The following is a 461373-nucleotide window of genomic DNA, read 5'->3' on the forward strand; positions in this document are numbered from 1 at the left end:
AGCTCACGAGAAACATGCCGACACCGAGCACCATGCCGAGCAGCGTTGCCACGTCCTGCAAATCCCACTTGCCGAGCCAGCCCATCACCACCGCCACGCAGTAGGTGATAAAGGCGGTGATGCGCTCCATTGTGATGTTCATAGTCAGTCCCATAGGTTCACGGTTTCACCCGTTGACGATTCCGGCAGCTCGGGAAGGTCAACCGGCCAGCCGTGCGGCAGCACCGCACCGGCGTCGGCGAGACCGGGATTAATGGCAAGCACCGATTCAGTGACCTGCTGCGTGCGGCCGTAATGGCGATAACAGATGTCATCAACGGTATCGCCCTGCAGTGCGTTAACCCGCGTCACAGCAGGCTCACGATGCAGCCGGGGCGCTCGGCGACGCGGCTGATGCAAAACCGCGCGTCGCGCCAGTATTCGTCGGCGCTGGCCTCAACAGCGCTGGCTTTGTTTGCGCCGCTGGCATCGTAGCCGCGATAACGCTCGGCAATGGTGGCGGCGGTGATCGCCTCAACGGCCGCGAGGTAGTACGTGATTTTCTCACTTACGCCGTCCAGTGATTCGGCCGGAACATCGGCAAGCGTTTTGAAGCCCGCCGCCATGCGCTCGGCGCGCCACTCGTACAGCTCGGCGTTGACTTCGGCGATTGCCGTTTTCACCGCCAGCCGCAGGCGCTGCGCGGTGACGGTTCCCTCATAGCGCAGCGATTCTCGCAGCTGCAGCAGATCGATGTCAGGCCAGAAAAAGGTGTTCTTAACCGGCGGCTCGGCAGTCTCTGCCGGTCGCTGTGCTGCTATTACCAGCGTGCTCATAGTTGGCCTCAGAATAGGTGGGCGGTGGAGGACGGCGCAGACACTGAAAGTGCATTGCCGTCCTGCCGCCCTGCGCGGGGTCGCGTCCGGTCAGCGGCTGGCCTGCGCCTGCTTTTTCATGGCAGTCGCCAGCCGCTCAATGTCTTTTTTCACGCCGCAGCCCTCGTTGAGCTGCAGCGCGCGTTTCAGGTGATGCATGGCTTCCAGAGTCCCGCCCGAATCGCGATACACATACCCGGCGATTTTGTGCAGCTTGGCGCGCACCTGATCGGGCATGTCTTCGGCGTCGGTCAGCCGGATGGTTTCAAGCAGCGGCGCAATATCGACCGCCTCTTTTGCCGTCCAGGCGCGTGTTGCGGCGCTGGCCACTTCTTCGGCCAGCAGGTACGGCAGGCTGTCTCGCTTGAAGCCGTCGGGCGGCACCAGACCGTGCTGCAACGCATAACGGGCGATTTCAAGCGCGCCGGTGACGTCGCCGGTGTCCAGCCGCCAGATCATGACGGTCATCACGATGGCATCCTGCGCGCCGCGCCCGCTGTTCATCACGCCTGCAATCCACGGCAGGTAGTCGGGCAGCAGCTGGCGCTTAAGCTCCGCCTTGCGCTCGACCGAGTGGATTTTTTTCAGGCGGCGCTTGTCCTCGTTGAGTTTCACGAGCATCTGCTCATAGCCGGTGGCGTGGCGCAGCGGATTCGCGTTCCGCTGCGTTTCGGTTTCGGCCTGGACGCGCATCCGGTGACGGCGGGCGGGACTCAGCATGCGTTACTCTCCCGCCGGTGCTTCGGCTTCTTCCGGCGGCGTGAAATCACCGAGTTCGATGTTTTCAATCACGCAACCCGCCGCGTAGTCTTCCACCACGTAGTCTTCATTAGCCGACTCGTAGTTCTCGATGCGATCGCGCTTCGGTACTTCTTCGATGTGGCGTCGCTGCGTGCCTTCCTGCCAGTAAATCGACAGGTTATCGGTGCGGGTGATCATCATGGCGTTGGCCGGGAAGTACGGCACGCGCACGGCGGGCAGGTTGCCGATGCGCTTCTGGCTGATGATGAGGTCAGCGGCCAGCTGCTCGGTATTGGCCTGGCTCTGGTTGACGATCGGGAAATACTTGTCGGCCAGCAGCTGACGACCGACGATGACGACCAGCTCGGGGTCTTCCTGATACCACGGTTCAATCAGGTTGTTAGTGGCATCCATTACCAGCGCATCAAGGTTGGCGTAGTCGCCGCCTTTACCAATGCGGATGGTCGGTGAAACCACCGCACCTTCACCGTCGGTGATTTTACTCATCACGCGGGTCGGCGCTTCGTTGCGGTACTTCTGCAGCCAGCCCACGGCCACGTCCTGCAGCATAGGATTGGCCGCACGGTTCGAGGTCTTGGCGCGGTGCGTGCCGTTGAAACCGATCATGATGCGGTCAAGCGCCTGGCGCTGAATGATGGCGTCGCGCAGACGGGTCTGAAAATCTTCGTAGCGCGCCCACAGGTCAAGCGTGTTGTAGCGGATGTGGAAATCAAAGTTCACCTGCACGCACTCATAGCCCTGGCTGTCCAGCGAAGCAAAGTCAGCGGTTTCGCGCTCATCGCCGCCAGCGGTATCGGTAGTGCTGGCAATCGAGCCGGACACGCCGACGCCGATTTTCTCGCCCTTCATTTCAGGCACAGGCACGATGTTGATGCGGGTCAGAAACGCGGACGACTCCTGCACGCGGGTCATCAGCTTCTGCGTAACGGACGGCTCGACGCTGAATTTCTTGTTCATGTCGTCAACTTCGACGCCGTTCAGCTCGGCGACGCGGGACATATAGGCATTAAATTTGAAACGGGTTTGCTTGCGCATTGGCTTTCCTGTTTATCAGTGTTCGGGTTTATCAGCAGTCGGTCATCACGCTGCTTTTGCTGTCGCCGCCGGTGGCAGACGGACGGCGGTTAAAGTTGCCGTCGGTGCGGGTGAGCGAGTCCTGCAGCGCGCTCAGCGCTTCGCGATCTTTACCGTGTTCGGTTTCCAGCGCGTCGAGGCGTTCGGAGAAGGTTTTCTTCACGTCCGCCAGCTGCTGCGCGTAGCTTTCGCCGTTGTGCTGCACCTGCTCGGCGATGACCGTGACCGCCGCGCTCACATCGTTGAAACGCTCGTCGTCGGTTTTCTCTTTGCGGGTAAACAGCTCTTTCACGCGGGACAGCAGCGACGGCGCGGCGTCGGCTTCTTCATACAGCTCAATCAGGGTTTCTTCGGCGGCGGTAAACAGGTTGTCTTTGTCCTGCTTGCGCGACGCCAGCGGATTGGCTTTTGCCGTGGCGCTGAAGCTCAGAATCTCGGTGCCGAGGCTGGCCGGGTCGTCGGTGACGGCCAGACCAACCAGATAGGCTTCACCGGTGTCGGCAAACTTGGTGTTGATTTCAACCGAGGTGTAAATCTTCTGACGCGCTCTGGTCAGGTCGATCAGATCCGGCGTCGGGTCGATATAGCCGAACAGCGCGAGCTTGCCCGCCAGTGCGCCTTCGGTGATTTCTTCCACTTCAACTTTCGTCACGTCGCCGTAGCGGCGGAACGGGCTGTCGGCGGCGTAGCCTTTGATGTGCTCCATGTTGACGCGCGCGCCGTAGACGGTCGGGTCGTAGTTCTTCGCCATCTGCGAAATCCACTCGCGGGAAATCTCGCGGCCGTCGGTGGTTGCGCCCTCAACGGCGATGCGAAAACGCTTTGCTTTGGTTGTTGCCATTAACAGGCTCCGGTCAGTGGGTTGGTTCGGTTCGGGGTCAGTTTCCCCGCCGCACCTCAATCCCTCAACGAAAGCCAGCCCGCTCACGTACCAGCAAACAGCCAGTGCAGGCGCACCATTTTTGCCACCGGTAGCCTTAGCGGCATGAACATGACACCCGGCACCATCATCAGCGATCCGCGCCGTCAGGCTGCGCTGCTTTACTGGCAGGGATATTCCGTGCGCCAGATAGCAGAAGCGATCGGACAGAAAACGCCGACCGTGCAGAGCTGGAAGCTTCGCGACGAATGGGACAGCATCGCGCCCATCAGTCGCGTGGAAGCCAGCATGGAAGCGCGGTTGATTCAGCTCATCATGAAAGAGGTTAAGGGGAACGGTGATTACAAAGAGATAGATGCGCTGGGTCGCCAGATTGAACGGCTTGCGCGGGTTGAACGCTACCGCAGCAGCGGCAACGAGGCGGATCTCAATCCAAACGTGCGCAACCGCAACAGGGGCGAGCGCCAGCCGGTGATTAAAAACGTGTTCAGCGACGAGCAGACCGACAAACTCACCGGTCTGTTTATGGATAACTGCTTTGAGTACCAGCTCGGCTGGCACAAAGCGGGGCTGGCGCACCGCATCCGCAACATCCTCAAATCGCGACAGATTGGCGCGACCTTTTATTTTGCCCGCGAGGCGTTAATCGATGCGCTCACCACCGGCCGCAACCAGATTTTCTTATCTGCCAGCAAGGCGCAGGCGCACGTCTTCAAAAACTACATTCTCGACTTTGCCCGGCAGGCCGACGTTGACCTGAAAGGCGATCCGATTGTGCTGCCCAACGGCGCACGCCTGATTTTTCTCGGTACTAACGTGCGCACGGCGCAGAGCTACACCGGCAACCTTTACCTGGATGAATATTTCTGGATTCCGAAGTTTCAGGAGCTGCGTAAGGTCGCCAGCGGCATGTCGCTGCACAAGAAGTGGCGCACGACCTACTTTTCCACGCCGTCGAGCCTGTCACATAGCGCTTATCCGTTCTGGTCGGGCGAGTTGTTCAACAAGGGCCGACGCAACCGCGATGACCGTATAGAGCTGGATCTCTCGCACTCGCATCTGGCGAAAGGCGCGCTGTGCGGTGACGGACAATGGCGGCAGATAGTCACCGTTGAGGACGCGCTAACGGGCGGCTGCAACCTGTTCGACATCGATCAGCTGCAGCTCGAATACAGCCCGGCGGAGTGCCAGAACCTGCTGATGTGTGAATTTGTCGATGATGAGGCCAGCGTGTTCCCGTTCGCCGAGCTTCAGACCTGCATGGTAGACAGCATGGAAGAGTGGGACGACTTCAACCCTTACGCGCTGCGCCCGTTCGATTATCGCCCGGTATGGATTGGTTATGACCCATCGCACACCGGCGACAGTGCCGGATGTGCGGTGATTGCGCCGCCGCTGGTTGCGGGCGGCAAGTTCCGCGTGCTGGAGCGCCACCAGTGGCGCGGCATGGATTTTGCCGCGCAAGCGCAGTCGATTAAGGAGCTGACGGAAAAATACGTCGTGGAGTACATCGGCGTGGATGCCACCGGCATCGGGCAAGGCGTGTTCCAGCTCGTGCGCCAGTTCTTCCCGGCAGCGCGTGAAATCAAATATTCGCCCGAGGTCAAAACCGCAATGGTGCTGAAAGCGAAGGACACTATCAGCAGCGGCCGCCTCGAATACGACGCCGGGCAGACCGACATCACGCAGTCATTTATGGCGATCCGCAAAACCATGACCGCCAGCGGCAACCGCTCGACTTACGAGGCCAGCCGCAGCGAGGAAGCCAGCCACGCCGACGTCGCCTGGGCAATCATGCACGCACTGCTTAACGAACCGCTTACCGCTGCCAGCGGCGGCGCTAACCCTTCATTTATGGAATTTTACTGATGAGCAAACGCAACCGCCGCAAGGCATTCACCGCATCAACTCAGCCCGCGCAGGCATCATCGCAGCCGTTCGAGGCGTTTAGCTTCGGCGAGCCGACGGCGGTTCTCGATAAGCGCGACATAATGGATTACGCCGAGTGCATCCATAACGGCCGCTGGTACGAGCCGCCGGTCAGCTTCCACGGCCTTGCCAAGAGTCTGCGCTCGGCGGTGCACCACAGTTCGCCGCTGTACGTGAAGCGAAACATTCTGGCCTCAACGTTTATCCCGCATCCGCTGCTGAGCCAGCAGGAGTTCAGCAAGTTCGCGCTCGACTATCTGGTGTTTGGCAACGCCTTCGCCGAGCTGCGCCGCAACACGCTCGGCAAACCGCTGCGTCTGGAAACGTCACCGGCCAAATATACGCGGCGCGGCGTGGAGAAAGGCACGTACTGGTTTGTGAGCGAATGGAAGGAGGCGCACCAGTTCGAGGCGGATCAGGTGTTCCACCTTATCGAGCCGGACGTAAATCAGGAGCTGTACGGCCTGCCGGAATATCTCAGCGCGCTCAACTCCGCCTGGCTGAATGAAGCCGCAACGCTGTTCCGCCGCAAGTATTATCAGAACGGCGCGCACGCCGGTTACATCCTGTATATGACCGACGCGGCGCAGAGCAGCAGCGATATTGAGCGCATGCGACAGGCAATGCGCGACACCAAAGGAATCGGGAACTTCCGCAACCTGTTTATGTACGCGCCCAACGGCAAGCCGGACGGCATCAAGATTTTGCCGCTCAGTGAAGTAGCAACGCGGGATGACTTTTTCAACATCAAGAAGGCCAGCCGTGACGACCTGCTAAGCGCACACCGCGTGCCGCCGCAGATGATGGGGATTATCCCCGACAGCGCGGGCGGGTTTGGGGACGCGGTGAAGGCGGCGCAGGTGTTTGTTAGGAATGAACTGACGCCGTTACAAGAGCGGATGAAAGAGCTGAATCATTGGCTAGGGGCAGAAGTTATATCGTTCAGCTCGTACGAGTTAACTTAGCAACACGAGAGAAATTATGCTCAAGCAACTCCGCCTTGACCAGTTTGAGGTGGGGTAGTATTTGCCGCAGCAGACATAGCAGCTTGTATCGCGGTTGCTGTAAATAGTGTTTGGGAACCGCTGCCATTGTGATCAAAGACGTGAATTTGAGTTACTCTTCCAGAAGTGACTTTATGGAAAAAATCGACAAAATACTGTGGGTCATCGCTCACTGCGGTTACGCGAACAATAAAACCTTTGATATTTTCAATAAAATAATTCGCCGATGCAGCATCTGTTGCATTCGTAAACGCATTACCTCCAACTCTAGGCCTTCTGAAAACGATATAAGCAATTTTTAATTTAAAAAAATCGGATCGGACTATAGATGTATGCTTCTTGGAGAATTGATATAGCGTAATAATTCCCTCATGAATTTTATTCCGAATTTCCAATTTTTTTACGTTCCTTGGATTACCTTCTTTAAACTCAACAAAATAAAGCACATCTTCGTGCAAAAACAATGCATCTGGTGATTTTTCATTACCATCTACATCAGCACTGTAGGCATCGGAGCAATTTCTTATATTATCAAAATTTAGAGCCAACTCTTGAGACACTATAAAATCTCTGGTTCCAGTTGAATTACGACTAATAGTTGTTAACGGTAGAACTTCGCTTGGAAAATTAGCACAAAGAGCATTATACAGAACTGCCTCATTAGATTGCTGCGGCATCTGACTCATCTAATCACTCCATGTCATCAAAATTAGATTTAGAAAAAACATCGTCTACTGATTTTTTATTCAGTTCATGCATAGGTGCTGCCAATAAGTCTATTGCGTATGAAATATTTTCTGAAATGTTCGAAAACTGAGAAAATTTCAAATCGTCTTTTTTATGAGCCAAATAAAATTGATGTTTGATTCCTTTTTGGACACTAAACTCTTTCAACGCATGTACAATATATGGGCTGTGAGTGGTAATTATCAGGTCTACACCGCAACTAACTAATGTCGTTACAATTTCGCAATAAACAACCTGCCATTTAGGATGTAAATTCACCTCTGGCTCATCTAGAAGTAACAGACTGTTTTTCTTAGTATTACCCCCCTTGATCAGTAAGTCGAGCATACCAATAGCTTTAATTCCTGAAGCAATGTTTGTTGAGGATATAGAAATTCCATCTCGATTAAATACAAAATCTTTTTTATCAAGATCGTAATCTACACTACCATCCAACAAACCATTAATTCTTTTGGAGAGAACTGCCATTTCAGAGTCATCAAGAAACATTTCGAACTCAAAAAATCCGTACATTGAGTCACTTAATTTTGAAGACAAGTCTTTTAAATGTAAGGGGACGGATAATCGATTAGATGATGTATCGTCGAAAAGAGTTTTAGATGTCCTAACCATGTTATTAAATTGGATAATAGCAGGAGAGTCTACATAGGTGGCGTCACTGAAACCTAAGTCTTCATTAGCCTGATACCGAATAGAACCATCCCTATTCAAACTGATATCAATAATATCACTTGCACCATCTTTAATGGATATGGTTGCAGCGTTTTGAACATCACCACCTTTCTGTAATATTTCGCTTTTGAACTCGGAATAGAATGCTTTCTTAATCGCGCGATTAATAGCACCTTTTTTATCTTCCGGCTCGTTCAGTACATATTCAATTTTTGTGAAATTATTCTCAACCAACGAAAAAATTTCATTGGGTATTTCAATACCTCTTGAACGTGCATTTTCAAGTACGAAGAGAGCCTCGTCCTTAGCCATTCTATATTCGAGTCGCAGTTGATTTTGCAATCTTCTTGGCTGGAAAAAATCTCTAACATCTATCTCGTGAGTAATATTTACAACACGCCTCAACGCAAAGTAAATTTCCTCCAGATAAGAAAGTATGGTGACATCTTTACTCTCTTCTAAATCTTCTCTATATCTAGCAAATGCTTTTACTAATGAAAATAAAATCTTCCCAACTGTACTTTTACCAGTATCGTTTTCACCAGTTATTACAGTCAGGCCACCTATTTCAACCTCGGCTTTTTTAATAATACCAAAGTTATCGACTGTTAATTTCATTACTTTACCTATTAAATTTATGTGTAAGCATTAAGATGCTACTTATCATCTGCTCACCACATACTATTATATCTTTGGTTTAGCCGCCATAAGACCTTGCTAACTTCAAGAAAAGGTTTAGGTTAATGCTTGATAACACTGCAGCCATCTTAATCCTATAGGCATGAAACTATTCAGCTTTCAGCAATGGTTTTCGCATGTTGCTCTTGCGATCAGTTCGATGGAGGAAATCTAGGCCACTTTTTTAGTGCAAGAGTATTCAGGCAGAATGCGCGCAATGCTATCCCCGCCACGCCTACCCGCTTTACGTGTCGGTTTTCATGCACCTGCATCACATAAGCAAAAGCCCGCCAGATATGGCAGGCTGAGAGTTTCACGATCCTTTTGGGATCATGCAAATTCATGCGCTATATGCATGCACGGCTCACACAAGCTTGAAATCGTCCACTGATTCGAGTTTGAAGGTGCGCGGGTTTTCCTGCTCATTGATGTAATCCCACCCTTGACCAATTGAAACCGGATGGGGAATTTCGAGCATGAAGACAAAATCGTAAGTTTTGCCCAACCAAAATCCACCTCCGCATTCTTTCGGTCGCTGGAAAAATACCCACCCGCCCGGCTTATATCCCGTGAGCACTTCACCACGATAAACAACCTGGAAGAGATCGGGACTTTTCATAAACTAACGCCTCGCGATGCTCGTTGTTCAACCCTGCCGACGCCAAAAGCAAGTTTTGACGCCAGCACGGTTATCAGTGTTGCCAGCTGTCGTCTTCCCAAACTTGCTGGAGAATGCTCATGACATTTTTTCTTTCTTCATCCTGACGTAAACCACTAAGCTCAACGCCAGTAGCGCCGCCTTTACGAATGCGGATAGCCGTAGAGGGATATTGAGGCAGCAAGTTTTTTAATAATTCAGCCTCAAGTGCATCAAGCGTTGTCTGGCTTATTTTCTGCTCTTTGTCGATCATGATTTCAACGCGCATGGCAGCAACCTCAAGGATTATTTTTCTAACGGTACAGCCGAAAATACGACTGAAAATTGTTTGTTCGCCATTTCGGAACTACTCGCAATCTCAGCTATAAGGCTAAGCGCAATTTCCCTATCTCTTTCTTTGCAAAGTCCCTCACTGGTAAGCCGAGCTATAAGCTCAACACGTTCAAGCATTACCCGTTCTTGTAAGTCGTTATCCACGCGCCCTCCCCATCAAAATCACTGTACATATACACAGTATCATAGCAATCAGATTAAGCGGAAGAAAAATATGTTATTTGAAACAAGTTTTTATCTGCATGATATGAAACATCTTTATTAGCATTTACCCAGTGGCTAACAACACTCTAAAATCTCTTAAATTTACCGTTCAGAACTTCCCGCTTAGTGACTTCCAGACGATTACTGTGCGTTTTTTGCTCTGACTGATTCAGCTAATCGGTTAAATCTTGCTAATGCCCCACTCTTCAAAGCCTCTGATTTTGGCCTCAATAGGTCGCCATAAGCAGAGCTGCGGACGCTTTTTCCAGTGATTTCAGTCTGTGCGCCACTAATTATGCGCACAGCTAATCCGCGGCTAATTGTCTCCCCATATAAATCCTTCACCTGGCTGATTAGGTTGTCGCACGCAGCTTCAACTTTGTCCGATCTCCTCAATTTAAGGTGCCGTTTTTTGGGTTGCTCTGACCTTATCCGAGCCAATAGTTGCCGCCGCTCTTTCGCACTCAATCGATTAAGGTCGATTTTGTTAAAACTTTCCGGTGAGTTCGAATCCTCAGATCTCAAACTTCCCGTACAGTTATTGACAGAACTCCGAGAGGACGCGGACGCGTCCAAAAATTCAAAGGCCAAATCAAGGTCAACATCCAACGCCGAAACCGGCTTAGGTGCACTTTCAAATACGGCATCAATTGAACGCTTTGGAACGATCTTCCACTGTGCCAGGCGGGTTAGAATTGGCGTATCTGCACCAACTGCGGTAGCAAAGACGCCCTTAATGCGCACGGTCTCTTCGCCATACTCATTAATGTCTTCGCTTGGTTGATACCAAATGCGCACCGCAAGATCATCTCGACGGACGAACGGCCCGCCCTGTGCATTGACGTACCCAGCCCAATCACCAGCGTCAGCAGCATCATGCGCAGCCGCAAACTCAACACTTAGACCGTGTGCCGTTTCGCTGTCAGCCATGCGGCGCAACTCGCGATATACAGTCACGGGCGCGCCACCCACGAACTGAAACTGGCGTATGTGCCAGCGAGCAGCCCACGCGGAAACCGCTGGCGCAGTATCTTTCAGCTCTTTGCCGCTTTCGTCGTCCAGCTCGCCATCGAGAGCGTAGCCGTCGATATTCTTCGAAATATATTTGGCTACGTAGCCTGTGGCGCTGCCTTTTTCTGGGTCGATAGCTTCCGCATGGAAACGTGCTTTGCGCGCTTTATCTGTTGTCAGCTCACTGCTGTCTTCCTGATATGCGTAATCGCGGATTATCTGACGCACCTGATCTACATTTTCAGGACGCATGAACATCAGCATGTGCCAGTGCGGCGTGCCGTCGTGATGTGGCTCGGCAACGCGAATACCGAAAATGCGAATCTCTTCGCGATGCAATTTGGCGCGGATTCTTTGCCAGACGTTACATAAATAGCGCTGCGTATCAGCCGGGCTTGCACCGTTCCATTTACGATTACGGTGGCCGGTCTTGATTGTTGCGTGAAAGCGGGCCGGGGCGGTCAACGTATAGAACTCACCAACAAACCCCATTTCATTGCAGATGTTTTCAAAACCACGGATGCGCGTCATTAACTCGCAGCGACGGATCGCCGGATTAGCCACACTTCCATCGTATTTGTCGATAAGGCTGATGCGGTTGCCTTCTTCATCTTCAAGCTCAAGCGATTTTAAAAATTCACGCGTGCGGCGCTTTTGCTCTCGCCATTCGGCAACAGTCATATTGCTGGCATAAGGGGTGTGATTTTTGCTGACATTCGCAAGCGCGATCTGTAAATGTTCGCGCCATGAGGCTGCGACGCGACGCAATCTACCCTTCCACCACTTTTCGGTTTGCATCCGCCTGATCTCCGGGGTGACTTCTTCCGGGTCAAACAGTCGGGATGTGACCTTCTCCCACAATGGCGGCGTTTGATTGAATTCGCGTGTGATGGTGGCAGCCGTCATATATAGACGGTGCGTGTATTTGTAATCCGATTCATCACAAACCAGAGCATGTACTTGCACTGTTTCAGCCAAGATGAAATTAGCCAGATCACCGGCCAGCAAATCAATATCGGCTCTCGCCATATTAGGCAGGCGGTTGTAACGGCGCATTAGCTCCCACAAAGTGCCGCCAGCTCTTGCCGAACCTGTGTTTTGTGGAGCGTTGTTGGTAAGCAGACTAATTGTGCCGGCACTCATTTCACCGAGGTGATATTGCGCACTTACTACTTCAACGCGTGGCAATGTGCGCTCTACGAAAGTCTTCGTAAAGTACGCATTGGCACGGGTTGTTCCCTGTGTTTTTTCAAGTTCACTAATGCGACGCTTAACGTCGAGCTGCACCAGCGTTGGCTGCTGTTCGAGTAGTTCCTGCGCACGCACTAAAGCCGCAATCATCTGACTGCGGCTGTGCATTTCCTCATAGGTGGGATATGGGCTGGCGATGGCTTCCCGTGGTGCATTCCACGGGTAAGCGTATGGTTCACTGGAGATCACGACCTGCCCCGAGCTAACAACCCAACGCTGAGCATTACATAGCCCGGAAGCCAGTCGCTTACATCAGTTATATGCGTGACGACCACATGCACTTCTGAGCCAGTGAAATTCCCGTTCTTAGGCTGATATTCTTTGAGCATTAAGGAGTCACCAACAGAATAATCACGGTCGTTTTTCCGCAGCTCTGCCCTCTTCATGCCACTGATTACATCCTGATAATGTTCAGGCCAGATTTTCAAAAAATGGAATGTGGTCACGCCGCTACCTCTTTATCTGCTGAGGCTGGCTTGCGAAAAGCAATGATTTCAGATGCACGCTTTTTCTCACTGGCTTTAACGCCAACCGAGCGAGCCACAGTGATTTTGGTAATGTCGAAAGCGCGATAAATACTGCGGGTGAAAAGCGTGTCGCTATTCGACAGAACTACCGGGTTACGCTCGGAAATGCCCAGCAGATAGCAGGCCAGCGAATGCTGGTCATCTTCATTAAAGCCGCCAGTGTGATATTCGGTGAACGTGCCGTGATATGGAGGATCGCAATAAACAACATCACCGGCCTTCACCATGCCCAGAGTTTCCTGATAGCCAGCACAAATAAACGTTGCGCGCTTTGCCTTCTCAGCAAACATTTCGATTTCATAAAGTGGGTAGTAAGGTTTTGCGTAATGTCCGAAAGGAATATTGAATTCGCCTTTGAGGTTGTAGCGGCAAACGCCACGATAGCCGTGGCGGTTTAGATACAGGAAATACGCCGCTCTCTCCAGCAGAGGCATTGATGTATTTTCATTAAATTCTTTGCGCGCACGGTAATAACTTTCTTCCGTCGTGTTTTGGCTGAATAGAGCCATAGCCACTACAATAAATGGGCGCGTATGCTCTTTAATCTGGCGGTACATATTGATGAGATCGGGATTAATATCAGCGACCAGATATTCAGGGTAATCGGTATTCATCATAACTGCGCATGAGCCTGCAAACGGCTCAACAAGGCGATTTCCAGCAGGAAGATGAGCTGACAGCTCATCCATTACACGGACTTTACTTCCCGGCCATTTCAAAATGGTATTCATAACGCAGCCCCTTTGTAATGAGCGTTTTTAAGCTCGCTGACTTCCTTACATGTCACGCAGACAGAAACGCCCGGCAGTGCACGGCGGCGGGCTTCAGGAATTTCGGCATCACATGAAAGGCAGAAAAATTCACTTGCGCCGATAGGATGCTGTTTAGCGTTTGCCAGATTGCGTGCCAATTCTTCTTCAACACGCTGTTGCACCAAATCCATTGAGTCGGCCATTAGTGAAGCTCCCGAGCTTGGTTCTCATAGCGCTCAGCCTCTCTGTCCAATAGATCGATAATTTCCGCAGCGGACATCTCCTTTTTACGGGCATGTATTGCCAGCGCGGCAATATGGATAGACACAGCTAGCGCATCATCACTTCGCTGTTCTTTTTTGGCCTTGCTAAGCATCGCGTTTAGCGCGTCAACATCAGCTTTGAAATTACGGGTCTCGGTATTTCGCATATTTAAATCTCCAGAATTTGGGTAAAAGAATGCCCGGCGGGTTTACGCCATTAATTTGTTGAGCATTATTTACTCAGGTAAAAAACAATCAGCAGGTGAAAACTGCCGGGGTAATATTCGACCCCAGCGTGCAACTTTATTCATTGCGATGATTATTAACTCGCGGCGGCGTTCATCGAAATATTCAAAAGGCTTTCCGATTTCTTCCGGTTTAAATGTCTTGGGGTTATCACGATTAGCCAGTGTCATTACGCAGAACTTAAATTCATCATTCTGACGATTGAAATAACGCAGCGCCGGATTGGCGTTGTTATCACGCATCTGACGCCATCTTTTGCGAAATTCATCAAACGTCATTGGCTGAATTTTATCAACACGCGCGCCCATCAAATGAATTTTGGAAAAACTGGCGGGTTCATGTTGCTTTGGTACTTCCCATAAAACTCGCGGCATATTAACCACCGATAAGTTTACGCATGCGGATTAAAAGGCCGCCGCGTTTTGTTGTCAGATCACGCAACAGAGATTTCTGGTCAGCGCATGGATGCCAGCGCTTGCCGTTTCCGCCCATAATCCAGCCGTTGCCATATGACATAGACGGGCTTTGGCGCTTGAGGTGGGCTGCAAATGAAATCATCGCGCGCCCCCTCAGTTCAAACCAACTGAAGCGCTTAGGCCGCTTATTGCATCAACGGTAGATGCCAAAGTGGGGTTAGAATGAATGCGGCTCTGCACTGCAATTGCGGCCAGCATCAGGCAGCGAATGCCAGTATTGGCCGCTTCGACAACACCACGGCGGCAGGTGGCTGTGATTTTCTCAGCGCTTGCCGCTTTAGCTGCCAACATGCCAACCTCGGCAGTTGCTTTCAGCACGTATGCTGAATACTTCTCGTCTGCCACTTCATTCACCGGCACACATGGAAGACATTGCAGTTGTGCTAACGCTCCATCTATCAACGTCGCGTCTTCTGTCAGATCAGTCAGCAGAAGCATTTCGGCCACAGTAAGTTGGTGCACTTGATCGGGATTCAACTTATTACGCAAAGCCTGAACTTTCATATCGGCTTGCTGAGCCAGCTCTGTCATGTTGTGCGTAAGAGCGAACTTGCGGCAGGCTTCATCAAAGTGGCTATGGGTGGAAACCTTAAAATCAAACATGATTAGTCCTTGTCTAATATCTAAGATTTATTGCGCATTGAGCGAAATATCACATTCGCTTAATGCCTGAACTGTCAAAGCTGCCATGTTGATTTCAACTAAACCTTTTTTCTGAGCGCCTTTAGGCTTAATTGGCAGCTTTCCATATGAAATCAGGTTTTCAGCAGTGCTTTTAGACATGCCAGTGCGGCGGCAATACTCATCCAATGGGATGTAGGGATCAGGAATCACGATTGTAATGTTTGGGCGCATAATGCAAACTCCATTCGTTTAGGGACACACCAATGTCCACCAATATCAGCCAATGTTCGCTTTAACCGATAACACGGAGTGACTCTAATTCGACTAAGACGAAATATCAATAAATATTTCCACTAAGACGAAAGATCAGAATCTTATGAGTAAATTCCCTTTTGAACAGATTGGGCACAGCAGCGAGGTTCTTGACCGCATTGTTGAGGCTTACGGATTCACCTCGAAGTTGCAGCTAGCCGACCACTTTCAAATGGCTGCTAGTAGCCTATCCGCTAGGTTCAAGAGGGGAATTTTCCCTGCGGATATGGTGATCAGATGTGTTGCTGAGACAGGAGCAGACCTTGAGTGGCTGTCTACAGGTAATGGAAGGAAGTTTAATGATGGGGAATTAGACGTTCTGAAGTTACCACGTTGCAAAATCGTAGACGGCCAAATGTATGAAGCTGGATTTTATCTGCTGGATAAAGCGTCATTTCTACCCGGCAAACCGATTCCTCAAGATGCAATATGTATTATTGATTCTTTCACTCAGTACATAGTTGACCGTAATTACTCAGAAATTTATGACGATGAATGGTTGGTCAAAATTGAGGGGAAAATTAGCGTTAGAACATTGACCCGAATCCCCATTAAGAAAGTCCGAGTTAGTGGCGTGGGAATGGCTTTTGATTGCTCTTTAGAAGATATAGACGTATTGGGACGCGTTGCACTTACAATAAAATAACAAGGTATATTAGAATGTTAGACTACAAAACAGCATCTAAAGAAGATTTAAAGCAGGAAATGAAAAGGCTTGCGTCTGTAGTTTCAGATGCACCTTTTGGGACAAAAAAAGAGTTCTATCACCTCCCTGAAATACTAGGAGCTAGTGAAACCCCTCTCGCGATTGCCAGTGGGATGATGGATGGCAACACCTGGTTAATTACTCTGACCAATAAACGAGTAATATTTCTGGATAAAGGGATGCTTTATGGAGTTAAACAAGTAGATATCAACTTGAATAACATCGTAAGTGTTGGTGGTAAAACCGGCTTATTGCTGGGTGAAATCATGATTTCAACTAGCGGTCAAAATTACACCATCAAAAATGTTATGAAGGGTTCAGTCATTCCGTTCACTAACTTAGTGAACGAAACTCGCAATAATCAGACCCAATCACAAAAAGCTGAGCATCAACCATCCAAAACATCAGTATCGTTTGATGAACAAATGGCGAAGATAGAACGCCTTGCCGAAATGAAAGATGATGGAATTCTTACAGATGAAGAATTCCAAGTTCAGAAACAACGCATTCTAAATGGTTAATTATGCCAGTTCGAAAGCAACCCAATGGACAGTGGATAGCTGACTTTTATACTGTCGATCGAAGCAACGGCAAAGAAGGCAGGCGCGTCCGTAAAAAGTTCGCAACTAAAGGTGAAGCGCTTGCCTTCGAAAATTATACCCTCCAAAAAATTGATGACAGCCCTTGGCTCGGTGAAACCAAGGAACGGCGCAAGTTAACTGACTTAGTACATCTTTGGTTTGAACGACATGGCATAACCCTGCGAGATGGCGAGAAACGTAAAAGCTCAATGTTATGGGCTGCAGAGTGCATGGGGCATCCGCTGGCAACTGAGTTTAACGCGCAGTTGTTTACTACTTATAGAGCTAAGAGGTTAGACGGAAAATTTGCTCGCACTAAGCGAGTCAGCCAAGTTTCACCACGAACAATGAATCTTGAGCACGCCTATTTTTTAGCGGTCTTTAATGAATTAAAACGACTCGGAGAATGGGCGGCCCCCAACCCGTTGGAGAACGTCCGCCAATTTCGCACTGATGAAAGTGAAATGGCATATTTGACTGAGGAACAAATTGACTTGCTTTTAGCTGAATGCCGAAACAGTAGCGCCAAGGATTTAGAGGTCATCGCGAAATTGTGCCTAGCTACTGGTGCGCGCTGGGGTGAAGCTGAAAGCCTGAAACGTAGCCAAGTATCAGCAGGAAAGATCACCTTTATAAAAACCAAAGGCAAACGCAACCGCAGCATTCCTATTGATTCCGAATTGACTGACGTACTACCGAAGAAAAACGGGAATTTATTTTCACCTTGCTATTATGCATTTCGCTCTGCACTTGAACGCGCTGGCATAGAGTTACCCCCTGGGCAATTAACCCATGTTTTGCGGCATACCTTTGCAAGCCATTTCATGATGAATGGTGGAAATATTTTAGTGCTGCAAAAAATCCTCGGGCACACCGACATTAAGATGACTATGAGGTATGCGCACTTTGCCCCGAATCACCTTGAAGATGCATTGCGACTGAATCCCTTAAAGTGTCGCAAAAGTGTCGCTCTAACATAAGAACATTGGAGTATATTGGTGGATATTGATTTTCTAACCCACTGATTTACATGCAAGTCATTGATTACACGTTGACTACTATGGTTCTCATAATCGCTTGGTCGCTGGTTCAAACCCAGCAGGGGCCACCAATTTAGCGAATAAATTCATATTATTAAGCCACCTATCTCAAGGTGGCTTTTTTCTTCTTCATTTAAAGTGGCGATTAAATGGCGTCACGTTTGCCAAAAGACTAATCCCGTTCCAACTCACTCACCTGCCATCTTACCGAACTGACGCCTTTCTCCAGACTAATGCGGCTCACCAGGCTTTCAAGCTGGTCGGTTAACGTCGGATTGCCAATCACCTCGGCATTTACTTCCATGCGATGCGGCGGATCCATATCTTCACTGTGCAATGATTGTAGCCGTAGGCCGCTGCCGCCGAGCGTGTGCAGCATCAGGCTGCGGACCTGAACTTCATCCTGCGCGAGGCAGATGATTTGTACTTTATAGTGTTGAATCGCTTCTGCGGCTGAGACGATGGTTTGACGGTTAATTCCCAAAGCCAATTCACGCAGCAGAATATTCGCGCACAAGATCACCATGCAGCCGATCGTCGCCTCCAACAGCAATCCCATGCTGCACAGCACGCCTATGGCGGCGGTGCACCACAAGGTGGCGGCGGTATTCAATCCGCGGATGTTTAAGCCATCACGCATGATCACGCCTCCGCCGAGGAAACCGATACCGGATACCACATAGGCTGCAACACGCGACGCATCGGTGGCGATGCCTGGCACGCTTTGTGTCATCAGAACGAAGAGACATGCGCCGGTGCTGACCAGCGCATTGGTGCGCAATCCGGTCATGCGTTGACGTAACTGGCGCTCACTGCCAATCAGTGCGCCCAAAACCAGCGCGACGGTGACGCGCAGTAAAAAGATTTTCCAATCCATGATAGACCTCACTCCGCAGCTCTTTATTTGCGGAACAACAGGTTAAAAATGGATTACAGACAGTGCGAATACCGCTGGGAATCAGCTGCATTGTGCTTATGAAAAGGGGTGATTCTGGGAGGAAATCAACCGTCTTAACGCGCAGTTAAGACAGCATAAAAGCTATCTTACCGCGAGGTCCTGTTGTAATCGTGTGGGACAAGTGTCCAATGCCGTTCTCCTCTTGGGTAAAAATTCGCCGCGATTCTAAAGTGGTTTGCGCCGCGTTGCCAACTCAAAAAGCCCGTTCGTTTACGTTGGGTTAAGGACAAGAAACCCGCCGAAGCGGGTTTATGTGCCAGTTTATCGTCCAGTTGTTAACCAACGACTCAACGTGCCCGAGTTAGCATACCCGCTGATAATGGCGGCATAGCTATCGAAACGGTTGCTGACTTCACTGACCTGGTTGTTGTACAGATCGCTTTCTGCGCTCAGTACGTCCAGCAATGAACGGCGGCCTAAGTGATACCACTGATCAAAGAAGTCCTTACGAATACGGTCGGATTCCACAATCAGGTTTTTGTAAAGCACGGCGCGTTCCGCTGTTGAGTGTGCATTCTGGCTGGCAGCGCGTACACGGTTTTCCAGATCGCGGCGCTGCTCCTGCACCTGCTGACGGCTCGCTTCGGCACGCTTAATCGCCGCAATTTCCTGTGCATTGGTTGAACCGCCGCGGAATAAGCCCCAGCTCACGTTGAGGCCGGTTTGCCATGCCTGCTGGCGCCCAAGCTGATCTTCACGGGTGTTTTTGCTCACCGTCCAGTTGAGCTTTGGCAGACCAGAAGCTTTGATCGCCTCCGCCTCTTTGAAGGCCGCTCGCTCTTCGGCGCTGGCGCGCAAGATCAGCGGATGGACATCCAGACTCGTCAGCTGGCGATTTAAATCGCCAAAGGAAAGTGCCCACTTATCACTGGCTGGTAAAGTCACGCGGCTGTTGCCCATCAGGCGATTCAGGGTGATTTCTACATCACGTGCGCGTGATTCGGCATTTTCCAGATAGCTTTGCGCTTGCAGCAAGCGCCCTTTCGCCTGCGTCAGTTCACTGCGACGTCCAGTATCTGATTGAACAATGCCGCTGAGCATTTTGGTCAGCTCTGCCATACGCCCCAGATATTGTTTGCTGATGGCAATGACGTGCTGCTGTTTATTCCACTCAATCAATGCATTACTTACCTGCATCGCCAGATCTTCACGCTGTGCCTGCACCGCCTGCAAGGCTGACTTAACGCGCTCTTCGCGGCTTTCAATAGTGCGACTGGTTTGGCCAAAGTCGATAAGGTTGGTCGCTACTGAAACACCTAATGATGGCGTATTCCCCTGGTATTCATAATTCTTCGTGCCACTGCCAAACTCTTTGGTGGCGGATGCGGCGCTGACATCAACCTGCGGCCAGCGCTGGCCTTTTGCTTCATCTACGCTGGCTTCAGCCGCATCGCCCTGAGCGATATAGGACTTCAGTGACGGACTGATACGCCAGGTAATGCGTGCAGCCGAAAGAAACTTTTGCCGAATTTCACTTTCGGCAACCGTTTCATTAGCCCCGCCCCTTAGCGTAACCGGAGAAGTCGTGACTGCAGCATCGGCTGAAGGCGTGCTTACAAAATTGATATTTGCCAGTGGGCTTTCCACTGGAGCATGAGTCGCTGTTTGCGCAGATTGTGGCTGACTCACGTTCCGCGCCGGTTGCAGCGGATTGAACGGCTGTGGCTCAGGACGACGCTGCTCCTCAGTCAGGAAACCGCCGCCCTGAATTTCAGCCGGCTGGCTCGGTTTGGCATTGATCGGTGCTGCACGTTCTATGACCTTAAACTGTTGCGGAGCTTCCGCTATCGCATGCGGTGCAATCGGCGCAACTGACGGCTGAACCGGCTGAGTAATAATAGTCGCAGGTTTCTGCCTTTCAGCGAAGAGCGGCTGCTGCGCTGGCACAGCGATCTCTGGTCGCGCAATGTTTACCGCAGGTGCCGGTACCGCTGGACGCTGGCCGCTCATCTCTGCAAACATCATTAACTCACTGGTAGAATCAGCCATTACGTTGACCGCCGGTGCCATCACCACCGCAATACAAACGGCAAGCAGAGAGAGATGACGCGCCTGTACGTAGCGCATCTTGTTATTATTTTTCATGATTATTAACGCTCGCGGAATGCTTCTTTAGCTTTCAGGACCGGCTTCAGCAGGTAATCGAGAATGGTTTTCTCACCCGTGCGCACCTCGACGGTGGCGATCATGCCGGGAATGATTGGCAGATCTTTGTTACCCGCATGCAGCGTGCTTTTGTCCGTCAGGATCAGTACGCGATAGTAGGTATCATCCGGGCGTCCACTGGCCGCTTTCTGATCGTCTTTCAGGGTATCTGGACTGATGTATTCAACGTGCCCATCAAGCCCGCCGTATATGGCAAAGTCGTAGGCCGTGATTTTCACCTTGGCCGGTAAACCAGGACGCAGGAAGGCGACATCAGACGGACGGATTTTCCCTTCCACCAGCAACTGCTCTTCCAGAGGAACGATTTCGAGGATGTGCTCACCTGGCTGAATAACCCCGCCAATCGTGTTTACCCGCACGTTTTTCACCGTACCGCGCACTGGCGCCACTATCGTGGTGCGATCAACGATATCGGCACGACCAATAAGGTTTTCGCTCACCTGGCTCAGTTCTAATTCCAGGCGTCCCAGCTCGGTGTGGGCATCAGATTGATAGCGGTTACGACGCTCAACAATTTGCGCCTGAATGTCATTGGCCTGACGCTGCATGCGCAGTAGTTCGACTTCCGACAAGAGCCCTTTGGCCGCTAACGGTTCAGCCAGATGAATCTCACGCATTGAAAGTGCGTAACTGCGTTGCAATGAGTTGATGCTGTCACTTAACGCACGTTTACGCGATTCATATGCTTTGGTTTCCTGCGCTACAACAGCCGGATCGCGCTTCACCTGCTCATCAAACGCCAGTGGCAGTGAATACGCTTCCGCACGCAGGCGCGCAATGCTGCCCTTAAGACCCACCACTTTGCTCAGGACTTCGCGATAGCTGGACTGCGCACGCGTTGGGTCAATTTTCAACAGCACATCACCGGGATCCACTACCGTACCTTCACGCACATTCATCTCTGCCAGAATGCCGCCTTCCAGGCTTTGAATGACCTGTTCACGACTGCGTGAGATGACTTTGCCATCGCCTTTGGTGATCTCTTCGACTCGTGCGTAATTGGCCCAGGTTAATCCTATGCCTAATACCGCGATGATAATCCACATCACCAGCTTGGAACCGGGCGTGGTTTGTGACAGCAGAGATGCCTGCACGTCATTCATAAATTCGGCATCAGCAGCGGACATACCTTTCTCGCTCTTACGCCATGGCATTAACTTGCTCATACTGCAGCCTCCTCTTGTGCTGCTTCTTTCGGCGCAGACACTGCCGAAGCATCGTTAGCGGGCGCTGACGCAGGTACTGCCGGTTCAGCAGCCTTACGCGGCTGTGGACGGGCTTTGTTTTTCCCTTCCAGCGCGGCAAGTACCTGATCTTTAGGACCGTCCGCGACCACTTTTCCTTCTTCCACTACGATGATGCGATCGACCAGCGCCAGAATGGATGGACGATGCGTTACCACGATCAGCGTGTGTCCTTCACTGGCACGACGTAAGTGCGTGAGGAACTGGTTTTCAGTCATGCTATCCATGGCGCTAGTTGGCTCATCCATCAGCAGCACTTTTGGACGTGTCAGCAGCGTTCTCGCCAGAGAAACCAACTGACGCTGACCACCTGACAGGCCTTCACCGCCCTCGCCGACCGTTAAATTGATCCCGCTTGGATGACGTGCGGCAACGTGATCCAGACCAGTAAGGTTCAGCACGCGCAACAGCTCATTGGCAGTGGCGTCCGGGCGCCCAATCATCACGTTTTCGCGCAGCGTGCCATAAAACAGACGCGCATCCTGCCCGACAAAACCAACGGCTTTGCGCCAGTCCGCTGGATCAATCTGGTTTACGTCCAACCCATCGGCTGAAAGCTGACCTTTAACCGGCTGGTAGAGTCGCGCCATCACACGTAATAAGGTGGATTTACCGCTACCGATGCGACCGAGAATCGCGACGCGTTCTCCGGCTTTGATGCTCAACGAGATATCTTTGAGGATCTCCGGGTTCGGCTTCATTGGCGGTGCTGGATAGGAGAAGTTGACGTTAGTCAGCGTGATCTCACCACTCAACGGTGGATCAGTGAGATAGGTTTTGCTGCTGTCACGATCGACGGGCATCTCCATCAGTTTGTTCAGCGAAGTTAACGCGGCTTTTGCCTGCTGATAACGCACTGCCAAACCAATAACCTGGCCGAGCGGGCCGGTGGCGCGGCTGGCGAGCATCACGGTGGCGATCATCGCACCCATGGTGAACGTGCCTTCGTTGATCAGATAAACACCGGCAACCACCAACATCACGGTCTGGAACTGCTGCAGGAACGTCACCACGCCGGTTGCCAGCGTCGAGTAACGTTTTGATTTCATTGAGTTAGCTGATTGCAGTGCACTGAAGTTTTCCCAGCGGCGCTGCATGTGCGCTTCACCGCCCACCGCTTTCAGCGTTTCCATGCCTTCAACCGACTCGATCAATACGCCTTGCTTGAGCGAGGCGTCACGCAAGTTCTCTTTCATGATGCGTGCCAATGGCCACTGGATCGCGGCACTGACGATGATGATCAAAGGGATCATCATGAGCGGAATGACTGCTAACGGGCCGCTGATAAAGAAGATCACGCCAACAAACATCAGAATGAAGGGCAGATCGGAAATCGCCGCCAGCGTGGCGGAAGCCACGAAGTCACGCACCGATTCGTACTCACGAATTTGGTTCGCAAAGGTTCCTGAGGAAGCCGGTTTATGCTCCATCTGGATGGAAAGCGCCTGGCGGAACAGCATACTGCCAAGCACTAAATCGGCCTTTTTACCGGCCATGTCCAGTAGATGCGCACGTACGAAACGCGTAACGGCTTCAAAAACCATCGCAATGGTGACGCCAATGGCCAATGACCACAGCGTTACGAAGGCCTGATTGGGCACCACACGGTCATAGACGTTCATGGTGAAAAAGATGCTGGAAAGACCGAGGACGTTGATCAATACCGCCGCAATTGCGGCGCTGCGGTAATAGCGGCGATAGCGCCACAGCGTGGTAAACAGCCAATGGCCTTTCACCTCTGGCAACATTTCACTGGCACGCTCATCAACCACCGCAGCAGGTTTCGCCATCACGGCGAAGCCGGCGTAGATCTCATTGAGTTCTGCCAGGCTCATCTCAACGGCTGAAGCGCTCACTTCTGGCATCACCAGTTGGAAACGCAATTCACGTTGATTCTCTTCGTTGGTGTGAATACGGCGTGACTGCACAATACAGCCGCCGCCCTCTTTGCGCAGCAGTATCATCGGCATTAACTGTTCCGGAAGATCCTGCAGACGTCGTTCGACCATACCGCCGGTAATGCCGGCATTTTCCAGCGCAGTCATGGCTTGTGATGGTGAGAGCAATGTCGCTTTTGGCAAACCCGCCACCAGCGCTTCTTCACTTTTCTCGCGTTTGTAGTGTTTGCAGATCCAAGCCACGCTTTTTAACAACGTGTCATCCACCCTGGTTTCAATACGAGCAACAGAACGCGCATCCTGCTCCACAGCATCCTGCTTCTGGTCGACCATTTCCCGACTCCTGTAAACCTGACAAAAAAACGGTGAGCACATTGCCCACCGTTGCACCTGTTTGAATTGGGAAAATTCTGACAGAAGGCAGGTTTTGAGCCGTCCAAGACTTGTCTCAAACGGTTATGAATAATTGTTTAAACTCGTGACTGAGCAGGCTGAGATAGACTGTTTTACAGTGTGTTATGCAGGAAAAAGCAGGGCTGTTGATGGCTGTCCTAGGCATGTTATCTTACTGGCTCGCTTTATCGCAATCGGACAAATAGCAATGGTAAAACAGCGTGTAGGGATCGTGTTTGGCGGCAAATCAGCCGAGCATGAAGTGTCATTACAATCAGCCAAAAACATCCTCGAAGCCATCGACAAGAGTAAGTATGACGTGGTGTTACTGGGGATCGATAAACAGGGTGAATGGCATCTCAATGATGCATCGGGATTCTTGCTCAACGCTGAGAATCCGAAGCTGATTGCCCTTAATCGTTCAGGTGAAAATATCGCGCTGGTACCAGGAAGTTCTTCCCAGCAGGTGATTACCCGTCAGCAGGCGCAGCCGCTATCACAACTGGATGTTATTTTCCCTATCGTGCACGGCACGCTGGGTGAAGATGGTTCGCTGCAGGGCTTATTGCGCATGGCGAATCTGCCGTTTGTCGGTTCTGACGTGCTCGGTTCTGCAGTCAGCATGGACAAAGATTTCACCAAGCGCCTGTTACGTGATGCTGGGCTGAGCGTCGCTCCTTGGCTGAGCGTAACGCAGGCACAGCGCGCGAATATTAACGCTGAGGCCGTGATTGCCCGCTTTGGTCTGCCGCTGTTTATCAAACCGGCTAACCAGGGATCATCCGTCGGCGTGAGCAAAGTCGACAGCGTTGAAGCGTTCGATGTCGCACTGGATCTGGCCTTTACGTTCGATCGCAAAGTGTTGATCGAGCAAGGGATCAAAGGACGCGAGATTGAGTGTGCTGTGCTCGGCAACGATACGCCAGAAGCCAGCCCATGCGGCGAAGTGGTCGTCCACGATGCCTTTTACTCCTACGACACCAAATACATCAGCGAAAGCGGCGCTCAAGTGGTGGTGCCAGCAGCGATCAGCGATGAAGCCAGCGAGGCAATACGTCAGGTGGCGATTACCGCGTTTCAGGCGCTGGAGTGTTTTGGTATGGCGCGTGTTGACGTGTTCCTGACGGAAAGCGGCGAGATCATTGTCAATGAAGTGAATACCCTGCCAGGCTTCACCAACATCAGCATGTATCCGAAGTTATGGCAGGCTGCGGGCTTAAGCTACAGCGACCTGATTTCCCGTCTGATCGAGCTGGCACAGCAGCGTCATCAACAGACCAGCCAACTGAAAAGCAGCGTGTAAAAGGCGGACGTGGCTCAGGCCACGTCATTCATCATGCTGCGCGGTTCCATCGCCGGTGAGGTTTGATTTCGTCCATTGCGTTTGGAGAGATAGAGATTCTTATCCGCCGCTGACACTAAACGATTAATTACGCCAGGCCACTCACGTTCGCTCTGCGCACTGCCGCGCGCCAGGCCTAAACTGGCGGTGACCGTTACCGTGTTGCCCTGAATCCAGAACTTCTCTTTGACCATCGCCTGGCGCACTGTTTCAGCCAGTTGATAGAGCTGGCTGTGGCTACAATCGAACACCACCACCACAAACTCTTCACCACCAAATCGACACACCATGCCACGGTTACCAACCACACGCTGAATGCGCCGCGCAATCTCCTCAAGCACGCAATCACCGGCATCGTGACCGAAGTTGTCGTTAATGGCTTTGAAATAGTCGACATCGAGCATCACTACGCCGGCTTCCCGCTGTAACGAAAAAGGTTCATTTCTAAGACTTTCATACAGACCGGAACGCGACAGCAACTGGGTGAGGAAATCAAAATTAGCGCGCAAAGCAAGGCGATGATTCAGCTGGCGGATGGCATCCATGCTCACCGCCACAAGCAATGGACTGAGCGCAACGGTAGCAACGCCAAGGCGTGCCGAAGTGAGATGGCTAATCGGCAGCAGCGCATCGTCACCCTGAATATTCATGACGCCGTGCGACACCAGCACAATCTCGGTGATACCGGTTATCAGGATCACCAAACTGGTCAACGGAATCGGCAACACGATAGCGCACCAGATCAGGGCAGGAACCGGGAATGTCAGGCTACCTGCCCCGCCAATTAATGCTCCAACGATCAGCGACAGGATGACCGCCGCCAGCGGCAGCAGTTTGCTGGGATGCAGCAAGGTGCGCGGTGAAACCGTGCGCAGCGGGCGTGCCAACATTACCGGCAGCAACATCAGCGAAGTGGAGAATTGTTCGCTAAACCAGTCGCCCCATGCCACGATAAAGCGCGCATTGAAATCGATATCCTGCGCCCATGCGCCCCAGGTTGCACACGCCGCCGCACCAAGAAAACAGGCGGGAAAAATGCGCATCGCATTGAACACCTGACTGTTAGCGGAAGGACGCTGCAGATGTTTGATCAGCATGCTGACCGCGACGAGGATAAACAGAATATTGGCAAAATTGACGGTAAACGCCGGTAGCGCCCAGCCGGAAAATACCGTGTCGTTAAAAACCATCGCACTAAAACACACCAGATAACTGGAGGTGGTGTGCAAAAACGGATTCCGCACGATCAGTCCCGCCACCAGTGCATTCACCGGCCAAAACAGAGAGAACTCTTCGGGAATGCGTAAATGGCTGCCGATAAAGCAGAAAAACAGCGTAATGAAGAACAGCGTGAGAGCATTCTTTTTAAAATTATTCTCTTCAAACAGCATAACGCGCATACGTCTGAACCCTGTAACCTGGAAAGTGCCGCCATCAGCCATAGGCATCAGCAAGCATTAAACCGGAAATAACCGTGCGATGATTCGGTAATTAAGCAAGTGTTCGTCATCCTACTCTGCGGCTGGGCGGCGCTCAACCTGCCATAAACAGCAGTGTCGGGCCAAATGGCATTGTGGAAACGCTAGAGAAAAAGGATAAAACTTGCGGAAATTATGCCTTGTAAATAAAAAAATCGGCTATCCGAGATATCCGATTTTTCATTTTAAAACCGCTATTCCAGCGCAGACTTATTGCTATTTCACCACAACAGGCCACTGACTCAGACGAATGCCACGTTCACGCGCGTTTTCACCAAAGTCTTTTAGCACCGCCTTAACGTCCGGATCCATATACTCGGCGTTATCGTTATCCACAACGACCACGCTATTTTCCGGAATTTCCGCCAGCAATCCCTGCAGTTTCGGATTGTGCATAAAGGTCAGATTTTGCTTGAGGCGTAAAACGTAGTGACCGTCATGACGCGTGAGCTGCAAGGCGTTGCGATGGCTTTTATAGATGCTGTAGAGAATTTGGGTAGCGATGCCAATTCCAATGCCGGCCAGCATGCCAAACACGATAATCCCGCCGATGGTGGCAAGGAATGGCACATATTGCTGCGGCCCCATGCGTATCTGCTCAATGAACAGGCGCGGTGTAGCCAGCTTATAACCGGTATAGAGCAGCACCGCCGCGAGGCTGGCAAGGGGAATCGCGTTGAGCAGATTACTGAACCACAGGCCGCAAATTAATAGCAGCACACCATGGATTAGAATCGACAGCTTAGTTTGCGCGCCAACGCTCACATTCACCGAGCTGCGCACGATCACCGCAGTAATCGGCATCGCGCCAAGGAAACCAGCCGTCAGGTTACCAATGCCCTGCGCAAACATCTCTTTGTTGGGTGAAGGTGCAGGATTTTGCGGACGCAGTTTCTTCAGCGCTTCCTGGCTGAGCAGCGTTTCAAGGCTCGCGACCAGCGCCAGCGTTATCGCCACCATCCACACAGCAGGGTTTTGCCACGCTTGCCAGTCTGGCGTTTCCAGCTCCGCCAACAGCGCCGACATGCTATCAAACGCAGGTAGCATGATGCGCGGTAAGCCTTCTGCCAGCGCCGGGAACAGACGATCGCCAAACACTGTGGCGGCACAGCCCACCAGCACCGCCATCAGCGGGCCGGGCATCCAGCTTAGCGCTTTAAACGATTTAATCAGCGGTGTGGTCCATAGCCAGAGAATCAATAATCCCGCGCCAGCAACCAGCATCGCACTGCTCGAAAATTGAAACTCCCCGTTAACCAACGACAGCAGCTCGACATCGCCCGCCGCGCCGAATGCGACCGGAATTTGCTGCATAATCAGCAGAATACCAATCGCCGCCAGCATGCCTTTAATCACGCTGCTCGGCACCAGCGCGATAAAGCGTCCGGCACGCAGTAAGCCAAACAGGCACTGCAACGCACCCGCCAGAATCAGCGCGGTGAGAAAGGCGGAAAAGCTTCCTAGCGTGGCGATCGATGCGACCACAATCGTCACTAAACCCGCCGCTGGACCGCTGACGGCAAAGCGCGACGGGCTGAGCGCAGTAACCAGCAAACCGCCAATCACACCGGTTAGCAGACCAGCAAAGGGTGGCAATCCACTTGCCTGCGCGATGCCAAGACAGAGCGGCAGCGCGACCAGGAACACCACTAATCCAGCCGGAATATCCTGACGAAGCGTGCTTAAATTCATGGCGTTGATTCCTCTGCAGATTGCTGAATTAACCGCGCGCGGCGCTGCATAGCCAGACTGCTATTTATCGCTAATAAGGGTTTCAGGGTCGTCACAATAATCTTCTCTCAACGTTTTGAAATATCGCTTTCAACTAAATAGCGACGTCATTAAACGCGGCTATGGAGAACAATTGAGGATGAAAGCAGAACTTCCTCACAGAAATTGTTTATAGACGCTTAAGCATAGTGTTGCATCAGGAATATTTGTGACGTCGACAAAATGCGTCTTTTTGTAAACAAAACTTCAGTAAACATATTAATTTGGTAAGTTTATGCAAGTGGGCAAACATTGAGCGAAAAAGATAAAAATGATTATTAACAGTTAAATAAGAGCATCATTAAATATAATATTCGTGATGCAATTACAAAAAAATACACGTAATAATGCTATGCCTTTCAAGTGGCGATAAGAATTAAGCCTTTTGAGCTGAGAAGATTCCTAATTGTAAAATTTATGATTAGCGTTATTCACTGCCATTTTGCCAGCAAGACAATATAATTCACTGTTCATTCTCATCAAATTAAGTAAGAGATCAGGAAAACAGTGAGGAGAATAATAGTTACGCAGGAGTGTAAATATCACTGGACCTGAAGAGGACATGAATGCGCCTGCCAACGCAGACGCTATTTCACCTGACGAATTATTTACCGTTCCACGCTTTCATACGCGCTTCACGCACCTGCAATTGCTGTTCAGGCGTCAGTTTGTTGTAGTTTTCTGCCATGCCACTTTCCCAGTCGCCATACAGCGGGTTCGGTAACACGATGAATTGGGTGCCAAAACGCTGATGGTTGAGGCTCACGAACTGCTGACGCTGCGCATTTCCCTGATGCCAGGTTGAACCGCCAAAGTCATTCAGGTTGTCGCCCACATACAGCACCACGTTGTAACCCGCGTTTTTCACCGCATCAAAGCGCTCTTGCTTGTTGGAATTGCCGGTGCTCAGGCGCACTGTTTTCTCGCTCACCCCGCTGAAGCCCAGCTTATTCAGGTTCTCCACCGTTGCGGCATAGTCTTTTTGATCACGGTTGGAGATATAGAACATAGTGCCGCCGTGGCTGTTGACGTAGTTAGCAAACTCCACTGCGCCCGGCACGGCGGTGGCCTGACGCGCCTGCGTCCACGCTGACCAGGTTTTACCGGAGAAGGGCTGGCCATTTTTTGCCTGCCACGCGCTGTAGGCGCTGTTATCGATCATGGTTTCATCCAAATCGACGATAACCGCTTTCGGTTTACCCGCCAGCGATGGCGCCTGATCAAAAGCCATGCGCGCGCTGTTAAATGCCTGCCAGCTCAATGCCTGATATTCGCCGGATTGCTGGAACCAGTTCACTGCCAGTACCGATTGCTGACCGAGCTGCTGCTGAGCCTGCTGTTTGGCAGGTTGCGCGCAACCGGTCAACGCCAACGCGATTAAGCCGGACGCCGCCAGCAAAGTGGTTTTCTTCATCATTTCATCCTTAAGTGATTAGGGTCAGTTTTTGTAAAGCTTTAAAAATGTAGCAGTTAACGTAAGCTGTGGGCAGCAGAAAGCAGCCGTTTGGTGAGAGGAGACACTTATGGCACAGCACCCGCACAGCGGTCCACGCTCGAGACTATTGGATGCGTTTTCCTGGCTGGAATACGCGTTTCAACCGGCGGGCCAGCCCGTTCCAGTCAATGCCGCTTACGGCCAACAGCGTCACAGCGCCAATGTGCTGCTGGCTAATCAAAACATCCCGCCTAAGCGTTGCGAATCAGATGGTTTGATTGGCGAAGATCATCTGCCGGTCGCGGTATATACCGCCGATTGTCTGCCGGTGTTATTTGCCGACCCGCAACAACAGCAAGTGGCGGCGGTGCACGCCGGATTAAAAGGCACACTCGGTGGCGTGTTGAACAACGCGATTGATCGTCTGCTGGAACGCGGCGCCAGCCGTGCAACGCTGTGTGTGGCCATCGGTCCGGCGATCGGGCCGTGCTGCTATGAGTTGGGTAACGATCTGGTGACACAGATACAGGATCGTGACGATCTTCCGCCGTTACCCTACTTCACTCAGCAGCCGCATAACGCACAAGCGATCCGTCCGCAGGCGCGGGCTCAGCAAGATGGAATCTGGTTTGATTTGCCTAATCTGGCGCGGCGCTTGTTGTTACAGCGGGGAATAGTGGCGGAACATATTGAGGTGCTAAACGTTTGTACTTACTGCATGGCGGAATCGGGTTCCAGCTATCGCTACAACACCCATTTTGACAGCGGCTATCAGTCACGTTTCTCGTGGATCCGCACGCGTGGTTGAGGGCTTCACATCCTTGTGAAGCCTTGTCGCTCAGTGAATTATCGCATTGAGCGCCAGTACGCCGGCTAAACCGAGAATCGAGATCAGCGTTTCCATCACCGTCCAGGTTTTCAGGGTTTCCACCACGCTCAGGTTGAAGTAGCCTTTGAACAGCCAGAAGCCGGGATCGTTAACGTGTGAAGCGATCACGCTGCCGGAACCCACCGCCAGCACCATCAAGGCCGGATCGGCGTGCGTGGCCGCGATAATCGGCGTCACAATACCGGCGGTGGTGATGGCGGCCACCGTGGCCGAACCCAGCGCCACGCGCAGCATTGCCGCCACCGTCCAGCACATCAGCAGCGGTGAAAGAGACGATCCCTTCATCATATCGGCGATATAGTTACCCACGCCGCTGTCCACCAGCACTTGTTTGAACGCACCGCCGCCTGCGATGATAAAGATGATCATGGCGATGGCGGCAATCGATTCGCCGCACATATCCATCACTTCTTCCATCTTACGGCCATTGCGCAGCCCCAACGTCAGCACGGCGATTACTACCGCGATAAACAGCGCTACCGCTGGATTGCCGATGAATTCAAAGAACTGACGCAGCGCGTTCTCTTTCGGCGTGGTCAATTCGAAGACGGCGGCAATCGCCATCAGTACCACGGGAATCACTGCGGCAAAGATACTGATACCAAAGCCCGGCATCTCCTCTTCCGTGAAGATTTTTGGGTTATACAGCCCTTCCGGCGGTGACTTCTCAAAGCTTTTGAGGAACTTCGAGAAAACCGGTCCGGCAATAATCACCGTTGGAATGGTGATGATCATACCGTAGAGCAACGTTGTACCGAGATTGGCACCAAAGATGGTGGCAATCGCCGTTGGGCCCGGATGTGGCGGCAGGAAGCAGTGCGTGACCGAGAGCGCGGCGACCATCGGCACGCCGACGTACAGCAGCGGCAGACCGGCAGCTGCCACGATAGTGAACACCAGCGGCAGCAGCAGCACGAAACCGACTTCGTAGAACATCGCCAGCCCGACAATCAATCCGGTCACCACCAGCGCCCATTGCAGCCGCTCTTTACCAAACGCGGCGATCAGCGTAGTGGCAACGCGTTGTGCGGCACCGGTATCGGAAACCAGCCGCCCCAGCATGGCACCGAAGCCGAGGATCATCGCTAATCCGCCTAACGTGGAGCCGATACCTTTCTGGATCGAGGCCATCACATTCAGCGGCGTCATGCCTTCAGCGATACCGACCACCGCCGAGACAAACACCAACGCAATGAAACCATTGACCTTAAATACAATCATCAACACCAGCAGCAGTATCACACCCAGCACAATGATGGTTATTGGCATTTTTTATTATCCTTAGGAATACAGAGGGGTGATTAAGGTTTAGGCGCGGCCCGACGATAACGCCAGCCGCGTCCAGGTATCACACGGCGACGCGCATGCCACCGTCAACGAACAGCAGATGCCCGTTAACAAAGTTCGATGCACCGGAAGCGAGGAACACCGCCGCGCCAATCAGCTCTTCCGGCTTGCCCCAGCGTGCGGCTGGCGTACGCTTGGTGAGCCAGCCGGTAAAGGCAGGATCGTCTGCCAGCGCCTGGGTCATCTCGGTAACGAAATAGCCCGGCGCAATGGCGTTGACCTGAATATTGTGACGCGCCAGCTCCACGCACATGCCGCGCGTCAGCATAGTCACCGCGCCTTTGGAGGCCGCGTAAGGCGTGATGGTGTCGCGCCCTAATTCGCTCTGCATCGAACCGATATTGATGATTTTGCCCTGCTGACGCTCAACCATTTTTTTCGCCACGGTTTGCGAAACCAGGAATACGGCGGTCTGGTTTACCGCAATGACGTCATTCCAGTCCTGCTCCGGGAATTCCAGGAAAGGTCGGCGGCGCTGAATGCCGGCATTATTTACCAGCACATCAATCGCGCCCCACTCCGCTTCAATCTCATCCACCGCCTGCTTAACCTGCGCCGATTGCGTGACATCAAACGCTTTGGCGTGCACGCGTAAGCCCAACTCACGCAGATGCGCGGCGCCCTTCTCTGCCCCTTCGAGCGTGGTGGCGTTGACAATCACTTCGGCACCGGCTTCCGCTAAGCCACGCGCCAGCAAAAACCCAATACCACGCGCCGAACCGGTCAGCAGCACACGCTTGCCTTCGAGAGAAAATAACTGGCTCATCACTGCTCCTTAAAAAGTTAACTGAACTTTAGCGGCACGGTTTTTATCGCCGGCAAACTGCAGCGCGGCATCAATATCCTGCAAGGCGAACTCACCACTGAACAGCGGCAACGGATTCACCACGCCAGTAGCTAGCCATTCGACGGCGGTGTTGAATTCATGGGTAAAGCGGAAGGAACCGACCAGATTTATCTCTTTGGCAATCAGCGCCATGATTGGGAAATTGGGGATGGTGCCGCCCATACCAACCTGCACCAGCGTGCCTTTGGCGCACACCACATCAAGGCAGCGCTGCAGCGAAGAAGGATGACCAGAGGCTTCAAACGCCACATCGAAATAGCCTTTGTCGGCGAGGTATGGCGCGAAATCGCCCTCTGCGGCATGAATCACGTCGGTTGCGCCCATTTGCTGCGCCATCTCCAGTGAACGCTCGCTGATATCGCTGCACACAATGGAGGCGGCGCCACGCGCTTTTGCCGCCGCCGCAATCAGGCAGCCAATCGGACCCACGCCCGAAATGAACACGTGCTTGCCAGTGAGATCGCCCGCCTGCTGCGTGGCGTGAATGCAAACCGCCAGCGGCTCAGCAAATACCATGACCGTTTCGTCGGCATCCTGCGGGAACGGCACACATTGCGCGCTATCGACCACTTTATATTGAGTAAAACCGCCATCAACGTGCGGCACATACATGGCGCTGCCGAAGAAACGCATGGTGGTGCACTGATTTTCCTGATCGCGCTGGCAATATTTGCAGGTGCCGCAGGGCTTTGAGGGATTTACCGCGATTTTTTGCTCGGGTTTGAGATTCGGGTCATCGCTCTCAACCACGTAGCCAATCACTTCATGGCCAAGAATCATCGGCATTTTGATCTCAAAACTGCCGACCTTACCTTCCTGATAGTAATGCAGATCGGAGCCACAAATGCCGCCACGCGTGATGCGCACCAACGTACCTTTGCCGTCCCATTTCACCTGCTGCTGTGCAACGCTGACTTGTTTTTTTCCAGTGATCATGCCGGATTGCGTTTCGATATTCATAACGTCCCCATAAGTGCTGTAGCAATGGGCGCCATCAGACCGGGTTACGCAGCTTTAAACTGTGATGAAGATCACCTAAAGACATGTTACGGAAAGGTGTTACCTGGAACGTGAAGTATGCAATGCAGAGGAGGCTACTGGCGGCCGTATGTGGCCGCCTGTGAAGAAAATTAATAGCCTGACATCAGGTCGTGGCTGTATTTGAACAGCTCAGAATCGGAGCGCAAACCGAGTTTTTTCAGCGCCGATTGTTTTTGTCCGCTCACCGTTTTACGGCTGCGCTTAAACTTCACGGCAATTTGCGACACGCTTAAACCATCGAGAAAACAACGCACCACTTCCACTTCGCGCGGGCTGAGGGTTTTCACCTTCTCATACATGTTGCCTTTGCTGCTGAAATCAAGGCTTTCATCCAGTGACTCTTCACTCATGACATAGAGATTTTCCACTTCATAGGCGACTTCTTTTGACAGGAACAAACGTCCTTGTGCCACCTGACGAATAGCGTGTGTGATCTCTTGCATGTTGTGGCTCTTACCAATGAAGCCTTTTACACCCGCGCTCAGCACCATTTTGACGATGGCAGGGCTCTCCATTGAAGAAGAGATCAGAATTTTTTGCTGCGGATAGTGATTACGCAGTTGCTTCACCAACGCCAAACCATCCAGTTCACGCTCGCCCAGCAGGAAATCCAGTACCAGCACATCAACCACGGTACTCCTTAGCTGATTAAATAATTCATTACTTGAAGCCCAGGTTCCCACCAAATGAATATCGGACTCATGTTTTAAACACAACTCGAAAACGGTACGGACCATTGGGTGATCATCAAGGACAGCCACACGCACTTGTTTATTATGTGCATATACCATTTATTTATTCCTTTATTACAGCATTAACTTTGTCCAATTCTGACCACCACAACTGCTTCAATAAATAAATGGTATCGATTACAGCAGTCGTGAAAGAGTAGTATTCACAACATCAGAATTTTAAATTGATAGAGTCACCCTAACAGCGGCCATTTTTATATGCCTCTTTAGGTTTATATTTTATCGTGATAAATTTTTACTTGCCTGCTCACGTAAAAGTGGGAAAAGTCTGACTTAACTCCTTAACAAGACCACATAAGAATTGTCTTGAAAGAAAATGAGCAATATAACTAACTGAATTTACTAATTAATTGTAGCCTTATCGTAACACCACCTTCACAGACACTCTTTCACTAAAAATCAAATATTTGAGAATGGTCGCAAAATATTCTCAGCAAAAGAATAGAGCGAGCGAAAGATAACAATATCCTTATACTCGATAGTCCTGATTGACATTAATGAATATTTTAAGAAGGCTGCGTGCTAATCAACCTTAATACCTTTCGCTTGTTAGCTGTATTTTTTTTGGCTTTATTTTCATGTTCATTAATAGCATCAGAGAAAAAACTGCAATTACTGGCGCGATATGATACTGCTCAACCTGCTTTGCAACTGGCTGAGCCTATTACTTCAGAGTTTCGTAATCACGTACTCAAAGTTGCCGTAGCTGGGAAACCACAACCGCCTTTTTTTATGGATATGGATACGCGGCGATTCGAAGGCGTAAGTGCGGATTATCTCTCTCTAATTCAAAATATGCTGGATACCACGGTAGAAATCCATTATTACGCCAGCCACAGCGCGGCCCTGGAAGCCTTAACCAGCGGAGAAATGCATCTATTAGCGATCTATGTGGATCAACCCTCACTCGCAGAGCCGCAATCATTGATCGCCAGCGAACCCTGGATGCTGGATTACGCAGCGATAGGTTTTAATCCTGAAGAGCGCAATGAACTCAATCATGATGAACCTAATCGTATGGCCTGGTCAGGTTCAGCACTGCTGCGTGCGCATTTGGAAGAGATTTATAAGAGTGATGTTTTGGTTCGCTTTCCCGGTTACTACGATGCTGTCGCGGCGACAGTTTTTGGTCAATCAGAGCGAGTTTGGGGCAGCGCCGCCACACTTATGCACCTTAATCGCTTTATGTTCGCAAATGCGCTGGAAATCACGAAAGATGATCACTCTCTCGCGATGAATGTTAGCTTTGGCATTAGTCCGCGTTATCCACAACTTGCCGATGCGATCAATCTTGCCCTAACACAAATTCCGCTCTCTATTCGAATGCAAATAGCGAAGCGCTGGCAGCTTGATACGTACCATGTGCTGCAACGTAATCCGCTAGCACTCTCGCATGAAGAGGAGAAGTGGCTACAGGAACACCCACTTATCAATACCGCACTACCGCAAACCCTCGCGCCACTCAGCAGTCGCAGCGGGGGTATGCCCTTTCGCGGCATGATCATTGACGTCTTAGATCTTATTGCCAACCTAAGTGGCATCACCTTCTATCCAGAAGTTCAGGAAGAAAGTAGCCGTAATCAAGCCGATAAGCATTCTCCACATCTGTATGCACTAGAGATGCTTACCCATGAAATTCCTCCTCAGTTGGTCACCCGATCCTGGCTAGTTTCACACTGGGTTATTATTCGCCATAAGCGCCCCCGCAATATTATGGCTCGGAATACTTTCCCGTTTGGTTCTGCTCTCATGCTCAACAACAGGCAAATGAAAGATTGGATGCTGCTGCATTATCCCCATCTGAATCTCTCCTACGTCGATGACCCTTTACAGGCCTTACGCGCTTTGCAGACGCAAGAAATTGATGCGGTAGTGCTGCCAAAAATCTTTGCGGATAACTTGCTCCACAACCATTATACAGATGACTTTATTGTCGAAACGACTTTGGGTGCCGAGCCGGCACGCTTTGTGATGCGCGTAGAGCCCGGTAATGAAATGCTGGTTAGCATCATTAATAAAGCATTAATCGCAATTCCGCCGGAAACGATGTTCAAATTACTGGCGCAGTGGCGTCAGTCAGATATGCCGTTTTTAAGTGCTTCCTGGCAGAACCACAAACAAATTATCTTGCTGATCGTATCAGTCTCAACCGGTTTGATAGCACTGATTCTGTTGTGGAACCGCCATCTGCGTAAGGTCATTCAACAGCGTATTCAGGCCGAAAACGCGCTCAAAAATCAGCTCAATTTTACCCATACGCTGTTTAATGATTCGCCCGTTGCTATGTATATTCGCGACAAACAAACCCGGCTGGTGGATTGCAACAATGCCTACCTGAATTTTATGAATTTCCGGCGCGAAGAGGTCATCGGAAAACGACTTTCGGACGTTTTGACAGGCAATAACGCCAATATTCATAGTATTGAAGATGGCTATCAGAAAACGTTACTGGATGGCGAAGCCGTCATACGCGACATCCATATGGACTTTGATCAGCTTTCATTCCAGCTTTATCACTGGACGCTGCCGTTTCGCGATCGGCACGGTGATGTCGCAGGCGTTATCGGAGGCTGGCTGGATGTCACTGAACGCAATGCGCTGTTGCAGGAGTTACAGCTCGCCAAAGATGTGGCTGATAAAGCCAACCGCTCCAAAAGTGAATTTCTTGCCAGCATGAGCCATGAGATCCGCACGCCACTACACGCTATGATTGGCTTGTTGGAATTAGAAACTCGCTTACAACCACCGGATTCGCTATCAGAGAATATCCGCGTCGCCTATAACTCAGCACGCGCACTGCTGTCATTGATTGGCGATATTCTCGATCTGTCGAAAATCGAATCCGGCCTTTATCAGCCAACATTAGAAACAATCTATCTTCCTGATGTACTTGATCAAGCAGTCACGCTTTTTCGTAATAAAGCAGAGATTAAGGGCCTTGAATTGCGGATAGAAATGGATATTGCCGCTTACTGGGTGAAAACGGACCCATTAATGCTTAATCAAATCCTTTCTAATCTAATAAGCAACGCCATTAAGTTTTCCGACAACGGCACTGTTACGGTTGTCCTCATGCAGGGCATCGCGCAAGAGGAGGAGGGTTGCGAATTCGTGATTGAAGTTAGCGATCAAGGCTGTGGCATGACGGAAGATCAACAGCACGCCATTTTCGAACCTTTTGTACAGGTCGGCGATCGCCAGCAGCAGCAGATTGGCACCGGATTAGGACTAAGCATCTGTCGTAATCTGGCACATTTACTGGATGGTGAGTTAATTGTAGAAAGTTCGCCGGGTGAGGGCGCGGTATTCTCTTTTTACTTCCGTGCCTTGCCGGGTGAACCTCAGGATCAAACACAACCTCATTTGTCGCAGCCGCTGATGTCAGACAAGCTCTCGGTGATGATCATTGACGATCACGCCCCCAATCGATTGCTGCTCGGCAAACAGCTGGAACTGGCCGGACATCAAGTCATGGTGAGTGAAAGTGCAGCTGAAGCACTGACATTATGGCAACAGGATCCGTTACGCTTCGATCTTATCATTACTGACTGCAATATGCCCGGTATGAACGGTTTTCAGTTCACTGAGGCGCTACGGCAATACGAGCAGGATCATCAATTAACACCGATTATGTTATTCGGCCTGACTGCATCGGCTGAGCAGCATATCATGCAACGCTGCTTACAGGCGGGAATGAACGATTGTCTTTTCAAGCCGCTAAATTTAGAGAGCTTACTGACGCAGGTTGCACGCTGTACCCGTCGCAGTGCCCTACAACCAGAAATGCTAGTGACGTCAATAACTCCAGAACCGAGTATTGCCTCTTACCCGCAGCTTTTCACACAATTGGCCGAACAAGACAGAGAAGGTTGCCTGGCATTACTCACCAGCATACGAAGCAGTCACGATGAATTAGTGGCATCACTTCAGCAGACGGATGATGCCAATACATTGTCGCAGCTTGGACATAAACTTAAAGGAGGAGCAGCAATACTTAATGCTACCGTTCTGGTTGAATTGGGCCGCAAGCTGGAAAAGCACCTTGAGGAAGGGCACAATTCACAATCGTTAATTCAGCAAATTATCCAAGAGATGAACCGTGTCGACGAGTCATTGGATGAATTTGAGAAACATCGCTTGAAAAATCAGCAAGATTCCTAGAATCATAATCTTATCGAGACATTTCTCGGTTCGCCCTATTATTCTGCCGGACATAATGGCCGTCAGCGTCATCATTACGGTGCCGTTAAGGGAGATATATGTTTAATGCAAAAATCCTCATCGTTGATGAGCATCGTTTGGTTGCCGCCGGCGTGCAGGCTTTATTATTAATGAACGGTTTTAATTGTGTCACTACTGCGCACACAATTAACGAAGGCATAGATGATATTATTCATCATCACATCGACATACTCATATTGGCCCCGGACTTCAAAGAGAAAAACGGTATTGCTTTTTTGCGTGATATCGTTAAATCCAAGACCTGGATGAAAGTTATCCTAATTGGCCACAGTGGGAACAACCCTGTTTCATTACAGTCACTTAGCCAGGGAGTAAACGGATTCGTATCTACATATGATCCGATTCAAACGCTAATCGCTGCTATTGGCTGTGTATCTAACAATGTAAATTATCTTCCTGGTGACATTCTGGATAAACGTCAGCGTTACGTGAACGAACAAGATATGCTTTCGCGTTTAACAGATCGTGAAAACTTGATTTTACGGCAACTTGCACAGGGAAAGTCGAATAAAACCATAGCTTGTGAATTAGGATTGAATAACAAAACCATCAGCACCTATAAAACAAAAATATTCCAAAAACTTGAGTCAAAAAACCTGGTCGATATCATCGAACTCGCACGTCGTAATGGTGCGTGCTAAAAGAAAAATCAAGACTAGTCTTGCGGATAAACAGTGTAGTGACATGGCATGATGTGCCTTGTCCTTACCCTGGACAGTTTTTAAAAAGATTGAGTTATAAAGGAATTAACAACCACAGAGCTAATTTATTAGCCCCTTCTTCATGCTATTACAGGGCGAGTAGGTTTCTTCCCGTGCCTGGCGAAAGAAGTCCGATACTTTCGTCTGCGACTTACCGCCCTGCTTTTTTTTGATGCTTCTCACAGGCTGAACGCCACACACTTCCTTCCCTGCAAATTCCCGCTAGAGTTCACTCATCCGACCACTTTCTGAGTATGTGATCATGTCTGAACATTATGCCCATCTGTTCGCCCCGCTAGATTTGGGTTTCACCCACCTTAAAAACCGTTTCCTGATGGGGTCGATGCATACCGGATTGGAAGAACATACTGAAGGTGCCGAACGTCTGGCTGCCTTCTACGCTGAGCGCGCACGCGAAGGTGTGGCGCTGATTGTCACCGGCGGTATTGCGCCCAATCCGCAAGGCGTGGTGGCACATGGCGGAGCGATCCTAAACCAGGATAGTCAGTGCAACTGGCACCGTATCATCACCGATGCGGTGCATGCAGAAGGCGGGAAAATTGCGCTGCAGATTCTGCATGCTGGCCGCTACAGCTATCAACGCGACCTGGTTGCCCCTTCGGCGTTGCAGGCGCCGATAAATCCTTTTACACCGCAGGCGCTCAGCGATGCGGATATTCATCAAACCATTCAGGACTTTGCACACTGCGCCAAACTGGCGCAGCGGGCCGGCTATGACGGCGTGGAGATTATGGGTTCGGAAGGTTATCTGATTAACCAGTTTTTGGTGGCACATACCAATCAGCGTGAGGATGACTGGGGCGGCGATGTGGCGCGACGTCAGCGCTTTGCGTTAGCTGTGACGCAAGCGGTGCGCGATGCTGTCGGCAGCGACTTCATCATCATCTTCCGCCTGTCGATGCTTGATTTGGTCAATAACGGCAGTTCGCTCGAGGAAACGCTGTCGCTGGCGCAAGCGCTGGAGCAGAACGGCGTTACGCTGTTTAATAGCGGTATTGGCTGGCATGAAGCGCGCATTCCTACCATCGCCACTTGCGTGCCGCGCGCCGGTTTTGCCTGGGTCACCCAGCATCTGCGCGAGCGCGTGTCGGTGCCGGTCATTGCCACTAACCGCATCAACCATCCCGATGTGGCTGAACAACTTCTGCGTGAAGGCATCGCCGATATGGTTTCGATGGCTCGCCCTTTCCTCGCCGATGCGGCTTTCGTTCGTAAAGCAGAAACCGGCCAGCCTGATGCCATCAATACCTGCATTGCCTGTAATCAGGCCTGCCTCGATCAAATCTTTGTCGGCAAAGTCACCTCTTGCCTGGTGAATCCACGCGCCTGCCATGAAACGCTGATGCCGGTGATCGCCACCGAACAGCCAAAGCAGTTAGCGGTGGTGGGCGCGGGACCTGCCGGCATGGCATTCGCGCTGCAGGCGGCCGAGCGCGGCCATCAGGTCACGCTGTACGAAGCCGACACACAAATTGGCGGGCAGTTTAATATCGCCCGACAGATTCCCGGCAAGGCCGAATTCAGCGAAACGCTGCGCTATTTCCGTCATCAGCTTGCTGCTGCGGGCGTGACGATTAAAACAGAACATCGCGTCACCACAGACGAACTGGAAACCGCTGACGAAGTGGTTATCGCCACCGGTATCTTGCCGCGCCAGCTGACGATTCCTGGCATCGATCATCCCAGCGTGCTGAGCTACCTCGATGTGATACGCGATAAAAAACCGGTGGGAAAACGCGTGGCGATTATCGGCGCGGGCGGCATTGGTTTTGATACCGCCGAGTTTCTGCTGCATCAAGCCAGCCATGACGATTTCTACCAAAGCTGGGGCATCGATCGCAGCCTGCAGGCGCGCGGCGGTTTGATTGCCCCACAGCCACAGCCCGCCGATCGGCAAATCTGGCTGCTGCAACGCAAATCCGGCAAGCCAGGCGCAGGCTTAGCGAAAACCACTGGCTGGATCCACCGTGCCAGCTTGCAGGCGCACGGCGTGCAGATGTGGGGCGACGTCGAGTATTTGCAAATTGATGATGCCGGATTACATCTGCGTCATCAGGGCGAAGCGATAACGCTGGCGGTGGATAACGTTGTGATTTGTGCCGGGCAGGAACCGCTGCGCCTGCTGGCGGACCAGCTCAGTGCGCGAGGTAAATCCGTACGTGTGATTGGTGGTGCAGATGTGGCGCAGGAGCTGGATGCTCGCCGCGCCATTGCTCAGGCGACTGAACTAGCGCTAAGTATCTAATTAACGCAGTTTGACCGAACGCAGCACCACGAACTTGGCGTTGGACGCCACCAGTTCGCAGTTGCCAAACAGCTTTTTCATTTTGACGTGATAGCCGAGATGGCGGTTGCCGACGATGCGCAACTCGCCGCCATACTGCAGGCAGCGTTTGGCATCACGCAGCATTTGCCACGCCAGATGATCGGTCACCGCGTGCTGCTGATGGAACGGTGGATTGCACAGCACCGCGTGCAGGCGATCGGACGGGAAGCCACTCAGCACGTTGTTAACGCGGAACTGACAGCGCTCCATATCCTGGGGACGGTTCACTTCCACGTTCAGTTTGCTTGATGCCACCGCCATGTAGGATTCGTCATAAAACAGCACGTCCGCGTTCGGGTTCTGCTCCAGCGCCAGCAAACCAATCACGCCATTACCGCAACCCAGATCGAGAATCTCACCTTCAATGTCAAAAGGCAGATGCTGCATAAAGAAGCGTGCGCCCACATCCAGCGACGCGCGGGAGAACACGTTGGCATGGTTGTGGATTTGGTATTCAGAATCATCCAGCGGCCAAACGGTGGTTGCTGGCTGATCCGCTAATTGAGGCGCGGTATAGCGGCTATAAATCAGACGCGCTTTTTTCCACGCCAGCGAGGTTTTGCTCTCGCCCAAAATGCGCTCGAACAGCTGCAACGTAGAGTTGTGAATATCTTTGGCTTTCGCCGCCGCCAGAATCAGCGTGTCTGGCGTGATCACTTCGCGCAATGCACGCAGTTGATGCTCCAGCAGCGCCAGCGCTTTGGGAATTTTGATCATCACCACCGCCGGCGCGGCGGGCAGTGGCGCCAGGCTATCGATAAAGTGCACCTGATCTTCATCCATCTCATTGAGACGCAGGTTCTGTTTTGCCGCCTGTTCGCTCAGCAGCGAATCGCTGACGTGCCACACAGGACGTGCGCCCAGCCCGCAGGTCAGCGCACCAAAACTGTCGTTGAACACCAATACCGGTCCCTCAGGCAGCGCTTGCTGCAGCAGGTATTCATCGGCGGAATCCCACGCCTGTAGCGGGCTTTCCTCACGCATTGGCGGGAAGCGGTGCAGCGTCAGCGTGCGATTGGTCAGTTCAAGTTGGCTCATGGAATCTCCGGCGTGGTACACTTTGCGCGATTTTCGCCCTAAAAAGGGGGCGCAGTATACTGTCTTTCGCCGGGAATCCCAATGTCATTAATCTATCTGCAGGGTTACCCTGAAAACATCCTCGAGCAGGTTCAGACGCTGATCGAACATGAGCGTTTAGGTTCATTTCTCCAGCAACGCTATCCCGATACGCACAATATCGTCAGCGACCGCGCGCTCTATGATTACACCCAGGCGCTGAAAAACCGCTACATGCGCAGCGCGCCGCCGGTGAGCAAAGTGATTTGGGACAATAAGATCAAAGTAATGAAGCACGCGTTGGGGTTGCACACGGCGATTTCGCGCGTGCAAGGCGGCAATCTCAAAGCCAAAGCGGAGATTCGCATCTCCACTTTCTTCCGTCTCGCACCGGAAGCGTTTTTGCGCATGATCGTGGTGCACGAACTGGCGCACCTTAAAGAGAAAGAGCACGACAAAGCGTTTTATCAACTCTGCTGCCACATGGAACCGGATTATCATCAGCTCGAGTTTGACGCCCGCTTGTGGATGACCGACCAGGCGATGCGCGGCAACGCGGCTTAAAGAAACTCCTGCGCCTTTTGAATTAAACTGGTTTTGGTCAGTGCGCCCATAAAACGGCGCTCCTGCGGGTTATTCAGCACCGGCAGGCGCTCAAGCGTGACGCGGGCAAAGGCTTCCCAGCCTTCGCGCATGCTTTGATTCTGATAAATGCAGGGAAAGTTATTGTCCATCACGCTACTAACGGGCGAATGCAGCGTGATCTCCTGCGACAATACCTTGCGTGAGATATCGTGAATCGACACCACACCGAGAAATTGCCCTTCGCTATTAATCACATACACATAACGTTCACGCTTGAGTGAGCTCACCGCCAGCGCCTGCCCTACCGACTCTTCCGGCTGAAGCGCGGCGCCGGGAATGATCAGCTGGTCGACGCGCATGTTATCGAAATCATACTTGGCTTCGGAACGACTGAAATGGCTGCTCACCACCGGATAAGTACTGGACGATTGCAGGCGATAGACCACCATCGAGGCCAGCACCGACGCGATCATGATCGGGAACAGCAGGCTGCTATTCAGCGTCATCTCTAACACCATCAGCATCGCCATTAACGGCGCCTGACTGACCGCCGCCAGCACCGCCGCCATGCCGATCGCCGCATACAGCAAGGTATTGCCAACCGGTAAATGCAGCAGCACGCCCATCTGCGCCAGCGCCACGCCAAGCAGTGCGCCGATCAATAATGAAGGGGTAAACAGCCCACCCACCGCGTTGGAGCCCACCGACAGCGTGGTCGCCAGCGTTTTTAACACCAGCAATCCCAGCAAACCCATCAGCAGATATTGGCCATCAATGATTTTGACGATCACTTCATAACCGTTACCGAGAATATCGGTGGAGATCAGCGCCAGAAAGCCCACTGCTAATCCCCCCGCGCCCAGCCGCAGCGGCAGCGAACGCACCCGGCCAAACAGCGCCTTGCTGCGCGCAATCAGTTTGATCAGCAGCCAACCGGCGATACCGGCGACAAAACCAATCAGCAACGTCATCAGCAAGCTGCTGATATCCATCTGGAACAGCGCTTCGGATAACGGATAAAGCGCGCTGCGAAAACCCAGCGACCACATGGTCATTACCGCCACCGCCGACGAAACAATCAGCGGAATCAAGCGTTGCAGCGCCGAGATGCCAAATGCGATTTCCGCCACAAATATCGCTGACGCCAGCGGAGCGTGATACACCGACGACAGCCCGGCGGCAGCGGCCATCGCCACGATATCGCTGTTGCGCAGATTGAGCGATTTGGGCAGCCAGCGCCCGATTAAACTGCCGCTCAGCGCCGATAGCTGCACCATCGGCCCCTCTTTACCAATCGACGCGCCGCTGCCGATACTGGCAATCGATGACAGCGCACGGAACAGCGAGGTTTTGGTCGGCACCGCATCAAGGCGCGCGTTGATAACTTCCAGATAATCGGTCTGTACCGTTTCCTGTTTCTCAATCGCCACCGCATAGCGCAGGAAAAAACCGGCGATAACGCCACCCGCGCCCACCAGCAGCGGCCAGAAGATCCACGGCCAGACATGCATCGCCACGGTGATTTCGTTATCGCTGTTGAACAGCAGGCGGTTAATGACATCGATCACGCCGCGAAAAGCCAGCGTCACCAGCGAGGCCACGCATCCAACGGGGATGGCGATCAGTAATGTGGTCCAGTTCAGAGCATGTTTACTTCCACTCACCCGCGCGTCCCCGCTAAGTCGGTTAAAAAGTTGTGCGGCATCATCATATTGGAATGCGGATCTCAGGATCAAATTTCGCCTGCCTGGCGCTCAGATGAACATGTTACTCTGCCGTTTTACTTTAGCAGGAGAGCAGCACGTGATTCGTTTCGCCATCGTGGGAACCAACTGGATTACCCGCCAGTTTATCGACGCCGCGCATGAAACCGGCAAGATGAAGCTGAGCGGCGTCTATTCGCGTAATCAGCAGCAGGCCGACGCTTTTGTGGTGGATTATCCCTGCAAGCTGACCTTCACCTCACTGGATGAACTTGCCGCCAGCAGTGAGATTGATGCGGTGTATATCGCCAGTCCGAATGCGCTGCACAGTGAGCAGGCGATACTGTTTATGTCGCACGGCAAGCATGTGATTTGCGAGAAGCCGATGGCGTCTAACCTGCGTGAAGCCGAGGCGATGATTGCCTGCGCACGCCAGCATCAGGTGGTGCTGTTCGAAGCCTTTAAAACCGCCAGCCTGCCGACGTTCCTGCAACTGCAAAAAACGCTGCCACAATTGGGCAAACTGCGTAAAGCCCTGATCAACTATTGCCAGTACTCCTCGCGTTATCAACGCTATCTGGATGGCGAGAACCCGAATACCTTTAATCCTCGCTGGTCGAACGGCTCCATCATGGATATCGGCTTTTACTGCCTCGCCGCCGCTGTCAACTTGTGGGGCGCGCCGCAGCAGGTCAAAGCGCAAGCTTCGCTACTGGAAAGTGGCGTTGATGCGCATGGCGTGGTGGTGCTGGACTACGGCGATTTTGATGTCACGCTGTTGCACTCAAAAGTCAGCGATTCACTGATCCCGAGTGAGATTCAGGGCGAAGCGGGATCGCTGATAATTGAAAAGATCTCCGAATGCCAGCAACTGCGCTTTATCCCGCGCGGCGGCGAGAGCCAAAACCTGACGCAGCCGCAGCACATCAACACCATGCTGTATGAAGCCGAAACCTTCGCCAAATTGGTGGAAGCCGGTGAAGTTGAGCATGCGGGCTTAGAAACCTCGCGCATTACGGCGCAACTGCTCACGGAAATTCGCCGCCAGACCGGCGTGGTATTCCCGGCAGATCAGGCTGAAGTGTAAATATTGCAAAACATTTCTGGCGCCCTCTTGAAAGCGATTATCGAACTCCGTATGTTTAGCGCTGCAAAGGGGAGTAACTTGTAAGCTGATTGATCGTCATTACGATGCGCAACGCAATATGCGAAACGCATCCGGTCGTCAGGCAACCCGGAACCTATTCTGAGTTGTAAGTGAGACCTTGCCGGAAGGCGAGGTTTGCTTGCAGCACGATCAAAGCGGCTGACGTCTTCTGACTTCAGCCGCTTTTTTTATTTCTGGAAAAGGATACGACTATGCACTCAGTTGGCACACCGTTACTTTGGGGCAGCTTCGCTGTCGTGGTGCTCATCATGCTGGCGATCGACCTGCTATTACAGGGTCGACGCGGCGCACAAACCATGTCATTCAAACAAGCAGCGGTCTGGTCGCTGATTTGGGTCTCCGTTTCACTGCTGTTCAGCGCTGCCTTCTGGTGGTATCTCGACGGCGCCGCCGGGCGCGAAGTCGCTACCGCGCAAACCCTCGCCTTCCTTACCGGCTACGTTTTAGAGAAAGCGCTGGCGGTGGATAACGTCTTTGTCTGGCTGATGCTGTTTAGCTACTTCGCCGTCCCGGCCAATCTGCAGCGCCGCGTGCTGATTTATGGCGTATTGGGCGCGATTGTGCTGCGTACCATCATGATCTTCGCTGGCAGCTATTTGGTCACCCAGTTCAGCTGGATTCTTTACGTCTTCGGCGCCTTCCTGCTGTTTACCGGCCTGAAAATGGCGCTGGCGAAAGAGGAAGATGACAGCACGGTTGGCGACAAGCCGGTGGTGCGCTGGCTGCGCAAGCATCTGCGGATGACCGATAGCCTGGACGGCGAGAAGTTCTTCACCCGTAAAAACGGCGTGCTGTTTGCTACGCCGCTGCTGCTGGTGCTGATCATGGTTGAACTGAGCGATGTGATTTTTGCCGTGGACAGCATCCCCGCCATCTTCGCGGTAACCACCGATCCGTTCATTGTGCTGACTTCAAACCTGTTCGCGATTCTCGGCCTGCGCGCCATGTACTTCCTGCTGGCTAACGTGGCGGAGCGCTTCTCGATGCTGAAATATGGCCTGGCGATTGTGCTGGTGTTTATCGGTATCAAAATGCTGATCGTCGAGTTCTATCACATTCCCGTCGGCATCTCGCTGACGGTGGTGGGCGTGATTCTCGGCGGTACGCTGCTGATTAACGCCTGGGTAAACCACAGAAACGACCAGAAGAAGATCTCACCATAATCTTCTGCAGGGGCGCTAATCGCCCCTGCTTTGTTTTGCCAGTGGCAACCTTAACCTTTTATATATCTGTCACACTTCCCATCATCAGCAGATCAAAAAACCGATCTGCCGCGCATGCACAGAATTTTCTCTTTCCTCATAAGCTCTTTTCCTTATACTCCGCCGGGCAAACCGTTGTGGGTGGTTGAACCGCGCACAATACTCATGACCGCAAATATAAAAAGACTGTGATATGCAAAACAACTTTATTGGACGTCTGGGCGCGCTGTTCGCAGGAAGCCTGGTAAAACAAATCATGATCGGCCTGGTGGCGGGCGTGGCGCTGGCGTGGTTCTCACGCGATGCCGCACTGGCCGTTGGCTTGCTGGGCGAGCTGTTCGTGCGTGCGCTGAAAGCCGTCGCGCCGCTGCTGGTTTTGGTGCTGGTGATTTCTTCGATCGCTAACCATCAGCAGGGACAGAAAACCAATATCCGCCCGATTATCATGCTGTATCTGCTCAGCACGTTCTTTGCTGCGGTTGTGGCAGTGATCTTCAGCCATCTGTTCCCTCAGACGCTGTCGATGAACGTCGGTGCCACGCAAATTACGCCGCCGTCGGGCATTGCCGAAGTGCTGCACGGTTTGCTGATGAGCATGGTGTCGAATCCGATTGAAGCGCTGATGAACGCCAACTACATCGGCATTCTGGTATGGGCGCTGGGATTGGGCCTGGCGTTTCGTCATGCCAGCCCAAGCAGCAAAGCATTTCTTAATGACGCGTCAAATGCCGCGACCTGGGTGGTGCGCTGCGTGATCCGCTGTGCGCCGCTGGGGATTTTTGGCCTTGTCGCTTCCATTCTTGCCTCAACCGGTTTTGATGCGCTGTGGGAATACGCCAATCTGCTGGCGCTGCTGCTCGGCTGCATGCTGATTATGGCGCTGGTGATCAACCCAATGCTGGTGTTCCAGAAAATTCGCCGCAACCCTTATCCGCTGGTGTTTACCTGCATGCGTGAGAGTGGCGTTACCGCATTCTTCACCCGCAGTTCCGCAGCCAATATCCCGGTGAATATGGCGCTGGCGAAGCGTCTCAATCTGGATGAAGACACTTACTCCGTGTCGATCCCGCTGGGCGCCACCATCAGCATGGCCGGTGCTTCGATCACCATCACTGTGTTGACGTTGGCTGCAGTGCATACGCTGGGTATTTCGGTGGATGTGCCAACCGCGATTCTGTTGAGTCTGGTGGCGTCGCTGTGTGCCTGTGGCGCATCCGGCGTGGCGGGCGGTTCGCTGCTGCTGATCCCGGTAGCCTGCAATATGTTTGGTATTCCGAATGATTTGGCGATGCAGGTCGTGGCGGTGGGCTTCATTATTGGCGTGCTGCAGGATTCCGCCGAGACCGCGTTGAACTCCTCGACGGATATTCTGTTTACCGCCGCCGTATGCCAGGCTGAAGCCGAGCGCGAGCCGCGTCGTACAGTTTCAGAATCTGAGTAATTGCTCCAGGTCGCCATTCATGGCGACCTGGTTCTACAACGTCACTCCGCTTTTAAAGATGGCTAACTCGCGGAAATCATTGGTTTCATTGCGCGCCGGTTGGCCATTGGCAATCGCCACAATCATATCGACGAAGTCCTCCAGCATCTCCGCCATACTCATCCCTTCAATCAAACGTCCGGCATTAAAATCGATCCAGTGCGGCTTCTTCTTGGCGAGCTGCGTATTGGTGGCGATTTTCACCGTCGGCACAAAACCGCCATACGGCGTGCCGCGTCCGGTGGTGAACAGCACCATATGACAGCCCGCACCCGCCAGCGCGCTAGTAGCGACCGCATCGTTGCCAGGCGCACTTAACAGATTGAGTCCCGGCGTATGCAAGCGCTCACCGTACTTCAGCACATCCACCACCTGGCTTTGTCCGGCCTTCTGCGTGCAGCCAAGCGACTTCTCTTCCAGCGTAGTGATGCCGCCGGCTTTGTTACCGGGTGAGGGATTCTCGTAGATCGGCTGCTGGTGATCGATAAAGTAGCGCTTGAAGTCGTTAATCATCGCCACAGTTTTTTCAAAGGTGGCTTCATCGCGGCAGCGACTCATCAGGATACGTTCTGCGCCAAACATCTCTGGCACTTCGGTCAGCACGGTGGTGCCGCCGTTGGCAATCATCTGGTCGGAGAAACAGCCCAGCATGGGATTGGCGGTGATGCCGGAAAAACCATCCGAACCGCCGCACTCCAGACCAAACTTCAGCTCGCTAAGTTTGCCCGGTTGACGCTGATCTTCGCGCATGGCGCGATAGAGTTCGTGCAGGCGTTCCAGCCCCGCTTCCACTTCATCATCCTGCTTCTGACACTCCATGAACTGCACGCGATCGCTATCGAAACCACCAAGCGTTTCACGGAACACATCGACCTGATTGTTCTCGCAGCCGAGGCCAATCACCAGCACCGCGCCGGCATTGGGATGGCGCACCATATTTTGCAGCATGGTGCGGGTGTTTTCATGATCCTGTCCAAGCTGCGAACAGCCAAACGGATGGCTGAACAGATGCACGCCATCAATGCCTTCAGCGTCATTGGTCTCTTTCATAAAGCGCGTCAGGATTTGCCGTGCGATGCCGTTAACACAGCCGACGGTGGGCAGAATCCATAACTCATTACGGATGCCCACTTCACCGCTGGTGCGGCGATAGATCTGCACGTCACGGTCGCCTGCTTGCGGCGGCAATTCGAGAAAATCGGGTTGATAGTCGTACTCATCCACGTCGCTCAAATTGGTGCGCGCATTGCTGGAGTGGATGATCTCGCCGGCCGCAATCGGCCGAGTGGCGTGCGCGATGGGCAAACCGTATTTGATCACCAGCGCGTCAGTGATTAAAGGCTGCAGCGCAAATTTATGGCCGCGCCCAACCTCCTGCTGCAAGGTGATCGTCTGTTGATTGATTTCGACCTGGGTATTGGCTGGTAAATCGCGCAACGCCACAGCAACGTTGTCGCGTGAATGTATTCTAATGGCATCTTGCATAGCGTTATCTCAGTTGTGTCAACGCCGTCCGCATCCCGTGGACGATGATGTTTTGCAGGTGCTGGCTGACCGCAGCGACTAATCCGGGCCGCTGCGTGAGATCTTCGCCCCAGTGATTGGCATCGCTGAGTACCGCGCGCACCAACTGTTCTGGAGTCTGTTGATCGTTATTTACCGCTGGCCACAGTTCAGCAAAACGCTGCAGCCAGTGTTCGTCGTCCTGCAGCGGCCAGTGACGTTCACCCTCTGCACCGCGATAAAAAGCCAGCAGTGCGGCAAAGGCGAAGGTCAGGCGCACCGGCCATTGCCCATTTTGCTGCTGCGACAACAGCAGTTGCGGCAGCAAACGGGTGCGGAATTTGGTCATGCCGTTAAGGGCAATAGAGAGCAACGCATGGCGAATAAAGGGATTGCGGAAGCGACGCTGCACCGCGTCGGCAAAGGCGTGCAGCTCATCGCGCGGCAGATCCAGCGTGGGGATCACCTCGTCGCGCAGCAGCGCGTCGACAAAACCGGCCATCTGCGCATCATCCATCGCTTCTCCCACGCTCTCCAGCCCGGCCTGAAACGCCACCGGCACCAGCGCGGTGTGTGCGCCGTTGAGGATCGCTACCTTTTGCGCTTTGTACGGCGTGATGTCGTCCACCAGCTTCACTTCTGGCGCCAGCGCGTGCAGCTGCAGCTCCTGCGCCAGTGCGTCCGGCCCCTGAATCACAAACTGGTAATAGACTTCGCCCGCCACCAGATAACGATCTTCGTAGCCCAGTGAAGCTTCGATCGCCGCGCTATCCGCCGGATAACCGGTGACAATACGATCCACCAGCGTGTTGTAGAACGCGCAGTGATCCTGTACCCAGCGGGCAAACGCCGGCGGCAGCTGCCAATGCTGGCTGTAGCGCAGCACCAGCTCACGCAGCGTGTCGCCGTTGTAATCGATCAGTTCACAGGGCACCACCAGCCAGCCTTTATCACTGGCGCCGGCAAAATAATTGAAGCGCGCCCACAGCAGCTGCGTCAGCTTGCCGGGGAAGGACGAGGCGGGCGTATCGTCCAGCCGATCCTGCTCTGCGAAGGCAATGCCCGCTTCCGTGGTATTGGAGAAGACAAAACGCATTTGTGGCGCGCGTGCCAGCGCGAGAAATTCGTCAACCTGTTGATACGGCTGGATTTCACGATTCACGCTGCGGATCAGGCGGGGTTCACTCACCTGCTCGCCCGCCGTGTTTAGCCCGCGAATCAGCGTGGTGTACAAGCCATCTTGCTGATTGAGTGTCTCTTCCACCACGCGATTGCGTGGCCGCACCACCACCACGCCCGCATCAGTGTCTTGATGCTGATTGAGCCAGTCGAGCTGCCAGTCGATGAAGGCGCGCAGGAAATTGCCTTCACCAAACTGGATAACCCGTTCGCTATAGTGCGCGCCGGGAAAGTCGTGCCGGTTGAGTCGCTGCATCATCAGGCTCCCAGCTCAATGCCGAAGTAATCGCGCGCATTGTTGAAACTGATGTTCTGTACCATCTGCCCTAACAACGCTTCGTCGGCAGGCGCTTCGCCCCGCTCAACCCAGTTGCCGATCATCTGGCACAACAGACGACGGAAATATTCGTGGCGCGTGTAGGAGAGGAAGCTGCGGCTGTCGGTCAGCATGCCGACAAAGCGGCTCAGCAGGCCGATTTGCGCCAGCTGTGTCATCTGGCGCTGCATGCCATCCAATTGATCGTTGAACCACCACGCCGAGCCAAATTGCATCTTGCCCGGTTCGCCTTCACCCTGGAAATTGCCCGCCATAGTTGCCAGCACTTCGTTATCGCGCGGGTTGAGGCAGTAAAGGATGGTTTTTGGCAGCGCGTTGTTGCGGTTCTGCGCATCCAACAGGCGCGCCAGCGGAATCGCCAGCGGCGCATCATTAATCGAATCGAAGCCAACATCCGGGCCGAGGATATCAAACTGGCGACGATTGGCGTTGCGCAGCGCACCAATGTGATATTGCTGCGCCCAGCCACGGCGCGCATATTCGCTGCCGAGCCACACCAGCACGGCGGTTTTGAATTGAGCCGTCTCTTCGGCGGAAGGCGCTGCGCCTTGCAGTCGACGCGCCAGAATGCCGTCGAGCGTGGCGTCATCCGCTTCCGCAAACAGCACCACATCCAACGCGTGATCAGAGATTTTGCAGCCATGCGCAGCGAAGTGATCGAGTTGCTGGCTTAAGGCGCGACGCAGATCGTCAAAGCGCAGCACGCTGACATCCGCCACCTGCTCTAAGCGCTGAATCCATGGCAGGAAGCTCTCCAGCTCAATGTTGAAGGCCTTGTCCGGACGCCAGCTCGGCAGCACTTTGACGTCAAAGCTGCTGTCCTGCGCCAGCTTACGGTGATGCTGCAAGTCGTCGAGCGGATCGTCGGTGGTGCCGACCATTTTCACCTTCATCTGCTGCATGATGCCGCGCGCGCTGAAGGCGTCCTGCGCCAGCAGTTCATTGCACTGCTGCCAGATACGTTCCGCGCTCTGTTCGTTCAACAGCACATCGGTAATGCCAAAAGGTCGGCGTAATTCGAGGTGCGTCCAGTGATAGAGCGGATTGCCGATGGTATGCGGCACGGTGCGCGCCCAGGCATTAAATTTCTCACGGTCGCTGGCATCGCCAGTACACAACGCTTCCGGCACGCCGTTAGCGCGCATCGCACGCCATTTGTAGTGATCGCCTTTCAGCCAGATGTCATAGAGGTTGGTGAAGCGGTAATTATCGGCAATCTGCTGCGGCGGCAAGTGACAGTGATAGTCGAAAATCGGCTGGTCTTTGGCGTAGTCATGGTACAGACGACGGGCGAACTCGGTGTCGAGTAGAAAATCCTCACTCATAAAACGCGACATACCTGCTTCCTCATTTTGTAGCCAGGTGGCTTTTAACTAAAAGTTATCATACCAATTTAGACGAACGACAAAATTGTTTGCGATCCGACTCACAATAATGACAGTTTCACTGTGGGTATATGGACGATTCTGTTGCGGATATTGCGCTAAATTGCTGTTTTAACGATCTTTCGTCCTTACACACATGAGCCGCAAGGTTTATGTGATGGCATTCAACTTTTGAAGCTGTATAACAAGTTAACCTCTCGCTCCGTTGCTAACGGGATTAATGGCACAGGCAAGGAACTGCGGGAGTGATCAGCACTGTTCACATCTTCCCGCTCCAGATAACTACAGCGGTAAAACCGCAACGACAGACTGGACGAGGTTAATAATGCGTAAGATCAAAGGGCTACGCTGGTACATGATTGGGCTGGTGACGCTGGGCACGGTGCTCGGCTACCTGACGCGCAACACCATTGCCGTTGCGGCGCCCACGCTGGAAACGCAGTTGGGTATCACCACGCAACAATATTCCTATATCGTCGCCGCCTACTCGGCGTGCTACACCATCATGCAGCCGGTGGCCGGTTATGTGCTGGACATGCTCGGCACCAAAATCGGTTATGCGGTGTTTGCCGTGCTGTGGGCGATCTTCTGTGCCGCAACCGCGATGGCGGGCAGCTGGGGCGGCTTTGCGCTGGCGCGCGGTGCGGTTGGCGCCGCCGAAGCAGCGATGATTCCGGCAGGCCTGAAAGCCAGTAGCGAATGGTTCCCCGCCAAAGAGCGTTCGGTGGCGGTGGGCTATTTCAATGTAGGATCGTCGATTGGCGCGATGCTGGCCCCGCCGCTGGTGGTGTGGGCGATCGTGGCGCACAGCTGGCAAATGGCGTTCATTATTACCGGCGTGCTGAGCATGGTGTGGGCCATCTGCTGGCTGGTGTTTTACAAACATCCCAAACAGCAAACCAAGCTGAGTGATGAGGAGCGTCACTACATCATTGCCGGCCAGGAACTGCAGCATCAAACCGGTAATAACAAGAAGATGTCGGCGCGCCAGATCCTGCGCAATCGTCAGTTCTGGGGCATTGCGCTGCCGCGTTTCCTCGCCGAACCGGCGTGGGGAACCTTCAACGCGTGGATTCCGCTGTTTATGTTCAAGGTATACGGCTTCAACCTGAAAGAGATCGCCATGTTTGCCTGGATGCCGATGCTGTTCGCCGATCTCGGCTGTATTGTCGGTGGCTACTTGCCGCCGCTGTTCCAGCGCTGGTTTGGCGTCAATCTTATCGTCTCGCGCAAACTGGTGGTCACCATGGGCGCGGTTTTGATGATTGCGCCAGGCACCATCGGTTTGTTCACCAGTCCGTATGTCGCGATTGGGCTGCTGTGCGTCGGCGGGTTTGCCCATCAGGCGCTTTCTGGCGCGCTGATCACACTCTCTTCGGATGTGTTTGGCCGTAACGAAGTGGCTACCGCCAATGGCTTAACCGGCATGGCGGCCTGGACGGCGAGCACCATGTTTGCGTTGGTGGTTGGTGCGCTGGCGGATACGCTGGGCTTCAGCCCGCTGTTCGCGGCGCTGGCGGTGTTTGATCTGTTAGGCGCGGTGGTTATCTGGACGGTCCTGAAAAACCAGCCGGTTTCTGAACTCGACGATCGGTCAGCGGTGCAGTCCGCTGCGGTACGCACCTAAGCTCATCGGGCTGGCATCGGCCAGCCCATTTCCTCTGTGCGGCTGAAGTGGTATAACAACTCAACTTTCTCCCACAGCGGACCGCGCAATGGACCTGACCGAATCACGACGCCTCTATCAACAGCTCGCCAGCGAACTCAAACGCCGCATTGAAGCCGCCGATTACCGGGTTGGCGACAAGCTGCCTGCTGAACGTCTGATTGCGGAAGAGATGCAGGTGAGCCGTACCGTGGTGCGTGAAGCGATCATCATGCTGGAAGTGGAAGGTTACGTGGAGGTGCGGAAAGGTTCCGGCATTCACGTCATCAGCAGCCAGCAGCAGAACCGCGTGGTGACGTCCAGCCAGCTGGAGTTTGCCAATTTCGGCCCCTTCGAGTTATTACAGGCGCGCCAGCTGATTGAAAGCAACGTGGCTGAATTTGCCGCCACGCAGGTAACGCGTCAGGACATCGTGGCATTAATGGCGATTCAGGAGAAAGCGCGTCAGGAAGATCATTCGCGCGATTCTGCGTGGGATATGGAATTTCACGTGCGCATCGCGCAATCAACGCAGAACAGCGCTTTAGCGGCGATTGTCGAGAAGATGTGGCTACATCGTCTGCACAATCCTTACTGGCTAAAGCTGCACGAACACATTGATGCCAAAAATATCACTAGCTGGTGTGACGATCACGACCAGATCCTCAAAGCTCTAATCCGCAAGGATCCCGCCGCCAGTAAGCTAGCAATGTGGCAACATCTGGAAAACACTAAGCAGATGCTGTTCAACGCCACCACCGACGATTTTGAGTTTAACGTCGACCGTTACATGTTTGCTGAAAATCCGGTCATCCTGCCTGAAGGTAGCGAAAATCCACGCTAATCCTGCTTATTTTTCAGCCGTTTTGTTGCCGAAAAAGTCAGTTAGTCTGCAATAGTGTCAGCTCATGTAAAGCTCCTTTGGACCACCTGCGTCTAAAGGTAAAACTCCTGTGCGGCAGGCACTTTCCCCTGTCTGGATAACGTTATTTTTGTTACAGTTATCGCCCTTTTATTACCCTTTGCGACAGGGCTTTTATAAAGTCGCTGATTTAACAATCAATTCTGGAAGGATCCGGAAACTCCTGCTCAGGCTGCTTATCTAAAATGTATAACCAACGCCAGTCTGCGCCTTAGCCCCTCACGGGCACGTTTAACAATGATGTTCAGGAATGATTGATGGATATTTTGCAAGCATTGCTGCATGCCTTATGGCAGCAGGATTACGAAATGCTCTCCGACCCGACGCTGGTTTGGGCCATTTATGGCGTGCTGTTTATGATTCTGTTTCTGGAAAATGGACTGCTGCCCGCCGCGTTTTTGCCCGGCGATAGTTTACTGATTCTGGTGGGTGTGCTGATTGCTAAAGGCACCATGGGTTTCCCGCTGACACTGCTGATTCTGACCACCGGTGCCAGCCTTGGCTGCTGGGTAAGCTACATTCAGGGTCGCTGGCTCGGTAATACGCCTACCGTGCAAAAATGGTTATCGCACCTGCCTGCACAATATCATCAACGCGCCCACCGACTGTTCCATCGCCATGGCTTGTCTGCATTGCTGGTGGGTCGCTTTATTGCCTTCGTCCGCACCTTGCTCCCGACCATCGCCGGGCTTTCTGGCCTGAGTAATGCGCGCTTTCAGTTCTTCAACTGGGTAAGTGGCTTCCTGTGGGTGCTGATCCTTACCGTGCTGGGCTTCGCGCTGGGCAAAACTCCGATTTTCCGTCGTTACGAAGATGAACTGATGTTGTGCCTGATGCTGCTGCCGCTGGTGCTGCTGGTGATTGGTCTGGTCGGTTCTTTAGTGGTGATTTGGCGCAAACGTCAGTCGACGCGTAACGGGAATTCACAGTCATGATCAAATTCCGTGGATTCCCAAGGCGTTTCCTGCCTTGGGCGCTGGGTGGCGCGTTGGCGCTGCTGGCGATCTGTTTCGTTCCGACCCTGATGCAGCATGAAACCGTGGTGCAGATTCGTGTCGCCAACAGCGGCACCAATCTGCCCGATGGTTTTTATCTCTATCAGCAACTTTCCGCGCAGGGCGTGCGTATCAAAAGTATTACGCCTTCAGGCGATGCGCTGGTGATTCATTTTGAGAATGAAGAACAGAGCCTGGCGGCGCAGAAAGTGTTGAAGCGCCTGTTGCCACAAGGCTTTGTTGTTGCCGCTGGCCCGCAGGCCTCGCAGCAATATCCTGACGCCAGTCGCCCAACTTTTAGCTAAATTTCACCGCCTGACGTCAAGTCAGGCGGTGAGCTAATCCCCCGCTATCCCCGCGTCTTCTTTGAATTTTTTCGTCTGCTGTCTATCCTTAGAGATAGCGTAAGCCTAAGACATGCTGGGAAGCCTCTCTTGTCTACTCTCAGACAGGTCATCAACAATGGAAGGTCACAACCTGATGAAACATCAATTACTGCTAGGTGCTATTCTTTTTTCACTCTCGGGTTCGCTGCTGGCGGCTGAATCGCTCTGCCAACAAAAAGAGCAGGACATTCAGCGCGAGATCGATATGGCGAAACAGCACGACAACCAGCGCCGCGTTACCGGGCTGGAGCGCGCATTGACCGAAGTCCGCGCAGGCTGCACCGATGAGAAGCTGAAATCCGCACACAGTGAACGTATCGCTGATCAGAAGCACAAAATCGCCGAACGTGAGCGTGAGCTGAAAGAAGAGCGTCAGGATGGCGACAAGGACAAAATTGAGAAGCGCGAACGTAAGCTGGAAGAGGCGCAGCACGAACTGAAAAAGCTTGAAGCTGAACCTTACTAATCGGACTTAACTAAATGCTGTAAAAGGAGATTTCCATGGCTAAAGAAACAACATCTGAACATCTGCGCGCTGAATTGAAAAATCTGGCTGATACTCTGGAAGAAGTGCTGAGCAGCTCAGCAGATAAATCCAAAGGCGAGCTGGATAAGTTGCGTCATAAAGCGCGCGGTGCTATTGAAAGCTCCCGTGAACGTCTCGGCGATTCCGGCGAACGCATTGCACAAACCACGCGTGAAGCGGCGGAAAAAGCCGACGAATACGTACGCGATAATCCGTGGCACGGCGTAGGTATTGGTGCAGCGGTAGGTATTCTCATCGGCATTTTAATTTCACGGCGTTAATGATGAGTGATAGTCAGCAAAGCCACGGCCCCGGCAAAGGGGTCTTTAACATCGGTCAACGGGTCGTTACCACGCTGGTTAGCATGGTTGAGACGCGCGTCCGACTGGCGATTGTGGAACTGGAAGAGGAAAAGGCTAACCTGATTCAGATGCTGATGATGGTGGGCCTTACCATGCTGTTTACCGCTTTCGGTCTGATGAGCCTGATGGTATTGATCATCTGGGCGGTGGATGCACAATATCGCCTAATGGCGATTGCCATTACAACAGCGGTGCTATTTGCTCTGGCGCTGATCTTTGGTTTGTGGACATTGTACAAATCGCGCCAGTCAACGTTGTTGCGCCATACGCGTAAAGAACTGGACACCGATCGCAAACTGCTGGAGGAGCATCGCTCATGAGCCGCCGCGAACGTGAAGCACGCATTCACGAATTGCTCAATCAGGTGCAGCAGCAGCGGCTTGATCTCAGCGCCGACAGCCGCGACTGGCTGATCAGCACCGCGCAATACGATCGCGGCTGGTTAACCATCATTGGCATGCGTCGTTATCTGGCGATTGGCAGCAGTGCATTGGCCATCTGGTCGATTCGCAGCCCCAATCGCCTGCTGCGCTGGGCCAAACGTGGTTTCGGCGTCTGGAGCACCTGGCGCATGATCAAATCAACCCTGAATACTCGCTAATTCCTCTCTCTAAAACCGGATCTAGTCGATTCGGTTTCGCCCTCCTCAAATTTACTGAATAACATTGACAGTTTATCTCGCTTACAACTCTTTCAACCTGCGATTATCATCTCCCTCCATCAGCCCACTGAACTGAAACAACCGGTTCAAGGGGATTCAAAACCCGCAGGCCAACAACCTGCAACAAAAACCTTGTTGGAGTAGATGATGAAAAAATTCGAAGACTCAGGCCTGCTGGTAGCACGCGTATTAATGACCATTCTGTTTATCACCGCAGGCTGGGGCAAAATCACTGGCTACGCCGGTACCGCACAATACATGCAGGCGATGGGCGTCCCAGGCTTCCTGCTGCCGCTGGTTATTCTGCTGGAGTTCGGTGGCGGCCTGGCGATTCTGTTCGGTTTCCTGACGCGCTTTACCGCCCTGTTCACCGCTGGCTTTACTCTGCTGACCGCGTTCCTGTTTCACAGCAACTTCGCGGAAGGTGTTAACCAGCTGATGTTCATGAAAAACCTCTCCATCGCCGGTGGCTTCCTGGTGTTGGGTCTGGTAGGTCCAGGCGCTTACAGCATTGATCGTCTGATTCGTCAGCGCGTTCAGCCAGCGACCGCACGCTAAGCAGCACAAGCGGTAGAGAACACATATACTGAATATCAGGGGCGGGGATTTTCCTCGCCCCTTTTTATTATGGAGGGCTTATGGGACAGCTGATTGACGGTGTCTGGCACGACACCTGGTACGATACGAAGTCAACCGGTGGCCGCTTCAAACGCACAGAAGCCGTCTGGCGCAACTGGGTTACCGCCGATGGCAGCGCCGGTCCAACCGGCAAAGCGGGCTTCGCTGCTGAGCGTGATCGCTATCATCTTTACGTCTCGCTTGCCTGCCCGTGGGCGCATCGCACGCTGTTGATGCTTAAGCTCAAGGGATTGGAAGAGATGATGTCGGTTTCGGTGGTGCATCCGCTGATGCTGGAGAACGGCTGGACCTTTGACGCCAGTTTCCCTGACGCCACCGGCGACGCGCTGTATCAAAAAGAGTTTCTTTATCAGATCTATCTGCACGCTGATGCGCACTATTCCGGCCGCGTGACCGTGCCGGTGCTGTGGGATAAAACCCAGCAAACCATCGTCAGCAATGAATCCGCCGACATCATGCGCATGCTTAACAGCGCGTTCGATGCGCAAGGTGCCCGTGCGGGTGACTATTATCCGGCGGCGCTGCGCGACAAAATTGATGAAGTGAACAGCTGGGTGTACGACACGGTCAACAATGGCGTATATAAAAGCGGTTTTGCCACTTCGCAGGCGGCGTACGATGAATCGGTAACGGCGCTGTTCCATTCGTTAGCGCGTCTCGAACAGATTCTCGGCCAACACCGTTATCTCACAGGCGACCAACTGACCGAAGCGGATTTACGCTTGTGGACCACGCTGGTGCGCTTCGATCCGGTCTACGTCACCCACTTCAAGTGCGATCGTCACCGCATCAGTGATTACCGCAATCTGAACGGCTTCCTGCGCGACATCTATCAAATGCCAGGCATCGCCGACACGGTCAATTTGCCGCACATCCGTCATCACTACTATTGCAGCCACAAAACCATCAACCCAAGCGGCGTTGTCTCGCTGGGCCCAGCCTTTGACTGGGATGAGCCACACGGCCGGGGTTGATGCTCCTACCCTCTCCCAAGTGGAGAGGGAACCTTAGGCGAACTTAATCAGCACCATACCGAGCAACAACAATCCCACGCCCAGCCAGCCAACCCGACTCAACCGCTGACCAAACAGAATCCAGCCCGCCGCCACGGTGGCAACCAATCCCAGCCCACCCCACAATGCGTAGGCTACCGTTAAATCAATGCCTTTCACCGCCTGCGCCAGCGCGCTGAAAGCTGCCAGCACCGCCACCAGCGATAACACGCCAAACAATGGGCGGCGGAAACCGTTGGAGTATTTCAGGAAGATATTGGCGACAATCTCCAGGCCAATGGCCAGCGCCAGCCACGCGATATGTAGCCAGTTAAACGTTGCCATGGCGCAGCTCCTTGCGGCTCAACGTGCCTGATTTGATCAGCACAATGCCGAGGATCAGTGTCAGCAGGCCGGCGACTTTAACGGCGGATAAGGCTTCATCGAACAACAGCACGCTAAACAGCGTAATAAACAGAATGCCAATGCCTTCCCACATGGCATACGCCACGCCAAGGGCAATCCGCTTGATGGCGAAGGATAAACAAATATAAGACAGCGCGATCATCACCAGCATAAAAATATAGCCGGCGTTGCCACCGTTTACGCTGGCCCATTTCATTGAGACGGTACCAATAATTTCCGCGGCGATCGCCAGCGCTAATAAAATCCAATACAGCATGATTTCTCTCCTGAACGAGAAATAAACGCCACACACGCGAAAATAAGCGTGTTAGCAAAGTTAAATTAAAAAGTCAGAATAGGAGAGAACGGAACTAAAGCGCGAAACGCCAGTGCTGATCGCAGATTGAGCAGTTTGATACAGAAAGGAAGGAAGAGAGTGAAGCCTTATTTGGCGCAAAAATTTTGTCCATAAAATTACAACTTATCCACGTTGTTGCTTCTCGTCAGTGTGGATTAAATTTGTCCTCAGTAGTTAAACACGCGCTTATTCTGGCATAGCGGCAATAATGTTTTCAGGGATTTTCATTTCTTTACGTGGGAGAGTTTAATTAATTATGTGCGGGTTGATGCCCTCACCCTAGCCCTCTCCCAGAGGGAGAGGGAACAGTCCGCTGCGATTTGGCGTATCGCTCGATCGGTCCCTTCTCCCGCCTGCGGGAGAAGGTTAGGATGAGGGCCAGCGCGCACCTAACCCCAGAAAACACAAAACCCGCCGAAGCGGGTTTTGTGTTTAAAAAAGTCGAAACTGACCGATAAGCCGGGTTCTGTCGTGGACAGTCATTCATCTAGGCCAGCAATCGCTCACTGGCTCAAGCAGCCTACCCGGGTTCAGTACGGGCCGTACCTTGTGAACCCCTATTTGGCCTTGCTCCGGGTGGAGTTTACCGTGCCACGAACTGTTGCCAGCCGCGCGGTGCGCTCTTACCGCACCCTTTCACCCTTACCTGATCCCATTACTGGGCCATCGGCGGTTTGCTCTCTGTTGCACTGGTCGTAGGCTTGCGCCCCCCAGGCGTTACCTGGCACCCTGCCCTATGGAGCCCGGACTTTCCTCCCCTTTGCCCGTCTCCCCCCGAAAGAGGACGACGACAAAGCGGCGACTGTCTAGTCAGCTTCGGCGCGGGATAATAGGCGATCTGGCAGCGTTTGTCACGCCTCTTGCTGCTCCAGCGCGTACTTATAAAGCGCGTTCTTCTTCACACCATGAATTTCCGCCGTCAGCGCAGCGGCTTTCTTCAATGGCAGCTCTTTTTGCAGCAATGCCAACGTACGCAGCGCCTCCGCTGGCAACGCTTCTTCATCGGCTTTATGGCCTTCAACAATCAGCACCATTTCGCCTTTGCGACGGTTTTCATCTTCCAGCACCCACGCCAGCAACTCTCCTACCGGTGCGCCCTGAATAGATTCCCACGTTTTGGTGATCTCACGCGCCAGCACCACGTAGCGCTCGGCCCCCCAAACGCTGACCATATCTTGCAGGCTATCGATCAGGCGATGAGTCGATTCATAGAAAATCAGCGTACGCGGCTCTTCACCCAGCGCACGCAGCACATCGCAACGTCCTTTGCTTTTGGCCGGTAGAAACCCTTCGTAACAGAAACGATCGGACGGTAACCCCGCCGCGCTTAATGCTGTAATCGCCGCGCAAGCGCCTGGCAACGGCACCACGCGCACGCCCGCTTCACGGCAGCGACGCACCAAATGGTAGCCCGGATCGTTGATTAACGGCGTGCCAGCATCGGAGACCAGCGCGATGCTCTGGCCCTCTTGCAGCTTGGCTAACAGCACCTCAGCTTTCTGCTGTTCGTTGTGGTCGTGAAGTGCGAAGAGTCGCGCATTGATGGCGAAATGTTGTAGCAACAGCCCGGTATGACGTGTATCTTCCGCTGCGACTAGATCGACGCTTGAGAGCACCGTCAACGCTCGTTGAGTGATATCACCCAGGTTACCGATCGGGGTAGGAACGATATAGAGCGTGCTGGCAGAAATCTCTGCCCGATCGAGTTGTTTCATTGTTTCATCCGAATTGCCGATTTAATATTGAGCATCTTGAAAAAAACATCACTGGATACAGTATGCTTCCTTCAAAAGTCGTACGTCATAAAGCAGGACGCTTAGTACCTGTTCTTCTCGCTGGGCTGATTTTAGCCGCCTGTAGTGGTCAGGGACCGCAACAAACCTCTAACGTCAATATTCAGGGTCCTGCGACTGGCCGGTCTGACTATTATCTGCAACAGGTGCAGCAAAGCAGCGATGATAGCAAGACCGACTGGCAATTACTTGCCATCCGTGCCCTGTTGAAGGAAGGAAAGTATCCGCAAGCGGCGAATCAGCTTGATCAGCTGCCGCAGCAGTTAAGCGATGTGCAACAGCAAGAACTGCTGCTGCTGCGCGCGCAGATGCAGATTGGTCAGCAGAATTACAGCGGTGCACAACAACAGCTTGGTCAGGTGAAAGTCGGTGACCTGTCGCAGGATCAGCAGGTGCGCTACTACGCGTTGCAAATCGCAGCGGCGCAGAATCGCCCTTCACTCCCACTGCTGCGTGCCTATATTGCGCAGGAGCCGCTGCTGAAAGGCGCCGATCACCAAAGCAATATCGATGCAACCTGGCAAGCGCTGACGCAGATGACGCAGGATCAGATCAACAGTCTGGTGATCAATGCTGACGAAAATACGCTGCAAGGCTGGTTGGATCTGCTGAATACCTGGCGTGCAAACAGCCAGGATCCACAAATGCTGAAAGCGGCGATTCAGGACTGGCAGACGCGCTATCCGCAGAACCCAGGCGCGAAGACGCTGCCAACGCAGCTCAGCCAGGTGCAAAACTTCACTAAAGCGTCGACCAGCACCATCGCGCTGCTGCTGCCGCTCAACGGCCAGGCGCAGGTGTTTGCTAACGCGATTCAAAAAGGTTTCAACGATGCGCGCAATGGCGTGCTCAACGCGCCGGCACCGCAAGCCGCGTCAGCGCCTGCTGCAGCCGATGCCAGCGTACAGCCGCCAGCCGACGCCAATAGCGTTGTCAGCCCCGCCGTTGCCGGTAACACACCACCGCAAACCGAGCAGCCACAGCCAGCCGCACAACCGGCCGCGGCACAGGGCAACAGCAATGCGCAGGTAAAAGTGTATGACACCAGCAGTCAGCCGATTGCGCAGGTGATGCAGCAGGCTCAGCAAGATGGCGCCACGCTGGTGGTCGGCCCGCTCCTAAAAAATGACGTTGAAACCGTCGTTAATAGCAACACTCCGCTAAACGTGCTGGCGCTGAACGAACCCGAACAGATCCAGAACCATCCGAATATTTGTTACTTTGCGCTTTCTCCTGAAGACGAAGCGCGCGATGCCGCGCACCATATCTACGAGCAAGGCAAACGTCAGCCATTGTTGCTGGTGCCGCGCAGCAGTTATGGCGACCGTATCAGCAAAGCGTTCGCGCAAGAGTGGCAAACGCTGGGTGGTTCAACCGTACTGCAGCAGCGTTTTGGCGGCGTTGGCGAACTGAAGCAAGGCATCAACAGCGGTGCCGGTATCGCGTTAAGCGGCACGCCGCTGAACGTTGAGCCTGCGCAATCGCAGAGCGTGGCGATTGCGGGCCTGACGATTCCTGCGCCGCAAACCAGCGCACCGGCACCAACGACCGATGCCAGCAGCGCTAGCGTGGATGCGGTGTATATCGTCGCCAGCCAGGATGAGCTGCAGCTGATCAAGCCGATGATTGCGATGCGTACCAGCAGCCGCAACAACACCGCGCTGTACGCCAGTTCACGCAGTGCGCAGGCGGGCGCAGGTCCGGACTTCCGTCTGGAGATGGATGGCCTGCAGTTCAGCGATATCCCGCTGTTGTCCGGTAGCAATCCGGGCCTGATGCAGCAGGCGGCGAAGTCGTTTAACAACGATTATTCGCTGGTTCGCCTCTACGCGATGGGCATTGATGCCTGGACGCTGGCGAATCACTTTAACCAGATGCGTCAGGTGCCAGGCTTTGCCATTGATGGCAACACCGGCAAGCTGAACGCCGACACGGATTGCGTGATCAACAGGAAGTTGGCATGGAACCAGTATCGTCAGGGACAGATCGTTCCGGTGCAGTAAACCGCCAGCGCATTGGCGCTGAGCAGGAACAACTGGCGCGTCGCTATCTGGAGCGCGCCGGGCTGCAGTGGTTCGCCAGCAATGTACGCTGTCGCAGCGGGGAAATTGACCTGATTATGCGCGACGCCGACTGCTGGGTATTTGTTGAAGTGCGCTATCGACGCGATGCGCGCTACGGCGGTGCCGCCGCCAGCGTAACGCGCCAGAAACAACAAAAGCTGCTGCGTGCCGCCGCACTCTGGTTGCTGGCGCGTGGCGGCAGTTTTGATACGGTGAATTGCCGTTTTGACATCATTGCCATTACCGGGCGTGAGCTGGAGTGGCTGCCCGATGCCTTTAATGCCGATGGATAGAACCAGGTGGTCTTGTGCAGGACAGAATTAAAGCGTGTTTTACCGAGAGTATTCAGACCCAAATCGCTGCTGCCGAAGCGCTGCCCGATGCGATTTCCCGCGCCGCGATGACGCTGGTGCAGTCGCTGCTGAACGGTAACAAAATCCTTAGCTGCGGTAACGGTGCGTCGTCGGCGAATGCCCAGCATTTTGCCGCCAGCATGATTAACCGTTTCGAGACGGAGCGCCCTAGCCTGCCTGCGCTGGCGCTGAGCGCAGATAATGTGATGCTGACGGCGATTGGTAACGATCGTCTGCACGATGAAATTTACGCCAAGCAGGTTCGAGCGCTTGGTCAGGCTGGTGATGTGCTGCTGGCCATTTCCACCCGTGGCAACACCCGCGATATCGTCAAAGCGGTTGAAGCTGCGGTTACCCGCGATATGACCATCGTTGCGTTAACCGGCCACGACGGCGGTGAGCTGGCGGGCCTGCTCGGTCCGCATGATGTGGAAATTCGCATTCCATCACATCGCAGTGCGCGCATTCAGGAAATGCATATGTTGACGCTGAACTGCCTGTGCGATTTGATTGATAACACTTTATTCCCACACCAGGAATGACTGAAGGAGCTCAAATGAAAGCATTGAACGCTGTCGCCATTCTCTTAACCGCCATGCTGCTGCAAGGCTGTGTTGCCGTGGTTGCCGGCGGCGCTGCCGTCGCCACCAAAACCGCCACTGACCCGCGCACCGTGGGCACGCAGGTCGATGACGGCACGCTGGAGCTGCGCGTATCGAACGCACTGGCCAAAGATGAACAAATCAAAAACCAGGCGCGCGTGGTTGTCACCGCCTATCAGGGCAAAGTGCTGCTGACCGGCCAGTCGCCAACCCCAGATCTGGCGAGCCGTGCCAAACAGATCGCCATGGGCGTTGACGGTGCCACCGAGGTGTATAACGAAATCCGTAGCGGACAGAAAGTCAGCCTTGGCACCTCGTCATCCGATACCTGGATCACCACCAAAATCCGCTCGCAGCTGCTTGGCAGCGATCAGGTGAAATCCTCGAACGTCAAAGTGACCACCGAAAACGGAGAAGTGTTCTTACTGGGTCTGGTCACGGCAGAAGAAGCGAAAGCGGCGGCCGATGTTGCCAGCCGTGTGAGCGGTGTGAAGCACGTGACAACGGCCTTCACCATTCTCAAGTAAGCGTTAACGCAACGTATCAGGGCGACTTCGGTCGCCCTTTTTTGTGGGTGAGGGTTAGGCGGGAAGGTCAATCACCAGCGCGCGCAGCGGCGTTCTGGCCTGCAGGCTAATCTGGTTCTCATCGCTGAGGAACGCGCCGTCGCCGCAGCTCAGCGGCTGCTGATTGGCACTGCTGGCCTGCACATCCAAAGAACCATGGATCGATTGCAGATAAGCGCGCGGCCCGTGCAATTTCACCGTGTACTGCTCGCCCGGCGCTAACGTCACCTGATGCACCCAAACCTGCTGGCGCAGTTGCAAGCTGCCCTGCGCGCCATCGGGCGAGGCGATCAGCACGCTGGTTTGCTGCGGCAAATCGCGCTTCTGCAACAGCGGATTTTCACGCTCCGGGCAGGCGGCCAGCCACAGCTGCATGCGGGTTAACGGGCGATCTTTGCTGATGTTGATTTCGCTATAATTCACGCCCTGACGCGCAGAGAGCAGCATCGCCTCGCCTTCGCGTGCCACCAGATGATTGCCTTCGCTGTCGCGATACTCGGCTTCACCTTGCAGCACCAGATTCAGCACATCGACCTGCGGATAGCTGCGCGGCTGGAACGCCGCGCCCGGTGCCAGAATTTCCTGGTTGAGCACGCGCAGTGACGCGTAGCCCATTAATTTTGGATCGAAATAGTGGCCAAATGAGAAGCTGTAGCGCGCCTGCAACCAACCGAAATCGGCCTGGCCACATGCGGACGCGCAGCGGGTTGTCATCATGATAATCCTCCGACGCGCTGCGGTGAGATTCGACCGCAGGCTTGATGGGATCATGGTAAAAGTCTGGACGCCGGATTGTAAGCCAGTTAATCTGCCTGGCATGTTCAAATTTACTGACAGAGAATCGGCATGGCAAAAGACCGCGCGTTAACCCTTGAAGCTTTACGTGTGATGGATGCTATTGACCGTCGTGGCAGCTTTGCCGCTGCGGCCGATGAACTGGGTCGCGTCCCTTCCGCACTGAGTTACACCATGCAGAAGCTGGAAGAGGAGCTGGATGTGGTGCTGTTTGACCGCTCCGGCCACCGCACCAAGTTCACCAACGTGGGCCGTATGCTGCTGGAGCGTGGCCGCGTGCTGCTGGAAGCCGCCGATAAACTCACCACCGATGCCGAAGCGCTGGCGCGCGGTTGGGAAACGCATCTCACCATTGTTGCCGAGGCGCTGGTTCCTACCGAGCGTTTGTTCCCGCTGGTTGAGAAGCTGTCAGAAAAAGCCAATACGCAGATTTCGCTGATCACGGAAGTGTTAGCCGGTGCCTGGGAGCGGCTGGAACAGGGTCGTGCCGATATCGTGATTGCGCCCGATATGCACTTCCGCGCCTCCACCGAAATCAACACCCGCAAGCTGTACAGCATTATGAGCGTCTATGTTGCCAGCCCGGACCATCCAATTCATCAGGAAGCTGAGCCGCTATCAGAAGTGACACGCGTGAAGTATCGCGGCATCGCGGTGGCAGATACCGCGCGCGAGCGTCCGGTGCTGACGGTGCAGTTGCTGGATAAGCAGCAGCGTCTGACGGTAAGCAGCATGGATGATAAACGCCGCGCGCTGTTGGCCGGTTTGGGTGTGGCGACCATGCCGTATCCGATGGTGGAGCAGGATATCGCTGAAGGTCGTTTACGCGTGGTGAGCGCCGAGTATACGCGCGAAGTGGATATTATTATGGCGTGGCGCCGCGACAGTATGGGCGAAGCCAAAGCCTGGTGTTTGCGTGAGATTCCGAGGTTGTTGGCGAAGCGCGGGTAGATTGTGCACACGCAGTCCCCCACCTCGGTCCTCCCCCATAAATGGGGGAGGAAGATGCTGCCACATGTCAGTGATGAAGCTGCATTTGGGAGGAAGATGCTGCCACATGCCAGTGATGAAGCGGCATGTGGCAGCATCTCCTTCCCCCGCAAGCGGGGGAAGGCCGGGATGGGGGACAGCGCGCACAAACCCTACAACCGACTCAAACAATCGATCGCCACCGCTTTAAAACTGACAAAATCCGCGCAATCGCGCAGCCGCGTCATCGCTCTTTCGCGCAGGAAGGTGACGAACAGATCGTAAATCGCCATCGCCTCTTCGTATTCACTCTTGCTGATCGCCAGCAGGAAAATCACCGACGCCGTTTCCTCGCCCCAGCTAACGCCGTGCGGCGCCAGCACCGTGTAGACCACGGTTTTCTGCGCCAGCAAGCCAAGTGAATGTGGCAGCGCGATGCCTTCGCCGAGCAGGGTGCTGACAATTGCTTCACGCTCCTCGACCGACGGATAAAAATCCGCATCGACAAAACCTTCGCTCTCCAACTGATCGCACAGCAGACGGAACAGATCCGACTGCGCCATCGGCTTATCCAGCACCATAAAGTGCTGCGCGTCGAAGTACTTCTCCAGCATGTAAGGGCGCGTGCGATCCACCAGCACCAGCTTGCCGAGCTGCTCCAGCTGGAACTCGGTTGGGAATGGCGACATCACCGCAATCGGCTTGTTCTTCTCACTCAATCGGGCGGTGGAGATGACAAAGTCTTCATCAATATGCTCGCGCAGTTCATAGTCGCGCTGCGACAGTCGCGCCGTGACCACTAGCTGCGGATATTTGCGCAGCAGCAGCGCCTCAATCATGCGCAGCGTGGAGTTGCCGCTGTCGCACACCAGCAGCACCTGCGGATGGCGTTGATAACCGACGTCATAATGCCTCTCCAGCCCGACGCCGATGTGCAGCACCAGAAAGCCGATCTCGTTCTCACTGATGGTGTAAGGCGTGTATTTACCCCAGCTGGTAACAGCCGCCAGCGTCACATCGTAGGCCATTGGATAGTGCTGCTTGATGTTGCTTAACAGCGGATTGGGGATGTGAATTTGGTAGCGCACCCGCGTGATCATGGTTTTGATATGGGTGAGCAGATCGGCGCGCAGCTGTTCGTCGTGCTGCAGCCGATAGTTGTAATGGGTGTTGATGTAGTTCAGCAGGTAATCGACCAGCGCATCGGCGTCGTCGGCGTTAATGGTGCTGGGTGCCAGCGCCTGAATCTGGCGCGCGGCGATGTTGACCCGCAGCCAGTTCTCTTCCGCCTGTGAAATCGGTTTGCCGACCAGCGGACGCATCAGGTTGATCAGGTCGTGCGCCGCCTCGCGCACTTCATCGCTGACATCTTCGGCGCCGGGATCGTTGAGCGGGAAGCCTTCGCTGATGCGTCGTACCGCCACCGCGCAGTAGATTTGCAGATAGCGATCGCCTTCATCGCTGAGGCGAATGGCGTGCTGGGCGAAGCACTGTTGCAGCAAAGGTTCGAGCTGCGCCAGAATGCCGCTGTGCAGCGCTTCTACCGTCAGCAGCGGGCTGTCCGGCGTCTCCTGATCGATCTGCCACAGCAGGTCGGTTAAGCAGGTTCGGATCGCCGCCTCGCTGCCAAACAGCTTCATGCCGTAATGCGGTTTGGTTTCGATATTAAGGTGATAGCGGCCCAACCATTCGCGCACTTCTGCCATATCGCTTTGCAGCGTGGCGCGGCTGACAAACCACTCTTCGGACAGATCTTCCAGCTTGATCGAATACGCCGCCGTCAGAAAACGCGTCAGCAGATAGCGCACGCGCTCCTGCGAGGTACGCGGCACGCGCAGCGGCGTGGCGCTCTCTTGCTGCAAGCGGCCAAAGCGCGCCGCATCGTCAATTTTGAGTTGATATCCCGCGCCGCGCGCCAGCACAAACTGTGCGCCGTACTGTTCCAGCAGCGCGTTCAGCGCGGTGATATCGGTGCGCACCGTGCGCGTTGAAACGGAAAAGCGGCGTGCCAGCTCATCCTGCGGCAGCGTTTCATTTTGCAGCGCAGCGAAGAGCTGGGTCAGACGCTGATTGGGAAATCTCACGGAGCCTCACCTGTTACTCATTTGTTACAGCAGTTTCTTGCACGTTGCCAGAAGCTGACGCACATCGTCAATGCGCGTGTCGCCGCTTACACTATCGATAATCGAACTGTAGACGTGCGGGATCACTTTGCTCACGCCTGCGTCGAGCGCAATACGTAAAATCTCTTCGAAGTTATTGAGGTCGATGCCGCCGGTGGGTTCCAGCCAGAAGTCGTGACGCGCACAGGCTTCCGCCACCGCACGATACTCATTCACCGCCTTCAGGCCGCCCATCGGGAAGTATTTCACCGAGCTGCCGCCCATGTCCTGCAACATGGCGATGGCGCTGTCGATCGGTACAATCGCGTCGGCGTTCTTTGAGCTGCGCGGTCCGGTAGAGATTTTCACCCTGCCTGGCGTGCCGGTGGGTGAAATCAAACCATTCACCACGGTTTGGTTCTGGCCGAGCAGCGCACGGCTGGTCGCCACGCCGGTGAATACCTGATTGACGTGCTGCGGTTGCAGCACCGCCGAGATCTCACTCACCATCGCTGACTGGTTCGGATCGCCCGCGCCCAACCCCACCGACAGTGCATTGTCGATCAGCGCCGCATACTCGCGCATATCGGCAATGGCGTCTTCATTGCTGGCGTAGTTTTTTGACAACACACCCACCAGCACATGGCCTTCAGCCGCCTGCCAGATCGCTTTGGCGTTCTGTTTCGAACCGGCCAGCACGTTGAGGCACAGGCGATCCTGATAGAAATTCGGGTTCAGACTCATGCGTGTTTTCCTCCGCTGATCAACGCCTGAATAGCGCTAAAGATGATGTGCAGCTGATCGGCGCTAACGCTGCGCACATCGGCTTCGATAATGCCTTCGTTGGCTTTGTAGCCACGGAAATAGATGGCGATGTCGCCGGTTTTCAGCGCCTGCACCAGTTCGCCGGTCGGCCAGCCGGTGATCGCTTCATCAAACTTGATTTCGGCACGCGCAATATCGCGTCCCGCCGCATCCCACACCACACGCGCGCTGACGCCGTCCAGCGTGTTGAGGTTATCGATGAAAGGCGTCATGTTGGCGACCATCTCAGCGCCGGTGGTTTTTGGCTGCACCAGATAGTTTTCAATCGCCTGCGTCAGGCCAAGAATGCCCTCTTTGCCGACTTTCATCGCGCGGCCAATGCCGTTGCTTTGACGTTTCACCCACTCAACGTATTGCGTGCGACCAATTACTAAACCGCTGGTCGGCCCTTCAATCGCCTTGGCACCGCTGTAAATCACCAGATCCGCGCCCATTTGGTAGTAGCACTGCAAATCCTCTTCTGCTGCTGCATCGACGATCAATGGAATGCCGTGTTTGCGCGCCACAACCGCCGCCTGCTCCACGCTGAGATGGCTTTTCTGCACGCAGTGATGCGATTTGATGTACATCAGCGCCGCCGTGGTCGGCGTGATCGCCGCCGCCAGCTGCTCTGGCGAACATTCGTTGCTGTAACCGGCCTCGATCAAACGACCGCCACCCAGCGCCACCATGCTGCCCACCGGTGCGCCGAAGTTCACGTTATGCCCTTTTGGCACCACGATATCGTGCGGCACGCTGAGCGGCGCGGCGTGCAAATTCTCCAGCAGCCAGTCGTTATCTTTCACAATCACCGCCGCCACGCTCTGCGCAATGCCCGCCGAGGCGCAGGACACTACCACCGCGCTTTCCACGTCCAGCAGTTTGGCAATGTAAGCGCCGGTCTTGTTGACCAGATCTTTCATCTCGAAGTAGTGATTCAGACCGTAGCTGACGGTATCCACCACTTCTGCGGACGGCGTAGAAACACCGAGAATGGTCATGCGGCCCGAGGCGTTGATGACCTGCTTCAGGTCATATTTTTCATAAATCGAAGACATGATTCGTTTTCCCTTCATCAGTCAGATGCCAGTGACCGGCGATAACCACGGCCTGCGGCAAAATGTGTTGCTGACCCAAAACCTGTTCGCCTTCAGCATCGACGAACGGGCGGGCTTCCTCTTTGACGGTAAAAATGGTCAGGTCGGCGTCATAACCGGCGGTTAAGCGCCCTTTGCCCGCCAGACGCAGGCCTGCAGCGGCATTAACGGTGACGCACTCGATGATTTGCGGCAGCGTCATGCCAATGCTGAAGAATTTCGACATCACGTGCGCCAGGCTATGTACCGGGCCATTGATGCGGTTACGGCAGTAAATGTCGGAGCTGATGGTGTCGGGCAGAATGCCCTGCGCGATCGCCTGACGCGCCACCTCAAAACTGAAGCTGGCGCCGCCGTGGCCGATATCCAGCTTCACGCCGCGTGCGATGGCATTTTTCACCGCCGCTTTCAGCTCGCCCTGCGGCGACAAGATACGATTCGGCTTGCCGTTAAAGCAGTGCGTAATGATGTCGCCGGAGGTCAGCAGATCGGCGATCTCTTCCAGCACCGGCGGGTTGTTGCCGATGTGCACCATCAGCGGCAAATTGCCGGCTGCCTGCTGAATCGCCTTGGCCCGCACCAGCGGCTGAATGCCGTTCTCGCCCACCACGCTGCTGCTCATGCGCGCTTTCAGGCCGACGATAAAGTCCGGACGGCGCTTCACCGCCTGCACCACCGCATCGCCAGCGATCTGCGCCATATCGGCCAGCTCGTTTTGCGTCACAATGCCGGTGCGCGAGATGTTGATCAGCGCGCGCACTTCGGTGGTGGCCGAGCGCGTGTGCTGATAAAAGTCGTCGATGTCATCAGCGCCGGTGCTGCCGGCATCCACCACCGTGGTGACGCCTTGCGCCATGCCAATGGTGTCGGCGTCGTCGTGATAAATTGGGGATTTGGGATAACAGTGCACGTGGCTGTCAATCCATCCAGCGCTGACGTAGTAACGTCCCGCAAGATCGCGCTCCTGCTGTGCCGGGCCGCTCACCTCGCCGACGGCGGCGATTTTGCCGTGCTGAATGGCAATATCCACCAGCTGTTCGTCGCACAGGCGTGCGCGGCGCAGAATCAGATCAAACATGCTTACTCCTTACGTGTAGGGTCGCCATTCATGGCGACCGTCCAACATCAGAGAGAGATTGGGAACATCGCACCCAACACCATCGCGCCTAAAATCGCGCCGCCGGTGATCGGCTTATTCCACAGATAGAACAACAACGCACCCACCAGCGAACCGAGACCAATCGGAATCGACGCAGCCATGGCCGACAAGATAATCAACGGTCCAAGGAAACGGCCCGATGCGTTACCCGCGCCCATCATTACGTCTGCGCCGTAGGTTGAGTCGCTCTGATTGATGGTGAACTTACGCGCCAGGATGATCAGATAACCAATCGCTAAACCCACCACCAAACCGGTGGCCAGTGAAGCGGCGAAGTTGGCGACCGGGAACACGATGCCCGCACCTAGCAGCAACGCTGGCACGCCAAGGCCTACGCCGGTCTGGATCGCGCCGCCGATATCGAGAATCCCCACTAGCGAACCTTCGATAATGCGTGCGAACAGGAAGCTGGCACCGAATGCCGCTACCGCGCCGTATACGCCGGTTTCCATACCGGAACGCAGCATCGAGACAAACGCCACTTCGTTAAAAGCACCAATGCCGTACAGGTAATACATGTGCGTACCGGCAAACACGCCGGACGAGAGCAGGCCAACAAAAATCGGGAAAGACCAGTCGGCGTACCAGAACCCTTTGTTTTCGGTTTCGTTCATGCTGATGGCTCCTTATTTGCCGCTGACGCTGTTGTGGATCATATCCAGCCAGCCCGGAATACCCAGCTGGAAGGATTGCAGCAGTTTCATGTCGAAACCGCGGAAGAAGCCGCTCAAAGCAAACAGCAGCACGATGGCGAACATCATCACTTTGGTGACTTTGTTCCAGCCGCTCTCTTCCACACCTTTACCGATCAGGATCCCCAGCACCAAACCCGGTACGGCGTTGCCCATGATCAGCTGCGCCAGGCCGCCGAAGATGGTGGCCCAGAAGCCGGATTTCTTACCGGCATCAATCGCTGCCAGCCAGAAGATCACTGGCATCACGGTGTTCACCAGCAGGTTCGCTGCCGGCACCAGCACTTTCACTGCGGTGACCTGCAAGGCCGCCGGAACGGCAGATGCGGTGCTGTTAAGGAAGGCCACCACAATCATGCCGATGATGCCGCAGGCAATCGCCATGCGTTTCGGATTGTGCAGCGTTTCCGCCACGTTGCGGTTTTTCACCATCAATGCCGCCGCGCCCCAGTTCGGCAAAATGCGGTGATCGACGTCCTGCGTGAAAGAACCCGCTGCAACGGATGATGCCCAGGCGTTAAAGAAGAAGCCGAGACCAAAGGAGAAGTGCGATGCGGGATCGCCTTCGCAGGAATTGAGTTCACCCAAGGTACGGAATGCGCCCATACCTTGCGTGGTCGGTGCGTGGAACATGCGCGCTGCGCCCGCTCCCACCCCGACGCCAACCAATCCACCAATGATTAACGACTTAAACAAAATGATTAAAAACATGTCGTCGTACCCTTGTTGTCGTTTTTATTACGTCGCTATGAAGTCCACCTTGTCGGTGTCGATCACAGTGACGCTGACGGTAATGTCCAGCTCAACGCTGTAATTCCGTCGCTCACGCGCGAGGAAGAAGAACAAGAATTTTTCCTTGCGCACGCTCTCCTGCGCGCGCAGCACCCGCACATCCATGGGTTCAATGCGCAACAGAATCTTTTGGCTGGTGCGCAGCACTTGCTGCTGCACCTTGCTCAGCGCATCGGCAAAGGCTTTTGCTTTACTGTCGCCTTTGCCCTGCACCGTTACCTGCGTCTCGTATTGCTGTTTCATACTTAGCTGCCGTGTTTTTTAGTCCAGGCTTGCACCAGACGCTCACCCAGCTCTTCTTTATCCATAAAGCCGAAGCCCAGCACGGTGGCACCTTCATTGATGGCGGTCACGCCTTCGTCAATCGAACGCATGCCGTGTTTAGCTTTGTAGCCATATTTGTTCTGTGCGGTAATCGCACCGGCGCCGCCGCTGCCGCAGAAGGAGATGCCGAAGTCAGCGTTTTCCGCTTTCATTACATCGCCCAGCTTCATGTCGGCTGCCACGCCCGGCACCACCACCGCACGACCACCGGCTTTCTCGATGCCCGCAGCCACTTTCTGACCTTTACCCAGACGATCGCCAATCACTACAGTTACCATGTTGAATTCCTTAAAATTTAAGCTTCGTTTGCACGTGCAACTTCGATATGTACGGATAACAGCCAGGCTTCCTCTTTGGGCAGATTGCCAAACAGATCAACCACCTGCTGCGCCAGCGCCATGGTTTCCGGCGAGATATCTTCAAACAGCTCAGCTTCTACCTCCGGCAGCGCTTCGCCCGTCAGGGAGCGCGATGCCATCGCCCGGACATGCGAAGCCAGCATCTGCTGCTGCACGGCGTTGGCTTCGATGTGATGCGCGGCGTAGATCGCTGCAATTTGGCTTAACAACTTATCCGCCAGCGCCTGGATCGCTTCCGGCGTGCTCTGTTTCAGCGGGACAGCTTCACTCCTCACCTTGTTACTCCTGTTTACAGCGGACAATTACAGATAATTCGCGTTGAAAAGAAATTACGCTTTCCGCTGCAGGCTGTTGAGACGCATCTTTTCCACCTCAAAGTGGAAATCCCACGGGCGAGTGTGCGCCAGATCTCAGGACGCACGAAGTGTGCGAAACCGTTCACAAAATGCGAGAAATGATGGATTTACGTGGAGTAAAGCGGTGAGAAGGCAAGAAGGAATAAGGCCAGCCGCAGGGCTGGCCGGTTTATCAGCGGAATTTCTTATGGTTGACGTTGCGAATATCTTCCAGTTTCTTCGCTTCAGCCTTGGCTTCGTCCAGCTTGTTGGCTTGCGCCAGCTGATCAACCACATCGATCTGGGCAATCAGCGAATCCAGACCGGCGTGATAATCCTTGATCTGCGCGCTATCGGCCGCCTGACCTTCCAGTTTTTCCGGCGTGGATTGTTTAGCATCCGTCGCCGCCTGACGCATTTTGCCCAGCGCGGTATGCATTTCCTGCGCGTCGGAGGTTTTCTTCACCACGCTCAGACCATCTTTAAGCGCATCCATATCTTTTTCTAAATCGGCCGCAAACACGCTAGCCGAGGAGAACAACAGCGATAACGACAACACTGCAATCACATGCTTATTACGCATTGGTATTTCCTTTTATTATTGTCGGGCCAAAAAAAAAGCAGCCTTGCGGGCTGCTTTCAGAAAGCGATGACTCTTATTGTCCGGCGATTTTCATCTCCGGCAGCAGCACCGAACCGCATTGTATATTGCTGCGGGTTTCAATGTCGTTACCGACGGTTACCATATTGAGCCACATATCCTTGAGGTTGCCAGCGATTGTGATCTCGCTCACAGGATATTGAATTTCACCGTTTTCCACCCAGAAACCGGATGCTCCGCGTGAATAGTCGCCGGTCATACCGTTGATGCTGGAGCCCATCATCTCGGTTACCACTAAACCGGTGCCCATCTGCTTCAGCATGTCGTCAAAGCTGTGGCCCTGACCGGCAATACGCCAGTTGTGGATGCCGCCCGCGTGGCCGGTGCTCTGCAAACCAAGTTTGCGCGCCGAGTAGCTGGTCAACAGCCAGTTCTGCAGCACGCCATCTTTAATGATGTCACGCGATTGAGTGCGCACGCCTTCGCTGTCGAACGGCGTAGATGCCAATCCTTTCAGCAGGTGCGGATGCTCTTCAATGGTCAGCCATTCCGGAAGAATTTGCTTACCGAGCGAATCGAGCAGGAAGGTCGATTTGCGGTACACGCTGCTGCCGCTGATCATGCCAACCAGATGGCCAAACAAACCGGTTGCCACTTCCGGCGCGAAGATCACCGGCGCTTTCATGGTCGAGAGCTTGCGCGGTGCCAGACGCGACAGCGTGCGGCGGGCGCACTCGGCTCCAACCCATTCCGGGCTTTTCAGATCGTCAAATGAGCGGCCAATGGTGTACGCGTAATCGCGTTCCATGTTGCCATCTTGCTCGGCAATCACACAGCTGGAGAGCGAATGGCGGCTTGAGCAGTAGCTCTGCAACATGCCGTGGCTGTTGCCGAACACTTTGATGCCAACGTGGCTGTTGAAGCTGCCGCCTTCGGTATTGGTGATGCGCTTGTCAGCTTGTAATGAAGCCTGTTCCGCCTGAGCGGCCAGTTCGATAGCGCGATCGGCATCGATCTCCCACGGATGGTAGAGATCGAGATCCGGCGCTTCAAACGCCAGCAGCTCGGGATCGGCCGGTGCGCCGAACGGATCCACCGAGGTGTAGCGCGCGATGTCGATCGCCGCCTGCACGGTGCGTTTGATCGCATCCGGGCTGAGATCGGTGGAGGAGGCGCTGCCTTTACGGTTTTGATGGTAGACGGTAATGCCGAGCGCACCATCGCTGTTGAATTCGACGTTTTCCACTTCGCCATAGCGGGTACTGACGCCGATGCCGGTGGTTTTCGTGACCGCCACTTCAGCACCATCGGTGCTGGCTTTTGCCAGTTCCAACGCCTGCGCGACAGCCTGTTCCAACACTTTACGTTGTTCTGCAACCTGAGTAGATACGTTCATCGACCTGCCGTCTAATCTTAAGTATGAATTGTTTGAGTCTATCAGACTCAGAGAACAATTTCGCAGTCGCCCGATAAACTGGTAGGATTAGCCTCTTTTTTTTGGGAGCCAAGAGATGACAAAGCAGCCCGATGACTGGCTCGACGATGTGCCGGATAATAATGACGAAGAAGACGAAGAGATTATCTGGGTCAGCAAAAGCGAAATTAAACGCGATGCCGAAGAGCTGAAACGCCTTGGCGCCGAGTTAGTTGATCTGGGGAAAAATTCCCTCGACAAGATTCCACTCGACGAACAACTGCGCGACGCGATTGAACTGGCGCAGCGCATCAAGAAAGAAGGCCGCCGCCGTCAGCTGCAGCTGATTGGTAAAATGCTGCGTGCCCGCGATGAAGATCCGATTCGCCAGGCGCTGGATAAGCTGAAGAACCGCCACAACCAGCAGGTTGCGCTGTTCCATAAGCTGGAGATGTTGCGCGATCGTTTGATCGAGCAAGGTGATGACGCGGTCGCAGAGGTGTTTAACCTCTATCCGCACGCCGATCGTCAGCAACTGCGCAGCATGATCCGTAACGCGCAGAAAGAGAAAGCCACTAACAAGCCACCAAAGTCCGCCCGCCTGATTTTCCAGTATCTGCGCGAGCTGGCAGAAGCTTAAGACCGCTGCGGTTTTCCCCTCATCCCAACCTTCTCCCGCAAGCGGGAGAAGGGGCCGACTGAGCACCGCCTAAACATTCCCTCGCCCGCATGCGGGAGAGGGCTAGGGTGAGGGGAAAACCGCTAAATCACCGCCCTAACCGATCCAGCAATTTCTGGTGAATACCACCAAACCCGCCGTTACTCATCACCAGAATCGAATCGCCTGGCTGGGCTTTCTTCGCCACCATTTCCACCAGCGTATCGATATCCGCGCTCCACTGCGCCGGCTGGATGCACGCCTCGGCGACATCGGAAACCTGCCACGGAATATGGTGCGGCTGGAACAGGAACACTTCATCGGCGCGACCCAGCGATGGTGCTAACTCGTTCTTGCTCACGCCCATCTTCATGGTATTTGAACGCGGTTCCAGCACCGCCAGAATGCGTGCCGTGCCGCCCACTTTGCTGCGCAGCGCCGCCAGCGTGGCGAGAATCGCCGTCGGATGGTGAGCAAAATCGTCGTACACCTTGATGGCGTTCACTTCACCACGCAGTTCGAGACGACGACGGGCATTAATGAAGCTGCTCAGCGCTTCACCCGCATCCACCGGTTTCACTCCAACATGACGCGCCGCTGCAATCGCCATCAGGCCATTGTGCATGTTGTGCTCGCCCACCAGCGCCCAATTCACTTCGCCGACTTTCTCGCCGTCGAGCCAGATCTCCCAATGTGACGAGTCCGGCGTCAGCTTTTTCGCCTGCCAGTGACCGTTATCGCCGACGGTTTCCTGCTCGCTCCAGCAGCCCATCGCCATCACTTGCTTGATGTTGTTGTCGTGCTCCGGCAGCAGGATCTTGCCCTGGCCCGGCACGATGCGGATCAAGTGATGGAACTGCTTCTGGATAGCGCGCAGATCGTCAAAGATATCCGCGTGATCGAATTCGAGGTTGTTGAGGATCAGCGTGCGCGGGCAGTAATGCACAAACTTGGAACGCTTGTCGAAGAACGCGCTGTCGTACTCATCCGCTTCGATGACGAAGAATGGACTTTTTCCTAATTTTGCCGAAACCTCGAAGTTTCCTGGCACACCACCGATGATAAAGCCCGGTTCCAGGCCGCAGGCCTCGAGAATCCACGCTGCCATGCCGGCTGTGGTGGTTTTGCCGTGGGTTCCCGCCACCGCCAGCACCCAACGATCGCGCAGCACGAAATCGTGCAACCATTGCGGGCCAGAGAGGTAAGGAATGTTGCGTTCCAGTACCGCTTCCACACAAGGATTGCCGCGCGTCATCGCGTTACCAATGATCACCAGATCCGGTTGCGGATCGAGCTGGCTGGCATCGTAACCTTCTGTCAATTCAATGCCTTGCTGCTCCAGCAACGTGCTCATCGGCGGATAGACATTGGCGTCTGAGCCGGTAACGTCATGTCCCAGCGAGCGTGCCAGCATCGCCAGTCCACCCATGAAAGTGCCACAAATCCCGAGGATGTGAATACGCATAAAGAGATCCATTACTCAAAAGTTCGGCGCACAGTGTAACGCCGAGTTGAGAGGGAAGAAACGGATTAGGACTATGGTTTTTAAAGTTCAATCGGCTAAACTGCGCTCATACGTTGGTAGCTTGTTACAGCTGCTGCCACTCCATCGTAGATGCAGGGAATGTGTTATGAAAACGTTAGGCGAATTCATCGTCGAGAAGCAACACGACTTTCCACACGCCACAGGTGAACTGACGGCGCTGATTTCTTCCATTAAGCTTGGCGCTAAAATTATCCACCGCGACATCAACAAAGCGGGTCTGGTGGATATTCTGGGTGCCAGCGGCGTGGAAAACGTGCAGGGTGAGCAGCAGATGAAGCTTGATCTGTTTGCCAACGAAAAGCTGAAAGCCGCCCTGAAAGCACGCGGCGTGGTGGCCGGTATCGCGTCGGAAGAAGAAGACGAGTTCGTCATCTTTGAAGGCTCCGAGAATGGCAAATACGTTGTATTAATGGATCCGCTGGACGGTTCTTCAAACATCGACGTTAACGTTTCCGTCGGCACCATTTTCTCTATCTACCATCGCATCAGCGAGCCGGGCACGCCAATCACCGAAGCCGACTTCATGCAGCCGGGCAACAAGCAGGTTGCTGCGGGTTACGTGGTTTACGGTTCTTCGACCATGATGGTTTACACCACCGGCGTGGGCGTGCATGCGTTTACTTACGATCCGTCGCTCGGCGTATTCTGCCTGAGCCACGAGCGCATGACCTTCCCGGAGAAGGGTTACACCTACTCGATCAACGAAGGTAACTACATTCGCTTCCCGCAGGGCGTGAAGAAATACCTGAAGTTCTGTCAGGAAGAAGATATCGCCACCAAGCGCCCGTATACCTCGCGCTACATTGGGTCACTGGTGGCCGATTTCCACCGTAACCTGCTAAAAGGCGGCATCTACCTTTACCCCAGCACCGCCAGCCATCCGAAAGGTAAGCTGCGTCTGCTGTACGAATGCAACCCAATGGCCTTCCTGGCGGAGCAAGCGGGCGGTAAAGCCAGCGATGGTGCCAATCGCATCCTCGACATTCAGCCAGAAACGCTGCATCAGCGCTGCCCGTTCTTCTGCGGCAACGACGCGATGGTGGGCGACGTTGAACGCTTCATCCGTGAATATCCGGACGACCATTCAGCGTAATTTTTTCCCGCTGTAGCAAGCCCGCCTTAGTGCGGGCTTTTTGTTTTCATATTTCTGATTTTGGCCTGGCGATCAATTAACGCGCCATCTTCCGCATAATAACGACTCGGCCAAATTTCTGCGGGCGAAATACCAATCGCATCGGCAATTAATAATTCCCCTTTTGGCCACGGCCGCACTAATGCATTGGCGAGCGTGGTTGAACATAATCCAGATTGCCGCGACACCGCCGCCATTGACGTTCCTTTCTTTCGCAGAGCAGCAATAATATCGGCAGGATGCCAGTCTTGTTTTGCATTATTCACGTAACTCTCCTTAGTCCGCTTATCTGTTCTATTTACGATACTACGTTACTCGTAGTATCTGACAAGCAGTAAATCTACGATTCTCGTAGCCATGAAATCGACCTCCTCTCTCCAGCTAACCTTCCAAAGACGCTTGAAACAAGCGCGTCTGGCTAAAGGTTTGTCGCAAAAAGGATTGGGGATTGCAGCGGGGATCGATGAGTTTGTTGCCAGCACGCGAATTAATCGTTACGAGAATGGAATTCATCAGGTTGATTTGGATACAGCGCAGCGATTGGCGGATGTATTAGAAATTCCCGCTGCCTATTTTTACGCGGAAGATGATGCACTCGCCGAAATCATTCGTACGCATAAAAATAATTAAATTCGGGCTTAATGATTCGCTGCATCTAAATACGTGCGGCGATAAATTAATTATTGGGTCGCTATTTATCGCGACCCAACTTATTTCACGCCTGTTAACTTTATTACGCCGCAGACACGCGGAATTGCGCCATCGAATCCTGCAACTGCTGCGACTGCGCTTCCAGCGATTGGGTTGCGGCGCTGGCTTCTTCGACTAACGCGGCGTTCTGCTGCGCAGCTTCATCCATCTGCGTCACCGCCTGATTCACCTGCTCGATACCGCGACTCTGCTCTTCCGAGGCAATAGAGATCTCTTTCATCAGTGTGGTGACACGCATCACTTCGCTGGAGATCTCATCCATGGTTTCACCGGCGCGCGTGGCCATGTCGCTGCCCTCTTGCACCCGCGTCTGCGATTCCGCGATCAGCTCGCGGATCTCTTTGGCGGCGGTAGCGCTGCGTCCGGCCAGCGTGCGTACTTCATTAGCGACCACGGCGAAGCCGCGCCCTTGCTCACCGGCACGCGCGGCTTCGACCGCGGCGTTCAGCGCCAGAATGTTGGTCTGGAAAGCAATGCCATCAATCACGCTGAGAATGTCGCCGATGCGATTGGAGCTTTGAGTGATCTCCTGCATCTTCTCCATCACGTAGCCGACCACTTCGGCACCACGATCGGCGCTGTCAGAGACATTGCTGGCAAGCTGATTGGCCTCTTTGGCATTGCTGGCATTGAGACGTACCGTCGCAGTAAGTTGCTCCATGCTGGCGGCGGTTTGCTCCAGCGAGGCGGCTGACTCTTCGGTACGCTGGGAAAGATGCACGGTGCCCGCCGCTAACTCGCGGCTGCCCACATCAATCTGCAAGCTGGCTTCGCGCACCTGACTGACCGAACTGCTGAGCGCCAGCTGCATATTCGCCAGCGCCTGAGTGAGACGACCTAACTCATTCTTTCCGGCGGCTGGCAGCGGCTGTGATAAATCGCCCGCCGCAATTTGCTCCAGATGCAGAATTGCACCATCGAGTGGACGCAGCAGCAGACGACGCAGCAGTTGCCAGGCCAGCACAATCAGCAGCAAGGTCAGCGCCATGGAAACGCCAATCAGAATCTTCAGCTGCAGCTCATCATGCGCGGCCTGCGCCAGGCGCGCTGCCGAAACGTCATTGGCGTAGACGCTAAAATCATTCACTGCTTTCGAGTAATTGGCTGCCAGCGCCGACTGTTTGCCTTCCAGCACCTGATAATATTCATCGGTGTACTGCTTTTTCAGGGCATCAATCATCGGTGTGATGCCCTCTTTCTCGTACGCGTTATAGGTCGCGACGACAGCGTCAGCCAGGGTTTTGCCGTGAGCGGTGACCGTGCCGGCCTCCACAAAGGCCTGCAAATACTTATGAGAACTTTCTACTGCCGCCTGGGTTTGTTTGGTGACAACATCGCCGTCATCCAGTAAACCAATTTCAATTTTACGCACCGCCAATGCGGCGCTAGCACGCGCGCGCATCAGTTCGGAACGACTTTGATACAAGGCATTGAGCTCAATCCCCTGTATGCGGTTGAGCGCATCCAGTGATTGATTGCCTGCGTTGATGGCCGAGATGCCCATCGCGCTGACTGCCAGCAGCAGCAGCGTCATAAAAGCCAAAAGCGTGAGTAATGCTGTACGAATTGATAGCTGTTTGAACATGATTATCCCCGTTTGCAAGAAAAGGCAGAAATCCGCTGGCCCTAAAACGGAAAGATTATCGGCCGTTGATCGCAGAAACTTTATCCATTGTTGATGGTCAATTGGCTGACGATCACCCAGACTTCATTTTTACTGAACTCTGCCCCAGCAAAATTTAAGGAATGAAACGATGAAAAAATGGCTCCCGATGGCGTGTTTGTTGGTCAGTGGTTTTGCTGCAGCACAACAAAACCCTATCGATCAGCAGCTCGATCAGTGTCTGAAAGAGGAATCCAGCACCGCCGGTATGTCTCAATGCTACGGCACGGCCAATAAAGCCTGGGATAAAGAGATGAACGCGCAATACACCCAAGCGATGAAAAAATTAACCGGCGCGCCTAAAGACAAAGTGCGCAACGCCCAGCGCGCGTGGCTGACTTATCGCGACAGCTGGCTGGATGCCAGCCGCAGCTATTTTGTTAGCAGTCAGGGCACGATGGCCGCGCTGTCGGTTGGTGCGCAGGGCGTGAGTCTGGTGCGCAATCAGGCGCTGATGTTGCAATCAATTAACAAAGGCAGTTGCGCCAACCCCGACGATTGTTGATTAATGTAAGCGTTTAATACGCTTAGCGCTGGCATCGGCCAGCGCGCCCATTCATCTGCAGGGAGAAACCATGGCTGCTTATGCCTCCACCATCATTCTTGTTTGCCTCGCCGTCCTCAGCTATTTCGTTCATAACAGCGCCGTTACCATTTCGATTCTGATCCTGCTGGCGATTAAGCTCACTCCGCTGTCGCAATTCTTTCCCTATGTGGAAAAACAGGGCATTCAGATTGGCATCATCATCCTCACCGTTGCGGTGATGGCGCCGCTGGCCAGCGGCACGCTGCCTGCTTCTTCGCTGTTGAAATCGTTCGCCAACTGGCAATCGATTATCGCGATTGTGGTGGGCGTTTTTGTCGCCTGGCTGGGCGGGCGCGGCGTGAACTTTATGAGCGTGCAGCCGTCGGTGATTGGTGGGCTGTTGATTGGTACGGTGATTGGCGTGGCCTTCTTCCGTGGTGTGCCGGTCGGACCACTGATTGCTGCGGGGATCGTCTCGCTGTTTGTCACCGCGAAGTAGCGCCTTGGAGCATTCCGAAACGCCAAAAAGGGGGCATACTTTCAGAGTCAGTTGGCTATAATAGCCGTCACTCAACATATGACTAATGAAGGAAAGCCAGATGAGTTTGAACCAGGTGCCTGCAGGTAAAGAGTTGCCAGAAGATATCTACGTTGTCATTGAGATCCCGGCTAATGCCGATCCGATCAAATATGAAGTCGACAAAGAGTCTGGCGCCCTGTTTGTAGATCGTTTCATGTCTACCGCCATGTTCTATCCGTGCAACTACGGTTACATCAACCACACGCTGTCTCTGGATGGTGATCCGGTTGACGTGCTGGTGCCAACCCCGTATCCGCTGGTGCCGGGCTCAGTGATTCGCTGCCGTCCCGTTGGCGTGCTGAAAATGACCGACGAGTCTGGCGAAGATGCCAAACTGGTTGCGGTTCCGCACACCAAGCTGAGCAAAGAGTACGATCACATCAAAGATGTGAACGACCTGCCAGAACTGCTGAAAGCGCAGATCACCCACTTCTTCGAGCACTACAAAGATCTGGAAAAAGGCAAATGGGTGAAGGTTGACGGCTGGGACAACGCAGAAGCGGCCAAAGCTGAAATCATCGCCTCTTACGAGCGCGCGCAGAAGAAATAAGCCTCTTTCTGCCATGCATAAAAAAACACCGTCCAATGGACGGTGTTTTTATTTATGCCTCTGTTTCGCCATCTCGCCTTAACCAGTCACCGCTCGCGATATGCGTGCGACCCGCGACTGAGCGCTGATAGACATACAGCCAGGCACTGCCGTAAGGCGTCTGAATAAGCTGGCGTTTGTATTCGCCATTTTTGGTGCGCAAGGCATCAAGTTCGCCGAGCGTGCTGGCGTCAATGCGATACACCTCGCAATAGACGCTGCCTTCTCCTTCCACCACGCCCGGATAGTGACCCAGATTGTAGAGATCAAACCCCACAATCTGATGGTCGCTGAGCCACTGCGCATTCGTCATCCAATGACTGTTTCCCTGTTTGCGCCGTAAACTGCCATAGACAATTATTCGCATTGCTAAAACTCAAACTGATAGAGCAGATCCAGTGCCTGATCGAGACCCGACACGGCTTCTAAATAGAGTTTGGGCATCAGGCGATAACGCAAGGTTAAGGTCGCCAGTGAATCAAATATGCCAACACCGTATTTTACTTGTAGACCCGGCAACACGTAACCACTCACCTGCACCTGCTGGCTATCGCCTACGCCAGCGGTATCAACCGCGAGATTACTGACACCGAAGGTCTCGCCGATTTTACCCACAACCTGACCACTTTGCGCAACCCCCAATCCAACAAGCGCGGAAGTTAATGCGTTGCTGTCGCCATCGCTGTTGAGTCCCTGGCCGCGTAACAGGTAAGAAAGCGCTTCCTGCTGCGACATCGCCGGATCGGAGAACACTTCCACTTTCGGCTCATCCGCCAGCCCGGTTACCCGTAATCCGGCGGTGACATCGTCTTCGGTGGCCTCTGGATTACGGATCGCCTCGAGATTGACGTAAGGCTGATCTGGCGGCCCAGCGAACTGCAGCTCACCTTTACGTACCACCAAATCCTGACCATACGCATGGAAGCGGCCGGATGGGATATTGATCTGGCCGTTTAAGCCCAAGCCATTTTTATCCTGCACCAGTTTGAGATCGCCATTCAGCTTGGCTTTCAGGCCAAACGCCGAGAGCCGTACATCATTGCCGACGTGGATCACCAGATTGCTGTTGATCGGAATCGCGGCGGTTTTCGGCTTAATCGGTTTGAGATTTTGATCCAGCATCACCTCATCAGAAGAGACGCCGGTGGCGCTTTCCGGCACTTCCTGCACGGTAATGCGTGCCCACGGAATATCCACTCTGCCGTCGAGGCTGAATGCGGCTGGCGTGGCCTCAAACACCAGATCCGGCGAGACATCCATGCGCACCATCGGCGGCACGGTGACGCGGATGCGGCTGCCTTGCGCCGCCACGCGCGCGCGCCAGTTATCCAGCTGGCTCCAGTCGGCGTTACCGCTCAGGTTAAGATTGCCCTGCGCCGTCTGAATCATGCCGTTGAGCGTTGAACTCATGCCGTTGAACACCATGTTGAGATTGGCGGCGGTGAGATCGACCGGCATAAAGCTGCCATCGACATCCACATCGCTCAGCCCCAACTGACCAAACACCTGCGGCTGCTGCAGCGTGCCGCCAAGGCGCAGATTACTGTTCAGATTGCCTTTGATTTTCTCGCCCTGCATCAGCGCCGGATTCAGCATCGCCAGCGAAATATTGCTGATGCCGATGTTGCCCGACAGCTGACGACGGTTCTCCGGATCGGCGATCTGCACATTGCCGCTCAGCTGGCCGTTGTTGACGATATGGATCAGCCAATCAAGCTGGGCGCGACCGTTACGCAGCGCGGCATTCAGGTTCAGCGTATCGAAGGCGATCGGCAAGGTGTTGCCCTGCACGTCCTGCTCAACTTTCACGCCGCTGCCTTTCAGCGCGACGGTGCCGGTTGGCAGCGCGCCGTCGGCGGTCCAGTTGACGCGCGCATCACCGCTGAATACGCCGTTGAGTTTGGTGGCATCGGTGAGGAACGGTTTGATCATCGCCAGATCGAAGCGATTGAGCACCACATGCGCATGTCCGCTGGCACCGGCTTCAATCGGTTCCGGTACGCACAGCTGCGCGTTCGGGTTCTGCCAGCAGTGCGGCCCAATGGTGGCGCTTTGCTTGCTGTTGAGGTAATCAATCGCCATCGCGCGCGTCAGGCGCCATTCGCCCACTGGCGTGTCGAAACGCGTGTTGTTGAGGTTGCCTTGCCAGCGCTCCGTTTTGCGATCAAAGCTGCCGTTCAGCGCCAATTGACCGGAAACCGGTTCGCCCTGCACGTCGAGCTTCAGTTGATGCTGCTTTTCGTTGCCGTCGGCGTTCAGCGTCAGCAGATTCACTTTCAGCGCGTCCTGCTGCAATTGTTCCACACGCAGTTGCAGCTTACCGGCGATCTGATCGCTGGATTTCACATCGCCCTGTAACGCCACGCGACGGATTTGCAGCTGCTGCCAGCGCAAACCGGTAGCGGTGAGATCGGCCAGCAACTGCGGCGCCTGTAAAGTACCGCGCGCTTTGATGGTGCCTTTGGCGACGCCGCCCAGACCCGGCAGCGCGTTATCCAGATTTGGCGCATCAATGTTGGCATCGAGGTTAAGCGTGTCGCCCAACTCGCCTTTCACATCCAGATGGTTGCGGCCCAGCGCAATGTTCAGGCCGGGCACTTTCCACTGGTTGTAGCTGTTGCCACTCAAGGTACCTTTGGCGCTCACCGCGTTCTGTTTGACGTTCCCTTTCAGCTCCAGCTGTGGCACGCTGAGCTGCCATGTTCCGCCGTACAGGCTGCCGCGCGTGGCAATTTTGCCATCCAGCTTCGCTGGCCAATCCGGGTACTGTTTGGCGGTGTTGATGCCGGACAGCGTCAATTCGCTGCGCCAGCTGATGGCTTTGCTCCAGTCCACCAGCGCCGTCAGATCGATATTGCCCTGCAGCGCCGCCACGCGCAGCTTATCGAGCTTGAACTGCTGCTCGTTGCCTTTGCCGTCCAGCGCAATGGTCGCGGGCGGCACGCCTTCGCCTTTCACTGCGGTGCGCAGCGACATCACGTAATCGGTGGCTTTGCCTTTGAACTGATAATCGAGATTATCCGCCTGATACTGCACCGCGCCGGTGAGCGGCCAGCGCAGCTGCGGGCTGGTGAGTTTCAGCGCCAGCGGCAAACCGGCGACCGCAAGTTGCGTGGTCGCATCCAGCTGCGCACGCACCGGACCGGAAAGATTCAGCCCGAGCTTCAACTCGTCACGCATCGCGCCCGCAAGGTTCATTTTGATCGTCTCGCCCTTGATCGGGTCGAGATTGAGCGTGCCGTTCAGCGCGAAATTCACCGGCCAGTTATCGGCCAACGTCGCTTCACCGCTGGCGTTCACCTGGCCTTGCGGCGAATCGACATCGAAGGTTTCCAGCTGCAGATGACGATCGGCGGTTTTGGCTTTTAACAACAGACGCGTAATCGATACGTCGGTATCGCCGGTAATACGCAGCTGTTCACCCAGCAGTTCCTGCACGGTGATATCCAGCGGCAGCTGGAAGTCTGGCATGTCTGGTAACAGCGGCTTGGCGAACATCGCTTGCAGCGTTTCGCCCAGCGGCTTTTCATCCGGCTGCGGCTGCTGCACTTTTGGCTGCACCACTTGCTCATCAACCACTTTGGCCGCTTTTGGCAGCGCAATCAGCAGGCTTTGGATATGGGTTGGCGTCAGCGTCAGCGCGCGATCCTGCCACTGCAGGCCAGTAGTGAAATCGAGCAGGGAAATCGCCGTGTCATCAACTTTAACGTTGATGTTATGCAGGCCGACTTTGCTCAGCGTAATCGGATACGGCGTGCTGAGATTGGTGCTGCCGCTCTGCTCTTCCGGCGGCGGTGCGCTGGCCGGCGCCATTTTTTTGCTATCCACCACCACGCTGACATCCTGCAGCGCGATGTCATTCACACACACCGACGAATGCAGCAGGCAGTTGAGATTCAGCGCCAGATGGAAACGTCCGGTATCCACGCTGACGCCCGGCATTTCATACTTCACGCCGCTGAGCGTCAGGTCGCGCCAGCCACCTTCAACCTGTTTGATCGACAAACCTGGCACCCAACGATCGGCACCTTTCAGCAGCAGATGCAAACCCGGCGTGGTGCCCACCAGAAACGCGATGCTGCCAAACAGCAGCACCAGAAAAATACCGATGCCAATCAGGACCTTTTTCCACAGCTTCATAGTTCAGGCCCCAATCCTACATAAAATTGCAATCCATGCTCCTTGTCGTCACCAATTGGCCGCGCGATATCAAACTTGATCGGCCCTACCGGAGATGACCAGCGCACGCCGAAGCCGGCGCCGGTTTTCAGGTTACTCTGCTTGATGTCGTTGACCGCTTCACCGGAATCGACGAACACCGCGCCCCACCATTTGCCGGTCACGCTGTATTGATATTCAAGTGAGCCGGTGGCCATTTTTGAGGCGCCGGTCAGCTTGCCGTTGTCATCACGTGGCGATACGTCTTTGTATTTGTAACCGCGAATACTGCGGTCGCCACCGGCGAAGAAGCGCAGATCCGGCGGCACTTTGTCGAAGTCGTTGGTTTCGATCCAGCCAACATTGCCGCGCGCCACAAAGCGATGCTTATCGGCGAGCGTGCGAATCCAGACGTTTTGCGCCTGCAGGATGACGAAATCAACGTCCGAACCCCATGTGGTATCCGACACGTCGACCGAGTAACGCTGCGAATCGCCCCACGTCGGCATCAAACCGCCGCGCGAACGGGTGCGGTTGAGGCTGACGCCCGGATAAAGCAGCATGGTGGTGTTGGTGACGCTGGCCTGGGTAAAGTGATCGAGGCTCCAGCGCAGGTTAATTGCTTTCTGCCAGCCGCTGCTGCTGTCCCAGTTACGCGACATCGCCAGCGTGGTGGTATCGGCTTTGGTGTCGTTGAGATCGGTGCGCTTCACGCCGCCAGAGAAGGTGTAATACTGCTCGAGCGGACTTTTCAGCAGCGGAACTTTGTAGCTGAGATCGAGCTGCTGCTCCGGCGCAGAGACGTAGGCGCTGGCGGCCAGGCTGTGGCCGCTGCTGTTGATCCACGGTTTTTTCCACGTGCCTTTAATGCGCGGCCCGACATCGGTGGAGTAACCGACGCCGGTTTCAATGGTGTTTTCCACGCGTGGCGATACCACCGCATTTAGCGGTAGCACTTTGGTTTGACGGCCTTTATCAAATTCAGGCGCAACCACCACCGAGTTGAACCAGCCGGTGGCCGATAAACGGCGGTTGAGTTCCGCCAGATCGCGCGAGCTGTAGTGATCGCCCTTTTTGAACGGCACCAGATTATGCAGATAGGCTTCGTCAATTTGCGAACCCTGGAAACTCACATCGCCAAAACGGTAGCGCGGGCCGCTGTCGTAATTGATGTCCCAGAAGGCTTCGCGCCGTTCGACTGATACGCCAAGCTGGCTTTGCTTAAAGTCACCGTCGAAGTAACCATTACGCAATGCCAGGCTGGAGAAGCCATTCTTAAATTTGTCGTAGTCGCCGTGATTGAGCTGCGTACCGACTTTCGGCGTGCCCTGTTTGACCCAGGCTTGATAATCCTTGTCGGTGCGGGCTTCACCTTCAATCACAATGGTGCTGCCGCCGATCTTGACCGGTTCGCCAGGCTTAACGTGCGCGATCAATACCGGACGGCCACCTTGTGGCGGTGCCGGGCGCGATTCGAAATCGATCTCAGGTTCGTAATAACCGAGCGCACGCAGGCCTTCTTTGATCGCCTCTGCAACACGCGCGCGGAAGCGGCCGTCGTTCGACACTTCGTCACTGCCGATAGTGGACAAGCGTGCCCTGACGTTCTTCTGTAAATCCCCGCTAAGACCGTCCAGTTGCAAGCGCACTTTGGCTGCCTCAACGGCAGGTGCAGCAAGCAACAGGCTGGCCAAACAATAAATATGAAATCGTGGCACACGTACTCCTGTTAATAATGCCGGCCCCTATTCCGCAGGGGCGTTTATTCTCTGGAAGGGTATCACCACCGCGCGTGTACCCATCAGCATAGCCGCCTTTTTTCTGCCCATCGTCGTAAACCCGGCGACTAAGCCAAATTGTGACCTATTGTCGGTAAATGGCATAAACGATACAACAACCAAGCGGCGCTTCTGCTAATTAGAGCTGTTCACTCGGATTAATCCGAGCGCTTATCATGCCCCTATAGCGGCATGATAAGCGCTGCTGCTATAATCAGCGACCAGCAGGCCTCGCCTGCATCTTTTTCTGCCCCGACGTTAACCTTATCTTGTCGATATGGCGCAGACATTTTTGGCACGGATAGCCTGTTTGACTGGCAAGTACCGGATGTACGCCCACTCCCGCGCTGCCCAGGCCAAAAATGACAAGTGATTAACCCAACGGATCTTTTATGCTCGATAGCTTGCTTGTCATTCTTTTACTGATAGTAATCAGTTCATTTTTTTCCCTTTCGGAGATCTCGCTGGCAGCCGCCCGTAAGATCAAGCTGAAGCTGCTGGCTGACGAAGGCAACATCAATGCCCAGCGCGTGCTGAAGATGCAGGAACAACCTGGCATGTTCTTTACCGTGGTGCAGATTGGCCTGAATGCCGTGGCAATCCTCGGCGGTATCGTCGGCGATGCCGCCTTCTCGCCCGCCTTTAATAGCCTATTCAGCCGCTTCATGGCACCCGAATTGGCTGAACAGCTCAGCTTTATCTGCTCCTTCACCATCGTAACCAGCCTGTTCATTTTGTTTGCTGACCTGACACCAAAGCGCGTAGGCATGATTGCACCGGAAGCGGTGGCGCTGCGCATCATCAACCCGATGCGCTTCTGCTTAGTGGTGCTGCGTCCGCTGGTGTGGCTGTTCAACGGCCTGGCGAACGTCTTCTTCCGCCTGTTCAAACTGCCGATGGTGCGGAAAGACGACATCACCTCCGACGATATTTATGCGGTGGTAGAAGCCGGTGCGCTGGCGGGTGTGCTGCGTAAGCAGGAACATGAGCTGATTGAGAACGTGTTTGAGCTGGAATCGCGTACCGTGCCGTCATCGATGACCTCGCGCGAGAACGTGGTGTGGTTCGATTTACACGAAGATGAAACCACGCTGAAAACCAAAATCGCTCAGCATCCGCACTCCAAATTCATTGTCTGCGATGGCGATATCGACCACATCGTGGGCTATGTCGATTCCAAAGAGCTGCTGCTGCGCGTACTCGGCAACCAAAGCCTGACGCTGAACAGCGGTGTGAATATTCGTTCTGCGCTGATCGTGCCGGATACGCTGACGCTCTCTGAAGCGCTGGAAAGCTTCAAAACCGCCGGTGAAGACTTCGCGGTGATCATGAATGAATACGCGTTGGTGGTCGGCATCATTACCCTAAATGACGTGATGACCACGCTGATGGGCGATTTGGTGGGCCAGGGTCAGGAAGAGCAGATTGTCGCGCGTGATGAGAACTCATGGTTGGTAGAGGGCGGCACGCCAATTGATGACGTGATGCGCGTGCTGGATATCGATGATTTCCCGCAGTCTGGCAATTACGAAACCATCGGCGGCTTCATGATGTATATGCTGCGCAAGATTCCGAAGCGTACCGACTTTGTGAAGTTTTCCGGCTACAAGTTTGAAGTGGTGGATATTGATAGCTACCGCATCGACCAGTTGCTGGTTACGCGTATTGATGAGCGTCCGCCGATGCTGAATGTGACCAAGAATGCGCTGGATGAAGCAGAGTCATCGTAGGGTCGCCATTCATGGCGATCAAGCTAACAACCGCACAAAAAACTGAGGGCGCCATCGGCGCCCTTTCTTATGCTTACTTAGTTGTACTCGGCTTGCAGCCGCAACACCTGGCGATTGATTTCTGACATCACGCTAAGATGCTGTTTATCTTTGACACGCGGCAACATCACTTTGCCCTTATCAAACTCGAACGCGCCCACATCCTTGATGTACAACCTTCCTCTAAATAGCGTTTTTACATATTTCGCAATTTGCAGCGGATTATAGCGCTGGAAGATCTTCATGCTGTTTAACTCCTGAAAATGTTTAATACGCTCCGTCGTGACCAAATTTGGTACGAACCCATGAAGCGCAAATGAGGCATAACTATAGAGCATCCTTTCTTACCCATGTTCCGAAAAGGTGAATTATTTACTGAATTGACACATCATTACAGAATACTCTGTTATCAGCCTCACGAAACCCAGTATAAACCTTCACTCATTATGGAATTGTGGCATAGGTTGCAAACCTGTTAACTCATTGCGACAGACGCATCATCCATGCCTAATATTGCAGAAACATGAATAACTGGTCGGATCACCAAGGAGTTTGATAAATGCGTTTGAGACACACTGTGATAGCACTGGCGCTGCTGCTGCCTGGCCTGGCTTCGGCACATGCATTCAAACTGGGTGAACGCGTGCCCGCTGTTGGCGTTAACGACAAAGGAGAGCTGGTTTATCAACAAGATGAAGATAAGTTTAGCTACAAATCCTGGAATAGCGCGCAGCTGAGCGGAAAAGTTCGCGTCATCCTGCACATTGCCGGCCGCTCTTCGGCTAAAGAGCAGAACGCTGCGTTGATTGAAGCCATCAAAGCCGCGCATCTGCCGCACGATCGTTATCAAACCACCACTATCGTCAATACCGACGATGCGATTCCTGGTACCGGCATGTTTGTGCGCAGCAGCATTGAGAGCAATAAACAGCAGTATCCGTGGTCGCAGTTTATCGTCGATAGCAACGGCAGCGCGCGTCAGGCCTGGCAGCTGGAGAAAGGGGGATCGGCGATTGTGGTGCTGGATAACACCGCACATGTGCGTTACGTCAAAGATGGTCCGCTGACGCAGGATGAAGTGCAGCAGGCGATGAAGTTAATTCACGAGTTGTTGCAGAAGTGAGTGGAGGTCGCCATAAATGGCGACCCTACAGATCTTAAAACAGTGAGACGCGGAAACCGGGATTGAGGAACGATTCGCGCGGGGCGTAATCGAGGGTTTTGCCCTGCCAATCGTGGACATGCGCGCCGGCGGCAATCGCCACCGCATGGCCTGCGCCGGTATCCCAGATGTTAGTCGGCCCGAAGCGCGGATAAAGTTGCGCGCTGCCTTCGGCTACCAGACAGAACTTCAGCGATGAACCAATCGCGGTGGTTTGATGCTCGCCAAGCTGATGCAAATACTCCTGCAACTCCGTGTCGCTATCAAAATGCGAACGGCTAACCACCACTAACGGTGGGCGCGCTTCACGCGCATGAATCTGCGTCTTCTTGCCGTTCTCTTCTTTCCATGCTTTACCTTCCGCTGCCGAATACATCACGCCCAGCACCGGCGCGTACACCACGCCCAATACCGGTTTGCCGTTTTCGATTAGCGCGATATTCACCGTGAACTCGCCGTTGCGCTTGATGAACTCTTTGGTGCCATCCAGCGGATCGACCAACCAGTATTTCTGCCAGTGCTGACGCACATCCCAGCTCGGCGGATCTTCTTCAGACAGCACCGGCACCTCCGGCGAAAGCACCTTCAGGCCTTGCACAATCACGCGATGCGCCGCGAGATCGGCCGCGGTGACTGGAGAATCATCCGACTTGCGGGTCACATCAACCGGCTCTGCGCCGTTGTATACCTGCATAATGGCATCGCCCGCATCTCGCGCCAGCTGACAAATTTTATCTAACATTCTTTACCTCTTTTCCGCTGATTCTGCCTGTCAGACACCAACCGCCTATCTGCTGTTATTTTAGCAGTTGTCATTCAACAGCCTGCGACTGCGCTGTCTGCTGTGGCAATCTATATGAATATCAATACCATAGTTCATCAGCGGCGGCTATGGCGGGATGCTGAATACGCTATCACGGCGGCGTGACGGCAGATATTGGATGAAAGTCCGAGCTCCATCACAAATTGAAATGATAATTCGTCATGGTTTTACATTATTTTGAGAGGCCCATTGGACCGAACAAGGAACAAGCGATGTTCAAAGCGAGCATGTCGTTATTGGCACTCTGTATTACTGCCGCCACGGTACAGGCTGCTACGGTGGATCTGCGCATTCTGGAAACCACCGATCTGCACAGCAATATGATGGATTTCGATTATTACAAAGATACGCCGACGGAGAAGTTCGGCCTGGTGCGCACCGCCACCTTAATCCAGCAGGCTCGCGCCGAAACGAAGAACAGCGTGCTGGTCGATAACGGCGATATTATTCAGGGCAGTCCGCTGGGCGATTACATGGCGGCGAAAGGGCTGAAAACGGGCGAAGTACATCCGGTGTATAAAGCGATGAACACGCTGGATTACGCGGTCGGAAACCTCGGTAATCATGAATTCAACTACGGCTTACCTTATTTGCAAAAAGCGCTGGCCGGCGCGCGCTTTCCTTACGTCAATGCCAACATTATCGACGAGAAAAGTGGAAAACCGCTGTTTACGCCCTACTTAATCAAAGAAACCACGGTAACAGACCGTGACGGCAAGCCGCATACGCTGAAAATTGGTTACATCGGCTTCGTTCCGCCGCAGATTATGGTTTGGGATCGTAACAATCTGCAGGGAAAAGTACGGGTTGATGACATCACTGAAACAGCGAAGCGCTATGTGCCGGAAATGCACGCAAAAGGTGCTGAAATAATCATCGCTATTCCGCACTCCGGTTTGAGCAGTGAACCCTATCACGCCATGGCAGAAAATTCGGTTTACTACCTCAGCCAGGTTCCAGGCATCAACGCCATCATGTTCGGCCACGCTCACGCGGTGTTCCCGAGCAAAGAGTTTGCGGCAATTAAAGGCGCTGATATCGCCCAAGGCACGCTCAACGGTGTTCCGTCGGTGATGCCCGGCATGTGGGGCGATCATCTTGGGGTGGTCGATCTGGTGCTGAATAACGAGGGGGATAAATGGCAAGTCACGCAGGGCAAAGCCGAAGCACGCCCAATTTATGACAGCGCGGCGAAAAAATCGCTGGCCGCTGAAGATGCCGATCTGGTGAAAGTGCTGGAGCAGGATCACCACGCCACGCGCGGGTTTGTTGCCAAACCAATCGGTAAATCTGCCGACGTGATGTACAGCTACCTGTCGCTGGTGCAGGACGATCCCACGGTGCAAATCGTTAACAACGCGCAGCGCGCTTACGTTGAGCATTTTATTCAGGGCGATCCTGATCTTGGTCGCTTGCCGGTACTTTCCGCCGCCGCGCCGTTTAAAGCCGGTGGCCGTAAAAACGATCCCGCCAGCTATGTCGAAGTGGAAAAAGGTAATCTCACCTTCCGTAACGCCGCCGATCTCTACCTCTACCCCAATACGCTGGTGGTGATGAAAGTCAGCGGTGCGCAGGTGAAAGAGTGGCTGGAGTGCTCAGCGGCGCAGTTTAATCAAATCGATCCGCACAGCAGCAAACCGCAATCGCTGATTAACTGGGATTTCCGCACCTATAACTTCGATGTGATCGATGGCGTGCAGTATCAAATCGATGTCACACAACCGGCGCGCTATGACGCGGAATGTACGCTGATCAACAAAGGGGCTTCGCGCATTAAGGATCTCAGCTTGCAAGGCAAGCCTATCGATCCTGATGCCACTTTCCTGGTCGCCACCAATAACTATCGCGCTTACGGCGGCAAGTTTGCTGGCACCGGCGATAAGTATGTCGCCTTCGCGTCGCCGGATGAGAACCGATCGGTGGTAGCCGCCTATATCAGCAGCGAAACCAAAGCGCATGGCGAAGTGAAACCGCAGGCCGATCACAACTGGCGTTTAGAACCGATTAATAGCACCACGCCGCTGGATATCCGTTTTGAAACCGCGCCTGGCGCGAAAGCGACGAAATTTATCGAGCAGCATGCCGATTACCCGATGAAAGCAGTGGGCAGCGATGAGATAGGTTTTGCGTTGTGGCAGGTGGATTTGCAGAAGAAATGACGAATAAGGGCGGCGATTGCCGCCCTCTTGCTACTTACAGAATTTCCAGCAGCTCAACTTCGAAGATCAGGGTGCTGAATGGCGGTATAGAGGCGCCTGCACCGCGCTCGCCGTAAGCGAGGTTGTGTGGAATCGCCAGTTCCCACTTGGAACCAACTGGCATCAGCGTCAGCGCTTCGATCCAACCCGCGATAACGCCACTAACCGGGAATTCTGCTGGCTCGCCACGCGCGACTGAGCTGTCGAATACGGTGCCATCGATCAGTTTGCCAGTGTAATGCACGCGCACACGATCCTGACGTGAAGGGATTGGACCCTCGCCCTGGGTGATGACGCTGAACTGCAGACCGGTTTCGGTGCTGCTTACGCCTTCGCGCTGTGCGTTCTGCTCAAGGAAAGTCTGACCTTCTGCCGCCATCGCTTCTACACGCTCACGACGCACGCCTTCAGCGCGTTCGTGCACTTCACGCAGTGCGCGATGTACCACGTCAACCGGGACGGCCGGTGAGTTCCCTTCCAGCGCGTCGCGCAGGCCGGCGAGCAGTGCTTCTGGCTGCAGACCCTGCAGTCCAGACTCTTGCAGCTGCTGGCCTACCTGTAAACCGATACCGTAACTTGCTTGTGATTCGACGCTGTCGAATGAAGGGGTCGTCATCTTGATTCCTTAATCCCGGAGAAAAATAGAACCGGCAGCATACCAGCGCGGGCGGCTGGCGTAAAATCTCACGCGCCGCAGATGACATTTCCCGGCGAAACGGAAACAATACAGCGGTCAAATTTTTCAATGCTGCCAGGCACTTCCTGTCAGCATTGCTCATACTATAGCTGTGGCGAGGTTTTCACCTGCCACCGTCGGACACAAGAGAGAATACATGGGCCAGATCGCCCCACGACGTCGCAGGACGCGCGCACCGCGTACTTTATTACCTTGGTTGCAACGTTGGCTGCCGCGCATTCCGCGCAAAGCCGCCAGCGAGGAGGATTCACGAATGGCTTCCGATCACCCTTCCCGCGTTCCCGCCGCACTGCAGCGCGTCTGGCATTTGCTGGATGATGTGCGCTGGATGGATCCGCTGCCCGCTTTGCATCGTCGCGGCATTGTCATTGCCCTGCTGGTGCTGCTACTGGCGTTTCTCTGGCCGAGCAGTACGCCGCAGTATCCGGTTGAACGTCCGGCAGACACTAACGCTAAAGAAGTGCCGATGCAGGCGGAGATTTACGATAACAATCAGCAGCAGAATACGCCGCCGAAAACCGATTCGCAGGGCGAATGGCGCACCTACAATGTGGCATCAGGTCAGACGCTGGCGCAGCTGTTCCGCGACAACAATTTGCCGGTGAATGATGTGTTTGCCATGGCGCGTGTGGAAGGTGATGGGCAGCCGCTGAGCGCGTTACAGAATGGTCAGCAGGTGAAGATTCGTCAGAACGCGCAAGGCGTGGTGACCGGTTTAACGGTCGATGGCAGCAACGGTCCGGTGCTGTTTACGCGTCAGCCGGATGGCAGCTTTATCCGCGTTCAGTAAAACGCAGAAACAAAAACGCCGGCGCAAGGCCGGCGTTTTCGCATTACCGAGTGAACTTACTCAGCAACTACATTCACAACCAGTTTAGCGAAGACTTCGCTATGGATCTGGAAGTCAACTTCGTGCTCACCGGTGGTGCGCAGTACGCCTTCTGGAAGACGAACTTCACTTTTAGCCACTTCAACGCCTGCTGCAGTTACTGCATCAGCGATGTCACGGGTACCGATGGAACCGAACAGTTTACCAGCGTCGCCTGATTTAGACGCGATGGTTACGTTGCCCAGTGCGTTGATTTTCTCTGCACGTGCGTTAGCAGCAGCCAGAACGTCAGCCAGTTTGGCTTCCAGTTCAGCGCGACGTGTTTCGAAGAACTCAACGTTTTTCTTGGTAGCAGGAACAGCTTTACCCTGTGGAACCAGGAAGTTACGAGCGTAGCCCGCTTTAACGTTAACCTGATCACCCAGGCTGCCCAGGTTTGCTACTTTATCAAGCAGAATAACTTGCATTACCTTATCCTCTTAAAGTCGTTAATGGACAACTACCGATTACTGATGACGATCAGTGTACGGAAGCAGGGACAGGTAGCGAGCGCGCTTGATGCAACGAGCGAGCTGGCGCTGGTATTTTGCACGAGTACCGGTAATACGGCTCGGGACAATTTTACCGCTTTCGGTAATGTAGTTTTTCAGTGTAGCGATATCTTTGTAATCAATCTCTACAACGCCTTCCGCGGTGAAACGGCAGAACTTGCGACGACGGAAATAACGTGCCATTTGGCTAGTCTCCAGAATCTATCAAATCAATCTGCTCGGCATGTAACACCATTCTGCTCTGACCATTGCGTGCCTGATGGCAGCTAATAAAGCCTTCGAGAGTGAGTTGCGTGCCGACCGTTATATGTTGAGTAATCACCTGATGGGTGCTGCCGCTGATAATCACCGGCATTTGGCACCAGGCTTGCCGGTGGAAACCGGCTTCCTCTTGCACAGAACGATGCTCAAGCACGAACTGGCAATGAGGAATCCCTGACGGACTGACTTTTCGAACCGGCGTCTTGCACACAGTGCCAGACAGGCGCAGTCGATTTGCCGTCATGTCGGATTACTCTTCAGAATCCCCAGCTTCTGAGTCATCAGCCGATTCGTTAGCAAAGTCTTCGCGGCGATCACGACGCTCGTCTTTAGCTTTAACCATCGGAGATGCTTCAGTTACCGCGTGCTTAACGCGCATAACCATGCTGCGGATAACGGCGTCGTTGAAGCGGAAGTTAGTTTCCAGCTCGTCAATCACTTCCTGCGGCGCTTCTACGTTCAGCAGAACATAGTGCGCTTTGTGCAGTTTGTTGATTGGGTAAGCCAGCTGACGGCGGCCCCAGTCTTCCAGACGGTGAATCGTGCCCTGTGCACCGGTGATAGCACCAGTGTAACGCTCGATCATACCTGGAACCTGTTCGCTCTGGTCAGGGTGGACCATAAATACGATTTCGTAATGACGCATCGATAGCTCCTTACGGATTATTCAGCCTCCTGTCAGGGTCAGCTGCGGCCCACGGAAGCAAGGAACGTTATAGGTTGCGAATCATTTAAAAATGAAACACACCTCTGAATGCAGCTGAAAAATTGACGCGTAATCATACTGGCGTCCTTGTGGAAACTCAAGCGCACAATTCATCAAATGGCGACTATCGTGCCAGCTGATGCGGCTTTTTGTGCTAAGTGAGATGTCTCAGTGAGTTAGCGGGCGTTTGATCAAATTCTCTGAACAAGGTGTTCAATGGGACGATCTGGCGGCAGGTTGGTTAAGAACTACACTATTTACAGGCGCAACGAATAATCCTATTTGCCGCGTCTGAGAGTGCAATCCCTGTGAGTCTGGAGTCGATTATGAAAATGATCATTTTCGCCACTTTACTGGGTCTCTTCCTGTCTCCACCCGCTTTTGCCAGCTCCGCTGACTACGCGCAGCAGATGAGAAGTCACAGCAACGCGGCATCAGGCTATGTCTACGTCAATCGGTTGGATGCGCCTGCAAGCAGTAACCCAGTCAGTGCCAATACCAGCGCCGCCGAACGGTTGTCATCACAACTTTAGTTCGGCAACTTAAACGGGCTGGCGCCAATCACGCCAACCCGCATTTTTTATAAATGGTGTTTAAAGAAACTGACCAGCGCCGTCAGGGCCGAAGGCGTGATTTTGTGGCCGATGTTCTTTTCGGAAAGCGCGGTCACCTGTTGATTGAGTCCCGCCTCGCCTAACGCTTTCTGTAGACGCGCCGTTTCGGCAAAGGGCACCACTTCATCCGCTTCGCCGTGCCACAGCAGCAAAGGTCGATTCGCCAGTTTCTCCAGTTGCTCGCTGGGATCGTACGGCGCCAGCGGCGCTAAGCGCGCGGCAAAAGCTTCTTTCTGTTCTGGCGTGCGCGCCACCAGCGGCGGAAACAGCGTATGACTCAGCTGCATGAAGTAGCCGGAACCCATTAAACACGCCACGCTGTGGATTTGCGGATAGCGCGCCATTGCGCCCAGCGCGGTCATGCCGCCCATCGAGGCGCCCGCCACGGCAAAGCGCTCATCGGCAATCCAGTCGTTATCGCGCAGCGCCTTCTCCAGCAACGGCACTTCATCGATGTTCTGTTTGAGGATCTCCCAGAAGTGGGTCATACGTGCATCGGTATCGCCGTTATAACGCGCGCCGTGCATGTCCGCATCGGGTATGATCACGCGGAAACCGGCCTGCGCCAGCGCCACGGCAAAGTAGCTGTAAACCTCTTTTGATGAGGTAAAACCGTGATAGAACAATACCGTCGGCAAGCGCGCCTGGCGCTGACCAGCCGGTGATGCGTGAATACATTCGATGCCTGCCAGATGCTCCGTTGCCAACTCAATCATACCGCCTCCATTGAGAATGATTATCACTGGACTCAGTGTAAGCGCTGCGTCACAAAATGCGAGCCACTTCACATTAAGTTTGAATAATTTCAGCCCTAAACATTTAGCCCGTTTTGCCGTTGATCTTGTACCCCTTCAATAATCTCAAAAGGTACTTTATGAAGCGTCTTTCTCTCAGCGCCATGGGTCTCGGAATCAAGCTGTCTGTATTGACGTCTTTGAGCGTGGCAATTGTGCTATTTACTCTGACCTTAACCCTGAGCCATAACGCGGCACGTCAGCTGGAGCAGCTGGCAACCGATGATATGCAGAATCAGGTGCAAGGCATTAATGAAATGGCCACCATGTTCAACGCCACGCTGTCGGAAGAGGTGGCGAATTACACCAAACTGTTCCAAAGCTTCCTGCCAAAACGTTTTAGCCGTGATGACAGCGAACGTGTTCAGGTGGGCGAATTCAGCACGCCAACACTGCGAGCGGGATTGAAAACCCTCAACCTCGATCAAATCGCGGTGGATGATTTTCTCGATCGCACCGGTGCGGTTTCCACCATCTTCGTACGTGATGGCGAGGATTACATTCGTATCGCCACCTCGCTGAAAAAAGAGGATGGCAGCCGCGCGGTGGGCACCAAACTGGATCGCAGCAGCGCGGCCTGGCGCAGCATCAATCAGGGCACGGTGTATCGTGGCCTGGCGACGCTGTTCGGCCACCGTTACATCACGCAGTATCAGCCGGTGCAGGATAGCAGCGGCACGGTGATCGCCATCCTGTTCGTCGGAGTGCAGATCGATGCGCAATACGCGCTGATGCGTGACAAAGTGCTGGCGCGCCATCTTGGCGACAGCGGCACCTTCTCGGTTTTGAACGGTGCGCCGGGCAGCAGCCAGGGCCAATATCTGTTTGATCGTCACACTGAAGGCAAACTGCCGCGCTGGGATAACGCCACGCAGCAGCAACTGCTCAGCCAGCCGAAGGGATTAGTGGCGGTTGAACTGGATGGCGAAACCAAACTGCTGGCGTGGCAGCAGCTGCCGGGCTGGAACTGGGTTATCGCCGGCGAAGTGAGCCGTGCTAGCCTGCTGGCGCCAATCACGCACAGCCGTAACCTGTTTATGGCGATTGGGCTGGCGCTGGTGATCGTTTTTGCCATCGGCTTTATGTGGTACAGCCGCCGCGCCATCACGCGTCCGCTACAACAGGTGATTCATCTGGCAGAACAGTACGCCGCCGGTAATCTGCAGGCACATCTCGACTCTTCACGTCGTGATGAGATTGGTCAGTTGGTCAGCGCGATCAATGGCATTGGCGATGGGCTGGAGAAAGTCGTCAGTCAGGTGCGTTCGGCGGCGCGTGAAATCAGCAGCGGCACCGATACCATCGCCGCCAGCAGCTCCAGCATCAGCGAGCAGATTGGACGTCAGGCCAGCAGCGTGGAGGAAACCTCGGCCAGCATGGAGCAGTTTGGCGCGACTGTGGCACAAACTGCGGCCAATGTGCGTCAGGCGATGGCGCTGGTCGGTGAGGCGGCTAACACCGTGAATCACGGCGGCAGCACCGTGGCACGTTCGGTGGAAACCATGTCGGAGATTCGTGTGGCGTCGCAGAGCATCGCCGACATCACTCACGTGATTGAGTCAATTGCCTTCCAGACCAACATTCTGGCGCTCAATGCGGCGGTTGAAGCGGCGCGCGCTGGTGAACACGGTAAAGGCTTTGCGGTGGTGGCGGCGGAAGTGCGCGCGCTGGCACAGCGCAGTGCTACGGCAGCCAAAGAGATTGATGGCTTGATTGCCAGCTCAATCGATAAAGTGGCGGCCGGCCACACGCTCTCCGAGCAGACGCGTGATGCGATGAGCCATATCGTCAATCACATCGAGCAGGTTAAAACGCTGATGGGCGAGATCAATATTGCTGCGCAGGAACAGGCGGCGGGCATTGGTCAGGTGAATCTGGCGATGAATCACATCAGCCAGGCCACGCATCAAAGCAGCGATATGATTAACCAGTCAGAAACCACTGCCAATCATCTGAGTAAGAAAGGTCATCATCTGACGCAGCTGGTGAGCATTTTTCATCTGAAGGACTAAAAGCCACAGGAAGATGGCTTACACTTGAGCCATCTTCCTGCTTCAGGAGTTGCTATGCGTATTCTCTATTTGGCCTTAACACTGCTGCTCAGCGGCTGCGCCGCGTTCACCACCACGCCACAAGCTCCGCCACCACCTACGCAGCAAGCGCAGGAGATTTCACGCGCGCAAAGTGTTGGTCTGCCAAAGCTCGGCACTATTACCGCCACCACACGCGGATCGCCAGATGATGCGCAGCGCGCTATTGCCGCTAAAGCCAATCAGGCAGGTGCGGTTTACTATCAAATTCTGATGCTGGATGAAACCACCATTCCCAGCTTCTGGTACACCACCGCCATTCTGTATGGCGCGCCGTCAAGCGGCACTGCAGCGCAACAGTAAGCGCGCGCAGAGATCGTCGCTCAATGCACGCGTGCCGCGTAGATCGAGATGCTGCTGACACCAGCCATCGGCCAGCGGCGGCTCTGCCACTTTCAGTAGAATCGCGGCACTCGCCAGCTGCAGTAACTCGCGTGTGATCTCCCGCGCCTGCCCTTCGCGCGGGTTCGCGAGCTGCCAGCGTAACTGCCGCCAGCGGCGATCAAAGTGACGATTACTGCCTTTCACCGCATCAAACTCATCGTGCAGCATGGTCATCACTTCGGCGTGGCGGCCGAGCACGCGCCGGACATCCAGGCACATCACATTGCCGGAGCCTTCCCAGATGCTATTAACCGGCATCTCACGATAAAGACGCGGCAACTCGCTCTCTTCGCAATAGCCCATGCCGCCCAGCACTTCCATTGCTTCTGCCACAAAGGGCATGCCCGCCTGACAGACCACGAATTTGGCGGCCGGTGTGAACAAGCGTGCGTACAAGCGTTCATGATCGCTGGCCGGTGTTGACCAGGCGCGTGCCAGCCGCAACAACAAAGCGGTTTGCCCTTCCAGCTGCAGCGCCTGTTGCGCCAGCACCGCGCGCATCAGCGGTTGATCGATTAAATTCTTGCCCATCACCTGCCGCTGCTGCGCATGGTGTACGGCAATCGACAGCGCACGGCGCATCTGTCCGTGGCTGCCCAGCGCGCAGTCGAAGCGCGTCATGCCGCCCATCTTGAGGATCAGTCGCACGCCATCGCCCTCTTCGCCCATCAGCCAACCGATCGCATCCTGAAACTCCACTTCTGCGCTGGCGTTGGAGCGATTGCCGAGCTTGTCTTTCAGTCGTTCAATGCGAATGGCGTTGCGCGAGCCATCCGGCAGCAAGCGGGGCAGGAAGAAGCAACTCAATCCTTGTGACGTTTGCGCCAGAATCAGATGCGCATCGCTTTGCGGGACCGAGAAAAACCATTTGTGACCGGTGATGCGATACGCTTCGCCCGGCCCGCGCACGCCAAGCGGTTCGGCGCGAGTGGTGTTGCTCAACACATCGGTGCCGCCCTGTTTTTCCGTCATGCCCATGCCAATCAGCAGGCCGCGCTTCTTATTGCCCGGCAGATGATGCGCATCGTAACGATCGCTGAGCAGCGCTTCGCGCCAGTCAGCATAGGGTTCAGGCAGATGATTTTGCAGCAGCGGAATGGCGGCGTGCGTCATGGTCACCGGACAGAGCGAGCCCGCTTCCACCTGTGCATGCAGGATAAAACGCGCGGCACGTGCCACCATCGCCTGTGGCTGCACGTCGGGCTGCCAGCTGAGATTATTAAGCCGGCTGGCGCACAATCCCTGCATCAGCAGATGCCAGGCGGGATGAAAACGCACTTCGTCGAGGCGTTCGCCGCGCGCGTTGTAGCGCAACAGCTCCGGCGCTTCGACGTTCGCTAAGCGGCCTAACTCAAGGGATTCGGCGCTGCCGAGTTGCAAGCCGACGGAAGCCAGCCATTCGCGATCCCAGCTGGCACCTTCGCGTACAACGGCCTCGCACAGGGCGATATCACGCGTAAACAGGTTGCTGTTGCTGAGCGGATGGGGCTGGTTGAATACGGTGTGGGTTTGCCAGTTCATACAACGTCCTCCTCATACTCATTTTTCAAGTATGAAGAGGATGTGCAGTTATGCCTGGCCTGGAAAATTTTTTGCGGTGGGGATCACGCCTGACGCTGACGAACGGCTTCAAACAAGCAGACGCCGGTGGCAACCGACACGTTGAGTGACGAAACGCTGCCGGCCATTGGGATGCTAATCAGCTCATCGCAATGCTCACGCGTCAAACGACGCATACCTTCACCTTCCGCCCCCATCACCAGCGCCATTGGGCCAGTCATTTTGCTTTGGTAAACGGTGTGATCCGCTTCGCCTGCGGTGCCAACGACCCAGACGTTGTATTCCTGCAGCAAGCGCAAGGTGCGCGCCAGGTTGGTGACGCGAATCAACGGCACGTTTTCTGCCGCGCCGCTGGCCACTTTCTTGGCGGTGGCATTCAACGGTGCTGCACGGTCTTTTGGCACGATGACCGCATGCACGCCAGCGGCATCCGCGCTACGCAGGCAAGCGCCGAGATTGTGCGGATCGGTAACGCCATCCAGCACCAGCAGGAACGGCTTTTCAAGGCTCTGCAGCAGATCCGGCAAATCACCTTCCTGATACTGCTTGCCTGGCTTCACGCGCGCCACGATGCCCTGATGCACGCCGCCTTCAACCTGACTATCAAGCCATTGACGGTTCGCCACCTGCACCGGGATTCCCTGAGCTTCCAGTGCGAGGATCAGCGGCTGCAGGCGACGATCTTCGCGGCCTTTAAGGATAAAGACTTCCTGAAAACGCTGAGGATCGCGCTCCAGCAGCGCCTGCACGCTATGAATACCAAAAATTATTTCACTCATTACTTTGCTCAAGGTTGGATTTAGATCGTTGAATACGGAGGTTCAGGTGCGCATTGATGCGCACCCTACAACGGTTTCGTCAGGTCGCCCTGCAAGGCGACCTAACTATCAGGCTTCGTCAGGCTGCTTCTTCGACGCGCGCTTGGACTTGGTGGCGGCGGCGATTTTACGGGTTTTCTCGGAGACTTTTTTGCCTTTTTTCTCGCTTTTAGCCGGTTTCTCAGCAGCGGCAGGCTTTTTCTTCTCGCCACGGAACGCGGAATCAGGCTCGAAAGTGCCCTTCTTACCGGCATCACGACGACGTTTAGCTGGCGGTTTGCCGCCGCGTTTCTCACGCTCGCGCTCGGTTTTGCCTTCGCCGCGCGGTACACGCTTGCTGGAAATCAGCGCGAAGTCGATTTTACGCTCGTCCATATGTACCGCATCAACGCGCACTTCTACCGCATCGCCCAGACGATAAGTGCGACCGCCGGATTCGCCAATCAAACGCTGGCCCACCGCATCGAAGCGATAATAGTCATTATCCAGCGTCGAGACGTGCACCAAACCATCGATAAACAGATCGTTGAGACGTACGAAGAAACCAAAGCCAGTCACGCTGGAGATTACGCCGTTGAACACGGTGCCAACCTGATCCTGCATGAAGTCGCACTTCAGCCAGTCAGCAACATCGCGCGTGGCTTCATCAGCACGGCGCTCGGTCAGCGAACAGTGCTGGCCCAGCTGCAGCATTTGCTGCATGTCGTAGTGATAACCGCCGGTCGGCGTGGTGATGCCATCGACTTCGCCGCGCTCTTTTGCCAGCAGATATTTGATGGCGCGATGCAGCAGCAAATCCGGATAGCGGCGAATCGGCGAGGTGAAGTGCGCGTACGACGCCAGCGCCAGGCCGAAGTGACCCCGGTTTTCAGGATCGTAAACCGCCTGTTTCATCGAACGCAGCAGCATGGTTTGCAGCATTTCTGCGTCTGGGCGATCGGCCACTTGCTTCAGCAAGGCGGCATAATCGGTCGGGTGTGGCTTAGTGCCACCCGGCAGGCTTAAGCCCAGCTCGTTCAGTACGGTGCGGAAGCTTTTGATGCTGTCTTCGCTTGGACGATCGTGATCGCGGAACAGCGCAGGCTCTTCATTTTTCTCAACAAAACGCGCCGAGGCGATGTTGGCGAGAATCATGCACTCTTCAATCAGCTTATGCGCATCATTACGTGAGGTGCGCTCAACGCGCTCAATGCGACGCTCGGCGTTGAAGATGAACTTGGCTTCATCGGTCTCAAACGAAATGCCGCCACGCTGCTCGCGCGCGGTTTCCAGCACCTGATACATGTTGTGCAACTCGTGCAGATGAGGAACCTGCGCCGCGTATTGTTCACGCAGATCGGCATCACCTTGCAGAATGTTCCACACTTTGTTGTAGGTCAGTCGCGCATGGGAATTCATCACCGCTTCATAGTGTTTGAAACCGGTGAGTTTGCCGCTTGAGGAGATGGTCATCTCGCACACCATGCACAAACGATCAACCTGCGGATTCAGGGAGCACAAGCCGTTGGAGAGAATCTCCGGCAGCATCGGGATAACCTGCGACGGGAAATAGACCGAGGTGCCGCGCTGATGTGCTTCATCATCCAGCGGCGTGCCCGGACGCACGTAATAGCTGACGTCGGCAATTGCCACCCACAAACGCCAGCCGCCACCGCGCTTTTTCTCGCAGAAAACAGCATCATCAAAGTCACGCGCATCTTCACCATCAATGGTGACCAGCGGCAACTTACGTAAATCAACACGCCCAAGCTTCGCCTCTTCCGGCACTTCTTCTTTCAGCTTAGCGATCTGCTTCTCAACTTCTTCCGGCCATGTGTGCGGGATTTCATGGGTGCGCACCGCCATATCGACCGCAAGGCTGGTGCCCATATCGTCACCCAGCAGCTCGGTCACTTTGCCGATCGCTTTGGTGCGACGCGTCGCACGTTGGGTGATTTCAACCACCACCACTGAACCCATACGCGCGTTAAGCGTTTCTTCTTGCGGGATCAGGATGTCGAAACTCAGGCGGCTGTCATCCGGCACCACAAAACCGGTACCTGCATCGGTAAAGTAGCGGCCGACGATCTGGCTGTTACGCGGTTCAAGCACACGTACCACGCGCGCTTCGCGACGACCTTTACGATCGGCGCTGCCCGGCTGCGCCAGAATTACATCGCCGTGCAGGCAGAATTTCATCTGTTCAGCTGAAAGATAGAAATCATCCTTCTGACCTTCCACGCGCAGGAAACCGTAGCCATCGCGATGACCAATCACTTTACCGCGAAGCAGATCAAGACGTTCTGGCAGGGCGTAACATTGACGACGAGTAAACACCAGCTGACCATCGCGCTCCATAGCGCGCAGACGACGACGCAGCGCTTCCAGCTGCTCTTCGCTGGTGATATTCAATTCCTGCGCGATGTCATCGCGGCTGGTCGGCTTTTCGCGTTTTTCCAGCAGTGCCAGAATAAATTCGCGGCTTGGAATTGGGTTTTCGTATTTTTCAGCTTCTCTATCCTGATAAGGATCTTTTGACATTACGGTTCCTCCGATGTCATTTAATTTGGATTGCCACCGGCGGTTCGGACAATAAAAGTTGGTACAGCGAATCGTTATCTTTGACCAAATCGGCCAGCGTATACTTGTCCAGTTCCTTGAGGAATAGCTGGACCGCATCGTGCAATGCTTTACGCAAACGACAGGCCGGCGTGATCACACACTCGTCGCAGTTCACGAGCTGCAACGGCTCCATTCTTCGCACCACATCGCCAATGACGATTTTTTCCGGGTCCATGCCTAAACGAATTCCGCCGTTTTTACCGCGTGTTGCGGCGACAAAGCCAGCCCGGCTCAGTTGGTTGATGATTTTAACCATATGGTTACGCGACACCCCGTAGGTATCGGTGACTTCGGTAATGTTGGTCTGCTTACCTGCCGGTAACGTCGCCATGTAAATCAGGGCACGCAGACCATAATCGGTGAAACTTGTTAGCTGCACATATACCTCAGTGAATCATCGAACGTTATGGTTATGCGCCGGTCGGCGTGATGTTTAAATATGATGATAAACCAGAGCGTGGTGGCCGGTGCGTTTTTTCTGGCAAGTATCGATATCTGCAAGAAAAAATAGAGTGAGTGGAGTCAAAGATTAGAAATACAAAGGCCGGACAGAGTCCGGCCTGAGGAGATTATGCGTCGAACGGGTCGCGCAGAATCATGGTCTCACTGCGGTCTGGGCCCGTAGAAATAATATCAATCGGTACACCGGTCACTTCTTCTACACGTTTGATGTAGTCACGTGCAGCTTGCGGCAGACCTTCCAGCGTCTTAACGCCGAATGTGGTCTCGCTCCAGCCTGGCAGGGTTTCGTAAATCGGCTCAATGCCTTCCCAGCCTTCAGCCGCCAGCGGCGTGGTGGTCATTTCGCGGCCATCTGGCATACGATAAGCCACACAGATTTTCACTTCTTTCAGGCCATCCAGCACGTCCAGCTTGGTCATGCAGAAACCTGACAGGGAGTTGATCTGAACGGCACGGCGAACGGCAACTGCATCCAGCCAGCCGGTACGACGACGACGACCGGTGGTCGCGCCGAACTCGTTACCCTGAGCACACAGGAACTCGCCGGTTTCATCGAACAGTTCGGTCGGGAACGGACCGGCACCAACCCGCGTTGAGTAGGCTTTGACGATACCCAGCACGTAATCAACATAGCGAGGACCAATACCTGAACCCGTCGCTACGCCACCTGCGGTGGTGTTCGATGAGGTCACGTACGGATAGGTACCGTGATCGATATCCAGCAGCGTACCCTGTGCACCTTCGAACATGATCAGGTCGCCACGCTTACGCGCCCCGTCCAGCAGATCAGAGACGTCAACCACCATGCTGGTAATGATATCAGCAACCGCCAGCGTATCACTCAGCACTTTTTCGTAGTCAACAGCGTCAGTTTTGTAATAGTTAACCAGCTGGAAGTTGTAGAAATCGACGATCTCTTTCAGCTTCACCGCAAAGGTTTCTTTGTTGAAGAGATCACTCACGCGCAGACCGCGACGTGCCACTTTATCTTCATAGGCAGGACCGATACCGCGACCGGTGGTGCCGATAGCTTTGGCGCCACGCGCTTTCTCGCGCGCCACATCCATTGCTACGTGGTATTGCAAAATCAATGGGCAGGCTTCAGAGATCAGCAGACGTTCACGTACCGGCACACCGCGCTCTTCCAGACCTTTCATCTCTTTCATCAGCGCTTCAGGCGACAGTACAACCCCGTTACCAATGATGCTGGTGACGTTTTCACGCAGGATGCCAGATGGAATTAAGTGGAGGACGGTTTTTTCACCGTTGATGACAAGTGTGTGGCCTGCATTATGGCCACCTTGGTAACGCACGACGTAATTCGCGCGCTCTGTCAGAAGGTCTACGATCTTACCTTTACCTTCGTCACCCCATTGGGTGCCCAGTACGACGACGTTCTTACCCATTTTTTCAAAATCACCGATTGCTTAAAAATGGATTCTACCACCTGACTTTTACTCTTTCAGCACTTTTAGCATACGATTGCGCTGTTTTTTGCCTGAGTTTTGCTCAGCTCACAACATGTTGGGGGAACAGCGGCCAACAGACACAATTGAGTCGCGCGGCATCACAAAAAATTTACGCTGATTAACGCGCGTGCATACTGATCATCGCGTAAATCACCACGCCGGCCACCACTAAACCGCCACCAAAACGGTGCAAGAGACGATCGGGTAACTGCGTCATCGCCAGAATCATGCGTCGCCAGGCGCGTGGCATAAACATCGGTCCAAGTCCTTCCAGCACCAAAACCAAAGCCAGCGCCATCCAGATGGTTGAATTCATGATTTTTCCCAAAAAAAAGGCCGACAACATTGTCGGCCTGGACTTTATATCAGTTCTTAACGCGTGGCGTTAGAGGGCGCTTTCATATAGCGGAAGAAATCGCTATCCGGGCTCAGCACCAACACATCCTGATTGTCTGAGAAGCTGTTCTCATAGGCTCGCAGGCTGCGGATAAAGGCATAGAAATCCGGATCCTGGCTGAAGGCATCAGCAAACAGTTTTGCCGCTTCACCATCACCTTCACCACGAGAAATCAGCGCTTCACGCTGTGCTTCTGCCAGCGTACGTGTGACCTGATAATCGGCCTGCGCACGCAGTTTCTCTGCCTCTTCCTGACCTTGTGAACGCTGACTACGCGCTACCGCTTCACGCTCGGCGCGCATACGGTTGTAGATCGCGTCAGAAACTTCAGTCGGCAGGTTGATCTGCTTGATGCGCACGTCGACAACTTCAATACCCAACGCAGCCATACTGTTCGGGTTTGGAGCAGGCTCGCTGCTATTGGTTTCACGTTCTACACGTGCTGCCGCACTCGCAATTGCGTCATCCGCAGCGGGCGTCTGAACGTCATCATCGTTGCCAGCGCTGCCGGTGTTCAGGGCGTCACGCACGTCGGTGGTTAAACGGCCACGCGAATCAGTCACGATGTCTTTCACATCCAGACGACCCATTTCAGAACGAAGACGGTCACTGAACTTACGTTTAAGCAGCACTTCCGCCTGAGAAACGTCGCCACCACCGGTTGCCAGGTAGTAACGGCTGAAGTCACTGATACGCCATTTGATGTAAGAATCAACGATCAGGTCTTTCTTCTCTTTGGTAACAAAGCGGTCAGCCTGGTTATCCATGGTCTGAATGCGTGCATCCAGTGATTTCATGGTTTCGATAAACGGAATTTTGAAATGCAGACCCGGTGCGTACACTAACGGTTTGTTTTCGTCATCACGCAGAACCTTACCAAAGCGCAGCACGATGCCGCGTTGGCCTTCCTGCACCACGAACAGTGACGCGTAAAGCACCACCAGCACTACAATAATTACGGCGATGATTGGCTTACGCATCGATTACTCCCTCCCCTGGCGCTGGGTATCGTTGCGCAGCGCATTGGCGCGACGCTGATCCATGATGCTGTCTGGACTGTAAGATGAAGTATCTCCCCGATTCGCATTGCTATCGGACGAGGAAGGAGACTTCATTAAATTCGTCATTTTCTGACCGCCCTGGCCAGATGCCTGGCCACCGCGCATCAGTTGATCCAGTGGCAGAACCGTCAAATTGTTACCACGATCGCTGATCAACACCTTGCGGGTATGACTCAGCACACGTTCCATGGTTTCAATGTAGAGACGCTCTTTCGTGATTTCTGGTGCAGCTTTATATTCCGGCAGCAAGCGGGCAAAACGTGCCACTTCACCCTGCGCTTCTAACACCGTACGCTCTTTGTAAGCACGACCTTCTTCGAGGATACGTTGCGCCTGACCATTAGCACGCGGCTGAACTTCATTCGAATAAGCTTCAGCTTCACGCACGTACTGTTCACGGTTTTCACGCGCGGCAATCGCATCATCAAACGCGGCTTTAACCTCTTCCGGTGGACGCGCCGCCTGGAAGTTTACGTCCAGCAGGGTAATACCCATGTTGTAAGGACGGATGGTCTCGTCGAGCTCACGCTGAGTTTCGCTACGTACCACGGTACGGCCTTCCGTCAGGATGCGGTCCATGGTTGAGCGGCCAATAACGCCACGCAAGGCGCTGTCGGTGGCCTGACGCAGGCTGTCGTCGGCGCTGGTCACGGCATACAGATAACGCTCAGGATCGGTCACGCGGTACTGTACGTTCATCTCAACGCGCACCACGTTCTCATCCGACGTCAACATCACGCCAGATGCGGCCAGTTCACGTACGGCTTCTACGTTTACGGCGCGAACCTGATCGACGAAAGTCGGTTTCCAGTTGAGGCCTGGCTCAACCAGATGGCTAAATTTGCCAAAGCGTGTGACGACGCCACGTTCAGCTTCTTTAATGGTGTAGAAACCGCTAGCCGCCCAGATAACGACAGCCGCTACGGCAACGATGCCAACTATTTTGCCACCGCTACCGCCGCTGCGTTGGCCATTGTCATTCTGTTTGCCACCGCCCAGTCCGCCGAGTTTTTTACTCAGCTTTCGGAAGATATCATCCAGATCAGGTGGTCCCTGATCGCGACCTCCTTTATTTCCCCCAGAGTTGCCGCCTTGATTATTGCTGCTTCCCCACGGGTCGCGGTCCTGTCCGTTATTTCCGGGCTGATTCCACGCCATGTTTCTACTCCATTTATTGTATTTACGGCTTACCCTTCATCTTTCAGATTGTAGCGGCGTTGGCTGCTTTCACTCATCCCGGTCACTTACTGATGTAAGCTCCCGGGAATTCGTTCAATTGCCGCCTTGCTACAACCTGAAATCTTTTGGGTAAGATCGGTTAGGCAACGGTCAAACAATATAACTGGCTAGCGACGGCTCTTGTTTACACAGACGACGCCAATCAACGATCGGCATACGCACGTGCAAACTCACACAGCCATCATCTTCATTCCATTCTTTTTCTATAGCATGCAACTGATAAAAACGACTGCGTAAACGGCCCGCTTCCGGCGGCAGACGTAAATCGTACTGCGCAATTTCACCGGCCAAACGCTCAGAAAGCGCCTGCCACAGTAACGGCAGACCCACGCCGCTCTGTGCAGATAACCAAACGCGAATCGGTTGGTTCTCTTCGTTGCGATCGATACGTGGCTCAAAGTCCTCCAGCATATCGATTTTGTTCATGACCATCAGGGCTGGAATTTCATCGGATTCTATTTCTACCAGCACTTCATTCACGGCTTCGATGTTGTCATTGATACGTAAATCAGCCGCATCAACCACATGGAGCAGCAGCGCGGCCTGACGCGTTTCCTGCAGCGTAGCTTTAAACGCAGCCACTAAGTCATGTGGCAAATGACGAATAAATCCAACGGTATCCGCTAAAACCACTTCACCAACATCTGCAACATTCAGGCGACGTAAAGTCGGGTCAAGCGTCGCAAACAGTTGATCTGCCACATAAACATCAGCGGAGGTTATCGCATTAAACAGAGTAGATTTGCCTGCGTTGGTGTAGCCCACCAAAGAAACGGTTGGCACGTCAGCTTTAGCACGTGATTGGCGGCCCTGATCGCGCTGCTTCTCAACACGCTCAAGACGGGAAAGGATCAGGCTAATTCGATTGCGGAGTAAACGACGGTCCGTTTCCAACTGGGTTTCACCCGGACCACGTAAACCGATACCGCCTTTTTGGCGTTCAAGATGCGTCCATCCACGCACTAAACGTGTTGCCATATGGCGTAACTGTGCCAGCTCGACCTGTAATTTACCCTCATGGGTACGGGCGCGCTGAGCGAAAATATCAAGAATTAGGCCGGTGCGGTCGACAACACGACATTCACACACACGCTCTAAATTACGTTCCTGAGCAGGCGTTAAGGCATGATCGAATAAAACGACCGATGCTCCACTCGCTTTCACCGCATCGGCAATTTCAACTGCCTTTCCTTCACCGACAAAATATTTGGGATGTGGCGCTTTACGGCTGCCCGTAATGACTTGCAGCGCTTCAACGCCCGCAGAAGAGACAAGAGTTTCAAACTCCTGCAAATCTTCCAGCTCTTTGTCTTGGGAGAACCAGATGTGTACCAGTACGGCCTGCTCACCGGCTTCATAACGGTCAAACAAGCTATAACCTCGCTAAAATAAAATAACCAGGACAGGAAAACGTGCTCGTTCTCCAGCCCTGGCTTTACGGCAGCGCAAAATTATTCTGCGTTATCGCCGTCTTGTTGTGGCTGCGACTGAGCGCCTTGATTGCTTCCGCTGTGATGATAGTTGCTGCTACCACCGCTGCCGCCCGCGTTATTGCTATGGTGCGACACTGGGCGAGAAGGAACCACTGTAGAGATGGCGTGCTTATACACCATCTGGCTGACCGTGTTTTTTAACAGAATGACGAACTGATCAAAGGATTCAATTTGCCCTTGCAGCTTAATACCATTCACCAAATAGATCGAAACCGGTACACGTTCACGACGCAATGCGTTCAAAAACGGGTCTTGTAAAGATTGCCCCTTAGCCATTCTATCTTTTCCTTATATGCTTGTTGTTTGTTGCTTTAAGAACCGTGGTTCAGAAAAACTGCGTAAAAATTTGCGCACGATAACCAATCAATTGTACACAATCATCCCTGCTACGCACTAACTACCTTAAGCACCGCATTACGCGCTAACTCTGGCTCATCACTGTTTAACCAGTGTACTTCAGGCCAGCCACGTAACCAGGTCATCTGGCGTTTAGCGAGCTGCCGAGTGGCGCAAATTCCCCGATAAACCATTTCGTCGTAATCGATTTCGCCTGATAAGTAAGACCACATCTGACGATAACCTACACAACGAATGGAAGGCATGTCCGTATGCAAATCACCTCGCGCAAACAGTGCACGAGCCTCCGCTTCAAATCCTGACGCTAGCATCTGGTCGTAACGCAACGCAATGCGTTGATGTATCAGTTCGCGACTCGCAGGGGCGATTGCAAACTGGTACACGTCGTAGGGTAACGCTTCGCCGGAGGTTTTTGTCAGTTCCGTTAAAGTTTTACCCGAAATAAAAAAAACTTCCAGTGCTCGCGAAAGTCTCTGCGGATCATTCGGATGAATACGACTACCGGCGACCGGATCGATTTCACACAGCTGACGGTGCAGGGCTTCCCACCCTTTCTCCGCCGCCATTTGCTCTATTCGCTGACGCACCTCGGGATCGGCCGAGGGCAACGGCGACAATCCTTCAAGCAACGCCTTGAAGTAGAGCATGGTTCCACCAACAAGCAACGGAATCTTCCCCTTACGGGTGATCTCCGCCATTTCTGCCAACGCATCGCGACGAAATTCAGCGGCGGAATAGGCCTCCGCCGGATCGCGAATGTCCAGCAAACGATGGGGCGCCAGTGCTAACTCTTCTGCCGACGGTTTCGCCGTGCCAATATCCATCCCGCGATAGATTAAGGCAGAGTCAACGCTAATAAGTTCCACCGGAAGTTGCTGACGCAGCGAAATCGCTAATGCCGTCTTACCGGAGGCGGTAGGCCCCATCAAAAAAATTGCCTTTGGCCGGCTAGCCTGGTTTAGTTCACTCATGCTTCAACGCGTTCAGCGCGCTCTCAATCTCAATGGTCTGTAACAGACCTGAAGGCGGCGACTTCAGCAGTTGCGGGCAGAGCCTTTCCAGCTCTGCCAGCAGTGCAATCGCCTGCGAGTGATTCCAGTGAGCGTCTTCTGCATCATCGCGACGCGCCAGCCATTGGGCCAACGTGGATGCAGAAACCTCTTGCTGCCGGGCCAGGTAGCCTAACAGTTCTGGAATCAAGATTTGTAAATTTTGTGTTCGTAACGGTAAAGGCACCGCACGTAGCGTCACGTGCTGCCCTTCTCGTTGTAAATCAATGCCCATCTGGCTTAGCAGCGCGGCGTGCTCGGCGATAGCGGCCAGCTCCGGCGCGGCAATTTTCAGGCGTACCGGGATCAGCAATGGCTGCGGTTTTAAGCCCTCATCGCCTGGTTGCAGCTGGGCCTGTTTTAACCAGCGTGCCGCCACGGCCAGCGATAACAATTGCAGCGCACTCCCCCGTTCCAGCAGCGCATAACGATCCTGTAAAACGCTTAACACGCGGCCAAAACTTTGCGCGTGGGCGGCCAGCGGTGCTTCACGCGTTTCCGCCTGACGCACCGGAGCCGCCGCAGGAACTGGCGCAGCGCACGGCGTTTCTACCACCGGCGTTTTCATCAACTGCTTATACGCATTGCCTTCACGCGCACTGTAAACCGGCTCTTTATTCTGCCAGTTTGCACCCGCCGCCGCAGAAGTGCCGCCGCTGCGTGGCGTGTTGCTGGGCTGGGCAAAGTGGTTCGCACCTGCCGCCTGGCGGTTTTCTGGCTGCCACTTCGGTGCCGGCTCTTCGGCGTGGGCGATGGGCAATTCCGGCGCGCGGCTGGCTTGCAGCGCACTCATCACGCCTTGCCAGATAAAATCATGTACCAGACGCGACTGATGGAAACGCACCTCATGCTTAGCCGGATGGACGTTGACATCTACCTGATGCGGATCGATCTCCAGATAGAGCACGTAAGCCGGTTGCTGATCATCACCCAGCTGCGTTTGATACGCCTGACGAATCGCGTGATTGATCAGTTTGTCGCGCATCATGCGTCCGTTGACGTAGCAATATTGCAGGTCGGTAACCTGGCGCGAGCCGTTAGGATCGGCGACCCAACCGCGCAGCGCTAAATCGTCGTGCTGCCACTCAATGCGTAAAGCGTGCTGCATAAACGTGGTGCCGCAAATGGCACCTAAACGCCGCTCCCGCTGCGTATTTTCACTGACCGCGCGATACTGGCGCATCAACTTACCGTTGTGGCTAAGCGAGATGGCGACGTCAAAGCGTGCCAGCGCAATGCGACGAATCACCTCATCGATGTGGGTAAATTCGGTCTTTTCGGTGCGCATGAATTTGCGGCGTGCGGGCGTGTTGTAGAACAGGTCGAGCACTTCCAGCGATGTACCCACCGGATGCGCAGCCGGTTTCACCGTCACATCCATATCGCGCCCTTCCGCGTAGGCTTGCCAGGCTTCGCTTTGATTGGCGGTGCGTGAAGTCAGCGTTAAACGAGAAACAGAACTGATACTGGCAAGCGCTTCGCCACGAAAACCGAGGCTCATGATCGCCTCAAGGTCATCGAGCGAGGCTATTTTGCTGGTCGCATGCCGCGCCAGCGCCATCGCCAGTTCGTCTTTGGCGATGCCGCAGCCGTTGTCGCGAATGCGGATGAGCTTCGCGCCACCTTTCTCGATATCGACATCAATGCGCGTGGCACCGGCATCCAGGCTGTTTTCCACCAGCTCTTTTACGACCGACGCCGGACGCTCAACCACTTCGCCTGCGGCAATCTGGTTCGCCAGCTGCGGCGGTAAAATCTGTATTGGCATGGTGGTGATCCTTCTGGCTGGTTGGCTCACGAGGAGCCAACAATCAGGATTGCGGAATTTTTAAGTTTTGCCCCAGCATCACATTGCTCGACTTCATATTATTCGCCTGCATGATGGCTTTCGAGCTCACGCCATAGCGCGCGGCAATGGCCGTCAGCGAATCGCCGCGCACCACTTTATGCCGGGTTGGACGACTCGCCGCCGCCACGCTAACGCTGGATTTCGCGGGCACCTTCAGGCGCTGTCCTACCCAAACCACATCGCGCTTCAGGCTATTCATCTCACGTAACGTCGCCATGCTCACGCCATATTTTGCCGCGATGCCGGACAGCGTCTCGCCACGCGTCACGGTATGACGCTGCGTCGCGCCGGTATATTGCACCGTGCCGGTCGCCGGGTTGCTGGCGACGCTAACCGCTGGTGCGCTGTCCAGCGGCCGGTTTTCCTCCTTTGGGATCGATTGCAGCGGATGCGTAAGGAAATAATTGCGCAGGCCTTTATAAATCGACTGAGCAATCTTCTCCTGATACGCGCTGCTGCCAAGCAGCCGCTCCTCCGCGGCATTACTAATAAAGCCGGTTTCGACCAGTAAAGAAGGAATATCCGGGGAACGTAAAACGCCAAGGCTGGCATGTTCCGGCAGACGTTTATGCAGCGGCGTGATACCGCGCAGCTGCTGCAGGACTTTGACGGCGACGTCATAACCTACACGCTGTGAATGACCAAACTGCAAATCCAGAACCGCCTGGCTGAGATAGGGATCGGCCTGACTGTTCGCCAGCAGATCGCCTGCGCCGCCCAGCAGCTCAGATTGTTTCTCTTTCTGTTCCAGCCAGTTCGCCATTTCGTTATTGGCGCGGCGGTTAGACAGCACCCAAACCGATGCGCCGGTGGCCGAATGATTCGGTGCGGCGTCGGCGTGAATGGATACCAGCAGATTCGCGTTCTCTTTACGCGCCACTTCGGAACGGCCCATCACCGAGATGAAATAGTCGCCGTTACGCGTCAGCACCGGTTTGAACATCGGATCCTGATCCATCAGCGCTTTCAGTTTACGCGCAATCGAGATGGTGACATTTTTCTCGTGCAAACCGTGCTGACCTGATGCACCAGGATCCTGGCCGCCGTGTCCGGCATCAATCGCCACAATCACCACATCGTTGCGGCTAACCGAGTTGCCGGGACGCACGGTGGTATTGCTGCTGGTTACCGCAGTCACCTGATTGGCGTTGAACGGATTGCCCTGGCTGCTGCTTTGCGGCTGGCTTTCACGTGCCGTGGTGACAGGTGCGGCAACGGCCGGACGCTTCGCTGGCTGCGTCCCACGAATGGTGAACACCACGCGATAATTACTGCCATCGCGCTGGGTGCTGGCGCGCGTCTGTGCGGCCTGCGTCAGTTCGAACACTAAACGCAGGCTTTGCTTATCCTTTGGCTGGCTATGGCGAATGCGCTGCACAATATTTTCGCCGCTAAAATTCAGCGGCAAACCTTTAATCGCGCCGCTTTGACGAATATCCAGCACCACACGATTGGGATTATGCAGCGGGAAAAAGCCATACACCGGCTGACCGTTAAAGCTCAGCGTGACGGTGGCCTGGCTATCGCCATTTTCAACTTTGATATCTGATAACGTGGCAGACAACGCCGAGGCAGAAAACAGGCACAGCAAGCCCAGTACAATGATTCTCATCCGTGACATCATGCCGGATCCCTGCCTTGCTGGAATTGGGTTAACAGCGCTTCACCCGTGGCGGAAACCGCGCTAATTTCGGCTTCACGCGCTGCATCAACATAGCGCAACGTCAGCGCTAAATCGGGCTCAGGCAGCACGCCGGTGCCCTGCTGCGGCCACTCCACCAGACAAAGCGCATCGCCGGTGAAATAGTCGCGGATGCCCATGAACTCTAGCTCTTCGGGATCGGCAAGACGATAGAGATCGAAATGGTACAACGTGCGAGAGCCGAGCTCGTAGGGCTCGACCAGCGTATAAGTTGGGCTTTTGACATTGCCTTGGTGGCCGAGCGCCTGCAGAAAACCACGGCTAAAGGTGGTCTTACCGGCCCCCAAATCGCCATAAAGATAGATCACCAGCGCGCTGTTGCAGACGCGCGCCAATTGCGCACCCAGATTCAGGGTTGCCGCCTCATCGGGCAAAGGGATAACACAGGTCTTCATGCTTTATTGTTGGATCATCTCTGGATTAACAAACTGCCACAGCAGCTCGAACAAATCAGTGGCTAACATGCCGCGTGTACCGCGCTGACGCGCGACGGCATCGGCTGTTGCCCCATGCGCGACACAGCCTGCGCAGGCTGCATCAAGTAAAGTCAGTTTCTGGCCGAGCAGAGCGGCGATAATTCCGCTCAACACATCGCCCATGCCGCCGGATGCCATGCCGGCGTTGCCCACATCAGCAATCGCGATGTCACCTGCCGCGCTGGCAATCACCGTGCCCGCGCCTTTTAATACCACCACGCCGCCGTAGCGTTTCGCCAGGGCGCGCGCAGCATGTAAGCGGTCACTCTCAATCTCGCTGGTTTTCACCCCCAGCAAGCGCGCAGCTTCGCCGGGATGCGGCGTAATGATGCGATTCTGACGGTTATCCTGCTTGATTGCCAGCAGGTTAAGCGCATCCGCATCCCAAAGCATCGGCTTTTCACTGGCCGCAATCTTTTTCAGTGCCTTCTGCGCCCAATCACGCTGGCCAAGCCCCGGTCCAACGGCGATGACATCCGCCCACTCCAGCGCCTGATTCAGACGTTCATCGCTCAGCGCATCAACCATTAGCTCCGGTCGCGCGGTGAGAATCGGGCCAATATTATCTTCATGCGTCAGCACGCGCACAAGTCCGGCACCGGTTCGCAATGCGGCTTCACCGGTCATGCGAATCGCACCCGCCGTGCCGCTATCGCCACCGACCACCAACAGCCGACCTTGATCGCCTTTGTGTGAGGTCGCACGACGCGGTTTCAGCCAGCGCGTTAAATCCCCGGCGTCATAGCGTGAAATCGGTGCCTGTTCAGCGGCAAGGTACGCCGACAAACCCAACTCATGGTTATGCAGCACGCCAACGTAATCACGTGCTTTGCCGGTCAGTTGGCCGGGTTTCAGCGCAATCATGCTCAGCGTGTGATCGGCGATGACCGTCTCGCCCGGCGCCGTGCCGTTAGCCGCCAGCAAACCGGAAGGAATGTCGATCGCCAGCACCGGTGCGGCATGGGCGTTGATGAGTGTAATCAGGCGATCGTAGGGATCCGCAGGTGCACGATTTAAGCCGGTGCCGAGCAGTGCATCAACAATCACATCAACCTTTTCCGGCCACGGCGCATCCGCCGCGTGAATCACACCGCCCGCCGCCAGCCATGCGTCTTGCGCTTGCTGCGCCTCTTCTGGCAAGGCTTTGCTGCCCGCGCACGCCAGCAGCGTTACGTTCAATCCTGCGGCTTGCGCCAGTCGCGCTACCACAAAACCATCGCCGCCATTGTTGCCGTGCCCGCACAGCACCAACCAATGTTGCGCCTGCGGCCACAGCTGGCGGACTAATTCATAGCTGGCCTGGCCAGCACGTTGCATCAGCTCAAACAGCGTTAAGCCCAGGCTATCGGCGGCATCGCGTTCCAGTTGTGCCATCGCCTGCGCAAGCCAGACAGAGTGTGGTAAACTGCGCGCGTTTGCTTCAATTGCCTGGTTTCTCATGTCATATCCTCTCGATCTTCAACAGCTCGCTCAACAAATCAAACAGTGGGGACGCGACCTCGGCTTCCAGCAGGTGGGTATTTGCGATACCGATCTAAGCGCCGAAGAGCCCAAACTGCAGGCGTGGCTGGATAAGCAATATCACGGCGAGATGGATTGGATGGCGCGCCACGGCATGATGCGCGCGCGGCCACATGAACTGCTGCCTGGCACGCTGCGCGTGATTAGCGTACGCATGAACTACCTTCCAGCCAAAGCCGCCTTTGCCAGCACCTTGAAAAATCCGCAGTTGGGCTATGTAAGCCGCTATGCGCTGGGCCGCGACTATCACAAAGTATTGCGCAATCGACTGAAAAAGCTCGGAGAAATGATTCAGGCGCACTGTGGCGAACTCAATTTTCGCCCGTTCGTCGATTCCGCGCCGATTCTTGAACGCCCGATTGCCGCTAAAGCCGGTTTAGGCTGGACCGGCAAACATTCGCTAATCCTTAACCGTGAAGCGGGCTCCTGGTTCTTCCTCGGCGAATTGCTGATTGATCTGCCGTTACCGGTTGATCAGCCACAGGAAGAGCAGTGTGGACGCTGTGTCGCCTGCATCACTATCTGCCCCACTTCCGCTATCGTCGAACCTTACGTGGTCGATGCGCGTCGCTGCATCTCCTATCTCACCATCGAGTTGGAAGGCGCAATTCCTGAAGAGTTCCGTCCGCTAATAGGTAATCGAATTTATGGCTGCGACGATTGCCAGCTAATCTGCCCGTGGAATCGTTACGGTCAGTTAACTGATGAAGACGATTTCTCACCGCGCGCGGTGCTGCATGCGCCGCCACTCACCGAACTGTTCAAATGGGATGAAGCCAAATTTCTGCGCATCACTGAAGGTTCAGCGATTCGGCGTATTGGGCATTTGCGCTGGTTGCGAAACATTGCGGTGGCATTGGGCAATGCGCCCTGGACAGAAGAAAATATGGCGGCATTAGCATCGCGCAGCGGCGAACATCCACTGCTTGATGAACATATTGAATGGGCGATTGCACAGCAGTTGCAGAAACGCGCGGCGCAAGCGGTGGAAGTGCAGCCTGCGAAGAAACAGCGGCTGGTGCGCGCGGTCGAAAAGGGCCTGCCACGTGATGCGTGATTGAGCAGTCGCACAGGATAAAACGCTTTTCCACATGCTGTGAATAAAATTATCCAACGGAATAGTGACGGAGATCGTAATTTCGTCTAAAGGATAAGATTACAGTCTGAAATAGGTTTAAACCCTTACAAATCAATTAATTAAGCGATTATTGTAAATATTCACGTCGTGTTTAGCGCGCAGGGGTTTGTCCAGAGCTTGTGGATAACTCTGTTCAAAACAGTTTTAAACAACGGGGAAAACGCCGTCAGAACCTTGCAGGCACATTGTGGATAACCTGTAAGATAACTGCGTCAGACAACAAGCATTATCGATGCTAGCGAGGCGTGCAAAATTTCCAGAAAAAACGATGATGCATGCGATAAAAATATCAGCAGCAGTTTTAATTCTGATTGCGCCTAAGGGCAAATAACATTAGTGAATATAAAAATTTGGAGCGGGAAACGAGACTCGAACTCGCGACCCCGACCTTGGCAAGGTCGTGCTCTACCAACTGAGCTATTCCCGCATAATCTTCGTATTTTAGTCTGCTACTGCGTTGGCTGCCTTCGCTCACCCAGGTCACTTACTGATGTAAGCTCCCAGGGATTCGTTCAGTTGCCGCCTTGTTGCAAACGAAAATACTCGATTCTGCATCTTCGTATTTTTGTCACAACAATCACGCTAACGACTAAATCCGTGATTTGGATGGTTTACTACAAACTCTGGAGCGGGAAACGAGACTCGAACTCGCGACCCCGACCTTGGCAAGGTCGTGCTCTACCAACTGAGCTATTCCCGCATTAGAGGTTTACTACGCAACGAAAGTTTGGAGCGGGAAACGAGACTCGAACTCGCGACCCCGACCTTGGCAAGGTCGTGCTCTACCAACTGAGCTATTCCCGCATAATCTTCGCCTGTTTATTTGCTGCTGCGTTGGCTGCCTTCACTCGCACAGGTCACTTACTGATGTAAGCTCGCTGTGACTCGTTCAGTTGCCGCCTTGCATCAAACAAACATGCTCGATTCTGAACTTCGTTTTACTTCTCCGTTCCGAGTTCCGAATTAAATTCTTCACCGGTACGGGGTGCGCATTATACGAGAAATCCTTTCAGTCGCAAGAGTCTAAAAGCAAAATTTTGCGCTTTCCGCGCGTTCGCTGCTTTTATCGACAACCTGATGATTTCCTGCGCACCCACTGGCGATTAAAGCTGCAGGAAGTGTTCGCGATAGTACGCCAGCTCGGCGACGGACTCGCGAATGTCATCCAGTGCCTGATGGCTACCGGACTTTTTGAAGCCTGGCAAAATATCGGGTTTCCAGCGACGCGCCAGCTCTTTCAGCGTGCTGACGTCAAGATAGCGATAGTGGAAATAGGCTTCCAATTCAGGCATGTACTTAAACAGGAAGCGACGATCCTGACCAATACTGTTGCCGCAAATCGGCGAGGTATTCGCCGGCACCCACTGCTTCAGGAACTCGATGGTGGCCAATTCTGCTGCACGGTCGTCATGCTCGCTGGCTTTAACACGCGCCACCAATCCGCTATTGGTGTGCGTGCGCACGTTCCAGTCATCCATCAACGCCAGCTGCTCGTCAGATTGATGCACCGCGAACACCGGACCTTCTGCCAGGATGTTCAGGTTGGCATCGGTCACGATGGTGGCGATCTCAATAATGCGATCGCGCTCCGGATCTAATCCGGTCATTTCGAGGTCGATCCAAATCAGGTTGTTTTCATTTCCAGCTGTCATGCGTTTCCCGCCTGTTGCCAAAGTCGTCATTAAACTCATTTCAGGTGTATCATAGACGTTTTGCCCAGCAGGGCGAAACCTGGCGAAAGCCGTGAGAGGATGCGTGAGTAAAAACAAACTGTCGAAAGGTCAACAACGTCGCGTAAGCGCCAACCATCAGCGTCGTCTGCAGCAACGGAGCGATAAGCCGGAGCCGGATGATAGCCTGTTTGGGGAAGCGGCTGATGGCGTGGTGATCAGCCGTTTCGGCATGCACGCAGACGTGGAAGATAGCGAAGGCGTTGTGCATCGCTGTAACATCCGCCGCACCATTCGCTCGCTGGTCACCGGCGATCGCGTTTTGTGGCGCGTCGCCATTGGCGGCGGTAAAGGGATCGTCGAAGCGGTACACGACCGCAAAACCGTACTAACGCGCCCAGACTTCTATGACGGCGTGAAACCGATTGCCGCCAACATCGATCAGATCATTATCGTTTCGGCGATCCTGCCGGAACTGTCGCTCAACATTATCGATCGCTATCTGGTCGCCAGCGAAACGCTCGGCGTGGAACCGCTACTGGTGCTCAACAAAACCGATCTTTTGGATACCGAAGGCCGCGCGTTTGTTGATGAGCAGATGGAGATCTATCGCAATATTGGTTATCGCGTATTGATGGTTTCCAGCCACGCCAAAGATGGTCTGGTTGAACTGGAAAGTGCTTTAACCGGCCGCGTCAGCATCTTTGCCGGTCAATCGGGCGTAGGCAAATCGAGCCTGTTGAATAACCTGCTTGGCCTGGATGTGGCGGCGGAAATTCTGACTAACGATGTGTCGAACGTCTCCGGTTTGGGTCAGCACACCACCACCGCCTCGCGCCTTTATCACTTTCCGGCGGGCGGCGATGTGATCGATTCACCTGGCGTGCGAGAGTTTGGTTTATGGCATCTTGAGCCGGAACAAGTGACGCGCGGATTTGTCGAATTCCGTGAATTCCTGGGCAGTTGCCGTTTCCGCGACTGTAAGCACGATACCGATCCGGGCTGCGCCATTCGCGAAGCGGTAGAAGAAGGCAAGATCGATATCTCGCGCTTCGATAACTACCACCGAATTCTGGAAAGTATGGCGCAGGTAAAGACGCGTAAAAACTTTTCCTCCGACGCGGATTAAGCAGTACAACGGCACATTCGCCAACGCGCTGGGGCGCTGCTACAATCCGCCCCCTTTTTGTTAACGATACGTAATTAAGCCAGGAGGCAACGGTGTTTGATCGTTTTAAACTCGGCCTGAATCATATTTTGCCCAAAAAAGGGCTCACCGAACTCGCCGGTTGGGGCGCCAGCCGTCGTGGTGGCTGGCTCACTAAAGCGGTCATCGACATATTTGTCTGGTACTACAAAGTGGATATGGCAGAAGCCAGCAAGCCACATACCGGCAGCTACCGCACCTTCAATGATTTCTTCGTGCGTCCGTTAAAAGAGGGCGCGCGTCCTGTCGATCCTGACGCCTCTTTACTGGCGCTGCCCGCCGATGGCGCGATCAGCCAGCTGGGCCGCATTGCTGGCGATCAGATCTTCCAGGCCAAAGGCCACACTTACAGCCTGCAGGCGCTGCTGGCCGGTAACGACGATCTGGCGGATCAGTTCCATGACGGCGAGTTTGTTACCACTTACCTCGCACCGCGCGATTATCACCGCGTACACATGCCGTGTAACGGTGTCCTGCGCGAAATGATCTATGTGCCTGGCGATCTCTACTCAGTGAATCCGCTGACCGCGCGTAACATCCCGAATCTGTTTGCGCGTAACGAGCGCGTGATCTGCGTATTCGATACCGATCATGGCCCGATGGTGCAGATCCTTGTCGGTGCCACCATTGTCGGCAGCATCGAAACTGTGTGGGCGGGCACCATCACGCCACCGCGCGAAGGTGTAATCAAACGCTGGCGCTATCCGTCTGCCGATCATGACGGTGCGGTGGTGCTGCTGAAAGGCCAGGAAATGGGTCGCTTCAAGTTGGGTTCAACGGTGATCAACCTGTTCGCGCCGAATCGCGTGAAGCTGGCGGAAAGCCTTGAAGCCGAAAGCAAAACCCGTCTCGGTCAGCCGCTGGCCATCGCCCTGCCTCAGCCTGGCGACAGCGTCTCACTTAGCAAATAACCCGGAACCTCTCCCGTGCGTGTTCTCCTCTCCCTGCTGCTGAGCCTTGTGCTCAGCAGTTCTGCATTTGCAGCCACCGTTCCGCAATCCAGCCAGCTTAAGCAGGAACTGGATGCGGCTAAATCCGCAAAAAGCTCCCCCGCGCAAACCGAACAGGTGCAGGCGCTGGAAGCGGCGATCAACTTCCTCAACGAGCGCGATGAGTCGCTGGCACGCGCGAAGCAGTATCAGCAGGTAATTGATGATTTCCCGCGCCTGGCGCGTGAATTACGTCAGCAGATCGCCACGCTGACGGACAGCAGCAAGGCGGTGCGCAGTAATATGAGCAGCGCCGAGCTGGATCAGGAGCTGTTGCAGGTCAGCAGCCAGCTGCTGGAGGAAGGCCGTCAGGCACAGCAGGAGCAGGATCGCGCGCGCGAAATCAGCGATTCCCTGTCGCAGCTGCCACAGCAACAAACCGACGCACGCCGGGCGATGACCGAAAGCGATCGCCGCGCGCAGAGTTCCTCGACAGCCACCACGCCGCTGGCGCAGGCACAGATATACGCACGTCAGGCGGAAAATGCTGCCAACAAAGCGCGCGTGGACGAGTTAGAGCTGGCACAGCTGTCAGCGAATAATCGTCAGGAACTGGCGCGTATGCGCGCCGAAGTACATCAGCGCAAAGCCACCCAGCTGGATAACTATCTGCAGGCGCTGCGCAATCAACTCAACAACCAGCGCCAACGTGAAGCTGAACTGGCGCTGGAGCGTACCGAGCAGCTGGCCGAAAACAGCGGCGATCTGCCGAGCTCGATCAGCGATCAGTTCCGCGTTAACCGCGAACTCTCCGCTGACCTCAACCAACAAGCGCAGCGCATGGATTTAGTCGCCTCGCAGCAGCGTCTCGCCACCAATCAGACCTTGCAGGTGCGTCAGGCGCTGAGCACGCTGCGTGAGCAGTCGCAGTGGTTAGGCGCGTCTAATCTGTTGGGCGAAGCCTTACGCGCGCAGGTTGCGCGTCTGCCCGAGATGCCGAAATCTCAGCAGATCGACAGCGAAATGGGCCAGCTGCGCGTGCAGCGTCTGCATTATGAAGATCTGCTCGAGCGCCAGCAGGATCTGCGTAAAGCCAAGCAGGATGATGGCACGCCGTTCAGCAGCGATCAGGTGCGCATCCTCGAAGCGCAACTCAAAACCCAGCGCGAACTGCTGAATTCATTGATTTCCGGTTGCGATACGCTGATTCTGGAAATCACCAAGCTCAAAGTTTCCAATACGCAGCTGCAGGATGCCTTAGCCGAAGTTAAAGATGCGACGCATCGCTATCTGTTCTGGACCGCCGACGTCAACACCATCGGCCTGAATTTCCCGGTCGAGATGGCACAGGACCTTAAGCGTCTGCTGTCGCTGGATACGGCGGGTCAGCTCGGTAAAGCGCTGGCGATGATGTTTACCAATCGCGAAACCGTGTTGCCGATTATTGGTGCGGTACTGCTGGTAGGCTTCAGCATCAGTTCGCGTCGTCATTACAACGCCTTTATGGAGCGCTCCGCCAGCCGCGTCGGCAAAGTCACGCAGGACCGCTTTAGCCTGACGCTGCGCACGGTATTTTGGTCGATTCTGGTGGCGGTGCCGCTGCCGGTGCTGTGGGCCGCGCTTGGTTACGGTTTACAGCATGCCTGGCCTTATCCGTTCGCCGTGGCGATTGGCGATGGCATCACCGCCACGCTGCCGCTGCTGTGGGCCTTTATGATCAGCGCCGCCTTTGCGCGTCCCGATGGCTTGTTTGTGGTTCACTTCCGCTGGCCGCAAGCGCGCGTGGCGCGTGCGATGCGCTATTACTCGCTGTCGGTTGGGCTGATTGTGCCGTTGATCATGCTGCTGATCGCCTTTGCAAACCTCGACGATCCGCAATTCTCCGGCACGCTGGGTCGCGTATGCTTCATCCTGATTTGTGGCGCGCTGAGCATCGTTACCGTTAGCCTGAAACGCGCCGGTATTCCGCTCTATCTGGATAAAGAGGGCAACGGCGATAACTTTGTAAACCGCATTTTGTGGAACCTGATGATCGCCCTGCCGCTGGTTGCTGCCCTCGCCTCCTGCATCGGTTATCTCGCCACCGCGCAGGCGTTGCTGGCGCGTCTGGAAACCTCGGTGGGTATCTGGTTCTTCCTGTTGGTGGTGTATCACATTATCCGCCGCTGGATGCTGATTCAGCGCCGCCGCATCGCCTTTGACCGTGCACGTCAGCGTCGTGCCGATATGCTGGCCAACCGCGCGCGCAGTGAAGAAGAGAAAGAGCAATCGACGCCGGCGAATGCCGACACCATCGAAATCGATGAGCCAAGCATTGATCTCGATGAGATCAGCGCGCAGTCGCTGCGTCTGGTACGTTCAATCCTGACGCTGATCGCGCTGGTTTCGGTGATTGTGCTGTGGTCAGAAATTCACTCGGCGTTTAGTTTCCTCGATAACATTCCGCTGTGGAATGCCAGCACCACCATTCAGGGCGTTGATAGCGTGCAGGCGATTACGCTGGGTGCGGTGCTGATTGCGATTCTGGTGCTGATTATCACCACGCAGCTGGTGCGCAATATGCCCGCGCTGCTGGAGCTGGCGCTGTTACAGCATCTCAGCCTGGCACCGGGCACCGGCTACGCCATTACCACCTTGACCAAGTATGCGTTGATGCTGATTGGCGGCTTGATTGGCTTCTCGATGATGGGCATTGAGTGGTCGAAGCTGCAGTGGCTGGTTGCTGCGTTAGGTCTGGGTTTGGGCTTCGGGATGCAGGAGATTTTCGCCAACTTTATCTCTGGCCTGATTATCCTGTTTGAGAAACCGATCCGTATCGGCGATACCGTAACCATTCGCGATTTGACCGGTAGCATCACCCGTATCAACACGCGCGCCACCACCATCACTGATTGGGATCGCAAAGAGATCATCGTGCCGAACAAAGCCTTCATTACGGAGCAGTTCGTAAACTGGTCGCTATCGGATTCGGTGACGCGTGTGGTGCTGACGATTCCGGCGCCAGCCAGAGTCAACAGTGATGAAGTGACCAACATTCTTAAACAGGCGGCCGATCGCTGCACCTACGTGCTGGATATGCCGGCGCCGGATGTGTTCCTTGTCGATTTGCAGCAAGGTATTCAGCTGTTTGAACTGCGCGTGCATGCGGCGGAGATGGGACATCGCATGCCGCTGCGCCATGAACTGCATCAGCTGATTCTGCGCGGCTTTGAGGAGCACGGCATTGAGATGCCATTCCCGCCGTTCCAGGTACGCATGGAGACGCTAGGAAAACAAAATCCCGCCAGCAATGGCGCGCCCGCCAATAAGACCTTCAAATCTGGCGGCTTATAAAAACAAAACGCCCGGCAATTGCCGGGCGTTTTTTATTGCTGCTCAGAGCCGATCACTTCACAAACTCTTCGCCCTGCGCGATATCTTTCTTCAGCGTTTCCAACATGCCGTTCAGCGCCTGCTGTTCAAAGGCACTCAGCGTACCCAGCGGACGGCGCTCAACAATACCGTTTTTGCCCAGCAGCAGCGGCTGCGAGAAGAAGCGGGCATATTCGCCATCGCCTTCCACATATGCACACTCCACGACGTTGGCTTCACCTTGCAGGGCGCGAATCAATGACAGACCAAAACGGGCCGCCGCTTGTCCCATCGACAGCGTTGCCGATCCGCCACCGGCTTTGGCTTCCACCACTTCGGTGCCCGCGTTCTGAATACGTTTGGTGAGATCCGCCACTTCCTGCTCGCTGAAGCTCACGCCTTTTACCTGCGACAGCAGCGGCAGAATGGTTACGCCTGAATGCCCGCCCACCACCGGCACTTCAATCTCATTAGGCTGCTTGCCTTTCAGCGCCGCGACAAAGGTATTAGCGCGGATGATATCGAGGGTGGAAACACCAAACAGGCGATTCTTGTCATACACGCCAGCTTTCTTCAGCACTTCGGCCGCAATCGCCACCGTGGTGTTGACTGGATTGGTGATCACGCCAATCAGCGCTTTCGGCGCCGTGCTGGCAACCTGTTCAATCAGGTTACGCACGATACCGGCGTTAACGTTAAACAGGTCGGCGCGATCCATGCCCGGCTTACGTGCCACACCCGCGGAAATCAGCACCACATCAGCACCATGCAGCGCAGGCGTAGCATCTTCACCGCTAAACCCTTCCACGGTGACTGCCGTTGGGATGTGACTGAGATCGACCGCCACACCCGGCGTTACCGGGGCGATATCGTAAAGTGAGAGAGCTGAGCCTGCGGGTAATTGCGTTTTGAGCAGCAGTGCGAGCGCCTGGCCAATACCACCGGCGGCACCGAGAACGGCAACTTTCATCCTGAACTCCTTATTAAGGTGGGGCAGAGATATGCCGAAAATCCATCAGGTTACGAGTTTAATCAACTTCTCAGGCGATAGCGACTAAACCTGTCGCGCACTTAACACTACGCCGCAATCGGCTCCCGAGACATCTCCACTTCAGAAGTCGCCTGAATGATTCATTCGCAGCCAGAAGACAATGGACGGCAATGATCATCGATATTGTTGTTACCACCTCAATAATATAACAACTTTGCAACCTTCGCTTTGCGCGCCCACCCGCGATTTTGGTGCGACATCATATTCTGTTATTATGCCCGCCCCGCAGGTCATTACCGCGATTCTCTCATCAGACTTATTGCATAAAAATTCATCTAAATGCATAATAATTTATCTGCCGTGGGCCTGTTGCCCTCTGCAACCCTCTTTTAATTGGTAGCTTATGCGAAACCCATCGAAACAAGACGACTTGATTAAGGCGTTTAAAGCCTTATTAAAGGAAGAGAAATTCAGCTCCCAGGGCGAAATCGTGCAGGCGCTGCAGGAAGACGGCTTCGAGAATATCAATCAGTCCAAAGTTTCTCGCATGCTGACCAAGTTCGGCGCGGTGCGTACGCGCAACGCCAAGATGGAGATGGTTTACTGCCTGCCTGCTGAACTCGGCGTACCCACCACCACCAGCCCGCTGAAGAATCTGGTGCTGGATATCGATTACAACGATGCGTTAGTGGTGATTCACACCAGCCCGGGCGCTGCGCAGCTGATTGCGCGCCTGCTGGATTCGTTGGGTAAAGCGGAAGGGATTCTCGGCACCATCGCCGGTGATGACACCATCTTTATTACCCCTGCGCGCACCTTCTCAGTCAAACAGCTGTACGACGCGATTCTGGTTTTATTCGAACAAGAGCTATAAAACCCTGCTGCATACCGGCAGATCCTCTGCCGGTTATCTTGCCCTTCCCGCTTCATCCGTAACCAACCTGTTACAAATCCCTTGGTAAATAATAAGTTATCCATATGCTTAGCGGTTCTTTTCAGGCTAACAGATTGGTACGACCTTTGCGCCTGCTTAACCTTATGCGCTATTTTACACTGCTTTACACATCGTGCTCAGTGTCATTCCCTTCCCTCTGCGTATCAGCCAGCGAGATCAACCATGATCTTTCGCACTAAAAGATAATTTGATGTAGATCATTGTTTTTACGTCTAAATAACCATCAATGGTTAAGATCCAGGCGTTTTTTATAACTTCAGGTTCTAAAAAAGTGCCATAAGGATAAAGAATTACAACCAAACATTATTAGCTCGGTATTAATTTCCTGGGTGATTAGATCTATACTTGTTTTCGTGATGCAAATCACACGAAAGAAAAAGATAAAAATATACGACAAGGAAAAATATCATGAACGTTAAAACTACTATCGCGACTTTGAGTGTTCTCTCTGCCCTGTCATTTGGTGCTTTTGCAGCAGATTCTATTAACGCCGAACAGGCAGCGAATCTGCAACCCGCAGGCACCATTAGCGTCAGCGGCGTGGGCGGTTCTCCAATGGATATCCGTCAGCAGTTAAACGATAAAGCCGATCAGCAAGGTGCGAAAGCTTACCGCGTGATCGAAGCGAATACCGGTGACAGCTACCACGCAACCGCTGAGCTGTATAAATAAGTTACTGACTTAAGACGCAATGTGAACGGCGACCCGTTTGAGACGCGCTTGCCTCTCAGGTTGCCGACCCAATTTCAGGAGAGTGAATCATGAAAACCAAATTAGCTATCGCAGTACTGGGCCTGGCTTCAGTTCTTTCTTTTGGTGCCAGCGCCGCAAGCCTGGTTTCAAACCAACAAGCTGAACAGCTGCAATCCCTGAACCAAACCATCAGCGTGAGTGGTGTTGACGGTGACCAGACTAACGTTCGTCAGGAACTGTCACAGAAAGCTGATGCGCAGGGTGCCAGCCACTACCGCATCATTGAAAGCAATCGTGGTGATACCTTCCACGTCACTGCTGAACTCTACAAATAATCACTAATTGAACGTCCGGCGCCTTGAAGGCGCCAGGCAATAGATCGACGACCCGCCTCCCCCTTTTCTGCCGCAGGTTGTTGATTAAATGAGGAGAAAATTATGAAAATCAAAACAACCATCGCAACTGCAACCCTGCTGTCCCTGTTCGCCTTTGGTGCTTCTGCAGCACAGTTGGTGACTGAACAACAGGCGCAGAATCTGCAACCTACCGGCAGCACTATTTCAATCAGCGGAACCGGCGGTTCGCCAATGGATTATCGTGCCGAGCTTTCTCAGAAAGCGGATGAGCAAGGTGCCAGCGCTTACAAAGTGATTGAAGCGAAAACCGGCGATAGCTATCACGTGACAGCTGAGCTGTATAAGTAATTCCTCGTCAATTAAGACGAACCCTTTGGCCCCGCTCGCCGGGGCCCTTTTTACTTTATATTGAAGCGGAGCTGGCCTTCCAGCTCCTCTTCTGCTTCATCAAATAGCAGGATCAATGCGCCATACCGGCGTTTCTGCCCTTTCCCCAGATTTACAAACTCAATCTCCAGCGGCAACGGCAGTTGCTCACCCACAATCGCATCCCAAAGATCGTCAAGATCGTTGATGGCGAGATCGGCTAGCGCAAAACGATCGCTAAACTGTCGATAAAAATGGGCTTGATCGACAATCTCGTCGAAATCGAAACGCTCGGTTCTCATCATGACGCCCTCTTAGTTGTCGCGGCTAGCTGAGTCCGCCGAGGTGCAACGCTTTGACCTCCAGATACTCTTCCATACCCAATACCGAGCCTTCGCGTCCCAGCCCGGATTCTTTCACGCCGCCAAACGGTGCCAGCTCGGTTGATACCGCGCATTCATTAATACCGATCATGCCCGCTTCCAGCGCCGCTGAGACGCGGAACACCCGCTGCAAATTCTGCGTGTAGAAGTAAGCCGCCAGGCCATATTCGGTATTATTTGCGCGCTGAATCACCTCGGCTTCATCGTCAAAGCGGAAACAGGCCGCAACCGGACCAAACGTCTCTTCCTGCGCCAGCGTCATCTCTTCATGCGCTTCAGCGATGACCGTCGGTTGCCAGAAGTTGCCGCCAAGAGGGTGACGTTCGCCGCCGACCAGCAATTTGCCGCCTTTGCTTAACGCATCTTTGACGTGCTCTTCCACTTTCTCCAGCGCAGACTGCTCAATCAGCGGGCCAACAATCACGCCTTCTTCCACGCCATTACCGACTTTGAGTTTACCCACCGCATCGGCCAGTTGATTGACGAAGCGATCGTACACCGCGTTATGCACATAGAAGCGGTTAACGCTAACGCACACCTGTCCGGCGTTGCGGAATTTGTTGGCAATCGCGCCCAGCACCGCCGCGTCAATATCGGCATCATCAAACACGATGTAAGGCGCGTTGCCGCCTAACTCCATCGAGACTTTTTTCATGGTTTCGGCGGCATTACGCATCAGCGTTTTGCCCACCGCAGTGGAACCGGTGAAGGAGATTTTACGCACCGCTTTGCTGGCCATGATCGCGTCGCTGATGGCATGCGTGTCGCCCGCCACCGCATTGAGCACGCCATCAGGGACGCCGGCTTTCTGCGCCAGCGCCAGCAGCGCGAAGGCACTCAGCGGCGTGTTATTCGCGGGTTTAATAATGCCGGTACAGCCCGCGGCCAACGCAGGACCGAGTTTGCGCGTCAGCATCGCCATCGGGAAATTCCACGGGGTGATCGCCGCGACCACACCAATTGGTTCACGCGTCGCCAGAATGCGCGAGCCCGGTTTAGCTGGCGGGATGATTTCACCGTTGGCGCGTTTCGCCTGCTCGGCAAACCACTGAATAAAGCTGGCGGCGTATTCCACTTCACCTTCGGCTTCTTTGAGCGGTTTACCCTGCTCGGCCGTCATCAACTGGCCGAGCCAGCTTTTGTTCTCGATGATCAGCTGATACCAGCGATTGAGGATGTCGGCACGCGCCTTGGCGGTTTTGTCGCGCCAGGCGGGAAATGCACGCTGCGCGGCGGCAATCGCCTGTACGGTTTCGTGCTGGCCGGCTTTCGCTACGTTGGCGATGACTTCGCCGGTAGCGGGATTGGTCACCTCAAAGGTCGCGCTGGCGTTATGCCACTGACCATCAGCGAAATAGCCGGTCTTGAATAAGTCGTGTTGTTGCAGGGAAGTGGACATCGGTTTTCTCCTGTCAGTTTGCGTCCTGTCAGGAAAGTATAGATGCCAATATCAGAGGTTTTTGTGTCAGCGTGGGATCTAAAAGGCCGCTGCAGGCTGCAGCGGCCAGTTTCAGATTTGTATTAAGGTGTTCTGATACTTATCCAGCATCAGCGCCAAACGTTTCACCGGTTCGGTGACGTTATCAGGTGCCGAATAATGCTGCAGCTTCTCCTGATACACCTCCAGCTCCTGCAGCAGCCGCTCGAAGTAATAGCGACGCTTGTCATCGCTGGTCGCCGAAATAATACGATCGGCGGTGGAGCGCAGCTGGCGGTGATAAGCCGAGAGATCGGCATTCACCGGCACTTCGGCATTACGCAGGCGTTGATGGCCGATAATCAGCGTCAACGCGATACGATACTTATCGATATCGCCGGGGAACAGGTTAAGCAGCAAGAACAGTTGCTGATACAGCGCCGGCAAGTGGTTCTCACGACGACGCGCCTGATTGGTGGTGAGCGCGGCTACTGCTGCATACATAAAGCGGTTTAGCAGCTTACGTCCGGTACGATCGCGTGATTTATCACGAATCAGCAGAATCACCATCATCGCCACAAAGCAGCCAATCACCTGGCCCAACACGTTATCAAGGAACACGTTGAACTCGAACTTCATCGGGTTATCCAGTACCAGCACGTTGATGGTACCAATCAGCGCGCCCAGCGTACCTAACTGGCGGCGCTGCACGAAGATGCCGCCGATAAAGCCCAGCGCGCCAATGGCGATACACAACAGCAACGCACTTTGCTGGGTCGCGGGTAGAATAAAGATGAAGTAAAGCGCGCCGAGCGGCACCGCAACCGTCATGCCGTAAAGGAAGTCTTTCGCCATCATCAACGGATTCGGCATACGCATCGCCAGCGCGGTAATCACCGCCAGCATCACCATGCAGCCGCTGCCCGATGTCCAGCCGGTATATAACCAGAACAGCGAACCCAGCGCGGTGGCGACAAAGGTACGCACACCATTGATCATTGCGTGATGGGTTTCAGCGGATCGCGCCTGAACCACCACTTCGCGCTGCAGAATGCTCTCTTCCAGCGTGGTGATGCGGCTGTTGCTTTTGATGCCGTTGATCAGCAGCAGATATTCGGTGGCTGCGCCGACCCAACTCGCCAGCGTCACCGGCACAGTTTTGCTGCTTACGCCAATCAAGCGACGCATCACCTTCATGCGTTTATGCACATCGTTGACGTCGTTGACCTCTTTTTCGATCAGCAAACGATAGTGCGGTGGAATGTATTCCGGGCGCGAGTTTTGAATCAGGAAGGTTTCGGCGGCTTGGGTAATCAGCGTCAGCGATAAGGTGTTAAGCATTTGCAGGCGGCGGCTGGAGTTTTTCCAGCGTGACGATTCCATCATCAGTTGGCCGCGCATGCCGTTGAGCGCCGTGGTGCGACGCACTAACGCGCTCCAGGCTTTATCCACTTCGTCTTTATCTTCATGCGCTACGCACAGCTGTAGCAGTTTGTAGTGCGCCACTAGCAGCGCATCCACTTCCTGCTCAATCACTTTTTTGATTGAACGCGGCGAGAACAGCATGTCGGCGAGAATCGCACACAGAATACCGATGACGATTTCACTGCAGCGCTCAACCGCAAACTGTGGAGCCAGCGTTAAGCCACCGCTGGCATCCGCCGTGACCACGATGATCAGCGCGGTGTAACCGGCAAGGCCGAGCGCATAGGAGTTTTCGACTTTGATCAGCGAAGAGAGCCACACGCACATGCCAGCCCACATACAGCACAGCAGCAGCATCACCACCGGCGCACGCACCGTGGCAATCATGATAGTGAGCGCGGCGATACAGCCAATGAAGGTACCGATGATGCGCAGAATGCCGCGATAGCGCAGTGCGCCAGAATAGGGATCGCCCCCCGCAGCAAAGGCGGTACCACCGGCCACGATGCCGGCGGTCATCACCGCCCAACGCGGCGTTTCCAGATTGAAGTGAAAGCCAATCATCAACGCTGCAACCAGCGCGAAGGTGAGCTTCACCGGGAAACGCAAAAACTCAATCATATCGCCCTCGCTTAACCAAACTCACGCAGGCGATTGAACAACTGCGCCAGCGGCGAGACTTTGGTTTCGCGATCCTGCGCGCCAGTGATCACCACGGTAGCGGTGGTACCGGCCGGGAAGCGGTTGCCCGGTTGCTCATCGAGACGAATACGCACCGGCACACGCTGCGCCAGACGTACCCACTCAAGATTCGAGTCGATGGTCGCCATGCCTTTGCTGTCGCTGCTGCTGCTGCTGTTGGTTACGCCTGCCGCGATGCTGTCGACGGTGCCGCGCAGCACTGCGTTGCTTCCCAACGGCGTGATTTGCGCGCGGAAGCCAGGACGCACGCCATCCAGCTTGGTCTCTTCCATATAGGCCAGCACATAGAAGGAGTGCTGCTGCACCAGCGCCACGGCGACTGAACCGCGCGTGATAAATTCGCCCTGATAGACATTAAGGTTGGTGACCCAGCCGTCAGATGGCGCTTTGATGGTGGTGCGGTCGAGGTCGATCACCGCCAGATCGCGCGTGGCCACAGACTTCGCCAGCTGATGCTCGCTGGTTTGCAGATCGTTGTTGGATTGCTCAATCGCTTCACGCGACATAGCGCTGGTACCCAACTGATTGCGACGCGTGGCTTCACGGCGTTTTTCACTCACCAAAGCCTGGTAATATTCGACGTCCGCCTGGGCTTCATCCAGCGCTTTTTGGTAGCGCGGACGGTCAACCACAAACAGCGTATCGCCTTTTTTCACCAGTTGGTTATCGTGCACCGGCACGTCAGTGATGATGCCGGTGACGTCAGGCGAGATCGCCACCACATCGGCAGAGAATTTGGCATCACGCGTCCACGGTGATTCGGTGTAGAACACCCACGCGCGGAAGATGATCACGATGGCGATGACAACCAGCAGGAGTGTAATCGCGTATCGCGCGATTTTTCTTATTAGCGCTTTCACTTAAAGAACCTCAGACGAATAAACGGGATACAAGGTAAAACACACAGCAATACAGCGCGGTGTTAAACAGTGCGGGATGCCAAACCAGATCGTAGATCCCGCTGGGCGTCAGCACGCGTTTCACCAGCCAGAACAGCGCCAGTGAAACCAATAGTTCAACGAAGATGGGCGGAAAACTCAGCCCGAATACGACAAATACCGGAAGCACACTCATTTCGGATCCTTAGTTCGACCTTGCCGGATTGCACCGATACCTGCCCACATGCCGAGCGGCACGTTGGGTTTACGATCAGGGGATGACGGATAAACTGATGGCAACATTCAGGCCGCGTTGAGCTAATCATAGCGTATCATCGGGTTAACACAGCCATGTACAGGTGCAGTGAAGAGACCCAGCGACGCGTATAGTAACGCGCTTGACTATACGTTTTCTACATATTGTGAGCTAAATCACTTTTTAGCCAGAGTAAACAATGGATCGACTTAAAAGCATGTCCATTTTCGCCAAAGTGGTTGAATTGGGTTCATTTACCGCCGCAGCGCGCCAGCTACAGCTTAGCGTTTCGTCTATCAGCCAGATTGTTGCCAAACTGGAAGATGAGTTACAGGTCAAACTGCTTAATCGCAGCACGCGCAGCATTGGTCTGACCGAAGCCGGAAAGATCTATTTTCAGGGCTGTCGCCGCATGTTAGCCGAGGCATCGCAGGTGCACGAGCAGCTGTACGCCTTTAACAACACGCCGATCGGTATTCTACGCATCGGCTGCTCATCAACGATGGCGCAAAATGTGTTATCGGCGATGACCAGCGAAATGTTACGCGAATATCCGGGTTTGAGCGTCAATCTGGTGACGGGCATTCCTGCACCTGATCTGATCGCCAACGGGTTGGATTTGGTGGTGCGCGTGGGTGCGTTACAGGATTCGAACTTGTTCTCGCGTCGGCTGGGCGCGATGCCGATGGTGGTGTGCGCGGCGAAGAGCTATCTGGCGCAGCACGGCACGCCAGAGAAACCCGGCGAGATCGATAATTTTTCCTGGCTGGAATACAGCGTGCGCCCGGATAACACGTTTGAACTGGTTGCGCCGGAAGGATTGGTGACGCGCCTGACGCCGCAGGGCCGTTTCGTCACCAACGATTCGCAGACGCTGATTCGCTGGCTAAAAGCAGGTTGCGGTATCGCTTATGTGCCGTTGATGTGGGTGATTGATGAGATCAGTACGGGGGAAATCGATATTCTGTTCCCGCAATATCACTCGGAGCCGCGCCCGGTGTATGCGCTCTATACCGAGAAAGATAAGCTGCCGCTGAAAGTGCAGGTCTGTATTGATTATCTGACCGAGTATTTTAAGCAGGTGGCGCAGCAGTATCAGCAGCATCGGAAGGGTTGATTTGTTTTGTGTTTAGAGCGGGAGCTGCAACGTCTGCTGCTGGATAGTGAAAACTTTGAATTGATCTAACACTGCACAAATGTTGAAAAGCTGACTGAGCCGCGCTGGGTTGTGGCAATCCGCAGCGCTGAACAGAGTGAGGCGGCCAGGATAAGCTCGCAGGACGCGAACTTAAGGCGAAGCCGGGGCAGGAAGCCCCGTCTGAGCCGGTCCGTAAGGCTGCCGAACGGCGTGAAGGCACCGCGTAAGCGGCGCGAGGACCGCCACAACCCAGCGTGGTTCTGGCAGCGACGCACCAAGGTCGCCATGAATGGCGACCCTACAAGTTTAGGCGGTGCCGCCTACGGTGATTTTATCCAGCTTCAGCGTTGGCTGGCCCACGCCAACCGGCACGCTTTGTCCCTCTTTACCGCATACGCCGACGCCTTTATCCAGCGCCAGATCGTTGCCAACCATCGAGATCTGCTGCATCGCTTCAATGCCAGAGCCAATCAGCGTGGCACCTTTGACTGGCGTAGTCACTTTGCCTTTCTCGATTAGGTAAGCTTCTGAGGTGGAGAACACAAACTTGCCGGACGTGATATCAACCTGGCCGCCACCAAAGTTCGGCGCGTAAATGCCGTACTCCACGCTTTCAATGATATCTTGCGGCGTCGATTTACCCGCCAGCATGTAAGTGTTGGTCATACGCGGCATTGGCAGGTGCGCGTAAGATTCACGGCGACCGTTGCCGGTTGGATTGACGCCCATCAGACGCGCATTCAACTTGTCCTGCATGTAGCCTTTCAGCACGCCATTTTCAATCAGCATATTGTACTGGCCCGGCACGCCTTCATCATCGACCGCCAGCGAACCGCGCAGACCTTCAATGGTGCCATCGTCAACCACGGTACACAGCTCTGAAGCCACCAGCTGGCCCATTTTGCCGCTGAATACCGACGTCGCACGACGGTTGAAGTCACCTTCCAGACCATGCCCGACCGCTTCATGCAGCAACACGCCCGGCCAGCCTGCGCCCAGCACCACCGGCAACATGCCAGCGGGTGCCGCCACGGCGGAGAGATTGACCAGCGCCATACGCACCGCTTCGCGCGCCCAGGCATCGGCACGCACATCACCGCTCTCGTCGGCGAGGAAGAATTCATAACCGGTACGCGCACCGCCGCCGCTTGAGCCACGCTCCCGTTTACCCTGATCTTCCACCTGCACGCTGATGGACAGACGCACCAGCGGACGAATATCTGCTGCCAGCGTACCGTCAGTTGCCGCCACCAGCACTTGTTCGTAGACGCCGCTCAGGCTGGCATTCACTTCCTGCACGCGCGGATCGGCAGCACGCGCCACTTTATCGACGCGATGCAGCAGGGCAATTTTGTCTTCACGCGTCAGGCTATCCAGCGGATTGACGGGCGCATACAGCGAACGGTTCAGGACTGCCGACAAGGTGTGCGCTTTACCGTTGCCTTGTTCACGCACAATGCTGCGCGCCGCTTCAGACGACTGACGCAGTGCATTCAGGGAAATCTGGTCAGCATAAGCAAAACCGGTTTTCTCGCCGCTGACGGCGCGGACGCCCACGCCCTGATCGATGTGGTAAGAACCATCTTTAATAATTTTGTCTTCCAGCACCCAGGATTCGTGGAAACTGGACTGGAAATAGAGATCGGCATAATCCAGACGACGTTCTGAAAGCTGCCCTAACAGGGAGTAAAGGTCCTGCTGATTAATGCTGTTCGCAGTTAGCAACTGCTCACTTACCAGATTCAGAGTCATCGTTTCTCACTCATTATGTGCTCGGATAGTCATAGCCTGCGGCAATTACCCGACGGCGTCAAATTCACTTCTTATCGTCTACGCGCGGTTTGCGCAGTACTTCATTGATTTCCGGCTTATCCAGCGGTCCGCTGATGTGATAACGCAGCAGCGAAATCTTATTCCACAGCGGCCCCAGCACTTTACTGGCGGCGAACACAGCTGCGCCAACCACCGGATTGATCACAAAGGCGGTGGCGACGCCGACCGAGGCGGAGATTTCCGGGGCGACCACCGCTTCCATATCGATCTGACGCTTCACCAAATCGATGTTGCCCTTCATGGCGATATCCGCTTCCAGGCCATCCACCAGCAGGTTATCGGTGCGCATCACGCCGTTTTCAATCCATGCGGTGCCGTTAATCGAATCGAAATAGAAACCATCACTAAAGGTGTCGCTGAAATCGAAGCGCATCTTACGTAGCAAGGCATCGAAGCTAAACAGACGCAGCAACTGTCCCGCGCGACCGGTATTAACATCGGCGATCTGGCCTTTGCCAAAGTGGCTTTTCAGCGTACCGCTCAGCGTCTCGACCGAGGGTTGCCACGGCGCAGAACGCCAATGCAGATCGTAATCGAGTTTGAACGGTGCGTCGCGCAGCGGCGTGTTCATGCCAAACCAGTTGGCGGCGTCATTGATATTGTCACCGCTCAGGCTGCCCTTCAGCGAAGTGCGCTGATCGCCGGGTTTATTCACCCATTCACCCGCCACGTTGAGCTTCGAGCTGCCAGAATCAATCGAACCGTTAGTAAGTGCTAACGTATCGCCTTTCGGCTGCAGCTTCGCCTGCATGTGACCGAATTTCTGTCCGCGCAGCCAGCATTCATCACAGTTAAGCTGCAATGCTGGCCAACTACTGAAGTTGATGTTGCTGCTGTTGCCGCCAAACGGCGATGATTTTCCATCGCTTTTCTCAGTCCATTCAGGATTGTAGTAAAGATAGCTCAGGTTGATCTGCCACGGTGACTGCTGCGCCGTCTGCAAACTGCCGCGTGCTTCACGGCTCTCCAGCTGCAAACGCGTGTTGCCGCCTGCGCCCTGCGTGACGGTGGCGTTAACGTCGTGCCACTGCTGACCACCCAGCGTCAGCGCCGGTGTCCGCAGAATAAAATCGCCAGGCAGCAATGCGCCGCCCACTTCAGGCTCGCCCTGCGCACTGCGTGAACTGCCCGCGCCAGCCATCATCCCCATCCAGGCTTCGCCATCCAGCGGCGGGAGATTCAGCTCCATGCCGCGTTTTTCCGGCAGCTTCGGTGTGCTTTTCGCATCGTTAAGCCAGATACCGCGATCAACGCGCAGCTGCGGCTCCAGAATCCAGCGGCTATTGAAACGATGGTGATCGCGTACGCTACCGCTCAAGGTAAAGCCTTTGAGATCGCCCTCCGCATTGATAGTAATCGGCATCGCTTCACCGGCCGCTTTATCCAGCGGTGCAGGTAAGTGACTACTTACTGCTTTGCCCTCGCCTTGCAGTGCAACTTTGTAAGTCGCGCCACCTTTGTGCGGCAACGTGATGTCGACATTGCCCTGCCACGGTAAAGAGCCACCTAACTGACGCGTGATGGCGTCCGGCAGCACCTTGAGTTTACCTGGCTGCCAATCGCCCAACAGCTTGACGTTCACGCCAAAGTCGTTGGGATTCTCTTGCGTACTAAAACTCACCCCGGTTGGCTGCCCGAACCAATTGGCTTGCAACTCTTCACTCTCCAGATTGCCGTTGTTGTAACGGAAGCGGCCGGTGAGATTGTTCAGCGTGGTTTTTAACGGTTTGATATGCAGTGTGTTGTTGTTCAGCACCACATTGCCGCTGGCATGCACCTGCTCGCCATCCAGCGGAATATCGAGATTGAGTTTGCCGCGCACATTGCCGCCAATCTGCAACTCCTGCAACGCCGCGCCGAGTGTTGGTTTCAGTGGCGTTTGCTCGAAATAGTCGGCGATTTTTTTGCCTTCGCCGCTGATATCGCCATCGATAATCAACTTCTCTTTCAGGTAATCCGGGATCACCGCGCTGACGTTGCGCGCATCAACTTCGCCGAGTTTGGTTTGATCGGCTCTCATCCACAAACCGTTGTTGAGGAAGTCGAGATTGATGTCGAGATTTTCCAGTGCAGGCCAGCCGGGCTGGAACTGGAAGGTGGAGTTACGCAGCGGTACCCAAACTTCAAACATGCCGTCATTGTGCTTAAACGGGAATAGCGCGGGATCGCCAGCAAACAGCAGCGTGGCGTTATCCACTTGCCCGCCTTTAATCGCGTCGCTGAGATAGTGCGTAAGATCGTGGCCCATCAGCTGCTGCGGGAAGTAGCGCCACGCATCGCCGGCATTGGTGACACGAATCCCGGCGAGAATATCAAGGCGCGGCGCGGTCCCCAAATTCTGCTGGTAGCGGAAATCGCCGCGTGCCCACAGCGAGCGCGCCTGCACATCCAGCTGATGTCCATCCAGCGTTAAGCCGTTGGCATCACGCAGCCAGTTAAGCTGGCCAGTGATCTGTTTAATCTGCAGCGGAGCCTGAAACATATCGCCGTACGGTACTTCCGCCTGGCCCATCGCCACATCCAGCAAACCGTTGTTTAAGCTGCCGCTGGCGCTACCGCTGAGATTGCTGATACCCGGTAGCAATTCCCACTGTTGCCAGGCGAGATCGCGCCACTTCGCCTGCAAACGCGTTTGCTCCGGCTGCTGCAACGGGATATCCAGCGCCAGCGCATCAATGTGGCCGCGCGGTTGCAGCGAACGCCAGTTATCCAGCAAAGTGGGGGAAAGTGGCTTAAACAGCGGCACGATCGGCGCCAGACGTTCTAAGTCGAGTTGGGTGGCACGCACGCGCACTTCCGCCGCACTGTTGGCGCCGAGCATCTGCTTATCTTCCGGCTTCCACAGCAGAGAAAAATGCCCCGGCGCCCATGCGATGCCGTCGGTGCTCAGTCGCGTTTGCGGTACCGAAAGGCTCCAGCCATTTTGGTAGCGCGACAAGTGCGCGGTTAAGCCATCGACCTGCAATTGATGATCGCCCTGCTCGCCGCGCCAGCGCGCGCCGCCTTTGCTCAGCAGCAAATCACCGGCGTAGAGATCGCCATCACGCAAATTCGCCCACGCAGCCAGACTGAAACGCGCGCTTTCAAGGCTGGTGTTGTCACGCAGCCACGGGCCAATCCACGGCCGCACATCAACATCATCGGCCTGCATCCAGATGCGGCCATCGCTGAGTAAACCGTTGCTGTCGTTCAGATCAAGCCGCACCTGCACCACGCCATGCTGGCCGGTAAAGCTGGAGAGGCTCACTTCGCCTTCCGCGCGATGACGGGTATTTTCGTTCAGCCAGGTAAGGCGTGGAATCGCCAGTTCGGCATGCTGGCCGGACGGCGTCAGAAAACGGATGCTGCTGTCGCGCAGATCGAAGTGATCGAACTGACGCAAAAACAGATCGTTAATTTGCGCCGGTTTGAAGCTGTTCTTCTGTTCATCGCTGGTGAACAGCGGATGGTTGGTTTCGAGATGCAGCTGCCAGAAGGTGAGATCGCGGAATTGCCAGCGCCAGTGCAGCAGCGATTGCCAGACATTGAGCGCCAGATTGACGCGGCCGATGGTGAGTTGACCATCTTCCTGCATCGAGATGTTGAGATCGCGCACCTGCAGCGTCGGGCCGAAATTCTCCCATTTCCCTTGCAGTTCGCTGGCATCGACCGTGACGCCGCTGACGCGTGAGATCGTCTGCAGAATATCGCTGCGATAACTGTTAAGGTGCGGCATCACGAGGCGCAACCCGCTGACCAGCAGCGCCACAATTACGATGATTGCGGCGAGCAGCAGTAACAAAATCCTCGGCAACCGCCTCACACACCTCTCCTTGCAGTCCGTTGGCTTACGGAACTTAACCTCACGATCACATCATGACGACATCAAACTGCTCTTGGGTATAGAGCGGTTCAACATGAACTTTCACCTGCTTACCGACGAAGATTTCCACTTCCGCCAGCGCGTGTGACTCCTCGCCCTTCAGCGCGTCACCCACCGCGGGGGAAACGTACACCAGGAAGCGGTCAGAATCGTAGGCGTGATGCACGCGCACAATTTCACGCATAATTTCATAGCAGACGGTTTCCACCGTTTTCAAGGTGCCGCGCCCTTTGCACACCGGGCAATCGGCGCACAGCACATGTTCAATACTTTCTCGCGTACGCTTGCGCGTCATCTCCACCAAACCCAGCGCAGAGAAACCGTTGATGCCGGTTTTCACCCGATCTTTGCTCAGCGCACTCTCCAGCGAATGCAGCACGCGACGGCGATGTTCGTCGTTACTCATGTCGATGAAATCGATAATGATGATGCCGCCGAGATTACGCAGTCGCAGCTGACGCGCGATAGCTTGCGTCGCTTCAATGTTGGTATTGAAAATGGTTTCGTCAAGATTGCGGTGCCCGACAAACGCGCCGGTATTGATATCCACCGTGGTCATGGCTTCAGTTTGATCGATGATCAGATAGCCGCCGGACTTCAGCTCGACCTTGCGCTCCAGCGAACGCTGGATTTCGTTCTCAACATCGAACAGATCAAAAATCGGCTGCTTACCGCTGTAGAGCTCCAGCTTGCTGGCCATTTCCGGAATGTATTCGCTGGTGAATTCCACCAGCAAATCGCAGGTCAAACGTGAATCCACGCGGATGCGATCCAGCGCAGCACCGGCGAAATCACGCAGTACGCGCTGTGCTAACGCCAGCTCACCGTACAGCAGGCAACGCGTCTGATTACGCTTTTTACGCTCGCTGACTTTGGTCCACAAACGTTTCAGGAAAGCGGCATCCTGCGACAACTCTTCCGAACCAATGCCTTCGGCGGCGGTACGAATAATAAAGCCGCCGAGATCGTCACAGTGCGCCGCAACCACCGTTTTCAGTCGTTCGCGCTCGGCTTCGGTCTCAATACGCTGTGAGACGCCAACGTGTGATGCGCCAGGCATGAACACCAGATAGCGCGAAGGCAAGGTAATGTCGGTGGTAAGGCGCGCGCCTTTGGTGCCAAGCGGATCTTTCACCACCTGCACCATCAAATCCTGGCCGGGACGCACCAGTTCGCCGATGTCGCGCACCACAAAATTTTTCTTCTCATCACCCGCCACGCATTCGGTGTGCGGCATGATGTCGGACGCGTGCAGAAAGGCGGCTTTTTCCATGCCGATATCGACAAAGGCCGCCTGCATACCCGGCAAGACGCGACTGACGCGTCCTTTATAGATGTTGCCCACGATGCCGCGTCGTGCTTCGCGCTCAATGTGGATTTCCTGCAGAATGCCGCCATCAATGTAGGCAACACGGGTTTCCGAAGGTGTCACATTTACCAGCAGTTCAGCCGTCATCTTGTCCCCTTAACGCTCGCAGTGACTGAAAATGACTCAGCAGCTCACCGGTCTCAACCAGCGGCAATCCCACTACGGCGTGATAGCTTCCATTAATCTTGCGGACAAAATTGCCGCCAAGGCCCTGAATTCCGTACGCGCCGGCTTTATCCATCGGCTCGCCACTGGCGATATAGTGCGAAATTTCCTCCGCCGTCATCTTGCGGAAGGTCACGTCCGTGGTCACCAGGCAATCCAGTTCACGCTGTTTATCAGCCAGCGCTACGGCGGTCATCACCTGATGAGTGTGTCCCGACAGCTTACTCAGCATCGCGGCGGCGTGCGCGGTATCCTGCGGTTTTTCCAGTACCTCACCGTTCAGCACCACAATGGTATCGGCACCCAGCACCGGCAGATCCTGCGGTGCGACCGCGACGCCCGCGCGCGCCTTATCTGACGCCAGACGACGCACGTAAACTTCAGCCGCTTCTTCTGGCTGACGCTGCTCTTCTACGTGGGTAATCAGGCGCTCAAATTGCAGACCAAGCTGCGTTAACAGCTCACGTCGACGCGGTGAACCGGATGCGAGGTACAGGCTAATCATAGTATTCCTTACTGAACAGCGAATTGACGGCGAATCTTTCTCATCAATAAGAATAGCCAGGGCCACAGGACGCCGTCGACCACACTACTCCAGAAGATTTCCGGGCGGAATGAGACGTTGATCACCAGGAATTCTGCCCAGAAAACAATCACATCCACCGCAAGGGACAGCACCATAACCATTAATGCCTGCTGCCACAACGCTAAGTTTCGGAATAACTGAAATTTAAAGGCCACCAGATACGCGATGATGCTGAATGCCAGCGCACGCACGCCCAGCGTTGAGCCTGCCACCAGATCCATGATGCCACCGAGGAAAAAACCGGTACCAACATTCACCCGATGCGGCAGCGCCAGCACCCAGTAAATGAGGATCAGCAACAGCCATGAAGGCCGGAACATGAAGATCTGTTCCGGCCACGGCATGATTTGCAGGATAAGGGCAATCAGAAAGGACAGCCAGATAACCCATCGGCCCTGGCTGCGATATCGACTCAAGGCTGGCCTCCGCGTGTGTTCGCAGAATTCCCTTGCGAACGACTGCTATTAGCGGGTTGCGGTGGCCCCATTTGCTGCGATGACTGCAAAGTATCCGGTGCCGGTGGGCCCATTTCGCCTGCTGGCGGCAGAACCTGCGGCATCATCTGCATCAAACGTTCGTTGGCAACGCGATGCACTTCGTCCGGCGCCATCGGTGCTACGCCGTTACGATCCGCGCCCCACAGCAGCAGCAGATAGCGCAAACGCTGCAAGCCAGCCGCTGGACGCGCCTGAATCACCGTGTAAGCACGCTGTGTATCGACTTTCACCGAGGAGACCACGCCAACCGGATAACCTTCCGGGAAGCGACCGCCCAGGCCAGACGTGACCAGCACATCGCCGACGCGAATGTCGGTGTTGCCCGGCAGATGTTCCAGCTGCAGATCTTCGCTGCAGCCATTACCGGCGGCTATCACGCGAATATCGTTACGCAACACCTGAATCGGCAATGCATGCGATGCATCGCAAATCAGCAATACGCGGCTGGTAACCTGACCTACTGCAACCACCTGACCGACAACCCCTTTATCACTGATCACCGGCTGACCTTCGTAAACACCGTTTACGCTGCCCTTGTCGATAACTACCTGATCGGTGTAAGGATCGGTGCCGGTGGAGATCACCTGCGTCACCATCTTGTGCTCATCCTGGCGCAGCGGCGAGCCAAGCAGTTCACGCAGACGCGCGTTTTCCTGCTTATATTGCCCCAGCATCAGCAAGTCACTGTTTTTCAGGAAGAGCTCACGGCGCAGTGCTTTATTTTCCAGCTCCAATTGCTGACGTGACGCCAGTGTTTCGGAAACGCCATCAAGAAGTTGTCTTGGCCCGTTGGCCAAAAAATAAAATGGACTGACCGACGTGTCCAGGTAGTTGCGGATCTGGGAAAAGGAGCTCACGCGGCTATCAGCGATAATAATCGCGATAGCCACAATGACTGCCAGAAAGAGGCGCAACTGCAGGGAAGGTCCCCTGCTAAAAATCGGCTTCATAAATTCTGCGTGTTCCTCGACATCAGGGAAGAAGCGTTAGCCTTATAGCCAACGCCTCCAGGGCTGGACGCATCTCGCCGTCGTGCGTTGCAGCAGCAGCGTCAGCATAGGCGCTATTCCCTGCGCAATTTGACCAGGGCCTTAGCCGTTGAGGAATTACTCCTCGCTGAACAAATCGCCGCCATGCATGTCGATCATTTCCAATGCTTTACCACCGCCGCGTGCTACGCAGGTCAGCGGATCTTCTGCCACGACCACCGGAATACCGGTCTCTTCCATCAGCAGGCGATCGAGGTTACGCAGCAATGCGCCACCACCGGTCAGCACCATACCGCGCTCGGAGATGTCAGAAGCCAGTTCTGGCGGGCACTGTTCCAGTGCAACCATCACCGCGCTCACGATACCGGTCAGCGGTTCCTGCAGCGCTTCAAGAATCTCGTTCGAATTCAGGGTAAAGCCACGTGGCACACCTTCTGCCAGGTTACGGCCGCGCACTTCAATCTCGTGCACTTCATCGCCCGGATAAGCAGAACCGATACCGTGCTTGATGCGCTCCGCAGTCGCTTCACCGATCAGGGAACCGTAGTTGCGACGGACATAATTAATAATAGCTTCATCGAAGCGGTCACCACCAATACGCACAGAAGAGGAGTAAACCACGCCGTTCAGCGAGATCACTGCCACTTCAGTGGTACCACCACCGATATCAACCACCATCGAACCGGTCGCTTCAGAAACCGGCAGACCTGCACCAATCGCCGCAGCCATTGGCTCTTCAATCAGGAAGACTTCACGCGCGCCTGCACCTTGTGCAGATTCACGGATGGCACGACGCTCAACCTGGGTCGCACCCACCGGTACGCAGACCAGCACACGCGGGCTTGGACGCATAAAGCTGTTGCTATGCACTTGCTTAATGAAGTGCTGCAGCATTTTTTCGGTGACGAAGAAGTCGGCGATAACGCCATCTTTCATAGGACGGATAGCAGCGATATTGCCCGGCGTACGGCCAAGCATCTGCTTAGCGTCATGACCGACAGCCGCTACGCTCTTTGGGGAGCCGGCACGATCCTGACGAATAGCAACCACAGAAGGCTCGTTCAACACGATGCCTTGTCCTTTCACGTAAATCAGGGTATTCGCGGTACCCAGGTCAATGGACAAGTCATTGGAAAACATGCCACGAAATTTTTTAAACATACTAAGGGATAATCCTGCAAGCTGGGGGCGGAAAATAAAATCCGCCTACTTTACCAACCACGCGAAGCCGCTACAAGGCGCAAAAACGTTCTGCTTCGGTGAAAAAATACGCTGAATACTTTTTTGGCCTGATGGTAGGGTCTTTTGCCGCAGTTAAATGGCGTTAACACGCCGTTTTAACCTAAATTCTCCCGGCGATAGCGGGAAAATTTCGACATAAAATCTAACATTTCCAGCCTCCAGCATCGCGCGCTCCGGCACAAATAAGCGAGAAAAACAGCCATCAGCCTGCATTTCGCGCGCTGAAGGTTTAAATTCGATAACGTTGTGAGTGTTTCTTTACGTTACTGTTGACCGGCAACGAGGGCGCAAATAAATCGCCCTGCCCGCCAGAAACCCCCAATCCCGACAGCGTTTGCCACTCCGCGCGCGTACGCACGCCGGCGGCGAAAACCTGTGTCGGTGATGACTTACACACTTCCAGCAAACTCTGCACAAACAGCTGGTTTTCAGTACGCCGTTCAATATTGCGTACCAAACCCGGCGCAAGTTTAATCACTTCTATCGGGAATTGCTTAATATAGGCGCTGCTCACCACCGTCAATCCGGCCTGAACCACTGCAATGCGACAGCCAAATGCCGTTAACATATGGAAAACCGGCACTAAACGGCTGATGTGTTGACAAACGTCGGCCTCAGCAAGTTCAAATAAAAAACGTTTTCTTTGCGATTTGCTGCACTGCAGCAGCAGTTTTTGCAGCCAGCGTTGAAAAGGCCGCTGCAACAGCGAGTCAATATTCACGGGTAGTGCCAGGGTTTCATCCGGCCACATTTCAGAGAGCGCCGCAATGCGCGCCACCAGCTGGCGATCCCAGCTGTCGGTCATACCCAGCTGCAGCACCAGCGGCATAAACTCCGCCGATACCACTTCTTTGTCGCCATCGAACACGCGCGTCAGCAATTCGCGATGATGGACTTTTCCATCCAGCAGTACCGCCGGTTTCTGGTACAGACGCGGGCCACCACGATTGAGTGTATTCTCCAGCAAGGTCCGCCAGCGCACGCTGCCGCGCCCCATGTCCAGCGTATTGCCTTCGCCAACCGACCAACTATTACCGCCCTGCAATGTCGCACGCCGCGTGGCCATCTCCACATTTTCCATCACCTGCGAGACACTTTGTCCGCTGCGCCACGCGCTGATGCCAATGTGGATCAAATCATCGCGATCGACCATGCGCATCGGCGGCAGTGAATCGACGGCATTGATCAGTTGGTCGGCAATGCTGTTGGCTTCTTTTAGAGTGCGATGCGGCAGCAAGACGGCGAAATCACTGCGGAAGTAACGTGCCAGCAATGCGCCCGGATAGCGCAGCACAAAGGTCGACAGCATATTAATCAGGTCAAACAGATACTCTTCCACCAGCGTTGGGCCGAGGGTTTCGTGCAGCATATCGAGGTCCGGCAGACGCACCATCATCACCACGCCGTGCGTGCCGACATCTTCCTGATCTTCCAGCAACGTCGCCAATTGGTTATCAAAGAACAAACGATTGTTCAGGCCGGTACGCGGATCTTGCGCCGCAAAGGTGCGAATTAAGGTATCGATGCGTAAACGCTGCTCGCCCGCTTCCTGCAAATCGCCCAGAAGCGCATCGATGGCGCGACTGGCTTTCGGCGGCCATTCCGCCGCATGGTCACCCTGCGAATGACGTTCACCGGTCAGAATGCGATCGGCGCGCGCTTCTAACTGTTCCATATCCCGCCAGCGCCGCTTGAGCCAGCGGTTGGTCATGACCAGCAGCACGCACATGATCGCGACGACCGTAAACAGGACCACCAGCGTATAAGTGCCGGTAAAGGAGCGAAACAGGGTTTTGGCCGGGTCCAGCACCACCACGCGCAGTTCGAGGCCCGGCGAATGCGTCAGGGGCAAATCGAACTGCACAAAGCGATTAGGCTCATCTTCTAACATCGGATTTTCATGGCGGGCTAAACTGAACACTAACGTATCGCCGTTCAGCAGTTGCACCTGTTCGGCATTGACCACCGGCATCATGCGCGTCAGCCACTGCGTGATTTCCTGCGGCGATTGTGAAGCCAGTGCTTTATCCACTTCAGTCGCCAGCGTTTGCATCCGCGTTTCTACGCGCTGCTGCGATAGCCAGATAAAACTAAAAGCGCAGCCCACCAGCATCAATATCATCGCCAGTAAGCTTAATAAGGTAATAAACGCAGAAAATTTAGTTGTTAATCGCATCCCTGTGCCTGCATCACTGCGGTTATGAACGGTGTTAATCCGTCGGCGCCACGCTTACCCCTGGCGCAAACCTGAGCAAAATAGCACAAATCAAGGTGTGATTCAGCGCCAGACTGGCATCAAAATCGCACATAACACAGCATGATAAGCGCTACGGCGCGAGTATAGCGTTAAACCGTGATGGCCTGACTTTGCTATGGGCTTTTTCGTCCTATTCTCAAAGAGGGCGATGCGCCAGGAAATTTCACATTTTTCCCCGCAAGTTCGCGCCTGATACTGAAGTTGAGCATGCTGGTAATAACTTACTATTCACAGGAGAACGTCATGAAGCTGAAGCACTTGCTCACAGAAGCCGACGTCACGCCAGAAAGCGTCTTTAATATGCGCCGCCGTCAGGTGCTAAAAGCGTTAGGATTAGGCGCAGCAGCAGCCAGTTTGCCTGGCACGGCGCAAGCCGATGTGTTGAGCTGGTTTAAAGGTAATAACCGCCCGCCCGCGCCCGCTGGCAGAGATTTAGATTTCACTAAACCGGCCGAATGGCAGGCCGATTTGCCGCTCACGCCGTTTGATAAGGTGTCGGGTTACAACAACTTCTACGAATTTGGTCTGGATAAAGCCGATCCTGCCGCCAATGCCGGCACGCTAAAAACCGATCCGTGGAAACTGCGCATTGAAGGTGAAGTGGCCAAACCGATCACGCTGGATATGGATGACATCTTCAAGCGTTTCGCCATGGAACAACGCATTTATCGCATGCGCTGCGTCGAAGCCTGGTCGATGGTGATTCCGTGGGTCGGCTTCGAGCTCAACAAGCTACTAAAACTGGCTGAACCCACCAGCAATGCACGCTATGTGGCATTTGAAACGCTGTATGCACCTGACCAAATGCCCGGTCAGAAAGATCGCTTTATCGGCGGCGGGCTGGATTATCCCTATGTAGAAGGCTTGCGTCTTGATGAAGCGATGCATCCACTGACGCTGCTGAGTACCGGCGTATACGGCAAAGCGCTGCCACCGCAAAATGGCGCGCCGATTCGCCTGACCGTGCCGTGGAAATATGGCTTCAAAGGGATTAAATCGATCGTGAAGATCACGCTGACGCACGATCGTCCACCAACCACCTGGAGCCAGATCGCCGCCAATGAGTACGGTTTCTATGCCAATGTGAACCCGCATGTGAATCATCCGCGCTGGTCGCAGGCTACCGAACGCTTTATTGGCGCGGGCGGCATTCTAAAGGTTGATCGCCAACCTACGCTGCTGTTCAACGGCTACGCGAAAGAAGTGGCTTCACTGTATCGCGGGCTGGATTTACGGGAGAACTATTAAGTGCGCCTCACTTTACGCCACATCACCGCGTTAAAAGTCGTGCTGCATCTGGCGGCTTTTCTGCCGTTTGTTTATCTGTTTATGGCGGCGAGTCAGGGCTGGCTGAGCGCCGATCCGGCGAAAGATATCCAGCATTTTACCGGCAGAATGGCGCTAAAGTTGCTGCTTGCCACGCTGCTGGTCAGCCCATTAACGCGCTACCTGAAACAGCCGCTGCTGATTCGGACCCGCCGCCTGCTCGGCGTGTGGTGTTTTGCCTGGGCCACTTTACATCTCACCAGCTACTACTTGCTGGAACTTGGTTACGATCATCTGCGTTTACTCGGCAGCGAGCTGATTTCCCGTCCTTATTTGTTACTGGGGATGATCAGCTGGACGATTCTCTTCGCCCTCGCCATAACTTCATTTCAACGCATGCAGCGCAAACTGGGTCGTCGCTGGCAAACGCTGCACAACGGCGTCTATCTGGTCGCGATCCTCGCACCTATCCACTATCTTTGGTCTGTGAAAGTCGTGTCCCCGCAGCCGGTAATCTACGCCGCGCTGGCCATCGCGCTGTTAGCGTGGCGTTACAATAAGTTGCGTAAACTTCTCTCCAGATAATCCCCGCACGGTTGTGTTCCTCCCGCGAGATCTGTTAAAAAGTGTGGCCTTCGGGCCGCATTCGATCAACTTCGCAGATAAGACCAGTATTTTGCTGCGAATGTCGACGAAACGGATATAATGCCCGGCTTTATTGCAAACGAAGTCTTCTTTTTCATCCTCAAGGGTGACAAACGCAAGATGGCGCGGTATTTTACGCGATGCCTTACTGATTGCAGGAGATAGCAGCAAGATGGCGCACAAATTTCACATACTGCTTTTGAACGGTCCCAATCTAAATTTACTGGGAACGCGCGAGCCTGATAAGTATGGTCACACCACGCTGGCGCAAATCGTCGGCGATCTGACGCAACAGGCCGATCAGCACCATGTGAAATTGAGTCATTTGCAATCGAACGCAGAGTTCCAGCTGATTGACCGTATTCACGAAGCCCGCGGCAACGTGGATTACATCATCATCAATCCTGCTGCGTTTACGCATACCAGCGTTGCACTGCGTGATGCCCTGTTGGCGGTTAGCATTCCTTTTATTGAGGTGCATCTCTCGAACGTGCATGCACGCGAACCGTTCAGACATCACTCCTATCTTTCCGATGTATCTGCCGGCGTCATCTGTGGACTTGGCGCTGATGGATACTCGTGGGCTTTACAAACGGCAGTAAAACGCCTGTTACATTCCAATTAAACAGAGTACGGAACCACACTCATGGATATTCGTAAAATTAAGAAACTGATCGAACTGGTTGAAGAGTCTGGCATCTCCGAGCTGGAAATCTCCGAGGGCGAAGAGTCCGTTCGTATCAGCCGTTCACCTGCAAATGCCGGCTACCCAATGATGCAGCAGGCTTATGCTGCGCCAATGATGCAGCAGCAGCCTGCGCTGGCGACCGCTGTGGCACCTGCCGCACCGGCTGCAGCAGAAGCTAAACCAGAAATCAGTGGCCATATCGTGCGTTCTCCGATGGTGGGCACCTTCTATCGCACCCCAAGCCCAGACGCGAAAGCCTTCGTTGAAGTTGGCCAGAAAGTGAATGCCGGCGACACCCTGTGCATCGTTGAAGCGATGAAAATGATGAACCAGATCGAAGCCGACAAATCCGGCGTTGTGAAGGCGATTCTGGTCGAAAGCGGCCAACCGGTTGAATTTGACGAGCCGCTGGTCATCATCGAATAACGAGGCGAAGCATGCTGGATAAAATTGTCATTGCTAACCGTGGTGAGATCGCGCTGCGCATTCTGCGTGCCTGCAAAGAGCTGGGCATTAAGACTGTTGCCGTGCACTCCACCGCGGACCGTGACCTGAAGCACGTGCTGCTGGCAGACGAAACCGTCTGCATCGGCCCACCACCTTCGGTCAAAAGCTACCTGAACATCCCGGCACTGATCTCCGCCGCTGAAATTACCGGCGCAGTGGCTATTCACCCGGGTTACGGCTTCCTCTCTGAGAACGCCGATTTCGCCGAGCAGGTTGAGCGCTCAGGCTTTATCTTCATTGGCCCGAAAGCCGACACCATTCGCCTGATGGGCGACAAAGTGTCTGCGATCACCGCAATGAAGAAAGCCGGCGTACCCACCGTGCCAGGTTCTGATGGCTCGCTGACCGACGACATGGAAAAAAACCGTGCCTTCGCTAAGCGCATCGGTTATCCGGTGATCATCAAAGCTTCCGGCGGCGGCGGCGGTCGCGGTATGCGCGTTGTGCGTAGCGACAAGGATCTTGAGCAATCCATCAACATGACGAAAGCGGAAGCCAAAGCGGCTTTCAACAACGACATGGTGTACATGGAGAAGTACCTCGAGAATCCACGCCACATCGAGATTCAGGTGCTGGCCGACGGCCAGGGTAACGCGATCTATCTGGCCGAACGTGACTGCTCAATGCAGCGTCGTCACCAGAAAGTCGTTGAAGAAGCACCAGCGCCAGGCATTACGCCGGAACTGCGTCGCTATATCGGCGAACGCTGCTCTAAAGCCTGTATCGACATCGGCTATCGCGGTGCAGGTACGTTCGAGTTCCTGTACGAAAACGGTGAGTTCTACTTCATTGAGATGAACACCCGTATTCAGGTTGAGCATCCGGTGACAGAAATGATCACCGGTGTCGACCTGATCAAAGAGCAGCTGCGTATTGCTGCTGGTCAGCCGCTGTCGATCAAACAGGAAGACGTGGTGATTCGCGGTCATGCGGTGGAATGCCGTATTAACGCCGAAGATCCGAATACCTTCCTGCCAAGCCCAGGCAAGATCACCCGCTTCCACGCGCCGGGCGGCTTCGGTGTTCGTTGGGAATCGCATATCTATGCCGGTTACAGCGTGCCACCGTACTACGATTCCATGATTGGTAAGCTGATTACCTACGGTGAAAACCGTGACGTGGCAATCTCGCGCATGAAGAATGCGCTGGCGGAACTGATCATCGACGGCATCAAGACCAACATTGAGCTGCAGATGAAAATCATGTCCGACGAAAACTTCCAGCAGGGTGGGACTAACATCCACTATCTGGAGAAAAAACTCGGCCTGCAAGAGAAGTAATCGCAGCGCAGAGTAAGACAGAGGCCGGTTAACTCCGGCCTTTTTCATTTTTGTCGCCTTTGAGGTTACATAATGGATTGGCGTTTTTTACAAGCGAACAAAGAGGCGCGCTGGTCGTTTTATTTGACGCTGGCCTACCTTGCCGTTTGGGGACTTTCTGCCTGGCTGGGCGGCAATGAGATCGGCTTCTTTGGCTTACCAAGATGGTTTGAGCTTTCGTGCCTGTTCGCCCCGCTGCTGTTTATTGTGTTGTGCTGGCTAATGGTGCGCGTGCTGTTCCGCGACATGTCGCTGGAGGATAACGATGGACTCTGAAATCATTCTTCCGCTGTTGGCCTATCTGGTGCTGATCGCTGCGCTGTCGGTGTTTGCGATGCGCAAGCAGCGTCAGGGCAACTTCCTGAGTGAATACTTCCTCGGTAGCCGTTCGATGGGCGGCTTTGTGCTGGCCATGACCATCACCACCACTTACATCAGCGCCAGCTCATTCATTGGCGGTCCCGGCGCAGCCTATAAATATGGTCTTGGTTGGGTGCTGCTGGCAATGATTCAGGTGCCCGCCGTCTGGCTTTCTCTTGGCGTATTAGGCAAGAAATTCGCCATTCTGGCGCGTCGTTACAATGCTGTGACGCTTAACGACATGCTTTATGGCCGCTACGGCAGCACGTTACTGATTTGGCTCTCCAGTATCAGTTTATTGGTGGCGTTTATTGGCGCGATGACCGTGCAGTTCATCGGTGGCGCGCGTCTGCTGGAAACCGCTGCGGGTATTCCTTACGACACCGGCCTGCTCATCTTCGGTGGCACCATCGCGCTCTACACTGCTTTCGGTGGCTTCCGCGCTAGCGTGCTGAACGATGCGATGCAAGGCATGGTGATGCTGATCGGCACCTTCCTGCTCCTCTTCGCGGTAATTCACCAGGCGGGCGGGCTGGAAAGCGCAGTAACCAAACTGCACAACATCGATCCACAACTGACGTCGCCGGAAGGCGTTGGCAATGTCATCAATCCAACCTTCCTCAGCTCGTTTGCGGTACTGGTGTGTTTCGGTGTGATTGGTTTGCCCCACACTGCGGTGCGCTGTATTTCGTATAAAGACAGCAAAGCGATGCATCGTGGCATTGTGCTCGGCACCATTGTGGTAGTGATCCTGATGCTTGGCATGCATCTGGCCGGTGCGCTGGGCCGCGTGATTTTGCCCGATCTCACCATCCCCGATCGCGTGATCCCCACGCTGATGATTACCGTGTTACCGCCGATGGCGGCGGGCGTATTTCTTGCGGCGCCAATGGCGGCCATTATGTCGACCATTAACGCGCAGCTGCTGCAATCCTCCGCTACGCTGATCAAAGATCTCTACCTGCGTATTGCACCGCAGCACAGTGAAAATGAGGCGCGCCTGCGCATGCTGTCAGGCACTATCACTTTCGTGCTTGGCGTGCTGCTGCTACTGGCGGCGTGGAATCCACCCGATATGATTATCTGGCTGAATCTGCTGGCATTTGGTGGTCTTGAAGCCGTGTTCCTGTGGCCGCTGGTACTGGGCTTGTATTGGGAGCGCGCCAACTCTACCGGTGCGATCAGCGGCATGCTGGTCGGCGCGGGATGCTATACGCTGCTTGCCAGCCTGAACATTGAATGGTGGGGTTTCCACCCAATCGTTCCGTCATTGACCTTAAGCCTGCTGGCCTTCCTGGTGGGTAATCTGTTTGGCCGCACGCCTGCAACGCATGCAGCGGCACTGGAATAAAGAGAAACGCTATGCCTTGGATTCAAATCAAAATTAACAGCACCGGTGAAAACGCCGAAACCCTGAGCGATGCGCTGATGGATGTTGGCGCGGTGTCGGTCACTTTCCAGGATACGCACGACAATCCGGTTTACGAGCCGCTGCCGGGCGAAACGCTGCTGTGGGGCGATACCGATGTCATCGGCCTGTTCGACGCCGAAACCGAAATGAGCGATGTGGTGGCCGAGTTAAGCCAGCATCCGCTGCTGGGATCCGCGTTTCGCCATAAGATCGAGCAGATCGAAGATAAAGACTGGGAACGTGAATGGATGGATAACTTCCACCCAATGCGTTTCGGTGAGCGTCTGTGGATCTGCCCGAGCTGGCGCGATGTGCCGGATCCAGATGCCGTCAACGTGATGCTGGATCCGGGCCTTGCATTTGGCACCGGCACGCATCCCACCACGTCGATGTGTTTGACCTGGCTTGATGGGCTGGATCTGCAAGGCAAAACGGTGATCGACTTTGGCTGCGGCTCCGGCATCCTCGCTATTGCCGCACTAAAATTAGGCGCAGCGCAGGCGATCGGTATTGATATCGATCCGCAGGCGATCCAGGCCAGCCGCGATAATGCCGAACGTAATGGCGTCTCTGAGCGTCTGGCGCTCTATCTGCCCCACCAGCAGCCGGAAAACCTGCAGGCTGATGTGGTGGTCGCCAACATCCTCGCTGGTCCGCTGCGCGAGCTGGCGCCGCTGATTAGCGTGCTGCCGAAAGCCGGTGGGCATCTTGGATTGTCCGGCGTGCTGGCGAGCCAGGCCGAAAGCGTGTGTGAAGCTTACGCCGATCGTTTTGCACTCGACGCGGTTGCCGAGAAAGAAGAGTGGTGCCGCATCACCGGCGTACGCCGCTAATCTGCCCGCTTGCCAGTCGGGCTAACTGACTGGCAAGCCGTTCTATTTTTCTGAGACCCGTCTCAAAGCGCCAGCCCTTCTCATCTACTGCCGTTTCTTTACATTTCAATCATTACAATCCTGCTTCAGGCGATAGCGCTATCCCTTTTGGCAATGTCTTTTAGGGCATTTCACTTCGATAAATCGCTGAAAGTAATTGATTATGATAAAGAAACTTTGTTTGCTCGCTTTTCTGACAAGCATGGCGTCGTTCACGCACGCCCATAGCTCCAACTGGTCTTATGAAGCACCAGATGAGTGGGGCAACTTGCACGCCGATTATCACACCTGTAAAAGCGGTGTGAACCAGTCGCCTGTCGATATCCGCAAGGTGGTGAATGGACAACTGCCGCCGCTGACGTTGAGCTATCAAGCCAAACAAAAATCCATCATCAATAACGGTCACACCATCCAGATCAACGTCAAGGATGGCGATGCGCTGACGCTGGATGGCGAAGCTTATACGCTGCGTCAGTTCCACTTCCATACGCCGAGCGAAAATCTGATTGATGGCAAACGCTTTCCGCTGGCTGCGCATTTCGTCCATGCTAGCGAAGAGGGCCATCTGGCGGTGGTTGGCGTGATGTTTGAAGCCGGGTCGGAAAACCCTGCGCTGGCAGAGGTACTGCGTGAGTTACCCGCTGAAGTTAACAAAGAGGTGGCCCTGCAACAGCCACTCAATCTCAGCGCTCTGATTCCGGGTCAAAAGAACTACTTTCGCTTTAGTGGTTCGCTTACGACGCCACCTTGCACCGAAGGTGTGCGCTGGTTAGTGATGAAGCAAACTGTTTCGGCATCTGCTGAACAGCTCAAAACGTTCACCACATTGTTGGGTGAACATGGCAACAGTCGTCCTGTGCAGCCGCTGAATGGTCGCGTGATTATTGAATAGTGACTTGATAACTGAGGTTACATCCGTCACTCCCTCTGCATGCGCGCTCCAGGGGAGTGACATTCAATCCACTATTGGCGGAAAAGACGTTAAGCTAACGTAACTAAGTAGCTCAATTAATAATCATTGTGGCGTCATTTCTTTCGCTAATTACCTGAAGTGGCGGTTTTTATGTTGTGATTTTGGTCATGTTTTGAGAAAAATTTTTGTACACAATTCCATCATATTTTTTTAATCATATGAAATATAATGATTAATACCTTTCCTTGTGGCTGATAAGTTGATTTCCCCTCTCTCTAACGGCGAATTGTTCAAAGTTTGGCCTTTCATCTTCTTTAAAAAATGCGTAATATACGCCGCCTTGCGAACAGTTAGGGTCACTTCTTTTTCATGCGCATTGGACAACATCAGCTACGTAATCGACTCATTGCTGCGCCTATGGCCGGAGTATCCGATAAGCCATTTCGCACCCTGTGTTATGAGAACGGCGCCGGTATGACTGTCTCCGAGATGCTGTCGTCGAACCCGGAAGTTTGGGCCAGTGACAAATCCCGTTTGCGTATGGTGCATAGTGACGAGCCTGGTATTCGCGCCGTGCAAATTGCCGGTTGCGATCCTGATGAGATGGCTGCTGCCGCGCGCATTAATGTGGCGTCTGGCGCGCAGGTTATCGATATCAACATGGGCTGCCCAGCCAAAAAAGTGAATCGTAAGATGGCAGGTTCAGCGCTGCTGCAACATCCGCAACTGGTGGAGTCGATTCTCACCGCGGTCGTCAATGCAGTGGATGTACCGGTTACGCTGAAGATTCGCACCGGCTGGGACAAAGAAAATCGTAATTGTGTAGAGATTGCCCAATTGGCTGAACGCTGTGGCATTCAGGCTCTCACCATTCATGGCCGCACGCGCGCCTGTTTGTTTGAGGGATTTGCTGAATACGACAGCATTCGGACAGTTAAGCAGAGCGTTTCCATTCCGATCATCGCGAATGGCGACATTACTGACCCGCATAAAGCCAGAGCGGTGCTCGACTATACCGGAGCCGATGCTCTTATGGTTGGCCGTGCCGCTCAGGGAAGACCGTGGATCTTCCGGGAAATCCAGCATTATCTGGACACAGGGGAGCTGCTGGCACCGAAGCCGCTGGCTGAAGTGAAGCAAATGCTGATTGGACACATACGGGAGCTGCACGACTTTTACGGTCAGCGCAAAGGATACCGTATTGCCCGAAAACACGTTTCCTGGTATTTGCAGGAAAGTGCTCCTGATGACCAGTTTCGGCGCACATTCAACGCCATAGAGGATGCCAGCGAACAGCTGGAGGCGTTGGAGGCATACTTCGAAAATCTTGCGTAAACGAAATAAAGAGCTGAAAGAACTATGTTCGAACAACGCGTAAATTCTGACGTACTCACCGTTTCTACCGTTAACTCTCAGGATCAGGTGACCCAAAAGCCACTGCGTGATTCGGTTAAACAGTCACTGAAGAACTATTTTGCTCAACTGAACGGTCAGGATGTGAGTGACCTGTATGAGCTGGTATTGGCAGAAGTCGAGCAGCCTCTGTTGGACATGGTGATGCAGTACACCCGTGGCAACCAGACCCGTGCAGCTCTGATGATGGGTATCAACCGCGGTACCCTGCGTAAGAAGCTGAAAAAATACGGCATGAACTAATCTGTTCGTTGCTGCGATAACGCCAGCCTTGCGGCTGGCGTTTTTGTTTCTGCAGCACGGATAATTTCCTGACGTTAGCAACGCATGAAACAATTGGCGCGATAATGGTAACGATAGTTGCAATTTCCGTAGTGATATCCCCTCCCCCTTAGCAACACCTTTTTCTCCATTTTACTTCGCGCCTATTTATCCTTCATCACGCTTCAGCCCGCTCTCTCTGTGATCATTAACCGCTTCGGCCGTAAGCGTGCAAACTCATACACCCACTCCTGAGCGTTAGCTCACACTGCTTCCATATAGTGAAACTTTTTGCACTATTTGTGATCGTGTCGTCTCGTCATGCTGCCTTTTGGTGCGCCATATTAGTCAGAATCTTCTGAGTGCTTCAGTTTATTAAAAGATCTTTCCAGAGAATTCAGGATTCTGCAAACCTGGCATCAGGTTTGCAGAGTTATGAATGGCTAACCACCACAGACAGAAAACAGCGCACATTAAAGTGCGCGCAAACATAACAACACACGATATCGCCACACAGGATGCTTTATGAAAAAGATGATGCTTTCCACTTTGGTTGCTGCAGCCTCGCTGTTCGCCGTTGCTCAACAAGCGCACGCTGGCACCACGCTGGATACCATTAAAAAGAAAGGTTTTGTACAGTGCGGCATCAGTGACGGCCTGCCAGGCTTCTCTTATGCTGACTCTAACGGCAAATTCACCGGTATTGACGTGGATGTATGCCGCGCAGCGGCTGCCGCAGTATTTGGCGACGCAACCAAAGTGAAATACACCCCGTTGACCGCAAAAGAGCGCTTCACCGCGCTGCAGTCCGGTGAAGTGGACATCTTGTCTCGTAACACCACATGGACCTCATCGCGCGATGGCGGCATGGGCTTCCTGTTTGCAGGCGTGAACTATTACGACGGTATCGGCTTCCTGACTCACCAGAAAGCCGGTCTGAAAAGTGCTAAAGAGCTGGATGGTGCCACCGTGTGTATTCAGGCCGGTACTGATACCGAGCTGAACGTGGCTGACTACTTCAAAACCCACAAAATGCAGTACACGCCAGTGACCTTTGACCGCTCTGACGAATCCGCCAAAGCGCTCGACAGCGGCCGTTGCGACACCCTCGCATCCGACCAATCTCAGCTGTATGCGCTGCGTATTAAACTTGGCAAGCCAGACGAGTTCATCGTACTGCCAGAAGTGATCTCCAAAGAGCCGCTGGGTCCCGTTGTGCGTCGCGGTGATGACGATTGGTTCACCATCGTTAAATGGTCGCTGTATGCCATGCTGAACGCGGAAGAGATGGGTATCAGCTCTAAAAATGTCGATGACATGGTAGCCAAGCCAACTACACCGGATATGGCACATCTGCTGGGCGCGGAAGGTGACTTCGGTAAAGACCTGAAGCTCGATAACAAGTGGGCTTACAACATCATCAAACAAGTAGGTAACTATCAGGAAGTGTTCGACCGTAACGTCGGTAAAGACAGCGCACTGAAAATTAAACGCGGCCAGAATGCGCTGTGGAATGCGGGCGGCATCCAGTACGCTCCGCCAGTTCGTTAATTCCGTCCTGCCAGTCGGGCACCGCATCCTGCGGTGCCCACGCGTAATCTTCACTGAGGTTTTAACATGTCGCAACGCCCAACCGTAAAAAGGGATTTTTCGTTCGGTAATCCTACGGTTCGCGCCTGGCTTTACCAGATCGTCGCGATTGTTGCCGTGCTTGCTGTGGTGGGATATCTAATCCACAACACCGTAATCAACCTGGCCAATCGTGGCATCACTTCCGGATTCGGGTTTCTGGATCGCAGTGCCGGCTTCGGCATTGTCCAGCACCTGATCGAATACACCGAAGGCGACACCTACGCGCGCGTGTTTATGGTGGGGTTGACCAATACCCTGCTGGTTTCCGCGCTCTGTATTGTTTTCGCTTCGATCCTTGGCTTTGCCGTTGGCCTGGCTCGCTTGTCTGAGAACTGGCTGCTGCGCAAGCTTTCAACCATTTACATCGAGACCTTCCGTAATATCCCGCCGCTGCTGCAGATCTTTTTCTGGTACTTTGCGGTACTGCGTAACCTGCCCGGCCCGCGTCAGGCACTCAACGCGTTTGATTTAGCATTCGTCAGCAATCGCGGTTTGTATATCCCGTGGCCCGAGTACGCGCCTGGCACCTGGCCATTTCTGATCGCGCTGGCGTTAGCGGTGCTGGGTTGCGTGGCGCTGTTCCGCTACAACCGTAAGCATCAGCTTAAAACCGGTCAACTGCGTCGCACTTGGCCGGCTGCGGTTGGGCTGCTGGTTTTGCTGCCGCTGATTGCTCATACCCTGTTTGGCGCTGCCATGCATTGGGATGTGCCAGAACTGCGTGGATTTAACTTCCGCGGCGGTTTCGTAATGATCCCTGAGCTCGCTGCGTTGACTCTCGCGCTGTCGGTTTATACCTCGTCGTTTATAGCCGAAGTAATTCGCTCTGGTATTCAGTCGGTACCGCATGGTCAAAATGAAGCCGCACGTTCGCTCGGTTTACCTAATCCAGTAACCATGCGTCAGGTGATTATCCCGCAGGCCATGCGTGTGATTATCCCGCCACTGACCAGCCAGTATCTCAATATCGTGAAAAACTCATCGCTGGCGGCCGCTATCGGCTATCCAGACATGGTTTCGCTGTTTGCCGGCACCGTGCTGAACCAAACCGGTCAGGCGATTGAAACTATTGCGATTACCATGGCGGTCTACCTGATTATCAGCCTGATCATTTCACTGCTGATGAACCTCTACAATCGCAAAATTGCGCTGGTTGAGCGTTAAGAGAACGGGATCATTATGTCTGTTACTACACATGAAACACCGCCGATTCCGACCAACCCACTGAGTAAGGCTTGGCTCTGGGCACGCAAAAATCTGTTCTCCAGTTGGCTGAATACGCTGCTGACGCTATTCAGTATCTGGCTTATCTGGAACGTGATTCCTCCGGCCTTGAACTGGCTGGTATTTCAGGCTAACTGGATTGGTGAGACGCGCGCAGATTGCACCAAAGAAGGCGCATGTTGGGTGTTTATCCATGCACGCTTTGGCCAGTTTATGTATGGACTCTATCCGCATGAGCTGCGCTGGCGCATCAATCTGTCGCTGGTCATCGGCTTGCTCTCGATCATTCCGATGTTCATCAAATCAATGCCGCGTCGCGGTCGCTATATCGCCTGCTGGGCGGTGGTCTATCCGATTGTGGTTTGGTTCCTGATGTATGGCGGCTATTTCGGTTTAGAGCGCGTAGAGACTCGCCAGTGGGGCGGCCTGACATTGACGCTGATTATCGCGTCAGTGGGGATTGCCGGCGCACTGCCGTTGGGGATTTTACTGGCGCTGGGACGCCGCTCAGAAATGCCGGTGGTGCGTACACTTTCGATCATCTTCATTGAGTTCTGGCGTGGCGTACCGCTGATAACCGTACTGTTTATGTCATCGGTGATGCTGCCGCTGTTTATGGCGGAAGGCACCACCATCGACAAACTGGTGCGTGCACTGGTTGGCGTGATCTTGTTCCAGTCCGCTTATGTCGCAGAAGTGGTACGCGGCGGTTTGCAGGCGCTACCGAAAGGCCAATATGAAGCTGCGGAATCACTGTCGCTGGGTTACTGGAAAACCCAGATGCTGGTGATTTTACCGCAGGCACTCAAGATGACCATTCCCGGCCTGGTGAATACCATCATTGCCCTGTTTAAAGATACCAGCCTGGTGATCATCATCGGCCTATTCGATCTCTTCAGTAGCGTGCAGCAAGCCACCGTCGACCCAACCTGGTTGGGGATGTCGACAGAAGGCTATGTGTTTGCTGCCATGGTTTACTGGATTTTCTGTTTTAGCATGTCGCGCTATAGCCAGTATCTGGAGAAGCGTTTTCACACCGGGCGTGCATCGCACTGAGGTTTAACATGACACAAACTATGACTAATGCGGCTGATGCCATGATGATTACACTCGAAAACGTTAACAAATGGTACGGCCAGTTCCATGTACTGAAAGACATCAACCTAAAAGTAAAACCACGTGAACGTATCGTACTGTGCGGACCTTCTGGTTCGGGTAAATCGACGACAATTCGTTGCATCAACCACCTCGAAGAACATCAGCAAGGACGTATCGTGGTGGATGGTATCCATCTCAATCACGATGTGCGCAATATCGAACGCGTTCGTACCGAAGTAGGTATGGTTTTCCAGCATTTCAATCTTTTCCCGCATCTCACGGTTCTGCAAAACTGTACGCTGGCGCCGATTTGGGTACGCAAAATGCCGAAGAAAGAAGCGGAAGAGTTGGCCATGCATTACCTCCAGCGTGTGCGCATTGCCGAGCATGCGCATAAGTTTCCCGGCCAGCTTTCGGGTGGTCAGCAGCAGCGCGTGGCTATCGCTCGTTCACTCTGTATGAAGCCGAAAATTATGCTGTTTGATGAGCCAACTTCAGCGCTCGATCCTGAGATGGTCAAAGAGGTGCTCGATACGATGATTGGCCTGGCAGAAGATGGCATGACCATGCTGTGTGTTACCCATGAGATGGGATTTGCGCGTACCGTGGCGGATCGCGTGATCTTTATGGATCGCGGTGAAATCGTGGAAGAAGCTCCACCTCAGGAGTTCTTCGCTAACCCGAAATCAGAACGTACGCGTGCGTTTCTGTCGCAGGTTATTCATTAATATCCAGATAGTGAGATTGAAAAGCGCCTCTGCTGCAAAGCAGGGGCTTTTTTATAACTGCAATTTTAATGGGGTGCTTTTGGCGGGCATAGACGGTTTTGATGCATACAAAAAAGCCCTGAACTTTCGTTCAGGGCTTTTGTGTTTGATGCCTGGCAGTTCCCTACTCTCGCATGGGGAGACCCCACACTACCATTGGCGCTACGGCGTTTCACTTCTGAGTTCGGCATGGGGTCAGGTGGGACCACCGCGCTAAAGCCGCCAGGCAAATTCTGTAATTTACCGAACTCACGCTTTAAAACTGGTGCTGATACCCAGAGTCGAACTGGGGACCTCACCCTTACCAAGGGTGCGCTCTACCAACTGAGCCATATCAGCACACTTTAATTTGATGCCTGGCAGTTCCCTACTCTCGCATGGGGAGACCCCACACTACCATCGGCGCTACGGCGTTTCACTTCTGAGTTCGGCATGGGGTCAGGTGGGACCACCGCGCTAAAGCCGCCAGGCAAATTCTTTGCGCAAAAACGAATAACATCCGCTTCTGCTAAATCTTTAATCCGTAAAACAAGCTGAAAATCCGGTCTCTCAGACCAAAACGCCTCTGGCGTTGTAAGGTTAAGCCTCACGGGTCATTAGTACCGGTTAGCTCAACGCATCGCTGCGCTTACACATCCGGCCTATCAACGTCGTAGTCTTCAACGTCCCTTCAGGACTCTCAAGGAGTCAGGGAGAACTCATCTCGGGGCAAGTTTCGTGCTTAGATGCTTTCAGCACTTATCTTTTCCGCACTTAGCTACCGGGCAGTGCCATTGGCATGACAACCCGAACACCAGTGGTGCGTTCACTCCGGTCCTCTCGTACTAGGAGCAACCCCCCTCAATTCTCCAGCGCCCACGGCAGATAGGGACCGAACTGTCTCACGACGTTCTAAACCCAGCTCGCGTACCACTTTAAACGGCGAACAGCCGTACCCTTGGGACCTACTTCAGCCCCAGGATGTGATGAGCCGACATCGAGGTGCCAAACACCGCCGTCGATATGAACTCTTGGGCGGTATCAGCCTGTTATCCCCGGAGTACCTTTTATCCGTTGAGCGATGGCCCTTCCATTCAGAACCACCGGATCACTATGACCTGCTTTCGCACCTGCTCGAGCCGTCACTCTCGCAGTCAAGCTGGCTTATGCCATTGCACTAACCTCCTGATGTCCGACCAGGATTAGCCAACCTTCGTGCTCCTCCGTTACTCTTTGGGAGGAGACCGCCCCAGTCAAACTACCCACCAGACACTGTCCGCAGCCCGGATTACGGGCCTACGTTAGAACATCAAACATTAAAGGGTGGTATTTCAAGGTTGGCTCCACGCAGACTGGCGTCCACGCTTCAAAGCCTCCCACCTATCCTACACATCAAGGCTCAATGTTCAGTGTCAAGCTATAGTAAAGGTTCACGGGGTCTTTCCGTCTTGCCGCGGGTACACTGCATCTTCACAGCGATTTCAATTTCACTGAGTCTCGGGTGGAGACAGCCTGGCCATCATTACGCCATTCGTGCAGGTCGGAACTTACCCGACAAGGAATTTCGCTACCTTAGGACCGTTATAGTTACGGCCGCCGTTTACCGGGGCTTCGATCAAGAGCTTCTCCTTGCGGATAACCCCATCAATTAACCTTCCGGCACCGGGCAGGCGTCACACCGTATACGTCCACTTTCGTGTTTGCACAGTGCTGTGTTTTTAATAAACAGTTGCAGCCAGCTGGTATCTTCGACTGGCTTCAGCTCCGGGAGCAAGTCCCTTCACCTACGCGCCAGCGTGCCTTCTCCCGAAGTTACGGCACCATTTTGCCTAGTTCCTTCACCCGAGTTCTCTCAAGCGCCTTGGTATTCTCTACCTGACCACCTGTGTCGGTTTGGGGTACGATTTCGTGTTACCTGGAGCTTAGAGGCTTTTCCTGGAAGCAGGGCATCAGTTACTTCACCACCGTAGTGGCTCGTCGTCACGCCTCAGCCTTAAGATATCCCGGATTTACCAAAGATATCAGCCTACACGCTTAAACCGGGACAACCGTCGCCCGGATAACCTAGCCTTCTCCGTCCCCCCTTCGCAGTAACACCAAGTGCAGGAATATTAACCTGCTTCCCATCGACTACGCTTTTCAGCCTCGCCTTAGGGGTCGACTCACCCTGCTCCGATTAACGTTGAACAGGAACCCTTGGTCTTCCGGCGAGCGGGCTTTTCACCCGCTTTATCGTTACTTATGTCAGCATTCGCACTTCTGATACCTCCAGCATGCCTCACAGCACACCTTCAACGGCTTACAGAACGCTCCCCTACCCAACAACACATAGTGTCGCTGCCGCAGCTTCGGTGCATGGTTTAGCCCCGTTACATCTTCCGCGCAGGCCGACTCGACCAGTGAGCTATTACGCTTTCTTTAAATGATGGCTGCTTCTAAGCCAACATCCTGGCTGTCTGTGCCTTCCCACATCGTTTCCCACTTAACCATGACTTTGGGACCTTAGCTGGCGGTCTGGGTTGTTTCCCTCTTCACGACGGACGTTAGCACCCGCCGTGTGTCTCCCGTGATAACATTCTTCGGTATTCGCAGTTTGCATCGGGTTGGTAAGCCGGGATGGCCCCCTAGCCGAAACAGTGCTCTACCCCCGAAGATGAGTTCACGAGGCGCTACCTAAATAGCTTTCGGGGAGAACCAGCTATCTCCCGGTTTGATTGGCCTTTCACCCCCAGCCACAAGTCATCCGCTAATTTTTCAACATTAGTCGGTTCGGTCCTCCAGTTAGTGTTACCCAACCTTCAACCTGCCCATGGCTAGATCACCGGGTTTCGGGTCTATACCCTGCAACTTAACGCCCAGTTAAGACTCGGTTTCCCTGCGGCTCCCCTATACGGTTAACCTTGCTACAGAATATAAGTCGCTGACCCATTATACAAAAGGTACGCAGTCACCCCATTAAAGAGGCTCCCACTGCTTGTACGTACACGGTTTCAGGTTCTGTTTCACTCCCCTCGCCGGGGTTCTTTTCGCCTTTCCCTCACGGTACTGGTTCACTATCGGTCAGTCAGGAGTATTTAGCCTTGGAGGATGGTCCCCCCATATTCAGACAGGATACCACGTGTCCCGCCCTACTCTTCGAACTCACAGTATGTGCACTTTCGTGTACGGGGCTATCACCCGGTATCGCGCGACTTTCCAGACGCTTCCACTAACGCACAAACTGATTCAGGTTCTGGGCTGTTCCCCGTTCGCTCGCCGCTACTGGGGGAATCTCGGTTGATTTCTTTTCCTCTGGGTACTTAGATGTTTCAGTTCCCCAGGTTCGCCTCGCAACACTATGTATTCATGTTGCGATGATGCACTGAGTGCACCGGGTTTCCCCATTCGGACATCGTCGGCTGTAGCGGTTCATATCACCTTACCGACGCTTTACGCAGATTAGCACGTCCTTCATCGCCTCTGACTGCCAGGGCATCCACCGTGTACGCTTAGTCGCTTAACCTCACAACCCACAGGCGTTTTGCAACGCTGCGGACTGCAGGCATTGAGAGACTCGAACATGTTGTTATTCATTTCTTATTACGGAGAAATGAACCAACACGTCGTTTCAATTTTCAGCTTGTTCCGGATTGTTAAAGAGCAATAACTTCGCAATGTACCCGAGGATACATTCTGAAGTTAGTTATCAACGTGGGGTCGTTGATGGTGGAGCTAAGCGGGATCGAACCGCTGACCTCCTGCGTGCAAGGCAGGCGCTCTCCCAGCTGAGCTATAGCCCCATAGAGTTTTGCAAAACGCGTGCTTACCAGGAGAATTCTTTCAGGTTCAAGGCGTGTCGATGCGAAGCATACTCAAGTATGCGAGCTATCGGCACAACGCGGAAACTGGAAGAATTTGGTAGGCCTGAGTGGACTTGAACCACCGACCTCACCCTTATCAGGGGTGCGCTCTAACCACCTGAGCTACAAGCCTGCAGGCGTTTTACGCTCTTCTTTAATTTCATCAGACAATCTGTGTGAGCACTGCGCGGGAAGGTATCTTCAGGTAAGGAGGTGATCCAACCGCAGGTTCCCCTACGGTTACCTTGTTACGACTTCACCCCAGTCATGAATCACAAAGTGGTAAGCGCCCTCCCGAAGGTTAAGCTACCTACTTCTTTTGCAACCCACTCCCATGGTGTGACGGGCGGTGTGTACAAGGCCCGGGAACGTATTCACCGTAGCATTCTGATCTACGATTACTAGCGATTCCGACTTCACGGAGTCGAGTTGCAGACTCCGATCCGGACTACGACGCACTTTATGAGGTCCGCTTGCTCTCGCGAGGTCGCTTCTCTTTGTATGCGCCATTGTAGCACGTGTGTAGCCCTACTCGTAAGGGCCATGATGACTTGACGTCATCCCCACCTTCCTCCAGTTTATCACTGGCAGTCTCCTTTGAGTTCCCGGCCGAACCGCTGGCAACAAAGGATAAGGGTTGCGCTCGTTGCGGGACTTAACCCAACATTTCACAACACGAGCTGACGACAGCCATGCAGCACCTGTCTCACGGTTCCCGAAGGCACTAAAGCATCTCTGCTAAATTCCGTGGATGTCAAGAGTAGGTAAGGTTCTTCGCGTTGCATCGAATTAAACCACATGCTCCACCGCTTGTGCGGGCCCCCGTCAATTCATTTGAGTTTTAACCTTGCGGCCGTACTCCCCAGGCGGTCGACTTAACGCGTTAGCTCCGGAAGCCACTCCTCAAGGGAACAACCTCCAAGTCGACATCGTTTACGGCGTGGACTACCAGGGTATCTAATCCTGTTTGCTCCCCACGCTTTCGCACCTGAGCGTCAGTCTTTGTCCAGGGGGCCGCCTTCGCCACCGGTATTCCTCCAGATCTCTACGCATTTCACCGCTACACCTGGAATTCTACCCCCCTCTACAAGACTCTAGCCTGCCAGTTTCGAATGCAGTTCCCAGGTTAAGCCCGGGGATTTCACATCCGACTTGACAGACCGCCTGCGTGCGCTTTACGCCCAGTAATTCCGATTAACGCTTGCACCCTCCGTATTACCGCGGCTGCTGGCACGGAGTTAGCCGGTGCTTCTTCTGCGGGTAACGTCAATCGGTGAAGCTATTAACTTCACCGCCTTCCTCCCCGCTGAAAGTACTTTACAACCCGAAGGCCTTCTTCATACACGCGGCATGGCTGCATCAGGCTTGCGCCCATTGTGCAATATTCCCCACTGCTGCCTCCCGTAGGAGTCTGGACCGTGTCTCAGTTCCAGTGTGGCTGGTCATCCTCTCAGACCAGCTAGGGATCGTCGCCTAGGTGAGCCATTACCCCACCTACTAGCTAATCCCATCTGGGCACATCCGATGGTGTGAGGCCCGAAGGTCCCCCACTTTGGTCTTGCGACGTTATGCGGTATTAGCTACCGTTTCCAGTAGTTATCCCCCTCCATCGGGCAGTTTCCCAGACATTACTCACCCGTCCGCCACTCGTCACCCGAGAGCAAGCTCTCTGTGCTACCGTTCGACTTGCATGTGTTAGGCCTGCCGCCAGCGTTCAATCTGAGCCATGATCAAACTCTTCAATTTAAGTTTGATTTGCTGAAACAAGTTCAGCGGTGCTCATCTGTAAAACGTCATAATGAATTTCATTATGTGTTCACTCGTGAGGCTTTGATATTTTGTTGCGTCCTAAGACGCTGATATCAATCCTGCGAGTGCCCACACAGATTGTCTGATAAATTGTTAAAGAGCGTTGCGAGCAGCGGCTGAACCGTCTGTCGCGAGGTGGCGTATACTACGCTACTCTCCTTCGGAGTCAAACACTTTTTTCAGCGTTTTCATCCGGCGGGATGAATTTCTTCACTCCCTGCTGAGCCGTCTGCGTTGCCGCTTTGCCGTCTCAGTGGTGGCGCATTATAGGGATCCGAATTTTTTGCACAACCCCTTTTTTCGATCTTTTTAATCGACTGCCGAGTTTTCACTCTTTTCGCTGCGATCGCGAGCGATCCGCTCAAAAATCATCTTGTTTATCCGACTTTTAAGCCGCAGGCTTGGTAAAAACGTAAAAGGAGAAGCTCATGTCTACAGCCCTACGACCTTATAAGAACCATTTTCCGCAACAAGGCGACCGCGTGATGATCGACAGCAGCAGCGTGGTGGTGGGTGAAGTACAACTTGCCGATGACGTCAGCATCTGGTCGCTGGTTGCTATTCGCGGTGACGTCAATAAAGTGATGATAGGTAAAAGAAGCAATATTCAGGATGGCAGCGTACTGCATGTCACTCACAAGTCCACCAGCAACCCAGAAGGTTATCCGCTGATTGTCGGCGAAGATGTCACAGTAGGGCATAAGGCGATGCTGCACGGCTGTACTATCGGCAATCGCGTACTGGTTGGTATGGGATCCATTCTACTGGACGGCGTGATCGTTGAAGATGATGTGATGATTGGCGCTGGCAGTTTGGTGCCGCCAGGTAAACGGCTGGAAAGTGGCTACCTGTATTTAGGCAGCCCGGTTAAACAAGTGCGCCCACTCAGTGAAGCGGAGATTGCCGGGCTGCTTTATTCGTCCAACAACTATGTGGGTTGGAAGAATGAATATCTCGATCAGGAAAGCCAAACTCATCCCTGATAGCCAACCTTATCCCTGCTGCATCGACTGCTTTAGTTTGGCAATCACTGGCGTGATCTCTGGCATCACGCCATGCCATAAATGGAAAGCATGAGCGGCTTGACCCACTAACATACCAACGCCATCCGCCAGCTGCTGCGCGCCCTGCTGCTGACACCACACTAAGAATGGTGTCAAACCTTGTTGATAAAACATGTCGTAGCACCGCGTTTGCGCATGAATTAGCGATGTGGCCAACGCCGGAACTTTGCCATCAACACCACTTGAGGTCGCATTAATGATCAGATCAAATTGCTGATCTGCTAATTGCTCTAAGCTGGCCGCTTTAATATCCCCGCTATGCTGGAAAATCTCTACCAGCTGCTCGGCGCGTTCCACGGTGCGATTCACCACCACCAGCGAACATCCGAATGAAAGCAGAGGCAGGATCACACCACGCGCAGCACCACCGGCGCCCACCAGCAGAATTTGATCGCCGGGATGGATCATCTGCAATCGTTCCAGATCGCTGAGCAAGCCGATGCCATCCGTGTTATCCCCGAAGATCTTGCCCTGCGCATCTTTCTTTAAGGTATTAACCGCACCAGATAATGCCGCGCGCTCACTGAGCTCATCGGCAAATTCCCACGCCTGCTGTTTAAAAGGCAGTGTGACATTGGCACCTTTACCGCCTTGCGCAAAAAAATCCGCGATCGACTGTGGAAATCCCTCAAGTGGCGCGCACTCCTTGCCATATCGATGCTCAATGCCAGTTTGCTCAGCGAACAGGCGGTGAATGAAAGGAGATTTGCTATGCGCAATGGGATGACCAAAAACGGCAAAATTTTCCATGTATTAGCCCTGACGGATAAGTTCACCGCTAATGACGTCGCGGATTTCAGAAGGATTCAGTCGCCCACCTGTTTCAGCATGCAAGACCGGGAACTGCGGACCAAATTGCTTAGCAACCTCATCCGCATTACGGCATGGCGGTTCGCCGGAAAGATTGGCGCTGGTCGAAACCAGAGGTTTACCAAAACCACGACACAAAGCCTGTACGTGCGGATGATCGCTAACGCGGATGGCCAGAGAGTCAAAACGCCCGGTTAACCAGCGCGGCGTATGTGGCGAGGCGGGCACCACATAGGTTACCGGGCCAGGCCAACTTTCAAACATACGTTCGCGCTGCAGCACCGAGAGTTCACGATCCGCGATATAAGGTTCCAGCTGCGCGTAATCGGCTGCAATCAAAATGAGTCCCTTCTCGACTGGACGCTGCTTGAGCGCCAAAAGCGCCATTACGGCTTCTTCACTGTCGGGATCGCAGCCCAATCCAAACACGGCTTCGGTTGGATAGGCGATAACTTCCTGTTGCTGTAGTTTCTCAATGCAATAATCGAGACTACCCGCTGAATACTGACTTGGCTTCATGATGATGATTCGTCCTGGACGATAGGCTTACCGCAGCGTTTGCTGGCGCAGAAGCGCTTCATGCCTTGTGCGGTTTTCTTCTCTATTAATAATGGGAACTGGCAATGCGGGCAAACGCCTTCAACCGGCGCTGCGTTAAGGGCAAACTGACAATCTGGATAGCGATCGCAGGAGTAGAAGGTTTTGCCATAGCGCGAGCGCCGTTGTACCAGTTTACCGTTCTGACATTGCGGACAGGCGATAGCTGTTTCATCTGGCTTATCGATGGTTTCGGTGTAATCACATTCCGGATAATGACTGCAACCCACGAACATGCCAAATCGTCCCTGACGCAGAACTTTGTCTGCGCCACACTGCGGGCACGCATGGCCTTCCAGTACTTTAACGACATGACCATCTCCCTGACTTTTCAGCGGGCGGATGTAATCGCAGGTGGGATAATTCACACACCCCAGAAAAGGGCCGTGTTTGCCAGAACGTATAACTAATTCTGCCCCGCAAGCGGGGCAGGGATCGTGTTTAGGCACGGAGAATAGTGCTGATTTACTCATATTACCGGTTGCATCAATCGCAGATTATTAATGCAGCATACCTTCATTGACGTCGAATAACAGTTCTTCCATTTGCTGATAGGCGTTTTCACATCCTGGGATGTTAAACAGCACCATCAACACTACCCATTTGAGATCTTCAAGATCGAATTCGAGGGTATCAAGGGCCATTACACGTTCGATGACCATTTCGCGCGTTTCCATATTCAGCACCTGGACCTGTTCCAGGAACAAAATAAAACCGCGACATTCTGCATCTAAGCGCTGGTTTTCCTCTTCGGTGTAGATTCGCATTGAGAGCGGATCGTTTGCCATGAGTACAGGCGCAACCAAGCCTTCCTGATAATCCGCTAACCGTTCAAGCCAATTCAACGCATTGTAGATATCTTCACGATGAAAACCGGCATCGGTTAAATCATCGGTCAATTTATCCTGATCAACGCGCATTTCAGCTTCGTTGTGGATATACGTCTCAAACAAGTACATAAGTACGTCGAACATGGCATGCCCTCCTCAATCGGACATAGCCGCCGGGTACAGCTGCGATCCATCCTGCTAACTCCAGCTCCAGCAGGTGAGCTGCGATAACTGGCACAGGTTGGCCGGCACGTTCAGCGACGACGTCAACAGGTGTAACCTCATCACCTACGTTAGCCAACACAGTTGCAAATGGCAATGGCACATCGTCACTGTGTTGTGAATATATTGTTTCTGAACTGCTATCAGGCAACCATTGAAGTGTTGAATGTAAATCTTCAAGGATATTGTTGGGATGCGCCACCAGCAGCGCGCCTTGCTGGATAAGCCAGTGCGTTCCTTCACTGCCGGGATTGCCTAGCGCGCCGGGTAACGCATAAACGTTACGATTTTGTTCCAAAGCGTAGCGTGCCGTCACCAGCGATCCGCTTTTCAAAGTGGCCTCAATCACCAATACGCCAAGGCTTAAACCACTGATGATGTGATTACGTCGGGGAAAATTCACCGCATGCGGTGCTGTATCAAGGGGGAATTCCGAGATCAGTGCGCCACCGCCAGTGATGATCTCGCGTGCCAGCGCTTGATGACTTTTAGGGTAAATATGCTGTAGTCCGCTACCTAACACTGCCACAGTTTTACCTTGCACTTCTAGCGCGGCCCGATGCGCCACGCCATCAATTCCGCGCGCCAGACCGCTGGTGATGGTCAATCCACTCAGCGCCAATTGCTGAGTAAACCAGCTTCCCCATTGCTTACCATAATGCGTGCAATGACGGCTGCCCACGACACCGAGTTGAGGCGTCTGCAAGACATCCAAATTTCCAGCGACATACAACAATGAGGGACGTCGACTAATTTCCGCTAACGCCGAGGGATAATGCTCATCGATACAGGAAACTAAGTGATGCTGTTCATCCTCCAGCCACAGACGCGTTCGTTCTAACTGGCGTGGACACAGCACTTTAAACTGTTGTCGCTGGGTTTCGTTTAATCCCTGATCCTGTAAAAGATCGTCATCAACCTGAGCATTACTCTGCAATGCATGAGCTAACTGTCTGACAACCTGACCGCTTAAGCCTTTCACATTTGCCAGCCTAAGCATCCATTCAATTCTCTCCATGCTGCACTCCCTGTCAGCCGCGCTATCATGCGGTGCAATGCTGTCAATCAGGCATCAAAAAGTCTACAATATGAGGCAGTAATCTTTTCTTTAACGCATACAGATCTGGATATTTATGTCAGTTTTGCAGGTATTACATTTCCCTGATGACCGCCTTCGCAAAATCGCTGCGCCGGTGGCAACCGTAAACGCAGACGTTCAGCGTATTGTCGACGACATGTTTGAAACCATGTACGCCGAAGAAGGTATTGGTTTAGCGGCGACTCAGGTCGATATTCATCAGCGCATCATTGTTATTGATGTTTCAGAAAACCGTGACGAGCGTTTGGTGCTGATCAATCCGGAACTGCTGGAAAAAAGCGGTGAAACCGGTATTGAAGAAGGCTGCCTTTCCATCCCTGAACAACGTGCATTTGTGCCGCGCGCAGAGTGGGTAAAAGTGCGTGCGCAGGATCGCGACGGCAAAAGCTTTGAGCTGGAAACCGACGGTCTGCTGGCGATTTGTATCCAGCATGAAATCGATCATCTCGATGGCAAACTTTTCATCGATTATCTGTCGCCACTGAAACGTCAGCGTATCAAACAGAAGCTGGAAAAATTGGCCCGCCTTAACGCACGCGAAGATTAGAAGATTAAGTGCTAATAGAAGGTTAAACTGTGTCTGCACCGCTCAAAATTATCTTTGCCGGTACACCTGACTTTGCAGCGCGTCATTTAGACGCGCTGCTTGCTTCTGAGCATCAGGTTGTTGGCGTCTTTACCCAGCCCGATCGTCCAGCTGGACGCGGAAACAAGCTTACGCCAAGCCCGGTAAAAGTCCTGGCACAGGCGCACGATATCCCCTTATTTCAGCCGAAATCCCTGAAGCCTGAAGAGAACCAGCATCTGGTTGCCGATCTACAGGCCGATATCATGGTGGTGGTCGCTTATGGCTTGATCCTGCCGAAAGCCGTACTGGTGATGCCGCGCCTGGGTTGTATTAATGTGCATGGTTCGCTGCTGCCACGCTGGCGCGGTGCGGCACCCATCCAGCGCTCTCTCTGGGCCGGCGATAGCGAAACCGGTGTCACCATTATGCAGATGGATGTTGGCCTTGATACCGGCGACATGCTGCATAAACTCTCCTGCCCAATTACGGCGGAAGACACCAGCGCTTCGCTGTATGAGAAGCTGGCGCAACTCGGTCCACAAGGCATGCTGTTAACGCTGGGTCTGCTGGCAAGTGGTAATGCTAAGCCAGAAGTTCAGGATGAAGCGCTGGCCTCTTATGCCGAGAAGCTGAGTAAAGAAGAAGCACGACTCGATTGGTCACTTTCAGCAGCGCAGTTGGAACGTTGTATTCGTGCCTTCAATCCATGGCCAATGAGCTATTTCATGATTGAAGAACAACCGGTAAAAGTGTGGCAGGCAACGGTTTTGCCGCATCAGAACAAACAACCCGGTGAAATCGTTCATGCTGATAAACAAGGCATTCAGATTGCAACGGCCGATGGTGTGCTGAATCTGGTATCGCTGCAACCTGCCGGTAAAAAAGCCATGTCCGCTCAGGACCTGCTCAATTCGCGCCGCGAATGGTTCGTACCTGGAATCGTTCTGGCCTGATCCTCCAAGCCCGGTTTGACCGGGTTTTTTGTTTGATGAAATAACATGAAAAAAGCTACCAACTTGCGCAGCCTGGCCGCGCAACTCATTGAACGCGTTGTGGACAAAGGCGAATCGCTGAGTGCCATTTTGCCGAGCGCGCAAAAGAACCTATCCGATAAAGATGGCGCGTTACTGCAAGAGCTCTGTTTTGGCGTGATGCGCACGCTGCCGCAGCTGGAAGCCTTAATCGGCAAACTGATGGAGCGCACCTTAACCGGTAAGCAGCGAGTATTGCATTACCTGTTGATGGTTGGCCTTTATCAGCTGCTTTATACCCGCGTACCAGCCCATGCTGCACTGGCAGAAACCGTAGCAGGTGCTGAAGTGCTGAAGCGTACGGCTTTGAAAGGCCTGTTAAACGGCGTGTTACGCCAGTTCCTGCGCCAGCAAGAAGCGCTGTTAGCCGAAGTCGATCAGGGTTCGCAACGTTACTGGCACCCAAGCTGGTTGCTGAAACGTCTGCAAGCTGCATGGCCAGAACAGTGGCAACAGATTGTTGAAGCCAATAATCTGCGACCGCCGATGTGGCTGCGCGTCAATCGCCAGCATCACAGTCGTGATGCCTGGCTGGCGCTATTGCAGGCAGAAGAGAAAGTGGCTTTTCCTGGCGATGCGCAAGATGCATTGCGTCTGGAATCACCCACTCCAGTTAGCCAGCTGCCGGGTTTCGATCAAGGTTGGGTAACGGTGCAGGATCTTTCAGCACAACGTTGCGCACTGCTGCTTGAGCCAAAAGATGGGGAATCTATTCTCGATCTCTGCGCTGCTCCGGGTGGTAAAACCACACATATCCTCGAAATCGCGCCGCAGGCCAAAGTATTAGCGGTCGATGTTGACCCGCAACGCCTGCTTCGCGTGCATGAGAACTTGCAGCGCTTAGGCATGCAGGCTGAAGTGCGTCAGGGCGATGGCCGTACACCGGCAGAATGGTGCGGTGATATGCAGTTTGATCGCATACTGCTCGATGCGCCCTGCTCTGCCACAGGTGTAATTCGTCGTCATCCAGACATCAAGTGGCTGCGTCGCGATCGTGATATTCCTGAGCTCGCGAATCTGCAGCGTGAAATTCTTGAGGCCGTTTGGCCGCGTCTGAGATCTGGCGGCACGATGATATATGCCACCTGCTCAATATTGCCGGAAGAGAATCACAATCAAATCAGTGCCTTTTTGGCAGCGCACAGCGACGCCGTGGCCGAGACGTTGCCACAGGGCCAGGATAATGGCTGGCAGGTTTTCCCGACCATCGATGGCGGCGACGGCTTCTTCTACGCTAAGCTGATGAAAAAATAGTGCTGCGCACACTGACAAGAGCATCTAAGCCATGAAAATCATTATCCTCGGCGCCGGCCAGGTCGGCGGAACCCTGGCAGAAAATCTGGTCGGGGAAAATAACGATATCACCGTCGTCGATAGCGATGCGACGCGTTTACGCGTGTTGCAGGACAAATTTGATCTGCGCGTCGTGCATGGTCACGGATCACATCCGCGTATTTTGCGTGAAGCCGGTGCTGAAGATGCGGATATGCTGGTGGCGGTAACCAACTCCGATGAAACCAACATGGTGGCTTGTCAGATTGCGTATTCGCTTTTCAATACGCCCAATCGTATCGCGCGTATTCGCGCCGCTGAATACTTACGTGATGCTGAAAAGCTGTTTGTACCGGAAGCCGTGCCGATTGATCATCTGATCTCTCCTGAGCAGTTGGTGATCGACAATATCTACCGTTTGATTCAGTATCCTGGCGCACTTCAGGTGGTGAATTTTGCCGAAGGCAAAGTGAGCCTCGCGGTGGTAAAAGCCTATTATGGCGGCCCGCTGGTCGGAAATCCTTTGTCGATCATGCGGGAACATATGCCGCATATTGATACGCGAGTCGCGGCGATTTTTCGTCAGGATCGCCCAATTCGGCCGCAGGGTTCTACGATTGTGGAAGCTGGCGATGAAGTGTTCTTCATTGCCGCGAGCCAGCATATTCGCGCGGTGATGAGTGAGATGCAGCGTCTGGAAAAACCATATAAGCGCATCATGCTGGTTGGTGGCGGCAATATCGGCTTTGGATTGGCGCAGCGCCTCGAAAAACAGTACAGCGTGAAATTGATTGAACGTAATCAACAGCGTGCGGCGGAACTGGCCGAACGATTACACGATACCATCGTGTTTTACGGCGATGCTTCGGATCAGGAATTGCTGGCCGAAGAGCATGTCGATCAGGTGGATCTCTTCATTGCGGTCACTAACGATGATGAAGCTAATATTATGTCGGCCATGCTGGCCAAGAAAATGGGCGCTAAGAAAGTGATGGTGCTGATCCAGCGCCGCGCCTATGTCGATCTTGTTCAAGGCAGCGTGATCGACATTGCGATCTCGCCACAACAAGCCACCATCTCAGCGCTGCTTAGCCACGTACGTAAAGCAGATATCGTTGGCGTTTCTTCGTTGCGTCGCGGTATTGCAGAAGCCATTGAAGCTATCGCACATGGCGATGAAACAACTTCTCGCGTGGTTGGACGCCTAATAGAAGATATTAAGCTGCCGCCGGGAACCATTATCGGTGCTGTAGTGCGCGGTGATGAAGTAATTATCGCCAATGATAACGTGCGTGTTGAACAGGGCGATCACGTAATTATGTTCCTGACGGATAAGAAGTTTGTACCCGATGTAGAGCGCCTATTCCAGCCAAGTCCATTCTTCCTATAAAAGCTGCGGGCAAAGGCCCGCCGTGAAAATTTTGCTTAATCCATTGTTCTAATGGCAATTGCACAAAGGTTTGTTAGACTTTAGCCATTGGCCAAGGCAAGGAGATAACAATGAGTTTATTCAAAGAGTTTCGTGATTTTGCAATGCGTGGAAACGTGGTTGACCTGGCAGTCGGTGTCATCATCGGTGCCGCTTTTGGTAAGATTGTTTCTTCACTGGTTGCCAATATCATCATGCCGCCACTTGGCTTGCTGATTGGTGGCGTCGATTTCAAACAGTTCAAGTGGGTACTAAAGCCAGCAGAAGGTGATATTCCTGCCGTAGTGATGGAGTACGGTAACTTTATTCAGACAGTGTTTGATTTCGTTATTGTTGCCTTCGCGATCTTCCTCGCAATTAAAGTAATGAATAAGCTGTATCAGAAAAAAGAAGTTGAGAAAGCGGCGCCTAAGCCAACAAATGAAGAGTTACTGCTTACTGAAATCCGTGACCTGTTAAAACAACAAAATCACGATAAATTATGATGAAAAAGCCGCCCAAATGAGGCGGCTTTTTTGTCTCTAAAGAAGAAGGCCAGTGATAAATTTTTCTGCTTATCACTGGCCTCCCAGTTACGTCCTTTTGCGTGTTTGTTTTTACGTTGATAGCTGCCTTTTCCTTTCTGATTCTTCTCAACGCGCTGCCTAAACAGTGGATCATGTAATAATGCTTCAAGTGCATTGTTGTTGATTTTACCTTTTTGGTGCTGATAGCGAGTCATCTCGTCCTCCGGTTATTAACGGCGCAACTATATTCCTTCCAGCGCAAAATTCAATCCTTGCTACAACACATTTCAGGCTGCGGCTCCTCACCTTTTTCCAGAGCTTCCAAAATTGAACAGCAGGCGCTGCTATGCACGTCGCCGCAGCAGGTGTCAGCCAAACGATGCAATGAACGCTGGATCGTCTGCAGTTCAGCGATCATGCCGTTCACTTCATCCAAACGCTTCGCCACAATTGCTTTGGATTCCTGGCAAGTGTGATGTTCAGGATCGATGCGGATCGACAATAAGCCCCGAATTGATTCTAAGCTGAAGCCGAGCTGGCGACCATAGCGAATAAAACGCAGCCGCTGTAAATCATCTTCACTATAAAGGCGAAAGCCGCCCTCAGTACGTACCTCGTGATTCATCATCTGCTGTTTTTCATAAAAACGGATGGTATCTGGCGTAACATCCGCCATTTTTGCCAGCTGGCCAATTCGGTACATGCTATTGCTCCCGCTGCAAATGATGATGGATGACGTCGCCATAATCGTCTCGCAAGAAGTCAGTACTGATTCCGGCTTGCTGAAGTTTTGTTTCTAGCAGCGCTAAGCGTTTCGATAATTCACGTGTCTTGCCATCATCAGGATTCAGTCCGCGTAGTAGATCATTTAACGCCAACGCTTCACGACGCATTTCAAGTTCCGGCGGTAAGTGACCAGAGTTTTTCAATAGACGATATGCCGTGCGCAGTTCAACCGGCACTCCGCTGTCATCATCTAACTGTAAAGGCGCGCCTTCGCCGGGCAGATTACTCAGTTCACCTTTTTCCTGAGCTTCACGGATGTGCTGCTCAACAAGTTGATCAATTAGCCACATAAGAACGCTCCTGACGGTGTATCTGCCATCAGCATAGCGAAAGGGGAGTAAATGGGAAGGAATTACGGACAATAAAAAACCCGCCGAAGCGGGTTTTCTACGATACTGCAAATTACTCTGCAGTAGCTTCTGCTTGAGCTTCTGGACGATCAACCAGCTCGATGTAAGCCATCGGAGCGTTGTCACCAGCACGGAAGCCACACTTCAGAATACGAGTGTAACCACCGGCACGGCTCGCGAAACGCGGGCCCAGCTCGTTAAACAGTTTTGCCACGATCTCGTTATCACGAGTGCGGGCGAATGCCAGACGACGATTAGCTACGCTGTCGGTCTTGGCAAGAGTAATCAGCGGCTCAACTACGCGACGCAGTTCTTTGGCTTTCGGCAGAGTCGTTTTGATGATCTCATGACGAACCAGAGAACCAGCCATGTTGCGGAACATAGCCTGACGATGGCTGCTGTTGCGGTTCAGTTGACGACCACTCTTACGATGGCGCATGACCTTATCCTTCTCAGTGAAACCTTAACCTGTGATCTGATTATTCATCAGCAATGCTTGCTGGCGGCCAGTTTTCCAGGCGCATGCCCAGAGACAAACCACGTGAAGCAAGCACATCTTTAATCTCGGTAAGAGATTTTTTACCCAGGTTAGGCGTTTTAAGCAGCTCAACCTCGGTACGCTGTACCAGATCACCGATGTAGTGGATAGCTTCTGCCTTAAGGCAGTTAGCAGAGCGGACAGTCAATTCCAGATCGTCAACAGGGCGCAGCAGGATCGGATCGAATTCTGGTTTCTCTTCTTTCACTTCTGGCTGACGTACATCACGTAAGTCAACGAAAGCTTCCAGTTGTTCTGCCAGGATGGTTGCCGCACGACGAATCGCCTCTTCAGGATCGATTGTGCCGTTGGTTTCCATTTCGATGACCAGCTTGTCCAGGTCGGTACGCTGTTCTACACGCGCTGCTTCAACATTGTAGGCAATACGGTCTACAGGGCTGTAGCAAGCGTCAACCAACAGACGGCCGATTGGGCGCTCATCTTCTTCCGAATGAATTCGGGCAGAAGCCGGCACATAACCACGACCACGCTGAACTTTGATACGCATGCTAATAGATGCGTTTTCGTCGGTCAGGTGGCAGATCACATGCTGCGGCTTGACGATTTCAACATCACCGTCGTGGGTGATGTCGGCTGCAGTCACAGGGCCAATGCCAGATTTATTCAGAGTAAGGATGACTTCATCTTTACCTTGAACTCTTACCGCCAACCCTTTCAGGTTAAGCAGGATTTCCAGGATATCTTCCTGTACGCCCTCTTTGGTGGAGTACTCATGAAGCACACCATCAATCTCAACCTCGGTCACCGCGCAACCCGGCATGGAAGAAAGCAGAATACGGCGCAGTGCGTTACCAAGAGTATGGCCAAAGCCACGCTCTAACGGCTCAAGGGTCACCTTGGCGTGCGTCGAACTCACTTGCTCGATATCTACCAGGCGCGGTTTTAGAAACTCTGTCACAGAACCCTGCATTGTGTCCTCTCTTTGGTACTAAGCTTTACTTAGAGTAAAGCTCGACGATCAGGTGTTCGTTAATGTCCGCAGACAGATCAGTACGTTCAGGAATACGCTTGAACACACCTTCCATCTTAGTAGCATCAACTTCCAGCCAGGTTGGCTTTTCACGCTGCTCAGCCAGCTCCAGAGCGGCCTTCACGCGAGATTGCTGTTTGGCTTTCTCACGGATGCTTACGACATCATTCGGAGATACCTGATAAGAAGCGATGTTAACAACGCGACCGTTCACCAGGATAGATTTATGGCTAACCAGCTGACGTGCTTCTGCACGAGTAGCGCCAAAGCCCATACGGTAAACAACGTTATCCAGACGACCTTCCAGCAGGGCCAGCAGGTTTTCACCTGTGTTGCCTTTCAGACGTGCTGCTTCTTTATAGTAGTTGCGGAACTGACGCTCCAGCACGCCGTACATACGACGAACTTTCTGCTTCTCACGCAACTGGCCGCCGTAGTCAGACAGACGCGGTTTACGCGCACCATGCTGACCAGGTGGTTGTTCAATTTTGCACTTGGTATCGATCGCGCGAACGCCAGACTTAAGGAATAAGTCGGTACCCTCACGACGGCTCAGCTTGAGCTTAGGACCCAAATATCTTGCCATTTTCTTTCTCCAACTAACCTAAAAACGGGCGATTAAACGCGACGTTTTTTCGGCGGACGACAACCGTTGTGAGGGATTGGAGTCACATCAGTAATATTAGTGATGCGGAAACCAGCAGCGTTCAGAGCACGAATTGTTGATTCGCGACCTGGACCTGGACCCTTAACCATAACTTCCAGATTCTTAATACCGTAATCTTTCACTGCTTCTGCACAGCGCTCTGCAGCTACCTGAGCAGCAAACGGAGTAGATTTACGTGAACCGCGGAAACCGGAACCACCGGCGGTTGCCCAACCCAGTGCGTTACCCTGACGATCAGTAATGGTAACGATGGTGTTGTTAAAAGATGCATGGACATGAGCCACGCCATCTGAGACTTGTTTTCTTACACGCTTACGTGCACGAACTGGTGCCTTTGCCATTATTTACTCACCCCGATTATTTCTTGATCGGTTTACGCGGACCCTTGCGGGTACGTGCATTGGTCTTAGTACGCTGACCGCGAACTGGCAGACCACGACGATGGCGTAAACCACGATAGCAACCAAGGTCCATCAGACGCTTGATGCTCAGGGTGATTTCACGGCGCAGATCACCTTCAACAACGAATTTACCAACTGCTTCACGCAGCTGTTCAATTTGTTCTTCAGACAGCTCTCTGATCTTAACATTTTCAGCAATACCCGTTGAAGCGCAGATGGCTTTAGAACGAGTTTTACCGATACCGAAAATCGAAGTTAATGCGATAACGGTATGTTTTTGATCAGGAATGTTAATGCCTGCTATACGGGCCACTATGCACTCCTATAATTAAACAAATGCGTCCCATGCTGAAAAGCCCGTTTTCAGGATACTCAAATGGTAACGCATCGACATACAAAAGATTGGCTGGCTAATCTAGCCAGCTCAACCCGACTTTGCAAGAAAAATATGTGACAATATCAGCCTTGGCGCTGTTTATGCTTTGGCTCGGCGCTGCAGATCACACGTACGACACCGTCGCGGCGAATGATTTTGCAGTTACGACATAATTTCTTGACGGAAGCACGAACTTTCATTTTTACTCTCCGTAACTTCTCAAGCACCCGAATTAACGGCCGTAGCCTTTCAGGTTAGCTTTCTTCAATGCAGACTCATACTGACTTGACATCATCAGAGTTTGCACTTGAGCCATAAAGTCCATGATGACGACCACTACAATGAGCAGCGATGTGCCGCCAAAGTAGAATGGAACTTTCATAGCATCACGCATGAACTCCGGGATCAGGCAGATAAAAGTAATATACAGTGCGCCGATTAAGGTCAGACGTGTCATTACTTTATCGATGTACTTCGCCGTTTGCTCTCCCGGACGAATTCCCGGTACGAATGCACCAGACTTCTTCAGGTTATCTGCTGTTTCACGTGGGTTGAAGACCAACGCCGTGTAGAAGAAACAGAAGAAGATGATTGCAGTCGCATAGAGTAGCACATAAAGCGGCTGTCCTGGTTGCAAATACAGCGAAATTGTTGTCAGCCAGTTCCAACCGGTACCGCCCCCGAACCATGATGCTATAGTCGCCGGGAACAGAATAATGCTGGAAGCAAAAATAGCTGGGATTACGCCCGCCATGTTCACTTTCAACGGTAAATGTGTGCTCTGTGCAGCATATACACGACGACCTTGCTGACGTTTAGCGTAGTTGACCACAATGCGGCGCTGGCCACGCTCAACGAAAATAACAAAGAACGTCACTGCAAATACTAGAACTGCAACCAACAGCAACAGAAGGAAGTGCAGGTCACCTTGCCGCGCTTGCTCGATGGTATGGCCAATGGCCGGCGGGAGGCCCGCAACAATACCTGCGAAGATAATGATCGAGATACCGTTACCGATACCTCGCTCAGTAATCTGTTCGCCCAGCCACATCAGGAACATTGTCCCGGTAACCAGACTTACAACAGCGGTAAAGTAGAATGCAAAGCCTGGATTCATTACCAGCCCCTGCATTCCAGGCATATTCGGTAAACCGGTAGCAATACCGATCGACTGGAATACAGCCAGAACCAGTGTGCCGTAGCGAGTGTACTGGCTAATCTTACGACGACCAGCTTCACCCTCTTTCTTAATCTCAGCTAACGCTGGATGAACCACCGTTAACAGCTGGATAATAATAGAGGCCGAAATATACGGCATAATACCCAGCGCGAAGATTGAGGCACGACTAAGAGCACCACCAGAGAACATGTTGAACATTTCAATGATGGTGCCACGCTGTTGCTCAAGCAGTTTGGCAAGTACAGTGGCATCGATACCGGGGATTGGAATAAAAGAGCCAATTCGGAAGACAATGAGTGCACCGATTACAAACAACAGTCTGCGCTTCAGTTCACCAAAGCCACCTTTGGCACTTTGAAAATCTAATCCCGGTTGCTTTGCCATCTGCTACTTATTCCTCGATTTTACCGCCAGCAGCTTCGATTGCAGCACGAGCACCTTTGGTGACACGCAGACCGCGAACCGTTACCGGTGCAGAAACTTCACCAGAAAGAATCACTTTCGCGAATTCAATCTGAACACCGATAATATTGGCCGCTTTCAGCGTATTCAGGTCAACAATACCGCCTTCAACTTTCGCCAGATCAGACAGACGAACTTCTGTCGTGATCATTGCTTTGCGAGAGGTGAAACCGAATTTCGGCAGACGACGATACAGAGGCATCTGACCACCCTCGAAACCGCGACGTACGCCACCGCCAGAACGAGAGTTCTGACCTTTGTGACCACGACCACCAGTTTTACCGAGGCCAGAACCGATACCACGACCCAGACGCTTAGAAGCGTGTTTAGACCCTTCGGCCGGAGACAGAGTGTTTAAACGCATCTCTTACTCCTCCACTTTCAGCATGTAGGAAATCGCGTTAATCATACCGCGTACAGCAGGCGTATCTTCACGCTCAACGGTGTGATTGATGCGACGCAGACCCAAGCCAACCAGAGTCGCTTTGTGCTTAGGCAGGCGGCCGATTGAACTGCGGGTTTGTGTAATTTTAATTGTCTTAGCCATCGTGATTACCCCAGAATTTCTTCAACGGATTTACCACGCTTGGCAGCGACCATTTCCGGAGAATTCATATTGCCCAGGCCATCGATAGTTGCACGAACCACGTTAATCGGGTTGGTAGAACCATACGCTTTAGCCAGAACGTTATGTACTCCAGCAACTTCTAAAACAGCGCGCATTGCACCGCCGGCGATGATACCGGTACCTTCAGAAGCTGGCTGCATGAACACACGAGAACCTGTGTGAGCACCTTTAACAGGGTGCTGCAGGGTGCCGTGAGTCAGCGCGACGTTAATCATATTGCGACGGGCTTTCTCCATCGCTTTCTGGATCGCTGCTGGAACTTCACGCGCTTTACCGTAACCAAAACCAACGCGGCCGTTACCATCACCCACTACAGTCAGTGCGGTGAAGGAGAAAATACGACCACCTTTTACAGTTTTAGATACACGGTTTACCGCGATCAGTTTTTCCTGCAGTTCGCCAGCTTGTTTCTCGATGTTTGACATCTTAGACCTCTACCTTAGAACTGAAGGCCAGCTTCACGGGCAGCATCTGCCAGTGCCTGGACACGACCATGATATTGGAACCCGGAACGGTCGAAAGAGACATTAGTAATGCCTTTCTCAACAGCGCGCTCAGCCAGAGCTTTACCTACAGCTGCAGCGGCGTCTTTGTTACCGGTATACTTCAGTTGTTCGGCAATAGCTTTTTCTACAGTAGAAGCAGCAACCAGAACTTCGGAACCGTTCGGGGCGATCACCTGTGCGTAAATATGACGCGGGGTACGATGTACCACCAGGCGAGTAGCACCCAGCTCTTTGAGCTTGCGACGTGCACGGGTCGCACGACGGATACGAGCAGATTTCTTATCCATAGTGTTACCTTACTTCTTCTTAGCCTCTTTGGTACGCACGACTTCGTCGGCGTAACGAACACCCTTGCCTTTGTAAGGCTCAGGACGACGGTAGGCGCGCAGATCAGCTGCAACCTGACCAATCAGCTGTTTATCAGCGCCTTTCAGCACGATCTCAGTCTGAGTTGGACATTCAGCAGTGATGCCGGCCGGCAGTGCATGGTCAACAGGGTGAGAGAAGCCCAGGGCCAAGCTCACAGAGTTGCCTTTAACAGCTGCACGATAACCAACACCAACCAGTTGCAGCTTCTTGGTGAAGCCTTCGGTAACACCGATAACCATGCCGTTCAGCAGCGCACGAGCAGTACCTGCTTGTGCCCAACCATCCGCATAACCTTCGCGTGGAGCGAAAGTCAGGGCGTTGTCTGCATGCTTAACTTCTACAGCACTGTTGATAGTACGAGTCAGCTCGCCGTTTTTGCCTTTGATCGAAACTTCCTGACCGCTGAGTTTTACCTCTACGCCCGCAGGAACAACGACAGGTGCTTTTGCAACACGAGACATTTTATTCCTCCGATTACGCTACGTAGCAGATAATTTCGCCACCAAGACCAGCTTGGCGCGCTGCACGATCAGTCATGACACCTTTAGAGGTAGAGATTACAGCGATGCCCAGACCAGCCATTACTTTTGGCAGCTCATCTTTTTTCTTATAGATGCGCAGACCTGGACGACTAACACGCTGAATGCTCTCTACCACAGCCTTGCCTTGGAAATACTTTAAAGTAACTTCCAGCTCAGACTTGATATCGCCTTCGATTTTAAAATCTTCAATGTAGCCTTCTTCCTTCAGCACGTTGGCAATTGCCACTTTCAGCTTGGAGGAAGGCATAGAGACCGCAACTTTGTTCGCGGCCTGACCGTTACGGATACGGGTCAGCATATCCGCGATCGGATCTTGCATGCTCATCTGTGTTACTCCCGTGATTCAAATGGTGACAATTACCAGCTAGCCTTTTTAAGGCCCGGGATTTCACCGCGCATTGCGGCTTCACGGACCTTGATACGGCTCAACCCAAACTTCCGCAAGAAACCGTGCGGACGACCTGTCTGACGGCAGCGGTTACGCTGACGGGAAGGGCTGGAATCACGCGGCAGACTCTGCAGCTTGAGAACGGCATCCCAACGATCTTCGTCGGATGCGTTCACATCAGAAATGATCGCTTTCAGTTCTACGCGCTTGGCGAAGAACTTGTCTGCTAATTTTACACGCTTAACTTCGCGTGCTTTCATCGATTGCTTAGCCATTAAGTAACCCTACCTTACTTGCGGAATGGGAATTCAAAGGCAGCCAGCAGAGCACGGCCTTCATCATCAGATTTCGCAGTAGTGGTAATGGTAATATCCAAACCACGAACGCGATCGACTTTGTCATAATCGATTTCTGGGAAGATGATCTGCTCACGAACGCCCATGCTGTAGTTACCACGACCGTCGAACGACTTCGCAGATAAACCGCGGAAGTCACGAATACGTGGTACAGCAATAGTGATCAGACGCTCAAAGAACTCCCACATACGCTCACCGCGCAGAGTTACTTTACAGCCGATCGGATAGCCCTGACGGATTTTGAAGCCTGCAACTGATTTGCGTGCTTTGGTGATCAGCGGTTTTTGACCGGAGATTGCTGCCAGGTCAGCTGCTGCGTTATCCAGCAGTTTCTTGTCAGCGATCGCTTCACCAACACCCATGTTCAGGGTGATCTTCTCGACCCGAGGGACTTGCATGACAGAATTGTAGCCGAACTCTGTCATGAGTTTCTGGACTACTTCGTCTTTGTAGTAATCATGCAGTTTCGCCATCGTACTACTCCAAATTACTTGATAGTTTCGCTATTAGACTTGAAGAAACGGACTTTTTTGCCGTCTTCGAATCTAAAGCCTACACGGTCAGCCTTGCCGGTTGCCGCATTGAAGAGTGCAACGTTGGAAGCTTGAATAGCAGCTTCTTTCTCAACGATGCCACCTGGTTGGTTCAGGGCCGGAACCGGCTTCTGATGTTTCTTAACCAGGTTAATACCTTCAACGATGACTTTACCAGAAGTCAGGACGTTCTTTACTTTACCGCGTTTACCTTTGTCTTTGCCGGTAAGCACGATAACTTCGTCGTTACGACGGATTTTCGCTGCCATTGCTCGCTCCTTAGAGTACTTCTGGTGCCAGAGAGATAATTTTCATGAACTTTTCAGTACGAAGTTCACGAGTTACCGGCCCAAAAATACGCGTACCGATAGGTTGCTCGCTGTTATTGTTTAAAATAACGCATGCATTACCATCGAAGCGAATGACAGAACCGTCCGGGCGACGAACACCCTTCCTGGTGCGCACCACTACCGCTTTCAGGACATCACCTTTTTTCACCTTGCCACGAGGAATTGCTTCCTTGATGGTCACTTTGATGATATCGCCGACGCCTGCGTAGCGACGGTGCGAGCCACCCAGAACCTTGATACACATTACGCGACGTGCACCGGAGTTGTCGGCGACGTTCAGCATAGTCTGTTCTTGGATCATTTTAGTGCTCCGCTAATGTCAACTACTACTTCGGGACCCAAACCTCAGGTCGTTAAAAAGCCCCATAATTGAGGGCGCGGCATTATAACACCGGTTCTCGCACATGGGTAGAAAAAATGAACGGCTCAGACGAGCCGTTCATTTTATTTTTTAGAGGAAGCGGATTCTATTACAGAATCGCTTTCTCTACAACGCGAACCAACGCCCAAGACTTAGTCTTAGACAGTGGACGGGTTTCGCGGATTTCTACCACGTCACCAATACCACATTCGTTGTTCTCGTCATGGATGTGCAGCTTAGTCGTACGCTTGATGAATTTACCGTAGATCGGGTGTTTCACGACACGTTCGATAGCAACAACTGCAGATTTCTGCATTTTGTCACTAATAACACGACCCTGCAGAGTACGGATTTTATCGGTCATTACGCCGCCTTCTCAGTCAGTAAAGTCTTAACACGTGCAACATTACGACGAACTTCTTTCAGCAGATGGGTTTGCTGAAGTTGGCCGGATGCTGCTTGCATGCGCAGGTTAAACTGCTCACGCAGCAGGTTAAGAAGCTCAGTGTTCAGCTCTTCAACGCTTTTTTCACGCAGCTCATTTGCTTTCATTACATCACCGTCTTAGTAACAAAGGTGGTTTTGATAGGCAGTTTTGCTGCTGCCAGCTTGAAGGCTTCACGGGCCAGCTCTTCCGGAACGCCGTCCATTTCATACAGGACTTTACCCGGTTGAATGAGGGCAACCCAATACTCCACGTTACCCTTACCTTTACCCATACGCACTTCCAGCGGCTTCTCGGTAATTGGTTTGTCCGGGAATACACGGATCCAAATTTTACCTTGACGCTTAACTGCACGGGTCATAGCACGACGTGCTGCTTCGATCTGACGAGCAGTCAGACGACCACGGCCAACAGCTTTCAGACCGAAAGTACCGAAGCTGACATCCGTACCTTGCGCCAGACCACGGTTGCGGCCTTTGTGCACTTTACGGAATTTCGTACGCTTTGGTTGTAACATCAGCGACTCTCCTTACTTACGGCCTTTACGCTGCTGCTTTTTAGGTTGAGCAGCCGGTTCCGGTTGTTCAACAGCAGCCATACCACCCAGGATCTCGCCTTTGAAGATCCATACCTTAACGCCGATTACACCATAAGTGGTGTGCGCTTCAGAGGTGTTGTAGTCAATGTCTGCACGCAGTGTGTGCAACGGTACGCGACCTTCACGGTACCATTCGGTACGTGCGATCTCGGCACCGCCCAAACGGCCGCTGACTTCAACTTTAATACCCTTCGCGCCCAGACGCATTGCGTTCTGTACAGCACGCTTCATAGCACGACGGAACATCACACGACGCTCCAGCTGTGAAGTGATGCTATCAGCAACCAATTTAGCGTCCAGTTCCGGCTTACGGACTTCGGCGATGTTGATCTGTGCAGGAACGCCAGCGATTTTCGCGACGACCGTACGCAGTTTTTCTACGTCTTCACCTTTCTTACCGATAACGATACCCGGACGAGCAGTGTGAATAGTCACACGGATGCTCTTAGCCGGACGCTCGATAACGATACGAGATACAGACGCTTTAGACAGTTCCTTGGTCAGGAACTGACGGACTTTAAAATCGCTGTCCAGGTTGTCAGCGAATTCTTTGGTGTTCGCAAACCAGGTAGAGTTCCATGGTTTTACAATACCCAGGCGAATACCATTAGGATGTACTTTCTGACCCATTGCTAGTCTCCAGAGTCTCAGCGATCGGACACAACCACAGTAATGTGGCTGGTGCGCTTCAGGATGCGATCTGCACGACCTTTCGCACGCGGCATAATGCGCTTCATGCTTGGGCCTTCGTCTACGAAGATTTTCGCGACTTTCAGATCGTCGATATCAGCGCCATCGTTGTGTTCGGCGTTCGCAATGGCAGATTCCAGGACTTTCTTAACCAACACAGCAGCTTTCTTGTTGGTGTAGGTCAGAATATCCAGAGCCTGCGACACTTTCTTACCGCGAATCAGGTCTGCCACCAGGCGAACCTTCTGAGCAGAAGAACGAGCATGGCGATGTTGAGCAATAGTTTCCATCTCTTCCTCCTACTTATTTCTTCTTGGCTTTCTTATCTGCAGCATGGCCGCGATAAGTACGTGTCGGTGCAAATTCACCCAGTTTGTGGCCGACCATTTCGTCGGAAACAAAGACAGGAACGTGCTGACGACCATTATGGACAGCGATGGTCAAACCGATCATGTTAGGGAAGATCGTTGAACGACGGGACCAAGTGCGCAGGGGCTTCTTGTCACCGCTTTCCACCGCTTTCTCTACCTTCTTCAGCAAGTGCAGGTCAATAAAAGGACCTTTCTTGAGAGAACGTGGCATGGCTTATCCTCTAAAATTATTTGCTACGGCGACGTACGATAAATTTATCAGTACGCTTGTTGCTACGGGTCTTCTTACCTTTGGTCTGAACGCCCCACGGAGTTACCGGGTGCTTACCAAAGTTACGACCTTCACCACCACCGTGCGGGTGATCGACTGGGTTCATCGCAGTACCGCGAACGGTAGGACGAACACCACGCCAACGGGTTGCACCAGCTTTACCCAGTACGCGCAGCATGTGCTCAGAGTTGCCGACTTCGCCGAGAGTTGCACGACATTCGGATTCAACTTTGCGCATTTCGCCTGAACGCAGACGCAGGGTAACGTAGGAACCTTCACGCGCAACGATCTGCACGTAAGTACCAGCTGAGCGAGCAATCTGACCGCCTTTGCCTGGTTTCATTTCTACGTTATGAACGGTAGAACCCACCGGGATGTTACGCATCGGCAGGGTGTTACCTGCTTTAATCGCAGCATCAACGCCAGATTGAATCTGATCGCCGGCTTTCAGGCCTTTAGGGGCCAGGATGTAACGGCGCTCGCCATCTTTGTACAGAACCAGTGCGATGTTCGCAGAACGGTTCGGATCGTACTCAAGACGCTCAACAACTGCTGGGATACCATCTTTGTTGCGTTTGAAGTCAACAATACGGTAAGCCTGCTTGTGACCACCACCGATATGACGGGTAGTGATACGACCATTGTTGTTACGACCACCGGATTTGCTGTTTTTTTCTACCAGCGGAGCAAATGGTTTGCCCTTGTGCAGCTCTGGGTTCACCACTTTAACTACGTGGCGACGACCCGGAGATGTCGGTTTACATTTAACAACTGCCATTGTCTTTCTCCTCCGACTTACTCAGCGCCGCCGACGAAGTCCAGATTCTGGCCTTCCTTCAGGGTGACGTAAGCTTTTTTCCAGTCGCTACGACGACCGATACGCTGTCCGTGACGCTTAACTTTCCCTTTAACTACCAGGGTGTTTACGTCTTTAACTTCCACTTCGAACAGCTTCTCAACAGCAGCAACGATCTCTGCTTTGGTCGCGTCTTTAGCAACTTTGAGAACGATGGTATTGGTTTTTTCCATCGCAGTAGATGCTTTTTCTGATACGTGCGGTGCACGCACTACTTTCAGCAGACGTTCTTCACGGATCATGCCAGCATCTCCTCAACTTGCTTAACTGCTTCCGCAGTCATAACGACTTTGTCGAAGGCGATCAGGCTAACTGGGTCGATGCCCGCTGCATCACGCACGTCAACCTTGTACAGGTTACGCGCAGCCAGGAACAGATTCTCATCCAGTTCACCGGTGATGATCAGCACATCTTGCAGCGCCATGTCTTTCAGTTTCTGTACCAGCAGCTTAGTTTTAGGCGCTTCTACAGAGAACGTCTCGACAACGATCAGACGGTCCTGACGTACCAGCTCGGACAGAATGCTTTTCAGCGCGCCGCGGTACATCTTTTTGTTAACTTTTTGACTGTGGTCCTGTGGACGTGCAGCGAAGGTCACGCCACCTGAACGCCAGATCGGGCTCTTTACAGAACCTGAACGCGCACGGCCGGTACCTTTCTGGCGCCAAGGCTTTTTGCCTGAACCAGTAACTTCAGCACGAGTCTTCTGCGCACGAGTACCCTGACGAGCACCAGCGGCATAAGCAACAACAACCTGGTGAACCAGCGCTTCGTTGAAATCACGACCGAAGGTAGTTTCGGAAACAGTCAGCGCGCTCTGCGCGTCTTTCAGTACTAATTCCATTGCTATCCCCTTACGCCTTCACAGCTGGTTTAACAATCAGATCGCACCCAGTTGCACCCGGGACGCCACCTTTGACCAGCAGCAGGTTGCGCTCAGCGTCAACACGTACTACTTCCAGGCTCTGAACGGTTACGCGCTCATTACCCAGCTGACCAGCCATTTTCTTGCCTTTGAACACTTTGCCCGGAGTCTGGTTCTGACCGATAGAACCCGGAACGCGGTGTGACAAGGAGTTACCGTGTGTAGCGTCCTGGGTACGGAAGTTCCAGCGCTTAACGGTACCTGCGAAACCTTTACCTTTAGAGGTACCGGTAACGTCTACTTTTTTAACGTCAGCGAAAATTTCAACACTGATGCTCTGGCCAACAGAGAAATCTTCACCTTCGGTGCGGAATTCCCACAGACCACGGCCAGCGTCAACGCCAGCTTTAGCAAAATGACCTGCTTCAGGCTTGCTCACACGGCTTGCTTTTTTAGCACCGGTGGTAACCTGGATAGCTTGGTAACCATCGTTGTCCAGGCCTTTGACCTGAGTAACGCGGTTTGCTTCAACTTCGATAACGGTTACTGGGATTGAAACGCCATCTTCAGTGAAGATGCGGGTCATACCCACTTTTTTACCGACTAAACCAATCATTGTATCAACCTCTCAATCGCTTGATGACCTGATTAACCCAGGCTGATCTGCACGTCAACACCGGCAGCCAGGTCCAGACGCATCAGAGCATCAACGGTTTTTTCAGTTGGCTCAACGATGTCTACCAGACGCTTGTGAGTGCGGATTTCGTACTGATCACGCGCGTCTTTGTTAACGTGCGGAGAGATCAGAACGGTAAAACGCTCTTTGCGGGTTGGCAGCGGGATCGGACCACGTACCTGCGCACCAGTGCGCTTGGCAGTCTCAACGATTTCCGCGGTTGATTGATCGATCAGGCGATGATCAAACGCTTTAAGACGGATACGGATTCTTTGGTTCGACATGAGACCAAGGCTCCAAACATTTTATAAACGAAAAGAATTACTACCCACATCCATTACGATTGATGGAGGAGTGTAATCGTTCAGCATATAACTCCCCAATTGGGAGTATTGTTAGGCGATACATAGACAGCTATCCCCTGCGATTCTGCTCGAATCGCGCCGCACCAATATCGGCAGGCCCGCGCATTATACGTAAATCTGTTTAGGAAGCAACCCGTGTTGTGTTTTTAACCACATCTATCTGGCTTTAGCCCAAAAAAACCCGCGGCAATCGTTTTTGACTGGCGCGGGCTTGCATGACATTGCTGATTGGGCATGAGACTAATGTTCGTTTTGATCTTTTAATTGAGACTGAAGATAATTTTGCAGGCCGAGTTTGTTCACCAAATCGAGTTCAGTTTCCAGCCAGTCAATGTGGCCCTCTTCTTCCGTCAGAATTTCAATCATCATATCTCTGCTGACATAGTCATGAACCTTGTCGGCATAGGCTATCGCTTCGCGCAAATCCTTTGCGCCTTCCAGTTCTAATGTCAGGTCAGACTGCAGCATTTCCGGCACGTCTTCACCGATGCGTAATCGACCGAGATCTTGCAGGTTAGGAATCCCTTCAAGAAAAAGAATGCGTTCGATGTACTTATCCGCATGCTTCATCTCATCAATCGACTCATGATACTCAACCTCATTGAGCCGGGTCAGACCCCAATTTTTGAACATACGCGCATGAAGGAAGTACTGATTAATTGCAACCAGTTCATTCCCCAGCAATTTGTTGAGATGATTTATGATTTTACCGTCGCCCTTCATTTTGCTTCCTCCGCTTCCAACTAAATAGAGCGTAGATGCGGATGAAAGGAAGTCAAAAAAACGCGACAGTTATTGTGGGTATTGAGAAGTGCAGAATTAAGCTATCAGGCTATCTCTTTGTAGAGCGGCACGTTTTGCAGTTCATCTTCCATAATTTCCCGTGCAAAGCGCACGCACTTCCCACATTGCTTGCCAATGGGAACCAGTTGACGCAATTGTTGAATCGATTTGGGTTGATAGCGGCGAACCACTTCGCGCAGAGTTTTATCACTCACGGCATTACACAAGCAGACGAACATTTACTGCGAACTCCCGTACAATTTATGATCAAATTGTAAATGAGAATGGTTTTTATTTCAAACGCAGCTTTTATGTGGGATTAATCGAGACGGTAAAGTTCAGACATAAAAAAAAGAGCACCGAAGTGCTCTTTTTCATACTGCGATGACTGCCGAAACAGCCATCAACCTTAACGCAATTAAGCGATAATTTCAGCAACAACACCCGCACCAACAGTACGGCCGCCTTCACGGATTGCGAAACGCAGACCCTGATCCATAGCGATTGGCTTGATCAGAGTTACGGTCATTTTTACGTTGTCGCCTGGCATTACCATCTCAACGCCTTCTGGCAGCTGAACGTCACCGGTCACGTCAGTAGTACGGAAGTAGAACTGAGGACGGTAGCCTTTGAAGAACGGAGTATGACGGCCGCCTTCATCTTTAGACAGAACGTAAACTTCTGAAGTGAACTGGGTGTGTGGCTTGATTGAACCCGGCTTAGCCAGAACCTGGCCACGCTCGATGTCTTCACGCTTGATACCACGCAGCAGAACACCACAGTTCTCGCCTGCCTGACCCTGGTCCAGCAGTTTGCGGAACATTTCAACGCCAGTACAGGTTGATTTCACTGTATCTTTAAGGCCAACAACTTCAACTTCGTCGCCCACTTTAACGATACCGCGCTCAACACGACCGGTAACAACAGTACCACGGCCAGAGATTGAGAATACGTCTTCGATTGGCAGCAGGAACGGCATGTCGATTGCACGAACTGGCTCTGGGATATAAGTATCCAGATGCTCAGCCAGCTCAATGATTTTAGCTTCCCACTCAGCTTCGCCTTCCAGCGCTTTCAGAGCAGAACCACGAACGATTGGGGTGTCGTCGCCTGGGAAGTCATATGCTGACAGCAGGTCACGTACTTCCATCTCAACCAGTTCCAGCAGCTCTTCATCATCAACCATGTCGCACTTGTTCAGGAACACGATGATGTAAGGAACGCCAACCTGACGACCCAGCAGGATGTGCTCACGGGTCTGTGGCATAGGGCCATCAGTCGCAGCAACAACCAGGATCGCGCCGTCCATCTGCGCAGCACCGGTGATCATGTTTTTCACATAGTCGGCGTGGCCTGGGCAGTCAACGTGCGCATAGTGGCGAGTCGGGGTTTCATATTCAACGTGAGAAGTGTTGATGGTGATACCACGTGCTTTCTCTTCTGGCGCTTTATCGATCTCGTCGAATTTGCTTGCCTTACCGCCGTAGGTTTTAGCCAGAACGGTGGTGATTGCTGCAGTCAGAGTGGTTTTACCATGGTCAACGTGACCGATGGTGCCGACGTTTACGTGCAGTTTGTTACGCTGAAATTGCTCTTTCGCCATGGCGATAATTCCTTACGTTGTGCCTTCATGAGTCATGAAGGCATCAGTTCACAATTTTTAAACCGTAGCTTATTTGCTACGAGCTTCAATAACGGCCTGAGCGACGTTGTTCGGCGCATCATCGTACTTCAGGAACTCCATGGAGTAAGAAGCACGGCCTTTGGTCAGAGAACGCAGCTGGGTTGCATATCCGAACATTTCAGACAGCGGAACTTCAGCATGGATCTGAACGCCAGTAGCGTTAGATTCCTGTCCTTTGAGCATACCACGACGACGGCTAAGGTCACCGATAACGTCACCGGTGTTCTCTTCCGGAGTCTCTACTTCAACCTTCATGATTGGCTCAAGCAGCACTGGTTGTGCTTTCTTAAAGCCATCTTTAAAGGCCAAAGATGCAGCCAGTTTAAACGCCAGCTCAGAGGAGTCGACATCATGGTATGAACCGAAGTGCAGACGAACACCCAGATCAACTACCGGATAACCAGCCAGTGGACCTGATTTCAGCTGCTCCTGGAGACCTTTATCAACCGCAGGGATGTATTCAGTTGGAATCACACCGCCTTTGATATCGTTGACAAATTCGTAACCTTTCGGGTTCACACCTGGCTCCAGTGGGTACATGTCGATAACAACATGACCGTACTGACCACGACCACCTGACTGCTTGGCGTGTTTACCTTCGATATCGGTAACTTTCGCGCGAATCGCTTCACGGTAAGCAACCTGAGGTTTACCGACGTTCGCTTCAACGTTGAATTCACGCTTCATGCGGTCAACGATGATGTCGAGGTGCAGCTCACCCATACCAGCGATGATGGTCTGGTTGGTTTCTTCATCAGTCCATACACGGAATGATGGATCTTCCTTCGCCAGACGACCCAGAGCCAGACCCATTTTTTCCTGGTCAGCTTTGGTTTTCGGCTCAACGGCGATAGAGATTACCGGCTCAGGGAATTCCATACGCTCAAGAATGATGACGTTGTCTGGGTCACACAGGGTGTCACCAGTAGTTACGTCTTTCAAACCGATCGCAGCGGCGATATCGCCTGCACGAACTTCCTTGATCTCTTCACGTTTGTTCGCATGCATCTGAACGATACGGCCCAGACGCTCACGGTTTGACTTAACCGGGTTGTACACGGTGTCACCGGTGTTAACAACACCAGAGTAAACGCGGAAGAAGGTCAGGTTACCAACAAACGGGTCGGTAGCGATTTTGAACGCCAGCGCAGCAAACGGCTCTTTGTCATCGGAATGACGCTCAGCCGGCGTGTCTTTACCGTCGTCCAGCATACCGTTAATCGCGGTAACGTCAGTCGGTGCTGGCAGGTATTCAACTACCGCATCCAGCATCGCCTGAACACCTTTGTTCTTAAATGCAGAACCACAGGTAACCAGGATGATTTCGTTTTTCAGTACGCGCTTACGCAGAGAAGTTTTGATCTCTTCTTCTGTCAGTTCTTCACCGCCGAAGAATTTCTCCATCAGCTCATCAGAACCTTCAGCAGCGGCTTCAACCAGCTTCGCACGCCATTCTTCAGCCAGTTCCTGCATATCAGCTGGGATATCTTCGTAAACGAAGGTAACGCCCTGATCGGCATCGTTCCAGTTGATCGCTTTCATTTTCACCAGGTCAACAACACCGGTGAAACCTTCTTCTGCGCCGATAGCCAGTTGAAGTGGAACTGGGTTTGCACCCAAGCGCACTTGCATCTGCTCAACAACTTTCAGGAAGTTAGCACCCATGCGGTCCATTTTGTTAACGAACGCGATGCGTGGAACTTTATATTTGTTAGCCTGGCGCCATACGGTTTCAGACTGTGGCTGAACACCACCAACTGCACAGTAAACCATTACTGCGCCATCAAGCACACGCATAGAACGCTCAACTTCGATGGTGAAGTCAACGTGTCCCGGGGTGTCGATGATGTTTACGTGGTGTGGTTCAAACTGCTTAGCCATACCAGACCAGAAACAGGTAGTTGCAGCGGACGTGATGGTAATACCACGTTCCTGCTCCTGCTCCATCCAGTCCATGGTTGCTGCGCCGTCATGAACTTCACCGATTTTGTGGTTTACACCGGTGTAGAACAGAACACGTTCGGTAGTTGTAGTCTTACCGGCGTCGATGTGCGCACTGATACCAATGTTACGGTAGCGCTCAATGGGTGTTTTACGAGCCATTTGATTCCTCTGATTCTGAGACGTTCTAAGTTAAAAAAGCCCAGCAGGTGAGTCACTGGGACGCCCGCTGGGTTTATAACAACTACGTTGCTGTTACCAGCGGTAGTGTGCGAACGCCTTGTTGGCTTCAGCCATGCGGTGAACGTCTTCACGTTTCTTAACTGCAGTACCTTTGTTCTCTGCAGCATCAGAAAGTTCGTTCGCCAGGCGGAGAGCCATAGATTTATCACCGCGTTTACGAGCAGCTTCTACGATCCAACGCATTGCCAGGGCATTACGACGAACCGGACGGACTTCAACTGGAACCTGGTAGGTAGAACCACCAACGCGACGTGACTTAACTTCGACAGTCGGACGTACGTTTTCGAGAGCAACCTCGAACGCTTCCAGGCCATCTTTACCAGCGCGTTGAGCCAGGGTATCAAGCGCGGTATAGACGATAGATTCAGCAGTAGATTTTTTACCATCTACCATCAGGATATTTACAAATTTAGCCAGCAGCTCTGATCCGAACTTAGGATCCGGCAGAATTTTACGCTGACCAATGACGCGACGACGTGGCATGGAAATACTCCGTTGTTAATTCAGGATTGTCCAAAACTCTACGAGTTTAGTTTGACATTTAAGTTAAAACGTTTGGCCTTACTTAACGGAGAACCATTAAGCCTTTGGCTTCTTCACGCCGTACTTGGAGCGTGACTGCTTACGGTCTTTAACACCTGAGCAGTCCAGCGCGCCACGAACGGTGTGGTAACGCACACCTGGCAAGTCTTTAACACGACCGCCACGGATCAGGATCACGGAGTGCTCCTGCAGGTTATGACCTTCACCGCCGATGTAGGAGGTAACTTCAAAACCGTTAGTCAAACGCACACGGCAAACTTTACGCAGTGCTGAGTTTGGTTTTTTAGGGGTAGTGGTGTACACACGAGTACATACACCACGTTTCTGCGGGCAAGCTTCCAGCGCAGGCACGTTGCTCTTTGCAACTTTGCGTACGCGTGGTTTGCGAACCAGCTGGTTAACTGTTGCCATTAAATAGCTCCTGGGATTTAGCTTTTTGCTTCGTAAACACGTAATAAATCGCCTCGTATTACTACGAGGAGGCAGAATTTTAGGGCTGTGTCAAAAGGGTGTCAAGAAATAACCAGGTTTTCGCTCTTACCAGGCCACTTGTTGTTGGTGCTTCGCTGTCAACGCAACGAAACCAGTATAGTCTAAACGTGCTACTTTGGTCGAAATTTGCTCAATCAGGCCGCGCGCCGCCACATCTTCTTCTAATACCCACAGCGTAGCCGGCGATGCGCTGAGCCTGGTTAACACCTGGCTGCCAGCCAATGCGGCAGTTACGCCATCCTGCAATAAAAGCAGATCGTCGCCTTCCTGCAATAAAAGCAGCAGGCTATCGAGATCGCATTGCCAGGGAGATTGCAGCAACGTGTAAAGCATGATCAGTTCTCAGAATCGAATAACACGATGATAGGTAGCCAGCTTTTCGCGTAGCGATGCAGCATCCAGCACCTCAGCAGCCAGCACGCGTTCAGCCGTCAAATTTTGTCCGCGCGCCAACAGCGAATCGGCGCAGACAAAACACTGGTCGATATCGTAGAGCGCCAGCACGCCAAAGGTCGCGATGTAGTTGCGCGCCAGAATCTGCTCAGGCTGCTGGTCGCAATTGAGCTGCAGCACGCCATCCCCGATAAAGAACAGACCGATATCTTCGCTTAATGCGCCCGTCGCCAGCACAGCATCCAGCCCTTCCCTGCCCGCACTACTTCCGTGCGGTGCCTGAGTAAACAGAAACGCCACGCGGTTCATCAGAATTGCACCAGACGATCGCAGCTCAGCGCGGCTTCAGCCAGTGCGCCCAAACCGCTGAGTTCAAAACCTGGCTGTAAATTGCTGCCCGCCAGTTGTAAGCGCGCGGCTTCCTGCGCGTCGGTTACGCCACGTCGTAATGCAGCCGCCACGCAGATATTCAGTGCGGCGCCACTTTCAGCACGCAGCTGCTGCCATTCACGCACCATATCCACTTCATCGCTGGCCGGCGCGCTCAGTTGGTTGGCGTTCAACACGCCTTCACGATAGAAGAACACGCTTTCCAGCTGATGTCCGGACTTTATCAGCGCACGCGCAAACAGCAGCGCGCTGCTGGCATGTTGCGTGCCGTATGCCGGTCCGGTGACCAGCAAGGTGTAGCGCATCAGCGATCCTGCCCCTGAAAATCACCGCTTTTAAACTGGCGAATATAGAGGTAAACGGTGTGCTTGGAGATATTAAGGCGATCGGCCACCTGGTTAATCGCGTCTTTGATGTCGAAGATGCCCTTCTCATACATATTGAGCACGATCTGCCGATTCTTAGCATTGTTAGAAACGTTACGGTCAGCGCTCACTTCTTCTATTGCGAACTCCAGCGTCTGCATCACCAGGTCCTCCACCGAGCTGGCAAAATTGACGTTGGAATCCACTTGCTGCATTTCCGGCGGCATAAAAGTCGACATAATTTGTGAGAACGGCACGTCGAGGTTCATGTTGATGCACAGCAAGCCAATGACGCGCTGCTGACGATTACGAATCGCGATAGTGACCGATTTCATCAGCACGCCGCTTTTCGCGCGCGTGAAGTAGGCTCTGGAGACATTGCTGTCTGCGCCGTGCATATCGTGCAGCATACGCAGGGCCAAATCGGTAATCGGCGAACCCACTTTACGCCCGGTATGTTCACCGTTGGCGATACGCACCGCAGAACACTTCAAATCTTCCAGCGAGTGCAACACGATTTCGCAGTGCGAGCCAATTAGCATCGCCAGGCCATCGACAACGGCTTCGTAGGATTTGAGGATATCGTAGTCTGCTTGCTCGAACGGACGTTGCTCCAGTAAATCGAAGTCAGTCAGTTCACCGGGATTGAATGGATTAGACATCGAAGACATTACCCTAAATGGCTGGAGCCTGTCTCGACAGCATTGGGGCAGACTCATATGGTGATAGTTAAGCAGGCGTTAGTCTGGCAAATGTCATGGTCTTTAGCCAGACCTTTACCTCTATCTCCGAAATAAAAACGCCGCCCGTAGGCGGCGTGGTGCAGAAAGTTCAGATTACTGCGCTTTCTGATCGCCAGCGACTGGAGCCTGCGCTTTTTCATCCGCTTTCGGCGCTGGCTTGATGTCGAGCAGTTCGACATCGAACACCAGCGTGGAGTTAGCCGGAATACCCGGAACGCCATTTTTGCCGTAAGCCAGGTTCGGTGGGATCACCAGCTTGATCTTGCCGCCTTTCTTCACGTGCTTCAGACCTTCGGTCCAGCCCGGAATCACACCGTCCAGACGGAACGACAGCGGCTCGCCACGAGTATATGAGTTATCGAACTCAGTACCGTCGATCAGCGTACCTTTGTAGTTCACCACCACAGTGTCGCTGTCTTTTGGTACGTCACCGGTACCTTCTTTCTCTACCTGATACAGCAGGCCAGATTCAGTTTTCTTCACGCCTTTTTCTTTGGCGAATTTGTCAGCGTAAGCAGAGCCCTTATCAGAGTTCTCTTTCGCGTCTTTTTCCATCTTCGCCTGAGCTGCACCTTTCACGCGGCCTTCAAAGGCCTGCAGGGTTTGCTCGATCTCTTGATCAGAAAGTTTGCTCTTGCCGCCAAAGGCGTCCTGAACACCCGCGATCAACTGATCTTTATCCAGTTTGATGCCCAGCTTCTCTTGTTCCTTCAGAGAGTTGTCCATGTAGCGACCAAGGGACGCGCCAAGTGCATAGGCTGATTGCTGATCTTCGTTTTTGAAGGCAGCATTTTTCGGTGCTTGCGGCGCGGCCTGAGCGGCGTCTGCTGGAGCAGCGGCGGTTTCTGCTGCCATTGCCAGCGGTGCATTCAGCGCGAAGGCCATAGTGGTAGCTAACAATGTGACTTTAAACAGTGAATTCATCCTTTCTCCAAAACCGAAGCCTCTAACCTCGGGAATCATTGCGGACTGAGGCCCACACTATAACTTTACGTGGCAGCGGCGAACACTCCCACAATGTAATTACCCGTTTAACCTCCGACCTTTTTTGCTTCAGGAAGTTTCATCAAAGATATAGGCGTTATGCGCCGTTTCAATGCAGCATGACGCGGAAAGGTAAAATATCAGGTGATTCTGAAGCGAAACGCCGTAGAATCACGCCCGAAACAGATTAACGCGCAGCACCGCAAGATGAGGAAAGATCATGCAACCAACAGAATGGGAACAACGCCTTGAGGCGCTGGAGAGCAAGCTGGCTTTTCAGGAATACACCATCGATCAGCTCAATCAAACGGTGGTTCAGCATGAGCTGGAGATGATCAGACTGCGTGAGCAAGTCCGTCTGTTAATCGATAAAGTGAAAGATAGCGCGCCGTCGATGATCGCATCACAGTCAGAAGAAACGCCGCCGCCGCATTACTAAAAGAAAAGGCCACCCGAAGGTGGCCTTGCCAGCATCACACTGATTAGTGGCTGCAGCCGCAACCGCCAGTGCCACAACCGCCCTGGCCGTGATCATGGTCGTGGTCATGATCGTGATGATGACCATCCGCGCCATGCACGTGACCGTGCGCCAGCTCTTCTTCGGTCGCTGCACGAATCGCCACAACTTCCACGTTGAAGTTCAGGTTCTGACCCGCCAGCATGTGGTTACCATCAACCACCACGTGCTCATCTTCAACTTCGGTGATTTCAACCGGTACTGGACCTTGATCGGTTTCTGCCAGGAAGCGCATGCCAACCTGCAGTTCATCAACGCCCATAAACACGTCTTTTGGTACGCGCTGTACGAGGTTGTCATCGTATTGACCGTAAGCGTCATTCGCCGGGATATGCACGTCAAACTTATCGCCTACATCATGATTTTCCAGCGCTTTTTCCAGACCAGAAATCAGGGAACCATGACCGTGCAGATAGTCCAACGGTGCACTCACCGGTGACTCGTCAACCAACACACCGTCTTCGGTACGAACCTGATACGCCAGGCTCACCACCAGGTCTTTTGCTACTTTCATGATATCTCCTAACCGTTGAGAACTAAGATCCCGTCCCATTGGTCAATTTTGCGTGCAATAAACCAACCAGAAAGGTTCAAGACTGAGGATGCCAATAGTGTTGCGGCATACTGCTCAGCGTTAATGGCGCCGATTGTAGCGGAATTCAATCCCGCTGTAAGTTCAAGCTTAAAAAAAGCTGCGCCATTGCGCTACTCAGGATGAAAAACGCCGATCACTTGCTCGTTAGTGCGAACCTGATCGCGCACCTGCTTGTCAGCCTCACGCATCTGATGACCGCACTGAACACATTCCACCACTTCAACGTTGTTTTCACGCCACAACGCCAAGGTATCTTTTGCCTGGCACTTTGGACAAACCGCACCGGCTATAAAGCGTTTACGCATACTGTTTCCTGCCGTCGTTAATGAACGGATTAAGTAAGTATAGATCTACTCGTCATCCCAGCCGTCGAACTGGCGTTTTTCGTGCTGCATTTCGCGTTGGAAGATATCCTCCAGCTCGCGCCGCGCCTCACGCACACGTGAAACCTGCGCGCTGTCATCATGGCTTGGCACCAGTTCACGCAGCATGCGCATATCCAGACGACGGAAATGTTGCTGTGCGCGCTGCGCCTGATGCGGATGCATGCCCAGCGAGATCAGCGTTTTGCGGCCCAGCTCCAGCGCACTGGAGAACGTCTCACGTGAGAACAGCGTGACGCCCGCCTGCAACAGTTCGTGCGCCTCAACACGTCCACGCGCACGCGCCAGGATTTCCAGCTGCGGGAAGTGCTGCTGACACAGCTGCACGATGGTCATCGAATCTTCCGGATCGTTGCAGGTAATGACGATGGATTGCGCATTCTCCGCGCCCGCCGCACGCAGCAGCTCCAGCTCGGTGGCGTCGCCATAATAAACCTTATAGCCATATTTACGCATCAGGCTCACCGCCGAGATATCGCGCTCCAGCACCGTAATGCGTTTGTTGTTCGCCATCAGCAAACGGCCAACCACCTGACCAAAACGACCAAAGCCCACCACAATGACCTGCGGCTGATCGTCTTCGACGAAGTGCTTCTCGGCATTTTCATCGGGTTCATTAAAGCGATGCGCCAGTAAACGGTCGATGCCGTTCATCAGCAGCGGCGTGGTCATCATCGACAACGTCACCGTTACCAGCAGCAGCGGCATTTGGTCGCCGCTGAACATTTTGGCCGATGACGCTGCCGAGAACAGCACAAAGGCAAATTCGCCACCCTGGCTTAACACACCGGCAAACTGCTGGCGCTCTGAACTGCGCAGGCCATAAATGCGCCCCAGCACATACAGCACCAGCGTTTTCACCGTCACCAGAATCAGCACGCCCAGCAAGATTTCAGTGATGTGGGTATAAAGCACGCCGAGATTCAGCGCCATGCCAACCGAAATAAAGAACAAGCCCAACAGCAAGCCTTTGAACGGTTCGATGGCCACTTCCAGCTCGTGGCGGTATTCACTTTCCGCCAACAGAATACCGGCGATAAAAGTACCGAGCGCCATCGACAGGCCGAGCGCGTCCATAAACAGCGCCGAACCCAGCACCAGCAGCAGCGACGCGGCAGTAAACACTTCGCGTACGCCGGATGCGGCAATAAAGCGCAGAATCGGGCGCAGCAGATAACGGCCACCAATCAGCATCCCGCCGAACGCCAGCACTTTCATCCCGACTTTCAACCAGTCAACGTGACCGCTATCGCCGCCCGCCAGCAGCGGCACCAATGCCAACGCGGGAATCACCGCCAAATCCTGGAACAGCAACACCGAGAAACCGAGCTGCCCCGATTCACTGCGGTTCATGCCTTTATCGCGCATCAGCTGCAGCGCCATCGCTGTGGAAGACATCGCCAGGCCAATACCGCCAATCACCGCCGCCTGCCAGCTAAAGTCGGTCAGCCACAGCAATCCACCGAGAATGGCGGCGGAGATCAGCACCTGAGCGGCACCCACGCCAAAGATAGAACGGCGCAGCGCCCAGAGTTTCGACGGGTTCAGTTCCAGCCCGATGATGAACATCAGGAACACCACGCCGAGTTCGGAGAAGTGCAGAATCTCCTCAACGTCGCTGATGAAACCCAATCCCCACGGACCAATCGCAATACCGGCCAGCAAATAGCCCAGCACCGCGCCAATGCCAAGACGCGCCGCAATCGGCACAATCAGCACCGCCGCAACCAGATAAATGACGCCCGCCGTCAGTAACGTTTCGCCTTCCATCACACACCTCCTTGCGGCAGCGGTGAAGCCAGCCAGTCGCCGTACGCTCGGGCAAAATTACGCATCACTTCCGGCGTCTGCCGACGCGCCCAGTGAATCACCATCGGCGTCATCCAGTGCATGCGACACATCTGCGCCGTCAGCTCAAACGGACGCATGATGTCACTCATCGGATAGCGATTCAGGCCGCTAGGGTGATACGCCGCTTCCGGTTCGCCGGTGGTCACCACGCTGCGCCAGTATTTGCCTTCCAGCGCATTGCCATCCGGACCGCTGGCAAAGCCGCGCGACAGCACACGATCCAGCCACTCCTTCAGGAGCGCCGGGCAGCTGTAGGTATAAAGTGGATGTTGGAATACAACGATTTGATGTTCGCGCAGTAGCTGTTGCTCATGGTGAATATCAATAAAGAAATCCGGATAGTGGGCGTATAAATCGTGCACCGTGACGTGGTCCAGTTCCATAGCCGACTGCAGCAAAACCCGATTAGCAATCGAATCCTGTGATTCCGGATGGGCGTAAAGCAGCAATATTTTAGGTGGCTGCGACATCGTTCCCCTCCAAAGCGTCGTCACGGCACAGGAATTCCGCTACCATGCTCGACGCAACAAATTTTCTCGAATTATGTTGCCGGTAAATTAACATATTCTGACGATACGGCGCTTATGATTGTCTTTTCAGCACTACAAATTCGCCGCGGCACCAATGTGCTGCTGGATAACGCAACAGCCACCATAAACCCTGGCCAGAAAGTGGGCTTAGTGGGTAAAAACGGCTGCGGCAAATCGACGCTGCTGTCATTGCTGAAGGGCGAGATCAGCAGCGATGCAGGTAACGCCACCTTCCCAAGCAACTGGGCGCTGGCGTGGGTCAATCAGGAAACCCCGGCGCTGAGCAAACCCGCGCTGGAGTATGTTATCGACGGCGACCGTGAATATCGTCAGCTTGAATCTGAATTAGCCGACGCCAATGGGCGCAACGATGGCAACGTCATCGCCCTGGTGCACGGCAAGCTGGATGCGATTCAGGCGTGGAGCATACCTGCTCGCGCCTCAAGTTTGTTGCACGGTTTGGGCTTTAGCCAGGAACAATTAATGCGGCCGGTGAGCGATTTCTCCGGTGGCTGGCGCATGCGCCTCAACCTCGCGCAGGCGCTGGTGTGCCGTTCCGATCTGCTGCTGCTGGATGAACCGACCAACCACCTCGATCTCGATGCCGTGATCTGGCTTGAACGCTGGCTGAAAAGCTACGAAGGCACGCTGGTACTGATTTCGCACGACCGCGACTTCCTCGATCCGGTGGTCGATAAGATCATCCACATCGAACAGCAAACGATGTTTGAATACACCGGCAACTACAGCTCGTTCGAACGTCAACGCGTCGCCAAGCTGGCGCAACAGCAAGCGCTGTTCCAGAGCCAGCAGGAAAAAGTGGCGCACCTGCAAAAGTATATCGATCGCTTCCGCGCGCAGGCCACCAAAGCGAAGCAGGCGCAGAGCCGCATCAAAATGCTGGAGCGCATGGAGCTGATTGCGCCAGCACACGTCGATAACCCGTTTAGCTTCAGTTTCCGCGCGCCAGAAAGTTTGCCGAATCCGTTGCTAAAGATGGAACGCGTCACCGCCGGTTATGGCGAGCGCATCATTCTCGACGCCATCAAACTTAACCTTGTGCCGGGTTCGCGTATTGGCCTGCTGGGCCGTAACGGCGCGGGTAAATCGACGCTAATCAAACTGCTCGCCGGTGAGCTCGAGGCGCTGGATGGCAAAGTTGGCCTGGCGAAAGGCATCAAGCTCGGTTACTTCGCCCAGCATCAGCTGGAATATCTGCGCGCCGATGAATCGCCGTTGCAGCATTTGTCACGCATCGCACCGAAAGTGCTTGAGCAGCAGCTGCGCGATTATCTTGGTGGCTTCGGCTTCCAGGGCGATAAAGTCAGCGAAATCACTGAACGCTTCTCCGGCGGCGAAAAAGCGCGTCTGGTGCTGGCATTGATTGTCTGGCAGCGCCCAAACCTGCTGCTGCTCGATGAACCGACTAACCACCTCGATCTTGATATGCGTCAGGCGCTGACCGAAGCGCTAATTGATTTCGAAGGCGCGTTGGTGGTGGTCTCGCACGATCGTCATCTGTTGCGCGCCACCACCGACGATCTCTATCTGGTGCACGACGGTAAGGTCGATGTGTTTGAGGGCGATCTGGAAGATTATCAGCAGTGGCTGAGCGATCTGCAGAAGCAGCAAGCACAACAGGATGCCGCGCCGAAGCAGGATAACGGCAACAGCGCGCAATCGCGTAAAGACCAGAAACGCCGCGACGCCGAGCTGCGTGCACAAACGCAGCCGCTGCGTAAAGAGATCGAGAAACTCGAGAAGCAGATGGCGAAGTGGCAGAGTCAGCTCAGCGATGCGGAAGCGCAACTGGCTGACAGCGCGATTTACGATCAGAGCCGCAAAGCCGATTTGAACGTGGCGCTGCAGCGTCAGGCAGAAAGTAAGGCCGCGCTGGAAGAGGTCGAAATGGCATGGCTGGATGCGCAGGAACAGCTGGAGCAAATGCTGGCGGGTTGATTGTGCACGCTGTCCCCCATCCCGTCCTTCCCCCGTAAACGGGGGAAGGAGACGCTGCCACATGCAGCTTCATCACTGACATGTGGCAGCATCTTCCTCCCCCATTTTATGGGGGAGGACCGAGGAGGGGGAATGCGAGCACCATTCCAAATCAAAACGGCTTATCCCCCAACACCGTCGCACGATGCATCACTCTTCGCGCCGGATAATAATCCGCATTGGCATAATGCTGCGTCACGCGGTTATCCCAGATCGCCACATCATTCTCCTGCCAGCGCCAGCGCACCTGGAACTCCGGTTTGGCGCTATGCCAGAACAGGAAGTTAAGCAGCGCATCGCTCTCTTTTTCGCTTAAGCCCAGCAAACGTGTGGTAAACCCTTCATTCACAAACAGCGCCTTGCGTCCGCTCACCGGATGCGTACGAATCACCGGATGCTGCACAGGTGGATTTTTGGCCACCGCTTGCTGCCAACGCTGATGCTCTTCCTCGGTTTTACGGTATTTATACTCCTGGAACGACTTCTTGAAGTCGTGCTCCGCCTGCAGCCCATTCAACAGCGTCTTAAACGGCTCAGACAATGCTTCATAGGCCGCAATGCCGGTTGACCACAAGGTATCGCCGCCGCTCTCCGGTAGCAGTTTGGACGCCAGAATCGCAATTGCCGGTGGCGTTTGAATAAAGGTGACATCGGTGTGCCAGTTGTCGTTATCCGGCGGATTATCCTGATGCGTATCCAGCACGATGATCTCTTCCACGCCTTCCGCATGCGGATAGACCGGATGGATATGCAGATCGCCAAAGCGAATCGCCAGCGCGCGCTGCTGTTCCGGGGTAATCACCTGATTGCGCAGGAACAGCACCTGATGGCGCAGCAGGCCATGATAAAGCTGTTCAAACTGGGCATCGCTCAGCGGACGGCTGAGATCGACATCGCTAACCTGCGCCCCGATATGCGGGCCCAGAGCGGTAAAAGAAAGTCGTTCGTTCATTGCTGTTCTCCATTCCAGGGCGTCAGTCGGCGCTGCAAAGCGCGCAGACCCAGTTCTAAGCCAAAAGCAATCAGGGCAATCACGGCAATCCCGGCCAGCACCACGTCGGTGGCGAGGAACTCACCGGCCGACTGCACCATAAAGCCGAGTCCACGCGTAGCGGCAATCAGTTCCGCCGCCACCAGCGTTGACCAACCTACGCCGAGACCAATGCGCAAGCCGGTGAGGATTTCCGGCAGCGCGCCAGGCAGAATCACAAAGCGCAGCAGCTGCCAGCGCGATGCGCCCAGCGCCTGTGCCGCGCGAATCCGTACCTGCTGGGCATTCTTCACGCCCGCCAGCGTCGATAAGGTCACCGGCGCGAAAATCGCCAGATAAATCAGTAAAATTTTCGAGGTTTCGCCGATGCCAAACCAGATCACCATCAGCGGCAGATAAGCCAGCGGCGGCACCGGGCGATATAGTTCGATCAGCGGATCAAGCAAGCCGCGAATCGCCGGGCTCAGGCCCATGGCGATGCCGACCGGAATGCCAATCAGCGCGGCAAAGAACAGCGCCACCAGCATGCGCGCCAGGCTAGCGCCCAAGTGCTGCCAAAGCGTGGCATCCATAAAGCCTTGCGGGCTGGCAATCAATATCAACTTCTGCAGCACCACTTGCGGCGGCGGTAAAAACAGCGGTGCGACTAAGCCGAGCGCGGTTATCCCCCACCACAGCAGCAGCAACAAGCCAACGCTGAGCAGGCTGAGTGAGAACTGGCGCGAGAACGGCCAGCACAATCCGCGACGACGCGCTTGGGTTTTCTCATCAATCACCGCACTCATATAAACGCCTCACGCTGGGAAAACACCTGGTTCAGTACATATTCGCGACGTTCGATAAACGCCGGATCGGATTTGATGCTGCGGCACGCTTCCCCGGCGGCGAAGCGCTGGCCGAAGTCGAGTTTCAAACGCTCGACCACGCGGCCCGGTCCCGGCGACAGCAGCACCAGTTCGCTGGCGAGGAACACCGCTTCTTCGATGTCGTGAGTGATCAGCAGAATCTGTTTGCCGGTATCACGCCACAGCGTTAGCAGCAGAGTTTGCATCTGTTCGCGGGTAAAGGCGTCCAGTGCACCGAACGGCTCATCTAACAGCAGCAACTGAGGATCAGCCGCCAGCGCACGCGCAATGCCCACGCGCTGACGTTGCCCCCCAGAGAGCTGCCAGATAAAACGCTGTTCTGCCCCTTCCAGTCCTACTTTGCGGATCAAACGGCGTGCGATGGTATGACGCTCTGCCTTCGCCATCCCCGCCAGTTGCAAGCCGAACGAAACGTTATCAATCACATTGCGCCACGGCAGCAAGCCTTCATTCTGGAATACTACGCCGCGTTCCGCGCCCGGTCCTTCCACCTTGTTGCCATCCAGCGTAATGCTGCCAGATTCCAGCGGCAGAAAACCGGCGATGAGGTTCAGCAGCGTGGTTTTGCCACAGCCGGAAGGGCCCAACACCACCAGCAGGTCTCGGCTGCCCAGCTGCAGGTTGATGTCCTGTAGCGCGGGTTGTCCGGCGTAACGCGCATTGAGATGGGTGATGTTAAGCATACGGCCTCCGGTTATTTCGCTAAGGGGGCAACGAAGCGCGTGGTGACGAAGCTGCTGTAATCGCTATCCGCTTCTGGCACTTTGCCCTGCTCTTTCAGGAAGCCGGCAGTATCGACAATCGCCTTGTTCACCGGTTTGCTGAGCTGCTCCACCTGCTGCTGCGCGGTGAGATAGGTGTTGCCTTTCACCAGCACCGGCACATCCGCTTCGGGTACACCGCTCAGGCGCGCCAGCTTGCTCAGGTTGTCTGACTGCTTCAGCCATTGATCCGGATTGGCAATGTAAGCTTGCTGCGCTTCAACCGCGCTGCGGGCAAAGGCGGTGACGATTTCTGGGTGCTGCTGCGCGAAATCTTTACGCACCACCCACACATCAAGCGTTGGCGCGCCCCACTTGCCAACCTGCGAGGAATCCGTCAGCACATTGCCATCTTTCTCTAGCTCATTGACCGCCGGAGACCAGACGTAAGCACCGTCAATGTCACCACGTTTCCAGGCGGCAATAATCGCCGGTGGCTGCAGGTTGACTAAGGTCACTTGCGAAGGTTTGATGCCCCAATGTTTGAGCGCGGCGAGGAAGCTGTAGTGCGTAGTCGAGATGAACGGCACGGCGATGCGCTTGCCAATCAGGTCTTTAGGATCTTTGATGGTCTTCTTCACCACCAGCGCTTCGGAATTACCGAGCTGTGAGGCCAGCAGGAAAGCTTCAATCGGCAGCTTTTGCGTGGCGGCGACCGCCAGCGGGCTGGAACCGATATTACCAATCTGTACGTCGCCCGACGCCAGGGCACGCAACACGCTGGCTCCGCTATCAAATTTGCGCCAGTCGACGGTAGCACCACTCTCTTTGGCGAAGGTGTTATCCGCCTGCGCCACTTTGGCTGGTTCCGCCGAGGTCTGATACGCCACGGTAACGTTGACCGCTTGTGCCTGGAACGCCATCAGGGCCAGAGCCGCTGCGACCGCCGTTATTGTTTTTTTCATCGCCATCACCATTCACCCCAATGTGTTTTTGTCTGCGCAGTTTCTCCAGCAAGAGTAATTTCACAAAGGAATTAAAAATTATCCCTAATGACGATCGGTTCTTAGATCAACATTGGGCAAGGCTATGCAGAAAGTGCAAATGGAAAGAGAAGGGAAATCGGTAAATATGTCACGCGCTCACATGGCAGCTGTGATATTGATAGACATCTCATTTTTCACTTTTTACTTACGGTCTTGAATCCATGTCGATTGAGAAAGTCGCACACCTGGCTGGTGTGTCCAAAGCCACCGTTTCACGGGTTTTGAACCAGAATCCCGGCGTGCGCCCGGATACGCGCGCCAAAGTGCTGGCGGCCATCGACATCTGCGACTATCAACCCAACTTACTGGCGCGCCAGCTGCGCACCTCACAAAGCCATATGCTGTTAGTGCTGATTCCCGACATCACCAATCCGTTCTGCTCACGCGTGGTTCAGGGCATTGAAGCCGAAGCGGAAGCGCAGGGTTACCACATTCTGCTGTGTAACTCAGGATCGCAATTGCGACGCGAAGCGGCTTACATTGCTCTACTGAGTGGCAAAGTGGTCGATGGCGTGATCACCATGGATGCCGCCAGTACCCTGCAAGAGTTGAAAGAATTGATTGGCGATGCGCCCTGGGTTCAGTGTGCCGAATACGATCCGGCGATCGCCGCCTCAAGTGTGGCGATTGACAATGAAGAAGCGGCTTGCGAAACCGTGCGTTATCTGGCGAGCAAAGGCCGACGCCGCATTGCGCTGGTGAACTGTGATATGCGTTACCTCTATTCACATAAGCGTGAAGAGGGATATCGTGCGGCGCTGGAGCAGCTGGATCTCAGCTGGTGCGGTGTGGCCTACGCCGAGAATATCACCTGCGAAGCGGGCAGTGCGGCTTTGCGCGAACTGCTGACGCAGCCGGAACGGCCGGATGCGGTATTCGCGGTATCAGATGTGTTGGCGGTTGGCGTAATACACGCGGCGTTGGAGGCGGGCTTGCGCGTGCCGGAAGATTTAGCGGTGGTAGGATTTGATGGCATCAACTTTACCAGCAGTTTGAATCCACCGCTGACGACGATTGAGCAACCGATGAATCGCATGGGCGCGCGCAGCGTACAGCTGCTGGTCCAACGCATCCGCCAACCCAACTCGTCGGTGGTTCATGAAGTGTTGCCGTGGAAGCGCGTTGAACGCGCTTCCAGTTAACTCAGCGCCAAATCAGCAATACGCACGCGGCGGTGAGCAAGCCCATCGCCAGATTGAACATTTTCCACGCGCGCGGGCTGCGCAGCAGACGTCCAATCAGCGAGCCAAAGCCCATCCAGATCACCCCAGAAACCACGTTCACCATGAACATGCCGAGGCTAATGGCCAGCACCGAATGCAGATATTCGCTGCCTGCCAGGCTGAAGCTGGCCACTGCGCCGAGGGCCATGAGCCAGGCTTTCGGGTTGATCAGCTGCAGCAAGCCGCCTTGCCAGAACGGCATCTGCTTCACCGTCACATCATCGGTTTCCAGCTTTTCATACTCGGCGCTGGCGATTTTCCACGCCAGCCACAGCAGATAAAGGCTACCGGCAATCTTCAGAATCAGATGCAGCGAGGGATAAAGCAGGATGAGACCGCCGATGCCGAATGCCACCATCAGCAACATGACTTGCATACCAATCATGATACCAATGAGCAGCGGAATGGTGCGCAGGAAGCCAAAATTAGCACCCGAGGCGGTAAGTAACATATTATTGGGCCCGGGCGTGATGGCCGCGACCCAAAGAAAACCTAACATTGATAAAAAAAGACTCAGTTCCATGTATATTCGGGTGCTCCTCACCCAGTAAAGCGAACAACCCATCGAAGCTATCAGCGACTTATGCATCAGACAAGCCTTTACCCAAGCTATTTTGATCGCCCCAGCGGCGAGCGCTTTACCCCCCTGCGCGGATTCAGTAACGCGCATTTGCAAACACTGCTGCCGCGTATTCTGCGGCGCCGCGTCACGTTGCGTCCGCACTGGCAGCGTCTTGACCTTCCGGACGGCGATTTTGTCGATTTAGCGTGGAGCGAAGATCCGGCGCAGGCACGTCACAAGCCGCGCATGGTGATGTTTCACGGCCTGGAAGGCAACTTTCGCAGCCCGTATGCGCATGGCCTGATGCAGGCGTGTCAGGCGCGCGGCTGGCTGGCGGTGGTGATGCACTTTCGCGGCTGCAGCGGCGAGCCTAATCGCTTGAAGCGCATCTATCACTCCGGTGAAACCGAAGATGCCACCTACTTCCTTAACTGGCTGCAGCGTGAATGGGGCAGCGTGCCGACCGCTGCAGTCGGCGTTTCGCTGGGCGGCAACATGCTCGCTTGCCTGCTGGGTCAGCAAGGTCACGATGTGCCGATTGATGCCGGCATCGCCATCTCAGCGCCACTGGCACTGGAACCGTGCAGCGGCAAATTGGATGTTGGCTTTTCGCGCTTCTATCAGCACTATTTGCTGACGCGGCTAAAAAAGAACGCTACGCGCAAACTGCACGCCTGGCCCGGCACGCTGCCGGTCGATCTCAGCCAGTTACGCGCTTTCCGCCGCTTACGCGAATTCGATGATGCCATAACGGCACGTGCGCACGGTTTTATTGACGCCAGCGACTATTATCAACAAGCCAGCGCGATGCCGCTGCTCACTGGCGTGCGTAAACCGCTGCTGATCATTCATGCGCAAGATGATCCCTTTATGACTGATGCCGTGATCCCGCAACCTGACCAGCTGTCAGCCTCCATTCAGTATCAGCTGACGCAGCAAGGTGGCCACGTCGGCTTTGTCGGCGGCACCTTGCTTAAACCGAAAATGTGGCTGGAACAGCGCGTGCCCGACTGGCTCTCAACTTATCTGGATGTGTAATAGTGATTATTCCCTGGCAACAACTCGAAGCGGAGACGCTGGAAAATCTGATTGAAACCTTCGTGTTACGCGAAGGCACCGATTACGGCGAGCAGGAACGCAGTTTGCTGCAAAAAGTCGCCGACGTGCGCCGCCAGCTGGAGCGCGGCGACGTGGTGCTGGTGTGGTCGGAACTGCATGAATCGATCAATATTATGCCGAAGGGTGAATTTCGCGGCTGATGCACCCCGCGGCAATTCGTGGTAACAATGCTCATCGCCGGACTTCACAGGGAGCTCTGTTATGTCAGCCAGGCATCCAATTATTGCCGTCACCGGTTCCAGCGGCGCCGGAACCACCACCACCAGCCTCGCCTTCCGTAAGATTTTCCAGCAGCTGAACCTGCATGCGGCGGAACTCGAGGGCGACAGTTTCCATCGCTTCACGCGTCCGGAAATGGACATGGCGATCCGCAAAGCACGCGATCTCGGTCGCCACATCAGCTACTTCGGCCCGGAAGCCAATGATTTCGGTCTACTGGAGCAGACGTTCAAACATTACGGTCAAACCGGCCTCGGCGAATCACGCAAATATCTGCACACCTACGATGAAGCGGTGCCGTGGAATCAGGTACCGGGCACTTTCACGCCGTGGCAGCCGCTACCAGAAAACACCGATGTGCTGTTTTATGAAGGCTTGCACGGCGGCGTGGTCACGCAGCAGCAAAATGTGGCGGAGCATGTCGATCTGCTGGTTGGCGTGGTGCCGATTGTTAACCTTGAGTGGATTCAGAAGCTAGTGCGTGACACCGGCGAGCGCGGCCATTCACGCGAAGCAGTAATGGATTCGGTGGTACGTTCGATGGAGGATTACATTAACTTCATCACGCCGCAGTTCTCGCGCACCCACATTAACTTCCAGCGCGTGCCGACCGTTGATACCTCAAACCCGTTTGCCGCCCGCGAAATTCCCTCGCTCGACGAAAGCTTCGTGGTGATTCATTTCCGTGGCCTGGAAGGCATCGCGTTCCCCTATCTGCTGGCGATGATTCAGGGATCGTTTATTTCCCACATCAATACGCTGGTGGTGCCGGGCGGCAAAATGGGATTGGCGATGGAGCTGATTATGCTGCCGCTGGTACAGCGACTGATTGAAGGGAAGCGGATTGAATAGGTTTGGTGCGGGCGGTGAAAAGGGAGGCATGAATGCCTCCCCTTCGACCGATTACAACTCGACAACCTCATAGCTGTGGGTAATTTCCACGCCTTTACCCAGCATGATCGCCACCGAGCAATATTTTTCCGCCGACAGATCAACCGCGCGCGCAACCGCTTTATCGCTCAATGCTTTGCCGCTGACAATAAAATGCAGGTTGATAGTGGTAAAAATGCGTGGCGCTTCTTCACGGCGTTCTGAGGTGAGTTTCACTTCGCAATCGGCCACATCGCTGCGCCCTTTTTGCAGGATCGAAACCACATCAATGGCGCTACAGCCGCCTGCGGCCATCAGCACCATCTCCATTGGACTTGGCGCTTTGTCACCGGAATTACCGTCCATTAATACCTGATGGCCAGATGAGGATTCTCCGAGAAAGGTAAGACCTTCCACCCATTTCACTCGTGCCTGCATTATTCTCTCTCCTGAAGCGGCGGTTTTGCCGCCAGAGTACGCTTTCACCTGACAAACAGCAATCCAGAGTAATCCCCCTTGTGCTGAAGCGAGACAACACAAGACAGCTCGCAAAAGCTGTGCTACAAACAGTGCTGAAAATATTTTCGTCATCACAGACGAAGGCCGGAAGAATCAAAAGCGTAGCTTAAGAGTCCACCCGGAATAATTTTTCCTTTACTGGAAACGCTCGACGATTAAACCGCCTGACAGGGAAAAATGCCCCCTGTGTTTTGGGCACGATTACAACAGAGGATAATAGCGAATGGTTCTCGGCAAACCGCAAACAGACCCTACACTCGAATGGTTCCTGTCCCATTGCCATATTCACAAATATCCATCCAAAAGCACGCTCATCCATCAGGGTGAGAAAGCGGAAACGCTGTACTACATCGTAAAAGGTTCCGTAGCGGTACTGATTAAAGATGAAGAAGGCAAAGAGATGATTCTCTCCTACCTCAATCAGGGAGATTTCATCGGCGAACTCGGTCTTTTCGAAGAAGGCCAGGAACGTAGTGCCTGGGTACGTGCGAAGTCTGCCTGCGAAGTGGCTGAAATTTCATACAAAAAATTCCGTCAGCTGATTCAGGTAAACCCGGATATTTTAATGCGACTTTCGTCGCAAATGGCGCGTCGTCTGCAAGTCACATCTGAGAAAGTGGGCAACCTTGCCTTCCTCGATGTCACCGGACGTATCGCGCAAACGCTGCTAAATCTGGCCAAACAACCAGATGCGATGACTCACCCAGACGGGATGCAAATCAAAATCACCCGTCAGGAGATTGGTCAGATCGTGGGCTGCTCACGCGAAACCGTGGGTCGTATCCTGAAAATGCTGGAAGATCAGAACCTGATCTCCGCACACGGTAAAACCATCGTCGTTTACGGCACCCGCTAATTTCTTCTCACCCACGGCGTGATGGCAACATCGCGCCGTTTCTATTTGCGATGAGCTGATGTGGCGTCGAATCATCTATCATCCCGAAGTTAACTACGCGCTGCGGCAAACGCTGGTGCTGTGCCTGCCTGTGGCTCTCGGCTGGCTGTTTGGCGATCTGCAAAAAGGTCTGCTGTTCTCATTAGTGCCGGCCTGCTGCAACATGGCGGGTCTGGATACGCCGCACAAACGCTTCTTCAAACGCCTGATTGTGGGGGGTTCGCTGTTTGCCACCGGCAGTTTCCTGATGCAAATCCTCACCGCTTATCAGGTTCCGCTGCCGCTGATTTTGCTGGCGTTGCCGCTGCTGATTGGCGTGACCGGCGAAATCGGCCCGCTGCATGCACGATTGCTGCCCGCGACTTTGATTGCCGCTATTTTCACGCTCAGCCTGGTTGGACGCATGCCGATGTGGGTGCCGCCGCTGCTCTACATTGGCGGCACGCTATGGTACGGCTTATTCAACTGGTTCTGGTTCTGGCTGTGGAAAGAGCAGCCGATGCGCGAGTCGCTCAGCCTGCTGTTCCGCGAGCTGGCGGATTACTGCGATGCCAAATACACCTTACTGACGCAGCTGACCGATCCGGAAAAAGCGCTGCCACCGTTGCTGGCACGTCAGCAAAAGGCGGTCGATCTCATCACCACCTGCTACCAGCAAATGCATATGCTGTCGGCCAGTCGCGATAACAGCCACAAACGCCTGACGCGCGCTTTCCAGGTGGCGCTGGATTTACAGGAACACATCTCGGTGAGTTTGCATCAGCCGGAAGAGGTGCAGAAGCTGGTTGAAGAGAGCCACGCCGAAGCGGTGATTCGCTGGAACGCCAAAATCATCTCGGCGCGACTGCGCGTGCTGGCGGATGCAATTCTCTACCATCAGCTGCCAGACCGTTTTCATATGGAGAAACAGCTCGGCGCGTTGGAGAAAATTGCGCGCCAGCATCCGGATAACCCGGTCGGCAACTTCTGCCTGTATCACTTCAGCCGCATCGCCCGCGTGTTGCGTACGCAGAAGCCGCTCTACACGCGTGACCTGATGGCCGATCGCCAGCGCCGTTTGCCGCTGTTACCCGCGCTGCGCAGTTATCTGTCATTCAAATCCACCGCGTTACGCACCGCGGCACGCTTTGCCGTGATGCTGATGTTTGGCAGCGCGCTGGCGCTGTTCTTCAACATTCCCAAACCTTACTGGATTCTGATGACCATCATGTTCGTCAGCCAGAACGGTTACAGCGCGACGCGCGTGCGCATCCAGCACCGTGCGCTGGGCACTTTTGCCGGATTGCTGATCGCCGCCGCGTCGCTCCAGCTGGCGGTGCCGGAATCGATCACGCTGCTGTTTATGCTAGGGATCACGCTGGCGAGTTATCTGATCACGCGGAAATATTACGGCTGGTCGATGATTGGCTTCACCGTCACGGCGGTGTATTCGCTGCAGCTGCTGTCGCTCAACGGCGCACAGTTTCTGCTGCCGCGCATGATGGATACCTTGATGGGCTGTTTGATTGCCTTCGCCGGGATGATTTGGCTGTGGCCGCAGTGGCAAAGCGGACTGCTGCGCAAGAACGCGCACGATGCGCTGGAAGCCTATCAGGAAGCGCTGCGAATGCTGTTAGGCCCGGAACAGTCGCCGGAGAAACTGGCTTATCAGCGCATGAAGGTTAATCAGGCGCACAACGCGCTGTTCAACTCATTGAACCAGGCATCGAGCGAACCAGGCTTTAATCTGCAATACCTGAAAGATATGCGCATGTGGGTTACGCACAGTCAGTTCATCGTCGAGCATATTAACGCCATGACGATTCTGGCGCGTGAGCACACCATGTTGACGGCCAAGCTGGCGGAACGTTATCTGCAATCCTGTGAAATCGCGCTGCAGCGTTGTCAGCAGCGACTGGCGTATGATGGGCCGGGCAACGACAGCAATATTCTGGAAGCACCGGAGAATCTCAATGAAGGGCCGGTGACGATTGTCGAACAGCATGTGAAGCGGATTTTGCAGCACCTCAACGTGATGCACACCATCTCTTCGCTGGCGTGGAGCCAGCGACCGCATCATGGCCGCTGGCTCAAGGTGTTACGTCCGAAAGCGGATTAAGCGGCCAGCACCTTTTCAATCGCGCTGGCGAAACGCGTCATGCCTTCGGCGATATCGGTAGGTTCAATCACCAGCGACGGCACAAAACGGATCACGTCGGTACCGGCGGTGAGAATCATCAGCCCTTCCGCTGCAGAAGCGTTGAGGATGTCACGCGCTTTGCTGGCGAACTGCGGCTTCAGCGCGGCACCAATCAGCAGCCCTTTGCCACGAATCTCGCTGAAGATAGCGAATTTGCTGTCGATGGCTTGCAGCGCTTCAACGAACTGCTGACGACGTGCTTCAACGCCTTCCAGTACTTCTGGCGTGTTGATGATATCCAGCGCCGTTTCAGCGATGGCACAGGCCAGCGGATTGCCGCCGTAAGTGGTACCGTGAACGCCCGGCGCCATCACCGAGGCGATTTCGTTGGTAGTCAACATCGCGCTCACCGGGAAACCGCCGCCCAGCGCTTTCGCGCTGGTAATAATATCGGGCTTGATACCGTAATGCTCATACGCAAACAGTTTGCCGCTACGTCCCATACCGCTCTGCACTTCATCCAGCACCAGCAGCGCATTGTGTTCATCGCACAGCGCGCGCAGACCTTGCATAAACTCTGGCGTGGCCGGCATTACGCCGCCTTCGCCCTGAATCGGCTCGACCACGATGGCGCAGGTGTGATCATCAATCACCGCTTTTACCGCATTGAGATCGTTGAACGGCACATGCACGATATCCGCCGGTTTTGGACCGAAGCCATCGGAGTATTTCGGCTGGCCGCCAACCGACACGGTGAACAGCGTGCGGCCGTGGAAGGCGTTATGGAAGGCGATAATTTTGCTTTTGAACGGGCTGTGTTTTTTGCAGGCGTAATAACGCGCCAGCTTGAATGCTGCTTCGTTGGCTTCCGCACCGGAGTTACCGAAAAACACCCGATCGGCAAAGGTCGCGGCAATCAATTTACTCGCCAGACGCAGCGCTGGTTCGTTGGTGAACACGTTGCTGGTGTGCCACAAGGTTTCGCCCTGGGTTTTCAGCGTTTCCACCAGCGCCGGATGACAATGGCCCAATGCAGTCACCGCGATGCCGCCAGAGAAATCGATATACTCCTTGCCCTGCTGATCCCACACTCGGCTGCCTTTACCTTTTACCGGCACAAACTGCGCAGGTGCATAAACAGGCAAAATAACGTTATCGAACGTTTCCCGGGTTACCGCTAGTTTTTCCGCTGCCATTGACGACCTCATCGGGTTATTTGTTGAGCTGATGTGAAAATATAATCACAAAATATGCATAAAAAATCACACGAAGGCAAACATAAGTTACGCGTTGAGGAAATTAGCCAGCAGCTGATGCCCTTGCTCACTGAGGATGCTTTCCGGATGGAACTGCACGCCTTCCAGCGGCAAAGTGCGATGGCGGAAACCCATGATCTCATCCGGCTGGCCGTCGCGCAGGGTCCACGCGGTGACTTCAAACTCAGCGGGCAGCGTATCGCGCGCCACAATCAATGAGTGATAGCGCGTCACGGTCAGCGGATTATTCAGATCGCGAAACACACCTTGGTTGGTGTGCTGGATCAGGGAGGTTTTGCCATGCATCACCTGGCGCGCGCGCACCACCTGCGCGCCATAGGCTTGTGCAATCGCCTGATGCCCAAGGCAAACGCCGAGGATCGGCACGTGCCCGGCGAAATGGCGAATCGCCGCGAGCGAGATGCCAGACTGATCCGGCGTACACGGACCCGGCGAAATCACCAGATGCGTCAGCGGCAGCGCTTGCATCTCATCCAGCGTAATGGCGTCGTTACGCACCACGCGCACCTCCGCGCCCAGTTCGCAAAAGTACTGGTAGAGATTCCAGGTGAAGGAGTCGTAGTTATCGATTAGCAGCAGCATAGCGCCCTCAGGCCAGTAAAAGCGGCGCTATTCTACCTATTTTAGTTCGCCGGGCTCACCACTTTCGCAAACTGCGCGGTAAGCGGTGCCAGATCGCCGGCGACGCCCGCCGAGATCGCAGCGCGCCACGCATCGCGTTCGAGCGTTTCCCAGGAAAGCTGATAACCGGCATGCAGTGCCAACTGTTCGAAGAAGATGCGCTGCGCGCGGCCATTGCCGGCGCGGAACGGATGCAGCACGAAGATCTCACAGTAATAATGTGCGATACGCGCCACGAACGCTTCCTGCTCAAGGTCAGCCAGGCCGCGCTCTTCCTCCAGCGCCTGCATCAGCGTATTGCCTTCTTTCTCGATATATTCGCAATGACAATACGGCGTTTCATCGCGCCAGATATCGATGGTGCGCAATTCTCCTGCCCAGCTGTAGAGATCCTGAAACAGCGTGCGATGAATATGGCAAAGACGTGGCAAACCGATGCTGCGCTGGCCAAGTTCTACTGTCGCCAGGCGCGCGGCGCTGAACGCCAGTTCCGCTTTACGCAGTTGGGCTTCATCATGAATATCGAGGCGATTCTTCAACACATTGTCGTTGTGCCACAAATAGGGATCGCGTACTGCTAAGCTGTTATCCACCATATTGCCTCCTCAGCGACTCAAGTCGCTCCTCAGCATGTTCGGCATCGATAAGAGCTTCACTATAGGAATATCCGGCCAGTCGACAGCTGGATTGGTAGCTCGCAGCACGGCGCTGCTGCCACAAAGTGGCTTTCTGTTTCTCAGTGAGTTTGCTAGTCATAGCGCCTCCGGCAAGCAGTGAGCCCTAAGTATAAGCAGCAATTTTTTGCTTTGCCGGAGAGCAAATGGCGCGCCAGTGAAAAACGGCGCGTTTCAGAATTAAGGCAGGACTTTGGCGGAGAGGATAACAATCGGTTTTGACGGCACATTTTGGTACGGACCGACATCTTTAGTCGGGACCTGCGCAATCTTGTCGATCACATCCTGGCCTTTCACAACTTTACCAAACACCGCATAACCGAAATCACGCTGACCGTGATCGAGGAAGGCGTTGTCGGCTACGTTGAGGAAGAACTGGCTGGTGGCGCTATCTTTATCTGCGGTACGCGCCATCGAAATGGTGCCGCGCAGATTACGCAAGCCGTTGTCGGCTTCGTTCTTGATCGGCGCTACCGTTTGCTTCTGCTGCATATCGGTAGTGAAACCGCCGCCCTGAATCATAAAACCAGGGATCACGCGGTGGAAAATGGTGTTGTTGTAAAAACCATTGTTGACGTAATCAACGAAGTTTTTCACCGAAACCGGGGCTTTCTGGTTGTTAAGCTCGAGTTCAATATTGCCCGCAGAGGTGGTGAGCAGCACATGTGGATCCCCTTTTGCGGCAAGCGCGGCAGAAGATACAGAAGAGAGCGCTAACAGGGCAACCGCCGCTGTCAAAGTACGTTTAAGCATGAAAGATTCCTTACCATGGAGAGCTAGCTCAAAAACGAGATTGATTGTAAAGAGCATGTGATCCAAGAGCCAGCGTTTTACCGATATTTACGCGGATGTTGCTATTGTCATACTTTTGCCGCCACGCAATCATTTGCGTGACGAAAATCACACTCTCAATGAAATATTTCCGCCTTGTTACACTCGTTGTTTATTAAGATCACAGCAACACTTACAATTCATGACACTTTTTGCCAATCTCGGCGCTTAACAGGTTCAGAACATGACAAACCGTAATCGCATTGGCCTTACCTGGATTAGCTATTTCTCCTATGCGCTCACTGGCGCACTGGTGATTGTTACCGGTATGGTGCTGGACAATATCGCGCAGTATTTCCAGCGCCCTATTTCAGAAATGAGCAACACCTTCACATTCCTTAATGCGGGCATTTTAGTGTCGGTGTTCCTGAACGCCTGGCTGATGGTGATAGTGCCGTTGAAGCGCCAGCTGATCTTTGGTTTTGTGCTGATGATTCTCGCCGTTGCGGGTCTGATGACCAGCCACGATCTCACCGTTTTCTCGCTGTGCATGTTCATTCTCGGCGTGGTGAGCGGCATCACCATGTCGATCGGTACTTTCCTGATCACTCATCTGTACGATGGCCGTCAGCGTGGCGCACGTCTGCTGTTTACCGATTCGTTCTTCAGCATGGCGGGCACCATCTTCCCGATCATCGCCGGTATTCTGCTGGCGCGCGCGCTGCCGTGGTATTGGGTGTACGCCTGCATCGGTATCATTTATGTCGCCATCTTTGTGCTGACGCTGTTCATTGAGTTCCCGGTACTGAAAAGCGAAGCCGCTAAGCCAGGCGTTGAGAAAGAGAAATGGGGCATCGGCGTGCTGTTCCTGTCGATTGCGGCGCTGTGCTACATCCTCGGCCAGCTCGGCTTTATTTCATGGGTGCCCGAATACGCCACCAAATCGATGGGCATGGATATCGCCGCTGCCGGTCAGCTGGTGGGTAACTTCTGGACCGCGTACATGGTCGGCATGTGGGTGTTCAGCTTCGTGCTGCGCTTCTTCGATCTGCAACGCATCCTGATGGTGCTGGCCGCGCTGGCAACCGGTTTGATGTACTGGTTTGTCACCTCTAAAGACGCCAGCATGCTGCACTGGATCATCATGACGCTGGGCTTCAGCTCAAGCGCGATTTACACCACCATCATCACGCTGGGATCGCTGCAAACCAAGGTCTCTTCACCGAAGCTGGTGAACTTCATCCTGACCTGCGGCACCGTCGGCACCATGCTGACGTTCGTGGTGACCGGCCCAATCGTGGCACAAGGTGGCGCACATGCCGCGCTCTCTACCGCTAACGGTTTGTACGCCGTGGTGTTTGTGATGTGTGTTCTGCTCGGCTTTGTGACCAAACATCGCCAGCACGGCCACGTAACGCACTAAGTTTGATGGGCGGACCTCGGTCCGCCCTGCTCCTCAGCGTTTGAAGGTTACCGCTTCTTTTTCCGCTAAATAGATCTCGCTGCTGGCGGGCTGCGTCGCTGCCACCAACACGCCTTTACGCACTGAATAACGTACCGGCACCTGCCGCCGCACCGCATCAAATCCACTCTCCGCCGGCAGAATAATCAAACTGGCATCATTACCTGCCTCAATACCGTAATTCGCCAGCTGCATGGTCTTGGCGCTGTTCGTGGTGATCAGCTGCAAGCCATTATTAATCTGCTCGTAGCCCATCAACTGGCAAACATGCAATCCCATATGCAGCACCTGCAACATGCTGGCAGTGCCGAGCGGATACCAGGGATCGAACACATCATCGTGCCCGAAACAGACGTTGATGTTTGCTTCCAGCAGCTCTTTCACTCGCGTGATGCCACGACGTTTTGGATAGCTATCAAAGCGCCCTTGCAGATGGATATTCACCAGCGGATTGGCAACAAAGTTGATGTTAGAAAGCTTGAGCAGACGGAACAGCCGCGACGTATAGGCATTGTTGTAGGAGTGCATCGCCGTGGTATGACTGGCGGTGACGCGCTCACCGTTGCCATCACGGTGCGCCAGCGCCGCCACGGTTTCCACAAAGCGCGACTGCTCATCGTCGATCTCGTCGCAGTGCACATCCACCAGCCGATCGTAGCGATTAGCCAGCGCAAAGGTTTTATGCAGCGACTCCACGCCGTATTCGCGGGTGAATTCGTAGTGCGGAATCGCGCCCACCACATCCGCGCCCATGCGCAGCGCCTCTTCCAGCAACGCTTCACCGTTGGGATAAGAGAGAATGCCTTCCTGCGGAAACGCCACAATCTGGATATCGATCCACGGCGCCATTTCCGCTTTCACTTCCAGCATAGCCTTTAACGCGGTGAGCGTGGGATCGGAGACATCCACGTGAGTACGCACATGCTGAATACCGTTGGCAATTTGCCACTTCAAGGTCTGTTGCGCGCGCTGTTTCACATCGTCACGGCTCAACAACGCTTTGCGCTCCGCCCAGCGTTCGATGCCTTCAAACAGCGTGCCGGATTGGTTCCAGGCGGGTTCGCCGGCGGTTTGCGTGGTGTCGAGATGAATATGCGGCTCGATAAATGGCGCGCTCGCCAGTCCGCCCTGCGCATCCAGCGCGTCCGGCTGCGCTACGGTTTGCGGCGGCTGCGGGCGAATCTGCGCAATCTTGCCGTTATCGATTTCGATCTGCCACAAGCCCTGCTGGCCCGCTAAGCGCAGGTTGTTGATCCACTTCAGTGACGGGTTTGCCATGCCGTACTCCTGTTAAACGCAAAGCCTAAAGCTAGCATGAAAAAGGGAAACCAACGTAGGGTCGTTATTTATGGCGACCAGAACAATAACCAAACAAATAAGCCACTTAACTAATTCGTTCAAAATCAGCTATATACCTCAGAATAGGTATATAGGGGCGCGCTTGATGTACATCAATAAGCGTCAAAAGCGCCGCGTTAAGGTAGGCGCAGATACCGCAATTTTTGAGGCAAGCATGAGCAAGCACAGTGTCGTTATTATTGGCAACGGCATGGTCGGCCACCGCTTTATAGAAGAACTTATCGACAAAGATCAATCCAGTGAGTTTGCGATAACCGTCTTCTGTGAAGAGCCCCGCGTCGCCTATGACCGCGTCCACCTTTCCGCCTATTTTTCCCATCACACCGCCGAAGAACTCTCGCTGGTTCGCGAAGGTTATTATGAAAAGCATCAGGTTAATCTGCTACTCGGCGAACGCGCCATCACCATCAATCGCGATGAAAAACTGATTCACTCGAATACCGGTCGCGCGGTGCATTACGACACGCTGATTTTCGCCACCGGCTCTTATCCGTGGATTCCACCGATTAAAGGCGCGGAAGGCAGCGATTGCTATGTCTATCGCACCATTGAAGATCTCAACGCCATTGAAGCCTGTTCACGCCGCAGCAAACGCGGTGCGGTGATTGGCGGCGGCCTGTTAGGGCTGGAAGCGGCAGGTGCGCTGAAAAACCTCGGCGTCGAAACCCACGTCATTGAGTTCGCGCCGGTGCTGATGGCAGAACAGCTTGATCCTCAAGGCGGCGAGCAGCTGCGCCGTAAAATTGAGCAAATGGGCGTGCGCGTTCACACCGGCAAAAACACCCAGCAGATCGTCCATCACCCACACGGCGGCAAAACGCTGGAGTTTGCTGACGGCAGCGCGCTGGATGTCGATTTCATCGTCTTCTCGACCGGCATTCGCCCGCAGGACAAGCTGGCTAAACAGTGCGGCCTGCAGCTTGGCGCGCGCGGCGGCATCGCCATTGACGATCACTGCCAGACCAGCGATACAAACATCTTCGCCATCGGTGAATGTGCCGCCTGGCAGAACCGTGTTTATGGCTTAGTCGCGCCGGGCTACAAGATGGCGCAGGTCGCCAGCGACCGGTTGGTTGGTCGCGATAACGCGTTTGCCGGTGCGGATATGAGCGCCAAGCTGAAACTGCTGGGCGTTGATGTCGGTGGCATTGGTGATGCACATGGCCGCACGCCGGGCGCACGCAGCTTCGTATGGCTCGACGAACAGAAAAATATCTATAAGCGCCTGATTGTCAGCGAAGATAACCGCACGCTGCTCGGCGCGGTGCTGGTCGGTGACACCAGCGATTACGGCAATCTGCTGCAGCTGGCGCTGAATAACATTGCGCTACCGGAAAATCCGGCGTTGCTGATCTTGCCCGCGGGCAGCGGCGAGAAACCGGTGATGGGCGCTGATGCACTGCCGGACAGCGCGCAAATCTGCTCCTGCTTCGACGTCAGCAAAGGCGATATCGTTAAAGCGGTGCAAGGCGGTTGCCACACCGTCGCTGCACTGAAAACCGAAACCCGCGCCGGAACCGGCTGCGGCGGCTGTATTCCATTGATTACTCAGGTGCTGAACGCTGAACTGAGCCGTCAGGGCATCGAGGTCAACAATCATTTGTGCGCGCACTTCCCTTATTCGCGTCAGGAGTTGTATCACCTGATTCGCGTGGAAGAGATCACATCGTTCGACGCGTTGCTGGCTAAATATGGACAGGGCTACGGCTGCGAAGTGTGTAAACCGACGGTAGGTTCGCTGCTGGCTTCCTGCTGGAACGAATACGTGCTGAAGCCACAGCTCGCACCGCTGCAGGACAGCAACGACCTGTTCCTCGGCAATATCCAGAAAGATGGCACTTACTCGGTGATCCCGCGTTCGGCCGGCGGTGAAATCACGCCGGAAGGATTGATGGCGATTGGCGCCGTGGCGCGCCAGTACAATCTCTACACCAAGATCACCGGCTCGCAGCGTATTGGCCTGTTTGGTGCGCAGCGCGACGATCTGCCGGCTATCTGGACGCAGCTGATCGATGCCGGTTTTGAAACCGGACAAGCGTATGCCAAAGCGCTGCGCATGGCGAAAACCTGCGTCGGCAGCGTCTGGTGCCGCTTTGGCGTGGGCGACAGCCTCGGCTTCGGCATTGAGCTGGAGCATCGCTACAAAGGCATTCGCACCCCGCACAAGATGAAGTTTGGCGTCTCCGGCTGCACACGTGAATGCGCCGAAGCGCAGGGCAAAGACGTTGGCATCATCGCCACCGAGAAAGGCTGGAACCTGTATGTCTGCGGCAACGGCGGCATGAAGCCACGTCACGCCGATTTGCTGGCCGCCGATCTCGATCGCGATACGCTGCTGCGCTACCTCGATCGCTTCATGATGTTCTACATCCGCACCGGCGACCGCTTGCAGCGCACCTCGCTGTGGCTGGAAAGCATGGACGGCGGCATCGACTATCTGCGCAGCGTGATTATCGATGACAAACTCGGCCTGAATACACAGCTGGAAACCGAGCTGGCGCGTCTGCGCGCGGCGGTGGAATGTGAGTGGACCGCAACAGTACAAAACCCACAGCAGCAGTCGCACTTCAATACCTTTATCAACAGCGATCGGCGCGATCCGCTGGTACAGCATATCAACCAACGCGATCAGCATCGTCCGGCGCAACCCGCCGAGCGCATTGCGGTCACTCTGATTGAGGAGATCGACGCATGAGCCAGTGGCATTCAGTGTGTGAACTCAGCCAAATTCTGCCTGCGACCGGCGTATGCGCGCTGATCAACGGCCAGCAAATTGCTATCTTCCGTCCGCGTGACGATGAGCAACTCTACGCCTTAAGCAATATCGATCCTTTCGCCCAGGCCAGCGTGTTGTCTCGCGGCCTGATTGCGGAGCACCAGCAGGCGCTGTGGGTGGCAAGTCCACTGAAGAAACAGCGTTTCCGTTTGAGCGATGGCCTTTGTCTGGAAGACGAAGCGCGCTCAGTGGCGAGCTATCCGGTGCGCGTTAGCGATGGCAAGGTCGAGATCTGCGCCTGACAGCATTCCTTCACTTTATGAGACGTCACCATGTTTACTGACACCCTGAATAAATGCGCCGCCAACGCGGCGCGCATTGTGCGTACAGCACAGCACAGCCCGCTGGCCTTCTGGATCAGCTCGGCGATGGCGGGCGCTTACGTTGGCCTGGCGATTATCCTGATCTTCACGCTCGGCAATCTGGTCGATCCGGCTTATCGTCCGCTGCTGATGGGCGCGACCTTCGGTATCGCCTTAACGCTGGTGATCATCGCCGGTTCCGAGCTGTTTACTGGTCATACTATGTTTCTGACCATCGGCGTGAAAGCCGGCAGCATCAAGCAAGGCCAGATGTGGTGCGTGCTGCCGCAAACCTGGCTAGGTAATCTTGTCGGTTCAGTGTTGGTCGCGCTGATTTATTACTATGCGGCGGGTCCGCTGCTGCCAAATGCCGGATCGCTGCTGCACAGCGCGGCGCTGGCGAAAACCACGCAGCCAGCCATGGCGCTGTTCTTTAAAGGCGCGCTGTGTAACTGGCTGGTGTGTCTGGCGATTTGGATGGCGGTGCGTACCGAAGGCACGGCAAAGTTCATCGCCATCTGGTGGTGCTTGCTGGCATTCATCGCTTCCGGCTACGAACACTCGATTGCCAACATGACGGTCTTTGCGCTGTCGTGGTTTGGTCAGCATAATGCGGACTTCACAATGAGCGGCATCGGCCACAACTTGCTGTGGGTGACGTTGGGCAATATGTTCTCCGGCATGGTGCTGATGGGCCTCGGTTATTGGTACGCCACACCGCAGGCGCAGCGCCCGCAGGCCGAAGCGCAAGCCGCGCCGCTCAAAACGGCATAACACTTTTTTCAGCCCGCCTCGCGCGGGCTTTTTCAGGATGAGCTATGGAATACTTTCCGCTGTTTTGCCGCCTGCAAGGCAAACGCTGTTTGCTGGTGGGCGGTGGCGATGTGGCAGAACGCAAAGCGCGTTTGCTGCTGGACGCCGGTGCCGATTTGCAGGTTGGCGCGCTGGATTTCTCCCCCGCTTTTCAGCAGTGGGCACAACAGGGAAAGTTGACCTTATTACCCGGCGCGTTTGATGAGCGCTGGCTCGAAGAGTGCTGGCTGGTGATTGCCGCCACCGATGATGATGCGGTTAATCAGCAGGTTGGCGATGCGGCGGAGTTGCGTCGTATCTTCTGCAATCTGGTGGATGCACCGCAGGAAGCCAGCGCGATAATGCCATCGATTGTCGATCGTTCGCCGCTGATGATTGCCGTGTCGTCTGGCGGTCGCGCGCCGGTGCTGGCGCGTTTACTGCGCGAAAAACTCGAAGCGATGCTGCCACAACATCTTGGTGAGTTAGCGTCATTAGCCGGATCGCTGCGCAGTCGCGTCAAACGTACCTTTAACAGCATGGCGCAGCGGCGTGCTTTCTGGGAGCGCTTCTTCGTCAGCGATCGGCTGGCGCAAACCCTGGCGAATGGCGATCGGCCACACGCGGAACACATCGTCGAAACCCTGTTCGATGCGCCGCTGTCGCAGCAAGGCGAAGTGGTGCTGGTGGGCGCCGGGCCGGGCGATGCGGGGCTGCTGACGCTGAAAGGCTTGCAGCATATCCAGCAGGCCGATGTGGTGGTGTATGACCGCTTAGTCTCCGAGCCGATTCTCAATCTGGTCCGCCGCGATGCGGAGCGCGTCTTTGTCGGCAAACAAGCCGGCAATCACTGCGTACCGCAATCGCAGATCAACCAGGTTTTACTTGAGCAGGCGCAGAGCGGCAAGCGCGTAGTGCGACTAAAAGGCGGCGATCCCTTTATCTTCGGCCGCGGTGGTGAAGAGCTGGAACTGCTGGCGCAGCACCACATCCCTTTTAGCGTGGTGCCGGGTATTACGGCCGCCTCGGGCTGCTCCGCCTACAGCGGCATTCCGCTGACGCATCGCGACCACGCGCAGAGCGTGCGTTTCGTCACCGGTCATTTGCAGCAGCATGGCGAAATCGAGTGGCGCAAGCTGGCCGCAGAACAGCAAACGCTGGTGTTCTATATGGGGCTGGCACAGGCGCCGGAAATCCAGCAGCAGCTGTTACAGCACGGCATGGATGCCGCGATGCCGGTAGCGATTGTGCAGAATGGCACCACGCCGCAGCAGCGCGTGGAGACCGCAACGCTGGCGGAACTGGCCACGCTGGCGCAGCAGTTTGCCAGTCCGGCTCTGATTATTGTTGGTCGCGTAGTGGAACTGCGTTCACAGTTACGCTGGTTCTGACACGGCAAAAAACTGTACAGCGCTGCGCTTTGTCGCCAGACTACAGGCCATCTTTCTCATCAATAAGGAGTTTCCATGCGCGTTGCTTCACTGATTTGCGCGTTGTTATTGCCGTTGAGCGTGGTTGCTACCGCTGCACCCGTTACCTGGTCGAACGTGGTGGGTGAATGGCAAGTGGTGGCAGTAAAGCCAAAGAAGGAAATGGGTCAGATCTATATCAAGAATGATCCGCAGTTTATGGGCGCGCGCGTGGCGTTTAAGCCAAATGCGATAACCTGGACGCGCGGCACAGCCGAGCGCAGCATCAATCCTTCCGTCGATAACTGCAACGCTAAACCACGTCTTAGCGCCGCCAATGGCGCAGGCCAGGATCGTGATTTCACCTTCCGTTATGGCTTCAATGTGAGCTGTGGCAATCAGGCTTGGGGACCTGCGCCAGGCGCGGTGATCAGCGTGCTGGCTGACGGTAACGCCCGCTTGTTCTGGGATGGCGCGGAACTGGCGTTACATCGCATCAAATAAAAAACGGCGGGTCATGATGACCCACCGTTCTGTTCTATCCCGCTAGCCGCTTACGGCTGTGCGACAAAGCCTACCGCTTCGTACACTTTCTTCAGCGTTTCCTGCGCATGGGCGCGGGCTTTCGCTGCGCCATCACGCATCACCTGATTCAGCAGCTCTTCATCGTTACGAAAACGATGATAACGCTCCTGCAGTTCGGTCAGCATGCCTGAAACCGCTTCAGCCACTTCACCTTTCAGGTGGCCGTACATTTTGCCTTCGAACTCTTGCTCCAACTGCGCAATGCTTTTACCGGTCACGCCCGCGAGAATATCCAGCAGGTTAGAAACACCGGCTTTCTCTTTAACGTCGTAGCGCACCACTGGCGGCTCGGCGGAATCAGTCACCGCGCGTTTGATCTTCTTCACTACCGCTTTGGTGTCTTCCAGCAGACCAATCACGTTGTTACGGTTGTCGTCTGACTTGGACATTTTCTTGGTCGGCTCAAGCAGTGACATCACGCGTGCACCCGATTTCGGAATGAACGGTTCAGGCACTTTGAACACATCGCCGTACAGCGCATTAAAACGCTGGGCGATATCGCGGCTCAGCTCCAGATGCTGCTTCTGATCTTCGCCAACCGGCACCTGATTGGTTTGATACAGCAGGATATCGGCCGCCATCAGCACCGGATAATCAAACAGGCCGGCGGTGATGTTTTCCGAGTAGCGCGCGGATTTATCTTTGAACTGCGTCATGCGGCTCAGTTCGCCGAAATAGGCGTAACAGTTCAGCACCCAGCTCAGCTGCGCATGCTCTGGCACGTGCGACTGAACAAAGATGGTGCTTTTCGCCGGGTCGATGCCGCAGGCAAGATAGAGCGCTAAGGTATCCAGCGTAGCTTTACGCAGCGCGGTGGGATCCTGACGTACGGTGATGGCGTGCAGATCGACGATGCAGTAAATGCAGTGGAAATCATCCTGCATCTGCACCCACTGACGCAGCGCACCCATATAGTTGCCAATGGTCAGTTCACCGGAAGGCTGGGCGCCGCTGAAAACGATGGGTTTGCTCATGTTATGTCCTGATAATCACAGCCCGATAGCGGGCAAAAGTTCGTCAAAAGAGTCGAGAGTTAAATCGGGTTGGCTTGTCGCAATCGGCTCACCGTAGTTGTAGCCAAATGTCATACCGATGTTCGGTACGCCTGCCGCCTGGGCCGCGAGAATATCATTGCGGGAATCGCCGACAAACAGCAATTGTCCCGGAAGCACGCCAAAATGACCAAGGACGAGGAAAATGGCTGCCGGATGGGGCTTTTTCACAATCACGTCATCACCGCCGATAATCTGCGTGAAGTACTCGGCAATTCCGAGCGACTTCAACAGCGGCGCCACAAACGGCGTGGGCTTGTTGGTGACGATCGCCAGCGGTAGACCTTTCGCCTGCAAGGCCGCCAGCGTCTCCTTCACCTGCGGGAACAGCGTGCTGCCCGCTTCCACCGTTTGCGCGTAATACTTATCAAATAGCGCGCGTGCATCGCGTTGCTCTTCGGCATGCGGCTCGCGTCCCAGCGCCCAGGTCAGCGCGCGGGTCATCATCACGTCGGCGCCGTTACCAATCCAGGTCGAGGCCAATGCCAAACCCGGTGGCGGCAGCTGCAGATCGCTCAAGGCATGATCGATGGCTTGTGACAAACCGGGCGCGCTATCAACCAGCGTACCGTCGAGATCAAACGCCAGCGCGCGGATATCAGTGAAATGAGCCATTAACTTTCTCCAGTTCGCCACGCATCTCATCGATCACTTTTTTGTAATCCGGATGACCAAAGATCGCCGAACCGGCCACAAACATATCGGCACCGGCGGCAGCAATCTGGCCGATGTTATCGATCTTCACGCCGCCATCCACTTCCAGACGGATGTTGTAGCCACTCTCATCAATCAGGCGACGCGCCTGACGCAGTTTGTCGAGCGTACCAGGAATGAAGGATTGACCGCCGAAGCCTGGGTTCACCGACATCAGCAGAATGATATCCAGCTTATCCATTACATAGTCGAGGTAGTCGAGCGGCGTCGCAGGGTTGAATACCAGACCCGCTTTGCAGCCGTGCTCTTTGATCAGCTGCAGCGTGCGATCAACATGCTCGCTGGCTTCCGGGTGGAAAGTGATGAAGGTGGCGCCGGCTTTCGCGAATTCCGGGATCAATGCATCCACAGGTTTAACCATCAGATGCACATCAATAGGTGCAGTGATGCCGTAATCGCGCAGCGCTTTCAGCACCATCGGCCCCATCGTCAGATTGGGAACGTAGTGGTTATCCATCACATCGAAATGGACCACATCACCACCTGCCGCCAGCGCTTTGGCGGTGTCTTCACCCAAGCGCGCGAAGTCAGCAGCCAGAATTGAAGGGGCCAGTAAAAATTGTTTCATCCGATTCTCCCAATTTTGTGCGCCAGCCTGAGCTGGCGTAATGCCTTGGTCGCGGACGAAACAAGCTAGCGGAAAAGCGCCAGCAGTTCGTCGACTTGCGTGCGACCACTTATGCTTCGGCTGATGGAACGCCGGGCTTTGACTACGTGTAAATCCGCATTCTGATACCACTCACGCGTGAGCAGCGTATCGTGATTTGAAATCAGTACCGGGATGCGGTTTTGCTGCGCCAGCTTATTGGCCAGTTCCGCCAGATGCTGCTGCTCGCGCAGACTAAAACTGTTGGTGTGGTAAGCGGTAAAATTCGCTGTCGCCGAGAGCGGTGCATACGGCGGATCGCAATAAACCACTGAGCCTTCAACGGCGTTGTTCAGAGTAACATCGTACGATTCACAGACAAAGGTCGCTTTTTGCGCCCGTTCGGCAAACCATAATAGCTCCGCTTCCGGGAAGTACGGCTTGCGATAACGACCAAATGGCACGTTAAACTCACCGCGCAAATTGTAGCGGCACAGACCGTTATAACCGTGGCGATTGAGATACAGAAACAGCACCGCGCGCTGATATTCATCTTTGCTCGCATTAAAAGCGATGCGCTGCGCGTAGTAGGTTTCTGCCGTGTTGCCTTCAGCGTTGAAGAGCTGACGCGCGTCTTCTATGAAAGCCGCAGTTCGCGTTTTGACGATGTTATACAGATTGATGAGATCACCGTTGATGTCCGCCAGGTGATAGCGGTCATAATCGGTGTTGAGGAACACGGAACCGGCGCCGACAAAGGGTTCAATTAGACAATCACCTTGTGGCAAATGACGACGGATGTCATCAAGGAGCGGGTATTTTCCTCCGGCCCATTTCAGGAAAGCGCGATTTTTTTTCATGCTGTCGTGGTTATTACATCTTAATTATTGGCTGTGGTGAAACCGACAGCAGCTCTGCGCTTTAAACGGGGCCGCATGTTTACGGCCCCACATCAATTACTGACTTTCTTTCTTCACCTGGCTAAGCGGTTTTACCCATGGATTAGCTGCTCGTACTTCCGCTGGCAGCGATGCCACGGCGCGTTTCGCATCGGCTGGCGTGGCGTAAGCACCGCTCACTAACACATACCAAGGCTCGCCGTTACGCGTGGTTTTATACACGTGATAACCGCTCAGGTTCTGTTTTCTCGCCCAGGCGTTCAGGCTCTCTTCTTTCGACGCGCCACTTAACTGCAGCGTGTAGTTTCCGCCCGAAGGCAGCGATTTACTGGCACCGCTCGAACTGGCAGGTGCGGAATTACGCGTCGCGGTGGTGCGGGTGTTGTTCTCTTTCACGGGTGCCGGTTTAGTGGCGGCCGCTGTTTTGTGCGGCGTCGACGCGTGCGTCTCGCGTGTACCGCTGTTGCTGGTGCGCGCTGGGGTCTCTGAACGCATGGCTGGCGGCGTAATCGCTTTACCGTTGCCGCTGACCGTGGCCGGTGCGGTTGGCAACGAGCTATTACCCTGCGCGCCTTGTGCTGCGGCATCGACAGAACCTTGCTGATTGTTCAGCGCAGTATTGAGATCGCCCGGCAGCGTGACACGCTGCTGATTGGCTGGCGTATCCACAGGCGCAGCTTGCGTCGGCGTAGAGGAGACTGATGGCATCGAAATGGATTGGCCGTCGCTACTCGCTGGTGCAGCCGTGCCCGCTGTGTTTTGCGGTGCGCTGCCATCAGCAGAAGGCGTGGCGTTTTGCTGGCCGCTCATGGACGTCGATCCCGAAAGGTCGATATTCTTTTCGCTGCCACCGGCAGAAGGTGCCGCGCCGTTATTTGCGGTATTGTTTGCAGGTTTCTTCTCGTCTGGGCCGGTTAATGCTGAACCAATCCCCAGCACCACCAACAGCAGAACCAAAATACCAATGCCCATCATCATATGTTGACGAGAAACCGGTACTTTCACTTTCGGCGCAGAAGACGATTTGCGTGGCCGCGTCGGACGGCGGTCACTGGCGTCAGGTTTTAACTCGTCTTCCGGTTTGAACTCATCCATTTAGCCTCCTCCGTAAAACGACGCGCTTCCCACACGCCGCATCACCACTCACTTCTAATAATCAGGGTTTCTGGCAATCGTTGATTGCTGCCAGCACCATATCATGTGCCACACCGCCACGCACTTCAGAGCGGCCAATAGCGAGAGGCAGCACCAGACGCAGCTCGCCCGCCAGCACTTTCTTATCGCGCATCATGTGTGGCAAATAATCTTCCGCCGCCATGCTCGCTGGGCCATGTACAGGCAAACCAGCACGCAGTAGCAGCGCGATAATGCGATCGGTTTCAGCAGAGGTGAACTGCCCTAAACGTTCAGCGGTACGTGCGGCCATCACCATGCCAGCTGACACTGCTTCGCCGTGCAGCCAGTTGCCGTAGCCCATGTGTGCTTCAATCGCATGACCAAAAGTATGGCCCAGATTGAGCAGTGCACGTACGCCAGTTTCGCGTTCATCAGCCGCAACCACTTCTGCTTTCAACTCGCAGCAGCGACGGATGCAGTAAGCCAGGGCTGTTTCATCCAGCGCCAGCAGAGCATCAAGGTTCTGCTCCAGCCACTGGAAGAATTCGCCATCAAGGATAATGCCGTATTTGATCACTTCCGCCAGACCGGACGCTAATTCGCGCGGTGGCAGAGTGGCCAGGCAAAGGGTATCCACCACGACAGACGCGGGCTGATAAAACGCCCCAATCATGTTTTTGCCGAGTGGATGGTTAACCGCGGTTTTTCCACCGACGGAGGAGTCAACCTGAGACAACAACGTGGTCGGCACCTGAATAAAGCGCACGCCACGTTGATAGCTGGCCGCAGCAAAGCCGGTCAAGTCACCAATCACGCCACCACCCAGTGCAATCAACGTGGTATCACGACCGTGCGGCTTTTTCAGCAGCGCGGTGAATACCTCGTCCATCACCGCCAGCGTTTTGTACTGCTCACCATCAGGCAAAATGACCTGATCTACCTTAATGCCGGCATTGCTGAGCAGCGCTGACAGTGATTCAAGATAGATCGGCGCCAGTGTCTGGTTTGTCACCAGCATGGCATTGTCGCCTGCTTTGAGCGGCCAAAAAGAAGCCGGATCGTTAAACAGTCCGGCAGCGATGGTGATGGGGTAACTGCGATCCCCGAGTGAGACAGTGATCTTCTCCATGATGACCGATACCTATTGCTGAGCCCTCAGGGCGCTGGATTAGTTCTTTTCCAGCATGTTGATGATCTGATTGGCCACCACTTTTGCACTTTGATCGTCAGTGCGAATAGTGACATCAGCGATCTCTTCATAAAGCGGATTACGTTCACCTGCGAGCGCTTCCAGTACTTCACGCGGCGGTGATTCAACCTGCAACAGCGGACGCTTTTTATCACGCTGGGTTCGAGCAAGTTGCTTTTCGATGGTGGTTTCAAGGTATACGACCACACCGCGGGCGGAGAGACGATTACGGGTCTCGCGGGATTTGACTGAGCCGCCACCGGTCGCGAGGACAATGCCTTGCTTCTCGGTCAGCTCATTAATGATCTTTTCTTCACGATCGCGGAAGCCTTCTTCGCCTTCCACATCAAATACCCAGCCTACATCCGCTCCGGTGCGTCGCTCAATTTCCTGATCGGAATCGAAAAATTCCATATTGAGTTGCTGAGCCAACTGACGACCAATAGTGCTTTTGCCGGCACCCATCGGCCCAACCAGAAAGATATTGCGTTTCTCTGCCATTTTATCGGTATTACTAAGAATTCGTTGATGATACCCCGCGTTCAGCGTAGCTGGCGGGACAGGAACTGAGACCTCATGAGCGTTAACAAGAGTCAGACGGAAAATTATCTCAACACTCATGGCCGTTTGGCAACCGAATAAATTGCCCCCGGCGACCTCTTAACAGGACCGGTCTGTGGTTCGCGAGACGGTAACGCACCTCCGCTAATCCGCTATATTTCGTGCTACAGGCACGCTGGCCGGGGTCATCCACTGTAATCGCTTACCGATGTAAGCACAGTGCATTCACTCATTTAACGTCTTACTGGAGCTCGAATTATTTTGGAGATATTTCTTTTGACGTCAGTATCGCTTGTGACCAACGTCATTCGGAAGGTTATTCTGCCGCGTTCCGTTACACCGTTTTGAAAATCGCTAAACCTTGTAAGCTAATTCCAGCCCTGCGTCAACGCAGTTGGCCTCACAGAGCGAATTTTCCGCTTTATCCGGCAGTAAGCGCTGCTTCCCTGACCAGTCGGGGAGTAATAAAGATCACCAGCTCCTTTTTCTTCTGCTCATCGGTTTGCTGACGGAACAAATTGCCCAGTAACGGCAGATCGCCAAGCCCAGGCACACGTTTTTCGCTCAGCGAACGCTGCTGCTGGAAAATGCCGCCTAGCGCTAAGGTTTCCCCATCGCGCAGCGTCACCTGAGTCTCGATCTCCTGCTTATCAATACTCAGCACCTGATTGTCGCCAATGTTTAGACTGCGTCCCGGCAAGTTCTGACTCAGCCGTAATTTGAGCTGGATGCGGCCATTTCCCAGCACCACCGGTGTTACTTCCATACCCAAAACCGCTTCCTTAAATTCAATGGCCGTCGCGCCGCTGTTGCCTGATTTGACCTCATAAGGGATTTCCGTGCCCTGCTTGATGCTGGCGGTTTGCTGATGCGAGGTAAACAAGCGCGGACTGGCGATGATTTCGATTTGATTCTCCTGCTCCAGCGCACTCAGCTCGAGATTGAGCAACTCGCCGCTGACCTGGCCCAACGTCACGCCAGCGCGAAACGCCGGATTGCTCACCGCTAGTGGGATCTCAAGCAACGGGTTGCGTAGCGCCTGCGTCACCACTTCTGCCGGTGACGTGCCCCAGTTCACGCCCAGCTCACGCAGATGCTCTTCATTGATGGTGACGATGTGCGCGGTGAGCTCAACCTGCTCGAGCGGTAAATCCAGCGCTTTTAACCAGCGTTCGGTGTCACGCAGCGCCTCAGCTGTGTCGCGCAGCAGCAAACTGTTGGTGCGGCTATCGACCGTGACGCTGCCGCGCGGCGTCATCAAAGAACGCTCGGCTTGCAGACTGCGATAAATATCGCTGGCGCTGGCGTAATGCAGTGTCACAGTTTGTTGCTCCAGCGGCGTTTGCTGTTTTTCCTCCTCGCGTTCCTCCTTTTCCTGTTGCACCTGTAACTGCTGCCAGCTTTCCGGGTAGACCAGCAAAACGCCCTCTTCCTGCACCACGGTGAGTTTTGCTAACTTCATTACCAACGCGAGCGCGCGATCCCAGCCAACATTGTCTAAGCGCAGCGATAACCGACCTTCAACGCCTGGCGCAATCAGCAGGTTGGTCTGTTGATAATCGGCCAGCGCCTGCAAAATACGTTCAACCGGCGCATCATCAAACGTCAGGCTTAAGCGGTCGTTATTAGCGCGCAGCGGCATGCTCAGACACAGCAGCATCAGTAACGTCATCCATTTCATAAAAACCTCCTTTTATTACCCATGTGATTTGCTGTGGTGTGCAGCTTTGTGCCGCACTCAGCACCAGCGTGCGCGACGTAAGCTGCACGACCTGCCAGGGCGGCTGGGGGAAAGGCGCTTGATCTTTCAGCCGATGGCTTTTGCCTTGTGGCGACACCAGCCACGCCACGTAGTGCGGCGCCGTGCCAATAATGCCCTGCAAACGCCAGCCTTCTGGAGCAGCAACCTGCGCCTGACACAGCGTTTCTGCCAGCGGCTGAAAAGGGTCGCGCGCCAACGCCAGCGAGCTACAGAGCAATAACAGTAATGCGCTACTCCGCATCGTCACTCTCCAGCCAAAGTTGCGTATTCAATACGCCCTGCTCGGCGTGCAGCTGAAAGCGTTGTGGCACCGGTAATCGGGTGTTGGCTAATTCGCTAAACAGCGGCAGAAATTGCGGCCAGATCAGCCTTAACTGCAGCTGTTGCGGCTGACTATCCGGATGCCAGGCTTCCAGCTGGCTGCCGCGCGCCGCCACGATTCGCTCCAGCGTTTGCTGATTACCCGCATCTTTCGTGGGTTGCTGAAGCTGGCTAATCTCGATCTGCAAGGCATCAATCGCCGGAAGTGAAGCCAGTTGCTTTAGCCGCTGTTGCTGCTGTTGCAGCATCTGTTCCAGCTGCCGCACTTGCGCTTCATGCATCTGCTGCTGCGGCCGAAGCAGCACAATCCACGTCAGCGCAAACAGCAGCAGCGATAACATCAGCAGCCACACCATACGCAGCGGTAGCGTTAGCATCAGCCAGCGCTGCAGGAATTCATTCATCTGTCGCCTCCTGCACACGCGCATGTAAAGCGAAGCGATAGTCGCCGCCCGCCTCGCGCTTCACGCCGCCCTGCTTTACGCTGCTGAACAGCGGCTGGGTGATGAGCTGACGACGGAAATCACTGACTGCCGCCATGCTCTGCGCCTGCCCTTCCAGCACCAGTTGCCCTTGCCGTCGCTCGAGGCGATTCAGCCACAAGGTGTCAGGCATCAACTGCGGCAGTTGCTGCCAAAAATGCTGCCAGCGCTGATGCTGCTCTTGCCGCTGCAGCTGTTCCTGCTGCGCCTTAAGTAGTGATTCACGCAGCTGCAACAGCGATTGCTGCTGTTCCAGCTGTTGCTGCAGCGCATTGAGCAGATAAGTAATTTCCATCAGCGCGTTCGTCTGTTGCTGCCGCGCACTGACACCGCGCCACCACAGCAATGAGAGGATGAGCAAAGTCACCGCCAGCGTAAGTAAGAGCAGCGAGATGCTCTGCTGGCGCCGCCGCTGCGATTGCTGAATGCGCCAGGGAAGCAGGTTAACCGCCAGCATCAGACATCCTCCGGGCGCAGCGCCAGCCCAAGCGCGATGGCAAAAATACCTTCCTGCGTGGGCAGCGGCGGTTGCAGATAATGCAGCAGTGAAAACGGTTTACAGCGTTTAACCTGCTCCTCGGGCAACACCTGGTTTGAGGTGCAGAATACGCTTTCCATCTGCGGGAAGGTTTCGCGCAGCTGCGAGAGGGTGAGAGGTTCGGTGGCCGCGCCTGAAGTGGTGCTTTCGCCCGCCAGCGTCCACAGCCAGTGATCGCTAAGCGGATGAATCAATAACTGGTTGTGGCGTAACGGCAGGCGCATGGCGATCTGCGTCAGTGCCAGACTGCTCAGTTCGAACACGTCCGGGCGCAGACCGGCCTGCTTGAGCGGCGTCAGCCATTGCGCAATCACCTCGCGCCGCGCGGCGGTGACGCACAGCGAAGCATCCTTGCCCAGCGAGCGATAATCCAGCGACAGCGAAGCAGGCTCAACGGGAAACAGGCGCTGTGCGGAAGCCGCTACATAGCGCCCTAGCGCGGGTTCACGCAGCGAGGTTTCCGGCATGGGCAAAGTACGTTGCAATACCAACTGCGGCGGCAGGCCAACGCGCAGTGAATAGCGTTTCGGCAGATGGCGCTGCCAGCGCCCTAACATATCCAGTAACGCAGGCGTGGTTTGCAGCACGCCGTTTCTTAACGTATCTTGCGGCAGCGTTTGTTGCCACCAGTGTCGCAACTGCCAACCATGACGTCGACGTTCGATGCCAAGGGCGCACAGTTGCCCGTTTTGGATGTCCAGTCCAATTTGCCAGCGCTGAAAAGCCATACGCATGATCTCCTTATCATTGAAGGTAATGAGCTCCAATACCCGGCCAACTTCAATTATGGCGGGTATATCAAAGCGTCAGGCTTGTCTTTATACTACCGCGCGGTTGCTTATAAACTGCTCAAACGACAACAGATGGGAATTCTCAGGTGAAGTTCGTAAAGTATTTATTGATCCTTGCAGTGTGTTGCATTTTGCTGGGAGCCGGCACGGTTTATGGTTTGTACAAATACATAGAGCCGCAGCTGCCTGATGTGAACACATTGAAAGATGTGCGCCTGCAAACTCCTATGCAGGTTTACAGCGCGGATGGCGATCTGATCGCCCAATACGGTGAGAAGCGCCGTGTCCCGCTGACTCTGAAACAGATGCCGCCTGAGTTAATCAAAGCGTTTATTGCCACCGAAGATAGCCGTTTCTACGAGCATCACGGTGTCGACCCAGTGGGGATTTTCCGTGCAGCCAGCATTGCGCTGATGTCCGGTCACGCCTCGCAGGGCGCCAGTACCATTACTCAGCAGTTGGCGCGTAACTTCTTCCTCAGCCCGGAACGCACCTTGATGCGTAAGATTAAGGAAGCGTTCCTCGCGATCCGTATCGAACAGCTGCTGAGCAAAGATGAAATTCTTGAGCTCTATCTCAACAAGATTTATCTCGGCTATCGCGCGTACGGCGTGGGCGCGGCGGCGCAGGTCTATTTTGGTAAACCTATTGATCAACTGTCGCTGAGTGAAATGGCGATGATTGCAGGATTGCCGAAAGCCCCTTCGACCTTCAACCCGCTCTATTCTCATACGCGTGCGCTGGCGCGTCGCAATGTGGTGCTGGCCCGTATGCTGGATCAAAACTACATCACGCAGCAGCAATATGACGACGCGCGCAACACGCCGCTGGCGGCCAGCTATCACGGTCCGGAGATCGCCTTCTCTGCACCTTACTTAAGTGAAATGGTGCGTCAGGAGATGGTGAAGCGTTACGGCGACCGCGCTTATGAAGATGGCTACAAGGTTTACACCACCGTCACTCGTCATCTGCAGGAAGCGGCACAGCAGGCGGTGCGAAACAATGTGATGGCGTACGACATGCGCCACGGCTATCGCGGCCCGACCAATGTGCTGTGGAAAGTGGGCGAAGCGAGCTGGGATCAAACCCGCATCCAGAACGCGCTAAAAAATCTGCCGACTTACGGACCGCTGAATGCTGCGGTGATCACCAGCGCCAGCGCCGATCAAGCCACAGCAATGCTGAAAGATGGCAGCAGCGTCACGCTGAATATGGCGGGCGTACGCTGGGCGCGTGCTTACAAATCTGACACGCTGCAAGGCCCAACGCCGCGCAGCGTGACGCAGGTGTTGCAAGCCGGTCAGCAGATTTGGGTGCGCAAAGTGAATGACGACTGGTGGCTCGGCCAGGTTCCGGCGGTGAACTCCGCGCTGGTGTCACTCAACCCAGAAGATGGTGCGGTGCGCGCACTGGTCGGCGGTTTCGACTTTAACCAAAGCATGTTTAACCGCGCGACCCAGGCATTGCGCCAGGTGGGCTCCAACATCAAGCCATTCCTGTATACCGCAGCAATGGATCGCGGTTTAACGCTGGCATCGATTCTCAACGACGTACCGATTTCGCGCTGGGATGCCGGTGCAGGTGCCGACTGGCGTCCGAAGAACTCACCGCCTACTTATGCGGGCCCAATCCGTTTGCGTCAGGGCTTAGGCGAGTCGAAAAACGTGGTGATGGTGCGTGCGATGCGTGCGATGGGTGTGGATTATGCGGCGGAATATCTGCAGCGTTTCGGCTTCCCGGCGCAGAACATCGTGCATACCGAATCGTTAGCCTTAGGCGCGGCGTCCTTTACCCCAATGCAGGTGGTTCGCGGCTACGCGGTGATGGCGAACGGCGGCTTCCTGGTTGATCCGTACTTCATCACTAAGATTGAGAACGAACAAGGCGGCGTGATCTTTGAAGAGAAACCGAAAATTGCCTGTCCGCAGTGCAACTTGCCGGTAATCTATGGCGATACCAAAAAGTCGGTCGCGCTGAACGAAGAGAGCGTCGAGAATGTCGCGACTTCCGATCAATCGCAGAACCAAACCGTGCCGCAGCCGGAGCTGGAGCAAGTTCCAGCCCAGCCGCAGCCGGGTGGCGAGCAGCAGTATGCCCCGCACGTGATCAACACGCCGCTGTCATTTCTGATCAAGAGCGCGCTGAACACTAACATCTTCGGCGAGCCGGGCTGGATGGGGACGGGCTGGCGTGCCGGTCGTGACCTGAAGCGTAATGATATCGGCGGCAAAACCGGTACCACCAACAGCTCGAAAGATGCGTGGTTCTCCGGTTACGGTCCGGGCGTGGTGACGTCAGTGTGGATTGGTTTCGATGATTCACGCGCGCTGGGTCGCTCAACCATGTCAGGCGCGATTCCGGATCAGATCTCCGGTTACGAGGGCGGCGCGAAGAGTGCGCAGCCAGCATGGGATGACTATATGAAATCCGCGCTGGAAGGCGTGCCGGTGCAGCCGCTGACACCGCCAGATGGCGTGGTCACCGTTAACATCGATCGCGGCACCGGCAAGTTGGCCAATGGCGGCAACTCACGTCAGGAGTACTTCATCAACGGCACGCAGCCGACGGAGTATTCGGTGCATGATGTGGGCACCACCATCATGGACAACGGCCAAAGCCACGAACTGTTCTGATCAAAAAAGCCGGCAAATTTGCCGGCTTTCTTTTTTATAGCATGATGAAATTTAGTAGCTTAAACGGCCCTGCTTCACCAGCCACTCGCGCACCATAAACAGCGCACTGACGTTACGCGCTTCGCGGAAGTCCGGTTCATCCAGCAGCGCCAGCAGATTATTCAGCGGCCAACGATGGACGATCAGCGGCTCCGGCTCATCACCTTCCAGCTTATCTTCGTACAACCCTTCCGCCACCACAATGTTCATCTTGCTGGAGAAATATGAGGGCGCCATGGTCAGCTTGCCCAGCGCTTCCAGTTTGGTGGCACCAAATCCCGCTTCTTCTTTCAGTTCGCGATCGGCCGCTTCAAAGGCGCTTTCGCCAGGATCGATCAGCCCTTTTGGAAAGCCCAGTTCGTAACTTTCCAGACCGACGGCGTACTCCTGAATCAGGATCACGTCATCGCCAATAATCGGCACAATCATCACCGCTTCACGATCGGAAGGTTTCATGCGTTCATAGACGCGGCGCGCGCCGTTGCTGAAAGCGAGATCGACCGCTTCGATAGTGAACAGGCGGGAGCGGGCCACCGCTGCCACATTGAGGATGTCAGGTTTTTTCATTGGGGTTTTCATATCAGCCTCAAACTTAGCACAACCCTGTGAAACGTGATGACGCCAGCATACCGAAGCCAGAACTATTGTGCGACACGCAGCGTAAGTAAACTATGGTGACACATATTCACTTACGGCTGCTAACAACTTCTTGTTATCTATGCAGTTAAAAATTCACAATAAGTCAACGGTGTATTGTTAAATTCAGAAAATACCGATATTTAATTGAGTCATGTCTGGTTAACATCCCGTTGAGGAATAATCTAACAAACTATAATTAAATGATTTTGCGCGTTATTTTATCTGACTTTTCCCTTGTCAGAATGACATCTGCTCGCCAAAATTGACTTGTATTGATGGATTCACCGGGAGTAAATCGTTAACGTGAAGGCAGTTTTTTGGCTGGATTGAGCAAAGCATGAGCACTTATATTGTCATTCTGGCTGTCATGCTCGCCTGTTCCCTCTTAGCAGGTATCGGCTATTGGTACGCTATGCGGCATCGTCCGCCGTTGGCGAAACCGCTGCCGTTTATCAGTCCGCCTAATCGCAAGCTCACCGACGAAGAACGTACTGCCGTTGAAAAGTACATCGCGCTCATCGCCAAACATCAGCAACACAGCAGCGCACGCTCGGCAAAGAAGTCGCGCGAACCTGAAGCGCTGACGCTCACCGCGCAAAGCAACAATGTTTATCCTGTCACCCGCTCCATCACCCGCTACGGCCTCTCTACCGACGATCCGCAGAAATGGCGCTACTACCTCGATGAAGTCGAAGTGCATCTGCCGCCGCTATGGGAACAGTACATCGCCGAAGAGAACTACGTAGAGCTGATCCGCACGCAAACGCTGCCGCTGGTGATTTCACTCAACGGCCATTCGCTGGTGAATTACGCCGTGGAACAACCGGCGCTGCCGCCGCTGGTGCGTCCGATATCCACTAACGCGTCGATTCGCAAAGAAGAGAGCGAAAACGTTGAGCTGCTGCAGGTACGCAAAGAGACCTCGGAAGAGTATCAACTGTCACGCGCCGACGGCACGCGTGAAGCGGTGGTCATCTGTTTCGCGTTCCTGCTGTTCTTCCTGAGTCTGGTGTTGCCCGGCAGCCTGATGGGCTGGATTGCCCTGCTCGGCTGCCTGATGATCGCCGTCAGCCTGTGGTTCCTCTATCGCCTCCCTGGCGCCAAAGGTTTGCACGATGTGCATTGCCTGCGCGGTGCGCCTAAGCGCTGGGGCCTGTTTGGTGAATCCAATCAGGAGCAGAGCAACATCTCGCTGGGTATTATCGATTTAATCTATCCCGCACACTGGCAGCCATATGTCGCACACGATTTAGGCCAGACCACCGACGTCGAGATGTATCTCAATCGTCAGGTGGTGCGTCAGGGTCGTTTCCTGTCGCTGCAGGACGAAGTACGTAACTTCCCGGTGCAGCGCTGGCGTAAAAATCTGGTGCTGGCATGCGGTTCGCTGCTGGTGCTGGTGATGCTGTTCACCTGGATTCCTCTCAGCATGCCGATCAAACTCAGCCTTGCGTGGGTCAAAGGCACCGAGAGCATCGAAGTGAATAGCGTGGATAAGCTGAATGCGCTGCCGCTGCATATCGGCGACAGCCTGAAAGTGGCTGGCACCGGCATGTGTTCGGTACCGGGCAATTACCAAAGCAATCGCAGCTACGCTTACATGCCGTTCGACTGCTCAGCGATTTACTGGAATAACGCCGCGCCGCTGCCACAGCCGCAATCGGACATCATCGATAAAGCCTCGGCGCTGCTCGATACCACCACGCGTCAGCTGCATCCGGAAACCAACACCGATCCCAAACTCAACCCGCAGCTGGCCTCGGCGATTCAAAAATCCGGCATGATTCTGCTGGATGACTTCTCCGATTTGGTGCTGAAAACCCAGGATTTGTGCAGCCAGCAGCAGGATTGTGTACGCCTGAAAAATGCGCTGGTGAATCTCGGCAACGCCAAAGATTGGGATTCACTGATTCACCGCGCGGATTCCGGCAAGCTGAATGGCATGAACGTGCTGCTGCGTCCGGTGAGTGCCGAAGCGCTGGAAAATCTGGTGAACACCGCCACGTCCAGCTTCTTCGCGCGTGAAACGCGTCGCGCGGCGGAAAACCTTAACAGCCCGCCGCCGGGTGGCTTCCTGATTGTCAGTGATGAAGGTCGTCAGATGGTGACGCAGCCGCAACCGTCGGTCGCGCTGTTTGATCTTGATGCACCTTCACAATGGCGCGAACTGCAACGCATGTCCGGCATGCTGCTGCACACGCCGTTCGCCGCCAGCGGTATCATCACCAGCATTACTACCGATGCCAACGGCACACGCCATATCGCGCTGCATAACGAGCCGGATGCCATGGCGCAGTGGCGCTATTTGGGTACCGCGCTGTTGATGCTGGTGCTGATTGCCAGCGCGGTGATCAACGGCTTGCTGGCGCTGCGTCGTATTCATCGTAATCGCCTGCGCATGGCGGAAATTCAGCAGTATTACGACAAGTGCTTCAACCACAATATGAACACTATGCAGAGCGTGCGCTCGCTGTTCTGAGCCCTTCCCTTCTGTGCTACCCTGTCGCCCACTTTTTTGCGGCGAGAAAGAAAATGCAGGTTACGCTTAACTGGTCAGAGATTGATACCGTGCTGCTGGATATGGACGGCACCTTGCTCGATCTCGCTTTCGACCGCCACTTCTGGCTGGAACACGTGCCGGAAACCCTGAGCCGCGAACGCGCCATCACGCTGGGCGAAGCGCATCAGCTGATTGAGCAGAAGTATCAGGCCGTGGTGCATACGCTAAACTGGTATTGTCTTGATTACTGGTCGCAGGAGCTGGCGCTGGATATTCGCGCCATGACGTGGGAAAAGCGCCACCGTGCGGCGATGCGTGAAGATACGCTGCCGCTGTTGCAGGCGCTGCGTGCCGCAGGTAAACGCACCATTCTGCTGACCAATGCGCATCCCTACAATCTGGATGTGAAACTGGCGCAGACCGGATTGGCTGCCCACCTTGATTTATTACTTTCCACCCATACCTTTGGATATCCGAAAGAGGATCCGCGTCTCTGGCAGGCCGTTCAGCAACATACTGCGTTTGACAGCGCGCGCACGCTATTCATTGATGACAGCGAAGCGATTCTGGATGCAGCGACAAGTTGGGGCATTCGCTGGTGCTTAGGCGTCAGCAATCCGGATTCCGGTCGGCCCGATCAATCTTTCCAGCGTCATCCGGCGGTACGCGATTATCGTCAATTGTGTGAGACGCTGCGTTAAAGCAGGAGCCGCAATACCATGAAAGAGAAAGTGAGCGAAGGCGTGCGCCTCGATAAATGGCTGTGGGCCGCTCGGTTCTATAAAACGCGTGCCATCGCCCGAGAAATGATTGAAGGCGGCAAAGTGCACTACAACGGCCAGCGCAGCAAGCCAAGCAAACTGGTGGAGCTGAATGCCGAATTAACGCTGCGTCAGGGCAACGATGAGCGCACGGTGGTGATCACCGCAGTGACCGATCAGCGCCGCCCGGCCAGCGAAGCCCAGGCGCTGTATGCCGAAACCGCCGCCAGCATCGACAAGCGTGAGAAAACCGCACTGGCGCGCAAGATGAATTCCTTAACTATGCCGCACCCCGATCGCCGCCCGGATAAAAAAGAGCGCCGCGATCTGATGAAATTTAAATTGTCGGGCGATAAATAACGCGCCCCAACGAGAGAAACACTATGTCTACAAACGATCAACTGCACCGTTACCTGTTCGAAAACGTCGCCGTGCGCGGCCAACTGGTAAACGTGACCGAAACCTGGCGTGAAATCGTCGAAAATCACGACTACGTTGAGCCGGTAAAAACCTTGCTGGGCGAGCTGCTGGTGGCCACCAGCCTGCTGACGGCAACGCTGAAGTTTGACGGTGATATCACGGTGCAGCTGCAGGGCGACGGTCCGCTGACGCTGGCGGTGATCAACGGTAATAACCGTCAGGAGTTGCGTGGCGTGGCGCGCGTGCAAGAAGACGCGGAGATCGCACCGGGCAGCAGCCTGAAAGAGATGGTCGGCAACGGCTATCTGGTGATCACCATCTCGCCAGAGAAAGGCGAGCGCTATCAAGGCGTGGTTGGCCTGGAAGCGGATACGCTGGCGGGTTGTCTGGAAGATTACTTCATGCGTTCTGAGCAGCTGCCAACGCGCCTGTTTATTCGCACCAGCGACAAAGGCGCAGCCGGTATTCTGCTGCAGGTGCTGCCAGCGCAAGAGCCGAGCCTTGATGATTTCAATCACCTCGCTACGCTGACCGAAACCGTGAAGAGCGAAGAGTTAATCGAATTGCCCGCCACCGACGTATTGTGGCGTCTGTACCATCAGGAAGAAGCCACGGTGTTTGACCCAACGCCGGTGAGCTTTAAGTGCACCTGTTCACGCGAGCGCTGTGGCGAAGTGCTGAGCACGCTACCAGTGGAAGAAGTAAACGAAATCCTCGAAGAGGATGGCGAAATCGACATGAATTGCGACTATTGCAATTCGCATTACGTGTTCGATGCGGTGGATATTGCCGCCCTTCGCAACGCGCCAACCAACAACAGCGATCAAGTGCATTAATTATCTGCCGGGCGGTTCATCCGCCCGCTTTCCTGCTGAACGTATCCCTATCATTTATCACGGTTATTAGCTAAATAACGCTGACTTTAGTTTCATAAGTGGCAGATTTCTCTACTTGTCACGTTCCAGCTCGCATTTCTGACTATCTTCTCTTTTCCGCCGTGCTCAGAAGAGTACACTGCGCGCGATCTGCCCTGCGTGGCTATGCAGGCAGGCAGCAGAATCACCCCATAAAAAATATGCAGTAACAGATACCGATTAAAGGAGCAGTCACATGCGCGTTAACGGCCTGACATCGCAAGACCTCGCCTCTATGGGCATCAGCGGCACCACCGAAGTGGTGTATAACCCTGATTTCGACACCCTGTTTCAGGAAGAAACTCGCCCAGAGCTGGAAGGTTATGCGCGAGGCATTCTGACGCAGAGCGGTGCTATTGCCGTGGATACCGGCATCTTCACGGGTCGCTCGCCAAAAGATAAGTACATCGTTCGGGATGACACCACGCGCGACACGCTGTGGTGGAACGATGTCGGCAACGGCAAGAATGATAACCAGCCGCTGTCACAGGAAACCTGGCAGGCGTTGAAAGATCGCTGCACCCAGCAGCTTTCCGGCAAACGTCTGTTTGTGATCGATGCGTTCTGCGGTGCCAATCCCGACACGCGCCTCAGCGTGCGCTTCGTGATGGAAGTGGCCTGGCAAGCGCACTTCGTTAAAAACATGTTTATCCGCCCGAGCGAAGCCGAATTGGCTGACTTCAAACCGGATTTCGTGGTGATGAACGCCGCGCAGTGCACCAATCCAGACTGGCAGGCGCAAGGTCTACACTCCGAGAACTTCGTCGCCTTCAACCTGACCGAGCGCATGCAGCTGATTGGCGGCACCTGGTACGGCGGCGAGATGAAGAAAGGTCTGTTCGCCATCATGAACTACCTGCTGCCGCTGAAAGGCATCGCTTCGATGCATTGTTCGGCTAACGTCGGTAAAGCGGGCGATGTGGCCGTGTTCTTCGGCCTGTCCGGTACCGGCAAAACCACTTTGTCCACCGATCCGGATCGCCAGCTGATTGGCGATGACGAACACGGCTGGGATGACGATGGCGTGTTTAACTTTGAAGGTGGCTGCTACGCCAAAACCATCAACTTGTCTGAGCAGGCGGAGCCGGAAATCTACCGCGCGATTCGTCGCGATGCGCTGCTGGAAAACGTGGTGGTGCGCGCCGATGGCAGCGTGGATTATGCGGACGGCAGCAAGACCGAGAACACCCGCGTCTCGTATCCGATTGAGCATATCGAAAACATCGTGCAGCCGGTGTCCAAAGCGGGCCACGCCAAGCGGGTGATTTTCCTCACCGCTGATGCCTTTGGCGTACTGCCGCCGGTTTCACGCTTAACGCCGGAACAGACGCAATATCACTTCCTGTCTGGCTTTACCGCCAAACTGGCCGGTACCGAGCGCGGCGTTACGCAGCCAACGCCCACCTTCTCCGCCTGTTTCGGCGCGGCGTTCCTGACGCTGCACCCCACGCAATATTCCGACGTGCTGGTGAAGCGGATGGAAGCGGCAGGTGCGCAGGCGTATCTGGTGAATACCGGCTGGAACGGCAGCGGCAAGCGCATTTCGTTGAAAGACACGCGCGCCATCATCAACGCGATTCTGGCCGGTGAGCTGGATGAGGTTGAGACTGAAACCTTGCCGGTGTTCAACCTGCAGATGCCTAAAGTTCTGCCGCAGGTGGATAGCGCGATTCTCGATCCGCGCCGCAGCTGGCCGACAGAAGCGGCCTGGCAGCAAGCCGCGCAGGATCTGGCGCAGCGCTTTATTATGAACTTTGAGAAGTATACCGATAACGATGCGGGTAAAGCGCTAGTTCAGGCGGGTCCGCAGTTGTGATGTGAAACCCGGTGGGCATAAATGCCCGCCGGGTATCACGCACTATGATTAATACTCACCACCGCCGTACTGCTATTACCTTCCGGAATCGGCAACCAGGCACGAATCCGTAATCCGCCGCGATCGCTATCACCAATCTCCAGCGAACCTTCATGCGCATCGATAATACGCTGCACAATCGCTAAACCGAGGCCGGTGCCGCTGGTGCTGCGCGCGCTGTCGCCGCGCACAAACGGCTGGAACAGATGCTGCAGCTGATCCGGCTCGATGCCCGGACCATCATCTTCCACCTGGAACCATGCGCGGTTCAGCTCCTTGCCGCTGCTGACCTTAATCCATCCGTTGCCATAACGCGCTGCGTTGACCACCAGATTCGCCAGCGCGCGCTTGATGGATAGCGGGTTGATATCCAGCATCAACTCCTCGGACATCACCGCGTTCTCAATTTCACGCTCGTAGCCGCTCTCTGCCGCCACCACTTCGCCCAGCACGCTGTTCAGGTCGGCGCGTTCGGTCTGCATCTCCTGACCGGTACGCAGATAATCGATGAACTGCTCGATGATCGCGTTGCACTCTTCGATATCTTTGTTGATCGACTCCGCCAGATAACCATCCTGCTCGCCCATCATCTCAGTAGCGAGACGAATACGCGTTAACGGCGTACGCAAGTCATGGCTGACCCCCGCCATCAGCAAGGTACGATCGTCAGCCAACTGCTTCACACCGGCCGCCATCTGGTTAAACGCCCGCGTCACCGAACGCACTTCCGACGCGCCATATTCACGTAGCGGCGGCGGAATAATGCCTTTACCAACCTGTAACGCCGCATGCTCCAGATCCACCAAGGGTCGGTTCTGAATACGGATAAACAGCCAGGCGCCGCCAATCGCCAGCAGCATAATCGCCAGCGTGTAGCGGAACAGCGGTGAGAAGTCGCCCTGATGGATTTCGGTGAGCGGCACGCGCACCCAGATATCTGGCGACAGCCAGGTTTTCAGCCACACCACCGGCGAGTTTTTATTCACCTCGACACGGACATCGGTGGGACCGCCCAGCTGCTGGCCCATCTGCTCACTGAGAAATTCGTAATGTTGCGCCCAGCGCAAACCGCTCTCTTCCGCCGCCGCGTTGGTATACAACGAGATGCCCAGCTCACGATAAATTTCGCGTCGGAAGGCCGGCGGCACTTCCAACTGCGTTCCATCTTCCAGCTGCAGCCGATCGGTCATCAACATACGCACTTCGTACGCGAGGACCTTATTGAACTGCTGCAAGCTGGGAAGAATGGCGAAATTGAGCACCACCAAATAGGTTGTTACCAGGCTGACGAACAGCAAGGTAACAATCAATAACAAGGTGCGGGCAAACGAACTGCGGGGTGAGAAGCGCAATCGCCTCATGCTTTGCTGCCGTCCGGAACGAATACGTAGCCAAGACCCCAAACGGTCTGAATGTAACGTGGATGCGCCGGGTCTTCTTCCACCATGCGGCGCAGACGCGAAATCTGTACGTCGATGGAGCGTTCCATGGCGCTGTATTCACGGCCACGTGCCAGGTTCATCAGCTTATCGCGCGATAACGGCTCACGCGGATGGCTGACCAGCGCTTTCAGCACGGCAAACTCACCGCTGGTCAGCGGCATTGGCTCATCTTCACGGAACATCTCGCGGGTGCCGAGGTTCAGCTTAAATTTACCGAACGCAATAACCGCTTCTTCCTGCGAAGGCGCGCCTGGCAATTCATTGGCCTGACGACGCAGTACGGCACGAATACGCGCTAGCAGCTCGCGCGGGTTAAACGGTTTTGGAATGTAGTCATCCGCGCCGATTTCCAGACCGACGATACGATCCACTTCCTCGCCTTTCGCGGTGACCATGATAATCGGCATCGGGTTGCTTTGACTGCGCAAACGGCGGCAGATAGACAAACCATCTTCGCCCGGCAACATCAAATCAAGCACCATCAAGTGGAAGGATTCGCGGGTTAACAGTCGATCCATTTGCTCGGCGTTGGCAACGCTACGCACCTGAAAGCCCTGCTCGGTGAGATAGCGCTCCAGCAACGCACGCAAACGCATATCATCATCGACGACCAGAATTTTGTAGTTCTCTTGCATGTTCAACTCCCAAAGGCGCCATTGCCTGAGCCAATATTGTTAAAAAAAGAGGCCTCAGTGTGACAGTCATTAATGGTTTATATTCTAGCCGAAATTGTTACAAAGCATATTAAACAGCAGCTTATATTTATTTTTAGCCCTGAAATGCGCTTCGCTTCGCGTTTTTTATCTGTGCTTTCAAGCCGCTTAGCGCTTATCTGAAAATTTGGCGCATTTTCTTTCTGTTACTGGTTCATGACAAAAAATCCCGCCGCCAGCGAGGCGCTCAGGGCGATTTGGCTTAAGGTGATGGTGTGGAATACGCTTTCAGTGTGCGGAGGACAGCATAAAATCCCGTGATTTCGCTTTCGGCCCCGCAACTGCTCTCGGAACAATTCCACGACGAAAACAAACAAGGCCAGCATTAAATAAAGGCTGATAAATCAGGCAATAAACAGCCCTTTCTTCTCACCACGCGATCTCTGACACTGCGGCTATTGAGTTCATGTGGAGAGAGAAAAATGAAAAAAAACCTAATTCTGCTGGGCGCACTGGTACTGACCAGCTTCACTCAGGTTCAGGCGGCGACCAGTGCAGGCGAAGCAGCTGGCGCGCAAGCATCCACCACGGCGAAAGGTAACTCAGACGCGATCGGTGTTGGCGCCGTGGGCGCACTGCTCGGCGTGGCGCTGGCGACCATGGGCGGCGGCGATAAAGGCGGCAGCGGCACCTCAACCACCACCGCAACCCAAGCCGGTAAATAATGTCAATCGCAGGGTCGCCATTCGTGGCGACCGCTTCACCCTTAGCAGACCATTCATAACGCCCCGCTATGGCGTCTCTTTCACATATTCAATGCTGTTAACGAACCACAACTTCTGCCCTTCCGGCGTGTTGACCACCACTTCGTCATCCACTTCTTTCTTGATCAGCGCGCGCGCCATCGGCGAATCAATTGAGATGTACTCTTTCATCGTCTCGCCATAAATTTCATCCGGGCCAACAATGCGGAAGCGCTTCACATCGCCCTGCTCATTCTCCACTCGCACCCAGGCACCAAAGAACACTTTGCCCTCCTGCTGCGGCGCGTAATCCACAATTTTCAGATCGGCGAGGCATTTGCGCAGATAGCGCACCCGGCGATCGATCTGGCGCAGCAGACGCTTGTTGTAGGTGTAATCGGCGTTTTCGGAGCGATCGCCGAGGCTGGCCGCCCATGAGACGATTTTGGTCACTTCCGGACGCTTTTCATTCCACAAATGGTCGTGTTCGGCACGCAGCTTGTTATAGCCTTCGCGGGTAATCAGTTGGGTTTTCATGACTTCAACTCGTGGTGACGGCGGTTCTTCGCAGCAAAGAGGCTAACAATAAGCGACCGATTGACCATCAGCAAGATTGCGCGCGCTGCATTCAGAAAAAGACGGATTCACGGGCCACCGGCTGGCAATTTTCGGCCTCATTCCGTATAACTGTCCGCTATTTCCAACCCTGTGTAAGCATTGTTAATGATGATGAAAGATTCACTGAGCCAGATTATCGCAGGCGAGCTGAAGGCACGCGCCGACCAGGTTGATGCTGCCGTTCGCTTACTTGATGAAGGGAACACCGTGCCGTTTATCGCACGTTATCGTAAGGAAGTGACCGGCGGACTCGATGACACCCAGCTGCGTTTGCTGGAGAGCCGTCTGAGTTATCTGCGCGAGCTGGACGATCGTCGCCAGTCGATTCTGAAATCCATCGACGAACAGGGCAAACTCACGCCTGAACTCGCCACCGCCATCAACAGCACGCTGAATAAAACCGAGCTGGAAGACCTTTACCTGCCGTACAAACAGAAGCGCCGTACGCGCGGACAGATCGCCATTGAAGCCGGTCTGGAACCGCTGGCCGACACGCTGTGGCAGGATCCATCGCAGGATCCGGAGCAGCTGGCCGCCAGCTACGTTGATGCCGACAAAGGTGTCGCCGACGTGCGCGCTGCGCTGGATGGCGCGCGCTATATCCTGATGGAGCGCTTTGCCGAAGACGCCACGCTGCTGGCGAAAGTGCGTGAATATCTGTGGAAGAACGCGCATGTGGTAGCACGCGTGGTGGAAGGTAAAGAGGAAGAAGGCGCGAAATTCCGCGACTACTTCGATCACCACGAAGCGCTGAGCGGCGTTCCGTCGCACCGTGCGCTGGCAATGTTCCGTGGCCGCAACGAAGGCGTATTGCAGCTGTCGCTGAATGCCGATCCGCAGTTCGACGAAGCCCCGCGTGAAAGTTATGGCGAAACGCTGATTGCCGAACACCTCAAGCTGCGCCTGAATAACGCACCGGCGGATAGCTGGCGTAAAGCGGTGGTGAGCTGGACCTGGCGCATCAAAGTGCTGCTGCACCTCGAAACCGAATTGATGGGCACTATTCGTGAACGCGCCGAAGATGAAGCCATCAACGTGTTTGCCCGTAACTTGCACGATCTGCTGATGGCCGCGCCTGCCGGCATGCGCGCCACCATGGGCCTCGATCCGGGCTTGCGTACCGGTGTGAAAGTTGCGGTGGTGGATGCCACCGGCAAGCTGGTCGCGACCGATACTATTTACCCGCATACTGGTCAGGCGGCGAAAGCGGCGACGGCCGTGGCCGCGCTGTGCGCCAAACATCAGGTTGAACTGGTGGCGATTGGTAACGGCACCGCCTCGCGCGAAACCGAGCGTTTCTTCCTCGACGTGCAGAAGCAGTTCCCACAAATCAACGCGCAGAAAGTGATTGTCAGCGAAGCCGGTGCATCGGTCTATTCCGCATCTGAGCTGGCGGCGCTGGAGTTCCCGGATCTCGACGTGTCGATTCGTGGCGCGGTTTCCATCGCACGTCGCCTGCAGGACCCGCTCGCCGAGCTGGTGAAGATCGATCCGAAATCGATCGGTGTAGGCCAATATCAGCACGACGTCAGCCAAAGCCAGCTGGCGAAGAAGCTGGATGCGGTGGTGGAAGACTGCGTGAACGCCGTCGGTGTCGATCTCAACACTGCATCTGTGGCGCTGCTCACCCGCGTGGCCGGTTTGACCCGCATGATGGCGCAGAATATTGTCAGCTGGCGCGATGAAAATGGCCGCTTCCAGAACCGTCAGCAACTGCTGAAGGTGAGCCGCCTCGGGCCGAAAGCCTTTGAGCAGTGCGCGGGCTTCCTGCGTATCAACCACGGCGACAACCCGCTGGATGCCTCAACCGTGCACCCGGAAGCCTATCCGCTGGTCGAGCGCATTCTGGCCGCCACCGAGCAGGCGCTGAATGAGTTGATGGGCAATCCAGGCGGTCTGCGCGATCTCAATGCACGCGACTTCACCGATGAGCGCTTCGGCTTGCCAACGGTTACAGACATCATCAAAGAGCTGGAAAAACCAGGCCGCGATCCGCGTCCGGAGTTTAAAACCGCGCAATTTGCTGAAGGCGTGGAAACGCTTAACGATCTGCTGCCGGGCATGGTGCTGGAAGGCGCCGTCACCAACGTCACCAACTTCGGTGCTTTCGTCGATATCGGCGTGCATCAGGATGGTTTGGTGCACATCTCTTCCCTTTCCGACAAGTTCGTTGAAGATCCGCATCAGGTGGTGAAGGCGGGCGATATCGTCAAAGTGAAGGTGATGGAAGTGGATATGCAGCGTAAGCGTATTGCGCTCACCATGCGTCTGGATGAGCAGCCCGGTGAAAGTAATGCGCGCGGCGGCGGCAACCGCAGCGCGGGCAAAGAAAACGCTCGCCCGGCAGCCAACAACAAAGGCCGTGGCAAACCGGCCAGCGCTCCGGCGGGCAACAGCGCCATGGGTGATGCGCTCGCCGCCGCCTTCAAAAAACGTTAAGTTCCTGCCTTAAACACGCGCGGAGACATCCCGTCTCCGCGCGCATACCGCCTTGATAAATCTGCTCGTCCATCTACGCTTTGAAAAAATGACCTGCCGCGTGGCCCTGCGATCCAATGGATATTATCAACGCCTTAATCGATGAGATTTATCACGGCAGCTTTCCGGTCGCGGCACGTGAACGCCTGCTTTCGCACATTCGTGCCGCGCGCGATACGGTTAAACTGCCGCGCAAGGCGCACTGGGATGAGAAAGATGTGGTGCTGATCACTTACGCCGATCAGTTCCGTGAACCCGAACAGCCAACCCTCGCCAGCTTCTCGCGTTTTTATCAGCAGCATCTGCAATCCACTTTCAGCCTGGTGCATCTGTTGCCGTTTTTTCCCTACTCTTCGGACGATGGCTTCTCGGTTATCGACTATCACCAGGTCAATCCGATCTGCGGCGACTGGCAGCACATCAGCGCACTGCACCGCGAGACGCGCCTGATGTTTGATTTTGTCTGCAACCACATGTCGGCGCACAGCCGCTGGTTTCAGCACTTTATGGCGCTGGATCCCGGTTGGGATGATTTCTTTATCAGCATGCCGCCCGCCACCGATCTTAGCGCGGTGACGCGTCCACGCACCTCGCCGCTACTGACGCCGTTTGCAATGGCCAACGGCGAAACACGCTATATCTGGACCACCTTCAGCGCCGACCAAATCGACCTCAACTTTGGCAATCCGGAAGTGCTGATTCGCATGGTTGATGTGCTGCTCGATTACCTGATCAAAGGCGCGGATTATGTGCGGCTCGACGCGGTCGGCTACATGTGGAAAACGCCGGGCACTAACTGCATTCACCTGCCGAAAACGCATCAGCTGGTGAAGCTGTTTCGCGCCATCGCCAATGAAGTCGCGCCCGGCACGGTGATCGTCACAGAAACCAACGTGCCGCATAAAGACAACATCAGCTATTTCGGCAACGGCAAAGATGAAGCGCAAATGGTGTATCAGTTTTCGCTGCCGCCGCTGGTGCTGCACGCCATTCATTCCGGATCGGCACGTGCGCTGCGTCAGTGGGCCAGCACGCTGGATTTGGGCGGCGGCACCACCACTTTCTTTAACTTTCTCGCCTCGCACGATGGCATTGGATTGAATCCGGCACGCGGCATTTTGTCGGAAGTGGAGATTGTGGCGTTGGTGCGCGATTTGGCGCTGGAAGGCGCGCTGGTCTCGTACAAGAACAATGCTGATGGCACCACTAGCCCATACGAAATCAACGTTACCTATTTTGATGCGCTTAATCAGCAAGACGATGACGATGACACGCGGCTGCGTCGCTTCCTGTTGGCGCACGCCATTCTGCTGTCGTTTCCCGGCGTACCGGCGATCTACATCCAAAGCATTCTCGGCTCGCGCAACGATAACGACGGCGTGCGCGCGGCGGGTCACAACCGCGCCATCAATCGTCAGAAATACGACCTGCATGAAATGGAGCAGTGGATTAGCGGCGGCAATCCGCTACGTCAGCAGGTGTATGAACGCCTTAGCGCACTGATTCAGCTACGTACCCGACAATCCGCATTTCATCCCGATAACCCGATGACGCTGCTGGAGAGCGAGAATACCTTGCTGATGCTGCGTCGCCATCAGCCGGACAGCGAAGAGGGTTTGCTGTGCGTGTTTAATCTCAGCAGTCATGACGTGACGACGCAATTACCGCTGACGCGGCTTGTGCAGGATGTGATTAGCGGGGAAAAGCTGGATGGCAGCCAGCCTTTGACGCTGGCTGCGTGGCAGTTTATGTGGCTGCGGTAAACTCCGTGATCAGCTGCGTAAATTCATCCGGGTGAGAAATGAAAGGCGCATGCGCGGCTTTCTCCATTACCACCGAGGATGAATCTGGCCAGCGAGCATCCAGTTCTTCTGCGATACGACGCGGCACCAGCCCATCGAGATAGCCGTAAATGCGCAGGAACGGCAACGGCAGATCGTCGAGCGCGACACGAAGATCATCCTGACGCAAAATCTCTAATCCCCCTTCCAGCACCTCAACCGACGGCATCGGCTGCGATAACACCACTTCTTTGAGCTGACGTGCATCCTGCCGCGCATTTTCCGTGCCCATGGTTTGCAGCGCCAAAAAACGCTCCACGGTGCGCTGGAAATCAGTACTCAGCTGCTGCTGAAAACTTTGCAGCGTTTCGGGCTTAATCCCCGGCCATTCATCACGTGCGGTAAAACACGGCGATGAGGCGACTGTGATCAGCGCTGCAACGCGCTGCGGCTGGGTTAACGCCAGCTGGCTAGCAACTAATCCGCCCAGCGACCAGCCTAGCAGCACTGCGCGATCGGGTAACTGTGGCAACAACTGTTGCGCCATTTCCGCTAAGGTCAGCGGCCCAAAATCCTGGCTGCGGCCAAAGCCCGGCAGATCCACCAGATGCAGGCGAAAATGCGGGCTGAGTCGCGGAATCATGTTTTGCCACACTTCGGCATTCAAACCCCAGCCGTGCAGCAGCACAAGATCGCGATCGCCCGTGCCTGCGGTGTGCCAGTAAAGCGAACTCATCGGTTACACTCCGGAAAAGTGAAAAGGAGGTCGCTATGCTACCAATCCCGGCACTGTGTTGGCTATGCCGCCTGCCGCTGCAGATTGCCAGCCACGGTTTGTGCAGCCGCTGCGTACAGCAAATTCCGCGCCTGCCGGAACTCTGTCCGTGCTGCGGGTTACCGGCCAGCGGAACTCAACCTTGCGGGCGCTGCCTGCGTCGCCCGCCGCCATGGCAGAGCTTAAGCTGCGTCAGCGATTACCTGCCGCCGCTGAGTGATTGGGTACAGCAGCTGAAGTTTTCTCGCGTAACCGCACTCAGAGTGATGCTGGCGCGGCTGATTTTGTTAAAATTGTTAACAATGCGTCGTGATTACCGGCTGCCGCGTGTAGATTTGGTGCTGAGCGTACCGCTGCATCGTCGACGCGCCTGGCAACGCGGCTACAATCAGGCGGCGCTGCTGGCAAAACCGCTGGCTCGCTGGCTGGGCTGTGACTATCGCGAAGGGGTCAAGCGTATACGACACGGCGCGGTCCAGCATTTATTGAGCGCCAGCGCGCGCAAAAAGAATCTGCGCGGTGCCTTTCGCCTTGAAATACCGGTGCGCGGACGCCATATCCTGCTTATCGACGATGTTGTGACGACCGGAAGTACCGTGGCGGAAATTAGCCGCATCCTGCTGGCGCAAGGCGCGGCCAGCGTACACATTGGTTGCCTGTGCCGTACCTTGTAGAGCGTCGGTGTTGGGCGTATTATAACCAAGTAATTTAGTCAACTATTGAGCAATCGCCATGATCGTTATTACTGATGCTGCGCAAGAGCACTTCTCAAAATTGCTGTCCAAACAAGAAGATGGCACTCAGATTCGCGTATTCGTCATTAATCCGGGTACGCCAACCGCAGAATGCGGTGTTTCTTACTGCCCACCCGATGCAGTAGAAGCGACTGATACCGAATTTAAGTTCGAAAAACTGTCCGCCTATGTTGATGAACTGAGCGCACCGTACCTCGATGACGCGGAAATCGACTTTGTTACCGACAACCTCGGTTCGCAGCTGACGCTGAAAGCGCCAAACGCCAAAATGCGTAAAGTCTCTGACGATGCGCCGATGGTGGAACGCGTGGAATATCTGCTGCAAGCGCAGATTAACCCGCAGCTGGCTGGCCACGGTGGTCGCGTATCGCTGATGGAAATCACCGATGACGGCATCGCCATTCTGCAATTCGGCGGTGGCTGCAACGGTTGCTCGATGATCGACGTGACGCTGAAAGATGGCATCGAGAAAGAGCTGCTGGCAGCCTTCCCTGAGCTGAAAGGCGTGCGTGATTTGACCGAGCACCAGCGCGGCGAACACTCGTACTACTGATTTAGCACGCGGCAGCGACCCGACGCTGCCGCGCGTTCTCTAACGCTTCCTGCGCCCTGTATTGACCGCAGTTAGCAAGCCCGGCACTTTTCCTCTGAACATCTCTTCTAATGTGACGCTTAACTTGCGCCGCCAGTTCGGATATTCATCTACCGTGCCCGGCACGTTGACCGGCGAGGTCATAGCCAGCCAATCCTCTGGTTGCAGCCCCAGTAATGCGCTGTCAGTCCGTGCAAGATAGCGGTGGAAGCCGCGATTGAGTAGCGGTGTGAAGGATACTCGGCTGGCCACTTTACTTTGGCGTGCAGGCAACGTATTCATCTGATGCAGCGCATCCAACAGCGCCTGTTTTTGTTTATCCCTTTGTCCCAGCAAGGGAATCAACACGCTCTCTTTGTACAAGCCCAGTTTGTGCCCCAGAGAAAGATCCTTAAATCCCCAGAATCCCGCCAGCGTCGGCAAATCATGGGTACTGGCGCTGGCAATCGACTGCGCGGGATACTCGTGCGGCTGACGGTAACTGCCATCGCCGTGCTGCTCGAAGAACAACACTTTCCACGAGAAAATGCCGCTGTTGCGCAGCAGGCTGACGATTTCTTTCGGCACCGTACCGAGATCTTCGCCGATCACCATGCAGCGATGGCGCTGACTCTCCAGCGCGAGGATCGCCAGCAGATCGTGCACCGGATACGCCACGTAAGCGCCTTTATCCGCGCTTTCGCCGTAGGGGATCCACCACAAACGCAGCAACGCCATGACGTGATCGATGCGCAGTGCGCCGCAGTCGCGCATGTTGGCGCGCAGCAGATCGATAAACGGCTGATAGCCACGCGCACGCATCACATGCGGATCGAGCGGCGGCAAACTCCAGTTTTGTCCCTGCGGACCGAGACGATCCGGCGGCGCGCCGACGGATGCACCAAGCTTGTAAAGCTCCGGATCCTGCCAGGTTTCCGCGCTACCCTGCGCCACGCCGACCGCCAGGTCGCGATATAATCCCACTTCCATACCAAGTTCCTGGCTGATCTGACAGCAGATGGCGAACTGCTCTTGCGCTACCCACTGCAACCAACTCCAGAACTGAATCTCATCTTCGTGCTGCGCGCACCATTGCTGCACCTCCGGCAACAAGGCATTGCGCCAGCCTTCCGGCCAGTTCGCCCAGCCCCATTCATCGGGATGTTGCTGGCTGCGCTCGGCAAGAATGCCATCAAACGCCGCCTGATAACGCAGATGATCGCCGCCCTCGACGATAAATTGCTGGAACGAAGCATCGTCAGCGGCGCGAGGCTGAAAGCGCTGCCAGGCAAAGCGCAGCGCGGTCAATTTCAGTTCGGCCACCGCGCTGTAATCGACAAACTCGGCCGCGCGCGCTTGCTCCAGCGCCTGGCGTGTTTTCGCCCTTGCCCACCAACGCTGGGCTGACTGGCTGCGCTGGAAATCTTCCAGCCGATTAACGTCGATATACAACACGTTGAGCCAGCGGCGCGAGGTTGGGCTGTAAGGACTGGCGTTTTCTGGCTGTGCAGGATAAAGCGCATGCAAAGGATTGAGGCCGACAAAATCACCGCCATAATCGGCGACCTTCTCCAGCATGTGCGCTAAGTCGCCGAAATCACCGATGCCCCAATTGTCATCCGATCGCAACGTGTAAAGCTGCACCAGCGCGCCCCACAGTTTCTCGCCTTGCTCGATGGATTCGGGGATAAAGCAACGTCGTGGCGCGATGATAATGCGCGTCTGCCACTGCTGGCGGCCTTTGCGCAATGTGAGCAGGTGATAACCTTGTGACAGACGCGGCGGCAGCGTGAGCAATTCGCCGCCCTGCACCTCGCCGCTGAAGCTTTTGCCCTGTTCGGTTTGCAGCTGCCAGGAAAAAGTGCCGCTGCCTTGTGGCGTCAATTGGCGTTTGCTGCGTGCGGCAAAGACCTGCACCGGCGGCAGCGGTGGCGCTTTGCCGGTGGGCGTTTCCATGACCGCCAGCAACGCGCGTTTGGTCTCATCACTGATAGTTTCCGACTCGCCATGCGCATTAATAAAGCGCAGCGAAATGCCAGCATCCTGTGCCGCCTGATCCAGCTTGTTAAGCGTCATTGCTTCTCCGAAATTTGTAGGGTCGCCATTCATGGCGACCGAAATATCGATTATCGTGCCGTCTGCCAAATCCGCTGCTGGTAATCGCGAATCGAGCGGTCAGAACTGAAACGGCCAGTATGTGCGGTATTCAGAATGGCCGCGCGCGTCCAGGCGTCCTGATTCTTCCACAACGCTTCCACCTGCTGCTGTGCGGCGATGTAGGCATCAAAGTCAGCCAGCACCAGCCAGGGATCGCCATTTTTGGTCAGGCTCTGCAGCATCAAGTCAAACGCGTGCTTATCGCCGTCGCTGAACTTGCCCTTCTCCAGCTCCTTCAGCAATCCATCCAGATAAGGATTTTGTTTGCGCAGCTTTTTCGGACTGTAGCCGCCCGCTTTCAGCGCCTTCACTTCGTCCACGCTGTTGCCGAAGATAAAGATATTCTTCGCGCCCACCGCTTCGGCAATCTCCACATTAGCGCCGTCCAGCGTGCCAATGGTGAGCGCACCATTGAGCGCCAGCTTCATATTGCCGGTGCCGGACGCTTCATAACCGGCGGTAGAAATCTGCTCGGAGAGATCGGCGGCCGGAATCATCAACTCTGCGGCGGTGATGCGGTAATCCGGGATAAACACCACTTTGAGGCGATCGCCGACGCGCGGATCGTTGTTAATCACCTCCGCCACTTTGTTGATGGCATAGATGATGTTTTTGGCGAGGTAATAGCCGGGCGCGGCTTTGGCGCCAAACAGGAACACGCGCGGCACAAAGTCGGGGTTATCCGGGTTATCGCGCAGCTGGCGATAGCAGTGCAGCATATGCAGCAAACTGAGGTGCTGACGTTTGTACTCGTGCAGCCGCTTGATCTGTACGTCAAACAGCGCATCCGGATTGATATCAATGCCGGTCACGCGCTTGATGTAGAGCGTTAAGCGCTGCTTGTTTTGCTGCTTGATGTCGCGGAACTGCTGACGAAACGCTTTTTTGCGGGCAAACGGTGCCAGCCACGCCAGCGCATCAAGATCGTTGGCCCACTCAACCTGCAAGCTGTCATCAATCAGCGTCGATAGCAGCGGGTTGCATTGTTTTAACCAGCGGCGCGGCGTAATGCCGTTGGTGACGTTATGAAATTTGTTCGGCCACAGCCGGTGATATTCCGGGAACAGATCTTTCACCACCAGCTCGGAGTGCAGCGCCGCCACGCCGTTGACGGCGAAACAGCTCACCACGCACAGATTCGCCATGCGCACCTGACCGTCAGCCACCACCGCCAGCTTGTGCCAGGTGGCTTTGTCATCCGGCCACTGTTGCTTCACCACCTTTTTCAGGCGGCGATTAATCTCACGGATAATCAACATATGGCGCGGCAACAGGTCACGTACCAGCTTCTCATCCCAACGCTCCAGCGCTTCCGGCATCAGCGTGTGATTGGTGTAGGCAAAGGTGCGGCTGGTGATGTGCCACGCATCGTCCCAACTCAATTGATGCTCGTCCAACAGCACGCGCAGCATCTCCGGAATGGCGATGGTAGGATGCGTGTCGTTAAGCTGGATCACTTCGAAATCGGGCAAAGTGCGAATGGCGCGCCCGGCGAGATGATGGCGCCGCAAAATATCGCCCACCGCGCAGGCGCACTGGAAATACTGCTGCATCAGGCGTAGTCGCTTACCTTCGGCATGATTATCATTGGGATAGAGCACTTTGGTCAGCTTGTCGGCGTCGATGCCTTGCTGCTCGGCCTGCAGGCATTGGCCGTTGTTAAACGCGGTGAGATCGAACGGCTGCGCGCTGCAGGCTTTCCACAGTCGCAGCGGCAGCGTGATGCCGTTGCGATAACCCACCACCGGCAAATCCCAGGCTTCGCCTTTGAGGTGAATTTTAGGTCGCCAGAGGATGCTGCCATCGTGATTCTCTTTGACCTTGCCGCCAAGGCCAACCTGCACATCCAGCGCGGCGTTATGGCGGAACCACGGATAGCGATCGCGCTGCCAGTCATCCGGCGCTTCCTGCTGCTGTCCATCGGTAAACGTCTGGCGAAACAGGCCGTATTGATAGTTGAGGCCGTGGCCCATCGCGGCCTGGCCGACGGTCGCCATTGAATCCATATAGCAGGCGGCTAAGCGCCCCAATCCGCCGTTGCCGAGTGCCGGATCCACCTCCTCTTCCAGCAGTTCGCTCAGCTCAATCTGATGTTCCGCCAGCGCGGCTTGCACCTCGTTGTACCAGCCAAGATTAAGCAGATTGTTGCCGGTTAAACGCCCCAGCAGAAACTCCATCGACAGATAGTTGACGTGACGCTGCCCTTGTTTAGGTGGCGCAGGTTGCTGCGTCGCCAGCATTTCTGCCAGCACGCTGCTCAGCGCTTGCCACCATTGGTGCGGTGTCATTTGCTGGGCGGACGTGAGTCCAAGATGTTGCCATTGGCGGGTAAGAGCGGCGTCGAAACGTGTTTTATTGAATTTTTGCTGCGACATATCAATCCCTTCGTGTCCGTTAACGGTAAAGCCGGGGCGAGCGCAAGAGGTGAATGGATAAGTAAAGCTGGGGCCGCAGAAAAAAGCGACAGGGAAATGTCAGTACCAGGAAAAAAATCGTGCACGCTGGGTGTCGAACGGTCGCCATTCATGGCGACCGTTTACCACGCGATCAACACAATTCGAGGTGAACTTCGTGCTGCTCAATCACTTTCAGCACGCTGGCCGGCGGGCTTTGATCGGTATACATGTAATCAATCAGGCTCATATTGCCGAGGTTGACCATCGCATTGCGGCCAAACTTCGAGTGATCCACCACCAGCATCACGCAGCGCGAGTTTTCGATAATGGCGCGTTTGGTGCGCACTTCGTGATAATCGAACTCCAGCAGCGAACCATCCATATCAATACCGCTGATACCGAGAATGCCGTAATCGAGGCGGAACTGCGAAATGAAGTCCAGCGTCGCTTCGCCCATGATGCCGCCATCGCGCGTGCGCACTTCGCCGCCGGCGATAATCACGCGGAAATCCGGTTTCGCCATCAGCAGAATCGCTACGTTGAGGTTGTTGGTGACGACGCGCAGATTATTGTGATTGAGCAGCGCATGCGCCACCGCTTCCGGCGTGGTGCCGATATCAATAAACAGCGTGGCGCCATCAGGGATCTGGCTCGCCACACGCTCGGCGATACGCGCTTTCTCCGCCGACCACATCATCTTACGATCCTGCCATGCGGTGTTTTCTGAGCTGGACGGCAGCGCCGCCCCGCCGTGATGGCGCATAATTTTGTTCTGATCGGCCAGGTCGTTCAGGTCACGCCGAATGGTTTGCGGGCTGACTTCAAAGTGATCCACCAGCTCTTCGGTACTGACATATCCCTGACGCCGGACCAGGTCGATAATGGCGTCATGACGTTGCGTCTGCTTCACATCTCTCTCCTCGGCTCGTAGCCGCTTCTTTTATTGGTGCTGCTAACGACGCGTGATCTTACGCGTATCAACAAATGCCATCGCTAACCCCACCAGCAAGCCGGTGACGTGCGCGGCGTTGGCGATCGACAGGCCAAATGCGCCGTACCAGCCAATCACCAACCAGACGACCGCGAAGCCAATCAGGCCGCGTTCGAGATAAATACCACTTTCGGGATCGCGCTCGCCGCGCAGCCAGCAGTAACCCATCAGCGCGTAAACCACGCCCGACAAGCCACCAAACAGCACGCCGCTAAACTTGGCCTGCATCCAGCCGGTCAGCAGCGCGGAGATCAGCATAATCACAAACAGCTTACCGCTGCCGAGACGCTTCTCGACGGCACCGCCGAGATACCACCACCACATCAGGTTGAACAGGATGTGCAGCAGCGAGAAGTGCAGCAGCGCATGGCTAAACCAGCGCCACACCTGGAAATATTGCGAAGAGTCCGCTGGCCACGCCAGCCAATCCAGCGCCACATCATCACCGACGATCTGCATCAGAATAAACACCGCGATGCAGGCGACCATGATGGTCATGGTGAGCGGACCTGCGCGTTCGCGAATGCTCGACCAGATGTGGGTGCGCTCGTAGCGCAAGCCACTTTCGGTGCTGCCGCTATGCCAGCTGGCAGCCTGATAGCGCGGATGGTTGGGATCGCGCACGAACTGCGCGAGTTCGTTTTCGACCATCTCAAACTTACTGTCATCGTCCAACATGATGACGAAGTGGCTTTCGCGCTCAATGCGTAACGTCACGCCGCGTGTCGCCATGTAGTCGACAAACGCCTGCGCCATGCGCGGATTGTTAAACTGGGTGATGCGCATCATGCGGTGCTCTCCTTCCTTATGCGATGGGCTTAGGCGTCACCGAGGGCAACCTGCGCCGGGAATGCCGCGCGCCAGGCGTCAAATCCGCCGTCAATGCTGTACGCTGCGCTGAATCCCTGGCCCAGCAAGAACTGCGCCGCTCCTTTGCTGCTGTTGCCGTGATAGCACATCACCAGCACCGGCAATGCCTGATTCGCGTTGGCGATGAAATCCGCCAGATTGTCATTGGTCAGATGCTGCGCGCCCGCCGCGTGGCCCATCATAAAGCTCTGCGGATCACGGATATCCACCAGCTGCGCACCTTGTGCCAGATGCTCTTGCGCCTGCAGGACATTAATACACTCGAAGGTTTCCATGGTGTCTCTCATTACTTGGTCACAATTAGCGCCTAGTTTAACCTGAGAAGCCGCCGCGATAACCTGACAACTTATAGGGTTATGTGATTTTTTTCCTGTCGGAATGTTAGCTATATCACGCAAAAATGTTTTTATTCAGTTAACCGCTGGCGTCGATGTTGGTTTCCGATTATTATTACGCTCGAAAACGAACATTTTAGAACTATTCCGAACATCGGAGGAGATGACGTGGAAACCAAAGACCTGATCGTGATCGGCGGCGGCATTAACGGAGCCGGCATTGCAGTGGACGCTGCAGGACGCGGACTGTCGGTGCTGATGCTGGAGGCGCGGGATTTGGCCTGTGCAACCTCCTCCAACAGCTCGAAATTGATTCACGGCGGCCTGCGCTACCTTGAGCACTATGAATTCCGCCTGGTAGGCGAAGCCTTAGCAGAACGTGAAGTGCTGCTGAAAATGGCGCCGCATATCGCCTTCCCGATGCGTTTCCGTCTGCCGCACCGTCCGCATCTGCGTCCGGCGTGGATGATCCGCATGGGCCTGTTTATGTACGATCGCCTCGGCAAACGCACCACGCTGCCGGGCAGCAAAAGCCTGCGTTTTGGCGCGGATTCGGCCCTCAAGCCGGAGATCACGCGCGGATTCGAATATTCTGACTGCTGGGTTGATGATGCGCGCATGGTGGTTCTCAATGCGCAGGAAGTGGAAAAACAGGGCGGCGAAGTTCGCACCCGCACTCGCGTGACCCGCGCCTGGCGTGAAGCCGGTTTGTGGATGGTAGAAGCCGAAGATATTGATACCGGCAAAACCTACACCTGGCGCGCTAAAGGTCTGGTCAATGCGGCCGGTCCGTGGGTAAAAGAGTTCTTCGACGATGGCCTGAAGCTGAAATCGCCGTACGGCATTCGTCTGATCAAAGGCAGCCACATCGTGGTGCCGCGCGTACATCGTGAAAAGCAGGCGTATATCCTGCAGAACGAAGATAACCGTATCGTGTTTGTCATTCCGTGGATGGATGAGTTCTCCATCATTGGTACCACCGACGTGGAGTACAAAGGCGATCCGAAAGACGTGAAGATCGATGACAACGAAATCAGCTACCTGCTGAAGGTGTTCAACGGACATTTCAAACAACAGCTGAGCAAAGATGACATCGTCTGGACTTACTCGGGCGTGCGCCCGCTGTGCGATGACGAATCGGACTCACCGCAGGCCATCACCCGCGATTACACGCTGGATGTGCATGACGACAACGGCCAGGCACCGCTGCTGTCGGTATTCGGCGGCAAGCTGACCACCTATCGCAAGCTGGCGGAACATGCGCTGGAGAAACTGACCAGGTACTACCCGAACATCGGCCCAGCATGGACCAAAAACGCGGTATTGCCGGGCGGTGATTTCTCCGGTTCACGCGATGATTACGCCGCTGGCCTGCGTCGTCGCTATCCGTTTATCAGCGAAGGTATGGCGCGTCACTTTGCCCGTACTTACGGCAGCCGCACCGAAGAGCTGCTGGCAGACGCGAAGAGCATCGACGATTTGGGCGAGAACTTCGGTCACGAGTTCTATGAAGCCGAGCTGCGTTACCTGGTGAAAAACGAATGGGTGCGCGAGCTGGATGATGCGATTTGGCGTCGTACCAAACAAGGTATGTGGCTAAACGAAGCCGAGCAGGCGCGCATTGCTGAGTGGCTGGCGGTTAACGCACAGAAACCGGCGTTGTCGTTAGCGTCATAATATAAAAACGGGGCGTCGTAAATGACGCCCCGTTTACGTAGGGTCGCCATTCATGGCGACCTTTTTAATGTCTACTCGTTTACAAACCCGCATTCTCGCGGATGTATTTACGCGCTTTCACCGCATATTCGAACGGATTGGCCAGCGCCGGATCCTGCTCCGCTTCCACCACCATCCAGCCTTTATAGCCGTAATCATCGAGGATTTTGAACACCGGTTTGAAATCAATCACGCCATCGCCCGGCACGGTGAAAGTCCCCTTCTTCACGCCATCCAGGAACGACAGCGATTTCTCGCGCACTTCCGCCACCACGCTGTCGCGCACATCTTTAAGATGCACATGGAAAATACGCGGCAGATATTTGGTCAGCACATCCAGCATTGCCTGCTGTGAACCTTCGGAATAGTAGATGTGGCCGGTATCGTACAGCAGGCCAACATTCTCATTGGTCATTTCCATAAAGCGATCAATCTCAGCTGGCGTTTGGATGCCGGTGCCCATGTGATGGTGCAGCGTCAAACGCATGCCTTTCTTCGCGGCGATCTCCGCCAGTTCGTTGTAGCCTTCCGCCGTTAAGCGCCACTCTTCATCCGTGAAAATCGGCTTCTGCTCCAGCACCGCCAGCGTGGTGCCCTGAATACTTTTGCTCTGCTCAGAGCAACCAATCACGCGCGCGCCCATCGCATGCAGGAAGTTCATGTGATTGGTGAATTCGTCGATGGTTTTCGCTTTTTCGCCGTTGGCGAAGAAGGTGCTGAACCACGCGTTGCAGATCTGAATACCACGGATATCCAGCATCGGCTTGAGAATCGCCGGATCGCGCGGGTATTTGCTGCCCACTTCGCTACCGGTAAAGCCTGCCAGCGCCATTTCACTGACGGTTTGCTGGAAGGTGTTTTCGCTGCCCAGCTCCGGCATGTCGTCGTTGGTCCAGCCGATTGGCGCAATCGCCAGTTTTACGTTGTCTTTGTTCATCTTGTTGTCCCTGATTCACAGAGGCGGCCGCTGAGCCGCCGAGGAGTATTTAGCGCACAGCTCAGTTATTTGGCGTAGAAATCCGGACGCGGCGGCATGGTAACCGGCTCGATTGCGCCGCTGTTCTGCGCTTTCTGGCAGGCATCGGCGGCCACGGAAGCAGCGAAACCATCCCAGGCAGAAGGTCCGGTCAGCTGGCCGTCTTTCACGTCATTAATAAACGCTTGCAGCTCAACGTCATACGCATCGATGAAACGGTCTTTCCAGTCGGTCAGCAGCGGCACGCCGAGACGCGCGTTTTTGCGCGTTTGGATCGCCGAAGGCTCCGGCAGCTTCGCGATGCCCTCTTCGCCCACCACTTCACACTGAATGTCGTAGCCGTACGCGCAGTTAACGAAGATCTCCACGTCAATACGGATGCCTTTCTGCGTTTCAAACAGCACGATTTGCGGATCTTTCAGCTTGGCGTGAGACTTCGACGTGGTACGCGGGAACACCACCTGCACGGTTTTGTAGTCGTCTTCCGTCAGCCAGCGCAGCACATCCAGCTCGTGAATCAGGGTGTTGGTGATCGCCATGTCGGTGGTGTAATTCTCACCGACGCTCTGGTTGCGGTGCGCGCAGTGCAGCATCAGCGGCTCGCCGATTTCACCGTCGGTAATCACTTTTTTCAGCGCGCGATAGCCGGTATCGTACGGGCGCATAAAGCCAACCTGCACCAGACGTTTACCGTGTTTGATCTCGGCATCAACAATGCGTCGGCAACCTTCAGCGCTCAGCGCCAGCGGCTTTTCACAGAACACCGGTTTGCCGGCCGCGATGGCCGCCAGCGTGAACTCTTCGTGGGTCGGATCCCAGGACGTCACCAGCACAGCGTCAACGTCTGGTGAGTTGATCACCTGATGACCATCCTGATAGACCTCGGCTTCGATATTCAGACGTTGCAGCGCAGCGCGCGCGCCTTCTACGTTGATATCAGAAACCGCCACCACTTTCGCACCCTGCAAAACGTTATTGCAGCGACGAATGTGTTCCTGACCAATTGCACCGGTACCAATTACACCGAGTTTGAGCGTCATAGTTACACCTGTAGATGTAGAGTCGGATAAGTATCCCCTTCATACTTCAAGATGCAGGCGCGTTGGCTGCTCTCGCTCACCCGAATCACTTACTTAAGTAAGCTCATCGGGACTCTCTCGTTGGCCGCCTTCCTGCATCTCGAATTATTTTGGGTATAGGGTTAAGCAAGGCCGACGAGCGCCGGCCTAAAAAAGAGCTAGTACTTACGTGCTTGTTCGATATGCACGTTAAGGTTGTCGGCCACTTCTTGCGTGCGCGTTGACGTAGAGGTTTGCGCCACACCGACGTGCCACCAGCTGAAGTATTTGTGCACCATGGTTTTAGGTAGCACTTTGATGTCGAACAGCACGGAAACGGTCTGCTTCTGCGCATCGATCAGCGCGGCTTCCAGCTGCTCCAGCGTGGTGATGCGGTAGGTTTTGCAGCCGTAACCGCCGGCGATTGCCGCGAAGTCCACCGGCACAAAGCCGCCATCCAGCTTACCGCCTTCCGGATTACGGAAGCGGAACTCGGTGGTGAAGCTGTCCATGCCGTGTTCCATCTGCAGGTTGTTGATACAACCGTTGGTCATGTTATCCAGCAGCACCACGTTGATTTTTGCCCCTTCCTGAATCGACGTGACCAGCTCGGAGTGCAGCATCATGAACGAGCCGTCGCCGACCATGACGTAGACTTCACGCTGCGGCTGCGCCAGCTTCACGCCCAGCGCGGCATTCACTTCATAACCCATGCAGGAGTAGCCGTACTCAACGTGGTACGAGTTGTAATCTTTGGTGCGCCACACGCGCTGCAGGTCGCCCGGCAGACTGCCCGCTGCCGCGACAATCACTGCATCCTTTGGGAGCTGCTCGTTTAAGGTGCCCAACACGCTGCTCTGCGTCAGCACCGATTTCGTCAGGCGCTCAAACTCCGCAAACAGCGCTTCGCGATCGGCGTGGTCGGCGATTTCCGGAATGAAATCGTCGGTGTTATAGGTCGCGGCATAGACACGCTGCGTCTCTTTCAGCAGCTTGCTTTGTGACAGCTCAATCTGGCCGCCCCAATGGTTTTCGAAACCTTGCAGACCACTTTCCAGCGCGGTTAAACCTTCACGCGCATCCGCCAGCAGCTGCACCGCATCCAGCTTGTAGCTGTCGAAATTGCTAACGTTGAGGTTCAGATAGCTGACGTCCGGATTCTGGAAAATCCATTTCGACGCGGTGGTGAAGTCGGTGTAACGCGTACCGATACCAATCACCAGATCGGCCTCTTTCGCCAGCAGGTTGGCCGCCAGACAGCCGGTTTCGCCTACGCCGCCGACATTCAGCGGGTGATCGGAAACGATGGTGCCTTTACCGGCCTGAGTTTCGGCAAACGGAATGTTGAAGCGCTCGGCAAATTTCAGCAGCGCATTACCCGCGTCGGAATATTTCAGGCCGCCACCAACAATGATCAGCGGCTTGTGTTTGCGCGCAATCAGCGCCAGCGCATCTTCTAATTGCGCGGCAGTTGGCAGACGGCGATCCAGACGGTGCACACGTTTCTGGAAGAAGTATTCCGGGAAGTCCCAGGCTTCGCCCTGCACGTCCTGCGGCAGCGCAATCGTCACCGCACCGGTTTCTGCGGGATCGGTCAACACGCGCAAGGCGTTGATGCAGGCGGTCATCAGCTGCTCTGGACGGCTAACGCGATCCCAGTATTTGCTCACCGCGCGGAACGCGTCGTTGGTGCTGATGCTGAGATCGTGGCTCTGTTCGATCTGCTGCAAGACCGGATCCGGTTGGCGCGTGGCGAACACATCGCCTGGCAGCAGCAATAAAGGAATGCGGTTGGCAGTCGCGGTGGCGGCAGCGGTAATCATGTTGGCTGCGCCGGGTCCGACCGATGAAGTACAGGCGATAATCTGACGACGCAGCGACTGCTTGGCAAAACCAATGGCGGCGTGCGCCATGCCCTGCTCGTTACGGCCCTGATGCACCACCAGATCGCCGCTGTCCTGCTCCAGCGCCTGTCCCAATCCCAGCACGTTGCCGTGACCGAAAATGGCAAAAATGCCTTTCACAAATTTGGTTTCAACGCCGTCAACGTTCAGGTATTGGTTATCGAGAAATTTTACCAGCGCCTGTGCCGTGGTGAGTCTGATTGTGCCCATATGCTTCTTCCTTTACATGCTGGTACCTGCGGCGAGGTACATCGCGGTTCGGGTAAAAACTGCCGTTCACGGCGCCCGCGGATTAAGTGAAACGTGAGGCGATTATAAACAAATATTTTTTTCATTAAACACGATTACAGAAGAAACATTTCATTTTGCGATGGAGATCAAATTCAGCAATGAAACGTGGGCTGCGCGAGTCGCGAAAGGGGGAAAAGTGGAACAATAAAAGGTCATTTGCCGGTCATAACGAAATTTCATTTCACTTCAGTAGCTTCCTTGATTCGCCAGCACTTTCCTGAGACCTGGCTCACAAGCCTGACTATCACTGAAACTCCCAACGATTCCGACGCCGCTTTGCGGCTTCGTCAGAGTTTTACCTGGCTCACAAAATCGTGATGGATGTTTCATTTCATATTGAATTTGGAATTTTTATTCCTCATACTGCGACCAAAGCCAATCAGGCACCTTGAGAACCCGGAAGCAAAGCGCTCGACGTTGGGCGGCAGCGCCCGCAGTGTCTGCTTATCACAGAAGGAAACAATAGGTATGAGTACACAACAGAAGCGGCTTGATGTGATTTGTATCGGACGCATCGCCGTCGACCTCTACGGTCAGCAAATTGGATCACGTCTGGAAGATATGACCAGCTTCAACAAATATCTCGGCGGATCTTCCGGCAACGTGGCCTACGGTACGGCCATTCAGGGCCTGAAATCGGCGATGCTGGCGCGTGTGGGTGACGAACATAACGGCCGCTTTTTGCGTGAAGAGCTGCAACGTGCAGGCTGCAACACCGATGGCCTGATTACCGATAAGCATCGCCTGACCGGGCTGGTGATCCTCGGGATCAAAGATGAAGAGAGCTTCCCGCTGATCTTCTACCGCGACAACTGCGCAGATATGGGGCTGGTGCCGGAAGATATTAACGAAGAATTCATCACCTCCTCACGTGCGGTCGCCGTTACCGGTACGCACCTGTCGCATCCACAAACGCGCGCCGCAGTGTTGAAAGCGCTGGATATCGCCAAACGCAACGGCCTGCGCACCGCGCTGGATATCGATTATCGTCCGGTGCTGTGGGGACTCACCTCGCTTGGTGACGGTGAAACGCGTTTCATTGAATCGGGTGAAGTGACGCAACAGCTGCAGGAAGTGCTGCACTATTTCGATTTGGTGGTCGGAACGGAAGAAGAGTTCCATATCGCCGGTGGCAGCACCGATACGCTGACCGCGCTGAAAAATGTGCGTAAATCGAGCCAGGCCACATTAGTGTGCAAACGCGGTCCGCTGGGTTGCGTGGTGTTTGAAGGCGAGATCCCGGATAGCTGGGAACAGACCAAACTGCAGAGCGGCGTGCGTGTAGAAGTGCTGAACGTGCTGGGCGCGGGCGATGCCTTTATGTCTGGCCTGTTGCGCGGCTGGCTGAACGATGAAAGCTGGGAGCAAGCGTGCCGTTACGCCAACGCCTGTGGCGCATTGGTGGTGTCGCGCCACGGCTGCGCACCGGCGATGCCAACCAAAGAAGAGCTGGATGATTTCCTCAGTCGCGATAAAGACGTGAAACGTCCGGATCTCGATGCGCGTCTCAATCACCTGCATCGCGTCACCACGCGTAAACAGCAGTGGCCGGAGCTGAATGTCTTCGCCTTCGACCATCGCAAGCAGTTGGCTGATATGGCGCGCGAAGCGGGCGTCAGCGAAGAACGCATTCCACAATTGAAACTGCTGCTGCTGCGTGCCGCAGAAGAAGCGGCGAATGAAGCCGGTCTGAATGAGAAGAGCGGCATCCTCGCGGATACCACTTACGGCCAGAAAGCGCTGAACGCGATTACCGGTAAAAACTGGTGGATTGGACGTCCGATTGAGCTGCCAAGTTCACGTCCGCTGCGCCTGGAGCACGGCAACATCGGCTCACAGCTGGTCGACTGGCCAGCCGAGCACGTAGTGAAATGCCTGGTGTTCTACCATCCGCACGACAGCGCTGAACTGCGTAAAGAGCAGGATGATCTGGTTCTCGACGTGTGGAATGGCTGTAACAAGAGCGGGCACGAACTGCTGCTGGAACTGATTCTGCCGGAGAGCAATCCTGACCGTAACGAATCTTACTATTACGACATGCTGAGCCACTTCTACAGCCTTGGCATTCAGCCGGATTGGTGGAAACTGCCGCCGCTGTCTGCAGAGAGCTGGCAGGCGATCAGCGGGCTGATCGAGCAGAACGATCCGCACTGCCGCGGCATTCTGCTGCTGGGCCTTGATGCACCAGAAGAGACGCTGAAAGCCGGTTTCGCCGCCGCCGCGCAAGCGCCGTGGGTGAAGGGTTTCGCAGTAGGTCGCACCATCTTCGGCCAGCCGTCGCGCCAGTGGCTGCAAGGCGAGCTGGATGACAAGGCGCTGATTGAGACCGTGAAAGGCAACTACCTGCGGTTGATCGGCTACTGGCGCGCTGTACGCGGTTAAGTGTTGTGGCTTGGAAAAAGCGGCTTTGGCCGCTTTTTTTGTTTCTTCTGCGGGCTGATGCCCTCACCCCGGCCCTCTCCCACAGGGAGAGGGAGACGCAGCCACATGTGAGTAAGCAACAAAACATTCACGCGGTCGGTTCCCTCGCCCGCTTGCGGGAGAGGGTTAGGGTGAGGGAAAACCTGCATATTTTGTGAGGCATTTCATAAACCGATGAAATAAGCGTCACGATGATGGCAAACAAATGAAATTTTCCATCCATCTGGTACTATAGCGCTCATTATCCAGCCATATTTTCTTTTTTAGCGGGCCGAAGTAATGACCAATAATCCAACGCAATTAACCTTGTTACAGGACGAGATCCGTCGTCGCTATGAGACGCTGAGCAAACGCCTGAAGCAGGTGGCTCGTTATATCCTTGATAACAGTAACAGCATCGCTTTCGATACCGTTGCCTCTATCGCGCAACATGCGGATGTACCACCTTCCACACTGATCCGCTTTGCCAACGCGTTTGGCTTCAGCGGCTTCAACGAAATGAAACAGGTTTTCCGTCAGCACCTGATGGAAGAGACCGTGAACTACACCGAGCGCGCACGTCTGTTCCGCCAGACCGCCACCGACGACAGCGCCACCTCACCTGAGAGCCCGGCCGAAATCCTCAACGTCTTCACCATGGTCAACAGCCAGGCGCTGCAACAGCTGGCAATGCAGGTCAATCCAGACCAGCTCAACCGCGCGGTGAAAATGCTCGATGAAGCCGAGAACATCTACATCATCGGCCTGCGTCGCTCATTCAGCGTGGCATCGTATCTGGTGTATGCGCTACGCCATCTGGAGCGTCGTGCGTTCCTGATCGACGGCCTCGGCGGCATGTTCACCGAACAGCTGAGCATGGTGAACCCGAAAGACGTGGTGATCGCCATCAGCTACTCGCCGTACGCGCGTGAAGCGGTGGAGTTGGTTGAGCTAGGCGCTAAGCGTGGTGCGCATCTGATCGCCATCACCGACAGCCAGGTCAGCCCACTGGCCGCCTTCAGTGATGTGTGCTTTGTGGTGCGTGAAGCGCAGGTGGATGGCTTCCGTTCGCAGGTGGCGTCGCTGTGTCTGGCACAGACGCTCGCCGTATCGTTAGCACTGAACAACAACGTCACCAGCGAATAACTCTCGTAGGGTCGCCATTCATGGCGACCATCCAACAAAAAGGGCAGCCACCTGGCTGCCCTTTTTGACGTTGGTGCGCATGTTACGAACGCGGATACTGGTCGCTGTTCACCCAGGCGTGATCTTTCTCCCAGGTAAATTTCCACAGACGTTTTGGACCCGCCATCACGTTGAGATAGTAGTTATCGTAACCGGCAATGGTCGCCACCGGATGATAGCCACGCGGCACCGTCACCACATCGCGGTTATACGGCGCCATACACTCGTCGAGTGAACGGTCGTCGGTATACACGCGCTGCATGGCGAAACCCGGTTCAGGATCGAAACGGTGATAATACGTCTCTTCCAGATAGGTTTCGTCCGGGCTGTCTTTCTGGTCGTGCTTGTGGCTGGGGTACGAACTGGTCGCACCTTCGTCGGTGTACACTTCCACCACCAGCAGGCTGTCGGCCTCTTTGTTGTCCGGCAGAATGTTGTGCACCAGACGCTGGTTACGCCCTTTACCACGCTGCTCAACGCCAACATCTTCCGGTGCAATCAGTCGCGCCGGCAGGTTGCCGCGGCTCGGTGCATTACACACCGCCAGCTCCAGATCGCTATCCGCATACACTTCAACTTCATCGTTATGCGGAACGTACACCGAGTAAGGTGGAATGCGTTCAAACGGCGACAGACGCTTACCGAGATTGGGGAACTCGGCGTGACGGGTTTTCACCGACGCAAAGCCCGCCACCAGCACCAGACACAACTCTTTGTCGCCACTGCTCAGCTTCAGGCTCTGCCCTTTTTTCAGCAGATAAGCGTCGAAGCCAACGTATTCCCAGCCCGCGCTTTCCGGCGTGACATGCTGGATACGGCCGTTGCTGTCGGGTTTTTGCGCTTTCGAAATCAGAGACATCCTGTTCCTCCTTGTTGAGCGAAATTAGCCCAGCGTCGGCATGCTGAACTCAGAGACGGTCTGCTGGCCGCTCGGCCAACGCACGGTGGCGGTTTTCATGCGGGTGTAGAAACGCACGCCGTCTGGACCGTGCACGTTCAGCGCACCAAATACCGAACGCTTCCAGCCGCCGAAGCTGTGGAACGCCATCGGAACCGGAACCGGCACGTTGACGCCAACCATGCCAGCTTCGACGTTCTGCACGAACTCACGCGCGGTGTGGCCGTTGCTGGTGAAGATGGCGCTACCGTTACCGAATTCGTGGCTGTTAACCAGCTGCAGTGCACTGTCGTAATCGCTGGAACGCATGATGCTCAGCACCGGCCCGAAGATCTCTTCGCGCCAGATAGTCATATCCGACGTCACATTGTCGAACAGCGTGCCGCCAACGTAGTAACCTTCTGCATGGCCAGCAACCTGGATGCCGCGGCCATCAACCACCAGCTTCGCGCCTTCCTGCTCACCTTTGTCGATGTAGCCCAGCACTTTCTTCTGGTGCGCAGCAGAAACCACCGGCCCCATTTCATTCTCTTCGGCACCTTTCTGGATGCCAGGACCGACGCGCAGCGCCTTGATCAGCGGCGTCAGACGCGCAATCAATTTGTCCGCGGTGTCGTCACCAACGGCAACAACAACGGGCAGCGCCATGCAGCGTTCACCGGCTGAACCAAACGCGCCGCCCATAATGGCGTTCACGGTGGCATCAAGATCGGCATCGGGCATCACGATGGCGTGGTTTTTCGCTGCGCCGAACGCCTGCACACGTTTACCGTGGGCGCTGGCAGTTTTGTAGATGTGCTCCGCCACGCCGGAAGAACCGACGAAGCTGACTGCGGCGATGCGCGGATCTTTGTACAGCTGCTCGGCATCTTCGTTAGAGGAATGCACCACGTTGAATACGCCATCCGGCAGACCGGCTTCTTTCAGCAGTTCGGCCATGCGCACAGAAGCGGATGGATCCAGCGCCGGTGGCTTGAGGATAAAGGTGTTACCGCACGCCAGCGCGATGGGGAACATCCACAGAGGCACCATCGCCGGGAAGTTGAACGGTGTGATACCCGCCACAACGCCGACCGGCTGCATCAGCGAGTAGCTATCAACGCCGGTGCCCACGCTTGGTGAGTTTTCACCTTTAATCAGATGTGGAATACCGCAGGCATACTCGATCACTTCGATACCGCGCGTCAGTTCACCCAGCGCATCGGACCACACTTTGCCGTGCTCAGACACGATCAGTGCCGCCAGCTCTTCGCGATGTTTTTCCATCAGCGCTTTAAAGTTGAACATCACACGGGCACGACGCAACGGCGCGGTTTTCGACCATTCCGGGAACGCGGCATGAGCGACTTCAATCGCCTGCTCTACTTCAGCAGCGGTGCTCTGCGTCAGTTCACGCACGACTTTGCCGGTCGCCGGATCGTACACGGGAATGGTTTCATTGCTGGCGCTGTGGGTAATTTTGCCGTCGATAAAGTTTCCTACGATAGTCATGTCGTTGCCTCTTAGATGTGAAGTTCCCTGCAGATAGCCCGTTCGAACCGCGACGCTGCGTGTGCAGGCAATACTTAAAGCGTGCTATGAAGCTATAGTAATGAAATGAATTTTTCAAATACTTCTTTTTGGAAAATTTCCTTTTAGCGGCATGGATCGCATTTTTTCCGCTTGTGCTGACAGCCGGGTGCAAATCCGCCCGTAGCGCTTCCCTGCTGGCGCTATAGGCCTGCCAAACTGCATCACTGCTAAGCCGTTGCGCGCACAGAATTTGTGTCTGAAATCCAGCTTCAACATGTAACGCGAAACGAAATATGAAATTTTTGCGAGGCAGATCCAATATCTGGCATTTCATAATTCAATAATAATGAAATAAATGTTTTCTTTGCAGCACCTCATCCGTATCCGTTTACAGGAGCCGCCTATGGCCATCGATCCAACCCGTTTCTGTATTAACCGTAAAATTGCGCCCAGGCTGTCGCTGGAAGCTTTCTTTCAGCTGGTGCAGCGTCTGGGATTGAGCAAGGTTGAACTGCGTAATGACATGCAGAGCGGCAAGGTCACCGATGATCTCAGCGTGGCGCAGCTGCGAGCGCTAACGGATAAGTACCACATTGAAATCGTGACGATTAACGCGCTCTATCCGTTTAATCGTGCTGATGAGGCGTTGCTGGCAAAAGCCGACGCGCTGCTGCAGGAAGCTCAAGCCATCGGCGCAAAAGCGCTGGTGATGTGTCCACTGAATGAAGGGATTGAAATCTCGCACCAGCAGACGCTGGAAGCGCTGCAGGTGCTGGCACCGCGCTTTGAGCAATATGGCATTCAGGGGCTGGTGGAACCGCTGGGCTTCCCGGTCAGTTCGCTACGCTCGGCGGTGCAAACGCAAAAGCTGATTCAGCAGGCAAAAGTACCGTTCAAAGTGCTGCTCGATACGTTCCATCATCATCTGTATGAAAACGCCGAAAACGAGTTTCCGCAGGAGATTGATATCAACCATATTGGGCTGGTGCATTTGTCTGGTGTGGAAGATACCCGCCCGACGGCGCAACTGACCGATGAAGAACGCATCATGCTCAGCGACCGCGATGTGCTAAACAGCGTGGCGCAGGTGAAACGTCTGGAGATGCTGGGTTACAAAGGCGTTTACGCGTTTGAGCCGTTTTCGTCGGAACTTGAGACGTGGAATATCGCTGAGATTGAACGCCAAATTCGCTACAGCATTGAGTTGCTGCAAGCCTAAAAGAACCCTTATCTGTGTCTAAAACAAGACACTTTTTGTTAGTGTTGGGCCTCGGTCGGAGGCCTTTTTTTTCATACCCGTCATATTTTAAGCCATAGCTGCGTTGGCTGCGCATGCTCACCCCAGTCACTTACGGGCGTAAGCTCCTGGGGATTCTCACGCTTGCCGCCTTGCTCTGACTTAAACTATTTAGGGTATGCCTGAGTTAAATAGCAAAACTACGCGTTCTCTTTAACCTCCACCACCGGATCTTCCGGCATGCGCTTAATCATCCGCAGCGTGCAGAACAGCGCTAAACACACCAGCAGCGCGGTGAGGAAATAGACCAGCGACACGCCGGCATAACTCATGATGAAACCGGCAATCGGCCCGGTGATACCCAGCGACAAATCCATAAACGCGGTATAGGTGGCGAGCGCACTGCCCTGATTCTGCTGCGGCACCACTTTCACCGCCACCACGCCAATCGCTGGGAATACCAGCGAGAAACCCGCGCCGGTGAGGAATGCGCCCATCTTCGCCATCCAGGGATCGAACGAACCGGCCACCAGAAACAGACCAACCGCTTCTACCGCGAAGCAAATACTCGCCACGCGCAAACCGCCAAGCTTATTGATGGCATTCGGGAACAGCAGGCGCGTGCCGACGAACGCGGCGCTAAACATGGTCAACGCGAAGGCGGCACCGTCCCAACCTTTATCCTGATAAAACAGCGTGATGAAGGTGGCGATTACGCCAAATCCGGCGGAACCCATCGCCAGAATCAGGCCGAAACCGTACACCTTGCTCAGCACGTCACGGAACGGCAGCGGCTTGGCTTTGCTGCCTTTCACCGGCGCACGCGGCAGCGCCAGCGCAATCGCCAGCACGCAAATAGCGATGATGATGCTGGAGAGCAGCAGCAAGCCGCCACTGCGGAAAATCACCACGCCGAGCGGCGCACCAATCGCCATCGCGCCGTAGGTGACAATGCCGTTCCACGAAATCACCCGGCCAATATGCAGCGAACCGACGCGCGCCACGCCCCACAGCGAGGTGCCGGTGCCAGAGAAGCTTTGCCCCACGCCGAGAATCACGCGCCCCAGACACAGCAACACCAGACTCAGCACGCCCTGCCCATCGCTGAGCGCCGAGAGCAGAATACAGATGCCGCTCAACAAACAGCCCACCAGCCCCAGCACCACCACTTTTTTCGGCCCCCACAGATCCGCATAGCGTCCGGCGTGCGGACGGCTGAGCAGCGTGGCGATGTATTGCAGGCTGATCACCAATCCGGCCCAGAAGGCGTTATAGCCCAGCCCGTCATGGACAAAGCCGGGCAGCACCGCCAGCGGCAAGCCGATGGTGAGATAGCTGGCAAAGTTAAACTTCACGATGGAAAGGATCAGTAAATTGAGGCGAAAACGACCGTGTTCAGGTGCGGCGGCAGGCGAGTCAGGCATGAGTGATTGCGCTCGTGGGTGACGGAATTTTTATAACAAGAGGATAACTATACGCCATTTGGTGTTATCCGCATCAGTGAAATGCCCAGTTTTACGGTCATCATTTCGTCATATCGCGCTCGTAGACTCGCCCTCAATCAAATCCCAAAGAGGATAACAATCTGATGACGCCCCTGATTTCTCAGGCGCGCGTGCGTAACGCTGACTCCTTCGCGGGAGGTGGCCGATGACGCATGCGGCGCTGCCTATTGAATTGAAAAATCTCAGATGGTCGGTGGGTAACCTGACTATTCTGCACGATCTCTCCCTGACCATTCCCGCAGGCGAAATCCTCGCGCTGCTCGGCCCGAGCGGCTGTGGCAAAAGCACGCTTTTGAAACTGCTGGCGGGTTTGCTGCAGCCAACCTCAGGCGAACTGTGGATTGGTGAACGCTGCGTGGCCTCGCCGCGCCACTGCGATGCGCCGGAGCAGCGCAACCTCGGCATGGTGTTTCAGGATTACGCGCTGTGGCCGCACATATCAGTGGCGCAAAACGTCGCCTTTCCGCTGCGCATGCGCGGCATGAAGAAAGCCGCCGCGCGACAACAGGCCGATGCCGCCCTGGCTCAGGTTGGCCTCGCTGATTTTGGCGATCGCAAACCGGCGTTGCTCTCCGGCGGCCAGCAGCAGCGCGTGGCGCTGGCGCGCGCGCTGGTGGCGAAACCGGCCATTCTGCTGTTCGACGAACCGCTCTCCAACCTCGACCGCGACCTGCGTGAAACCCTGGTTCACACCATGGCGGATTTGCTGCGCGCGGCGGGTATCACCGCTGTTTACGTTACGCACGATCGCGAGGAAGCCAACACGCTGGCCGACCGCATCATTCACCTGGCGCAGGGCCAGATTGTTTCCGTTACTCACCTCTCAGGGGACCGCAATGCCATCTCTCAAGTCAGTTAAAACAGGAGCCATCAGCGCGATGATTTTGACTTCCGCCATCATGATCAACGATGCCCAGGCGCTGACGGTGTACACCGCCGGTCCGGGTTCGCTGTCGAAAAGTCTTGCCGCCGGATTTGAAAAACAGACCGGCATCAAAGTGAATATTTTCCAGGCCACCACCGGCAAAGTGATGGCGCGTCTGGAAGCGGAACAGGCCAATCCGCAGGCCGATGTGCTGATCTCGGCTTCGTGGGATACCGCCGAAGATCTGCAACAGCGCGGCTGGCTGCAACCTTTCGAAAGTGCTAATGCAGCGAAGGTGCCGGATCAGTTCAAAACCGCCAACTATGTCGCGCAGGGTATTTCCGCGCTTGGCATCGTGTGGAATACGCAAAGCAACACGCCAGAGCCGAAAACCTGGCAGGATCTCACCGCGCCCGCCTTTAAAGATAAAGTCACCACGCCTGATCCGGCGCTGTCTGGCGCATCACTCGATCTGCTGATTGGCCTGCAAAACAGCGAAGGAGAAAAAGCCTGGCAGCTTTTTGACCAGTTGAAAGCCAACGGCATGGTGATGAGCGGACCCAATGCGCAGGCGGTGACGCCGGTGCTGCAAGGCGCGAAAGCGGCGGTGTTTGGCGCGGTCGACTACGTCACCTATAACAACATCGCGCAGGGCGAAAGCGTGAAGGTGATCTTCCCGGAAAACGGCACCGTGGTCGCGCCGCGTCCGATGATGATCCTGAAAAGCAGCCAGCACGCAGATGATGCGAAGAAATTCGTCGATTACGTGCTGTCCGATGAAGGTCAGGAACAAGTGGCGAAAGCCTGGCTAATGCCAGCGCGTACCGATATCAAAGCGCAACGTCCGCTGTTCACCGAGATCAAATTGTTGCCGACCAATCAGGATGGCAGCAGTGAGCGCTCGGCGGTGCTGAAGCGCTTTGGCGCCTTGTTCGGACAGTAAACGATGTCGCGTGCCCTGAATGGCTTTATTCTGCTGGCGTTATTGCTGCTGGTGGCGCTGCCGCTGCTGTTTATCGTGCTGCAAGCGCTGTTTCCCTACTTCGGTGAAGGCAGCTGGCGCGGCGCTTTTAGCGCTTTCCCGGCGCTGCTGGACGATCCGCAGCTGGCATCGATGTGGCTGGGCACGCTGAAAATCGGCGGCGGCGTGGCGCTGTGCAGTTTGCTGCTGGGCTTACCGCTCGGCGCACTGCGCGGCCTGTTCCGCCTGCCGGGCGCGGCGTTGTGGGATCTGCTGTTTCTGATCCCGTTTCTGACGCCGCCCTATATTGTGGCGCTGTCATGGACGCTGGCGCTGCAACGCAACGGTTATATCGAACAACTCACCGGCATCAACTTCGACAGCCTGCTGTTTAGCAGCAGCGGCATGATTGGCGTGATGACGCTGAACATCTTCCCGGTGGTCTATTTTGCGGTGTCGCGTTCGCTGCTGGCGAGCGGACAACGTCTCGCCTGGGTAGCGCGCGTGCATGGCGCATCGGCGTGGCGCGGCTTCTGGTACATTACCTTACCGCTGACCTTACCGGCATTGGCAGGCGGCGTGCTGCTGGCGTTTACGCTGGCGATTGAGGAGTACGGCGTGCCCGCAGCGCTGGGTGCCCAGGCAAAGCTGACGCTGATGACCGTTGGCATTGAAACCAAACTCGCCGACTGGCCGATCGATCTGCCCGGCGCGGCATCGCTGTCACTAATGTTGAGCCTGGTGGCGCTCACGGCGTGGCTGCTGCAGCGCAAACTGACCGGCAGCAGCGATGTCACGGCGGTTGGCGGTAAACCTGTTACTCAGGAACTGGCGCATGCCGGACGCTTACAAAACCTGATGCTGCTGCCTTTTGCTGTCACCGTGCTGCTGGCGGTGGTGCTGCCGCTAGGCGCGATGACCTTGAGCGGCTTACTGAATACGCTCTCCGGTGGATTGCATCTCAGCAATCTGACGCTACGCCACTTCGGTGCGTTGTTCAGCCAGCAAGGCGATGCGCTGGCGGCCTTCTCCACCAGCATTGGCCTGGCGCTTGGCGCGGCGCTGCTGACCGGTGCGCTGGGCTTTCTCATTGCCTGGCGCGTGTCGGAAGGAAAAACCCGTTTGCTGGCAATGATGGATGGCCTGGCGCTACTGCCTGCGGCGATGCCCGGCGTGGTGGTTGGCGTGGGTTTGATTCTACTGTGGAATCGTGGTTTCTGGCCGGTTTCGCCCTATAACACCATGTTTATTCTGCTGTTGTCGTACAGCTGTTTGCTGCTGCCGTGGCCGGTGCGCTATGTCAGTAGCGCGCTGCGTCAGCTGGCCCCAACGCTGGAACCGGCGGCGCGCGTGCACGGCGCATCACGTTTGCAGGCGCTGCGGCTGGTTGTGCTGCCGCTGGTCGCACCCAGCTTGCTGGCGGCGATGATGATGGTGTTTGCCGTTGCGTCGCGCGAGCTGGTGACCTCGCTGCTGCTGGCGCCGGCAGGCACGCAAACCGTGGCGATCTTTATCTGGCGTCAGTTCGAACAAGGTTCGGTCGGGCAAGGCATGGCGATGGCCACGCTGACGCTATTCGCCAGTTTGAGTTTGATGTTGGCTGCGACGGTATTGATGAGGCGTCAGGCCCGGTGATGATAATAATGGCGGTCGCCATAAATGGCGCCCCTACGGCACGGCGATCCGGATTTCTCTTTATCTTAAAAAACAGATGGTTAATTTCCATCAACTACACTCTCCTGAGCAAAAACCGTCTCAGGAGAGAGAATGAACAACCTGCTACAGGAAAAAATTGGCCAGAACATCCTGGTAAAACTGGCGATGCTGGTGATTATTCTGGCGGGCATTCGCGCCGCCTCGGACATTCTGGTGCCCTTCTTACTGGCCAGCTTCCTGGCAATCGTGCTCAATCCGCTGGTCACAATGCTGATGCGGCGCGGCGTCAAACGTGGCCTGGCGATTACCTTGGTGATCAGCGTGATTTTTATCGTCGTGCTGTTACTTATTGCTGTACTTGCCAGTTCGGCCAGTGATTTCAGTGATACCTATCCGCAAATCCGCACCATGCTGGAGCAAAAGCTGGCCGTAGTGCAACATTTTGCCGCGCGTTTTCATATCAACATCTCTACCGAAGCGCTGGCGGCACGCCTCGATCCCAACGTGGTGATGGACATGGCCACATCGGTGTTGAAACAGCTGTCCGGCGCGATGACCAACGTGCTGCTGCTGATTCTTACCGTGGTATTTATGCTGTTTGAGGTGCGCCATCTGCCGTATAAAATGCGTAACGCGATGGTCAATCCGCAGATCCGCATCGCCGGTCTGCACCGTGCGCTGAAAGGCGTGACGCACTATCTGGCACTGAAAACGTTGGTGAGTTTGATTACCGGCGTCGCCGTTTGGCTGTCGCTGCTGCTGCTCGGCGTGAAGTTCGCGCTGTTCTGGGGTGTGGTGGCGTTCATCCTTAATTTCATCCCCAATATCGGCCCGATCATCGCCGGCATCCCGCCGTTTATTCAGGCGCTGGTGCTGAATAATATTTATGACGCCATGCTGGTGGCGGCGCTGTTCAGCGCGATTCACATGGTGTTCGGCAATATGCTGGAGCCAAGATTAATGGGACGCGGGCTGGGATTGTCGACGCTGGTGGTGTTTCTGTCGTTGATTTTCTGGGGCTGGTTGCTGGGCCCGGTCGGCATGTTGCTGTCGGTGCCGCTCACCAGCGTGACCAAGATTTTGATGGAAACCACGCCGGGCGGCAGCCGATTGGCGATTATGTTGGGTAATGGGCGGCCGGGTAAACGGGCGCGATAACAGCCAGGTCGCCATAAATGGCGACCCTACGCCGCTTATTGAAACACGCTGTTATCGGTAATTGCCTGCACATCGACTTTGTTTGGCAGGATATTCAGCTCGCTGAACAAGTCCGACACCTTCTGCACCTTCGCCACATCATCTGGCGTCACGCCACGCACGCCGTGGGAAATACGCGCAGTAATCTGCTGCGCGTCCGCCGGTTGCAGGCGCGTTAACTGCGCATAAACCTCGTTATACTGCTGCGGATGCGCCAGCGCCCATTCACGCGCTTTGGCCAAACGATGAGTGAAATCCGCAATCGCCGCGCGCTTGGCGGGATCGTCGAGCGAGCTTTGCGTGGCGGTGACAAACGACAGCGCGGTCGTCAACCCTTTGCCGTCACGCAGCAGACGCGCGCCATGCTTTTCGGCAATGCCTAAATAGGGATCGAAGGTCGCCCACGCGGCAATCTGTCCTGAGTTGAACGCCGCGCTGGCGTCGGTCGGCAACACAAAACGCACCGGCACCGTATCACGCGGCACTTTCGCCTCTTCCAGCGCCTCATACAGCAAGTGCTGCGAAATACTGCCGCGCGCCGACGAGACGACGACCTGCTTGCCGGCCAGATCCCTCACGCTGTGGATCGGCGAGTTAGCGGGCACAATCAGCCCATTCGAGCCGGCATCTCCCACATTGGTAGCGATAATCTTCAGCGGTACGCCACCCGACGCCGCCATCAGTACCGGCAAATCACCCGCGTACGAGGTGTCCACCGCACCGGCACGCTGCGCTTCAAACAGCGGTGCCGCTCCCTGGAAATTCGCCCAGCGATATTGATAAGGCGCGTCTTTCATCACATCTGCCGCTTCGATCAGCGAACGCAGATTGCGCGCCTGATCGCCCAGCACCAGCGTAACTTTACTCAAATCAGGCGCCGCCTGACTGCCAAACGCCGCGCACAGCAGCAGCGCAGAAACTACCGGTTTCAGCCATTTCATTGGGAGATTCTCAAAGTGCGTTGCGGTTGAGCTGACGGATGTAAGCATCCCAGTGCAGCTGATATTTGCGCTGGCGAATGCTGTTATCAAACGCCTGCGCGGCTTTCTCGGCAACGGCATCTGGCAGGATGATCAGATCCGCGCCGCCCGATTGTGCCGCCAGCTGGGCTTGGCAGGCGCGCTCAAGGTAATAGAGGTTGTAGAAGGCTTCTTCGATGCTGCCGCCGCTGGTTAACAGACCGTGATTGCGCAGAATCAGCGCGTTGAGATCGCCAAGATCGGCAACGATACGCTGCTGCTCGTCGAGATCCAGCGCGATACCTTCGTAATCGTGATAACCGAGGCGATTATGGAAACGGGTGCTGTGTTGCGAAATCATCAGCAGGCCGTTTCGCTGTGCCGAGACGCCAATGCCTGCGGCGGTATGAGTGTGCAACACGGCGTGCGCATCGGGACGTGCGCGGTGAATCGCACTGTGAATAACAAAACCAGCGAGGTTAATTCCCAGCCCGGTTGGGTCGTCAATAATATTGCCGTCGATGTCGATTTTCACCAGCGTTTCCGCCTGAATTTCATCGAAGGTTTGACCGAAAGCGTTGATAAGGAAGTGCGGCTGATGGCCCGGTACGCGCAGGGAAAAATGGGTGTAAATATGGTCGGTCCAGCGCAGCTTCGCCGCCAGATGGTAAGCCTGTGCTAGCTTGGTGCGCGCCTGCCATTCGCCTTCGCTGATGCGCTGCCGTAACGATGTAACATCCAGGGTTTCAGTGCTCATTTCCACTCCTCATTTCAGGTCAATGTGCTTACCTAACATCGTGGCATAGCGTTTTTGCCGCTGGGAAATGCCAATAACGGCAAAACATTGTCAGTAAACGCAAAGTGAGATTGATCATTGACCTGTATCAGACCGGTTTATTCTTAAATCGCTACCCTACACAGCCCTGTGAAAATGGTATGCTGCTGACGCCGCAACCGCAGCTTATGCACGGCGTAAACCCACCGAGGATTGTCTGGTGCCACTGAAAAAACGACATCACGATTTTGGCTGGCTCTTAATCGTCTGCGCCGGGTTGTTACCCTTGGTGCTCGGCATCCTTTGTACCGCCATCGAAGCGCGCCACACCGTCCACCAACAGCAGATTTCCACCGCCAATACCTTGCTCACTCAGGCTGAAAAGATGAGTGATAACGCATGGGATATGATCACTGAGCTGCGTCAGTATCACTATCAACCTTGCGCAAAAATCGAAGATCAGCTGCAGCGCGCCGGCACGCTCAATCCCTATTTCCGATCCATTGGTATGCTGAAAGGCGGCGACATCAGCTGCTCGTCCGCCTTTGGCCTGCAACACGGCACATTAACTGAAATGATGCTGCAGCCGCCGCCGATTACCGGCAAAGCCTGGTGGAGCATCTCGGTGCTCGGCACCAACGGCGTCCAGAATCGTCCCGCCGTGGTGTTTGTGCGCGAGCTCCCCGATACCAGCGGTTTTTGGGCGGTCATCGATGGCCAATATTTGATGGACTTTATGAACGCTATCGGCGGATCGCGTGGCTACCACATGAGCCTGCAATTTAGCGGCGGTGCGGTGATCGCCAGCGGACCGACTGACACGCGGCCTATGCTGTACATGAATAGTGAAGCTTTTCAGGCCGACTCCAGCCGCTATCCCATCACCGTTAATGTGACCGTTCCGGCTTCTGAGTTGCTGAAAGCCTGGCGTCAGGCGCTGTTCATCTTCCTGCCGATGGCGGCGATTTTTTCGATTCTGCTGATGATTCTCACCGCTAACTGGCTGCGTCGCCGTATCTCCTGGCACGATGAGATTGGCCGCGCCATCCGCGCTCGCCAGTTCTCGGTGCACTATCAACCGGTTTACAGCAATACATTACAAGCCTGCGCCGGCGCCGAAGCCTTGCTGCGCTGGCAGCGGCCAAACGGCGACATGATTCGCCCGGATATCTTTATCAGCGCCGCTGAAGCCGAAGGCATGATTGTGCCGCTGACGCAGCATCTGCTGGAGCTGATGGCTGAAGATATTCAGAGCTGGCAGGTCGAACCCGGTTTCCACATCGGGCTGAATCTGGCAGCAGAACATCTGCAACATGCCGATTTCGTGGCAGATATCGAGCTGTTTGCTGAGCGCATCAAAGATAAACAGCTGTGTATCACGCTTGAGCTGACCGAACGTAGCCTGATTGAAGATGGTGAAATGGTGGCGCGTAAGCTGCGTCATTTGCGCGCGCAGGGCATGAAAGTCGCAATCGATGATTTCGGCACCGGCCACTGCTCGCTGACCTATCTGCTCACCTTCCCGCTGGATTATCTGAAAATCGATCGCGGCTTTATTAACGCCATCGAAGGCCTCGACGTCGAAACGCCGGTACTGGATGCGATTATTAATCTGTCTCACAAGCTGGAACTGGATGTACTCGGCGAAGGCATAGAGACCGCAACGCAATTTGAGTACTTACGGCAGCGTGGTGTGATATTTATTCAGGGCTACTATTATGCCCGTCCGCTGGATAATGACCGGCTGCGTGCCTGGCTCAGCGAGCAAGGACACAAGCCACTTCTCGCTGAGGAACATCATGAGCCTGAACTGCATCATTCTTGATGATTACCAGAACATCGCCCAGTCGCTTGCCGATTGGGCGTCTCTCGCCCCACTGGTTAACACCACTTCCCTGACTGAACATGTCGCCGACCAGGATCAACTGGTTAAGCACATCGCCCACGCCGACATTCTGGTGGTGATGCGTGAACGCACGCCGCTCAGCGCCGAGCTGATTGGCCGTTTGCCTAATCTGAAAATGGTGGTCACTTCCGGCATGCGTAATGCCTCTATTGATTTAGATGCCTGCGCAGAACGCTATATCGCGGTATGTGGCACCGCCAGCAGCAGCGCGGCCCCGCTGGAACTGACGTGGGGATTGCTGCTTGGGCTGGCGCGCCATATCGTGCCTGAGAATCTGGCCCTGCGCAGCAACGGCGCGTGGCAGCACACCTTAGGCATGAGTCTGCAGGGCAAAACGCTGGGATTGCTCGGACTGGGTAAAATTGGCGGCGAGATGGCAAAAGTGGCGCAGGCGTTTGGCATGCGCGTGTGTGCGTGGAGCCAGAATTTAACCGCTGAACGCGCCGCCGAGTGTGGCGTTGAGCGCTCGCTTTCGCTGGAAGCACTGCTCAACAGCAGCGATGTGGTGTCGATTCATCTGGTGTTAAGCGAGCGCTCACGCCATTTGGTCGATGCGGCGGCGCTGGCGCAGATGAAGCCTGGCGCGCTACTGATTAATACCTCGCGAGCCGGGATTGTTGATCAACAGGCGATGATCGCTGCGCTGCAATCAGGCCAGTTAGCCGGTGCGGGGTTGGATGTGTTTGAACAGGAGCCGCTTCCTGCGGATCATCCGTTGCGTCTGCTGCCGAATGTGCTGGCGACGCCGCATCTCGGCTATGTTGCCGACAGCAATTACCGCACCTACTTTACGCAGGCGGTGGAAGATATTCAGGGATGGTTGACCGGTGCGCCGCTGCGCTCGTTACTCTAAACGGCCTGCGCGACGTTTTTCAGCAATACGCAGCGCGACTTCGAGGCTATCTTCCGCCAGCGCGCCATTCGGCAAATCGCGATGGGCGTTAAGACGTTGATTAATGCGCTCCAGCGTCGGCGTTAACTGGCCCACTAATTGCTGATATTCATCAAGCTGCGTGATGGGTTGGTTACGTGCGATGCTGGTTTGTGTCAGCCGTTGCAGCTGACGTAAACTCTCCATCGCCTGGCTGGAGAGTAATCCGGCCTGACGCCAGGTTTTCAGGCGTTGCAGCAGTTCATCGGGTTGTTGCGCCAATAATGCCAGCTGCGCATCGGCACGTTCGCCACAGTTAATCCACTCAATCGAGGTACTGGAAACGGCAGCCGTACGCGGTGCCGCAGGCACAAGATTGATAAGATTCATTTCTACACTGTCGATCATCGACAGCCAGGGATTCTTAAAAGACTGGGCGTTTTTCCTCGACATGAACACTCCACCAAAGCACGGCGGCAGAGTATTACTGAATGCTTACAAACTGGCAAGCGGTGCTTACCGCCTCACTTAATGATAAGTTTTTCTTATTTATTTGCGCAGCAATCAGGTATGGCAATAAAGCCGCGGCATGCCAGAATAATTGATTATTTGATCGCCGTTCGGGAGTTGATACATCTGATAATAATCATTGTGTGACTCTCGCGCAGAGGTGAAAAGTATCTGCACTGCAAGTGCCTCGGGCACCGTGTCATCAGCCATTACCTGCACTTTACGGGTATTCACCAACATGAAATCCCCCTGACGATGCCAGCTGCTGACAGAAACGCGGTTCAGCCGATATTGGCGATCTTGCACCATGACCGTTCCCATCAGCATTGATGAACCACTACCATCCTCTTTAAAACGAGTATGCATAACAGCATTAATCATACCCGATGGTTTTCCTTGATTATCAATGCGATATGGGACTTCACACCATTCTGGCACAGGTTCAACTGGACGAACCAATAGCACCAACGCCCAGGGAAGGATGAATGCAACAATAACAGCCAAACTCAGCAATAGTTTACGCATCCGGAAGCTCCTGAACAAACACCATCCACGATATGCACTCATTATCCTTTTGCGCGATCGGTCTGGCGCAGAGAAAAGCGCTGGTATTAACCCGGGTGCGGCTCTGATTAATATAGAGTAAGGGCGCCGTCGCGCCATTCGCTAGATGAGGCTTTAACTCTTTGAAACGTTGCAGAGCATCTCTAACGATAAAAGAGTTCGCGGAAAGGCCTTCAGCGATAAAGATCTGCGTTTGCGCCTCCTGACCATAAAATTTGTATTGCGTGCCTGCATGCTTGGTTGGAGCAAACTCCTGGCGTGCCACCAGCGCCAGCACCGCATTGATCAGTAATACTGCCAACACTATTCCGCGTAACAGCCATGATTTTTTCTTCACGGCGGCCGCTTTTATAACAGGTTCAGGCTGCGGCGTGAGCGGCTTTTCAACTTCAGCCGCAGGCGCTGCAACATCACTGCAGGATTCCACATCCACCTGTTCTGCCAGCACACAGCCAATCAGCGGCACCTGATGAATGACGGCGCCCGGCGCATGAGCCTGCTGCGCAAGACGGTTAATCTCGGTAATTGAATGGGTTAGCCGATCGGCAAAGGGAGTATCTGAGGGTTCGCGCTGAAACAGGACATGCAGCGCCTGATTGCGTACCAATTTTCCTTGTGCATTTAACACGCGACGTAACACTGCGCTTTGCAGTGGACTTAGCGCCACGCGTTGTGCAGGAGAATTGAGCGGATAAAACACCTGTTGATCGGCATCAAAACAGAGACTTTTGGCAAATAAAACAAAGCGCGCCATATGTAACCTGATTTCCAAAAAAGCAACTTACGCAAGTATATGTAGTTTCAACAAAGGGCGCACGTTTACCACTGATTGATACGTGATTTAATCCCCTTTTTTAGGCGCGTTTACGCCACAGCATTAGCTAAAAAATAGCCAGTTAATGGGGGAAACATGACAAATATCACACTAAATCGGTATACTCTGTCGCGGTTGGCAATCATTACCCCCCTAATAATTGCCCGGCAGGCCAGGGAAAAACGTTATTTCCCGGCTATGCTTTAATTTTCTCAACGCCGCGGACTGTTGGCATTTATTGAGTCCGCAGCGTTGAGGATTTTTCGAATTCCAATACAGGGTATCTGCATGAAACTACGTAGGAAGCGTGTAAAACCTATCGGGATTGATGATGTCACGATTATCGATGACTCCCGTTTACGTAAAGCCATTACCGCAGCCTCGCTGGGCAACGCGATGGAATGGTTTGATTTTGGTGTTTATGGCTTTGTGGCTTATGCGCTGGGTAAGGTGTTCTTCCCGGATGCTTCACCAAGTGTACAGATGATTGCTGCACTGGGTACGTTCTCAGTTCCGTTCCTGATTCGTCCACTCGGTGGTTTGTTCTTCGGCATGTTGGGCGACAAATATGGTCGCCAGAAAATTCTCTCTATCACCATTGTCATCATGTCGATCAGTACCTTCTGTATTGGCTTGATACCCTCATATGCCTCCATTGGCATCTGGGCACCGATCCTGCTGCTGCTGGCAAAAATGGCGCAGGGCTTCTCGGTCGGCGGTGAATATACTGGCGCATCGATCTTCGTCGCCGAGTATTCGCCTGACCGTAAGCGCGGCTTTATGGGCAGCTGGCTCGACTTCGGTTCAATTGCCGGCTTCGTGCTGGGTGCGGGGGTTGTAGTCCTGATCTCCACCATCATTGGTGAAGAGAAGTTCCTCGAGTGGGGCTGGCGCATTCCGTTCTTTATCGCGCTGCCGCTGGGCATCATTGGCTTGTATCTGCGTCATGCGCTGGAAGAAACGCCGGCGTTCCAGCAGCACGTTGATAAACTGGAACAGGGCGACCGTGAAGGTCTGCGCGATGGCCCGAAAGTGTCGTTTAAAGAGATCGCGACCAAACACTGGAAAAGCCTGTTGGCCTGTATTGGTCTGGTGATTGCCACCAACGTGACCTACTACATGCTACTGACCTACATGCCGAGTTATCTGTCGCATAATCTGCACTACTCGGAAGATCACGGCGTGTTGATTATTATCGCCATCATGATGGGTATGCTGTTTGTGCAGCCAGTAATGGGCATGCTTAGTGACCGCTTTGGCCGTCGTCCGTTTGTCATCATCGGCAGTATCGCACTGTTTGCCTTCGCGATTCCGGCCTTCATGTTGATTAACAGCGGCGTGCTGGGTCTGATTTTTGCCGGTCTGTTGCTAATGGCCGTGATCTTAAACGCCTTTACCGGTGTAATGGCATCATCGCTACCTGCGATGTTCCCAACCCACATTCGCTACAGCGCATTGGCAAGTGCCTTCAATATTTCGGTGCTGATTGCCGGTTTAACACCGACATTCGCCGCTTATTTAGTAGAAGCCACCAACAATCTGTACATGCCGGCTTACTACCTGATGGTTGTCGCGGTGATTGGTTTGATTACCGGTATCTACATGAAAGAGACCGCCAACAAGCCGCTGCGCGGTGCCACGCCAGCCGCGTCGGACATGGATGAAGCACGTGAAATCCTGCAGGAGCATCACGACAACATCGAGCAGAAAATCGAAGATATTGATGACGAGATCGCCAAGCTTGAGGCGAAACGCAAAAACCTGGTGCAGCAGCATCCGGACATCAACGAGTAATCTTCCCCACTCCCGCCGCCCGGCGGGAGTTTTCGTTTCCGCACACAATCCTTCATGCTCAGTGCCGAAAAGGGGTAAACTATTGCCACTTTTTTAACCTGCATAAGTTGTAGAGTATGTCTGAATTTAATCTGATCCAGCGCCCAAGAAGGCTGCGCAAAAGCGCGTCAATGCGCGAAATGTTCCAGGAATCTAACCTCAGCATCAACGATCTGGCGCTGCCTATCTTCGTTGAAGAAGGCGTGGACGATTACGTGCCGATAAATGCCATGCCGGGCGTGATGCGTATTCCCGAGAAACGTTTGGCGTATGAGATCGAACGTATCGCCAAAGCGGGTATCCGTTCAGTGATGACCTTCGGCATTTCCCATCACACCGATGCCACCGGCAGCGATGCCTGGAACGAAAACGGTTTGGTGGCCCGTATGTCGCGTATCTGCAAAGACACCGTGCCAGAAATGATCGTGATGTCTGATACCTGTTTCTGCGAATACACCAGCCACGGCCATTGTGGCGTACTGTGCGATCACGGCGTTGATAACGACCAAACGCTGATTAACCTCGGTAAGCAAGCCGTGGTGGCTGCACAAGCCGGTGCCGACTTTATCGCCCCTTCTGCCGCGATGGATGGCCAGGTGAAAGCCATCCGCCAGGCGCTCGACGCCGCCGGCTTCACCGATACCGCCATCATGTCGTATTCGACGAAGTTCGCCTCCTCCTTCTACGGCCCGTTCCGTGAAGCCGCAGGTACCGCGCTGAAAGGCGATCGTAAGACTTATCAGATGAATCCAATGAACCGCCGTGAAGCGCTGCGCGAGTCGCTGCTTGATGAAGCGGAAGGCGCAGATTCACTGATGGTGAAACCGGCGGGTGCCTACCTCGATATCCTGCGCGATATTCGCGAACGCACCACGTTGCCGCTGGCGGCGTACCAGGTGAGCGGCGAGTACGCGATGATCAAATTCGCCGCACAGGCGGGTGCCATCGACGAACGTAATGTGGTTCTGGAAAGCCTGGGCGCGATTAAACGTGCCGGCGCCGATCTCATTTTCAGCTATTTTGCCCTTGATCTCGCCGAGCAAAAAGTGCTCTGATTATCATTACGCCTGGCATCGGACATCGCATCCCGCTGCCAGGCGCTTTCAGCCTTTATGGCACCAACACCAGTGTTTCAGTCATTCCATAATTAATAAGAGTCACGCGATGAAAGCACCTGCACTGCCTGCGGACGAGTCACATCGTCTGGCCCAGTTACGTGCGCTCAACATTCTGCACACGCCGGCAGAAGAGCGTTTCGACCGATTAACCCGCCTTGCCCGTCGTTTGTTTGGCGTGCCCGTCGCGCTAGTCAGCCTGCTGGAAGAGGACCATCAGTGGTTCAAATCGGCGGCCGGTTACGCTGCTACCACCGCACCGCGCAATACCTCTTTCTGCGGCCACGCCGTGCTGCAGGATGATGTGATGGTGGTGGAGAATGCCCTCGAAGATGAACGCTTCCACGATAATCCCCTGGTAAATAACAGCGATAATCCGGTGCGTTTCTACGCCGGTTGCCCGTTGCGTACGCCTGCCGGTGCTAAAGTCGGCACGCTGTGCATTATCGATCACCATGCGCGCCAGTTCGATGCAGACGATATCCACACCCTGCGCGATTTGGCTGCGATGGCGGAAGCGGAGCTGGTGGCTTTCCAGACCGCGACCTCCGATGAATTGACGCAAATCACCAATCGCCGTGGCTTTATGACGCTCGGCCAGCTGGCGCTGAATGAGTGCCAGGTGAAGCAGTTACCCGCCAGCCTGACATTCCTCGATCTCGATCGCTTTAAAGCCATTAACGATACGCTCGGCCATCGCGAAGGCGACCGCGCGCTGATGGATTTTGCCGATGCCATGAAAGTGAGTTTCCGCCACGCGGATATCTTTGCCCGTTTGGGCGGCGATGAGTTTGTGGTGCTGTTTAACGGCTTACAGCTCGCCGATGCCGAAGGCGTGTTGGCGCGCTTTGATGGTTTCCTGCAACAGCAAACCCAGAATCTGGAGCGGCGTTACGCCCTGCACTTCTCATCGGGCATTGTTGAGTTCGATCCTGACCATCCGCAATCGCTGGAACAATTGCTGGAAGGTAGCGACGAACGGATGTACGCCGCTAAAAATGGGAAAAAGAAGCTAAGTTGATGTTGGCCGCCATGAATGGCGACCCTGCGGTTAATTGCCAGCTAAATCGGCGATTAATGTCTGATTAAACTTCTGCGGCTCTTCCATTTGCGGCGCGTGGCCCATGCCGGGGAATTCGATTAACCGTGCGCCGGGAATCAGCTGCGCCACCTGCTTGCCCAGCACGTTGTAATGACCGAGTTTTGCTTTCACGTCCGGCGGCGCGATATCGCTGCCAATCGCCGTAGTATCAGCGGTCCCGATCATTAAGGTGGTTGGCACGCGCAGATCTTTAAATTCGTAATAAACCGGCTGTGTGAAAATCATGTCGTAGATTAACGCCGAGTTCCACGCCACTTTTTTGTGGCCCGGTCCGCTGTTCAATCCGGCCAGCATATCGACCCATTTGTCATACTCCGGCTTCCACTGGCCGCTGTAATAAGTCTGCTGTTCATACTTCTTGATACCCGCCGCATCCAGCTTGAGTTCACGTTGATACCACTGATCCACCGAGCGCCACGGCGCGCCTTTGGCTTTCCAGTCTTCTAAACCGATGGGATTGACCAGCACCAGCTTCTGCGTTTGCTGTGGGTACATCAGCGCATAGCGCGTCGCCAGCATGCCGCCGGTGGAATGCCCAACAATAATGGCGTTGTCGATACCCAGCTGCTGCAACAGCTGATGGGTGTTCTGCGCCAGCTGCTGGAAAGTGTATTGATAGTTAGCGGGTTTGGTTGAGCTGCAGAAGCCAATCTGATCCGGCGCAATCACCCGATAACCTTTCTGGCTCAGCGCTTTGATGGTGTCGTCCCAGGTTGCGCCACAGAAGTTCTTGCCGTGCATCAGCACCACGGTTTTGCCGTTGGCCTGCTGCGTAGGTTTGACATCCATATAGCCCATACTCAGCGCTTGCTGCTGCGAGGTGAAATTAAAGTGCTGCAGAGGATAGGGATAGTTGAAGCCCTCCAACTGCTCGCCATACACATTGGCAGCGAGCGCCGGGGCGGTAACGCAGAGCGCGATTGATGCCAGAATAACGGCAAGTGACTGTTTTGGCTTGAAACGAAAATCCATAGCGCCATTCCTCAAGAGTGAAAACCTTCAGTCTGGCACGTTAATTCGCGTTAAGTATTGATGAAGTGTGCCGCCAAAAAAACACGCCTTTTACTATTAAGCATCACAACGCCATGAAAAATTTGAGTTAATAATAACGCCCGTTATTACGGTAAATATTCAACACCATCACAACAAGAAAACCTGTAAATTCACTAAAACCAAGACCGGTCTTGATGACAAATAACAAAATAGCTCAATAATCAGAAAACTTTACATTAATTGCAGATTGGAAAGATTAATTAAATTACACTCTGTGCGTGTTAATGGAGGACTATGATGACACAGCAAAAATACAATGAAGGGGTAATTGATTCGGTAACCGAATGGATTGTGGCTAATCTGGATCAACGTTTAAGCATCGATGATATCGCACTAAAGTCCGGCTATTCTAAATGGTATTTGCAGAAACTCTTCGCCCGCTATCACAATGAAACGCTGGCACGCTACATCCGCAAAAAGAAACTGGTTCAATGTATCAATGACTTAAAAGCCAGCAACGTGCCAATTATCAGTCTGGCGGTTAAATACCATTTCGAAAGTCAGCAATCCTTTACCCGGTCGTTTAAGCATGTATTAGGCTGCACACCGCTGTATTGCCGCAAGCGCCAGCTCGATGATGAAACCAAACAAGCAATGCGTGAAAGCAACGATCCCTGCATGCTGTGTCGTCAAGCGGGTTTTGATGCCACAGAACGTGCTAAAGATATTGTTACGCCGCTAGCGCGCAACGATAGATTTCCACCCCGAATCGGTTGTGTGATGCGTTGATAAATAACCGATCTTTTATTAACGCCTTTTGACATCAACAGACTTATTCATTTCAATTAAATGCTCTATTTCACCAATGAAAAACGGATGGCGCACCATCCGTTTATTCATTTAGTAATTCGATTTATTTGGCGCGATTACACGCTTTTTAAAATGCGCGAGCCGATTATCCAGCGCATCGGTATACAGCATGGTATCCACACCAACGGCAACAAAGTTTGCTCCCCAACTGATGGCGCGTTCTGCCATTTCAAGATTCACCGCCAGAAAACCGGCCGCTTTTCCCGCGCTGCGGATGCGTTTAATACTGTGCTCAATCACCTTCTGCACTTCAGGATGCGCTGCATTATCGGGATAACCTAATGAGGCGGATAAATCTGCCGGGCCAATAAATATCCCGTCAACGCCTTCGACTTCCAGTAACGCATCCAGATTATCAATCGCCGTTTTGCTTTCGGCCTGAATCAACAGGCACAACTCTTCATTGGCGCGTGCCATATAATTTTCCACGCGCCCCCAGCGTGCCGCCCGCGCCACGCCAGCGCCGACGCCGCGCGTACCGTAAGGCGGATAACGCGTCGCCTGCACCAGCGCTTTTGCCTGCTCGGCGCTATCGATCATCGGTACCAACAAGGTGCGCGCACCGATATCCAGCACCTGCTTAATCAATGCGGTCTGGAATTCAATCGGACGAATCACCGGCTGGCTGCGATAAGGCGCGACCGCCTGCAATTGATGATAGAGATCCTGCACGGTATTCGGGGCGTGTTCGCCATCAATCAGTAGCCAGTCGTAGCCGCTGGTGGCAGCAATTTCGGCCAGATACGACGAGGTGCTGCTCAGCCACAAGCCTATCTGCGTTTCACCTTGGGCCAATCCGGCTTTGAAAGGATTTTTTAATGGGTCCTGCATAGCTTCTCCTAACTCAATGACTTGCCTGCTGAGAGTGCGGCAACTGACGCTCCACTTTCAGGCTGAGGATAATGAGTGAACCGATGGCGGCAATCAGCGCCAGCGCCAGCAATCCGGCGGCGCTGCTGTTAAATTGCATCTCGGCATTTACGCGAATCAGCGGCGCGAGGAAGCCACCCACGGCGCCAAACAAGTTGACGAAGCCGATGCCAGCCGCCAGCGCGGTACCAGAAAGCAGCTGCGTCGGCATGGTCCAGAACACCGGCTGCACGGCAATAAACCCCACCGCCGCGACGCTAAGCGCAATGATGGCCAACAGCGGTGAAACCAATCCGGACAAACCAATCCCAGCCGCCGCCGCCAGCAAGGTGAACGCCGCCACCCGGCGACGCTCGCCGCTGCGGTCGGAGTAGCGTGGAATCAGCCAGGTGCCAAACAGCGCGGCAACCCACGGAATCGCCGCCACTAGCGAGGCGAGGAAACCGACTTTGGTGCCCAACAGCGCCGCCACTTGCGATGGCAGGAAGAAGATCAGTCCATATACCGCAATCTGGATGGTCATGTAGATGATGGCGAGTTGCCAGACGCGACCATTGCGCAGCGCATCACGCAGATGTGACGTCGGCTTTTGCTGCTCTTCGCTCTCCAGCTGACGTTGCAGCGCCTGTTTCTCCTCGGCGCTGAGAAAACGCGCTGTTGCCGGCGTATCGTCGATATAGCTGAAGGTGAAAACACCGGCCGCTACCGCCAGCAATCCTTCAATGATAAACATCCAGAACCAGCCGGGATGGCCCAGCACGCCGTGCATTTCCAGCAGTGCGCCAGAAAGCGGTGAACCCAGCGTCAACGCCAGCGGCGCACCCATATAAAACAGCCCCATAACGCTGGCGCGCTGCTGCTGCGGGAACCACAGCGAGGTGAGATAAATCATGCCGGGAAAGAAACCCGCCTCAGCAGCGCCGAGCAAGGTGCGCACCAGCAGGAATTTGGCTTCGGTATCTGCAAATGCCATCGCCGCAGAAAGAAATCCCCACAGCAGCGTGGTGCCGCCAATCCAGCTGCGTGCACCGAATCGCTTCATTAACAAATTAGCCGGTACGCCAAGTAGCGCGTACACCACAAAGAAGATTCCGGCACCTAACGCGTAAGCTTCATTACTCAGGCCGGTATCCAGTTGATACGCCTCTTTGGCAAAACCGATGTTGGCGCGATCCAGAAACGCCAGCACGTAGAGCATCAACATGAAAGGAATAAGACGTGCGCGGTTCTTTTTAACCGCGCTTAACACCAGATTATCCATGGTAAAACCCTCACGCACGGCTGCGACGCGTCGCCGCAGCCGCTGCGATTAGTGTTGATAAGGACGCTTCAGTCCATCGCGATTCAGTTCCACGCCGAAGCCCGGTTTATCCAGTACCGATTTGTGCATACGACCGTTAACCGGCACCGGTTCGTTGATCAGTAGCGGATCAAACTGTGGACGCAGCGTGCTGCAATCCGGGCTGGTCATCAGGAATTCACTGAAAGGGCTGTTGGTGAAGGTGATCACCGCATGATGCGAGTAAACCGAAGAGCCATGCGGCACCACCAGCTGGCCGCGTGATTTCGCCAGCGCCGCTACCTCAACCAGCGTTGTCAGGCCGCCGCACCAACCCACATCCGGCTGCAGAATATCGATGCCGGTTTCTGCCAGCGTGCGGAACGATTGCAGCGTGCCGTGATGTTCGCCGCTGGTGATTAACATGCCCTGCGGCGCTTGCTGTTTCAGCTGTGCGTAACCTTCGAACTGTTGCGGCGGCAAACACTCTTCCAGCCACTTGACGTTATAAGGTGCGCAGGCGTGCGCCAGTTTGGTGGCGAAATTGACGTCCTGACTCATCCAGCAATCGAGCATCAGCCAGAAATCCGGGCCGCAGGTTTCGCGATAGTGAGCGATGCGTGCCACCTCTTTACGGATGCCTTCATCGCCATCATGCGGTCCCCACTGCACCGCCATTTTGCCGCCGATAAAGCCCATCTTCTGCGCCAGATCCGGACGCGCGCCGGTGGCATAGAACTGCAGTTCATCGCGCACCGCGCCGCCCAGCAGTTTGTAGACCGGCAGATCGGTGACTTTGCCAAACAGATCCCACAGCGCCAAATCGACACATGAAATGGTGTTCATCACCAACCCACCCGATCCGGCGTAGTACATGGTGGCGTTCATCATCTGGTCGTGAATCAGCTTGATGTCGCTGACGCAGCGCCCTTCGAGGAAACGATTGAGATGCTTTTCCACGATGAAACAGCCCATTTCGCCACCGGTGGTAATGGCGAAACCGGTTTGACCGTTATCGGCTTCAACTTCCACGATCAGCGTGCCTAACACGTTGATGCCAAAGGATTGACGCGACTGCTCATACTGTTTGTATTTGCTCATTGGCGTGGCGACGTGGTCGTCAATCCAGTGATTGGCACCTTGATCGTGATAATCGCCGCCAGCCGCCGCTTTATCAGCGGTAGCGCCACCGGCAAAGTAGGCGCGGACAGTTTTAATTTTAGGTAGGGACATGCTCTTCTCCTGGTTATGAGGCGTGCTTTTCCGCCGGGCTACGCCAGCCCAGCAGACGGGAAATATCGCGGGCGCAGGCAATCACCTGACCAGCAAGGTAATCGCGTTTGTCGTCGTCAATCTCGAGTCGGGTACCCACCAGAGAAATGGCAGCGACTAACTGCTGGCGGGCATTGAAAATCGGCGCGGCAACGCAGCGCACATCGGGATAATCTTCGCCGTTATCAAAGCTCCAGCCCTGACGGCGAATGCGTGCCAGCTCAGTGCGCAGCGCGTCGGCGTTGCGCAGCGAGGTTGGCGTCACCGCCACAAAGCGCAGGCCGCTGATGATGCGTTCCTGTTCTTCAGGTTGCTGCCAGGCCAGCAGACACTTGCCAATGCCCGAGCGATAGAGCGACAGGCTTTTCCCTTCGTGCGATCGCACGCTGATGGTGGCGGCAGATTCGAGCTTGAGGATGTAGCAGGCATGACCACCATCGAGGATGCCGAGGTGGCACAACAGATTGGTGTGCTGCATTAAGCGCGTCAGACGTGGACGCGCGATATCGCGGATATCCATGTGCTGCAACGCGTGACCGGCAAATTCCACCAGCCGCGTCCACAAGCAGTAGTTGTTGTTGCGATCAATGGTGATCAGACGCTGTTTTTTCAGTTCAGCGAACAGCAGATAGGCGCTGCTTTTGGGAAGCGCCAGCGTTTCAATTATCTCGGCGGCACTGCACGGTCCGTGCTGGGCAATAAAGTCGAGAATCGCAATGGCGCGCGTCAGCGCAGGGACAGGCGTAATTTCCAACATGCTGGACTCCAGTCTGATGATCTGGAGCGCAGTGTTGTGGTTTTAACCCTTGAGAAGTGTGCGCCGCTTCAAATTACGTGGCGCACAGTGCGTCTGGCGGCTACGCGTGTGCGGGAATGTGAATCGCGCCGCGCTGCAAGTACAGCCGACTGTACTCGCAGCGCAGAATCAAGAATTTAAGAGAAAATGTATTTGATCGCTGCAATCACCATCGTAGTGGTCATCACCATTAACAAACGCTTTATCCAGCGCATATCGATTTTCAGCGCGGCAACATCCGCTTTGAGTTGTTTGACGTCAGCTTTTAGTTCGTCAATGTCCTTAATCGCGCCACTTAAGCGAAAATCGAGATCTTTAATAGCACCAGTAAGCCGAACATCAAGCTCCCTGATAGCACCACTAAGCCGATTATCCAGCTCCCTAATAGCGCCACCTAGCCGGTCATCTAGCTCTTTAATCGCACCAGTAAGTCGAACATCCAGTTCCCTAATATCGCTACTTAGCCGGTCATCTAGCTCTTTAATCGCACCAGTAAGTCGAACATCCAGTTCTTTAATATCGCTACTTAGCCGGTCATCTAGCTCTTTAATCGCACCAGTAAGTCGAACATCCAGTTCTTTAATACTCCCTGTAATGCCTTCTCCGGCCTTAATCAAATCGGCACGAGATAACGCATTGTCCTGCTGCATTTCGGTAAAGATCTCGACCATGGCTTCGGCTTGCTGATCGCTGACGCCGGCCAGCTGCAGTGCTTTAAAAGCTTTGTGTGTATTCATCATCGCGAGTGTCATCCGTGAAGCTCTTGATTTGAGGTGAGGCATAAGCCGACATCTTGCTCAGCGAGCGATTGTTGCGCCATGTAAGTGTTGATATTTTGCGCGGCATTGCGAAAAATATCAATTAGTACAACAAGTAACGTTCAGACGGATGCGGGCATCTCGCAAAATTGACGTCAGGATCTGCCGCGAAAAGTTTTGCGATATTGCAGCGGGGAGGTGTTGAGTTGCTTCTTGAAATGGCAGCAAAGCTGTAGAGGCTTACGCTGCCAGTGCAATGATCACTGAACCGGCTGGCCCGGTAGCAATTTCTCAGACATCAACCGGCGGCAGGATAAACTTTCCTGCCGCGCTTGCTGCTGCTGTTGCGGCGACAAATCCTGCCAAACCGTTTGCAGATGCTCTGCCAGGCCTTGCTGGAAATGCACCTTCTGCAATGCGTAATCGGAATTACTGCCTTCAATAATCTGCTGCATATCTTGCGGAGCATTGCCGCGCCCATCGTGAGTCAGCGTACAGAACATGGCGATGTAATAACCTTTATCCTCATCGCTGTAGTGCGGCATCAGCCACCAAACCACAGCACTGATGACGATCAGCAAAGGCACAATGTATTTGAGTTTTAACATGAATAGGTTTATCCGCTGAAGAGTGAAGCGCGCCATGATAGCGACGTGAATTAAAGTGCTTGCGCGCACGCCCAGGCAGAGCTCCATGCCCACTGGAAGTTGTAACCGCCCAGCCAGCCGGTAACGTCCACCACTTCGCCGATAAAGAATAAGCCAGGCACATCGCGCGCTTCCATGGTTTTTGATGACAGCTGGGTGGTGTCAACGCCGCCCAACGTCACTTCGGCAGTGCGATAACCTTCAGTGCCGTTCGGCTGTACGCGCCACTGATGCAGCATATTAACCAGCTCGCCCTGCTGCTTGCTGTTCAGCTGCTTCAGCGTGACGTCAGGAATCTGCTTCAGCTCCTGCAGCACCTCAACCAAACGTTTTGGCAGAATTTTCGCCAGGCTGTTTTTCAGGCTAAGGTTGGGATGCGCTTCGCGCTGCACATGAATGAAATCATCCAGCGAGGTGGCGGGTGATAAATCAATGGTGACGAATTCGCCCGGCTGCCAGTAGCTGGAGATTTGCAGCACCGCAGGGCCCGATAAGCCGCGATGGGTAAACAGCATCGCCTCTTTAAATAAGGTGCCATCCTGCGCGGTGATGGTGGTGGGCAGCGCGACGCCCGACAGCGTGTTGAGCTGTTCCAGCAGCGGTTTATGCAGCGTGAACGGCACCAATGCCGCGCGCGTCGGGAACACTTTCAGGCCGAACTGATCCGCCACTTTGTAGCCAAACGGCGTGGCGCCGAGGCCCGGCATCGAGAGCCCGCCGCTGGCGATCACCAGTTTTTCGGCCTGCACCAAAGTACCGTTCAGCTGTAAGGTATAGCCGCGGTCGTCGCGCTCGACGCTCAGCACTTCACTGCGCAGTCGCAGCGTCACTTGCCCGGCATCACACTCTTTCAGTAGCAAATCGACAATCTGCTGCGCGGAGTCATCGCAGAATAATTGTCCCAGCGTTTTCTCGTGATACGCAATGCCGTGACGATTGACCAGATCGATGAAATCCCACTGGTTGTAACGCGCCAGCGCCGATTTACAGAAATGCGGGTTGTGCGACAGGTACGCAGCGGGCTCGGTATGCATGTTGGTGAAGTTGCAGCGACCGCCACCCGACATCAATATCTTGCGACCGGCTTTTTTGCCGTTATCCAGCAGCAATACGCGACGACCCAATTGTCCCGCCTGCGCCGCGCAGAACATGCCGGCTGCGCCTGCACCAATAATGATAACGTCAAACTTTTCCACTGCTTTTATCCGCCTTGCCTGAAAGGCGCTGATTGTAGGGATTTGCGGCTTTTAGCGCCAGCTTCAAAAAAATGCCGTAAATGTGTCATAATGTAACTCACTAATTTTTAGCCGTTTTCAGCTAAATCTATACGCTGCATTACAATTTTAAGACAATAAAGAGCTATATTTTTCTTTCATATCGCGCACGTTGTCGCAGATAATGCGCCGCGTTCATGTCCTCCCAAAATGGCGTAACGTTTATGCTACATCTGTTTGCTGGTCTCGACCTCAGTACCAGCCTGTTACTGATTCTTGCTCTGCTGTTTGTATTGTTTTACGAAGCAATCAACGGTTTTCACGACACTGCTAACGCGGTCGCGACTGTCATTTATACCCGTGCGATGCGGGCGCAACTGGCGGTTGTCATGGCGGGTGTTTTCAACTTCTTAGGTGTTTTGCTTGGTGGATTGAGCGTGGCGTACGCCATCGTTCACATGCTTCCGACCGATTTACTGTTGAATGTCGGTTCGGCCCACGGCCTGGCTATGGTCTTCTCCATGCTGCTGGCCGCGATTATCTGGAACCTCGGCACCTGGTATTTGGGTTTGCCCGCCTCCAGTTCTCACACATTGATTGGCGCTATCATCGGTATTGGTCTCACCAACGCCCTGATGACCGGCACCTCGGTGGTTGATGCGCTCAACCTGCCGAAAGTCATCAATATCTTCATGTCCCTGATTCTTTCACCGATTGTAGGTCTGGTGATTGCAGGCGGTCTGATCTTTGTCCTGCGTCGCTACTGGAGCGGAACCACCAAACGTTCCCGCATCCATATGACGCCTGCTGACCGTGAAAAGATTGATGGCAAGAAAAAGCCTCCGTTCTGGACGCGCATTGCCCTGATCGTTTCCGCGATTGGCGTGAGCTACTCTCACGGCGCTAACGATGGTCAGAAAGGCATCGGCCTGATTATGCTGGTGCTGATCGGCGTCGCGCCGGCGGGATTTGTGGTGAACCTGAATGCATCCGGTTATGACATCACCCGCACCCGCGATGCCGTCAATCATCTGGAGCAGTATTATCAGCAGCACAACGAGTCGCTGACGCACATGATGCAGCTGGCGCCGCCTGTGGTGCCTACTCCGGATGAATCGCTTGGCGGTCCGCAGGAGTTTCATTGCGACAGCAGCCGTGCGCTGCAGGCTATCGATCGTGCGCAGCTGCTGCTTAACAACCTGCAGAGCTATGATCAGCTGACGGTTGATCAACGCAGCCAGATGCGTCGTCTGCTGCTGTGCGTTTCCGATACCGTGGATAAAGTGGCCAAGCTGCCGGAAACCAGCGCGGAAGATAAGCGCTTCCTCAACAAGCTGAAAAGCGATTTGCTGGGCACCGTTGAGTACGCTCCGATCTGGATTATTGTGGCTGTGGCGCTGGCGCTCGGCATCGGTACCATGATTGGCTGGCGTCGTGTTGCCACCACCATTGGTGAGAAAATCGGTAAGAAAGGCATGACGTATGCGCAAGGGATGTCGGCGCAGGTGACAGCCGCAGTATCGATTGGCGTGGCCAGTTACACCGGTATGCCGGTTTCGACCACGCACATTCTGTCGTCGTCGGTGGCCGGTACTATGCTGGTCGATGGCGGTGGATTGCAGAGTCGCACCATCAAAAATATCGCTATGGCGTGGGTGTTCACCTTGCCGGTATGTATTTTGCTGTCGGGTTCGCTCTACTGGATTGCACTGAAACTGATCTAAGCAAAGCGCAGAAATATTCGAGGGCGACGCGATGTCGCCCTTTTTTATTGCCAGATCGCCATCGCAATCAAACTCACCACCACCAAAAAACAGAGCCCGCTGGTCAGCACAAACTGTCCGCGCACGCGCTCACAGCGGCGAATGAACTCGTCGTCATGATGATCGTGATAGCGCCTCTCCCAGATATAGCGCACCAGCCGCACCTGCTTACTTGGCTGCCCGTGCGACGTGAAGAAACCCGCACCATCCACGTATTGATATAACAGCGGATCGCAACCGCGCAAAACGGCCAAAAGTGAGCGCAAAGAAGAGAAATAGCGCGCCATATTAACCAGACAAACCACACACAGAGCCCAAAAAAGCGCGATAGTGCTGATCATGTTCCCCTCCCGGCTGGAGCCGCAACGACGTCGAACGCAGCGGGGAATTGCTGTAGACGCCGCACGGGAAATAAACCAGCCATTGAATGATGTCGATTGCATTGTTGTTATGCGAACCTGAGTGCGCAACGCATATGGCAGTGGCACTTATTTTCAGTGTAGGAGATCTGTTGAATTTTTTTCCAGCGATGATTTTCGTTCAGGGCGAGTGAAAAAGCCGATAACGCTTGATCTCCCTCACAAGCGAACTTGCGCTTGCAGCATTTGTTAACAACTCTGGCTATACTCAGGACATAACAAAAACCGCCTGCAAGGCTGAAATAGTTGGTTGGTGGCGCTTCATCGCCGTCTCGCGCAAAGGAATCGCCGACCGTGAAAGCAGGAAGATTGCCCCGAATCTTGAGAAAGGAGTTTTATCATGGCTTATAAACACATCCTGATTGCAGTAGACCTTTCCCCGGAAAGCCAGTTGCTGGTTGATAAAGCCGTTTCGCTGGCCCGTCCTTATGATGCAAAAATCTCGCTGATCCACGTTGATGTGAACTATTCAGACCTCTACACCGGGCTGATTGATGTCAATCTGGGCGACATGCAGAAGCGTATTTCTGAAGAGACGCACACCGCGCTGAAAGATCTGTCAATTAACGCCGGTTATCCGATCAGTGAAACCCTGAGCGGCAGCGGCGATCTTGGCCAGGTGCTGGTGGATGCGATTAAGAAATATGATGTGGATTTGGTGGTGTGTGGTCACCATCAGGACTTCTGGAGCAAGCTGATGTCATCGGCGCGCCAGTTGATTAACACCGTGCATATCGACATGTTAATTGTTCCGCTGCGCGACGAAGACGAAGAGTAACCGTAGGGTCGCCATTCATGGCGACCTTCCTCAAAACCACTCGCTCTACCCCAGCGGCGGATAAATATCAAAACGATGGCTTTTGGTCACCACTGCATCCTGCGTCACCACGCCCGCTAACGGCGGCGCATAATCCGGACGCTTCACCACAATGCGCTTCTTCGCCAGCCGACGCGCCGGTTCCAGCAACGCATCCGCATCGCCATCCGCACCGACCAAAGACTGAAACACGCGCATCTCTTTCTTCACCATCGCGCTTTTCTGGCGATGTGGATACATCGGATCGAGATAAACCACATCCGGCGCTGGCGTGATATCGCTCAGCGCTTGCTGGCTAACGGCGTGCAGCAACGTAAGCCGATCGCGCAGCCAGCCGCCAATCTCCGCATCCTGATAACCGCGACGCAAACCATCGTCCAGCAAGGCCGCGACCACCGGATGACGTTCCAGCATGCGCACGCGACAGCCCAGCGCCGCCAGCACAAACGCATCGCGCCCCAAACCGGCCGTCGCATCAACCACATCTGGCAGATAACCGCTTTTGATGCCGACCGCTTTCGCCACCGCTTCGCCGCGACCGCCGCCAAACTTGCGCCGATGCGCCATCGCACCCGAAACGAAATCCACGAAGATGCCGCCGAGTTTCGGCTCATCCAGCTTACGCAGCTCAAGGTGCTCGGCGGTTAACACCAGCGCCATCGTTGCCTGATCGTCCTGCTGCAAACCCCAGCGCTCGGCTAAATGTAATAAGGCGCCGTCTCCGGCGCCTGTTTCATCGATTAAACCAATTTTCACAAGCCGGCTTATCCCTGAATTCCGTAGTGTTCCAGCATCGCATCAAGCTGCGGCTCACGGCCACGGAAGCGTTTGAACAGCTCCATTGGCTCTTCGGAACCGCCACGCGTCAGGATGTTATCGAGGAACGACTGACCGGTCTGACGGTTGAAAATGCCCTCTTCTTCGAAGCGCGAATAGGCATCGGCAGCCAGCACGTCGGCCCACAGATAGCTGTAATAACCGGCCGCATAACCACCAGCAAACACATGGCTGAAAGCGTGCGGGAAACGGCCCCATTCCGGGCTTGGCACCACGGCAACCTGCTTCTTCACTTCACGCAGGGTTTCGAGGATGCGTGCGCCTTGCGCAGGATCGAACTCGGTATGCAGACGGAAATCGAACAGGCCGAACTCCAGCTGACGCAGGATAAACAGCGCCGCCTGATAGTTTTTCGCCGCCAGCATTTTATCCAGCAGTTCTTTCGGCAACGGCTCGCCGGTTTCGTAGTGGCCTGAGATAAACGCCAGCGCTTCCGGCTCCCAGCACCAGTTTTCCATAAACTGGCTTGGCAGCTCGACGGCATCCCACGGCACACCGCTGATACCGGATACGCCCGGCGTTTCGATGCGCGTCAGCATATGGTGCAGACCGTGACCGAATTCATGGAACAGCGTGATCACTTCATCGTGCGTGAACAGCGCCGGTTTGCCCTGCAGCGGACGGTTAAAGTTACAGGTGAGATAGGCCACCGGCTTTTGCAGGCTGCCGTCGGCTTTACGCATCTGGCCGACGCAATCGTCCATCCACGCGCCGCCACGCTTGTGTTCGCGCGCATAGAGATCGAGATAGAAGCTGCCGCGCAGTTCACCACTTTCGTCGAACAGGTCGAAGAAGCGCACGTCTGGATGGTAAACATCGACGTCTTTGCGCTCTTTGGCGGTGATGCCATAAATGCGTTTAACCACCTCGAACAAACCACTCACCGCGCGCGCTTCCGGGAAGTACGGACGCAGCTGCTCGTCGCTGATGGTGTAGAGATGCTGTTTCTGTTTTTCGCCGTAATAGGTGAGATCCCACGGATTCATCTCGTCGACGCCGTACTCTTTCTTCGCGAAGGCGCGCAGCTGAGCCAGCTCTTTTTCGCCTTGTGGACGAGCGCGTTTCGCCAGATCGGTCAGGAAGTCGATCACCTGCGCCGGATTTTCCGCCATTTTGGTCGCCAGCGATTTGTCAGCGTAAGAGTCGAAGCCCAGCAGCTGAGCCAGTTCATGGCGCAGCGCCAGCTCTTCCGCCATCACCGGACCGTTGTCCCATTTGCCCGCATTCGGGCCCTGTTCGGAAGCACGCGTTGAATACGCGCGATACAGCTCTTCACGCAGTGCGGCGTTGTCGCAATACGTCATGACCGGCAGATAGCTTGGGATATCCAGCGTCAGCAGCCAGCCTTGTTGCTCTTTGGCTTCGGCCTGTGCTTTGGCGGCGGCCAGCGCACTTTCAGGCATGCCCGCCAGTTCCGCTTCATCGGTTACCAGCTTGCTCCAGCCCATGGTGGCGTCGAGCACGTTGTTGCTGTATGTCGAACCCAGTTCAGAAAGACGCGCCGCGATTTCGCCGTAGCGCTTCTGCTTCTCTTTATCGAGGCCGATACCGGACAGCTCAAAATCACGCAGGCTGTTATCCACCGCTTTCTTCTGCGCGGTATCCAGCGCCGCGTAGCTATCGCCCTCTTTCAGGTTGCGATACGCCTGGTACAAACCTTCATTCTGGCCAACCCAGGTGCTGTATTCGGACAGCAACGGCAGCGTTTGCTCGTAGGCTTCACGCAGCTCCGGGCTGTTTTTCACCGAGTTCAAATGACTGACCGGCGAGAACAGGCGACCTAAGCGATCGTCGACTTCAGCCAGCGGCTGCACCAGATTTTCCCAGGTATAAGGCGCGCCTTGTGCCACAACGCGTTCCACCGCTGCGCGGCAGTCATTTAGCGCTTCGGTAACCGCAGGCACCACATGTTCAGGTTTGATGGCAGAAAACGGAGGCAGCGAAAAAGGCGTGAGTAACGGATTGGTCATAAGCGCAGTCCTTTCATGATGAAGTAGTGGCGCGAACTTTCGCGCGACGCATTTTACTAACATGCGGCTTGATGGCATGAAAATCAATGCCACTAAGCCTGGACCAACGAAGAAAAGCCCGCCAGAAGGCGGGCTGAAGATTATTTAATCGCGAGTTGGTAGTGAATCACATCGTAAGGCGCCACCCACGGCGGCAACGGCTCGCGCTCGAAGATATCTTTCGCCAGCGCCCAGCCTTCCACAGCGCCGCCGGTCCCCGTTAACGACATCCCTTCATACAGTAAAGGTGGCAGCGTATTATCAAACACCACCTTATCGTCGGCAAAATCGTTAATCACTTTGCCGCTCAACGTACTGACTTTCACACTCACCTGCACTTGCTGTTCAGGGATCAGCTTTGCATTAACTGATTTAACCGTAAACCAGTGCACGCCATTCTGCGTTAACAGGCTTTTGCGCTTATCGAGCTGCTTGTTCAACCGCGCGTAGCCTTTCTCGATCAGCGAGCCCATATTTTTATTGATGGCTTCCTGCATTGCCGCATATCGACGCGACATCTCTTCACTGTTCATAACCGAAGTGCCGGTTTGCAGTTGTGTGCTAAATCCCGCAATGAGCTGTTCAAGACTGATGGTGAGGCCGGTATCTTTCACCATCTGCAGTTGTACCACCGCGTTGCTGGCGATGGATTGCCCCAACATATAACCATCGCGCTCAGCATCACTTTTGGGATCCGTGAGCGGTGCCGCCGCAACAACGGGCTGCTTTTTCGCTGTTTCAAGTTCTGCGGTGAGTTTATCGCTGCTCGCTTGTAGCCTCTTTTCCTGCTGTTCGTTCTTCAATTGCAGAGCGGCTTTCTGCTTTTCCAGTTCGATAACGCGCGCGCGCAGATGGTTGAGCTGCGTCTGGAGTTCCGGCTGAGCGGCAGGTTTTTGAATTATTTTTGGTGCAACCGGTTTTGGCTGCGGTTTTGGCGTTTGAACTGGTACAGAAGGTAGCGTGCGCGCCGCATCGCCAAAGGCGTGCAGCATTTCCTCTTCCGAGGCCGCAGAGGCCAACGCAGGTAATAATAATGCAGTGCAGAAAAGGACAAACGGCAGATGACGCTGTGTCATCACAATCTCCTGTAACAGCCCTAAGAACACAAAAGGCCTCATCCCTATTATCTAAATAGAAATGAAGCCCATCAACAGCGCGAAATTTCGCGCTGTTACTTAACGAGTGTGGTTAAAAACGCGTGGTTTAACCGGCCTGGCGAATAATCAGCTGCGACAGACGTGTCTTAATGCGGAAGCACAATTCACGAATCTGGAATTGATAACGCGGCATCACTAAATCGTTAATATCCGCACCAATTGAATCTTTAATTTGCAGATATTTATTGGTCTGCGCACCGATTTTCTGGAATTCGGCTTGATAGCTGGCATAAGAAGCCTGGCTATAAAGGCGCATCGCGTCCAGCTCTTTGCGGCACTGCTGAATATTGCTCGAACGGTCGTCACTGAATGAAGCGGTCGCTGGCTGAGCCGGAGCTGAAGCCACAAATGGCGTACCTTGTTGCTCTGGCGCGTTTTGCGCTGCAGGCTGCTCTTCCGCGATCGGCGGCGTAACCAAGCTATGAGTGGGTTGTTGTTTCGCGCAGCCAGTCAGTACCAACAGGGTTGCCACCGCGACACCAGTCATTTTTTTCATTATTGTCACCAGGAGTTGTTTGAGATGCTTTAAGCAAAAAATTATACGGCTTTAACCGAAAAGTTTCCTGCCAGAAACACCTGGCATTTCGCTCGCGACCGTTTCGCTACCGGAAACTAACTTATTTAATCCGTAATGAAATTTCGAGTATCACGTCATTCCGTAGCAAATTTACCGACAAGAAGTCTGATCGCACCGGGCTATAGCGGCGCATGGGCGCAAAACTTAAGCGGCAGCCAAAACGTCAGCAATTTTTATGCAGCGCGGCTATAATTGCGCCACACACGATGTTTTCACTCCCTTTGATGCAACCGCGGACCCCCTTTTTTTATGCTGAGTTATCGCCACAGTTTTCATGCCGGCAACCATGCCGACGTGCTGAAACACACCGTTGAAAGCCTGATCCTCACCGCTCTGATGGAGAAGGAAAAACCTTTCCTCTATCTGGATACCCACGCCGGTGCCGGACGTTACCTGCTGAGCGGAGAGCACGCCGAGCGTACCGGTGAATATCTGGAAGGCATTGGCCGCATCTGGCAGCAGCCGGATGTGCCGGAGTTGCTCAAGCCGTATCTCTCGGCGGTGCGTAATCTCAATCCGCACGGCACCTTAAAGTATTATCCGGGTTCGCCGTTGATTGCCCGCTTCCTGCTGCGTGAAGAGGACAAAATGGAGCTGACCGAGCTGCACTCCAGCGATTATCCGCTGCTGCGCACCGAGTTCAGCAAAGATTCCCGCGCGCGCGTGGCGCGTGGCGATGGCTACCAGCAGCTGAAAGCCAAGCTGCCGCCGCTGAGCCGTCGCGGCCTGATTCTGATCGATCCGCCGTATGAGATGAAAAGCGATTATCAGGATGTGGTGAAAGGCATTCAGGAAGGTCACAAGCGTTTCGCCACCGGCGTGTTTGCGCTGTGGTATCCGGTGGTGATGCGTCAGCAGATCAAGCATATGGTTAAAGATCTGCAGGCCACCAATATCCGCAACATTCTGCAGATTGAGCTAGCGGTCCGTCCGGACAGCGATCAGCGCGGCATGACGGCCTCCGGCATGATCGTGATTAACCCGCCGTGGAAGCTGAAAGCGCAGATGGAAGAGCTGCTGCCCTGGCTGCATCAGAAATTGGTGCCCGCCGGAACCGGTCACTTCAGCGTCACGCAGATCGTGCCAGAGTAAGTTCGCTGACTACGTCGCCAGCCTATCAGGACAATTATCATGTGGATCATTCTGGCTGGCGCACTTGCTGTGCTGTCGCCCGCTAAACGTTTTTCGGTACTGCTGCTCACGCTCGCCACTATTTTGGGGCTGTTCGAAGATGTGCTGGATTGGCCAGCGATGGTGCTGCTCGGCGCGATTGCCGTCATCGCCTGGATTCGCGTGGAAAATAACGCACGCTGGATTCAGCTGGTGAGTGAAGCCGCGCTGGTTGCCATCGCTATCGGCCTGTTTGTGCACTTTTTCCCCGGTTTCAAAAATCCGCGTCAGGTGGAAGATGTGCAAGCCGGGCCGCTCAGCCTACCCTTTAGCTTCTCGTATAACTTCGATAAAGCGCTGATTCCGTTTGTGTTGCTCATCTGCTTGCCGCAGCTGTTCCGCACTAAATCCGCGCCGCCGCGATGCAAAATCTTGTGGCTGGCGCTGCTGGCGGCGATTCCGCTGCTGCTGTATGTCGCGGTTGAGTTAGGTGGCCTGGCCGTTGAACCACACTGGCCGGAATGGTTAGGCAGTTTTATGCTGGCGAATCTGTTCTTCGTGTCTCTGGCGGAAGAAGCGTTCTTTCGCGGCTATCTGCAACAGCGCCTGCGCCAGAAAGGCGGCCCCGTTGCCGCGCTGTTACTGACTTCGCTGCTGTTTGGCGTGTCGCATTTTCCCGGCGGGCCGCTGCTGATGGTGTTTGCCACCTTCGCCGGGCTGATTTACGGCCTCGCATGGCAGTGGAGCGGACGCCTGTGGGTCGCCACCGGCATCCATTTCCTGTTCAACATGACGCATCTGCTGTTTTTCACCTATCCGGCGCTACAGCACTAAACCTCGAACACCGCGAAATCATGTGCCAGCTCGGTCGCCGCAAACACCGACTGGCACTCCGCCAGCAGTTTCTCCCGATCCTTAGACAAATAGCGCGAGCTGAAATGGGTGGCGATCATCCTCTTCGCCCCCGACTGTTTCGCCACTTCGGCGGCCTGAAGGGTGGTTGAGTGGCCGCGTCCATTGGCTTTATCCTGCAGCGCCGCCTCCAGCGTGGTTTCATGCACCATCACATCGGCATTCGCGGCCAGCTGCAGCGCCACCTCGGTTGGCGCGGTATCACCAAATATCGCCAGCACTTTGCCTTTGGTTGCCGGGCCAAGATAATCGGCGCCGTTGATCTCTCGACCATCTTCCAGCTGGATGCGCTTACCCGCTTTCAAATCCTGGTACCACGGCCCGCGCGGTACACCTTCTGCTTTCAGGCGCGGCGCATCAAGGAAGCCCGGTTTATCGTGCTGCTCGATGCGATAGCCATAACACTCAATCACATGATTCATCGGCCAGGCCGTCACGCGCACTTCGCCGTCATCCAGCACCAAACCGGCTTCGATCTCGACAATTTCCAGCGGATAAGAGGTGTACGAGCCACTCAAACTGAGCGCCGTCTCGATAAACTGGCGAATACCTTTTGGTCCGTAAATAGTCATTGGTTCGGGTATACCGGCCATCGAGCGGCTGGTAAGCAAGCCCGGCAGCCCAAAGATGTGGTCGCCGTGCAGATGGGTGATGAAGATTTTCTCCAGCTTGCCCGGCTTTAGCGCAGAACGCATGTATTGATGCTGCGTCGCCTCGCCGCAGTCAAACAGCCAGGTATCGCCGCGTTTCGACAGCGTCAGCGCTATCGCGGTGACGTTACGTTGCAGGCTGGGCGCACCGCCGCCGGTGCCGAGGAATGTCAGTTGCATAATATTCTTCCCTGTAAGCGGAACCTGAATTTGACCCTATCATAAACATAGGCGCAATCTTTGCGCGTCTCGCTATCGTAGCGTTAAACTCTATGCCAATTTTCTTCCAACAGATGGACACAACGGATGACCAGACATTTTGACTACCTCGCCATCGGCGGCGGCAGCGGCGGTATCGCCTCGATTAACCGTGCCGCGATGCATGGCCAGAAGTGCGCGCTGATTGAAGCCAAAGAGCTGGGCGGCACCTGTGTCAACGTCGGCTGCGTACCGAAAAAGGTCATGTGGCATGCGGCGCAAATCGCTGAAGCTATTCATCTTTATGGGCCAGATTATGGCTTCGACACCACGGTAAACCGTTTTGACTGGTCAATTCTGGTGAAAAACCGTAGCGCCTACATCGACCGCATTCACAGCTCGTACGACAACGTGCTGGGTAAAAACAAGGTTGAAGTGATCAAAGGCTTCGCGCGCTTTATCGATGCTAATACCGTGGAAGTGAACGGTGAAACCATTACTGCCGATCATATTCTGATCGCCACCGGCGGACGCCCAAGCCATCCCAACGTGCCGGGCGCGGAATACGGTATCGACTCTGACGGTTTCTTTGAGCTCGATGCCCTGCCAAAACGCGTGGCGGTCGTGGGCGCAGGCTATATCGCGGTGGAACTGGCGGGCGTGGTCAATGCGCTGGGTGCAGAAACGCATCTGTTCGTGCGTAAGCATGCGCCGCTGCGAAGTTTCGATCCGCTGATCGTCGATACGTTGGTAGAAGTGATGCAAGCCGAAGGCCCAATGCTGCACACCGAATCGATTCCGAAAGCCGTGATCAAAAACGCCGACGGCAGCCTGACGCTGCAGCTGGAAAGCGGCCACGAGCAAACCGTCGATTGCCTGGTGTGGGCGATTGGCCGTGAACCAGCAACCGACAACCTCAATCTGGCGGCAACCGGCGTGGCGCTGAACGACAAAGGCTACATCAACGTCGATAAATTCCAGAACACCAACGTGAAAGGCATCTACGCGGTGGGCGATAACACCGGCGCGGTGGAACTGACGCCAGTGGCCGTTGCCGCAGGCCGTCGTCTCTCCGAGCGTCTGTTTAACAACAAACCGGACGAGCATCTGGATTACAGCAACGTGCCGACTGTGGTGTTCAGCCATCCGCCAATTGGTACCGTGGGACTGACCGAACCGCAGGCGCGCGAACAGTACGGCGACGATCAGGTGAAAGTGTACAAATCCTCCTTCACCGCGATGTACACCGCCGTTACCCAGCATCGCCAGCCTTGCCGCATGAAGCTGGTGTGCGTTGGCCCGGAAGAGAAGATTGTCGGCATTCACGGTATCGGCAACGGTATGGATGAGATGCTGCAAGGCTTCGCGGTGGCGCTGAAAATGGGCGCGACCAAGAAAGACTTCGATAACACCGTAGCGATTCACCCAACGGCGGCGGAAGAGTTTGTGACGATGCGTTAATATTTCCTGTCGGAAATGAAAAACCAGCCATTTATTCATGGCTGGTTTTTTTATGGCTGTAATTTACATTCCGTTTTCTTCACTACTCAATAATGCATGCACAGGATAAGATTTATTTCTTTGTTGGCGGTCGCCATTAATGCGCACTGAAAATTCAATGGCATTACCAGTTTAAATATTTTTACGGGGAGAACGGTGTGAACAAAGGTCGGAAGCGGGCATGAATATTATCGATATCATTATGTCCGCAGGCAAAGCCTCGGTAGACGTGGCCCTCTACACGTTGATTCCGATTATGGTGGTGATGTTATTCATCATGAAATATCTGGAGGTCAAAGGTCTACTGGATTTTGTTGTGCGTCATGCCACGCCGTTATTAAAACCTTTCGGTATTACCGGGCTGGCATTTTTTGCCATGATTCAGCTTAATTTCGTCAGCTTTGCGGCCCCGCTGGCGGCGCTCGCCATTATGGAAAAGCGCGGTACGTCCGATCGTCATATGGCGGCCACGCTGGCGATGCTGTTTGCCATGGGCCAGGCCAGCACCTTTTATCCGCTGATTCCGGCGGGATTACACTGGAGCACGGCGCTAATTATTTCGATCTGCGGCGGCGTAGTAGCGGCGGCGGCAACTTATCACCTGTTTGGCCGCAAACTCTCTGATGCAGCGCTATTAAATGAAGATGAAGCCGTCACCAGCAGCGAAAATAAAATGGGGCTGATTGGCATCATTAATAGCGCCGGATCCGATGCGATTCGTCTGGCGCTGGGTTCGCTGCCGATGCTGATTATCTCGTTATCGGTGGTCGGCATTTTGAAGGAAGCAGGCGGGATTGAAATGCTGACGCGTCTGGTGTCGCCGCTGCTGGATAAGCTGAATATTTCCGAAGTCTATATTCTTCCGGCGCTGACTAAATGTCTGGCAGGCGGCACCGCCTATTACGGCGTGGTGGCAGGATTGGTGGAGAAAGGCTTATACAGCGCGCACAACATCAACGCGTCGGCGGGATTGCTGATTCAAACCTTCGATCTGCCCGGCATCGGGATCTACCTTGGCCTGTCGAGCCGATTCCCGCGCCTGTTCCGCTTTGCCGTGCCCGGCATCATGCTCGGTATTGCGCTGCGAGCGATGGTGCACGCCATCCTGTTCTGATTATTGCTGGCGCTGAATACGCTTTTCAGCGCCATTTAGTAAATAACATTACAATTCACAGGCATTATTTATTATTAGCCCTATTCATTTCATCGTTATTTTCACCCATTGCATTAGTGATATTTTTAGTACTATTATCGCAACAGATAGTTCAACTATAAAATTAATCCTGATTAAATATCGGGTTAATTTACCAAGCCCTTAACTTCATTGCAGGTAATATTCCTGTATATCCTTTTTTTGCAGACAGGGTACTCCATGAGCGCTAAGAAGATAACCTGGAATGGCGGATTACAACCGGAAGCCATCGATATTCTGGCGAAAGATGGCGGCATGATCGTTAGCCCAACCAAAGTGGGCTACATCATCATGACCTCCGATAAAGCCGGACTGGAGCGTAAGTTCGAAGCCAAGCAGCGCAAGCGCAACAAGCCTGGCGTGGTGCTGTGCGGCTCGCTGGAACAGCTGCGTTCGCTGGCGCAGCTCACGCCAGAAATCAACCAGCTTTATCAGCGTCACTGGGATGAAGATATTCTGCTGGGCTGTATTCTTCCGTGGCGCGACGATGCGCTGTCGCGTATTCCCGATGATGGCTCAAAAGAGCTGATGATGGATGGCCGTCAAACCAGCTGCTTCGTGATTAAATTCGGCAAGCCAGGCGAAAATATCGCAAAAGCATTATGGGATACTCACGGGAAATTCTCCTTTGCCAGCTCAGCCAATCCATCTGGGCAGGGAAATCGCGGTTTGGTTGAAGGTATTGGCGAGCGCATTGAAGCCCGCGCCGATTTAATTATCGAAGCCAATGCTTATGTGAAATCCATTCAGCCTAACGATGCCAATAAAGTGCGCTATGAACAAGGCGTTATGGTGTCGATGGTCGATAGCGAAGGTCGTCTGATTCCACAGCAAAATGGCGAGCGCAAAATCACGCCGTGCCCGGTGCTGATTCGTAAAGGGTTGGATGTGGATAAAATTATGGCGCTGCTGTCCGAGATCTTCCCTTCATGGGATTACCGCCACGGCGATTATTATTGATTTGCGGCTTGGTCGCCATGAATGGCGACCCTACAGATTTACACATCCGCGCCAAACGCCACATCCCGTTGCCCGCGCAGCTCTGCCAGCCGGCTTTCCAGCGCCGTTTCGATATTCTGATACGCCGTGCTGCCGAGCGCTAATCGCAGCGGCATGCTGGGCTGATCCAGCGTGGCGATCATCGCCGTGACGCATTTCCTGGCATCGCCGGCAATAGTGAAATCGCCCGAAAAAATCGCCTGACGCAACTGGCCTGCGGCGTTATCGCGATAAACCGCCAGCGCATCGGCCACATCCAGACCCGCACCAAAATGGGTTGCGGTCGGGCCGGGTTCCACCAGCAGGAAATCAACACCGAAGCTGGCGACTTCCTGACGCACCGCTTCGACAAACCCTTCAATGCCCCATTTCGTGGCGTGATACAGGCTGAAGTTGGGATACGCGACCTGGCCGCCTTCCGAAGAAACCTGCGCGATGCGCCCGCCGCCCTGCTGGCGCAGGAAAGGGATCACCGCGCGAATCAGCTGGATTGAACCGGTAAGATTGGTGACGATCTGGCGCTCAATCTGCGCATCGCTCAACTCTTCAGCCGCGCCAAACAGGCCGTAAGCTGCGTTGCTCACCACCACATCAATGCGATCGATGGCGGCAAAAGCGCGTTTAATCGCGGGTGCAATGCTGGCGGTGTGCGCCAAATCCAGCGCAATAATCTGCAGCTGTTCGCCGTAGGTTTGCTGCAGATCGGCCATCGCCTGCTCACGTCGCACCGTTGCCAATACGCGATCGCCGCGCGCCAGTAAACGTTCACTCATCAATCGGCCCAGCCCGCTGCTGGCACCGGTAATTAACCAGGTTTTCATGTTGTGCTCCTCATATTGAAAACCTGATGGTAGATCGCTTTACTGGTGGAGATAATCCACCTAATCGCGCATGACCCGGTGAGGAAAAACCACCAATGAGACGTCCTTCCTGGCACGAACTGCAGGCCATCAAAACGCTGGGCGAGCAGCGCAGCTTTCGCCGTGCCGCTGAAATGCTCGGCTTAAAGCGCTCTTCGCTCAGCCATCTGGTGAAAACGCTGGAGCACAATCTTGGCGTACAGCTGTTTCAACGCACCACGCGCAGCGTGTCGCTCACCGATGCCGGGCAGCAACTGCTGGATCGGCTTTCGCCGCTGCTGAACCAGATGGATGATGTGCTGCACGACATCTCCGCCAGTCGTCATCAGCATTACGGCACGCTGCGCATCAGCGCCAGCGATGCCTCGATCGGTTTGCTGCTGGATCACGTAGTGGCGGACTTTAGCGCGCGCTATCCCGATATTCAGCTCGATTTCGCCGCGCAAGGTGCGTTAGTGGATATCACCGCCGCCGGTTTTGATGCCGGCATTCGGCTGATTGAGGATGTACCGCAGGATATGGTGGCCGTTCCGCTTGGCGGCCCGCTGACGTTTGTCACCGTCGCCGCGCCCGCTTATCTGACAAGAAACGCGTCGATTCTTCATCCGCGCGATCTGCTGCAACAGCAGTGCATTCGCCAGCGCTTGCCAAGCGGTAAACGATATCAGTGGGAATATGCGCAGGCGGGCGAAAAGCATGAGATTGACGTGCCAGGCACGCTGACGTTAGACAGCAACGCGCTGATGGCGCAGGCCGCTCTCGCCGGTTTGGGCATTGCGTATGTGCCATCGCTGTATGTGGAGAAAGAACTGCGCAGCGGCCAGCTGGTGGAGCTGCTGGCCGAGTGGCGGGTGCAATCGGCGGGGATTGCGCTGTGGTTCCCGCCCAACCGACATCAATCCATGGCGCTGCGGCTGTTTATCGATGCCCTGAAAGTCAGCCTGCCTCACTACGCGTGAGGTCGAGAAACACGGTTTCAGTCTTAAAACCTTCAGCAACGGCGTTGCTCTCTTCATGCCCGGCGGCGTAACCTATCTTCACAAAACCTAAAAAATACACCATCGCAAAATGATCGTACGTCCTCATCAACACTGGTTTCTCCGGCTGTTTGACTGGCATGGCTCGGTGCTCAGCAACATCGTGTTCCGCCTGTCGCTCAATCTGCTGATGTCGCTGATCGCCATCTTTGGTTACCCGTGGTACTCCACTTTCGGCATTCACCTCACCACCGCGCCTTTTAGTTTGGTCGGTGTGTCGATCGCTATCTTTCTCGGCTTTCGTAATAACGCCAGCTATGCGCGTTTTATCGAAGCTCGCACCTTGTGGGGCAGCCTGCATATCACCCAACGCTCGCTGCTGCGGCAGATCAAAAGCATTCGTGGCCTGAGTGAAGAACAGGTACAGGAATTTACCGGCTTGCTGCTGGCGTTCTGCTGGAGCCTGAAACATCGCCTGCGTAAAACTGATGTGCAGGTCGATTTACAGCGTTTGCTGCCAGCCAGCTGGCACAGCAAAGTGCTGCATCATCCGATGCCAACGTCGCAGATTTTATTATGTCTGAGTGAATGGCTGGCGCAGCGCCGTGATGAAGGGTTGGTGTCGGATATTGTCTGGCAGAGCATTGATGTAAATCTTAACCAGCTATCGGCGATTCTGGGCGGTTGCGATCGCATTGCCAGCACACCGATTCCATTCGCCTACAGCCTGATTCTGCATCGCACGGTTTACCTGTTCTGTACGCTGCTGCCGTTTGCGCTGGTGGCGGATTTACACCTGATGACGCCGCTGGTATCGATGTTTATCTCCTACACCTTTTTGTCGCTGGAAGCGCTGGCGGAGGAGCTGGAACATCCGTTTGGCACCGCACCGAATCATCTGCCGCTTGATGCGCTGTGCGTCAATATCGAACGCAATTTGAAAGCGATGAATGGCGATACGCCGCTGCCGGAACCGCTGCAGCCGGATGCGAATTTTAATTTGACGTAATTAACCCTGATTATCCAACCAACGCACATACGCCTGATCCCATAATGCGGCTGGCGTGCCCGCTTTGCCGAGACCAAAACCATGCCCGCCGCTGCTGAGTTCTATCAGCTCAACCGGCACGCGCATGCGGCGACAAGCGTCACGCATCATTTCTGTATTGTGGGGGTTGGAGGTGTGATCGTCCTCGGCCTGGGCGAGAAAAGTTGGCGGATATTGCCGCGTGACGTAGTTTTGCACTGACCAGTTGGCTTCCTGGGTCGGCGTGGCGTTTTGGCCCACCATCATCAGATGCGTGTTGGTGCGCTGATACGGCGCTTCAAGGGTGATCACCGGATAAATCAGCCCAACGCTATCCACAATTGGCCTGACCTGATCCAGCGGATCCTGCGCCGGATAGGATTCAAAATCCGGACGCGCCGCCGCCATGCCGAGCAGATGGCCACCGGCGGAGAAGCCCAACACATGCACTTTGCGCTCCATCGAACGCACCAGACGAATGGCACGTTGCGCATCCTGCAGCGGTGCCAGATTGCCCGCCTGCCACTTCTCACCCGGTAAACGGTAGCTAAGCACATACACCGTATAGCCGCTGCCATTCAGCCAGCGCGCCACCGGCCAGGCTTCGCGGCCCATACCGATAAAACGATAGCCGCCGCCCGCCGCCACAATCACCGCTTCGCCGTTGGGACTTTCCGGGCGGAAACGTTGAATCGCGGGTGAAACGATATTGGTCCAGGAGCCGTGGCGATCGACTTTGAGCAAGCCTGAAGGGCCGCCGCCGCCGGGCGGATCGTCGGGCCACAACGGAATGACATCATCGCGAGCAAAGAGTTTGCCCGTGGTCATCGAGAGAACGGTTGCTCCAGTAGCCAACAAAAAGTGACGACGTGTAATCATCTTGCCCAGTGCCAGTATGCAAAAAATGCCAGCTTCAACAGCTGAATCTCATTATGTGACGCATGTCTGATTTCGACGTTGGCGATTATGTACGTAAATCGTACAAAAAAGCCATAAAAAACGCGCCTAAAAAGGCGCGAGCTTTTTCGAATACCCTAAATAATTCGAGCTGCAGGAAGGCGGCAAGGGTGTGAATCCCCAGGAGCTTACAAAAGTAAGTGACTGGGGTGAACACACGCAGCCAACGCACCTGCAGCTTGAAGTATGACGGGTATTAGTCCTGTTGCTGGAACTGCGTCATCACCGTTTGTTCACATTGCGATTGGTCATGACGCAGTTTGCCGCGCTCATCCTCGCCCAACTCCAGCCACGCGCTAATCACTTCCTGCGCGATTTCTTCATTAAATTCAGGCTGCTGCATAGACGACGAAGACTGGCTGGCCGCGAGTTGTGACTTCAGCTTCTCCGTGTAGCCATCCAAATCGCTGGTCTTCTTTTCACTGCTCACCAGATGACACAGCTGGCTGGCATAAACATTCTCTTCCTGATTATTTTCACCGTCGGCAGCCAGGGCACCGGCTGACAGCGACAGCCCAACGAGGGCGAGTAATAACGCTTTCATAATAGGCTCCAATAATTTCCAATAAATCAGTTTTCGTTTTGTTCGGCGCGTGCGGCCTGACGGGCAGCACGCCAGTTTAACAACGGCGTGACCGTGATGCCGTGCAACACAATGCTGCACACCACTAACGTCAGCGCCATATCCACCATCTGTTCCGCCTGCGGTCCACGCATGCCGTGCACCCATGCATAGGCAATATAATTGATACTGCCGATGCCGCGAATACCCAGCCAGCCAATCAGCAAACGTCGCATCAGCGGAATATCGCAGCGCCATGTGGTGATCCATACCGCCAGCGGACGCACCACCACAAACAGCAGCAGCGCGAGGCCGATACCGGTGAGATTCCAGTGCTGCGCGAGCGTAATGCCCAGCACCACCATCATGCCCGCCGCCAGCAAACGCTCGATAGTATCACCAAAGGAGAGTGCATCGCCGATCACCAAACCCACCGATTTGACCATGCCGCTGCTGCCCTGCGCCATCCGCTGACCGGTATTGACGCGCGCTTCTGCCGGTAAGAAGCGCTCCTCTTCAGACATCTCATCTTGCGGATAGTGCTTCACCACGCGCAATTCCGCGCGACGTAACCCGACGCCGGCCGCAAAGGTGGCGAGGAAGCCCGACGCATCAACCGACTGCGCGGCAGCATAGCTCAACGCAATCAGCGCCAGTGCGAACAGATCGTTGGGTGCCACATCCTGATTGGCGGTACGTAAATGCGTCGCCAGCTGACCGATCAGCCAACCCAGCGCAAAGCCAATTCCCAGTCCGCCGCCAATCGCCCACAGCGCATCTTTGGCAAACCACTCGCCCAGCGCAGCGGTGCTCAATTCGCCCGGCTGCAACAGCAAAATCGCCAGCATCAGCAGCGGCAGCGCGGAACCGTCGTTCATGCCCGCTTCGCTGGAGAGCGCCACGCGCAGGGCATCGTCATCACGCGCATCGTTCACGGAAATCAGGCTGGCGAGCACCGGATCGGTCGGCGCAACAATGGCACCAAACGCCAGCGACATCGCCCAATCGAAGCCAGTGATCCAGTGCACCAGCAGCGTCATGCCGCCGACGGTAAGCAGCATCGCCGGAAACGCCAGCCTGACGCCAAGCCGCCACGCATGCGCGTTGAGCGGCAAACGCAGTTTCAGCCCGGTGATAAACAGCGAGGCCGCCATGGCGATTTCGGTGAGATGCGCGGCGAGATTGGCGTGACCGATGATGTCGACTTGCAGCAGATTGAGCATCCACGGACCACACAGGATGCCCGCGAACAGGTAGAGACCAAATGAGGTCACTGGCCCACGGTGAATCCACCCGGAAGCCAGTGACATAAGGAGTAAAAGACCGCCGGTGGCGGCGGTCCAGGCCAGGAAATTCATAACGCTCCGTTTTTAAATGACATTCTCCTTTAAGCCTGGCACATGTTAAGCGATCAGTTTTTCAGATGACGGCTGGCGAGGCGAATCATCAGGGCAAGCGCAGCGGCCAACGTTGCGAGTGCGACTACGCCGGTCCAGCCCCAATGCGCCAGCGCCAGGCTTCCCAGCGCCGCACCGGTCGCCATGCCGATAAACACCACGGTAAACATCAGGGCGTTAAGGCGGCTGCGTGCTTCTGGTGCCAGGCTGTAAACCAGCGTCTGATGCGCCACCAGCGTGGCCTGCACACCTAAATCAAAACCGATGGTGCTGATAATAATCAGACCCAGCTGAGCCGGCATCGGCAGCAGCGGCAACAAGAACATCAGCGCGAACGACACCATAACCAGCGTGGCACCGTACTGCGTAACACGCGCTGGACCGATGCGATCCGCCACGCTGCCAGCTAACGGCGCGGCCAGAGCGCCTGCGGCACCCGCAAGGCCGAATGCGCCAGCGACCGCGCTGTCCAGATGGAAGTTTTGACTCAGCATCAACGCCAGCGTTGACCAGAAGGCGCTAAAGCCCACCGACAACAATCCTTGCGCCAGCGCGGCACGGCGCAGCGTTTGATGGTGCTGCCACAGATGCGCCAGCGACAGCAGCAGACGCGGATAGCTCACCGAGGTACCCGGCGTAAAGCGCGGCAGCACGCGCCACAGCGCAACGCTAATCAGCAACACCGCTACCGCCGCAATCATGTACATGGTGCGCCAGCCGAAATACTCTGCCACCACGCCGCTCACCACGCGTGACAGCAAAATCCCCACCAGCAATCCCGTCATCACCGTGCCGACGGTTTTGCCTCGACTGCGCTCCGGCGCTAACGCCGCTGACGCTGGCACGATGTCCTGCGCCACGGTGGCGGTTAAACCGGTGACGAAGCTGGCGACCAGCAAGGCATTTAATCCGCCCGAGAAGCCACACAGCAGCAGCGCAGCAACCAGCAGCAAACCTTTAATCAGAATAATGGTGCGACGATCGTGACGGTCACCGAGTGGGGCCAGCAGCAGAATCCCCAGCGCGTAACCGGCTTGCGTCAACATCGGCACCATGCCGACGCTGCCGATCCCGACGTTGAACTGTTTGCTGATGATATCCAGCATCGGCTGGCTGTAGTAAATCGATGCGACGCTGAGTCCGGCTCCGGCCGCGAGCGTGAAGACCAGCGGCGCGGGCAGTTTTTCAGCTGGCATGGCTGACGTTGAGATGGCTGACATAGTGGATTCCCCCGTGAAAGTGCGCTTATTAAAGCGCGTCGCCGCCATACGCGGTAGACTGCTCAAACACAGAACTGTTATGCGTGGTGCGTATGAACAACATCTCCAGCCTGGATCGCATCGAACTGATGCAAACCTTTATCCGCATCGTCGAGAGCGGATCGCTGTCAGCCGCCGCCACCCAACTCGGTACCACGCAGCCCACCATCAGCCGTCGTCTGCAGGCGCTCGAGCAGCGGCTTGGCCTCAAACTGATTATGCGCACCACGCATGCGCTGAAACTTACCGATGATGGCGAGCGCTGTTATGCACAGGCGCGTCAGCTGGTGGCGACCTGGCACGCGCTGGAGGATGATCTCACCGGCGCCAGCGATGATCCGATTGGCACCTTGCGCGTGCGGGCGCCGCATGCGTTTGGCCAGGATCAGCTGATTGAACCGCTGATTGATTATCTGCATCGCTATCCACGCTTAAACGTGGAGTGGACGCTGAATGACCGCACGCCAGACTTCATCAGCGAAAACATCGACTGCGCGATTCAGGTCGGTGCGCCCAGCGATGCCTCTATCGTGGCGGTGTTATTGGCGGAGGTGCCGCGCTTTGTGGTGGCGGCACCGTCGCTGCTGGCCGCGCATCCGCCAGTGGATGAGGTGTCGCAGCTCACTCATCTGCCGTGGCTGGCGCTGACCAGCTTTTATCGCAACGAAATCGCCTTGCAACGTATTAGCGATGGTCAGCCGCTGAATCTGGCGATTGCGCCGCGCCTCGCCAGCGACAGTTTGTACGCGGTGCGCAAAGCCGCCATTGCGGGCATGGGCGCGGCGGTGGTGTCGTCGTGGGTGGTGCAGGAGGATTTGGCGAAAGGCGATTTGATTCAGCTGCTGCCGGAGTGGCAAGCGCCGCCGCTGCCGGTATGGCTGACTTATCCGTGGGCGAGCTATTATCCGGCGCGATTACAGAAGTTTTTCGCCATGATTCGCGAAGTGATGCCGAAGTTAGCGGGAGCACAGCCGCCGACGCGGTAGCGTTTTTCCCTCACCCTAACCCTCTCCCAAAGGGAGAGGGAACCGATGGTAGCACGGTCAGCCCCCTCGCCCGCTTGCGGGAGAGGGCTGGGGTGAGGGCCAGCGCGCACCCAACTACATCTTCACCGCTTTCTTATCCCCCTTCGACATATTATCCAGCCAGCCCATCACAAAGGCCGACAGCACAAACGTCAGGTGGATAATCACGTACCACATCAGCTTTTCATTCTCGATGTTGCGCGCATCCATAAAAATACGCAGCAGGTGAATCGATGAAATCGCCACAATCGAGGCCGCCACTTTGTTTTTCAACGAGCCGGAGTCCATTTTACCGAGCCAGCTCAGCTTCTCTCTGTGCTCATCAATATCCAGCTTGGAGACAAAGTTCTCGTAACCCGAGAGCATCACCATCACCAGCAAACCGCCGACCAGCGTCATATCCACCAGCGACAGCAGCAACAGAATCAAATCGTTCTCCGCGATGGTGAAGACGTGCGGCAACAGGTGAAAAATTTCCTGGAAGAATTTGATGGTCAGCGCCAGCAGGCCCAACGAAAGTCCCATGTAAACCGGAGCCAGCAGCCAGCGCGATGAATACATCAGGTTTTCGATAAAACGTTCCATAAGTTCCCATTAATCAACAGACAAGTGGGCGAGTATAACCGAACTTATGTGAAGTTATTTCAGCCCTTCTTCAGAAATTTCAGGCGCGGCGGGCAGCGGCAATGACAAACGGAACACCGCGCCGCCTTCTGGCCGATTCTCCGCCCAGATACGCCCGCGATGGGATTCGATAATGGTTTTACCGATCGCCAACCCCAATCCGACGCCCGGCACCGCTGACTCTTTATCGCCGCGCGCAAACTTGTCAAAAATACGCGCCAGGTTCTCCGGCGCGATGCCGGGACCGCTGTCCCACACCGCAATCTCCAGCCGATCGCGATCGCGCCACGCCCGAATACCGTGCTGCGCGGCGTTGCCGGCGTATTTCAGGCTGTTTTCGATCAGATTGGTAAACACCCGTTCCAGCATGGCGCTGTCGCCTTTGATCAGCACCATCTCGGGCAATTCGAGCATAAATTCATGGCCCTTCAGCGACGGGCCCATGCTGCTCAGCGCACCGCCAATCACCTCATCCAGCGCTACCCACTCTTCACGCAGATTGAGCCCGCCAGACTGAATGCGCGCCATATCCAGCATGTTACTCACCAGCCGAATGGTGCTTAGCGTCTGTTCGCGAATCTGATTGGCCTGGCCGACGTACTTCGACTCTTCACTGGCGAGATCGAGCATCAGCATCTCCGCCTGACCAAACAGCACCGTCAGCGGCGTACGCAGGTCGTGCGACAGCGCTGACAGCAGCGCATTGCGCAGCTGCTCGCGTTCTGCGGACAGCCGCGACGCCGCCTCACTGTGCGACAGCGCCATGCGTTCCAGCGCGTTGGCAATCAGCACGGTGAAAGTTTCCAGTAAACGCTGCTGCTCGGGAATCATCAGCTGGCGCAGGTTTTCCGGTTCTACTACCAGCAAGCCGCGACAGTGATTGCCGCTTTTCAGCGGCAGAATCTGGTACGGCACCGCAGGCAAGGTATCGGTGCCCGCGCCCGCCGGTTGACCTTTGCTGTAACTCCACTTGGCGATAGCCAGATCCGGCGGCGTGCCAATCGCGGTATCGCCCACGGTTTGCAGCTCGCCCTGCTCATCCGGCAGCAGCAGCAAACTGCGCGCCTGCAAGGTGACATCGATGATGCGCTGGCTGGTGCTGGCGATATCCTGCGGCGTCAGGTCGCTGCCGAGCGCTTTCGCCATCTCATACAGATGCCGCGCGCGCTGTTCTCGATAGCGCGCCACTTTGGCCTGATAGCGCACGCCAGCGGTGAGATTCCCGACAATCACGCCCACTGCCAGCATCACCGCGAAGGTCACCAGATACTGCAAATCTGACACCGCAACGGTGCCGGTCGGCGCGACAAAGAACAGGTCGAAGGCGATGATGTTGATCACCGTGGCGAACACCGACGGCCAGCGGCCATAGCGCAGTGCCACCAGCACTACCGCCAGCAGATAAATCATCACGCTGTTGGCGGGATCAAACTCAACTAACAGCCAGCGCCCAACGCCGGTGACCAAAATACACAGCAGCAGCGCCATCAAGCAGCCGCGCAGATAGAGCCGCCATTTTTCGCTGTTGGCGCGCTGGCCGCTGAGCGGATGCGGTGCATCGCGCACCGGTTCATCCAATGCCACCACCAGCAAATCGAGATCCGGGCCGAGTTCGCCGAGGCGCTGGGCAAAGCTGTCGCGCCGCCAGCGCCGTTGCGGCTGGCGACCGGTTACGATTTTGCCGAGATTATGCTCGCGCGCGTAGCGCAACACCGCGCGCGCTTCATCGGGATCGGAGAGCGTGGCGGTTTCCGCACCAAGTTCCTGCGCCAGCTGCAGCGTGCGCAGGATGGCGCGACGGCGCGCTTCCGGCAGCCGATTGAGGCGCGGCGTTTCGACATACACCGCGTGCCATTCGCTGCCAAGCCGCGCCGCTAAACGTGCGGCGGTGCGCACCAGCTTCTCGCTGCCGGTATCGTCACCGATGCACAGCAGAATGGCGTCACGCGTATGCCACACTTTGTCGCGGCCTTGCTGATCGCGCCAGGCGCGCATCTGGTCATCCACGCGATCGGCGGTGCGGCGCAGCGCCAGCTCGCGCAGCGCGAACAGATTGCCTTTACGGAAGAAGTTTTCGATGGCGCGTTCGGCGCGGTCGCCGACGTAGACTTTGCCCTCTTTCAGCCGCTGACGCAGATCGTCCGGCGGCAGATCCACCAGCACCACTTCGTCGGCACTGTCAAAGAAGGGATCGGGCACGGTTTCGCGCACCTGAATACCGGTGACGCCGCCGACCACATCATTCAGGCTTTCCAGATGCTGGACGTTAACGGTGGTGATGACGTCGATGCCCGCTTCGAGCAGCTCTTCAATGTCCTGCCAGCGCTTGGGATGGCGCGAACCCTGCACGTTGGTGTGCGCCAGTTCATCCATCAGGATCACCGCCGGATGACGCGCTAATGCCGCATCGAGGTCGAATTCGGCGTGGCGTGAACGCCCGGTGGCACGACGGGGCAACAGCGCCAGCCCGTTGAGCAGCGCGGCGGTCTCTGCGCGATCGTGGGTTTCCACCACGCCCGCAAGCACGTCGAGACCTTGTGCGCGCAGGCGCTGCGCCTCCTGCAGCATGGCGAAGGTTTTTCCCACGCCCGCGCAGGCGCCGAAGTAGATTTTCAGCTTACCGCGATGGCTGTCGCTGTGGTTCAGCAATAGCGCATCGGGATCGGGGCGGGGCAGTTCATCATGTAGGTCGTTCAAAGAATCCGTCCGATTAATCGAGGTTCCGTGCGGCCATGAAAACGGTCGCCATCAATGGCGACCCTACGGGTTTATTGCAAATCATCCAGCGCCAGATTGAGGCGCAGCACGTTAACTGTCTCTTCGCCGACAAACGGCAGCAGCGGGCGCTCGGTGTGGCGCACAATCAGCGCCTCAACATCTTTCAGCGCCATGTTGCGTGCGGCGGCAATACGCGGTGCCTGCCACAACGCGGCTTCCGGCGAAATGTCCGGGTCTAATCCGCTCGCCGATGCCGTCACTAACTCCACCGGCACCGCTTTGGGTGCTTGCGGATTCGCCGCACGCAGCGCAGCGACGCGTTCTGCCACCGCTCTGTCCAGTGCCGGATTGCTGCCTGCCAGATTGCTGCCGCTCGAGGCCAGCGCATTATAAGGCGCATCACCGGTTGCGGAAGGTCGGCCCCAAAAGTGGCCCGGCTGATTAAATGCCTGGCCGATCTGCTCGGAACCGCGTACCGCGCCATCCTGCTCAATCAGCGAACCGTTGGCCTGTGATGGGAACCACCATTGCGCCAGACCGGTAGTGAGCAGCGGATAGACCGCACCAGTGAGCAGCGTAAGCACTAATAACAATACAATAGCTGGACGTAACTGACTCATTTCTCTTCTCCTTAAGCCAGACCAAGCAGCGTCAGCAGCAGGTCGATGGCTTTAATACCTATAAACGGCACCACCAATCCGCCCGCACCGTAAATCCACAGGTTGCGACGCAGCAGCGCCGCCGCGCTCAGCGGGCGATAACTCACGCCTTTCAGCGCCAGCGGAATCAGGAACACAATCACCAGCGCGTTAAAAATCACCGCAGACAGAATTGCCGAATTCGGCGAATGCAGCCCCATCACATTCAGCATATTGAGCTGCGGATAGGTGGCGGCAAACGCGGCCGGAATAATGGCGAAATATTTCGCCACGTCGTTGGCGATACTGAAGGTGGTCAGCGAACCGCGCGTCATCAGCATCTGTTTACCGATGTGCACCACTTCCAACAGCTTGGTCGGATTCGAGTCGAGATCGACCATGTTGCCGGCCTCTTTCGCCGCCTGAGTACCTGAGTTCATCGCCACCGCCACGTCGGCCTGCGCCAGCGCCGGTGCGTCGTTGGTGCCGTCGCCGGTCATCGCCACTAAACGCCCTTCGGCCTGATACTGGCGAATCAGCGCCAGCTTGGCTTCCGGCGTCGCTTCCGACAGGAAATCATCGACGCCCGCTTCCGCCGCAATCGCCGCCGCCGTTAACGGGTTATCGCCGGTGATCATTACCGTTTTAATGCCCATCTTACGCAGCTCGGCAAAGCGCTCTTTGATGCCGCCTTTAACGATATCTTTCAGCGCCACCACGCCCAGCACCTGCGCGCCTTCCGAGACCACCAGCGGCGTGCCGCCCGCGCGCGCCACCTCTTCCACTGCGGCATTCACTTCCAGCGGGAAACGGCCATGATTGGCTTCGATGTGGCGACGAACCGCATCGACCGCACCTTTGCGGATCAGACGATCCTGCACGTTGACGCCGCTCATACGCGTTTGCGCCGAGAACGGAATAAAGCTCGCGCCCATGCTGCTGAGATCGCGCTCGCGCAGGTTAAATTTCTGCTTCGCCAGCACCACGATGCTGCGCCCTTCTGGCGTTTCATCGGCCAGCGACGCCAATTGCGCCGCATCAGCCAGTTGCTGTTCGCTGACGCCCGGCGCAGGCAGGAACTGCGTCGCCTGACGGTTACCGAGCGTGATGGTGCCGGTTTTATCCAGCATCAGCACATCGACGTCGCCTGCCGCTTCCACCGCACGGCCGCTGGTGGCAATCACGTTCGCGCCCAACATGCGGCTCATGCCCGCCACACCGATGGCCGACAGCAGGCCGCCGATGGTGGTAGGAATCAGACACACCAGCAGCGCCACCAGCACCGTGATGCTGACTGGCGTGCCGCCATACGCCGAGAATGGCCACAGCGTGGCGGTCGCCAACAGGAACACTATCGTCAGCGACACCAGCAGAATAGTCAGTGCCACTTCGTTCGGCGTTTTACGGCGTTTTGCGCCTTCCACCATCGCAATCATGCGATCGAGGAAGGTTTCACCCGGATTGACGCTGCACTGAATCACCAGCCAGTCGGACAGAATGCGCGTACCGCCGGTCACGGAGGAGAAGTCACCGCCCGATTCACGAATCACCGGCGCGGATTCACCGGTAATGGCGCTCTCATCCACCGACGCGCCGCCTTCCAGCACTTCGCCGTCGCATGGAATGATGTCACCGGCTTCCACCAGCACCACATCGCCTTTGCGCAGCGTATCGGCCGCCACGCTTTGCCACGCTGCGCCATAACGCGCTTCGGCCAGTTTTTTTGCATCGCTGGTTTTGCTGATGCCTTTCAGGCTGTTGGCCTGCGCCTTGCTGCGCCCTTCCGCCAGCGCTTCGGCGAAGTTGGCGAACAGCACGGTGAACCACAGCCAGATGGCGACGCCGGCGGTAAAGCCCGCGTTGCCGCTGAGCGTGCCGCTGGCCATGCCCACCGCCAATACCGAGGTCAGCACGCTGCCAATCCACACCAAAAACATCACCGGGTTGCGGAACTGCACGCGCGGATCGAGTTTTTTCAGCGCATCCAGCATGGCAACGCGGGTGAGCGCCGCATCAAACAGCGCCAGTTGTTGACGACTCATGATTCCGTTATCCCTGAATAAGTTGCAGATGTTCCGCGACCGGGCCTAATGCCAGCGCGGGGATGAACGTCAATGCGCCCACCAGCAAGACGGTGCCAATCAGCAGCGCGATAAATAGCGGGCCGTGGGTTGGCAGCGTACCGTTGCCCACCGGCTGAATTTTCTTCGCTGCCAGCGAACCGGCAATCGCCAGCACCGGAATGATGATGCCGAAGCGGCCCACCAACATGCAGAAGCCGAGCAGCAGGTTCCAGAACGGCGTGTTGGCGCTCAATCCGGCAAAGGCGCTGCCGTTGTTGTTAGAGGCCGATGACACTGCATACAGTACTTCGCTGAAGCCATGAATGCCGGGATTGGCCATCCCGGCGCGACCGGCATCGGTCATCATCGCCAGCGCGCTGCCAAGCAGCACCAGCGTTGGCGTCACCAGAATCGCCAGCGCGGTCATCTTCATCTCCCACACGTCGATTTTTTTACCCATGTATTCTGGCGTGCGACCGATCATCAACCCGGCGATAAACACGCCGAGCAGCACGAACAGCAGCATGCCGTACAGGCCAGCACCGACGCCGCCAAACACCACTTCACCCAACTGCATCAACCACATCGGCACCATGCCGCCGAGCGCGGTGAAAGAGTCATGCATGGCGTTGACCGCACCACACGACGCCGCCGTGGTGATCACCGCAAACAAGCTGGAGTTGAGAATGCCGAAGCGCGTCTCCTTGCCTTCCATGTTGATGGCGCTGTCCGCGCCGAGCGCGAGGAAGTGCGGATTGCCACGCAGTTCGGCCCACATCACGGTGATCACCGCCAGCACGAACATGATGGTCATCGCCCACAGCAGCATGTGGCCCTGACGACGATCGCCCAGATGCTGGCCAAAGGTGAAACAGAGCGCAGCCGGAATCAGGAAGATGCTCAGCATCTGCACGAAGTTGGTCAGCGCCGTCGGGTTTTCGAACGGATGCGCCGAGTTGACGTTGAAGAAACCGCCGCCGTTGGTGCCGAGCATTTTGATCGCTTCCTGCGACGCCACCGGACCGAGTGGCAGCGTCTGCTGCGCGCCTTCCAGCGTGGTGAGCGCATGGTAAGGTTCGAAGGTTTGAATGCTGCCCTGGCTGACGAAGAACAGCGCCATCAGCAGGCTGATTGGCAGCAGCACGTAAACGGTAATGCGCGTGAGATCGCGCCACGCGTTGCCGAGCGTCGCCAACGAACGGTTGGCAAAACCACGAATCAGCGCAAACGCCACGGCGATACCGGTCGCCGCCGACAGGAAGTTCTGCACCGTGAGGCCCGCCATCTGACTGAAATAGCTCAGCGTGCTTTCCCCGGCGTAGGATTGCCAGTTGGTGTTGGTGACGAAGCTGATGGCGGTATTGAGCGCCAGATCCCAGCTCAGATTAGGCAGATGCTGCGGGTTCAGCGGCAGCGCGGCCTGCGTCATCAACATCAGCAGCAGCAAGGCAAAACCCAGCGCGTTAAACAGCAGAATCGCCAGCAAATAGTGCGGCCAGCGCATGGCGTCGCCGTCGGCACCGGCCAGTCGCCACAGCGCGCGTTCGGTACGCGGCAGCAGCGGCTTGTCAGCCACAAACAGGGCGAGATAACGTCCCAGCGGTTGTGCCAGCACCATCAGTACCAGCAGGAATACCGCAATTAGCATGAATGCATTCGCAGCCATCAGAATGCCTCCGCATTAAGCAGGGCATAAATCAGGTAGCCCAGAAGAACAAACACCAGCACGATGCCGGCTATCACGCCCACGCTCACAGCAACCTCCAGAGGATTTTGGTAGTGCTGCAAGCATGCGCGGCGCGGCATAAAGAAGAGGTAAAAAGGCGGGAGGCGGGCGTAAATAAAGTATAAAAATGGTGAAGAATTAAGCGCTTTCTAACGCCCAGATGCGGTTCAGATCGATGTTCTGCCACAAGCCGCTGTCTTCCGCGCCGGTGATGCTGTCGGTGCAGAAGCTGTCGCCAAGATCGAGCTCTTCCGGTTTTACTTCGCGCTGCGCGTGCAGCGACCAGAACACATGCACTTTGGGCTTGAGCAACGATTTTTCGCCCGCCTGCACCACTAGCGCCACGCGCCCGGAAGCCAGTCGCACCAGCGATCCCACCGGATAGATGCCGATGGTGCGCACGAAGGCGTGCAGCAGCGAGTTATCGAAGTGGCCACGCCAGCTCAACATGTTGTGCATCGCTTCGGCAGGCGTCCAGCCTTTACGATAAGGACGATTCGAGGTGACGGCATCGTAGACGTCGCACACCGATGCCATGCGCGCATACAGTGAGATCTCCTCGCCTTTCAGACCGTGCGGATAACCGTTGCCGTCGTATTTTTCATGGTGATGCAGCGCGATATCCAGCAGATCTTCACCGGCGTTAGCTTCCATTAACATCTGCGCACCGACAATCGGGTGCTGGCGCATCACGGTAAACTCTTCATCGCTGAGCTTGCCGGGCTTGTTGAGAATCTCCAGCGGCACCGCCGCTTTACCCACATCGTGCAGCAAACCGCCCATACCAACGCGGCGCAGCTGGTGCTCATCGAGGCCCATTTTTTTGCCGAGCGAGATCATTAAGCCGCACACCGCCATCGAGTGCAGATAGGTGTAATCGTCGTGATTCTTCAGGCGCGCCACACTCAGCAGTGCAGTCGGTTCGCGGGTGATCGAACCGGCTATTTGATCCACCAGATCAAGGGTGTAATCGAGGTCGAGGCCTTGCCCCATACGCGCCTCGTTAAACATCGCCAGCACCTGCGGTTTCCCCTGATTGAAGATGCTTTGCGCCTGATCCATCTCCTGGAAAAACGGGGTTTGAGGAATATCTTTTTTTGGCGCGGGCGCAGCGGGCGCCTGAACCGATTTATCGAGATCGATCCATAACTGCAGGATCCCCTCATTGCGGATCATCGCGATCTGGCGTTTATCAGTGATCAGCATTTGGTTGCGAATGCGCTTATCTTTGACCCACCAAACCTCAAGTTTGTGGATAAACATTCCCTGCCGCAGTTCGTCAACGTTAATCAGCTTTATCACGATATCGCTCCTTAATATCAGTGGGTGGTAAGGAGGTATCGGCAGCTGAGCAAAAAATCTTCAGGAGTGATTTGTGCGATCGGTGAGGTTTGCGAGATGGGTGCGCATTAATGCGCACATTACGTCGTAGGGTCGCCATTCATGGCGACCTGGCTTGAAATCTCCTGCTCCTCGCCAACGCGTTCAATCGGTCCCATCACCAGCAGGAACAGCAAAGCAGCAACCACGCAGTGCGCGCCGACAAACACCAGCCCAATGCTGTAGCTGCCGGTTAAGCCGACGATGATGCCGAACAGCAGCGGCGTGATAAAACCCGCCATATTGCCGATGCCATTGAAGATCGCGCCCGCCAGGCCAACCGCTTCTTTTGGTGCGGTATCGCTGACAATCGTCCAGGTTCCAGCGCCCGCCGCCACGCCTTTGCCAAAGAAGGCGAACGACATAATGGCGATAATGCCGACGTTGCTGGGGATCATCGCCGCCAGAACCAGCGACGCTGCCATCAGCATGCCGACGATGTACGGCGTTTTACGCGCCCAGGATAAACTCCAGCCGTTTGCCAGCAGTTTGTCGGAGATATAGCCGCCGCTGATGCCGCCGAGGAAGCCAAACACCGCCGGTGCGATGGTGGCAAAACCGGCGTCGAGAATGTTCATGCCACGCGCCTGCACCAGATAAATCGGGAACCAGGTGATAAAGAAGTAGCTGAGCGCGATGATGCAATATTGGCCGATGTAGGCGCACCACAGCATGCGATTGCTGAGCAACTTTTTGAACATCGCTTTGCTCAACGGCGGACGCGCTTTTAGCGTTTGCGCCGAATCAATATCGACCAGCGCGCCGCCCTGCTCGATGTAGCGCAGCTCATTTTCCGATACTCGCGGATGATGGCGCGGACTGCGCATAAAGCCCATCCAGACAAACACCGCCAGCACGCCAATGCCGCCCAGTACGAAGAACGGCCATTCCCAGCCGAAACGCGACACCAGCCAGCCGGAGAGCGGCGAGAAGATAGCGACGGCAAAATATTGCGCCGAGGCGAAGAGTGAAGAGGCGCGGCCGCGTTCGGCGCTGGGGAACCACATGATCACCGCACGGGCATTGGCGGGAAAACTCGGGGCTTCAATCAGGCCCAGCGCGAAACGCAGCGCAAACATCAATGTCAGTGCCATGGTCATGCCGCTGGAGAACTCGCCGACAAAGCCCATCAGCAGCGTGGAGATCGACCACAACCCCAGCGTCACGCCATACACTTTTTTTGTGCCGAAGCGATCAAGGAACAGGCCGCCGGGGATCTGGCCGATCACATAGGCCCAGCTAAACGCCGAGAGGATCAGGCCAAGCTGGATCGCCGAAAGTCCAAACTCATCTTTGATCGCCGATCCCGAGATCGACAGGATCGAGCGGTCGGCATACGCCACCACGGAAAGAAACAGGATCAGGCAAAGGATCCAAACGCGTACGTGGCTGTTCTGTGGACGATTATTGGCTTTTAGCATGGGCTGAATTCCTCAAATGAAACACACTGGAATACCGCTTTATTTCCCCTGTGCAGCAACTATAGGAAGCGGTTTCAGGCGTGGACATTGTGCGAATGACGGAATCGACGGTGCTAATGAGCGCCAGATTTAGCAGCTGGCACAAAGCGAGGTGCGGCGCTGCACAGAACCTTAAAGATCCGCGCGCCTTTGCGCCGCAATGTGCGCCAGCTCTAAGAAAATACTTCGCAGCGCAACTATGAGCGCGCAAAGCAAAGACGCACCCGAGAGCAAAGTGTGCGCCTGGCTGCAAAATCCAACCGTGCTGATTGTCAGTTGCGTAGCGGGCTCGTAGGCTGAAAATGATTTCATTGAGCCATTTTTGAACTTGATGAAACATTCATTCTAATAACAAGCTTACTCTGGAGTCTGCGATGAAAACCTTCAAGGCAATTGTGTTGCTCGGCCTGCTCTCGACATCAGCCTCGGCACTGGCGGAAAAAATTGGCGTGTCAATGGCTTACTTCGATCAAAACTTCCTCACCATTATTCGCCAGTCGATTGATAAAGAAGCCAAAGCGCGTGGACTCGATATTCAGTTTGAAGATGCACGCGGTGACGTCGGACGTCAGACCGATCAGGTGCAGAGTTTTATCGGCGCGGGCGTGGATGCGATCATTGTCGATCCGGTCGATTCTGCCAGCACGCCGCAGCTCACCAAGCTCGCGCAGCAGGCAAAAATTCCGCTAGTGTACGTAAACCGCACGCCGGGCGATAAATCGCTGCCGGCCGGCGTGGTGTTTGTCGGCTCCGACGAGCGTGAATCCGGCACCTTGCAGATGGAAGCGCTGGCGAAAATGGCTAACTACAAAGGCAATGTGGCGATCATGATCGGTAACCTGACCGATGCCGGTGCGCTGCAACGCACTAAAGACGTTGAGCAAGTGGTGGCGAAATATCCCGGCATGAAAGTAGTGCAGAAACAGCCCGCCAACTACGCGCGCAATGAAGGCATGGATTTAATGAATAACTGGCTGGGCAACGATGAAGCAATTGATATCGTTGCGGCCAACAACGATGAGATGGCGATTGGCGCGGCGATGGCTCTGGCCAAGGGCAATAAAAAGGTGCTGGTTGGCGGCATCGATGCTACGCCAGATGGCCTGAAAGCGCTGGCGCAGGACAAAATTCAGGTCACGGTGTTCCAGGATGCGGTCGGCCAGGGCAAAACGTCGGTGGATGTGGCGCAGAAGCTGATTAAAGGCGAGAAAGTCGATTCACACGTGTGGATCCCGTTCGAGCTGGTAACCAAAGAGAATATGCAGAAGTACGTTGATAAATCACAATAATTACCGCCAATTGTAGGGTCGCCATTTATGGCGACCGTAACGCAGGTTTAGTGCGGTTATCGACAAGGTCGCCATGAATGGCGACCTTACGGTTAACGTAATATCGCCATCTGCACGATATCGTGATACTCGCCGTCGCGCAGGCAGGCTTTGCGTTTCACGCCTTCGCGCTCGAAGCCCAGCTTCTGATACAGGCGCAGCGCGCGTTCGTTATCGTGAAACACTTCCAGCTCGATGCGCATAATGCCGAGCCAGTTAAAGGCGTAATCCATCGCGTTGCGGATCAGCTTTTCACCAATGCCGCGCCCGCCAAACGCTGGATCGACGCTGATACCAAAACTGATGCTGTGACGCGTGCGCGGACGCTGCTCGACAAACAGCGTCAGCTCGCCGACCATCGCGCCATCGATCTCCGCAACAAAGCCGATGTATCCCAGCTCATCCATCTTTTCGAATTTTTTCTGCCAGGTCGCTATGCTCGGACACGGCAACTGCGTGGTCCAGCGATAAACGTCAGGATGGCTGTATAGGCATTGGTAAGCGGCGGCATCGCCCGGCTCACGACCGCGAATGTGTAAATCCATGTCGGTAATCCCTTTTCACATGCACTAAGCTGTTAACTCTCACCATTTCGGGAAGAGTGATTCTATGTTGTATCGCCGTTTTGAACGTTTTATCAATATTTTCCAGGATGCGCCAACCGATTCCCCACCCGCCAGCGTCTGGCCGTTCTACTTCTACTATCTGCGTCAGGTGTGGCCGAGCTTTGTCGCGCTGCTGATTGTCGGGCTGGCGCAGGCGCTGATCGAAGTGGCGCTGTTCAGCTATCTCAGCCGCATCATTGACCTGGTTAATCACTCGACGCCCGCTTCGCTGTTCAGCGATAACTGGCAAATATTGCTGTGGATGGGTTTTGTCGCGCTGATTCTGCGGCCGGTGGTGATTGCTGCGCACGATATGCTGGTACATCAAAGTATTAACCCGAGCATGACCAGCATGATCCGCTGGCAGCATCACAACTACGTGCTGCGCCAGAGCCTGAACTTCTTCCAGAACGATTTTGCCGGGCGCATTGCCCAGCGCATCATGCAAACCGGTAACTCACTGCGTGATTCGGCAGTACAGCTGGTGGACGCCATCTGGCACGTGGTGATTTATGCGGTGACCTCGCTGGTGCTGTTTGCCGAAGCGGACTGGCGCCTGATGATTCCGCTGGTGATCTGGATTGTGGCGTACAGCGTGTCGCTGAGCTTCTTCGTGCCGCGCGTTAAACAGCGTTCGGTGGTGTCATCGGAAGCGCGCTCAAAATTAATGGGCACCATCGTCGATGGCTACACCAACATCGCCACCATCAAACTGTTCTCGCACAACGATCTGGAGAAGCGTTACGCGCGTGAGGCGATTCAGGAGCAAACCGACAAAACCCAGCACGCCAGCCGCATGGTCACCACCATGGATATCACGCTCTCGACGCTCAATGGCTTGCTGATTGTCAGCACCTCCGGCCTGGCGCTGTGGTTGTGGAGCCAGTCGCTGATCAGCGTTGGCGCGATTGCGCTGGCGACCGGTTTGGTAATCCGTCTGGTGAACATGTCCGGCTGGATCATGTGGGTGGTGAACGGCATCTTCGAGAACATCGGCATGGTGCAGGATGGCCTGAACACCATCGCGCAGCCGCTGAGCGTGCAGGATCAGCCGAATGCGAAAAACATGCAGGTGACGCGCGGTCAGATTCGTTTTGAGGATGTGCGCTTTGATTATGGCGGCAGTCGTCAGGTGATTAATCGCCTCAACCTCAATATCAAACCGGGCGAGAAAATCGGGTTGATTGGGCCGTCCGGCGCCGGTAAATCCACCCTGGTGAATCTGCTGCTGCGGCTGTATGACATCAACAGCGGTCGCATTGTGATTGACGATCAAAACATCGCCGAAGTGACGCAAGAGAGCCTACGCGGACAAATCGGCATGATCACCCAGGACACGTCGTTGCTGCACCGTTCGATTCGCGAAAACTTGCTGTATGGTCGTCCGGACGCGACGGAAGAGGAGCTGCAGGCGGCGATTATCCGCGCACGCGCCGACGAGTTCATTCCGCTGCTCTCCGATCCGCAAGGCCGCACCGGCCTGGATGCGCACGTGGGCGAGCGCGGCGTGAAGCTGTCGGGCGGCCAACGTCAGCGTATTGCCATCGCGCGCGTGCTGCTGAAAGACGCGCCGATTCTGATCATGGACGAAGCCACTTCCGCGCTGGATTCCGAGGTGGAAGCGGCGATTCAGGAGAGCCTGGAAACGCTGATGCAGGGCAAAACGGTGATTGCTATCGCCCACCGTCTTTCCACTATCGCCAAAATGGATCGTCTGGTGGTGCTGGAGCAAGGTGAGATTGTCGAGATGGGCAACCACCGCGAGCTGCTGGCGCACGGCGGACTTTACGCGCGCCTGTGGCAGCATCAGACCGGCGGTTTTGTCGGCGCGGATTAATCACCACGCCGATACGGTAAGGCGTCGCGCGCTTCAATTGCCCAGCCGCGCACGCCTTCCCGTTCCTGCAGCAGAAAATCCCCCACCGCATCGCGCAAACCGGGATGACACAGATAGTGCCACGAGTGCGTGATATGCGGTTCAAAGCCGCGCACCAGCTTATGCTCGCCCTGCGCGCCCGCATCAAAACGCTGCAAACCTTCCGCGATGGCGAAGTCCATGCCCTGATAGAAGCAGGTTTCGAAATGCAGCCGATCAAACTCCGCCAGACAGCCCCAATAGCGGCCGTACAGCGTGTTGCCGTCCATTAAGCAGAATGCCATCGCTGCCGGTTGCCCTTGTAGCGAGGAAATCACCACGCGAATCGAACGCGGCATGCGCTCCGCCAGCAGGCTAAAGAAGTGGCGCGTCAAATACGGTCGCTGGCCGCGCACCGCATAGGTGTTGGCGTAGCAGGTGTAGACGAAATCCCACTGATCTTCGCGCAGCTCATCGCCGCGATACCAGCTGAATTCAAAGCCGCTGCTCATCACCTGCTCACGCTCTTTGCGCAGCTGTTTGCGCTTGCGCGACATCAGCGTGTCGAGGAAATCCTTAAAATCGCGGTAGCCTTTGTTATGCCAGTGATACTGCAAGCCGAGGCGTTCCAGCCAGTCTGGCTGCTGCTGCATGATGTGGTTGGCGAACGGCGTGGTGAAGTTGATGTGCGCGCCGCTCAGACCGTGTTGATAGAGGTTATCCGGCAGCACGCTGAGCAGTTTCAGCACCGCTTCTTCATCGCCCAGCAGGCGTGCGCCAGTCACCGGACTGAACGGAATCGCGCCCAGCCATTTCGGATAGTAAGGAATACCGGCGCGCTGACAGGCATCCGCCCACGCATGGTCGAACACATATTCACCGCGCGAATGGCGTTTGCGATAGCCCGGCAGCGCCGCACGCAGCGTGCCGTTTTCGCGCCACAGCAGGTGATCCGTCTGCCAGCCGTTTTCGGGCCGCACGCTGCCGCTCTCTTCGAGAGAAAGAAGAAAGGCATGGCGCAAAAACGGTTGATCGTCAGGTAACAGCGCATCCCATTCGACGGCGGAGATCTCCGCCAGCGATGACAGATGTAGCAAAGACATTCACGGCTCCCGGCCAGATGAAAGCAGGCGCCTAGTTCAACAGGTTTTCCCGCGTGGGAAAAGGTGCAGCGCACTGAATGTGTAATCAGCAGATTTGACCCGATGCGCATTAATGCGCAACCTACGACGTAGGGTCGCCATTCATGGCGACCGATTAACATAAAACGCTGAACTAACAGGAAACGCCATGGATCGACTCGATTGTGACCGCATGTTTGTCGCCGTGCTGGAAGTCGGCAGCTTTGCCGGTGCGGCCGAGCGCCTTGGCACCAGCAGCGGCCAGGCGTCGAAGCTGGTCTCCCGGCTGGAGCAGGAACTTGGCGTCCAGCTGTTTAAACGCAGCACGCGTGCGCTCTCGCCCACCGAAGTCGGTCGCGCCTATTACGAGCGGGTAAAAACGCTGCTGGAAGCCTTTGATACGCTGGATGCCACCGTGCGCGACAGCGCCACCACGCCGACCGGCCGCCTGAAAATCAGCGCGCCCGGCACCTTTGGTACGGCGGTGTTAGCCAGCGTGCTGGTGGAGTTCGCGCGCCATTATCCGCAGATCGAACTCGACGTGAACTTCTCCGATCGTGCAGTCAACATCGTAGATGAAGGCTTCGATATGGCCATCCGCATCGGCAAACTCGACGACAGTAGCCTGATTGCGCGCCGCCTCGGCGATGTGCCAATCCGCGTGGCGGCCTCCTCCAGTTATCTGCTGCAACACGGCACGCCGCAGCACTGGCGCGATTTGGCGGCACATCAGTGCATCAGCGATACCAACTTTCGCGATCCCTGGCACTGGCCGTTTGTCACGCCGTGCGGCGACAGCGTTAGCATGCCGATTCGTGGTCGTCTCTGTTTCTCAAACACCGAAGCCTGTTTGCAGGCGGCGATTGCCGGATTGGGCATTGCGCGGCTGCCGGGTTTTATTGCCGCGCCCGCTTTGCAGCGCGGTGAAATCGTCTCGATATTAGAGGCGTTCGCCACACCGCCGCTCGGCTTGTTCGCGCTCTATCCGCCGGCGCGTCATCTGGCGCAGAAAACCCGGCTGCTGATCGATTTCCTCGCCGCCCATTTCCGGCACCATCCGCCCGGCTGATTCCTTCCAATTTGGAAGCAATGAAAGCCATTTTTCCCGGATTATCACCCAACCAGCAGCGCTGTATGCTCACTCCATCAACACTGAGGAGAGAAGGCGATGCTGGTAAACGGTAAGTGGAGTGCAGAGTGGCATCCGGTGCAAGCCACCGATAAACAAGGCGGATTTGTGCGCCAGACATCCAGTTTTCGTCACTGGATCACCGCAGATGGTTCCAGCGAATTTGCTGCCGAGCCGGATCGCTATCACCTCTATGTGGCACTGATTTGTCCGTGGGCTTCGCGCACGCTGCTGGCACGCACTCTGAAAGGGCTGGAGAAAGTGATCAGCGTGTCGGTGGTGGAACCGCAGCTTGGCGCGCAAGGCTGGCGCTTCGGTGATTATCCCGGTGCGGATCGCGACTGGCTGAATAAAGCCGAATACATCCACGAGCTTTATACCCGCGCCGATGCCGATTTCACCGGCCGCGCCACTGTGCCGGTGCTGTGGGACAAAAAGACGCAAACCATCGTCAATAACGAGTCGGCCGATATCCTGCGCATGCTGAACAGCGGCTTTGGCGCGCTGGCGGACGATCGTATTGATCTTTATCCCGAGGATCTGCGCGCAGAGATCGACACGCTGAACGAATCGATCTATCCACGCCTGAATAACGGCGTGTATCGCACCGGCTTCGCCACCACGCAGATCAGCTATCAGCAGGCGTTTAACGATGTGTTCAGCCAGCTGGATGAGCTGGAGCTGCGTTTGCAGGATGGCCGCACCTTCCTGCTCGGCGAGCGCTTAACCGAAGCGGATATTCGCCTGTTCGTCACGCTGGTGCGCTTTGACGCCGCCTATCACGGCCTGTTTAAATGCAACCTGCGCCGCCTGCGCGACTATCCGCTGCTCGATCGTTATCTCAAGAGTATGCTGTCGGTTTCTGGCGTGCGTCAGACGGTGAATATCGACCATATTAAGCAGGGCTATTATTCGATTAAAGCGCTGAATCCCAACGGCATTGTGCCGGTTGGCCCGGATATGGCGGCCTACGGTTTTTAAGGAGCAGTGCGATGGCAAAAGCGTTAGTGATTTTTTTACATGGCGTCGGCAGCAACGGCGACGACCTCGCGGTGCTCGGCGAACATTGGGCGCGCCTGCTGCCAGATGTGGCGTTTGCCTCGCCGAATGCGCCCTATCCCTTTGAACATGCGATGGGATATCAGTGGTTTAGTTTGACCGGCATCACACCCGAAAACCGTCCGGCGCGGGTGCGTGAAGCGCGCGCTGCCTTTGATGACACACTGCAACAGTTGATGGCGCAACACGGCATGGCGGATGCGTGGGACAAAGTGATTCTGGTGGGCTTTTCGCAGGGTTCGATAATGGCGCTGGATGCGCTGGCGTCGGGCCGTTATCCGCTGGCGGGCGTGGTGGCATTTTCCGGTCGTCTGGCGTTTGATGGCGCGTTAACACCGCAGCCGTATACGCCCGCGCTGCTGATTCACGGCAAAGCCGATGATGTGATTCCGTTTAGCGAAAGCGCATCGGCGGAGCAGCGTTTGCAACAGGCTGGCGTGACGGTGGAAGCGCGCTATGAAGCGGCCACCGGCCACACCATTTCATCGCAGGGTGCGATGGATGCCGCCGGTTTTATTGCGCAATGTTTGCAGGATTAAGGCCAGTAGCGATTTAACGCCTGCCACGCCTTGTGCGCAGCCACCTCTGCTGGCTGCGCTTTCAACTTATCGTTAAACACTTCAATGCCGACCGGCCCGCTGTAACCGGCACTTTTCAGCTTATCGACAAAGCGTTCCACTTCGATGATGCCATCGCCCGGCAACAGGCGCTGATGACGCGCGTACTCACTGAGCGGCTGCTTATCCTGCGGCGGCATGTCGGCCATGTCACACAGTTGCACTTCGTAGATACGATCGGCAGGAATGCCGTCCAGCTGCGATGCGTCGCCGCCTAACGCGCAGATGTGGAACAGATCGACCACCAAACCGATATTCGGCTGGTCCAGCCGTTGCAGCCGTTCCCACGCCAGCGGCAGCGTGTTATCCACGCTGCACCACGCCATCGGCTCATACATGATACGCATGTTGTAGCGCGCGGCTTCCGACGCCATCCAACGCAAATCTTCGTCAATGCGCGCCGCCACGCAATCTTCACGCGTGCTGGCGGGTGCCTGAATGGTGTCGCAGCCAATAGTTTGGGCAATTTGAATGAACTGACGCAGCTCTTCGCGTTTTTGCTGGCGCTCACGATCCGGCGCACCGGTGAAATCGCGCAGCACCTGAACATTGGTGAAGCCAAGCTGTAACTGCTTTGCTAACTGTGGCGTACTGGCTTGCACATCGTCGCGCCAGATCTCAACCTGCTCGAAACCGGCGGCGCGTGCGGCACGCAGCTTCTCCTCAGGTTCACCGTTTAACAACACCAGGTTAAGGAATTTGGGGTTATGACGCATGACACAGCTCCTTAATCGTCCGGATAATCGGTGACACATTCTGTGCGTCACGCGCACAGAATGGCGATCAGTATCTACCTCTGAGGAGTTATTTCAAGCCTGAAGGTTATCCCAGCAGGTTTACCACGGCAAAACCGGCGAAGGTCATCAGCAAGGAACCGATGACATGCACCATCACGCTCGACATCGCCCACAGGTATTTGCCGGTTTGCAGCAGCCCGACAATTTCTGCTGAAAAGGTCGAGAACGTGGTTAAGCCGCCGCATAAACCGGTGACAATCAGCAGTTTCCAGAAGGGATCGATATGCGGGTTACGCACGAAGAAAGCCAGCGCCGCACCGATAATAAAACCGCCCACCAGATTCACCATCAAGGTGCCCGGCGGCAGATTGGGAAACAGCGCATTAAAACGTAATGAGATCAACCAACGCAGCGAACAGCCAACCGCACCGCCCAGTACCACCGCCAGTAACGACTTCAACATAGTTTGGAGCTCCTGAAATGAATTACGCGCAGGGCCGCGGCAGGACAGAATAACGCCTGACACACCGCCGTCTCCCGCGCAGGGATACGAGTGTTGTCAGGCGTCATCAGCCGTCTGTGACCAGAACGGCGGTTGGGGAAGGTGGCACGCCATCACCTTAGGCGGGAGATAATACGCTGGGTTGGCAATGCAGACAATATGCGACAAAGCGGTCGTAGGGTCGCCATTCATGGCGACCGAACATCCCGGAGAATTACCGCTCGAAATGAATCACGCCTTTAATCAGTTCCCGGTTATTAATCACATCCGCTTCAAAGCGCTCCGCCAGCGTTGAAAAATCATAATGACGATTCAGCATCATGTCGGCACGAAGCTGCCCGTTCGCCATCAGTTCACCGACTTTAGCGAAATCTTCTAGCGTGGCGTTGCGGCTGCCCAATAGCGTGGTCTCTTTTTTGTGGAACTCGATATCCGGGATCACCAGATCGCCTTTATGCAGGCCGACAAACACGATGGTGCCGCCGTGACGAATCAGTTTCACCGCGCCGTTCATCGCAGCTGGGCTGCCGGTGGCATCGATCACTTTGGCGGCCAAACGTCCGCCAAACTCCGCTTTAAGCTGCACGTCAAAATCGGCGTCTAATGGATTCACCGTCGCCAAACCCAGTTTCTGCGCCACGTGCGCACGGCGCTGCTCGCTGGTGTCAGCCACCACCACGTTGGCACCCGCCGCCGCCGCAATTGCGGCCACGCCAAGACCAATCGGGCCTGCGCCCACCACCAAAACCTGCTCATCCGCCGCCACGGCCGCACGGCGCACCGCATGTGCGCTGATGGCGAAGGGTTCAATCAGCGCGGCAGCTTCCGGATCGACATCATCCACCGCCAGCAAATTGCTGCTCGGCACGCTAAGAAATTCGCAGAAACCGCCATCCTGGTGCACACCAATCACCGAGATGTTTTCGCAGCAGTTGGTTTTGCCGCTTAAACAGGCATCGCACTGCTGGCAGGCCACATAGGGAATCAGCGCCACGCGCTGGCCCAGCCTAAAGCCGCTGGCCTGGCTGCCGAGTTCCACCACTTCGCCACACAGCTCATGCCCCAACACGCGTGGATAGCTGAAGAACGGCTGATTGCCAGCCCAGGCGTGGATATCGGTGCCGCAAATCCCGGCGGCAATCGGTTTGATCAGAACATCATGGGCGGCGGGCGTCGGCTTTGCGCGCTGCTGCCACACCATCTGGCGCGGCTCGGCGACCACCAGCGTTTTCATTGTTGTCATGGGCTTCTCCTGTGCTGTTGTCGCAGTTATGGCGAAAATCGCCGATGACAGCGTTTTGCGTTGGGGGAAGTGTGAAGCCAACCGCTTTTTTTGGGCTTTGTATGGTTTTTAATAGATAAAAAACCGGAGACGCGCATGAGCCGCAGCCAGAACCTTCGTCAGAACGTGATTAACCAGATGCTGGACGGCATTACCAAACGGCATATCCGTTCGCCGTTGCCACCGCAGGCGGCGCTGGCCGAAATGTTCAACATCAGCCGCACCACGGTGCGCCACACCTTGCAGCATCTGCATGCGCGCGGCGTGCTGGAAAAGGTGGATGAAACCTACGTTATCGTGCGCGATCCCAGTGATGAAGATGGTTTTAACGCCCTGACGCCGCCGATTGATCAGCAGGCGCTGCAGTTCGAGCAGACCTTTTTCAACCTGATTAATCAGCGTCAACTGATGCCGGGCGATACCTTTAGCGAGCTGCAGTTAGCGCAGCAGGTAAAGGTCAGCCCGATTGTGGTGCGCGAATTCCTGCTGCGTTTTATGCGTTATGACCTGCTGGAGCCAGTGAGACGCGGACAGTGGCGCATGAAGAAGTTCGATCAGAAGTATGCCGAGAACCTGTTTGAGCTGCGCGAAATGCTGGAAACCCACGCGCTGACCCGTTTTCTCAACCTGCCCTCGCAGGATGAGCGCTGGATGCAGGCGCGCGACCTGCTGGATCGCCATCGTTCGATGCGCGACACCATCGCCAGCAATTACCGCCACTTCGCCGCGCTGGATAAAGAGATGCACACGCTGATTCTCTCCGCCGCCAACAATCCGTTTTTTAATCAGTCGCTGGAGATTATTTCAGTGATTTTTCACTCGCATTATCAATGGGATGAAACCGATCTCAAGCAGCGTAATATTGTGGCGCTGGAGGAGCATATGGCGATTCTGACGGCGCTGATTAGCCGCCAGGATGTTGAAGCGTTGTGCGCCCTGCACAATCATCTCGGCACCGCCAAGACATCGATGATCCGGTCTATCCGTCAGTACAATTAAAAACCGATTAAAAACCACAAAGCATTAGCTCCCGCACGAATCTGAAACATCTCCGCAACATCCCGATCTGATTGCTTCTAGTCTCGAAGTCAATCCGTTGGGGCAGCACCGTTTTGCTGCCGCAGGATCCCACACAAACGCATAACGATAAGTACCCAGATCCGGGAGGTCGCAATGGAAAATACTTCGGCTCGTGGCCGCGAAAACGCGCCACAACCGGCTGCAGACGGGCAAGATTTTATCCCGGCACGCAGTGACGTGGTGCGCTCGCCGCGCATCAGAAAGATCCAGATTACCGCCATGTTGCTGCTGCTGTTCGCCGCCATGATCAACTATCTCGATCGCAGTTCGCTGTCGGTCGCCAATATGACCATCCGGGGAGAACTGGGGTTATCTGCGACTGAAATTGGCGTGCTGCTGTCGGCGTTTTCACTGGCGTACGGTTTAGCACAGCTGCCGTGCGGTGCGCTGCTCGATCGCAAAGGGCCGCGCATCATGCTGGCGATTGGCATGTTCTTCTGGTCGCTGTTCCAGGCAGCGGCGGGGTTGGTGCATAACTTCACCCAGTTTATTTTGGTGCGCATCGGGTTAGGTATTGGTGAAGCGCCGATGAACCCGTGCGGCGTCAAGGTGATCAACGACTGGTTCAACATCAAAGATCGCGGCATGCCGATGGGCATGTTTAACGCCGCCTCGATGATTGGTTTATCCATTGCGCCACCGATTCTGGCCGCGATGATGATGGTGATGGGCTGGCGCGGCATGTTTGTCACCATCGGCGTGCTCGGCATGTTCCTCGCCATCGGCTGGTATCTGATGTACCGCGATCGCGATAACAACAAGTTGAGTGGCGAAGAGATTCACTATCTGCAGGCGGGCAGCGTGGCATCGCGCAAAGAGCCGCTGAGTTTTGCCGAGTGGCGCGGCCTGTTTAAGCAGCGCACCATGTGGGGCATGATGATTGGCTTCAGCGGCATCAACTACACCGCATGGCTGTATATCGCGTGGCTGCCGGGTTATCTGCAATCCACCTATAACCTCGACCTGAAAAGTACCGGTTTACTGGCGGCGATTCCGTTCCTGTTCGGCGCGGCGGGCATGTTGCTGAACGGTTATGTGGTCGATGCGCTGGTGCGTCGTGGCCATGATGCGGTGAAAGTACGTAAGGTCTCAATCGTCACTGGCATGCTGTTGTCTGCTGCGTTTACCGCTTTCGTAACGCGTGCCACCGACACCACCAGCGCGGTGACCATGATCGGTATGGCGCTGTTCTGTATCCACTTTGCCGGTACATCGTGCTGGGGTTTGATTCACGCCAACGTCACGGCGCGCATGACCGCCTCGGTTGGCAGCATCCAGAACTTCGCCAGCTTCGTGTTCGCCTCGTTCGCGCCAGTGATCACCGGTTGGGTGCTGGATACCACCAAGTCGTTTAGCCTGGCGTTGATGATTTGCGCCGGTGTGACGGTGGTGGGCGCGCTGGCGTATTTGCTGCTGGTGCGTAAACCAATTACGGATGGGGTTTAATTAAGAGTCGGATGTGGGACGGTCGCCATAAATGGCGACCCTACGAAACCGGTATTACGTTGGGCGGGTGAAAAACTGCGATTCACATTGGCGCGCGATCTCCCACAGCTTATTGCGAATCACCTGTTTCAGCTGCAGCGTGGATTGCGACTGCGGCTGATCGCGGCGGCTGATTAACATCACTTCAAACGGCAGCGGCTGCGCGACCGGCAACAGCTTGAGCTGGTCGGCATAACGGCAGGCGGTAAACAGATCGACAATCCCGACGCCGCCGCCCGCCAGCACCATATCGGCAATCACCGAATAGGTTTTGATCGACAGCGAAACCGCTGGATTGAGCCCTTTATCGCGCAGCGCGCGGTGCAGCACGCGACCGAGCGGATCCTGATTTTGCATCATCAGCAGGTTATTAGCGCACAGCCACTCCAGCGTCACCGGCTCATTGTGGGTGTGATCGCGCGGCAGCAACGCCACCATCGATGACTGAAACAGCGGCTCCGCCAGTAAATCCGCATCTACCTGCTGACCAAACACCAGCGCGAAATCGAGCTGATTCGCCATGATCATGCTGCACAAGGTGCTGAAATGCTCGGTGACCAGTTCCACGCTGACCGACGCTGCCTGTTGTCGCCAGTTCACCAGCGCTGGCGCTAACACCATCTGACCAAACGCATGAGCGGCACCGACGCGCACCGTTTGCCCTTCGCCGCGCCGCAGTTGCTCGGTGAGCTGGGTAATTGCTTGTAAACGTTGGTAGATGTCTTCCACTTCCGGCAGCAAACGCCGCCCTTCTGCCGTCACCACCATGCCCTGCGCGCGCCGTTCAAACAGCGCAAAACCAAGCTGCTGCTCGGCGTGATTAAGCACGCGGCTGACATTCGGCTGCGACACATTCAGCAAACGCGCCGCCGCACTGATGCTGCCGGTCTGCACAATCGCCTGAAACACCTCAATATGCCGCAGCCGCATGATTATTCGCCCCAGGTGGCTTCAAGCACGCGCAGCCAGTTGCCGTGGCAAATCTTCTCCAGCAGCGCACGCGAATAGCCGCGTGCCGCCAGCGCCTGCACCAGCAGTGGGAATCCGGCCACGTCTTTCAGATCGCCCGGCATGGTGGCGCCATCGAGATCCGAACCAAAACCAACGCCATCTTCCCCGACTTTTTCCAGCAGATACTCAACGTGGCGCACGATGGCATCGACGCCGGTCGGCGCATGGCGATCGCCATCTTCACGCAGGAACGGCACGGCAAAATTGACGCCGACAAAGCCGTTGGTTTCAGCAATCGCCGCCAGTTGGCGATCGGTGAGATTACGTGACTGCGCGCTGATCACATGCGCGTTGGAGTGGCTCGCCACCAGCGGCGCATCGCTGATCTCTGCGGTGTGCCAGAAACCTTTCTCATCCATATGCGACAAATCAACCATGATGCGGCGGCGATTACAGTCGCGTACCAGCTGCTTGCCCGCGGCCGTCAGGCCATTGCCGATATCCGGCGACGAAGGATAGAGGAACGGCACGCCGTCGCCGAACTGATTCGGGCGGCTCCACAGCGGCCCCAGCGTGCGCAAGCCGCTGGCGTAGAGCATGTCGAGCAATTCACCGTGGGTATCCAGCGCTTCCGCACCTTCAACGTGCATCACCACCGCTAACACCTTGTTGGCCATGCAGTGGCGAATATCGCGCACGCTGCGGCAAATCTTCACCTGGCCGTTTGAGGCCTGCTCAATGCGCAGTAGCAGCGCCAGCATAGAAAACGTCGCATCGCGCGCTGAGTTGATAATTTCCTGAGGAAAATCTGCGAGGTCTGGCGCACTTCTTGCAATCAGAGGGTGGGACGGCACCCAGGTGGCGAAAATGCCACCTGCCATATTTCCCTGATGGATACGCGGCAAGTCCATTTGGCCCGTTTTGGTGCCAGTAAAAAAGGCATTAACCGCGTCCGGCTGATGGTGCTGCCACAGCTTATTCAGCACATCGTTGTGGCCGTCAAAGACCGGAATATCGAGGGTCATCGAGTCAGACATGTTGTTCAGTTCCATGTTCGGGGGAAAGCGCAGCACTGCCAGCTGGCGGAGCAAATTGCACCAAAAAAGGGCGAGCACACGCGCGTGAAACAAATGGCTTAGAGCCGGTATTAATCCTCCGGCAGGTGCGTAAAGTCAAGACAAAAAACAATCAAATAACAATTTTTTATTTTAATTATCAATCAGTTGGGAGTTTACATGGTTACCAGAAGACGTTTTCTTGCAGGATGCACTGCTGTACCTGTTGTTTCCTACCTCAGCCTGAATTCATCCTTTGCCGCGACGCCGCCGACCATGCTGGTGATCGCGATGCAGCTCGATAACATCACCAGCCTCGATCCACACGAAAGCTTCGAAGCCACCGGTGGCCAGATTTGCGGCAACCTCTATCAACGTTTAGTCACGCCCGATCCAAAGCAAGCCGACAAAGTGATTGGTCAACTGGCACAAAGCTGGGACGTCAGCAGCGATAACGGCACTTACACTTTCCATCTCGATCCGGCGGCCAAATTCGCTGATGGTTCGCCGCTTACCGCAGAAGACGTGGCGTTCTCGATTGAGCGTATCGTCAAGCTGGATAAGAGCCCAGCCTTTATTATCAACCAATTCGGCTTCACCAAAGACAACGTGACGCAGCTGGTGACCGCGAAAGATGCGCACACCGTTGAGATGAAACTCGGCGCGCCGGCGGCCGAAACCTTCCTGCTCTACTGCTTATCCGCCACCGTCGGCAGCATCGTGTCGAAGAAAGCCTGTCTGGCGAACCAGCAGAACAACGACTTCGGTAACGGCTGGCTGAAACAGCACAGCGCCGGTTCCGGTGCCTTTACCCTGCGCACCTGGAATGCCAGCGAAACGGTGATTCTGGAGATTAGCCCGCAATATGCAGGTTCAAGCAAAACCAAACGCGTGATCCTCAAACACATCGCCGACCCGGCCGCGCAGGCGCTGATGCTGAAAAAAGGCGATGTCGATGCCGCGTATGACCTCACCACTGAACAGCTGCTGCAGGTGAAAAACGACAGCAGCGTGTCGCTGGTGAATCAGTCGCTGTCGGCCATCATGCTGATGTCGTGCAACACCAATAATCCGTACCTGAAAAAACCGCAGGTGTGGCAGGCGCTGAAGTGGGCGCTGGATTACGAAAGCATCCAGAAAAACATTCTGTCGATGAGTTTTGTCACCCATCAAAGCTTCCTGCCGAGCGGCTTCCCGGCGGCGCTGGACGATACGCCATTCCACAAAGATCTGGCGAAAGCCAAAGCGCTGCTGGCCGAAGCGGGTTATCCGGACGGTTTCGACATCACCCTCGATCACTACTCAATGCAACCGTATCCGGACATCGCGCAGGCGATTCAAACCCAGCTGGGCGCGATTGGCATCAAAGTGTCACTGATCGCCGCCGAAAACCGTCAGGTTCTGACCAAGATGCGTGCGCGTCAGCATCAGCTGGCATTGACCGTTTGGGGAGCCGATTACTTTGATCCTAACTCCAACACCGAAGCCTTCTGCGTTAACACCGACAACAGCGATAACGCGCGTGCGCGTACGCTGGCGTGGCGCTGCAGCTGGTCAGATGAAGAGTTCAACAAACTCACCGAGCAGGCGTTGCATGAGCCCGATCCAGCGAAACGCATCGCGCTCTATCAGCAGATTCAGCAGCTAGGTCGCGAGAAGAGTCCGTTCATTTTCATGATGCAGAAGACCAAAAACGTGGCCACCAGCAAAGCGCTGAGTGATGTTCACATGACCGTGCTGGAGCAGTGGCCGTATGCGCAGGTGAAAAAAGCCTGATGCCGTTACTGAAGAGAATCGTCAGCACCCTGGGAAGCCTGGTGCTGACGCTGTTTGGTCTGTCGGTGTTGACCTTTTTCATTGGCCGCGTCATGCCCACCGATCCGGTGCTGGCGGCGGTCGGTGATAACGCACCGCAATCGGTGGTCGAGCGCGTACGTGCGGAAATGGGGCTGGATCAGCCCCTTTACGTGCAGTTTGGTCACTACCTTAATCAACTGCTGCATGGCGATCTCGGTAAATCAATTCTCACCTCGAATCCGGTGATTACCGACATCGCCCGCTTCTTCCCCGCTACCATGGAATTGGCGACGGCGGCGATCATCATCGCGGCGCTGATCGGCATTCCGCTCGGCGTGTGGGCGGCGGTGCGTCAACGTTCGTGGGTCGATCAAACCATTCGCGTGATCTGTCTTGCCGGCCATTCGCTGCCGGTGTTCGTTCTGGCGCTGCTGAGCCTGCTGGTGTTCTACGCGGTGCTCGGCATTGCGCCCGGCCCTGGACGGCAGGACATCATCTGGCAGGATATGGTGCCGCAGGTCACCGGCTTCCTCACCATCGATTCGCTGCTGGCCGGGGAAATGGACGCCTTCTGGGATGCGCTGGCCCACATGGCGCAGCCGGTGCTGATTCTGGCCTACTTCAGCATGGCCTACATCACGCGTATGACGCGCACCTTTATGCTTAACGCGCTGAGCGGCGAGTTCGTGATCACCGCGCGCGCTAAAGGTTTGTCGTCACGGCGGGTGATTTGGCGGCATGCGTTTCCCACCGTGGCGGTTCAACTGGTCACGGTGCTGGCGCTGACCTACGCCGGATTGCTGGAGGGCGCGGTGGTGACGGAAAACGTCTTCGCCTGGCCCGGTATCGGCCAATATCTCACCACCTCGCTGATGAACGCCGACATGAACCCGGTGATCGGCGCCACCTTGCTGGTCGGCACCGTGTATGTGCTGCTCAATCAGCTGGCTGACCTTCTCTATCGACTTTGGGACCCGCGCGTAAAATGATCTTCTTCTCACGAGAATGGCTGCTCGACGACACGCCCGCCAATCGTCGCCAGGCGGTGTGGGGCCGGCGTTATCGCCTGTGGCTCAGCCTGCGCAGTAATCCGCTGGCGATGGCCGGACTGCTGGTGGTGGCGGTGATGCTGCTGCTGGCGCTGTTTGCGCCGTGGCTGACGCCGTTCGATCCCGGCGTGCAGCATCTGGAAAACCGTCTTGCGGCACCTTCCGCCGCACACTGGCTCGGCACCGATGAACTGGGGCGCGATGTTTGGACGCGCATTATCTATGGCGGCCGCACCACGCTCGGCATGGTGATCGCTGTGGTGCTGCTCACCGCGCCGCTCGGTCTGCTGATTGGCTGTATCGCCGGTTATGCCGGCGGTTTCATCGATAAAGCGCTGATGCGTTTGACCGACATCTTCCTCGCCTTCCCGCGTCTGATTCTGGCGCTGGCGTTTGTTGCCGCGCTGAAACCTGGCGTTGAGAGCGCGATTCTGGCGATTGCCCTGACGTCGTGGCCGCCGTATGCACGTCTGGCGCGCGCCGAAACGCTGCAGTTCCGCCACAGCGACTTTATCGCCGCCAGCCGTCTGACCGGCGCGTCACCGCTGCGCATTATTCTGCGCCACATCATGCCGCTGTGCGTGCCGAGCCTGATTGTGCGCGTCACGCTGGACATGAGCTCCATCATTATCACCGCCGCCAGCCTTGGCTTCCTTGGCATGGGCGCGCAGCCGCCGTCACCGGAATGGGGCACGATGATTGCTACCGCGCGTCGCTTCCTGTTCAGCGAATGGTGGGTGCCATTAATGCCGTGTATCGCGATTTTCCTGACGTCATTGGCGTTTAACTTTCTCGGCGACGGTCTGCGTGACGTGCTGGATCCCAAGGAGCGCTAAATGTTGGTGGAAATCGAGAACCTGCGCGTTGCCTTTCGCTCGCGCAGCGAAACCTTTGAAGCCGTGCGCGGCGTCAGTTTTAGCGTTGGCCGCGAGAAGTTCGCCATTGTCGGCGAAAGCGGTTCCGGCAAGTCGCTGACCGCGCGCAGCCTGATGCAGTTATTGCCGGGCAACGCGGAAGTCAGCGCCGATGTGCTGCGCTTTGATGGCATCGATTTGCGCGGTGCCAGCGAGAAGGTGCTGCGTAAAATTCGCGGCAAGCGCGTCGGTTTTATCCTGCAGGACCCGAAATATTCACTCAATCCGGTGATGACCATCGGCCAGCAGATTGCCGAAGCCTGGCGCGAGCACAAAGGCGGCAGCCATAAAGCGGCGATGCAGGCAGCGATTGAGCTGCTGGAGCAGGTGAAGATTCGCGATCCCGCAGCCGTGGCGAAACGCTATCCGCATGAAGTCTCGGGCGGCATGGGCCAGCGCGTGATGATTGCCATGATGCTGGCGCCCGATCCGGAACTGTTGATCGCCGATGAACCCACCAGCGCGCTGGATGCCACCGTGCAGGCGGAGATCCTCAAGCTGATTGACGAATTGGTCTCGGCGCGCGGCATGGGGCTGATCCTGATCAGCCACGATTTGCCGCTGGTGTCGCACTTCTGCGATCGCGTGGCGGTGATGTACGCCGGCCGCATCGTCGAGCTGCTTGATGCCGGGCAGTTGCAGCAGGCGCAGCATCCTTACACGCGCGGTTTGCTGGCGTGTTTGCCGTCATTGCGCCATCCGCGCGCGCGTTTACCCGTATTGCAGCGCGATGCCGCGTGGCGCGAATAATTAGCCTGGTCGCCATAAATGGCGCCCCTACCGTAGGGTCGGCATTCATGCCGACCGTTTCACGGTTTGCACGGAACAACCCATGATTCAAATCGATAACCTGCGCATCCACTTCGGTGCGCACACGGCGGTGAAAGACGTCAGCTTCTCGGTCGGTAACGGCGAAAGCTTTGGCCTGGTCGGTGAAAGCGGCTCGGGCAAATCCACCATCCTGCGCGCGCTCGCTGGGCTGAATGCCGACTGGCAAGGCAGCATGCTGTTTGGCGGCATGCAGCTCAGCGCTAAACGCAGTCGCGCCTTCTATCGTCAGGTGCAGATGGTGTTTCAGGATCCGTTTGGTTCGCTGCATCCGCGTCAAACCATTGATCGCATCCTGCACGAACCGCTGCTGGTGCATCAGCTCGATCGCGCCGAACAGCGCATCAGCCAGGCATTAGGCGAAGTGGGCTTGCCCGCCTCGGTACGTTTCCGCTATCCGCATCAGCTGTCGGGCGGCCAGCGTCAGCGCGTGGCGATTGCGCGCGCGCTGATCGCCGAACCGGAAGTGCTGCTGCTGGATGAGCCAACCTCGGCGCTGGATGTGTCGGTGCAGGCCGAAATCCTCAATTTACTCAGCGATCTACGCAGCGAACGCAAACTCACCTACATTATGGTGACGCATAACCTCGCGGTGGTAACGCACCTGTGTCAGCGCATTGGCGTGATGCAGAATGGCGAGATGGTGGAGCAGCTGAGCGCCGACGATCTGCGCGCGCGGCGCATCCAGCATCCGCATACCGCCCAACTTTTCGATCTCAGCATGACGCTGGAGGAACCGGCATGACCGCTCACTGGCAACACGCCGCGGATGTCGCACAACAGATCACTGAAAGCTGGCAACAGCCGGGCGCCCCGGGCGGCGCAATGGTGCTGTTTGATGCGCACCAGATCCACTCAACGCACTGTGCCGGACTGGCTGATTTGGCGCAGCAAACGCCGTTCAGCGCCGACAGCGTGGTGCGTTTCGCCTCGATCACTAAACATCTGTTTGCCGCGCTGGTGACCGGGCCGGGACGTCGCTACCTCAAGCTCGACGATGCGCTGGTGCAGCATCTGCCGCAGCTGAGCGGAGCCAACGGCCAAATCACCGTCGGCCAGGCGCTGGATATGAGCAGCGGTTTGCCGGACGTGCGTGAAACCTTATCGCTGCTGGGATTGTCGGTGTACAACGCCACCCGCGCCGACGACCTGCTGGATTTTATCGCGCGCGAAGGCCAGCTCAACTATGCGCCCGGCAGCGAAATCTCCTACACCAACACCGGCTATCGGCTGGTGGAAGAAGCACTGAAAGCCAAAGGCGTGTTATTCAATGATCTGCTGCAGCAGTACATCTGCGATCCGCTGGATATCAACCTGATTGCGCCGGAAAGCTGGTTCGATATCGTGCCCGGTTTGGTGCCTGGCTACTGGCAAAACGGCGCGCAGTGGCAGCTTTCCAGCGCCGGTTTGCATCTCTCGGCATCGGGCAGCGTGACCGGCAGCCTGCATCATCTGACGCGCTGGCTGCAAAGCCTGCTGGCCGATAGCGGACCGGGGGCAGGCGTGCTGCAGCGCCTGAGCGCGCCGCGTAATCTCAACGATGGCCGCACCAGCGGATACGGTTTGGGCATCACCAGCTCGACGCTCGGCAGCCAGACGCTGTTTGGTCACGGCGGTTCGCATGCCGGTTATAAGAGCTATTTCCTGCTGCATCCGGAACTGAAAATCGGCGTGGCGCTGGTCGCCAACCGCGAAGATGTCACCACGTCGGAAAGCGTGCTGCGGGTGATGGCGGCGCTGCTCAATCGCGCGTTACCGGAGAAAGGACACGATTTAACGCCCGGACTTTACGTGGCGCAAGACGCCGCCGACTGGCTGGAGATTAAAGGCGTGACCGCCACCTGGCTCGGCGCAGGCGAAACCTTGTGGCGTGACGATGTGCACGGCACGGCGGTGTCGCTCTCCAGCACCTTCCCGATGCGGTTACGTCATGATGGCGCGGCGATTGTCGGTGAGATTGGCCATGCCGCACGACGTTTTGTGCCGGTGCAGGCCGATCAGGCCAGTCTCGATAATCTGCAAGGCCGCTGGTTCGCGCCACAGTGGCGCAGCGAGTTAGTGATTGAGGGCGACAGCTTAATCATGGGCATTGGCCCGGCAGCGATTCGCGCACGTTTGCAGTCGCTGGGCAACGATCGCCTCTTAGCCACCGCGCAGGATGGACCGTGGGAGAAGCGCTTCGCGATTGCGCGCGAAGGCGACACGCTGCGGCTGCTGTTGAACCGCAGCCGCGTGGTGACGTTTACACGTTAACGCATTGTAATTTTCCAGGTGCGCATAAATGCGCACCCTACAAAACCGTCGTAGAGGCGCCATTTATGGCGACCGTTTTATGCGATACGGTGACGTAATCTTCCGATCTTTTCGATTTCTACTTCAATCTCATCGCCGGGGAACATAAACAGCGGTGGCGTGCGTTTTTTACCGACGCCGCCCGGTGAACCGGTGATGATCACATCGCCTGGCGACAGCGGGCTGAACGCGGAAATGTACTCGATGATCTTCGCCACCGGATGCACCATGCTGGCGGTGGTGTCGTTCTGCACTTCGCGCTGATTGAGCCAGGTTTTGATCGCCAGCTGCTGCGGATCGGGGATCTCGTCGGCGGTGGTCATCCACGGCCCGAAACCGCCGGTTTGCTGCCAGTTTTTCCCGGCGGTGAACCAGGTAAACTGCATGTCGCGCACCGTGGCATCCATAAAGCAGCTGTAACCCGCAACGTGATTCAGCGCATCAGCGGCTTTCACCTGATAGGCCGCTTTGCCAATGATCACCGCCAGTTCGCCTTCGTAATCAAATTCCTGCGTGGTCGCGGGTTTCATCAGCGGCTGCTCGTGCGCCGCCAGCGAATCCGCGAAACGCACAAACAGCGTCGGCGCTTCAATCGTCTCGGCAAACTCTTTGCGTTTGTCGGCATAGTTCATGCCAACACAGAACACTTTGCCAGGATTTTCCACCACCGGCAGGAAGCGAATGGCGCTAAACGGGTGATCAACCGGCATTGAAACGTAGGCGTCGAGATCGCTTAACGCGCCGCGTTGCAGCAAGGTTTTCAGGTCCGGGCAGTCAGCGCCGAGACGTGCGCCGATATCAATCACGCCCTCTTGCTGCACAATACCGTAACTTTTTCTTTGCTGGTCAATAATATAAAAACTGCAGAGCTGCATGACTGCCTCGTTGTTATATATAAATTGCGCGCAGGTTAGCAAAATTCAGCAGGAAATGCGGACCGACCTGATGATTTAGCGCGGCCGCCATAAATGGCGCCCCTACGATCACGACTGCGTGCTCGCCAGATAGGAGAAGGCGCTCAGCAGGCTGATTAACGTGTTCATGTTGTCCGCGCGATAACCAACGGTGACCGCATCAATGCGCATCACGCCGGGAATCAGGCTGAACAGATCCGCCAGCACCGGTTTGCTGGCTTGCAGTTGCATCTCGTAAGGCGCGCTCGACCGCGTGGTGCTGATCTGGCGTTTGCGCTGCACCGCAGCCGTTGCCGCAGCGCGAATGGCGTTCTGCGCTGCCTGCGGGCTGATGGATTCGGCACAGGTGTGTGAGATGGCGCGTTTCACACAGACGTAATCCACCGAGGGATAATGCTTGGCAATCCAGCCTTTAAGCTGATCGTCACCGCTTACCAGCCACAGCGGCGTGCCCTGTTCGGCAGCGGCTGCGGCGTAGATATCGGTCTCGCCCATCACTTTACCGTTGATGTGAATGCGCCAGAACGCACGGCCATTAATGGTGTGCGCCAGCACGCCCGGTTCGCCCGCCGCGCTGTGATAGCCGATAAAGAACAGGCCATCAAACGGCTGCTGCTCAATGCCTTCCACCATCGATAAGCCACGCGGTTTGCCTTGCACCATGCGCGCGCGGGGATCGATATTTTCCGCGCGTAGGTTGGTCATCTGCGCGTGGCTGTCGGCCACCACCACTTCCGTCGCGCCACCGGCAAAGGCGCCATCAATGGCGGCGTTGACTTCTTGTTCCATGAGGCCGCGCGCCAACTGATATTCGGCGTGGCCCGGTGAACACTGTTCAGGGCGCATGACGCCGGCGATGCCTTCGATGTCAGCAGAGATGAAGATTTTCATGAGGTTGGGTTCCATGCGGTTATTGGCAGAGGTCGCCATGAATGGCGACCCTACGACGCGGTCAATCGATCTAATACTTCCGTTAACGACGGGCGATGATGGCCACGAAAACCGGTGACAGATTCGGCACTGAGTAAGGCATCCAGCACCGCGTGTTCGGTGGCATCGGCGGCGGCGGCGAGCAGCGGTTCCAGCATGGACTCTTCTGGCGGTTGCGGCTGCGGCTGGGTGGAAAACGCCAGCGCGATATCGCCCGAACCGTGGCCCCAATAGCTGCCTAGTCGTCCCAAACCGGCCCCGGCGCGTTTGGCGACGCGCTTCAGCTGACGTGCATCGAGCGGCGCATCGGTCGCCATAATAATGATGATGGAACCGGCATCGCGCTGCGGCGTCAGTTCCGGCAGCAGCGGTGCGATCATTTCGCCGAGGCGCACGCCATCCAGCGTCAGCGCGGTCAACGCGCCGAAGTTCGCCAGCACCAGCACGCCCAGCGTGGCATTGAGCGACGGAATCATGCGCGACGCCGTACCAATGCCGCCTTTTAAACTGAAACAGCTCATGCCGCGCCCGGCACCCACGCTGCCGCGATCGAAATCTGTCGTGGCGTCATAGAGTGCTTGCTGCGCCATCGTTTCAGTGATCGCCAGCGCCTGAATATCGTTGAGCCAGCCGTCGTTGCACTCCAGCGCCAGCGGATTGACCGTGGGCAAGCTGCGGCCCAACTCGCTGTTGCGGCTGATGGCATCGCGCACCAGCGTGGTAAACAGCGTGCCGACCGCCAGCGTGTTGCTCAGCAGAATCGGCGTTTGCAGCACGCCCAACTCTTCAACCTGCACCAGACCAACCGGCTTGGCGAAACCGTTAAACACCGCCGCCGCACAAGGCAGCGGCTGGGTAAACAGATTGTCGCCCGGCGGCACAATCGCGGTGACGCCGGTTTGTCGCTCGCCATCGGCTAACGTGTAGTGACCGACGCGCACGCCCGGCACGTCGCTAATACGATTGGTTGGCCCGCTGGCGCTGCGCGGTTGTCCCAGCTGGCGCTCGCTGCGCCAGCGTTGCAGCAGCAGGTCGCGCTGCAGTTGTTGAAAGTCCATGCTTAGCTCTTCAGTTTGGGATCGAGCGTGTCGCGCAGCGCATCACCCAACAGGTTAAACGCCAGCACGGTAATGAATATCGCCAGACCCGGAAACACGCTGACGTGCCACAAGCCAGCCATCATCATGCTGCGGCTCATCGCCAGAATATTGCCCCACTCCGGCACATCGGGTTCCGGGCCGAGACCGATAAAACTCAGCCCGGCGGCGGTCAGAATACTGGTGCCGATACGCATAGTGAAATAGACAATCACGTTTGACAGCGTGCCCGGCAGAATGTGGCGCAGCAGAATCACGCGGTCCGGCGCACCGGCACAGCGCACCGCTTCAACATACGCTGCCTGTTTCAGCGACAGCGTGGACGCACGCACGATGCGGGCAAACACCGGCACGCTGAAGATCGCTACCGCGATGATGACGTTGTTGAGTCCCGGACCGAGAATCGCCACCACCGCAATCGCCAGCAGCATGCCGGGAAAGGCGAACAGCACGTCAGAGCCACGCATAATCAGCATATCGATCCAGCGTCCGTAATAGCCCGCCAGCAGGCCGAGCAGCACGCCAACTACCATGCCGAGCGTTACCGACAACACGCCCACATACAGCGAGATACGCGCGCCAAAGATGATGCGGCTGAACAGATCGCGCCCCAGTTCGTCGGTGCCCATCCAGTGCGTGCTGGAGGGCGGCGATGACAGCGCCATCCAGTCGGGTGCCATTGGATCCCATGGCGCCAGCCAGGGCGCGAAAATGGCCACCAGCACCAGCAGCAGCACAAAGCCGCCGGAGACCAGCGCCAGCGGATTACGCACCAGCGCGTGCAGGAAATCGCGCCACGGCGAACGGATCGCCTCCTGCGCGTGGGCAGGCAGAGATTGCAGACTCATCAGGGCTCCTGTCGCAGGCGAATCGCTGGGTTGACCACGGCGTACAGCAGATCCACCAGCAGGTTAATGATAATAAATTCAAACACGAACAGCATGACTAACGCCTGGATCACCGGTTGATCCTGCGCTTTGATCGACTCGATCAACAGCCAGCCCAATCCCGGCCAGTTGAACACGCTTTCGACCACGATCGATCCGCCGAGCAGAAAACCAAACTGCAAACCGAGCATGGTGATCACCGGGATCAACGCATTGCGCATCACGTGTTTCCACGTCACCAGCCGATTACGCAGCCCTTTGGCTTTCGCGGTGCGCACGTAATCTTCCTGCGCCACTTCAAGAAACGCCGAGCGGGTGAAGCGCGCCATCACCGCCGCCACCGAAGAACCGAGCGTGATCGCCGGTAATACGATGTCGCTGGGTTGGCTGAAGCCGCTGACGGAGAACAGGCCAAACGGCATGGCGACGAACTGGATCAGCAGCAGGCCGAGCCAGAAAGTGGGCATCGAGATGCCGCCGACGGCGACGCTCATTAAGGTCCAGTCCTGCCATTTACCGCGTTTCAGGGCGGCAAACACGCCGAGGAAAAGGCCCAGAATCACCGACCAGGCAAAACCGGCCAGCGCCAGCCACAGCGTGGGCATAAAGCCCTGCTTGATCACCTCCAGCACCGGCTGTTGAGTGCGGTAAGTGACGCCCAGATCGCCGCGCAGCAGGCCACCGATCCAGTTGATATATTGCTGCGGCAGCGGATCGTTAAGTCCCAGATGCTGACGCGCTGCTTCCACCGCGGCCAAAGGCGCATCCGGTCCGGCGTAGATACGCGCCGGATCGCCAGGCAGCAGTTTGATGAAGCCGAAGACCAGCAGCGAGACCACCAGCAATACGGGGATCATCTCCAGCAGTCGGCGAATGATGTATGCGAACATGCGGTTCCTTTATTTTTTTGGGATGGTGCTGGTTGCTCCCAGATGGTGCTGGCTGCCCCCAGATCGTGCTGGCTGCCCCCCATCCCGGCCTTCCCCCGCAAGCGGGGGAAGGAGACGCTGCCACATGCAGCTTCATCACTGGCATGTGGCAGCATCTTCCTCCCCCATTTATGGGGGAGGACCGAGGAGGGGGACAGCGAGCACCCAACCCCACCCAACCTTTATTTAAACGTCGCCTGATTAAACAGGAAGTTGCCATCCGGCAGCATCGACACACCGCTCAGCGTGCTGCGTTTGCCGACCAGATTGTCTGGCGTGCCGAGGAAGGCGACTGGCGCCTCTTTCCACAACACTTTCTGCGCTTCGGCGTAGGCTTCGCCACGCTTAGCTGGATCGGCGGTGGCTAGGCCGCCGGCAATCGCTTTGTCGGCTTCGGCGTTGCTGAAGTACGAGACGTTATACGAGGTCGGCACCCAGGATTCGGTGGCGTAGAGTGGACGCAAGGCCCAATCGGCATCACCGGTTGATGTCGACCAGCCGCCGTAATAGAGATCAAATTCTGCCGCTTTCGGGTCCTTCACGCCCCACAGTTTGGCGTTGCGCGTGCCGGAATCCATCGGCGTTACCGTGGCGCGAATGCCCACCGTTGCCAGCTGCGCTTTTAATACCTGCGCGGCACGCACGCTGGCGGTGGCGTTGGTGACCCACAGTTTGAGATCGAGGCCGTTCGGATATCCGGCGGCTTTCAGCAGCGCTTTGGCTTCATCCGGCGCATAGCGATAGTTCGGCGCGCTCTGCTTCTGGTAGAACTGCACGCCTTGCGGAATCGCCGAGCTGGCCGGTTTGCCCATGCCGGCAAACGCCACTTTCAGCCACAGATCGCGGTCGATGGCGTAGTTGATCGCCTGACGCACGCGCACATCAGCCAGCGGTTTGTGCTGGGTGTTGATCGCCATGTAATAGAGATAAATGCTCGGATCGCGCTGCACCGCCAGTTTGCTGTCGCTCTGCACGGTGGCGATCAGATCGGATGGCAGCGGCCAGATCGCATCCACCTGCCCAGATTTCAGCGCCGCCACGCGCGTGGCATCTTCCGGGCTTGGCGAGAAGATCACGTTATCCACTTTTGGCCAGCCTTTTTGCCAGTAGCCGTCGTACTTCGCCAGCGTCACGGCTTTACCCGGCTGCCAGGTGACGAATTTGAACGGGCCGGTGCCGACCGGATGCAGACGCAACTGCGCTTCTTCCGGATACTGCTTGAGAATCGCCGGGCTCCACATTACCGCCGACGGATGCGCCAGGGTGTTGATGAAAGCACCAAACGATTGGTTCAGATCGATTTTCACCTGGTCCGGCGCCAGCACCGTTACCTTCGCAATCATCTTGTAGAGGCTGTTGCGCTTGAGGCCTTTGGTCTGGTCGGCAAGGCGATCGAGGTTGGCTTTTACCGCTTCGGCATCGAACGGCGTGCCATCCTGGAAGGTCACGTCTTTACGCAGCGTCAGGGTAAATTCGGTGGCGCTGTCGTTGCTGGTGTAGCTGGTAGCCAGCCACGGCTGCAGCTTCATCCTGGCATCGAACTGGAACAGACGTTCGAAGATGCCGCTCTGCACCGAGTAGCTGACGTTATCGGAGGTATCGTGCGGATCGAGGCCGGTGATGTCGGCATACATCGAAATGCGCAGATCCTGCGCCTGAGCGGCGGCGGCCAGCGAGAGGGTCAATCCCAGCGCGAGCGCAGTACGGCGGAAAATCGGGTTCATGAAATCTCCTGGTATTGAGGGTTAGCGCGAAACACAATCAGCGACCCAGTGTTGCGGAGCAACCTGGCGATAACGCGGTTTAACGACCGTTTCTCCCACCTTGCGCAGCGGCGACGGAATTTCGCCGTCCTCGAAAGTGCGGGGTTGACGGTTCTGGGGATCGGCCACCGGCACCGAGGCCAGCAGACGTTGGGTATACGGATGTTGCGGCTGGTTGAACACCGATTGACGCGGCCCCAGCTCAACAATCTGGCCGAGATACATCACCGCCACGCGGTTAGCGATACGTTCCACCACCGCCATATCGTGCGAGATAAAAATCCACGCCACGCCGGTTTGCTGTTGCAGATCCATCATCAGGTTCACCACCTGCGCCTGAATCGACACATCCAGCGCCGAGACGGCTTCGTCGGCGATGATCACTTTGGGTTTCAACGCCATGGCGCGCGCAATGGCGATACGCTGACGCTGACCGCCAGAAAATTCATGCGGATAGCGCTGCGCGTGTTCCGGCAATAAGCCCACGCTTTTCAGCAACGCATCGACCTGCGGCGACGCGTCTTCCAGCGACTTGACCATGCCGTGCAGCAGCAGCGGTTCGGCAATGGTAAAGCCGACGGTGAGACGCGGATTGAGCGAGGCGTAAGGGTCCTGAAACACCATCTGAATTTCACGACGCAGCGGCTGGAACTGCGCCTCTTTCAGGTTGGCGATTTCATTGCCCTGGAAATGAATGCTGTCGGCGTCGCTGTTGATCAGCCGCATCAGCGCGCGACCGGTGGTGGATTTACCGCAGCCGCTTTCGCCGACAATCGCCAGGGTTTCGCCCGGCCATAGACTGAAATCGATCTGCTCCACCGCGTGCACCTGATGGGTGAGCGCCGAGAAAATGCCGCTGCGAATTGGGTAATACACTTTCAGGCCGCGTACATCCAGCAGCGGCGTTTCGTCGTAGCGCGCGGTGCGCTGCTCGCTGTTATCGCTGGCATTGCTGCCCAATAGCGGAAAACGCTGCGGCCATGCGTGTTCGCGCATATCGCCGAGCTTCGGCACTGCGGCCAATAATGCTTTGGTGTAGGGATGCTGCGGCGCGTTGAAGATTTCAGTTACCGTGCCCTGCTCAACCACTTCGCCGCGCAGCATCACCACCACGCGATCGGCGATTTCTGCCACCACGCCCATGTCGTGGGTGATGAACAGCACCGCCATCTGTTTCTCGCGTTGCAGGTCGCGCAGGATGTGCAGAATGCGCGCCTGCACCGTGACATCCAGCGCGGTGGTCGGCTCATCAGCAATCAGCAGCTGCGGATCGCAGGCCAGCGCCTGGGCAATCATCACGCGCTGGCGCATGCCGCCCGACAGCGAATGCGGATAGCTTTTCATCACCCGATCGACATCAGCGATGCGCACCTGGCGCAGTAATTCACGTGCGCGCGCCTCGGCCTGACTTTTGTCGCAAATCTGATGATCCCGCAGCGCTTCGGTCAGCTGATCGCCGACGCGCAATACCGGATTGAGCGAGGTCATCGGCTCCTGAAAAATCATCGCCATTTCGCGGCCACGTAAAGCACGGCTCTGGGTTTCATTCAGCGTGGCAAGCTGATGCGCGTTGCCCTGACGATCACGGAACTGCATGCTGCCCCGATCGATACGCCCGGATGCGGCCAGCAAGCCCATTACCGCCAGCGAGGTGACCGATTTACCCGAGCCACTTTCACCGACCACGGCGACAATTTCGCCCTGATGAATGTTAAAGCTGATGCCCTTCAGCGCCTGATTTTCGCCGCTGCGGCCGCGAAAACTGACGCTGAGATCCTGAATCGCGAGCACCGGTGCTGAACCGGCAACGCTGGCGGCGTTGGGTGTAAGTAAAGTGTCCGTCATCGTTGCTCCGCGTGCGGGTTACAGCCAGATTTGGCCTTGAGCGTAAGAAAGGAAGGGCGAGCTATCGGCGGCCAGCCAGATTGGGCCATCGAGATCGACATGCTCAGCGGCAATCGCCACCGGCAGCGCTGCTTCCATCGCCAGTGAAGAGCCGAGCATGCAGCCAACCATCAACCGCATATCAAGCTTCTGCGCCTCATCCACCATCGCCAGCGCTTCGGTTAACCCGCCGCACTTATCCAGCTTGATGTTGATCATCTCGTAGCGATTACGCAGCGGCGCGATGTCTTCACGTGTGTGGCAACTCTCATCGGCACACACCGGAATAGGGTGCGCGAAGCGCTGCAACGCCTGATCCTGGCCCGCCGGCAGCGGCTGCTCGACCATCGCGATGTTAAAACTCGCCAGCGCGTTGAACAGGCTGGGCAAATCCACGCCCGACCAGGCTTCATTGGCATCAATGATTAAGGTGGCGCGCGGCGCGGCCTGACGAATCGCAGCGACTTTTTCCAGAATCTCGTCGCGATTGAGTTTGATTTTCAGCAGGATGGCGCCGCGTGATACCGCGTCGGCAGCGGCGGCGGCCATGTTCTCGATGGAATCGAGGCTGAGGGTTTCGGCGGTGATCACCGATGGCGGCTGACGACGCTCGCACTGTTGCCACAGCGTGTGCTTCACCAGCGCGGCATCAAGACGCCACAGCGCGCAGTCCAGCGCATTACGCGCTGAACCGGCAGACACACGGCTTTGCAGATCAAGGCGGCTCAGGCCCGCTTCCATGTCGGCGCGCAGCGCTTCCAGTTCGGCGTTGACGCTTTCTGGCGTTTCATCGTAGCGCGGCGTGGGCGTACATTCGCCGCGGCCAATAAAGCCGTTCTGCTCCAGCGTCACGCGAATTACCGTAACCGCCGTGCGAGTGCCACGTGAGATGGCAAACGGACGCGCCAGCGGCAGCTCCAGCACTTCAATCTGCATGCGCCGCATAATTAGCCACGCTCCTGCAGCAGCGCGGCGATATCCGCCATGCCGAAACGCACCGGATCGGTGGCTGGCACGCCGAATTCTGCGCTGATTTCTGCGCAATAGGCGCGCGCTTCTGCTTCGCTGTAGTTTGAGGTGTTGATGGCGAAACCGGCCAGCTGCACCGCGTCGCTGGTGACGTGCGCCGCGCGCAGGTTGGCTTCGACGCAATCTTTCAGGCTGACCATCGGCTGATGCGGCAGATGACGCATATGCGGACGGCCCATTTCATGGCACATCACCAGCCAATGCGGTTGCGCACCGTGAATCAAGCCCATGCTGACGCCAGCGTAAGAAGGATGGAACAGCGAACCCTGACCTTCAACGATATCCCAGTGATCGGCGTCATTGGCTGGTGACAGCGCTTCGACCGCACCGGCGATGAAGTCGGCAATCACCGCATCAATCGCGATACCTTCGCCTGCCACCAAAATGCCGGTCTGGCCGGTGGCGCGGAAATCGGCTTTCATGCCGCGTTCGCGCATCGCGGCTTCCAGCGCCAGCGAGGTGTACATCTTGCCTACCGAGCAATCTGTGCCGACAGTAAGTACACGCTTACCTGTGCGCTTTTTACCGCTGCCTACTTCCAGTTTTGGACGCATATGACGCAGGTCGAACAGCTCAACACCGAACTCTTTGGCCAGCGCCACCAGCTCCGGCTCATCCACCAGACGATGGTGCAAACCGCTGGCCACGTTCATCCCGGCAGAGATGGCGCTTTTTACCGTGTCGAGCCAATGCGCGGACAAGTAACCGCCGGCATTCGCGGTGCCGAGCACCAGCGTTTTGGCACCGCGCGCTTTGGCAGCGGCAATGTCGAGGACGTCGAGGCCCAGCGATACGGTGCAGCCCGGCAGTTTGATTTCGCCAACGCACTGCTCTGGACGCCAGACGTGGATGCCGCGGGCGGTTTTAGCGGCCAGTGGATCGGTTACGTCGCCGAGGAAGAGTAAATAAGGTTGTGGGATCAGCATGATGTTTCTCATTTCAGACGGTTTATAGGGCCTGAATTGACTATTTCATGCAGAAGATGGGGTGACGAATGCTTGTTTAGTTGCGGGGTATAACGTGCGGCTATAGCCAGATCGAAATCTGATGGCTGAAGGATTTTATCAGCAAGTTAGGGAGAAAATGGGGGGAATTGCGGCTGGAGAGATAAGAAAACAGTTGATAACCACAGGTCGATCCGTGACCGCGATTATCGAGGGTATTCTTTTAGCGCTGGATTAATGCTGTGCGCCTGGCGGTACGTGCTTGAAGGTTTCAACATAAGCGTTAAACACGTAGCGGAAAAAGCGTTTCATAAGGCACCTGGTTCAAAAATTGTTGAAGAAATACGCAAAAAGTATAGCCTCTGAGCGTTTTTACCGCAATTATTTTTGAAGTAGATCACATAATGAAGGGAAATTGGGAGTTGAGTGATGCAGTTAAAAGCGGTCACCATGAATGGCGACCCTACAAATTAAAACCAACCTAAGTGCTGGCCCAAAATGGTGCAGCCAATGCTGATCAGCACTACGCCGCCCAACACTTCGGCCCATTTACCCATCACCGGACCGATAAAGCGGCCCACCAGCACGCCGGTGGTCGCCATAATGGTAGTGGCGGCGCCGATGGTGACGGCGGTCATGATGATATTCACTTGCAGGAACGCCAGGCCAACACCGACGGCCAGCGCATCAAGACTGGTGGCGACAGCGGTTAACGCCAGCACCATAAAACCGTGACGCTGCGGCGCTTCGCAAGGCTCATCGGCGGTTTGACGGAAACCTTCCATTATCATACGGCCGCCCAGCACGGTTAACAGCACGAACGCCACCCAGTGATCCCACGCCATGATGTAGCGGCTGGCCGCGAGGCCAATCGCCCAGCCAATCAGCGGCGTTAACATTTCGATGACGCCAAAGATCAAACCGGTACGCAGCGCTTCTTTGAAATTTGGGCGATGCAGCGATGCGCCTTTGCCCAATGCTGCGGCGAAAGCGTCCATCGACATGCCAAAGGCCAAAATCAGGGTTGCGATAAATGTCATGGGTTTTCAATCAATGCTGCGGAACAGGCGCCAAAGCCGCTACTTCTCCGCATTTATTGTTCAGTAATGAAAAAGTGCGCGCAGTCTAACACGCAAAAACGGCAAAAAAAAGACAGTAAAATCAGGGATTTAAGTATAGCAAAGGCTATAACTCTTAACTTTCGCTATTTTTGACGCTAAGTGAATGGAATAGAAGAAATTTCTTAGCGCGATTCGGCACGGGGATTGCACCGTAGCGCGGTTTTATGCGCTAATGCCCGCGCTAACTGATTTGGATAATGACCATGAATAACCCATTCGAAACGCTGATCATCCCAGGCGGCATTCTGCTGCTGGGCTTTCTTTCTGCCCTGCTGCTGCCCGCGCCTTCATTTGGTATTGAGCTGGCAAAACAGCTGCAGGAAAGCCTGCATCTGATGGATGTTAATCAGCTGTATACCATCGTCTTTAGTTTGTGGTTTTTACTGCTGGGCGCGATTGAGTTTTTCGTCATTCGCTTCCTGTGGCGCCGCCGATCGCGCTGATCATTTTTTCAGCAAGGTGATGCATTTTTCTTCTGGCGGGCACCCACGCCCAAGCTGAAATTCATCACCACAAAAATGTAACATTACTTTTACACGATATGGCGAAATATCGCGCAACATAAAATCCGCATAAATAATCAATTTAGTTAAAGTCCATAATTTTCAAAGCATTAAAATGTGACACACCTCACTCACCGTTTTCAACCCCATCAAAAGCACTCACAATAGCGTAACAACTGCATTACGCTAACCGTCTGATTAAGAGATAAAAATCCCTTATGACCACGGGGTTGAGCTGATTAATTCTTATGCTGAATCATTTCCGCCTTTAAAAAATAAACAAACGTTTAATTCCGATACGAGAATGTTATATTCGAATGCATATGCATAACGTGCAGTTAACCGTTATCGTCCCCATGACTTATACCTGAGTCTTAACCTTTGAGAGATAGCGCCACGCGCTCGAAAGAAGCGCGGCTATTTCGCCTGCGAACCTGTTGAGCTTCAGGTCAACAGAGAGAGGAGATGTCGCCTCATGAGTACTACTGCGGTAAATCTGGCGCTCGCCGCCGCTGGCATGGAAAGTGCAAACCTTCAGGAACGAAAAGACGTCGACGTACTGCTGATTGGCGCAGGCGTGATGAGTGCGACTTTGGGCGCATGGCTGCAAGATCTCGAACCTGACTGGTCGATTGAGATGGTTGAACGTCTTGATGACGTGGCCGTTGAATCCTCTAATGGCTGGAACAACGCCGGAACCGGTCACGCCGCGCTGGCAGAGCTCAACTATACGCCGCAGAAGGCGGATGGCAGCATCGACATCGCCAAAGCGGTGGCGATTAACGAATCGTTCCAGATTTCGCGCCAGTTCTGGGCGTATCACGTTCAGAAAGGCAACCTGCGCAATCCTAAAAGCTTTATCCACAGTACGCCGCACATGAGTTTCGTCTGGGGCGACGATAACGTTGAATTCCTGCGCAAGCGTTTCAATGCGTTGCAGAAAAGCACGCTGTTCCGTGGCATGAATTACTCTGAAGACCGTGATCAAATCACCGAGTGGATTCCGCTGGTGATGAACGGCCGTGACAGCAAGCAAAAAGTCGCAGCCACCAGGACCGAAATGGGCACCGACGTGAACTTCGGTGAAGTAACGCGTCAGCTGATTGCCTCTTTAGAGAAGAAAGCCAATTTCCGCCTGCGTCTGCGCCAGGAAGTGCGCGATATCAAACGCCTGAGCGACGGTCGCTGGCAGGTCACTCTGCATAATCTGGCCAGCGGCGAAAATCGCGTGCTGACCACGCGCCAGCTGTTTATTGGTGCGGGCGGCGCGGCGTTGCCGCTGCTGCAGAAATCCGGCATTCCAGAAGTGAAAGGTTATGCCGGTTTCCCGGTGGGCGGTTCATTCCTGGTGACGGAAAATCCTGACGTAGTCAAACAGCACATGGCGAAGGTGTATGGCAAAGCCAGCGTCGGCGCACCGCCGATGTCGGTGCCGCACGTCGATACCCGCGTACTGGATGGCAAGCAGGTGCTGCTGTTTGGGCCGTTTGCGACCTTCTCGACCAAATTCCTCAAGCAGGGTTCGCTGCTGGATATGTTCGGCGCGATGAACACCAGCAACCTCAAGCCGATGGTGCAGGTTGGCCTGAAGAGCTTCGACCTGGTGAAATATCTGGTTGATCAGGTTTTGCAAAGCGACAGCGATCGTATGGAAGCGTTGCGCGCTTACGTGCCGCAGGCGAAGCAGGAAGACTGGCGTTTAGTGACTGCCGGCCAGCGCGTGCAGATCATCAAGAACGATACCGTGGAAGGCGGCGTGCTGCGTCTCGGTACCGAAGTGGTGACCTCGGAAGATGGCTCGATTTCTGCCTTGCTGGGTGCATCACCGGGCGCCTCCACCGCCGCACCGATTATGCTCGAGCTGATGGCGAAAGCCTTCCCGGAACAGATGCGTTCGCCGGAATGGCAGACCAAAATTCGCATGGTGATCCCATCGTGGGGACGCAAGCTGAACGGCGACGTCGCATTGACCGAGAAAGTGCTGGCCGATACCAGCCGCGTGTTACAACTCGACTACGAGCCGGTAATTACACCGGATGCCGCCAACGATGAAGCGCGCGAAACGGCGCACGTGGTGGGGAAGTAATAAGGTAGTTCTAGCCTGGTCGCCATGAATGGCGACCCTACAAATGCTTCGGTGCGCATATATGCGCACCGAAGCATCTAGCTGAGCAGCACCGCGTCGTACAACATCCACACAGTTGTCGCCACCAGCGACAGCGCCATCAAACTGTTAAACGCCTGACGTTTCCACGCAACCTGCAGATGGCTGCGCAGGCGATCGCCCAGCGCTGCCCAAATCAAAATGCACGGCAGATTCAGTGCCGCGAATCCCAGCAGCACCGTCAGCACGCCGTTGCTGTTGGCGTACATCAGCGCCACGTTGGTGACCATCAGCCAGGCTTTTGGGTTTACCGCCTGGAAACAGATGCCGCCAATTAACGTCATCGGGCGCGGACGTTCGCGCAGTTGCGGTGCGCCGGCATGGAAAATCTTCCAGGAAAGCCACAGCAGATAGCTACAGCCAACCACCGTCAGCGGCAGGCGAATCGCGCCCATCCAGTGCAGCAGCGCATCGAGCGCCACACTCGCCAGCAGCATCTGTATCGCACAACCCAGCAGGATGCCAAACAGCATCGGCAGCGTGCGTTTAAAGCCAAAATTCACGCCTGAGGTCGCCAGCAAGAGATTGTTCGGGCCTGGCGTGATCGACATAACGGTGACGTAGCTAAAGAATGAGGGATCAAGCATGATGCGCTTCCTGAAGAATCAATGATGTCTTCATGCTAGTGCGAACGCAGCAATGGAAACAGAGACACAAAACCACTATTGTAATGGATACAGTTGTCTCAAAAATGAATTGTACCCACTGCGCGCGGAGGCTTTTGTGTCCCTTCCACTTTCATCTGGCCAAACGCTGTATCAGCAGCTGGTCGATAGCTTTGCCGAGTCGATTCATCAGGGCACGTTGAAGCCCGGCAAGCGGCTGCCAGCGATACGTCGCGTGGCACAATCGCATCAGGTAAGTATCAATACCGTGCTCAATGCGTGGCAAATTCTCGAAGATCGCGGCCTGATCGAATCGCGTCCGCAGTCGGGTTATTACGTGCGTGGCGTGCTGCCCGCCGTAACGCGCCCTGTCAAACCGCTGCCGGCAAAAATCAACGATCCCAGTGCGCAAAAGCTGGAGCTGATTGAGCAAGTGTTCGCGGCGCAAAATAATCCCGATTACACCAATATCTCGCTGGCCTGTCCGCAGGATGGCACTTTCTATCCGGCGGCGCGAATAGCGCGAATTACTGCGTCGATTTTGCGCCAGAATCCCGACATTATCGGACGCTATGCGCTTCCACCTGGTAGTGAGCGCTTACGGGAGGAGATTGCGCGTCGCGCTCTGCACAACGGCATCAACCTGCCGCCGCAGGCGATCACACTGACGCACGGCTGTATGGAAGCGCTCCAGCTGGCGCTGCGTGCGGTGACCAAACCTGGCGATTGTATTGGTCTGGAATCGCCAACCTATTTCTTCCTGTTCCCGCTGCTGGCGTCGCTGGGTTTGAAGGCGCTGGAAATTCCCACCGATCCGCAGCAGGGACTGTCGCTGGATGCGCTGGAGATGTTGTTACAGGAGAAGCGGATTCAGGCGGTGATCGCCATGCCGGGCGCGCAGAACCCGTTGGGATATGTGATGCCGCTGGAAAACAAAAAGCGGCTGGCGAAGTTAGTGAACACTTACCACGTTCCGCTGCTGGAAGATGGTTTGTATGACGAATTGCAGTTTGAGTGGCCGCTGTCGCCGCCGGTGAAGGCGTTTGATAGCGATGGTTGGGTGATTTACTGCACCAGCTTTACCAAAACTGTGGCGCCCGATTTCCGCGTCGGCTGGACTGCCGCGGGACGTTTTCATGACGCTATCGCCCACCTCAAAGCGGTTTCGTCGATGGCGGAATCACGCTTGTTAAGTGAAACCCTGGCCGAATTTCTTGCCAGCGGCGGCTACGATCACCATCTGCGCACGCTGCGTCGGCGCTATGCCGCCAATCTGGATGCGGCGCGCGGTATTCTGGCGCGCCACTTTCCACAGGGCACGCGCGCTACCCTGCCGCGCGGCGGGTTTGTTTTTTGGGTCGAACTGCCGGGAAATATTGATACCGTGGAGATGTTTCATCGTTTGCTGCAGGAGCAAATCTGTGTGACGCCAGGCGCGCTCTACTCGCTGAGCGATCGTTATAAACACGCCTTGCGTCTCTCCTGCTGCTATCCGTTTGATGAGCGTTATACGTGGGCGTTGCAGCGCACCGGCGCGCTGGCCTGCGAAATGACAGGTCTCGCGCCGGGACAGGATCAGGGTTTGCCGTTGCGGCCCCAGGTGGTGTAAGGCTCGCGCTCGGTCAGACGCTCGTAATAGGTCTGTACCGCCGGGAAGTTAGGATGATCCAGCGGGGTTTCAAACCAGCGGTTCACCGCCAGTCCAACCGGAATATCCGCCAGCGAGAAATTGCGGCCTGCGACGTAGCGCCCGGTTTTCTCCAGATGCTGGTTGAGAATGTTCATGGTGTGCGTCCAGCCTTTTACGGCCGCCGCCAGCAAGCGGGGATCCTGATGCGCTGGCGAGTTGCGCACCAGTGACATAAACGCATAGCGCCATGAGGTATTGAGTTCGGTGGCTTGCCAATCCATCCACTGATCGACCGGCGCGCGCGCGCGAGGATTACCGGGATAGAGCCATTCGCCGCCATTGCTGTTAGCGAGATAGCGCAGAATGGTGTTGGATTCCCACAGCACGAAGTCGTCCTCGATAATCACCGGGACCATGGCGTTGGGATTGAGCGCCATAAACTCTGGCGAGTGCAGCGATTGCGGATCATCGCCCCAGGGTTCTAATTCGTATGCAATATCGAGTTCTGCACACAGCCACAAAACTTTTCGCACGTTAATTGAAGAAGTACGGCCAAGAACTTTTAACATTGTGGACTCCGATTCCAGAATTCTTAATCTATTCATAGCCCTGTTGCTGGCCTTTCGCAATCAGCAGGATGTAAATCCCGATTTCAGACAACCTCAACGAGGAAGGAGTGACAATGAAGGTCGCATTTAAACAGGTGGATGTGTTTACCTCATCGGCGTTTAAAGGGAATCCGCTGGCGGTAATTATGGATGCACAGGGATTGAGTGACGCGCAGCTGACGGCGATTGCGCGCTGGACCAATCTGTCCGAAACCACCTTTGTGCTGCCGCCACAGAATGTGGCGGCAGATTACCGCGTGCGCATTTTTACCGTGGAAGGTGAATTGCCGTTTGCCGGGCATCCGACGCTTGGCACCGCGCATGCGCTGCTGGAAGCGGGCTGGCCGCTGAAAACGCCAGGCAAAATCGTGCAGGAGTGCGGCGTGGGGTTGGTTGAGGTGAAAATCAGCGACGACGGCGCGCTGGCCTTTGCCGCACCCGCCGCTCGCTTAACGCCCTTCAGCGATGCGCTGATGAGCAGCGCGCTGAACAGTGAAGCTTTCGATCTCAGCCAAACGCCGACCATCGTTGATATGGGCATCCGCTGGCTGCTGATTCCGATGAGTAGCGCGCAAGCGGTGCTGGATGTGGTGCCGTCAGCCGCCGATTTACACCGTTTACAACAGCATGCTGAGGTTAACGGCACGGCGATTTTTGGCGCGTTACCAGCAGGTGAAAACGAGCAGTATGAATTGCGCGCATTGCTGGTTGAGAACGGCAGTTTGACCGAAGATCCAGTGACCGGCAGCGCCAACGCCTGTCTGGCACGTTACTTCGAGGCGAACCACCAAACGCGGGATTATCGGGCGCGTCAGGGCAGCGCGATTCAGCGTGAAGGTCGGATTCAAGTGAGTTTTACGGATAAGGCGATCTGGATTGGCGGCCAAACCGTGACGGTGATTGATGGGACGATTGATCTGTAAGGTTGCCATTTATGGCAACCTGGCTGGCGTCGCTGTTTAACGAGGTCGCCATGAATGGCGACCCTACGGATTATAGGCCTTGGCCGCCTGAGGCTTCGATGCGCTGTGCGGTGATCCAGCCGGTTTCATCGCTGAGGATCGCGCTGATGGCATCGCCGATATCATCTGGCAAGCCAACGCGGCCTAACGCGGTCACCGAGGCGATGTGATCGTTGAGATCTTTGGTATCACGCACGCGACCGCCACCGAAGTCGGTTTCAATCGCGCCGGGCGCCAGAATGTTGACGCGGATATGGCGCTCGCCCAACTCTTTTGCCTGATAGCGGGTTAATACTTCCATCGCGCCTTTAATTGAGGCGTAAGTGCCTGAACCCGGCAGCGTCAAACGGGTTAAACCGCTGGAGATATTCAGGATGCGTCCACCATCAACGATCAGCGGCAGCAGTTTTTGCGTCAGGAAGAACGGCCCTTTGAAGTGCACATTCACCAGCGCATCAAACTCATCTTCGGTGGTCTCGGCGAACAGCTTGTAGTGGCCATGACCGGCGTTGTTCACTAAATAATCAAAATTGTCACGCTGCCAGGTTTTCTGCAGCGCTTCTTTCACCTGCGCCACGAAGCCATCGAACGTGCTGCTATCGCCCACATCCAGCTGCAGCGCCACCGCACGCGCGCCCAGCGCTTCAATCTCTTGCACCACCGCCTGCGCTTCTTCCGCGTGACCGCGATAGGTAAACAGGATATCGATGCCTTTGGCGGCCAGTTTCAGCGCCCCATTCTTGCCTAAACCACGATTTCCGCCGGTAATCAATGCAATTTTATGACTCATGTTTCGCTCCAGTTGGAAAATTGAACACGTGTTAAGGATATTCGTGAATAATTGATCTATAAACGCAGAGGAATACGCAGCACTGTTTCACTAACAACAACAATCGGTGAACAACATGGATAAAATTCACGCAATGCAGGTTTTTGTGCGAGTGGCAGAAATGGGCAGTTTTACCCGTGCAGCAGAAAGTTTGGGTTTACCGAAAGGCAGCGTATCGCGTCAGCTGCAGGCGCTGGAAAATCAAATGGGGACGCGGCTGCTGCATCGCACCACAAGGCGCGTGCATCTGACGCAGGACGGCCTGGTCTATTACGATCGCTGCCTCGATTTGCTCTCAATGCTCGACGACATGGACAGCCTGTTCCAGCACGATCCCGGCACCTTAAGCGGCAAGCTGCGCGTGGATATGTCGGTGGCGATGGCAACCGGCTTTGTGCTGCCTCGTTTGCCGGAATTTTTGCAGCACTATCCCGGTCTGGAAATTGAGCTCAGCAGCAGCGATCGCCAGGTCGATGTGATTCGCGAAGGCTTTGACTGCGTGGTGCGCGTTGGCGAGCTGAAAGATTCCGGGCTGATTGCGCGGAAAATCGGCTCGCACGCCTTGATCAACTGCGCCAGCCCCGGCTACCTTTCCCGCTTCGGCATGCCGGTGCGGCTGGAAGATCTGTCGCAACACGCGATGGTGCATTACACCCAGCAGCTTGGGCAACCTTCACTGGGCTTTGAATATTTTGATGGCAAACAGTGTCATTACGTTCAAACCGGCGGCGTGGTGACGGTAAACAGTACCGAAACCTATCGCGCGGCGTGCATGGCCGGGCTCGGCATTATTCAGGTGCCAGCGATTGGCGTGCAGCCGCTGCTGGAGTCAGGACAACTGGTTGAAGTGCTGCATCACTTCCCGGCGAAACCGATGCCGATCTCGCTGCTTTACCCGCATCGCCGTAACGTGGCGCGCCGCGTACGCGTGTTTATGGAGTGGTTAAGCCACGTCTTGCAGGAGTACGTGACATAGCAGGCTATAATTGTATTTTCGCAGTGAACAGGATGACTATCGTCTATGACGGACAAAAAACCTACAGAGACAGCGGCCAAAGCAGAAGCCAAGCCGCTTATTGATATTAAAACCGGCAATAAAACCGTGGATGGCTCGATTCAACATGTGTCGCGCTTCGCTGCCTGGTTTCAGGCGATTCCGGCAGTGGCGCACTTTATGCGCGCGCTGGAACGCTTTAACGATCGCCTTGGCAGCCAGTTTGGCGCGGCGATCACCTACTTCTCTTTTCTCTCTCTGATACCGATTTTGATGGTCTCCTTTGCGGCAGTCGGCTTTGTGCTGGCGTCGAATCAGGACATGCTCACCGAGTTGATCAACAAAATCGTTAACAGCATCAGCGATCCGACGCTGGCCACCACGCTGAAGAATACGGTGAATACCGCGATTCAGCAGCGCGCCACGGTGGGGATAACCGGTTTGCTGCTGGCGCTTTACTCCGGCATTAACTGGATGGGCAATTTGCGTGAAGCAGTGCGCGCGCAGTCGCGCGACGTGTGGGAACGTACGCCAGACGATCAGGAGAAACTCTGGAAGAAGTACGCGCGCGACCTGCTTTCGCTGCTGGGTTTGATGTTTGCGCTGGTGATTACGCTGTCGCTGACCTCAATTGCCGGTGCGGCGCAGGCGGCGATCGTTAATGCGCTGGGGCTGGAAGACATTGAGTGGCTGCGTCCGGCAATGACGGTGATTGCGTTATCTATCTCCATCTTTGCTAACTATCTGCTGTTCCTGTGGATCTTCTGGATTCTGCCGCGCCACAAGCCACGTAAAAAAGCACTGTTCCGTGGCACGCTGCTGGCGGCGATTGGCTTTGAAGTGATCAAGTTTGTGATGACGCTGACGCTGCCGAAGCTGGCGACTTCGCCATCGGGTGCCGCCTTTGGTTCGGTGCTCGGCTTGATGGCATTCTTCTACTTCTTTGCGCGTTTGACGCTGTTCTGCGCCGCGTGGATCGCCACCGCGAAATATAAAGATGATAAAGAGATGCCGCAGCCGCATCAGGCTAAATAAGCCGACGAGGTTGTTACATTTGCCGCACTAGCTAAAAATGTTTCCTGCTGGCTACTTTTTCAGCAAAAACCAGCAGGAAACGCTAAAGGGTCACTTTAATTTGGCCCTTTTGCAGAGATTCCCGCCAAAAAAATGACACTTCCCGTTCCCATCCGCCACTGATTGCAGCAACTCAGAAATTATCCACTTATTCGCCGAAAAAGCCCGGTCTGACGCGGTTTTTCGCCATTGAATGCCGCAAACCAGGTGCGTAAGATTCTCTGTCTACATTTACAATTAAGAAACACTTATGCAAGCTTCCATCACAGAAACACTCGACAAAAAACACGACGACGCACCGGTCAATTCACGTGGCAAAGTGGTTGTGGCATCGCTTGTCGGCACCGCCATTGAGTTCTTCGACTTCTATATCTATGCCACCGCCGCGGTGATTATTTTCCCGCACATCTTCTTCCCGCAGGGCGATCCGACCGTGGCTACGCTACAGTCGCTGGCAACCTTCGCGATCGCCTTCGTGGCGCGTCCTATCGGTTCTGCCGTGTTTGGCCACTTTGGCGACCGCGTGGGCCGTAAAGCAACCCTGGTGGCATCGCTGCTGACCATGGGCGTTTCGACGGTGCTGATTGGTTTGCTGCCAGGTTATGAAACCATCGGCGTGGCAGCGCCGCTGCTGCTGGCGCTGGCGCGTTTTGGTCAGGGCCTTGGCTTGGGTGGCGAATGGGGCGGCGCAGCACTGCTGGCCACCGAAAATGCCCCGGCGAAAAAACGTGCGCTTTATGGCTCATTCCCACAGCTCGGCGCGCCGATTGGCTTCTTCTTCGCTAACGGCACCTTCCTGCTGCTTTCATGGTTGCTGACCGACGAACAGTTCATGAACTGGGGCTGGCGCGTGCCGTTTATTCTCTCTGCGGTATTGGTGTTAATTGGCCTGTATGTGCGCGTTTCGCTGCATGAAAGCCCGGTGTTCGCCAAAGTGCAGAAAGAGAACAAGCAGGTGAAAATGCCGATTGGCACGCTGCTGAGCAAGCATCTGACCGCCACCATTCTCGGCACTTTTATCATGCTCGCCACTTACACGCTGTTCTACATTATGACCGTGTATTCGATGAGTTACGGCACCGCGCCCGCGCCGGCTGGTCTTGGCTATTCGCGTAACAGCTTTCTGTGGATGCTGATGGTGGCGGTGATTGGTTTTGGTGTGATGGTGCCGATTGCCGGTCTCCTGGCCGATCGCTTTGGTCGTCGTAAAACCATGATCACCATTACGTTGATGATTATCGCCTTTGCATTGATGTTCCCAATGCTGCTGGGTTCTGGCTCTCAGGTGCTGGTGATGGGCTTCCTGATCCTTGGTCTGAGCATTATGGGCCTGACGTTTGGTCCGATGGGCGCGCTGCTGCCAGAACTGTTCCCGACGGAAGTGCGTTATACCGGTGCATCCTTCTCCTACAACCTGTCGTCGATTCTTGGGGCCTCGGTAGCGCCTTATATCGCCACGTGGTTGAATGCCCATTACGGTTTGCAGGCGGTGGGTTTCTATCTGGCTTCGATGGCGGTGTTGACGTTGATCGCGCTGATTGCCTGTAAAGAGACGCGTAATCAGACGCTGTATGAAGCGGTGTGATTGATTTCCACCATTCGTGCTCGCTGTCCCCCATCCCGGCCTTCCCCCGCTAGCGGGGGAAGGAGACGCTTCCACATGCAGCTTCATCACTGGCATGTGGCAGCATCTTCCTCCCCCATTTATGGGGGAGGACCGAGGAGGGGGACACCGAGCACATACATAGCGGGACAGCGAGCACCAATAATAAAAAACCCCGGCAAGCCGGGGTTTTTTATTGTGCTGAAAACTGTGTCGTGCGTGGCTTAGCCAGCGACAGCGATACGTTTCATATCGGTCATGTAGCCACGCAGTTTGCGGCCTACAGATTCGATTGGATGCTGACGAACGGCTTCGTTGACGTCACGCAGCTGCGCGTTATCAACCTGCGTACCTTCGATCGCTTTGCCCAGATCCCCCGGCTGCAGCGTGGTCATGAACTCTTTCAGCAGTGGAACTGCCGCGAAGGAGAACAGGTAGTTACCGTATTCTGCGGTATCGGAAATAACCACGTTCATCTCATACAGACGCTTACGTGCGATGGTGTTAGCAATCAGCGGCAGCTCGTGCAGTGATTCGTAGTAAGCCGACTCTTCAATGATGCCCGCGTCAACCATGGTTTCGAACGCCAGCTCAACGCCTGCTTTCACCATTGCAACCATCACGACGCCTTTGTCGTAGTATTCCTGCTCTTCGATTTTGCCATCAAACTGTGGTGCATTTTCGAATGCGGTTGCGCCGGTCTCTTCACGCCATGTCAGCAGATTTTTGTCGTCGTTAGCCCAGTCAGCCATCATGCCTGAAGAGAATTCGCCAGAGATGATGTCATCCATGTGCTTCTGGAACAGCGGTGCCATGATGGTTTTCAGCTGCTCAGACAGCGCATAAGCACGGATTTTCGCCGGGTTAGACAGGCGATCCATCATCAGCGTAATGCCGCCGAACTTCAGGGATTCGGTGATGGTTTCCCAGCCGAACTGAATCAGTTTTTCGGTGTAAGCCGCGTCGTGACCTTCAGCCACCAGCTTGTCGAAGCACAGCAGAGAACCGGCCTGCAGCATACCGCACAGGATGGTCTGCTCGCCCATCAGGTCAGATTTCACTTCCGCAACGAAGGAAGATTCCAGCACGCCCGCACGGTCGCCGCCGGTCGCTGCTGCCCAGGCTTTAGCAATCGCCATGCCTTCACCTTTGGGATCGTTTTCCGGGTGAACGGCGATCAGCGTAGGAACACCGAAACCACGCTTGTACTCTTCACGTACTTCAGTACCCGGGCACTTCGGTGCCACCATCACGACGGTGATGTCTTTACGGATGGTTTCGCCCACTTCAACGATATTGAAACCGTGTGAGTAACCCAGCGCAGCGCCATCTTTCATCAGCGGCTGAACAGCCTGAACCACAGCAGAGTGCTGCTTGTCTGGCGTCAGGTTAACCACCAGATCGGCCTGTGGGATCAGCTCTTCGTAAGTCCCCACTTTGAAGCCGTTATCGGTAGCTTTGCGGAAAGAGGCACGCTTCTCAGCAATCGCTTCAGCACGCAGGGCATACGCCACGTCCAGACCAGAATCACGCATGTTCAGGCCCTGGTTCAGACCCTGAGCACCACAACCAACGATGACCACTTTCTTGCCTTTCAGGAAGCTAGCGCCATCTGCGAATTCGTCGCGTGACATGAAACGACATTTGCCTAACTGCGCTAACTGGTTGCGCAGATTCAATGTGTTGAAGTAATTAGCCATGGGTACTCCGGTTAGATGTTGTGTTTGTTTTTGTTCAGTAACGACGTTGTCTCTCACGCCGCGAATGACCCCATCATATGACAGGAAATCCGTTGCTTAAATTGATATATTAGCAAGGTCACATTGCAAAATTTGCAACATAACCTTGAGGCGATACGCGCATGGATTTACGAGACCTGAAACTCTTCCTTCATCTGGCTGAAAGCTGCCACTTTGGCCGCACCGCGCGTGCCATGCACGTCAGTCCTTCAACCCTATCGCGGCAGATTCAGCGCCTGGAAGAGGATGTCGGTCACACGCTGTTCCTGCGTGATAACCGCACCGTGACGCTGACCGAAGCCGGTGAGCGTTTGCGCCAGTTTGCGCAGCAGACGTTGCTGCACTATCAGCAACTGCGGCATGTGATGGATCTTAACGGCCCTTCACTGAGCGGCGAGCTGCGCCTGTTCTGCTCGGTGACCGCCGCTTACAGCCATTTGCCGCCGATTCTCGATCGCTTTCGCGCTGAACATCCGCAGGTAGAGATCAAACTTACTACCGGTGATGCCGCCGATGCGATTGAGATGGTGCAGTCCGGCGACGCCGATCTCGCCATTGCCGGTCGCCCAGAATCGCTGCCGGCCAGCATAGATTTTACGCCACTGGGCCTGATTCCGCTGGTGCTGATCGCCCCGGCGCTGCCTTGCCCGGTGCGCAATCAGGCGACGCAGGAGCAACCCGATTGGGCGCAAATTCCGTTTATCCTGCCGGAACAAGGACCTGCACGCCGCGGCATCGATTTATGGTTCCGCCGCCAGCGCATTCCCAATCCGCAGATTTATGCCACGGTTTCCGGTCATGAGGCGATTGTGTCAATGGTGGCGCTGGGATGTGGTATTGCGCTGCTGCCGGATGTGGTGCTGGAGAACAGCCCGGAACCGGTGCGCAATCGCGTGTTAACGCTGGAGAATGTGGAGTCTGTCGCACCGCTGGAACTCGGCGTTTGCGTACAAAAAAAGCGGCTCGGAGAGCCGCTTATCAATGCGTTCTGGCACCAGCTGTAATCACTGCCCGGCGAGGAAGAAACGGAACGCCGGATTGCTTGCTTCGTCATGCCATTCATAACCCAACGCGGTGAGATGGGTTTCGAAATCCGGTTCCTGATCGTTGGCTTCAAATGCCGCCAGCACGCGGCCATAATCGGTGCCGTGGCTGCGATAATGGAACAGCGAGATATTCCAGTGCGCACCCAACGTCTGCAGGAACTTCAGCAGCGCGCCCGGTGCTTCCGGGAATTCAAAGCTAAACAGACGTTCGCGCAGCGGCTTCGATGGACGTCCGCCCACCATGTAGCGCACGTGCAGCTTGGCCATTTCATCATCCGACAGATCCACCACGTTATAACCGGCTTCGCTCAACTGGCTGATGATCTCACTGCGCTCCTCCAGCCCGCGCGTCAAGCGCACGCCGACGAAAATGCAGGCGTTATCCGCATCCGCGTAGCGATAGTTGAACTCGGTAATAGAGCGTCCGCCGATGGTCTGACAGAATTTGAGGAAACTGCCCTGTTGCTCTGGAATGGTGACCGCCAGCAGCGCTTCACGCTGTTCGCCCAGTTCACAACGCTCGGAGACATAGCGCAAGCCGTGGAAGTTCACGTTGGCACCCGACAACACGTGCGCCAGGCGCTCGCCTTTAATGTCGTGCATCTGGATGTACTTCTTCATGCCCGCCAGCGCCAGCGCGCCAGAAGGTTCCGCCACGGCGCGCACATCTTCGAACAGATCTTTCACTGCTGCGCAAATCGCATCGCTATCCACCGTAATGATGTCATCAAGATACTGCTGACACAGGCGGAAGGTTTCGCTGCCGATGCGTTTGACCGCCACGCCTTCAGCAAACAAGCCCACGCGCGGCAAATCTACCGGCTCTCCGGCATCCAGCGCCGCCTTGAGACAGGCCGAATCTTCCGACTCCACGGCGATCACTTTGATCTGCGGCATCAGCTGCTTGATCAGCACCGCCACGCCCGCCGCCAGACCGCCACCGCCGACCGGCACGAAGACGCGATCGAGATGCGCATCCTGCTGCAGCAACTCCATCGCCAGCGTGCCCTGCCCGGCGATCACCGCCGGATGGTCAAACGGAGGTACGAAGGTGTAACCCTGCTGCTCCGCCAGCTCAATCGCTTTGGCTTTCGCCTCGTCGAAGTTGGCACCAAACAGATAAGCCTCACCGCCAAATGCGCGTACTGCATCAACCTTGATGTCTGCCGTGGCCAGCGGCATCACAATCAGTGATTTAATGCCAAGCGTGCTGGCCGAGAGTGCCACGCCCTGCGCATGGTTGCCGGCCGAAGCCGTCACCACGCCGCGCGCTTTTTGCTCTTCGTTCAGCCCGGCAATCATCGCGTAAGCCCCGCGCAGCTTGAAGCTGTGCACCGGCTGACGATCTTCACGCTTCACCAAAATGGTGTTGCCAAGACGCGATGAAATTTTTTCCATTTTTTGCAGCGGCGTCACCTGAGCAATTTCATACACCGGTGAACGCAGCACTGCGCGCAAATACTCCGCGCCGTTTGGCGTCGCGGAGAGCGGTTGAGACTCAGCCATGGGTTAGCCTCCCAGCTTAGACTTATCGCGCACCGCGCCTTTGTCAGCGCTGGTCGCCAGTGATGCATAGGCGCGCAGGGCAAAGGAGACTTCACGCACACGGCCGTGCGGGGTATAGGCCGCATCGCCACGCGCTAGCTCTTCTTCACGACGGGCGTGCAGTTCGTTATCCGGTACCGCCAGCTTGATGCCACGGTTCGGGATATCGATTTCAATCATGTCGCCATCTTTCACCAGCGCGATGGTGCCGCCGCTCGCCGCTTCCGGAGAGGCGTGACCAATCGACAAGCCCGACGTACCGCCAGAGAAGCGACCATCGGTGATCAGTGCGCAGCTTTTGCCGAGGCCCATGGATTTCAGATAGGTGGTCGGATAGAGCATTTCCTGCATGCCCGGCCCGCCTTTTGGTCCTTCGTAGCGGATTACTACGACATCGCCAGCCACCACTTTGCCGCCAAGAATTGCTTCAACCGCATCATCCTGGCTTTCGTAGACTTTGGCCGGGCCTTTGAAGGTGAGGATCTCTTTGTCTACACCCGCAGTTTTAACGATGCAGCCATCTTCCGCGATGTTGCCGTAAAGCACGGCTAAGCCGCCATCCTGCGAGTAAGCGTGTTCGCGAGTACGAATACAACCATCGGTACGATCGTCATCCAGCGTGTCCCAACGGCAATTCTGCGAGAACGCCTTGGTGGTACGAATACCAGCAGGACCAGCGCGGAACATATCCTTCACCGCCTGATCTTTGGTCAGCATGATGTCGTACTGATCCAGGGTTTCACGCATGCTCTGCTGCAAGATATTGCGCGCGCTGGTGTCGATCAAACCGGCGCGATCTAACTCACCGAGAATGGCGATAACGCCACCCGCACGGTGCACATCTTCCATGTGATATTTCGGCGTACTTGGCGCCACTTTACACAGCTGCGGCACTTTACGAGACAAGCGATCGATATCGGAGATGTTGAAGTCGATTTCGCCTTCCAGCGCCGCTGCCAGCAGGTGCAGAACGGTGTTGGTGGAACCGCCCATGGCGATATCCAGCGTCATCGCATTCTCGAACGCCGCTTTGGTGGCGATGTTACGCGGCAGCATGTTGACGTCATCCTGCTCGTAGTAGCGTTTGGTCAGGCTAACGATGCGCTTACCGGCATTGATGAACAGCTCTTTACGATCGGCGTGTGTGGCCAGCAGTGAACCGTTACCCGGCTGCGACAAGCCCAGCGCTTCGGTCAGACAGTTCATCGAGTTGGCGGTGAACATACCGGAACAGGAACCGCAGGTTGGACAAGCAGAACGTTCGATCTGATCGCTGTCGGCATCGCTGACGTTCGGGTTGGCGCCCTGAATCATCGCATCAACCAGATCCAGCTTGATGATTTGATCAGACAGTTTGGTTTTCCCGGCTTCCATCGGTCCGCCAGACACAAAGATCACCGGAATGTTGAGGCGCAGTGACGCCATCAGCATGCCTGGGGTGATTTTGTCGCAGTTGGAGATACAGACCATGGCATCGGCGCAGTGCGCGTTGACCATGTACTCCACTGAATCGGCAATCAGCTCGCGTGAAGGCAGTGAATACAGCATGCCGCCATGACCCATGGCGATACCGTCATCCACCGCAATGGTGTTGAACTCTTTGGCCACGCCGCCAGCTGCTTCGATTTCCTCAGCAACCAGTTTGCCAAGATCGCGCAGGTGCACGTGGCCCGGTACGAATTGGGTGAATGAGTTGACCACGGCGATAATCGGCTTACCGAAATCGTCGTCGGTCATTCCTGTCGCGCGCCACAAGGCACGGGCACCGGCCATGTTACGTCCATGGGTGGTGGTGGCGGAACGGTACTTAGGCATGCTCTATTTACTCCAGTAATAATAAGGTTGCGGGCGCCATCTGACGCCCGCAAAAAATCTCGTTATGCGTTAACCGGATCCAACCAGCCCCACTTGTCTTCCGTCTCGCCAGTGAACAGGCCAAAGAATGCCTTCTGGATACGACCGGTGACCGGACCACGTTTACCTTCGCCGACCTGAATGCCGTCGACGCTGCGCACCGGAGTGATCTCCGCTGCAGTACCTGACATGAAGACTTCGTCGGCCAGATACAGGGATTCGCGCGACAGAACCTGCTCACGCACTTCAATACCCATGTCTTGCGCCAGCTTGATGATGGCGTCACGGGTGATGCCCGGCAGCGCTGAAGAGGTGAACGGCGGCGTGAACAGAATGCCATCTTTCACTTCGAACAAGTTTTCGCCAGCACCTTCTGAAATATAGCCGTTGGTGTCGAGCGCGATACCTTCCTGATAGCCGTGGCGGCGCGCTTCGCTGCCTACCAGCAGAGAGGAGAGATAGTTACCACCCGCTTTCGCGGCGGTTGGCAAGGTGTTTGGTGCAACGCGGTTCCAAGAAGAAACCATGGCGTCGATACCGTTTTCCAGCGCTTCAGCGCCCAGGTAAGCACCCCAAGGGAAGGCAGCGATGATTACATCGGTGGTGTAGCCATCTGGCGGGTTCACACCCAGACCCACGTCACCCACGAAGGCCAGCGGACGGATATAAGCGCTTTTCAATTTGTTCACGCGGATTACTTCGCGGCACGCTTCCATCAACTCATCAACGCTGGCTTTAATCGGGAAACGGTAAATTTTGGCGGATTCATGCAGACGCTTCATATGCTCACGGTGGCGGAACACCACTGGACCTTTGTGTGAGTCGTAGCAACGCACGCCTTCAAACACAGAAGTACCGTAGTGCAGGGCGTGAGACATAACGCTGACCTTGGCGTCTTCCCACTTAACCATCTCACCATTGAACCAAATAAAGTCTGCTTTCTTCGTACTCATTGCTTTTTCCTTTGGCGACTATGCGCGGATTTGTTGTGTTGTCTGTTGTTGGATCTCGACGCAAGCGACATCCATAAGTTTGCTTAACTGCGAAGACAGTAAATCGACTGAGCGTTGGCTGGCAACGGTCATTTCGATATTAATGTTTTCCGCATTGACCGCGGTGGCCATATTCATTGCACACACCTGGAAACCACGGTGACGCACGACACGCAAAATGCGCTCCAATATTTCAGGACGAAAGCGGGCTTCGATAGACAATTGATGCTGATTCATGCGGTTTTCTCCATCATGTTTGCGTTGCTGGCACCCGGCGGTACCAATGGCCAGACGTTTTCATGCTCATCTATCGAAACATGCAGGAAGTAAGGACCTTCACTGTTCAGCAGAGCATCGAGGGCGGCGTCGACCTGATCTTTACGGCTAATGCGCTGGCCTGGGATATCAAACGCGCTGGCCAGCGTGAGGAAATCGGGGTTGTCGGTCAGAATGGTTTCGCTGTAGCGACCATCAAAGAACAGTTGCTGCCACTGGCGCACCATGCCGAGACGCTGGTTATCCAGCAGCAGAATTTTCACCGGTAGCTTGCCGCGCTTGATGGTGCCCAGCTCCTGAATGTTCATCATGATAGAACCATCGCCAGACACGCAGATCACTGTGTCCTCCGGACGTGCTACCTGCGCCCCAATCGCCGCCGGCAGGCCAAAGCCCATAGTGCCGAGACCGCTCGAGGTGATGAAGTTTTCTGGCGCGGTGAAACGCATGTGCTGAGCGGCCCACATCTGGTGTTGACCTACATCGGTGGTGACCACGGCGCTGTCCGCTTTGCGGTCAGACAACTGCTTCAGCAACAACGGCGCATAAATGGCTTCGCCTGGATGATCGTAGCGCCAGTCAAACTCGCTTTTCATCGCGCTGACTTCCTTGCGCCAGCCATCAATGTGCATTGGCATGCTCAGTGCCGGCAGCACCTGATTCATATCGCCTTGTAGTGAAACGTGAGCACGGCGCAGTTTGTTCAGCTCGGCAGGATCGATATCGATATGGATGACGCTGGCGTGCGGTGCGAAGGTGTCCAGCTTGCCAGTAACGCGATCGTCAAAACGCGCGCCAACCGCAATCAGCAAATCACAGGATTGTACCGCGAGGTTAGCCGCTTTGGTGCCGTGCATGCCCAGCATTCCGAGATAAAGATCGCTACTGGCATCCGCGCTGCCGAGGCCTTTCAGCGTAGAAACCATCGGGATACCGGTTTCCTGCGCCATGGCACGTAAGGCTGGAACCGCCTGCGCCATACCCACGCCGCCACCGATATACAGCATCGGCTTATGCGATTGCGCCATCAATGCGCGCGCCTCTGCAATGTGCTGAGCGGAGTGGCTGATTTCTTCCTCAACTGGCAGCAGATGAGGTGTCAGTTCACCATTGGCGATCTGAATGTCTTTCGGGATATCGACCAGTACCGGGCCGGGCCGACCCGATTGCGCGATGGCAAAAGCTTCTGCCATCACCGAGGGTAAATCATCAAGCGATTCAACGAGGAAACTGTGTTTGGTGCAGGCTAACGATAAACCAAGAACGTCTATTTCCTGGAAGGCGTCGGTGCCGATGAAGGCCGATGATACCTGGCCAGTGATCGCCACAACCGGGATTGAATCCATCATCGCATCCGCCAAACCGGTGATCAGGTTGGTGGCGCCGGGCCCCGAAGTGGCGATACATACGCCCGTCTTGCCGGTTGCGCGGGCATAACCGATAGCAGCCATCACCGCACCTTGCTCATGACGACACAGTAGGTGTTCCACGCCGCCATCGTAGAGCGCATCGTACACTGGCATGATTGCGCCGCCAGGGTAGCCAAACACTGTATCGACACCCTGCGCGCGTAAAGCCTGAACTACCCACTGTGCACCTGTCATGGTTATTCTCCTGTATTTCTAGGGGAACAACAGAATTTTATGCTACTGCTCATAATCTGTTCCTCGCTAATTTGCTGATATTTAGCCTGGTTAAAAAAAAACCCCCGGACCTTTCGGTGCGGGGGTTTTTGGAATTCCAGACTTGATTTTTAAGCCTTTCTTTCTCCAAGCGATGCCCCGCACGGTGGGATAATAATCACCACCACGCTAATCACGACTAGGCTAATCACTTGTAGAAGGGCTTTCATGTGTTGTTTGTTTTTTCGATTGTTCGAAGTAATACCTACAGAGTTACCATAGTTAGCACGTCGTTGACAATAATTTTCATTGGAAAATTTTATGATGCCGCTGGCGGCCCGCCGTTATCACATTGTAAATAAAAGGTTATTTACATTTGTGATAAAAATTCATAACGCCCGCGTCGTAATCTTCATTTGGAGTTTACGAGCAGGCTCTGATTTTCAGTGAAAGACCGGCAATTATCAGGGAATGTAAGGAATCTGGCTCTGAAGTTGAGTAGTAAGCCATTGTTCATCTGTCTGGCTGCTTTGATGATAAGGACAACAAGGAGCGGTTATGTCTTTATCGAAGGTATTAACACGAGCTGCGCTGGGTGTTCAGGCTCCGCTGGTGACGGTTGAAGTACACATCAGCAACGGCTTGCCGGCCCTGACGCTGGTTGGACTGCCTGAAACCACGGTAAAAGAAGCGCGGGAACGGGTGCGAAGCGCGATTATTAATAGCGGGTTCACCTTCCCGGCGAAACGCGTCACCATCAATCTGGCGCCTGCCGATCTGCCAAAAGAGGGCGGACGCTATGACCTCCCCATCGCTATCGCCATTCTGGCGGCCTCTGAGCAGCTGCCAGACGCAAAACTCGGGCAATATGAATTCCTGGGGGAGTTAGCACTTAACGGCGCGCTCTGTGGCGTTCAGGCCGCTATTCCGGCGGCGATGGCGGCACTGCAAGCGGGCAGACAAATGGTGTTAGCTGAACAGAATCAACAGGATGTAGGGTTGATTCAACATGGCGAGACGCTGGTAGGCAAACATCTGGTAGAAATCTGTGCGTTTCTCCATAACAAAACCACTCTCACTGTCGCGCATTATCAGCCCGAAACGCTTGAACAGGAAAAGCAGGACCTCAGCGATATCATTGGCCAGGATCAGGGCCGACGTGCACTGGAGATCACTGCAGCCGGCGGGCATAACCTATTACTGATTGGGCCGCCTGGCACCGGCAAGACCATGTTAGCGACGCGTCTGCCCGGTATCATGCCACCGTTAGACGACCAGGAAGCGCTGGAGTGCGCCGCTATAGCCAGCCTGGTAAGCAGTGGCAATCTCCATCATCAGTGGCGCAAACGGCCGTTCAGAGCGCCTCATCACAGTTCATCACTCTATGCGCTGGTTGGGGGCGGCTCCTTGCCGCGGCCGGGAGAAATCTCATTGGCACACAATGGCGTGTTATTCCTCGATGAGCTGCCTGAGTTCGAGCGCAGAACGCTTGATGCTTTGCGCGAACCGATTGAATCCGGGGAAATCGCCATTTCACGCACTCGCGCTAAAGTGACGTATCCCGCGCGCTTTCAATTGATCGGCGCGATGAATCCCAGCCCGACCGGGCATTATCAGGGCAACCATAATCGCTCATCACCTCAGCAGGTGTTGCGCTATCTCAATCGGTTATCAGGACCTTTTCTCGATCGCTTTGATTTATCGTTAGAGGTCCCACTTCTTCCCAGTGGATCGCTAAGTAAGAAACAACAAGTCAGCGAAAGCAGCGCTGAAGTTTTGATTCGCGTCCTCGCCGCACGAAAGATTCAAACAGCACGCAGCGGAAAAGTGAATGCTCATCTCTCTAACCCAGAGATTTTACGCTGGTGTCCATTGAAGCAGCAGGATGCTGAATGGCTGGAAGAAGTGTTGAATTCGTTGGGGCTTTCAGTACGCGCCTGGCAGCGGATTTTAAAGGTGGCCAGGACAATAGCTGATTTAGCAGGTGAAGAGCAGATTACTCGTAGTCATTTGCAGGAAGCGGTGGGATATCGCAGCATCGACCGCTTAATGATCTATCTGCACAAGACTCTGGAATAAAAAACGGGGCTTATATAAGCCCCGCTATTCTTAATCATCGCTATCGCTAAAATCTTCCACCGTATCCATCTGCGGCTTGCCGCCAGATAGCGTGTGGAAACGCTTAGGTCGCTTGATACGTGCGGTATATTTTGACCATACACGTTCAGCTTCCGTTTGCGGCTCACGAAGACCACGACATACTTCTAAAAATGAACGCTCTTCTTCTGTAATGGGTTCACGCTTAGCGAGATCCAGTTCATTAAAGGCGTAACCGTGGCGCTCCAGAAGCTGAGCTTCTTTAATGGTGAAATCACCATGACGCGAAAAACCACGTGGGTAATGTTTGTTATCAAAGAAACGATTTGTTGTTGCGAAGCTATCCGCCATTTTACACGCTCCTGACTCTCATATGGCCGTGCTATTTATGGCGCGGAGTATTAGATAGGCTTGACAGAGTGTAAAACAAAACATTTAAATCAGTACGACAAACAATTTTTGGGAGAATGCAGTGGATACGGAATTACTGAAAACTTTCCTCGAAGTGAGCAGAACACGCCATTTCGGGCGTGCTGCTGAAGCGCTTTACCTCACGCAATCTGCCGTTAGTTTTCGCATTCGTCAGCTGGAAAACCAGCTGGGCGTAAATCTTTTTACTCGTCACCGTAATAACATCCGGCTGACTTCAGCGGGCGAGCGTTTATTACCCTATGCCGAAAGCTTGATGAGTACCTGGCTGATGGCCAAAAAGGAAGTTTCACATACACAGCAGCATCATGAGCTTTCGATAGGAGGTAGCGCATCCCTTTGGGAAGCGTATTTAACTCCTTGGTTGCAAACACTTTATGAGAATCGCGAAAGCCTCCATCTTGAGGCACGCATCGCCCAACGACATTTGCTGGTCAAGCAGTTGCATGAACGTCAGTTGGACCTATTGATCACGACCGAAGCACCAAAAATGGATGAGTTAACCAGCCAGCAAATAGGTCATATTTCTCTCGCATTATTCCGGGCGCGCAAAACTGAGAAGCGTGAAAAATATGACTATATCAAGCTGGAATGGGGCGCAGATTTTCATCAGCATGAAAGTTATCTGTCCAGTGATGATGTCCCTGTATTAACTACGACATCGGCACATTTAACGCGCGAATTACTGCATACCACCGGTGCATGTGCATTTTTACCTGATTTTTGGCACGGCATTTATAGTGATTTGATGGTTATTCCAGATACACCCGTCGCCGTGCGACCGTTATATGCGGTGTGGCTGCAGAATAGCGATCAGCAAAGTCACATTCGTCAGCTGCTTAAATATCCGGTTTTGACACAATAAGATAATAAATGAGGGAGTTTGAGTGGATCACAGTGAAACTCAAACTCATTTCACTGCCAAATTTTGGACAAAAAAAATCCTTTGCCGAAGCAAAGGATTATTTTCTGGCAGGGGCGGAGGGACTCGAACCCCCAACACCCGGTTTTGGAGACCGGTGCTCTACCAATTGAACTACGCCCCTAATTAGGGTGGCGGAACGGACGGGGCTCGAACCCGCGACCCCCTGCGTGACAGGCAGGTATTCTAACCAACTGAACTACCGCTCCACCGATTCTGTACTGATATCAGACAATCGTTCTGATTTCAGGTGTTTCGCCCTTTCCGCGTCACCGGGAAGGTCACGACCCGATAACGGGTCTTAATTTGATGCCTGGCAGTTCCCTACTCTCGCATGGGGAGACCCCACACTACCATCGGCGCTACGGCGTTTCACTTCTGAGTTCGGCATGGGGTCAGGTGGGACCACCGCGCTAAAGCCGCCAGGCAAATTCTTTGCGCAAAAACGAATGACATCCGCTTCCGCTGAATCTTTAATCCGTAAAACAAGCTGAAAATATCGGTCTCTCAGACCAAAACGCCTCTGGCGTTGTAAGGTTAAGCCTCACGGGTCATTAGTACCGGTTAGCTCAACGCATCGCTGCGCTTACACATCCGGCCTATCAACGTCGTAGTCTTCAACGTCCCTTCAGGACTCTCAAGGAGTCAGGGAGAACTCATCTCGGGGCAAGTTTCGTGCTTAGATGCTTTCAGCACTTATCTTTTCCGCACTTAGCTACCGGGCAGTGCCATTGGCATGACAACCCGAACACCAGTGGTGCGTTCACTCCGGTCCTCTCGTACTAGGAGCAACCCCCCTCAATTCTCCAGCGCCCACGGCAGATAGGGACCGAACTGTCTCACGACGTTCTAAACCCAGCTCGCGTACCACTTTAAACGGCGAACAGCCGTACCCTTGGGACCTACTTCAGCCCCAGGATGTGATGAGCCGACATCGAGGTGCCAAACACCGCCGTCGATATGAACTCTTGGGCGGTATCAGCCTGTTATCCCCGGAGTACCTTTTATCCGTTGAGCGATGGCCCTTCCATTCAGAACCACCGGATCACTATGACCTGCTTTCGCACCTGCTCGAGCCGTCACTCTCGCAGTCAAGCTGGCTTATGCCATTGCACTAACCTCCTGATGTCCGACCAGGATTAGCCAACCTTCGTGCTCCTCCGTTACTCTTTGGGAGGAGACCGCCCCAGTCAAACTACCCACCAGACACTGTCCGCAGCCCGGATCACGGGCCTACGTTAGAACATCAAACATTAAAGGGTGGTATTTCAAGGTTGGCTCCACGCAGACTGGCGTCCACGCTTCAAAGCCTCCCACCTATCCTACACATCAAGGCTCAATGTTCAGTGTCAAGCTATAGTAAAGGTTCACGGGGTCTTTCCGTCTTGCCGCGGGTACACTGCATCTTCACAGCGATTTCAATTTCACTGAGTCTCGGGTGGAGACAGCCTGGCCATCATTACGCCATTCGTGCAGGTCGGAACTTACCCGACAAGGAATTTCGCTACCTTAGGACCGTTATAGTTACGGCCGCCGTTTACCGGGGCTTCGATCAAGAGCTTCTCCTTGCGGATAACCCCATCAATTAACCTTCCGGCACCGGGCAGGCGTCACACCGTATACGTCCACTTTCGTGTTTGCACAGTGCTGTGTTTTTAATAAACAGTTGCAGCCAGCTGGTATCTTCGACTGGCTTCGGCTCCGGGAGCAAGTCCCTTCACCTACGCGCCAGCGTGCCTTCTCCCGAAGTTACGGCACCATTTTGCCTAGTTCCTTCACCCGAGTTCTCTCAAGCGCCTTGGTATTCTCTACCTGACCACCTGTGTCGGTTTGGGGTACGATTTCGTGTTACCTGGAGCTTAGAGGCTTTTCCTGGAAGCAGGGCATCAGTTACTTCACCACCGTAGTGGCTCGTCGTCACGCCTCAGCCTTAAGATATCCCGGATTTACCAAAGATATCAGCCTACACGCTTAAACCGGGACAACCGTCGCCCGGATAACCTAGCCTTCTCCGTCCCCCCTTCGCAGTAACACCAAGTGCAGGAATATTAACCTGCTTCCCATCGACTACGCTTTTCAGCCTCGCCTTAGGGGTCGACTCACCCTGCTCCGATTAACGTTGAACAGGAACCCTTGGTCTTCCGGCGAGCGGGCTTTTCACCCGCTTTATCGTTACTTATGTCAGCATTCGCACTTCTGATACCTCCAGCATGCCTCACAGCACACCTTCAACGGCTTACAGAACGCTCCCCTACCCAACAACGCATAAGCGTCGCTGCCGCAGCTTCGGTGCATGGTTTAGCCCCGTTACATCTTCCGCGCAGGCCGACTCGACCAGTGAGCTATTACGCTTTCTTTAAATGATGGCTGCTTCTAAGCCAACATCCTGGCTGTCTGTGCCTTCCCACATCGTTTCCCACTTAACCATGACTTTGGGACCTTAGCTGGCGGTCTGGGTTGTTTCCCTCTTCACGACGGACGTTAGCACCCGCCGTGTGTCTCCCGTGATAACATTCTTCGGTATTCGCAGTTTGCATCGGGTTGGTAAGCCGGGATGGCCCCCTAGCCGAAACAGTGCTCTACCCCCGAAGATGAGTTCACGAGGCGCTACCTAAATAGCTTTCGGGGAGAACCAGCTATCTCCCGGTTTGATTGGCCTTTCACCCCCAGCCACAAGTCATCCGCTAATTTTTCAACATTAGTCGGTTCGGTCCTCCAGTTAGTGTTACCCAACCTTCAACCTGCCCATGGCTAGATCACCGGGTTTCGGGTCTATACCCTGCAACTTAACGCCCAGTTAAGACTCGGTTTCCCTGCGGCTCCCCTATACGGTTAACCTTGCTACAGAATATAAGTCGCTGACCCATTATACAAAAGGTACGCAGTCACCCCATAAATGAGGCTCCCACTGCTTGTACGTACACGGTTTCAGGTTCTGTTTCACTCCCCTCGCCGGGGTTCTTTTCGCCTTTCCCTCACGGTACTGGTTCACTATCGGTCAGTCAGGAGTATTTAGCCTTGGAGGATGGTCCCCCCATATTCAGACAGGATACCACGTGTCCCGCCCTACTCTTCGAACTCACAGTATGTGCACTTTCGTGTACGGGGCTGTCACCCGGTATCGCGCGACTTTCCAGACGCTTCCACTAATGCACAAACTGATTCAGGTTCTGGGCTGTTCCCCGTTCGCTCGCCGCTACTGGGGGAATCTCGGTTGATTTCTTTTCCTCTGGGTACTTAGATGTTTCAGTTCCCCAGGTTCGCCTCGCAACACTATGTATTCATGTTGCGATGATGCACTGAGTGCACCGGGTTTCCCCATTCGGACATCGTCGGCTGTAGCGGTTCATATCACCTTACCGACGCTTTACGCAGATTAGCACGTCCTTCATCGCCTCTGACTGCCAGGGCATCCACCGTGTACGCTTAGTCGCTTAACCTCACAACCCACAGGCGTTTTGCAACGCTGCGGACTGTAAGCATTTGAGAGACTCGAACATGTTGTTATTCATTTCTTATTACGGAGAAATGAACCAACACGTCGTTTCAATTTTCAGCTTGTTCCGGATTGTTAAAGAGCAATAACTTCGCAATGTACCCGAGGATACATTCTGAAGTTAGTTATCAACGTGGGGTCGTTGATGGTGGAGCTAAGCGGGATCGAACCGCTGACCTCCTGCGTGCAAGGCAGGCGCTCTCCCAGCTGAGCTATAGCCCCATAGAGTTTTGCAAAACGCGTGCTTACCAGGAGAATTCTTTCAGGTTCAAGGCGTGTCGATACGAAGCATACTCAAGTATGCGAGCTATCGGCACAACGCGGAAACTGGAAGAATTTGGTAGGCCTGAGTGGACTTGAACCACCGACCTCACCCTTATCAGGGGTGCGCTCTAACCACCTGAGCTACAAGCCTGCAGGCGTTTTACGCTCTTCTTTAATTTCATCAGACAATCTGTGTGAGCACTGCGCGGGAAGGTATCTTCAGGTAAGGAGGTGATCCAACCGCAGGTTCCCCTACGGTTACCTTGTTACGACTTCACCCCAGTCATGAATCACAAAGTGGTAAGCGCCCTCCCGAAGGTTAAGCTACCTACTTCTTTTGCAACCCACTCCCATGGTGTGACGGGCGGTGTGTACAAGGCCCGGGAACGTATTCACCGTAGCATTCTGATCTACGATTACTAGCGATTCCGACTTCACGGAGTCGAGTTGCAGACTCCGATCCGGACTACGACGCACTTTATGAGGTCCGCTTGCTCTCGCGAGGTCGCTTCTCTTTGTATGCGCCATTGTAGCACGTGTGTAGCCCTACTCGTAAGGGCCATGATGACTTGACGTCATCCCCACCTTCCTCCAGTTTATCACTGGCAGTCTCCTTTGAGTTCCCGGCATAACCCGCTGGCAACAAAGGATAAGGGTTGCGCTCGTTGCGGGACTTAACCCAACATTTCACAACACGAGCTGACGACAGCCATGCAGCACCTGTCTCAGAGTTCCCGAAGGCACCAAAGCATCTCTGCTAAGTTCTCTGGATGTCAAGAGTAGGTAAGGTTCTTCGCGTTGCATCGAATTAAACCACATGCTCCACCGCTTGTGCGGGCCCCCGTCAATTCATTTGAGTTTTAACCTTGCGGCCGTACTCCCCAGGCGGTCGACTTAACGCGTTAGCTCCGGAAGCCACTCCTCAAGGGAACAACCTCCAAGTCGACATCGTTTACGGCGTGGACTACCAGGGTATCTAATCCTGTTTGCTCCCCACGCTTTCGCACCTGAGCGTCAGTCTTTGTCCAGGGGGCCGCCTTCGCCACCGGTATTCCTCCAGATCTCTACGCATTTCACCGCTACACCTGGAATTCTACCCCCCTCTACAAGACTCTAGCCTGCCAGTTTCGAATGCAGTTCCCAGGTTAAGCCCGGGGATTTCACATCCGACTTGACAGACCGCCTGCGTGCGCTTTACGCCCAGTAATTCCGATTAACGCTTGCACCCTCCGTATTACCGCGGCTGCTGGCACGGAGTTAGCCGGTGCTTCTTCTGCGGGTAACGTCAATCGGTGAAGCTATTAACTTCACCGCCTTCCTCCCCGCTGAAAGTACTTTACAACCCGAAGGCCTTCTTCATACACGCGGCATGGCTGCATCAGGCTTGCGCCCATTGTGCAATATTCCCCACTGCTGCCTCCCGTAGGAGTCTGGACCGTGTCTCAGTTCCAGTGTGGCTGGTCATCCTCTCAGACCAGCTAGGGATCGTCGCCTAGGTGAGCCATTACCCCACCTACTAGCTAATCCCATCTGGGCACATCCGATGGTGTGAGGCCCGAAGGTCCCCCACTTTGGTCTTGCGACGTTATGCGGTATTAGCTACCGTTTCCAGTAGTTATCCCCCTCCATCGGGCAGTTTCCCAGACATTACTCACCCGTCCGCCACTCGTCACCCGAGAGCAAGCTCTCTGTGCTACCGTTCGACTTGCATGTGTTAGGCCTGCCGCCAGCGTTCAATCTGAGCCATGATCAAACTCTTCAATTTAAGTTTGATTTGCTGAAACAAGTTCAGCGGTGCTCATCTGTAAAACGTCATAATGAATTTCATTATGTGTTCACTCGTGAGGCTTTGATATTTTGTTGCGTCCGGAGACGCTGATATCAATCCTGCGAGTGCCCACACAGATTGTCTGATAAATTGTTAAAGAGCATGCCGCGACTTCTCTAGCGGCGCGGGATGCGTATATTACGCTTTCCGCATTCTCAGTCAAGCATTTATTTTTGCTTTTCTGAAGGTTGCCTTGAAGACCACCTCCTGAACACATCGCTTCGTAAGCCGTTGTTCCGTGTCAGTGGAGGCGCAGTATAGGGATTTCTTCGGGGCTGACAAGTGCTAATTTCAAATTAATTTTCGAGTGCTGATTTTTTCGTCGAAACGCCACTAAACTGCTAATTTTTCCAGCAACGGGAAGCCATAACGCTGCAAAATCGGTGACAATTTCGTCACTTCATCATCCATACGCGTACAGAACGCTAAATTCTGCCCGGACGAAACCGCCTGCGGTGCTTCATGCTCCAATAACCAAACGGTACGACGCGCAATGGCAGCGCCCGAATCTACCAACCTCGTCCCTTCCGGCAGTACCAATTGCAGCTCATCACGTAATAAAGGGAAATGCGTACAGCCGAGAACCACGGTATCGGGCGGCTCTTTCATACGTAGCCAGGGTTGCACAGCGCGGCGCACATCAGCCAGTTCAACATCTTCGCCATGCAACTTGGCTTCCGCCAGTTCCACCAGCTCAGCAGAACCGAGCATTTCGATTTTGCAGTCCCGGGCAAATTGCGCCACCAACTCATGCGTATAAGGACGCTTCACCGTGCCACGGGTGGCCAGCAATCCCACTACGCCGTTACGCGTCAGACGCGCAGCAGGTTTAATAGCAGGCACCACACCCACAACCGGGAATTCGAAGCGCTCACGCAGAGCCGGCAAAGAGATGGTACTGGCCGAGTTACAGGCGATGATCACCAGCGCAAGCGGAAAACGCTGAGTGATAGCCGTCACCACCGCCACTACACGCTCGACAATAAAGTCTTCGGATTTTTCGCCGTACGGGAAACCTTCATTATCGAAGGCGTAGAGATAGTGAAGATCCGGCAGTAAATGCCGGACCTCATCATAGACAGACAGCCCACCGACGCCGGAGTCAAACACCAGCACGGTGGGTTGTAGATCAGAAGCTGTAGCTGGCGCTGAGGTAATACTCCGTTCCTGGAGTTGGATAGCCATACACTGTCTCGTAATCTTTATCGAACAGGTTGGCAATTCTACCACGAACGGTGAGCTGTGATGTGACCGGATACGAAACTGCCAGATCCCACAAACTCACGCCGCCTAATTTTACGCGTTCAGCGGTATAAGAATGGTTGTAATCGGTATCGAAACGATCGCCGAGATAGTGATAAGTCACAGACCAGTCGAAGTCATACACCGTCCAGTCGAGTTGATACTTCACCTGCTGCTTCGCACGGCGCACCAATTGCTGATTGGTCTCAGCATCACGCGCATCGACATAATCGTAAGAAATCTGATGGCTAAGCGGGCCGGTATCGAACGATGCCGTAGCCTCAACACCTTTAATACGTACTTTGTCGATGTTGTAGTAGATGAAAGTGCTTGGATCGCTATCAATCAGATTTTCGATGTCATTGCGATAACCCGACACGCGCCAATTGACCGGCCCGGTTAAACCTTCAAAGCCACCCTCCCACTGTTTACTCTCTTCCGGTTTCAAATCGCTGTTGCCGTAAGAACCATACAGCTGACCAAGACGCGGCGCTTTATAGGCGGTCGCATAGTTAGCGAAGACGCTGTAGCCGTCAACAAACTCCCAGGATGCGCCACTCTGCCAGGTGCTGTGCCAGCCAAACTGACTGTTGTCATCACCACGCAGCGCACCTTCAAGTGTTACATCGCCAAACTTTTGCTGCGCAGTGGCGTAAATGCCGGTATCGCGCAGTTCAGTGCTATGGGTGACATAAGCGGTGCCCGGCTCGGTAGTCTGTTTCTGCCAGTCTACGCCGCCGCTGACGGTGCCTTGCCCAACCCGGAAGGTATTGCCCCATTGCAGGTTATATTGCTTACTGTCATCCAGTGTGGTCGCCGGACCATAACGGCCAGTGCGCGGATCATAGTTGTAATCTTTGCTGCGGCTGTAGCTGGCAATCAGCTGAGTGGAATAGATGTCATGGCTGTAGCGCAGGCCGGTATCCCAAGTCTGGCTATATAGCTGACGAGTGTCGTTTAATCCGGTGATATTGAAACTGCTGTCATAACTGTAAGTGCCGTCATAGGCCGTACGGTTATCAAAACCGTAACCGCGGAAGAAGCCACTCAGCTCGTCGCTAAATTGATGTTCCAGCGATCCATACAGCGACTTGCTCATGAAACCATCGCGGTCTTTTTGTGCCGGATCGCCATACACATCAGGTAAGTTGGCCACCACATCGTAGCCTCGGGTGTAGGTGTAATTACCGGCCATGGTCAGCCTGGTGGCATCACCCAACTGTTGCTGCGTTGAACCTTCATAACTCTGATAACCGTTCGAACCCACACCAGCGGTCAACGTTGTGCCTGGTTTATCGCGGCCGGTAATAATGTTGATGACTCCACCAATCGCATCCGAACCATACACCGCCGAACGCGCGCCACGCACATATTCGATGCGTTGCACCAGCGAAAGCGGAATCTGGCTGAGATCGGATGAACCGGAAACGCCGGCCTGATTGAGACGAATACCGTCAATCAGCACCAGAACATGACTGGAATTGGTGCCTCGAATAAACAGCGAACTGCTCTGACCCATACCACCATTCTGCGCGATATCCACGCCCGGCAAACGGCGCATCACATCGCTCAGGGTTTTTGACTGCCAGCGATCAATATCTCCACGTGTCACCACGGAAGTTGGCGCCAGCACCGACGAGACCGGCTGTGCGAAGCGGTTAGCGGTAACGATTTGCGTATCATCATTCTGCTGCGCGTAGCCAAATTGCGCCCAGAGAGACAACGCCGTTGCACTGAAGGCAAACAGCGAAGCATGTGTTTTTTTCATTGTTATAGCATCCAAAAGACGAAGCAGGATGCCGCACGACTACAACCAATAGCTCGCGATGGTCGTATGTATTGCGACGTTACACCGGCAGGTCTTCGGGCTGAGAATCATAAATGGTGAAAAACTTCCCATCCGGCAGGACAGTGTTTATCAGTGCCATCACCACGACATTCTTTACCGCTGCGCGTCAGCTCCAGATTCACACTGGATTCCCTTTTAACTCAAGGAGGCCGGCAGGCGCAGTCTACGGCCAGGAAGGCCGGAAATCCAGACTTCCAGCCATCTTGTTTTCCGCAGGGCTGGACATCAGCAGTTGAATGCCTACAATCGCCCGGCAAGCCAGCTTATTACCAGGATTAAAGATGACACCCGAACAGCTCCCGATTGAACAATACGACGCGCAACTGGCGGAAAAAGTCAGCCGCTTACAGGCGATGATGGTGCCCTTTGCTGCGCCCGACGTGGAGGTGTTCCGTTCGCCGGTCAGCCACTATCGGATGCGTGCCGAATTCCGCATCTGGCACGACGGTGACGATCTCTACCACATCATCTTTGATCAACAGACCAAGCAACGTATCCGCGTCGATCAATTCCCGGCGGCCAGTGAATTGATCAACCAGCTGATGCCAAAACTGATCGCGGCGATCCGCGACAACCGCGCGCTGCGTTTTAAGCTATTCCAGATCGATTACCTGTCGACGATGAGCAACCAGATCGTCATCTCGCTGCTCTATCACCGCAAGCTGGAAGAGGAGTGGACCGCCGCCGCCAGCGCCCTGCGTGATAGCCTGCGTGCCGAAGGCTTTGACGTGCAGCTGATTGGCCGCGCCACCAAAACCAAAATCTGCCTCGATCGCGATTACGTTGATGAGCGCCTGCCGGTCGCGGGGAAAGAGATGATTTATCGTCAGGTGGAGAACAGCTTCACCCAGCCAAACGCGGCGATGAATATTCAGATGCTGGAGTGGGCGCTGGACGTGACGCAGGATTCGCGTGGCGATTTGCTGGAACTCTATTGCGGTAACGGCAACTTCTCGCTGGCGCTGGCGCGTAACTTCCGCCGCGTGCTGGCCACCGAGATTGCCAAGCCGTCAGTCGCGTCCGCGCAATACAACATTGCCGCCAACCAGATTGATAACGTGCAGATTATTCGTATGGCCGCCGAAGAGTTTACTCAGGCGATGACGGGCGTACGCAGCTTCAATCGTTTAGAAGGCATCGACCTGAAGAGCTATCAGTGCGAAACCATTTTTGTCGATCCGCCGCGCAGCGGGCTGGATGAGGAAACCGTGAAGATGGTGCAGGCCTATCCGCGCATCCTTTATATCTCCTGCAACCCGCAAACGCTGTGCGACAACCTCGCGGTGCTGGGAGAAACGCATGATGTCACGCGTCTGGCGCTGTTCGATCAGTTCCCGTATACCCATCATATGGAATGCGGCGTGCTGCTGACGCGCAAGGCCTGATGAATCGGTCGCCATGAATGGCGACCCTACAGCAGTCGAAGCCTTAGTTACGGTTTTTACGGCGGAAACGCATCCCAATCCAGAACACCAGCGCCACCATCAGAATGGTCGGGATGAAGTTGGAGCCGATATCCGGATATTCAGCCCGCACCAGCGCGCTATAAACCAAAATACCCAGCAGAAAGAACGCCGCCGCCAGTGAAGGCATGCCGTCTGGCATATTGCGGTTGAGATAACGCTGATGCAGACACCAGGCCGCGAGGCCCAGCGCGATCAGCGGGAATATCGAAAAGGGAACAAACGTGCTGAACAGCACCGAAAAGGAGCCGTTGATCGCTAAACCGGTGATAAAAGCCAATAAAAGCGTTCCTTTATCGCGTGGGTTTTGCTGAATCATTTCATTATCCTTATCACATTACTCTTCGGGTTTTTCCAGGGTAACTGCCAGGCGCTCTTGCTCCCGGCGATACCAGTAATAAGCGCCTTTGGCGATCATGCGCAGCTGCAGCACTAATCGATCCTCCAGCTTGCGGCGCTGCTCAATATCAACATCCAGCGCTTCGGCACCCGCGCTAAACACAATCGTCACCATCGCTTCGGCCTGCGCTTCGGTGAAGCTGCGCGGCATGCGATTTTCCAGCTCAAGGTAATCGGCCAGTTCGGCGATGAAGTGCTGAATCTCTCGGGCAACGGCGGCACGAAATGCTGCCGAGGTTCCGGAGCGCTCGCGTAGTAAGAGCCGAAAAGCGTTGGGATTGTTCCCGATGAACTCCATAAAAGTTGCCACCGAGGTTTTGATGATGCTGCCGCCCTTGGCAATACGCTGGCGCGCCTGACGCATTAACTGGCGCAGCATTAAGCCGCTTTCGTCCACCATGGTCAAGCCCAGCTCGTCGACATCGCGGAAGTGACGATAAAATGAGGTCGGCGCAATCCCCGCTTCGCGTGCAACTTCGCGCAAACTCAGGCTGGCAAAACTCCTTTCTGCACTTAACTGACTGAAGGCAGCTTCAATCAGTGAACGTCGTGTACGTTCTTTTTGTAGCGCTCTGACGCCCATTTTCCCGGCCTTTTAGGTGATTTGGCAGGCACTATAACAAAATTTTCAGCGTACAGCGGTGCAAACTTTGTGAACGCCTGTGAACCTCACGCTTTGTCAAACTTCAGCAATTTACGCTGTTAGAATTCAGATGTGCGCGGCGAGATGTTAGAATCTCGTTGTAAAAATGTGATAAAAAAATAGGACGTACTGGTATGCAAAAGTCTTACGATTACGATGCCATTGTGATTGGCTCCGGTCCGGGCGGCGAAGGTGCGGCGATGGGGCTGGTGAAGCAGGGAGCGCGTATTGCAGTGATCGAACGCTACCACAACATCGGCGGCGGTTGTACTCACTGGGGAACCATCCCTTCCAAAGCCTTGCGTCACGCTGTCAGCCGTATCATCGAGTTCAATCAAAACCCACTTTACAGCGATCACACTCGACTCCTGCGCTCCTCATTCGCCGACATTCTCAACCACACCGAGAACGTGATCAGTCAGCAAACCGCGATGCGTCAGGGTTTCTACGAGCGCAACCGCTGTGAACTTTATCAGGGCGATGCCCGATTTGTTGATGCCAACACTATCGAAGTGGAACAACCCGACGGCACCCGCGAGCGCTTAACCGCTGAGAAATTCGTTATTGCCTGCGGTTCTCGTCCGTATCATCCAGCGGATGTCGATTTTACCCATCCACGCGTTTACGATTCCGACTCCATCCTCAACCTGCACCATGAACCTGGCCACGTCATCATTTACGGCGCCGGCGTGATTGGCTGTGAATATGCCTCGATTTTCCGCGGCCTGAACGTCAAGGTTGACCTGATCAACACCCGCGACCGTCTGCTGGCGTTCCTCGATCAGGAGATGTCAGATTCCCTCTCCTATCACTTCTGGAACAGCGGCGTGGTGATTCGTCACAACGAAGAGTTCGAGAAAATTGAAGGCGTTGATGACGGGGTGATTATTCACCTTAAATCGGGCAAAAAAGTGAAAGCCGATTGCCTGTTGTACGCGAATGGTCGAACCGGTAATACCGATTCACTGGCGCTGGAAAACGTAGGACTCGAAGCGGATGGTCGTGGTCTGCTGAAAGTGAACAGCATGTACCAAACCGCGCTGCCGCATATTTACGCGGTCGGTGACGTGATTGGTTATCCAAGCCTGGCCTCTGCTGCTTACGATCAGGGCCGCATCGCCGCGCAGGCGATCATCAAAGGTGAAGCCACCGCGCATCTGATCGAGGATATTCCAACCGGGATTTACACCATTCCGGAGATCAGTTCAGTGGGTAAAACCGAACAGCAGCTGACGGCGATGAAAGTGCCGTATGAAGTGGGCCGTGCGCAGTTCAAACATCTGGCGCGTGCGCAGATTGTTGGTATGCACGTCGGCAGCCTGAAGATTCTGTTCCACCGCGAAACCAAAGAGATTTTAGGGATTCACTGCTTTGGCGAGCGTGCTGCGGAGATCATTCACATCGGCCAGGCCATCATGGAACAGAAGAACGGCGGCAACACGATTGAGTACTTCGTGAATACCACCTTCAACTATCCCACCATGGCCGAAGCCTATCGTGTGGCAGCGTTAAACGGCTTAAACCGCCTGTTTTAACGAGGTATCCAGATAACCCTTCATGTGGGTTTTGATTGCTTCTGCCAACTGCTCGTAGCGGCTGCGCAGAGGCGATCCTGGACGATAGACCAACGCGATGGTGCGCTGTGGAACAGGCTTGTAGCACGGCAAATAGCAGACGCCATCACGTTCGCGTTCATTCGGCACGGACAGCGCAGGCAGCAAGGTAATGCCGCTACCGGCGGCAACCATGTTGCGCAGCGTTTCTAAACTGGTGGCGCGGAAATGCGTATCTTCATCGGCACCGGCTTCGAAGCAGAAGCCCATCGCCTGATCGCGCAGGCAGTGCCCATCTTCCAGCATCAGCAATTTCTCACCGGCCAGATCCGACATTGGCACGCGATCGCGATCGCGCCACGGATGATCGGCATACACCGCCAGCGTCATTGGCTCATCAAACAGTGGCACCTCAATAAAGGCTTCACTCTCTTTCACCAACGCCACAATGGCGCAGTCCAGCTTGCCGCTGTCGAGCTGTGCCAGCAGTTGCTGAGTCTGCGCTTCATGCAGGTACATTTCGAGTTTGGGGAAGGTTTTGTGTAGCATCGGGATGATGTGCGGCAGCAGATACGGCCCGGTGGTTGGAATCAAACCAATGTGCAGCGGTCCAGACATCGCTTCGCCCTGTTGGCTCGCCATCTCCTTCAGTACTTTCACTTCGCGCAACACGGTTCGCGCTTGATCCACCAGCAGCAGTCCAGCCTGAGTAAACAACACTTTACGACTGGTACGCTCCAGCAGCATCACACCAAGTTCATCTTCCAGCTTACGAATCTGTCCACTTAAGGTGGGTTGGCTGACATGACATGCGTCAGCTGCACGCCGGAAATGGCGATGCTCCGCAAGTGAAACCAGGTATTCGAGATCACGAATATTCATTGAAATCCTCCAAACCACGATAGCCCGTGGCGATAGATAGAATAGCAATGAACGATTGGCCCTATCAAGGCGTGAGCGGGAATAATGCGCGCATCAACATGATGTGGAGCAGAACCTGCAAACTGCTTAAAACAAATCACTGTGCTGGCCGGGAGTGGCCTGCCCTTGATGATGTGCCTATAACAAAATGTAATTCCGAAGCTAGAGGTTGGCGGGCTACCGAAGAGGTGCCCGCTTTTTTTGCGGAAATTTATTGGTCGCCCTGCATAGCGACCTCACGAAGAGATTAACCTAAACGCTTCTGCGCTTCGCCGATGGCGAAGGCGACTTGCTGCGGCGACACGCCGCCCTGCGCATTACGCTTATCGAGACAGGATTGCAGCGACAGGATCGGATACACGTCATCCTCAATCACCGCACTGAACTGCTGCAACTGCGCCAGAGTGAGCGCTTCCAGCGCCACGCCTTGCTTGATCGCTTCCACCACGGTTTCACCGACAATGTGATGCGCTTCGCGGAACGGAACGCCTTTTGCCACCAGATAATCGGCCAGCTCGGTAGAGTTAGCGTAGCCCTGCTCAGCGGCTTCCTGGCAACGCGGGCGTTTTACCTGAATGCCGTCCAGCACCAGCACCGACATATGCAGGCAATCGAGCCAGGTATCAAGCGCATCGAACAGCCCTTCTTTGTCTTCCTGTATATCTTTGTTATACGCCAGCGGCAGGCCTTTCAGCGTCATCATCATGCCGGTCAATGCGCCCTGCACACGGCCACATTTGCCACGGATCAGCTCCAGCGCATCCGGGTTTTTCTTTTGTGGCATCAGCGAAGAGCCGGAAGTGACTTTATCAGACAGCTCAAGGAAGCCTGCTTCACCGGTGTTGAAGAAGATCAGGTCTTCAGCAAAGCGCGACAGATGCACCATGCCAATCGAAGCGTCTGACAATAGCTCCAGCACGTGATCGCGATCGGAAACGGTATCAAGGCTGTTACGCGTGGCAGAGGCAAAACCTAACCAGCCGGCCAGTTGCTGACGATCGATCTCATACGCGGTACCGGCCAGCGCGCCGCAACCCAGCGGACTGACATCCATACGCTTCAGTGCATCCTGCAAACGGCTCTCGTCACGCGCCAGCATTTCAACGTACGCCAGGCACCAATGCGCGAAAGTCACCGGCTGCGCACGCTGCAGGTGCGTATAACCCGGCATCACCGCGTCCTGATTGGCTTCTGCCGTAGCGACCAGCGCCGATTGCAGTTCGTGCGTCGCCTCCAGCAGCACGGCAACCTGCTCTTTGCACCACAGTTTCAGATCGGTCGCGACCTGATCGTTACGGCTACGTCCGGTGTGCAATTTCTTGCCCAGCGCGCCGACTTTATCGATCAGCTTGCCTTCCACCCAGCTGTGAATATCTTCCGCATCGCTTTGCAGAATCTGCTCAGGATTGGCGCGTACCTCGGCCAGCAGTTCATTCAACGCGCTTTCCAGCTGTTGCTGCTCTTCATTGGTCAGCACGTTGACCGTCACCAGCGCTTTTGACCAGGCAATCGAGCCGGTAATGTCCTGCTCGGCCAGGCGATAGTCAAAACGCAGCGAGTCGTTAAACTGTTTGAACCGTTGGTCTGCTGCCTGCGAAAAACGTCCGCCCCAAAGTGCCATCTGAATTACTCCTGAATCCGTTATAGAAAAGGCGGCCCGAAGCCGCCCTTGCAAAATATGTCGATTGCCGCGGTATTACTTCTTCTGCTCGTTCAGCGCGCGAATGCGTGAAGAGAGCGAGAACAAGCGGATAAAGCCGCCCGCGTGACGGTGATCGTACACTTCGTCTTCGCCAAAGGTGGCGAACTCTTCTGAGTACAGGCTGTTAGCAGAGGTTTTCTGAATCGCCGTAGCCTGGCCTTTGTACAGCTGCAGTACCACTTCGCCGTTCACCTCTTTTGCCAGTGATTCAGCAGCGGCCTGGATGGATTTGCGCAGCGGCGCGAACCAGCGGCCATCGTAAACCACGTAAGACATTTCATGGCCCAGCTGCTCGCGCCATTTGAAGCTATCGCGATCCAGCACCAGCTGTTCAACCGCACGCAGTGCATTCACCATGATGGTGCCGCCCGGGGTTTCGTAGCAGCCGCGAGACTTGATGCCTACCAGACGGTTTTCCACGATGTCGATACGACCCACGCCGTGTTTCGCACCCAGCACGTTGAGTTTTTCCAGGCACTGGAACGGGCTCAGCTTCTCGCCGTTCACCGCGACAACGCGACCTTTCTCAACGGTAACGGTAACGTTTTCTGGCTGATCTGGCGCTTCCAGCGGATCAACGGTCCACACCCAGCAATCTTTGTTTGGTGCGTTAGCTGGGCTTTCCAGCACGCCGCCTTCGGTAGAGATGTGCCATGCGTTCTCGTCACGGCTGTAGATTTTTTCCAGCGACGCAGTGGTCGGGATATTGCGCTCTTTCAGGTAATCCAGCAGCGCCTCACGTGAACGCAGGTCCCATTCACGCCATGGTGCAACCACTTTCAGCTGTGGTGCCAGCGCGGTGTAGGTAGTTTCGAAACGCACCTGATCGTTACCTTTACCGGTTGCGCCGTGGCACAGCGCATCTGCGCCCACTTTCAGTGCCAGCTCAACCTGCGCTTTGGCGATAATCGGACGCGCCATTGAGGTACCCAGCAGATAAGTGCCTTCGTACAGAGCGCCGGTCTGCAGTACCGGATAAACGTATTCGCTGATGAAGGCTTCACGCAGATCGGCCACGTGGCACTCAGACGCACCTGACTGCAGCGCTTTCTTCTCAACGCCTTCTAAATCTGCCGGATCCTGGCCAATGTTCGCCACGAACGCCACCACTTCACAGCCGCCGTAGTTCTCTTTCAACCATGGAATGATGGCTGAAGTATCCAGGCCGCCTGAGTAGGCCAGAACGATTTTTTTGATGTTTTGCGTGCTCATGTCTTAATCCTTGATTATGCGAGAATCCGGGTGCCAATCGACACGCCGTTGAAAAGGGTTGGCAGTTGTTCAGCATGACGCCAGCTAGCGATATCGACCGGGCGACCGAGCGTGCGGGCGGCATCAAGCGCCGCGTTCACTTTCACGATCATGCCATCGGTGATGATGCCCTGCGCAATCAGCTGTTCCGCTTTCGCGGCGGTCATCTCTTCGATGCGCTGACCTTTGCCGTCGAGAATGCCGCTAACGTCAGACAACAGCACTAAATCGGCACCAAGGGTCGCCGCCAGCGCAGTCGCCGCCTGGTCAGCGTTGACGTTCATCAACTCGCCGCCGTCGGTGATGCCAATCGAGCTGATCACCGGCATGTAGCCCGCCGCCAGCAGCGTGTTCACCAGCGCCGGATTGCCAGGCGTCGCGTTGCCAACGTGTCCCAGCTCTTCATCGAACTGCGCCACATTAACCAAACCGGCATCGCCGAGGCACAAACCGACTGCGCCGATGCCATATTTCTTCGCCCACGCCAGCAGCGTTTTGTTGGCGGTACCGGCTAATGCACCGGTAATAATGTCAATCTGATCGGCTGGCGTCACGCGCAAACCGTTCTTCTTTTTCACCGGCAGCGCGAGCTTCTTCATCAGCTCGTCCACCACGCAACCACCGCCGTGCACAATGATCAGCGGACGCTGATGTTCATTGCGGTACGCCAGCAGGGCATCAAACAGGCGGGCCAGCGCTTCTTCGCTATCCAGCAGCACGCCACCCAGTTTAATGATCAATGGATTCATTGCGTTATCCGTTCGTTAAATCAAAGACAGCGTTTCGGGGAAGCCGAAACGAATGTTCAAACACTGAACCGCCTGCGATGAGGCGCCTTTCAGCAGGTTATCTTCAGTAGCCACCACAATCAGATGCTCGCCTTGCATGGCAAAGCCGATGTCGCAGAACGGCAAACCGACCACCGCTTTCAGCGCCGGTACGCCTTTGTCATACACGCGCACCAGCGGTTTGTCGTGGTATGCATTATGGAAAGCATCCGCCACATCCTGTTGCGTCACGCCCGCTTTCAGGCGGCAGGTCGTGGTCGACAAAATACCGCGCGGGAAGCTGCCCAGATGTGGCGTAAAGATCACCGGCGTACCGAGATGTGCCACGATTTCCGGATGATGACGGTGATTAAACAGGCCGTACGGCTGCAAGCTCACTTCACAGAAGCTGGTGCCAACGTTGGCTTTGCGCCCTGCACCGCTCACGCCACTGGTGGCATTGATCACTGGCCACTGTGCGTCGCTAAGCAGGCCCGCTGCGATCAGCGGCTTCAGCGAAAGCTGGGCGGCGGTTGGGTAGCAACCCGGCACTGCAACCAGCTCCGCATCTTTAATTTTGTCGTGCTGCCATTCGGCCAGGCCGTAAACCGCCTTATCCAGCCAATCCTGATGCTGATGGCTGAAACCGTAATATTGGGTATAGAAAGCGTCGTCGTTTACGCGGAATGCGCCGGAGAGATCGAACACCACGCAACCGGCTTTGAGGAATTCAGGTGCCAGATCGTGGCTGACTTCATGGGCGGTGGCGAGGAACACCACATCCACTTTGTCGGCCCATTCAGCGGCATCGCTCAGCGGCTGCAGCGGCAAATCGACAATGCCTTTGAGCTGCGGATGCAAATCCGACAATAACTTTCCAGCATCCGGGCTTTGCGCTGAAACCGCCAAAGCGGTTATGTTCATATGCGGATGGCGATTCAGGTAGGTGGCAAGCTCTACGCCAGCGTAACCACTGGCACCAACGATCAGCGTATTCAACATCAGGCTGTATACCTTATTACAGTCACGTATCGGGTCGCGGCCTTGCCCCGTTGCCCAGAATGCCGTTTGCAGAAGATTTGATGCTTCACATGCAAGCGACGTTATTGTATTTTTATTCACTATTAATGCATGAATATTGATACATCCTAACCCAAGGACCGTCAACAGTGAAGACAAAATTACCACCTTTTATCGAACTCTACCGCCAGTTGATTGCCACGCCATCAATCAGCGCAACCGATAGCGCACTGGATCAGAGTAATGAAACTTTAATCAATTTGCTGGCCGGCTGGTTCCGCGATATTGGCTTCAGTGTAGAAGTGCAGCCGGTACCTGGCACGCGGCATAAATTCAACATGCTGGCGCGCAGCGGATTGGGCGCAGGCGGCCTGTTACTGGCCGGTCATACTGACACCGTGCCCTATGATGATGGCCGCTGGACGCGCGATCCCTTCACGCTGACGGAACACGACAACAAGCTGTACGGCCTGGGCACCGCCGATATGAAAGGCTTCTTTGCCTTTATTCTGGATGCGCTGCGTGACGTTGACGTGACCAAACTCAGCAAGCCGCTCTACATCCTCGCCACCGCCGATGAAGAGACCACCATGGCGGGCGCGAAGTATTTCTCTGAATCAACGCAACTGCGACCAGATTGCGGCATCATCGGCGAGCCAACCTCGCTCAAGCCAGTACGCGCGCACAAAGGTCATCTGTCGAATGTGATTCGTATTCAGGGACAATCGGGCCACTCCAGCGATCCGTCACGCGGCGTCAACGCCATTGAGCTGATGCATGAATCCATCACCCAACTGATGCAGCTGCGTAACACACTGAAAGAGCGCTACAACCACGATGGGTTTGCCATTCCTTATCCAACCATGAACTTCGGCCATATTCATGGTGGCGATGCCGCCAACCGCATTTGCGCCTGCTGTGAATTGCATATGGATATTCGTCCGCTGCCGGGCTTAACCCTGAGCGATTTGGATGGTTTACTGAATGACGCGCTGGCACCGGTGAGTGCACGCTGGCCAGGACGATTAACCGTGGGCGAACTGCATCCGCCGATTCCAGGCTACGAATGCCCGGCCGATCATGAGCTGGTGCAAGTGGTGGAGAAGCTGCTGGGCGTGCCAACCGAAGTGGTAAACTATTGCACTGAAGCGCCTTTTATCCAGCAATTGTGCCCAACGCTGGTTTTAGGCCCGGGATCTATCAATCAAGCCCACCAACCTGATGAGTTTATTGATACCGCATTTATCAAGCCGACTCATGCGCTTATCACTCAAGTCGTGCAGCATTTTTGTCATTGATGAACAACAGATGGGGCATTTCACTGTTAAATCAGCAAATTGCCCCGTCATTGTTCGGGATTTGATAATAAGAATAACTTATCTCGCTTCGCTGCAAGCAAATTCTTTGAATTTCCGCCATTTAGCAGCACATTTACGTAGATTTAAGGCAATTGACGTGCAGGAAGATACGTGGCTAGATAAAAGACGATGTTATGCCCGTGGGTAAATCATTCCCGTGGGGATATTTAAAAAGATGATGAGGGTGTCAGGGTCCAATGAACGAACAATATTCCGCAATGCGAAGTAATGTCAGTATGCTCGGCAAACTGCTCGGGGATACGATTAAGGATGCACTAGGAGAGAACATCCTCGACCAGGTGGAGACCATCCGTAAACTCTCTAAGTCATCCCGTGCGGGAAATGACACCCATCGTCAGGAACTGCTGACCACGCTGCAAAATCTGTCGAATGACGAGCTGCTGCCGGTGGCGCGTGCCTTTAGCCAGTTCCTTAATCTCACCAACGTCGCTGAACAGTACCAAACCATTTCGCGGAGCGGTGATGGCGCGAACCATCCTGAACTGCTGAAAAAGACTTTCGAGCGCCTGAAACAGCAAGGCGATATCAGCGAAGCGGCAATCCGTCAGTCAATTGAAGAGCTTTCACTGGAGCTGGTGCTGACTGCGCACCCCACCGAAATTACCCGCCGCACGCTGATCCATATGCTGGGCGAAGTGAACAGCTGCTTGCAGCAACTCGATCACAGCGACATTTCCGATTACGAGCGCACGCAGGTGATGCGCCGTCTGCGCCAGTTGGTGGCACAAGCGTGGCACACCGACGAAATCCGCAAATACCGTCCAACGCCAATCGATGAAGCCAAATGGGGCTTTGCCGTGGTGGAGAACAGCCTGTGGCAAGGCGTGCCCGCCTTCCTACGTGAGCTGAACGAGCAAGTTGAAGAGACCTTTGGCATTAAGCTGCCGGTCGATTTCGTGCCGATTAAATTTACCTCGTGGATGGGCGGCGACCGTGACGGCAACCCGAACGTCACCGCACCGATTACCCGCCACGCGATGCAGCTGAGCCGCTGGAAAGCCGCGGACCTGTTCCTGCGCGATATCGGCGTGCTGGTTTCTGAGCTGTCGATGTCCGAATGTAGCGACGAAGTACGCGAGCTGTGCGGCGATCCGGAAGCGCTCGAGCCGTACCGTATGGTGCTGAAGCGCATTCGCAGCCAGCTCATGACCACGCAAGCCTATCTTGGCCGTCGTCTGAAAGGCGAGCGCCTGCCGCGTCCGGCCGATCTGCTGGTCTCCAACGATCAGCTGTGGGAACCGCTGTTCGCTATCTACCAATCTCTGCAACAGTGCGGCATGGGCATCATCGCCAACGGCCAGCTGCTGGACACGCTGCGCCGCGTGAAGTGTTTCGGCGTGCCGCTGGTGCGTATCGATATCCGTCAGGAGAGCACCCGCCATACCCAGGCGATTGCCGAAGTAACGCGTTATCTCGGCCTTGGTGATTACGAAAGCTGGTCAGAAGCGGATAAACAAGCCTTCCTGATCCGCGAACTGAATTCTAAGCGTCCGCTGTTGCCGCATCAGTGGGAACCGGGCGATGAGACACGTGAAGTGTTGGATACCTGCAAAGTGGTGGCCGAAGCGCCGCAGGGTTCGATTGCTTCCTACGTGATCTCCATGGCGAAAACCCCGTCGGACGTGCTGGCCGTGCATCTGCTGCTGAAAGAAGCCGGCATTCCTTACGCCATGCCGGTTGCGCCACTGTTCGAAACCCTTGATGACCTGAACAACGCCAACGATGTGATGACGCAGTTGCTGAACATCGACTGGTATCGCGGCTTTATCAACGGCAAACAGATGGTGATGATTGGCTATTCCGACTCGGCGAAAGATGCCGGCGTGATGGCCGCCAGCTGGGCGCAATATCAGGCGCAGGATGCGCTGATCAAAACCTGTGAAAGCGCGGGCATCACGCTGACGCTGTTCCACGGACGCGGCGGCTCAATCGGTCGTGGCGGCGCGCCAGCTCATGCTGCGTTGTTGTCACAGCCGCCGGGCAGCCTGAAAGGTGGCCTGCGCGTGACCGAACAGGGCGAGATGATTCGCTTCAAATACGGTTTGCCAGAAGTCACCATTGCCAGCCTGTCGCTGTATACCGGTGCGATTCTGGAAGCCAACCTGCTGCCACCGCCGGAACCAAAGCGCGAATGGCAGGAGATCATGAACGGTTTGTCGGCGCACTCCTGTGCGATGTATCGCGGTTATGTGCGTGAAAACCCGGACTTCGTGCCCTATTTCCGCTCGGCCACGCCAGAGCAGGAGCTGGGTAAATTGCCGCTGGGTTCACGTCCGGCTAAACGTCGCCCAACCGGCGGTGTGGAATCGCTGCGTGCGATTCCCTGGATCTTCGCCTGGACGCAGAACCGCCTGATGTTGCCCGCCTGGCTGGGCGCGGGTGCCGCGTTGCAGAAAGCGATGGATGAAGGTCATCAGGATGAGCTGGAAAACATGTGCCGCGAATGGCCGTTCTTCGCCACACGTCTTGGCATGCTGGAGATGGTGTTCTCGAAAGCCGATCTGTGGCTGGCGGAATATTACGATCAGCGTCTGGTGGATAAATCACTGTGGCCGCTCGGCAAGCAGCTGCGCGATCAGCTGGATGCGGATATCAAAGCGGTGCTGACCATCGCCAACGATGCGCATCTGATGGCTGACCAACCGTGGATTGCTGAATCTATCGCGCTGCGTAACGTCTATACCGATCCGCTGAACGTGTTGCAGGCTGAACTGCTGCATCGTTCGCGTGCGCAGGAAGAGCGCGGTGATGAGCCTGATGCGCGTGTAGAACAAGCGCTGATGGTGACGATCGCGGGTGTTGCGGCAGGTATGCGTAATACGGGGTAATTTTTTCCCCTCACCCTAACCCTCTCCCGCTTGCGGGAGAGGGGACCGATCAAGCACAGGTGTTACACATTTCCCCACCTAAACATTCCCTCGCCCGCTTGCGGGAGAGGGTTAGGGTGAGGGCATTAACCCCCAATCGCCGGGCGCACGCCCAGCGTGTGGCAAATGGCGTAACTCAATTCGGCGCGATTCAGCGTATAGAAATGGAAATCCTTCACCCCTTCCCGCGACAGGATTTTCACCATGTCCATAGCGACGCTGGCACCCACCATTTTGCGCGTTTCCGGATCGTTATCCAGACCTTCAAACATCGCACTCATCCAGCCCGGCACACGCACATTGGTCATGGTGGCGAAGCGTTGTAGCTGTTTAAAGTTAGAGACCGGCAAAATACCTGGCACGATTTCCACGTCGATACCGGTTGCGACGCAGCGATCGCGGAAGCGCAGGTAGCTTTCCACGTCGAAGAAGAACTGGGTGATGGCGCGGTTAGCACCGGCATCAATTTTACGTTTCAGGTTGATCAAATCGGCCTGTGCGCTTTTCGCTTCGGGATGCACTTCCGGGTAGGCCGCCACCGAGATATCGAAATCGCCGACATCTTTCAGCAGTTCAACTAAATCCGAACCGTACATTTCCGGCTTGCCGCTGCCCGGCGGTAAATCACCGCGCAGTGCCACGATATGGCGAATGCCGCTATTCCAGTAATCACGTGCGATAGCGCGCAGCTCATCACGCGTGGCATCGATACAGGTCAGATGCGGTGCCGCTTCCAGACCGGTGCGATCTTTAATGCCTTTAATGATGCTGTGCGTACGGTCGCGCTCGCCCGAGTTGGCACCGTAGGTAACGGAGACGAATTTCGGCTTAAGGCTGCTCAGTCGATCGATTGAGCTCCACAGGGTTTCTTCCATTTCACTGGTGCGTGGCGGGAAAAATTCGAAAGAGACATTAATTTGCCCGTTCAGCTCAGCCAGGCTCTGGTTCAACGCTTCGCGTTGATTGGCGTGAAAGAAACTCATCCTAATTACCTCGTCATCACATATCGATTATTTTGCGGCCTTCGAACATCCATACGTTTAGACGTCCAGATGCACAAAATGAACGATTCGCGCGCCAGCGTCAACAGAAAATTAATGTACGGGCGTGACAAATCTTCAATCAAGGTGAAAGCGTTTCATGATACGCGGGAGAAGGTGAAGAGTGCAGACGGCTGATGCCGTCTGCAGAGTGAGGCAGATTACAGCAGCTGTGCGAGGCGGTTGATATCCGATTGCAGCGCGCCCGCCGTAACATCACGGCCTGCGCCCGGTCCGCGAATCACCAGCGGATTATCGCGGTACCAGCGGCTTTCAATGGCAAACACGTTATCGCACGGCAGCAACGCGGCCAGCGGATGCTCGGGACGTACCGCTTCCACGCCGACGCGCGCTTTGCCATTGGCATCGAAACGCGCTACGTAACGCAGCACTAAGCCCATCTCCTGCGCTGCTTCCAGACGCTGCAGCATCTGGTCATTCAGTTCGTCAGCGTTTTCGAAGAAGTGATCAATCGACTCACCGTCGCAAATCGCCGGCACCAGCGATTCGACTCGCACCTGATCCGGCTCGATGTCGTAGCCCGCTTCACGCGCCAGAATCACCAGTTTGCGCATCACGTCCTGCCCGGACAAATCAACGCGCGGGTCCGGTTCGGTCAGGCCTTGCTGCCACGCCTGATCGACCAGCTCACCAAACGGCACCGTGCCATCAAATTGCAGGAACAGCCAGGAGAGCGTGCCGGAGAAGATACCGCTGATCGCCAGAATGCTATCGCCGCTTTCGCGCAAATCGCGCACCGTGTGGTTGACCGGCAAACCGGCACCGACGGTGGCGTTATACAGCCAGTGACGACCGGTTTTGGCGAAAGCATCACGCACCTGACGCCAGCTCTTGCCGCTCGACGCACCGGCAACCTTGTTGGCACTGATGACGTGGAAGCCGTGGCTGGCGAAATCGTGATACTGCTGCGCCAGCTGCTCGCTGGCGGTGACGTCCAGCACCACTAAATCATCGAACGGGTGCGCACGCATCCACAGGAAAAGCGACTCTTCATCACGCTCTACCGCTTCATCATCAAAAAACGCCAATGCGCGGCTGGCTTCCAGACCGTCGTAACTTAGCAAACTGCGGCTGCTGTCTGCGACGCCCGCCAGCACAAACTCAAATCCCGTACGCGCCGACAATGTTTCCTGCTCGCGGGCAAACAGCTCCAGCCAGCGTGAACCGATGTTGCCTTTGCCGAACAACATCAAACCGATGCGTTTTTCTGCGCGGAACAGCGACTGATGCAGTCCCTGAATCAGGTGCTGCGTCGGGCCGACGCGCAGTACCGCCACGATGCTGATGTGATCTTCGGATTGCCAGACAAACTCCACCGGCTGATCTTTGATCTGCTGCCAGAAGCGGTGGCTGTGCAGCGGATTACGCGTCACGCCTGCGCCCACCAGCGCCACCAGCGCTAAGCCGTCGCGCAGCTGCAGATGGCCCGGCAGTGCGGCATCCTGCAATAGGTTGAAGGCGCTATTCACCACTTCCGAGGTGTAACACAGCTGCAGCAGGCGACGATCGGGATGCACGCCGATCGCCAGCGGACGCAGCTGCGCGCGCTTCAGCAGCAGATCGATCTCTTTCTGCTGCGTTTTGAAATCGTGATTGTCGGGGATTTGAATCTCCACCAGACACACATCATCGTGGCTGGTAACGATTCGCGCGCCGGTGCCAGATGCCAGCACGCGTTCAATACGCGTCGAGCCTTGCTCCGGTTGATAGCTGCAACGCAGCTGCAAATCGATGTCGCTGTTGGAAACCGGCTGCAAGGTGCGGGTGTGCAGCACCGGCGCAGCCAGACGCGCCAGCTCGCTGGCTTCATCGAGACGCAGCAGCGGCAGCAGACACGCATCAGAAACTTTACGCGGATCGGCGCTGTAAACGCCCGCCACATCGCTCCAGATGGTTACGCGACCCACGCCCGCCAGCGCACCAATCTGCGTTGCCGAGTAGTCCGAGCCGTTACGACCTAGCAGCACGGTTTCACCCGCTTCACTGCGGCTGATAAATCCGGTCACTACCAAACGCTTATGCGGATGCTGTGTTAACAACTCCTGCAGCAGCGGCCAGGATTTGCCTTCATCCACCTGCGGTTGCGCGGCACGTTCAGCACGCAGGAAGTCACGCGCATCCAGCCAGGCGGCTTCGATCTCGCGCTGGCTCAGCACCGCGGCCATCAAGCGCGCCGACCAGATTTCACCGTGCCCCACCACTTCCGCATACACCGCATCGGTGATGGTGCCATCGAGCAGCGCCGCCAGTCTTTCCAGATCGCGTATAAAGGAAGACGTCAGGGTTTCGGCATATTCAGCAGGCAGCAGCGCAGCAATTAACTCGCTGTGAAAGCGCCGTAAAGCCTGTTGCACCTGATGGGCAGATAAGCGATCGCTCTGGCTCAATTTCAGCCAGCTGATCAACTGGTTAGTGGTGCTGCCTGCGGCTGAGACCACCATTAAGTCGCCTGGCTGGCTGTAATCCGCCATGATGCTGGCCACGCGCTGATAGCAACGTGCGTCGGCCAGGCTACTGCCACCAAATTTATGCAACTGCTTGATCGGCGTTCCCGCGCCCACTGAACTCGTCATGATTACTCCTCGGCTGCGATCCGGAATGCATTATCCAGATCGGCGATTAAATCTTCGTGATCTTCAATCCCAACAGAAATACGCAGCAGTGTTTCCGAAATTCCCGCTGCCGCGCGCGCTTCTGCAGACATGCCGGCATGCGTCATGGTGGCGGTATGCGAAATCAAACTCTCTACGCCGCCGAGCGATTCGGCCAGCGTGAATAGCTGCAGCGCTTTCAGGAAGCGGCGCAGGCGAGCCTCATCGGCATCGATTTCAAAACTCAACATCGCACCAAAGCCACGCTGCTGACGTACCGCGAACTCATGACCGGCATTTTCCGGCAGAGACGGATGATACAGTTTTTTCACCAGCGGTTGTTGCTTCAGGTAATCAACAATCGCCAATGCATTGCGTTGTGCTGCGGCGATACGCGGTGACAGCGTGCGCAGACCGCGCAGCAGCAGGTAGCTATCAAACGCTGCGCCGGTTACACCAATATTATTCGCCCACCACGCCAGATCGGTGGCCATCGCCGGATCTTTCGAAATCACCGCGCCCGCCACCACATCCGAGTGACCATTCAGGTATTTGGTGCAGGAGTGAACAACCAGATCGGCGCCCAGCGCCAGCGGGTTTTGCAACGCCGGGCTGAGGAAGGTGTTGTCCACCACGCTAATGGCGCCCGCTTCACGCGCGGCGGCGCAAATGCTGGCGATATCGACCACACGCAGCAGTGGATTGCTTGGGCTTTCAACCAGCACCAGTTTCGGTTTTTCGGCTAATGCCGCGTCCAGTGCCGCTTTATCGCCTTGATCGACGAACTTAACGCGATACGCACCGCGCTTGCTCAGGCTATCGAACAGACGATAGCTGCCGCCGTAACAGTCGTGTGGCGCCACCAGCAGATCGCCCGGCTTCAGGAACACAGTTGTCACCAAATGAATCGCCGACATGCCGGTATTGGTTAATACCGCGCCTGCGCCACCTTCCAGCTCTGCCAGCGCGCGCTGAACCACATCGCGCGTTGGGTTACCACGACGTGAATAGTCATGCGCACGCGGCTCATTGAAGTCGAGGAAATTATAGGTGCTGGAGAGATGAATCGGTGGGACAACGCAGCCATATTGCTCGTCATCATTCAAACCGCTACGTACTGCGATGGTTGCCTGTTTACGCGTCATGGTGCTTACTGTTCCTGAAGAAAAAGAAGAGCAACAGAATAACATTCCGCACATAGACGTCAATACATCTGGACATCTAAATGTCTTTGCGTATAGATTGAGCAAATCATCAATAACCGCTAAAATTGTCCGTCATCGCCTGGTGTTCAGCGCGCTTTCCTTTTCAGAAGCGGTGCTCAAGCATAAAACCTGCGGTTTAAGGGGTCAGGCATCGAAAAATCGGGCATAATCAACGGATTTGCCCATATTCAACTTTTATTGATTAAGGTAACCCATGGCTGAATGGAACGGCGAATATATCAGCCCTTACGCTGAACATGGCAAGAAGAGCGAGCAGGTTAAGAAAATCACAGTTTCTATCCCGCTGAAAGTGCTGAAGATTTTAACGGATGAGCGCACCCGCCGTCAGGTGAATAACCTGCGTCACGCCACCAACAGCGAACTGCTGTGTGAAGCCTTTTTGCATGCTTTCACCGGGCAGCCTCTGCCGAACGATGTCGATTTGCGGAAAGAACGCAGCGATGAGATTCCGGAAGAAGCGAAACAGATTATGCGTGAAATGGGCATCGATCCCGATAGCTGGGAATACTGAAGCCAGAAATAAAAAAACCCAGCCGAGGCTGGGTTTTTTCTTGCTGCCGAATCGCGAAGATTCGACGGCCAAAAATCTTATTTCTTGCTTGCTGGCACGCTGAAACGCTTGTTGAAGCGATCTACACGGCCGCCGGTGTCAGCAATACGCTGCTTACCAGTGTAGAACGGGTGGCATTTGCCGCACACGTCCAGGTTCAGACCAGAAGCCATGGTTGAACGGGTGTTGATCACGTTACCGCAAGAGCAAGTCATGGTTACTGCTTCGTACTTAGGGTGAATACCTTGTTTCATGGGAGAACCTCATAAAAGGCCGTGTCGCTCTCCGTGCCAGGCTCAGCCTGCACAGCACCACACGCGGTTGAACATTAAGTGTATGCTCCGACAAGCGATCTCATCGAAGGCGGCATAGTATACAGAAATTAACCGGTTTTAGCAAATAGCCGCTTCCTAATTAGGCGTGTACACTACTTCTCCTTAATTCAGAACTGGATAGAGATTCAGATGCCCGTTGTTCAGGTTGCCCTGCCCGTTCCGCTACCTCGCCTGTTTGACTACTTGCTGCCTGCCGATACGCCGCAGCCGGTGGCGGGCGCACGCGTGAATGTGCCGTTCGGCAATCGCAAAATGATCGGCATTGTGGTCGGCACGCGCGAGACCAGCGATCTGCCGCTGACGCAGCTCAAGCAGATAGAAAGCGTGCTCGACGATCAAAGTCTGTTCTCGCCCGCCCTGTGGCGTATTTTGCATTGGGCCGCCAACTATTATCATTCGCCGCTCGGCGAAGTGCTGAGCCATGCGCTGCCGGTGCTGCTGCGTCAAGGCAAACCGGCGCAGGAAGCGCCGCTGTGGCAATGGGTGATAAATGATGCTGGCCGTGAAGTGGCGATGGAAAGTCTGAAGCGCGCGCCGAAACAGCAGAAAGCGCTGGCGATGCTGCGTCAGCGACCGCTCTATCGTCATCAGGTCAGCGAACACGATTTTACCGATGCCGCGCTGCAAGCGTTGCGCGCTAAAGGCTTGTGCGATTTGCGTGAACATACGCCGCAGATGCACGACTGGCGCACCAGCTTTGCCGTTAAAGGTGATCGCCTGCGCCTGAATACCGATCAGGCGATGGCGGTGGGCGCGATGCGCAGTGAAGACGATCACTATGCGCCGTGGCTGCTGGCCGGCATTACCGGTTCGGGTAAAACCGAAGTGTATCTCAGCGTACTGGAGAACGTGCTGGCACGCGGCAAACAGGCTTTAGTGCTGGTGCCGGAAATCGGCCTGACGCCGCAAACCATCGCCCGCTTCCGCGAACGTTTCGATGCGCCGATTGATGTGCTGCACTCGGCGCTAAATGACAGCGAACGCCTGGCCGTCTGGCTGCGCGCGCGCAGCGGCGAAACCGCGATTGTTATCGGCACACGCTCGGCACTGTTCACGCCGCTGGCGCGTCCCGGCGTCATCATTATTGATGAAGAGCACGACAGCTCGTACAAACAGCAGGAAGGCTGGCGCTATCAGGCACGCGATCTGGCGGTGTTCCGCGCCCATGAAGAAGACATTCCGATTGTGATGGGTTCGGCCACGCCCGCGCTGGAAACGCTGCACAACGTGCGCGTCGGCAAATATCGCCAGCTCAATCTCACCAAACGCGCGGGCAATGCTAAACCGGCATTGCAACAGCTGATTGATCTCAAAGGCCAGCAGCTGAAAGGCGGGCTGGCACCGGCGCTGCTCGGCAAAATGCGCCAACATCTACAGGCCGACAATCAGGTTCTGCTGTTCCTCAATCGCCGCGGCTTCTCTCCGGCGCTGATGTGCCACGATTGCGGTTGGCTGGCGGAATGTCAGCGCTGCGATAGCTACTACACGCTGCATCAGAATCATCGCCAGCTGCGCTGCCACCATTGTGATAGCCAGCGCCCGCTGCCGAATCAGTGCCCGAGCTGTGGTTCGACGCATTTGATGCCGGTTGGCGTCGGCACCGAACAGCTGGAACAGCAGCTGGGCACGCTGTTCCCCGGCGTGCCGGTATCGCGCATCGATCGCGATACCACCAGCCGTAAAGGTGCGCTGGAGCAGCATCTGGCCGATGTGCATCGCGGCGGCGCACGCATTCTGGTGGGCACGCAAATGCTGGCGAAAGGTCATCACTTCCCAGATGTCACGCTGGTGTCGCTGTTGGATGTCGATGGCGCGCTGTTCTCCGCCGATTTCCGTGCCGCCGAGCGCTTCGCTCAGCTTTACACGCAGGTCGCGGGCCGCGCCGGTCGTGCCGGTAAACAGGGCGAAGTATTGCTGCAAACCCATCATCCGGAACATCCGCTGCTGCAAACGTTGCTGCATCGCGGCTATTTCGCTTTTGCCGATCAAACGCTTCTGGAGCGTCAGTCGGTGCAGCTGCCACCGTGGACCAGCCATGCGCTGTTCCGCGCAGAAGATATGGATAACCAACAAGCGGCGGAATTCCTCACTCAGCTGCGCAATTTACTGGAAGCCAGCCCGCTAAAAGATGAAGCGATGTGGCTGATGGGGCCGGTTCCGGCATTGGCACCGAAACGCAGCGGACGCTGGCGCTGGCAGCTGCTGTTGCAGCATCCGTCACGCAAACGTCTGCAACAGCTGTTGAGCGGATCGCTGCCGCTGATCGCCACCTTGCCCGCGTCACGCAAAGTGAAATGGACGCTGGATATCGATCCCACCGAGAGCTAGGCCGCGCCACATCTGCGAGCCAGATCGAAAAAAGTCGCACAAGTCACAATTTTTATGCAAATTAAGTAACAACCCGGCGCGACCTTGGGTTAACAATAGTGCCGACCCGGTTGAAGCCCGGTAATGTCAGAAAATCAATGCGCTGTACCGCGTCAGGAGTTATACGTTGGACCAGAAGCAACCCTCCACCGCCGCCACCATGAAAGATGTGGCCGAGAAAGCAGGCGTTTCAACCGCCACGGTTTCACGTGCGTTGATGAATCCAGAAAAAGTCTCTGCTGCGACCCGACTCAAAGTCGAAAAAGCCGTGATTGCCGTGGGTTATGCGCCGCACGGGTTAGCGCGCAATGCCAAACGCGGTGAAACGCAAACCATTCTGGTGATTGTGCCGGATATCTGTGATCCCTTCTTCAGTGAGATCATTCGCGGCGTGGAAGTCACCGCCGCGCATGAAGGTTATCTGGTACTGATTGGCGATTGCGCGCATCAGAACAAACAGGAAAAAACCTTCCTGAATTTAATGCTAACGCGCCAGATCGACGGCATGGTGCTGTTGGGTTCACAGCTGCCATTTGAGGCGGGCATTGAAGATCAGCGTAACCTGCCGCCAATGGTGATGGGCAACGAATTTGCGCCGGAAATGGCGTTGCCAACGGTACATATCGATAACCTGACCGCCGCTTTTGAAGCGGTAAATCACCTGCTGCAGCTCGGTCATCGCCAAATCGCCTGCATCACCGGGCCAGAACATATTCCTCTGAGCCAATATCGTTTGCAGGGCTACATTCAGGCGCTGCGTCGAAGCAGCATCGCCATCGACCCGACAATGATTGTGCACGGCGACTTCACCTTTGAAGCCGGCGCGAATGCGCTTAAGCAGCTAATGAGTTTGCCGCAGCCGCCGAAGGCGATTTTCTGTCATAGCGACTTGATGGCGCTGGGCGCGATGAATCAGGCGCGCAAATTGGGCATGCGCATTCCACAGGATCTGTCAGTAGTGGGCTTTGATGATATCGAACTGGCGCAATACTACGATCCGCCGCTGACCACCGTGGCACAGCCGCGCTTTGCCATCGGTCGTGAAGCCATGCTGCTATTACTTGATGAGCTGCAGGGTAAACGCGTGAATAACGGTTCGCGCCTGCTGGATGCGGAGCTACGCGTGCGCGGCAGCACGGCACCGGCAGCAAAAAGGGAAAAATAGCGCGTAGAAGCCTGCATTTTCAGCGGATTCTGAAGGCAGACTGTGCTGGTCAAAGTTCCAGCCCTTGCGTAACATGGCGCATTCATTGCCGGGCAATTAACAGCACATTTACATGCCCATTGGCATTTTTTTGAAGGGTAGCAGAACGAAAGTGGCACAGAAAGATTATGTAGGCCGCGGGCGTTCAACAGGGACGCGTCGCAAAAAACCCGCCAGCCGCAGCAAGAAAAGCAAAGGCGGATCAGGCATTTCAAAGCTCATGATGGTACTGGCCGTGGCCGTGCTGGTCACCTTTGCCGGTGGTTTATGGTTCATCTCGCATCATAAGAAAGAAGAGATTGAGGTCATTCCAAACCACAAAGCTAACGGTAACGGCCTGCCGCCGAAGCCGGAAGAGCGCTGGAAGTACATCAAAGAGCTGGAAAATCGCCAAATTACCGTTCCGTCGCCGACTGAGCCTTCGGCCGGTGGCGTGCAATCTCAAACTCAGCTGACCGACGAACAGCGCCAGTTGCTGGAGCAGATGCAGGCCGATATGCGCCAGCAGCCGACGCAGTTGAACGAAGTGCCGTGGAACGAACAAACCCCGGCGCAGCGCCAGCAAACGCTGCAGCGTCAGCAGGTTCAACAACAGCAGCAGGTTCAGCAGCAACAACAGCAGCAGCAGTTGCAACGTCAGCAGCAACAGTTACAACAGCAGCAGCGTCAGCAACAGTTGCAGCAACAACAGGCCGCGCGTCAGCAGCAGCAGCAAGCTGCGCCGATCACGCGTGAGCCAACGCAACAGACCAAACCGCAGGAAACGGCCAAGGCGAAAACCGAAGAGAAAGCCTCTTCACAGCGCTGGATGGTGCAGTGTGGATCGTTCAAAGGTACCGATCAGGCGGAATCTGTACGCGCCGGTCTGGCATTTGAAGGATTCGAGAGCCGCATTACGACCGGCGGTGGCTGGAATCGCGTGGTGATCGGGCCGTTCAAAGATCGCAGCAGCGCCGACAGCACAGTCAAACGCTTACACAGTTCCGGCCACGGAAGTTGTATTCCCCTCGCTTTACCCTAAATAATTCAAATTGCAGGAAGGCGGCAAGTGCGAGAATCCCCATGAGCTTACTTTAGTAAGTGATTGGGGTGAGCGCACGTAGCCAACGCGCCTGCAATTTGAAGGATGAAGGGTATGCTGGGGGTTGAAACCCCTTTTTCCTACCCCATATCTGGTTGCATGATACTCCGCGCCGAGTGCGCGGAGTTCCTTTTCTACTGCAACAAGGGGTCTGCCCGTGACAACAATAGTAAGTGTACGACGCAACGGCCAGGTAGTGATTGGCGGTGATGGCCAGGCTACGCTCGGCAATACCGTAATGAAAGGCAACGTTAAAAAAGTCCGTCGTCTTTACAACGATAAAGTGATCGCCGGTTTTGCTGGCGGTACCGCAGATGCCTTCACCCTGTTTGAACTGTTTGAGCGCAAGCTGGAAATGCACCAGGGCCATCTGGTGAAAGCGGCGGTCGAACTGGCCAAAGATTGGCGTACCGATCGCATGCTGCGCCGCCTCGAAGCGCTGCTGGCGGTGGCCGACGAAAACTCCTCATTAATCATCAGCGGCAACGGCGACGTTATCCAGCCGGAAAATGATCTGATTGCAATTGGTTCTGGTGGGCCTTACGCCCAGGCAGCGGCACGCGCGTTGTTGGAAAACACCGACATTGGTGCGCACGATATCGTGGAGAAAGCGCTGAACATTGCTGGCGATATCTGTATCTACACCAACCACAATATTAACTTCGAAGCATTACCGTCTAAGGCTAAGGACTAAACATCATGTCTGAGATGACTCCACGCGAGATTGTCAGCGAGCTTAACCGCTTTATTATAGGCCAGGACGGCGCAAAGAAGGCGGTCGCGATCGCCCTGCGTAACCGCTGGCGCCGCATGCAGCTCGACGAAGAGCTGCGCCACGAAGTGACGCCGAAAAACATTCTGATGATTGGTCCTACCGGCGTCGGTAAAACCGAAATCGCCCGTCGCTTAGCCAAACTGGCGAACGCACCGTTCATCAAAGTGGAAGCCACCAAATTCACCGAAGTGGGTTATGTCGGCAAAGAGGTGGATTCCATCATTCGCGATCTGACCGATTCTGCCATCAAGATGGTGCGCAGCCAGGCGATCGAGAAGAACAAATACCGCGCGGAAGAGATGGCGGAAGAGCGCATCCTTGATGTGCTGATCCCCCCCGCGAAAAACAACTGGGGCCAGGCTGAACAAGCGGCTGAGCCATCAACCGCGCGTCAGTCCTTCCGCAAGAAACTGCGCGAAGGCCAGCTGGATGACAAAGAGATTGAGATCGATTTGGCCGCTTCATCGGCTGGCGTCGAAATCATGGCGCCTCCAGGCATGGAAGAGATGACCAGCCAGCTGCAATCGATGTTCCAGAACCTCGGTGGCCAGAAGCAGAAACCGCGTAAGCTGAAAATCAAAGAAGCCATGAAGCTGCTGATTGAAGAAGAAGCGGCCAAGCTGGTGAACCCGGAAGAGCTGAAGCAGGATGCCATCGATGCCGTTGAGCAGCACGGTATCGTGTTCATTGATGAAATCGACAAAATCTGTAAGCGCGGCGGCCAGAATGCGGGCGGCCCAGACGTGTCACGCGAAGGCGTACAGCGCGACCTGCTGCCGCTGGTTGAAGGCTGCACCGTTTCCACCAAGCACGGCATGGTGAAAACCGACCACATTCTGTTTATCGCTTCCGGCGCGTTCCAGGTCGCGAGCCCATCAGATCTGATCCCAGAACTGCAAGGTCGTCTGCCGATTCGCGTTGAGCTGCAGGCGCTGACCGTCAATGACTTCGAGCGCATCCTGACCGAGCCAAACGCCTCGGTTACCGTGCAGTACAAAGCATTGATGGGCACCGAAGGAGTCAATATCGACTTCACCGATGACGCCGTACGTCGTATCGCCGAAGCCGCATGGCAGGTGAACGAAACCACCGAGAACATCGGTGCGCGTCGTCTGCATACCGTGCTGGAGCGTCTGATGGAGGATATCTCCTATGACGCCAGCGATCGTAACGGTGAATCGATCACTATCGATGCCGAGTACGTTGGTAAGCATCTGGATGAGCTGGTGGCCGACGAAGATCTCAGCCGCTTCATTCTGTAAGCTTCACCCGCGAAATCGCTGCCCGGCCACTGTGCCGGGCTTTTTTTTACCCAGGATATTGATGCAACGCTTTGTTTGGCGGTTGATGATTTTGCCAACAATCGCCAGATAGCGATATACTTAGCGCTCCTGTGGCAAACAGACGAAAACCCTCATGAAATACGATACATCTGAACTCTGTGACATCTACCACGAAGCTGTGAATGTTGTTGAACCGCTTTTTTCGAACTTTGGTGGGCGCAGCTCATTCGGTGGTCAAATCACCACAGTGAAATGTTTCGAAGATAACGGCTTACTCTACGATTTGCTGGAAGAGAACGGTCGGGGTCGCGTATTGCTGGTGGATGGCGGCGGTTCGGTCCGTCGCGCACTGGTCGATGCTCAGCTGGCAAGTCTGGCGGCGCAAAATGAGTGGGAAGGCATTGTGGTTTACGGCTCGGTGCGTCAGGTTGACGATCTTGAAGAGCTGGAAATCGGCATTCAGGCGATTGCGGCGATTCCGGTGGGCGCAGCGGGTGAAGGCATTGGCGAAAGTGACGTGCGCGTTAACTTCGGCGGCGTGACCTTCTTCTCTGGCGACCATCTGTATGCCGACAATACCGGCATCATCCTGTCTGAAGACGCACTCGACATCGAGTAAGCCGCAACAAAAACGGGTGCCGCGGCACCCGTTGGTTTAAGCATCGACGCTTAAACTTCTTCCATTTTTCCCAGCAGTGCCCGCAGACGATCCTGCCAGACATGCTGCTCTTCTTTCAGATGCTGATTTTCACGCACCAGCGCATCCTGGTTGCCTGAAGCCTGGCTGACTTCGTTTTTCAGCGTATTGTTTTGCTCTTTCAGCTCTTCAATTTCCATCTGCAGCAGAGTGATGGTATCAATCGCCTGCTGTACTTTCGCTTCCAGTTTCTCGAACACTTCAAATGACATCTTTCTGACCTCTCCTAAATCTTGCAAGGCGTTGATGGGGCTAGTGCATGCCTTATTATGGTGCGCTCAGCCACGATGACTCGATTGTATGTAGCCAAACCCAGCAAGTCCAGTGGCACAAGGCTTGCGAGGGCAGTCTGTAACACTTTTCAGTCTATGCCTAAAAAAATGCGCATCTTCGCGCATCTGTGTGCGCGATCACATCAGCATCGACCAGCAAAGCGGGAAAAATGGGTCTTAAAGCAACGTAAAAGACGCGAAAACGCGCATTTTTATGATGGAGTACACAGTTTTCAATTTCGCTATTTCTCGTTTATGCTCGTTAACGATAAATTCACATCAACCCTACATTGATAGCTGGGCGACTCATGGATGAGAACAAAAACTGATAAAATTTAACCTCGCTTCAGGAATGCCATTATGAGTCAGACAACTAACACACTAAAAGGTCAGTGCATCGCTGAATTTCTCGGCACAGGTTTGATTATCTTCTTTGGTGCAGGCTGTGTTGCTGCACTGAAACTGGCCGGTGCGTCATTCGGTCAGTGGGAAATTTGTATTATCTGGGGTTTAGCCGTCTCCATGGCAGTCTATCTCAGCGCAGGCGTTTCTGGCGCGCATCTTAACCCAGCCGTTACCGTCGCGCTGTGCCTGTTCGCTAATTTCGAAGGTCGTAAAGTTGTCCCCTATATTCTGGCGCAGGTTGCCGGCGCGTTCTGCGCTGCCGCGTTGGTTTACGGTCTCTACTACAATCTGTTCTTTGATTACGAAGCAGGCCATCAAATGGTGCGCGGCAGCGTTGAAAGCCTCGATCTGGCCGGTATCTTTTCTACCTACCCGAACCCGCACATCAGCGTCGCTCAGGCGTTCCTGGTTGAGATGGTGATTACAGCGGTATTAATGGCGGTGATCATGGCGCTGACCGATGACGGCAACGGTGTACCGCGTGGTCCGCTGGCTCCCCTGTTGATTGGTTTACTGGTCGCGGTAATCGGTGGCTCAATGGGTCCACTGACCGGCTTCGCACTCAACCCTGCGCGTGACTTCGGTCCAAAACTGTTCGCCTTCTTCGCTGGCTGGGGCAACGTAGCCTTCACCGGTGGCAAAGATATTCCTTACTTCCTGGTTCCGATTTTTGGCCCGCTGGTCGGTGCTTGCCTCGGAGCCTTTGGTTACCGTTCGCTGATTGGCCGCCATCTGCCAGTTAACGTCGCGGAAGCCAGCACAGCAGAAAAACCGGTTGCGCGCGCTCAGCAGCGTAAAGCGTAAGTTTCGTCGATACCACATCAGGAAAGCACAATGACTACTGATAAAAAATATATAGTTGCACTCGATCAGGGCACAACCAGCTCACGCGCCGTGGTGCTTGATCATGATGCCAACATCGTCGCGGTTTCTCAGCGCGAATTTACCCAGATTTACCCGAAAGCGGGTTGGGTTGAACATGACCCAATGGATATCTGGGCGTCACAAAGCTCAACGCTGGTTGAAGTGCTGGCTCACGCCGACATTAACTCCGATCAAATCGCGGCGATTGGTATCACCAACCAGCGTGAAACCGCCATCGTGTGGGATAAAGAGACCGGCAAACCGGTTTACAACGCCATCGTCTGGCAGGATCCACGCACCGCAGATTACTGTAATAAGCTGAAGAAAGAGGGTCTGGAAGAGTACATCCAGCACACCACCGGTTTGGTGATTAACCCGTACTTCTCAGGCACCAAGGTGAAGTGGATTCTGGATAATGTGGAAGGCGCGCGTGACCGTGCTAAACGCGGCGAACTGCTGTTCGGTACCGTTGATACCTGGCTGATTTGGAAAATGACCCAGGGCCGTGTGCACGTCACCGATCACACCAACGCCTCACGTACCATGATGTACAACATCCACAAGCTGGAGTGGGATGAGCGCATGCTGGAGATCCTCGATATCCCGCGTGAAATGCTGCCAGAAGTGAAAGGCTCTTCTGAAGTGTACGGCCAGACCAACATTGGTGGTAAAGGCGGTACGCGTATTCCAATCGCCGGTATCGCGGGTGACCAGCAAGCGGCGCTGTATGGCCAGCTGTGCGTACAACCGGGTATGGCGAAAAACACATACGGCACCGGCTGCTTCATGCTGATGAACACCGGCACCGAAGCGGTGACCTCAACGCATGGCCTGCTGACCACCATCGCGTGCGGCCCACGCGGCGAAGTGAACTATGCGCTGGAAGGTGCGGTGTTTATCGGTGGTGCGTCGATTCAATGGCTGCGTGATGAGATGAAGTTGATCAGCGATTCAACCGACTCTGAATACTTCGCGTTGAAAGTGAAAGACACCAACGGCGTGTATATGGTGCCAGCCTTCACCGGTTTGGGTGCGCCATATTGGGATCCGTATGCACGCGGCGCGATTTTCGGTCTGACGCGCGGTGCGAACGCGAACCACATCATCCGTGCCACGCTGGAGTCGATTGCTTACCAGACGCGCGACGTACTGGAAGCGATGCAGAACGATGCGGGCACCCGCCTGCAATCACTGCGCGTGGATGGCGGTGCGGTTGCCAACAACTTCCTGATGCAGTTCCAGTCTGACATTCTCGGCACGCGCGTTGAGCGTCCGGAAGTGCGTGAAGTCACGGCGCTGGGTGCGGCGTATCTGGCTGGCTTAGCGGTCGGCTTCTGGAACGATCTGGAAGAAGTTCGCGCTAAAGCGGTGATTGAGCGTGAGTTCCGCCCAAGCATCGAAACCACCGAACGTAACGTCCGTTACGCCGGCTGGAAGAAAGCGGTCGCTCGCGCTAAAGCGTGGGAAGACGAAGAGTAAAATCCTGCTAACCCGCGGCGCCCTGTCGCGGGTTTTTCCCCTGCCACGTTTCCCCGCTGTGTTAAACTGCCTGCCTGTTTTTTATCAGGTGCCACCATGAAACGAGAACTCGCGATTGAATTTTCCCGTGTGACCGAAGCCGCTGCATTAGCGGGCTATCACTGGTTAGGACGCGGCGATAAAAATGCGGCCGACGGCGCAGCCGTTCACGCCATGCGCATTATGCTCAACACTATCGATATCGACGGCCAGATCGTGATTGGCGAAGGCGAAATCGACGAAGCTCCGATGCTGTATATCGGTGAGAAAGTCGGTACCGGCCGTGGCGACGCCGTGGATATCGCGGTCGATCCGATCGAAGGCACGCGCATGACGGCGATGGGCCAGGCCAATGCGCTGGCGGTGCTGGCGGTGGGAGACAAGGGCAGCTTCCTGCACGCACCTGATATGTACATGGAAAAGCTGATTGTTGGACCGGGCGCACGTGGCGCCATTGACCTCAATCTGCCGCTCGACATTAACCTGAAAAACATCGCGCTGGCATTGGGCAAACCGCTCAGCCAGTTAACGGTGTCGATTCTGGCCAAGCCACGCCACGATGCGGTGATTGCCCAGCTGCAGCAGCTCGGCGTGCGCGTGTTCTCCTTCCCGGACGGCGATGTCGCGGCCTCGATTCTGACCTGTATGCCGGATAGCGAAGTGGATGTGATGTACGGCATCGGTGGCGCACCGGAAGGTGTGGTGTCGGCGGCAGTCATTCGCGCGATGGACGGCGACATGCAGGCGCGTTTATTGGCGCGTCACGAAGTGAAAGGCGATAGCGAAGAGAATCGTCGCCTCGGCGAGAATGAACTGCAACGCTGCGCCGAGATGGGCATTGAAGCGGGTCAGGTGCTGAAGCTGGATCAGATGGCGCGCAACGATAACGTTATCTTCGCTGCCACCGGCATCACCACCGGCGATTTGCTGAAAGGCATCACGCGTAACGGCAACATCGCCACCAGCGAAACGCTGCTGGTGCGCGGCAAATCGCGCACTATTCGCCGCATCCAGTCAATCCACTATCTGGATCGCAAAGACGCGGCGCTGCATCAATTTATCCTGTAATCGCCTGCTTGCCGCTCTCTGGATGACGAGAGAGCGGCCACCAGCACAGCAGCATCACCAGCGACGTCACGAACATTAACATGCCAAGGCTGGATTGATCGTGCTGCGGTAACAGCGCAGAAAGCCACGCCACCACGCCGGAACCGAGGTTCTGCAAACCACCGATCAACGCACCAGCGCTGCCCGCCAGCCACGCATACGGCTCCATCGCACCCGAGGTTGCCAGCGGAAACAGCATGCCCGCGCCAAAGAAGAACAGCGCAGCTGGCACCAGCAACGTCCAGATGTTCATTACGCCAAACCAGGCCGGCACCCACATTAACAAGCCCGCTAACAGGCAACTGTTCACGCCGTACCACATCAGCGTGTGCCAGGATTTTTGCTCGCGTCCGGCAAACCAGGCGCCAAAAAACGCCGCCGGAATCGGCAGGATAAACAGGATGCTGACGGTTAATCCATCCAGCCCCAATACGCCGCCCATCAGCACGCCGCAGCTGGCTTCAAACACCGCGATACCGGCCAGCGCACCAATCAGCAGCAGCAGATAACGCACGAAGTTACCGTCGCTCAGCAAAGTGGCATAACGGCGCAGGAACGGCGTGGCGGGCGTATCAACAGGGCGTGTTTCCGGCAGCCAGCGCGCCATCGAGGCGGTGACGCCGACGCATAACAGCAGCAGGAAGGCGAAACAGGCGTGCCAGCCAAACAGATGCGTCAGCAGCGCACCAATCACCGGCGCCAGCAGCGGACTCACCAGAATGCCCATATTCAGCAGGCTGTTCGCCTGGCGCAGAGCGATGCCGGAATAGAGATCGCGCGGCATGGTGCGCGCCATCACGCCCGCTACGCCGGTCCCTAAACCTTGCACCGCGCTGCCCAACACCAGAATATCGAGCGAGGGCGCGAACATGGCGATCAACGCGCCGACGGCAAAGATCGTCATGCCAATCAGGATCACCGGACGGCGGCCAAAACTGTCCGAGAGCGGGCCGTAGATCAACTGCGATCCGCCGTAGGTCATCAGATAGGCGGCCATCACCTGCTGGATCGCGCCGCTGCGCACATTGAGCGTTTCGGCAATGTTGGCCATCGCTGGCACATAGATGGTTTGCGCCATCTGCCCGACCGCCACCAGCACGATCAGCATGAATAACAGAAAGCGATTTTGCGTTTTACTTATCAACATGGAACAAAATGTCTGCCTGAGAAACAAAGAATAGGCAGCACAAAACAGGCCGCCTCGGATTTATGGCGGCAAAAATATCAGGATTCAGTGACAAATCGAGAGGCGCGGGCAAAGCTGTATGTCTTAAGCCGTCAAGTTGGTAGTCCAGATTGTAAACCGCCCGCTACAGTTGCTGATCTGTGCGCTGCGTTTGTCGCTGAGAGCCCTTTGCTGGGCGCAAGGCTGGAAATTTGCCGGATGGATAACGATGATAATCATGTGCCTGAATATTCAACATTAAGGAGTTAGCATGGCTGAGTGGATCAATGCTGAAGTTAAAGAAGTAAAAAACTGGACCGATGCACTGTTCAGCCTGCGCGTCGAAGCACCGATTGATACCTTTACGGCGGGACAGTTTGCCAAGCTGGCACTGGAAATTGACGGTGAGCGCGTGCAGCGCGCCTATTCTTACGTCAATGCGCCGCAGGATTCGCTGCTGGAGTTTTATCTGGTCACGGTGCCGGAAGGTAAACTGAGTCCGCGTTTGCAGGCGTTGCAGCCCGGCGAGCAAGTAATGATCACCAAAGAGGCGGCGGGTTTCTTTGTGCTCGATGAAATTCCAGATTGCCAAACGCTGTGGATGCTGGCGACCGGCACGGCGATCGGCCCCTATTTATCGATTCTGCAACAGGGCGAAGATCTGGATCGTTTTGATAACATTGTGCTGGTACATGCCGCGCGTTTCGCCGATGACCTGAGCTTCCTGCCTTTAATGCAAGCACTGCAGCAGCGCTATCAGGGCAAATTGCACATTCAAACAGTAGTTAGCCGCGAAGAGATCGCCGGTTCGCTACACGGTCGCGTGCCGCAGCTAATTGAAAGTGGAGAACTGGAGCGAGCCGTCGGCTTGCCGCTGACGGCCGAAACCAGCCATGTGATGCTGTGCGGCAATCCACAGATGGTGCGCGATACCCAGCAATTACTGAAAGATACGCGTGAGATGCGTAAACATTTCAAACGTAAACCCGGCCATATGACCAGCGAACATTACTGGTAATCGGCGCGGCACAAAGAATGTAAGATTTTTCCCAGTGTGGGTTTTGACTTTGCCCGGTAAAAACCGTTCTAATCGTGGGCTAAGTGAATGATTTAGGGCCGAAGCAATGAACAACCTGCCAGTCGCGCTGCTGCTTGGCCTCGCACTGACATTTCCCGTCTGGGCGGAGGATGCCCCCGCGTTAGATCGTAGCGATCATCTGCCTGCTGCGCCCTATCTGCTCGCGGGTGCGCCAACGTTCGATATGACCGTTGCTCAATTCCGTGAGAAGTACAACACGGCCAATCCCAATGAATTGCTGCAGGAATATCGCGCCATTGATAATCGCGGCGATAAAAGCAATCTGACGCGTGCCGCCAGCAAAATCAGCGAAACGCTGTATGCCTCAACGGCGCTGGAGCAAGGCACCGGCAAAATCAAAACCCTGCAAATCACCTGGCTGCCGGTTCCCGGCCCCGATATGAAAGCCGCGCAGGCACGCGCCATGGATTATATGACCGCCCTGCTGCGCTTCTTCATCCCCGGCTTATCGCCCGAAGATGGGCGTAAAAAACTCGATTCCTTGCTGAGCGCCGGTAAAGGCGCGCGCTATTTTGCCCGCACCGAAGGTGCCTTGCGTTTCGTGGTGGCGGACAATGGCGACAAGGGTTTGACCTTCGCCGTTGAGCCGATAAAACTGGCGCTCGCGACGCCCTGATCGCACCGGCAAAAATGACGAAAAGCAAAGCCAGCAACAAATTTGATCTCTATACTGTCTCGCAGACATCGCTGCCCGATGGCAGCGCTATTTCATGAATCGCGTTATGCGGAGGAAAGAATGCGACATCCACTGGTTATGGGTAACTGGAAACTGAACGGTAGCAAGCAGATCACCAAAGAGCTGATTGAAGGCCTGCGCAAAGAGCTGTCTGGTGTTGATGGTTGTGGCGTCGCGATTGCACCGCCAGCCATCTATCTGGACCTGGCGAAACACGCCATTTCCGGTAGCCACATTGCTCTGGGTGCTCAGAACGTTGACGTTAATCTGTCTGGCGCATTCACTGGCGAAACTTCCGCAGACATGTTGAAAGACGTTGGCGCGAAATACATCATCATCGGCCATTCTGAGCGCCGCACCTACCACAAAGAGAGCGACGAGTTCATCGCGAAGAAATTTGCCGTTGTGAAAGAAGCGGGCCTGGTGCCGGTTCTGTGCATCGGTGAAACTGACGCAGAAAACGAAGCGGGCAAAACGGAAGAAGTGTGCGCACGCCAGATCGACGCCGTGCTGGAAACTCAGGGCGCTGCAGCGTTCGAAGGCGCAGTGATCGCTTACGAGCCAGTTTGGGCTATCGGTACCGGCAAATCAGCCACTCCAGCGCAGGCTCAGGCGGTGCACAAATTCATTCGTGACCATATCGCGAAGAAAGATGCAGCTATCGCTCAGCAAGTGATCATTCAGTACGGCGGCTCGGTCAACGACAAAAACGCCGCTGAGCTGTTCACCCAGCCAGACATCGATGGCGCGCTGGTTGGCGGCGCTTCACTGAAAGCCGATGCATTTGCGGTGATCGTGAAAGCGGCAGCAGCAGCGAAAAACGCGTAAGTCAGAGTTTTCGATGCAGAAAAAGGCGGCTGATTAGCCGCCTTTTTTATTGGTCGCCATAAATGGCAACCCTACGAAAGATGGGTTATTGCGGCAATATGCTGCAGTTATGATCCTGCAGCTCTTCCGCCGAGCCGCTGTTTAATTTCAGCCAGTTACGCTCCAGCGCCAACAGCGCTAAACGGCCATCCGGCAATTGTGCCAGCGCCAACCCGTATTTCCCCATCTCGGTGCGCGCATGCGGCACTTCATCCGCCAGGCGGATAAACGCACTCTGCTGCGCCAGTTCTGCCGCAGAAATCGACCGCACCAGATAACGATGCTTACGCAGCATTTCACTGTGCCACTGCGCGTTTAGCCTCGGAGCCAGCGCATCCAGCTGCTGACGCACATCCGGCCGCAGACAGGAAATATGAATATGCAGCTGATTCTGCGTACGCCCATATTGCGCATTGATGGCCAGCGACAGCGCGCTATCGGGAATCGGCGCGCCGTGCTTCTGCGCCAGCAATGTGCGTTGCTGCCACGCTTCGGCAAACAGATTTGGCGTTGCGGGTTCAAGAAGGATCGGACTTTCCATGCCGGTAATTTTTTCGAGCGGCATCAGCAGAAACTGCAACGGGCCGTTGAGATCTTTCAGCGTGACGTAACCCTGCGCGCTGTTCACCTGCTGACATGGCGCGGGTTTGCCCGTCGCCGCCATGTTAGGCACGCACTTTTCGCTGATAATCTGCCACAGGGCGTTGGAGTTTTTATGGAAATGGATGGCGCCGGCGATCAGTCCGACAATCAACAGCACCAATAATGCGGTAAGTAACTTCAGGGTACGACGACTGCCCTGCATAGCCCGATTCCTCTGTTCATCACCTGCCAGCATCCTCGCCTGGCAGGTGATGAAAGTCACGGACTAAAACAAAACGGCCAGCATTCTCGCTGGCCGTTTTTTATGCGTTATGGCTTCATCACCTGGTCGTAGCTGCCGCCATCGGCGAAGTGGGTTTTCTGGGCTTGCGTCCAGCCACCAAATTTGCTGTCGATAGTGAACAGTTTTACCGGGGCGAATTTATTGGCAAATTTCTTCGCAACGGCTTCATCACGTGGACGGTAGAAATTCTCCGCCGCGATGGTCTGGCCTTCCGGCGAGTAGAGATACTTGAGGTAATCTTCGGCCACTTTACGGGTGCCCTGCTCGTCGACCACTTTATCCACCACTGAAACCGTTGGCTCGGCCAAAATCGATTCGCTTGGGGTGACGATTTCAAACTTGTCTTTACCCAGCTTATCCACCGCCAGATAGGCTTCGTTTTCCCACGCAATCAGCACATCGCCAATGCCACGTTCAACGAAGGTGTTAGTCGCACCACGTGCACCCGAATCCTGTACTTCGACGTTCTTAAACAGCGATTTGACGTAAGCCAGCGCTTTGGCCTGATCGCCATGGTTCTGATCCAGCGCCCAACCCCATGCAGCCAGATAGTTCCAGCGCGCACCGCCCGACGTTTTCGGGTTTGGTGTGATGACGGAAACGCCCGGTTTAATCAGATCCGGCCAATCATGAATGCCTTTCGGGTTGCCTTTACGCACCAGGAACACGATGGTCGAGGTGTAAGGCGCGGAGTTGTCCGGCAGGCGTTTAATCCAGTCTTTATTAATACGACCACGGTCAGCAATAGCATCGACATCAGATTGCAGCGCCAGCGTAACCACATCAGCACGGATGCCATTGATCACTGAGGTCGCTTGTTTACCGGAACCGCCGTGCGACTGGCGAATCACCACGTTGTCGCCGGTCTCCTGCTTGTAATGCGCGCTAAACGCTTTGTTGTACTGCTCGTACAGCTCACGGGTTGGATCGTAAGAGACGTTTAACAGCTGAATATCCTTTGCCAGAACACTGGTTGAAGCCAGTAACAGGGTGACACCAATACTCCACTTATTCATTGCTTGCTCTCCCGAGGTCGTTATAGAACAAGACTGACACAAACTTATCCATGGATTAAAGAATTAAAAATAAGCTGTTATAACTGGAGGGAATATGAGCAGGTATAAAAAAGGCGCGAGTTGCGTCGCGCCTTGACAGGGAATTAGTAAAGTTTTTTGGCGGTATCCAGCCAGTCGCGTTTGAACGGACGCTTCATATTTTCAATCGCGTCGATGATGTCGTGATGCACCATCTTCTCGTTCTGAATGCCGACGCAGCGGCCGCCATAACCTTGCAGTAGCAGCTCGATGGAGTAAGAACCCATGCGCGATGCCAGGATGCGGTCATAGGCACAAGGTGCACCGCCACGCTGAATGTGACCGAGAACGGTGGCGCGGGTTTCGCGTTTGGTTTCAGCTTCGATGAAGTGCGCCAGATCGTCGATATCGCAGATGTGCTCGGTAATCGCCACGATGGCGTGTTTTTTGCCTTTGGCGATGCCCGCTTTGATCTCTGAAACCAGCTCTTCGCGGGTATAGGGGATTTCAGGCAGTACGATGAACTCACAACCGCCGGCAATCGCTGCCGCCAGGGTTAAATCGCCGCAGTAACGGCCCATCACTTCAACGATGGAGATGCGCTGGTGGGAAGAGGAGGTGTCGCGCAGGCGGTCAATCGCTTCAACCACGGTTTCCAATGCAGTGAAGTATCCGATGGTGTAATCGGTGCCTGCTACGTCGTTATCGATGGTGCCCGGCAAGCCGATGCACGGGAAGCCCATTTCGGTCAGGCGCTTCGCACCCATGTAGGAACCATCACCGCCGATAACGACCAACGCATCAATGCCGCGCTTTTTCATGTTATCAATCGCGGTCTGGCGCACTTCATCGTTGCGGAATTCTGGGAAGCGTGCGGAACCGAGGAAGGTGCCGCCACGGTTGATCATGTCTGACACGCTGTAGCGGTCGAGGTTGATCATGCGATCTTCGTACAATCCCAGATAGCCGTCGTAAATACCAAAAACTTCCAGTCCTTCACTCAGCGCGGAACGTACAACTCCGCGAATGGCTGCGTTCATGCCTGGGGCGTCGCCGCCGCTGGTCAGTACTCCGATTTTTTTGATCATGACAACCTCTGGATTGTTCAAAAACTAAGGATTATTCCTGCCATGTGTCCGGCGTGGACCAGCTCGCGATCGCATGGCTTAATAGTTGCAAAATAGTATATCAAACGCTTGATGCTGAATTGATTCAGGTCAGACAAGTTTTCGCTAATTTTTTACAGAGTTGTTAGCGTTACGTCACTTTTTTTGTGTAATTGCATGATTTTAAATCGCTAACCTTGAAAAAATCCGTGCTGATTGCTCGGCACAACAGAGCAGGGATCTTGATGGATGATCACGTCTGAGCCGGGAAACTTCTTTAGTAATGCCTGCTCAATTTGATCGGCCACCTGATGCGCCTGCACCAGCGGCAACTGATCTTCCATCTCCAGATGCAGCTGGATGAAACGCGTCGGGCCCGATTGCCGCGTGCGCAGTGCATGTGCGCCACGTACGCCTGGCCAGTTGGTCACCACGTTAATGATCTCCTGCGTTTCATGCTCGGGCAGTACGCGGTCTAGCAGCGCCTGTACCGCGTCATAGCCCATCCGCAAGGCGTTATAGAGAATGTAAACACCGATGCCGAGCGCGAACAATGCATCCGCCCGTACAAAACCATAGCTGCTCAAACCAAGGGCGACCAATATTGCGCCGTTCATCACCACATCAGATTGATAGTGCAGCATGTCTGCGCGAATCGCCTGGCTACGCGTGCGACGCACCACCCAGCGCTGGAAGGCAACCAATGTCAGGGTTGAAAACAGCGCAATCACCGTCACCACAATGCCCACCAGCGGCGCATGTAAGGTTTCGGGCGATGCCAGATGCTGAATACCGGTGAGAAACAGAAACAGCGCCGAGCCGGAGATAAACATGCTCTGCGCCAGCGCGGCCAATGATTCGGCTTTACCATGGCCGAAGGTGTGATCGTCATCGGCCGGCTGCAATGAATAGCGCACCACCAGCAAGTTGGTGAGTGAAGCGGCGATATCCACCAATGAATCCACTAAGGCCGCCAACATGCTGACTGAACCGGTATGCCACCAGGCGAAAATTTTCACGATTAACAGCAGCGTCGCCAGCGTAGTCGCCGCTAACGCCGCCCGATTGACTAACTTTGCATAGGAAGAATCCATGCTATGCCTCACCGGGTCGCACGCTTCATCGGTGCGGCCTTTAGGTCTCAAGATGGCTAAAGTTTATCATCGGCAGAAGTGTGCTGCGTGATTGAATTTTAAGACAATGATGTTAGAGAGAAATGACAAGCAAAAAAAACCCCCGCATCATGCGGGGGAAGACAGGGATGGTGTCTATGGCAAGGAAAACAGGGATACTATGTTACTGGTTACTGCTGGTACTACTCACTGCTTGCAGCGGTGATGATGGCTGCAATCCTGAGAGCCGACGAACTTCAGCCAATCGTCGCTCATAATTTTTCTGCAATGTCGCTTGCTGTGCAGGCGTTAACAGGTGGTACATCTGATTACGAACCCGAGCCATTTCGACTTGCTGTTCTATCGCTGCGCGGGCTTGTTTCTCTGCCTGCTGTCGAATAGCCGATTCGTTAAATTTGTCTGCAATGACAAGGTCATGCATAGTTTCTATATCTTGAACGCTGATTGTTGGGCGTTCGTGTCGCGCTTGCTGCATCAGGTCTCGCATCTGTTGCCGCTGTTGTTCAGTCAGCTCAATGCCATCGAACATGTAGCTTTGCGGATTTTGCGTCATACTGCCTGTCGTCAATCCGCTGTTCGGATGCATCTCGTCAATCGTCGTCGTGTCTGCTGCTTCGGCGCTGGCGTGACTGAGAACCATCGCTGAGGCAATGACGACGGCGGTTAAGTAGCGCATCGTTAACTCCCAGTTCGTTCCGTTTTGCGATTCAACGAGAGCCAGTGTACGGCGGTGGCTGCAAACATCCGTCAGGGGGTGTAAAACTACGTAAAGCGTTGGATTGCAAGTCAAGGAACACGGTATTTTGCCTGCGGAGGGCAATAAAAAATGAATAAAATCCTGTTGGTTGATGACGACCGCGAATTAACTTCGCTGCTTAAAGAACTGCTTGAGATGGAAGGTTTTGAAGTCATTGTGGCAAGCGATGGTGAGCAGGCGCTTAACCTGCTAGACAACACCGTGGACTTGTTATTGCTTGATGTCATGATGCCGAAGAAGAACGGTATCGACACATTGAAAGAACTACGCCAACAGCACCAAACTCCGGTCATTATGCTGACTGCACGTGGCAGCGAACTGGACCGTGTTCTGGGCCTTGAACTGGGCGCAGATGACTATCTGCCTAAACCGTTTAACGATCGTGAACTGGTGGCGCGTATCCGTGCCATTTTGCGTCGTTCAAACTGGAGCGAGCAGCAACAGCAGCATGATAACAGCTCACCGACGCTGGAAGTCGACTGCCTGCGCCTGAATCCAGGTCGCCAGGAAGCCAGCTTTGATAGCGAAACCTTGGATCTCACCGGCACCGAGTTCACTCTGCTCTATTTGCTGGCACAGCATCTGGGTCAGGTGGTATCGCGTGAGCACCTGAGTCAGGAAGTGTTGGGCAAACGTCTGACACCGTTTGACCGCGCTATCGATATGCACATTTCTAATCTGCGCCGTAAATTGCCGGAACGTCGTGATGGTCATCCGTGGTTTAAAACCCTGCGCGGACGCGGCTATCTGATGGTTTCGGCATCATGATTGGAAGTTTAACCACCCGCATCTTCGCCATCTTCTGGCTCACGCTAGCGTTGGTGTTGATGCTGGTTTTGATGGTGCCCAAACTCGATTCGCGCCAGATGACCGCATTACTGGAAAGCGAGCAGCGTCAGGGCACCATGATTGAACAGCATGTTGAAGCGGAGCTGTCTCAGGATCCGCCAAACGACTTAATGTGGTGGCGTCGCCTGTTCCGCTCCATCGACAAATGGGCGCCGCCTGGACAGCGCTTGTTATTGGTGACCAGCGAAGGCCGGGTGATTGGCGCGCAGCACAATGAAATGCAGATCATCCGCAACTTTATTGGGCAGTCGGATAACGCCGACCACCCACAAAAGAAAAAGTATGGTCGCGTTGAAATGGTTGGGCCTTTCGCGGTGCGCGATGGCGAAGACAACTATCAGCTCTACCTGATTCGTCCTGCCACCAGCTCACAGCTCGATTTCGTCAATCTGCTGTTTGACCGCCCGCTACTGCTGCTGATTGTCACCATGCTGATCAGTTCACCGCTGCTGCTGTGGCTGGCGTGGAGCCTGGCGCGTCCCGCCCGCAAACTTAAATATGCGGCGGATGAAGTGGCAAGCGGCAATTTGCGTCAGCATCCGGAACTGGAATCGGGGCCGCAAGAGTTTCTGGCAGCGGGTTCGAGTTTCAACCAAATGGTGAGCGCACTCGAACGCATGATGACGGCGCAACAGCGTTTGCTATCTGATATCAGCCATGAACTGCGTACGCCGTTGACTCGCTTGCAGCTGGCAACCGCGTTACTGCGTCGCCGTAACGGGGAAGGCAAAGAGCTGCAGCGCATCGAAACGGAAGCGCAGCGTCTCGATGGCATGATTAACGATTTGCTGGTGCTGTCGCGTACGCAACACAATAATGCACTGGTTAGCGAGGCAATGAAGGCCAACCAGCTGTGGAACGGCGTGCTGGAAGATGCCAAATTTGAAGCCGAGCAGATGGGCAAACTAATGGAAGTGCCCTATCCGCCTGGCCCGTGGCCGCTGTACGGTAATCCACATGCGCTGGAGAGTGCGCTGGAGAATATCGTGCGTAATGCGCTGCGCTATTCGAATTCGCATATCAGCGTCAGCTTCTCGGTGGATATCGAAGGCATCACCATCCACGTCGATGATGATGGTCCGGGCGTCAGCCCAGAAGATCGCGAGCAGATTTTCCGTCCGTTCTACCGCACCGATGAGGCGCGCGATCGTGAATCAGGCGGCACCGGATTGGGCCTGGCGATCGTCGAAACGGCCATCCAGCAGCATCGCGGTTGGGTCAAAGCCGATGACAGTCCGCTCGGCGGTTTACGCCTCACGCTGTGGCTGCCGCTGTACTCCGCCCGTCAATAATTTGTTATGCTTCGGCCCTCGTTTCTGGGGGCCTTATGCTAAACATTGTCTTATTTGAACCTGAAATTCCGCCAAATACCGGCAACATCATTCGCTTGTGCGCAAATACCGGTTTCCAGTTACACCTGATTGAACCGCTGGGCTTTGCCTGGGATGATAAGCGCCTGCGCCGCGCCGGGCTGGATTACCACGAATATACCGCCTTAAAAAAACACGCCAATTACGCGGCATTTCTGGCGACGGAAGCGCCTCAGCGCATGTTCGCGCTCACCACCAAAGGAACGCCTGCGCACAGCGCGGTGAGCTATCAAAAGGGGGATTATTTGGTGTTTGGTCCGGAGAGTCGCGGCTTACCCGCAGAGATCCTCAACGCGCTGCCCGCTGAGCAGAAAATCCGTATTCCGATGATGGCGGAAAGCCGCAGCATGAATCTGTCTAATGCGGTATCTGTGGTGGTGTATGAAGCGTGGCGCCAGCTCGATTATGCTGGCGCACTGATCAAAGGCTAAATTCCGTCGCCGTACTCAAAGCCCGCGCCGTTGAAGTGCTGATCCATATCCATCGACGGTTTATCGCTGGTCGGTTTACCGACAATGCGCGCAGGCACGCCGGCCGCCGTGGTATGCGGCGGTACGGGCTGCAGGACGACGGAACCGGCACCGATTTTCGCACCGCGCCCCACTTCAATGTTGCCCAGAATCTTGGCACCCGCGCCAATCATTACACCTTCACGGATTTTCGGATGGCGATCGCCGCTGGTTTTACCGGTACCGCCGAGCGTCACCGATTGCAGTATTGAAACGTCATTTTCGATGATGGCTGTTTCGCCGATAACAATGCCGGTGGCGTGGTCAAGCATGATGCCGCGACCAATGCGCGCCGCCGGGTGAATATCCACGGCAAACGAGACGGAAATTTCGTTCTGCAGATAAACCGCCAGTGCGCGGCGACCTTCTCTCCATAACCAGTTGCCAATGCGATAGGCCTGTAAGGCGTGGAAACCTTTGAGATAGAGCAGCGGTGTAGAGTATTTATCAACAGCGGGATCGCGCTGACGCACAGCCTGAATATCGTAGGCCGCGGAGACAATCATCTCTGGGTCTTCACGATAGGCTTCTTCCACGATTTCGCGAATAGCAATAGCGGGCATGATCGGGTTTGCCAGCTTGTTGGCGAGCATATAGCTGAGCGCGCTACCGAGGTTTTCGTGTTTAAGCAATGTCGCATGGTAAAAGCTGGCCAGCATAGGTTCACAGTCGGCCAGTGCTCTGGCTTCGGCTTTGATATGGTTCCAGACCAGTTCTAACTCTTCAGACGACATTGCTGTTTGCTCCCGATAAAAAAAGCGCCTGATGGGGCGCTACAGGTGGTGACGCTGGCGCATCCTGCTTCAGCTTTGGCTGTTTTCGTCCTTCCTTGCACGGCCAAGTAAGGTCAATGCTGCCTCTCGCGCTGATTTTCCGCAATAGAGCACCTGATAAATCTGCTCAGTAATCGGCATTTCTACGCCGACACGCGCGGCCAATGCTTTGACTTCCTTAGTGTTTCTGTAGCCTTCTACAACTTGTCCGATAATGCGTTGCGCATCGTCTACGCTCTCGCCTTGCCCCAGCATCATGCCGAAACGACGGTTGCGCGACTGATTATCGGTACAGGTCAGCACCAAATCGCCTAAACCGGCCATGCCCATAAAGGTGGTGGCATCGGCACCCAGCGCTGCGCCGAGACGGCTCATTTCCGTCAGACCACGGGTGATTAAGGCAGTACGCGCGTTGGCACCAAAGCCTATGCCGTCAGAAATCCCCGCACCAATCGCAATCACGTTCTTCACCGCGCCGCCTAACTGCACGCCGATGAAATCCTGATTGTTATAGACGCGGAAACTTTTACCACAGTGCAGCTTCTGCTGCAGGTCGTCAGCGAACTCCGCATCAGTCGATGCCAGTGCGATGGCCGTAGGCATGCCAGCAGCCAGCTCTTTGGCAAAGGTGGGTCCGGAAATCACCGCTAGCGGAATGGCATCGCCAAGGATTTCACGCGCCACATCCTGCAGCAAACGGCCGGTCTCTTTTTCCAGTCCTTTAGTCGCCCAGACAATCCGTGAATCGGCACGCAAATGCGGCTTAAGCTGCGTCAGCACGTCGCCAAATACATGGCTCGGCACCACGACCAGCAGATCGCGACTGGCGTTAACCACGGTAGCCAGATCGGCTTCAGGAACGAGATTATCAGGGAAAGGAACATCGGGCAGGAAAGCGGTATTGCAGCGGTCAGCTTGCAGCTGCGCCAAGCTTTGAGGATTGTGGCCCCAGAGCAGAACCGGATGGCCATTACGGGCCAGCGTGATGGCCAATGCGGTGCCGTACGAGCCGGCACCGATGACGCTAATTGAAGCATTGAGTGTAGTCATCAGGCATCCTGATGTGGCGCTTCGCCTTCACCTTGCTGCTGCAGATAGTTCATAAACAGCGCATCAAAGTTAACTGGCGCCAGGTTGAGCTGCGGGAAAGTACCACGAGACACAAGGCTGGTTACGCATTCGCGTGCATACGGGAAAAGAATGTTCGGGCAGTAAGCACCGAGGCAATGTGCCATCTGCGTGCCTTCGATACCGCTAATGGTGAAAATACCCGCCTGCTGAACTTCGCACAGGAATGCGGTCTCTTCGCCAACGGTTGCGGTTACGGTAACACGCAGAACGACTTCAAAAACGCCATCAGCCAGCTGAGAAGAGGCGGTGTCCAGGTCCAGCTTCACTTCCGGTTCCCACTCTTTCTGGAAAACCTGCGGTGCGTTTGGCGCTTCGTAAGAAACATCTTTGGTGTAAACACGTTGAATCTGGAACTGCATTTCGCTGTTGCTTTGCTCTGACATGTGTCTAAATCCTGTGAGTTAAAATTGTCTGACCGAAAAGTTATGCCTGGAGTAAAGGATCAAGTCCCTGACGCCCATCCAGCGCGTAAAGATCGTCACAGCCGCCAATGTGCTGCGCATCAATAAAAATTTGTGGCACCGTCGTGCGACCGCTGCGTTGAATCATCTCTTCACGTTTCGCCGCGTTCCCGTCAATGGGAATCTCCTGGTACGACACGCCTTTCTGATCCAACAACGCCTTTGCACGGTGGCAATAAGGACAAGTGACTTTGGTGTAGATCTCTACATTTGCCATACGGTTACCTCGAAGAAGTTATTTACCGCGCACCAGTGGCAGGTTTTCACCACTCCAGCCGCTCACGCCATCTTTCAGTACGGAGACTTTCTCGAAGCCCGCTGCGCTCAATTTCGCCGCAGATTCGCCCGCACTTTGACCGGTCGCGCAAACTACAATTATGTGCTGTGACTTGTGCTTTTCCAGCTCGCCAAAGCTCTCTTTTTTGATGTCTGCTGCCGCTACGTTGATAGCCCCAGAAATGTGTCCTTTGCGGTAATCGTCACGTGAACGAACGTCTACCACCACCGCGTCCTCTTTGTTAATCAGGTGGGTTGCTTCACCACGGCTGATGGTTTTTACTTTAGAGAACATACCTTTAACGGTGGTCACAATCACGAGAACGAGTAAAGCAACCCATGCCAGACTGAGGATGGGGTGATTGCTTGCAAACTGCATAATTTCTTGCATGAGGGGTAACGACTCCAAACCGGGCTGATAAGCTAAAACAAGGGTTCTGAGTATACCTGCGCCACTTCGCATGTACAGTCGCTAAGGGGACAGAGTTACGATTTGTGCGTCATTTTCCAAAAAAAGTGTTCTAATCCCAAAATTAAGACAAAGTTTATGCCGGTAAGCTCGGTACAGACATTTTTAGCAAAGTAAAACCCGGCCGGGCTAACTGGTAAGCGGCTGTTCATCGTGGAATAATTATCGACTATGAAGGGAAAAGCGACCGTTACACACACAAGGACCCGTCACAACGGCACTGCGCTTCCGTTGTCATTCCGCTGGTCCGAAATCTCCCTGAGTCTGCTTCTGGCAGGCACATTATTACTTCCTGCTGCCGCTCGCAGTGCGGATGACAGTAAAACGCAGTTGAAGTCCATTCAGCAGGATATCGCCGAGAAAGAGAAAAGCGTTAAAGCACAGAAAGTGCAGCGCAGTAAGCTGTTGGATCAACTGCAGAGTCAGGAAAAAGTGATTGCGCAGGCCAGCCGTCAGCTGCGCGAAACGCGTAACAGCCTCAGCACGCTCGAAGGTGAAATCGCGCAGGTCACCTCCTCTATTTCGCGGCTGGAAAAGCAGCAAGCGCAGCAGGAAAAACTGCTGGCACAACAGCTTGATGCCGCCTTTCGTCAGGGACAGCATAATGGTCTACAGTTGCTGCTTGGTGGCGAAGAAGCCCAGCGCAGTGAGCGTATTCTTGCCTATTTCGGCTATCTCAACGCCGCACGCCAGAAAAACATCGACGATCTCAAGCAAACCCAACAGCAATTAGCGGAACAGCGCCAATCATTGCAGGGTAAACAGGATCAGCAAAAATCGTTGTTAGCTCAGCAGCAGACGCAGCAAAACAAGCTGGAAGCAGCTAGCGCGGCGCGTAAGAAAACGCTCACCGCACTGGAAAGCTCGCTGGAGAAAGATCAGGCTGACCTGGTTGAGATGCGTGAGAACGAAAGCCGATTGCAGAGCAAAATCGCCAAGGCTGAGCGTGAAGCGCGTGAACGTGCCGAACGGGAAGCGCGCGAGGCGGAAAAAGTGCGTCAACGTCAGGCACAGGCGAAAGCCAAAGGATCAAACTATCAGCCAACGCAGAGTGAGCGCGAGCTGATGGCGCGTACCGGCGGATTAGGCAAGCCCGGCGGGCAAGCGGTTTGGCCGGTACGTGGACGCATTGAACATCGCTTCGGTGAATCGATGCAGGGCGAATTGCGCTGGAAAGGTCTGGTGGTTGATGCGCCAGAAGGCACTGAAGTGAAAGCCATCGCAGATGGACGCGTACTGATGGCCGACTGGCTACAAGGCTATGGTCTGGTTGTGGTTCTGGAACACGGTAAAGGTGATATGAGCCTTTATGGCTACAACCAAAGCGCACTGGTGAGCGTGGGTGCTCAGGTGAAGGCAGGACAGCCTATCGCCCTTGTGGGCACCAGCGGCGGCCGCGGCACGCCTTCGCTCTACTTTGAAATCCGACGCCAGGGACAGGCCGTCAATCCACTACCGTGGTTAGGAAGATAAGTTTTGTTTCAACCCTCTAAGCTCTCGGCCGCCCTGTGCGGCCTGTTTCTATCACTTTCCGCCCATGCGGGAAAACTCTCCATCGTGATCGACGACTTCGGTTATCGGCCAAAAGAAGAGAATAAAGTGCTGCAGATGCCTACTGCGATTTCCATTGCGGTCCTGCCGAATGCGCCACATGCACGTGAGATGGCGACGAAAGCGCATCAGGGCGGTCGCGAAGTGCTGATTCACCTGCCGATGGCACCGCTCAGCAAACAGCCGCTGGAGAAAGACACGCTAACGCCAGAGATGAGCAGCACGGAAATCGAGCGGATTATTCGTGAAGCCAGTGGCAAAGTGCCTTACGCCGTCGGCCTGAATAACCATATGGGCAGCAAAATGACATCCAGCCTGCCCGGCATGCAGAAAGTGATGCAGGTGCTCAATCACTACAACTACTACTTTCTCGATAGCATGACGATTGGCAACAGTCAGTCGATCCCGGCCGCGCAAGGCACCAACGTTAAAGTACTGAAACGTCGCGTGTTCCTTGATGATAGCCAAGATGAAGCTTCAATTCGCATACAGTTTACCCGCGCGGTGAAACTGGCGCAGCGCGATGGTTATGCCATCGCCATTGGCCATCCGCATCCCACGACGGTGCGCGTCCTGCAGCAGATGCTGCCGACATTACCCGCCGATATCACGTTAGTGCGGCCAAGCCAGTTACTGAATGAGCCGCTGCATCAGGGCACGACTCCGCCGCCATCCAAAACGCAGCCTCCACGCTTCCGCGCGCCAGGCGTATGTAAACCGAACAAACCGTTGGCGCCAGTGCCGCAGAGCCACGCCGTTGAGTTGATCAGTGAAAGCATTGTGCAAAGCCCATTGGTTCAGTCAATAAAGCAGCTCTTCTGAGATCGGGAAAAGGAAATTCAATGAGAAGAAAAATTCTGCTATTGGATACCGGCCGCGAATGGGGCGGCGGTACCAACAGTATGCTCGAGTTGCTTAAGCGCATTGATCGACAGAAATTTGATATTACCTGCTGCTTCTATAACAACTATTCTCGCGGCAACAGTGAAACCATTGAGTCAATTCTCAATTCGATTGGCATTCCGGTGGTTTTTATCGCCCAGCGTCGTCAGCCGAAATGGGCGAAAATCGCTAAAGAGCTGTTACGCACGCTATTCATTTTTAACCGTTCGCTGAAGAAGCAGATGATTGGTTGGGTTGATGAAAAATGGCGTGTGTTGCCAAACGCAAAACAGATTTCATCAATTTTGCATGCAGGGCAATATGACGCGCTGTATATGAATAATCAGCCCAGCACCAATGTTGAAGGCTATCGCGCTGTTCAGGGTATGCCGGTTGCGCTAATACAACACTGCCGCATTGAGCCGCAGATGAACTCTGCGCTGGTCGAGATGGTTAATGAACGTGTTGATGCCGTTATCGCGGTTTCGCATGGCGTAAACCAGACGCTGCGCGAGAGCGGGGTTGATGCGCAGCGTTGCTTTACTGTTTCAAACGCCATCGATATCCATCAGGCCTTACCGGATCACGAGAAAGTGCGCGAGCGCTTTGCTTATTCGCCTGATACTTTTATTTTTGGCTCGATCGGATCCCTTATTACACGTAAAGCGAATCATCATATTTTCCAGGCGCTAGGCCAATTTAAACGCATGCATCCTGAAGCTAAATGGAAAATGGTGGTGGTGGGTTCCGGGCCGGAACATGAAAATCTGGTTCAGCTGGCACTTAAAGAAAACATTGAAACGAATGTTGTTTTTACCGGTTTTCAAAACAACCCGCTGGATTACCTCGCAGCGTTTGATGCCTTTATTCTCGCCTCGCGCAGTGAAGGCTTACCGCGCGTAGTGCTGGAAGCCATGCTGGTGAAAACGGCCGTTATTGGTTCGAATGTCGTGGGCACCTCAGAGTTAATTAACCACAATGAGACTGGATTAATTTTTGAATATGGCGATGTTAAGCAATTAAGTGCTCATCTTACCGCCTTATGGCAAGATGCAAGCTTGCGCCAGCGACTGATTAGTACTGCGGAATTACGCGTGCGTGAATGCTACGCGATTGAACACTATGTCGCGGGGGTTGAAATGATATTGGATAAGAGTATTGAAAGGAAAACGAATGTTTGATTTTTTAAACAAAAATCGTCGGCATATTCGTGGGCGTCATAATATCCCCTATTCGCAAAGCAGTACGCAGGGCGATGTTCCGGTTACCTCTGTTGTCATACCTTGTACCGGTGCTGACTATGTTGAAGAAGCGTTATTAAGCGCCGAGTTTGCCAGTCGGTTTGCGCCCGAAATGAAAGAGATTGTTATCGTTAGCGATCAGCCTGTGCAGGTTTTTGGCAAACTTCCACACAATAGTCGTGTGGTAACGTTAGATGTTCCTCATCGCGAAGAGAGCTATCGTTACAAGCAAATCTACCGCAGCCGTTTAATTAAAATTCAGGCGCCTTTACAAGCAAAAGGTAACGGTATTTTAATGATTGATTCGGATCTGAATTTGCTTAAATCCCCCGATATTCGCATGCATGCAGGTCACCTTTATTCTAGTTTCCGTAACGGAAAAATGATCGCCAAGCTGGAGGGTGCAGAAAAACATGCCATTCCCGCCTATTACCGGCCGTCAATAAGACCTTATTTTGAAGACCACGTTAATGGCGCCTATTTGGCGGCAACCCGACAAACCTGGAAACGCATTTGTCCACTATGGTTAACGCTATTTCAGGACACCTGGGAATTAATGAACGATAGTCAACCGCCGACAGATCAGCTTCCTCTTGCCGCCTTATTGGATATGCTGGATCTACGCACAGTTAATTTAGGTGAATGGGCGAATTGGCCTGTGTCAAAAAAGATTGGTGGCACCCCGGCGACAATCCCCGCAGAAGTCATTGGCGCGCACGGTGGTTTTCCATTGAGTGAATGGCAAAAGTATTTACATGATCCCACTCAGCCTCTCACTTTTAGAGGCCAGGATTATACGCGCAAAGTACGTTATCTGACGGATGCGGAAAAACAGCAGTCCTGAAATTCTCCGGCCATCAGGCCGGAGAAAGGTTTAATCCCAGCTCAACACCACTTTGCCGGATCGTCCCGAACGCATCTCATCAAAGCCCTGCTGGAACTCATCAATGTGATAGCGATGGGTGATGATCGGCGTGAGATCGAGGCCAGACTGAATCAGCGCCGCCATCTTGTACCAGGTTTCGAACATCTCGCGGCCGTAGATGCCTTTGATGAACAGGCCTTTAAAGATTACCTGATTCCAGTCGATGGACATCTCGCCCGGCGGAATGCCGAGCAGCGCGATGCGGCCGCCGTGGTTCATCACTTCCAGCAAAGTGCGGAACGCCGCTGGCGCACCGGACATCTCCAGACCCACATCAAAGCCTTCGGTCATGCCGAGCTCATTCATCACGTCACGCAGATTCTCCTGCGCCACGTTCACGGCGCGCGTTACACCCATTTTGCGCGCCAGTTCGAGGCGATAGTCGTTGATGTCGGTGATCACCACATGGCGCGCACCGACGTGCTTACACACCGCCGCCGCCATAATGCCAATCGGCCCGGCGCCAGAGATCAGCACATCTTCACCCACCAAATCGAACGACAGCGCGGTGTGCACCGCATTGCCGAAGGGATCGAAAATCGCCGCCAGTTCATCGGAAATGTTGTCAGGAATTTTGAAGGCGTTAAACGCCGGAATCACCAGATATTCAGCGAAACAGCCCTGACGATTGACGCCAACGCCTACCGTATTGCGGCACAGATGCGTGCGTCCGGCGCGGCAGTTGCGGCAATGGCCGCAGGTGATATGACCTTCACCGGAAACGCGATCGCCCACGGCAAAGCCCTTAACTTCCTGACCCATTCCTACCACTTCGCCCACATATTCATGGCCGGTGATCATCGGGACTGGAATGGTTTTGCGCGACCAGTCGTCCCAGTTATAGATGTGCACGTCGGTGCCGCAGATAGCAGTTTTACGAATCTTAATAAGCAGGTCGTTATGGCCGGGTTCGGGAATCGGCGCGTCCTTAACCATCCAAATGCCTTCTTCGGCTTTTAATTTGGCGAGTGCTTTCATTTACTTGCTCCTGAAATAACGCCCAGCTGTTGACCAATGCGGGTAAAGGCAGCCACGGCGTGCTCCAGCTGCGCCTGCGTATGTCCGGCAGAGATCTGCGTACGGATACGCGCCTGGCCTTGCGGTACCACCGGATAGAAGAAGCCGGTGACGTAGATGCCTTCCTGCTGCAACAGGTTGGCAAACTGCTGCGCCACTTTGGCATCGCCCAGCATTACCGGGATGATGGCGTGATCGGCGCCGGCCAGCGTGAAACCTGCAGCAGTCATTTTCTCGCGGAAGAAGCGGGCGTTTTCCCACAGGCGCTGACGTAAACCGTCGCCTTCGCTTAGCAGCTCCAGCACGCGCAGCGAGGCGGCAACAATTGCCGGCGCCAGCGAGTTGGAGAACAGATACGGACGCGAGCGCTGACGCAGCCATTCAACCACTTCTTTCTTCGCTGCCACGTAGCCGCCCGATGCACCACCCAGCGCTTTGCCCAGCGTGCCGGTCAGAATGTCGACGCGATCCATCACGTCACAATATTCGTGCGTGCCGCGTCCGGCAGAACCGACAAAGCCCACCGCATGAGAATCATCGACCATCACCAGCGCATCGAACTCATCGGCTAGATCGCAAATGCCCTGCAGATTGGCGATCACGCCATCCATCGAGAACACGCCGTCGGTGGCAATCAGGATGTGACGCGCGCCTTTATCGCGTGCTTCCTGTAAACGCGCACGCAGCTCGCTCATGTCATTGTTGGCGTAACGATAGCGCTGCGCTTTGCACAGACGCACGCCATCAATGATCGAGGCGTGATTGAGGGCGTCGGAAATAATCGCGTCTTCAGCGCTGAGCAGCGTTTCAAACAGGCCACCGTTGGCATCAAAGCAGGACGAGAACAGAATCGCGTCTTCCATGCCGAGAAACTCAGCCAGCTTATGTTCCAGCTGCTGGTGGATGTCCTGCGTGCCGCAGATAAAGCGCACCGAGGCCATGCCAAAACCGTGCGAATCCATGCCGTCTTTCGCCGCCTGGATCAATGCCGGATGATTGGCTAAACCCAAATAGTTATTGGCGCAAAAGTTGATAACGGGCGGGCTGTTGGCAACGTTGATTTCTGCCTGCTGTGCCGATGTGATGGTGCGTTCTCGTTTGAACAATCCGTCCTGACGTGTTGTCTCAAGTTGTTGACGAATTTGCGAATAAAACTGACTGGACATGATTCTGCTCCTCAGATAGCAAAATTTTGGCACATATTACTGATCGAAAAGCGAATAGACGATATTTCAGCCATCAATATCTCGGTTTTGCAGCATA

The 461373-nt window shown here is 54.9% G+C and carries 441 protein-coding genes, 10 tRNA genes, 7 rRNA genes, 1 other RNA gene and 2 riboswitches (1 of these 461 running past the window's edge); of the genes, 168 read left to right on the plus strand and 291 right to left on the minus strand.

The window, feature by feature from the left end; genetic code table 11:
• From NQH49_RS16700 to NQH49_RS16725, 6 genes are all read right to left on the minus strand, one after another.
• On the minus strand, positions 1–136 hold the 5' portion of the coding sequence (locus NQH49_RS16700) for an HP1 family phage holin (RefSeq protein ID WP_039335507.1). It extends 80 nt beyond the left edge of the window; the window shows 136 of its 216 coding nt (coding positions 1–136); its start codon is at positions 134–136; its stop codon lies beyond the left edge, outside the window.
• 8 nt (positions 137–144) lie between these two features.
• Complete coding sequence (locus tag NQH49_RS16705) at positions 145–351, minus strand: tail protein X (RefSeq protein ID WP_256697503.1); 207 nt, start codon at positions 349–351, stop codon at positions 145–147.
• Positions 348–815 carry a head completion/stabilization protein gene (locus NQH49_RS16710; RefSeq protein WP_256697504.1) on the minus strand — a complete coding sequence of 156 codons (468 nt, stop codon included), beginning with the start codon at positions 813–815 and terminating at the stop codon, positions 348–350. The genes NQH49_RS16705 and NQH49_RS16710 overlap by 4 nt, the downstream gene beginning before the upstream one ends.
• Before the next feature lie 90 nt (positions 816–905).
• Positions 906–1574, minus strand: coding sequence for a phage terminase small subunit (locus tag NQH49_RS16715; RefSeq protein WP_256697505.1), 669 nt, complete (start codon positions 1572–1574; stop codon positions 906–908).
• A 3-nt stretch (positions 1575–1577) separates the two neighbouring features.
• A complete protein-coding gene (locus NQH49_RS16720) occupies positions 1578–2651 on the minus strand; it encodes a phage major capsid protein, P2 family (RefSeq protein ID WP_256697508.1) in 1074 nt (357 codons plus the stop codon).
• Between the two features lie 31 nt (positions 2652–2682).
• A complete protein-coding gene (locus NQH49_RS16725) occupies positions 2683–3531 on the minus strand; it encodes a GPO family capsid scaffolding protein (RefSeq protein WP_256697509.1) in 849 nt (282 codons plus the stop codon).
• Positions 3532–3675: 144 nt separating this feature from the next.
• Between NQH49_RS16725 and NQH49_RS16730 the strand changes: the two genes are divergently transcribed.
• Complete coding sequence (locus NQH49_RS16730; RefSeq protein WP_256697510.1) at positions 3676–5439, plus strand: terminase ATPase subunit family protein; 1764 nt, start codon at positions 3676–3678, stop codon at positions 5437–5439.
• Positions 5439–6464, plus strand: coding sequence for a phage portal protein (locus tag NQH49_RS16735; RefSeq protein WP_256697511.1), 1026 nt, complete (start codon positions 5439–5441; stop codon positions 6462–6464). The genes NQH49_RS16730 and NQH49_RS16735 overlap by 1 nt, the downstream gene beginning before the upstream one ends.
• A 20-nt stretch (positions 6465–6484) precedes the next feature.
• On the opposite strand, the gene NQH49_RS16740 is transcribed toward NQH49_RS16735, so the two are convergent.
• From NQH49_RS16740 to NQH49_RS16810, 14 genes are all read right to left on the minus strand, one after another.
• A complete protein-coding gene (locus tag NQH49_RS16740) occupies positions 6485–7189 on the minus strand; it encodes a hypothetical protein (protein WP_256697512.1) in 705 nt (234 codons plus the stop codon).
• 4 nt (positions 7190–7193) lie between these two features.
• Complete coding sequence (locus NQH49_RS16745; RefSeq protein WP_256697513.1) at positions 7194–8540, minus strand: AAA family ATPase; 1347 nt, start codon at positions 8538–8540, stop codon at positions 7194–7196.
• Between the two features lie 424 nt (positions 8541–8964).
• Positions 8965–9219, minus strand: coding sequence for a hypothetical protein (locus NQH49_RS16755; protein WP_256697515.1), 255 nt, complete (start codon positions 9217–9219; stop codon positions 8965–8967).
• A gap of 73 nt (positions 9220–9292) precedes the next feature.
• Entirely contained in the window at positions 9293–9526 is a 234-nt protein-coding gene (locus tag NQH49_RS16760; RefSeq protein WP_256697516.1) for a DinI-like family protein, read from the minus strand.
• 17 nt (positions 9527–9543) lie between these two features.
• Positions 9544–9735: a hypothetical protein gene (locus NQH49_RS16765; protein WP_256697517.1), complete on the minus strand. Its 192-nt coding sequence runs from the start codon at positions 9733–9735 to the stop codon at positions 9544–9546.
• A gap of 201 nt (positions 9736–9936) precedes the next feature.
• Positions 9937–12165 carry a replication endonuclease gene (locus tag NQH49_RS16770; protein ID WP_256697518.1) on the minus strand — a complete coding sequence of 743 codons (2229 nt, stop codon included), beginning with the start codon at positions 12163–12165 and terminating at the stop codon, positions 9937–9939.
• A 77-nt stretch (positions 12166–12242) separates the two neighbouring features.
• The gene (locus NQH49_RS16775; protein WP_256697519.1) at positions 12243–12503 is read right to left on the minus strand and encodes a DUF3850 domain-containing protein; all 261 of its coding nucleotides are present in this window, start codon (positions 12501–12503) and stop codon (positions 12243–12245) included.
• Positions 12500–13315, minus strand: coding sequence for a DNA adenine methylase (locus NQH49_RS16780; RefSeq protein ID WP_256697520.1), 816 nt, complete (start codon positions 13313–13315; stop codon positions 12500–12502). The genes NQH49_RS16775 and NQH49_RS16780 overlap by 4 nt, the downstream gene beginning before the upstream one ends.
• Positions 13312–13539 (minus strand): TraR/DksA family transcriptional regulator, encoded by a 228-nt coding sequence (locus NQH49_RS16785; RefSeq protein ID WP_256697521.1) that lies wholly within the window; start codon positions 13537–13539, stop codon positions 13312–13314. The genes NQH49_RS16780 and NQH49_RS16785 overlap by 4 nt, the downstream gene beginning before the upstream one ends.
• Positions 13539–13766, minus strand: coding sequence for a DUF2732 family protein (locus tag NQH49_RS16790; RefSeq protein WP_256697522.1), 228 nt, complete (start codon positions 13764–13766; stop codon positions 13539–13541). The genes NQH49_RS16785 and NQH49_RS16790 overlap by 1 nt, the downstream gene beginning before the upstream one ends.
• A gap of 69 nt (positions 13767–13835) precedes the next feature.
• On the minus strand, positions 13836–14153 hold the full coding sequence (locus tag NQH49_RS16795; protein WP_256698451.1) for a hypothetical protein: 318 nt from the start codon (positions 14151–14153) through the stop codon (positions 13836–13838).
• A gap of 67 nt (positions 14154–14220) precedes the next feature.
• Positions 14221–14403 (minus strand): phage filamentation protein Fil family protein, encoded by a 183-nt coding sequence (locus tag NQH49_RS16800; protein ID WP_256697523.1) that lies wholly within the window; start codon positions 14401–14403, stop codon positions 14221–14223.
• Between the two features lie 11 nt (positions 14404–14414).
• Entirely contained in the window at positions 14415–14924 is a 510-nt protein-coding gene (locus NQH49_RS16805; protein WP_256697524.1) for a phage regulatory CII family protein, read from the minus strand.
• A gap of 27 nt (positions 14925–14951) precedes the next feature.
• Entirely contained in the window at positions 14952–15176 is a 225-nt protein-coding gene (locus tag NQH49_RS16810) for a helix-turn-helix transcriptional regulator (protein ID WP_256697525.1), read from the minus strand.
• 145 nt (positions 15177–15321) lie between these two features.
• Between NQH49_RS16810 and NQH49_RS16815 the strand changes: the two genes are divergently transcribed.
• Genes NQH49_RS16815 through NQH49_RS16825 form a run of 3 tightly spaced genes read left to right on the plus strand, consistent with a single transcriptional unit; the run spans position 15322 to position 17524 of the window.
• Positions 15322–15903, plus strand: a complete 582-nt coding sequence (locus NQH49_RS16815; protein ID WP_256697526.1) for a phage repressor protein CI — start codon at positions 15322–15324, stop codon at positions 15901–15903.
• A 14-nt stretch (positions 15904–15917) separates the two neighbouring features.
• Positions 15918–16484, plus strand: a complete 567-nt coding sequence (locus tag NQH49_RS16820) for a PH domain-containing protein (RefSeq protein ID WP_256697527.1) — start codon at positions 15918–15920, stop codon at positions 16482–16484.
• 2 nt (positions 16485–16486) lie between these two features.
• Entirely contained in the window at positions 16487–17524 is a 1038-nt protein-coding gene (locus tag NQH49_RS16825) for a phage integrase (RefSeq protein WP_256697528.1), read from the plus strand.
• Between the two features lie 232 nt (positions 17525–17756).
• Here NQH49_RS16825 and NQH49_RS16830 read toward each other — a convergent pair whose 3' ends face one another.
• The 4 genes from NQH49_RS16830 to NQH49_RS16845 form a co-directional block, all read right to left on the minus strand.
• Positions 17757–18461, minus strand: a complete 705-nt coding sequence (locus NQH49_RS16830) for an MgtC/SapB family protein (RefSeq protein WP_008103447.1) — start codon at positions 18459–18461, stop codon at positions 17757–17759.
• A 342-nt stretch (positions 18462–18803) separates the two neighbouring features.
• Positions 18804–20627, minus strand: coding sequence for a TolC family protein (locus NQH49_RS16835; RefSeq protein WP_256697529.1), 1824 nt, complete (start codon positions 20625–20627; stop codon positions 18804–18806).
• A gap of 5 nt (positions 20628–20632) precedes the next feature.
• Positions 20633–21874: an HlyD family type I secretion periplasmic adaptor subunit gene (locus NQH49_RS16840; protein ID WP_256697530.1), complete on the minus strand. Its 1242-nt coding sequence runs from the start codon at positions 21872–21874 to the stop codon at positions 20633–20635.
• The gene (locus tag NQH49_RS16845) at positions 21871–24183 is read right to left on the minus strand and encodes a type I secretion system permease/ATPase (protein ID WP_256697531.1); all 2313 of its coding nucleotides are present in this window, start codon (positions 24181–24183) and stop codon (positions 21871–21873) included. The genes NQH49_RS16840 and NQH49_RS16845 overlap by 4 nt, the downstream gene beginning before the upstream one ends.
• Positions 24184–24451: 268 nt before the next feature.
• On the opposite strand from NQH49_RS16845, the gene ddlA reads away from it, so the two are divergent.
• Entirely contained in the window at positions 24452–25546 is a 1095-nt protein-coding gene (gene ddlA / locus NQH49_RS16850; RefSeq protein ID WP_256697532.1) for a D-alanine--D-alanine ligase, read from the plus strand.
• 14 nt (positions 25547–25560) lie between these two features.
• On the opposite strand, the gene NQH49_RS16855 is transcribed toward ddlA, so the two are convergent.
• The 3 genes from NQH49_RS16855 to NQH49_RS16865 all read right to left on the minus strand — a co-directional run bounded on the left by NQH49_RS16855 (position 25561) and on the right by NQH49_RS16865 (position 30247).
• Positions 25561–26985 carry a GGDEF domain-containing protein gene (locus NQH49_RS16855; RefSeq protein ID WP_256697533.1) on the minus strand — a complete coding sequence of 475 codons (1425 nt, stop codon included), beginning with the start codon at positions 26983–26985 and terminating at the stop codon, positions 25561–25563.
• Positions 26986–27279: 294 nt separating this feature from the next.
• Entirely contained in the window at positions 27280–28755 is a 1476-nt protein-coding gene (locus NQH49_RS16860; RefSeq protein WP_256697534.1) for a SulP family inorganic anion transporter, read from the minus strand.
• Between the two features lie 682 nt (positions 28756–29437).
• Positions 29438–30247 (minus strand): 5'-nucleotidase, lipoprotein e(P4) family, encoded by an 810-nt coding sequence (locus NQH49_RS16865; protein ID WP_256698452.1) that lies wholly within the window; start codon positions 30245–30247, stop codon positions 29438–29440.
• Between the two features lie 109 nt (positions 30248–30356).
• Here NQH49_RS16865 and NQH49_RS16870 point away from each other — a divergent pair, with 109 nt between their 5' ends.
• Positions 30357–31076 (plus strand): purine nucleoside phosphorylase YfiH/LACC1 family protein, encoded by a 720-nt coding sequence (locus tag NQH49_RS16870; protein ID WP_256697535.1) that lies wholly within the window; start codon positions 30357–30359, stop codon positions 31074–31076.
• A 30-nt stretch (positions 31077–31106) separates the two neighbouring features.
• On the opposite strand, the gene NQH49_RS16875 is transcribed toward NQH49_RS16870, so the two are convergent.
• The 4 genes from NQH49_RS16875 to NQH49_RS16890 form a co-directional block, all read right to left on the minus strand.
• Positions 31107–32426 carry a gluconate:H+ symporter gene (locus tag NQH49_RS16875; RefSeq protein WP_008103467.1) on the minus strand — a complete coding sequence of 440 codons (1320 nt, stop codon included), beginning with the start codon at positions 32424–32426 and terminating at the stop codon, positions 31107–31109.
• 79 nt (positions 32427–32505) lie between these two features.
• The gene (gene idnO / locus NQH49_RS16880) at positions 32506–33270 is read right to left on the minus strand and encodes a gluconate 5-dehydrogenase (RefSeq protein ID WP_256697536.1); all 765 of its coding nucleotides are present in this window, start codon (positions 33268–33270) and stop codon (positions 32506–32508) included.
• Between the two features lie 9 nt (positions 33271–33279).
• Entirely contained in the window at positions 33280–34311 is a 1032-nt protein-coding gene (gene idnD, locus NQH49_RS16885; RefSeq protein ID WP_256697537.1) for an L-idonate 5-dehydrogenase, read from the minus strand.
• A 170-nt stretch (positions 34312–34481) separates the two neighbouring features.
• A complete protein-coding gene (locus NQH49_RS16890; RefSeq protein ID WP_256697538.1) occupies positions 34482–35183 on the minus strand; it encodes a response regulator in 702 nt (233 codons plus the stop codon).
• A 480-nt stretch (positions 35184–35663) separates the two neighbouring features.
• Here NQH49_RS16890 and NQH49_RS16895 point away from each other — a divergent pair, with 480 nt between their 5' ends.
• The 3 genes from NQH49_RS16895 (at position 35664) to NQH49_RS16905 (ending at position 42353) form a co-directional block, all read left to right on the plus strand.
• Positions 35664–39305 carry an ATP-binding protein gene (locus NQH49_RS16895; RefSeq protein ID WP_256697540.1) on the plus strand — a complete coding sequence of 1214 codons (3642 nt, stop codon included), beginning with the start codon at positions 35664–35666 and terminating at the stop codon, positions 39303–39305.
• Between the two features lie 98 nt (positions 39306–39403).
• Positions 39404–40027, plus strand: coding sequence for a response regulator transcription factor (locus tag NQH49_RS16900; protein ID WP_256697541.1), 624 nt, complete (start codon positions 39404–39406; stop codon positions 40025–40027).
• A 322-nt stretch (positions 40028–40349) separates the two neighbouring features.
• Positions 40350–42353 (plus strand): NADPH-dependent 2,4-dienoyl-CoA reductase, encoded by a 2004-nt coding sequence (locus tag NQH49_RS16905; RefSeq protein ID WP_256697542.1) that lies wholly within the window; start codon positions 40350–40352, stop codon positions 42351–42353.
• Here the strand turns inward: NQH49_RS16905 and rlmG are convergent, their stop codons facing one another.
• Complete coding sequence (rlmG, locus tag NQH49_RS16910; RefSeq protein ID WP_256697544.1) at positions 42354–43472, minus strand: 23S rRNA (guanine(1835)-N(2))-methyltransferase RlmG; 1119 nt, start codon at positions 43470–43472, stop codon at positions 42354–42356. It lies immediately after the preceding gene.
• An 81-nt stretch (positions 43473–43553) separates the two neighbouring features.
• On the opposite strand from rlmG, the gene NQH49_RS16915 reads away from it, so the two are divergent.
• A complete protein-coding gene (locus tag NQH49_RS16915) occupies positions 43554–44054 on the plus strand; it encodes a M48 metallopeptidase family protein (protein WP_008103482.1) in 501 nt (166 codons plus the stop codon).
• Here the strand turns inward: NQH49_RS16915 and NQH49_RS16920 are convergent.
• Positions 44051–45739: a chloride channel protein gene (locus tag NQH49_RS16920; protein ID WP_256697545.1), complete on the minus strand. Its 1689-nt coding sequence runs from the start codon at positions 45737–45739 to the stop codon at positions 44051–44053. The genes NQH49_RS16915 and NQH49_RS16920 overlap by 4 nt on opposite strands.
• 139 nt (positions 45740–45878) lie before the next feature.
• Between NQH49_RS16920 and NQH49_RS16925 the strand changes: the two genes are divergently transcribed.
• From NQH49_RS16925 to sstT, 3 genes are all read left to right on the plus strand, one after another.
• Positions 45879–46865: a Gfo/Idh/MocA family protein gene (locus NQH49_RS16925; protein WP_256698453.1), complete on the plus strand. Its 987-nt coding sequence runs from the start codon at positions 45879–45881 to the stop codon at positions 46863–46865.
• A gap of 272 nt (positions 46866–47137) precedes the next feature.
• Positions 47138–48109: a TerC family protein gene (locus tag NQH49_RS16930; RefSeq protein WP_256697547.1), complete on the plus strand. Its 972-nt coding sequence runs from the start codon at positions 47138–47140 to the stop codon at positions 48107–48109.
• Between the two features lie 232 nt (positions 48110–48341).
• Positions 48342–49589, plus strand: a complete 1248-nt coding sequence (gene sstT / locus NQH49_RS16935) for a serine/threonine transporter SstT (protein ID WP_256697548.1) — start codon at positions 48342–48344, stop codon at positions 49587–49589.
• Positions 49590–49622: 33 nt separating this feature from the next.
• Here sstT and NQH49_RS16940 read toward each other — a convergent pair whose 3' ends face one another.
• The 3 genes from NQH49_RS16940 to uxaC are packed head-to-tail and all read right to left on the minus strand — an operon-like array spanning position 49623 to position 53984.
• Positions 49623–51113, minus strand: a complete 1491-nt coding sequence (locus NQH49_RS16940) for a UxaA family hydrolase (RefSeq protein WP_256697549.1) — start codon at positions 51111–51113, stop codon at positions 49623–49625.
• A gap of 4 nt (positions 51114–51117) precedes the next feature.
• On the minus strand, positions 51118–52566 hold the full coding sequence (locus NQH49_RS16945) for a tagaturonate reductase (RefSeq protein ID WP_256698454.1): 1449 nt from the start codon (positions 52564–52566) through the stop codon (positions 51118–51120).
• A gap of 2 nt (positions 52567–52568) precedes the next feature.
• Positions 52569–53984, minus strand: a complete 1416-nt coding sequence (gene uxaC / locus NQH49_RS16950; protein ID WP_256697550.1) for a glucuronate isomerase — start codon at positions 53982–53984, stop codon at positions 52569–52571.
• 373 nt (positions 53985–54357) lie between these two features.
• Here uxaC and NQH49_RS16955 point away from each other — a divergent pair, with 373 nt between their 5' ends.
• From NQH49_RS16955 to NQH49_RS17000, 10 genes are all read left to right on the plus strand, one after another.
• A complete protein-coding gene (locus tag NQH49_RS16955; RefSeq protein WP_256697551.1) occupies positions 54358–55659 on the plus strand; it encodes an MFS transporter in 1302 nt (433 codons plus the stop codon).
• A gap of 88 nt (positions 55660–55747) precedes the next feature.
• Positions 55748–56521 carry a transcriptional regulator ExuR gene (gene exuR, locus NQH49_RS16960; RefSeq protein ID WP_008103503.1) on the plus strand — a complete coding sequence of 258 codons (774 nt, stop codon included), beginning with the start codon at positions 55748–55750 and terminating at the stop codon, positions 56519–56521.
• Positions 56522–56856: 335 nt separating this feature from the next.
• Positions 56857–57534, plus strand: coding sequence for a DedA family protein (locus NQH49_RS16965; protein ID WP_008103505.1), 678 nt, complete (start codon positions 56857–56859; stop codon positions 57532–57534).
• Positions 57531–57899 carry an EnvZ/OmpR regulon moderator MzrA gene (gene mzrA, locus NQH49_RS16970; protein WP_256697553.1) on the plus strand — a complete coding sequence of 123 codons (369 nt, stop codon included), beginning with the start codon at positions 57531–57533 and terminating at the stop codon, positions 57897–57899. Before NQH49_RS16965 ends, mzrA begins: the two co-directional genes overlap by 4 nt.
• A gap of 175 nt (positions 57900–58074) precedes the next feature.
• Entirely contained in the window at positions 58075–58446 is a 372-nt protein-coding gene (locus NQH49_RS16975; RefSeq protein WP_139221405.1) for a DUF1090 domain-containing protein, read from the plus strand.
• Positions 58447–58481: 35 nt separating this feature from the next.
• The gene (locus NQH49_RS16980) at positions 58482–58787 is read left to right on the plus strand and encodes an ElaB/YgaM/YqjD family protein (RefSeq protein ID WP_007890363.1); all 306 of its coding nucleotides are present in this window, start codon (positions 58482–58484) and stop codon (positions 58785–58787) included.
• Between the two features lie 2 nt (positions 58788–58789).
• Positions 58790–59188 carry a phage holin family protein gene (locus NQH49_RS16985; RefSeq protein ID WP_192236531.1) on the plus strand — a complete coding sequence of 133 codons (399 nt, stop codon included), beginning with the start codon at positions 58790–58792 and terminating at the stop codon, positions 59186–59188.
• On the plus strand, positions 59185–59469 hold the full coding sequence (locus NQH49_RS16990; RefSeq protein WP_256697554.1) for a YqjK-like family protein: 285 nt from the start codon (positions 59185–59187) through the stop codon (positions 59467–59469). The genes NQH49_RS16985 and NQH49_RS16990 overlap by 4 nt, the downstream gene beginning before the upstream one ends.
• A gap of 207 nt (positions 59470–59676) precedes the next feature.
• Positions 59677–60087 carry a DoxX family protein gene (locus tag NQH49_RS16995; RefSeq protein ID WP_008103518.1) on the plus strand — a complete coding sequence of 137 codons (411 nt, stop codon included), beginning with the start codon at positions 59677–59679 and terminating at the stop codon, positions 60085–60087.
• 80 nt (positions 60088–60167) lie between these two features.
• On the plus strand, positions 60168–61142 hold the full coding sequence (locus NQH49_RS17000; RefSeq protein WP_256697555.1) for a glutathione S-transferase family protein: 975 nt from the start codon (positions 60168–60170) through the stop codon (positions 61140–61142).
• Positions 61143–61175: 33 nt separating this feature from the next.
• Here NQH49_RS17000 and mdtI read toward each other — a convergent pair whose 3' ends face one another.
• From mdtI to rsmI, 4 genes are all read right to left on the minus strand, one after another.
• On the minus strand, positions 61176–61505 hold the full coding sequence (mdtI, locus tag NQH49_RS17005) for a multidrug/spermidine efflux SMR transporter subunit MdtI (RefSeq protein ID WP_061720161.1): 330 nt from the start codon (positions 61503–61505) through the stop codon (positions 61176–61178).
• A complete protein-coding gene (mdtJ, locus tag NQH49_RS17010; protein WP_061720162.1) occupies positions 61492–61842 on the minus strand; it encodes a multidrug/spermidine efflux SMR transporter subunit MdtJ in 351 nt (116 codons plus the stop codon). Before mdtJ ends, mdtI begins: the two co-directional genes overlap by 14 nt.
• A 520-nt stretch (positions 61843–62362) precedes the next feature.
• An RNA gene (rnpB, locus tag NQH49_RS17015) (RNase P RNA component class A) lies at positions 62363–62741 on the minus strand.
• A gap of 33 nt (positions 62742–62774) precedes the next feature.
• Positions 62775–63638: a 16S rRNA (cytidine(1402)-2'-O)-methyltransferase gene (gene rsmI / locus NQH49_RS17020; RefSeq protein WP_008103529.1), complete on the minus strand. Its 864-nt coding sequence runs from the start codon at positions 63636–63638 to the stop codon at positions 62775–62777.
• A gap of 62 nt (positions 63639–63700) precedes the next feature.
• Here rsmI and NQH49_RS17025 point away from each other — a divergent pair, with 62 nt between their 5' ends.
• The 4 genes from NQH49_RS17025 to dolP are packed head-to-tail and all read left to right on the plus strand — an operon-like array spanning position 63701 to position 67261.
• On the plus strand, positions 63701–65719 hold the full coding sequence (locus NQH49_RS17025) for a penicillin-binding protein activator (RefSeq protein WP_256697557.1): 2019 nt from the start codon (positions 63701–63703) through the stop codon (positions 65717–65719).
• Positions 65677–66072, plus strand: a complete 396-nt coding sequence (locus tag NQH49_RS17030; RefSeq protein WP_008103534.1) for a YraN family protein — start codon at positions 65677–65679, stop codon at positions 66070–66072. Before NQH49_RS17025 ends, NQH49_RS17030 begins: the two co-directional genes overlap by 43 nt.
• 14 nt (positions 66073–66086) lie before the next feature.
• Positions 66087–66674, plus strand: a complete 588-nt coding sequence (gene diaA, locus NQH49_RS17035) for a DnaA initiator-associating protein DiaA (RefSeq protein ID WP_007890352.1) — start codon at positions 66087–66089, stop codon at positions 66672–66674.
• Positions 66675–66688: 14 nt separating this feature from the next.
• Complete coding sequence (gene dolP / locus NQH49_RS17040; RefSeq protein WP_008103536.1) at positions 66689–67261, plus strand: division/outer membrane stress-associated lipid-binding lipoprotein; 573 nt, start codon at positions 66689–66691, stop codon at positions 67259–67261.
• A gap of 54 nt (positions 67262–67315) precedes the next feature.
• Here the strand turns inward: dolP and NQH49_RS17045 are convergent, their stop codons facing one another.
• Positions 67316–68017, minus strand: coding sequence for a pirin family protein (locus tag NQH49_RS17045; RefSeq protein WP_008103538.1), 702 nt, complete (start codon positions 68015–68017; stop codon positions 67316–67318).
• A gap of 129 nt (positions 68018–68146) precedes the next feature.
• On the opposite strand from NQH49_RS17045, the gene NQH49_RS17050 reads away from it, so the two are divergent.
• A complete protein-coding gene (locus tag NQH49_RS17050; RefSeq protein WP_008103540.1) occupies positions 68147–69046 on the plus strand; it encodes a LysR family transcriptional regulator in 900 nt (299 codons plus the stop codon).
• Positions 69047–69237: 191 nt separating this feature from the next.
• Here the strand turns inward: NQH49_RS17050 and NQH49_RS17055 are convergent, their stop codons facing one another.
• From NQH49_RS17055 to pmbA, 11 genes are all read right to left on the minus strand, one after another.
• Positions 69238–71148 (minus strand): BglG family transcription antiterminator, encoded by a 1911-nt coding sequence (locus NQH49_RS17055; RefSeq protein ID WP_256697558.1) that lies wholly within the window; start codon positions 71146–71148, stop codon positions 69238–69240.
• A 24-nt stretch (positions 71149–71172) separates the two neighbouring features.
• Entirely contained in the window at positions 71173–71910 is a 738-nt protein-coding gene (gene dagF, locus NQH49_RS17060; protein WP_256697559.1) for a 2-dehydro-3-deoxy-phosphogluconate aldolase, read from the minus strand.
• Positions 71907–73028, minus strand: coding sequence for a DgaE family pyridoxal phosphate-dependent ammonia lyase (locus NQH49_RS17065; protein ID WP_256697560.1), 1122 nt, complete (start codon positions 73026–73028; stop codon positions 71907–71909). The genes dagF and NQH49_RS17065 overlap by 4 nt, the downstream gene beginning before the upstream one ends.
• On the minus strand, positions 73012–74145 hold the full coding sequence (locus NQH49_RS17070) for an amidohydrolase/deacetylase family metallohydrolase (RefSeq protein ID WP_256697561.1): 1134 nt from the start codon (positions 74143–74145) through the stop codon (positions 73012–73014). The genes NQH49_RS17065 and NQH49_RS17070 overlap by 17 nt, the downstream gene beginning before the upstream one ends.
• A gap of 47 nt (positions 74146–74192) precedes the next feature.
• On the minus strand, positions 74193–74840 hold the full coding sequence (locus NQH49_RS17075; RefSeq protein WP_008103548.1) for a DUF4310 family protein: 648 nt from the start codon (positions 74838–74840) through the stop codon (positions 74193–74195).
• A gap of 12 nt (positions 74841–74852) precedes the next feature.
• Positions 74853–75629: a DUF4311 domain-containing protein gene (locus NQH49_RS17080; RefSeq protein WP_007892190.1), complete on the minus strand. Its 777-nt coding sequence runs from the start codon at positions 75627–75629 to the stop codon at positions 74853–74855.
• A gap of 27 nt (positions 75630–75656) precedes the next feature.
• Complete coding sequence (locus tag NQH49_RS17085) at positions 75657–75953, minus strand: DUF4312 family protein (protein ID WP_256697562.1); 297 nt, start codon at positions 75951–75953, stop codon at positions 75657–75659.
• 2 nt (positions 75954–75955) lie between these two features.
• The gene (locus NQH49_RS17090) at positions 75956–76312 is read right to left on the minus strand and encodes an SFCGS family glycine-rich protein (protein ID WP_008103553.1); all 357 of its coding nucleotides are present in this window, start codon (positions 76310–76312) and stop codon (positions 75956–75958) included.
• A 17-nt stretch (positions 76313–76329) separates the two neighbouring features.
• On the minus strand, positions 76330–76668 hold the full coding sequence (locus NQH49_RS17095) for a glycine dehydrogenase (RefSeq protein ID WP_256697563.1): 339 nt from the start codon (positions 76666–76668) through the stop codon (positions 76330–76332).
• A gap of 253 nt (positions 76669–76921) precedes the next feature.
• The gene (cybC, locus tag NQH49_RS17100; protein ID WP_256697564.1) at positions 76922–77311 is read right to left on the minus strand and encodes a cytochrome b562; all 390 of its coding nucleotides are present in this window, start codon (positions 77309–77311) and stop codon (positions 76922–76924) included.
• 73 nt (positions 77312–77384) lie between these two features.
• Positions 77385–78725, minus strand: a complete 1341-nt coding sequence (pmbA, locus tag NQH49_RS17105; RefSeq protein WP_256697565.1) for a metalloprotease PmbA — start codon at positions 78723–78725, stop codon at positions 77385–77387.
• Between the two features lie 115 nt (positions 78726–78840).
• Between pmbA and yjgA the strand changes: the two genes are divergently transcribed.
• Positions 78841–79383, plus strand: coding sequence for a ribosome biogenesis factor YjgA (yjgA, locus tag NQH49_RS17110; RefSeq protein ID WP_008103560.1), 543 nt, complete (start codon positions 78841–78843; stop codon positions 79381–79383).
• Positions 79384–79510: 127 nt separating this feature from the next.
• Here yjgA and mpl read toward each other — a convergent pair whose 3' ends face one another.
• Entirely contained in the window at positions 79511–80866 is a 1356-nt protein-coding gene (mpl, locus tag NQH49_RS17115) for a UDP-N-acetylmuramate:L-alanyl-gamma-D-glutamyl-meso-diaminopimelate ligase (protein WP_256697566.1), read from the minus strand.
• A gap of 166 nt (positions 80867–81032) precedes the next feature.
• Between mpl and fbp the strand changes: the two genes are divergently transcribed.
• Positions 81033–82040 carry a class 1 fructose-bisphosphatase gene (fbp, locus tag NQH49_RS17120; protein ID WP_008103565.1) on the plus strand — a complete coding sequence of 336 codons (1008 nt, stop codon included), beginning with the start codon at positions 81033–81035 and terminating at the stop codon, positions 82038–82040.
• Between the two features lie 26 nt (positions 82041–82066).
• Here the strand turns inward: fbp and NQH49_RS17125 are convergent, their stop codons facing one another.
• Positions 82067–82345 (minus strand): helix-turn-helix domain-containing protein, encoded by a 279-nt coding sequence (locus NQH49_RS17125; RefSeq protein WP_256697567.1) that lies wholly within the window; start codon positions 82343–82345, stop codon positions 82067–82069.
• Positions 82346–82436: 91 nt separating this feature from the next.
• Between NQH49_RS17125 and NQH49_RS17130 the strand changes: the two genes are divergently transcribed.
• Positions 82437–82709 carry a helix-turn-helix domain-containing protein gene (locus NQH49_RS17130; protein WP_222211365.1) on the plus strand — a complete coding sequence of 91 codons (273 nt, stop codon included), beginning with the start codon at positions 82437–82439 and terminating at the stop codon, positions 82707–82709.
• Between the two features lie 103 nt (positions 82710–82812).
• Here the strand turns inward: NQH49_RS17130 and NQH49_RS17135 are convergent, their stop codons facing one another.
• Positions 82813–84375, minus strand: a complete 1563-nt coding sequence (locus tag NQH49_RS17135) for a methyl-accepting chemotaxis protein (protein WP_256697568.1) — start codon at positions 84373–84375, stop codon at positions 82813–82815.
• 169 nt (positions 84376–84544) lie between these two features.
• Here NQH49_RS17135 and NQH49_RS17140 point away from each other — a divergent pair, with 169 nt between their 5' ends.
• From NQH49_RS17140 to ppa, 3 genes are all read left to right on the plus strand, one after another.
• Positions 84545–84958, plus strand: coding sequence for a lysozyme inhibitor LprI family protein (locus NQH49_RS17140; RefSeq protein ID WP_256697569.1), 414 nt, complete (start codon positions 84545–84547; stop codon positions 84956–84958).
• Positions 84959–85028: 70 nt separating this feature from the next.
• On the plus strand, positions 85029–85478 hold the full coding sequence (locus NQH49_RS17145; RefSeq protein WP_008103576.1) for a DUF441 domain-containing protein: 450 nt from the start codon (positions 85029–85031) through the stop codon (positions 85476–85478).
• A gap of 100 nt (positions 85479–85578) precedes the next feature.
• On the plus strand, positions 85579–86109 hold the full coding sequence (ppa, locus tag NQH49_RS17150) for an inorganic diphosphatase (protein WP_007892166.1): 531 nt from the start codon (positions 85579–85581) through the stop codon (positions 86107–86109).
• A gap of 52 nt (positions 86110–86161) precedes the next feature.
• Here ppa and NQH49_RS17155 read toward each other — a convergent pair whose 3' ends face one another.
• Genes NQH49_RS17155 through tamA form a run of 3 tightly spaced genes read right to left on the minus strand, consistent with a single transcriptional unit; the run spans position 86162 to position 92024 of the window.
• Complete coding sequence (locus NQH49_RS17155; RefSeq protein ID WP_256697571.1) at positions 86162–86515, minus strand: gamma-glutamylcyclotransferase family protein; 354 nt, start codon at positions 86513–86515, stop codon at positions 86162–86164.
• A 2-nt stretch (positions 86516–86517) separates the two neighbouring features.
• Positions 86518–90288, minus strand: a complete 3771-nt coding sequence (tamB, locus tag NQH49_RS17160; RefSeq protein ID WP_256697572.1) for an autotransporter assembly complex protein TamB — start codon at positions 90286–90288, stop codon at positions 86518–86520.
• Positions 90285–92024, minus strand: coding sequence for an autotransporter assembly complex protein TamA (gene tamA, locus NQH49_RS17165; RefSeq protein ID WP_256697573.1), 1740 nt, complete (start codon positions 92022–92024; stop codon positions 90285–90287). Before tamA ends, tamB begins: the two co-directional genes overlap by 4 nt.
• Before the next feature lie 452 nt (positions 92025–92476).
• Between tamA and NQH49_RS17170 the strand changes: the two genes are divergently transcribed.
• Positions 92477–93814: a polyamine export protein PaeA gene (locus tag NQH49_RS17170; RefSeq protein ID WP_256697574.1), complete on the plus strand. Its 1338-nt coding sequence runs from the start codon at positions 92477–92479 to the stop codon at positions 93812–93814.
• Positions 93815–93891: 77 nt separating this feature from the next.
• Here the strand turns inward: NQH49_RS17170 and NQH49_RS17175 are convergent, their stop codons facing one another.
• On the minus strand, positions 93892–94098 hold the full coding sequence (locus tag NQH49_RS17175; protein ID WP_007892150.1) for a stringent response modulator YtfK: 207 nt from the start codon (positions 94096–94098) through the stop codon (positions 93892–93894).
• Between the two features lie 314 nt (positions 94099–94412).
• Between NQH49_RS17175 and NQH49_RS17180 the strand changes: the two genes are divergently transcribed.
• The gene (locus NQH49_RS17180) at positions 94413–94976 is read left to right on the plus strand and encodes a YtfJ family protein (RefSeq protein WP_008103585.1); all 564 of its coding nucleotides are present in this window, start codon (positions 94413–94415) and stop codon (positions 94974–94976) included.
• Positions 94977–95010: 34 nt separating this feature from the next.
• On the opposite strand, the gene cysQ is transcribed toward NQH49_RS17180, so the two are convergent.
• Positions 95011–95757, minus strand: a complete 747-nt coding sequence (gene cysQ / locus NQH49_RS17185; protein WP_256697575.1) for a 3'(2'),5'-bisphosphate nucleotidase CysQ — start codon at positions 95755–95757, stop codon at positions 95011–95013.
• Between the two features lie 293 nt (positions 95758–96050).
• On the opposite strand from cysQ, the gene NQH49_RS17190 reads away from it, so the two are divergent.
• Entirely contained in the window at positions 96051–97997 is a 1947-nt protein-coding gene (locus NQH49_RS17190) for a bifunctional 2',3'-cyclic-nucleotide 2'-phosphodiesterase/3'-nucleotidase (RefSeq protein WP_256697576.1), read from the plus strand.
• 34 nt (positions 97998–98031) lie between these two features.
• On the opposite strand, the gene fklB is transcribed toward NQH49_RS17190, so the two are convergent.
• Positions 98032–98652, minus strand: a complete 621-nt coding sequence (gene fklB, locus NQH49_RS17195; protein WP_008103590.1) for a BamJ family beta-barrel-assembly machinery protein — start codon at positions 98650–98652, stop codon at positions 98032–98034.
• A gap of 217 nt (positions 98653–98869) precedes the next feature.
• On the opposite strand from fklB, the gene NQH49_RS17200 reads away from it, so the two are divergent.
• Positions 98870–99523 carry a LysM-like peptidoglycan-binding domain-containing protein gene (locus tag NQH49_RS17200; RefSeq protein ID WP_305961198.1) on the plus strand — a complete coding sequence of 218 codons (654 nt, stop codon included), beginning with the start codon at positions 98870–98872 and terminating at the stop codon, positions 99521–99523.
• A 56-nt stretch (positions 99524–99579) separates the two neighbouring features.
• On the opposite strand, the gene rplI is transcribed toward NQH49_RS17200, so the two are convergent.
• The 4 genes from rplI to rpsF are packed head-to-tail and all read right to left on the minus strand — an operon-like array spanning position 99580 to position 101020.
• Positions 99580–100029, minus strand: a complete 450-nt coding sequence (rplI, locus tag NQH49_RS17205) for a 50S ribosomal protein L9 (protein ID WP_008103594.1) — start codon at positions 100027–100029, stop codon at positions 99580–99582.
• A 39-nt stretch (positions 100030–100068) separates the two neighbouring features.
• Positions 100069–100296 (minus strand): 30S ribosomal protein S18, encoded by a 228-nt coding sequence (rpsR, locus tag NQH49_RS17210; RefSeq protein ID WP_002210155.1) that lies wholly within the window; start codon positions 100294–100296, stop codon positions 100069–100071.
• Positions 100297–100300: 4 nt separating this feature from the next.
• The gene (priB, locus tag NQH49_RS17215) at positions 100301–100618 is read right to left on the minus strand and encodes a primosomal replication protein N (RefSeq protein ID WP_007892027.1); all 318 of its coding nucleotides are present in this window, start codon (positions 100616–100618) and stop codon (positions 100301–100303) included.
• 6 nt (positions 100619–100624) lie between these two features.
• A complete protein-coding gene (gene rpsF / locus NQH49_RS17220) occupies positions 100625–101020 on the minus strand; it encodes a 30S ribosomal protein S6 (RefSeq protein WP_256697577.1) in 396 nt (131 codons plus the stop codon).
• 386 nt (positions 101021–101406) lie between these two features.
• On the opposite strand from rpsF, the gene NQH49_RS17225 reads away from it, so the two are divergent.
• Entirely contained in the window at positions 101407–101613 is a 207-nt protein-coding gene (locus tag NQH49_RS17225; protein WP_256697578.1) for a hypothetical protein, read from the plus strand.
• 47 nt (positions 101614–101660) lie between these two features.
• Here NQH49_RS17225 and yjfP read toward each other — a convergent pair whose 3' ends face one another.
• Positions 101661–102410: an esterase gene (yjfP, locus tag NQH49_RS17230; RefSeq protein ID WP_256697579.1), complete on the minus strand. Its 750-nt coding sequence runs from the start codon at positions 102408–102410 to the stop codon at positions 101661–101663.
• Between the two features lie 158 nt (positions 102411–102568).
• Between yjfP and NQH49_RS17235 the strand changes: the two genes are divergently transcribed.
• Entirely contained in the window at positions 102569–104500 is a 1932-nt protein-coding gene (locus NQH49_RS17235) for a methyl-accepting chemotaxis protein (protein WP_256697580.1), read from the plus strand.
• A 54-nt stretch (positions 104501–104554) separates the two neighbouring features.
• Positions 104555–104881: a biofilm peroxide resistance protein BsmA gene (gene bsmA / locus NQH49_RS17240; RefSeq protein ID WP_256697581.1), complete on the plus strand. Its 327-nt coding sequence runs from the start codon at positions 104555–104557 to the stop codon at positions 104879–104881.
• Here the strand turns inward: bsmA and NQH49_RS17245 are convergent.
• From NQH49_RS17245 to nnr, 15 genes are all read right to left on the minus strand, one after another.
• Positions 104855–106483: an isovaleryl-CoA dehydrogenase gene (locus NQH49_RS17245; RefSeq protein WP_256697583.1), complete on the minus strand. Its 1629-nt coding sequence runs from the start codon at positions 106481–106483 to the stop codon at positions 104855–104857. The two genes, bsmA and NQH49_RS17245, sit on opposite strands and share 27 nt — an antisense overlap.
• 83 nt (positions 106484–106566) lie before the next feature.
• A complete protein-coding gene (gene rlmB / locus NQH49_RS17250) occupies positions 106567–107301 on the minus strand; it encodes a 23S rRNA (guanosine(2251)-2'-O)-methyltransferase RlmB (protein WP_007892019.1) in 735 nt (244 codons plus the stop codon).
• 108 nt (positions 107302–107409) lie between these two features.
• Positions 107410–109860 (minus strand): ribonuclease R, encoded by a 2451-nt coding sequence (rnr, locus tag NQH49_RS17255; RefSeq protein ID WP_256697584.1) that lies wholly within the window; start codon positions 109858–109860, stop codon positions 107410–107412.
• A 16-nt stretch (positions 109861–109876) separates the two neighbouring features.
• A complete protein-coding gene (nsrR, locus tag NQH49_RS17260; protein WP_256697585.1) occupies positions 109877–110320 on the minus strand; it encodes a nitric oxide-sensing transcriptional repressor NsrR in 444 nt (147 codons plus the stop codon).
• Between the two features lie 190 nt (positions 110321–110510).
• Positions 110511–111809 carry an adenylosuccinate synthase gene (locus NQH49_RS17265; protein ID WP_256697586.1) on the minus strand — a complete coding sequence of 433 codons (1299 nt, stop codon included), beginning with the start codon at positions 111807–111809 and terminating at the stop codon, positions 110511–110513.
• Between the two features lie 181 nt (positions 111810–111990).
• The gene (locus NQH49_RS17270) at positions 111991–112188 is read right to left on the minus strand and encodes a DUF2065 domain-containing protein (protein WP_008103612.1); all 198 of its coding nucleotides are present in this window, start codon (positions 112186–112188) and stop codon (positions 111991–111993) included.
• A 56-nt stretch (positions 112189–112244) separates the two neighbouring features.
• On the minus strand, positions 112245–113249 hold the full coding sequence (gene hflC / locus NQH49_RS17275; RefSeq protein WP_101762865.1) for a protease modulator HflC: 1005 nt from the start codon (positions 113247–113249) through the stop codon (positions 112245–112247).
• A gap of 3 nt (positions 113250–113252) precedes the next feature.
• Positions 113253–114488, minus strand: coding sequence for an FtsH protease activity modulator HflK (hflK, locus tag NQH49_RS17280; RefSeq protein WP_008103614.1), 1236 nt, complete (start codon positions 114486–114488; stop codon positions 113253–113255).
• A 171-nt stretch (positions 114489–114659) separates the two neighbouring features.
• Positions 114660–115940, minus strand: a complete 1281-nt coding sequence (gene hflX, locus NQH49_RS17285; RefSeq protein WP_154154933.1) for a ribosome rescue GTPase HflX — start codon at positions 115938–115940, stop codon at positions 114660–114662.
• A gap of 80 nt (positions 115941–116020) precedes the next feature.
• Positions 116021–116338: an RNA chaperone Hfq gene (hfq, locus tag NQH49_RS17290; protein ID WP_008103618.1), complete on the minus strand. Its 318-nt coding sequence runs from the start codon at positions 116336–116338 to the stop codon at positions 116021–116023.
• A gap of 110 nt (positions 116339–116448) precedes the next feature.
• Positions 116449–117390 (minus strand): tRNA (adenosine(37)-N6)-dimethylallyltransferase MiaA, encoded by a 942-nt coding sequence (gene miaA, locus NQH49_RS17295; protein ID WP_036648157.1) that lies wholly within the window; start codon positions 117388–117390, stop codon positions 116449–116451.
• Positions 117383–119236, minus strand: coding sequence for a DNA mismatch repair endonuclease MutL (gene mutL, locus NQH49_RS17300; RefSeq protein WP_256697587.1), 1854 nt, complete (start codon positions 119234–119236; stop codon positions 117383–117385). Before mutL ends, miaA begins: the two co-directional genes overlap by 8 nt.
• Before the next feature lie 43 nt (positions 119237–119279).
• A complete protein-coding gene (gene amiB / locus NQH49_RS17305) occupies positions 119280–120941 on the minus strand; it encodes an N-acetylmuramoyl-L-alanine amidase AmiB (protein WP_256697589.1) in 1662 nt (553 codons plus the stop codon).
• Entirely contained in the window at positions 120938–121414 is a 477-nt protein-coding gene (gene tsaE / locus NQH49_RS17310; protein ID WP_061723444.1) for a tRNA (adenosine(37)-N6)-threonylcarbamoyltransferase complex ATPase subunit type 1 TsaE, read from the minus strand. The genes amiB and tsaE overlap by 4 nt, the downstream gene beginning before the upstream one ends.
• 3 nt (positions 121415–121417) lie before the next feature.
• Positions 121418–122935 (minus strand): bifunctional ADP-dependent NAD(P)H-hydrate dehydratase/NAD(P)H-hydrate epimerase, encoded by a 1518-nt coding sequence (gene nnr / locus NQH49_RS17315; protein WP_256697591.1) that lies wholly within the window; start codon positions 122933–122935, stop codon positions 121418–121420.
• Between nnr and queG the strand changes: the two genes are divergently transcribed.
• A complete protein-coding gene (gene queG, locus NQH49_RS17320) occupies positions 122934–124073 on the plus strand; it encodes a tRNA epoxyqueuosine(34) reductase QueG (protein ID WP_256697593.1) in 1140 nt (379 codons plus the stop codon). The two genes, nnr and queG, sit on opposite strands and share 2 nt — an antisense overlap.
• A 432-nt stretch (positions 124074–124505) precedes the next feature.
• On the opposite strand, the gene NQH49_RS17325 is transcribed toward queG, so the two are convergent.
• The 4 genes from NQH49_RS17325 to orn all read right to left on the minus strand — a co-directional run bounded on the left by NQH49_RS17325 (position 124506) and on the right by orn (position 125806).
• Positions 124506–124581, minus strand: a tRNA-Gly gene (locus NQH49_RS17325).
• Between the two features lie 197 nt (positions 124582–124778).
• Positions 124779–124854: transfer RNA gene (locus NQH49_RS17330), tRNA-Gly, on the minus strand.
• A 28-nt stretch (positions 124855–124882) separates the two neighbouring features.
• Positions 124883–124958, minus strand: a tRNA-Gly gene (locus NQH49_RS17335).
• Between the two features lie 299 nt (positions 124959–125257).
• A complete protein-coding gene (gene orn, locus NQH49_RS17340) occupies positions 125258–125806 on the minus strand; it encodes an oligoribonuclease (RefSeq protein ID WP_008101955.1) in 549 nt (182 codons plus the stop codon).
• A 103-nt stretch (positions 125807–125909) separates the two neighbouring features.
• Between orn and rsgA the strand changes: the two genes are divergently transcribed.
• The 3 genes from rsgA (at position 125910) to mscM (ending at position 131293) form a co-directional block, all read left to right on the plus strand.
• Entirely contained in the window at positions 125910–126953 is a 1044-nt protein-coding gene (gene rsgA / locus NQH49_RS17345; protein ID WP_256697594.1) for a small ribosomal subunit biogenesis GTPase RsgA, read from the plus strand.
• Between the two features lie 92 nt (positions 126954–127045).
• Positions 127046–127942, plus strand: coding sequence for an archaetidylserine decarboxylase (gene asd / locus NQH49_RS17350; protein ID WP_256697595.1), 897 nt, complete (start codon positions 127046–127048; stop codon positions 127940–127942).
• Positions 127943–127957: 15 nt separating this feature from the next.
• Positions 127958–131293: a miniconductance mechanosensitive channel MscM gene (mscM, locus tag NQH49_RS17355; protein ID WP_256697596.1), complete on the plus strand. Its 3336-nt coding sequence runs from the start codon at positions 127958–127960 to the stop codon at positions 131291–131293.
• A 52-nt stretch (positions 131294–131345) separates the two neighbouring features.
• On the opposite strand, the gene mdh is transcribed toward mscM, so the two are convergent.
• Positions 131346–132281 (minus strand): malate dehydrogenase, encoded by a 936-nt coding sequence (gene mdh / locus NQH49_RS17360; RefSeq protein ID WP_097095873.1) that lies wholly within the window; start codon positions 132279–132281, stop codon positions 131346–131348.
• 424 nt (positions 132282–132705) lie between these two features.
• Between mdh and argR the strand changes: the two genes are divergently transcribed.
• The 4 genes from argR to yhcN (NQH49_RS17380) all read left to right on the plus strand — a co-directional run bounded on the left by argR (position 132706) and on the right by yhcN (NQH49_RS17380) (position 134654).
• Positions 132706–133176: a transcriptional regulator ArgR gene (argR, locus tag NQH49_RS17365; protein ID WP_008101964.1), complete on the plus strand. Its 471-nt coding sequence runs from the start codon at positions 132706–132708 to the stop codon at positions 133174–133176.
• A gap of 489 nt (positions 133177–133665) precedes the next feature.
• Positions 133666–133929: a peroxide/acid stress response protein YhcN gene (gene yhcN, locus NQH49_RS17370; RefSeq protein ID WP_256697598.1), complete on the plus strand. Its 264-nt coding sequence runs from the start codon at positions 133666–133668 to the stop codon at positions 133927–133929.
• An 89-nt stretch (positions 133930–134018) separates the two neighbouring features.
• Positions 134019–134285: a YdgH/BhsA/McbA-like domain containing protein gene (locus NQH49_RS17375; RefSeq protein ID WP_007891990.1), complete on the plus strand. Its 267-nt coding sequence runs from the start codon at positions 134019–134021 to the stop codon at positions 134283–134285.
• Positions 134286–134387: 102 nt separating this feature from the next.
• Positions 134388–134654, plus strand: coding sequence for a peroxide/acid stress response protein YhcN (gene yhcN, locus NQH49_RS17380; RefSeq protein WP_008101968.1), 267 nt, complete (start codon positions 134388–134390; stop codon positions 134652–134654).
• A 50-nt stretch (positions 134655–134704) separates the two neighbouring features.
• Here the strand turns inward: yhcN (NQH49_RS17380) and NQH49_RS17385 are convergent, their stop codons facing one another.
• The 5 genes from NQH49_RS17385 to aaeX all read right to left on the minus strand — a co-directional run bounded on the left by NQH49_RS17385 (position 134705) and on the right by aaeX (position 139673).
• Positions 134705–134974 carry a barstar family protein gene (locus tag NQH49_RS17385; RefSeq protein WP_036647722.1) on the minus strand — a complete coding sequence of 90 codons (270 nt, stop codon included), beginning with the start codon at positions 134972–134974 and terminating at the stop codon, positions 134705–134707.
• Between the two features lie 25 nt (positions 134975–134999).
• A complete protein-coding gene (locus tag NQH49_RS17390; protein WP_256697600.1) occupies positions 135000–136454 on the minus strand; it encodes an NAD-dependent succinate-semialdehyde dehydrogenase in 1455 nt (484 codons plus the stop codon).
• 111 nt (positions 136455–136565) lie between these two features.
• Complete coding sequence (gene aaeB, locus NQH49_RS17395) at positions 136566–138518, minus strand: p-hydroxybenzoic acid efflux pump subunit AaeB (RefSeq protein WP_256697601.1); 1953 nt, start codon at positions 138516–138518, stop codon at positions 136566–136568.
• 11 nt (positions 138519–138529) lie between these two features.
• Positions 138530–139459, minus strand: coding sequence for a p-hydroxybenzoic acid efflux pump subunit AaeA (gene aaeA / locus NQH49_RS17400; RefSeq protein ID WP_008101975.1), 930 nt, complete (start codon positions 139457–139459; stop codon positions 138530–138532).
• Between the two features lie 10 nt (positions 139460–139469).
• Positions 139470–139673: a p-hydroxybenzoic acid efflux pump operon protein AaeX gene (aaeX, locus tag NQH49_RS17405; RefSeq protein WP_007891984.1), complete on the minus strand. Its 204-nt coding sequence runs from the start codon at positions 139671–139673 to the stop codon at positions 139470–139472.
• 259 nt (positions 139674–139932) lie between these two features.
• Here aaeX and aaeR point away from each other — a divergent pair, with 259 nt between their 5' ends.
• Complete coding sequence (gene aaeR / locus NQH49_RS17410) at positions 139933–140850, plus strand: HTH-type transcriptional activator AaeR (protein ID WP_256697602.1); 918 nt, start codon at positions 139933–139935, stop codon at positions 140848–140850.
• 327 nt (positions 140851–141177) lie between these two features.
• Here aaeR and tldD read toward each other — a convergent pair whose 3' ends face one another.
• The 8 genes from tldD to csrD form a co-directional block, all read right to left on the minus strand.
• Positions 141178–142623 carry a metalloprotease TldD gene (gene tldD / locus NQH49_RS17415; protein ID WP_061720201.1) on the minus strand — a complete coding sequence of 482 codons (1446 nt, stop codon included), beginning with the start codon at positions 142621–142623 and terminating at the stop codon, positions 141178–141180.
• Positions 142624–142687: 64 nt separating this feature from the next.
• Positions 142688–146506, minus strand: coding sequence for an AsmA2 domain-containing protein YhdP (gene yhdP / locus NQH49_RS17420; RefSeq protein WP_256697603.1), 3819 nt, complete (start codon positions 146504–146506; stop codon positions 142688–142690).
• A gap of 46 nt (positions 146507–146552) precedes the next feature.
• Entirely contained in the window at positions 146553–148022 is a 1470-nt protein-coding gene (gene rng, locus NQH49_RS17425; RefSeq protein WP_061720203.1) for a ribonuclease G, read from the minus strand.
• Positions 148012–148605, minus strand: coding sequence for a Maf family protein (locus NQH49_RS17430; protein ID WP_256697605.1), 594 nt, complete (start codon positions 148603–148605; stop codon positions 148012–148014). Before NQH49_RS17430 ends, rng begins: the two co-directional genes overlap by 11 nt.
• Positions 148606–148613: 8 nt before the next feature.
• A complete protein-coding gene (gene mreD / locus NQH49_RS17435; RefSeq protein ID WP_008101987.1) occupies positions 148614–149102 on the minus strand; it encodes a rod shape-determining protein MreD in 489 nt (162 codons plus the stop codon).
• On the minus strand, positions 149099–150133 hold the full coding sequence (gene mreC / locus NQH49_RS17440) for a rod shape-determining protein MreC (protein WP_008101989.1): 1035 nt from the start codon (positions 150131–150133) through the stop codon (positions 149099–149101). Before mreC ends, mreD begins: the two co-directional genes overlap by 4 nt.
• Positions 150134–150289: 156 nt before the next feature.
• Positions 150290–151333 carry a rod shape-determining protein MreB gene (gene mreB, locus NQH49_RS17445; RefSeq protein ID WP_007891976.1) on the minus strand — a complete coding sequence of 348 codons (1044 nt, stop codon included), beginning with the start codon at positions 151331–151333 and terminating at the stop codon, positions 150290–150292.
• Between the two features lie 310 nt (positions 151334–151643).
• Positions 151644–153590, minus strand: coding sequence for an RNase E specificity factor CsrD (gene csrD / locus NQH49_RS17450; RefSeq protein ID WP_256697606.1), 1947 nt, complete (start codon positions 153588–153590; stop codon positions 151644–151646).
• A 324-nt stretch (positions 153591–153914) separates the two neighbouring features.
• On the opposite strand from csrD, the gene msrP reads away from it, so the two are divergent.
• The 15 genes from msrP to NQH49_RS17525 all read left to right on the plus strand — a co-directional run bounded on the left by msrP (position 153915) and on the right by NQH49_RS17525 (position 168008).
• Positions 153915–154919, plus strand: coding sequence for a protein-methionine-sulfoxide reductase catalytic subunit MsrP (gene msrP, locus NQH49_RS17455; RefSeq protein ID WP_256697607.1), 1005 nt, complete (start codon positions 153915–153917; stop codon positions 154917–154919).
• Positions 154920–155522 carry a protein-methionine-sulfoxide reductase heme-binding subunit MsrQ gene (gene msrQ, locus NQH49_RS17460; protein WP_256697608.1) on the plus strand — a complete coding sequence of 201 codons (603 nt, stop codon included), beginning with the start codon at positions 154920–154922 and terminating at the stop codon, positions 155520–155522.
• Between the two features lie 232 nt (positions 155523–155754).
• Positions 155755–156207 (plus strand): type II 3-dehydroquinate dehydratase, encoded by a 453-nt coding sequence (gene aroQ, locus NQH49_RS17465; RefSeq protein WP_256697609.1) that lies wholly within the window; start codon positions 155755–155757, stop codon positions 156205–156207.
• 21 nt (positions 156208–156228) lie between these two features.
• Positions 156229–156696 (plus strand): acetyl-CoA carboxylase biotin carboxyl carrier protein, encoded by a 468-nt coding sequence (gene accB, locus NQH49_RS17470; RefSeq protein ID WP_256697610.1) that lies wholly within the window; start codon positions 156229–156231, stop codon positions 156694–156696.
• 11 nt (positions 156697–156707) lie between these two features.
• A complete protein-coding gene (gene accC, locus NQH49_RS17475; RefSeq protein ID WP_008101999.1) occupies positions 156708–158057 on the plus strand; it encodes an acetyl-CoA carboxylase biotin carboxylase subunit in 1350 nt (449 codons plus the stop codon).
• A 72-nt stretch (positions 158058–158129) separates the two neighbouring features.
• The gene (locus tag NQH49_RS17480; RefSeq protein ID WP_008102001.1) at positions 158130–158372 is read left to right on the plus strand and encodes a YhdT family protein; all 243 of its coding nucleotides are present in this window, start codon (positions 158130–158132) and stop codon (positions 158370–158372) included.
• On the plus strand, positions 158362–159807 hold the full coding sequence (panF, locus tag NQH49_RS17485; RefSeq protein ID WP_061720208.1) for a sodium/pantothenate symporter: 1446 nt from the start codon (positions 158362–158364) through the stop codon (positions 159805–159807). The genes NQH49_RS17480 and panF overlap by 11 nt, the downstream gene beginning before the upstream one ends.
• An 11-nt stretch (positions 159808–159818) precedes the next feature.
• Positions 159819–160700, plus strand: a complete 882-nt coding sequence (prmA, locus tag NQH49_RS17490) for a 50S ribosomal protein L11 methyltransferase (RefSeq protein WP_256697611.1) — start codon at positions 159819–159821, stop codon at positions 160698–160700.
• 241 nt (positions 160701–160941) lie between these two features.
• Complete coding sequence (locus tag NQH49_RS17495; protein ID WP_256697612.1) at positions 160942–161631, plus strand: carbonic anhydrase; 690 nt, start codon at positions 160942–160944, stop codon at positions 161629–161631.
• A gap of 390 nt (positions 161632–162021) precedes the next feature.
• Positions 162022–162987: a tRNA dihydrouridine synthase DusB gene (dusB, locus tag NQH49_RS17500; protein WP_036648759.1), complete on the plus strand. Its 966-nt coding sequence runs from the start codon at positions 162022–162024 to the stop codon at positions 162985–162987.
• A gap of 24 nt (positions 162988–163011) precedes the next feature.
• A complete protein-coding gene (gene fis / locus NQH49_RS17505; protein ID WP_007891954.1) occupies positions 163012–163308 on the plus strand; it encodes a DNA-binding transcriptional regulator Fis in 297 nt (98 codons plus the stop codon).
• Between the two features lie 543 nt (positions 163309–163851).
• On the plus strand, positions 163852–164877 hold the full coding sequence (locus NQH49_RS17510) for an amino acid ABC transporter substrate-binding protein (RefSeq protein WP_256697613.1): 1026 nt from the start codon (positions 163852–163854) through the stop codon (positions 164875–164877).
• Between the two features lie 66 nt (positions 164878–164943).
• Positions 164944–166122, plus strand: coding sequence for an amino acid ABC transporter permease (locus tag NQH49_RS17515; protein ID WP_256697614.1), 1179 nt, complete (start codon positions 164944–164946; stop codon positions 166120–166122).
• 15 nt (positions 166123–166137) lie between these two features.
• Positions 166138–167238: an amino acid ABC transporter permease gene (locus tag NQH49_RS17520; RefSeq protein ID WP_061720212.1), complete on the plus strand. Its 1101-nt coding sequence runs from the start codon at positions 166138–166140 to the stop codon at positions 167236–167238.
• 8 nt (positions 167239–167246) lie between these two features.
• Positions 167247–168008: an amino acid ABC transporter ATP-binding protein gene (locus NQH49_RS17525; protein WP_061720213.1), complete on the plus strand. Its 762-nt coding sequence runs from the start codon at positions 167247–167249 to the stop codon at positions 168006–168008.
• Between the two features lie 150 nt (positions 168009–168158).
• On the opposite strand, the gene rrf (NQH49_RS17530) is transcribed toward NQH49_RS17525, so the two are convergent.
• From rrf (NQH49_RS17530) to NQH49_RS17560, 7 genes are all read right to left on the minus strand, one after another.
• Positions 168159–168274 (minus strand): 5S ribosomal RNA (gene rrf / locus NQH49_RS17530).
• Between the two features lie 36 nt (positions 168275–168310).
• Positions 168311–168386 (minus strand) — tRNA-Thr (locus NQH49_RS17535).
• 15 nt (positions 168387–168401) lie between these two features.
• A 5S ribosomal RNA gene (gene rrf / locus NQH49_RS17540) occupies positions 168402–168517 on the minus strand.
• A 105-nt stretch (positions 168518–168622) separates the two neighbouring features.
• Positions 168623–171528: ribosomal RNA gene (locus tag NQH49_RS17545) — 23S ribosomal RNA — on the minus strand.
• 201 nt (positions 171529–171729) lie between these two features.
• Positions 171730–171805 (minus strand) — tRNA-Ala (locus NQH49_RS17550).
• Positions 171806–171921: 116 nt separating this feature from the next.
• Positions 171922–171998: transfer RNA gene (locus NQH49_RS17555), tRNA-Ile, on the minus strand.
• A 73-nt stretch (positions 171999–172071) separates the two neighbouring features.
• Positions 172072–173611: ribosomal RNA gene (locus NQH49_RS17560) — 16S ribosomal RNA — on the minus strand.
• Together the 16S, 23S and 5S rRNA genes with 3 tRNA genes alongside form the textbook arrangement of a ribosomal RNA operon.
• A 491-nt stretch (positions 173612–174102) precedes the next feature.
• On the opposite strand from NQH49_RS17560, the gene NQH49_RS17565 reads away from it, so the two are divergent.
• The gene (locus NQH49_RS17565; RefSeq protein ID WP_256697615.1) at positions 174103–174657 is read left to right on the plus strand and encodes a gamma carbonic anhydrase family protein; all 555 of its coding nucleotides are present in this window, start codon (positions 174103–174105) and stop codon (positions 174655–174657) included.
• Between the two features lie 9 nt (positions 174658–174666).
• Here NQH49_RS17565 and aroE read toward each other — a convergent pair whose 3' ends face one another.
• The 5 genes from aroE to dprA are packed head-to-tail and all read right to left on the minus strand — an operon-like array spanning position 174667 to position 178215.
• Positions 174667–175488 (minus strand): shikimate dehydrogenase, encoded by an 822-nt coding sequence (aroE, locus tag NQH49_RS17570; protein ID WP_256697616.1) that lies wholly within the window; start codon positions 175486–175488, stop codon positions 174667–174669.
• Between the two features lie 3 nt (positions 175489–175491).
• Positions 175492–176067 carry an L-threonylcarbamoyladenylate synthase type 1 TsaC gene (tsaC, locus tag NQH49_RS17575; protein ID WP_256697617.1) on the minus strand — a complete coding sequence of 192 codons (576 nt, stop codon included), beginning with the start codon at positions 176065–176067 and terminating at the stop codon, positions 175492–175494.
• A complete protein-coding gene (locus NQH49_RS17580) occupies positions 176064–176618 on the minus strand; it encodes a DNA topoisomerase family protein (RefSeq protein ID WP_256697618.1) in 555 nt (184 codons plus the stop codon). The genes tsaC and NQH49_RS17580 overlap by 4 nt, the downstream gene beginning before the upstream one ends.
• A gap of 27 nt (positions 176619–176645) precedes the next feature.
• Complete coding sequence (gene smg, locus NQH49_RS17585) at positions 176646–177119, minus strand: DUF494 family protein Smg (RefSeq protein ID WP_007891699.1); 474 nt, start codon at positions 177117–177119, stop codon at positions 176646–176648.
• Positions 177091–178215 (minus strand): DNA-protecting protein DprA, encoded by a 1125-nt coding sequence (gene dprA, locus NQH49_RS17590; protein ID WP_256697620.1) that lies wholly within the window; start codon positions 178213–178215, stop codon positions 177091–177093. Before dprA ends, smg begins: the two co-directional genes overlap by 29 nt.
• Before the next feature lie 115 nt (positions 178216–178330).
• Here dprA and def point away from each other — a divergent pair, with 115 nt between their 5' ends.
• The 5 genes from def to mscL all read left to right on the plus strand — a co-directional run bounded on the left by def (position 178331) and on the right by mscL (position 183081).
• Positions 178331–178843 carry a peptide deformylase gene (gene def / locus NQH49_RS17595; protein ID WP_008104717.1) on the plus strand — a complete coding sequence of 171 codons (513 nt, stop codon included), beginning with the start codon at positions 178331–178333 and terminating at the stop codon, positions 178841–178843.
• Between the two features lie 29 nt (positions 178844–178872).
• Complete coding sequence (gene fmt, locus NQH49_RS17600) at positions 178873–179817, plus strand: methionyl-tRNA formyltransferase (RefSeq protein ID WP_256697622.1); 945 nt, start codon at positions 178873–178875, stop codon at positions 179815–179817.
• 45 nt (positions 179818–179862) lie between these two features.
• Positions 179863–181149: a 16S rRNA (cytosine(967)-C(5))-methyltransferase RsmB gene (gene rsmB / locus NQH49_RS17605; RefSeq protein ID WP_256697623.1), complete on the plus strand. Its 1287-nt coding sequence runs from the start codon at positions 179863–179865 to the stop codon at positions 181147–181149.
• A gap of 31 nt (positions 181150–181180) precedes the next feature.
• A complete protein-coding gene (gene trkA, locus NQH49_RS17610; protein WP_007891694.1) occupies positions 181181–182557 on the plus strand; it encodes a Trk system potassium transporter TrkA in 1377 nt (458 codons plus the stop codon).
• A 110-nt stretch (positions 182558–182667) separates the two neighbouring features.
• Positions 182668–183081 (plus strand): large-conductance mechanosensitive channel protein MscL, encoded by a 414-nt coding sequence (gene mscL, locus NQH49_RS17615; protein ID WP_008104721.1) that lies wholly within the window; start codon positions 182668–182670, stop codon positions 183079–183081.
• Here the strand turns inward: mscL and NQH49_RS17620 are convergent.
• The 42 genes from NQH49_RS17620 to fkpA all read right to left on the minus strand — a co-directional run bounded on the left by NQH49_RS17620 (position 183066) and on the right by fkpA (position 206524).
• Complete coding sequence (locus tag NQH49_RS17620) at positions 183066–183317, minus strand: alternative ribosome-rescue factor A (protein WP_256697624.1); 252 nt, start codon at positions 183315–183317, stop codon at positions 183066–183068. The two genes, mscL and NQH49_RS17620, sit on opposite strands and share 16 nt — an antisense overlap.
• A gap of 50 nt (positions 183318–183367) precedes the next feature.
• A complete protein-coding gene (gene zntR, locus NQH49_RS17625; RefSeq protein WP_256697625.1) occupies positions 183368–183805 on the minus strand; it encodes a Zn(2+)-responsive transcriptional regulator in 438 nt (145 codons plus the stop codon).
• Position 183806: 1 nt separating this feature from the next.
• Positions 183807–184178 carry a DnaJ family domain-containing protein gene (locus NQH49_RS17630; protein ID WP_256697626.1) on the minus strand — a complete coding sequence of 124 codons (372 nt, stop codon included), beginning with the start codon at positions 184176–184178 and terminating at the stop codon, positions 183807–183809.
• 112 nt (positions 184179–184290) lie between these two features.
• Positions 184291–184677 (minus strand): 50S ribosomal protein L17, encoded by a 387-nt coding sequence (gene rplQ, locus NQH49_RS17635; RefSeq protein WP_008104728.1) that lies wholly within the window; start codon positions 184675–184677, stop codon positions 184291–184293.
• A gap of 40 nt (positions 184678–184717) precedes the next feature.
• Entirely contained in the window at positions 184718–185707 is a 990-nt protein-coding gene (locus NQH49_RS17640) for a DNA-directed RNA polymerase subunit alpha (protein ID WP_007891688.1), read from the minus strand.
• A gap of 25 nt (positions 185708–185732) precedes the next feature.
• Positions 185733–186353, minus strand: coding sequence for a 30S ribosomal protein S4 (gene rpsD, locus NQH49_RS17645; RefSeq protein WP_007891687.1), 621 nt, complete (start codon positions 186351–186353; stop codon positions 185733–185735).
• 32 nt (positions 186354–186385) lie between these two features.
• Positions 186386–186775, minus strand: a complete 390-nt coding sequence (rpsK, locus tag NQH49_RS17650) for a 30S ribosomal protein S11 (protein WP_004160563.1) — start codon at positions 186773–186775, stop codon at positions 186386–186388.
• Between the two features lie 16 nt (positions 186776–186791).
• Positions 186792–187148, minus strand: coding sequence for a 30S ribosomal protein S13 (rpsM, locus tag NQH49_RS17655; protein WP_034830736.1), 357 nt, complete (start codon positions 187146–187148; stop codon positions 186792–186794).
• 146 nt (positions 187149–187294) lie between these two features.
• On the minus strand, positions 187295–187411 hold the full coding sequence (gene rpmJ / locus NQH49_RS17660; protein ID WP_004160566.1) for a 50S ribosomal protein L36: 117 nt from the start codon (positions 187409–187411) through the stop codon (positions 187295–187297).
• Between the two features lie 32 nt (positions 187412–187443).
• On the minus strand, positions 187444–188775 hold the full coding sequence (secY, locus tag NQH49_RS17665) for a preprotein translocase subunit SecY (RefSeq protein WP_007891686.1): 1332 nt from the start codon (positions 188773–188775) through the stop codon (positions 187444–187446).
• A 7-nt stretch (positions 188776–188782) separates the two neighbouring features.
• Positions 188783–189217, minus strand: coding sequence for a 50S ribosomal protein L15 (rplO, locus tag NQH49_RS17670; RefSeq protein WP_007891684.1), 435 nt, complete (start codon positions 189215–189217; stop codon positions 188783–188785).
• A 3-nt stretch (positions 189218–189220) separates the two neighbouring features.
• Complete coding sequence (rpmD, locus tag NQH49_RS17675; RefSeq protein WP_007891681.1) at positions 189221–189400, minus strand: 50S ribosomal protein L30; 180 nt, start codon at positions 189398–189400, stop codon at positions 189221–189223.
• A 5-nt stretch (positions 189401–189405) separates the two neighbouring features.
• Positions 189406–189906, minus strand: a complete 501-nt coding sequence (gene rpsE / locus NQH49_RS17680) for a 30S ribosomal protein S5 (RefSeq protein ID WP_007891679.1) — start codon at positions 189904–189906, stop codon at positions 189406–189408.
• A gap of 14 nt (positions 189907–189920) precedes the next feature.
• Complete coding sequence (gene rplR, locus NQH49_RS17685) at positions 189921–190274, minus strand: 50S ribosomal protein L18 (RefSeq protein WP_008104733.1); 354 nt, start codon at positions 190272–190274, stop codon at positions 189921–189923.
• Positions 190275–190283: 9 nt separating this feature from the next.
• Entirely contained in the window at positions 190284–190817 is a 534-nt protein-coding gene (gene rplF / locus NQH49_RS17690) for a 50S ribosomal protein L6 (RefSeq protein ID WP_008104735.1), read from the minus strand.
• A gap of 13 nt (positions 190818–190830) precedes the next feature.
• On the minus strand, positions 190831–191223 hold the full coding sequence (rpsH, locus tag NQH49_RS17695) for a 30S ribosomal protein S8 (RefSeq protein ID WP_007891668.1): 393 nt from the start codon (positions 191221–191223) through the stop codon (positions 190831–190833).
• A 32-nt stretch (positions 191224–191255) separates the two neighbouring features.
• On the minus strand, positions 191256–191561 hold the full coding sequence (rpsN, locus tag NQH49_RS17700; RefSeq protein WP_007891666.1) for a 30S ribosomal protein S14: 306 nt from the start codon (positions 191559–191561) through the stop codon (positions 191256–191258).
• Between the two features lie 14 nt (positions 191562–191575).
• Positions 191576–192115, minus strand: coding sequence for a 50S ribosomal protein L5 (gene rplE / locus NQH49_RS17705; RefSeq protein ID WP_007891665.1), 540 nt, complete (start codon positions 192113–192115; stop codon positions 191576–191578).
• A gap of 14 nt (positions 192116–192129) precedes the next feature.
• Positions 192130–192444 carry a 50S ribosomal protein L24 gene (rplX, locus tag NQH49_RS17710; protein ID WP_007891664.1) on the minus strand — a complete coding sequence of 105 codons (315 nt, stop codon included), beginning with the start codon at positions 192442–192444 and terminating at the stop codon, positions 192130–192132.
• Positions 192445–192454: 10 nt separating this feature from the next.
• Entirely contained in the window at positions 192455–192826 is a 372-nt protein-coding gene (gene rplN / locus NQH49_RS17715; RefSeq protein ID WP_006120590.1) for a 50S ribosomal protein L14, read from the minus strand.
• A 169-nt stretch (positions 192827–192995) separates the two neighbouring features.
• Positions 192996–193250 (minus strand): 30S ribosomal protein S17, encoded by a 255-nt coding sequence (rpsQ, locus tag NQH49_RS17720; protein WP_038644333.1) that lies wholly within the window; start codon positions 193248–193250, stop codon positions 192996–192998.
• Complete coding sequence (gene rpmC / locus NQH49_RS17725) at positions 193250–193438, minus strand: 50S ribosomal protein L29 (protein WP_007891662.1); 189 nt, start codon at positions 193436–193438, stop codon at positions 193250–193252. Before rpmC ends, rpsQ begins: the two co-directional genes overlap by 1 nt.
• The gene (gene rplP, locus NQH49_RS17730; RefSeq protein ID WP_002438716.1) at positions 193438–193848 is read right to left on the minus strand and encodes a 50S ribosomal protein L16; all 411 of its coding nucleotides are present in this window, start codon (positions 193846–193848) and stop codon (positions 193438–193440) included. The genes rpmC and rplP overlap by 1 nt, the downstream gene beginning before the upstream one ends.
• Before the next feature lie 12 nt (positions 193849–193860).
• Positions 193861–194559 carry a 30S ribosomal protein S3 gene (gene rpsC, locus NQH49_RS17735; RefSeq protein ID WP_007891660.1) on the minus strand — a complete coding sequence of 233 codons (699 nt, stop codon included), beginning with the start codon at positions 194557–194559 and terminating at the stop codon, positions 193861–193863.
• Positions 194560–194576: 17 nt separating this feature from the next.
• Positions 194577–194909 (minus strand): 50S ribosomal protein L22, encoded by a 333-nt coding sequence (rplV, locus tag NQH49_RS17740; RefSeq protein ID WP_007891659.1) that lies wholly within the window; start codon positions 194907–194909, stop codon positions 194577–194579.
• Between the two features lie 13 nt (positions 194910–194922).
• Positions 194923–195201, minus strand: a complete 279-nt coding sequence (gene rpsS, locus NQH49_RS17745; protein WP_001138115.1) for a 30S ribosomal protein S19 — start codon at positions 195199–195201, stop codon at positions 194923–194925.
• Positions 195202–195217: 16 nt separating this feature from the next.
• A complete protein-coding gene (gene rplB / locus NQH49_RS17750; RefSeq protein WP_007891654.1) occupies positions 195218–196039 on the minus strand; it encodes a 50S ribosomal protein L2 in 822 nt (273 codons plus the stop codon).
• Between the two features lie 17 nt (positions 196040–196056).
• Complete coding sequence (rplW, locus tag NQH49_RS17755; protein ID WP_007891652.1) at positions 196057–196359, minus strand: 50S ribosomal protein L23; 303 nt, start codon at positions 196357–196359, stop codon at positions 196057–196059.
• Entirely contained in the window at positions 196356–196961 is a 606-nt protein-coding gene (rplD, locus tag NQH49_RS17760) for a 50S ribosomal protein L4 (RefSeq protein ID WP_007891650.1), read from the minus strand. The genes rplW and rplD overlap by 4 nt, the downstream gene beginning before the upstream one ends.
• A gap of 10 nt (positions 196962–196971) precedes the next feature.
• Positions 196972–197598 carry a 50S ribosomal protein L3 gene (rplC, locus tag NQH49_RS17765; protein WP_008104741.1) on the minus strand — a complete coding sequence of 209 codons (627 nt, stop codon included), beginning with the start codon at positions 197596–197598 and terminating at the stop codon, positions 196972–196974.
• A gap of 32 nt (positions 197599–197630) precedes the next feature.
• A complete protein-coding gene (gene rpsJ / locus NQH49_RS17770) occupies positions 197631–197942 on the minus strand; it encodes a 30S ribosomal protein S10 (protein WP_006120582.1) in 312 nt (103 codons plus the stop codon).
• A gap of 321 nt (positions 197943–198263) precedes the next feature.
• On the minus strand, positions 198264–198746 hold the full coding sequence (gene bfr / locus NQH49_RS17775) for a bacterioferritin (RefSeq protein WP_256697627.1): 483 nt from the start codon (positions 198744–198746) through the stop codon (positions 198264–198266).
• 104 nt (positions 198747–198850) lie between these two features.
• On the minus strand, positions 198851–199045 hold the full coding sequence (gene bfd, locus NQH49_RS17780; RefSeq protein ID WP_256697629.1) for a bacterioferritin-associated ferredoxin: 195 nt from the start codon (positions 199043–199045) through the stop codon (positions 198851–198853).
• Positions 199046–199224: 179 nt separating this feature from the next.
• Positions 199225–200409 (minus strand): elongation factor Tu, encoded by a 1185-nt coding sequence (gene tuf / locus NQH49_RS17785; RefSeq protein ID WP_256697630.1) that lies wholly within the window; start codon positions 200407–200409, stop codon positions 199225–199227.
• Between the two features lie 69 nt (positions 200410–200478).
• Entirely contained in the window at positions 200479–202593 is a 2115-nt protein-coding gene (gene fusA / locus NQH49_RS17790; protein ID WP_256697631.1) for an elongation factor G, read from the minus strand.
• 93 nt (positions 202594–202686) lie between these two features.
• Complete coding sequence (rpsG, locus tag NQH49_RS17795) at positions 202687–203157, minus strand: 30S ribosomal protein S7 (RefSeq protein ID WP_007886246.1); 471 nt, start codon at positions 203155–203157, stop codon at positions 202687–202689.
• 96 nt (positions 203158–203253) lie between these two features.
• Positions 203254–203628 (minus strand): 30S ribosomal protein S12, encoded by a 375-nt coding sequence (rpsL, locus tag NQH49_RS17800; protein ID WP_006120575.1) that lies wholly within the window; start codon positions 203626–203628, stop codon positions 203254–203256.
• Between the two features lie 126 nt (positions 203629–203754).
• Complete coding sequence (gene tusB, locus NQH49_RS17805; RefSeq protein ID WP_256697632.1) at positions 203755–204042, minus strand: sulfurtransferase complex subunit TusB; 288 nt, start codon at positions 204040–204042, stop codon at positions 203755–203757.
• 9 nt (positions 204043–204051) lie between these two features.
• On the minus strand, positions 204052–204411 hold the full coding sequence (gene tusC, locus NQH49_RS17810; protein WP_256697633.1) for a sulfurtransferase complex subunit TusC: 360 nt from the start codon (positions 204409–204411) through the stop codon (positions 204052–204054).
• Complete coding sequence (gene tusD, locus NQH49_RS17815; RefSeq protein WP_256697634.1) at positions 204411–204797, minus strand: sulfurtransferase complex subunit TusD; 387 nt, start codon at positions 204795–204797, stop codon at positions 204411–204413. The genes tusC and tusD overlap by 1 nt, the downstream gene beginning before the upstream one ends.
• The gene (locus tag NQH49_RS17820; RefSeq protein WP_007886240.1) at positions 204797–205519 is read right to left on the minus strand and encodes a helix-turn-helix transcriptional regulator; all 723 of its coding nucleotides are present in this window, start codon (positions 205517–205519) and stop codon (positions 204797–204799) included. Before NQH49_RS17820 ends, tusD begins: the two co-directional genes overlap by 1 nt.
• A 174-nt stretch (positions 205520–205693) precedes the next feature.
• Positions 205694–206524, minus strand: a complete 831-nt coding sequence (fkpA, locus tag NQH49_RS17825) for an FKBP-type peptidyl-prolyl cis-trans isomerase (protein ID WP_008102198.1) — start codon at positions 206522–206524, stop codon at positions 205694–205696.
• A 280-nt stretch (positions 206525–206804) separates the two neighbouring features.
• Here fkpA and NQH49_RS17830 point away from each other — a divergent pair, with 280 nt between their 5' ends.
• A complete protein-coding gene (locus NQH49_RS17830; protein WP_008102200.1) occupies positions 206805–207023 on the plus strand; it encodes a protein SlyX in 219 nt (72 codons plus the stop codon).
• Between the two features lie 43 nt (positions 207024–207066).
• On the opposite strand, the gene slyD is transcribed toward NQH49_RS17830, so the two are convergent.
• The 4 genes from slyD to kefG all read right to left on the minus strand — a co-directional run bounded on the left by slyD (position 207067) and on the right by kefG (position 210400).
• Complete coding sequence (gene slyD, locus NQH49_RS17835) at positions 207067–207615, minus strand: peptidylprolyl isomerase (protein ID WP_256697636.1); 549 nt, start codon at positions 207613–207615, stop codon at positions 207067–207069.
• Positions 207616–207806: 191 nt separating this feature from the next.
• On the minus strand, positions 207807–208001 hold the full coding sequence (locus NQH49_RS17840; RefSeq protein ID WP_008101839.1) for a YheV family putative zinc ribbon protein: 195 nt from the start codon (positions 207999–208001) through the stop codon (positions 207807–207809).
• Between the two features lie 45 nt (positions 208002–208046).
• On the minus strand, positions 208047–209849 hold the full coding sequence (gene kefB / locus NQH49_RS17845) for a glutathione-regulated potassium-efflux system protein KefB (RefSeq protein WP_008101837.1): 1803 nt from the start codon (positions 209847–209849) through the stop codon (positions 208047–208049).
• Entirely contained in the window at positions 209849–210400 is a 552-nt protein-coding gene (kefG, locus tag NQH49_RS17850) for a glutathione-regulated potassium-efflux system ancillary protein KefG (RefSeq protein ID WP_256697638.1), read from the minus strand. Before kefG ends, kefB begins: the two co-directional genes overlap by 1 nt.
• A gap of 114 nt (positions 210401–210514) precedes the next feature.
• Here kefG and NQH49_RS17855 point away from each other — a divergent pair, with 114 nt between their 5' ends.
• The gene (locus tag NQH49_RS17855; RefSeq protein ID WP_256697640.1) at positions 210515–212419 is read left to right on the plus strand and encodes an ABC transporter ATP-binding protein; all 1905 of its coding nucleotides are present in this window, start codon (positions 210515–210517) and stop codon (positions 212417–212419) included.
• A gap of 151 nt (positions 212420–212570) precedes the next feature.
• Here NQH49_RS17855 and tauD read toward each other — a convergent pair whose 3' ends face one another.
• The 4 genes from tauD to tauA are packed head-to-tail and all read right to left on the minus strand — an operon-like array spanning position 212571 to position 215987.
• Entirely contained in the window at positions 212571–213410 is an 840-nt protein-coding gene (gene tauD, locus NQH49_RS17860) for a taurine dioxygenase (RefSeq protein WP_256697641.1), read from the minus strand.
• The gene (tauC, locus tag NQH49_RS17865; protein ID WP_256697642.1) at positions 213407–214234 is read right to left on the minus strand and encodes a taurine ABC transporter permease TauC; all 828 of its coding nucleotides are present in this window, start codon (positions 214232–214234) and stop codon (positions 213407–213409) included. Before tauC ends, tauD begins: the two co-directional genes overlap by 4 nt.
• Positions 214231–214998 (minus strand): taurine ABC transporter ATP-binding subunit, encoded by a 768-nt coding sequence (gene tauB / locus NQH49_RS17870; RefSeq protein WP_256697643.1) that lies wholly within the window; start codon positions 214996–214998, stop codon positions 214231–214233. Before tauB ends, tauC begins: the two co-directional genes overlap by 4 nt.
• Positions 214999–215009: 11 nt before the next feature.
• Positions 215010–215987, minus strand: coding sequence for a taurine ABC transporter substrate-binding protein (tauA, locus tag NQH49_RS17875; RefSeq protein ID WP_256697644.1), 978 nt, complete (start codon positions 215985–215987; stop codon positions 215010–215012).
• 236 nt (positions 215988–216223) lie between these two features.
• Here tauA and NQH49_RS17880 point away from each other — a divergent pair, with 236 nt between their 5' ends.
• Positions 216224–217204, plus strand: a complete 981-nt coding sequence (locus NQH49_RS17880) for a LacI family DNA-binding transcriptional regulator (protein WP_256697645.1) — start codon at positions 216224–216226, stop codon at positions 217202–217204.
• Between the two features lies 1 nt (position 217205).
• Here NQH49_RS17880 and NQH49_RS17885 read toward each other — a convergent pair whose 3' ends face one another.
• Entirely contained in the window at positions 217206–217808 is a 603-nt protein-coding gene (locus NQH49_RS17885; RefSeq protein WP_008101822.1) for a LysE family translocator, read from the minus strand.
• 60 nt (positions 217809–217868) lie between these two features.
• Between NQH49_RS17885 and NQH49_RS17890 the strand changes: the two genes are divergently transcribed.
• The 3 genes from NQH49_RS17890 to NQH49_RS17900 all read left to right on the plus strand — a co-directional run bounded on the left by NQH49_RS17890 (position 217869) and on the right by NQH49_RS17900 (position 220037).
• Complete coding sequence (locus NQH49_RS17890) at positions 217869–218885, plus strand: hydrolase (protein ID WP_256697646.1); 1017 nt, start codon at positions 217869–217871, stop codon at positions 218883–218885.
• A gap of 2 nt (positions 218886–218887) precedes the next feature.
• Complete coding sequence (locus NQH49_RS17895) at positions 218888–219106, plus strand: YheU family protein (RefSeq protein ID WP_256697647.1); 219 nt, start codon at positions 218888–218890, stop codon at positions 219104–219106.
• 61 nt (positions 219107–219167) lie between these two features.
• Positions 219168–220037 carry a phosphoribulokinase gene (locus NQH49_RS17900; RefSeq protein ID WP_008101816.1) on the plus strand — a complete coding sequence of 290 codons (870 nt, stop codon included), beginning with the start codon at positions 219168–219170 and terminating at the stop codon, positions 220035–220037.
• A gap of 51 nt (positions 220038–220088) precedes the next feature.
• Here the strand turns inward: NQH49_RS17900 and NQH49_RS17905 are convergent, their stop codons facing one another.
• On the minus strand, positions 220089–220493 hold the full coding sequence (locus tag NQH49_RS17905; RefSeq protein ID WP_008101814.1) for an OsmC family protein: 405 nt from the start codon (positions 220491–220493) through the stop codon (positions 220089–220091).
• 304 nt (positions 220494–220797) lie between these two features.
• Between NQH49_RS17905 and crp the strand changes: the two genes are divergently transcribed.
• Both crp and NQH49_RS17915 read left to right on the plus strand, forming a co-directional pair.
• Positions 220798–221430, plus strand: coding sequence for a cAMP-activated global transcriptional regulator CRP (gene crp / locus NQH49_RS17910; protein ID WP_003852956.1), 633 nt, complete (start codon positions 220798–220800; stop codon positions 221428–221430).
• A gap of 58 nt (positions 221431–221488) precedes the next feature.
• Entirely contained in the window at positions 221489–223567 is a 2079-nt protein-coding gene (locus tag NQH49_RS17915) for a YccS/YhfK family putative transporter (protein ID WP_256697648.1), read from the plus strand.
• Here NQH49_RS17915 and argD read toward each other — a convergent pair.
• The 5 genes from argD to ppiA all read right to left on the minus strand — a co-directional run bounded on the left by argD (position 223564) and on the right by ppiA (position 226913).
• Positions 223564–224784 carry a bifunctional acetylornithine/succinyldiaminopimelate transaminase gene (gene argD, locus NQH49_RS17920; protein WP_256697649.1) on the minus strand — a complete coding sequence of 407 codons (1221 nt, stop codon included), beginning with the start codon at positions 224782–224784 and terminating at the stop codon, positions 223564–223566. The two genes, NQH49_RS17915 and argD, sit on opposite strands and share 4 nt — an antisense overlap.
• Before the next feature lie 87 nt (positions 224785–224871).
• Positions 224872–225447 carry an aminodeoxychorismate synthase component II gene (locus tag NQH49_RS17925; RefSeq protein WP_256697650.1) on the minus strand — a complete coding sequence of 192 codons (576 nt, stop codon included), beginning with the start codon at positions 225445–225447 and terminating at the stop codon, positions 224872–224874.
• Positions 225448–225488: 41 nt separating this feature from the next.
• The gene (locus NQH49_RS17930; RefSeq protein ID WP_256697651.1) at positions 225489–226082 is read right to left on the minus strand and encodes a putative adenosine monophosphate-protein transferase Fic; all 594 of its coding nucleotides are present in this window, start codon (positions 226080–226082) and stop codon (positions 225489–225491) included.
• Positions 226072–226242 carry a YhfG family protein gene (locus NQH49_RS17935; protein WP_256697652.1) on the minus strand — a complete coding sequence of 57 codons (171 nt, stop codon included), beginning with the start codon at positions 226240–226242 and terminating at the stop codon, positions 226072–226074. Before NQH49_RS17935 ends, NQH49_RS17930 begins: the two co-directional genes overlap by 11 nt.
• A gap of 98 nt (positions 226243–226340) precedes the next feature.
• Positions 226341–226913: a peptidylprolyl isomerase A gene (ppiA, locus tag NQH49_RS17940; protein WP_008101803.1), complete on the minus strand. Its 573-nt coding sequence runs from the start codon at positions 226911–226913 to the stop codon at positions 226341–226343.
• A 262-nt stretch (positions 226914–227175) separates the two neighbouring features.
• Between ppiA and tsgA the strand changes: the two genes are divergently transcribed.
• Entirely contained in the window at positions 227176–228354 is a 1179-nt protein-coding gene (gene tsgA / locus NQH49_RS17945; RefSeq protein WP_008101801.1) for an MFS transporter TsgA, read from the plus strand.
• Between the two features lie 33 nt (positions 228355–228387).
• On the opposite strand, the gene NQH49_RS17950 is transcribed toward tsgA, so the two are convergent.
• Positions 228388–229671: a cytosine deaminase gene (locus tag NQH49_RS17950; protein ID WP_256697653.1), complete on the minus strand. Its 1284-nt coding sequence runs from the start codon at positions 229669–229671 to the stop codon at positions 228388–228390.
• A gap of 235 nt (positions 229672–229906) precedes the next feature.
• Here NQH49_RS17950 and nirB point away from each other — a divergent pair, with 235 nt between their 5' ends.
• The 5 genes from nirB to NQH49_RS17975 all read left to right on the plus strand — a co-directional run bounded on the left by nirB (position 229907) and on the right by NQH49_RS17975 (position 235535).
• Positions 229907–232447: a nitrite reductase large subunit NirB gene (gene nirB, locus NQH49_RS17955; RefSeq protein WP_256697655.1), complete on the plus strand. Its 2541-nt coding sequence runs from the start codon at positions 229907–229909 to the stop codon at positions 232445–232447.
• Positions 232444–232770, plus strand: coding sequence for a nitrite reductase small subunit NirD (gene nirD / locus NQH49_RS17960; protein ID WP_256697656.1), 327 nt, complete (start codon positions 232444–232446; stop codon positions 232768–232770). Before nirB ends, nirD begins: the two co-directional genes overlap by 4 nt.
• 30 nt (positions 232771–232800) lie before the next feature.
• Positions 232801–233604, plus strand: coding sequence for a nitrite transporter NirC (gene nirC, locus NQH49_RS17965; protein WP_256697657.1), 804 nt, complete (start codon positions 232801–232803; stop codon positions 233602–233604).
• A gap of 44 nt (positions 233605–233648) precedes the next feature.
• On the plus strand, positions 233649–235013 hold the full coding sequence (gene cysG / locus NQH49_RS17970; RefSeq protein ID WP_256697658.1) for a siroheme synthase CysG: 1365 nt from the start codon (positions 233649–233651) through the stop codon (positions 235011–235013).
• A gap of 75 nt (positions 235014–235088) precedes the next feature.
• Positions 235089–235535 carry a hypothetical protein gene (locus NQH49_RS17975; protein ID WP_256697659.1) on the plus strand — a complete coding sequence of 149 codons (447 nt, stop codon included), beginning with the start codon at positions 235089–235091 and terminating at the stop codon, positions 235533–235535.
• A 50-nt stretch (positions 235536–235585) separates the two neighbouring features.
• Here the strand turns inward: NQH49_RS17975 and trpS are convergent, their stop codons facing one another.
• The 12 genes from trpS to pilM all read right to left on the minus strand — a co-directional run bounded on the left by trpS (position 235586) and on the right by pilM (position 245564).
• On the minus strand, positions 235586–236590 hold the full coding sequence (gene trpS / locus NQH49_RS17980; protein WP_154194058.1) for a tryptophan--tRNA ligase: 1005 nt from the start codon (positions 236588–236590) through the stop codon (positions 235586–235588).
• A 15-nt stretch (positions 236591–236605) separates the two neighbouring features.
• Positions 236606–237283, minus strand: a complete 678-nt coding sequence (locus NQH49_RS17985; protein ID WP_061719727.1) for a phosphoglycolate phosphatase — start codon at positions 237281–237283, stop codon at positions 236606–236608.
• Positions 237267–237950 carry a ribulose-phosphate 3-epimerase gene (gene rpe, locus NQH49_RS17990; RefSeq protein WP_008107883.1) on the minus strand — a complete coding sequence of 228 codons (684 nt, stop codon included), beginning with the start codon at positions 237948–237950 and terminating at the stop codon, positions 237267–237269. Before rpe ends, NQH49_RS17985 begins: the two co-directional genes overlap by 17 nt.
• Positions 237951–238015: 65 nt before the next feature.
• The gene (gene dam, locus NQH49_RS17995; protein WP_008107884.1) at positions 238016–238828 is read right to left on the minus strand and encodes an adenine-specific DNA-methyltransferase; all 813 of its coding nucleotides are present in this window, start codon (positions 238826–238828) and stop codon (positions 238016–238018) included.
• A 96-nt stretch (positions 238829–238924) separates the two neighbouring features.
• The gene (locus NQH49_RS18000) at positions 238925–239962 is read right to left on the minus strand and encodes an SPOR domain-containing protein (protein WP_256697660.1); all 1038 of its coding nucleotides are present in this window, start codon (positions 239960–239962) and stop codon (positions 238925–238927) included.
• 61 nt (positions 239963–240023) lie between these two features.
• Positions 240024–241112 carry a 3-dehydroquinate synthase gene (gene aroB, locus NQH49_RS18005; RefSeq protein ID WP_256697662.1) on the minus strand — a complete coding sequence of 363 codons (1089 nt, stop codon included), beginning with the start codon at positions 241110–241112 and terminating at the stop codon, positions 240024–240026.
• A gap of 39 nt (positions 241113–241151) precedes the next feature.
• A complete protein-coding gene (gene aroK, locus NQH49_RS18010; protein ID WP_008107887.1) occupies positions 241152–241673 on the minus strand; it encodes a shikimate kinase AroK in 522 nt (173 codons plus the stop codon).
• Between the two features lie 481 nt (positions 241674–242154).
• Positions 242155–243414 (minus strand): DNA uptake porin HofQ, encoded by a 1260-nt coding sequence (hofQ, locus tag NQH49_RS18015; protein ID WP_256697663.1) that lies wholly within the window; start codon positions 243412–243414, stop codon positions 242155–242157.
• Positions 243359–243736 (minus strand): HofP DNA utilization family protein, encoded by a 378-nt coding sequence (locus NQH49_RS18020; protein WP_256697664.1) that lies wholly within the window; start codon positions 243734–243736, stop codon positions 243359–243361. The genes hofQ and NQH49_RS18020 overlap by 56 nt, the downstream gene beginning before the upstream one ends.
• Positions 243726–244220 carry a HofO family protein gene (locus tag NQH49_RS18025; protein ID WP_256697665.1) on the minus strand — a complete coding sequence of 165 codons (495 nt, stop codon included), beginning with the start codon at positions 244218–244220 and terminating at the stop codon, positions 243726–243728. The genes NQH49_RS18020 and NQH49_RS18025 overlap by 11 nt, the downstream gene beginning before the upstream one ends.
• Positions 244213–244755: a PilN domain-containing protein gene (locus NQH49_RS18030; protein ID WP_256697667.1), complete on the minus strand. Its 543-nt coding sequence runs from the start codon at positions 244753–244755 to the stop codon at positions 244213–244215. Before NQH49_RS18030 ends, NQH49_RS18025 begins: the two co-directional genes overlap by 8 nt.
• On the minus strand, positions 244755–245564 hold the full coding sequence (gene pilM / locus NQH49_RS18035) for a pilus assembly protein PilM (protein ID WP_256698456.1): 810 nt from the start codon (positions 245562–245564) through the stop codon (positions 244755–244757). The genes NQH49_RS18030 and pilM overlap by 1 nt, the downstream gene beginning before the upstream one ends.
• A 149-nt stretch (positions 245565–245713) precedes the next feature.
• Between pilM and mrcA the strand changes: the two genes are divergently transcribed.
• Positions 245714–248260: a peptidoglycan glycosyltransferase/peptidoglycan DD-transpeptidase MrcA gene (gene mrcA, locus NQH49_RS18040; RefSeq protein ID WP_256697668.1), complete on the plus strand. Its 2547-nt coding sequence runs from the start codon at positions 245714–245716 to the stop codon at positions 248258–248260.
• A gap of 51 nt (positions 248261–248311) precedes the next feature.
• On the opposite strand, the gene nudE is transcribed toward mrcA, so the two are convergent.
• Positions 248312–248878 (minus strand): ADP compounds hydrolase NudE, encoded by a 567-nt coding sequence (nudE, locus tag NQH49_RS18045; protein ID WP_256697670.1) that lies wholly within the window; start codon positions 248876–248878, stop codon positions 248312–248314.
• Between the two features lie 397 nt (positions 248879–249275).
• Here nudE and NQH49_RS18050 point away from each other — a divergent pair, with 397 nt between their 5' ends.
• The 5 genes from NQH49_RS18050 (at position 249276) to pckA (ending at position 255349) form a co-directional block, all read left to right on the plus strand.
• Complete coding sequence (locus NQH49_RS18050; protein WP_256697672.1) at positions 249276–251417, plus strand: intracellular growth attenuator family protein; 2142 nt, start codon at positions 249276–249278, stop codon at positions 251415–251417.
• Positions 251418–251470: 53 nt separating this feature from the next.
• On the plus strand, positions 251471–252139 hold the full coding sequence (gene yrfG / locus NQH49_RS18055) for a GMP/IMP nucleotidase (protein WP_256697674.1): 669 nt from the start codon (positions 251471–251473) through the stop codon (positions 252137–252139).
• A gap of 18 nt (positions 252140–252157) precedes the next feature.
• The gene (hslR, locus tag NQH49_RS18060) at positions 252158–252559 is read left to right on the plus strand and encodes a ribosome-associated heat shock protein Hsp15 (protein ID WP_256697676.1); all 402 of its coding nucleotides are present in this window, start codon (positions 252158–252160) and stop codon (positions 252557–252559) included.
• Between the two features lie 23 nt (positions 252560–252582).
• A complete protein-coding gene (hslO, locus tag NQH49_RS18065) occupies positions 252583–253455 on the plus strand; it encodes an Hsp33 family molecular chaperone HslO (RefSeq protein WP_256697678.1) in 873 nt (290 codons plus the stop codon).
• A gap of 274 nt (positions 253456–253729) precedes the next feature.
• On the plus strand, positions 253730–255349 hold the full coding sequence (gene pckA, locus NQH49_RS18070) for a phosphoenolpyruvate carboxykinase (ATP) (RefSeq protein ID WP_256697679.1): 1620 nt from the start codon (positions 253730–253732) through the stop codon (positions 255347–255349).
• Between the two features lie 35 nt (positions 255350–255384).
• Here the strand turns inward: pckA and envZ are convergent, their stop codons facing one another.
• Positions 255385–256749: a two-component system sensor histidine kinase EnvZ gene (gene envZ / locus NQH49_RS18075; RefSeq protein ID WP_256697681.1), complete on the minus strand. Its 1365-nt coding sequence runs from the start codon at positions 256747–256749 to the stop codon at positions 255385–255387.
• On the minus strand, positions 256746–257465 hold the full coding sequence (ompR, locus tag NQH49_RS18080; RefSeq protein WP_001157751.1) for an osmolarity response regulator transcription factor OmpR: 720 nt from the start codon (positions 257463–257465) through the stop codon (positions 256746–256748). Before ompR ends, envZ begins: the two co-directional genes overlap by 4 nt.
• Before the next feature lie 500 nt (positions 257466–257965).
• Between ompR and yjbE the strand changes: the two genes are divergently transcribed.
• Positions 257966–258208, plus strand: coding sequence for an exopolysaccharide production protein YjbE (gene yjbE / locus NQH49_RS18085; protein ID WP_256697683.1), 243 nt, complete (start codon positions 257966–257968; stop codon positions 258206–258208).
• Between the two features lie 66 nt (positions 258209–258274).
• Here the strand turns inward: yjbE and greB are convergent, their stop codons facing one another.
• Positions 258275–258763, minus strand: coding sequence for a transcription elongation factor GreB (greB, locus tag NQH49_RS18090; RefSeq protein WP_256697685.1), 489 nt, complete (start codon positions 258761–258763; stop codon positions 258275–258277).
• 192 nt (positions 258764–258955) lie between these two features.
• On the opposite strand from greB, the gene NQH49_RS18095 reads away from it, so the two are divergent.
• Together NQH49_RS18095 and NQH49_RS18100 are read left to right on the plus strand one after the other, a co-directional pair.
• Positions 258956–261283 carry a Tex family protein gene (locus NQH49_RS18095; protein WP_372340040.1) on the plus strand — a complete coding sequence of 776 codons (2328 nt, stop codon included), beginning with the start codon at positions 258956–258958 and terminating at the stop codon, positions 261281–261283.
• A 116-nt stretch (positions 261284–261399) separates the two neighbouring features.
• Complete coding sequence (locus NQH49_RS18100; protein WP_256697686.1) at positions 261400–263085, plus strand: alpha-amylase family glycosyl hydrolase; 1686 nt, start codon at positions 261400–261402, stop codon at positions 263083–263085.
• Here the strand turns inward: NQH49_RS18100 and bioH are convergent.
• Positions 263069–263839, minus strand: coding sequence for a pimeloyl-ACP methyl ester esterase BioH (gene bioH, locus NQH49_RS18105; protein ID WP_256697687.1), 771 nt, complete (start codon positions 263837–263839; stop codon positions 263069–263071). The two genes, NQH49_RS18100 and bioH, sit on opposite strands and share 17 nt — an antisense overlap.
• Positions 263840–263874: 35 nt before the next feature.
• Between bioH and gntX the strand changes: the two genes are divergently transcribed.
• Together gntX and nfuA are read left to right on the plus strand one after the other, a co-directional pair.
• Entirely contained in the window at positions 263875–264552 is a 678-nt protein-coding gene (gene gntX / locus NQH49_RS18110) for a DNA utilization protein GntX (protein WP_256697688.1), read from the plus strand.
• A 58-nt stretch (positions 264553–264610) separates the two neighbouring features.
• A complete protein-coding gene (nfuA, locus tag NQH49_RS18115) occupies positions 264611–265186 on the plus strand; it encodes a Fe-S biogenesis protein NfuA (protein ID WP_008107927.1) in 576 nt (191 codons plus the stop codon).
• 39 nt (positions 265187–265225) lie between these two features.
• Here the strand turns inward: nfuA and malQ are convergent, their stop codons facing one another.
• From malQ to glpE, 5 genes are all read right to left on the minus strand, one after another.
• Complete coding sequence (gene malQ, locus NQH49_RS18120; RefSeq protein ID WP_256697689.1) at positions 265226–267280, minus strand: 4-alpha-glucanotransferase; 2055 nt, start codon at positions 267278–267280, stop codon at positions 265226–265228.
• Positions 267281–267330: 50 nt separating this feature from the next.
• On the minus strand, positions 267331–269736 hold the full coding sequence (malP, locus tag NQH49_RS18125; RefSeq protein WP_256697691.1) for a maltodextrin phosphorylase: 2406 nt from the start codon (positions 269734–269736) through the stop codon (positions 267331–267333).
• A 172-nt stretch (positions 269737–269908) separates the two neighbouring features.
• Positions 269909–270667: a DeoR/GlpR family transcriptional regulator gene (locus tag NQH49_RS18130; RefSeq protein ID WP_008107931.1), complete on the minus strand. Its 759-nt coding sequence runs from the start codon at positions 270665–270667 to the stop codon at positions 269909–269911.
• 42 nt (positions 270668–270709) lie between these two features.
• Complete coding sequence (gene glpG / locus NQH49_RS18135) at positions 270710–271534, minus strand: rhomboid family intramembrane serine protease GlpG (protein WP_256698458.1); 825 nt, start codon at positions 271532–271534, stop codon at positions 270710–270712.
• A 32-nt stretch (positions 271535–271566) separates the two neighbouring features.
• Positions 271567–271893, minus strand: coding sequence for a thiosulfate sulfurtransferase GlpE (glpE, locus tag NQH49_RS18140; RefSeq protein ID WP_008107933.1), 327 nt, complete (start codon positions 271891–271893; stop codon positions 271567–271569).
• A 228-nt stretch (positions 271894–272121) separates the two neighbouring features.
• Here glpE and glpD point away from each other — a divergent pair, with 228 nt between their 5' ends.
• Positions 272122–273630: a glycerol-3-phosphate dehydrogenase gene (gene glpD, locus NQH49_RS18145; RefSeq protein ID WP_256697692.1), complete on the plus strand. Its 1509-nt coding sequence runs from the start codon at positions 272122–272124 to the stop codon at positions 273628–273630.
• A gap of 79 nt (positions 273631–273709) precedes the next feature.
• Here the strand turns inward: glpD and iolE are convergent, their stop codons facing one another.
• From iolE to iolD, 3 genes are all read right to left on the minus strand, one after another.
• Positions 273710–274606, minus strand: a complete 897-nt coding sequence (gene iolE / locus NQH49_RS18150) for a myo-inosose-2 dehydratase (protein WP_256697694.1) — start codon at positions 274604–274606, stop codon at positions 273710–273712.
• A gap of 65 nt (positions 274607–274671) precedes the next feature.
• A complete protein-coding gene (locus NQH49_RS18155; protein ID WP_256697695.1) occupies positions 274672–275685 on the minus strand; it encodes a bifunctional inositol 2-dehydrogenase/D-chiro-inositol 1-dehydrogenase in 1014 nt (337 codons plus the stop codon).
• A 197-nt stretch (positions 275686–275882) separates the two neighbouring features.
• Positions 275883–277817 (minus strand): 3D-(3,5/4)-trihydroxycyclohexane-1,2-dione acylhydrolase (decyclizing), encoded by a 1935-nt coding sequence (gene iolD, locus NQH49_RS18160; RefSeq protein WP_256697696.1) that lies wholly within the window; start codon positions 277815–277817, stop codon positions 275883–275885.
• A gap of 549 nt (positions 277818–278366) precedes the next feature.
• On the opposite strand from iolD, the gene NQH49_RS18165 reads away from it, so the two are divergent.
• A complete protein-coding gene (locus NQH49_RS18165) occupies positions 278367–280280 on the plus strand; it encodes a bifunctional 5-dehydro-2-deoxygluconokinase/5-dehydro-2-deoxyphosphogluconate aldolase (protein ID WP_256697697.1) in 1914 nt (637 codons plus the stop codon).
• Positions 280281–280598: 318 nt separating this feature from the next.
• Positions 280599–281444, plus strand: coding sequence for a MurR/RpiR family transcriptional regulator (locus NQH49_RS18170; protein ID WP_008107943.1), 846 nt, complete (start codon positions 280599–280601; stop codon positions 281442–281444).
• An 82-nt stretch (positions 281445–281526) separates the two neighbouring features.
• Here NQH49_RS18170 and iolB read toward each other — a convergent pair whose 3' ends face one another.
• Both iolB and NQH49_RS18180 read right to left on the minus strand, forming a co-directional pair.
• Positions 281527–282342 (minus strand): 5-deoxy-glucuronate isomerase, encoded by an 816-nt coding sequence (iolB, locus tag NQH49_RS18175; RefSeq protein ID WP_008107945.1) that lies wholly within the window; start codon positions 282340–282342, stop codon positions 281527–281529.
• A gap of 24 nt (positions 282343–282366) precedes the next feature.
• Positions 282367–283872, minus strand: coding sequence for a CoA-acylating methylmalonate-semialdehyde dehydrogenase (locus tag NQH49_RS18180; RefSeq protein WP_256697698.1), 1506 nt, complete (start codon positions 283870–283872; stop codon positions 282367–282369).
• A gap of 424 nt (positions 283873–284296) precedes the next feature.
• Between NQH49_RS18180 and NQH49_RS18185 the strand changes: the two genes are divergently transcribed.
• Positions 284297–285112, plus strand: a complete 816-nt coding sequence (locus NQH49_RS18185; RefSeq protein WP_256697700.1) for a TIM barrel protein — start codon at positions 284297–284299, stop codon at positions 285110–285112.
• Between the two features lie 218 nt (positions 285113–285330).
• Here NQH49_RS18185 and NQH49_RS18190 read toward each other — a convergent pair whose 3' ends face one another.
• Positions 285331–286554, minus strand: a complete 1224-nt coding sequence (locus NQH49_RS18190) for an MFS transporter (protein ID WP_256697701.1) — start codon at positions 286552–286554, stop codon at positions 285331–285333.
• Positions 286555–286780: 226 nt separating this feature from the next.
• On the opposite strand from NQH49_RS18190, the gene NQH49_RS18195 reads away from it, so the two are divergent.
• The 4 genes from NQH49_RS18195 to NQH49_RS18210 all read left to right on the plus strand — a co-directional run bounded on the left by NQH49_RS18195 (position 286781) and on the right by NQH49_RS18210 (position 291275).
• Positions 286781–287494 (plus strand): ABC transporter ATP-binding protein, encoded by a 714-nt coding sequence (locus tag NQH49_RS18195; protein ID WP_256697702.1) that lies wholly within the window; start codon positions 286781–286783, stop codon positions 287492–287494.
• Positions 287472–288443, plus strand: coding sequence for an ABC transporter substrate-binding protein (locus NQH49_RS18200; protein WP_176972628.1), 972 nt, complete (start codon positions 287472–287474; stop codon positions 288441–288443). Before NQH49_RS18195 ends, NQH49_RS18200 begins: the two co-directional genes overlap by 23 nt.
• A 3-nt stretch (positions 288444–288446) precedes the next feature.
• Entirely contained in the window at positions 288447–290096 is a 1650-nt protein-coding gene (locus NQH49_RS18205) for an ABC transporter permease (RefSeq protein ID WP_256697703.1), read from the plus strand.
• A gap of 132 nt (positions 290097–290228) precedes the next feature.
• A complete protein-coding gene (locus NQH49_RS18210) occupies positions 290229–291275 on the plus strand; it encodes an AI-2E family transporter (RefSeq protein ID WP_256697705.1) in 1047 nt (348 codons plus the stop codon).
• A gap of 35 nt (positions 291276–291310) precedes the next feature.
• On the opposite strand, the gene NQH49_RS18215 is transcribed toward NQH49_RS18210, so the two are convergent.
• Complete coding sequence (locus tag NQH49_RS18215; protein ID WP_256697706.1) at positions 291311–292255, minus strand: ABC transporter substrate-binding protein; 945 nt, start codon at positions 292253–292255, stop codon at positions 291311–291313.
• A 10-nt stretch (positions 292256–292265) separates the two neighbouring features.
• A complete protein-coding gene (locus NQH49_RS18220) occupies positions 292266–293030 on the minus strand; it encodes a class II aldolase/adducin family protein (RefSeq protein WP_256697707.1) in 765 nt (254 codons plus the stop codon).
• A gap of 238 nt (positions 293031–293268) precedes the next feature.
• Here NQH49_RS18220 and NQH49_RS18225 point away from each other — a divergent pair, with 238 nt between their 5' ends.
• Both NQH49_RS18225 and NQH49_RS18230 read left to right on the plus strand, forming a co-directional pair.
• Positions 293269–294873: an EAL domain-containing protein gene (locus NQH49_RS18225; RefSeq protein WP_256697708.1), complete on the plus strand. Its 1605-nt coding sequence runs from the start codon at positions 293269–293271 to the stop codon at positions 294871–294873.
• Positions 294848–295807 (plus strand): D-2-hydroxyacid dehydrogenase family protein, encoded by a 960-nt coding sequence (locus NQH49_RS18230; protein ID WP_256697710.1) that lies wholly within the window; start codon positions 294848–294850, stop codon positions 295805–295807. Before NQH49_RS18225 ends, NQH49_RS18230 begins: the two co-directional genes overlap by 26 nt.
• On the opposite strand, the gene NQH49_RS18235 is transcribed toward NQH49_RS18230, so the two are convergent.
• The 3 genes from NQH49_RS18235 to NQH49_RS18245 form a co-directional block, all read right to left on the minus strand.
• Positions 295799–296278 carry a hypothetical protein gene (locus NQH49_RS18235; protein WP_256697711.1) on the minus strand — a complete coding sequence of 160 codons (480 nt, stop codon included), beginning with the start codon at positions 296276–296278 and terminating at the stop codon, positions 295799–295801. The two genes, NQH49_RS18230 and NQH49_RS18235, sit on opposite strands and share 9 nt — an antisense overlap.
• A 111-nt stretch (positions 296279–296389) precedes the next feature.
• Positions 296390–296860, minus strand: coding sequence for a hypothetical protein (locus NQH49_RS18240; RefSeq protein ID WP_256697712.1), 471 nt, complete (start codon positions 296858–296860; stop codon positions 296390–296392).
• Positions 296853–297539 (minus strand): hypothetical protein, encoded by a 687-nt coding sequence (locus NQH49_RS18245; RefSeq protein WP_256697713.1) that lies wholly within the window; start codon positions 297537–297539, stop codon positions 296853–296855. The genes NQH49_RS18240 and NQH49_RS18245 overlap by 8 nt, the downstream gene beginning before the upstream one ends.
• 462 nt (positions 297540–298001) lie before the next feature.
• Between NQH49_RS18245 and proP the strand changes: the two genes are divergently transcribed.
• The 3 genes from proP to NQH49_RS18260 all read left to right on the plus strand — a co-directional run bounded on the left by proP (position 298002) and on the right by NQH49_RS18260 (position 301682).
• Positions 298002–299507, plus strand: coding sequence for a glycine betaine/L-proline transporter ProP (gene proP / locus NQH49_RS18250; protein WP_256697714.1), 1506 nt, complete (start codon positions 298002–298004; stop codon positions 299505–299507).
• A 116-nt stretch (positions 299508–299623) separates the two neighbouring features.
• A complete protein-coding gene (gene hemB, locus NQH49_RS18255) occupies positions 299624–300601 on the plus strand; it encodes a porphobilinogen synthase (protein WP_256697715.1) in 978 nt (325 codons plus the stop codon).
• Positions 300602–300710: 109 nt separating this feature from the next.
• Complete coding sequence (locus NQH49_RS18260; RefSeq protein ID WP_256697716.1) at positions 300711–301682, plus strand: GGDEF domain-containing protein; 972 nt, start codon at positions 300711–300713, stop codon at positions 301680–301682.
• 30 nt (positions 301683–301712) lie between these two features.
• On the opposite strand, the gene NQH49_RS18265 is transcribed toward NQH49_RS18260, so the two are convergent.
• Positions 301713–302735, minus strand: coding sequence for an alpha/beta fold hydrolase (locus NQH49_RS18265; RefSeq protein WP_256697717.1), 1023 nt, complete (start codon positions 302733–302735; stop codon positions 301713–301715).
• A gap of 318 nt (positions 302736–303053) precedes the next feature.
• Here NQH49_RS18265 and NQH49_RS18270 point away from each other — a divergent pair, with 318 nt between their 5' ends.
• Positions 303054–303545 carry an AraC family transcriptional regulator gene (locus tag NQH49_RS18270; RefSeq protein WP_256698459.1) on the plus strand — a complete coding sequence of 164 codons (492 nt, stop codon included), beginning with the start codon at positions 303054–303056 and terminating at the stop codon, positions 303543–303545.
• Positions 303546–303656: 111 nt separating this feature from the next.
• Here NQH49_RS18270 and yfaU read toward each other — a convergent pair whose 3' ends face one another.
• From yfaU to NQH49_RS18305, 7 genes are all read right to left on the minus strand, one after another.
• The gene (yfaU, locus tag NQH49_RS18275; RefSeq protein WP_256697718.1) at positions 303657–304457 is read right to left on the minus strand and encodes a 2-keto-3-deoxy-L-rhamnonate aldolase; all 801 of its coding nucleotides are present in this window, start codon (positions 304455–304457) and stop codon (positions 303657–303659) included.
• Positions 304458–304470: 13 nt separating this feature from the next.
• Positions 304471–305757, minus strand: coding sequence for an MFS transporter (locus NQH49_RS18280; protein WP_256697719.1), 1287 nt, complete (start codon positions 305755–305757; stop codon positions 304471–304473).
• Positions 305758–305805: 48 nt separating this feature from the next.
• On the minus strand, positions 305806–307008 hold the full coding sequence (gene rhmD / locus NQH49_RS18285; protein WP_008108157.1) for an L-rhamnonate dehydratase: 1203 nt from the start codon (positions 307006–307008) through the stop codon (positions 305806–305808).
• Between the two features lie 13 nt (positions 307009–307021).
• Entirely contained in the window at positions 307022–307804 is a 783-nt protein-coding gene (locus tag NQH49_RS18290) for an IclR family transcriptional regulator (protein WP_256697720.1), read from the minus strand.
• Between the two features lie 176 nt (positions 307805–307980).
• Positions 307981–308595 carry an apolipoprotein A1/A4/E family protein gene (locus NQH49_RS18295; protein ID WP_256697723.1) on the minus strand — a complete coding sequence of 205 codons (615 nt, stop codon included), beginning with the start codon at positions 308593–308595 and terminating at the stop codon, positions 307981–307983.
• Positions 308596–308861: 266 nt separating this feature from the next.
• Entirely contained in the window at positions 308862–309209 is a 348-nt protein-coding gene (locus NQH49_RS18300; protein WP_256697724.1) for a hypothetical protein, read from the minus strand.
• A 50-nt stretch (positions 309210–309259) separates the two neighbouring features.
• Positions 309260–310444, minus strand: coding sequence for a BaiN/RdsA family NAD(P)/FAD-dependent oxidoreductase (locus tag NQH49_RS18305; protein WP_256697725.1), 1185 nt, complete (start codon positions 310442–310444; stop codon positions 309260–309262).
• Positions 310445–310686: 242 nt separating this feature from the next.
• Here NQH49_RS18305 and pitA point away from each other — a divergent pair, with 242 nt between their 5' ends.
• Complete coding sequence (gene pitA / locus NQH49_RS18310) at positions 310687–312186, plus strand: inorganic phosphate transporter PitA (protein ID WP_256698460.1); 1500 nt, start codon at positions 310687–310689, stop codon at positions 312184–312186.
• A 44-nt stretch (positions 312187–312230) separates the two neighbouring features.
• Here pitA and uspB read toward each other — a convergent pair whose 3' ends face one another.
• Positions 312231–312566 (minus strand): universal stress protein UspB, encoded by a 336-nt coding sequence (uspB, locus tag NQH49_RS18315; RefSeq protein ID WP_256697726.1) that lies wholly within the window; start codon positions 312564–312566, stop codon positions 312231–312233.
• Positions 312567–312984: 418 nt separating this feature from the next.
• Between uspB and uspA the strand changes: the two genes are divergently transcribed.
• Entirely contained in the window at positions 312985–313422 is a 438-nt protein-coding gene (gene uspA / locus NQH49_RS18320) for a universal stress protein UspA (RefSeq protein WP_256697727.1), read from the plus strand.
• A gap of 45 nt (positions 313423–313467) precedes the next feature.
• On the opposite strand, the gene rsmJ is transcribed toward uspA, so the two are convergent.
• The 4 genes from rsmJ to NQH49_RS18340 form a co-directional block, all read right to left on the minus strand.
• Positions 313468–314217: a 16S rRNA (guanine(1516)-N(2))-methyltransferase RsmJ gene (gene rsmJ / locus NQH49_RS18325; RefSeq protein ID WP_256697728.1), complete on the minus strand. Its 750-nt coding sequence runs from the start codon at positions 314215–314217 to the stop codon at positions 313468–313470.
• An 8-nt stretch (positions 314218–314225) separates the two neighbouring features.
• Positions 314226–316268 carry an oligopeptidase A gene (gene prlC / locus NQH49_RS18330; protein ID WP_110867662.1) on the minus strand — a complete coding sequence of 681 codons (2043 nt, stop codon included), beginning with the start codon at positions 316266–316268 and terminating at the stop codon, positions 314226–314228.
• Positions 316269–316408: 140 nt separating this feature from the next.
• On the minus strand, positions 316409–317383 hold the full coding sequence (locus NQH49_RS18335) for an FKBP-type peptidyl-prolyl cis-trans isomerase N-terminal domain-containing protein (protein ID WP_256697729.1): 975 nt from the start codon (positions 317381–317383) through the stop codon (positions 316409–316411).
• A gap of 127 nt (positions 317384–317510) precedes the next feature.
• On the minus strand, positions 317511–317960 hold the full coding sequence (locus tag NQH49_RS18340; protein ID WP_256697730.1) for a YuaE family lipoprotein: 450 nt from the start codon (positions 317958–317960) through the stop codon (positions 317511–317513).
• Positions 317961–318290: 330 nt separating this feature from the next.
• Between NQH49_RS18340 and NQH49_RS18345 the strand changes: the two genes are divergently transcribed.
• A complete protein-coding gene (locus tag NQH49_RS18345; protein ID WP_007889903.1) occupies positions 318291–319133 on the plus strand; it encodes a 23S rRNA (adenine(2030)-N(6))-methyltransferase RlmJ in 843 nt (280 codons plus the stop codon).
• A gap of 39 nt (positions 319134–319172) precedes the next feature.
• A complete protein-coding gene (locus NQH49_RS18350) occupies positions 319173–319985 on the plus strand; it encodes a CPBP family intramembrane glutamic endopeptidase (RefSeq protein WP_256697731.1) in 813 nt (270 codons plus the stop codon).
• Here the strand turns inward: NQH49_RS18350 and rnz are convergent.
• On the minus strand, positions 319982–320893 hold the full coding sequence (rnz, locus tag NQH49_RS18355) for a ribonuclease Z (protein WP_256697732.1): 912 nt from the start codon (positions 320891–320893) through the stop codon (positions 319982–319984). The two genes, NQH49_RS18350 and rnz, sit on opposite strands and share 4 nt — an antisense overlap.
• A 126-nt stretch (positions 320894–321019) precedes the next feature.
• Here rnz and gorA point away from each other — a divergent pair, with 126 nt between their 5' ends.
• The 3 genes from gorA (at position 321020) to NQH49_RS18370 (ending at position 324563) form a co-directional block, all read left to right on the plus strand.
• Positions 321020–322372: a glutathione-disulfide reductase gene (gene gorA, locus NQH49_RS18360; protein WP_256697733.1), complete on the plus strand. Its 1353-nt coding sequence runs from the start codon at positions 321020–321022 to the stop codon at positions 322370–322372.
• 220 nt (positions 322373–322592) lie between these two features.
• Positions 322593–323525, plus strand: coding sequence for a nucleoside recognition domain-containing protein (locus tag NQH49_RS18365; RefSeq protein ID WP_256697734.1), 933 nt, complete (start codon positions 322593–322595; stop codon positions 323523–323525).
• A gap of 258 nt (positions 323526–323783) precedes the next feature.
• Positions 323784–324563, plus strand: coding sequence for an L-threonylcarbamoyladenylate synthase (locus NQH49_RS18370; RefSeq protein WP_256697735.1), 780 nt, complete (start codon positions 323784–323786; stop codon positions 324561–324563).
• A gap of 38 nt (positions 324564–324601) precedes the next feature.
• Here the strand turns inward: NQH49_RS18370 and NQH49_RS18375 are convergent, their stop codons facing one another.
• A complete protein-coding gene (locus tag NQH49_RS18375) occupies positions 324602–325423 on the minus strand; it encodes an SDR family oxidoreductase (RefSeq protein WP_256697736.1) in 822 nt (273 codons plus the stop codon).
• A gap of 95 nt (positions 325424–325518) precedes the next feature.
• On the opposite strand from NQH49_RS18375, the gene NQH49_RS18380 reads away from it, so the two are divergent.
• The gene (locus tag NQH49_RS18380; protein WP_256697738.1) at positions 325519–326421 is read left to right on the plus strand and encodes a LysR family transcriptional regulator; all 903 of its coding nucleotides are present in this window, start codon (positions 325519–325521) and stop codon (positions 326419–326421) included.
• Between the two features lie 109 nt (positions 326422–326530).
• Entirely contained in the window at positions 326531–327448 is a 918-nt protein-coding gene (locus NQH49_RS18385; protein WP_256697739.1) for a bestrophin family protein, read from the plus strand.
• Here NQH49_RS18385 and NQH49_RS18390 read toward each other — a convergent pair whose 3' ends face one another.
• The 4 genes from NQH49_RS18390 to NQH49_RS18405 form a co-directional block, all read right to left on the minus strand.
• The gene (locus NQH49_RS18390) at positions 327449–328345 is read right to left on the minus strand and encodes an alpha/beta hydrolase (protein WP_256697740.1); all 897 of its coding nucleotides are present in this window, start codon (positions 328343–328345) and stop codon (positions 327449–327451) included.
• A gap of 274 nt (positions 328346–328619) precedes the next feature.
• Positions 328620–328967 (minus strand): hypothetical protein, encoded by a 348-nt coding sequence (locus tag NQH49_RS18395; RefSeq protein ID WP_256697741.1) that lies wholly within the window; start codon positions 328965–328967, stop codon positions 328620–328622.
• A gap of 26 nt (positions 328968–328993) precedes the next feature.
• Positions 328994–330343: a cation:proton antiporter gene (locus NQH49_RS18400; RefSeq protein WP_154157268.1), complete on the minus strand. Its 1350-nt coding sequence runs from the start codon at positions 330341–330343 to the stop codon at positions 328994–328996.
• 53 nt (positions 330344–330396) lie between these two features.
• Positions 330397–331602: an MFS transporter gene (locus NQH49_RS18405; RefSeq protein WP_256697742.1), complete on the minus strand. Its 1206-nt coding sequence runs from the start codon at positions 331600–331602 to the stop codon at positions 330397–330399.
• Between the two features lie 92 nt (positions 331603–331694).
• Between NQH49_RS18405 and NQH49_RS18410 the strand changes: the two genes are divergently transcribed.
• Positions 331695–332627: a LysR family transcriptional regulator gene (locus tag NQH49_RS18410; protein WP_256697743.1), complete on the plus strand. Its 933-nt coding sequence runs from the start codon at positions 331695–331697 to the stop codon at positions 332625–332627.
• A 114-nt stretch (positions 332628–332741) separates the two neighbouring features.
• Here NQH49_RS18410 and NQH49_RS18415 read toward each other — a convergent pair whose 3' ends face one another.
• From NQH49_RS18415 to NQH49_RS18450, 8 genes are all read right to left on the minus strand, one after another.
• On the minus strand, positions 332742–333251 hold the full coding sequence (locus NQH49_RS18415; protein WP_008109449.1) for a TIGR00645 family protein: 510 nt from the start codon (positions 333249–333251) through the stop codon (positions 332742–332744).
• A gap of 54 nt (positions 333252–333305) precedes the next feature.
• Complete coding sequence (gene kdpD, locus NQH49_RS18420) at positions 333306–335987, minus strand: two-component system sensor histidine kinase KdpD (RefSeq protein ID WP_256697744.1); 2682 nt, start codon at positions 335985–335987, stop codon at positions 333306–333308.
• Between the two features lie 71 nt (positions 335988–336058).
• Complete coding sequence (kdpC, locus tag NQH49_RS18425; protein WP_256697745.1) at positions 336059–336628, minus strand: potassium-transporting ATPase subunit KdpC; 570 nt, start codon at positions 336626–336628, stop codon at positions 336059–336061.
• Between the two features lie 11 nt (positions 336629–336639).
• Positions 336640–338688, minus strand: coding sequence for a potassium-transporting ATPase subunit KdpB (gene kdpB, locus NQH49_RS18430; RefSeq protein ID WP_256697746.1), 2049 nt, complete (start codon positions 338686–338688; stop codon positions 336640–336642).
• 7 nt (positions 338689–338695) lie between these two features.
• A complete protein-coding gene (kdpA, locus tag NQH49_RS18435) occupies positions 338696–340375 on the minus strand; it encodes a potassium-transporting ATPase subunit KdpA (RefSeq protein WP_256697747.1) in 1680 nt (559 codons plus the stop codon).
• Complete coding sequence (gene kdpF, locus NQH49_RS23490; protein ID WP_081113208.1) at positions 340375–340464, minus strand: K(+)-transporting ATPase subunit F; 90 nt, start codon at positions 340462–340464, stop codon at positions 340375–340377. Before kdpF ends, kdpA begins: the two co-directional genes overlap by 1 nt.
• A gap of 109 nt (positions 340465–340573) precedes the next feature.
• Positions 340574–341737, minus strand: a complete 1164-nt coding sequence (locus NQH49_RS18445) for an HD-GYP domain-containing protein (protein ID WP_256697749.1) — start codon at positions 341735–341737, stop codon at positions 340574–340576.
• Between the two features lie 119 nt (positions 341738–341856).
• A complete protein-coding gene (locus NQH49_RS18450; RefSeq protein ID WP_256697750.1) occupies positions 341857–343236 on the minus strand; it encodes an MFS transporter in 1380 nt (459 codons plus the stop codon).
• A 413-nt stretch (positions 343237–343649) separates the two neighbouring features.
• Here NQH49_RS18450 and NQH49_RS18455 point away from each other — a divergent pair, with 413 nt between their 5' ends.
• Positions 343650–344564 (plus strand): sugar ABC transporter substrate-binding protein, encoded by a 915-nt coding sequence (locus tag NQH49_RS18455; RefSeq protein ID WP_256697751.1) that lies wholly within the window; start codon positions 343650–343652, stop codon positions 344562–344564.
• Between the two features lie 92 nt (positions 344565–344656).
• Here the strand turns inward: NQH49_RS18455 and NQH49_RS18460 are convergent, their stop codons facing one another.
• On the minus strand, positions 344657–345148 hold the full coding sequence (locus NQH49_RS18460) for a GNAT family N-acetyltransferase (RefSeq protein ID WP_256697753.1): 492 nt from the start codon (positions 345146–345148) through the stop codon (positions 344657–344659).
• A 64-nt stretch (positions 345149–345212) separates the two neighbouring features.
• On the opposite strand from NQH49_RS18460, the gene NQH49_RS18465 reads away from it, so the two are divergent.
• The gene (locus NQH49_RS18465; RefSeq protein WP_256697755.1) at positions 345213–347045 is read left to right on the plus strand and encodes an ABC transporter ATP-binding protein; all 1833 of its coding nucleotides are present in this window, start codon (positions 345213–345215) and stop codon (positions 347043–347045) included.
• Here NQH49_RS18465 and NQH49_RS18470 read toward each other — a convergent pair.
• Complete coding sequence (locus tag NQH49_RS18470; protein ID WP_256697758.1) at positions 347042–348166, minus strand: GNAT family N-acetyltransferase; 1125 nt, start codon at positions 348164–348166, stop codon at positions 347042–347044. The genes NQH49_RS18465 and NQH49_RS18470 overlap by 4 nt on opposite strands.
• Positions 348167–348353: 187 nt before the next feature.
• Here NQH49_RS18470 and NQH49_RS18475 point away from each other — a divergent pair, with 187 nt between their 5' ends.
• The 3 genes from NQH49_RS18475 to NQH49_RS18485 all read left to right on the plus strand — a co-directional run bounded on the left by NQH49_RS18475 (position 348354) and on the right by NQH49_RS18485 (position 350911).
• On the plus strand, positions 348354–349253 hold the full coding sequence (locus tag NQH49_RS18475) for a LysR family transcriptional regulator (protein ID WP_256697759.1): 900 nt from the start codon (positions 348354–348356) through the stop codon (positions 349251–349253).
• A gap of 99 nt (positions 349254–349352) precedes the next feature.
• Positions 349353–350294 (plus strand): glutathione S-transferase family protein, encoded by a 942-nt coding sequence (locus NQH49_RS18480; protein WP_256697760.1) that lies wholly within the window; start codon positions 349353–349355, stop codon positions 350292–350294.
• An 11-nt stretch (positions 350295–350305) separates the two neighbouring features.
• Entirely contained in the window at positions 350306–350911 is a 606-nt protein-coding gene (locus NQH49_RS18485) for an alpha/beta hydrolase (protein ID WP_256697761.1), read from the plus strand.
• On the opposite strand, the gene NQH49_RS18490 is transcribed toward NQH49_RS18485, so the two are convergent.
• The 3 genes from NQH49_RS18490 to NQH49_RS18500 all read right to left on the minus strand — a co-directional run bounded on the left by NQH49_RS18490 (position 350908) and on the right by NQH49_RS18500 (position 353471).
• Entirely contained in the window at positions 350908–351705 is a 798-nt protein-coding gene (locus NQH49_RS18490) for a sugar phosphate isomerase/epimerase family protein (protein ID WP_256697762.1), read from the minus strand. The genes NQH49_RS18485 and NQH49_RS18490 overlap by 4 nt on opposite strands.
• A gap of 106 nt (positions 351706–351811) precedes the next feature.
• The gene (crcB, locus tag NQH49_RS18495; RefSeq protein WP_039333080.1) at positions 351812–352189 is read right to left on the minus strand and encodes a fluoride efflux transporter CrcB; all 378 of its coding nucleotides are present in this window, start codon (positions 352187–352189) and stop codon (positions 351812–351814) included.
• Positions 352190–352279: 90 nt separating this feature from the next.
• Positions 352280–352355, minus strand: a riboswitch (Fluoride riboswitch).
• Between the two features lie 87 nt (positions 352356–352442).
• Positions 352443–353471: a zinc-binding alcohol dehydrogenase family protein gene (locus tag NQH49_RS18500; RefSeq protein WP_256697763.1), complete on the minus strand. Its 1029-nt coding sequence runs from the start codon at positions 353469–353471 to the stop codon at positions 352443–352445.
• 135 nt (positions 353472–353606) lie between these two features.
• Here NQH49_RS18500 and NQH49_RS18505 point away from each other — a divergent pair, with 135 nt between their 5' ends.
• Complete coding sequence (locus tag NQH49_RS18505; RefSeq protein WP_256697764.1) at positions 353607–354509, plus strand: GntR family transcriptional regulator; 903 nt, start codon at positions 353607–353609, stop codon at positions 354507–354509.
• A gap of 174 nt (positions 354510–354683) precedes the next feature.
• The gene (locus NQH49_RS18510) at positions 354684–356036 is read left to right on the plus strand and encodes an MFS transporter (RefSeq protein WP_008109477.1); all 1353 of its coding nucleotides are present in this window, start codon (positions 354684–354686) and stop codon (positions 356034–356036) included.
• A 54-nt stretch (positions 356037–356090) separates the two neighbouring features.
• On the opposite strand, the gene NQH49_RS18515 is transcribed toward NQH49_RS18510, so the two are convergent.
• Entirely contained in the window at positions 356091–357005 is a 915-nt protein-coding gene (locus NQH49_RS18515) for a LysR family transcriptional regulator (RefSeq protein ID WP_256697765.1), read from the minus strand.
• 2 nt (positions 357006–357007) lie between these two features.
• Positions 357008–358063, minus strand: coding sequence for a dipeptidase (locus tag NQH49_RS18520; RefSeq protein WP_256697767.1), 1056 nt, complete (start codon positions 358061–358063; stop codon positions 357008–357010).
• A gap of 198 nt (positions 358064–358261) precedes the next feature.
• Between NQH49_RS18520 and NQH49_RS18525 the strand changes: the two genes are divergently transcribed.
• The 6 genes from NQH49_RS18525 to NQH49_RS18550 all read left to right on the plus strand — a co-directional run bounded on the left by NQH49_RS18525 (position 358262) and on the right by NQH49_RS18550 (position 364922).
• Complete coding sequence (locus tag NQH49_RS18525; protein ID WP_256697769.1) at positions 358262–359857, plus strand: ABC transporter substrate-binding protein; 1596 nt, start codon at positions 358262–358264, stop codon at positions 359855–359857.
• Positions 359857–360867: an ABC transporter permease gene (locus NQH49_RS18530; protein ID WP_222235037.1), complete on the plus strand. Its 1011-nt coding sequence runs from the start codon at positions 359857–359859 to the stop codon at positions 360865–360867. Before NQH49_RS18525 ends, NQH49_RS18530 begins: the two co-directional genes overlap by 1 nt.
• Positions 360864–361763 (plus strand): ABC transporter permease, encoded by a 900-nt coding sequence (locus NQH49_RS18535; RefSeq protein WP_154157288.1) that lies wholly within the window; start codon positions 360864–360866, stop codon positions 361761–361763. The genes NQH49_RS18530 and NQH49_RS18535 overlap by 4 nt, the downstream gene beginning before the upstream one ends.
• Positions 361764–362591 carry an ABC transporter ATP-binding protein gene (locus NQH49_RS18540; protein ID WP_256697771.1) on the plus strand — a complete coding sequence of 276 codons (828 nt, stop codon included), beginning with the start codon at positions 361764–361766 and terminating at the stop codon, positions 362589–362591.
• An 82-nt stretch (positions 362592–362673) separates the two neighbouring features.
• The gene (locus NQH49_RS18545; RefSeq protein WP_256697772.1) at positions 362674–363414 is read left to right on the plus strand and encodes an ABC transporter ATP-binding protein; all 741 of its coding nucleotides are present in this window, start codon (positions 362674–362676) and stop codon (positions 363412–363414) included.
• Positions 363411–364922, plus strand: a complete 1512-nt coding sequence (locus NQH49_RS18550; RefSeq protein ID WP_256697773.1) for a serine hydrolase domain-containing protein — start codon at positions 363411–363413, stop codon at positions 364920–364922. Before NQH49_RS18545 ends, NQH49_RS18550 begins: the two co-directional genes overlap by 4 nt.
• Positions 364923–364999: 77 nt before the next feature.
• Here the strand turns inward: NQH49_RS18550 and NQH49_RS18555 are convergent, their stop codons facing one another.
• From NQH49_RS18555 to mntP, 10 genes are all read right to left on the minus strand, one after another.
• Complete coding sequence (locus tag NQH49_RS18555; protein WP_256697774.1) at positions 365000–365836, minus strand: fumarylacetoacetate hydrolase family protein; 837 nt, start codon at positions 365834–365836, stop codon at positions 365000–365002.
• A 108-nt stretch (positions 365837–365944) separates the two neighbouring features.
• Positions 365945–366766, minus strand: coding sequence for a M55 family metallopeptidase (locus NQH49_RS18560; RefSeq protein ID WP_256697775.1), 822 nt, complete (start codon positions 366764–366766; stop codon positions 365945–365947).
• A 50-nt stretch (positions 366767–366816) separates the two neighbouring features.
• The gene (locus NQH49_RS18565) at positions 366817–367863 is read right to left on the minus strand and encodes a DmpA family aminopeptidase (RefSeq protein WP_256697777.1); all 1047 of its coding nucleotides are present in this window, start codon (positions 367861–367863) and stop codon (positions 366817–366819) included.
• Between the two features lie 2 nt (positions 367864–367865).
• A complete protein-coding gene (locus tag NQH49_RS18570) occupies positions 367866–368750 on the minus strand; it encodes an ABC transporter permease subunit (RefSeq protein WP_007891891.1) in 885 nt (294 codons plus the stop codon).
• Complete coding sequence (locus tag NQH49_RS18575; RefSeq protein WP_256697779.1) at positions 368750–369679, minus strand: ABC transporter permease; 930 nt, start codon at positions 369677–369679, stop codon at positions 368750–368752. Before NQH49_RS18575 ends, NQH49_RS18570 begins: the two co-directional genes overlap by 1 nt.
• 221 nt (positions 369680–369900) lie before the next feature.
• A complete protein-coding gene (locus NQH49_RS18580) occupies positions 369901–371442 on the minus strand; it encodes a glutathione ABC transporter substrate-binding protein (RefSeq protein ID WP_256697780.1) in 1542 nt (513 codons plus the stop codon).
• Positions 371443–371463: 21 nt separating this feature from the next.
• Positions 371464–373326 (minus strand): ABC transporter ATP-binding protein, encoded by a 1863-nt coding sequence (locus NQH49_RS18585; RefSeq protein WP_256697781.1) that lies wholly within the window; start codon positions 373324–373326, stop codon positions 371464–371466.
• Positions 373327–373344: 18 nt separating this feature from the next.
• On the minus strand, positions 373345–374310 hold the full coding sequence (gene dgcA / locus NQH49_RS18590; RefSeq protein ID WP_256697782.1) for an N-acetyl-D-Glu racemase DgcA: 966 nt from the start codon (positions 374308–374310) through the stop codon (positions 373345–373347).
• A 2-nt stretch (positions 374311–374312) separates the two neighbouring features.
• Positions 374313–375320 (minus strand): N-acetyltransferase DgcN, encoded by a 1008-nt coding sequence (dgcN, locus tag NQH49_RS18595; protein ID WP_256697783.1) that lies wholly within the window; start codon positions 375318–375320, stop codon positions 374313–374315.
• Positions 375321–375808: 488 nt separating this feature from the next.
• A complete protein-coding gene (gene mntP, locus NQH49_RS18600; RefSeq protein ID WP_256697785.1) occupies positions 375809–376378 on the minus strand; it encodes a manganese efflux pump MntP in 570 nt (189 codons plus the stop codon).
• 284 nt (positions 376379–376662) lie between these two features.
• Here mntP and NQH49_RS18605 point away from each other — a divergent pair, with 284 nt between their 5' ends.
• Both NQH49_RS18605 and mqo read left to right on the plus strand, forming a co-directional pair.
• A complete protein-coding gene (locus tag NQH49_RS18605) occupies positions 376663–376902 on the plus strand; it encodes a DUF1158 domain-containing protein (RefSeq protein ID WP_007891898.1) in 240 nt (79 codons plus the stop codon).
• Positions 376903–377437: 535 nt separating this feature from the next.
• Positions 377438–379048: a malate dehydrogenase (quinone) gene (mqo, locus tag NQH49_RS18610; protein ID WP_256697786.1), complete on the plus strand. Its 1611-nt coding sequence runs from the start codon at positions 377438–377440 to the stop codon at positions 379046–379048.
• A gap of 77 nt (positions 379049–379125) precedes the next feature.
• Here the strand turns inward: mqo and NQH49_RS18615 are convergent, their stop codons facing one another.
• Positions 379126–379713, minus strand: a complete 588-nt coding sequence (locus NQH49_RS18615) for a LysE family translocator (protein WP_256697787.1) — start codon at positions 379711–379713, stop codon at positions 379126–379128.
• 136 nt (positions 379714–379849) lie between these two features.
• On the opposite strand from NQH49_RS18615, the gene NQH49_RS18620 reads away from it, so the two are divergent.
• Entirely contained in the window at positions 379850–381340 is a 1491-nt protein-coding gene (locus NQH49_RS18620) for an aminotransferase-like domain-containing protein (RefSeq protein ID WP_008106646.1), read from the plus strand.
• On the opposite strand, the gene NQH49_RS18625 is transcribed toward NQH49_RS18620, so the two are convergent.
• Positions 381307–381930, minus strand: coding sequence for a glutathione S-transferase family protein (locus NQH49_RS18625; RefSeq protein WP_256697788.1), 624 nt, complete (start codon positions 381928–381930; stop codon positions 381307–381309). The genes NQH49_RS18620 and NQH49_RS18625 overlap by 34 nt on opposite strands.
• Before the next feature lie 113 nt (positions 381931–382043).
• Here NQH49_RS18625 and NQH49_RS18630 point away from each other — a divergent pair, with 113 nt between their 5' ends.
• Positions 382044–382892: a PhzF family protein gene (locus NQH49_RS18630; protein ID WP_256697789.1), complete on the plus strand. Its 849-nt coding sequence runs from the start codon at positions 382044–382046 to the stop codon at positions 382890–382892.
• A gap of 70 nt (positions 382893–382962) precedes the next feature.
• On the opposite strand, the gene NQH49_RS18635 is transcribed toward NQH49_RS18630, so the two are convergent.
• Positions 382963–383721: an SDR family NAD(P)-dependent oxidoreductase gene (locus tag NQH49_RS18635; protein WP_256697791.1), complete on the minus strand. Its 759-nt coding sequence runs from the start codon at positions 383719–383721 to the stop codon at positions 382963–382965.
• Positions 383722–383836: 115 nt separating this feature from the next.
• Here NQH49_RS18635 and NQH49_RS18640 point away from each other — a divergent pair, with 115 nt between their 5' ends.
• The 3 genes from NQH49_RS18640 (at position 383837) to NQH49_RS18650 (ending at position 387413) form a co-directional block, all read left to right on the plus strand.
• On the plus strand, positions 383837–384736 hold the full coding sequence (locus NQH49_RS18640; protein WP_036648956.1) for a LysR family transcriptional regulator: 900 nt from the start codon (positions 383837–383839) through the stop codon (positions 384734–384736).
• 45 nt (positions 384737–384781) lie between these two features.
• Positions 384782–385789 carry an inner membrane protein YhjD gene (yhjD, locus tag NQH49_RS18645; RefSeq protein ID WP_256697793.1) on the plus strand — a complete coding sequence of 336 codons (1008 nt, stop codon included), beginning with the start codon at positions 384782–384784 and terminating at the stop codon, positions 385787–385789.
• Between the two features lie 289 nt (positions 385790–386078).
• Positions 386079–387413, plus strand: a complete 1335-nt coding sequence (locus NQH49_RS18650) for an MFS transporter (RefSeq protein WP_256697794.1) — start codon at positions 386079–386081, stop codon at positions 387411–387413.
• A 242-nt stretch (positions 387414–387655) separates the two neighbouring features.
• On the opposite strand, the gene ilvC is transcribed toward NQH49_RS18650, so the two are convergent.
• Entirely contained in the window at positions 387656–389131 is a 1476-nt protein-coding gene (gene ilvC, locus NQH49_RS18655) for a ketol-acid reductoisomerase (protein ID WP_256697795.1), read from the minus strand.
• Positions 389132–389292: 161 nt separating this feature from the next.
• Between ilvC and ilvY the strand changes: the two genes are divergently transcribed.
• Positions 389293–390174: an HTH-type transcriptional activator IlvY gene (gene ilvY, locus NQH49_RS18660; RefSeq protein WP_256697796.1), complete on the plus strand. Its 882-nt coding sequence runs from the start codon at positions 389293–389295 to the stop codon at positions 390172–390174.
• On the opposite strand, the gene ilvA is transcribed toward ilvY, so the two are convergent.
• From ilvA to ilvL, 6 genes are all read right to left on the minus strand, one after another.
• Positions 390175–391722, minus strand: a complete 1548-nt coding sequence (ilvA, locus tag NQH49_RS18665) for a threonine ammonia-lyase, biosynthetic (RefSeq protein WP_256697797.1) — start codon at positions 391720–391722, stop codon at positions 390175–390177.
• A gap of 3 nt (positions 391723–391725) precedes the next feature.
• Complete coding sequence (gene ilvD / locus NQH49_RS18670) at positions 391726–393576, minus strand: dihydroxy-acid dehydratase (protein WP_256697798.1); 1851 nt, start codon at positions 393574–393576, stop codon at positions 391726–391728.
• Between the two features lie 62 nt (positions 393577–393638).
• The gene (locus NQH49_RS18675; RefSeq protein WP_007888821.1) at positions 393639–394568 is read right to left on the minus strand and encodes a branched-chain amino acid transaminase; all 930 of its coding nucleotides are present in this window, start codon (positions 394566–394568) and stop codon (positions 393639–393641) included.
• Between the two features lie 18 nt (positions 394569–394586).
• On the minus strand, positions 394587–394844 hold the full coding sequence (ilvM, locus tag NQH49_RS18680) for an acetolactate synthase 2 small subunit (protein ID WP_101762784.1): 258 nt from the start codon (positions 394842–394844) through the stop codon (positions 394587–394589).
• Positions 394841–396487: an acetolactate synthase 2 catalytic subunit gene (gene ilvG / locus NQH49_RS18685; RefSeq protein ID WP_256697799.1), complete on the minus strand. Its 1647-nt coding sequence runs from the start codon at positions 396485–396487 to the stop codon at positions 394841–394843. Before ilvG ends, ilvM begins: the two co-directional genes overlap by 4 nt.
• 149 nt (positions 396488–396636) lie before the next feature.
• Positions 396637–396735, minus strand: a complete 99-nt coding sequence (gene ilvL, locus NQH49_RS18690; RefSeq protein WP_071531048.1) for an ilv operon leader peptide — start codon at positions 396733–396735, stop codon at positions 396637–396639.
• Positions 396736–397063: 328 nt separating this feature from the next.
• Between ilvL and NQH49_RS18695 the strand changes: the two genes are divergently transcribed.
• Positions 397064–398584: a YifB family Mg chelatase-like AAA ATPase gene (locus NQH49_RS18695; protein WP_256697800.1), complete on the plus strand. Its 1521-nt coding sequence runs from the start codon at positions 397064–397066 to the stop codon at positions 398582–398584.
• 30 nt (positions 398585–398614) lie between these two features.
• On the opposite strand, the gene NQH49_RS18700 is transcribed toward NQH49_RS18695, so the two are convergent.
• Positions 398615–398953: a MaoP family protein gene (locus NQH49_RS18700; RefSeq protein WP_008106616.1), complete on the minus strand. Its 339-nt coding sequence runs from the start codon at positions 398951–398953 to the stop codon at positions 398615–398617.
• 121 nt (positions 398954–399074) lie between these two features.
• On the opposite strand from NQH49_RS18700, the gene hdfR reads away from it, so the two are divergent.
• Entirely contained in the window at positions 399075–399896 is an 822-nt protein-coding gene (gene hdfR / locus NQH49_RS18705) for an HTH-type transcriptional regulator HdfR (protein ID WP_008106614.1), read from the plus strand.
• Positions 399897–400001: 105 nt separating this feature from the next.
• Here the strand turns inward: hdfR and NQH49_RS18710 are convergent.
• From NQH49_RS18710 to btuB, 9 genes are all read right to left on the minus strand, one after another.
• A tRNA-Trp gene (locus tag NQH49_RS18710) sits at positions 400002–400077 on the minus strand.
• Positions 400078–400085: 8 nt separating this feature from the next.
• A tRNA-Asp gene (locus NQH49_RS18715) sits at positions 400086–400162 on the minus strand.
• Between the two features lie 102 nt (positions 400163–400264).
• Positions 400265–400380 (minus strand): 5S ribosomal RNA (rrf, locus tag NQH49_RS18720).
• A 106-nt stretch (positions 400381–400486) separates the two neighbouring features.
• Positions 400487–403393 (minus strand): 23S ribosomal RNA (locus tag NQH49_RS18725).
• Positions 403394–403595: 202 nt separating this feature from the next.
• A tRNA-Ala gene (locus NQH49_RS18730) sits at positions 403596–403671 on the minus strand.
• A gap of 116 nt (positions 403672–403787) precedes the next feature.
• Positions 403788–403864 (minus strand) — tRNA-Ile (locus NQH49_RS18735).
• Between the two features lie 73 nt (positions 403865–403937).
• Positions 403938–405478, minus strand: a 16S ribosomal RNA gene (locus tag NQH49_RS18740).
• Between the two features lie 396 nt (positions 405479–405874).
• Positions 405875–406726 carry a glutamate racemase gene (gene murI / locus NQH49_RS18745; RefSeq protein ID WP_256697801.1) on the minus strand — a complete coding sequence of 284 codons (852 nt, stop codon included), beginning with the start codon at positions 406724–406726 and terminating at the stop codon, positions 405875–405877.
• Complete coding sequence (gene btuB / locus NQH49_RS18750; RefSeq protein ID WP_256697803.1) at positions 406671–408551, minus strand: TonB-dependent vitamin B12 receptor BtuB; 1881 nt, start codon at positions 408549–408551, stop codon at positions 406671–406673. The genes murI and btuB overlap by 56 nt, the downstream gene beginning before the upstream one ends.
• Positions 408552–408620: 69 nt before the next feature.
• A riboswitch (cobalamin riboswitch) is annotated at positions 408621–408800 on the minus strand.
• Between the two features lie 113 nt (positions 408801–408913).
• Between btuB and trmA the strand changes: the two genes are divergently transcribed.
• Complete coding sequence (trmA, locus tag NQH49_RS18755; protein ID WP_008109646.1) at positions 408914–410017, plus strand: tRNA (uridine(54)-C5)-methyltransferase TrmA; 1104 nt, start codon at positions 408914–408916, stop codon at positions 410015–410017.
• A 43-nt stretch (positions 410018–410060) separates the two neighbouring features.
• Here the strand turns inward: trmA and NQH49_RS18760 are convergent, their stop codons facing one another.
• Both NQH49_RS18760 and fabR read right to left on the minus strand, forming a co-directional pair.
• A complete protein-coding gene (locus NQH49_RS18760; RefSeq protein WP_256697804.1) occupies positions 410061–410414 on the minus strand; it encodes a YijD family membrane protein in 354 nt (117 codons plus the stop codon).
• A gap of 18 nt (positions 410415–410432) precedes the next feature.
• Positions 410433–411077, minus strand: coding sequence for an HTH-type transcriptional repressor FabR (fabR, locus tag NQH49_RS18765; RefSeq protein WP_008109648.1), 645 nt, complete (start codon positions 411075–411077; stop codon positions 410433–410435).
• A gap of 194 nt (positions 411078–411271) precedes the next feature.
• Here fabR and sthA point away from each other — a divergent pair, with 194 nt between their 5' ends.
• Positions 411272–412672: a Si-specific NAD(P)(+) transhydrogenase gene (sthA, locus tag NQH49_RS18770; protein WP_008109650.1), complete on the plus strand. Its 1401-nt coding sequence runs from the start codon at positions 411272–411274 to the stop codon at positions 412670–412672.
• On the opposite strand, the gene oxyR is transcribed toward sthA, so the two are convergent.
• From oxyR to argC, 5 genes are all read right to left on the minus strand, one after another.
• On the minus strand, positions 412655–413572 hold the full coding sequence (oxyR, locus tag NQH49_RS18775; protein WP_008109652.1) for a DNA-binding transcriptional regulator OxyR: 918 nt from the start codon (positions 413570–413572) through the stop codon (positions 412655–412657). The two genes, sthA and oxyR, sit on opposite strands and share 18 nt — an antisense overlap.
• A 286-nt stretch (positions 413573–413858) precedes the next feature.
• The gene (gene argH / locus NQH49_RS18780) at positions 413859–415232 is read right to left on the minus strand and encodes an argininosuccinate lyase (RefSeq protein ID WP_256697805.1); all 1374 of its coding nucleotides are present in this window, start codon (positions 415230–415232) and stop codon (positions 413859–413861) included.
• 75 nt (positions 415233–415307) lie between these two features.
• Complete coding sequence (locus tag NQH49_RS18785; protein ID WP_256697806.1) at positions 415308–416525, minus strand: argininosuccinate synthase; 1218 nt, start codon at positions 416523–416525, stop codon at positions 415308–415310.
• Between the two features lie 14 nt (positions 416526–416539).
• Complete coding sequence (gene argB, locus NQH49_RS18790) at positions 416540–417313, minus strand: acetylglutamate kinase (protein ID WP_256697808.1); 774 nt, start codon at positions 417311–417313, stop codon at positions 416540–416542.
• A 15-nt stretch (positions 417314–417328) separates the two neighbouring features.
• Positions 417329–418333: an N-acetyl-gamma-glutamyl-phosphate reductase gene (argC, locus tag NQH49_RS18795; RefSeq protein ID WP_256697809.1), complete on the minus strand. Its 1005-nt coding sequence runs from the start codon at positions 418331–418333 to the stop codon at positions 417329–417331.
• Positions 418334–418500: 167 nt separating this feature from the next.
• On the opposite strand from argC, the gene argE reads away from it, so the two are divergent.
• Complete coding sequence (gene argE, locus NQH49_RS18800) at positions 418501–419649, plus strand: acetylornithine deacetylase (protein ID WP_256697810.1); 1149 nt, start codon at positions 418501–418503, stop codon at positions 419647–419649.
• A 257-nt stretch (positions 419650–419906) separates the two neighbouring features.
• Entirely contained in the window at positions 419907–422558 is a 2652-nt protein-coding gene (ppc, locus tag NQH49_RS18805; RefSeq protein WP_008109660.1) for a phosphoenolpyruvate carboxylase, read from the plus strand.
• Positions 422559–422683: 125 nt separating this feature from the next.
• Here the strand turns inward: ppc and metF are convergent, their stop codons facing one another.
• The 3 genes from metF to metB all read right to left on the minus strand — a co-directional run bounded on the left by metF (position 422684) and on the right by metB (position 427394).
• A complete protein-coding gene (gene metF / locus NQH49_RS18810) occupies positions 422684–423580 on the minus strand; it encodes a methylenetetrahydrofolate reductase (RefSeq protein WP_256697811.1) in 897 nt (298 codons plus the stop codon).
• 218 nt (positions 423581–423798) lie between these two features.
• A complete protein-coding gene (locus NQH49_RS18815; RefSeq protein ID WP_256697812.1) occupies positions 423799–426231 on the minus strand; it encodes a bifunctional aspartate kinase/homoserine dehydrogenase II in 2433 nt (810 codons plus the stop codon).
• Between the two features lie 2 nt (positions 426232–426233).
• Positions 426234–427394, minus strand: coding sequence for a cystathionine gamma-synthase (gene metB, locus NQH49_RS18820; RefSeq protein WP_179453190.1), 1161 nt, complete (start codon positions 427392–427394; stop codon positions 426234–426236).
• Positions 427395–427668: 274 nt separating this feature from the next.
• Between metB and metJ the strand changes: the two genes are divergently transcribed.
• Entirely contained in the window at positions 427669–427986 is a 318-nt protein-coding gene (gene metJ / locus NQH49_RS18825; RefSeq protein WP_007885403.1) for a met regulon transcriptional regulator MetJ, read from the plus strand.
• A gap of 77 nt (positions 427987–428063) precedes the next feature.
• On the opposite strand, the gene rpmE is transcribed toward metJ, so the two are convergent.
• Entirely contained in the window at positions 428064–428279 is a 216-nt protein-coding gene (gene rpmE / locus NQH49_RS18830) for a 50S ribosomal protein L31 (RefSeq protein ID WP_007885402.1), read from the minus strand.
• A 210-nt stretch (positions 428280–428489) separates the two neighbouring features.
• Between rpmE and priA the strand changes: the two genes are divergently transcribed.
• From priA to rraA, 6 genes are all read left to right on the plus strand, one after another.
• On the plus strand, positions 428490–430688 hold the full coding sequence (gene priA, locus NQH49_RS18835) for a primosomal protein N' (protein WP_256697813.1): 2199 nt from the start codon (positions 428490–428492) through the stop codon (positions 430686–430688).
• Between the two features lie 166 nt (positions 430689–430854).
• Positions 430855–431892, plus strand: coding sequence for a DNA-binding transcriptional regulator CytR (gene cytR, locus NQH49_RS18840; RefSeq protein ID WP_061720292.1), 1038 nt, complete (start codon positions 430855–430857; stop codon positions 431890–431892).
• 151 nt (positions 431893–432043) lie between these two features.
• Positions 432044–432952, plus strand: coding sequence for a cell division protein FtsN (ftsN, locus tag NQH49_RS18845; RefSeq protein ID WP_256697814.1), 909 nt, complete (start codon positions 432044–432046; stop codon positions 432950–432952).
• A 217-nt stretch (positions 432953–433169) separates the two neighbouring features.
• Positions 433170–433706, plus strand: coding sequence for an ATP-dependent protease subunit HslV (gene hslV / locus NQH49_RS18850; protein ID WP_008109674.1), 537 nt, complete (start codon positions 433170–433172; stop codon positions 433704–433706).
• 5 nt (positions 433707–433711) lie between these two features.
• Positions 433712–435049, plus strand: a complete 1338-nt coding sequence (gene hslU, locus NQH49_RS18855) for an ATP-dependent protease ATPase subunit HslU (RefSeq protein WP_008109676.1) — start codon at positions 433712–433714, stop codon at positions 435047–435049.
• Between the two features lie 154 nt (positions 435050–435203).
• Positions 435204–435689, plus strand: coding sequence for a ribonuclease E activity regulator RraA (gene rraA, locus NQH49_RS18860; protein WP_061720294.1), 486 nt, complete (start codon positions 435204–435206; stop codon positions 435687–435689).
• 50 nt (positions 435690–435739) lie between these two features.
• Here the strand turns inward: rraA and zapB are convergent, their stop codons facing one another.
• Complete coding sequence (gene zapB, locus NQH49_RS18865; protein ID WP_007885384.1) at positions 435740–435979, minus strand: cell division protein ZapB; 240 nt, start codon at positions 435977–435979, stop codon at positions 435740–435742.
• 420 nt (positions 435980–436399) lie between these two features.
• Here zapB and NQH49_RS18870 point away from each other — a divergent pair, with 420 nt between their 5' ends.
• The 3 genes from NQH49_RS18870 (at position 436400) to glpX (ending at position 439894) form a co-directional block, all read left to right on the plus strand.
• On the plus strand, positions 436400–437248 hold the full coding sequence (locus tag NQH49_RS18870; protein ID WP_061720295.1) for an MIP/aquaporin family protein: 849 nt from the start codon (positions 436400–436402) through the stop codon (positions 437246–437248).
• Positions 437249–437278: 30 nt separating this feature from the next.
• Positions 437279–438787: a glycerol kinase GlpK gene (gene glpK, locus NQH49_RS18875; RefSeq protein WP_008109683.1), complete on the plus strand. Its 1509-nt coding sequence runs from the start codon at positions 437279–437281 to the stop codon at positions 438785–438787.
• Positions 438788–438883: 96 nt separating this feature from the next.
• Positions 438884–439894, plus strand: coding sequence for a class II fructose-bisphosphatase (gene glpX, locus NQH49_RS18880; protein WP_008109685.1), 1011 nt, complete (start codon positions 438884–438886; stop codon positions 439892–439894).
• Here the strand turns inward: glpX and emrD are convergent.
• A complete protein-coding gene (gene emrD, locus NQH49_RS18885; protein ID WP_305961201.1) occupies positions 439884–441080 on the minus strand; it encodes a multidrug efflux MFS transporter EmrD in 1197 nt (398 codons plus the stop codon). The two genes, glpX and emrD, sit on opposite strands and share 11 nt — an antisense overlap.
• A 289-nt stretch (positions 441081–441369) precedes the next feature.
• Between emrD and fpr the strand changes: the two genes are divergently transcribed.
• The 3 genes from fpr to tpiA all read left to right on the plus strand — a co-directional run bounded on the left by fpr (position 441370) and on the right by tpiA (position 443701).
• Positions 441370–442116: a ferredoxin--NADP(+) reductase gene (fpr, locus tag NQH49_RS18890; RefSeq protein WP_061720298.1), complete on the plus strand. Its 747-nt coding sequence runs from the start codon at positions 441370–441372 to the stop codon at positions 442114–442116.
• A gap of 106 nt (positions 442117–442222) precedes the next feature.
• Entirely contained in the window at positions 442223–442813 is a 591-nt protein-coding gene (locus NQH49_RS18895; protein WP_256697815.1) for a YiiQ family protein, read from the plus strand.
• 120 nt (positions 442814–442933) lie between these two features.
• Positions 442934–443701 carry a triose-phosphate isomerase gene (gene tpiA / locus NQH49_RS18900; RefSeq protein WP_008109693.1) on the plus strand — a complete coding sequence of 256 codons (768 nt, stop codon included), beginning with the start codon at positions 442934–442936 and terminating at the stop codon, positions 443699–443701.
• A gap of 85 nt (positions 443702–443786) precedes the next feature.
• Here tpiA and NQH49_RS18905 read toward each other — a convergent pair whose 3' ends face one another.
• The 5 genes from NQH49_RS18905 to cpxP form a co-directional block, all read right to left on the minus strand.
• Positions 443787–444545: a CDP-diacylglycerol diphosphatase gene (locus NQH49_RS18905; RefSeq protein ID WP_256697816.1), complete on the minus strand. Its 759-nt coding sequence runs from the start codon at positions 444543–444545 to the stop codon at positions 443787–443789.
• A gap of 107 nt (positions 444546–444652) precedes the next feature.
• Positions 444653–445642 (minus strand): sulfate ABC transporter substrate-binding protein, encoded by a 990-nt coding sequence (locus tag NQH49_RS18910; protein ID WP_061720313.1) that lies wholly within the window; start codon positions 445640–445642, stop codon positions 444653–444655.
• Between the two features lie 143 nt (positions 445643–445785).
• Positions 445786–446748: a 6-phosphofructokinase gene (gene pfkA, locus NQH49_RS18915; protein WP_007885343.1), complete on the minus strand. Its 963-nt coding sequence runs from the start codon at positions 446746–446748 to the stop codon at positions 445786–445788.
• A gap of 209 nt (positions 446749–446957) precedes the next feature.
• Positions 446958–447860 carry a CDF family cation-efflux transporter FieF gene (gene fieF, locus NQH49_RS18920; protein WP_008109699.1) on the minus strand — a complete coding sequence of 301 codons (903 nt, stop codon included), beginning with the start codon at positions 447858–447860 and terminating at the stop codon, positions 446958–446960.
• Between the two features lie 202 nt (positions 447861–448062).
• Positions 448063–448575: a cell-envelope stress modulator CpxP gene (gene cpxP / locus NQH49_RS18925; protein ID WP_008109700.1), complete on the minus strand. Its 513-nt coding sequence runs from the start codon at positions 448573–448575 to the stop codon at positions 448063–448065.
• A 150-nt stretch (positions 448576–448725) separates the two neighbouring features.
• Between cpxP and cpxR the strand changes: the two genes are divergently transcribed.
• The 3 genes from cpxR to trmL are packed head-to-tail and all read left to right on the plus strand — an operon-like array spanning position 448726 to position 451306.
• The gene (gene cpxR / locus NQH49_RS18930) at positions 448726–449424 is read left to right on the plus strand and encodes an envelope stress response regulator transcription factor CpxR (RefSeq protein ID WP_007885339.1); all 699 of its coding nucleotides are present in this window, start codon (positions 448726–448728) and stop codon (positions 449422–449424) included.
• The gene (cpxA, locus tag NQH49_RS18935) at positions 449421–450797 is read left to right on the plus strand and encodes an envelope stress sensor histidine kinase CpxA (protein ID WP_008109701.1); all 1377 of its coding nucleotides are present in this window, start codon (positions 449421–449423) and stop codon (positions 450795–450797) included. Before cpxR ends, cpxA begins: the two co-directional genes overlap by 4 nt.
• Before the next feature lie 35 nt (positions 450798–450832).
• Positions 450833–451306, plus strand: coding sequence for a tRNA (uridine(34)/cytosine(34)/5-carboxymethylaminomethyluridine(34)-2'-O)-methyltransferase TrmL (gene trmL / locus NQH49_RS18940; RefSeq protein ID WP_256697818.1), 474 nt, complete (start codon positions 450833–450835; stop codon positions 451304–451306).
• Here trmL and cysE read toward each other — a convergent pair.
• The 5 genes from cysE to NQH49_RS18965 form a co-directional block, all read right to left on the minus strand.
• On the minus strand, positions 451303–452118 hold the full coding sequence (gene cysE / locus NQH49_RS18945) for a serine O-acetyltransferase (protein ID WP_008109705.1): 816 nt from the start codon (positions 452116–452118) through the stop codon (positions 451303–451305). The two genes, trmL and cysE, sit on opposite strands and share 4 nt — an antisense overlap.
• Positions 452119–452187: 69 nt before the next feature.
• The gene (gene gpsA, locus NQH49_RS18950) at positions 452188–453207 is read right to left on the minus strand and encodes an NAD(P)H-dependent glycerol-3-phosphate dehydrogenase (RefSeq protein ID WP_256697819.1); all 1020 of its coding nucleotides are present in this window, start codon (positions 453205–453207) and stop codon (positions 452188–452190) included.
• Positions 453207–453671, minus strand: coding sequence for a protein-export chaperone SecB (secB, locus tag NQH49_RS18955; protein ID WP_007885330.1), 465 nt, complete (start codon positions 453669–453671; stop codon positions 453207–453209). The genes gpsA and secB overlap by 1 nt, the downstream gene beginning before the upstream one ends.
• A gap of 40 nt (positions 453672–453711) precedes the next feature.
• Positions 453712–453966, minus strand: a complete 255-nt coding sequence (grxC, locus tag NQH49_RS18960; protein WP_097095602.1) for a glutaredoxin 3 — start codon at positions 453964–453966, stop codon at positions 453712–453714.
• An 18-nt stretch (positions 453967–453984) separates the two neighbouring features.
• On the minus strand, positions 453985–454416 hold the full coding sequence (locus tag NQH49_RS18965) for a rhodanese-like domain-containing protein (protein ID WP_008109709.1): 432 nt from the start codon (positions 454414–454416) through the stop codon (positions 453985–453987).
• A 249-nt stretch (positions 454417–454665) separates the two neighbouring features.
• Between NQH49_RS18965 and envC the strand changes: the two genes are divergently transcribed.
• The 4 genes from envC to NQH49_RS18985 are packed head-to-tail and all read left to right on the plus strand — an operon-like array spanning position 454666 to position 459012.
• Complete coding sequence (envC, locus tag NQH49_RS18970; protein ID WP_256697821.1) at positions 454666–455967, plus strand: murein hydrolase activator EnvC; 1302 nt, start codon at positions 454666–454668, stop codon at positions 455965–455967.
• Positions 455968–455970: 3 nt separating this feature from the next.
• Positions 455971–456867, plus strand: a complete 897-nt coding sequence (locus NQH49_RS18975) for a divergent polysaccharide deacetylase family protein (RefSeq protein ID WP_256697823.1) — start codon at positions 455971–455973, stop codon at positions 456865–456867.
• Positions 456868–456887: 20 nt separating this feature from the next.
• Positions 456888–458108 carry a glycosyltransferase gene (locus tag NQH49_RS18980; RefSeq protein ID WP_256697825.1) on the plus strand — a complete coding sequence of 407 codons (1221 nt, stop codon included), beginning with the start codon at positions 456888–456890 and terminating at the stop codon, positions 458106–458108.
• Positions 458101–459012, plus strand: a complete 912-nt coding sequence (locus NQH49_RS18985; RefSeq protein ID WP_256697826.1) for a hypothetical protein — start codon at positions 458101–458103, stop codon at positions 459010–459012. The genes NQH49_RS18980 and NQH49_RS18985 overlap by 8 nt, the downstream gene beginning before the upstream one ends.
• A 30-nt stretch (positions 459013–459042) precedes the next feature.
• Here the strand turns inward: NQH49_RS18985 and tdh are convergent, their stop codons facing one another.
• A complete protein-coding gene (tdh, locus tag NQH49_RS18990; protein ID WP_256697828.1) occupies positions 459043–460071 on the minus strand; it encodes an L-threonine 3-dehydrogenase in 1029 nt (342 codons plus the stop codon).
• The gene (locus NQH49_RS18995) at positions 460068–461276 is read right to left on the minus strand and encodes a glycine C-acetyltransferase (RefSeq protein WP_256697829.1); all 1209 of its coding nucleotides are present in this window, start codon (positions 461274–461276) and stop codon (positions 460068–460070) included. The genes tdh and NQH49_RS18995 overlap by 4 nt, the downstream gene beginning before the upstream one ends.
• Positions 461277–461373: the final 97 nt, after the last annotated feature.

The organism is Pantoea trifolii (assembly GCF_024506435.1).
Taxonomy (GTDB): Bacteria; Pseudomonadota; Gammaproteobacteria; order Enterobacterales; family Enterobacteriaceae; genus Pantoea; species Pantoea trifolii.

Bases quoted from the DNA above. Each gene is read 5' to 3' on its own strand.
- NQH49_RS16710 (WP_256697504.1), bottom strand. From the start codon at position 815: ATGAGCACGCTGGTAATAGCAGCACAGCGACCGGCAGAGACTGCCGAG.
- NQH49_RS16715 (WP_256697505.1), bottom strand. From the start codon at position 1,574: ATGCTGAGTCCCGCCCGCCGTCACCGGATGCGCGTCCAGGCCGAAACC.
- NQH49_RS16720 (WP_256697508.1), bottom strand. From the start codon at position 2,651: ATGCGCAAGCAAACCCGTTTCAAATTTAATGCCTATATGTCCCGCGTC.
- NQH49_RS16725 (WP_256697509.1), bottom strand. From the start codon at position 3,531: ATGGCAACAACCAAAGCAAAGCGTTTTCGCATCGCCGTTGAGGGCGCA.
- NQH49_RS16730 (WP_256697510.1), top strand. From the start codon at position 3,676: ATGAACATGACACCCGGCACCATCATCAGCGATCCGCGCCGTCAGGCT.
- NQH49_RS16735 (WP_256697511.1), top strand. From the start codon at position 5,439: ATGAGCAAACGCAACCGCCGCAAGGCATTCACCGCATCAACTCAGCCC.
- NQH49_RS16740 (WP_256697512.1), bottom strand. From the start codon at position 7,189: ATGAGTCAGATGCCGCAGCAATCTAATGAGGCAGTTCTGTATAATGCT.
- NQH49_RS16745 (WP_256697513.1), bottom strand. From the start codon at position 8,540: ATGAAATTAACAGTCGATAACTTTGGTATTATTAAAAAAGCCGAGGTT.
- NQH49_RS16755 (WP_256697515.1), bottom strand. From the start codon at position 9,219: ATGAAAAGTCCCGATCTCTTCCAGGTTGTTTATCGTGGTGAAGTGCTC.
- NQH49_RS16760 (WP_256697516.1), bottom strand. From the start codon at position 9,526: ATGCGCGTTGAAATCATGATCGACAAAGAGCAGAAAATAAGCCAGACA.
- NQH49_RS16770 (WP_256697518.1), bottom strand. From the start codon at position 12,165: ATGCACAGCCGCAGTCAGATGATTGCGGCTTTAGTGCGTGCGCAGGAA.
- NQH49_RS16780 (WP_256697520.1), bottom strand. From the start codon at position 13,315: ATGAATACCATTTTGAAATGGCCGGGAAGTAAAGTCCGTGTAATGGAT.
- NQH49_RS16785 (WP_256697521.1), bottom strand. From the start codon at position 13,539: ATGGCCGACTCAATGGATTTGGTGCAACAGCGTGTTGAAGAAGAATTG.
- NQH49_RS16790 (WP_256697522.1), bottom strand. From the start codon at position 13,766: ATGCGAAATACCGAGACCCGTAATTTCAAAGCTGATGTTGACGCGCTA.
- NQH49_RS16795 (WP_256698451.1), bottom strand. From the start codon at position 14,153: ATGGGCGCGCGTGTTGATAAAATTCAGCCAATGACGTTTGATGAATTT.
- NQH49_RS16800 (WP_256697523.1), bottom strand. From the start codon at position 14,403: ATGATTTCATTTGCAGCCCACCTCAAGCGCCAAAGCCCGTCTATGTCA.
- NQH49_RS16805 (WP_256697524.1), bottom strand. From the start codon at position 14,924: ATGTTTGATTTTAAGGTTTCCACCCATAGCCACTTTGATGAAGCCTGC.
- NQH49_RS16810 (WP_256697525.1), bottom strand. From the start codon at position 15,176: ATGCGCCCAAACATTACAATCGTGATTCCTGATCCCTACATCCCATTG.
- NQH49_RS16815 (WP_256697526.1), top strand. From the start codon at position 15,322: ATGAGTAAATTCCCTTTTGAACAGATTGGGCACAGCAGCGAGGTTCTT.
- NQH49_RS16820 (WP_256697527.1), top strand. From the start codon at position 15,918: ATGTTAGACTACAAAACAGCATCTAAAGAAGATTTAAAGCAGGAAATG.
- NQH49_RS16825 (WP_256697528.1), top strand. From the start codon at position 16,487: ATGCCAGTTCGAAAGCAACCCAATGGACAGTGGATAGCTGACTTTTAT.
- NQH49_RS16830 (WP_008103447.1), bottom strand. From the start codon at position 18,461: ATGGATTGGAAAATCTTTTTACTGCGCGTCACCGTCGCGCTGGTTTTG.
- NQH49_RS16835 (WP_256697529.1), bottom strand. From the start codon at position 20,627: ATGAAAAATAATAACAAGATGCGCTACGTACAGGCGCGTCATCTCTCT.
- NQH49_RS16840 (WP_256697530.1), bottom strand. From the start codon at position 21,874: ATGAGCAAGTTAATGCCATGGCGTAAGAGCGAGAAAGGTATGTCCGCT.
- NQH49_RS16845 (WP_256697531.1), bottom strand. From the start codon at position 24,183: ATGGTCGACCAGAAGCAGGATGCTGTGGAGCAGGATGCGCGTTCTGTT.
- ddlA (WP_256697532.1), top strand. From the start codon at position 24,452: ATGGTAAAACAGCGTGTAGGGATCGTGTTTGGCGGCAAATCAGCCGAG.
- NQH49_RS16855 (WP_256697533.1), bottom strand. From the start codon at position 26,985: ATGCGCGTTATGCTGTTTGAAGAGAATAATTTTAAAAAGAATGCTCTC.
- NQH49_RS16860 (WP_256697534.1), bottom strand. From the start codon at position 28,755: ATGAATTTAAGCACGCTTCGTCAGGATATTCCGGCTGGATTAGTGGTG.
- NQH49_RS16865 (WP_256698452.1), bottom strand. From the start codon at position 30,247: ATGAAGAAAACCACTTTGCTGGCGGCGTCCGGCTTAATCGCGTTGGCG.
- NQH49_RS16870 (WP_256697535.1), top strand. From the start codon at position 30,357: ATGGCACAGCACCCGCACAGCGGTCCACGCTCGAGACTATTGGATGCG.
- NQH49_RS16875 (WP_008103467.1), bottom strand. From the start codon at position 32,426: ATGCCAATAACCATCATTGTGCTGGGTGTGATACTGCTGCTGGTGTTG.
- idnO (WP_256697536.1), bottom strand. From the start codon at position 33,270: ATGAGCCAGTTATTTTCTCTCGAAGGCAAGCGTGTGCTGCTGACCGGT.
- idnD (WP_256697537.1), bottom strand. From the start codon at position 34,311: ATGAATATCGAAACGCAATCCGGCATGATCACTGGAAAAAAACAAGTC.
- NQH49_RS16890 (WP_256697538.1), bottom strand. From the start codon at position 35,183: ATGGTATATGCACATAATAAACAAGTGCGTGTGGCTGTCCTTGATGAT.
- NQH49_RS16900 (WP_256697541.1), top strand. From the start codon at position 39,404: ATGTTTAATGCAAAAATCCTCATCGTTGATGAGCATCGTTTGGTTGCC.
- NQH49_RS16905 (WP_256697542.1), top strand. From the start codon at position 40,350: ATGTCTGAACATTATGCCCATCTGTTCGCCCCGCTAGATTTGGGTTTC.
- rlmG (WP_256697544.1), bottom strand. From the start codon at position 43,472: ATGAGCCAACTTGAACTGACCAATCGCACGCTGACGCTGCACCGCTTC.
- NQH49_RS16915 (WP_008103482.1), top strand. From the start codon at position 43,554: ATGTCATTAATCTATCTGCAGGGTTACCCTGAAAACATCCTCGAGCAG.
- NQH49_RS16930 (WP_256697547.1), top strand. From the start codon at position 47,138: ATGCACTCAGTTGGCACACCGTTACTTTGGGGCAGCTTCGCTGTCGTG.
- sstT (WP_256697548.1), top strand. From the start codon at position 48,342: ATGCAAAACAACTTTATTGGACGTCTGGGCGCGCTGTTCGCAGGAAGC.
- NQH49_RS16940 (WP_256697549.1), bottom strand. From the start codon at position 51,113: ATGCAAGATGCCATTAGAATACATTCACGCGACAACGTTGCTGTGGCG.
- NQH49_RS16945 (WP_256698454.1), bottom strand. From the start codon at position 52,566: ATGCAGCGACTCAACCGGCACGACTTTCCCGGCGCGCACTATAGCGAA.
- uxaC (WP_256697550.1), bottom strand. From the start codon at position 53,984: ATGTCGCGTTTTATGAGTGAGGATTTTCTACTCGACACCGAGTTCGCC.
- NQH49_RS16955 (WP_256697551.1), top strand. From the start codon at position 54,358: ATGCGTAAGATCAAAGGGCTACGCTGGTACATGATTGGGCTGGTGACG.
- exuR (WP_008103503.1), top strand. From the start codon at position 55,748: ATGGACCTGACCGAATCACGACGCCTCTATCAACAGCTCGCCAGCGAA.
- NQH49_RS16965 (WP_008103505.1), top strand. From the start codon at position 56,857: ATGGATATTTTGCAAGCATTGCTGCATGCCTTATGGCAGCAGGATTAC.
- mzrA (WP_256697553.1), top strand. From the start codon at position 57,531: ATGATCAAATTCCGTGGATTCCCAAGGCGTTTCCTGCCTTGGGCGCTG.
- NQH49_RS16975 (WP_139221405.1), top strand. From the start codon at position 58,075: ATGAAACATCAATTACTGCTAGGTGCTATTCTTTTTTCACTCTCGGGT.
- NQH49_RS16980 (WP_007890363.1), top strand. From the start codon at position 58,482: ATGGCTAAAGAAACAACATCTGAACATCTGCGCGCTGAATTGAAAAAT.
- NQH49_RS16985 (WP_192236531.1), top strand. From the start codon at position 58,790: ATGAGTGATAGTCAGCAAAGCCACGGCCCCGGCAAAGGGGTCTTTAAC.
- NQH49_RS16990 (WP_256697554.1), top strand. From the start codon at position 59,185: ATGAGCCGCCGCGAACGTGAAGCACGCATTCACGAATTGCTCAATCAG.
- NQH49_RS16995 (WP_008103518.1), top strand. From the start codon at position 59,677: ATGAAAAAATTCGAAGACTCAGGCCTGCTGGTAGCACGCGTATTAATG.
- NQH49_RS17000 (WP_256697555.1), top strand. From the start codon at position 60,168: ATGGGACAGCTGATTGACGGTGTCTGGCACGACACCTGGTACGATACG.
- mdtI (WP_061720161.1), bottom strand. From the start codon at position 61,505: ATGGCAACGTTTAACTGGCTACATATCGCGTGGCTGGCGCTGGCCATT.
- mdtJ (WP_061720162.1), bottom strand. From the start codon at position 61,842: ATGCTGTATTGGATTTTATTAGCGCTGGCGATCGCCGCGGAAATTATT.
- rsmI (WP_008103529.1), bottom strand. From the start codon at position 63,638: ATGAAACAACTCGATCGGGCAGAGATTTCTGCCAGCACGCTCTATATC.
- NQH49_RS17025 (WP_256697557.1), top strand. From the start codon at position 63,701: ATGCTTCCTTCAAAAGTCGTACGTCATAAAGCAGGACGCTTAGTACCT.
- NQH49_RS17030 (WP_008103534.1), top strand. From the start codon at position 65,677: ATGGAACCAGTATCGTCAGGGACAGATCGTTCCGGTGCAGTAAACCGC.
- dolP (WP_008103536.1), top strand. From the start codon at position 66,689: ATGAAAGCATTGAACGCTGTCGCCATTCTCTTAACCGCCATGCTGCTG.
- NQH49_RS17045 (WP_008103538.1), bottom strand. From the start codon at position 68,017: ATGATGACAACCCGCTGCGCGTCCGCATGTGGCCAGGCCGATTTCGGT.
- NQH49_RS17050 (WP_008103540.1), top strand. From the start codon at position 68,147: ATGGCAAAAGACCGCGCGTTAACCCTTGAAGCTTTACGTGTGATGGAT.
- dagF (WP_256697559.1), bottom strand. From the start codon at position 71,910: ATGAGTCTGAACCCGAATTTCTATCAGGATCGCCTGTGCCTCAACGTG.
- NQH49_RS17065 (WP_256697560.1), bottom strand. From the start codon at position 73,028: ATGTCTTCGATTTATGAAAAATATGACCTGAAGCAGGTCATCAACGCC.
- NQH49_RS17070 (WP_256697561.1), bottom strand. From the start codon at position 74,145: ATGTTTGATCTGATTCTGCGCCGCGCACGCCTGTGCGACGAACAGCTG.
- NQH49_RS17075 (WP_008103548.1), bottom strand. From the start codon at position 74,840: ATGAACGAAACCGAAAACAAAGGGTTCTGGTACGCCGACTGGTCTTTC.
- NQH49_RS17080 (WP_007892190.1), bottom strand. From the start codon at position 75,629: ATGTTTTTAATCATTTTGTTTAAGTCGTTAATCATTGGTGGATTGGTT.
- NQH49_RS17085 (WP_256697562.1), bottom strand. From the start codon at position 75,953: ATGAAACAGCAATACGAGACGCAGGTAACGGTGCAGGGCAAAGGCGAC.
- NQH49_RS17090 (WP_008103553.1), bottom strand. From the start codon at position 76,312: ATGGTAACTGTAGTGATTGGCGATCGTCTGGGTAAAGGTCAGAAAGTG.
- cybC (WP_256697564.1), bottom strand. From the start codon at position 77,311: ATGCGTAATAAGCATGTGATTGCAGTGTTGTCGTTATCGCTGTTGTTC.
- pmbA (WP_256697565.1), bottom strand. From the start codon at position 78,725: ATGAACGTATCTACTCAGGTTGCAGAACAACGTAAAGTGTTGGAACAG.
- yjgA (WP_008103560.1), top strand. From the start codon at position 78,841: ATGACAAAGCAGCCCGATGACTGGCTCGACGATGTGCCGGATAATAAT.
- mpl (WP_256697566.1), bottom strand. From the start codon at position 80,866: ATGCGTATTCACATCCTCGGGATTTGTGGCACTTTCATGGGTGGACTG.
- fbp (WP_008103565.1), top strand. From the start codon at position 81,033: ATGAAAACGTTAGGCGAATTCATCGTCGAGAAGCAACACGACTTTCCA.
- NQH49_RS17130 (WP_222211365.1), top strand. From the start codon at position 82,437: ATGAAATCGACCTCCTCTCTCCAGCTAACCTTCCAAAGACGCTTGAAA.
- NQH49_RS17135 (WP_256697568.1), bottom strand. From the start codon at position 84,375: ATGTTCAAACAGCTATCAATTCGTACAGCATTACTCACGCTTTTGGCT.
- NQH49_RS17140 (WP_256697569.1), top strand. From the start codon at position 84,545: ATGAAAAAATGGCTCCCGATGGCGTGTTTGTTGGTCAGTGGTTTTGCT.
- NQH49_RS17145 (WP_008103576.1), top strand. From the start codon at position 85,029: ATGGCTGCTTATGCCTCCACCATCATTCTTGTTTGCCTCGCCGTCCTC.
- ppa (WP_007892166.1), top strand. From the start codon at position 85,579: ATGAGTTTGAACCAGGTGCCTGCAGGTAAAGAGTTGCCAGAAGATATC.
- NQH49_RS17155 (WP_256697571.1), bottom strand. From the start codon at position 86,515: ATGCGAATAATTGTCTATGGCAGTTTACGGCGCAAACAGGGAAACAGT.
- tamB (WP_256697572.1), bottom strand. From the start codon at position 90,288: ATGAAGCTGTGGAAAAAGGTCCTGATTGGCATCGGTATTTTTCTGGTG.
- NQH49_RS17170 (WP_256697574.1), top strand. From the start codon at position 92,477: ATGCTCGATAGCTTGCTTGTCATTCTTTTACTGATAGTAATCAGTTCA.
- NQH49_RS17175 (WP_007892150.1), bottom strand. From the start codon at position 94,098: ATGAAGATCTTCCAGCGCTATAATCCGCTGCAAATTGCGAAATATGTA.
- NQH49_RS17180 (WP_008103585.1), top strand. From the start codon at position 94,413: ATGCGTTTGAGACACACTGTGATAGCACTGGCGCTGCTGCTGCCTGGC.
- cysQ (WP_256697575.1), bottom strand. From the start codon at position 95,757: ATGTTAGATAAAATTTGTCAGCTGGCGCGAGATGCGGGCGATGCCATT.
- NQH49_RS17190 (WP_256697576.1), top strand. From the start codon at position 96,051: ATGTTCAAAGCGAGCATGTCGTTATTGGCACTCTGTATTACTGCCGCC.
- fklB (WP_008103590.1), bottom strand. From the start codon at position 98,652: ATGACGACCCCTTCATTCGACAGCGTCGAATCACAAGCAAGTTACGGT.
- NQH49_RS17200 (WP_305961198.1), top strand. From the start codon at position 98,870: ATGGGCCAGATCGCCCCACGACGTCGCAGGACGCGCGCACCGCGTACT.
- rplI (WP_008103594.1), bottom strand. From the start codon at position 100,029: ATGCAAGTTATTCTGCTTGATAAAGTAGCAAACCTGGGCAGCCTGGGT.
- rpsR (WP_002210155.1), bottom strand. From the start codon at position 100,296: ATGGCACGTTATTTCCGTCGTCGCAAGTTCTGCCGTTTCACCGCGGAA.
- priB (WP_007892027.1), bottom strand. From the start codon at position 100,618: ATGACGGCAAATCGACTGCGCCTGTCTGGCACTGTGTGCAAGACGCCG.
- rpsF (WP_256697577.1), bottom strand. From the start codon at position 101,020: ATGCGTCATTACGAAATCGTATTTATGGTCCACCCTGACCAGAGCGAA.
- NQH49_RS17225 (WP_256697578.1), top strand. From the start codon at position 101,407: ATGAAAATGATCATTTTCGCCACTTTACTGGGTCTCTTCCTGTCTCCA.
- yjfP (WP_256697579.1), bottom strand. From the start codon at position 102,410: ATGATTGAGTTGGCAACGGAGCATCTGGCAGGCATCGAATGTATTCAC.
- NQH49_RS17235 (WP_256697580.1), top strand. From the start codon at position 102,569: ATGAAGCGTCTTTCTCTCAGCGCCATGGGTCTCGGAATCAAGCTGTCT.
- bsmA (WP_256697581.1), top strand. From the start codon at position 104,555: ATGCGTATTCTCTATTTGGCCTTAACACTGCTGCTCAGCGGCTGCGCC.
- NQH49_RS17245 (WP_256697583.1), bottom strand. From the start codon at position 106,483: ATGAACTGGCAAACCCACACCGTATTCAACCAGCCCCATCCGCTCAGC.
- rlmB (WP_007892019.1), bottom strand. From the start codon at position 107,301: ATGAGTGAAATAATTTTTGGTATTCATAGCGTGCAGGCGCTGCTGGAG.
- rnr (WP_256697584.1), bottom strand. From the start codon at position 109,860: ATGTCAAAAGATCCTTATCAGGATAGAGAAGCTGAAAAATACGAAAAC.
- NQH49_RS17265 (WP_256697586.1), bottom strand. From the start codon at position 111,809: ATGGGTAAGAACGTCGTCGTACTGGGCACCCAATGGGGTGACGAAGGT.
- NQH49_RS17270 (WP_008103612.1), bottom strand. From the start codon at position 112,188: ATGAATTCAACCATCTGGATGGCGCTGGCTTTGGTTTTGGTGCTGGAA.
- hflC (WP_101762865.1), bottom strand. From the start codon at position 113,249: ATGCGTAAGCCAATCATCGCCGTAATTATTGTAGTGCTGGTGGTGCTT.
- hflK (WP_008103614.1), bottom strand. From the start codon at position 114,488: ATGGCGTGGAATCAGCCCGGAAATAACGGACAGGACCGCGACCCGTGG.
- hfq (WP_008103618.1), bottom strand. From the start codon at position 116,338: ATGGCTAAGGGGCAATCTTTACAAGACCCGTTTTTGAACGCATTGCGT.
- miaA (WP_036648157.1), bottom strand. From the start codon at position 117,390: ATGAGTGAACTAAACCAGGCTAGCCGGCCAAAGGCAATTTTTTTGATG.
- mutL (WP_256697587.1), bottom strand. From the start codon at position 119,236: ATGCCAATACAGATTTTACCGCCGCAGCTGGCGAACCAGATTGCCGCA.
- amiB (WP_256697589.1), bottom strand. From the start codon at position 120,941: ATGATGTCACGGATGAGAATCATTGTACTGGGCTTGCTGTGCCTGTTT.
- tsaE (WP_061723444.1), bottom strand. From the start codon at position 121,414: ATGAAGACCTGTGTTATCCCTTTGCCCGATGAGGCGGCAACCCTGAAT.
- queG (WP_256697593.1), top strand. From the start codon at position 122,934: ATGTCATATCCTCTCGATCTTCAACAGCTCGCTCAACAAATCAAACAG.
- nnr (WP_256697591.1), bottom strand. From the start codon at position 122,935: ATGAGAAACCAGGCAATTGAAGCAAACGCGCGCAGTTTACCACACTCT.
- orn (WP_008101955.1), bottom strand. From the start codon at position 125,806: ATGACAGCTGGAAATGAAAACAACCTGATTTGGATCGACCTCGAAATG.
- mdh (WP_097095873.1), bottom strand. From the start codon at position 132,281: ATGAAAGTTGCCGTTCTCGGTGCCGCCGGTGGTATTGGCCAGGCGCTC.
- argR (WP_008101964.1), top strand. From the start codon at position 132,706: ATGCGAAACCCATCGAAACAAGACGACTTGATTAAGGCGTTTAAAGCC.
- yhcN (WP_256697598.1), top strand. From the start codon at position 133,666: ATGAACGTTAAAACTACTATCGCGACTTTGAGTGTTCTCTCTGCCCTG.
- NQH49_RS17375 (WP_007891990.1), top strand. From the start codon at position 134,019: ATGAAAACCAAATTAGCTATCGCAGTACTGGGCCTGGCTTCAGTTCTT.
- yhcN (WP_008101968.1), top strand. From the start codon at position 134,388: ATGAAAATCAAAACAACCATCGCAACTGCAACCCTGCTGTCCCTGTTC.
- NQH49_RS17385 (WP_036647722.1), bottom strand. From the start codon at position 134,974: ATGAGAACCGAGCGTTTCGATTTCGACGAGATTGTCGATCAAGCCCAT.
- NQH49_RS17390 (WP_256697600.1), bottom strand. From the start codon at position 136,454: ATGTCCACTTCCCTGCAACAACACGACTTATTCAAGACCGGCTATTTC.
- aaeB (WP_256697601.1), bottom strand. From the start codon at position 138,518: ATGATTGAGTTTTTGCGTTTCCCGGTGAAGCTCACCTTCGCGCTGGTT.
- aaeX (WP_007891984.1), bottom strand. From the start codon at position 139,673: ATGAGTGTGCTTCCGGTATTTGTCGTATTCGGGCTGAGTTTTCCGCCC.
- aaeR (WP_256697602.1), top strand. From the start codon at position 139,933: ATGGATCGACTTAAAAGCATGTCCATTTTCGCCAAAGTGGTTGAATTG.
- tldD (WP_061720201.1), bottom strand. From the start codon at position 142,623: ATGACTCTGAATCTGGTAAGTGAGCAGTTGCTAACTGCGAACAGCATT.
- rng (WP_061720203.1), bottom strand. From the start codon at position 148,022: ATGACGGCTGAACTGCTGGTAAATGTGACACCTTCGGAAACCCGTGTT.
- NQH49_RS17430 (WP_256697605.1), bottom strand. From the start codon at position 148,605: ATGATTAGCCTGTACCTCGCATCCGGTTCACCGCGTCGACGTGAGCTG.
- mreC (WP_008101989.1), bottom strand. From the start codon at position 150,133: ATGAAGCCGATTTTTAGCAGGGGACCTTCCCTGCAGTTGCGCCTCTTT.
- mreB (WP_007891976.1), bottom strand. From the start codon at position 151,333: ATGTTTAAAAAATTTCGTGGCATGTTTTCCAATGACTTGTCCATTGAC.
- csrD (WP_256697606.1), bottom strand. From the start codon at position 153,590: ATGCGATTAACAACTAAATTTTCTGCGTTTATTACCTTATTAAGCTTA.
- msrP (WP_256697607.1), top strand. From the start codon at position 153,915: ATGAAGCTGAAGCACTTGCTCACAGAAGCCGACGTCACGCCAGAAAGC.
- aroQ (WP_256697609.1), top strand. From the start codon at position 155,755: ATGGCGCACAAATTTCACATACTGCTTTTGAACGGTCCCAATCTAAAT.
- accB (WP_256697610.1), top strand. From the start codon at position 156,229: ATGGATATTCGTAAAATTAAGAAACTGATCGAACTGGTTGAAGAGTCT.
- accC (WP_008101999.1), top strand. From the start codon at position 156,708: ATGCTGGATAAAATTGTCATTGCTAACCGTGGTGAGATCGCGCTGCGC.
- NQH49_RS17480 (WP_008102001.1), top strand. From the start codon at position 158,130: ATGGATTGGCGTTTTTTACAAGCGAACAAAGAGGCGCGCTGGTCGTTT.
- panF (WP_061720208.1), top strand. From the start codon at position 158,362: ATGGACTCTGAAATCATTCTTCCGCTGTTGGCCTATCTGGTGCTGATC.
- prmA (WP_256697611.1), top strand. From the start codon at position 159,819: ATGCCTTGGATTCAAATCAAAATTAACAGCACCGGTGAAAACGCCGAA.
- NQH49_RS17495 (WP_256697612.1), top strand. From the start codon at position 160,942: ATGGCGTCGTTCACGCACGCCCATAGCTCCAACTGGTCTTATGAAGCA.
- dusB (WP_036648759.1), top strand. From the start codon at position 162,022: ATGCGCATTGGACAACATCAGCTACGTAATCGACTCATTGCTGCGCCT.
- fis (WP_007891954.1), top strand. From the start codon at position 163,012: ATGTTCGAACAACGCGTAAATTCTGACGTACTCACCGTTTCTACCGTT.
- NQH49_RS17510 (WP_256697613.1), top strand. From the start codon at position 163,852: ATGAAAAAGATGATGCTTTCCACTTTGGTTGCTGCAGCCTCGCTGTTC.
- NQH49_RS17515 (WP_256697614.1), top strand. From the start codon at position 164,944: ATGTCGCAACGCCCAACCGTAAAAAGGGATTTTTCGTTCGGTAATCCT.
- NQH49_RS17520 (WP_061720212.1), top strand. From the start codon at position 166,138: ATGTCTGTTACTACACATGAAACACCGCCGATTCCGACCAACCCACTG.
- NQH49_RS17525 (WP_061720213.1), top strand. From the start codon at position 167,247: ATGACACAAACTATGACTAATGCGGCTGATGCCATGATGATTACACTC.
- NQH49_RS17565 (WP_256697615.1), top strand. From the start codon at position 174,103: ATGTCTACAGCCCTACGACCTTATAAGAACCATTTTCCGCAACAAGGC.
- aroE (WP_256697616.1), bottom strand. From the start codon at position 175,488: ATGGAAAATTTTGCCGTTTTTGGTCATCCCATTGCGCATAGCAAATCT.
- tsaC (WP_256697617.1), bottom strand. From the start codon at position 176,067: ATGAAGCCAAGTCAGTATTCAGCGGGTAGTCTCGATTATTGCATTGAG.
- NQH49_RS17580 (WP_256697618.1), bottom strand. From the start codon at position 176,618: ATGAGTAAATCAGCACTATTCTCCGTGCCTAAACACGATCCCTGCCCC.
- smg (WP_007891699.1), bottom strand. From the start codon at position 177,119: ATGTTCGACGTACTTATGTACTTGTTTGAGACGTATATCCACAACGAA.
- dprA (WP_256697620.1), bottom strand. From the start codon at position 178,215: ATGGAGAGAATTGAATGGATGCTTAGGCTGGCAAATGTGAAAGGCTTA.
- def (WP_008104717.1), top strand. From the start codon at position 178,331: ATGTCAGTTTTGCAGGTATTACATTTCCCTGATGACCGCCTTCGCAAA.
- rsmB (WP_256697623.1), top strand. From the start codon at position 179,863: ATGAAAAAAGCTACCAACTTGCGCAGCCTGGCCGCGCAACTCATTGAA.
- trkA (WP_007891694.1), top strand. From the start codon at position 181,181: ATGAAAATCATTATCCTCGGCGCCGGCCAGGTCGGCGGAACCCTGGCA.
- mscL (WP_008104721.1), top strand. From the start codon at position 182,668: ATGAGTTTATTCAAAGAGTTTCGTGATTTTGCAATGCGTGGAAACGTG.
- NQH49_RS17620 (WP_256697624.1), bottom strand. From the start codon at position 183,317: ATGACTCGCTATCAGCACCAAAAAGGTAAAATCAACAACAATGCACTT.
- zntR (WP_256697625.1), bottom strand. From the start codon at position 183,805: ATGTACCGAATTGGCCAGCTGGCAAAAATGGCGGATGTTACGCCAGAT.
- NQH49_RS17630 (WP_256697626.1), bottom strand. From the start codon at position 184,178: ATGTGGCTAATTGATCAACTTGTTGAGCAGCACATCCGTGAAGCTCAG.
- rplQ (WP_008104728.1), bottom strand. From the start codon at position 184,677: ATGCGCCATCGTAAGAGTGGTCGTCAACTGAACCGCAACAGCAGCCAT.
- NQH49_RS17640 (WP_007891688.1), bottom strand. From the start codon at position 185,707: ATGCAGGGTTCTGTGACAGAGTTTCTAAAACCGCGCCTGGTAGATATC.
- rpsD (WP_007891687.1), bottom strand. From the start codon at position 186,353: ATGGCAAGATATTTGGGTCCTAAGCTCAAGCTGAGCCGTCGTGAGGGT.
- rpsK (WP_004160563.1), bottom strand. From the start codon at position 186,775: ATGGCAAAGGCACCAGTTCGTGCACGTAAGCGTGTAAGAAAACAAGTC.
- rpmJ (WP_004160566.1), bottom strand. From the start codon at position 187,411: ATGAAAGTTCGTGCTTCCGTCAAGAAATTATGTCGTAACTGCAAAATC.
- secY (WP_007891686.1), bottom strand. From the start codon at position 188,775: ATGGCAAAGCAACCGGGATTAGATTTTCAAAGTGCCAAAGGTGGCTTT.
- rplO (WP_007891684.1), bottom strand. From the start codon at position 189,217: ATGCGTTTAAACACTCTGTCTCCGGCCGAAGGGTCTAAACACGCTTCT.
- rpmD (WP_007891681.1), bottom strand. From the start codon at position 189,400: ATGGCTAAGACAATTAAAATTACACAAACCCGCAGTTCAATCGGCCGC.
- rpsE (WP_007891679.1), bottom strand. From the start codon at position 189,906: ATGTCAAACATCGAGAAACAAGCTGGCGAACTGCAGGAAAAACTGATC.
- rplR (WP_008104733.1), bottom strand. From the start codon at position 190,274: ATGGATAAGAAATCTGCTCGTATCCGTCGTGCGACCCGTGCACGTCGC.
- rplF (WP_008104735.1), bottom strand. From the start codon at position 190,817: ATGTCTCGTGTTGCAAAAGCACCTGTCGTTGTTCCTGCGGGCGTAGAG.
- rpsH (WP_007891668.1), bottom strand. From the start codon at position 191,223: ATGAGCATGCAAGATCCGATCGCGGATATGCTGACCCGTATCCGTAAC.
- rpsN (WP_007891666.1), bottom strand. From the start codon at position 191,561: ATGGCTAAGCAATCGATGAAAGCACGCGAAGTTAAGCGTGTAAAATTA.
- rplE (WP_007891665.1), bottom strand. From the start codon at position 192,115: ATGGCGAAACTGCATGATTACTACAAAGACGAAGTAGTCCAGAAACTC.
- rplX (WP_007891664.1), bottom strand. From the start codon at position 192,444: ATGGCAGCGAAAATCCGTCGTAACGACGAAGTTATCGTGCTTACCGGC.
- rplN (WP_006120590.1), bottom strand. From the start codon at position 192,826: ATGATCCAAGAACAGACTATGCTGAACGTCGCCGACAACTCCGGTGCA.
- rpsQ (WP_038644333.1), bottom strand. From the start codon at position 193,250: ATGACCGATAAAATCCGTACTCTGCAGGGTCGTGTTATTAGTGACAAA.
- rpmC (WP_007891662.1), bottom strand. From the start codon at position 193,438: ATGAAAGCAAATGAGCTGCGTGAAAAAAGCGTTGAAGAGCTGAACACT.
- rplP (WP_002438716.1), bottom strand. From the start codon at position 193,848: ATGTTACAACCAAAGCGTACGAAATTCCGTAAAGTGCACAAAGGCCGC.
- rpsC (WP_007891660.1), bottom strand. From the start codon at position 194,559: ATGGGTCAGAAAGTACATCCTAATGGTATTCGCCTGGGTATTGTAAAA.
- rplV (WP_007891659.1), bottom strand. From the start codon at position 194,909: ATGGAAACTATTGCTCAACATCGCCATGCTCGTTCTTCTGCTCAGAAG.
- rpsS (WP_001138115.1), bottom strand. From the start codon at position 195,201: ATGCCACGTTCTCTCAAGAAAGGTCCTTTTATTGACCTGCACTTGCTG.
- rplB (WP_007891654.1), bottom strand. From the start codon at position 196,039: ATGGCAGTTGTTAAATGTAAACCGACATCTCCGGGTCGTCGCCACGTA.
- rplW (WP_007891652.1), bottom strand. From the start codon at position 196,359: ATGATCCGTGAAGAACGTCTGCTGAAAGTAGTGCGTGCACCGCACGTA.
- rplD (WP_007891650.1), bottom strand. From the start codon at position 196,961: ATGGAATTAGTACTGAAAGACGCGCAGAGCGCGCTGACTGTTTCCGAA.
- rplC (WP_008104741.1), bottom strand. From the start codon at position 197,598: ATGATTGGTTTAGTCGGTAAAAAAGTGGGTATGACCCGCATCTTCACT.
- rpsJ (WP_006120582.1), bottom strand. From the start codon at position 197,942: ATGTCGAACCAAAGAATCCGTATCCGTCTTAAAGCGTTTGATCATCGC.
- bfr (WP_256697627.1), bottom strand. From the start codon at position 198,746: ATGAAGGGCGACGGTAAAATCATAAATCATCTCAACAAATTGCTGGGG.
- bfd (WP_256697629.1), bottom strand. From the start codon at position 199,045: ATGTTCGTCTGCTTGTGTAATGCCGTGAGTGATAAAACTCTGCGCGAA.
- tuf (WP_256697630.1), bottom strand. From the start codon at position 200,409: ATGGCGAAAGAGCAATTTCAGCGTAACAAACTGCACGTAAACGTCGGC.
- fusA (WP_256697631.1), bottom strand. From the start codon at position 202,593: ATGGCTCGTAAAACACCCATTGAGCGCTACCGTAACATTGGTATCAGT.
- rpsG (WP_007886246.1), bottom strand. From the start codon at position 203,157: ATGCCACGTCGTCGCGTCATTGGTCAGCGTAAAATTCTGCCGGATCCT.
- rpsL (WP_006120575.1), bottom strand. From the start codon at position 203,628: ATGGCAACAGTTAACCAGCTGGTTCGCAAACCACGCGTACGCAAAGTT.
- tusB (WP_256697632.1), bottom strand. From the start codon at position 204,042: ATGCTTTACACGTTGCTGCAATCTCCCTGGCAATGCGATCTCGATAGC.
- tusC (WP_256697633.1), bottom strand. From the start codon at position 204,411: ATGAACCGCGTGGCGTTTCTGTTTACTCAGGCACCGCACGGAAGTAGT.
- tusD (WP_256697634.1), bottom strand. From the start codon at position 204,797: ATGCGCTACACCTTGCTGGTCACCGGACCGGCATACGGCACGCAACAT.
- NQH49_RS17820 (WP_007886240.1), bottom strand. From the start codon at position 205,519: ATGTCTAATCCATTCAATCCCGGTGAACTGACTGACTTCGATTTACTG.
- fkpA (WP_008102198.1), bottom strand. From the start codon at position 206,524: ATGAATTCACTGTTTAAAGTCACATTGTTAGCTACCACTATGGCCTTC.
- NQH49_RS17830 (WP_008102200.1), top strand. From the start codon at position 206,805: ATGCAACCAACAGAATGGGAACAACGCCTTGAGGCGCTGGAGAGCAAG.
- slyD (WP_256697636.1), bottom strand. From the start codon at position 207,615: ATGAAAGTAGCAAAAGACCTGGTGGTGAGCCTGGCGTATCAGGTTCGT.
- NQH49_RS17840 (WP_008101839.1), bottom strand. From the start codon at position 208,001: ATGCGTAAACGCTTTATAGCCGGTGCGGTTTGTCCAAAGTGCCAGGCA.
- kefB (WP_008101837.1), bottom strand. From the start codon at position 209,849: ATGGAAGGCGAAACGTTACTGACGGCGGGCGTCATTTATCTGGTTGCG.
- kefG (WP_256697638.1), bottom strand. From the start codon at position 210,400: ATGTCGCAGCCACCTAAAATATTGCTGCTTTACGCCCATCCGGAATCA.
- NQH49_RS17855 (WP_256697640.1), top strand. From the start codon at position 210,515: ATGATTGTCTTTTCAGCACTACAAATTCGCCGCGGCACCAATGTGCTG.
- tauD (WP_256697641.1), bottom strand. From the start codon at position 213,410: ATGAACGAACGACTTTCTTTTACCGCTCTGGGCCCGCATATCGGGGCG.
- tauC (WP_256697642.1), bottom strand. From the start codon at position 214,234: ATGAGTGCGGTGATTGATGAGAAAACCCAAGCGCGTCGTCGCGGATTG.
- tauB (WP_256697643.1), bottom strand. From the start codon at position 214,998: ATGCTTAACATCACCCATCTCAATGCGCGTTACGCCGGACAACCCGCG.
- tauA (WP_256697644.1), bottom strand. From the start codon at position 215,987: ATGGCGATGAAAAAAACAATAACGGCGGTCGCAGCGGCTCTGGCCCTG.
- NQH49_RS17880 (WP_256697645.1), top strand. From the start codon at position 216,224: ATGTCGATTGAGAAAGTCGCACACCTGGCTGGTGTGTCCAAAGCCACC.
- NQH49_RS17885 (WP_008101822.1), bottom strand. From the start codon at position 217,808: ATGGAACTGAGTCTTTTTTTATCAATGTTAGGTTTTCTTTGGGTCGCG.
- NQH49_RS17890 (WP_256697646.1), top strand. From the start codon at position 217,869: ATGCATCAGACAAGCCTTTACCCAAGCTATTTTGATCGCCCCAGCGGC.
- NQH49_RS17900 (WP_008101816.1), top strand. From the start codon at position 219,168: ATGTCAGCCAGGCATCCAATTATTGCCGTCACCGGTTCCAGCGGCGCC.
- NQH49_RS17905 (WP_008101814.1), bottom strand. From the start codon at position 220,493: ATGCAGGCACGAGTGAAATGGGTGGAAGGTCTTACCTTTCTCGGAGAA.
- crp (WP_003852956.1), top strand. From the start codon at position 220,798: ATGGTTCTCGGCAAACCGCAAACAGACCCTACACTCGAATGGTTCCTG.
- NQH49_RS17915 (WP_256697648.1), top strand. From the start codon at position 221,489: ATGTGGCGTCGAATCATCTATCATCCCGAAGTTAACTACGCGCTGCGG.
- argD (WP_256697649.1), bottom strand. From the start codon at position 224,784: ATGGCAGCGGAAAAACTAGCGGTAACCCGGGAAACGTTCGATAACGTT.
- NQH49_RS17925 (WP_256697650.1), bottom strand. From the start codon at position 225,447: ATGCTGCTGCTAATCGATAACTACGACTCCTTCACCTGGAATCTCTAC.
- NQH49_RS17930 (WP_256697651.1), bottom strand. From the start codon at position 226,082: ATGGTGGATAACAGCTTAGCAGTACGCGATCCCTATTTGTGGCACAAC.
- NQH49_RS17935 (WP_256697652.1), bottom strand. From the start codon at position 226,242: ATGACTAGCAAACTCACTGAGAAACAGAAAGCCACTTTGTGGCAGCAG.
- ppiA (WP_008101803.1), bottom strand. From the start codon at position 226,913: ATGCTTAAACGTACTTTGACAGCGGCGGTTGCCCTGTTAGCGCTCTCT.
- tsgA (WP_008101801.1), top strand. From the start codon at position 227,176: ATGACAAACCGTAATCGCATTGGCCTTACCTGGATTAGCTATTTCTCC.
- NQH49_RS17950 (WP_256697653.1), bottom strand. From the start codon at position 229,671: ATGGCAAACCCGTCACTGAAGTGGATCAACAACCTGCGCTTAGCGGGC.
- nirB (WP_256697655.1), top strand. From the start codon at position 229,907: ATGAGCAAGCACAGTGTCGTTATTATTGGCAACGGCATGGTCGGCCAC.
- nirD (WP_256697656.1), top strand. From the start codon at position 232,444: ATGAGCCAGTGGCATTCAGTGTGTGAACTCAGCCAAATTCTGCCTGCG.
- nirC (WP_256697657.1), top strand. From the start codon at position 232,801: ATGTTTACTGACACCCTGAATAAATGCGCCGCCAACGCGGCGCGCATT.
- cysG (WP_256697658.1), top strand. From the start codon at position 233,649: ATGGAATACTTTCCGCTGTTTTGCCGCCTGCAAGGCAAACGCTGTTTG.
- NQH49_RS17975 (WP_256697659.1), top strand. From the start codon at position 235,089: ATGCGCGTTGCTTCACTGATTTGCGCGTTGTTATTGCCGTTGAGCGTG.
- trpS (WP_154194058.1), bottom strand. From the start codon at position 236,590: ATGAGCAAACCCATCGTTTTCAGCGGCGCCCAGCCTTCCGGTGAACTG.
- NQH49_RS17985 (WP_061719727.1), bottom strand. From the start codon at position 237,283: ATGGCTCATTTCACTGATATCCGCGCGCTGGCGTTTGATCTCGACGGT.
- rpe (WP_008107883.1), bottom strand. From the start codon at position 237,950: ATGAAACAATTTTTACTGGCCCCTTCAATTCTGGCTGCTGACTTCGCG.
- dam (WP_008107884.1), bottom strand. From the start codon at position 238,828: ATGAAAAAAAATCGCGCTTTCCTGAAATGGGCCGGAGGAAAATACCCG.
- NQH49_RS18000 (WP_256697660.1), bottom strand. From the start codon at position 239,962: ATGGATGAGTTCAAACCGGAAGACGAGTTAAAACCTGACGCCAGTGAC.
- aroB (WP_256697662.1), bottom strand. From the start codon at position 241,112: ATGGAGAAGATCACTGTCTCACTCGGGGATCGCAGTTACCCCATCACC.
- aroK (WP_008107887.1), bottom strand. From the start codon at position 241,673: ATGGCAGAGAAACGCAATATCTTTCTGGTTGGGCCGATGGGTGCCGGC.
- hofQ (WP_256697663.1), bottom strand. From the start codon at position 243,414: ATGAAATGGATGACGTTACTGATGCTGCTGTGTCTGAGCATGCCGCTG.
- NQH49_RS18020 (WP_256697664.1), bottom strand. From the start codon at position 243,736: ATGCGGAGTAGCGCATTACTGTTATTGCTCTGTAGCTCGCTGGCGTTG.
- NQH49_RS18025 (WP_256697665.1), bottom strand. From the start codon at position 244,220: ATGAATGAATTCCTGCAGCGCTGGCTGATGCTAACGCTACCGCTGCGT.
- NQH49_RS18030 (WP_256697667.1), bottom strand. From the start codon at position 244,755: ATGCTGGCGGTTAACCTGCTTCCCTGGCGCATTCAGCAATCGCAGCGG.
- pilM (WP_256698456.1), bottom strand. From the start codon at position 245,564: ATGGCTTTTCAGCGCTGGCAAATTGGACTGGACATCCAAAACGGGCAA.
- nudE (WP_256697670.1), bottom strand. From the start codon at position 248,878: ATGAAAACCCCAATGAAAAAACCTGACATCCTCAATGTGGCAGCGGTG.
- NQH49_RS18050 (WP_256697672.1), top strand. From the start codon at position 249,276: ATGAGCACTTATATTGTCATTCTGGCTGTCATGCTCGCCTGTTCCCTC.
- yrfG (WP_256697674.1), top strand. From the start codon at position 251,471: ATGCAGGTTACGCTTAACTGGTCAGAGATTGATACCGTGCTGCTGGAT.
- hslR (WP_256697676.1), top strand. From the start codon at position 252,158: ATGAAAGAGAAAGTGAGCGAAGGCGTGCGCCTCGATAAATGGCTGTGG.
- hslO (WP_256697678.1), top strand. From the start codon at position 252,583: ATGTCTACAAACGATCAACTGCACCGTTACCTGTTCGAAAACGTCGCC.
- pckA (WP_256697679.1), top strand. From the start codon at position 253,730: ATGCGCGTTAACGGCCTGACATCGCAAGACCTCGCCTCTATGGGCATC.
- envZ (WP_256697681.1), bottom strand. From the start codon at position 256,749: ATGAGGCGATTGCGCTTCTCACCCCGCAGTTCGTTTGCCCGCACCTTG.
- ompR (WP_001157751.1), bottom strand. From the start codon at position 257,465: ATGCAAGAGAACTACAAAATTCTGGTCGTCGATGATGATATGCGTTTG.
- yjbE (WP_256697683.1), top strand. From the start codon at position 257,966: ATGAAAAAAAACCTAATTCTGCTGGGCGCACTGGTACTGACCAGCTTC.
- greB (WP_256697685.1), bottom strand. From the start codon at position 258,763: ATGAAAACCCAACTGATTACCCGCGAAGGCTATAACAAGCTGCGTGCC.
- NQH49_RS18095 (WP_372340040.1), top strand. From the start codon at position 258,956: ATGAAAGATTCACTGAGCCAGATTATCGCAGGCGAGCTGAAGGCACGC.
- NQH49_RS18100 (WP_256697686.1), top strand. From the start codon at position 261,400: ATGGATATTATCAACGCCTTAATCGATGAGATTTATCACGGCAGCTTT.
- bioH (WP_256697687.1), bottom strand. From the start codon at position 263,839: ATGAGTTCGCTTTACTGGCACACCGCAGGCACGGGCGATCGCGATCTT.
- gntX (WP_256697688.1), top strand. From the start codon at position 263,875: ATGCTACCAATCCCGGCACTGTGTTGGCTATGCCGCCTGCCGCTGCAG.
- nfuA (WP_008107927.1), top strand. From the start codon at position 264,611: ATGATCGTTATTACTGATGCTGCGCAAGAGCACTTCTCAAAATTGCTG.
- malQ (WP_256697689.1), bottom strand. From the start codon at position 267,280: ATGACGCTTAACAAGCTGGATCAGGCGGCACAGGATGCTGGCATTTCG.
- malP (WP_256697691.1), bottom strand. From the start codon at position 269,736: ATGTCGCAGCAAAAATTCAATAAAACACGTTTCGACGCCGCTCTTACC.
- glpG (WP_256698458.1), bottom strand. From the start codon at position 271,534: ATGCGCATCACCCAGTTTAACAATCCGCGCATGGCGCAGGCGTTTGTC.
- glpE (WP_008107933.1), bottom strand. From the start codon at position 271,893: ATGGAAACCTTCGAGTGTATTAATGTCCTGCAGGCGCAAGAGCATCTG.
- iolE (WP_256697694.1), bottom strand. From the start codon at position 274,606: ATGAACAAAGACAACGTAAAACTGGCGATTGCGCCAATCGGCTGGACC.
- NQH49_RS18155 (WP_256697695.1), bottom strand. From the start codon at position 275,685: ATGACGCTCAAACTCGGTGTAATTGGTACCGGTGCAATTGGTCAGGAA.
- iolD (WP_256697696.1), bottom strand. From the start codon at position 277,817: ATGGGCACAATCAGACTCACCACGGCACAGGCGCTGGTAAAATTTCTC.
- NQH49_RS18165 (WP_256697697.1), top strand. From the start codon at position 278,367: ATGAGTACACAACAGAAGCGGCTTGATGTGATTTGTATCGGACGCATC.
- NQH49_RS18170 (WP_008107943.1), top strand. From the start codon at position 280,599: ATGACCAATAATCCAACGCAATTAACCTTGTTACAGGACGAGATCCGT.
- iolB (WP_008107945.1), bottom strand. From the start codon at position 282,342: ATGTCTCTGATTTCGAAAGCGCAAAAACCCGACAGCAACGGCCGTATC.
- NQH49_RS18180 (WP_256697698.1), bottom strand. From the start codon at position 283,872: ATGACTATCGTAGGAAACTTTATCGACGGCAAAATTACCCACAGCGCC.
- NQH49_RS18185 (WP_256697700.1), top strand. From the start codon at position 284,297: ATGGCCATCGATCCAACCCGTTTCTGTATTAACCGTAAAATTGCGCCC.
- NQH49_RS18190 (WP_256697701.1), bottom strand. From the start codon at position 286,554: ATGCCTGACTCGCCTGCCGCCGCACCTGAACACGGTCGTTTTCGCCTC.
- NQH49_RS18195 (WP_256697702.1), top strand. From the start codon at position 286,781: ATGACGCATGCGGCGCTGCCTATTGAATTGAAAAATCTCAGATGGTCG.
- NQH49_RS18200 (WP_176972628.1), top strand. From the start codon at position 287,472: ATGCCATCTCTCAAGTCAGTTAAAACAGGAGCCATCAGCGCGATGATT.
- NQH49_RS18205 (WP_256697703.1), top strand. From the start codon at position 288,447: ATGTCGCGTGCCCTGAATGGCTTTATTCTGCTGGCGTTATTGCTGCTG.
- NQH49_RS18210 (WP_256697705.1), top strand. From the start codon at position 290,229: ATGAACAACCTGCTACAGGAAAAAATTGGCCAGAACATCCTGGTAAAA.
- NQH49_RS18215 (WP_256697706.1), bottom strand. From the start codon at position 292,255: ATGAAATGGCTGAAACCGGTAGTTTCTGCGCTGCTGCTGTGCGCGGCG.
- NQH49_RS18220 (WP_256697707.1), bottom strand. From the start codon at position 293,030: ATGAGCACTGAAACCCTGGATGTTACATCGTTACGGCAGCGCATCAGC.
- NQH49_RS18230 (WP_256697710.1), top strand. From the start codon at position 294,848: ATGAGCCTGAACTGCATCATTCTTGATGATTACCAGAACATCGCCCAG.
- NQH49_RS18235 (WP_256697711.1), bottom strand. From the start codon at position 296,278: ATGTCGAGGAAAAACGCCCAGTCTTTTAAGAATCCCTGGCTGTCGATG.
- NQH49_RS18240 (WP_256697712.1), bottom strand. From the start codon at position 296,860: ATGCGTAAACTATTGCTGAGTTTGGCTGTTATTGTTGCATTCATCCTT.
- proP (WP_256697714.1), top strand. From the start codon at position 298,002: ATGAAACTACGTAGGAAGCGTGTAAAACCTATCGGGATTGATGATGTC.
- hemB (WP_256697715.1), top strand. From the start codon at position 299,624: ATGTCTGAATTTAATCTGATCCAGCGCCCAAGAAGGCTGCGCAAAAGC.
- NQH49_RS18260 (WP_256697716.1), top strand. From the start codon at position 300,711: ATGAAAGCACCTGCACTGCCTGCGGACGAGTCACATCGTCTGGCCCAG.
- NQH49_RS18265 (WP_256697717.1), bottom strand. From the start codon at position 302,735: ATGGATTTTCGTTTCAAGCCAAAACAGTCACTTGCCGTTATTCTGGCA.
- NQH49_RS18270 (WP_256698459.1), top strand. From the start codon at position 303,054: ATGACACAGCAAAAATACAATGAAGGGGTAATTGATTCGGTAACCGAA.
- yfaU (WP_256697718.1), bottom strand. From the start codon at position 304,457: ATGCAGGACCCATTAAAAAATCCTTTCAAAGCCGGATTGGCCCAAGGT.
- NQH49_RS18280 (WP_256697719.1), bottom strand. From the start codon at position 305,757: ATGGATAATCTGGTGTTAAGCGCGGTTAAAAAGAACCGCGCACGTCTT.
- rhmD (WP_008108157.1), bottom strand. From the start codon at position 307,008: ATGTCCCTACCTAAAATTAAAACTGTCCGCGCCTACTTTGCCGGTGGC.
- NQH49_RS18290 (WP_256697720.1), bottom strand. From the start codon at position 307,804: ATGTTGGAAATTACGCCTGTCCCTGCGCTGACGCGCGCCATTGCGATT.
- NQH49_RS18295 (WP_256697723.1), bottom strand. From the start codon at position 308,595: ATGACACTCGCGATGATGAATACACACAAAGCTTTTAAAGCACTGCAG.
- NQH49_RS18300 (WP_256697724.1), bottom strand. From the start codon at position 309,209: ATGTTAAAACTCAAATACATTGTGCCTTTGCTGATCGTCATCAGTGCT.
- pitA (WP_256698460.1), top strand. From the start codon at position 310,687: ATGCTACATCTGTTTGCTGGTCTCGACCTCAGTACCAGCCTGTTACTG.
- uspB (WP_256697726.1), bottom strand. From the start codon at position 312,566: ATGATCAGCACTATCGCGCTTTTTTGGGCTCTGTGTGTGGTTTGTCTG.
- uspA (WP_256697727.1), top strand. From the start codon at position 312,985: ATGGCTTATAAACACATCCTGATTGCAGTAGACCTTTCCCCGGAAAGC.
- prlC (WP_110867662.1), bottom strand. From the start codon at position 316,268: ATGACCAATCCGTTACTCACGCCTTTTTCGCTGCCTCCGTTTTCTGCC.
- NQH49_RS18335 (WP_256697729.1), bottom strand. From the start codon at position 317,383: ATGACACAGCGTCATCTGCCGTTTGTCCTTTTCTGCACTGCATTATTA.
- NQH49_RS18340 (WP_256697730.1), bottom strand. From the start codon at position 317,960: ATGAAAAAAATGACTGGTGTCGCGGTGGCAACCCTGTTGGTACTGACT.
- NQH49_RS18345 (WP_007889903.1), top strand. From the start codon at position 318,291: ATGCTGAGTTATCGCCACAGTTTTCATGCCGGCAACCATGCCGACGTG.
- NQH49_RS18350 (WP_256697731.1), top strand. From the start codon at position 319,173: ATGTGGATCATTCTGGCTGGCGCACTTGCTGTGCTGTCGCCCGCTAAA.
- rnz (WP_256697732.1), bottom strand. From the start codon at position 320,893: ATGCAACTGACATTCCTCGGCACCGGCGGCGGTGCGCCCAGCCTGCAA.
- gorA (WP_256697733.1), top strand. From the start codon at position 321,020: ATGACCAGACATTTTGACTACCTCGCCATCGGCGGCGGCAGCGGCGGT.
- NQH49_RS18365 (WP_256697734.1), top strand. From the start codon at position 322,593: ATGAATATTATCGATATCATTATGTCCGCAGGCAAAGCCTCGGTAGAC.
- NQH49_RS18370 (WP_256697735.1), top strand. From the start codon at position 323,784: ATGAGCGCTAAGAAGATAACCTGGAATGGCGGATTACAACCGGAAGCC.
- NQH49_RS18375 (WP_256697736.1), bottom strand. From the start codon at position 325,423: ATGAAAACCTGGTTAATTACCGGTGCCAGCAGCGGGCTGGGCCGATTG.
- NQH49_RS18380 (WP_256697738.1), top strand. From the start codon at position 325,519: ATGAGACGTCCTTCCTGGCACGAACTGCAGGCCATCAAAACGCTGGGC.
- NQH49_RS18385 (WP_256697739.1), top strand. From the start codon at position 326,531: ATGATCGTACGTCCTCATCAACACTGGTTTCTCCGGCTGTTTGACTGG.
- NQH49_RS18390 (WP_256697740.1), bottom strand. From the start codon at position 328,345: ATGATTACACGTCGTCACTTTTTGTTGGCTACTGGAGCAACCGTTCTC.
- NQH49_RS18395 (WP_256697741.1), bottom strand. From the start codon at position 328,967: ATGAAAGCGTTATTACTCGCCCTCGTTGGGCTGTCGCTGTCAGCCGGT.
- NQH49_RS18400 (WP_154157268.1), bottom strand. From the start codon at position 330,343: ATGAATTTCCTGGCCTGGACCGCCGCCACCGGCGGTCTTTTACTCCTT.
- NQH49_RS18405 (WP_256697742.1), bottom strand. From the start codon at position 331,602: ATGTCAGCCATCTCAACGTCAGCCATGCCAGCTGAAAAACTGCCCGCG.
- NQH49_RS18410 (WP_256697743.1), top strand. From the start codon at position 331,695: ATGAACAACATCTCCAGCCTGGATCGCATCGAACTGATGCAAACCTTT.
- NQH49_RS18415 (WP_008109449.1), bottom strand. From the start codon at position 333,251: ATGGAACGTTTTATCGAAAACCTGATGTATTCATCGCGCTGGCTGCTG.
- kdpC (WP_256697745.1), bottom strand. From the start codon at position 336,628: ATGAGTCAGTTACGTCCAGCTATTGTATTGTTATTAGTGCTTACGCTG.
- kdpB (WP_256697746.1), bottom strand. From the start codon at position 338,688: ATGAGTCGTCAACAACTGGCGCTGTTTGATGCGGCGCTCACCCGCGTT.
- kdpA (WP_256697747.1), bottom strand. From the start codon at position 340,375: ATGGCTGCGAATGCATTCATGCTAATTGCGGTATTCCTGCTGGTACTG.
- NQH49_RS18450 (WP_256697750.1), bottom strand. From the start codon at position 343,236: ATGCTAAAAGCCAATAATCGTCCACAGAACAGCCACGTACGCGTTTGG.
- NQH49_RS18455 (WP_256697751.1), top strand. From the start codon at position 343,650: ATGAAAACCTTCAAGGCAATTGTGTTGCTCGGCCTGCTCTCGACATCA.
- NQH49_RS18460 (WP_256697753.1), bottom strand. From the start codon at position 345,148: ATGGATTTACACATTCGCGGTCGTGAGCCGGGCGATGCCGCCGCTTAC.
- NQH49_RS18465 (WP_256697755.1), top strand. From the start codon at position 345,213: ATGTTGTATCGCCGTTTTGAACGTTTTATCAATATTTTCCAGGATGCG.
- NQH49_RS18470 (WP_256697758.1), bottom strand. From the start codon at position 348,166: ATGTCTTTGCTACATCTGTCATCGCTGGCGGAGATCTCCGCCGTCGAA.
- NQH49_RS18475 (WP_256697759.1), top strand. From the start codon at position 348,354: ATGGATCGACTCGATTGTGACCGCATGTTTGTCGCCGTGCTGGAAGTC.
- NQH49_RS18480 (WP_256697760.1), top strand. From the start codon at position 349,353: ATGCTGGTAAACGGTAAGTGGAGTGCAGAGTGGCATCCGGTGCAAGCC.
- NQH49_RS18485 (WP_256697761.1), top strand. From the start codon at position 350,306: ATGGCAAAAGCGTTAGTGATTTTTTTACATGGCGTCGGCAGCAACGGC.
- NQH49_RS18490 (WP_256697762.1), bottom strand. From the start codon at position 351,705: ATGCGTCATAACCCCAAATTCCTTAACCTGGTGTTGTTAAACGGTGAA.
- crcB (WP_039333080.1), bottom strand. From the start codon at position 352,189: ATGTTGAAGTCGTTACTGGCGGTGGTACTGGGCGGTGCGGTTGGCTGT.
- NQH49_RS18500 (WP_256697763.1), bottom strand. From the start codon at position 353,471: ATGACAACAATGAAAACGCTGGTGGTCGCCGAGCCGCGCCAGATGGTG.
- NQH49_RS18505 (WP_256697764.1), top strand. From the start codon at position 353,607: ATGAGCCGCAGCCAGAACCTTCGTCAGAACGTGATTAACCAGATGCTG.
- NQH49_RS18510 (WP_008109477.1), top strand. From the start codon at position 354,684: ATGGAAAATACTTCGGCTCGTGGCCGCGAAAACGCGCCACAACCGGCT.
- NQH49_RS18515 (WP_256697765.1), bottom strand. From the start codon at position 357,005: ATGCGGCTGCGGCATATTGAGGTGTTTCAGGCGATTGTGCAGACCGGC.
- NQH49_RS18520 (WP_256697767.1), bottom strand. From the start codon at position 358,063: ATGTCTGACTCGATGACCCTCGATATTCCGGTCTTTGACGGCCACAAC.
- NQH49_RS18525 (WP_256697769.1), top strand. From the start codon at position 358,262: ATGGTTACCAGAAGACGTTTTCTTGCAGGATGCACTGCTGTACCTGTT.
- NQH49_RS18530 (WP_222235037.1), top strand. From the start codon at position 359,857: ATGCCGTTACTGAAGAGAATCGTCAGCACCCTGGGAAGCCTGGTGCTG.
- NQH49_RS18535 (WP_154157288.1), top strand. From the start codon at position 360,864: ATGATCTTCTTCTCACGAGAATGGCTGCTCGACGACACGCCCGCCAAT.
- NQH49_RS18540 (WP_256697771.1), top strand. From the start codon at position 361,764: ATGTTGGTGGAAATCGAGAACCTGCGCGTTGCCTTTCGCTCGCGCAGC.
- NQH49_RS18545 (WP_256697772.1), top strand. From the start codon at position 362,674: ATGATTCAAATCGATAACCTGCGCATCCACTTCGGTGCGCACACGGCG.
- NQH49_RS18550 (WP_256697773.1), top strand. From the start codon at position 363,411: ATGACCGCTCACTGGCAACACGCCGCGGATGTCGCACAACAGATCACT.
- NQH49_RS18555 (WP_256697774.1), bottom strand. From the start codon at position 365,836: ATGCAGCTCTGCAGTTTTTATATTATTGACCAGCAAAGAAAAAGTTAC.
- NQH49_RS18560 (WP_256697775.1), bottom strand. From the start codon at position 366,766: ATGAAAATCTTCATCTCTGCTGACATCGAAGGCATCGCCGGCGTCATG.
- NQH49_RS18565 (WP_256697777.1), bottom strand. From the start codon at position 367,863: ATGGACTTTCAACAACTGCAGCGCGACCTGCTGCTGCAACGCTGGCGC.
- NQH49_RS18570 (WP_007891891.1), bottom strand. From the start codon at position 368,750: ATGAGTCTGCAATCTCTGCCTGCCCACGCGCAGGAGGCGATCCGTTCG.
- NQH49_RS18575 (WP_256697779.1), bottom strand. From the start codon at position 369,679: ATGTTCGCATACATCATTCGCCGACTGCTGGAGATGATCCCCGTATTG.
- NQH49_RS18580 (WP_256697780.1), bottom strand. From the start codon at position 371,442: ATGAACCCGATTTTCCGCCGTACTGCGCTCGCGCTGGGATTGACCCTC.
- NQH49_RS18585 (WP_256697781.1), bottom strand. From the start codon at position 373,326: ATGACGGACACTTTACTTACACCCAACGCCGCCAGCGTTGCCGGTTCA.
- dgcA (WP_256697782.1), bottom strand. From the start codon at position 374,310: ATGCGGCGCATGCAGATTGAAGTGCTGGAGCTGCCGCTGGCGCGTCCG.
- dgcN (WP_256697783.1), bottom strand. From the start codon at position 375,320: ATGCTGATCCCACAACCTTATTTACTCTTCCTCGGCGACGTAACCGAT.
- mntP (WP_256697785.1), bottom strand. From the start codon at position 376,378: ATGACATTTATCGCAACCCTGATTTTGGCCTTTGGCATGTCGATGGAC.
- NQH49_RS18605 (WP_007891898.1), top strand. From the start codon at position 376,663: ATGAATAACCCATTCGAAACGCTGATCATCCCAGGCGGCATTCTGCTG.
- mqo (WP_256697786.1), top strand. From the start codon at position 377,438: ATGAGTACTACTGCGGTAAATCTGGCGCTCGCCGCCGCTGGCATGGAA.
- NQH49_RS18615 (WP_256697787.1), bottom strand. From the start codon at position 379,713: ATGCTTGATCCCTCATTCTTTAGCTACGTCACCGTTATGTCGATCACG.
- NQH49_RS18625 (WP_256697788.1), bottom strand. From the start codon at position 381,930: ATGTTAAAAGTTCTTGGCCGTACTTCTTCAATTAACGTGCGAAAAGTT.
- NQH49_RS18630 (WP_256697789.1), top strand. From the start codon at position 382,044: ATGAAGGTCGCATTTAAACAGGTGGATGTGTTTACCTCATCGGCGTTT.
- NQH49_RS18635 (WP_256697791.1), bottom strand. From the start codon at position 383,721: ATGAGTCATAAAATTGCATTGATTACCGGCGGAAATCGTGGTTTAGGC.
- NQH49_RS18640 (WP_036648956.1), top strand. From the start codon at position 383,837: ATGGATAAAATTCACGCAATGCAGGTTTTTGTGCGAGTGGCAGAAATG.
- yhjD (WP_256697793.1), top strand. From the start codon at position 384,782: ATGACGGACAAAAAACCTACAGAGACAGCGGCCAAAGCAGAAGCCAAG.
- NQH49_RS18650 (WP_256697794.1), top strand. From the start codon at position 386,079: ATGCAAGCTTCCATCACAGAAACACTCGACAAAAAACACGACGACGCA.
- ilvC (WP_256697795.1), bottom strand. From the start codon at position 389,131: ATGGCTAATTACTTCAACACATTGAATCTGCGCAACCAGTTAGCGCAG.
- ilvY (WP_256697796.1), top strand. From the start codon at position 389,293: ATGGATTTACGAGACCTGAAACTCTTCCTTCATCTGGCTGAAAGCTGC.
- ilvA (WP_256697797.1), bottom strand. From the start codon at position 391,722: ATGGCTGAGTCTCAACCGCTCTCCGCGACGCCAAACGGCGCGGAGTAT.
- ilvD (WP_256697798.1), bottom strand. From the start codon at position 393,576: ATGCCTAAGTACCGTTCCGCCACCACCACCCATGGACGTAACATGGCC.
- NQH49_RS18675 (WP_007888821.1), bottom strand. From the start codon at position 394,568: ATGAGTACGAAGAAAGCAGACTTTATTTGGTTCAATGGTGAGATGGTT.
- ilvM (WP_101762784.1), bottom strand. From the start codon at position 394,844: ATGAATCAGCATCAATTGTCTATCGAAGCCCGCTTTCGTCCTGAAATA.
- ilvG (WP_256697799.1), bottom strand. From the start codon at position 396,487: ATGACAGGTGCACAGTGGGTAGTTCAGGCTTTACGCGCGCAGGGTGTC.
- ilvL (WP_071531048.1), bottom strand. From the start codon at position 396,735: ATGAAAGCCCTTCTACAAGTGATTAGCCTAGTCGTGATTAGCGTGGTG.
- NQH49_RS18695 (WP_256697800.1), top strand. From the start codon at position 397,064: ATGTCTTTATCGAAGGTATTAACACGAGCTGCGCTGGGTGTTCAGGCT.
- NQH49_RS18700 (WP_008106616.1), bottom strand. From the start codon at position 398,953: ATGGCGGATAGCTTCGCAACAACAAATCGTTTCTTTGATAACAAACAT.
- murI (WP_256697801.1), bottom strand. From the start codon at position 406,726: ATGGCTATCCAACTCCAGGAACGGAGTATTACCTCAGCGCCAGCTACA.
- btuB (WP_256697803.1), bottom strand. From the start codon at position 408,551: ATGAAAAAAACACATGCTTCGCTGTTTGCCTTCAGTGCAACGGCGTTG.
- trmA (WP_008109646.1), top strand. From the start codon at position 408,914: ATGACACCCGAACAGCTCCCGATTGAACAATACGACGCGCAACTGGCG.
- NQH49_RS18760 (WP_256697804.1), bottom strand. From the start codon at position 410,414: ATGATTCAGCAAAACCCACGCGATAAAGGAACGCTTTTATTGGCTTTT.
- fabR (WP_008109648.1), bottom strand. From the start codon at position 411,077: ATGGGCGTCAGAGCGCTACAAAAAGAACGTACACGACGTTCACTGATT.
- sthA (WP_008109650.1), top strand. From the start codon at position 411,272: ATGCAAAAGTCTTACGATTACGATGCCATTGTGATTGGCTCCGGTCCG.
- oxyR (WP_008109652.1), bottom strand. From the start codon at position 413,572: ATGAATATTCGTGATCTCGAATACCTGGTTTCACTTGCGGAGCATCGC.
- argH (WP_256697805.1), bottom strand. From the start codon at position 415,232: ATGGCACTTTGGGGCGGACGTTTTTCGCAGGCAGCAGACCAACGGTTC.
- NQH49_RS18785 (WP_256697806.1), bottom strand. From the start codon at position 416,525: ATGAGCACGCAAAACATCAAAAAAATCGTTCTGGCCTACTCAGGCGGC.
- argB (WP_256697808.1), bottom strand. From the start codon at position 417,313: ATGAATCCATTGATCATTAAACTGGGTGGCGTGCTGCTGGATAGCGAA.
- argC (WP_256697809.1), bottom strand. From the start codon at position 418,333: ATGTTGAATACGCTGATCGTTGGTGCCAGTGGTTACGCTGGCGTAGAG.
- ppc (WP_008109660.1), top strand. From the start codon at position 419,907: ATGAACGAACAATATTCCGCAATGCGAAGTAATGTCAGTATGCTCGGC.
- metF (WP_256697811.1), bottom strand. From the start codon at position 423,580: ATGAGTTTCTTTCACGCCAATCAACGCGAAGCGTTGAACCAGAGCCTG.
- NQH49_RS18815 (WP_256697812.1), bottom strand. From the start codon at position 426,231: ATGACGAGTTCAGTGGGCGCGGGAACGCCGATCAAGCAGTTGCATAAA.
- metB (WP_179453190.1), bottom strand. From the start codon at position 427,394: ATGACGCGTAAACAGGCAACCATCGCAGTACGTAGCGGTTTGAATGAT.
- metJ (WP_007885403.1), top strand. From the start codon at position 427,669: ATGGCTGAATGGAACGGCGAATATATCAGCCCTTACGCTGAACATGGC.
- rpmE (WP_007885402.1), bottom strand. From the start codon at position 428,279: ATGAAACAAGGTATTCACCCTAAGTACGAAGCAGTAACCATGACTTGC.
- priA (WP_256697813.1), top strand. From the start codon at position 428,490: ATGCCCGTTGTTCAGGTTGCCCTGCCCGTTCCGCTACCTCGCCTGTTT.
- hslU (WP_008109676.1), top strand. From the start codon at position 433,712: ATGTCTGAGATGACTCCACGCGAGATTGTCAGCGAGCTTAACCGCTTT.
- rraA (WP_061720294.1), top strand. From the start codon at position 435,204: ATGAAATACGATACATCTGAACTCTGTGACATCTACCACGAAGCTGTG.
- zapB (WP_007885384.1), bottom strand. From the start codon at position 435,979: ATGTCATTTGAAGTGTTCGAGAAACTGGAAGCGAAAGTACAGCAGGCG.
- NQH49_RS18870 (WP_061720295.1), top strand. From the start codon at position 436,400: ATGAGTCAGACAACTAACACACTAAAAGGTCAGTGCATCGCTGAATTT.
- glpK (WP_008109683.1), top strand. From the start codon at position 437,279: ATGACTACTGATAAAAAATATATAGTTGCACTCGATCAGGGCACAACC.
- glpX (WP_008109685.1), top strand. From the start codon at position 438,884: ATGAAACGAGAACTCGCGATTGAATTTTCCCGTGTGACCGAAGCCGCT.
- emrD (WP_305961201.1), bottom strand. From the start codon at position 441,080: ATGTTGATAAGTAAAACGCAAAATCGCTTTCTGTTATTCATGCTGATC.
- fpr (WP_061720298.1), top strand. From the start codon at position 441,370: ATGGCTGAGTGGATCAATGCTGAAGTTAAAGAAGTAAAAAACTGGACC.
- NQH49_RS18895 (WP_256697815.1), top strand. From the start codon at position 442,223: ATGAACAACCTGCCAGTCGCGCTGCTGCTTGGCCTCGCACTGACATTT.
- tpiA (WP_008109693.1), top strand. From the start codon at position 442,934: ATGCGACATCCACTGGTTATGGGTAACTGGAAACTGAACGGTAGCAAG.
- NQH49_RS18905 (WP_256697816.1), bottom strand. From the start codon at position 444,545: ATGCAGGGCAGTCGTCGTACCCTGAAGTTACTTACCGCATTATTGGTG.
- NQH49_RS18910 (WP_061720313.1), bottom strand. From the start codon at position 445,642: ATGAATAAGTGGAGTATTGGTGTCACCCTGTTACTGGCTTCAACCAGT.
- pfkA (WP_007885343.1), bottom strand. From the start codon at position 446,748: ATGATCAAAAAAATCGGAGTACTGACCAGCGGCGGCGACGCCCCAGGC.
- fieF (WP_008109699.1), bottom strand. From the start codon at position 447,860: ATGGATTCTTCCTATGCAAAGTTAGTCAATCGGGCGGCGTTAGCGGCG.
- cpxP (WP_008109700.1), bottom strand. From the start codon at position 448,575: ATGCGCTACTTAACCGCCGTCGTCATTGCCTCAGCGATGGTTCTCAGT.
- cpxR (WP_007885339.1), top strand. From the start codon at position 448,726: ATGAATAAAATCCTGTTGGTTGATGACGACCGCGAATTAACTTCGCTG.
- cpxA (WP_008109701.1), top strand. From the start codon at position 449,421: ATGATTGGAAGTTTAACCACCCGCATCTTCGCCATCTTCTGGCTCACG.
- trmL (WP_256697818.1), top strand. From the start codon at position 450,833: ATGCTAAACATTGTCTTATTTGAACCTGAAATTCCGCCAAATACCGGC.
- cysE (WP_008109705.1), bottom strand. From the start codon at position 452,118: ATGTCGTCTGAAGAGTTAGAACTGGTCTGGAACCATATCAAAGCCGAA.
- gpsA (WP_256697819.1), bottom strand. From the start codon at position 453,207: ATGACTACACTCAATGCTTCAATTAGCGTCATCGGTGCCGGCTCGTAC.
- secB (WP_007885330.1), bottom strand. From the start codon at position 453,671: ATGTCAGAGCAAAGCAACAGCGAAATGCAGTTCCAGATTCAACGTGTT.
- grxC (WP_097095602.1), bottom strand. From the start codon at position 453,966: ATGGCAAATGTAGAGATCTACACCAAAGTCACTTGTCCTTATTGCCAC.
- NQH49_RS18965 (WP_008109709.1), bottom strand. From the start codon at position 454,416: ATGCAAGAAATTATGCAGTTTGCAAGCAATCACCCCATCCTCAGTCTG.
- envC (WP_256697821.1), top strand. From the start codon at position 454,666: ATGAAGGGAAAAGCGACCGTTACACACACAAGGACCCGTCACAACGGC.
- NQH49_RS18980 (WP_256697825.1), top strand. From the start codon at position 456,888: ATGAGAAGAAAAATTCTGCTATTGGATACCGGCCGCGAATGGGGCGGC.
- NQH49_RS18985 (WP_256697826.1), top strand. From the start codon at position 458,101: ATGTTTGATTTTTTAAACAAAAATCGTCGGCATATTCGTGGGCGTCAT.
- tdh (WP_256697828.1), bottom strand. From the start codon at position 460,071: ATGAAAGCACTCGCCAAATTAAAAGCCGAAGAAGGCATTTGGATGGTT.
- NQH49_RS18995 (WP_256697829.1), bottom strand. From the start codon at position 461,276: ATGTCCAGTCAGTTTTATTCGCAAATTCGTCAACAACTTGAGACAACA.